This is a genomic window from Mycoplasma putrefaciens KS1 (assembly GCF_000224105.1).
Lineage (GTDB): Bacteria > Bacillota_I > Bacilli_A > Mycoplasmatales > Mycoplasmataceae > Mycoplasma > Mycoplasma putrefaciens.
Genome location: NC_015946.1, coordinates 115,343 through 576,715, shown reverse-complemented (window position 1 = coordinate 576,715; position 461,373 = coordinate 115,343). Strand labels below are relative to the sequence as shown.

401 protein-coding genes, 15 tRNA genes, 6 rRNA genes, 1 other RNA gene, 5 pseudogenes and 2 other annotated features (2 of these 430 only partly in view) are annotated in these 461,373 nt (G+C 27.0%); of the genes and pseudogenes, 160 read left to right on the top strand and 268 right to left on the bottom strand.

Annotated elements, in window-relative coordinates; all coding sequences use genetic code 4:
- Positions 1-312, bottom strand: the 5' portion of a protein-coding gene (locus tag MPUT_RS02560; RefSeq protein ID WP_014035232.1) for a restriction endonuclease subunit S. Its footprint begins 198 nt before the window's first position; only the first 312 of its 510 coding nucleotides appear in the window; the start codon lies at positions 310-312; its stop codon lies beyond the left edge, outside the window.
- Between the two features lie 222 nt (positions 313-534).
- On the opposite strand from MPUT_RS02560, the gene MPUT_RS02555 reads away from it, so the two are divergent.
- Both MPUT_RS02555 and MPUT_RS02550 read left to right on the top strand, forming a co-directional pair.
- Positions 535-1,827 (top strand): ATP-binding protein, encoded by a 1,293-nt coding sequence (locus tag MPUT_RS02555; RefSeq protein ID WP_014035231.1) that lies wholly within the window; start codon positions 535-537, stop codon positions 1,825-1,827.
- Positions 1,828-2,150: 323 nt separating this feature from the next.
- Positions 2,151-3,194: a zinc-dependent alcohol dehydrogenase gene (locus MPUT_RS02550; RefSeq protein ID WP_014035230.1), complete on the top strand. Its 1,044-nt coding sequence runs from the start codon at positions 2,151-2,153 to the stop codon at positions 3,192-3,194.
- 23 nt (positions 3,195-3,217) lie between these two features.
- Here the strand turns inward: MPUT_RS02550 and MPUT_RS03865 are convergent, their stop codons facing one another.
- The 3 genes from MPUT_RS03865 to MPUT_RS02540 all read right to left on the bottom strand — a co-directional run bounded on the left by MPUT_RS03865 (position 3,218) and on the right by MPUT_RS02540 (position 5,713).
- On the bottom strand, positions 3,218-3,820 hold the full coding sequence (locus tag MPUT_RS03865) for a hypothetical protein (RefSeq protein WP_231992252.1): 603 nt from the start codon (positions 3,818-3,820) through the stop codon (positions 3,218-3,220).
- Entirely contained in the window at positions 3,795-4,448 is a 654-nt protein-coding gene (locus MPUT_RS03860; RefSeq protein WP_231992251.1) for a hypothetical protein, read from the bottom strand. Before MPUT_RS03860 ends, MPUT_RS03865 begins: the two co-directional genes overlap by 26 nt.
- Positions 4,449-4,792: 344 nt before the next feature.
- Positions 4,793-5,713 (bottom strand): ParA family protein, encoded by a 921-nt coding sequence (locus MPUT_RS02540; protein WP_014035228.1) that lies wholly within the window; start codon positions 5,711-5,713, stop codon positions 4,793-4,795.
- Between the two features lie 1,574 nt (positions 5,714-7,287).
- Between MPUT_RS02540 and MPUT_RS02535 the strand changes: the two genes are divergently transcribed.
- The 35 genes and pseudogenes from MPUT_RS02535 (at position 7,288) to MPUT_RS02375 (ending at position 34,683) form a co-directional block, all read left to right on the top strand.
- A complete protein-coding gene (locus MPUT_RS02535; RefSeq protein ID WP_014035227.1) occupies positions 7,288-8,502 on the top strand; it encodes an arginine deiminase in 1,215 nt (404 codons plus the stop codon).
- 13 nt (positions 8,503-8,515) lie between these two features.
- Positions 8,516-9,511 carry an ornithine carbamoyltransferase gene (gene argF / locus MPUT_RS02530; RefSeq protein WP_014035226.1) on the top strand — a complete coding sequence of 332 codons (996 nt, stop codon included), beginning with the start codon at positions 8,516-8,518 and terminating at the stop codon, positions 9,509-9,511.
- Between the two features lie 289 nt (positions 9,512-9,800).
- Positions 9,801-10,733 (top strand): carbamate kinase, encoded by a 933-nt coding sequence (gene arcC / locus MPUT_RS02525; protein WP_014035225.1) that lies wholly within the window; start codon positions 9,801-9,803, stop codon positions 10,731-10,733.
- Positions 10,734-11,070: 337 nt separating this feature from the next.
- Positions 11,071-11,301: an ATP-binding protein gene (locus MPUT_RS03745; protein WP_049773894.1), complete on the top strand. Its 231-nt coding sequence runs from the start codon at positions 11,071-11,073 to the stop codon at positions 11,299-11,301.
- A 329-nt stretch (positions 11,302-11,630) separates the two neighbouring features.
- On the top strand, positions 11,631-13,532 hold the full coding sequence (locus MPUT_RS02515) for a YobI family P-loop NTPase (RefSeq protein ID WP_146255266.1): 1,902 nt from the start codon (positions 11,631-11,633) through the stop codon (positions 13,530-13,532).
- A gap of 286 nt (positions 13,533-13,818) precedes the next feature.
- Positions 13,819-15,382 (top strand): annotated as a pseudogene (locus MPUT_RS02510) (PTS transporter subunit EIIC).
- Positions 15,382-16,139, top strand: a pseudogene (srlD, locus tag MPUT_RS03965) (sorbitol-6-phosphate dehydrogenase). Before MPUT_RS02510 ends, srlD begins: the two co-directional pseudogenes overlap by 1 nt.
- Complete coding sequence (locus tag MPUT_RS02500) at positions 16,139-16,411, top strand: PTS sugar transporter subunit IIA (RefSeq protein ID WP_231992248.1); 273 nt, start codon at positions 16,139-16,141, stop codon at positions 16,409-16,411. The pseudogene srlD and the gene MPUT_RS02500 overlap by 1 nt, the downstream one beginning before the upstream one ends.
- A gap of 194 nt (positions 16,412-16,605) precedes the next feature.
- On the top strand, positions 16,606-17,403 hold the full coding sequence (locus MPUT_RS02495; RefSeq protein ID WP_014035223.1) for a MurR/RpiR family transcriptional regulator: 798 nt from the start codon (positions 16,606-16,608) through the stop codon (positions 17,401-17,403).
- On the top strand, positions 17,404-18,390 hold the full coding sequence (locus MPUT_RS02490; RefSeq protein WP_014035222.1) for a mannitol dehydrogenase family protein: 987 nt from the start codon (positions 17,404-17,406) through the stop codon (positions 18,388-18,390). It begins immediately after the preceding gene.
- Positions 18,391-18,695: 305 nt separating this feature from the next.
- Positions 18,696-19,103: a hypothetical protein gene (locus tag MPUT_RS03840; RefSeq protein ID WP_231992247.1), complete on the top strand. Its 408-nt coding sequence runs from the start codon at positions 18,696-18,698 to the stop codon at positions 19,101-19,103.
- Between the two features lie 103 nt (positions 19,104-19,206).
- Positions 19,207-19,698, top strand: coding sequence for a PTS sugar transporter subunit IIBC family protein (locus MPUT_RS03835; RefSeq protein WP_238523144.1), 492 nt, complete (start codon positions 19,207-19,209; stop codon positions 19,696-19,698).
- A gap of 442 nt (positions 19,699-20,140) precedes the next feature.
- A complete protein-coding gene (locus MPUT_RS02480) occupies positions 20,141-20,431 on the top strand; it encodes a PTS sugar transporter subunit IIA (protein ID WP_049773893.1) in 291 nt (96 codons plus the stop codon).
- A 148-nt stretch (positions 20,432-20,579) separates the two neighbouring features.
- Positions 20,580-20,978 (top strand): annotated as a pseudogene (locus MPUT_RS03960) (NAD(P)-binding domain-containing protein); the annotation flags it as partial.
- Positions 20,979-21,203 (top strand): hypothetical protein, encoded by a 225-nt coding sequence (locus MPUT_RS03955; RefSeq protein ID WP_408632072.1) that lies wholly within the window; start codon positions 20,979-20,981, stop codon positions 21,201-21,203.
- A 372-nt stretch (positions 21,204-21,575) separates the two neighbouring features.
- Positions 21,576-22,463: a 16S rRNA (cytidine(1402)-2'-O)-methyltransferase gene (rsmI, locus tag MPUT_RS02470; protein ID WP_014035221.1), complete on the top strand. Its 888-nt coding sequence runs from the start codon at positions 21,576-21,578 to the stop codon at positions 22,461-22,463.
- A 29-nt stretch (positions 22,464-22,492) separates the two neighbouring features.
- Positions 22,493-22,936: a hypothetical protein gene (locus MPUT_RS02465; protein WP_014035220.1), complete on the top strand. Its 444-nt coding sequence runs from the start codon at positions 22,493-22,495 to the stop codon at positions 22,934-22,936.
- Between the two features lie 62 nt (positions 22,937-22,998).
- Positions 22,999-23,074 (top strand) — a sequence feature (ribosomal protein L21 leader region).
- Between the two features lie 6 nt (positions 23,075-23,080).
- Positions 23,081-23,383 (top strand): 50S ribosomal protein L21, encoded by a 303-nt coding sequence (rplU, locus tag MPUT_RS02460; RefSeq protein ID WP_014035219.1) that lies wholly within the window; start codon positions 23,081-23,083, stop codon positions 23,381-23,383.
- Between the two features lie 5 nt (positions 23,384-23,388).
- Positions 23,389-23,703 carry a ribosomal-processing cysteine protease Prp gene (locus tag MPUT_RS02455; protein ID WP_014035218.1) on the top strand — a complete coding sequence of 105 codons (315 nt, stop codon included), beginning with the start codon at positions 23,389-23,391 and terminating at the stop codon, positions 23,701-23,703.
- A 1-nt stretch (position 23,704) separates the two neighbouring features.
- Positions 23,705-23,995: a 50S ribosomal protein L27 gene (gene rpmA, locus MPUT_RS02450; RefSeq protein WP_014035217.1), complete on the top strand. Its 291-nt coding sequence runs from the start codon at positions 23,705-23,707 to the stop codon at positions 23,993-23,995.
- Positions 23,996-24,154: 159 nt separating this feature from the next.
- Positions 24,155-25,177 carry an alpha/beta hydrolase gene (locus MPUT_RS02445; RefSeq protein ID WP_014035216.1) on the top strand — a complete coding sequence of 341 codons (1,023 nt, stop codon included), beginning with the start codon at positions 24,155-24,157 and terminating at the stop codon, positions 25,175-25,177.
- Positions 25,163-25,386: a binding site (T-box leader), on the top strand. It overlaps the preceding gene by 15 nt.
- A 35-nt stretch (positions 25,387-25,421) precedes the next feature.
- Positions 25,422-28,154, top strand: a complete 2,733-nt coding sequence (gene ileS, locus MPUT_RS02440; RefSeq protein WP_014035215.1) for an isoleucine--tRNA ligase — start codon at positions 25,422-25,424, stop codon at positions 28,152-28,154.
- 9 nt (positions 28,155-28,163) lie between these two features.
- Complete coding sequence (locus MPUT_RS02435; RefSeq protein ID WP_014035214.1) at positions 28,164-28,748, top strand: signal peptidase II; 585 nt, start codon at positions 28,164-28,166, stop codon at positions 28,746-28,748.
- The gene (locus tag MPUT_RS02430) at positions 28,748-29,674 is read left to right on the top strand and encodes an RluA family pseudouridine synthase (protein WP_014035213.1); all 927 of its coding nucleotides are present in this window, start codon (positions 28,748-28,750) and stop codon (positions 29,672-29,674) included. Before MPUT_RS02435 ends, MPUT_RS02430 begins: the two co-directional genes overlap by 1 nt.
- Positions 29,667-31,001: a hypothetical protein gene (locus MPUT_RS02425; protein WP_014035212.1), complete on the top strand. Its 1,335-nt coding sequence runs from the start codon at positions 29,667-29,669 to the stop codon at positions 30,999-31,001. Before MPUT_RS02430 ends, MPUT_RS02425 begins: the two co-directional genes overlap by 8 nt.
- Positions 31,002-31,006: 5 nt before the next feature.
- Positions 31,007-31,486: a deoxycytidylate deaminase gene (locus MPUT_RS02420; RefSeq protein ID WP_014035211.1), complete on the top strand. Its 480-nt coding sequence runs from the start codon at positions 31,007-31,009 to the stop codon at positions 31,484-31,486.
- 125 nt (positions 31,487-31,611) lie between these two features.
- Positions 31,612-31,950: a holo-ACP synthase gene (locus tag MPUT_RS02415; RefSeq protein WP_015587380.1), complete on the top strand. Its 339-nt coding sequence runs from the start codon at positions 31,612-31,614 to the stop codon at positions 31,948-31,950.
- On the top strand, positions 31,943-32,431 hold the full coding sequence (locus tag MPUT_RS02410) for a dihydrofolate reductase (RefSeq protein ID WP_014035209.1): 489 nt from the start codon (positions 31,943-31,945) through the stop codon (positions 32,429-32,431). Before MPUT_RS02415 ends, MPUT_RS02410 begins: the two co-directional genes overlap by 8 nt.
- Positions 32,431-33,450 (top strand): lysophospholipid acyltransferase family protein, encoded by a 1,020-nt coding sequence (locus MPUT_RS02405; RefSeq protein ID WP_014035208.1) that lies wholly within the window; start codon positions 32,431-32,433, stop codon positions 33,448-33,450. The genes MPUT_RS02410 and MPUT_RS02405 overlap by 1 nt, the downstream gene beginning before the upstream one ends.
- Positions 33,451-33,538: 88 nt before the next feature.
- Positions 33,539-34,138: a hypothetical protein gene (locus MPUT_RS02400; protein WP_014035207.1), complete on the top strand. Its 600-nt coding sequence runs from the start codon at positions 33,539-33,541 to the stop codon at positions 34,136-34,138.
- Between the two features lie 116 nt (positions 34,139-34,254).
- Positions 34,255-34,330 (top strand) — tRNA-Thr (locus MPUT_RS02395).
- A gap of 7 nt (positions 34,331-34,337) precedes the next feature.
- Positions 34,338-34,421 (top strand) — tRNA-Tyr (locus MPUT_RS02390).
- 5 nt (positions 34,422-34,426) lie between these two features.
- Positions 34,427-34,501, top strand: a tRNA-Gln gene (locus tag MPUT_RS02385).
- A 4-nt stretch (positions 34,502-34,505) separates the two neighbouring features.
- Positions 34,506-34,581 (top strand) — tRNA-Lys (locus MPUT_RS02380).
- A 13-nt stretch (positions 34,582-34,594) separates the two neighbouring features.
- A tRNA-Leu gene (locus MPUT_RS02375) sits at positions 34,595-34,683 on the top strand.
- 84 nt (positions 34,684-34,767) lie between these two features.
- On the opposite strand, the gene MPUT_RS02370 is transcribed toward MPUT_RS02375, so the two are convergent.
- The gene (locus MPUT_RS02370; RefSeq protein WP_014035206.1) at positions 34,768-35,880 is read right to left on the bottom strand and encodes a hypothetical protein; all 1,113 of its coding nucleotides are present in this window, start codon (positions 35,878-35,880) and stop codon (positions 34,768-34,770) included.
- A gap of 416 nt (positions 35,881-36,296) precedes the next feature.
- Here MPUT_RS02370 and rpmG point away from each other — a divergent pair, with 416 nt between their 5' ends.
- The 18 genes from rpmG (at position 36,297) to recD2 (ending at position 55,463) form a co-directional block, all read left to right on the top strand.
- Positions 36,297-36,440 carry a 50S ribosomal protein L33 gene (rpmG, locus tag MPUT_RS02365; protein WP_014035205.1) on the top strand — a complete coding sequence of 48 codons (144 nt, stop codon included), beginning with the start codon at positions 36,297-36,299 and terminating at the stop codon, positions 36,438-36,440.
- A gap of 62 nt (positions 36,441-36,502) precedes the next feature.
- Positions 36,503-37,579: a M24 family metallopeptidase gene (locus MPUT_RS02360; RefSeq protein WP_014035204.1), complete on the top strand. Its 1,077-nt coding sequence runs from the start codon at positions 36,503-36,505 to the stop codon at positions 37,577-37,579.
- A 106-nt stretch (positions 37,580-37,685) separates the two neighbouring features.
- Positions 37,686-38,741 carry a phosphatidate cytidylyltransferase gene (locus MPUT_RS02355; RefSeq protein WP_014035203.1) on the top strand — a complete coding sequence of 352 codons (1,056 nt, stop codon included), beginning with the start codon at positions 37,686-37,688 and terminating at the stop codon, positions 38,739-38,741.
- A gap of 11 nt (positions 38,742-38,752) precedes the next feature.
- Positions 38,753-43,204: a PolC-type DNA polymerase III gene (locus MPUT_RS02350; protein WP_014035202.1), complete on the top strand. Its 4,452-nt coding sequence runs from the start codon at positions 38,753-38,755 to the stop codon at positions 43,202-43,204.
- Between the two features lie 13 nt (positions 43,205-43,217).
- Complete coding sequence (locus tag MPUT_RS02345) at positions 43,218-43,868, top strand: nitroreductase family protein (RefSeq protein WP_014035201.1); 651 nt, start codon at positions 43,218-43,220, stop codon at positions 43,866-43,868.
- Between the two features lie 122 nt (positions 43,869-43,990).
- The gene (gene rimP, locus MPUT_RS02340; protein WP_014035200.1) at positions 43,991-44,485 is read left to right on the top strand and encodes a ribosome maturation factor RimP; all 495 of its coding nucleotides are present in this window, start codon (positions 43,991-43,993) and stop codon (positions 44,483-44,485) included.
- A gap of 8 nt (positions 44,486-44,493) precedes the next feature.
- Complete coding sequence (gene nusA / locus MPUT_RS02335; RefSeq protein WP_014035199.1) at positions 44,494-46,035, top strand: transcription termination factor NusA; 1,542 nt, start codon at positions 44,494-44,496, stop codon at positions 46,033-46,035.
- Positions 46,028-46,294 (top strand): RNase P modulator RnpM, encoded by a 267-nt coding sequence (gene rnpM / locus MPUT_RS02330; RefSeq protein ID WP_014035198.1) that lies wholly within the window; start codon positions 46,028-46,030, stop codon positions 46,292-46,294. The genes nusA and rnpM overlap by 8 nt, the downstream gene beginning before the upstream one ends.
- Positions 46,281-46,580 carry a L7Ae/L30e/S12e/Gadd45 family ribosomal protein gene (locus MPUT_RS02325; protein ID WP_014035197.1) on the top strand — a complete coding sequence of 100 codons (300 nt, stop codon included), beginning with the start codon at positions 46,281-46,283 and terminating at the stop codon, positions 46,578-46,580. Before rnpM ends, MPUT_RS02325 begins: the two co-directional genes overlap by 14 nt.
- A 26-nt stretch (positions 46,581-46,606) precedes the next feature.
- The gene (gene infB, locus MPUT_RS02320; RefSeq protein WP_014035196.1) at positions 46,607-48,472 is read left to right on the top strand and encodes a translation initiation factor IF-2; all 1,866 of its coding nucleotides are present in this window, start codon (positions 46,607-46,609) and stop codon (positions 48,470-48,472) included.
- A gap of 168 nt (positions 48,473-48,640) precedes the next feature.
- Positions 48,641-48,994, top strand: coding sequence for a 30S ribosome-binding factor RbfA (gene rbfA, locus MPUT_RS02315; RefSeq protein WP_014035195.1), 354 nt, complete (start codon positions 48,641-48,643; stop codon positions 48,992-48,994).
- A gap of 47 nt (positions 48,995-49,041) precedes the next feature.
- A complete protein-coding gene (gene truB / locus MPUT_RS02310; RefSeq protein ID WP_014035194.1) occupies positions 49,042-49,914 on the top strand; it encodes a tRNA pseudouridine(55) synthase TruB in 873 nt (290 codons plus the stop codon).
- The gene (locus MPUT_RS02305) at positions 49,914-50,477 is read left to right on the top strand and encodes a nucleotidyl transferase family protein (RefSeq protein ID WP_014035193.1); all 564 of its coding nucleotides are present in this window, start codon (positions 49,914-49,916) and stop codon (positions 50,475-50,477) included. Before truB ends, MPUT_RS02305 begins: the two co-directional genes overlap by 1 nt.
- 117 nt (positions 50,478-50,594) lie before the next feature.
- Positions 50,595-50,861, top strand: coding sequence for a 30S ribosomal protein S15 (gene rpsO / locus MPUT_RS02300; RefSeq protein WP_014035192.1), 267 nt, complete (start codon positions 50,595-50,597; stop codon positions 50,859-50,861).
- A gap of 68 nt (positions 50,862-50,929) precedes the next feature.
- Positions 50,930-51,003, top strand: a tRNA-Gly gene (locus MPUT_RS02295).
- Between the two features lie 335 nt (positions 51,004-51,338).
- Entirely contained in the window at positions 51,339-52,181 is an 843-nt protein-coding gene (locus MPUT_RS02290) for a DUF3800 domain-containing protein (protein ID WP_014035191.1), read from the top strand.
- Between the two features lie 393 nt (positions 52,182-52,574).
- Positions 52,575-53,219, top strand: coding sequence for a DxFTY motif-containing membrane protein (locus tag MPUT_RS02285; protein WP_014035190.1), 645 nt, complete (start codon positions 52,575-52,577; stop codon positions 53,217-53,219).
- Between the two features lie 21 nt (positions 53,220-53,240).
- Positions 53,241-55,463 (top strand): SF1B family DNA helicase RecD2, encoded by a 2,223-nt coding sequence (gene recD2 / locus MPUT_RS02280; protein WP_014035189.1) that lies wholly within the window; start codon positions 53,241-53,243, stop codon positions 55,461-55,463.
- Between the two features lie 44 nt (positions 55,464-55,507).
- Here the strand turns inward: recD2 and MPUT_RS02275 are convergent, their stop codons facing one another.
- Both MPUT_RS02275 and MPUT_RS02270 read right to left on the bottom strand, forming a co-directional pair.
- On the bottom strand, positions 55,508-56,077 hold the full coding sequence (locus tag MPUT_RS02275) for an MFS transporter (RefSeq protein ID WP_014035188.1): 570 nt from the start codon (positions 56,075-56,077) through the stop codon (positions 55,508-55,510).
- A gap of 24 nt (positions 56,078-56,101) precedes the next feature.
- Positions 56,102-57,679, bottom strand: a complete 1,578-nt coding sequence (locus MPUT_RS02270) for a hypothetical protein (protein ID WP_014035187.1) — start codon at positions 57,677-57,679, stop codon at positions 56,102-56,104.
- 142 nt (positions 57,680-57,821) lie between these two features.
- Between MPUT_RS02270 and MPUT_RS02265 the strand changes: the two genes are divergently transcribed.
- From MPUT_RS02265 to ruvB, 4 genes are all read left to right on the top strand, one after another.
- A complete protein-coding gene (locus MPUT_RS02265) occupies positions 57,822-59,447 on the top strand; it encodes a hypothetical protein (protein ID WP_014035186.1) in 1,626 nt (541 codons plus the stop codon).
- 71 nt (positions 59,448-59,518) lie between these two features.
- Entirely contained in the window at positions 59,519-59,683 is a 165-nt protein-coding gene (rpsU, locus tag MPUT_RS02260; RefSeq protein ID WP_004427726.1) for a 30S ribosomal protein S21, read from the top strand.
- A 68-nt stretch (positions 59,684-59,751) separates the two neighbouring features.
- A complete protein-coding gene (gene ruvA / locus MPUT_RS02255) occupies positions 59,752-60,306 on the top strand; it encodes a Holliday junction branch migration protein RuvA (RefSeq protein WP_014035185.1) in 555 nt (184 codons plus the stop codon).
- On the top strand, positions 60,299-61,231 hold the full coding sequence (gene ruvB, locus MPUT_RS02250) for a Holliday junction branch migration DNA helicase RuvB (protein ID WP_014035184.1): 933 nt from the start codon (positions 60,299-60,301) through the stop codon (positions 61,229-61,231). Before ruvA ends, ruvB begins: the two co-directional genes overlap by 8 nt.
- Positions 61,232-61,238: 7 nt before the next feature.
- On the opposite strand, the gene MPUT_RS02245 is transcribed toward ruvB, so the two are convergent.
- Positions 61,239-62,045, bottom strand: a complete 807-nt coding sequence (locus MPUT_RS02245) for a hypothetical protein (protein ID WP_014035183.1) — start codon at positions 62,043-62,045, stop codon at positions 61,239-61,241.
- 92 nt (positions 62,046-62,137) lie between these two features.
- On the opposite strand from MPUT_RS02245, the gene MPUT_RS03740 reads away from it, so the two are divergent.
- From MPUT_RS03740 to MPUT_RS02220, 5 genes are read left to right on the top strand one after another with little or no spacing between them, the layout of a single operon-like run.
- Positions 62,138-63,070: a hypothetical protein gene (locus tag MPUT_RS03740; protein ID WP_014035182.1), complete on the top strand. Its 933-nt coding sequence runs from the start codon at positions 62,138-62,140 to the stop codon at positions 63,068-63,070.
- Positions 63,071-63,100: 30 nt separating this feature from the next.
- Positions 63,101-64,192: a ribosome biogenesis GTPase YqeH gene (gene yqeH / locus MPUT_RS02235; RefSeq protein WP_014035181.1), complete on the top strand. Its 1,092-nt coding sequence runs from the start codon at positions 63,101-63,103 to the stop codon at positions 64,190-64,192.
- Between the two features lie 43 nt (positions 64,193-64,235).
- The gene (locus MPUT_RS02230; protein WP_014035180.1) at positions 64,236-64,493 is read left to right on the top strand and encodes a DUF896 domain-containing protein; all 258 of its coding nucleotides are present in this window, start codon (positions 64,236-64,238) and stop codon (positions 64,491-64,493) included.
- Positions 64,483-66,471 carry a transketolase gene (gene tkt, locus MPUT_RS02225; RefSeq protein WP_014035179.1) on the top strand — a complete coding sequence of 663 codons (1,989 nt, stop codon included), beginning with the start codon at positions 64,483-64,485 and terminating at the stop codon, positions 66,469-66,471. The genes MPUT_RS02230 and tkt overlap by 11 nt, the downstream gene beginning before the upstream one ends.
- A 20-nt stretch (positions 66,472-66,491) precedes the next feature.
- Positions 66,492-66,740, top strand: a complete 249-nt coding sequence (locus tag MPUT_RS02220; RefSeq protein WP_014035178.1) for a YneF family protein — start codon at positions 66,492-66,494, stop codon at positions 66,738-66,740.
- A gap of 91 nt (positions 66,741-66,831) precedes the next feature.
- On the opposite strand, the gene plsY is transcribed toward MPUT_RS02220, so the two are convergent.
- A complete protein-coding gene (plsY, locus tag MPUT_RS02215; RefSeq protein WP_014035177.1) occupies positions 66,832-67,590 on the bottom strand; it encodes a glycerol-3-phosphate 1-O-acyltransferase PlsY in 759 nt (252 codons plus the stop codon).
- 236 nt (positions 67,591-67,826) lie between these two features.
- Here plsY and MPUT_RS02210 point away from each other — a divergent pair, with 236 nt between their 5' ends.
- From MPUT_RS02210 to xseB, 8 genes are all read left to right on the top strand, one after another.
- Positions 67,827-68,129 (top strand): hypothetical protein, encoded by a 303-nt coding sequence (locus MPUT_RS02210; protein ID WP_014035176.1) that lies wholly within the window; start codon positions 67,827-67,829, stop codon positions 68,127-68,129.
- Positions 68,130-68,178: 49 nt separating this feature from the next.
- Positions 68,179-68,254: transfer RNA gene (locus MPUT_RS02205), tRNA-Lys, on the top strand.
- Positions 68,255-68,335: 81 nt separating this feature from the next.
- On the top strand, positions 68,336-69,088 hold the full coding sequence (locus MPUT_RS02200) for a riboflavin kinase (protein WP_014035175.1): 753 nt from the start codon (positions 68,336-68,338) through the stop codon (positions 69,086-69,088).
- On the top strand, positions 69,081-69,950 hold the full coding sequence (locus tag MPUT_RS02195; protein WP_014035174.1) for a deoxyribonuclease IV: 870 nt from the start codon (positions 69,081-69,083) through the stop codon (positions 69,948-69,950). Before MPUT_RS02200 ends, MPUT_RS02195 begins: the two co-directional genes overlap by 8 nt.
- A gap of 47 nt (positions 69,951-69,997) precedes the next feature.
- The gene (locus tag MPUT_RS02190; protein WP_014035173.1) at positions 69,998-71,059 is read left to right on the top strand and encodes a hypothetical protein; all 1,062 of its coding nucleotides are present in this window, start codon (positions 69,998-70,000) and stop codon (positions 71,057-71,059) included.
- A 13-nt stretch (positions 71,060-71,072) separates the two neighbouring features.
- Positions 71,073-71,468, top strand: a complete 396-nt coding sequence (gene nusB, locus MPUT_RS02185; protein WP_014035172.1) for a transcription antitermination factor NusB — start codon at positions 71,073-71,075, stop codon at positions 71,466-71,468.
- 2 nt (positions 71,469-71,470) lie between these two features.
- Positions 71,471-72,880 carry an exodeoxyribonuclease VII large subunit gene (xseA, locus tag MPUT_RS02180; RefSeq protein WP_014035171.1) on the top strand — a complete coding sequence of 470 codons (1,410 nt, stop codon included), beginning with the start codon at positions 71,471-71,473 and terminating at the stop codon, positions 72,878-72,880.
- Positions 72,873-73,088, top strand: a complete 216-nt coding sequence (xseB, locus tag MPUT_RS02175) for an exodeoxyribonuclease VII small subunit (RefSeq protein ID WP_014035170.1) — start codon at positions 72,873-72,875, stop codon at positions 73,086-73,088. Before xseA ends, xseB begins: the two co-directional genes overlap by 8 nt.
- Positions 73,089-73,104: 16 nt before the next feature.
- Here the strand turns inward: xseB and coaE are convergent, their stop codons facing one another.
- From coaE to holA, 5 genes are all read right to left on the bottom strand, one after another.
- On the bottom strand, positions 73,105-73,665 hold the full coding sequence (gene coaE, locus MPUT_RS02170; RefSeq protein WP_014035169.1) for a dephospho-CoA kinase: 561 nt from the start codon (positions 73,663-73,665) through the stop codon (positions 73,105-73,107).
- Entirely contained in the window at positions 73,659-73,943 is a 285-nt protein-coding gene (locus tag MPUT_RS02165) for a hypothetical protein (protein WP_014035168.1), read from the bottom strand. Before MPUT_RS02165 ends, coaE begins: the two co-directional genes overlap by 7 nt.
- Before the next feature lie 46 nt (positions 73,944-73,989).
- Positions 73,990-74,574, bottom strand: a complete 585-nt coding sequence (locus MPUT_RS02160; protein ID WP_014035167.1) for a hypothetical protein — start codon at positions 74,572-74,574, stop codon at positions 73,990-73,992.
- 113 nt (positions 74,575-74,687) lie between these two features.
- Positions 74,688-76,118 carry a hypothetical protein gene (locus MPUT_RS02155; protein WP_014035166.1) on the bottom strand — a complete coding sequence of 477 codons (1,431 nt, stop codon included), beginning with the start codon at positions 76,116-76,118 and terminating at the stop codon, positions 74,688-74,690.
- A 1-nt stretch (position 76,119) separates the two neighbouring features.
- Positions 76,120-77,070 (bottom strand): DNA polymerase III subunit delta, encoded by a 951-nt coding sequence (holA, locus tag MPUT_RS02150; RefSeq protein ID WP_014035165.1) that lies wholly within the window; start codon positions 77,068-77,070, stop codon positions 76,120-76,122.
- A gap of 209 nt (positions 77,071-77,279) precedes the next feature.
- Between holA and rpsT the strand changes: the two genes are divergently transcribed.
- Positions 77,280-77,525 carry a 30S ribosomal protein S20 gene (gene rpsT / locus MPUT_RS02145; protein WP_014035164.1) on the top strand — a complete coding sequence of 82 codons (246 nt, stop codon included), beginning with the start codon at positions 77,280-77,282 and terminating at the stop codon, positions 77,523-77,525.
- A gap of 51 nt (positions 77,526-77,576) precedes the next feature.
- On the opposite strand, the gene MPUT_RS02140 is transcribed toward rpsT, so the two are convergent.
- Positions 77,577-79,640 carry a ComEC/Rec2 family competence protein gene (locus MPUT_RS02140; protein ID WP_014035163.1) on the bottom strand — a complete coding sequence of 688 codons (2,064 nt, stop codon included), beginning with the start codon at positions 79,638-79,640 and terminating at the stop codon, positions 77,577-77,579.
- Positions 79,641-79,756: 116 nt separating this feature from the next.
- Between MPUT_RS02140 and hisS the strand changes: the two genes are divergently transcribed.
- Together hisS and aspS are read left to right on the top strand one after the other, a co-directional pair.
- On the top strand, positions 79,757-81,025 hold the full coding sequence (gene hisS, locus MPUT_RS02135; protein ID WP_014035162.1) for a histidine--tRNA ligase: 1,269 nt from the start codon (positions 79,757-79,759) through the stop codon (positions 81,023-81,025).
- Between the two features lies 1 nt (position 81,026).
- A complete protein-coding gene (aspS, locus tag MPUT_RS02130; protein WP_014035161.1) occupies positions 81,027-82,754 on the top strand; it encodes an aspartate--tRNA ligase in 1,728 nt (575 codons plus the stop codon).
- A gap of 136 nt (positions 82,755-82,890) precedes the next feature.
- On the opposite strand, the gene MPUT_RS02125 is transcribed toward aspS, so the two are convergent.
- Positions 82,891-83,604 carry a phosphotransferase gene (locus MPUT_RS02125; RefSeq protein WP_014035160.1) on the bottom strand — a complete coding sequence of 238 codons (714 nt, stop codon included), beginning with the start codon at positions 83,602-83,604 and terminating at the stop codon, positions 82,891-82,893.
- A 12-nt stretch (positions 83,605-83,616) separates the two neighbouring features.
- Entirely contained in the window at positions 83,617-84,318 is a 702-nt protein-coding gene (locus MPUT_RS02120) for a hypothetical protein (protein ID WP_014035159.1), read from the bottom strand.
- 89 nt (positions 84,319-84,407) lie between these two features.
- Here MPUT_RS02120 and MPUT_RS02115 point away from each other — a divergent pair, with 89 nt between their 5' ends.
- The 8 genes from MPUT_RS02115 (at position 84,408) to parC (ending at position 97,532) form a co-directional block, all read left to right on the top strand.
- The gene (locus MPUT_RS02115) at positions 84,408-85,091 is read left to right on the top strand and encodes a hypothetical protein (protein WP_014035158.1); all 684 of its coding nucleotides are present in this window, start codon (positions 84,408-84,410) and stop codon (positions 85,089-85,091) included.
- A gap of 1 nt (position 85,092) precedes the next feature.
- Positions 85,093-85,728, top strand: coding sequence for a hypothetical protein (locus MPUT_RS02110; RefSeq protein WP_014035157.1), 636 nt, complete (start codon positions 85,093-85,095; stop codon positions 85,726-85,728).
- Complete coding sequence (locus MPUT_RS02105) at positions 85,718-86,302, top strand: hypothetical protein (RefSeq protein WP_014035156.1); 585 nt, start codon at positions 85,718-85,720, stop codon at positions 86,300-86,302. The genes MPUT_RS02110 and MPUT_RS02105 overlap by 11 nt, the downstream gene beginning before the upstream one ends.
- 4 nt (positions 86,303-86,306) lie before the next feature.
- Positions 86,307-86,894 (top strand): ribosome biogenesis GTP-binding protein YihA/YsxC, encoded by a 588-nt coding sequence (gene yihA / locus MPUT_RS02100; RefSeq protein ID WP_014035155.1) that lies wholly within the window; start codon positions 86,307-86,309, stop codon positions 86,892-86,894.
- Between the two features lie 12 nt (positions 86,895-86,906).
- Positions 86,907-89,810, top strand: coding sequence for a cation-translocating P-type ATPase (locus tag MPUT_RS02095; RefSeq protein WP_014035154.1), 2,904 nt, complete (start codon positions 86,907-86,909; stop codon positions 89,808-89,810).
- Between the two features lie 159 nt (positions 89,811-89,969).
- Positions 89,970-92,585 carry a valine--tRNA ligase gene (locus tag MPUT_RS02090; protein WP_014035153.1) on the top strand — a complete coding sequence of 872 codons (2,616 nt, stop codon included), beginning with the start codon at positions 89,970-89,972 and terminating at the stop codon, positions 92,583-92,585.
- Positions 92,586-92,892: 307 nt separating this feature from the next.
- Entirely contained in the window at positions 92,893-94,830 is a 1,938-nt protein-coding gene (gene parE, locus MPUT_RS02085; protein WP_014035152.1) for a DNA topoisomerase IV subunit B, read from the top strand.
- 8 nt (positions 94,831-94,838) lie between these two features.
- Positions 94,839-97,532 carry a DNA topoisomerase IV subunit A gene (gene parC / locus MPUT_RS02080; protein WP_014035151.1) on the top strand — a complete coding sequence of 898 codons (2,694 nt, stop codon included), beginning with the start codon at positions 94,839-94,841 and terminating at the stop codon, positions 97,530-97,532.
- A gap of 1 nt (position 97,533) precedes the next feature.
- On the opposite strand, the gene MPUT_RS02075 is transcribed toward parC, so the two are convergent.
- A complete protein-coding gene (locus tag MPUT_RS02075; RefSeq protein ID WP_014035150.1) occupies positions 97,534-98,757 on the bottom strand; it encodes a Y-family DNA polymerase in 1,224 nt (407 codons plus the stop codon).
- A gap of 187 nt (positions 98,758-98,944) precedes the next feature.
- Between MPUT_RS02075 and rny the strand changes: the two genes are divergently transcribed.
- The 11 genes and pseudogenes from rny (at position 98,945) to MPUT_RS03950 (ending at position 108,855) form a co-directional block, all read left to right on the top strand.
- Positions 98,945-100,471, top strand: coding sequence for a ribonuclease Y (gene rny / locus MPUT_RS02070; protein ID WP_014035149.1), 1,527 nt, complete (start codon positions 98,945-98,947; stop codon positions 100,469-100,471).
- A gap of 70 nt (positions 100,472-100,541) precedes the next feature.
- Positions 100,542-100,973, top strand: coding sequence for a PH domain-containing protein (locus MPUT_RS02065; protein ID WP_014035148.1), 432 nt, complete (start codon positions 100,542-100,544; stop codon positions 100,971-100,973).
- A gap of 74 nt (positions 100,974-101,047) precedes the next feature.
- Positions 101,048-102,391 (top strand): signal recognition particle protein, encoded by a 1,344-nt coding sequence (ffh, locus tag MPUT_RS02060; protein ID WP_014035147.1) that lies wholly within the window; start codon positions 101,048-101,050, stop codon positions 102,389-102,391.
- A 3-nt stretch (positions 102,392-102,394) separates the two neighbouring features.
- The gene (locus MPUT_RS02055) at positions 102,395-102,862 is read left to right on the top strand and encodes a 23S rRNA (pseudouridine(1915)-N(3))-methyltransferase RlmH (RefSeq protein WP_014035146.1); all 468 of its coding nucleotides are present in this window, start codon (positions 102,395-102,397) and stop codon (positions 102,860-102,862) included.
- An 89-nt stretch (positions 102,863-102,951) separates the two neighbouring features.
- Positions 102,952-103,398 carry a 30S ribosomal protein S16 gene (gene rpsP, locus MPUT_RS03970; RefSeq protein ID WP_014035145.1) on the top strand — a complete coding sequence of 149 codons (447 nt, stop codon included), beginning with the start codon at positions 102,952-102,954 and terminating at the stop codon, positions 103,396-103,398.
- Positions 103,399-103,422: 24 nt separating this feature from the next.
- Complete coding sequence (locus tag MPUT_RS02045) at positions 103,423-103,917, top strand: ribosome maturation factor RimM (RefSeq protein WP_014035144.1); 495 nt, start codon at positions 103,423-103,425, stop codon at positions 103,915-103,917.
- Complete coding sequence (gene trmD / locus MPUT_RS02040; protein ID WP_014035143.1) at positions 103,918-104,640, top strand: tRNA (guanosine(37)-N1)-methyltransferase TrmD; 723 nt, start codon at positions 103,918-103,920, stop codon at positions 104,638-104,640. It abuts the gene before it with no gap.
- Between the two features lies 1 nt (position 104,641).
- Positions 104,642-105,025: a 50S ribosomal protein L19 gene (rplS, locus tag MPUT_RS02035; RefSeq protein ID WP_014035142.1), complete on the top strand. Its 384-nt coding sequence runs from the start codon at positions 104,642-104,644 to the stop codon at positions 105,023-105,025.
- Positions 105,026-105,134: 109 nt separating this feature from the next.
- A complete protein-coding gene (gene ylqF, locus MPUT_RS02030; RefSeq protein WP_014035141.1) occupies positions 105,135-106,085 on the top strand; it encodes a ribosome biogenesis GTPase YlqF in 951 nt (316 codons plus the stop codon).
- Positions 106,079-106,708 carry a ribonuclease HII gene (locus MPUT_RS02025; protein WP_014035140.1) on the top strand — a complete coding sequence of 210 codons (630 nt, stop codon included), beginning with the start codon at positions 106,079-106,081 and terminating at the stop codon, positions 106,706-106,708. Before ylqF ends, MPUT_RS02025 begins: the two co-directional genes overlap by 7 nt.
- 60 nt (positions 106,709-106,768) lie before the next feature.
- Positions 106,769-108,855, top strand: a pseudogene (locus MPUT_RS03950) (MAG2960 family serine endopeptidase lipoprotein).
- A gap of 87 nt (positions 108,856-108,942) precedes the next feature.
- On the opposite strand, the gene recA reads toward MPUT_RS03950, so the two are convergent.
- The 4 genes from recA to MPUT_RS02005 all read right to left on the bottom strand — a co-directional run bounded on the left by recA (position 108,943) and on the right by MPUT_RS02005 (position 111,299).
- Positions 108,943-109,950, bottom strand: coding sequence for a recombinase RecA (recA, locus tag MPUT_RS02015; protein WP_014035139.1), 1,008 nt, complete (start codon positions 109,948-109,950; stop codon positions 108,943-108,945).
- Positions 109,951-110,022: 72 nt separating this feature from the next.
- Positions 110,023-110,490, bottom strand: coding sequence for a CinA family protein (locus tag MPUT_RS02010; RefSeq protein WP_014035138.1), 468 nt, complete (start codon positions 110,488-110,490; stop codon positions 110,023-110,025).
- A 39-nt stretch (positions 110,491-110,529) separates the two neighbouring features.
- Positions 110,530-110,868: RNase P RNA component class B (gene rnpB / locus MPUT_RS03655), an RNA gene on the bottom strand.
- A gap of 56 nt (positions 110,869-110,924) precedes the next feature.
- Positions 110,925-111,299 carry a DivIVA domain-containing protein gene (locus MPUT_RS02005; RefSeq protein ID WP_014035137.1) on the bottom strand — a complete coding sequence of 125 codons (375 nt, stop codon included), beginning with the start codon at positions 111,297-111,299 and terminating at the stop codon, positions 110,925-110,927.
- Positions 111,300-111,358: 59 nt separating this feature from the next.
- Here MPUT_RS02005 and MPUT_RS02000 point away from each other — a divergent pair, with 59 nt between their 5' ends.
- Complete coding sequence (locus tag MPUT_RS02000) at positions 111,359-111,868, top strand: Holliday junction resolvase RecU (RefSeq protein ID WP_014035136.1); 510 nt, start codon at positions 111,359-111,361, stop codon at positions 111,866-111,868.
- Here MPUT_RS02000 and MPUT_RS01995 read toward each other — a convergent pair.
- The 10 genes from MPUT_RS01995 to MPUT_RS01950 all read right to left on the bottom strand — a co-directional run bounded on the left by MPUT_RS01995 (position 111,840) and on the right by MPUT_RS01950 (position 121,466).
- Entirely contained in the window at positions 111,840-112,391 is a 552-nt protein-coding gene (locus tag MPUT_RS01995) for a DnaD family protein (RefSeq protein ID WP_014035135.1), read from the bottom strand. The genes MPUT_RS02000 and MPUT_RS01995 overlap by 29 nt on opposite strands.
- Before the next feature lie 74 nt (positions 112,392-112,465).
- A complete protein-coding gene (locus MPUT_RS01990) occupies positions 112,466-112,744 on the bottom strand; it encodes an HU family DNA-binding protein (RefSeq protein ID WP_014035134.1) in 279 nt (92 codons plus the stop codon).
- Between the two features lie 24 nt (positions 112,745-112,768).
- Complete coding sequence (locus MPUT_RS01985; RefSeq protein ID WP_014035133.1) at positions 112,769-113,761, bottom strand: NAD(P)-binding domain-containing protein; 993 nt, start codon at positions 113,759-113,761, stop codon at positions 112,769-112,771.
- A 3-nt stretch (positions 113,762-113,764) separates the two neighbouring features.
- Entirely contained in the window at positions 113,765-115,072 is a 1,308-nt protein-coding gene (der, locus tag MPUT_RS01980) for a ribosome biogenesis GTPase Der (protein WP_014035132.1), read from the bottom strand.
- Positions 115,072-115,740, bottom strand: a complete 669-nt coding sequence (cmk, locus tag MPUT_RS01975) for a (d)CMP kinase (RefSeq protein ID WP_014035131.1) — start codon at positions 115,738-115,740, stop codon at positions 115,072-115,074. Before cmk ends, der begins: the two co-directional genes overlap by 1 nt.
- A gap of 15 nt (positions 115,741-115,755) precedes the next feature.
- Entirely contained in the window at positions 115,756-116,451 is a 696-nt protein-coding gene (locus MPUT_RS01970) for a hypothetical protein (protein ID WP_014035130.1), read from the bottom strand.
- 135 nt (positions 116,452-116,586) lie between these two features.
- The gene (locus MPUT_RS01965) at positions 116,587-118,338 is read right to left on the bottom strand and encodes a PhnE/PtxC family ABC transporter permease (protein ID WP_014035129.1); all 1,752 of its coding nucleotides are present in this window, start codon (positions 118,336-118,338) and stop codon (positions 116,587-116,589) included.
- Entirely contained in the window at positions 118,302-119,060 is a 759-nt protein-coding gene (locus tag MPUT_RS01960; protein ID WP_014035128.1) for an ATP-binding cassette domain-containing protein, read from the bottom strand. Before MPUT_RS01960 ends, MPUT_RS01965 begins: the two co-directional genes overlap by 37 nt.
- Positions 119,044-120,387: an ABC transporter thiamine pyrophosphate-binding lipoprotein p37/Cypl gene (cypl, locus tag MPUT_RS01955; RefSeq protein ID WP_014035127.1), complete on the bottom strand. Its 1,344-nt coding sequence runs from the start codon at positions 120,385-120,387 to the stop codon at positions 119,044-119,046. Before cypl ends, MPUT_RS01960 begins: the two co-directional genes overlap by 17 nt.
- Positions 120,388-120,614: 227 nt before the next feature.
- The gene (locus tag MPUT_RS01950; protein WP_043714027.1) at positions 120,615-121,466 is read right to left on the bottom strand and encodes an ECF transporter S component; all 852 of its coding nucleotides are present in this window, start codon (positions 121,464-121,466) and stop codon (positions 120,615-120,617) included.
- 163 nt (positions 121,467-121,629) lie between these two features.
- On the opposite strand from MPUT_RS01950, the gene MPUT_RS01945 reads away from it, so the two are divergent.
- From MPUT_RS01945 to scpB, 6 genes are all read left to right on the top strand, one after another.
- On the top strand, positions 121,630-122,193 hold the full coding sequence (locus MPUT_RS01945) for an inorganic diphosphatase (RefSeq protein ID WP_014035125.1): 564 nt from the start codon (positions 121,630-121,632) through the stop codon (positions 122,191-122,193).
- A 170-nt stretch (positions 122,194-122,363) separates the two neighbouring features.
- Positions 122,364-123,860: an MFS cation transporter gene (locus MPUT_RS01940; RefSeq protein ID WP_014035124.1), complete on the top strand. Its 1,497-nt coding sequence runs from the start codon at positions 122,364-122,366 to the stop codon at positions 123,858-123,860.
- A 2-nt stretch (positions 123,861-123,862) separates the two neighbouring features.
- Positions 123,863-124,453 carry a hypothetical protein gene (locus MPUT_RS01935; protein WP_014035123.1) on the top strand — a complete coding sequence of 197 codons (591 nt, stop codon included), beginning with the start codon at positions 123,863-123,865 and terminating at the stop codon, positions 124,451-124,453.
- Positions 124,454-124,464: 11 nt separating this feature from the next.
- Entirely contained in the window at positions 124,465-125,304 is an 840-nt protein-coding gene (locus tag MPUT_RS01930) for a hypothetical protein (RefSeq protein ID WP_014035122.1), read from the top strand.
- Between the two features lie 17 nt (positions 125,305-125,321).
- Entirely contained in the window at positions 125,322-126,167 is an 846-nt protein-coding gene (locus MPUT_RS01925; RefSeq protein WP_014035121.1) for a segregation and condensation protein A, read from the top strand.
- Positions 126,154-126,762: an SMC-Scp complex subunit ScpB gene (gene scpB / locus MPUT_RS01920; RefSeq protein WP_014035120.1), complete on the top strand. Its 609-nt coding sequence runs from the start codon at positions 126,154-126,156 to the stop codon at positions 126,760-126,762. Before MPUT_RS01925 ends, scpB begins: the two co-directional genes overlap by 14 nt.
- 282 nt (positions 126,763-127,044) lie before the next feature.
- Here the strand turns inward: scpB and MPUT_RS01915 are convergent, their stop codons facing one another.
- Positions 127,045-128,322, bottom strand: a complete 1,278-nt coding sequence (locus MPUT_RS01915; protein WP_014035119.1) for a BspA family leucine-rich repeat surface protein — start codon at positions 128,320-128,322, stop codon at positions 127,045-127,047.
- A gap of 217 nt (positions 128,323-128,539) precedes the next feature.
- On the opposite strand from MPUT_RS01915, the gene MPUT_RS03735 reads away from it, so the two are divergent.
- The 16 genes from MPUT_RS03735 to MPUT_RS01840 all read left to right on the top strand — a co-directional run bounded on the left by MPUT_RS03735 (position 128,540) and on the right by MPUT_RS01840 (position 144,131).
- The gene (locus tag MPUT_RS03735; RefSeq protein WP_014035118.1) at positions 128,540-129,799 is read left to right on the top strand and encodes a DUF2130 domain-containing protein; all 1,260 of its coding nucleotides are present in this window, start codon (positions 128,540-128,542) and stop codon (positions 129,797-129,799) included.
- Positions 129,800-130,348: 549 nt separating this feature from the next.
- Positions 130,349-130,540 (top strand): hypothetical protein, encoded by a 192-nt coding sequence (locus MPUT_RS03810; protein ID WP_231992241.1) that lies wholly within the window; start codon positions 130,349-130,351, stop codon positions 130,538-130,540.
- Positions 130,541-130,675: 135 nt separating this feature from the next.
- The gene (locus tag MPUT_RS03805) at positions 130,676-130,870 is read left to right on the top strand and encodes an ATP-binding protein (protein WP_231992240.1); all 195 of its coding nucleotides are present in this window, start codon (positions 130,676-130,678) and stop codon (positions 130,868-130,870) included.
- A gap of 5 nt (positions 130,871-130,875) precedes the next feature.
- On the top strand, positions 130,876-131,043 hold the full coding sequence (locus MPUT_RS03800; protein ID WP_238523143.1) for a hypothetical protein: 168 nt from the start codon (positions 130,876-130,878) through the stop codon (positions 131,041-131,043).
- A 970-nt stretch (positions 131,044-132,013) separates the two neighbouring features.
- Positions 132,014-132,457, top strand: coding sequence for a PTS sugar transporter subunit IIA (locus MPUT_RS01895; RefSeq protein ID WP_014035117.1), 444 nt, complete (start codon positions 132,014-132,016; stop codon positions 132,455-132,457).
- 10 nt (positions 132,458-132,467) lie between these two features.
- Positions 132,468-134,294, top strand: coding sequence for a PTS ascorbate-specific subunit IIBC (locus tag MPUT_RS01890; protein ID WP_014035116.1), 1,827 nt, complete (start codon positions 132,468-132,470; stop codon positions 134,292-134,294).
- Positions 134,294-134,950: a ribulose-phosphate 3-epimerase gene (locus MPUT_RS01885; RefSeq protein ID WP_014035115.1), complete on the top strand. Its 657-nt coding sequence runs from the start codon at positions 134,294-134,296 to the stop codon at positions 134,948-134,950. The genes MPUT_RS01890 and MPUT_RS01885 overlap by 1 nt, the downstream gene beginning before the upstream one ends.
- A 335-nt stretch (positions 134,951-135,285) precedes the next feature.
- On the top strand, positions 135,286-136,041 hold the full coding sequence (locus MPUT_RS01880; protein ID WP_014035114.1) for a pseudouridine synthase: 756 nt from the start codon (positions 135,286-135,288) through the stop codon (positions 136,039-136,041).
- A 44-nt stretch (positions 136,042-136,085) separates the two neighbouring features.
- Positions 136,086-136,745 (top strand): deoxynucleoside kinase, encoded by a 660-nt coding sequence (locus tag MPUT_RS01875; protein WP_014035113.1) that lies wholly within the window; start codon positions 136,086-136,088, stop codon positions 136,743-136,745.
- Entirely contained in the window at positions 136,723-137,436 is a 714-nt protein-coding gene (locus MPUT_RS01870) for a YebC/PmpR family DNA-binding transcriptional regulator (protein ID WP_014035112.1), read from the top strand. Before MPUT_RS01875 ends, MPUT_RS01870 begins: the two co-directional genes overlap by 23 nt.
- 118 nt (positions 137,437-137,554) lie before the next feature.
- A complete protein-coding gene (locus tag MPUT_RS01865) occupies positions 137,555-138,382 on the top strand; it encodes a hypothetical protein (protein ID WP_014035111.1) in 828 nt (275 codons plus the stop codon).
- A gap of 138 nt (positions 138,383-138,520) precedes the next feature.
- A complete protein-coding gene (locus MPUT_RS01860) occupies positions 138,521-140,350 on the top strand; it encodes an ABC transporter permease (protein WP_014035110.1) in 1,830 nt (609 codons plus the stop codon).
- A 1-nt stretch (position 140,351) separates the two neighbouring features.
- Entirely contained in the window at positions 140,352-141,056 is a 705-nt protein-coding gene (locus MPUT_RS01855) for an ABC transporter ATP-binding protein (RefSeq protein ID WP_014035109.1), read from the top strand.
- Positions 141,034-142,446, top strand: coding sequence for an aromatic motif membrane protein (locus MPUT_RS01850; protein ID WP_014035108.1), 1,413 nt, complete (start codon positions 141,034-141,036; stop codon positions 142,444-142,446). The genes MPUT_RS01855 and MPUT_RS01850 overlap by 23 nt, the downstream gene beginning before the upstream one ends.
- The gene (locus MPUT_RS01845) at positions 142,439-143,296 is read left to right on the top strand and encodes an aromatic motif membrane protein (RefSeq protein ID WP_014035107.1); all 858 of its coding nucleotides are present in this window, start codon (positions 142,439-142,441) and stop codon (positions 143,294-143,296) included. Before MPUT_RS01850 ends, MPUT_RS01845 begins: the two co-directional genes overlap by 8 nt.
- On the top strand, positions 143,283-144,131 hold the full coding sequence (locus MPUT_RS01840; protein ID WP_014035106.1) for an aromatic motif membrane protein: 849 nt from the start codon (positions 143,283-143,285) through the stop codon (positions 144,129-144,131). The genes MPUT_RS01845 and MPUT_RS01840 overlap by 14 nt, the downstream gene beginning before the upstream one ends.
- Positions 144,132-144,188: 57 nt before the next feature.
- Here the strand turns inward: MPUT_RS01840 and MPUT_RS01835 are convergent, their stop codons facing one another.
- Complete coding sequence (locus MPUT_RS01835; protein WP_014035105.1) at positions 144,189-145,334, bottom strand: alpha/beta hydrolase; 1,146 nt, start codon at positions 145,332-145,334, stop codon at positions 144,189-144,191.
- An 11-nt stretch (positions 145,335-145,345) separates the two neighbouring features.
- Positions 145,346-146,200 carry a hypothetical protein gene (locus tag MPUT_RS01830; protein ID WP_014035104.1) on the bottom strand — a complete coding sequence of 285 codons (855 nt, stop codon included), beginning with the start codon at positions 146,198-146,200 and terminating at the stop codon, positions 145,346-145,348.
- 1,456 nt (positions 146,201-147,656) lie between these two features.
- Here MPUT_RS01830 and MPUT_RS01825 point away from each other — a divergent pair.
- From MPUT_RS01825 to MPUT_RS03580, 3 genes are all read left to right on the top strand, one after another.
- Complete coding sequence (locus MPUT_RS01825; RefSeq protein ID WP_014035103.1) at positions 147,657-149,021, top strand: BspA family leucine-rich repeat surface protein; 1,365 nt, start codon at positions 147,657-147,659, stop codon at positions 149,019-149,021.
- Between the two features lie 131 nt (positions 149,022-149,152).
- Entirely contained in the window at positions 149,153-149,386 is a 234-nt protein-coding gene (locus tag MPUT_RS03585) for a hypothetical protein (protein WP_148235953.1), read from the top strand.
- Positions 149,341-150,225 carry a DNA recombination protein RmuC gene (locus MPUT_RS03580; protein WP_202944345.1) on the top strand — a complete coding sequence of 295 codons (885 nt, stop codon included), beginning with the start codon at positions 149,341-149,343 and terminating at the stop codon, positions 150,223-150,225. Before MPUT_RS03585 ends, MPUT_RS03580 begins: the two co-directional genes overlap by 46 nt.
- A 132-nt stretch (positions 150,226-150,357) precedes the next feature.
- Here MPUT_RS03580 and udk read toward each other — a convergent pair whose 3' ends face one another.
- The 3 genes from udk to MPUT_RS01805 form a co-directional block, all read right to left on the bottom strand.
- Entirely contained in the window at positions 150,358-150,990 is a 633-nt protein-coding gene (udk, locus tag MPUT_RS01815; protein ID WP_014035102.1) for a uridine kinase, read from the bottom strand.
- A 99-nt stretch (positions 150,991-151,089) separates the two neighbouring features.
- Positions 151,090-151,572 (bottom strand): hypothetical protein, encoded by a 483-nt coding sequence (locus MPUT_RS01810; RefSeq protein ID WP_014035101.1) that lies wholly within the window; start codon positions 151,570-151,572, stop codon positions 151,090-151,092.
- 141 nt (positions 151,573-151,713) lie between these two features.
- Positions 151,714-152,613, bottom strand: coding sequence for a J domain-containing protein (locus MPUT_RS01805; RefSeq protein ID WP_014035100.1), 900 nt, complete (start codon positions 152,611-152,613; stop codon positions 151,714-151,716).
- Between the two features lie 169 nt (positions 152,614-152,782).
- On the opposite strand from MPUT_RS01805, the gene MPUT_RS01800 reads away from it, so the two are divergent.
- Both MPUT_RS01800 and MPUT_RS01795 read left to right on the top strand, forming a co-directional pair.
- Positions 152,783-153,625, top strand: a complete 843-nt coding sequence (locus tag MPUT_RS01800; protein WP_014035099.1) for a MurR/RpiR family transcriptional regulator — start codon at positions 152,783-152,785, stop codon at positions 153,623-153,625.
- A 51-nt stretch (positions 153,626-153,676) separates the two neighbouring features.
- Complete coding sequence (locus MPUT_RS01795) at positions 153,677-154,378, top strand: TIGR01906 family membrane protein (RefSeq protein WP_014035098.1); 702 nt, start codon at positions 153,677-153,679, stop codon at positions 154,376-154,378.
- A gap of 32 nt (positions 154,379-154,410) precedes the next feature.
- Here the strand turns inward: MPUT_RS01795 and MPUT_RS01790 are convergent, their stop codons facing one another.
- Positions 154,411-155,055, bottom strand: a complete 645-nt coding sequence (locus MPUT_RS01790; protein WP_014035097.1) for a deoxynucleoside kinase — start codon at positions 155,053-155,055, stop codon at positions 154,411-154,413.
- Positions 155,056-155,228: 173 nt separating this feature from the next.
- On the opposite strand from MPUT_RS01790, the gene MPUT_RS03725 reads away from it, so the two are divergent.
- Entirely contained in the window at positions 155,229-156,509 is a 1,281-nt protein-coding gene (locus MPUT_RS03725; RefSeq protein ID WP_014035096.1) for a BspA family leucine-rich repeat surface protein, read from the top strand.
- 27 nt (positions 156,510-156,536) lie between these two features.
- Here the strand turns inward: MPUT_RS03725 and mtnN are convergent, their stop codons facing one another.
- From mtnN to MPUT_RS01570, 43 genes are all read right to left on the bottom strand, one after another.
- On the bottom strand, positions 156,537-157,211 hold the full coding sequence (mtnN, locus tag MPUT_RS01780) for a 5'-methylthioadenosine/S-adenosylhomocysteine nucleosidase (protein WP_014035095.1): 675 nt from the start codon (positions 157,209-157,211) through the stop codon (positions 156,537-156,539).
- Positions 157,201-158,310: a nicotinate-nucleotide adenylyltransferase gene (locus MPUT_RS01775; RefSeq protein ID WP_014035094.1), complete on the bottom strand. Its 1,110-nt coding sequence runs from the start codon at positions 158,308-158,310 to the stop codon at positions 157,201-157,203. The genes mtnN and MPUT_RS01775 overlap by 11 nt, the downstream gene beginning before the upstream one ends.
- A 23-nt stretch (positions 158,311-158,333) precedes the next feature.
- Positions 158,334-159,239 carry an MSC_0882 family membrane protein gene (locus MPUT_RS01770; protein WP_014035093.1) on the bottom strand — a complete coding sequence of 302 codons (906 nt, stop codon included), beginning with the start codon at positions 159,237-159,239 and terminating at the stop codon, positions 158,334-158,336.
- Position 159,240: 1 nt separating this feature from the next.
- Entirely contained in the window at positions 159,241-159,507 is a 267-nt protein-coding gene (locus tag MPUT_RS01765) for a TIGR04561 family membrane protein (RefSeq protein ID WP_014035092.1), read from the bottom strand.
- A gap of 95 nt (positions 159,508-159,602) precedes the next feature.
- Entirely contained in the window at positions 159,603-160,346 is a 744-nt protein-coding gene (nadE, locus tag MPUT_RS01760; RefSeq protein ID WP_014035091.1) for an NAD(+) synthase, read from the bottom strand.
- Between the two features lies 1 nt (position 160,347).
- Positions 160,348-161,646 (bottom strand): GTPase ObgE, encoded by a 1,299-nt coding sequence (gene obgE, locus MPUT_RS01755; RefSeq protein WP_014035090.1) that lies wholly within the window; start codon positions 161,644-161,646, stop codon positions 160,348-160,350.
- Between the two features lie 50 nt (positions 161,647-161,696).
- A complete protein-coding gene (locus MPUT_RS01750; protein WP_014035089.1) occupies positions 161,697-162,023 on the bottom strand; it encodes a hypothetical protein in 327 nt (108 codons plus the stop codon).
- Complete coding sequence (locus MPUT_RS01745) at positions 162,016-162,768, bottom strand: DUF3196 family protein (protein ID WP_014035088.1); 753 nt, start codon at positions 162,766-162,768, stop codon at positions 162,016-162,018. Before MPUT_RS01745 ends, MPUT_RS01750 begins: the two co-directional genes overlap by 8 nt.
- A gap of 59 nt (positions 162,769-162,827) precedes the next feature.
- Positions 162,828-162,904 (bottom strand) — tRNA-Arg (locus MPUT_RS01740).
- A 58-nt stretch (positions 162,905-162,962) separates the two neighbouring features.
- Positions 162,963-164,579: a hypothetical protein gene (locus MPUT_RS01735; RefSeq protein WP_014035087.1), complete on the bottom strand. Its 1,617-nt coding sequence runs from the start codon at positions 164,577-164,579 to the stop codon at positions 162,963-162,965.
- A gap of 8 nt (positions 164,580-164,587) precedes the next feature.
- Positions 164,588-165,925 carry a methylenetetrahydrofolate--tRNA-(uracil(54)-C(5))-methyltransferase (FADH(2)-oxidizing) TrmFO gene (gene trmFO, locus MPUT_RS01730; protein ID WP_014035086.1) on the bottom strand — a complete coding sequence of 446 codons (1,338 nt, stop codon included), beginning with the start codon at positions 165,923-165,925 and terminating at the stop codon, positions 164,588-164,590.
- Positions 165,925-167,769, bottom strand: a complete 1,845-nt coding sequence (locus MPUT_RS01725; protein ID WP_014035085.1) for an ABC transporter ATP-binding protein — start codon at positions 167,767-167,769, stop codon at positions 165,925-165,927. Before MPUT_RS01725 ends, trmFO (MPUT_RS01730) begins: the two co-directional genes overlap by 1 nt.
- A 15-nt stretch (positions 167,770-167,784) precedes the next feature.
- Entirely contained in the window at positions 167,785-169,659 is a 1,875-nt protein-coding gene (locus tag MPUT_RS01720; protein ID WP_014035084.1) for an ABC transporter ATP-binding protein, read from the bottom strand.
- 143 nt (positions 169,660-169,802) lie between these two features.
- Positions 169,803-170,576, bottom strand: a complete 774-nt coding sequence (locus MPUT_RS01715; protein WP_014035083.1) for a DNA-processing protein DprA — start codon at positions 170,574-170,576, stop codon at positions 169,803-169,805.
- A gap of 3 nt (positions 170,577-170,579) precedes the next feature.
- Positions 170,580-170,885, bottom strand: coding sequence for a single-stranded DNA-binding protein (locus MPUT_RS01710; RefSeq protein ID WP_014035082.1), 306 nt, complete (start codon positions 170,883-170,885; stop codon positions 170,580-170,582).
- Between the two features lie 105 nt (positions 170,886-170,990).
- A complete protein-coding gene (locus tag MPUT_RS01705; RefSeq protein WP_014035081.1) occupies positions 170,991-171,866 on the bottom strand; it encodes a Pr6Pr family membrane protein in 876 nt (291 codons plus the stop codon).
- Positions 171,867-172,055: 189 nt separating this feature from the next.
- A complete protein-coding gene (locus MPUT_RS01700) occupies positions 172,056-174,314 on the bottom strand; it encodes a RelA/SpoT family protein (protein WP_014035080.1) in 2,259 nt (752 codons plus the stop codon).
- Positions 174,315-174,375: 61 nt separating this feature from the next.
- Positions 174,376-174,888, bottom strand: coding sequence for an adenine phosphoribosyltransferase (locus MPUT_RS01695; RefSeq protein ID WP_014035079.1), 513 nt, complete (start codon positions 174,886-174,888; stop codon positions 174,376-174,378).
- Between the two features lie 15 nt (positions 174,889-174,903).
- On the bottom strand, positions 174,904-178,962 hold the full coding sequence (locus MPUT_RS01690; protein WP_014035078.1) for a protein translocase SecDF, variant type: 4,059 nt from the start codon (positions 178,960-178,962) through the stop codon (positions 174,904-174,906).
- 91 nt (positions 178,963-179,053) lie between these two features.
- Positions 179,054-180,586, bottom strand: a complete 1,533-nt coding sequence (locus MPUT_RS01685) for a YitT family ABC transporter (protein ID WP_014035077.1) — start codon at positions 180,584-180,586, stop codon at positions 179,054-179,056.
- Between the two features lie 235 nt (positions 180,587-180,821).
- Positions 180,822-182,201: an MSC_0618 family F1-like ATPase beta subunit gene (locus MPUT_RS01680; RefSeq protein WP_014035076.1), complete on the bottom strand. Its 1,380-nt coding sequence runs from the start codon at positions 182,199-182,201 to the stop codon at positions 180,822-180,824.
- Positions 182,201-183,754 carry an MSC_0619 family F1-like ATPase alpha subunit gene (locus tag MPUT_RS01675; RefSeq protein WP_014035075.1) on the bottom strand — a complete coding sequence of 518 codons (1,554 nt, stop codon included), beginning with the start codon at positions 183,752-183,754 and terminating at the stop codon, positions 182,201-182,203. Before MPUT_RS01675 ends, MPUT_RS01680 begins: the two co-directional genes overlap by 1 nt.
- 4 nt (positions 183,755-183,758) lie before the next feature.
- Positions 183,759-185,963 carry an MSC_0620 family F1-like ATPase-associated subunit gene (locus MPUT_RS01670; RefSeq protein WP_014035074.1) on the bottom strand — a complete coding sequence of 735 codons (2,205 nt, stop codon included), beginning with the start codon at positions 185,961-185,963 and terminating at the stop codon, positions 183,759-183,761.
- Positions 185,950-186,420: an MSC_0621 family F1-like ATPase epsilon subunit gene (locus tag MPUT_RS01665; protein WP_014035073.1), complete on the bottom strand. Its 471-nt coding sequence runs from the start codon at positions 186,418-186,420 to the stop codon at positions 185,950-185,952. Before MPUT_RS01665 ends, MPUT_RS01670 begins: the two co-directional genes overlap by 14 nt.
- A gap of 9 nt (positions 186,421-186,429) precedes the next feature.
- Positions 186,430-187,329: an MSC_0622 family F1-like ATPase gamma subunit gene (locus MPUT_RS01660; RefSeq protein ID WP_014035072.1), complete on the bottom strand. Its 900-nt coding sequence runs from the start codon at positions 187,327-187,329 to the stop codon at positions 186,430-186,432.
- Positions 187,329-187,826 (bottom strand): DUF2714 domain-containing protein, encoded by a 498-nt coding sequence (locus MPUT_RS01655; RefSeq protein WP_014035071.1) that lies wholly within the window; start codon positions 187,824-187,826, stop codon positions 187,329-187,331. Before MPUT_RS01655 ends, MPUT_RS01660 begins: the two co-directional genes overlap by 1 nt.
- A gap of 13 nt (positions 187,827-187,839) precedes the next feature.
- Entirely contained in the window at positions 187,840-189,273 is a 1,434-nt protein-coding gene (locus MPUT_RS01650) for an MSC_0624 family F1-like ATPase-associated membrane protein (protein WP_014035070.1), read from the bottom strand.
- A gap of 54 nt (positions 189,274-189,327) precedes the next feature.
- On the bottom strand, positions 189,328-191,889 hold the full coding sequence (mip, locus tag MPUT_RS01645; protein WP_014035069.1) for an Ig-specific serine endopeptidase MIP: 2,562 nt from the start codon (positions 191,887-191,889) through the stop codon (positions 189,328-189,330).
- Positions 191,890-191,918: 29 nt separating this feature from the next.
- Positions 191,919-194,111, bottom strand: a complete 2,193-nt coding sequence (locus MPUT_RS01640) for a putative immunoglobulin-blocking virulence protein (protein WP_014035068.1) — start codon at positions 194,109-194,111, stop codon at positions 191,919-191,921.
- Positions 194,112-194,510: 399 nt separating this feature from the next.
- Positions 194,511-197,069, bottom strand: a complete 2,559-nt coding sequence (mip, locus tag MPUT_RS01635; protein WP_014035067.1) for an Ig-specific serine endopeptidase MIP — start codon at positions 197,067-197,069, stop codon at positions 194,511-194,513.
- 33 nt (positions 197,070-197,102) lie between these two features.
- Entirely contained in the window at positions 197,103-199,292 is a 2,190-nt protein-coding gene (locus MPUT_RS01630) for a putative immunoglobulin-blocking virulence protein (protein ID WP_014035066.1), read from the bottom strand.
- A 198-nt stretch (positions 199,293-199,490) separates the two neighbouring features.
- A complete protein-coding gene (locus MPUT_RS01625; RefSeq protein WP_014035065.1) occupies positions 199,491-200,861 on the bottom strand; it encodes a DEAD/DEAH box helicase in 1,371 nt (456 codons plus the stop codon).
- 2 nt (positions 200,862-200,863) lie between these two features.
- Positions 200,864-201,655: a Nif3-like dinuclear metal center hexameric protein gene (locus MPUT_RS01620; RefSeq protein WP_014035064.1), complete on the bottom strand. Its 792-nt coding sequence runs from the start codon at positions 201,653-201,655 to the stop codon at positions 200,864-200,866.
- Entirely contained in the window at positions 201,642-202,319 is a 678-nt protein-coding gene (locus tag MPUT_RS01615) for a tRNA (adenine(22)-N(1))-methyltransferase (protein WP_014035063.1), read from the bottom strand. The genes MPUT_RS01620 and MPUT_RS01615 overlap by 14 nt, the downstream gene beginning before the upstream one ends.
- A gap of 1 nt (position 202,320) precedes the next feature.
- Positions 202,321-203,763 carry a sigma-70 family RNA polymerase sigma factor gene (locus MPUT_RS01610; RefSeq protein WP_014035062.1) on the bottom strand — a complete coding sequence of 481 codons (1,443 nt, stop codon included), beginning with the start codon at positions 203,761-203,763 and terminating at the stop codon, positions 202,321-202,323.
- An 11-nt stretch (positions 203,764-203,774) separates the two neighbouring features.
- The gene (gene dnaG / locus MPUT_RS01605) at positions 203,775-205,583 is read right to left on the bottom strand and encodes a DNA primase (protein WP_014035061.1); all 1,809 of its coding nucleotides are present in this window, start codon (positions 205,581-205,583) and stop codon (positions 203,775-203,777) included.
- Positions 205,584-205,592: 9 nt separating this feature from the next.
- Positions 205,593-206,966, bottom strand: a complete 1,374-nt coding sequence (locus tag MPUT_RS01600) for a glycine--tRNA ligase (protein WP_014035060.1) — start codon at positions 206,964-206,966, stop codon at positions 205,593-205,595.
- Between the two features lie 96 nt (positions 206,967-207,062).
- Positions 207,063-207,848: a DNA repair protein RecO gene (gene recO, locus MPUT_RS01595; RefSeq protein ID WP_014035059.1), complete on the bottom strand. Its 786-nt coding sequence runs from the start codon at positions 207,846-207,848 to the stop codon at positions 207,063-207,065.
- A complete protein-coding gene (era, locus tag MPUT_RS01590) occupies positions 207,848-208,756 on the bottom strand; it encodes a GTPase Era (RefSeq protein ID WP_014035058.1) in 909 nt (302 codons plus the stop codon). Before era ends, recO begins: the two co-directional genes overlap by 1 nt.
- Complete coding sequence (gene ybeY, locus MPUT_RS01585; RefSeq protein ID WP_014035057.1) at positions 208,746-209,255, bottom strand: rRNA maturation RNase YbeY; 510 nt, start codon at positions 209,253-209,255, stop codon at positions 208,746-208,748. The genes era and ybeY overlap by 11 nt, the downstream gene beginning before the upstream one ends.
- A 27-nt stretch (positions 209,256-209,282) precedes the next feature.
- Entirely contained in the window at positions 209,283-211,115 is a 1,833-nt protein-coding gene (locus tag MPUT_RS01580) for a cysteine peptidase family C39 domain-containing protein (RefSeq protein WP_014035056.1), read from the bottom strand.
- Between the two features lie 30 nt (positions 211,116-211,145).
- Entirely contained in the window at positions 211,146-211,697 is a 552-nt protein-coding gene (locus MPUT_RS01575; protein WP_014035055.1) for a DJ-1 family glyoxalase III, read from the bottom strand.
- Between the two features lie 68 nt (positions 211,698-211,765).
- On the bottom strand, positions 211,766-217,075 hold the full coding sequence (locus MPUT_RS01570; protein ID WP_014035054.1) for an FtsX-like permease family protein: 5,310 nt from the start codon (positions 217,073-217,075) through the stop codon (positions 211,766-211,768).
- 160 nt (positions 217,076-217,235) lie between these two features.
- On the opposite strand from MPUT_RS01570, the gene MPUT_RS01565 reads away from it, so the two are divergent.
- Complete coding sequence (locus MPUT_RS01565) at positions 217,236-219,725, top strand: MOLPALP family lipoprotein (protein WP_014035053.1); 2,490 nt, start codon at positions 217,236-217,238, stop codon at positions 219,723-219,725.
- 34 nt (positions 219,726-219,759) lie between these two features.
- On the opposite strand, the gene MPUT_RS01560 is transcribed toward MPUT_RS01565, so the two are convergent.
- The 52 genes from MPUT_RS01560 to MPUT_RS01310 form a co-directional block, all read right to left on the bottom strand.
- Complete coding sequence (locus tag MPUT_RS01560) at positions 219,760-221,001, bottom strand: replication-associated recombination protein A (RefSeq protein ID WP_014035052.1); 1,242 nt, start codon at positions 220,999-221,001, stop codon at positions 219,760-219,762.
- 192 nt (positions 221,002-221,193) lie between these two features.
- Positions 221,194-223,539, bottom strand: a complete 2,346-nt coding sequence (lon, locus tag MPUT_RS01555) for an endopeptidase La (protein ID WP_014035051.1) — start codon at positions 223,537-223,539, stop codon at positions 221,194-221,196.
- A 135-nt stretch (positions 223,540-223,674) separates the two neighbouring features.
- Positions 223,675-224,961 carry a trigger factor gene (gene tig / locus MPUT_RS01550; protein WP_014035050.1) on the bottom strand — a complete coding sequence of 429 codons (1,287 nt, stop codon included), beginning with the start codon at positions 224,959-224,961 and terminating at the stop codon, positions 223,675-223,677.
- A gap of 19 nt (positions 224,962-224,980) precedes the next feature.
- On the bottom strand, positions 224,981-225,280 hold the full coding sequence (locus MPUT_RS01545; RefSeq protein ID WP_014035049.1) for an MMB_0454 family protein: 300 nt from the start codon (positions 225,278-225,280) through the stop codon (positions 224,981-224,983).
- A 16-nt stretch (positions 225,281-225,296) separates the two neighbouring features.
- Positions 225,297-225,851, bottom strand: a complete 555-nt coding sequence (gene efp, locus MPUT_RS01540) for an elongation factor P (RefSeq protein ID WP_014035048.1) — start codon at positions 225,849-225,851, stop codon at positions 225,297-225,299.
- Between the two features lie 89 nt (positions 225,852-225,940).
- The gene (fmt, locus tag MPUT_RS01535) at positions 225,941-226,924 is read right to left on the bottom strand and encodes a methionyl-tRNA formyltransferase (RefSeq protein WP_014035047.1); all 984 of its coding nucleotides are present in this window, start codon (positions 226,922-226,924) and stop codon (positions 225,941-225,943) included.
- The gene (locus MPUT_RS01530; protein ID WP_014035046.1) at positions 226,911-229,037 is read right to left on the bottom strand and encodes a DUF2779 domain-containing protein; all 2,127 of its coding nucleotides are present in this window, start codon (positions 229,035-229,037) and stop codon (positions 226,911-226,913) included. The genes fmt and MPUT_RS01530 overlap by 14 nt, the downstream gene beginning before the upstream one ends.
- Positions 229,038-229,135: 98 nt before the next feature.
- Complete coding sequence (locus tag MPUT_RS01525) at positions 229,136-229,750, bottom strand: hypothetical protein (protein WP_014035045.1); 615 nt, start codon at positions 229,748-229,750, stop codon at positions 229,136-229,138.
- Positions 229,751-229,800: 50 nt separating this feature from the next.
- A complete protein-coding gene (mnmA, locus tag MPUT_RS01520) occupies positions 229,801-230,922 on the bottom strand; it encodes a tRNA 2-thiouridine(34) synthase MnmA (RefSeq protein ID WP_014035044.1) in 1,122 nt (373 codons plus the stop codon).
- Positions 230,923-231,270: 348 nt separating this feature from the next.
- Positions 231,271-232,740, bottom strand: a complete 1,470-nt coding sequence (locus MPUT_RS01515) for an MFS transporter (protein WP_014035043.1) — start codon at positions 232,738-232,740, stop codon at positions 231,271-231,273.
- Entirely contained in the window at positions 232,733-233,698 is a 966-nt protein-coding gene (locus MPUT_RS01510; RefSeq protein WP_014035042.1) for a DHH family phosphoesterase, read from the bottom strand. Before MPUT_RS01510 ends, MPUT_RS01515 begins: the two co-directional genes overlap by 8 nt.
- Before the next feature lie 117 nt (positions 233,699-233,815).
- Entirely contained in the window at positions 233,816-234,928 is a 1,113-nt protein-coding gene (gene dnaJ / locus MPUT_RS01505) for a molecular chaperone DnaJ (RefSeq protein WP_014035041.1), read from the bottom strand.
- Positions 234,929-234,986: 58 nt separating this feature from the next.
- On the bottom strand, positions 234,987-236,768 hold the full coding sequence (gene dnaK, locus MPUT_RS01500; RefSeq protein WP_014035040.1) for a molecular chaperone DnaK: 1,782 nt from the start codon (positions 236,766-236,768) through the stop codon (positions 234,987-234,989).
- A gap of 44 nt (positions 236,769-236,812) precedes the next feature.
- Positions 236,813-237,376 (bottom strand): nucleotide exchange factor GrpE, encoded by a 564-nt coding sequence (locus tag MPUT_RS01495; protein ID WP_231992272.1) that lies wholly within the window; start codon positions 237,374-237,376, stop codon positions 236,813-236,815.
- Entirely contained in the window at positions 237,369-238,400 is a 1,032-nt protein-coding gene (hrcA, locus tag MPUT_RS01490) for a heat-inducible transcriptional repressor HrcA (protein WP_014035038.1), read from the bottom strand. The genes MPUT_RS01495 and hrcA overlap by 8 nt, the downstream gene beginning before the upstream one ends.
- 8 nt (positions 238,401-238,408) lie before the next feature.
- Positions 238,409-240,550: an ATP-dependent Clp protease ATP-binding subunit gene (locus MPUT_RS01485; protein WP_014035037.1), complete on the bottom strand. Its 2,142-nt coding sequence runs from the start codon at positions 240,548-240,550 to the stop codon at positions 238,409-238,411.
- 149 nt (positions 240,551-240,699) lie between these two features.
- Entirely contained in the window at positions 240,700-241,884 is a 1,185-nt protein-coding gene (gene megL, locus MPUT_RS01480; RefSeq protein WP_014035036.1) for a methionine gamma-lyase, read from the bottom strand.
- A gap of 126 nt (positions 241,885-242,010) precedes the next feature.
- Entirely contained in the window at positions 242,011-242,679 is a 669-nt protein-coding gene (locus MPUT_RS01475) for a LemA family protein (RefSeq protein ID WP_014035035.1), read from the bottom strand.
- Between the two features lie 49 nt (positions 242,680-242,728).
- Positions 242,729-244,462, bottom strand: coding sequence for an MAG1210 family protein (locus tag MPUT_RS01470; RefSeq protein WP_014035034.1), 1,734 nt, complete (start codon positions 244,460-244,462; stop codon positions 242,729-242,731).
- Between the two features lie 11 nt (positions 244,463-244,473).
- Positions 244,474-245,328, bottom strand: coding sequence for a Cof-type HAD-IIB family hydrolase (locus tag MPUT_RS01465; RefSeq protein WP_014035033.1), 855 nt, complete (start codon positions 245,326-245,328; stop codon positions 244,474-244,476).
- Positions 245,328-245,876: a tRNA (cytidine(34)-2'-O)-methyltransferase gene (locus MPUT_RS01460; protein ID WP_014035032.1), complete on the bottom strand. Its 549-nt coding sequence runs from the start codon at positions 245,874-245,876 to the stop codon at positions 245,328-245,330. The genes MPUT_RS01465 and MPUT_RS01460 overlap by 1 nt, the downstream gene beginning before the upstream one ends.
- A gap of 9 nt (positions 245,877-245,885) precedes the next feature.
- Positions 245,886-246,485, bottom strand: coding sequence for an RdgB/HAM1 family non-canonical purine NTP pyrophosphatase (gene rdgB, locus MPUT_RS01455; RefSeq protein ID WP_014035031.1), 600 nt, complete (start codon positions 246,483-246,485; stop codon positions 245,886-245,888).
- 104 nt (positions 246,486-246,589) lie between these two features.
- A complete protein-coding gene (gene argS, locus MPUT_RS01450) occupies positions 246,590-248,251 on the bottom strand; it encodes an arginine--tRNA ligase (protein ID WP_014035030.1) in 1,662 nt (553 codons plus the stop codon).
- 13 nt (positions 248,252-248,264) lie between these two features.
- The gene (frr, locus tag MPUT_RS01445; RefSeq protein WP_014035029.1) at positions 248,265-248,813 is read right to left on the bottom strand and encodes a ribosome recycling factor; all 549 of its coding nucleotides are present in this window, start codon (positions 248,811-248,813) and stop codon (positions 248,265-248,267) included.
- Positions 248,814-248,823: 10 nt separating this feature from the next.
- A complete protein-coding gene (pyrH, locus tag MPUT_RS01440) occupies positions 248,824-249,537 on the bottom strand; it encodes a UMP kinase (protein WP_014035028.1) in 714 nt (237 codons plus the stop codon).
- A 202-nt stretch (positions 249,538-249,739) separates the two neighbouring features.
- Positions 249,740-250,330: a hypothetical protein gene (locus MPUT_RS01435; protein WP_014035027.1), complete on the bottom strand. Its 591-nt coding sequence runs from the start codon at positions 250,328-250,330 to the stop codon at positions 249,740-249,742.
- Positions 250,331-250,335: 5 nt separating this feature from the next.
- On the bottom strand, positions 250,336-251,226 hold the full coding sequence (tsf, locus tag MPUT_RS01430; RefSeq protein ID WP_014035026.1) for a translation elongation factor Ts: 891 nt from the start codon (positions 251,224-251,226) through the stop codon (positions 250,336-250,338).
- A 30-nt stretch (positions 251,227-251,256) separates the two neighbouring features.
- A complete protein-coding gene (gene rpsB / locus MPUT_RS01425; protein ID WP_014035025.1) occupies positions 251,257-252,162 on the bottom strand; it encodes a 30S ribosomal protein S2 in 906 nt (301 codons plus the stop codon).
- Between the two features lie 295 nt (positions 252,163-252,457).
- Entirely contained in the window at positions 252,458-253,807 is a 1,350-nt protein-coding gene (locus MPUT_RS01420) for a M20 family metallopeptidase (RefSeq protein WP_014035024.1), read from the bottom strand.
- A 145-nt stretch (positions 253,808-253,952) separates the two neighbouring features.
- Positions 253,953-254,402 carry a cell division protein SepF gene (locus MPUT_RS01415; RefSeq protein WP_014035023.1) on the bottom strand — a complete coding sequence of 150 codons (450 nt, stop codon included), beginning with the start codon at positions 254,400-254,402 and terminating at the stop codon, positions 253,953-253,955.
- 10 nt (positions 254,403-254,412) lie between these two features.
- Positions 254,413-255,537, bottom strand: a complete 1,125-nt coding sequence (ftsZ, locus tag MPUT_RS01410) for a cell division protein FtsZ (protein ID WP_014035022.1) — start codon at positions 255,535-255,537, stop codon at positions 254,413-254,415.
- 78 nt (positions 255,538-255,615) lie between these two features.
- Positions 255,616-256,818, bottom strand: a complete 1,203-nt coding sequence (locus MPUT_RS01405; RefSeq protein WP_014035021.1) for a hypothetical protein — start codon at positions 256,816-256,818, stop codon at positions 255,616-255,618.
- 1 nt (position 256,819) lies between these two features.
- Positions 256,820-257,749 (bottom strand): 16S rRNA (cytosine(1402)-N(4))-methyltransferase RsmH, encoded by a 930-nt coding sequence (gene rsmH, locus MPUT_RS01400; protein WP_014035020.1) that lies wholly within the window; start codon positions 257,747-257,749, stop codon positions 256,820-256,822.
- Positions 257,749-258,180: a division/cell wall cluster transcriptional repressor MraZ gene (gene mraZ, locus MPUT_RS01395; protein WP_014035019.1), complete on the bottom strand. Its 432-nt coding sequence runs from the start codon at positions 258,178-258,180 to the stop codon at positions 257,749-257,751. Before mraZ ends, rsmH begins: the two co-directional genes overlap by 1 nt.
- A gap of 140 nt (positions 258,181-258,320) precedes the next feature.
- Positions 258,321-258,500: a 50S ribosomal protein L32 gene (gene rpmF, locus MPUT_RS01390; protein ID WP_014035018.1), complete on the bottom strand. Its 180-nt coding sequence runs from the start codon at positions 258,498-258,500 to the stop codon at positions 258,321-258,323.
- 18 nt (positions 258,501-258,518) lie between these two features.
- Complete coding sequence (locus tag MPUT_RS01385; protein WP_014035017.1) at positions 258,519-259,040, bottom strand: DUF177 domain-containing protein; 522 nt, start codon at positions 259,038-259,040, stop codon at positions 258,519-258,521.
- Positions 259,040-261,421 carry a phenylalanine--tRNA ligase subunit beta gene (gene pheT / locus MPUT_RS01380; protein ID WP_014035016.1) on the bottom strand — a complete coding sequence of 794 codons (2,382 nt, stop codon included), beginning with the start codon at positions 261,419-261,421 and terminating at the stop codon, positions 259,040-259,042. The genes MPUT_RS01385 and pheT overlap by 1 nt, the downstream gene beginning before the upstream one ends.
- 12 nt (positions 261,422-261,433) lie before the next feature.
- Positions 261,434-262,486 (bottom strand): phenylalanine--tRNA ligase subunit alpha, encoded by a 1,053-nt coding sequence (gene pheS / locus MPUT_RS01375; RefSeq protein ID WP_014035015.1) that lies wholly within the window; start codon positions 262,484-262,486, stop codon positions 261,434-261,436.
- A gap of 57 nt (positions 262,487-262,543) precedes the next feature.
- Positions 262,544-263,161: a hypothetical protein gene (locus MPUT_RS01370; protein WP_014035014.1), complete on the bottom strand. Its 618-nt coding sequence runs from the start codon at positions 263,159-263,161 to the stop codon at positions 262,544-262,546.
- Between the two features lie 82 nt (positions 263,162-263,243).
- A complete protein-coding gene (locus MPUT_RS01365) occupies positions 263,244-267,683 on the bottom strand; it encodes an FtsX-like permease family protein (protein ID WP_014035013.1) in 4,440 nt (1,479 codons plus the stop codon).
- Between the two features lie 121 nt (positions 267,684-267,804).
- Positions 267,805-267,913: ribosomal RNA gene (gene rrf, locus MPUT_RS01360) — 5S ribosomal RNA — on the bottom strand.
- Positions 267,914-267,977: 64 nt separating this feature from the next.
- Positions 267,978-270,883 (bottom strand): 23S ribosomal RNA (locus MPUT_RS01355).
- Positions 270,884-271,105: 222 nt separating this feature from the next.
- A 16S ribosomal RNA gene (locus tag MPUT_RS01350) occupies positions 271,106-272,628 on the bottom strand.
- The 16S, 23S and 5S rRNA genes sit together here, the layout of an rRNA operon.
- Before the next feature lie 322 nt (positions 272,629-272,950).
- Positions 272,951-274,114, bottom strand: coding sequence for an aldehyde dehydrogenase family protein (locus MPUT_RS01345; RefSeq protein WP_231992271.1), 1,164 nt, complete (start codon positions 274,112-274,114; stop codon positions 272,951-272,953).
- Positions 274,115-274,160: 46 nt separating this feature from the next.
- Complete coding sequence (locus MPUT_RS03795; protein ID WP_231992270.1) at positions 274,161-274,367, bottom strand: aldehyde dehydrogenase family protein; 207 nt, start codon at positions 274,365-274,367, stop codon at positions 274,161-274,163.
- 162 nt (positions 274,368-274,529) lie between these two features.
- Positions 274,530-275,297: a TrmH family RNA methyltransferase gene (locus MPUT_RS01340; RefSeq protein WP_014035012.1), complete on the bottom strand. Its 768-nt coding sequence runs from the start codon at positions 275,295-275,297 to the stop codon at positions 274,530-274,532.
- 14 nt (positions 275,298-275,311) lie between these two features.
- Positions 275,312-275,815: a dUTP diphosphatase gene (locus MPUT_RS01335; RefSeq protein ID WP_014035011.1), complete on the bottom strand. Its 504-nt coding sequence runs from the start codon at positions 275,813-275,815 to the stop codon at positions 275,312-275,314.
- On the bottom strand, positions 275,802-276,284 hold the full coding sequence (locus MPUT_RS01330; protein WP_014035010.1) for a hypothetical protein: 483 nt from the start codon (positions 276,282-276,284) through the stop codon (positions 275,802-275,804). The genes MPUT_RS01335 and MPUT_RS01330 overlap by 14 nt, the downstream gene beginning before the upstream one ends.
- An 88-nt stretch (positions 276,285-276,372) precedes the next feature.
- A complete protein-coding gene (locus MPUT_RS01325; RefSeq protein WP_014035009.1) occupies positions 276,373-277,656 on the bottom strand; it encodes a glucose-6-phosphate isomerase in 1,284 nt (427 codons plus the stop codon).
- Between the two features lie 226 nt (positions 277,657-277,882).
- On the bottom strand, positions 277,883-278,449 hold the full coding sequence (locus tag MPUT_RS01320) for a 5-formyltetrahydrofolate cyclo-ligase (protein ID WP_014035008.1): 567 nt from the start codon (positions 278,447-278,449) through the stop codon (positions 277,883-277,885).
- Positions 278,436-278,879, bottom strand: coding sequence for an iron-sulfur cluster assembly scaffold protein (locus tag MPUT_RS01315; RefSeq protein ID WP_014035007.1), 444 nt, complete (start codon positions 278,877-278,879; stop codon positions 278,436-278,438). The genes MPUT_RS01320 and MPUT_RS01315 overlap by 14 nt, the downstream gene beginning before the upstream one ends.
- Before the next feature lie 3 nt (positions 278,880-278,882).
- On the bottom strand, positions 278,883-280,118 hold the full coding sequence (locus tag MPUT_RS01310) for an aminotransferase class V-fold PLP-dependent enzyme (protein ID WP_014035006.1): 1,236 nt from the start codon (positions 280,116-280,118) through the stop codon (positions 278,883-278,885).
- Between the two features lie 177 nt (positions 280,119-280,295).
- On the opposite strand from MPUT_RS01310, the gene MPUT_RS01305 reads away from it, so the two are divergent.
- From MPUT_RS01305 to MPUT_RS01275, 7 genes are all read left to right on the top strand, one after another.
- Positions 280,296-283,085, top strand: a complete 2,790-nt coding sequence (locus MPUT_RS01305; RefSeq protein WP_014035005.1) for a hypothetical protein — start codon at positions 280,296-280,298, stop codon at positions 283,083-283,085.
- 1 nt (position 283,086) lies between these two features.
- Entirely contained in the window at positions 283,087-285,141 is a 2,055-nt protein-coding gene (locus tag MPUT_RS01300) for a lipoprotein (protein ID WP_014035004.1), read from the top strand.
- Positions 285,142-285,590: 449 nt separating this feature from the next.
- Positions 285,591-288,353, top strand: coding sequence for a lipoprotein (locus MPUT_RS01295; protein ID WP_014035003.1), 2,763 nt, complete (start codon positions 285,591-285,593; stop codon positions 288,351-288,353).
- A gap of 1 nt (position 288,354) precedes the next feature.
- A complete protein-coding gene (locus MPUT_RS01290; protein ID WP_014035002.1) occupies positions 288,355-290,403 on the top strand; it encodes a hypothetical protein in 2,049 nt (682 codons plus the stop codon).
- Positions 290,404-291,412: 1,009 nt separating this feature from the next.
- Positions 291,413-294,169, top strand: coding sequence for a hypothetical protein (locus MPUT_RS01285; protein ID WP_014035001.1), 2,757 nt, complete (start codon positions 291,413-291,415; stop codon positions 294,167-294,169).
- Between the two features lie 22 nt (positions 294,170-294,191).
- Entirely contained in the window at positions 294,192-296,264 is a 2,073-nt protein-coding gene (locus MPUT_RS01280; RefSeq protein WP_014035000.1) for a lipoprotein, read from the top strand.
- A gap of 16 nt (positions 296,265-296,280) precedes the next feature.
- Positions 296,281-296,676, top strand: coding sequence for an HIT family protein (locus MPUT_RS01275; RefSeq protein WP_014034999.1), 396 nt, complete (start codon positions 296,281-296,283; stop codon positions 296,674-296,676).
- 53 nt (positions 296,677-296,729) lie between these two features.
- On the opposite strand, the gene MPUT_RS01270 is transcribed toward MPUT_RS01275, so the two are convergent.
- The 21 genes and pseudogenes from MPUT_RS01270 to MPUT_RS01170 all read right to left on the bottom strand — a co-directional run bounded on the left by MPUT_RS01270 (position 296,730) and on the right by MPUT_RS01170 (position 318,840).
- Positions 296,730-297,710: a 3'-5' exoribonuclease YhaM family protein gene (locus MPUT_RS01270; RefSeq protein WP_014034998.1), complete on the bottom strand. Its 981-nt coding sequence runs from the start codon at positions 297,708-297,710 to the stop codon at positions 296,730-296,732.
- A gap of 11 nt (positions 297,711-297,721) precedes the next feature.
- Complete coding sequence (locus tag MPUT_RS01265; RefSeq protein ID WP_014034997.1) at positions 297,722-298,381, bottom strand: uracil-DNA glycosylase; 660 nt, start codon at positions 298,379-298,381, stop codon at positions 297,722-297,724.
- Positions 298,374-299,300, bottom strand: coding sequence for a type I phosphomannose isomerase catalytic subunit (locus MPUT_RS01260; protein WP_014034996.1), 927 nt, complete (start codon positions 299,298-299,300; stop codon positions 298,374-298,376). Before MPUT_RS01260 ends, MPUT_RS01265 begins: the two co-directional genes overlap by 8 nt.
- A 7-nt stretch (positions 299,301-299,307) precedes the next feature.
- On the bottom strand, positions 299,308-300,627 hold the full coding sequence (trmFO, locus tag MPUT_RS01255; protein WP_014034995.1) for a methylenetetrahydrofolate--tRNA-(uracil(54)-C(5))-methyltransferase (FADH(2)-oxidizing) TrmFO: 1,320 nt from the start codon (positions 300,625-300,627) through the stop codon (positions 299,308-299,310).
- Positions 300,620-301,291, bottom strand: a complete 672-nt coding sequence (locus MPUT_RS01250; RefSeq protein ID WP_014034994.1) for a copper homeostasis protein CutC — start codon at positions 301,289-301,291, stop codon at positions 300,620-300,622. Before MPUT_RS01250 ends, trmFO (MPUT_RS01255) begins: the two co-directional genes overlap by 8 nt.
- Positions 301,291-302,433 carry a methionine adenosyltransferase gene (metK, locus tag MPUT_RS01245; protein ID WP_014034993.1) on the bottom strand — a complete coding sequence of 381 codons (1,143 nt, stop codon included), beginning with the start codon at positions 302,431-302,433 and terminating at the stop codon, positions 301,291-301,293. The genes MPUT_RS01250 and metK overlap by 1 nt, the downstream gene beginning before the upstream one ends.
- Positions 302,434-302,672: 239 nt before the next feature.
- Positions 302,673-303,446 carry a TIGR00282 family metallophosphoesterase gene (locus MPUT_RS01240; protein ID WP_014034992.1) on the bottom strand — a complete coding sequence of 258 codons (774 nt, stop codon included), beginning with the start codon at positions 303,444-303,446 and terminating at the stop codon, positions 302,673-302,675.
- The gene (ylxM, locus tag MPUT_RS01235; RefSeq protein ID WP_014034991.1) at positions 303,446-303,766 is read right to left on the bottom strand and encodes a YlxM family DNA-binding protein; all 321 of its coding nucleotides are present in this window, start codon (positions 303,764-303,766) and stop codon (positions 303,446-303,448) included. The genes MPUT_RS01240 and ylxM overlap by 1 nt, the downstream gene beginning before the upstream one ends.
- Positions 303,750-304,820, bottom strand: coding sequence for a signal recognition particle-docking protein FtsY (gene ftsY, locus MPUT_RS01230; RefSeq protein WP_014034990.1), 1,071 nt, complete (start codon positions 304,818-304,820; stop codon positions 303,750-303,752). Before ftsY ends, ylxM begins: the two co-directional genes overlap by 17 nt.
- 74 nt (positions 304,821-304,894) lie before the next feature.
- Positions 304,895-305,557, bottom strand: a complete 663-nt coding sequence (gene phoU / locus MPUT_RS01225; RefSeq protein WP_014034989.1) for a phosphate signaling complex protein PhoU — start codon at positions 305,555-305,557, stop codon at positions 304,895-304,897.
- 9 nt (positions 305,558-305,566) lie between these two features.
- Positions 305,567-306,382 (bottom strand): phosphate ABC transporter ATP-binding protein PstB, encoded by an 816-nt coding sequence (gene pstB, locus MPUT_RS01220; RefSeq protein WP_014034988.1) that lies wholly within the window; start codon positions 306,380-306,382, stop codon positions 305,567-305,569.
- Positions 306,382-308,484, bottom strand: a complete 2,103-nt coding sequence (gene pstA, locus MPUT_RS01215) for a phosphate ABC transporter permease PstA (RefSeq protein ID WP_014034987.1) — start codon at positions 308,482-308,484, stop codon at positions 306,382-306,384. The genes pstB and pstA overlap by 1 nt, the downstream gene beginning before the upstream one ends.
- Before the next feature lie 74 nt (positions 308,485-308,558).
- Entirely contained in the window at positions 308,559-309,761 is a 1,203-nt protein-coding gene (ptsS, locus tag MPUT_RS01210) for a phosphate ABC transporter substrate-binding protein (protein ID WP_014034986.1), read from the bottom strand.
- 172 nt (positions 309,762-309,933) lie between these two features.
- Entirely contained in the window at positions 309,934-310,371 is a 438-nt protein-coding gene (locus tag MPUT_RS01205) for a hypothetical protein (protein ID WP_014034985.1), read from the bottom strand.
- Positions 310,372-310,458: 87 nt separating this feature from the next.
- A tRNA-Leu gene (locus tag MPUT_RS01200) sits at positions 310,459-310,543 on the bottom strand.
- Positions 310,544-310,660: 117 nt separating this feature from the next.
- Positions 310,661-311,491: an aromatic motif membrane protein gene (locus MPUT_RS01195; RefSeq protein WP_014034984.1), complete on the bottom strand. Its 831-nt coding sequence runs from the start codon at positions 311,489-311,491 to the stop codon at positions 310,661-310,663.
- Complete coding sequence (locus MPUT_RS01190; protein ID WP_014034983.1) at positions 311,481-312,308, bottom strand: aromatic motif membrane protein; 828 nt, start codon at positions 312,306-312,308, stop codon at positions 311,481-311,483. Before MPUT_RS01190 ends, MPUT_RS01195 begins: the two co-directional genes overlap by 11 nt.
- Positions 312,299-313,714, bottom strand: coding sequence for an aromatic motif membrane protein (locus tag MPUT_RS01185; RefSeq protein ID WP_014034982.1), 1,416 nt, complete (start codon positions 313,712-313,714; stop codon positions 312,299-312,301). The genes MPUT_RS01190 and MPUT_RS01185 overlap by 10 nt, the downstream gene beginning before the upstream one ends.
- Positions 313,692-314,396 carry an ABC transporter ATP-binding protein gene (locus MPUT_RS01180; protein WP_014034981.1) on the bottom strand — a complete coding sequence of 235 codons (705 nt, stop codon included), beginning with the start codon at positions 314,394-314,396 and terminating at the stop codon, positions 313,692-313,694. The genes MPUT_RS01185 and MPUT_RS01180 overlap by 23 nt, the downstream gene beginning before the upstream one ends.
- 2 nt (positions 314,397-314,398) lie before the next feature.
- Positions 314,399-316,657, bottom strand: a complete 2,259-nt coding sequence (locus MPUT_RS01175; RefSeq protein ID WP_014034980.1) for an ABC transporter permease — start codon at positions 316,655-316,657, stop codon at positions 314,399-314,401.
- A 226-nt stretch (positions 316,658-316,883) separates the two neighbouring features.
- Positions 316,884-318,840, bottom strand: a pseudogene (locus MPUT_RS01170) (S41 family peptidase).
- Between the two features lie 432 nt (positions 318,841-319,272).
- Here MPUT_RS01170 and MPUT_RS01165 point away from each other — a divergent pair.
- Positions 319,273-320,712 (top strand): BspA family leucine-rich repeat surface protein, encoded by a 1,440-nt coding sequence (locus tag MPUT_RS01165; protein ID WP_014034979.1) that lies wholly within the window; start codon positions 319,273-319,275, stop codon positions 320,710-320,712.
- Between the two features lie 1,466 nt (positions 320,713-322,178).
- On the opposite strand, the gene MPUT_RS01160 is transcribed toward MPUT_RS01165, so the two are convergent.
- The 6 genes from MPUT_RS01160 to MPUT_RS03640 all read right to left on the bottom strand — a co-directional run bounded on the left by MPUT_RS01160 (position 322,179) and on the right by MPUT_RS03640 (position 328,652).
- Positions 322,179-323,645, bottom strand: a complete 1,467-nt coding sequence (locus MPUT_RS01160; protein ID WP_014034978.1) for a BspA family leucine-rich repeat surface protein — start codon at positions 323,643-323,645, stop codon at positions 322,179-322,181.
- A gap of 807 nt (positions 323,646-324,452) precedes the next feature.
- Entirely contained in the window at positions 324,453-326,387 is a 1,935-nt protein-coding gene (locus tag MPUT_RS01155; RefSeq protein ID WP_014034977.1) for a BspA family leucine-rich repeat surface protein, read from the bottom strand.
- A gap of 321 nt (positions 326,388-326,708) precedes the next feature.
- Entirely contained in the window at positions 326,709-327,146 is a 438-nt protein-coding gene (locus MPUT_RS01150) for a Fic/DOC family protein (RefSeq protein WP_231992267.1), read from the bottom strand.
- Between the two features lie 495 nt (positions 327,147-327,641).
- The gene (locus MPUT_RS03650; RefSeq protein ID WP_081460784.1) at positions 327,642-328,037 is read right to left on the bottom strand and encodes an HNH endonuclease; all 396 of its coding nucleotides are present in this window, start codon (positions 328,035-328,037) and stop codon (positions 327,642-327,644) included.
- A gap of 96 nt (positions 328,038-328,133) precedes the next feature.
- On the bottom strand, positions 328,134-328,352 hold the full coding sequence (locus MPUT_RS03645) for a hypothetical protein (RefSeq protein ID WP_081460783.1): 219 nt from the start codon (positions 328,350-328,352) through the stop codon (positions 328,134-328,136).
- A gap of 81 nt (positions 328,353-328,433) precedes the next feature.
- The gene (locus tag MPUT_RS03640) at positions 328,434-328,652 is read right to left on the bottom strand and encodes a hypothetical protein (protein WP_081460782.1); all 219 of its coding nucleotides are present in this window, start codon (positions 328,650-328,652) and stop codon (positions 328,434-328,436) included.
- 264 nt (positions 328,653-328,916) lie between these two features.
- Between MPUT_RS03640 and MPUT_RS03785 the strand changes: the two genes are divergently transcribed.
- The 5 genes from MPUT_RS03785 to MPUT_RS03575 all read left to right on the top strand — a co-directional run bounded on the left by MPUT_RS03785 (position 328,917) and on the right by MPUT_RS03575 (position 332,151).
- Positions 328,917-329,102, top strand: a complete 186-nt coding sequence (locus tag MPUT_RS03785; RefSeq protein WP_043645717.1) for a DNA cytosine methyltransferase — start codon at positions 328,917-328,919, stop codon at positions 329,100-329,102.
- 40 nt (positions 329,103-329,142) lie between these two features.
- On the top strand, positions 329,143-330,456 hold the full coding sequence (dcm, locus tag MPUT_RS03635) for a DNA (cytosine-5-)-methyltransferase (protein WP_231992266.1): 1,314 nt from the start codon (positions 329,143-329,145) through the stop codon (positions 330,454-330,456).
- Positions 330,396-330,710: a DNA-methyltransferase gene (locus MPUT_RS03780; RefSeq protein WP_238523150.1), complete on the top strand. Its 315-nt coding sequence runs from the start codon at positions 330,396-330,398 to the stop codon at positions 330,708-330,710. The genes dcm and MPUT_RS03780 overlap by 61 nt, the downstream gene beginning before the upstream one ends.
- Positions 330,711-331,621: 911 nt before the next feature.
- Complete coding sequence (locus MPUT_RS03945) at positions 331,622-331,723, top strand: hypothetical protein (RefSeq protein ID WP_269077117.1); 102 nt, start codon at positions 331,622-331,624, stop codon at positions 331,721-331,723.
- A gap of 134 nt (positions 331,724-331,857) precedes the next feature.
- The gene (locus MPUT_RS03575) at positions 331,858-332,151 is read left to right on the top strand and encodes an Eco47II family restriction endonuclease (protein WP_049773881.1); all 294 of its coding nucleotides are present in this window, start codon (positions 331,858-331,860) and stop codon (positions 332,149-332,151) included.
- 1,315 nt (positions 332,152-333,466) lie between these two features.
- Here the strand turns inward: MPUT_RS03575 and MPUT_RS01120 are convergent.
- From MPUT_RS01120 to rpmB, 4 genes are all read right to left on the bottom strand, one after another.
- Entirely contained in the window at positions 333,467-335,734 is a 2,268-nt protein-coding gene (locus MPUT_RS01120; RefSeq protein WP_014034975.1) for a BspA family leucine-rich repeat surface protein, read from the bottom strand.
- Between the two features lie 1,994 nt (positions 335,735-337,728).
- A complete protein-coding gene (locus MPUT_RS01115) occupies positions 337,729-339,756 on the bottom strand; it encodes a BspA family leucine-rich repeat surface protein (protein WP_014034974.1) in 2,028 nt (675 codons plus the stop codon).
- 289 nt (positions 339,757-340,045) lie between these two features.
- Positions 340,046-342,043 (bottom strand): BspA family leucine-rich repeat surface protein, encoded by a 1,998-nt coding sequence (locus MPUT_RS01110; RefSeq protein WP_014034973.1) that lies wholly within the window; start codon positions 342,041-342,043, stop codon positions 340,046-340,048.
- A 228-nt stretch (positions 342,044-342,271) separates the two neighbouring features.
- Positions 342,272-342,469, bottom strand: a complete 198-nt coding sequence (gene rpmB, locus MPUT_RS01105; protein ID WP_014034972.1) for a 50S ribosomal protein L28 — start codon at positions 342,467-342,469, stop codon at positions 342,272-342,274.
- 186 nt (positions 342,470-342,655) lie between these two features.
- On the opposite strand from rpmB, the gene MPUT_RS01100 reads away from it, so the two are divergent.
- The 5 genes from MPUT_RS01100 to MPUT_RS01080 all read left to right on the top strand — a co-directional run bounded on the left by MPUT_RS01100 (position 342,656) and on the right by MPUT_RS01080 (position 349,467).
- Entirely contained in the window at positions 342,656-342,973 is a 318-nt protein-coding gene (locus tag MPUT_RS01100) for an Asp23/Gls24 family envelope stress response protein (RefSeq protein ID WP_014034971.1), read from the top strand.
- Positions 342,974-342,994: 21 nt separating this feature from the next.
- Positions 342,995-344,644, top strand: coding sequence for a DAK2 domain-containing protein (locus tag MPUT_RS01095; protein WP_014034970.1), 1,650 nt, complete (start codon positions 342,995-342,997; stop codon positions 344,642-344,644).
- A 50-nt stretch (positions 344,645-344,694) separates the two neighbouring features.
- Positions 344,695-345,702: a phosphate acyltransferase PlsX gene (plsX, locus tag MPUT_RS01090; RefSeq protein ID WP_014034969.1), complete on the top strand. Its 1,008-nt coding sequence runs from the start codon at positions 344,695-344,697 to the stop codon at positions 345,700-345,702.
- Complete coding sequence (gene rnc / locus MPUT_RS01085; protein WP_014034968.1) at positions 345,689-346,381, top strand: ribonuclease III; 693 nt, start codon at positions 345,689-345,691, stop codon at positions 346,379-346,381. Before plsX ends, rnc begins: the two co-directional genes overlap by 14 nt.
- Positions 346,382-346,506: 125 nt before the next feature.
- Positions 346,507-349,467 carry a chromosome segregation protein SMC gene (locus MPUT_RS01080; RefSeq protein ID WP_014034967.1) on the top strand — a complete coding sequence of 987 codons (2,961 nt, stop codon included), beginning with the start codon at positions 346,507-346,509 and terminating at the stop codon, positions 349,465-349,467.
- A 23-nt stretch (positions 349,468-349,490) separates the two neighbouring features.
- Here the strand turns inward: MPUT_RS01080 and MPUT_RS01075 are convergent, their stop codons facing one another.
- From MPUT_RS01075 to rsmD, 9 genes are all read right to left on the bottom strand, one after another.
- The gene (locus MPUT_RS01075) at positions 349,491-350,120 is read right to left on the bottom strand and encodes a thiamine diphosphokinase (RefSeq protein ID WP_014034966.1); all 630 of its coding nucleotides are present in this window, start codon (positions 350,118-350,120) and stop codon (positions 349,491-349,493) included.
- Entirely contained in the window at positions 350,110-350,787 is a 678-nt protein-coding gene (gene rpe / locus MPUT_RS01070; protein ID WP_014034965.1) for a ribulose-phosphate 3-epimerase, read from the bottom strand. Before rpe ends, MPUT_RS01075 begins: the two co-directional genes overlap by 11 nt.
- Before the next feature lies 1 nt (position 350,788).
- Positions 350,789-351,697, bottom strand: a complete 909-nt coding sequence (rsgA, locus tag MPUT_RS01065; protein ID WP_014034964.1) for a ribosome small subunit-dependent GTPase A — start codon at positions 351,695-351,697, stop codon at positions 350,789-350,791.
- A 12-nt stretch (positions 351,698-351,709) separates the two neighbouring features.
- Positions 351,710-352,681: a serine/threonine-protein kinase gene (locus MPUT_RS01060; RefSeq protein ID WP_231992273.1), complete on the bottom strand. Its 972-nt coding sequence runs from the start codon at positions 352,679-352,681 to the stop codon at positions 351,710-351,712.
- Between the two features lie 147 nt (positions 352,682-352,828).
- Positions 352,829-353,593, bottom strand: coding sequence for a PP2C family protein-serine/threonine phosphatase (locus tag MPUT_RS01055; protein ID WP_014034963.1), 765 nt, complete (start codon positions 353,591-353,593; stop codon positions 352,829-352,831).
- Positions 353,594-353,642: 49 nt separating this feature from the next.
- On the bottom strand, positions 353,643-355,034 hold the full coding sequence (locus MPUT_RS01050; protein ID WP_014034962.1) for a hypothetical protein: 1,392 nt from the start codon (positions 355,032-355,034) through the stop codon (positions 353,643-353,645).
- Positions 355,035-355,073: 39 nt separating this feature from the next.
- Positions 355,074-356,330, bottom strand: coding sequence for a 16S rRNA (cytosine(967)-C(5))-methyltransferase RsmB (gene rsmB / locus MPUT_RS01045; protein WP_043714046.1), 1,257 nt, complete (start codon positions 356,328-356,330; stop codon positions 355,074-355,076).
- Positions 356,320-357,219, bottom strand: a complete 900-nt coding sequence (gene gmk / locus MPUT_RS01040) for a guanylate kinase (RefSeq protein WP_014034960.1) — start codon at positions 357,217-357,219, stop codon at positions 356,320-356,322. The genes rsmB and gmk overlap by 11 nt, the downstream gene beginning before the upstream one ends.
- Positions 357,209-357,793 carry a 16S rRNA (guanine(966)-N(2))-methyltransferase RsmD gene (rsmD, locus tag MPUT_RS01035; protein ID WP_014034959.1) on the bottom strand — a complete coding sequence of 195 codons (585 nt, stop codon included), beginning with the start codon at positions 357,791-357,793 and terminating at the stop codon, positions 357,209-357,211. The genes gmk and rsmD overlap by 11 nt, the downstream gene beginning before the upstream one ends.
- A 75-nt stretch (positions 357,794-357,868) precedes the next feature.
- Here rsmD and def point away from each other — a divergent pair, with 75 nt between their 5' ends.
- The 4 genes from def (at position 357,869) to MPUT_RS01015 (ending at position 363,168) form a co-directional block, all read left to right on the top strand.
- Entirely contained in the window at positions 357,869-358,471 is a 603-nt protein-coding gene (gene def, locus MPUT_RS01030; protein WP_014034958.1) for a peptide deformylase, read from the top strand.
- A gap of 211 nt (positions 358,472-358,682) precedes the next feature.
- Complete coding sequence (locus MPUT_RS01025) at positions 358,683-360,503, top strand: ribonuclease J (RefSeq protein WP_014034957.1); 1,821 nt, start codon at positions 358,683-358,685, stop codon at positions 360,501-360,503.
- Between the two features lie 75 nt (positions 360,504-360,578).
- Entirely contained in the window at positions 360,579-361,556 is a 978-nt protein-coding gene (locus MPUT_RS01020; protein WP_014034956.1) for a hypothetical protein, read from the top strand.
- Between the two features lie 169 nt (positions 361,557-361,725).
- A complete protein-coding gene (locus MPUT_RS01015; RefSeq protein WP_014034955.1) occupies positions 361,726-363,168 on the top strand; it encodes a hexose phosphate transporter in 1,443 nt (480 codons plus the stop codon).
- Positions 363,169-363,217: 49 nt separating this feature from the next.
- On the opposite strand, the gene MPUT_RS01010 is transcribed toward MPUT_RS01015, so the two are convergent.
- The 10 genes from MPUT_RS01010 to MPUT_RS00965 form a co-directional block, all read right to left on the bottom strand.
- Positions 363,218-363,994, bottom strand: coding sequence for a hypothetical protein (locus MPUT_RS01010; protein ID WP_014034954.1), 777 nt, complete (start codon positions 363,992-363,994; stop codon positions 363,218-363,220).
- An 87-nt stretch (positions 363,995-364,081) separates the two neighbouring features.
- The gene (locus tag MPUT_RS01005) at positions 364,082-365,296 is read right to left on the bottom strand and encodes a phosphoglycerate kinase (protein ID WP_014034953.1); all 1,215 of its coding nucleotides are present in this window, start codon (positions 365,294-365,296) and stop codon (positions 364,082-364,084) included.
- 103 nt (positions 365,297-365,399) lie between these two features.
- Positions 365,400-366,416 carry a type I glyceraldehyde-3-phosphate dehydrogenase gene (gap, locus tag MPUT_RS01000; protein WP_014034952.1) on the bottom strand — a complete coding sequence of 339 codons (1,017 nt, stop codon included), beginning with the start codon at positions 366,414-366,416 and terminating at the stop codon, positions 365,400-365,402.
- 87 nt (positions 366,417-366,503) lie between these two features.
- The gene (locus MPUT_RS00995) at positions 366,504-367,436 is read right to left on the bottom strand and encodes an ATP-binding protein (RefSeq protein ID WP_014034951.1); all 933 of its coding nucleotides are present in this window, start codon (positions 367,434-367,436) and stop codon (positions 366,504-366,506) included.
- Positions 367,437-367,445: 9 nt separating this feature from the next.
- A complete protein-coding gene (locus MPUT_RS00990) occupies positions 367,446-368,672 on the bottom strand; it encodes a DnaD domain protein (protein WP_238523149.1) in 1,227 nt (408 codons plus the stop codon).
- Between the two features lie 157 nt (positions 368,673-368,829).
- Positions 368,830-369,657 carry a DNA-formamidopyrimidine glycosylase gene (mutM, locus tag MPUT_RS00985; protein WP_014034949.1) on the bottom strand — a complete coding sequence of 276 codons (828 nt, stop codon included), beginning with the start codon at positions 369,655-369,657 and terminating at the stop codon, positions 368,830-368,832.
- 9 nt (positions 369,658-369,666) lie between these two features.
- Positions 369,667-372,396 carry a DNA polymerase I gene (gene polA / locus MPUT_RS00980; protein ID WP_014034948.1) on the bottom strand — a complete coding sequence of 910 codons (2,730 nt, stop codon included), beginning with the start codon at positions 372,394-372,396 and terminating at the stop codon, positions 369,667-369,669.
- Positions 372,397-372,406: 10 nt separating this feature from the next.
- Entirely contained in the window at positions 372,407-375,388 is a 2,982-nt protein-coding gene (gene dnaE / locus MPUT_RS00975; protein ID WP_014034947.1) for a DNA polymerase III subunit alpha, read from the bottom strand.
- Positions 375,389-375,407: 19 nt separating this feature from the next.
- Positions 375,408-376,601, bottom strand: coding sequence for a tRNA uracil 4-sulfurtransferase ThiI (gene thiI, locus MPUT_RS00970; protein WP_014034946.1), 1,194 nt, complete (start codon positions 376,599-376,601; stop codon positions 375,408-375,410).
- 1 nt (position 376,602) lies between these two features.
- On the bottom strand, positions 376,603-378,384 hold the full coding sequence (locus MPUT_RS00965) for a hypothetical protein (RefSeq protein ID WP_014034945.1): 1,782 nt from the start codon (positions 378,382-378,384) through the stop codon (positions 376,603-376,605).
- Positions 378,385-378,684: 300 nt separating this feature from the next.
- On the opposite strand from MPUT_RS00965, the gene rpsD reads away from it, so the two are divergent.
- The gene (gene rpsD, locus MPUT_RS00960) at positions 378,685-379,308 is read left to right on the top strand and encodes a 30S ribosomal protein S4 (RefSeq protein ID WP_014034944.1); all 624 of its coding nucleotides are present in this window, start codon (positions 378,685-378,687) and stop codon (positions 379,306-379,308) included.
- A 312-nt stretch (positions 379,309-379,620) separates the two neighbouring features.
- Here rpsD and tyrS read toward each other — a convergent pair whose 3' ends face one another.
- The 3 genes from tyrS to ytpR are packed head-to-tail and all read right to left on the bottom strand — an operon-like array spanning position 379,621 to position 382,527.
- Entirely contained in the window at positions 379,621-380,868 is a 1,248-nt protein-coding gene (tyrS, locus tag MPUT_RS00955) for a tyrosine--tRNA ligase (RefSeq protein ID WP_014034943.1), read from the bottom strand.
- A gap of 8 nt (positions 380,869-380,876) precedes the next feature.
- Positions 380,877-381,941, bottom strand: coding sequence for a nicotinate phosphoribosyltransferase (locus MPUT_RS00950; protein WP_014034942.1), 1,065 nt, complete (start codon positions 381,939-381,941; stop codon positions 380,877-380,879).
- Complete coding sequence (ytpR, locus tag MPUT_RS00945) at positions 381,919-382,527, bottom strand: YtpR family tRNA-binding protein (protein ID WP_014034941.1); 609 nt, start codon at positions 382,525-382,527, stop codon at positions 381,919-381,921. Before ytpR ends, MPUT_RS00950 begins: the two co-directional genes overlap by 23 nt.
- A 69-nt stretch (positions 382,528-382,596) precedes the next feature.
- Here ytpR and MPUT_RS00940 point away from each other — a divergent pair, with 69 nt between their 5' ends.
- Positions 382,597-383,451 (top strand): DegV family protein, encoded by an 855-nt coding sequence (locus tag MPUT_RS00940; protein WP_014034940.1) that lies wholly within the window; start codon positions 382,597-382,599, stop codon positions 383,449-383,451.
- 13 nt (positions 383,452-383,464) lie between these two features.
- Positions 383,465-384,316, top strand: coding sequence for a DegV family protein (locus MPUT_RS00935; protein ID WP_014034939.1), 852 nt, complete (start codon positions 383,465-383,467; stop codon positions 384,314-384,316).
- 41 nt (positions 384,317-384,357) lie between these two features.
- Here the strand turns inward: MPUT_RS00935 and MPUT_RS00930 are convergent.
- The 7 genes from MPUT_RS00930 to MPUT_RS00900 form a co-directional block, all read right to left on the bottom strand.
- A tRNA-Trp gene (locus tag MPUT_RS00930) sits at positions 384,358-384,432 on the bottom strand.
- Positions 384,433-384,470: 38 nt separating this feature from the next.
- Positions 384,471-384,546 (bottom strand) — tRNA-Trp (locus MPUT_RS00925).
- Between the two features lie 82 nt (positions 384,547-384,628).
- Positions 384,629-385,084, bottom strand: a complete 456-nt coding sequence (locus MPUT_RS00920) for a Fur family transcriptional regulator (protein WP_014034938.1) — start codon at positions 385,082-385,084, stop codon at positions 384,629-384,631.
- Positions 385,084-385,308 carry an acyl carrier protein gene (locus tag MPUT_RS00915; RefSeq protein ID WP_014034937.1) on the bottom strand — a complete coding sequence of 75 codons (225 nt, stop codon included), beginning with the start codon at positions 385,306-385,308 and terminating at the stop codon, positions 385,084-385,086. Before MPUT_RS00915 ends, MPUT_RS00920 begins: the two co-directional genes overlap by 1 nt.
- 30 nt (positions 385,309-385,338) lie before the next feature.
- A complete protein-coding gene (locus tag MPUT_RS00910; protein WP_014034936.1) occupies positions 385,339-385,701 on the bottom strand; it encodes a hypothetical protein in 363 nt (120 codons plus the stop codon).
- The gene (locus MPUT_RS00905; protein WP_014034935.1) at positions 385,688-386,767 is read right to left on the bottom strand and encodes a hypothetical protein; all 1,080 of its coding nucleotides are present in this window, start codon (positions 386,765-386,767) and stop codon (positions 385,688-385,690) included. The genes MPUT_RS00910 and MPUT_RS00905 overlap by 14 nt, the downstream gene beginning before the upstream one ends.
- Before the next feature lie 73 nt (positions 386,768-386,840).
- A tRNA-His gene (locus tag MPUT_RS00900) sits at positions 386,841-386,916 on the bottom strand.
- Between the two features lie 131 nt (positions 386,917-387,047).
- On the opposite strand from MPUT_RS00900, the gene MPUT_RS00895 reads away from it, so the two are divergent.
- The 4 genes from MPUT_RS00895 to MPUT_RS03885 all read left to right on the top strand — a co-directional run bounded on the left by MPUT_RS00895 (position 387,048) and on the right by MPUT_RS03885 (position 390,126).
- Entirely contained in the window at positions 387,048-387,950 is a 903-nt protein-coding gene (locus MPUT_RS00895) for an ABC transporter ATP-binding protein (RefSeq protein WP_014034934.1), read from the top strand.
- A 214-nt stretch (positions 387,951-388,164) separates the two neighbouring features.
- Positions 388,165-388,692 carry a hypothetical protein gene (locus tag MPUT_RS00890; protein WP_231992263.1) on the top strand — a complete coding sequence of 176 codons (528 nt, stop codon included), beginning with the start codon at positions 388,165-388,167 and terminating at the stop codon, positions 388,690-388,692.
- Positions 388,693-388,925: 233 nt separating this feature from the next.
- Complete coding sequence (locus tag MPUT_RS03890) at positions 388,926-389,387, top strand: AAA family ATPase (RefSeq protein WP_269460835.1); 462 nt, start codon at positions 388,926-388,928, stop codon at positions 389,385-389,387.
- A 61-nt stretch (positions 389,388-389,448) separates the two neighbouring features.
- The gene (locus tag MPUT_RS03885) at positions 389,449-390,126 is read left to right on the top strand and encodes a DUF4143 domain-containing protein (RefSeq protein ID WP_269460834.1); all 678 of its coding nucleotides are present in this window, start codon (positions 389,449-389,451) and stop codon (positions 390,124-390,126) included.
- A gap of 2,155 nt (positions 390,127-392,281) precedes the next feature.
- On the opposite strand, the gene MPUT_RS00880 is transcribed toward MPUT_RS03885, so the two are convergent.
- The 44 genes from MPUT_RS00880 to MPUT_RS00665 form a co-directional block, all read right to left on the bottom strand.
- Complete coding sequence (locus tag MPUT_RS00880) at positions 392,282-393,595, bottom strand: thymidine phosphorylase (protein ID WP_014034930.1); 1,314 nt, start codon at positions 393,593-393,595, stop codon at positions 392,282-392,284.
- 110 nt (positions 393,596-393,705) lie between these two features.
- Positions 393,706-395,331: a membrane protein gene (locus MPUT_RS00875; protein ID WP_014034929.1), complete on the bottom strand. Its 1,626-nt coding sequence runs from the start codon at positions 395,329-395,331 to the stop codon at positions 393,706-393,708.
- 68 nt (positions 395,332-395,399) lie between these two features.
- Entirely contained in the window at positions 395,400-397,814 is a 2,415-nt protein-coding gene (gene leuS / locus MPUT_RS00870; RefSeq protein ID WP_014034928.1) for a leucine--tRNA ligase, read from the bottom strand.
- A 128-nt stretch (positions 397,815-397,942) separates the two neighbouring features.
- Positions 397,943-398,019 (bottom strand) — tRNA-Ile (locus tag MPUT_RS00865).
- A gap of 145 nt (positions 398,020-398,164) precedes the next feature.
- Entirely contained in the window at positions 398,165-398,563 is a 399-nt protein-coding gene (rpsI, locus tag MPUT_RS00860) for a 30S ribosomal protein S9 (protein WP_014034927.1), read from the bottom strand.
- Positions 398,563-399,018, bottom strand: a complete 456-nt coding sequence (gene rplM, locus MPUT_RS00855) for a 50S ribosomal protein L13 (protein ID WP_014034926.1) — start codon at positions 399,016-399,018, stop codon at positions 398,563-398,565. The genes rpsI and rplM overlap by 1 nt, the downstream gene beginning before the upstream one ends.
- A 376-nt stretch (positions 399,019-399,394) precedes the next feature.
- Positions 399,395-400,144, bottom strand: a complete 750-nt coding sequence (locus MPUT_RS00850; protein ID WP_014034925.1) for a tRNA pseudouridine synthase A — start codon at positions 400,142-400,144, stop codon at positions 399,395-399,397.
- Position 400,145: 1 nt separating this feature from the next.
- Positions 400,146-401,159 carry an energy-coupling factor transporter transmembrane component T family protein gene (locus MPUT_RS00845; protein ID WP_014034924.1) on the bottom strand — a complete coding sequence of 338 codons (1,014 nt, stop codon included), beginning with the start codon at positions 401,157-401,159 and terminating at the stop codon, positions 400,146-400,148.
- Between the two features lie 6 nt (positions 401,160-401,165).
- Positions 401,166-402,089, bottom strand: a complete 924-nt coding sequence (locus MPUT_RS00840; RefSeq protein WP_014034923.1) for an energy-coupling factor transporter ATPase — start codon at positions 402,087-402,089, stop codon at positions 401,166-401,168.
- Positions 402,077-403,294, bottom strand: coding sequence for an energy-coupling factor transporter ATPase (locus MPUT_RS00835; RefSeq protein ID WP_014034922.1), 1,218 nt, complete (start codon positions 403,292-403,294; stop codon positions 402,077-402,079). Before MPUT_RS00835 ends, MPUT_RS00840 begins: the two co-directional genes overlap by 13 nt.
- Positions 403,295-403,430: 136 nt before the next feature.
- Positions 403,431-403,790 carry a 50S ribosomal protein L17 gene (gene rplQ, locus MPUT_RS00830; protein ID WP_014034921.1) on the bottom strand — a complete coding sequence of 120 codons (360 nt, stop codon included), beginning with the start codon at positions 403,788-403,790 and terminating at the stop codon, positions 403,431-403,433.
- Positions 403,791-403,809: 19 nt separating this feature from the next.
- Entirely contained in the window at positions 403,810-404,763 is a 954-nt protein-coding gene (locus tag MPUT_RS00825) for a DNA-directed RNA polymerase subunit alpha (protein ID WP_014034920.1), read from the bottom strand.
- A 4-nt stretch (positions 404,764-404,767) separates the two neighbouring features.
- A complete protein-coding gene (gene rpsK, locus MPUT_RS00820; RefSeq protein ID WP_014034919.1) occupies positions 404,768-405,157 on the bottom strand; it encodes a 30S ribosomal protein S11 in 390 nt (129 codons plus the stop codon).
- A 24-nt stretch (positions 405,158-405,181) separates the two neighbouring features.
- A complete protein-coding gene (gene rpsM / locus MPUT_RS00815; protein ID WP_014034918.1) occupies positions 405,182-405,547 on the bottom strand; it encodes a 30S ribosomal protein S13 in 366 nt (121 codons plus the stop codon).
- Positions 405,548-405,583: 36 nt separating this feature from the next.
- Entirely contained in the window at positions 405,584-405,697 is a 114-nt protein-coding gene (gene rpmJ, locus MPUT_RS00810) for a 50S ribosomal protein L36 (RefSeq protein ID WP_014034917.1), read from the bottom strand.
- An 83-nt stretch (positions 405,698-405,780) separates the two neighbouring features.
- Complete coding sequence (gene infA / locus MPUT_RS00805) at positions 405,781-406,005, bottom strand: translation initiation factor IF-1 (RefSeq protein WP_014034916.1); 225 nt, start codon at positions 406,003-406,005, stop codon at positions 405,781-405,783.
- A 12-nt stretch (positions 406,006-406,017) separates the two neighbouring features.
- Entirely contained in the window at positions 406,018-406,767 is a 750-nt protein-coding gene (gene map / locus MPUT_RS00800; protein ID WP_014034915.1) for a type I methionyl aminopeptidase, read from the bottom strand.
- Position 406,768: 1 nt separating this feature from the next.
- Positions 406,769-407,407 (bottom strand): adenylate kinase, encoded by a 639-nt coding sequence (locus tag MPUT_RS00795; RefSeq protein WP_014034914.1) that lies wholly within the window; start codon positions 407,405-407,407, stop codon positions 406,769-406,771.
- A gap of 111 nt (positions 407,408-407,518) precedes the next feature.
- Positions 407,519-407,929 (bottom strand): cytidine deaminase, encoded by a 411-nt coding sequence (gene cdd, locus MPUT_RS00790; protein ID WP_014034913.1) that lies wholly within the window; start codon positions 407,927-407,929, stop codon positions 407,519-407,521.
- Positions 407,930-407,985: 56 nt separating this feature from the next.
- Positions 407,986-409,440 (bottom strand): preprotein translocase subunit SecY, encoded by a 1,455-nt coding sequence (gene secY, locus MPUT_RS00785; protein WP_014034912.1) that lies wholly within the window; start codon positions 409,438-409,440, stop codon positions 407,986-407,988.
- Between the two features lie 2 nt (positions 409,441-409,442).
- A complete protein-coding gene (gene rplO / locus MPUT_RS00780; protein ID WP_014034911.1) occupies positions 409,443-409,880 on the bottom strand; it encodes a 50S ribosomal protein L15 in 438 nt (145 codons plus the stop codon).
- Between the two features lie 20 nt (positions 409,881-409,900).
- Complete coding sequence (gene rpsE / locus MPUT_RS03940) at positions 409,901-410,665, bottom strand: 30S ribosomal protein S5 (RefSeq protein WP_014034910.1); 765 nt, start codon at positions 410,663-410,665, stop codon at positions 409,901-409,903.
- Between the two features lie 18 nt (positions 410,666-410,683).
- Entirely contained in the window at positions 410,684-411,034 is a 351-nt protein-coding gene (gene rplR / locus MPUT_RS00770) for a 50S ribosomal protein L18 (RefSeq protein ID WP_014034909.1), read from the bottom strand.
- 23 nt (positions 411,035-411,057) lie between these two features.
- The gene (rplF, locus tag MPUT_RS00765) at positions 411,058-411,600 is read right to left on the bottom strand and encodes a 50S ribosomal protein L6 (RefSeq protein ID WP_014034908.1); all 543 of its coding nucleotides are present in this window, start codon (positions 411,598-411,600) and stop codon (positions 411,058-411,060) included.
- Positions 411,601-411,616: 16 nt separating this feature from the next.
- Complete coding sequence (rpsH, locus tag MPUT_RS00760) at positions 411,617-412,006, bottom strand: 30S ribosomal protein S8 (RefSeq protein ID WP_014034907.1); 390 nt, start codon at positions 412,004-412,006, stop codon at positions 411,617-411,619.
- A 24-nt stretch (positions 412,007-412,030) separates the two neighbouring features.
- Entirely contained in the window at positions 412,031-412,216 is a 186-nt protein-coding gene (locus tag MPUT_RS00755; protein WP_014034906.1) for a type Z 30S ribosomal protein S14, read from the bottom strand.
- Positions 412,217-412,237: 21 nt separating this feature from the next.
- Complete coding sequence (rplE, locus tag MPUT_RS00750) at positions 412,238-412,780, bottom strand: 50S ribosomal protein L5 (protein ID WP_014034905.1); 543 nt, start codon at positions 412,778-412,780, stop codon at positions 412,238-412,240.
- A gap of 23 nt (positions 412,781-412,803) precedes the next feature.
- The gene (gene rplX / locus MPUT_RS00745; protein WP_014034904.1) at positions 412,804-413,130 is read right to left on the bottom strand and encodes a 50S ribosomal protein L24; all 327 of its coding nucleotides are present in this window, start codon (positions 413,128-413,130) and stop codon (positions 412,804-412,806) included.
- A 13-nt stretch (positions 413,131-413,143) separates the two neighbouring features.
- Positions 413,144-413,512: a 50S ribosomal protein L14 gene (gene rplN, locus MPUT_RS00740; RefSeq protein ID WP_014034903.1), complete on the bottom strand. Its 369-nt coding sequence runs from the start codon at positions 413,510-413,512 to the stop codon at positions 413,144-413,146.
- A gap of 17 nt (positions 413,513-413,529) precedes the next feature.
- The gene (gene rpsQ, locus MPUT_RS00735) at positions 413,530-413,787 is read right to left on the bottom strand and encodes a 30S ribosomal protein S17 (RefSeq protein ID WP_014034902.1); all 258 of its coding nucleotides are present in this window, start codon (positions 413,785-413,787) and stop codon (positions 413,530-413,532) included.
- On the bottom strand, positions 413,774-414,208 hold the full coding sequence (gene rpmC, locus MPUT_RS00730; RefSeq protein ID WP_014034901.1) for a 50S ribosomal protein L29: 435 nt from the start codon (positions 414,206-414,208) through the stop codon (positions 413,774-413,776). The genes rpsQ and rpmC overlap by 14 nt, the downstream gene beginning before the upstream one ends.
- Positions 414,208-414,621, bottom strand: a complete 414-nt coding sequence (rplP, locus tag MPUT_RS00725) for a 50S ribosomal protein L16 (RefSeq protein WP_014034900.1) — start codon at positions 414,619-414,621, stop codon at positions 414,208-414,210. Before rplP ends, rpmC begins: the two co-directional genes overlap by 1 nt.
- 2 nt (positions 414,622-414,623) lie before the next feature.
- Entirely contained in the window at positions 414,624-415,331 is a 708-nt protein-coding gene (rpsC, locus tag MPUT_RS00720) for a 30S ribosomal protein S3 (protein WP_014034899.1), read from the bottom strand.
- Positions 415,332-415,347: 16 nt separating this feature from the next.
- Complete coding sequence (gene rplV, locus MPUT_RS00715) at positions 415,348-415,683, bottom strand: 50S ribosomal protein L22 (protein ID WP_014034898.1); 336 nt, start codon at positions 415,681-415,683, stop codon at positions 415,348-415,350.
- Positions 415,684-415,702: 19 nt separating this feature from the next.
- Complete coding sequence (gene rpsS / locus MPUT_RS00710) at positions 415,703-415,978, bottom strand: 30S ribosomal protein S19 (RefSeq protein ID WP_014034897.1); 276 nt, start codon at positions 415,976-415,978, stop codon at positions 415,703-415,705.
- Between the two features lie 18 nt (positions 415,979-415,996).
- Positions 415,997-416,839: a 50S ribosomal protein L2 gene (rplB, locus tag MPUT_RS00705; RefSeq protein WP_014034896.1), complete on the bottom strand. Its 843-nt coding sequence runs from the start codon at positions 416,837-416,839 to the stop codon at positions 415,997-415,999.
- 65 nt (positions 416,840-416,904) lie between these two features.
- On the bottom strand, positions 416,905-417,195 hold the full coding sequence (gene rplW / locus MPUT_RS00700; protein ID WP_014034895.1) for a 50S ribosomal protein L23: 291 nt from the start codon (positions 417,193-417,195) through the stop codon (positions 416,905-416,907).
- Positions 417,195-417,821 carry a 50S ribosomal protein L4 gene (gene rplD, locus MPUT_RS00695; RefSeq protein WP_014034894.1) on the bottom strand — a complete coding sequence of 209 codons (627 nt, stop codon included), beginning with the start codon at positions 417,819-417,821 and terminating at the stop codon, positions 417,195-417,197. Before rplD ends, rplW begins: the two co-directional genes overlap by 1 nt.
- A gap of 16 nt (positions 417,822-417,837) precedes the next feature.
- Positions 417,838-418,521 (bottom strand): 50S ribosomal protein L3, encoded by a 684-nt coding sequence (gene rplC, locus MPUT_RS00690; protein ID WP_014034893.1) that lies wholly within the window; start codon positions 418,519-418,521, stop codon positions 417,838-417,840.
- Between the two features lie 80 nt (positions 418,522-418,601).
- On the bottom strand, positions 418,602-418,910 hold the full coding sequence (rpsJ, locus tag MPUT_RS00685) for a 30S ribosomal protein S10 (protein ID WP_014034892.1): 309 nt from the start codon (positions 418,908-418,910) through the stop codon (positions 418,602-418,604).
- 190 nt (positions 418,911-419,100) lie between these two features.
- On the bottom strand, positions 419,101-422,160 hold the full coding sequence (gene potCD, locus MPUT_RS00680; RefSeq protein ID WP_014034891.1) for a spermidine/putrescine ABC transporter permease/substrate-binding protein: 3,060 nt from the start codon (positions 422,158-422,160) through the stop codon (positions 419,101-419,103).
- Complete coding sequence (gene potB / locus MPUT_RS00675) at positions 422,145-423,128, bottom strand: spermidine/putrescine ABC transporter permease (protein ID WP_187287317.1); 984 nt, start codon at positions 423,126-423,128, stop codon at positions 422,145-422,147. Before potB ends, potCD begins: the two co-directional genes overlap by 16 nt.
- Positions 423,129-424,076, bottom strand: a complete 948-nt coding sequence (locus MPUT_RS00670) for an ABC transporter ATP-binding protein (RefSeq protein ID WP_238523148.1) — start codon at positions 424,074-424,076, stop codon at positions 423,129-423,131.
- Between the two features lie 425 nt (positions 424,077-424,501).
- The gene (locus MPUT_RS00665; protein ID WP_014034889.1) at positions 424,502-425,368 is read right to left on the bottom strand and encodes a Cof-type HAD-IIB family hydrolase; all 867 of its coding nucleotides are present in this window, start codon (positions 425,366-425,368) and stop codon (positions 424,502-424,504) included.
- 209 nt (positions 425,369-425,577) lie between these two features.
- Between MPUT_RS00665 and MPUT_RS00660 the strand changes: the two genes are divergently transcribed.
- The 4 genes from MPUT_RS00660 to MPUT_RS00650 all read left to right on the top strand — a co-directional run bounded on the left by MPUT_RS00660 (position 425,578) and on the right by MPUT_RS00650 (position 427,579).
- On the top strand, positions 425,578-426,504 hold the full coding sequence (locus MPUT_RS00660) for an aminotransferase class I/II-fold pyridoxal phosphate-dependent enzyme (protein ID WP_231992262.1): 927 nt from the start codon (positions 425,578-425,580) through the stop codon (positions 426,502-426,504).
- Between the two features lie 84 nt (positions 426,505-426,588).
- Positions 426,589-426,798, top strand: coding sequence for a hypothetical protein (locus MPUT_RS03770; protein WP_231992261.1), 210 nt, complete (start codon positions 426,589-426,591; stop codon positions 426,796-426,798).
- 11 nt (positions 426,799-426,809) lie between these two features.
- A complete protein-coding gene (locus MPUT_RS00655; protein ID WP_014034888.1) occupies positions 426,810-427,208 on the top strand; it encodes a RidA family protein in 399 nt (132 codons plus the stop codon).
- Between the two features lie 167 nt (positions 427,209-427,375).
- Positions 427,376-427,579 (top strand): cold-shock protein, encoded by a 204-nt coding sequence (locus MPUT_RS00650; protein ID WP_014034887.1) that lies wholly within the window; start codon positions 427,376-427,378, stop codon positions 427,577-427,579.
- A gap of 43 nt (positions 427,580-427,622) precedes the next feature.
- Here the strand turns inward: MPUT_RS00650 and trxA are convergent, their stop codons facing one another.
- The 10 genes from trxA to MPUT_RS00600 form a co-directional block, all read right to left on the bottom strand.
- A complete protein-coding gene (gene trxA, locus MPUT_RS00645) occupies positions 427,623-427,931 on the bottom strand; it encodes a thioredoxin (RefSeq protein ID WP_014034886.1) in 309 nt (102 codons plus the stop codon).
- 15 nt (positions 427,932-427,946) lie between these two features.
- Entirely contained in the window at positions 427,947-428,786 is an 840-nt protein-coding gene (locus MPUT_RS00640; RefSeq protein ID WP_014034885.1) for an HAD family hydrolase, read from the bottom strand.
- Positions 428,787-428,909: 123 nt separating this feature from the next.
- Positions 428,910-429,018 (bottom strand): 5S ribosomal RNA (gene rrf / locus MPUT_RS00635).
- Positions 429,019-429,082: 64 nt separating this feature from the next.
- Positions 429,083-431,988, bottom strand: a 23S ribosomal RNA gene (locus MPUT_RS00630).
- A 222-nt stretch (positions 431,989-432,210) separates the two neighbouring features.
- Positions 432,211-433,733, bottom strand: a 16S ribosomal RNA gene (locus MPUT_RS00625).
- A 319-nt stretch (positions 433,734-434,052) separates the two neighbouring features.
- Positions 434,053-434,136 (bottom strand) — tRNA-Leu (locus MPUT_RS00620).
- 6 nt (positions 434,137-434,142) lie between these two features.
- A tRNA-Lys gene (locus tag MPUT_RS00615) sits at positions 434,143-434,218 on the bottom strand.
- 204 nt (positions 434,219-434,422) lie between these two features.
- A complete protein-coding gene (locus MPUT_RS00610) occupies positions 434,423-435,022 on the bottom strand; it encodes a lipoprotein (protein WP_014034884.1) in 600 nt (199 codons plus the stop codon).
- 206 nt (positions 435,023-435,228) lie between these two features.
- Positions 435,229-435,897 (bottom strand): deoxyribose-phosphate aldolase, encoded by a 669-nt coding sequence (gene deoC, locus MPUT_RS00605; protein WP_014034883.1) that lies wholly within the window; start codon positions 435,895-435,897, stop codon positions 435,229-435,231.
- A gap of 9 nt (positions 435,898-435,906) precedes the next feature.
- Complete coding sequence (locus MPUT_RS00600) at positions 435,907-437,589, bottom strand: phospho-sugar mutase (RefSeq protein ID WP_014034882.1); 1,683 nt, start codon at positions 437,587-437,589, stop codon at positions 435,907-435,909.
- Between the two features lie 209 nt (positions 437,590-437,798).
- Between MPUT_RS00600 and MPUT_RS00595 the strand changes: the two genes are divergently transcribed.
- Positions 437,799-439,112, top strand: a complete 1,314-nt coding sequence (locus tag MPUT_RS00595; protein WP_014034881.1) for a thymidine phosphorylase — start codon at positions 437,799-437,801, stop codon at positions 439,110-439,112.
- 36 nt (positions 439,113-439,148) lie between these two features.
- Here MPUT_RS00595 and MPUT_RS00590 read toward each other — a convergent pair whose 3' ends face one another.
- From MPUT_RS00590 to MPUT_RS00570, 5 genes are all read right to left on the bottom strand, one after another.
- A complete protein-coding gene (locus MPUT_RS00590) occupies positions 439,149-439,799 on the bottom strand; it encodes a phosphorylase family protein (RefSeq protein WP_014034880.1) in 651 nt (216 codons plus the stop codon).
- Between the two features lie 54 nt (positions 439,800-439,853).
- Positions 439,854-440,858 carry a hypothetical protein gene (locus MPUT_RS00585; protein WP_014034879.1) on the bottom strand — a complete coding sequence of 335 codons (1,005 nt, stop codon included), beginning with the start codon at positions 440,856-440,858 and terminating at the stop codon, positions 439,854-439,856.
- Between the two features lie 47 nt (positions 440,859-440,905).
- A complete protein-coding gene (locus tag MPUT_RS00580) occupies positions 440,906-442,030 on the bottom strand; it encodes a serine hydrolase domain-containing protein (RefSeq protein ID WP_014034878.1) in 1,125 nt (374 codons plus the stop codon).
- 106 nt (positions 442,031-442,136) lie between these two features.
- A complete protein-coding gene (locus tag MPUT_RS00575; protein ID WP_014034877.1) occupies positions 442,137-444,134 on the bottom strand; it encodes a PTS transporter subunit EIIC in 1,998 nt (665 codons plus the stop codon).
- A gap of 197 nt (positions 444,135-444,331) precedes the next feature.
- Positions 444,332-444,598 carry a hypothetical protein gene (locus MPUT_RS00570; protein ID WP_014034876.1) on the bottom strand — a complete coding sequence of 89 codons (267 nt, stop codon included), beginning with the start codon at positions 444,596-444,598 and terminating at the stop codon, positions 444,332-444,334.
- A gap of 860 nt (positions 444,599-445,458) precedes the next feature.
- Here MPUT_RS00570 and MPUT_RS00565 point away from each other — a divergent pair.
- The gene (locus MPUT_RS00565; RefSeq protein WP_014034874.1) at positions 445,459-446,256 is read left to right on the top strand and encodes an alpha/beta hydrolase; all 798 of its coding nucleotides are present in this window, start codon (positions 445,459-445,461) and stop codon (positions 446,254-446,256) included.
- Between the two features lie 31 nt (positions 446,257-446,287).
- Here MPUT_RS00565 and MPUT_RS00560 read toward each other — a convergent pair whose 3' ends face one another.
- The 15 genes from MPUT_RS00560 to MPUT_RS00490 all read right to left on the bottom strand — a co-directional run bounded on the left by MPUT_RS00560 (position 446,288) and on the right by MPUT_RS00490 (position 461,007).
- Positions 446,288-447,466, bottom strand: a complete 1,179-nt coding sequence (locus tag MPUT_RS00560) for an NADH-dependent flavin oxidoreductase (protein ID WP_014034873.1) — start codon at positions 447,464-447,466, stop codon at positions 446,288-446,290.
- A gap of 2 nt (positions 447,467-447,468) precedes the next feature.
- A complete protein-coding gene (locus MPUT_RS00555; RefSeq protein ID WP_014034872.1) occupies positions 447,469-448,503 on the bottom strand; it encodes a lipoate--protein ligase in 1,035 nt (344 codons plus the stop codon).
- Entirely contained in the window at positions 448,481-449,350 is an 870-nt protein-coding gene (locus MPUT_RS00550) for an SIR2 family NAD-dependent protein deacylase (RefSeq protein WP_014034871.1), read from the bottom strand. Before MPUT_RS00550 ends, MPUT_RS00555 begins: the two co-directional genes overlap by 23 nt.
- A gap of 1 nt (position 449,351) precedes the next feature.
- On the bottom strand, positions 449,352-449,696 hold the full coding sequence (locus tag MPUT_RS00545; protein WP_014034870.1) for a glycine cleavage system H family protein: 345 nt from the start codon (positions 449,694-449,696) through the stop codon (positions 449,352-449,354).
- Complete coding sequence (locus tag MPUT_RS00540) at positions 449,680-450,684, bottom strand: MsnO8 family LLM class oxidoreductase (protein ID WP_014034869.1); 1,005 nt, start codon at positions 450,682-450,684, stop codon at positions 449,680-449,682. The genes MPUT_RS00545 and MPUT_RS00540 overlap by 17 nt, the downstream gene beginning before the upstream one ends.
- Positions 450,685-450,780: 96 nt before the next feature.
- The gene (locus MPUT_RS00535) at positions 450,781-451,311 is read right to left on the bottom strand and encodes a hypothetical protein (protein ID WP_014034868.1); all 531 of its coding nucleotides are present in this window, start codon (positions 451,309-451,311) and stop codon (positions 450,781-450,783) included.
- Complete coding sequence (gene smpB / locus MPUT_RS00530) at positions 451,311-451,757, bottom strand: SsrA-binding protein SmpB (protein ID WP_014034867.1); 447 nt, start codon at positions 451,755-451,757, stop codon at positions 451,311-451,313. The genes MPUT_RS00535 and smpB overlap by 1 nt, the downstream gene beginning before the upstream one ends.
- 19 nt (positions 451,758-451,776) lie before the next feature.
- Positions 451,777-453,891, bottom strand: coding sequence for a ribonuclease R (gene rnr, locus MPUT_RS00525; protein WP_014034866.1), 2,115 nt, complete (start codon positions 453,889-453,891; stop codon positions 451,777-451,779).
- A gap of 43 nt (positions 453,892-453,934) precedes the next feature.
- Positions 453,935-454,228, bottom strand: a complete 294-nt coding sequence (secG, locus tag MPUT_RS00520) for a preprotein translocase subunit SecG (protein WP_014034865.1) — start codon at positions 454,226-454,228, stop codon at positions 453,935-453,937.
- 193 nt (positions 454,229-454,421) lie between these two features.
- Positions 454,422-455,354: a DNA-binding protein WhiA gene (gene whiA, locus MPUT_RS00515; RefSeq protein WP_014034864.1), complete on the bottom strand. Its 933-nt coding sequence runs from the start codon at positions 455,352-455,354 to the stop codon at positions 454,422-454,424.
- Between the two features lie 11 nt (positions 455,355-455,365).
- Positions 455,366-456,781: a prolipoprotein diacylglyceryl transferase gene (locus MPUT_RS00510; RefSeq protein WP_014034863.1), complete on the bottom strand. Its 1,416-nt coding sequence runs from the start codon at positions 456,779-456,781 to the stop codon at positions 455,366-455,368.
- A gap of 9 nt (positions 456,782-456,790) precedes the next feature.
- Positions 456,791-457,720 carry a thioredoxin-disulfide reductase gene (gene trxB / locus MPUT_RS00505; RefSeq protein WP_014034862.1) on the bottom strand — a complete coding sequence of 310 codons (930 nt, stop codon included), beginning with the start codon at positions 457,718-457,720 and terminating at the stop codon, positions 456,791-456,793.
- Entirely contained in the window at positions 457,704-459,290 is a 1,587-nt protein-coding gene (locus tag MPUT_RS00500) for a prolipoprotein diacylglyceryl transferase (RefSeq protein WP_014034861.1), read from the bottom strand. Before MPUT_RS00500 ends, trxB begins: the two co-directional genes overlap by 17 nt.
- 20 nt (positions 459,291-459,310) lie before the next feature.
- On the bottom strand, positions 459,311-460,243 hold the full coding sequence (gene hprK, locus MPUT_RS00495) for an HPr(Ser) kinase/phosphatase (RefSeq protein ID WP_014034860.1): 933 nt from the start codon (positions 460,241-460,243) through the stop codon (positions 459,311-459,313).
- A 194-nt stretch (positions 460,244-460,437) separates the two neighbouring features.
- Positions 460,438-461,007, bottom strand: coding sequence for a hypothetical protein (locus MPUT_RS00490; protein ID WP_014034859.1), 570 nt, complete (start codon positions 461,005-461,007; stop codon positions 460,438-460,440).
- Between the two features lie 245 nt (positions 461,008-461,252).
- On the opposite strand from MPUT_RS00490, the gene MPUT_RS00485 reads away from it, so the two are divergent.
- On the top strand, positions 461,253-461,373 hold the 5' end (the start) of the coding sequence (locus tag MPUT_RS00485) for a hypothetical protein (RefSeq protein WP_014034858.1). It continues 323 nt past the right edge of the window; only the first 121 of its 444 coding nucleotides appear in the window; the start codon lies at positions 461,253-461,255; its stop codon lies beyond the right edge, outside the window.

Here is a 461,373-nt window from a genome sequence, read left to right as displayed (position 1 = left end):
AACTTTAGTTACATGTTTATAAGCAACTTTAGAAAGAGATAATGACAAATAAAGGTTAGGTGTAAAATGTTTTCTAGATAGTATTCCACATACATTTGTTGCATAAAATCTACCTTCTCTGTAATATACAGTACCAGCATTAGCTCCATCGGTAGTTCATGTTATAGAGTTAGAATTTAGAAAATTATTGTAGTAACCTAGTAATCCGTTATTTGTTGTTTGAGAAGAATATATAGGATATATGTATTCACCAAATTTACTGTTATAAATATGTTTCTTTGGAACGACATAACCCCTACCAACCTCAAACATATCCCCTACTTTTCACTGTTCTCAAGTGTTAGTAAATTCCTTAAATCTTATAGTTAAAAATCAAAATCTTTAATTAGAAAAACAGTCAAATCTGAGCTGACTTTAATTAAAGAGTTTAGAAAAAATACTCGGAATTCCGACTTAATCTTCTGTACATTAGCTTTTTTGTTATACTTATAATAAATACTCGGAATTCCGACTTAATCTTCTATGGGGTATGTTATGAACTTTAAAAGAGACTTTTACTTAAATCAACTAATAGATAAAAAAGACAACAAGAAAGTGAAAATAATAACTGGGATAAGACGATGTGGTAAATCTTATTTGCTTTTTAATTTATTTTATGAATATTTATTATCAAATCAAGTCACAAAAGATCAAATCATAACCTTATCTCTAGAAAATATCGATTTTTTAGAGCATCGTAACCCTTTAAAATTAAGTGAATATATCAAATCTTTAATTGTTGATAAAAATAAAAAATATTATGTAATGATAGATGAAATTCAGTATTGTGAAGCAATAAAAAATCCTTATCATGAAAACAGCACTTATCAAGTAACTTTTATTGACGTATTATTAAGTCTAGTCAAAAGAGAAAATCTTGATGTTTATGTCACTGGAAGCAATTCAAAAATGTTATCATCTGATATTCTTACTCAGTTTAGAGGAAGAGGAGATGAAATTCGTTTAAATCCTTTATCTTTTAGTGAAGTTTGTCAACTATATACTGATAGACAACAAGCGTTTAAACAATATTGTTATTTTGGTGGAATGCCTGAGGTTTATAGTTTAAAAACTGAACAAGATAAGAAAAAATATCTAACTAATCTTTTTAATGAAATTTATATAAAGGATATAGCTGAAAGAAATAATATTTCAAACCAGACTGAGGTTCTTAATATATTGTTAGATTTTATTTCTTCATCAATTGGATCTTTAACTAATCCTTCAAAACTTATGAAAAGATTTGCTTCAGAAAATAAGATTAATATTTCTGCTAATACTATTAAAAACTATTTAGATTATTTTGAAGATGCTTTTATAATTGATAGTTCAAAAAGATATGATGTTAAGGGTGGTAGATATTTTTCAACTCCACTAAAATATTATTTTACTGATCTTGGTTTAAGAAATGCAAGAATTAACTTTAGACAAGATGAGCAAAATCATATCCAAGAAAATATCATATACAATGAGTTAAAAAGACGCGGTTATCTAGTTGATGTTGGAGTTGTTATTTATGATAATAAGAGTTCAGATCCAAGAAAAGAAGTGCGTTTAGAAGTTGATTTTGTAGTTAACAAAGCAGATAAAAGATATTATATTCAATCAGCGTTAAATATAGATTCTTTTGAAAAAAAAGAACAAGAAATAGCATCATTAAAAAAAATTAATGATTCATTTAAAAAAATAGTAATCTTAGGAAATGATACTTTTGCAAAATATGATGATAATGGTATTTTGTATATCTCAGTAAAAGAATTTTTATTAAATGAAAACAGTATAAGTTAAATAAAACATTTTAACAAATACTTTTGAAAACTATTTTAAGTATTAGCACAAAAAGATACTTATGAGTTTTTGTTGTAAAAGTTGTTTATACTTTATTTAATTCACATAGTTCAAAGTAAGGTGAACCTTTTTTATTTTGTAATTAAAAGCCTTTATCTTAATAAATTTTTATTCTTAATAATGTGGTTCTAATTTATAGTCTAGCAGGATATATCTGTAGATCTTTTCTTTTAAGTGTTTTAGTTAAAAGTTATAATTTAGTTGTAAATATATTAAAAAATAAATATTTATTATGTATTTTCACTACGAGGTATTTTATTTTTATGGCAAAGATGAAAGCTTTTGTGGTTCGTGAATCACGTAAATGAAGTGTAGAATTAGTAGATATTCCTGAACCAAAGGAAAAAGAAGTTTTAATTAAAATGGAAACTAGCGGAATTTGTCATACAGATTTACATGCAGCAAATTATGACTGATTAGTAGAACCGAAATATCCTTTGATTCCTGGTCATGAAGGTATTGGTATTGTTGCAAAACTAGGACCAGGATGTACACATCTAAAAGTTGGTGATCGAGTTTGTTTAGCCTGATTACATGACACATGCGGACATTGTGAATATTGTTTAACTGGTAGAGAAACATTATGTCCTGATCAAAATATGTCAGCTTATACAAAAGATGGGTCATTTGCTGAATATGCAATTGGACATGAGGATTTTGTTGGTTTAGTTCCAAAGCAATTAGATGTCATAACTGGTGCTCCGGTTGTTTGTGCTGGTGTAACTACTTATAAAGCTGTCAAACAAGCTAAATTAAAACCTGGAAATTTCATAGTTGTTATTGGAGTTGGTGGATTGGGTCAAATGGCTATTCAATATGCAAAAGCTATGGGTTATAGAGTTATTGGTATTGATATAGCAGATGAAAAAGTTGATTTAGCTTTAAAATCAGGAGCAGAGTTTGCTTTTAATAGTAAAAAAGTTAATGCTATTGAAAAAGTTATTGAAGTTACAAATGGTGGAGCTCATGGTGTAATTAACACATCAGTTGCATCATCAGTAACTAGTCAAGGTATGGAAATGCTTAGACGTGGTGGACGTCAAGTATTAGTAGGTTTACCTGCTAAAGATAAATTAGGAAAAGATGAGTTTGCTGTTTCTATATTTTGAACTGTACTATTAGAGCGTGAATTAGCCGGATCAATTGTAGGTACTCGCAAAGATTTACAAGAAGCACTAGATTATGCTACTAGAGGTTTAGTTAAATCTGAAGTAACTAAAATAGTTAAATTAGATCAAGTTGCCGAAATATTTGAAAAGCTTGAAAAAGGTGATTTTATAGGTAGAGCAGTTATTGATTTTAGATAAAAACAGCATCATCCCTAAAAAAACTATAAAAAAACAGTTGCCTGATTTTTCAATAAATTCTTGAATGTTACCAACGTTTTTATGTTGTCAAAAGCATATAAAGACTGTTGTTTCACTATGTGTTTTTTAAAGGAATTAAAGACAAAATGTTCTGTAAAACTACTTAGATTTTGTTTGTTCTCAAACAATCATTTGCTATTATTTACTATCATTTTGTAAAAGTTTCTAGCATTTATGATTATTGATTTTGATGCATTTTCACGCTTTGCTTGTGTTAAAAAATCTAAATAGTTTTCTTTGAAAAAGTCTAAGTCTTCACTAAAAATTGCATACTCAAAGACATCTTTTCAAGATGAATTGAACCTTTTACTATAGTATTTATTAAAAAACTTTTTATTAGCTTTACTTGCAAATTTGTTTGTTCCAAAAGTTAAATTTAGTCCTCTTTTAATATGAAAAAGATCTAGTGAAAAGTTTACATTTAGCTGCTTAGCAAGAGTTTGGATCCATCGTGATACATCTCCATTAATAACTATTTCTGAATCGTTTTTAATAGGTTTTATAAATTCCTTGAGATTTGAAAAGACGTAGTTCAAATTGTTATATTCATTGTCTTTCTCGTCCATTTTTAGTAAAAAACAAGTTAATAACACTATCTAGTTTTGTCTTATTTACTTTATGAAAGATTGCTTCTCTAACTCTCATTTTCTTATTGTTCTTTTGTTGATGATTAATATAAAAATCATCCATTTCAATATAAATTTGTTCATTTGATTTTTCTAATTCGTGATAATTTTTCTTAAGGATTTCTCGGTTTTTCTCATCTATTATTTGATGGATATTTGTCGATTTTAAATAATGATTAAACAATTGCTTACTAGGTAATAATTCTCTTAAAAATAATGGAATCTTAGATTCCATTAAATAAAATCAAATAGTAAGTTTTAGAATATCTATATCATATTTTGAATGTCGCAATTCTTTTAGTTTTTGATGATGATAATACACAAAGCGTTTAGGCTTATTGGTTAGTTTATCAATAACTTCATACATAGTTAAGTTCAACTCAAACTCACCACCAAATGTAATTCATTTTCGCTTATAACGTCTAAAAACACGTCAATCTGGATGAAGTGTTTTTCTTTTTATTTCTCTAAATTCTCTTTCTAGTCTGTTAATTTCATTAGCTTTTTGCTCAAACATTTCATTTAAAAATGAAAATCCTTTTGCAAAAAGATCAAAATTTAATTTCATATTAACCTCCTATAAAAAACAAGCACTCATTCAAGGTGCTTGCTTAAGACTTATTAAGATTTGTTTTTTTGATAGTAATACCAAAACGATAATCAAATGAATAAAAAGACGATCGCTATTGTTCCATTTTTCAAGTCTGTAATTAAAAGATAAATAGTATAGCCTATAAGTACAAGTGTAATGATGATATAAACTACTTTAATTATTCACCCCAAAGTACTTATCAGATAATAGATAATCCTATTAATTCAATATCAAATTGAAAGTATAATTTCTCATAACTTTACAAAAAATCGTTTAATTCATATGAAAAAAGATTTCATACAATGTTTCCTTTTTTGAATTTATTTAATTATTTGTTTGTCCTTTAGTTCTAAAACTAAATTAGCTATTGGATTTCCGTTGTTAATTAGCTTATTTAGATTTTCATTTTCCTTAATTCATTTAGGCTTTTGTCAATTATTTAACTTTTTATTATTAATTGCAAAATCCAATTTAATCTTATCTTGCTTTGTGTTTTGTTGGAATATGGATTTTTTGATGGCAGCATTTTCAATAATGATAGTTCTTAAAACCAAGTCTTTAAACACAAAATCGTCACTATTTAGTGTTTTAATTATATTTTTTAATAAATTGTTTGATTTGACTTTATTCACTAAAATACCTTTCAAAGCATTAGGTACTTTAGAAAATCTATCATTCATATACTTTTTCTCTCATATTTTTAAGTTCTTAATAGCTCCAGTTAAAGAAAAAGGATCATCATTTACAACTTGAATAACTCCGTCTCTAAATGCACAAGCTATATAAACATTTTCAGTAATGGGATCAAATGCAGGATTTGTATCAATAATAATATGATCGTAATTAGTCAGAAGATTTTGCTCTTCTCCAATTTTAATGATATTAGAAATTAATCTTTTTTCTCTGCTTGGCTTTGAAACTAACTCTCTATTTTGCTTTTCTAAAACTGAAGTTGAAGCTACAAAATCAATATTTTCAATAAAACTAGGAAAAATAGTTTCTCTCAGTTCATCGTAGCTAACTTCATTAGAAAGTCATTGTTCTGAACCTTTAACACTTTGAACTTGTTCGACTGATTGTCTTAGAGTTTGAGTAATGCTAGCTTGTGGATTAAAATCAATGACAAGAATTTTCTTACCCTGATTAGCTAAAGCTCCAGCAATATTCAAATTAAGAGTTGTCTTCCCAACTCCACCCTTTAACCTACCAAAACTAATTATATTAACTACTTTATTATTCATATGTACTCCCTATATGTTTTTATATTATAATGTATGCTAATGTTTTTAAAAGTGAATAAATTAAACTATATTTTTAGAATTTATTTTATAGTTTTGTATACTAAATTATTTCGTTCATTTTTTAAGAATTGATTTTAATCGAAACTGTAAAGCGTAGTTGTGTAAAAGACTCGTCTGATTAAACAGACGAGTTCTGAATTTATAAGCTTAAAAACAAAAAACAAGGCTAACTATTGATAACCTTGTTTTTTTATAGTTTTTGTTGTGTTTTTATAGGTGTACATCAATATACTATCATTATTTTTATCAGTTGTATAAAAATTTTCAAAAAATAAAAAAATATTAAAGATTTATAAAAATTATTAAGGTACATAAAAATAAACCGTAGTTCAAAGAACGAATCTTACCTTAATAATTTTTATAAAACTAAATGATGTGGAGTAAACCGATAAAGCAGTTTCTATATTATTAGTAAAAACTGTTTTTTTGAAATATTAAAAATATAGCTACTTGAGTAATTCTTTTTTTTATAAAAAGTAACAAAAAATGTAATTACTAAAATCATCTACTCATAAAATAAAAATTATATTTAAGCTAGGTTTTGCGATAAAATGTGATCAATTTAATGTAAATTTAACCAATAGTTGAAGATTAATAAAATCAATTTAATGATTTAAAAACAATGTAGTATCTAGTTAATTTTGTATAGTTTATTTTCAAAAAGAACCGAAAAGTCAAACATGTTATGCATTTAAAACAAGGTATAAATTTAGAAAATAAATAATAATTATGATAAATACTGGTTATTTGGACTATAAAATAATTAGTATTTTATAAATAGTTAATCAATTAAGTTGTTTATTATTTTATTTGATTCAAGATGTGACAAGTTTGAAATTCTTCCTGTCATAGAATAAATTTTTAGAGTGTTATTTTAGTTAATTTTCCCGATAAAATGAGAAAAAATAGTATAAATTTAGTCAATATTATAAAAAATAAATAAAACATATTCAGAATTTACAATTCTATTATTGTGCTAATCAAGCTTTAGTGAATTGATCTTTTATTCATAAGAACTAATTAAAGAACCTATTTTATATAAATTCAAAAAAAGTATCTTTATTTTTTATTCAAGATAGTCTGTCTCATGAGATTTAGTAGATTTCTAAATTAAAAGTAAAATTTTATTAATTAATCTTAATCTCTTTTAAATTACTAATAATTTATACAGCTTAATATTTAAGTCACATAAATAACTCTTAACCTTATTATTCAAATGGTGGCAACAACTTTTTAACTCATATTAAAATAAAAATGATGGCAATCAAATTTAAATAACTGAAAAGTAACAAATATATCACTACAAACAAATTTGAAAAGTAAATATTCTTTTAATTTTTAATACCAATTAGTAATACAAAATTGAATGAACCTTTTAGTAAAATTTTAAAATTTTTAAGTAGTTTAAAGTAGATGAGATTTCAAGTTTTTTTGCTATCTTGTTTATATCTTTTGCTTTTGTAATAATAAAATTGTGATCGTTTTAGATCATTGTTGGGAGGTATATATTGAATATGGAGAAAAAGTTAAATGTTTTTTCTGAAATAGGAACATTAAAAACTGTTCTTGTTCATAGGCCAGGTGAAGAAGTTGAAAATTTAACTCCTGAACTTTTAGAAAAATTGCTATTTGATGATGTTCCGTTTAAAGATGTAGCTATCCAAGAACATGATGCTTTTACTAAAATTATGCGTGATAATGGAGTAGAAGTGTTATACATTGAAAAATTAGCATCAGAAACTTTAGATCAACACCCAGAATTAAGAGAGAAATTCATTGATCAATTTATTTTTGAAGCTAATATTGAAGCTAAATATCAAGATAAATACCGTGATTTTATTAGTAGCCTAGATAATTATAGAATGATTAAAAAAATGATCGCTGGAACTAAAAAACTTGAATTAGGTATTGATGAGGGAAATAAAGCATATCCATTTGTAGCAGACCCACTACCAAACGTTTTATTTCAAAGAGACCCATTTGCAACTGTTGGTCATGGAATAACAATGAACAGAATGTGATCAGAAACAAGAAACAGAGAAACCATTTTTCCTGATTTAGTATTTAAACATCACAATAGATTTGCAAATCAAGTACCTTACTACTATCAAAGAGATTGAAAAGATCAAACCATTGAAGGGGGAGATATTTTAGTTTTAAATAAAGAGACTTTAATAATTGGAGTTACTCAAAGAACAACGCTAAAAGCAGTTGAAAAATTTAGCAAAGAATTATTTGCTGATCCAGAATCAAGTTATGCTAAAGTTATTGTTTTAGATCTTCCAAAATCTCGTGCATTTATGCATTTAGACACAGTATTTACAAACATTGATTATGATAAATTTATCGCTCATCCATTAATTTTTGATCATCTTGATGAATTTAAAATTTATGAAATTACAAAAAAAGAAACTAAAGAAATTAAAAAAACACTAATTGAATTATTAACTGATGCAGTAGGAAGAGAAGTTCAGATTATTAGGTGTGGTGGTGATGATGCTGTTGCAGCTGGTAGAGAACAATGAAGTGATGGAACTAATGTTATAACATTAAGACCAGGTAAAGTTATTGCTTATGACCGCAATTGAGTAACAATTGACTTATTAAGAAAAGCTGGTGTTGAAGTATTAACTATTGCTTCATCAGAATTATCGCGCGGTAGAGGTGGACCAAGATGTATGACTATGCCGCTATGAAGAGAAGATTTACAAGAAATTAAAAGATACTAGGTAGGATAAAGATATGGCTTTAAATTTAAAAGGTAGAAGTTTATTAACATTATTAGACTTTACCCCAAGAGAAATAAGATATTTATTAGATTTATCTAAGGACTTAAAAAAAGCTAAATACACAGGAAATGAAATTAAAACAATGCAAGGAAAAAATGTTGTTTTACTATTTCAAAAAGATTCAACAAGAACTAGATGTGCATTTGAAGTTGCTGCTTTAGATCAAGGCGCTCATGTTACATATCTAGGACCTTCTGGATCACAATTTAACAAAAAAGAATCAGTAGCAGATAGTGCCAGAGTTTTAGGAAGAATGTATGACGCGATTCAGTTTAGAGGATTTGATCAAAAAATTGTTGAAAAATTAGCGCGACACTCAGGTGTTCCTGTTTATAATGGATTAACAGATCAGTTTCATCCGACTCAAGTTCTTGCTGACTTTTTAACAATAGAAGAATACAAAGACAATCTAAAAGGACTAAAGTTTGTTTTTGCAGGAGATGCCAGAAATAATGTAAGCAATTCATTAATGATTGGATGTGCTAAAATGGGTATGCATTTTGTTGCAGCAGCACCAAAAGAATTATGACCAACTCAAGAACTTGTAGATCAATGTAAAGAGATTGCAAAAGAAACTGGTGCTACTATTAATCTAGTTGATGATATGAAAGTTGCATGTAAAGATGCTGATGTAATTTATACTGATGTTTGGGTTTCAATGGGTGAATCAGAAGAAGTTTGAGAGTCAAGAATTAAATTATTAAAACCATACCAAGTAAATATCGATGCAATTAAAGTAGCTAAACCAGATGTTATTTTTATGCATTGTTTACCAGCATTTCACGATTTAAATACAGAAGTTTCTCAAGAAATCTATAAAAAATTTGGCCTAAGAGAAATGGAAGTAACAGATGAAGTATTTGAATCAAAACATTCTGTTGTATTTGAAGAAGCAGAAAACAGATTACATACAATTAAAGCAATTATGGTTGCTACAATTGGTAAATAATTAAAATAGTGTAAATGTTTGAAATTTTACAAAATCATTAAAATCAATTATCTTTGACTTTACAAGCAGATAAAGTTTTATCTAACACAAGAATTACAAGTATAGCTAGATAAATAAGTGATGATTTATTTTTTATAGCATCTGAACAAGGTTTGATAACAACACAATCTATTAAGCAAAAATAATTAAAAATCATACTATACTACTAATAGTGATACTGACAAATATATGCATACAAATAGACAAAAAACAAAACAATTGACAAGATATTTCAAAAGAGGAGTTTTAAATGTCAAAAATAGTTATTGCAGTAGGTGGAAATGCTCTAGGAAATTCGCCTATAGAACAAAAAGAAATCGTTAAAAAAACTGCTAAAGCGTTAGCTGATTTTATTGAACAAGGTAATGACATTGTTATTGTACATGGAAACGGACCTCAAGTTGGTATGATCAATAATGCCTTTGATATAGCAAACAAAAATCAACAAAAATCACCTGTGTTAGACTTTCCTGAGTGTGGTGCTATGAGTCAGGGTTATATAGGTTATCACTTACAACAAGCAATTAATAATGAATTAAGATTAAGAAAATTAAATAAACACATTGCAACAATAGTTACCCAAACTTTAGTTGACAAAAATGACCCATCATTTTTAAAACCATCAAAACCAATAGGTTCATTTATGAGTGAACAAGAAGCTAAAATGCTAGCTAAAAAAAACTTATGAACAGTTGCTGAAGACGCAGGAAGAGGATGAAGAAGAGTTATAGCTTCACCAAAACCAATTGATATTGTTGAAAAAGAAATCTTATTACAATTAGTTAATAATTCATTTATCACAATTGCTGGTGGAGGTGGAGGAATACCTGTTTATTTAGAAAATGATAAATTAGTAGGTATCGCAGCAGTGATTGATAAAGATTTTGCCGCTGCTAAAATTGCTGAAATAATTGATGCAGAAAGTTTAATTATCTTAACTGCTATTGATAAAGTGATGATTAATTATAAAAGACCAAATGAACAAGCACTTGATTCATTAACAATATCAGAAGCAGAAAATTATATTTCTGAAGGTCATTTTGCAGTAGGATCAATGCTTCCTAAAATTAAAGCTGCTATGTCATTTGTTAGACAAACTAATGGTAAACCTGTTTATATAGGTTCACTAGAGCAAGCCGACAAAGTTCTACAAGGATTAAGTGGAACAAAGTTTACTAAATAGCTAGAAGTTTTTAAAAGTTATTTTTTATTAAAAGATATTGAGCAAAAAATGTATTTTGATTTAGCTTGATTATTTGTTTTAGTTAAAGATAATACAACTTAAAAAGCAAAATTAAATATAATTTATATTAGTTATTCAAGCACACCTAATGTGCTTGAATTTTATTATCTAAATTTTCAAAATTTAGTAATGAAGAAAAACAATAAAATTCTATATAAATTTTTGTGTAACTAATAATTATTTTAAATATTCCTATTTAAAACAACTTACACTCACGATATTTTAAAAAGATATAAAGAAACATTACTAAACTTTATTTCATATAATATAGGAGATTTTGCTTGAAACTAAAGTCAAGATTATTTCAAATACAGTTTTTAAAAATATTAGTTATTTTCAAGGCTCATTTATTATTTCTAAAGCAAAGCGTTATGATATTAAAGGTGCTAAATATTTTTCAACACCTTTAAAGTATTATTTTGCTGACCTTTGTCTAAGAAACGCATGACTAAATTTTTCTAATCTAGATTTTAGTCATATAGTAAAAATATTGTTTTTAATGAATTAAAATCTAAAGGTTTTAATGTTGATATTGGTCATATTTTATATAATGACAAAAGTGAAAAACTTCGTAATGTATATAATTTAGAAATTGATTTTATTGCAAATTTAATTGACACAAAATATTATATTTAAGTTGCGCTTAACACTGATGATTTAGAAAAAAAGATAAAGAAATTAAACTGCTATTAAAAGTAAAAAATAACTACAAAAAAATTATCATTGTTATGATGATATTTTAGAACATCGTGATAAAAATGGGATTTTATACATAGGGCTAAAAATTTTTTATTAGATCCTAAGGCAATTGAAATGTAAAATTTTTTATTAGAAATTATGGAGGTTATATTCTTGAAAATTCCGTGAATAAGAAAAAAAGAACCAAAAATTGAAGATTCAAACATAGCTGATTTTAATGCTTTAACACCCAATGTTATGAAAGAAAAAGATATAGAAGAGTCTTATAAAGACTCTTTGTATTTTGCTACAACAAATGAAAATATATTTAACATAGCAATAACTGGAGCTTATGGTTCTGGAAAAAGTACGATTTGAAGAACTTATGAAAAAAATTATCTAAGAAAAAATAACAAATTTTCTCAGACTTTAACTATAACCTTTGGTAAATATAACCAAAATAATGAATTAGATAAAAATGATAAGTCAAAAAAACATGACACACTTTTTTACAATAGAATAGAAAGACAAATAATTAATGATTTGGTTGTACAGATAGATTCTCAAGTAATACCACTGTATAAGAATAAGGTACAACAAAATTTTACCGGTTCAAAAGTGTTTAATTTTTTCTTTTTCTTTGTTTATTTCTTAACTGTCATTTTCGTTACTGTTATGCTTTTTATATTATTAGTTTATTTACCAAATACTGCAAGAACTCTTGGTATTAAAATTTTAATATCTCTCTTGCTTATTTTTGTTTTAGGAATAATTTTATATGTTCTTGCCTATTTTTTTTGAAGCAAACTACGACTAAGAATACACAAAATAAATATTAAAGGTATAAATATTGAGACATCAACTAAATCTCTTAGTGAAGAAACTATTTTGGAAAAAGAAATAAAAGAAATAATCTATTTGATACATAGTTCAAAAAGAAAATTTATAGTTTTTGAAGATTTGGATCGATTTAATGATATTAAAATATTTGAAAGACTAAAACAAATTAATAATCTTGTAAACAAGCATTGTAAAATAATGAGCTCAAAATGAAGAGTTAAATTTATTTACATGATATCTGATGCAATTTTTGATGCAGAAAGCAGAACTAAATTTTTTGATTTTATAATACCTGTAGCTTCTGTCAAAAATTCAACTAAAGTTGTTGAAGAAGTTTTAGCTAAAGCGAATAAAAAGGAAATTTCTTATAAAAAAATTCAAAGTATTTTAAATGTCATACCTAATATAAGACTCTTACAAAACATAGTAAATGAGTTTAAAATTTTAGAACCCATTATTAATAAAAATAATAAAAATGAGATTACAGAGGTTTTATTCAGTGCCTTAATCATTAAAAATTTACTACCAGAAGAATTTGCTGAATTGCAAAAGCAAAATGGTGTTATTAACAAGATATTTACAAACTACAACAACTTTTTAAATTGGACTAACACAGAATTAAATAACAAATTAGATCAAAATTATTTTGCATTAAAAAATCTATTAAATCTCAATTACTTAATTGTATCAAAGATATTAGAATTAAGAACAGAAATAATCAAAATTTCTTATGAAAATACCGCTTGTATTAAAGATAATTATCTTAATAATTATAAAAATACTTCTTTGAAAGAAAATAGTGATCCTTTAGCAAATCTATTAGAAGGTAAAATAGATAAGATATCTGTGGTGTACAAAAAAGAAAACCAACTATTATCTGCGATCTACACTTTAGACGAGTTTAACCAAGAATTTATTAAAACAAATCAATCACTAAAAACTTGAATTGATAATATTAAAAAAGAATCAATTGAACTACAAACAAGTTTAAAAAAAGAAAACAACATCATTTTAAATAAGTTAACAAGACTTAAAAAGTATAGTCTTAATGAGTTATTAAATATATTAGATTGGGAAAAAAGTAAAAACAGTAATTGTGAGAAATGATTTTCTGACCTTAATATAAATTCAGAAAAACTATATATAATTAAAGAACTAATGAATAATAATTTTATCGATGAAAAAGTTCATGAGTTTTTAATAAAAAACCAAGTCTTTTAATGTACTAAAAATTATTAATAAATGATTTATAACTTAACAAAATTTACTTTAAATTTAGTCCAAACACCATTAACTGTGTTTGGATTTTTGTTAGATCACTATAATAATAAATTCTTAAAGTCTTATTTTTTTATATTAATAACAATAAAAGTTATAGTCAAGTAAAAAAAAGTATACTTATAATTTTTTAAAAAATGTTCATTAAAACTTTTTCATAAAATATTTACCTATTATTGTAAATATTTACATCTTAAGTTAATATATTTACAAGGAGGATAATGAATTGATGAATTCAAACATTCAAATAACTAAAAAAGAATGAGCAAACAAATTTAAAGTCAAAACTCAAAAAACTGGTTCTTTCATGGCTGGAATGATTATGCCATCAATTGGAATATTATTAGCCTGAGGACTCTGAACAGCTATGTTTTTATATGATTTTGATAATAATAAAAAATTAGGGTGATTTAACGCACCTATGTTAGGTAGGTTAGTTGATCCTGGAATTAAATGACTTTTACCAATTCTAATCGCTTTTAATGGTGGGAGATTAGTTTATGGGTTAAGAGGTGGGATGATAGCTACATTTGTTATTGTTGCTGCAATAACAGGAACTGATTATTATTTATGGTAATTACATTTTTCAGCAAGTAGGAAACCAAAAAGTTCATCCCGCTTCACCTAATCAATTTATAGGAGCAATGATTATTGGTCCTTTATCTGCATTAGTTCTAAAAAGACTTGAAAAATTATATCTACATAAAATTAATCCAGGTTTAGAAATGTTAGTTAAAAACTTTGGTATAGCAACATATGCAATAATTTTAGGACTAATTTTCTTTTGAAGCTGAGGTTGAGTAATGTGAGGGATTACCTTTACAATGATTTCAATCATTAAATTATTTGGAGACAATAAATGAGTTGCACCAATACTAGGATTTTTCACCGAACCAATTAAAGTTTCATTTTTAAACAACGCTTTAAATCACGGAGTTTTAGGACCTATTGGTTATAATGAAATTGAAATTCAAAAGGCTGCTGGAGTTGCAAACCCTAGATCAATATTCTTTTTATATGATCCCAATCCAGGGCCTGGTTTAGGCTTATTATTAGCATATATCATCTTTTCTAAAAAAGAAGATCGATACAACGCAGCAGCTAGTTCATTAATTCATACAATTGGTGGAATTCATGAAGTATATTTTGTTTTTATAATTAAAAAACCAAAAATGTTATTAGCAACAATGCTTGGAGTTGTTAGTGCACAGTTTATTACTTCTTATCTAGGTGGTGGAACAATTGGCACACCAAGTCCAGGAAGTTTAATATCTCTAATTGCTTTATCAAATGGAACTCAAGCAATATTAATTAACTTATTGTCATTTGTTGTATCAACACTGATTGCTTTTGGTATTAGTGTCTTACTATTATTAAGAGATAAAAAACACTTACAACTAGACGCTAATCAAGGATTTAAGATTACTGATGAAGGAATTGAATTTTCAGATCAAAAAACTGTCGTTAAAAAAGATTTAGACAAAACTAATATTAAAAAAATTGTTGTGGCTTGTAAAGCAGGAGTGGGATCATCAGCTATGGCAGCTGGTTTAATTAAAAAATGAGTTAAAAATCATAACTATCAGATCAACGTGTCAAACATAGCTGTTAAAGATTTACAAGATGAGTATGATATTGTTGTGACAATGAAAAACTTTAAAGATTTTGCTCAGCAAAAAGTACCTCACGCTTATATTTATTCTGTAGAACAATTCATAGGAAAAAACACTTATGATGAGTTATATCAAATCATAAAAAATAATAATCAAGACAAGTTAAAGGATACAAAATAATGAAAAAATTAGCAGTTGTTGCAGGAGAAGCAAAAAACTTAGGTAAGTTTTTAGCACAAGGTCTTTATCAAAATAATTATCAAGTTGTGGTGTTAGACATTGATAGCAAAAAACTAGAACAATTAAACAAGCAAAATCCTGAAATAGATACTTTTGTTTGTGATTTGACTAATGAAGTAGATGTCATTAATGCTTTTCAACAAATTGGTAAAAAGTACAAAACAATTGATACATTGGTTTATAATGCAGGTTGAGCAAAATCATCAAAAATAACTTCGTTTGAATACAAGGACTTTGTTACAAGTTTAAAAATTAATTTAGATGGTTATTTTTAGCTGCTAAACAAACATCAAGAATAATGATTCAAAACAATACCAAAGGAAATATAATCCAAATAAATTCAAAGTCAGGAAAAGTTGGTTCTAAATATAATTCGGGATACTCAGCAGCTAAATTTGCAGGAGTGGGTCTAACTCAAAGTCTTGCTTTAGATTTAGCTGAACACAATATTAGAGTTAATTCACTAATGTTGGGTAATCTTTTGGACTCAGAAATGTTTGAAAGTTTAATTCCACAATATGCAAAAAAATTAAATATCAAAGAATCTGAAGTTAAAAAGTATTATATAGATAAAGTACCATTAAAAAGATGGTGTACTTTTGAAGATGTATTAAACGTTTTATTATTTTATATTTCAGAAAAAGCCAGTTATTGTACAGGACAATCAATCAACATTACTGGTGGGCAGGTGATGTAATGTTAGATACTAAAAATATATATTTAAATCAAGAATTCAAATCAAAAACACAATGTTTAGATCATCTAAAAAAACTTTTTTCTCGAGCAGATATTCCAACTGAATATATTGATTCTATTGATCAAAGACAAAAATTAGCCTCATTTAATATCGGTTCTAAAATTGCAATTCCACATGGAACTTATGAAGCTATGCAATATTTAAAAAAATCTTTAATAATTGTTATCCATCTAAAAAATCCAGTCATTTGAGATGATTCTGAAGTACAATAATAATAGGTTTAGCATTAACTCAAAAAGATCAATTAGATGTTTTGCAAAAAATTGCAATTAATGCTATGAATGACGATTTATTTGATGATTTATTAAAAAATCCTACAATAGAAAAAATTATAGATTTTAGTACGAAAGAATAATTTTAAAGTTAAGCATCATTCTAATAGTTATATGACAATGCAGGTGATTAAATGTCAATAGATTTATTAACAAAAATTAAAGATCTTATTCAAACAGACTGCAGTCAAGATTATAAAAATATTGGTGCTTTTTTACTAAAAAATTATCAAAATATTAGAAGTTTAACAATAACAGAAATTTCAAAACAGTGTAATACCAATCCAACTCAAATTACTAGATTTGCAGAAAAGTTGAATTTAAAAGGTTTTAGTGAACTAAAGTACAGATTAGATGATATTTCAAATGCAATTATCATTGATAATCAATTCATTCCAATTAGCTCAAGAATTGATGATAAAACTAAGTTTTATAGTGATTATTTTGAGATATTAACCCAATCAATAAAACAACAAGAAAGCAATTTAAAAAATCAACCTATTAGTGATGTTGCTAATCTAATCAACAAAGCTAATAAAGTATATTTATTTGCCTTTAATCTTTCTTATAATGTTTCGAAAAACTTTATTCAACGTTTGCGTTGATATAAAAAAGATGCGATTAGTGAATCTGATTATATTTCAATAAAAACTTATCTTAATACTATTAAGCCTGATGACTTAGTGATTTTAATTACAATTTCAGGAGAAAACGAGTATATTAAAAAAATAGCTGAATCTTTAAATGCAAAAGTAAAAATTGTTGGAATTGGTCCAAAACAAAGTTCTATGATTAACTTATTTGATAAGTATTTATACTTTCAAACAAATGAATCAGAACTATGAAGCATTAACTCAATTAAAGCTCAGCTTACAATTCAACTGCTAGATTTTGTTTATGTTAACTGACTAAAAAGTACTAAAAATAGCTAAATGAATGTAATACATTTTGGAGCTGGAAACATTGGGCGTGGTTTTATTGCTCCAATTTTAAAAGATGTCGTTAACCATATTTATTTTGTTGATAATAGTAAAAAGCTTGTAGATAAAATAAATAACCAAAAAATTATTGAAATCTGAACTTCTGAAAATAAAAAGTTTGAAATTAGAAATATTAGTGCTTGACAGTTAACTGATTTTTTAAATTATCAAGATAGTTGAGATGATGTCGGTCTTGTTACTATTTCAATTGGTGTTAAAAACTTGAGTAATATTATTTGTTATATTCAACAAATTATTAATTATAAAACTTTTAAAAACCAACCATTAGTGATTATGTGTTGTGAAAATGGTATTCGAGTCTCAAGTTGATTTAAAACAAATTTTTATAATTTAAAAGCTAACATTTATTTTGTTGATGTTTTGGTAGACAGAATTGTAAGCAATAATGATCTTTTTAGTGATTATTTAAAGTGTGAAGATTATTATTTATGAGTTGTTGATCAAACTCAGTGACCAAGTAAAATACCACAGATTAATCATTTAACTTATACTAATAACTTTGATTTACAAATAGCAAAAAAACTCTATATGTTAAATGCTATTCACTGCTGTCTTGGATGATTTGTTTATAAGAATTTTGGATTTGATAAACTTTCAACTGTTTATGATGCTTTAAAAAATCACTCAGTATTAGGGTTTGTTAATAATTATTTAGATGAAGTTATATTAGTTTTAAATCACAAATATCAACTTAGCTTCAAAGAATTAAATAAATATAAAAAACAAATAATTGAAAGACTAAATAACAATTTTATAACTGATGAACTTGTAAGATTAGTAAGAAATTCCGAATTAAAACTAAGTAAAAATGAAAGAATTTTAACTATTTTAGATTATGCAAGATTACACGATTTAAAACACCAAACTATACTGCTAAGTTATCAAAATGGTTTAAATTATTTAAAAGATCATAAATAAAGAACTGGTTACTAATCAGTTTTTTTATTGCTAATTATAAGTTCACAAACAAGATATGATTTTAAAAGTTAAAGTTTTTTAAAATACAACTAAGTATTAATAGATTTTCACTATATTACTAAACATCTTCAATATTTATTTAAATTAAACCAATCAGAATCAAAAATCCCATTTGACAAAATAAATTTTGAATAGAAAAAAACTATGAGTAAAACCAAGGAGTTTAAAATAAAATCAGATATAGATAAATCACTTATTGATCAAGCTAAAAACTCAAAAAACATATTTAAAATGCTGGTAGTTTTATGGCCGAAATGGCTATGACTGCTGTAAGTATTTTGATTGCATGAGGACTAATTACTACTATGTTTTTAGGAAAATATAATGATAAAAATGAATTAGTTGCAACAGGATGATTCAACAGTGAAGCATTTTCTCAAATTGTTGCTTCTACTATGAAATATTTAATTCCTGTGTTGGTTGCTTATACTGTAGGAAATATGGTTTATAAAACTAGCGGTAGGATGTTAGCATCATTTCTAGTTATTTGTGCAATTATAGGAAATAATTATTTATATAAAACATTGATGGTTGACTGAAAGTTTGTAAATAGAACTGTTAAACAAGTAGGAGCTCCTAACCAAATAGTTGTAGCTATGATCATTTTTCCGTTGTTTGTTTATTTAACTAAAAAACAGAACTATTATACATAAATGTTAATTAGAAACTTTTCACTTGTAGGGTTTGCAATTATATTTGATTTGTCATTTTTTTGAATTTGATCATTTGTTATGTATACAATCAGTTGAGCAATGATTGAAATCATTAATCTATTTACAAAATTACCATGATTATTTCCTTTTTATGTTAATATTTACTGAACCTTTAAGATCAGTGTTTTTAAATAATGCTTTAAATTGAGGTGTGATTATACCTTTAGGTTTACAAGAAATACAAAAAGTAAGCTTTAGTGGATTTTTCATGGTTGGTATAAATCCTCGCCATGGTTTTGGGTTGTTAATTGCTTATGTTGTTTGAATAAAACAACAAAGAGATGCTGCATCAGAAGCAAGCCTTATTCAATTAATTGATGGAATTCACGAAGTTTATTATGTTTACATTTTAAGTGAACTAGTGATGATTTTATCAACAATCGCAGGAGCATTTACTAGCTTATCAATTGTTAAACTACTAAGTAGTGAAGTAGCGACTGCTATTTCTCCAGGTAGTTTAATATCAGTTATTTTAGTAGCTAGTTCTGAATATCAAGTTGCAACTAATGTTTTAGCTTTTTTAGTGGTGCGATAGTTTCATTATAATAGCTTCAATAATTATGAAATTTAAGAAAAAGCATCATAATCTCTCAGTATTACAAGTTTAAGTAAACGATCAAGGAATTAGTTTAAAAACAAATAATGAACAACAAAACTACAACTAATTAAATAATTTTTATTAAACTAAGGCAAAAAAATGTGATTGCGTGTGATGCTGGTATAGGAAGTAGTGCAATGGCTGCAGGTATTTTAAAAAATGAGCAAGACAACATAATATTGATATAGAAGTTTTAAACTGAGCAGTTAAAGAATTAGACAAATTAGCTGATATTGTAGTTACTATGTATAATTTTGCCGAAATTGCTAAAGAAAAATCTGAACATGCTTATATTTATAGGGTTGATAAATTTTTAGGTGATAAAGTTTTTGATGGTCTAAAAATCAATTGTTAGTACATAAAAAGAAAGAAAGGATACATGATTAAAGATAATAAAAATATATTTTTAGTTTATCAATTTCATAGCAAAGCTCAAGCAATAGAATTTGTTGCTAGTAAGATGATTGAGCTAGGTTATGTTAAGAAAAATTACGTTAAATCTATGATCAAAAGAGATAAAATATCTAGTATTGCGATTGGTAATTATCTAGCAATTTCACATGCAGATGTCAATGGTTTTAATGAAATTAAAAACTTTGGGATTATAGTTGTTAAATTAAAAAATAATTTATTTGAGATGATAAACCAGTGACTTGAATCGTTGGTTTAGCTCTAACTAGTGATAGTCAACTTAATGAACTGTAAAACCTAGCTATTACTTTTAGCCAAAAAAGTGAAGTTGAAAAATTAAGTCAAAATTTAAATATAGTTGAGCAAATTTTTGAATTTTTCACTAGCTTAGAAAGTGAGAAAAACTAATGAGTATATGATTAATAGGTTTTGGTAGAATGAGTTCTAATTTAATAAGAATCATTAAATCAAAAGGTTATGATGTTATTGGTTATGGTCAAAATCAGACAATTTATCAAAAATTAAATAATAAAAATATTAAAATAACAACAACTATTTTGCAATTAATTAATAATTTAGAAAAATCAAGAACAATTATTTTATTAGTTCCTAGTGGCTAAGCCACTCAAAGATGTTTTGATCAAGTTTTTAAAATATTTAGATTAAAATGACACAATCATTGATTTTGGAAATTCTTTTTATCAAGATTTGATAAACAGATATCAAATTGCCAAGCAAAAAATATTAATTTTATTGACTGTGGAATTAGTGGCAGAGTTAGCGGAGCAAGAAATGGTGTTTTTTTAATGGTTTGTGGAGAAAAACATGTTTTAAAACCACTAGAAAAATTTTTAAAATCACTAGCAGTTGAAAATGATTATTTACACACAGAAAAAACAGGAAGTGGACATTTTTGTAAAATGATTCATAACGAAATTGAGTATGGTATGATGCAAGCTATTGCTGAAGGTTATGAATTATTAGAACATTCTGAGTTTAATTATGATCTAGAAAAAGTTAGTTTAATGTAAAACAATGGAAGTGTTGTTCGTTCATGGTTAATAGAGTTAATGATTGATGTGTTTAAAAATGATTTCAAGCTTGATTTATTAACTAGAAAAATGGATATGAATAGTGAAGGATTGTGAACTATTCAAGAAGCTTTAAAAACAAGGGATTTTAGCTTCAAGTATCGGTTTAGCAGTAATGATACGACAAAAAAGCAAGTTTTCTGATACTTTTTGAGGTAAAGTAGTTTCATCACTAAGAAATAGCTTTGGTGGTCATGCTGTTGTTAAACAAAAAAGTAATAATTAATTTTAATTAGAAGTGTTATTTAAATAGCACTTTTTATTTTTAGATAATAGCAAGTTAAAATTAGATCAAGCATTTAAGGAGAAATCATGATTATTCAAAAGACATTTAAAAATCATAAGCCGACAATTTATTTAATAACTACTCCCATTGGTAATTTAGACGATATTAATAAAAGAAGTTTAGAAACACTACAAACTGTCGATCTGATATTTTGTGAAGACACTAGAATTAGCAAAATTTTACTAGACAAATATAAGATTTCAAACACTTTAATATCACTTCATATGCACAATGAACAACAAAGAATCACTCAAATTATTAACTTAGTTAATCAAAATAAAAACATAGCTATTATCAGTGATGCTGGAGTTCCAATTATAAGTGATCCAGCAGGATACTTAATTAACCAGTTAAGAGAGTTAGAAATTGAATGTAACATCACAGCAATTGGAGCAGGTTCAGCTTATATTCATGCTTTAATTTGTAGTGGATTTAATAGTAAGACTAATTATTTTTATGGTTTTATTGAAAACAAAAACCAGCTAACAAAAACAAAAGAATTGACTAACTTAATTAATAAATATTCAAGCGATACAGTTATTAGTTTTTATGAATCAGTGCACAGAATTAAACAAACTATCTTCTCTCTAAATGAAATTTTACCAATCAATCACAAAATCGTTTTAGCAAGAGAACTTACCAAAATTAATGAAGAGATAATTTATGGAACTATTAGTGAAATTAACCAGTACCTTGATTCTGAACAATTTATTAATAAAGGCGAGTTTGTAATTGTAATTGATAAGTTAAATCAACAAAAATATCCAGATCTAAGTGATGATCAAATTATTGAAATGATTGATCAAGAAGTTAATCTAAACCATCTGAAATTAAAAAAAGCTTGTGAAACTATTAGTTTAAAAACTAATAAATCAAAAAATCACCTATATCATTTGTACATTTCTAAAAAATAATCCTAATACATTATTAGGAGGATAAAAATATGAAAGAAATTCAAATCAATCAAACAAAAGAGATTGTTGGAGGAACTGTTTCAGCTTTACCAAGTGGAGCATCTTTAAATGGTATTTCAAGTATTATTGGTAGTTATTTTAGCGGAGTGACTGGTTTGTTTGGATCAATTATTGGTTCTGGACTAGCTCTAGTTCAAATGGCTAGCAATCCAGTTAAAGCAGAATATAAAATCGGCAATGTTTCAATTAAAACTGATAATACCAAAAAATATGACCATCAAATAAATATGCAGAAACTAGAAGTTGAACAACAAAGACTAATTGCTAAAGAAAGTGAAGTCAAAATTCCTATTTTAGAACTTGGTTCTTCAAAAAATCTACAAAAATTTCAAACAGATGATATTAGTGTTTTAGATAATTTTGAAATCGATGCTATTTCAGATGTTTTGTTTGATGATCAAGGTATTTTTTAATCTTTTTTAGCTGTGTATTAATATTGAATTTGAAAAAATATGTAGTATTATTTAAATGTTGAAAAAAGTTTCAACCGCTCTTTTGTATGTTCTAAAGAAGTTTTAAACTCACATACACAGGCGAGTCTAGACTGGAGGAAAAAAATGTTTGCAATCATTAAAACTGGTGGAAAACAAATTAAAGTTGAACCAGGACAAGAAATCTTTGTTGAAAAAATCAAAGGTGACGTGGATGCAAAAGTGGTATTTGATCAAGTACTAATGATCGATGGAAAAGTTGGTAATCCATTAATTAGTGGGGCTAAAGTTTTAGCGACTATCATAAAACAAGGAAAAGCCAAAAAGATTCGTGTTGTTAGATATCATCCAAAGAAAAATGTTAATAAAATTTATGGTCACAGACAACCTTTTACAAAAGTAAAAATTGATGAAATTACCACTAAATAATTAATATGGTAAAAATAATAATCAAATATAAAGGTGATAAAATTGAACAATTTGATGTAAGTGGACATGCTAATGCTGGAAGTTATGGACATGATTTAGTATGTGCTGCAATTAGTGGAATTGTTAGTGGTGCATTGAATGCGCTTGACATTAATTATCACAAAAAGGTGAGCTTAAAAGTTTTAGATAATCAAATTCTTATCATAGCTAAGGATTTGAATGATAGTTATCTACAAACTATGTTAAATATGTTAAAAATACAACTACATACAATAACAATGCAATATCCTAAAAATACACAGTTTAAGGAGATAAATTAATATGCGTTTCTTATTAGGTTTACAGTTCTTTGCTTCTAAAAAAGGAGTAGGTTCAACTAAAAATGGACGTGACTCAGAATCAAAACGTTTGGGTGCTAAAAAATCTGATGGGCAGTTTACTAATGCGGGGTCAATCATTTTTAGACAAAGAGGAACAAAAATCCACCCAGGAATTAATGTAGGACGTGGTGGAGATGATACTTTATTTGCTTTAGCAGCAGGAATTGTTAAATACGAAAGATTTGGAAAAAACCGTACTAAGGTAAGTGTTATTGCTAAAGAAACTAACTAATTTTAATAGACAAAGTTCTCTTAATTGAGAGCTTTTTATTTTTAAAGACCTCTATTAATTTAAGATATTTTTTTAATTTTAAAAACTATTTATAATTAGAATTAGAATAAATCAATACATCTTATAAGAGTCTTAAGATAATTTAAATGGAGTGAAATTATGGCTGGTCAATACTCAAACATTGCTAGAGCAATGATTGTAATGTGAAATTCTAAGTTTTCAAAAATAATTTATAAACGACAAGATGGATTTTCAATTAATCTCAACCCAATCAAACTATTTTCATGACTTAACCCAATTAACAGAAACTCAAATAAAAGACTAAGAATTAATGAGTACAAAACTCCAGATATCAGCTTTTTTACTTCGTCTTGTAATGGTTTAAAAATTGCTGGTAGTATTTGACTAAATCATAACAAAACAGATAAATGAATTATTGGTGCTCATGGATATAATTCAAATAGGATTGAAGTTTTATACTTATTGTGACATTATCGTCAACTTGGTTATAACATTATAACTTTTGATTTTAGAAATCATGGTGCAAGTGATGGTGAGCTAACAACTTGAGGTTATCAAGAAAAACAGGACTTAAAAGCTATTATTAATTGGTTGATTGAAAAATATAAAGTTGCAACATTAGGTTTAGTTGGAGCAAGCATGGGTGCTTTTACAATTAATTATTTTTTACTTACTGAACTAGAGTTAATTAAAAAAGCGAATATTAAATGAGCTGTATCTGATTCAAGCTATATGTCAGCAAAACATTTACTTAGAAAAATGGTAAATGACAATAGCCCAAAATTTTTACATGGAATTGGAAATGAGGTTTTAAATGATATTTTAATGATTTATAAAGATGAATATAAAGTTGATTTATCAGAATTAAATTTCACGACTTTAATAGAACCATCAAAACAATACATTCCTGTTTTATACTTCCACAATAGATATGACAAAGTTACTAATTATTTAGATAGTTTTAAAATGTGTCGAATTAAAAATAGTGTTGAGAATTCTGATAAAAATCAAGTTAAAATTTATGATGATGGTATTCATCATACCAAGTCGATTATCGAGTATGAAGATGACTATATTTCAAGAAGTTTAAATTTTGTTCGAAGAAATGAAAATGCTAGTAAAAATAACCAAAATGGTATAAAATCAATAAAAATAGATTAAAAGACAAGTTTTATGAAATCACTTTTTTCAGAGAGCTAATAGTTGGTGTGAATTAGCAAAAGCTTTTATAAAATATCACTTTTTCTTATCGAAAAAGAAAAGCCTTGGCTTAGTAGAATTTCGCGGTGGAACCGTTACAACCAACAAAGATGGATTGTAGATATTTATAATCTAAACTAGGATGGTACCGCGGTAAAATCGCTCCTTAAAAGAGCGATTTTTATTTTATGAAAGGAGTTAAATTATGACAAATAAATATAAAGATACATTATTAATTGGTCAAACTTCATTTGATATGAGAGCAGGTTTAAAGGATAAAGAACCAATTTTTGAACAATTTTGACAAGCAAATAAAATTTATGACCAAAAAATGAAATTAAATCAGCATAAGCCAAAATTTGTATTACATGACGGTCCGCCTTATGCTAATGGCGATTTACATATTGGTCATGCTTTAAATAAAACTTTAAAAGATATCATTATTAGATTTAAAAATTCTGCGGGATATTATGCTCCATTTATTATGGGATGAGATACTCATGGACTACCTATTGAAACGGCAGTTACCAAAACTGGTGTTGATCGTAAAGCTATTGATGCTGTAACATTTAGAAAGTTATGCGAAAAATATGCTTTAAATCAAGTTGAAAACCAAGCCAATCAATTTCAACGTCTAGGAATGTTTACTGATTATGATGTTAAATATGTGACATTAACACATGATTATGAAATGAGTGAGTTAAGACTATTTGAAAAAATGTATCAAAAGGGCTTAATTTATAAAGCTCTAAAACCAATTTACTGATCGCCATCAAGCGAATCTGCATTGGCTGATTCTGAAATTGAATATAAAGATGTGAAGTCTCCGTCAGTTTATGTGTCTTGTGATATTGTTAATTCAACTAAATTCGATAATAATACAAAGTTAGTTATTTGAACCACAACACCTTGAACTTTACCATCAAACCAATTAATAGCAGTGGGAGCTGAAATTAAATATAGTCTTGTTAAACCAAAAAATACTCAACAAAAATTTATCATCGCAAGTGATTTAATAGCTAGTGTTAGTCAAGAAATTGGATGAGAAGAGCTTGAAATTTTCTCACAATTGAGTGCAAGTGATTTGATTGGTACTGAATATGTTCATCCATTATATGACAAAGTCATTAACAAAGTTGTTCTAGGTCATCACATAACAAGTGAATCAGGAACTGGTATGGTTCATATTGCTGGTGGATTTGGTGAAGATGATTATTTAATTGTTAAACAACATAAATTAGAGCCATTTGCCCCAATTGATAATCAAGGTAAATTTTCAAATGAAATTAGTAATTTAGATCCTGAACTTGTTGGAGTTTTTTATGACGATGCTAATAAGATTATTACAACTAGACTTGCAAATAAAAATAATTTATTAAAATTAAAGTTTCTAACGCACTCATATCCTCATGACTGAAGAACTAAAAAACCAGTTATTTATCGCTGTACATTACAATGATTTGTTAACCTAGAACCGGTCAAAGATGAAATTTTAAAAAATGTTAATAAAATTGAAACTCATCCTAAATGAGCCAAAAAACGTTTATATCAAGTTTTAGAAGAAAGAACTGATTGAACTATTTCAAGACAAAGATTATGAGGAGTGCCAATTATTGGGTTTTATGATCAAGCTAATAACTTAGTTTTAAATAATAAAATTTTAGCTTATGCTCTTGAGCAAATAGATAAATTAGGAACTAATGCATGGTTTAAAGAACCGGCTGATCTTTTCTTACCTGAAGAATATCAAAATAAGAATCTGAAAAAAGAACAAGATATTTTAGATGTTTGGTTTGACTCTGGATCAAGTGCTATTGCTTTGATTGAACGTTTTAAAGATCTAGATCTACCTTTTGATGTTTATTTAGAAGGAAATGATCAATATCGTGGATGATTCAATGCTTCAATGATTAACTCAACAATTTATACGTCAAAATCTCCGTATCAAAAACTAATTTCACATGGTATGACAACTGATGAAAAAGGAAATAAAATGTCTAAATCATTAGGAAATGGAGTTGATCCAATTCAATTTTCAAATGAATTAGGAGCTGATATTTTAAGATTATGAGTTTGTTCAACAGATTTTACTGATGATCAAAAAATTGGACCTGAAATTATTAAACAAATTAGTGAATCATATCGAAAAATTAGAAATACGATTAGATTTATTTTAGCTAATTTATCAGATTTTGATCCAAACAAAGACTATCAAGAAAATCTAAGCCAAGTTGATCAGTACAGTCTAGCAAATTTAACACAATTTAAAGACAAAGTTTTAAATTATTATGAGAACTTACAATTCAATCAAATCTATAATTTAACAATGAATTATGTTACTAAAAACTTATCATCATTTTATCTAGATTTTATTAAAGATATTTTATACATTCATAAATTTGATTCAACTAGAAGAAGACAAGTTCAAACAGTTTTATATGAGCAATTATGAGCTCTAATTGATGTCTTAAGACCAATTTTAGTTCATACTATAGAAGAAGTTTATAGTTGTTTAAATATTTCAAATAAAGCACAATCAGTTCACTTATTAGATCTTAGAACACAAAAATTTGATCAGGATTCTGAATTTAATTTAAGATGAGAAAAGATTATGAACTTAAGAGATGATGTTAATAAGGCTTTAGAAATTGCAAGAGAAGCTAAGATTATCAACAAGGGATTTGAAGCAGTTGTCACTATTAAATTAAATGACCAATTTAAAGAATTGAGTCAATACAAAGAGTTAGCTCAAATTTTTATTGTAAATTCTATTATTTTTGTTGAACAAAGCAACCAGGACTTTATTAAATGTAATTTAGCTGACATTAAAGTTGAACAAAAGCAAGGTATTAAATGCCAAAGATGTTGACAAATATTTGATGAGTTATTCAATGATGAGATTTGTTGAGAGTGTAACAAAGTTGTTGAGAGTTTATAGGTGATTAGTATGTGATTAAAAGAAAAATGATTAGATTTAAAAGTTAAGATTAAAAATCACAACTTTCAATGAAAGTTTAAATTAATTGTTTGCCTGCCAATTTTGGTTTTTTTAGTTGCATCAGATTGAATAACTAAAGCAATTGTTGTTAATAATTTTAATTTAGGTGATCATAAAGTCTTAATAAATAATTTTTTACACTTAAGATACACAATCAATTTAGGAATGGCTTATGGTGGATTACAAAACAGTAAAACATTAGTAATTGTTTTAGCAAGTATTGTCACTTTATTTATGATCATCTTATTTATCTTTTTAAATGCTAAGAGATGACTTATTCCATTAACATTTATCCTATCAGGAAGTATTGCTAATTTACTAGCAAGATCCTGAGCACCAGTTAATCAAGATGGCATTGGTGGTGGAGTTGTTGATTTTCTTGTTTGAGGATTTACTCTTTTTAGATCTGATCAGTACATTTTTAATCTAGCAGATCTATGAGTTAATTGTGGAATTGCAATTGGAATAGTAGTAGTGATAATTGAGTTAATTATCTTTTTAAGAACTAAATTTAAAAGGAAAGAAGCTAATTAATGAAACAAATAGTTTTAACTTCAGACAAACCAAACTCTAGATTAGATAAATTATTAGTTGAACTTTTAAAAGATCAGAACTTGTCAAGATCTTATATTCAAAAATTAATCAAAGAAAAAAATGTTATAGTTGATGATCAAATAGTTGATGCAAACAATTTTATAGTTAAAACAAATTCTAAAATTATTATTAATATTGCTGATGCTCAAGTAACTGATATTATTGCTCAAAAAATTGATCTAGATATTGTTTATCAAGATGATGATCTTTTAGTAATTAATAAACAAAACAATATTGTTGTTCACCCTGGTGCTGGTAATTTTGATAAAACAATTGTTAATGCTTTATTAGGAAATAACATTAAACTTTCTTCAATTAATGGGACATTAAGACCAGGAATTGTACATCGAATTGATAAACAAACCACTGGCTTACTAATTGTTGCTAAAACTGATCTAGCTCATAAAAGACTAACTGAAATGTTAGCAAATCACCAAATTTATAAAGAGTATTATGCTTTAGTATGAGGAGTGATTGCTGAAAATAAAGCAGTTATTAATGCTCCTATTGGTCGAGATCAGTACGATCGCAAAAAAATGGCAGTAACTAGTAAAAATTCTAAGATTGCAAAAACTAATTTTGAAGTTATTGAACGTTTTAAAAATGCTACATTAGTTAAGTGTGATATCGAAACTGGAAGAACACATCAAATCAGAGTACATTTTAATTTTATTAAACATCCAATTTTAAATGATCCTGTTTATGGTCGTTTAAGTGAAAGTCAAACTGCATTTGGTCAGTATCTTCATGCATCTAAGTTAAAGTTTCAACACCCTATCACAAACCAAACAATTGAATTAATTGCCGATTTACCAAAAGAATTTAATGATAAAATTAAAGAATTAAGAGGTGATATGAGTGAGTAAAGACTTTTTAAAAGATAAAAAGCTATTAGAAGATTTTTTTATAAGTAACTATAATACTAAATTATTAAAATCAAAAGTAAATTCTAGTGTTTCTTATCTGTATAGTTCAGCAAATCAATATCAAGTAATTGTAATTAATTTTGATCAAACAATTTCAATGGATAAAGAACTAGAATATGTTGTTAAAAAGATGCAAAAATCACTTGATAAACCTGTTCAAGTTTTTATGATCATTATTGATAAAGACGGCAATAATGATCTTATTGAAAAACCAAATACTAAAATTTTATATTCAACAATTCAAAACTTAAAAGATAACTTAGAACCATTTTTTGACAAAACCAACTTATTAAATTTTGATGTTGAAAATGATACTGTCCAACAAAAAGATCAGTCAAAAACTCAAGAAGCTAGTCTTGAAGAAAATCTAAAAACTCTTAATAAATTTCTTGATAGTTTTAAAAATAATAAAATCACCTTTTCATGAATTATTTTAATTCTGCTTATTATAATTCCAATCGTATTACAAATAGCAAGTTATTTTATTTTTAAAGAAGAATTTAGAACTAGAGAAATTGATACAAAAGCAGTTCCATTAATTTTTGGAGCAACTAATTGAGAACTAACAATTTTAGGTGGACAATGATGAAGAATTTTTAGCTATGGTCTTGCTCCAATGCAACCATCAAATTCATTATTTTTTGACATATTAACAACTCTGATAGTTGGAACAATCTTTTTTAACATCACTAAAATGGCTGAAATTGGTTTTGCAAATCTTTTAAAACTTAGTTTTACTTCAATTATTAGTTATTTAATTTTAGGACTTTTTGCAAGCTCAGTTTTACCTACAACTTATACAGGTGGAATGTTAAGCACAGTTGGAATTTTTTTAGGGATGTTATTAATGGATGCATCAGGTCAACAAACTCCAGTTGCTAAATTTAGTCAAGCTAAAGCTTGAACTTATATAATTATGATTATTGCTTTAAGCTTCTTTTTAGGACTTGGATTTAATGGTTTATTAATTACTGGAATTGGAATGGTATTATCAAGTGCAATCATTGGACTATTAAAAACACCTGTCAAAAAATGATCATGAATGGAAATAATTTTAGTTTTACTAATCATTGCAATTGTAGTTACTAGTTTAGTATTCTTATTTCTACCTATTTTAATACCAGCTGTTGATACCAACATTTTAGCAACTCTATCTTTATACTTTAAAAAGAAAGTATTTAGTTTAGAAAAAATTAATCAAATTACCAGACAAATTGGGTGACAAGGAAGTTTTAATGGTGCTGGTAATTGAATAAATGCATTTTAAATATTATGGAAAAACGTCAAAACTATTTAACATGAAAACAATATTTTATGTTAATTGCTAAAGCTAGTGCTATGAGAAGTAAAGATCCATCAACTCAAGTAGGAGCAATTGTAGTTAATAAGTTAAATCAAATTATGTCTACTGGTTATAATGGCTTTCCAAGAGGGGTTAGTGATGATCAGTTTCCTTGAGACAGACAAGGAAAGGATTGAATTGATTTGAAATATGCTTATGTTGCTCATGCAGAAGTTAATGCGATTGTTAGCGCTAGAACTAATCTAACTGATTGTGATCTTTATGTCAGTTTATTTCCGTGTAATGAATGTACTAAAATCATTATTCAATCTGGGATTAAAAAAGTTTATTATGCTCAAGACAAATATCACAACAGCAAAGAATATGTTGCTGCAAGAAGAATGCTTGATGCAGCAAAAATCGAATATGAGCAATTAGCAGATGTTGATCTAAAAGTTAAAATCAGATAAAAATCAGAGTTTTTATGCTCTGATTTTAATTTTTTAAGATAATTAAATAGAAGTAAAATATTAACTTTTAACAGATAATAAAATTTTAAAAGCAATTAGTAATTGTTTTATTTTACATTGTCTGTATGAAACGTGGTGAAATAATGAAAGTTGGAATTGATATTGTCGAAAATAAACGAATTAAACTTAAAGAAAGCCTTATTTTTAAAATATTATCTGAAAGTGAGTTAGCAATTTTTAATTCTAAAAATAGACAAGAAAAAAGAGAATTTTTATCAGGTCGATGAGCTGTTAAAGAAGCAATTATTAAAACTTTAGATACTCCAGTAAGTATGTCAAAAATTGAAATTAGTTATATTGATTCTAAACCAATTATTTTAAATGCCGAACTGCAAAATATTGCTATTTCAATCTCTCATGAAAAAAAATTCTCAGTAGGATTAGCAATTAGAACTAATGATTAAATTAATTTGAGCTCAAACTAAAACTGGAGTTATTGGTAAAAATAATCAATTAGCCTGATCAATAGATCAAGAGCTTCAACACTTTAGAAAAGCAACTTGAAATAAAGATATCATTATGGGTAGAAAAAGGTTTGCATCATTAAATTTTCAGCCCTTAAAGAATCGTTTTAATTACATATTAACATCAGATCCAGAAAAATATCAGGTATATCAAAATAGATATGACAATTTAATTTTTATTAATGATGTGAAACCGATAATAGCTAAATACGCAAATAACCCCGACAATGAATTGTTTGTAATTGGTGGTAAAATTATTTATGAAATATTTTTAGATTCAGCAGATCAAATCATTAGATCAATCATTAAAAAAGACTATCAAGGCGATATTTATATCTCTGAACTTGATTTAAATAAATTTCAAAAGATCTCAGAAGAGGATTTTGATGAATTTTACATAGAAAGATGAGTTAGAAAATAATGCAAAAAAATAAACCAACTAATAAACAACTAAAAACAACAACAGTTAATGACAATACTGAAACAGTAGCTTTAAATCGATCAGAAAAATTGACTGATCAGCAGCTAAACCAATCACTAGAAACTACAGTTTCAAAGCCTAAAGATTATTTACACTTAAATAAGTTAAAGATGCTTTACATGTGATTGCCTTTATTAAATATTAAGTTAAAAGCAGCTAGAATTGTTAGAAAAAATAGAAAATATCCTGATACTTATTCTGAAGAGTATCGTTATAATTGAGTTAAAAAAGCAGTTAATAAACTGTTATACGTTTTAGATGTTGATATTAAAGTGGAAGGTATTGAAAATTGACTTGATAAAGGTGTGGTTTTAGCAGCTAATCATCAATCAAATCTTGATCCAGTTGTTTTACTTGCTATTAATGATTTTTCTAAACAACAGCCTGTAGCATTTATTGCAAAACAAGAACTATGAACCGATAAAGTGTTTAAGAATTTTGTAAGATTAATTGATTGCATTCCGTTAGATAGAAAAAGTCCAAGAAGTGCTCATGAAGCATTCAAAGAGGCAAGAGAACTAATTGTTGATTATAAAAGATCTTTAGTGATTTTTCCAGAAGGAACAAGAAGTAAGTCTCAACAAATGAATCAATTTCATGCAGCTTCATTAAAAGTAGCTCAAATGTCACATTCTCCAATTATTCCTGTTTCAATTATTAACTCATATCAAGTTTTTGCTCCAACTAGATCAAAGAGAGTTGAAGTTAAAGTTGTTTTTGGTAAACCTATTTTACCTTCAAAACATATCTCTCAAAAAACAGAAGATCTAACAAAATTTGTTCAAAAGATTGTTCAAGCTAATATTGATAAATGAGAACATCAAGAAATGAAATACGAGTTAAAAAAATTAACCAAAAAAGATATCAAACAACTAAAAGAAGAAGAATTAGCAAAACAAAGAAAAACAAAAAATAATAAAAAGAAAACAATTAAAGACCTTTTTAAAATAATTGATTAATTATTGTAATTAATTATTTAAGTTTTGTTTTACAGTTTTTGTTTTATATTAAGATTATTTATAAAATTTAGGATTTTTAAGGAGAGTTATGAAAATTTGCAAATCACTTAAACAAATGTTTATGAAATTATTTTCTAGACAACCAAAACAAATAGCATTCAAAAATAAAAAAAAGACAAAAAAGCAGACTAATAAATCTTTAAATGATAATTCAAATAATTTTGATATTTTAAATTTATCTGAATATATAAATAAAAGAGCTGAATTAGATTCAGAAAAAGAATTTAAATTAAAAGTGATTGATCAAAAACAAGAAGTTCTTTCGAGACTAATTGATATCAATAACACTTATAAACAATGTGATGCTTGTAAAGCAATTTATCAAAAAAATCTTGACTCTATGAAAACAAAATTAAGTAAACTAAATAAATATGTTGACGATAACTTTGGATTTTTAAATGATCCTAAGGAATATAAACAATATGTTTTTGCTGATAATAATAAGGTTTATTCTTCTATTGATGATCAAGCTGCTTATGATTTAATTAAATTTTTAGAGCAACATTTAAAGTCTTATACTGAGTATAAAGTTGGATATTTTAATGGATGCAAAAACCATACTAATCTTGCAAAAGAATGTGAAATTTTAACAAAAAAAGTTAAAGATTTAGATAAGTTAATTGATTAAAATTATCTAGATTTTATGGGCTAAAATTTTGCTTTTTTTTAATAAAAAAGTATTGAAATAATATCGAAAAAAGATACAATATATATTGTCCTTGTGTTAGACAAAGTATGATTTATGCTGACTTAGCTCAGCTGGTAGAGCAATTGACTAGTAATCAATAGGTCGAAGGTTCAAGTCCTTTAGTCAGCACCAGTATAACGGAGGGGTAGCGAAGCGGCCAAACGCGGGTGGCTGTAACCCACTTCCTTTCGGTTCGGGGGTTCGAATCCCTCCCCCTCCACCATTAATTGGGCTATAGCCAAGCGGTAAGGCAAGGGACTTTGACTCCCTCATGCGCCGGTTCGAATCCTGCTAGCCCAACCATTTCGACTCGTTAGCTCAGCAGGTAGAGCAACTGGCTTTTAACCAGTGGGTCCGGAGTTCGAATCTCCGACGAGTCACCACTTATTTGTATATCCCCAGGTGGCGGAATAGGTAGACGCATTGGACTTAAAATCCAACGGGCTTTATCTCCCGTGCCGGTTCAAGTCCGGCTCTGGGGACCATCTAGAAACTTAAGCATGCAAAATTATTGCATGTTTTTTATTTTCTAAAATTTAAGTATAAAAAAATGAATCGAAAGCGATTCATTATTTTTTTTCTTCTTTTTTATTTTCTTCAGTTTTGCCATTATTATTTTCAGAACCGCTATTTGTATTAGTATTGTTATTAGTTCCATTATTATTATTATTATTATTAGCACCACTATTAGTATTATTATTAGCGCTATTATTATTCTTAGAATCATTTTGTCCATTTTCACTATGATGTCAATTAGGAGAAAATACAGCTAAATCAGTTTCTGATCTATTGTATAGTTCGGTAGAGTTGTATTGAGTGATTGTTTTTACCAAATGGTTAATTAAATCTGCAGCAAAAACCTTATCTCTTATTTGTTTAGATAGTTTTTTATCAGTATTACTATCTATAGTTTTTTCAGATTCTTTTTTGCTGTAGTTTGCAAATGTTTCAAAACCATTCATAGCTCCATAAAACATTCCATCTCTTAAAACCATAAATATTGGACCCTTAAGTTCTTTAACTTTATTAGCAATATTATTAACTTTTTCAGTAACTGTAGTTATTCTTTCAAGTGTTATTTTTTGATCATTACCATATCCATAAAACTGTTTAGCTAGGTTAGGCATTAATCAATCATCAATTATTTTTTTAGTAATTCCACTTTCTCATTGGTCTTGAATTCTATTATAGCTAATACCTTTTAATAGAACTTCGTTTTGCATGTTTTGATATAGCACTCTTTTATTATCATTTCGTTGCCCTTTTTTATCAGTTCTGATTCAATATTCATTGTATTTGCTTTCTTGTTTACTATAAAGTTTTTCTTTTTTAACATTAACTTCAATTAAATTATTAGTTGGATTTGTAGTTACGTTTCAGCTTAATCTACTTTTAAATTGTGATATGAATGAATTTGAGTCACTTGTTTGAGTAGTATTAACTTTATTTATTGCTTCAGAAAAATTTTGTGCACCTGTTATTTCTTTTAATCCTTCTTCAAACGAAATTGAAGAGTTATTATTTTTAGCACCTAAATAAAGTATTAATGTTTTATTTTTTGATTCGTTTAGGTATTGTTCAAACATTTTGTATTCTTGTTTTGAACTTTGACAGCTTAAAACAAAACTTGATGTTGCTCCAATAACAGTAATAGTAGTTAGTAACGAAAGCATTTTTTTCATTCATATCACTCTTTTCACATCATATTAATTCTACTATATATTATGATAAAATAATAAAATTTTATTCAACCACTAACATGTGACTAAGTTTGCAATTTACTATTAAAACTCAAGATATAAGCAAGTTAGTAGTTAAGTTTTTATTAAATTTATTGATCAAATTTAATTAATCTTTCTACATCATTACTTAAGCTTTTCTGATTAATCTTAAATAGTCAAGTTTTTATTAATTAAGGGTTTTAGTTTGAAAGTGATTTTATCTATTTTATGTGATTAAGTTAGTTGATAGTGATAATAAAATGAGAATTTTAAGCTACTATATAAAATAATTGAAAGTTATATATAAAATTGTTATTATATTAAATGTACTTAAAATTAAGCTTGATATTTTTTATTTATGAAAGGTGGATGTAGAGATGCGCGAAAAATATATTTTACGCTGTACAGTTTGCAAAAATGAAAACTACATTGGTAAAAATGATAAGAAAAAGCCAAAAATCGAAGTAGCTAAATATTGTGCACATTGTAATAAACACGAACTTCATAAACAAAAAAAATAGTCCTTGGTGACTATTTTTAGTTTATAAATTTATAATTATTGTTAAACGAAAGGATACTTGTTATGAACAAACATAAAATTATTATTGAATTATTAGAACAAAACAATGCTGATGCAATTATTTTATATTCGCCAGAAAACAGATATTGATTTTCTAGATTTAAGTCTTCTTTGGGCTATTTAATAGTTACTAAGAAATCAACTCACTTATTTTTAGATGGAAGATATATTACTGCTGCTAAAACAAGTTCTAAAATTAATAAAGACATTCAGTTACACCATTTTTCAAAGAATTTAAAAGATGAAATGAACAAAGTTTTAAAAGACAATAATGTTAGAAAATTAGCGTTTGAATCAGATTGAACTTATTATAAGCACTACCAATTATTTAAAGATAATTTATTTTCTGATTTTGATTTAGTTGCTGTTGATTGTTCAAAAATTAGAATCATTAAAGATCAATGAGAAATTGAAAACATTAAAAAAGCTTGCGAGATTACAAACCAAGTTTTTGAAGCAATTTTAGATTACATTAAACCAGGCATTACTGAAAAACAACTTCAAAGATTTGCTGATGATAAATTCTTAGAATTTGGAGCAGAAAAGATAAGTTTCGACACAATTATTGCAAGTGGAGTTAATGGTAGTATGCCTCACGCTATTCCAAGTGAAAAAGTGATTGAAAACAATGAGTTAATCACAATTGATATGGGTTGTTATTATAATGGGTATTGTTCTGATCAAACAAGAACAATAGCTTTGGGAAATCCAGATCCAAAATTACTTGAAATTTATGAAATTGTTTATCAAGCTCAAACACTAGGAATTGACTTAGTTAAAGCAGGTCAAAACGCCGGTGAGATCCACAGACAAGTTGCAAGTTTTATTGCATCTAAAGGATATGGTCAATACTTTGATCATGGTTTAGGTCATGGAATTGGAGTTGAAGTTCACGAAGAACCATATGAAAGTTCACAAAGTCAAACAATTTTACAAGAAAATATGACAATCACTGTTGAGCCTGGTATTTACATTCCGGGTTTAGGTGGGGTGAGAATTGAAGATGATGTACTGGTAACAAAAAATGGTTGTGAAATGCTAACATCATCAGTAAGAACCTTAATAAAATTAGAAAAATAAGCTAAATTGGTCGTAAGACCTTTTTATTTACTCAAATTTTATAAGACACTAAAAAACACTAAAAAATGTTAAAATTAAACTTAAGTTAGAGAAAAGAGATCATGATATGAATAGAACAATCAATCAAGAGCAAATAAAAGCTAAAAAGCCAAAATCTAACTTGCAGTTAAGAGTAATATCTTCTGTTTTTTTAGTTGGATTTTTAGCAGTTTATCTTACTTTTCCAATAATTTATAACGTTGGTGTTAATCATAGATGAAACTCAAATAGTTTATTAACACTTAACATAATTTCATTATTGCTTAGCAGTTTGATTTTGTTTTTATCAGTTAGAGAATTATTAGTCGCTTTTAAAATTAATTTTAAAAAAGAAAGGTTATTAATTGAAACATTTACAGTTTTATTATTGTGAATTCCTTTTATTGACAAAGATAAAAACACCTTAGTGTTTAGTTTGATTCAAAATGTTAAGTATTGAAATCTTTTTGTAGTTTTAATATTAGTAGTTTATATTTGCATAGTTTGTTTAATTCTTATCAAGTATTTTAGTAAACAAAAATCAGAAATAGCCAAGATTTTACTAATAACTTTTATAATGGTTCTAGCGTTAAAAAGTTTTAATATATTAGGTTTTTATCTATGAAAACCACAAGATGATAAACAAGTATTTTTATTTTTTGGATTTACAAGTATTATTTGAATTTGACTAACGATCATTTTAACTGATACTTTTGCTTATCTTTTTGGATCTAGATTTGGAAAACATAAACTAGCACCAAATATCAGTCCTAAAAAAAGTTGAGAGGGTGCGATTGCTGGTTTTGTTTGTTCAGTAGTATTTAACTTAACTTGAGTTTTACTTTTATACTTTAATCAAAAAACTAGAATTTATGCTCCTTTTGCTGGATTTTTTAAATTAGTGTTTAACGACAGAATTGCTCCAGTTGTACTATTTTATGTTTTTTTTACCATTTTAGTTTCAATATTATCGCAATTAGGAGATCTGTTATTTAGTTGAATTAAAAGAAGTATTCAAATTAAAGATTTTTCAAATTTAATACCAGGACATGGCGGAATTTTAGATAGATTAGATTCATTTTATTTTGTAATGAGTTTGAGTTTTATTATTTTAATTATTAGTCTAATTGCTAGTGGTATTTAGAAAGGATTTTTATGGATAAAAAGATTCAACAAGTTTTTGAAATTCTAGATATTGCTTTAACTGATTCAGATCTTTTATATCTTAATGATGCTAAATTAGCAGAACCTGTGAGATTATCTAAAGTTAAAACTAAAGCTTATTTTCACATTCAAATTCCTGATTTTTTACCAATTGATCTTTTAAAAAAAATTGATCTAAAATTTAAAAATAACGATCTTTTTAAACTTAAATTAGTTGTTGATGTTACCAAGCAAAAGATTGATAAAGAGTTATTAATTCGTTATCTAAATTTTATTAAATTTTATAAGGCTGAGTCTGGTTCGACTGGCTTATGATCGCTTTTAGATATTGATAATTTAAGTTATGATCAGAAAAATAATTTAATAATTTTTCGTACTAAATTACAAAATGATGACATTAACAAAGAAATCAAGTATTGTATTGCTAAATTACAGCAATTTGGTTTTAAAGATATTGACTTTGAAATAGTTGTTGACAAAACAGCGATTAGTATTTTAGAAGATAAGGAAAAACAAGATTATCAAGAATTTAAAGAAAAAAAATCACAACAACTAACTAAAAAAGCAACTTCAATAAGCACTAAAGACAAAACTAGTTCTAAACAATTAAGAGTAACACTAGAAAAACCAAGCTATCAGTCTTTAGCTGATGTTGAGCCAAACGCACAAAACATTGTAATTAATGGAATGGTAATCAACAAAGAAGTTAGAGTTTCAAAAACGGGAAGAAAAATTTTTTATCTTGATTTGACAGATAATAAATCATCAATTAGATGCGTTTATTTTTCAAAAAGTGACAAGTTAAGTGAATTTGATGAGCTAACTGAAGAAGAGTTAAATTCAGATCATGTTGATGAGCTTAAACAAAATAAAATTGATATTGGTGATTGAGTTAGTTTTAAAGGAAAAACTAGTTTTTCAGAATATGATCAAGAACAAGTTTTTTATATAGATTCATACACAAAAATTAAAAAGGAATTTAGCTTCAGATCTGATGAAGAAAAAATTAAACGCGTCGAGCTACATACTCACACTAAAATGAGTGTTATGGATGCAGTAAGTGAGCCTAAAGACTATCTGAAGTTAATTGAAAGTTGAAATTGAAAGGCAATTGCTTTTACAGATCATACAAACGTGCAAGCATTTCCTGAAATTTATAAAGCATTAAAAGCAATTAATAAAAATAAAACTACTGATAATAAAATTAAAGCTATTTATGGTTTAGAAGCAAATGTTTTAAATAGAGACCTTTGATATGTTAAAAATCCACAAAATCATAACTTAAGAAATTGTAAAATGGTCTTTTTTGACTTAGAAACAACTGGTCTTAGTCCTGAGCTTGACGAAATTATTGAGTTTGGTGCAATTATTTTTGACACAAAAACAGGTGAAAGAAAAGAAATTGATATTTTAATTAAACCTAAAAAACCATTAAAACAATTTACCAAAGAACTTACAAATATTACTGATCAAATGTTAGAAAACAAACCAAGTATTGAACAAGCTTTTGCTGAAATTTATGATGTCATTAAAGATGGAGTTTTACTTGCTCACAATGCTAATTTCGATTTTAACTTTTTATCTAGTTGAGCTAAAAAACTTGGTTATCCACCTTTAACAAATACAATAATTGATACTTTATCAGTTGCTAGAGTTATCTTTCCTGAACTAAAAAACCACCGTTTAGAAACACTGGCTAAAAAAACTGGAGTTTATTATGATGCTAGAGTTGCTCACCGTGGTAATTATGATGCAGATATTTTAGCTGAAGTATATGAAAGAATGATTTCTCATGTCAGAAAAAGCATTAATATAGATCTTGATAGAGACTGAAACAAGATTAACCCATTATCTGATTTGCAAAACATCAACTATCATAAAAATAAGGGATATCATGTTAACATCTTAGTTAAAAATCAAAAAGGTTTAAAAGAGCTTTATAAACTAGTTTCAAAATCACATACTCAAAGTTTCTTATCAGCTCCTAAACTTTTTAAAGATGAACTTATGCAAATCAAAAAGAATAATAACTTATTGTTTTCAAGTAGTTGTGTTAATGGTGAAATTTTTGAACTAGCTAGAACTGGTACATTTGATAGTTTAGCTCAAGCAATACAATTTTATGATTATATTGAAATTCAACCTATTAGTGTTTATAAGCATTTATTGCAAAATGATTCATTAGATCTAGAACAATTAAAAACTATTTTAAAATTAATTATCTCAATAGCAAAACAACAAAACAAATTAGTAGTAGCTACAAGTGATGCACACTATACAGAGCCAGAACTTAAACAAATTAGAGAAGTTTATATTAATTCCAAAGGTCTTGGTGGAGCTCCACACCCTTTATATGATAGAAAAAGAAAAATTAAAGATTTTCCTGACCAACATTTAAGAACTACTAAAGAAATGTTAGATGAATTTGCTTGGTTAGAAGACAAAGAGTTAATTTATCAAATCGTTGTTTTAAACACTAACAAAATTGCAGAGATGATAGATGATGATATAACTCCTATTAAAGATGGTTTATTTACTCCTAAAATCGATAATGTTGATGAAAAATTAAAACAAAAATGTTATCAAACAGCTAGAGAAATGTATGGTGAAGCACTACCAGAAATCGTTCAAAATAGGTTAGAAAAAGAACTAAATTCTATTATTAAACACGGTTTTGCCATTGTTTATTGAATTTCACATTTATTAGTTAAAAAATCACTTGAAGATGGTTATTTAGTAGGATCTCGTGGTTCAGTTGGTTCTTCTTTTGTAGCAACAACTTCAAAAATCACCGAAGTTAATCCACTAAAAGCACATTATAGATGTACTAATTGTAAGTATTCAGATTTTGATACAGATCCAATATATAAGTGCGGTTATGATCTTCCAGAAAAAAAATGTCCAAAATGTCACAACAAATTAATAGGTGATGGTCACGATATCCCATTTGAAACTTTTTTAGGTTTTGATGGAGATAAAGTTCCTGATATTGATTTAAATTTTTCAGGTGAATATCAACCAATTGCACACAACTTTACTAAAAAAATGTTTGGAAATGATAATGTTTTTAGAGCCGGAACGATTTCTACAGTTGCAGAAAAAACCGCTTTTGGTTATGTTAAAACTTTTTTTGAAGAAAATAAATCACATGAAGAAATGCCAAGAAAAGTTGAAATCAATCGACTTGCCAAATTAGCTGAAGGAGTTAAAAGAACAACAGGTCAACACCCAGGTGGAATTATTATTCTTCCTAAAGAATTTGAAATTGAAGATTTTACTCCGGTAAATTATCCAGCTGATGATACTACTTCAAGTTGAAAAACTACTCACTTTGATTTTCATTCAATTCACGACAATTTGTTAAAAATGGATATTTTAGGTCACGTTGACCCAACTGCTTTAAGAATGTTAAGAGATATTACATCAGTTGATCCACTTACAATTCCAATTAATGATCAAAAAGTTTATTCACTATTTTGTGGTTTAGATGAATTAAAAATTACTTCAGAACAAATTAATGGAGAAATTACTGGAGCTATTGGTATACCAGAATTTGGAACTGGTTTTGTTCGGGCAATGTTAAGAGAAACAAAACCAAAAACCTTTGCAGATTTAGTGCAAATTTCAGGACTAAGTCACGGAACTGATGTTTGATTAGGAAATGCAAGAGAGCTAATTAAAGAAAATAAGGCAAATATTTCTACTGTTATTGGATGTAGAGATGATATTATGGTTTATTTACTAAGTATGGGATTAGATAACTCGTTATCATTTACTATTATGGAATCAGTAAGAAAAGGCAAAGGTCTTAAAAAAGAATGAATTGAAATTATGAAACAACACAATGTTCCTGATTGATATATTGATTCTTGTTTAAAAATTAAGTACATGTTTCCTAAAGCACACGCAACAGCTTATGTTTTAATGGCTTATAGAATAGCTTGATATAAGATTTACTATCCAGCTGAATATTATGCAACCTTTTTATCAACTCGTGCAGATGCTTTTGATTTAGAAACTGCATTGGGTGGTTATTCGGCTGTTTTAACAAAAATCAGACAGCAAGAACAAAGAGTCAGAAATGGTGAAAAACTTTCTAAAAAAGATGAAGATCTAGCAATAGTTTATGAAGTTTTACTAGAAATGTTTGCTAGAGGGATTAAATTTAGCAATATTAATTTTGAAAAATCACAAGCAACAAGATTTGTAGTAGATAATTTAGATGATGGTACTAAAACTTTAATACCACCATTCAACGTGATTGACTCACTAGGTGAAACTGTGGCTATTTCTATAATTAATGCTAGAAAAGAAAAAAGAATTTCAAGTGTTAAAGATCTAAAAAATAGAACTCAAATTACTCAAACACAATTTAAAAAATTTGATGAACTTGGTATCTTAGATTCACTAGCAGTTGACGAACAATTAGCGTTTGACTTTTAAAGAGGTGTTTATTATGAGTAATACATATATCAAAGATTTAATGACTAATAGAAAAAGCGCAAGAGATTTTGACAATACTCAAAAAATTTCTGATCAAGATCTTAATGAAATTCTACAAGCAACTAGAATGACACCCAGTGCTTTTAATTTAATGAATTTAAGACTTTTAATAATTGATGCTAACTCAAGCTTAAAACCTAGTTTAGTTAGCTTATTTTACAATCAAAAAAATTTTATTAACGCAGATAAGTGTCTGTTATTTGTTTCAGATAAAGCTAATAAAATTTTAAATCACACCATAGCTAAATCTGTTGATGCAATTTTTAAACCAGAACAATCTCAAATTGCTGATAAGTTTAAACATAACATCATTAGTGCAACTGCAATCTTAGCTAATGCTAATGAATTAGATCACTGAAGTAAAACCACAGCTCATATTGCAAGTGGGGTTGCAACTGTTGCTGCTGCTAGTTTAGATATTGACTCATGTATTATTGGTGGGTTTAATGCTAAACAATTAAACGAATTATTAATTGAAAATAATTATCTTACAAATGATGAACAAGTAGTTTTAGCAATGAGTCTAGGTTATGTTAATAAAAATATTCAACCAAAACCAAAAATTCGAATGTCTCAACACGAATTTGCTACTTTTGCTAAGTAACTAAAGCTATTGAAAATATCTAATAAAAAATATACAATAGTTATGTATTAGAATATAATATGTAGCTACAAGCAAGGTATCTAATACCTTGCTTTGTTAATTTATTTGACCAAAGGAGCAGAATGAAAAATTTTAATATTTTAAGGCAAAAGCTTTATGATTTAATCAATCAGAAACTAGAATCATTAAACCTAGAAATCTATCAAATTAATAACCATCAAGAATTTGCTGGTGATGTTTTACAAATTCTAGTACAAGATAAACTTAAAAATAATAAGAGATTAGATTTTGATATTTTAGTTAAAGCAAATGAAATAGTTTCACGTGCTTTAGATGATGTTAAAGAAATTATTGATCCTTATTTATTAGAAGTGGCTAGTGCTGGAATTGAAAAAGAAATTAGAACTTATCAAGAACTACAAAAAGCTCTTGATGAATATCTTTATATTCAGCTTAACCAACAAGTGAAAAATATAAGTGAGTTTATGGGATATTTAGTTAATTATGATGATCAATCTAAAATATTTAAATTTGAATTTTTTGTTAAAGGTCAACCAAAAAAGATTGAGTTAAGTTGAGCAGATATTAAATTTGCAAGATACGCAGTTAAGTTTTAGGAGAAGTTATGTTAAAAGGAAGCGAATTGTTAAAAGCAATTAAGTTAATTGAAGATGAAAAGAAAATAGATAGAGAAATTATTATTTCTGGTATTAAAGAAGGTTTACAAAAAGCTTATGAAAAGTTTTTTGATACTGATGCAGTTGTGCAAGTTGAAATTGATCAACAAACAGGTCAAATCACTATGAACCAACAGTTAAAAGTCGTTGAAGAAGTTGAAGATGACTGATTAGAAATTTCTTTAGCCGATGCTAAAATTAAAAATCCAGACATTAAAATTGGTGATGTTATCTTTAAACCTATTGAATTTAGTGAAGAATTTTCAAGAATGGTAGTTAACCAAGTTCGTCAAATTTTCCAACAAAAAATTCGTGGAGCTGAAAGAGAAAAAATTTATGAAAAGTTCATCAGTTTAGAAGGTGAAATTGTTCAAGCCAAAGTTACAGGTATGAACAAAGAAGGTAATTATGTTTTAGATATTGACTCAACTACAGCATATTTATGAAAATCTAAAGCTATTAACAATGAAACTTTTGAAATTAATCAAATTATTGATGTTTATATTGAATCTGTTGCCAAAGAAAGTCGTTATTCACAACTATCTATTTCAAGAACATCTCCTGATTTTTTAGCTAAGTTGATTGAAAGAGAAGTTCCTGAAGTTAGAATGGGACTAATTGAAATTAAAGCAGTTAGTCGTGAACCTGGTAAGCGAGCTAAAGTAGCTGTAGTTTCTAAAGATGAAAATATTGAACCAATAGGTTCAATTGTTGGAGTTGCAGGGTCAAGAATTAATAAAATTAGTCAACAATTAAAGGGAGAAAAAATTGATATTGTTAAATGAGAACCAGATCAACAAACATTTATTATTAATGCTATGTCTCCAGTAAAAGTGATCTCAATTAATAGTATTGATGAAGAATATGATATTGTTGTTCCTGATCGCCAGCTTTCTCTAGCAATTGGAAAAGAAGGGATTGCTGCTAAACTAGTTGCTAATTTAATTAAATCTAAAATTAATATTTACTCACTGTCAAATGCTTTAAATGAAAATATTGATGTTCTATGAAACGGAAATATTACTCAATTTGAAGTTGAAAATGATAATTTTGAATTTGTTTCAAAAACTCAACCTAACAAAATTCAATCAAACAAAGTATTTAATATAAAACCAACAAATATCATTAAACATCAAAAAAATAAAAAACCAAACACTGAAATAGACACTGAAGCTTTGGCTGCTTTTCAAGCTGAAGTTGCGCAACAAGAATTCGAAAAGCAAGTTTCAGTTCAACAAGTTAGTTCAGAGCAAGCTGAACAATTAGTAAAACCAGTTGAAGTTGAAACTAAAAGCTTAGAAATTACTGAATCAAAACCACACAAAGCCAACAAAAAAGCTAAAGAAGTTGAAATCTTAGAACAAGAACCTAACATCGATGAAATCAATGCAAATTTAGAAGCATTTAATCAAGCATTGAATCAATTTGAAGATCAAGAAGTTGAAGATGAAGATGAAACAATAGAAGATTATGATAAATACTATGAATAATCATCAAAGTTTAAGAAAAGAAATTGTTTCTTGTGAAATGTTACCTAAAAATCAACTAATTAGAATTGTTAAAAATAAACAAAATGAAGTTTTTATCGACCCTAGTCAAAAAGCTAATGGCCGTGGAGTTTATATCAAAGCCGATTTAAATCATCTTGAAATTGCAAAAAATAAAAACTTAATTGCTAAAAGTTTAAAAACAAAAATAGATCCTTTAATCTATCTTGAACTAGAAAATTATATTAATGAAAATCGATAAATTATTAAGTGCAATTGGAATGGCTTATGCTTCAAATAATGTTGTTAGTGGCAATAAACTATTAGAACAAATCAAAGAAAATAAAGTTAGCTTTGTGGTAATTTCATCAAATATGGGTGCAAGTCAAAAGAAAAAAATTATTGATAAGTGTAATTCTAAAAAGGTTGAATATATTTCTGATGTAATAACTAAAGAACAATTAGCTAAAGCTTGTGGTAAACCAGTTTTAGTTGCAATTGGGTTAAAGAATTACCATTTTATTAGATTAATTAAATCTACATTATAAAATCCATGTAGAAGGGGAGTGTTGATATGACAAAAAAACAATCAAAAAGTATTAAAAAACAAGCAGCACAAAAACACACAAAAAATATTAAAAAACAATTAAAAGAAGAAGTTGCTACTGGATTAATCGATGGAGTATTTATCTACACTGAACCTTTAACTGTAGCTGAATATGCATCTAAAATTAATAGATCAGTTGCAGAAATATTAAAATATTTTTTCAATCAAGGTATTTTGTTAAATCAGAATGCTATTTTAACTGAAGAGCAAATGGGAGAATTAAGTTTAGAATTTGGTTTTGACTTTAAAAAAGAAGCTTCACTTACTAAAGAAAATATTTTAGAAAGTTTATTAGAAGTACCAGATAATCCTGAAGATTTAAAAGAAAGAGCCCCAATTGTAACTATTATGGGACATGTTGATCATGGAAAGACTACTTTATTAGATTCAATTAAAAACTCTAATGTTGTTGATACTGAAGCCGGGGGAATTACTCAAGCTATAGGTGCTTATCAAATCACTACTAAATCAGGTAAAAAAATTTCTTTTATCGACACTCCTGGTCACGAAGCGTTTACTGAAATGAGAAGTAGAGGAGCTAATATCACCGACATTGTTGTTTTACTTGTTGCTGCTGATGACGGGGTGATGCCACAAACTGAAGAAGCAATTGATCATGCTAAATTAGCTGGTGTTCCAATTATTGTTTTTGTTAACAAAATTGACAAACCTGGAGCAGATGCTAATAGAGTAAAAATTGAGTTAATGAACTATGGTTTAGTAGCTGAAGAATTTGGTGGAGAAATACCATTTATTGAAGGATCAGCAAAGCAAAAGATAAATATCGATAAATTAGAAGAAGCAATTATTCTAATTGCTGAACTACAAAATTTAACAGCAAATCCCAATAAGTTTGCATCAGGAGTAGTTTTAGAAGCACATTTAGATAAAGCTAAAGGACCAGTTGCTTCAGTGATTATTCAACAAGGAACACTAGAAATAAGAGATATGGTTGTTGCTGGAAGTACTTATGGATCTATTAAGCATATTGAAGATGAACATAAACATAAAGTTTTAAAAGCTGAACCATCAAAACCTGTTGTTATTTATGGATTAAACCAAGTGCCTAGAGCAGGTGATAAGTTTGTTGTAATTAATGATGAAAAAATGGCACGTGAGATTGCTGAAGCGCAACTTAAAAAACAACAATTTGCAGAAAGACAAGCTAAACAAACATTTGGATTAGAAGCTATCAAACAACATATTGATGAAGGAGAATTAAAATCAATTAACTTAATTATCAAAACTGATACTCAAGGTAGTGCTGAAGCATTGAAAGGATCGTTAGCTAAAATTAATATTGTAGGAGTAAAGTTAAATATCGTTCGTGCTTCAGTTGGTGCTATTTCATTGTCAGACATTTCTCTAGCAACAACTATTAAAGATGGTTTAACAATTGTTTATGGGTTTAATGTAAGACCAGATGCAATAGTAAGAAAAAAAGCTGAAGAAGATGGAATTGAAATCAGACTACATAATATCATTTACAAGTTAATTGAAGAACTAGAATCTGCTGCTAAAGGTATTTTAGATCCTGAATTTAAAGAAGTTGTTTTAGGTCAAGCTGAAGTTAGAGCATTATTTAGACACTCAGCAATTGGTACAATCGCTGGATTTTATGTTACTGAAGGAGTAATTCCAAGAAACGCCAAAATTCGTGTTTTAAGAAATGGTGTGGTTGTTTATGATGGTGAAATTAACTCATTAAAACAAGCAAAAGAAGACACAAGAGAAATTAGACAAGGATTTGAAGGTGGCTTAACTATCAAGAACTTTAATGATATTAAAGAAGCAGATATACTTGAAACCTATAAAATGGAATTAGTTAAATAATTTAATCTTTTAAATCTAATAAAGTTCTAATTATTATAAAAACGTTAAATATGATCTTTGATCATCAACAATATTAAAAATAGTTTTTCTACAACTTGCATATTTTTGTATAAAAATCAAAAAAAGTTATGATGATATAATTATTTTATAAATCTAGGAGGCGCGATTATGTCAAGTTTAAAATTTCAAAAAAGAAAAGAATCTTTGATGATGCGAGAGCTGAACTTAATTTTACAAAAAGAACTACAAAACTTAGTTTTAAAAACAGTTTCAGTAGTAGAAGTTAGACTATCAGCTGATGCCACTCACGCTAAAATCTTTTACACATTCTTACCAGTTAATCAAGATATTACTAGAGAAAAAGTTAGTCAAGAACTAGAAAATGAATCAAAAAAAATTAGAATGATTTTAGCTTCAAAACTAGATTGACGAAATGTTCCTACACTATTTTTTGAATATGACAAAAGTTTAGAGCATGCTAATCGTATTAACGAAATTTTAGCTGAAGAAAATTCAAAATAATTATTAAAAAATCCAAGTTTATGCTTGGGTTTTTGAATTAGTAAATCATGAAGCAAAATTCAGGAATTTTTATCGTTGATAAACCTAAAAACATAAGTACAAATAAACTTATTCAAAAGATCAAACAGAAATTAAATATCAAAAAAATTGGTCATTGTGGAACTTTAGACCCCTTAGCAACTGGAGTTGTGATTTGTCTAGTTAATAGTGCAACTAAAATTAGTGATTATTTATTAAATGATGCTAAAAAATACCTTGTGACTTTGAAACTATTTGCTCAAACCGATACTTTTGATGCTGAAGGAGAAGTTATTCAAACTAGTCAAGTTTTTCTAATAAGTTTAGAAAAACTAAACTTAGTTATAAATAAATATAATAATTACACTTACAAACAAACTCCACCAATCTATTCAGCTATTAAAGTTAATGGCAAGAAGTTATATCAGTATGCTTTAGCAGATCAAAAAGTTGACTTACAACCAAGAACAGTTACTATTTATAGTACAAAATTACTAAACTATGATCAGCAAAACCATGAACTAACTTTAGATGTTTATTGTTCTAAAGGAACCTATATTAGAAGTTTAGCTGTTGACATTGCCAGAGATTTAAACACAATAAGTTATGTTAAAAATCTAAGAAGAACCCAGTCAGGAAAATTTGTTATAAGTAATGCCAAACTAGTTAACGAACTTAGCTGAGACGATTTAATCTCAATAGCTGACACGATCAAAACTACTAATTATCCAATTGTTTATTATGATGATTTTTTAAGTGTTAAACAAGGTAAAAAAATTGAATTAAAAAATATTGATTCAGATACTGTTTTTATAAGTGATGATCAAAATAACTTAATTGCTTGTTATCAAAGATTTGAAGGTGACATTTTTAAATCTAAACGAGGAGGATTGGATATTTAATGCAATATTTTGAAACAGCATTTAGTGAAATTACTCCTATTAGTAATGATAAAAAATCAATTGTTACAATTGGTAATTTTGATGGATTTCATATTTATCATCAAAAAATTATCCGACAAGTTTTAAAAATAGCTCAAGAACAAAATTTAAATAGTATTATTATTAGTTTTGACAAAAAAATTAAAAACTTTGTGCAACACAAATCATATCAACCAATTTCATCTAAATTTCAAAAACTAGATTATATAAATAATAATCTTAAACAATTAGATTATTTTTATAATATCAAAGTAAATCAAGAATTAATTCTAACTACAAAACAAGAGTTTGTCGAAGTTTTAAAAACTAAATTAAATGTGATAAAAATTATTGAAGGTGAAGATTTTAAGTTTGGGTATCATGCTGAAGGTGATATAAATTATTTGATTCAAGAATTTGGTTCAGATAATGTGATTGTCGAAAAAAGAGATAATGATGTTTCATCAACAAACATTAAAAAATTACTAGAAAATAATCAAAATCAGCAAGCTCAAAAATTATTAGGCATTAATTTAAAAAAGTAGTTACTCAACTATTTTTAGTGTTATAATATCTTAGTTGATAGTTTACCAAAGACAATATCTGTCCCAAATATGTCTTTGATAATACAATGATAAATCAAATAAAGGGAGCGATATTTAATGATATCAAAAGAAGAAAAAGCAGCTTTAATTAAAGAATTTGGTGGATCAGAAAAAAACACTGGAGCACCTGAAGTACAAATTGCGATTTTAACTAAAGAAATTTCAAATATGACAGAACACTTAAAAGTTCACAAAAAAGATGTTCCAACAAGAAGAAGTCTATTAAAAAAAGTTGCTCAAAGAAGACACTTTTTAAATTATTTAGTTAGAAAAGATGTTAATAGATACAAAGATGTTATTGAAAAATTAGGAATCAGAAAATAATTTAAAAAAAATTCAAAATTTATTGACACTAATATTTATCTGTAATATTATTATAAAGTGTCATAAATGCAGGTGTAGTTTAATGGTAGAACTTCAGCCTTCCAAGCTGACTGTGAGGGTTCGATTCCCTTCACCTGCTCCAATCGAAAATAACCTTAACACTGTTCTAGCAGTGTTTTTTTATGTTTAAAATAAGCTAAACTTGTTATTAAAATTAACTATAAAAATAAAAGTTGAATTATATTGATACTTTTAGATAGTCAATTAGTTATCTTAACTTTATTAAATAGTTCAATTTTAATGTGCTTTCAAGTAAAACTAAATTATTTATTTTTGATCAGTATGATATTATATATATGTAAGACGCAGAACAACCTCAGCAAGCTTAAACGTATATATTAGTAATAATATGAAGTACGTGGGATCCTGTGCAGGGAGAGGAAATCACCTCTCTTTTTTTACGGAGTTGATTGACTGATGAGACGTTATATTCATTTTTTTATTGATGAAAGCGGAAACGCAAAGTCGGATTTTTTTGTGGTTGGTGGTTTTTATTTACAAAGTGATGATCCTAGTGAAATTGAATCAGCAAAATACAAAATTGCTTCAAATATTACTAAAACAGAAAAATCAATTAAAAAATATCGCTTTTTAAATGAAAAAGATTTGATCAATTACTATAGCAGAAATAACACTTCATCACATAACGACAAAGAAGTTAAATGAAATAATATGTCTTATCAAAACAAAAATTATCTAATTGATAAATTAAAAAATAATCAGCAACATAATTTTGTTATAGCTTCGAATCTTAAAAAGTGACAAGCAGATTTTATTAATATCAATGCCATATATAATATGATGGTATTTTTTTCACTAGAACGAATTTTACAAAATCTTGCAAACAATCATAAACTGCAAGCAAACGATCAGATAACAGTCAAAATCTATATAGATCAAAGAAAAGACATACCTAAAGTTAAAGATAAAAATGCAAAAAATAAAATGTTTAAACTTTATGGTCTTGAAGATTATTTAGATACTTGTTTTTATAATCAAACCAAGTTTAAGAATTTAAACATAACAGTCAATCAACTGAATTCTATATCTAGTCCAGTAATAAGATATTGTGATTATTTCGTAGGTTGTGTGTCATCAACTTTTAGCTTATTTAATGGTTCTAAAAAACAGTGATTTTCTAACTCTGATTATCTATTAGACAAATTTGTTAAAAAAATTGATTCAAGATGTTTTAGTACACTTAAAAAGCAACAAAAAAGCATGAAAAAAGTCTTTGAAATATTTGAAAATTATAGCTAATAATTTATGAACAGTAAAAATAATTGTGTATGAAAATGTTGATTTATTAATTAGTGATTTTATTGGTTAGTCTAAATTTTGAAAGGTGATATTTATTTATAAATCTCACCTTTTTAATATTAATATTTAAGAAATTTTTAGATTTTTTAAATAGTTGAAATTTGATGAGATTTGAAATGTAAAAGTGATGTTTATATGTTTGAAAAAATAAAATGCTTATAATATAATAACCTTGTGTACGATGTGCACGCAAATGTCATTGTTAAATTATATATATTTTGTAAAAAATTATTTTTACGTATAGAGTCATTCTCTGATTAAAACACCCTTGGGTGTTTTTATTTTTATTAAAATTTCTTTTTGATATACTAAAAATAATTAAGGACTAAGCTAATGCAAACAAAAGAAAAACAAAAGTTAATTGAACAAATAAGATTTAATCAGTCAAGAACACCTATTTGAATAAGTATCTTAGTGCAACTAACAACAGTTGTTAGTTTATTTTTAGTTGTGTTATTTTTATTTGGTGGAGATTTTCAACAATATAGCTGAAATTATTATGATAGACTAGGAAAATTAGCTTATTTATATTTAGCTTTAATTTGTATAGCTTATTTAATAATAGTTGTTTTTATCAATTGAATATTAATACTTTTAAAAGTTCAAAAAGCCGATGCTTTTAGTTATTGTTTAGGATTAGCAATGGTTTGTGTTTCAATTATTTATACTGGAGATCTAATGTATCATTGAAAAGTAGCAGTGGCAGTTAAATCGGCAGTTAGATTTTTAATAGCGATAGTTTCTGCTGTTTTTGGAGTTATTATTGGTACATTGTTAAGTTTATTACAAAGAAATAAAGAATATCAAATTCAACAAGAAAATGAAGCAATTTTATTAGCATATCAAAATCATCAAATAGTTCCAAGTAAAAAACAGTTACGAGCTATTAAAAGATTAAAATATCAAAAACAAAAAGAACAAGAGCAATTAGAACTGATCGAATTTAAAAATAAGTTGTATAAAGATGAATTAGACTAGTCATTAGAAGTGAGAGAAATTATGGAAAAAATAATCACAATCAGAGGATATATTATTAAATTTTTATATTTATCTGATAATTGGGCATTAGCTATTTTCGCTAGCGAAGATAATGCTAAAAAAACCATAAAAATTAAAGGTCCAATTAGTTTAATGAAACCAAAAGTTCTATATGAGCTAAACGGATTTGTAATTACTCATCCAAAGTATGGATCTAGTTTTGAAGTTTCTAGTTTTGTATTGGCAAATATTGATACTCAACAACAAATTATTAATTTTTTAAAATCTGATGTTTTTCCTGGGATTGGAAATTTGACTGCTAAAAAGATTGCCGAACATTATTCAAGTGATTTTATAAAAGAAATACTAGAAGATAGAGAAAAATTTTTCTCAATTAAAGGAATTAATAAATTTAAATTAGAACATATTTATCAAATCATTTATGATATTGAACAAAATAATTCTTTGACATCTGAGTTTATTAATCATCAATTAAATTTGAAAATTCTAAAAAAACTACAACAACATATAACTGATCAAAAAAAAATAGTTGATATATTATCTAACAACTTTTTTGATTTTGCTTTTAAATTTAATTTGGGAAAAATTGAAGATATTGATAAAATCTGGTTGCATTTTTCTAAAAAACCAAATGATATAGCAAGAATTGCTTATTGAACTTTACACGCGTGTAATCAAATTTTGTTTTCAACAGGAGATAGTTATACTGATCAAAAAACATTAGTCAAGAGACTTGAAACATTAATCGATTTTGATGTGAGTGAAAATAAAGAAATTTTATTAAATAGTTTGGTGTTTAGCAAAGAACATGAACTATTAATTTTTAAAGATAATAGGGTTTATACAAACACTTCATATTATGATGAACAACATATTAGTGAAATGTTAATGTATCATCAAAAAAATACTTTAAATAATAAAAGTAATCTTTCTGATCAACAATTAGATAAATTCATTCGAGAAATTGAACAAAAAATTAGTGTTACTAGCAATATCAAAGATTTTAAATATGACCGATCTCAAATTGATGCTTTAAAAGCTTTTGCAACTAATAATATTACAATTATTACAGGTGGTCCTGGAACTGGTAAAACAACAATCATTCAAGCAATTGTTAAGTTGTTTCAAAAAATCTTTAAATCATCTAAATTTTCAGTTTCAGCACCAACTGGTCGTGCAGCTGGAAAAATTAGAGAAAGTTTTACTGGTTCAGAAGCTACCACTATTCATAAACTATTACAATATGATGGTGATGAAGATCGATTTTTTATAAATAAAGAAAATCCTTTAAATTTTGATTTATTAATTGTTGATGAATGTTCAATGATTGATAATAGGTTGTTTAGTCAGTTTTTATTATCTAGTATTAATGCTAAAAAAATTGTTTTAGTTGGAGATCCAGATCAATTACCAAGTGTTAGTTATGGAAATGCTTTTGCTGATATTATCAAATCAAATAAAATTAAAGCGATTAATTTAAATCAAATTCATCGCCAAAGCAAAAATAATGGAATTATCCAATTAGCATATATGATTAAAAATGATAATTTTGATCTTAATAAAATTAATGATTTTAATAATGTGGAATTTATTTTTGATCAGAATAAAGACTATTGTCTAGAACAAATTAAAAAATATTATCAAAAAGATCTAAATTTTATCAACCCTTATAGCATTCAAATTATTTGTCCAATGTATGCAGGAACTTTTGGAATTGATAATTTGAATGATTTTATCCAGTCAACATTTAATTTGAATTCATTTAATGAGCAAAAAGTCTATCAAAGATTAAAAACCAAATATGTTGTTAATGACAAAATAATGTATTTAAAAAATGATAGTAAATTAAATATTTCAAATGGAGATGTTGGAATTATAAAAGCAATTAATAAAAAGCAGAATAAATTTCTTAGTGCTATAGTTAATTTTAATAATATCGAACTAGAGTTTACTAACCAAAATTTTGAAGATCTAACATTAAGTTATGCATGTAGTGTTCATAAAACCCAAGGTAGTGAATATGATACAGTTATTTTAGTTTTAGATTCTAACCATTTTAACCAATTTATCGATAAAAAACTGTTATATACAGCAGTTACAAGAGCTAAAAAACATTTAATCATAATCGCAAAACAAGAATTTTTTTTAAGTGGCATTAAAAAACAAGCAAAACCAAGAAATACAACTTTACAAGAAACAATTATTCAAATGTTTGATAACTAAAACATTATTCAAGTTAAAATAAAAAAAACTTACAAATTGTAAGTTTAGTCATTAAAAGGATTGTTGGGATCATCAAGTGAAACTTGAGATTGATCAGAAGCCTTTTTTTTAACAATTTTAGCTTGCTTTTTATTTTCTTGGGCTTGAATTCTTTGATACTCTTTTTTATATAACAATAATTGCTCATTTAATCTAGACAATGTTTCACTAATAGAAGCTATGATTGCAAGAATAACGCTCAAAGGCATAAATACATAAAATAGTATTTTTAAAATGTTCTGATTATTAACTGTTAAGCTAATCAAAAAATAACTAATTACAAGTACGATTACAACTATATATAAAATAAAACTAGTTATTAAATAAATATTATCTTTTTTAGTATTTTGATACTCTGTTTTATTTCTTAGTTTCAATCTAATAATCAGATATGTAATAAAAGATATAATTCCAAGGACTATTAAAATAATTTCTAAAGTTATAAAAGCAGTTAGACTAGTAAATAGTTTATCAGTTCTAGTTTGTTGGATAAAAGCAATTAAAATGGCTATTGAAAAGATAACACTAGAAAGAGTTGCTAGATATTTTAAAAACTTATATGATTTATAGTTCATTTTAACTTCCTAACATTTAATATTTTAGTCTTGACTATTTTGTTTTTTAGATCTTGATTTAAAAATGATAATAGTAAAAATGATTATTATAACTGCTGCAGCAACAATATATAAAATTCTTTTAATTGTATTTTTCCAAACTAAAACTTCGCTACTAGGATGACTTCCTTTATAAAGATCTTTTTGCTGATGACTAGCATAAAAACTTGAATTAAAAGGTTGATCAATAAGTTCTTTGCTTTTAGATAAAAAACCATCAACAACATGACCAAATTCATGGTTAAGAGTTTGAAATTTATTGTTACTTGAAAATCAAGATTTATTGTATTGATCCTGATTTATTTTAGGAATAAAGCTACTAATTCTTATAACAACATAACTAAAAGTGGTTGATCGATTTTTAAGATCAATGGAAGTAAAAGTAACTCCGTTTACCCCTTTACCTAAACTCTTACCATTACCATCTACTATTTCATTATCTGAAGTTAGAATTAGATTAATAAAAATTCTATCTAATCTATTTTGAGTCATAAGTTCTAAGATGTTGAATAATTTAACAGTATTATCATACAAATCTTTTTTAAAGTTAGCGATTCTGTGTTCAAAAAATGAACTCACAAAATCTAGATTTTTCTTTATTTCGATCGCACTAGCTGAACCTAGGTTAAATCTAGATTTTTCTTTTCATACACTGTCTAAGTGATTTATGTCTTTATATAGATTTTGTTTTTCTAGGACGGGTTTTTTAGGTTTATGTCTTGTATAACGCATGTATTGTTGAAATTTTTCTTTCATTTTTGGCTGTCTAGTTACAAAATTTGAGTAATTAAACTTTTTAAATAGATTATTTGTATAAATATTTGAACCTATTGCACTGATAGATTCTTGAGCATATCATGGATTTAAAAAACCATAATTATTTTGAGATGCTGGACTGTATTCAAAATCTAAATCATTTGAAGGTGTCCAGGTAGTTTCTGGTTTTAATTTATATTCAAGATCCTTAATTTTACTAGAATCATTTTCTATAATTTTTTTTACTTCTTGTCATTCATCTTTAGTATCTAATTCAGCATTAATTTTTGGACTATTTTTTAGTTCTACAAATGTTTTAGTAAAAAAGTGGTCTAATAAGTATCAAACAACATTTTTTTGGTTTTCATTAGAACTAATATATTTATTAAAAGATTCAGCGAAAAATTCTTGATCTGAAGTAGAACCATAAGCTGAAGTTACTAAAAAGCTTGAAATAAAATCGTATTTAAATTTTTCTTTAGCAGCTTCTTTTAATCTTTGAATTGTAATATTATCAATTCTGGGATTAAAAACAATACCCTTTACTAAGCTAAATTCAAGAATAGAATCTACAAATTCTTCATATTCAGTTTTATCGGTACTAAAAGCTGTTGAATTACGATATAAAAAATATCTTAAAGCACTTCCACCTCACATCAAACCATCAGAATGAGGCATGTCGCTATGAAAATTGCGAATTAATTTTGAATTTTGATTATCAAAAGTTTGATATCTTGCTGGTTTTATTAAAAAAAGTGAGCTGATAAATAAAATTAAAATCAAAATGTAATTGAAAAACTTTTTCATTATTTTCACCATAACTCTATTTTATTAATTTTTATAACTACTTATAACTTATTTACAACCAAAACTTATTTTTAAACACTAAATGATATTATATGTTACTTTGGTTAAATATAATTATAATGAATAGCTAGGAATGATCAAAATGTTAAAAAAAATTCAAGACTATATGACTACTTCAATTATAAATAAAATCGATGACTATGTCTTTATTAAAAAATTTGATTTAGAAACCACTAAAGAAATGTTAGCAGTTGATCTTATTGATTTTGAACCATATATGATAGATGTTGTCGACAAATACATTAGATACATAATTTGATTAGAAAAAAATGATAAAGATAAAACTAATGCTTTTTCAAAGTTTGTTAATAGATTTGATGATTTATTTGAAGATGAACAATCTACAAAAATAACTAAACAACAAGATAAACTTAAGCTTAAAAAAGAACTTCAAGAACAAAAAATGAGAGATTATCAACAAAGAAAAAAAGATCAAGAAAAAATAGATAATTATCTACAAAAAAAGCTTGAAAAATATCAACAAGAACTTGAAAGAATTAAACCTTTATTTTGAGCAACCCAAAAAAACAATTCAAATTCTGAAAATGATTTTTCTTCATCTGAAACAGATTTAGATTTACAAACTTCAAACGATCAAATCTTTAATAACTCTTTAGAAAAGACTATTGATGATCAAGTCTTTGTTTTTGATAATCAAAATCAATTATTAAGCAATGATGTTGACATTAATATTAGACCTGAAAATTATGATTCTATTTTGTCTAAAGTTGATCAAAATGATCAGTTAATTTCTGAGCTAATCACTGAAAATGACTATCTAACAACCCATCTAAATACCACTTTTAATAACACCGATTCTGAATTAATTAATAAAACTGCATCAAACAATTCTCAGTCAAATCAATTCGAAGAAAATTTTTTTGAATCTGAAAATCAAAAAAGTGATTTCGAGAAACAATTAACTGCAAAATCTGATCAAACTGAAACTAGTTGAGATGAGCAAGAACTTGAACCTGATACTACTAGTATTAATAACTTTTCAAACACTCAACCACTTGAACAAGATTCTGTTAAAACAACACCAGACTATCAAAATAGTGATTTAGTTAATGATGATTCAGAACTAACAGAACAACAAAAAAATGATCTAAATCTTGAACTTGATCAAACTAATAAAATTGCAAATGATAGTTTAGATATCCTATTAGATCAAGATGATAAACACACTTTATTTAAAACCATTGATGATCTTAATGGTGAAATCATTGATTTTGACCCTAGTGATTTTGGTACTCACACTGTAGATTTAGATAGGTATCACAAATATCAAGAAAATCAAATTATTGGCAATACTGAACCACTAGAAGATGAATTAATTGATGAAATTTTTAATACTCAAGACTTATCATATATGAAAGAAAAATTCTTAGATGATTTTGATGATATTGAAGAAGATGATGAAATTTCAGATACTAAATTAGAATCTAAAACTAAAATTGATAATGAGAATCTAAACGTAGTAATTGATGAACTTAGTGCAGATCATTTAACAAATATTAACCATGTTCTACAACTTGCATATCTTCCAAAATTAGATCAACTAATTAGCTGAGAAAATAAAATTTATTCAGTTGTTGGAATGGGTGTAACAACAGATAAAAATCAAAAGCAACAGCAAATTATTAAACTAGAAGATAGTGATGATCCGACTCACATTATTGACGTAGCATTTGTTCATAATTATTAATTTATTAGCTATTTATTTTTACAAAAAATAATATAAAATTATATTTGTATTGAATTGGAGTTGAAAAGTTAATGGCAAGTGTTATTGTACACGATGGAGAAACAATCGAAAAAGCATTAAAACGCTTCCAAAAAGTGGCTTCTTCTAATAAAGCTGAAGCAAGAAAACGTGAATATCACTTAAGTAAAAAAGAAAAAAGAATTTACAAACAAAAACAAAACCGTAAATTCAAATAATAGTAATTGATTGAACCTTTTTAGGTTCATTTTTTTTATTTTTTACTAATACTTTAATAGGTGATAGTATGAAAGAATACATAATAGCTAAACTAGAAAAAATTGATCAGAATTATTTATATTTATTAAAAGATGATGTTTGTTATAAATTTTATTATTCTAAAAATGATGCAAAGCAATTAAAGTTAAACGACCAACTTAAGTTGTATATTTCAACTATCTGAATCGAAAATGAAATTAAGGACTTTGCTTTTGTAAATCAAGATAATCGTGATCTGTTTGAGATTTTGATAAAAATTAATACAATAGGTCAAAAAACAGTTTTAAAGATTTTAGATAATTATAGTTATCAAGAGTTAATTGAAATTTTTAGAATAGGTGATATTGATAAGATTTTAAAAATTAAAGGGATTGGAGCATACACTGCAAAACTAATTATTAATGCAATTCAAAAAGCACTATTTAATAATCAGTTAAGTGAGAAAAAACAAAAAGTCTTAATTAGTTTAGAAAAATTAGGATATAAAACTAAAGATATTTACAAAGTTATTATTAATGCTGATAATAAATTAAACACTGACCAATTAACTAAATATGTTCTTTTAAATATTAACAATGTTTAGACCTGAAACTTGAGATGAATATATTGGTCAAGATCATATTATTAGTAATTTAAAAATATTTTTAGCTTCAGCTAAAAAACAAAACAAAGTTGTCGATCACATCTTTTTATATGGACCTAGTGGTTATGGTAAAACTAGTCTAGCTTTTTTATTATCAAAACAATTAAAAACACAAATTAGAATTTTAAATGGTCCTAGTCTTCAAAAAAGTAGTGACATTATTTCAGTACTAACTAGTATTAAAGAAAAAGATATAATTTTTATTGATGAAATTCATGCAGTAAATAAAGAAATTTTAGAAATCATTTATCCTGCTTTAGAAGAAAATAAATTAAATATTATTATTGGAAAAGATTATAATTCTAAGGTTGTAAATATTGAACTACCTAAATTTACAATGATTGTTGCAACTACTGAAATTAATAAAATACCAAGTCCTTTATTAAATAGGTTTCCAATTAGTTTTACACTTGAAGAATATGATTTAAAAGATATGAGCAAAATTGTTGAACTTTATTGTAAGAAATTGAATTTAAAGTTAGAAGAGTGCTTATATAGTTATATTGCAAATCACTGTAGACAAACTCCAAGAATTGCAATTAACTTAATTAAAAGAATTAATGATCATATTGTTGTTGATAATCCTAAAACAATTGATATTAATTATATAGATAATGTTTTTAATAAATTAGGAATCTTTAAATTAGGTTTAACAGTTACAGAAATTAAATATTTAAAAATCATATCTAAAAATAAAGTAATGGGTCTTGAAAATATTTCTCATCTTTTAAATACAACTCCAATGATAATTTCAAATAATATTGAGCCGTTTTTAATTAGACAAAATTTAATTATCAGAACATTTAAGGGAAGAGAAATTACTTTAAAAGGTTATGAATATATCAAGGATGTAGAATGTTTTTAAGATTCTATTAATGCAATTTTTGGAAATTTTCTAATAACTCAGATATAAATTCAATATAAAATTGCAGATCAGTTAATTTATTTGTTGTTGCAAATTTAGTAATAAACTCATCATCAAAGTTCATATACATTTCTTCTAATTCCTTAGTCATTTTATCTAAGAAACGTTTTGCAAAAGTGTTAGTTACTTTATTGAAAAATTTTTGTTTTTGATTTCAATCATCAATTTTTAGTATCTTGTTGTAATTTTGTTCAATCAATGCTTTAAAAGGAGCTTCAATTTCAACATTTGAAAGAACATTTTCTAATTTTGAATCTAAACTCTTATTAAATAAATAATGTAAGTCAAAATAATCAATGTCTTCAATAGCTTCATCAGCTCCAACTCTTTTTAAAACAATTTCAAGATCATCGATAAAAAAGTTATAAATACTAAAAATTCTTGTTAATTCAATATTTGAAATTAATTCGTTTAATTCATTAGCTAAATTTTCAGTAAATTGAGGAATGTAATTATTTTGTTGAATTGCTTCTGGAACATCTTTAAATTTTAATAAATATTCTTTTAAAACATTGATATCTTTAGATTTATAAATATCATCTATAATTTGATAAGCATTAGCTTGAATTTCGTTTTCACTTGGTAGTGATTTTAGAATTTCTTTAATTTCTTGGTTAGATTTATCAACACTTAAAAAAACCTCTCTAAGTTTTTCGACAAAAGGCAAATCATTTTCTCTATTAAGAATTTTTAGCATACTTGCTTTTAAGGTCGAAAAAATTAAATCATTAAAATTTGTTAAGTTTTTGCTCATTGTAACTCCTTTGTCAATTTTTATTATATTAAATAAATATATTATAAGTAAGTCTCTTTTGATATTATTATTGATGAGAAAAGATGATAAGTATGAAATTTAACATAATAATTTCAAGTGATAAAAAATATTTTTTAAACAATTTCCAATACTTTTATATTGATAAAAAACAAACTTTAGAAGAACTAAAAAAAATAAAGTGGCCAGCTATTATTGTTGATACAGAATTTTTTAACAAATCACATAACTATGATAATCTTGAACCAACTTTATATGACGAAAATCAAAAAGATTTAGTTTATGTTTTACAGTATTCTTTAGCAAAAAATATGAACGAAATTTATTATAGAGTTAATCGAAAGGCAATTAAATCATTAACAATTAAAAGAAATTTCAAAGACTTAAACTACAACTTTTTTAAACAATACAACTCATTAAAAAATAGTTTTTTAAATATGTGTATTAATAAAAAGATAAGAACCATTATTTTTGCAGGTAGTGCAAATGATAAAAAAATTATTGAATTATGAATTAATCAAAACCAAGCCATTCTAAAAAATAAACACTCTGAACTATTTATCTTAGATCCAACAACTAAAACTTACAAAGTAAATTCTTTTGATGTTTACAAGATTTTACATAACTTAAGCTTTTCAAATACTGATCAAAATAACCAACAGTTTTATAATCCCAAAAATTTAAACAAAGGATCAATAGGTGAAAATACTATTCAGCTTCCTAGTTTAAAAAAGTTTTTTGATTATTTCAACCAAGTTTTTACTGATCCCGGATTTGATGAACAAGAAAATATCTATCAATTATGTTCTGTGGCCTTAAAATTTTTTAGTCTAGATAGTTTAGATGAACAACAATTTAAAGAATATAGGCATAAGATAAATCTAGCTAAAAAGCATTGTTTTAATGATGTTTTAAAAATTTTATATTTAATAGATTTTTTATACTCTTTTTCTAAATTTGATGATAGCAAGAACAAATATATTAAAAAAGATAAGTCTATCATTTAAAGCTTTTAGTTAGTAGAAAGGACAATTTGTATGAAATCATGCTTGGGATGTGGAAGCGTTTTACAAAATCAAGACAAGTTACAAGCTGGTTTTGTTGAAAATATAGATCACGCTTATTGTTTAAGATGTTTTAAAATTAAAAATTATAATCAATTAGTTTCTAATGAAATTGCTGTAGGTGAGTTTTTTGATCGAATTCAAAGATTAGTCGATCAAGCTGATGAAGATTTAATTTTTTATTATGTTTTAGATGTTTTTGATATTGAAGGCTCAAGAATTGCTGAAATTGAAAAGGTTATTAAAAAGCACACAGTTAAACTGGTAATCAATAAAATAGATTTATTACCAAAATCAGTTAAACTATCAAAAATTAAAAATTATATTTCTAAATTGTTTGCAAACACCAGTCTAAATAATGCTGATATTTTACTAGTTTCATCAAAAACTTTAAACCTAGCTGAGCCATTATTTAGTGAAATACAAAACAATAATCAGTATCAACAATATTTTATAGGTGCTAGTAATGTTGGAAAATCTAGTTTAATTAATAAAATGCTAGAATTAAGTAATTTATCTCCAAGGATTGTTGTTTCTAACTTTTTGAATACAACTTTAGAATTTATTTGTATTAGATTAGATGCAAATACTGTTATTTATGATAGTGCTGGAATAACTAGATCAAATAGCATTTCAAATTTAATGGATCAAAAATTTTTAAAGTATTGTTATTTTAAACAAGAGTTAAAACAATTTAGCTATAGATTAAGTTCTAATAATAGTATCTTTTTTGCTGGAGTAGCTTGGTTTGACTATCAATCAGAAACTAAAACTGATTTTCACATTTATGTTAATAAAAACATCAATTTACATAGAACTCAAACAAATAATGCAATAGATTATTGAAAAAAGAACCATAAAGTACTAATTCCACATATTTCTAGTCAGAAAATTAATACATATCAATTTAGTTTTACAAAAAATGATCTTAATCAAGAATTTGATATTTCAATTTCAGGACTAGGATGAATTAATTTTGTTGTTAAAGAACCTTTAAATATCAAAATAAAGATTCCCGGTGAGACAAAATCAACTTTAGTCTCTTTAAGAAAACCATTAATTTAAATAAGTTATTGTTATAAAATATATAAAGTAAAAGGGAAAAAATATGTCAGAAAAAATTGAAGAGATGACAATGCAAGAAGTAGTTGTTGAAATTAATAACTTAGCAAAAATTAAAAACACAAGACCACTAATTGACCAAGAATCTAACTATCGAGAATTGCTTAAAAAAAGATATTTAGAATTATTTCAAAGTAGTTTTAAAGAGCAACTATTAAATGTAAAAGTTATTGATGCAAATAACAATGATATAACTCCTATAAAAATCAAACAGTTAAGAAAGGTAAATAACAATGAAAAATAAAGGTAATGATAACTTAAACGCTTTACGTATACTTGGAGTAGAAGCTGTTAATCAAGCAAACTCAGGTCATCCCGGAGTTGTTTTAGGTGCTGCTGGCATTGTTTATGTTCTATTTAACAAAATTATGAACTTTAACCCAAAAAATCCTAAATGATTTAACAGAGACCGCTTTGTTTTATCTGCAGGTCATGGTAGTTCATTATTATATGCAGCTTTGCATTTAGCTGGCTATAATTTGTCAATTGAAGATCTAAAACAATTTAGACAATGAGAAAGTAAAACCCCGGGTCATCCTGAAGCTCTTTTAACTGAAGGAGTTGAAGTAACTACAGGTCCTCTAGGTCAAGGACTAAGTATGGGAGTTGGAATGGCTCTTGCTGAAACTCACTTAGCTGCTGTTTATAATAAACCAGACTATGATTTAATTAATCATTACACTTATATTTTATGTGGAGATGGAGATCTTCAAGAAGGAGTTGCTCAAGAGACAATTTCTTTTGCTGGAAAAAATAAATTAAATAAACTTATTTTAATTCATGATTCAAATGACGTTCAATTAGACTCACTTGTATCTGAAGTAAATACTGAAGACATGCACAAACGTTTTCAATCAGCAGGATGAAATACACTAAAAGTTGAAGACGGAGAAGATTTACAAGCAATTGAAGATGCAATTCATCAAGCTCAAAAATCAGACAAACCAACATACATTGAAGTTAAAACAATTATTGGTATTGGATCAACAAAACAAGGAACACATGCAGTTCACGGTGCACCTTTAGGAAAAGATATGATAAATGTTAAAAATGCCTTTGGATGAAATTATGCTGATTTTGAAATTCCTAGTGCAGTTTATAAACATTGAGAAATTAATGCTAACAAAGGTGCTAAAGCCGAACAAGAATGAAATGAACTATTTGCATCATACAAAAAAACTTATGATCAACAAGCTCAAATTTTAGAAAATGCAATCGCTAAAAAAATCACATTTGATTTTGAAAAACTACTAGCAAACATTCCTAGTTCAGATGAAGCTACTAGAATTAGTTCGGGAAACATCTTTGACCAAATTTCAAAAGAAGAACAAATGTTAATCGGAGGTAGTGCTGATTTATCATCTTCAACAAAAATTAAAGGTGCGGATGGAATTTTTAGCAGTGAAAACAGATCTGGTAGAAACATTATGTATGGTGTCAGAGAATTTGGAATGGGTACAATCAACAATGGTATTGCAGCTCATGGAGGATTACTACCTGTAGCAAGTGGATTTTTCGTATTTTCAGATTATATGAAACCAGCTATGAGACTAGCTTCAATTATGCAGCTTCAACAATTATATATTTTTACACATGATTCAATAGCCGTTGGTGAAGATGGACCAACTCATGAGCCAATTGAGCAATTAGCTATGTTGCGCTCAATTCCAAACCATATTGTCATAAGACCAGCTGATTATGCTGAAACCATAGCAGCTTATAAAATAGGACTAACCCAATCGTTAGAAACCCCCACTTCAATAATTTTAACTAGACAAAATTTAAGACAAGTTTCATATTCTCAAGCAAATGATCAACCAGCTGATATATTTGAAAAAGTAAGTCGTGGTGCATATGTTATCAGTGATGCAACTAATCCCGCAATTACTTTAATTGCTTCAGGAAGTGAAGTAGCTCTAGCACTTGATGTGCAACAAGAATTAGCAAAACATAAGATCATTGCTAAGGTAGTTTCAATGCCATCAACAAATCTATTTGATAAACAATCAAAAGATTATCAAGATGCAATAATAGATAAAAAAACAATAAGAATTGCTATTGAAATGGCAACACCGATGTCTTGATACAAATACATTGGTGATAATGGAATGATATTTGCAATTGAACGTTTTGGTGAATCTGCTCCAGGTAATACAATAATCTCTAAATTTGGATTTACAAAAGAAAATATAACTAATAGAATTATAGAGAATTTAAAATAAACCAATAGAAAGGAAATAATATGTTTTTAGCAGATGTAACATATTCAACAGGTTCATTTGTAGGAATCATTGTTGCAACAGTCTTAATTTGTTTAATAGCAGGATTGATTTTAGGGTTTTTCTTAACAAGAATTATGGTTAAAAAACAACTAAAAAATAATCCTCCAATAACTGAAAAACAAATCAGAGCTATGTATATGAGCATGGGAAGAAAACCATCAGAAGCAGACATTAAAAAAACAATGAATGCAATCAAAAAAAATAAATAGATTAATATTTAAAACACATTAACAATATTCTTAAGTTTTAAGAATAACTGTATGTGTTTTTATTTTTATAAATTAATTGATAATAAAATGGTTATTTATTTTTAACTTTTCTAGGAAATGTGTCTGGTTCTGTTTTATTTCTAAGTCTTTGGATATTTGGAAAATGTCTTCAAGCTAAAATTATCCCAGAAATTAAAATTACAATATTTGCTTCAAGCATTCCGCTTGCTCAAGTGTTGTTTAACCAAAGATGAAATGAATTAAAAAATGAGAATAGTAAATATCTGTTCCACGCTACCTTAAATTGTTCTAGTCCGTTTCATTGTCATATAAAAGTAGTTGTTCCGCTAAACCAGGGCATTCACATAATTAGCAGAATAACTAGAGCTGACATTATTGAAGCTAAACTAACTTTTCTTCAAATACTTGCTGCGATAAATCACACAATCAAAAAGATTATTAAATACAAAATATTAATAACAAGTAATAATCCTAAAAAGCAACTAACTGCTTTGCCACCTTTAAATCGATAATAAATTGGATAGCAATGTCCAATTAAAGCAAAAATACAAGGAATAAAATAACTAGTTTCTTTAAATAAGTGGTGTTTACTAATAGACAGAATTATGGCAATAATTGCTGTTAAGACAACTTTAGATCCATCTAAAAATGTGATTAATAAACCTCATTTTTTACCAAGTATTCTTGTAGCGTTAGTTGCTCCTGGATTTCCAGATCCAACTGTTCTAATATCTATATTTTTTACCTTTTTAACAATGATAGTTGATCAAGAGATACAACCTATAAAATAACCTAGAACACTTGCAATAATTATTCCTAAATAATGCATAGATTTTTCCTTTCATCAAACTTAATAAAATTATAAAATAAAATAAGACCATTAGAAAATACCAAAGATTAAAAATAAAGATAGTTAAGTAATCTAAAATAACATCTTTAGTATTGTAAAATTTTGAAAATGAATCATCAAATTTTACTTATTATTAAATATTATCTGTTCTGGTATTTTAAGATAATTGGCATTTTGTGATTTATCGATTCAAAAAGAAATTAGAGGATGTAGCTATGCAAAACAATTTTAACAATATGACTTTAGAAGAGTTAAATCAACAAATTAGCCAAGCAGAGTCTGAAATTAAAGATTTACAAAAAAAGCTAAAAAAGGTAAATAAAGAAATTATTAAAAAATCATGATTGTGATGGTTTTTTCCTGTAGTTGGGATGTTTATTTATTTTGCTATTTATTATAATAGGATCCATCAACCATACCATGCAGATAAATTAATTGAAGTTAAAGTTGAGATTGCAGAAAAAGAACTAAGAATCATTTATCTAAAAAAGTTGATAGAAAAAAAGATGATGCAATAAAATAAAACTATTTATTTTCTATTTTAAAAGTTGTAAAATTAAGATACGTGTCTGATTAGCGCAATTGGTAGAGCAACTGACTCTTAATCAGTGGGTTGTGGGTTCGATTCCCACATCAGGCACCATATTCTTAGACTACAACAAAGACTAACCATAAGTCTTTTTTATTTTATTTAATTACAAAAAGTCATTTTAAAGGTGAAAGAATGAATAATCAAAAAACAGCCATATTTACTGATTTTAAATATTTAACCAAAAGATTTTTATGTTCTTTTACAAAAGCTAATTTAGTTGTTTTTGGATATTGTTACGCTGATGATGATTTTGATTATCTTTGTTCAAATTATCAAATTAGTGAATTTAAAAAACAAGGTTTTAAGATAATAGAACTTTTAAACGATGACTTTTTAGAATTAATTAATCAATATAATATTAGTAATGTTTATAGTTTAAAAAGTTTCTCACAATTAGATAAATTAGTGAAACTTTGCACCAATACGATTATAAAAGATGATACAGATCTAATAAAACAAGCCAAACAATTACTAGTTGATGCGGATATAAAAGAATTTAAAAAGATCACCGGCTTTAATTACAGTTTTTCTGGAATTGTGACACTTTGTAATCAACTAGGAAGAACCATAAATTTTCCAACAGCAAACATTTTAACTAATTCAACTTTTGTAGTTAAAAATGGTGTTTATTTAGTAAAAGTAGTTATTGATCACCAACAAGTTAGATACGGAATGGGTGATAGTTGAGTTAATAGAAATAATTTAATGGTTTTTGAAGCTAATATTTTTGATTTTAATAAAGATATCTATTCTAAACATATTAGTTTTGAACTATTAGAATATATAAGAGAAAACCAAAAAATTAATAGTTTAGATCAGCTAGTAGAATTAATAGAAAATGACAAAAAAACATGTTTAAACTTATTAAAGGAGAGTTATGAATAAACCACTTTTAGGATGTCATGTTAAGATGACAAAAACAAATCATTATCTAGTAGGAAGTGTTTATGAAGCTATTGGATATAAAGCAAATACTTTTATGATTTTTACAGGTCCACCACAAAATGCTAATAAAGCTGATCTTCAAGCTTTAAATATTAAACAAATGCATGATTTGATCAAACAAAATAATATTAATGCCAAAGATTTAGTTGTTCATGCTGGTTATATTATTAACATTGCTAATAGTGTTGATGCTAAAAAGTGAAACTTTGCAGTAGAAATGTTAAAAAAAGAGATTCAATATTGTGAAGCGATTGGAATTAATCTTTTAGTTTTGCATCCAGGATCATATACAACTGGAGATTATAAAAATTCTTTAGATCAAATCATTAAAGCTTTAGATCTTGTTAGTGAATTTCAAACAAATGTTAAAGTTGTTTTAGAAACAATGTCTGGAAAAGGTGGTGAAGTTTGCTCTAAATTTGAAGATTTTAATTATATTTTTAGTAAGCTTAAACATCCAGAGAAAGTAGGAATTTGTTTAGATACATGTCACATGCATGATGCTGGTTATGATATTAGTAAATGAGAGCAGGTAAAAATTGAACTAAAAAAATATCTTAGTTTAGATAAGGTTTTATGTATTCATTTAAATGATTCAAAAAATGAGTTATCTTCTCATAAAGATCGACACGCAAATATTGGTTATGGATATATTGGATTTGATGCGTTGTGTGAAGTTGTTTGAGACAAAGATTTTGAAAATGTTCCTAAAATATTAGAAACTCCGTACATTGAAGATAATCCACCATATAAAGCCGAGATCGAAAACCTAGTAAATAAAACTTTTTCTGACAACTTATAAAAATACTTATTTAATGAGATAATTTAAAAGGTAAAGGAGCGTTGCTTATGAAAAAAATCTTAGGTATGTTAGCAACACTTGGTTTGATAGCTACTTCTGGAATTGCAACAATAAGTTGTGTTAGAAGAGTAGAAATAAAAAAAGTTTATAATAATTTGTCGTCTATTGAAAATAAAGGCGTTTGGAAAACTAGCCAAGCTTTTGTTAGTCGAGATGAACTAAAAGAAATACTAACAACAAATGGTAATGGAACTAATAATGTTAATAAGCAATATGCTATTAATAGATTAAAAGCTTTAGCAGCAAACGAATTTACTGATAATAAAAATAAGAGCTGAGAAGATTTGCAAAAAGCTGATTTAGTTTTTTATAGAGAAACAGCGGTTAATGTTAATAACCCAAATGGATTGAAAGAATTAAAAAAAGAAGATGACTTTAAGGATTTGGATGATACTAAAGATCAAAAGTTAAAATTTATTTTTAAAACTAATGGTGGTGAACAAAAGACAAGTCAATCTTTAGATGTAATTTTGTTACCTAATTTTTTTAAAATGAAAACAGAAGTTGTGAGCAATTCAACACTAAATATTGATAAGTTTGAAACCCCTATTGTTATAGAATATATAGGTAAAAGCATTGTTGATGTATTTAGAGAACATTTATCGTGATTTGAAGCGTTTTTAACTCAAAATGGTGTTAAAGATGCTAATATTATGAATCCCCAACTTGAGAATGCTATTAAAAATTCATCTAAATTTAATGAATTATTAATCAGTCTTTCATCATATTTAAGTGACGCTGTTAGATTGGCAAATTCAGAATCAGGAAGAATTACTCCATTCGGTAAAAATAAAATCAACTTTAAATATGAAACTAGATCATCAGTTATTTATAATTTTTTAAGACAAAATCCAGAAAACACTTTTAAAGTAGTAAAAGGTACTTTATTTAACCACAATAAATTATTAGAATCTCTAAACAACTTTACATTTGATAAAAACGAGAAAGAATTAAAAATAAATAAAGCTGACATGAATTCGAATTCTACATCATCTCCAACCCAAAAGAATATAATAACTAAAATTAGTATGAGTGCTAAGAAAAAATAAGAGATATAAAAAAATGAAAATTAGTCCGTGAACAAAAAGGAAATTATTGATTCAAGCTTTTTATAAATACCAATTACTAAATGCAAATTTTAATTATATAAAACAAGATGTTTTAGATGATGTACAGCAATTTAAAAATCAAGACGTGATTGATGAAATCGAAACTATTGCCAATCTTAGTGAACAGATTATTCAAACAATTAAACCACTTTTATCATCTAAATGAAGATGAGAAAGAATTCCATCAGTAGTTAGAGCCGTCTTAATTGTTGGAATTTATGAAATAGAATATACCGAAACTCCTAAAGCCGTTGTTATTAATGAAATGGTAGAGTATACAAAAAATTATATTCCAGATTTTGACTTTAAATTTGTTAATGCCATACTAGATAAGGTAGATAAAAAATAGTTATGGAAAAGATTTTAACAGTTCAAGAACTAAACCAAAACATAAAATATTGCTTAGAAAATATAGATTATTTTAAATCAATATATGTAAAAGGTGAATTAAGTAATTTAACTATTAATAAATCATCTGGACATGTATATTTTTCGATTAAAGATGAAAAAGCGTCTGTTGGTTGTATGATTTGAAAAAGTAATGCGCACAAACTTATACAACTAAATCCAAAAGAAGGAATGCAAATAACCTGTGTTGGAAGAATTACATACTATATTGTTGGTGGAAAAATTACTTTTGAAGTAAAAGATGTTAGAATCGAAGGAATTGGTGAACTACAAAAGATCTATGAAGAAAGATTTAAAAAGTTAAAAGAAGCAGGTTGATTTGATCCTAGCATCAAAAAAAGGCTTCCTAATGTTGTTGAAAATGTTGGAATCGTTACTGCTGATACTGGAGCAGCTATTCATGATTTGATTACTACAATTCATAGAAGAATGCCATCAATTAATATATATTTATTTCCATCTCAAGTGCAAGGTGCTCAAGCCCAATTTGACCTTGCTCAAAAAATTAAACAAGCTAATGAATTTGAAGTTAAGCTTGATGTTCTAATTGTTGGTAGGGGTGGAGGAAGTTATGAAGACCTATGAGCGTTTAATGAACTAGAATTGCTTCAATCTATTAAAGATAGTTTTATTCCTATAATAAGTGCTGTAGGTCACGAACCAGACATTACACTAGCAGATTATGTAGCCGATATTAGAGCAGCAACTCCAACTGCTGCAGGAGAATTAGTTAGTAGAGATGTAGTTGAACTTAAAAAACAACTAAGTTATATTTCTGAAAAGTTTCATTTATTATTAAAAAATAAATATAATCAACAATTTGAAATTTTAAAACATGCTAAATTAGAACAAAACAACGCCATTGAAGCACATATTTCTAGAAAAGAAATTCTAATAGAACAAGCACAATTTCATTTACCACAAACAATAAGAACTAAAATTTATAAACTATTTGAAAATTTAAGTTATTTTAGACAGTTTTTATTTCAAAATATTCAAAGAACTCTAAACCATCAAAATATCATCATAATTGATTCTGTCAATACATTAACTCAAAAAACTATTAATAAAATTGAAAAGAACGAAAATGATTTTTTATTTATTAAATCAAATTTTAGATCATTAATGCTTCAAAAAAAATCAATTGAAGAATTGTGATTTGAATCAATCTCAAATAAATTTATTTTATTAAATCCTAAAAAGCCTTTAGAAAATGGTTATAGTATAGTTACAAATCAAAAAGGTCAAAAAATAACATCTTATAAAGATATTAGTATTAATGAAAAACTAAAAATCTTTTTAGCTGATGCTAAATTAACAACAGTTGTTGAAGAGGTGGAAAAAAATGAATAACCAAGAAAAAACTTATGATCAACTAATGCAAGAAATTCAAGATGATTCTAAAAAAATTAGCAGTAGTGAAACATCTTTAGAAGAAGCTATGAAAATTTTTGAAGAAGGTATGAAAAAGATTAAATTAGCTGAAGAAAAGCTAAAAGAATATAAAGGAAGAATCGAAAAAGTTCTAGCTGATGGTAGCTTAGAAAAATTTGAAGATTAATAAATGAAAAACAAACTTATCAATCAATAAGTTTGTTTTTTTGAAGATAAAATTCTAATTCATAAAAGTGTCTAATGCTAATATCATATTTAGTTTTTCTCAGTAACTTTGTTTGCTTTCATCATATTTTAAAAACATTTGATAGACTAGCATTATCTCTTTTTATGACTCTAAAAAGTGTCTTAAAAATGTTTGATTTTACCTTTATTTTAAGATCAACATGTTCTAATTTTAGTTGATCTAATAATGCAACTTCAATTATATAATCAGCCGGTTGATTTGAAATTTGCTGATTAATTTCTTCAGTTATCATTGGTCATAGAAGCATATCTACTTTTTCACCAAGCTCTTTATTTGCGAAAATAATTTTTCTTAAATATTTTCTATCAACTTGATTTTTACTAGTAATAATGGATTTATCTATTTTTTTTAGACTTTCTTTGACATCTTGTCTGTTAAGTAATTCTTTTGCTATAAGATCAGCATTAATGATTTTAAAAGATGGGTGGAATTTAACAAATTTATTACAAACAGTTGTTTTTCCAGATCCTATTTTGCCAAACACAGCAATTATCATGAACTACCTCCAAAGATTTTTAACTGCTTTGCAGGTGATATTTCAGTTACTGTAATAATTAGATTAGCTTTTTTGTCAATCACAAAAAAGATATTGGTATTAGAAGCAGAAATATAAAGAACAGATCCAGATTCAAAACTTTTTGTAGAGCTTTGAATGTGTTTTAAGCATAATTCTTTAACTTCATAATCTTGTTTATCTTGTAATTTCAATCTCTCTTTTGCCCGTTGTAACCCATGGTAGGTAAAAGAGAAATTATGTTTGTAATAATAACTCATAAATCCACCTTTTTTCAAATATTATTATAAATAATAATAAATTGAATTATAGTAATGGTTTAGCTATTTCTTGCAACTCGTTAATTGTTTTTCTCAGTATTCTTGTCATCTTATTTCTTGAGATATCTAACTTATTGCATATCTCATTTTGAGTTTCATCATTAGTATACATACTAAAAATTTCACGGGCTAATGGTTCATCACAATTTTTAAAATACTTTTCAACAACGTCATTTCATCCAGTGTTTATTGGAAAATAATTTGAAGCTATTTTATTAATTTCATCTTCTCTTTTAGTTGGTGAATGATAAACACTTATGTTTAGTACTTTATGTTTGTTGTTGATAAATTTTACACACGCATCTGTGCATTTTCATGTAACTGCATCAATAACTGATGAGATAAATTTCTTTTTAATATTTTTGGTTTGATATTTTTTCAATAAATCATCAAAAGCAAATCAAGCATATGTCATCATATCTTGAAATTCTAATGGAACTTTATAAAATTTTGATAGTGCTTTTTTAATTGCGAATCTAATTGCTGGTTGTAGTATTTCAAACAATTCTAATTTTTCACTTTCAGTCAAATCTTTTAAATCTTTTTTTAAGAATCGTTGAATTTCTTTCATGGCAAATTTTCTCTCTTTCTAACATTTACAAAAACCCTTCTCATTTCAATAAAGTATTAGAAAAAAATATCAAATTGTTGCTCTAATTGAATAAAAAAAACAAAAAGAAGACATTATTTATCTTCTTTTTGATCATTACTTTTATCTTTTTGACTTTTGAATTTCATTAAAAATAGTTTGAACTTGCTAGGTTCTTTGATTTGAACTTCGACATGATCATAAATTGATGGATCCATTTCATATTTTTCACCATTCATAGCAGCCAATACAACTTTTTGATATTCAGTAGTGGCTTTTTGAATTTTTTCTCTATCTAGTTTTGGATTGACAATTAGTAAAATAACCGCAACAATCAATGTCACAATCGTCAAAGACATAGAAGTGATTGAAAGTATAACTGCAATGTTAATTTTTGGTCCATATTTATTAACAACTTGTTGTCAAAAACTATCAAATTGACTTGCAAATTTTTCTTTTTCATCTGTTATAAAACCAAGTAATTCTTTTTTTCATGCATTTGAAATATTTGAGATTGAAGCAAAATTAGATAGTGTTGCTGTAACTGCTCCAAATAACACAAGAAACACAATCACTGGTAATAATGACATTCTGTATTTTTCTCTGGGGTTAGAGTTTGACTTTTTGGTGTATGAACAAATAAACGCGGTTGGTAAAATATAAAACAATGTTGAAATTACACTTGTGAACCCTCTCACACCTAACCCCACCAAAGGAAATCTTTCTAAAAATGTTAATTTATTAGAATCTTTAACATAAGTGTTTCAATCAAAACCATTATCAAAACCGTTTTTAATATCTAATCTTGTAAGTGAAAGATAACTTAATGTAGTAATTAATAAAATAGTTGAAATAGCAGACAATACAGAAAGAATTATTTTAAAAGTTGGCATAAATTTCGGTTTTGTCTTATATGGATAAAACCTTGGATCTTGTGTTGGAATTGGTGGAATATCAGGATTTGAAAGAATGTTTTGATTTAATGAACTAAAGAGATTATTTGCAGCATTGTCTAAATTTTGATTATTTTTAGCTTCTAAATCAGCAGGCTTTGTTACTGATTCAACTGGTTTATCAGCTGTTTGTTCAGTCTTACTTTCTTGAACTTTTTGATCTCACTTTTCAATCATTTTATTAGTAAGTTCAGTTGATTGACTGATCACTTGAACTGTTACTAATTCAGTTTGATCTAATAGTTTGGTTCTAGGAACTTTATATTCTTTAACAATAAATTTCACTAGTTGATCTAAATCATCTGAAATTTGATCTTGAGTTTTGTCATCAAATGTCTCAAATCTTTGTTTTTCAGCTTGTTTTGTGATCAAAATAAAAGCTTTAGCAAATTCTTTGGCATATGTTTGACCTTCAAAACTCATCTCAAAATTAGTTTCTAAAGTTAAAATATTATTTATCAAAACTAAAAACTTATCTCTAAACTCAGCATCTTTATAAATAAAATATCTTAGCTTTTCTGTTTTTATGATGTTTTTAGCTAGATAAATTAGTTTTAAATATAGCTCTTGCATTTTAACCTCTCATATTTTTTATTAGTTCATATTCAACAATGATTTGTTTATCCATTTTAGATGTTACAATTCCTTTAAATATCTTGTATATTAATTTAATTTTATCATTTAGTTTATTAATATCATAATTGCTATTTAAAGCAAGTTGTACTCTATATTGATGTGCTTTTAAGATTGAAGCGATTTGTTGTTGGGTTTTTGAGCTCTGTTTTAATAATAAAACATCTCGATAAAAACTTAAACTTGCATTCAATAAACTTATAAGTCCTATAATATCATCATTTAATAAAAGATAGTCTTTAAGTAATTTAATAAACTTGTCAAGGTTATTATTAACAAAAGCATCAACTAGTCCAAAAATATCTTGTTGGTGATATTTAGCACAAACACTTCAAACTAAATCAATAGTAATTGCTTGTTCTAAACTAGCTAGTTTATTAAGTTCATTGGTAATGATTTGTAGATCATTTGGTAGATATTGATAGATTTGAAAAGCAAGATTACGATCAATCGTTTTATTTTGTTGTTTTAAATAATTAGTAATATATGCAATTATTTTTCGCTGATCAAAAGGTTTAAGATATTCTAAATTACAATGTTGTTCAATAAATTTAGCTATTTTTAATCTTTTAGAAAAGTTATTAGTATTCATTGTAAAGATAATAAGGTTATTTGGATTATATTTTTTTAGCATTTGTTCTAATTTTGTGATTGAAAAATTCTTATTAAAATTAACTTTTGACTCACTAACAAAATATGCATCATTAATAACAATAACATTTTTATCATTAAAAAAACTCAGGTTAGTTACACTTTGATAAATATCATCAAAATCATCTTCAATTAATGAAAAATTTTGCACTTCAACTTGATTGGTTTGTGTTATTTGTTTAATGATTTTATTAATTCTTTCTTTTAATAAAAAGCAGTCTTCTGAATAAATAAAATACATTTCTATCACTCTATTCATTTATATATTTTATAACTTTAAAGGTTTAAAAAGCAAAATAACTACTTTTTAACTCTCTAGTAGTAATTTTATGAAAAACAGTTATTACCAGCTATAATTAAATATTTATCTATTTAACTTTAATTTAAAATTTGTTATACTTACTTATGTATTTTAAAAATTTATAGTTGATAAAGGAGTTGAAAAAAGAAATGGCAAACATTAAATCACAAAAAAAACGTGTTCTAACTAATGAAAAATCAAGATTAGCAAATCGTGCTTTTAAATCAGAAATTAAAACAGCAATTAAAAAAGCTTTAGCTGCTAAAAAAACTCAAGATGCTAGTCAAGAACAATTAGTTAAAGATGCTGTTAGTTTAGTTGATAGAGGTTATAAAAAAGGAATCTTTAAACAAAATAAAGCCGCAAGAGAAAAATCACGCTTAATGAGTGCTTAATTTTTTCAATTCATCTATAAAATAATTTTGATCACCGCTAGTGTGATCTTTTTATTTTCTAAATCAAAACAAATTAGTTTGATAATTAAAAAAGCAATTACCCAGTTCTTGAGTTTTGAAATATGTGATGTTATGTTTAAATAGCATCATTAGTGTTTCAGAACTTGGAAAGTTATAGGTTTTTTGATTTGCTGAAATTAAGCCGTATTTAGGTTTGATCAAACTAATAAACTCATCACTTGAACTAGATTTAGATCCATGATGAGGTACTTGTAAAATATCAATTGGTTTTAAATTAATTACATATTTAAAATAACTATTATTAACTAGTGCAAGTTCAGCTTCTTTTTCAATATCTCCAGTAAATAAAATTCTTGTATTTCGATATTCTAAAATGTGAACTAGTGATTTATTGTTTTCAGATTTTAAGTCATTTCAAAAAAAGTATAAATTAACACCTTTAATACTCTTAATAGGCTCAAAATTATGATAATCAATTACTTGTTTGACATAAAGGTTTTTTTGAATTGTTTCTAAGCCATTAAAATGATCTGTATGATAATGTGAAATCACAACTAAATCAATTTTATTAATTGCATAATATTTTAAAAATTGATAGGGTATTTGATTAGAAAATCCTCGACCAGTTCCACAATCATTAATAATTGTTATATTTTTATATTTATCATGAAAAATAAAAGTATTTCCATTACCAACATTTAACATTGCTAAAAAAACTGCTGGTTTTAATAGTCAGTTAATTAGATAACAAACTAGTAAAGTAAAAAACAAAAGGCTTCAAGTCTTAAAAGATTTGAACTGATACATCATAGCAATTAAAATCACCAGATAAACTAGAATTAAAAAAACTACATTAAACTGACCAGTATTAATATGAAAGTTGATCTTTTTGATTAAGCTTAATAATTTAAATAAACTATCAGTAAGTCAATTACTATTAGTAATTAATCAAAAAGGAATTGTAAAATAAATTACAGCAAATAAAGGTCTTAAAAATATTAAACAAATTTGAATAACAATACTAAAACCATAAAAAGTATAAATTTGTAGCGGAAGAAAATAAAAAGTAAATAAAGTCGATCTTGTTAGATAATTTAAAAATTTATTTTTAAAAATCTGGTCATAAAAAAACAAGAATGCCACAATTACAAACAACGCTGAACTAGAAACTAAAAAACTTGGAGTAATTACAAAACAAATTATTAAACAAACAAATCTCTTAAAAATTAATGGTGTGTTTTTATGTTTGATTTTAAAATATTCACTTACTAAAAAATAAACAATAATTCTAAGACTTGCATAACTGAAATTAGCTAGATATGTGATTAATAAAACTAGTAAATAGAAACCATATTTTAAAATAATTGTTGATTTATATTTGTAATTTATTTTGTATAAAAATTTAGTAAATAAATGAATATTAAAACTACTAATAATAATTAGAAATTCTAAATTTAATTCAGAAATGATTCTTTGAAAATCAGTAGATTTATTATTTTTTTCTAATAAAAATAAACTAATTAGCTTATGAGCATAAATGTGATCTGCTAGTCATTTATTAGATCTTAAACCATTAGTTAAACTAATAATTTGATACTTATCTAATTTGTGATTAACAAATTGCTTTGTTAAGTAATTAAAAAAGTCAAATTGATAATAATTAGTATTTGACTCTAATTTTTCAAAAACTCCTTTAATAATTAATTTTTGATCTAAAAAGAGCTTGTTATCAAAATCAGAAAGATAGAACTTAATGTTTTTATGTTTTAAAATGACATAAGTTTTACTTTTAGCAATCACTTTTGCACTAATTTCTTGATGGTTTAAAAAACTTAAATCACTATGAGAATATCACAGTTTATAACCTATAAAAATTAATCCAACCACAGCAAATATAATTAAAATCAAATAAAAATTTTTGTAGTTCAAACTAATAGTAATTATTAAGAAAAATAGTGATAAAAATAGATATTTAACTTCAAAGTTTAAAATAAAGCTGCAAGCAAAACAAATTGATAGTAATAAAAACATTAAAAAGAAATGCTTATTAACTAAAAAGCTATAAAAGTCACTAGCAAATATTTTAAAACTCATAACATCACCTATTAATGTCTTAGTAAAAAAATAAAAAGATTAACCATTTTAAAATTTAAAGAATGCTAGTTAGTTGTTTGATTTATAATTTAATTATTATTTAAAGGAGATTGTCCATGATACAAAAACCCAGAGGTACTCAAGATATTTATTTAGATCAAGCTAAAAAATGAGTTACTTTAGAAAATAAATTACGTGATATTTTAAATAAATATAATTATTCTGAAATTAGAACTCCGATTTTTGAATTAAAAGAATTATTTGTTCGAAGCGTTGGACAAACTAGTGATATTGTTTCTAAAGAAATGTATCAGTTTACTGATAAAAAACAAAGAGAATTTGTTTTAAAACCTGAAGGTACAGCTCCAACTGTTAGAGCTTTAATTGAAAATAAATTGTATACAGCCGACAACTTACCGTTTAAGACTTATTATTTGTCACCTATGTTTAGATATGAAAGACCTCAAATTGGAAGAAATCGTCAATTTCACCAATTAGGTATTGAAGTTTTTGGAAGTGATGATTTACAACAAGATATTGAAGTTTTAACAATAGCTTATGATATTATTTGTCAGTTAAAACTACAAGATAAAGTTGATGTTGTTGTTAATTATTTACTAACTGGACTTGAAAGACAAAAATATATTCTTGAGCTAAAAAAATATCTTCAACAATTTGATTTATGTGATGATTGTCAAACTAGATTTGAAAAAAATACTTTAAGAATTTTAGATTGTAAAATTGATGCAACTAAATTTGATGATTTGATAAGTATGAGAGACTTTTTAAATTCTGAGCAATTACAACGTTATCAAAAAACTCTAAAAATCTTAAATGATCTAAATATTAAAACAGTTCAAGATGATAAATTGGTTAGAGGGTTAGATTACTATACTGGTTTTGTTTTTGAAATCAAGTACAAAGATAATAGTCTAGGAAGTCAACAGACTTTAATAGCTGGTGGTAGATATAATAATTTAGTTTCTGAAATTGGAAATATTAAGCTTGCTGCTTGTGGGTTTGGAATGGGACTTGAGAGAGTACTACTCATTTTAGACCAAAACAAGATAGCTATTGATAATAAAGATAATAGTTTAGATCTATATACTATTTGTCTATCTGATAATGCAATTTTAATTAACCAACAAATACTAAGTATCTCAAGAGCTTGTAACTGAAAATGTGATACCAATAATATGCACAAATCCTTAAAATCAGCTTTTAAACAAGCTGAAAAATATAACGCAAAAAACATCATTATTTTAGGTGATCAAGAAGCACAAACAAATAATTTTATAATCAAAAATCAACAAACTAAACAACAACAAGAGTGCAATTTAGAAAATTACACTGAAAAAATCAATTTACTATTAAAAGGAGTTTAATATGAAAAGAACGCACACCTGTGGACAATTAAATAGTTCTAATGTAGGTCAAGAAGTTTTATTACAAGGTTGAGTTAGAAAAATTAGAAAATTAGGTGCAATGACTTTTATTGATCTAAGAGATAGATATGGTATTACACAACTAGTTTTTAATGATTCATTTAAACAAATTTTAGCAAATCTTAAAACTGAGTATGTTATTCAAGTTCAAGGAATTGTTGAAAAAAGAAAAGCAATTAACTCAGAATTAAAAACAGGTGAAATTGAAATTAAAGTTAATGATCTTTTTATTATTAATAAATCAGAACTTACACCTTTTATGATTGAAGACAATATTACAAGCACTGAAGATACAAGACTTGCTTATCGTTATTTAGATTTAAGAAGACCTGAAATGCAACAAAATTTAATTCTAAGAGCTAAGTTAAACCGCGTAATTAGAAACTTTTTAGATGAAAATGATTTTTTAGAAATTGAAACTCCTTATTTTGCAAAATCAACTCCAGAAGGAGCTAGAGATTTTTTGGTGCCATCTAGATTAAATAAAAATAAGTTTTATGCTTTGCCTCAATCACCACAATTATTTAAACAACTTTTAATGATTTCTGGTTTTGACAGATATTATCAAATAGTTAGATGTTTTAGAGATGAAGATTTAAGAATAGATCGTCAACCTGAATTCACTCAATTAGATTTAGAAATGAGTTTTGCAACTGGTGAAGATGTTATGCAAGTTGCTGAAGCTCTAATTAAAAAAATTTTATGAGATCTTAAAGGTTATCAAATTAAAGATCAACTACTTAGACTAGCTTATAAAGATGCAATTGATTTATATGGAACTGATAAACCTGATTTAAGATATGATTTAAAAATTCATACTTTAAATGAGATTTTTAAAAACACTCAAGTAAAAATGTTTAATAATCTAGATTCTAATTATATTAGAGCAATAGCTATTGATAAATTATTAACTAAAAAACAACTTGAAGAGTTAACTGAGCAACTAAAACAATTTGGTTTTACTTCTTTAGCATTTGTAAAATTTGAAAACAATCAATGAAGTGGTAGTTTAGCAAGTCAATTATCTGAAACTGAAAAAGCACAATTAATCAAAGAATTTGATATTAAAACAAATTCAACAATTTTAATTAATTGTGGAAAATATGACAAAATTTCTCAAGCAATGGGTGCTGTGAGAGTTTGTTTAGCTAAAATGTTTGATTTGGCTAGAAAAGATCAGTTTAAAGTTTTATGAGTGGTTGATTTTCCTTTATTTGAATATAGTGATCAAGAGCAAAGATATCTTGCTGCACATCATCCATTTACTATGCCAAAACAAGAAAGTTTAGCTGATTTTGATACTAATAAAAAACAAGCTTTAGCTTATGCTTATGATTTAGTAATGAATGGTTTTGAAATTGGTGGAGGAAGTCAGAGAATTACTGATCCTGATATTCAAAAAAGAATGTTTAATGCAATCGAACTATCTTCTGAAGAAATTGAAATTAATTTTGGTTGATTTATTAATGCTTTTAAATACGGTGCACCTTATCATTCTGGGATTGCTTGGGGGTTAGATCGAGTTGCAATGATACTAGCCAATACTAATTCTATTAGAGATGTCATTGCTTTTCCTAAGAACTCGTCTGGAGTTGATGTGATGAATAACGCTCCTGATTATGTAAGTGATAACCAATTAGACGAATTAAATATCAAAATAGTTAAATAATATTCAAACTGCTAAATCAGCAGTTTTTTTATCTTCAAAGATCAAACTTGATTGTAAAACACTGTCTAATAATTTATTTAATATTTTAGTTTGGATTCTAGATAAATTAAGTAAAGTTTTATTTGTATGAAAATTATTAAATTTCTTTTACTAATTGATAAATTCTGTTCTCAAGAGCTTTTGTATCATGTGGGGGTGGTGTTTGAGTACGAATTCACAAAATAACTATATAGTTAACAAAAATTTTAGATAGTAAAAGCTTATCTTTATGATAATCTTGATAAACTTCTAGTAGTTTATTTTCACATTCTTTACTCATTTGTGATGTTTCAATTAGATATGCTAATTCAAAGTGTTTATCACCCATTGTTGCATATTCTCAATCAACAAAATAGATTTTATTATCTTTGGTTTGAATCATATTAAAACTAAATAAGTCATTATGTAAAGGTGTCTCATGATCCATTTGCTTTAAAATTTGGTCAATTAAATGTTCATAATCATCTAACACTTGAGTATTAGTATTTAATTCTTTAATTTTGGTTCGATAATACTCAATTCGTTTTGTTAAATTAAATTCAGGAAATTTTAGATTAGAATTATGAAGTTGTTTTATTTGTTTGGTAATTATTTGGATATTTGTTAAATCGATTATAGGTTCAACTCCATTGATAAATTCTCATTCTATTTCTGTGGCAGTATTTTTTAAAAGTTTAGGTACAAAATCAAAAATTTCTAATAATGAGTAGTCAATTTTATGATTAAAAGAATTATGCCTTTTAATTTGTAAAAATTTGTCATCAACTTTATATGAAATATTAGTGCCACCCTTTGTAATTTTTTGTCTCATAGTTTAACTTCCTTAGTTTAATTTATAAATAAATTCTTGTAATAGTATTGAATAGCTTCTGTTAAATTCATCTTCTAAATAGCAAAAATAAATAATTTTTAAAAACTCAGTTTCTCTAATTTTGTTGTTACTAAATAATGCTTTAGCATATTTTGCTGTTCAACTACTAAATTTACTAGAGTTAAGTAGTTGATTAGCAAAATCTTGTTTTTCATTATAAAGATCTTTTAAATTATTTTTATATTCATTAGGAATAATTTTTAAAACTTCATTTGAAAATCTTTCAAATTTATCATTTAAAATTTGATTTGCTAACTGATAAGCTGTTTGTTGTTTATTTAAAATAATTTCATAATCCATTTTTAGATAAAAATCTATCATTGTGTTAATAGCTTGACACATCGCTAGTAAACTAACATAATTCTTAATTGCTTGGTCAAATTTTTTAAATAATCTTTTATCTGAAATAATTTTTTTAACTCTAGGCTTAAAAAAGTTTAAATAATTATTAATTGCTTTAAAAGCCTTGTCTAGACTAACAAAACTAATATCATCAAAATTAATATAATCATTTGGATTCAAGCCAAAGTTTCTGATTCATTTTTTGTTTTTTATTATTAAAGTATTTAAACGTTTTTCAAATCACGGATTTATATGAGAATATGCTTTTAAATCAGAAGAATTTAACTCTTTTAGTTTGTAAATTTCAACCATAAACATACCCCATTTCAATCTCTATTATATATAAAAATCATTTTTGAGATAAGTTATAATTAAATTAATATCTGATAAAGGAGAACGTTATGTCAAACAATAAATCTGAAGTTGAACTGGATTTTTTTGAACCTAGTCTAGCAATTATCATAACTAATTTAGACTATCTTTTAACTAATTTGAATTTAAATAAACAAGACAAACTTAACCAACAATTAGAAAAAATCCTTGTTGAGTTTGAAGAAATTGCTGATTTAGATTTATGAGACCAACTAGCAAACAAATTAGAAAAACTTGAATCAGAAATTGTAAAAGAACTTTTAAAAATCAAAGATAGTAGTTTATTTAATTTAATTTGTGCATTTCAAATTAGTAAAAGCTTAGCATTACTTTTAAAACAGAATAGCTTTATATTTAAAGGTTTAGATAGTCTAGAACAAACTTTAAAAACAACTAACCAACAAGATTATCTTGATTATTTTAAAAAACTAGTTGTAAGCAAAGTTAACGAAATTTTAAAAGAAAATAAACCAATTTTTAATAACTTAATATCATCAAAAGATGAATTTAAAAAAGTCTATCAAATTTTATGTGATGAGACTAATTTTGATGATTTATTCGAAGGAAACCAGCTTTTAATAGAAATTTTAAGAACTAATCTTGATTTTGCTAACCAAACCGATTTAAGGCAATTAAACACTTTGGTTAAAATCCAAGCTTATCTAGACTTTATAAACTTCTGACAACAAACTATAGGTTTAGAAGAAAACTAGTATGAATAATAAATTGAATGCTTTTATAGTTTTTATAGTAATTTATTTTATTATTTTGTTAATAGTTGGAGTGCTTGCTTATTTGTATCAGATTAAAAGACAAGCTTTTATTGATTACAACAAAAAACATTTTATAAAATGAAACCAGTATAAAAAAGCTCATTTCAATGATCCTTTAAAAGAAATTAGTTTTAAATATCAACTTCCTAGCGATGAAGTTGCCTTATTAGAACAAAATTATCAAATATCAGTTACCACAACTGATCTAGTAAATAAAAAGCCATCGAAAAGACAACTTAAAAAAGAGCTAGTTGATGACTTATTAGTTGATGATTTTATTGTTTTAAAAGAAAATCTAAAATTTAAGACTCGCTTTAATAACTATCAATTTTTTGACTCAACAGTTTATCTGACAAATAAAAAAATCATTTTAGAATTTGAAGATAAATATTTAAAGTTGTTTTTAACTGATATTAGATCAATAACTGTATGTGTTATTAATGATCATAATAATTTTTTAGATGGTTGCTTTTTAAGAGCAAACAATGTAGAAATTACAATTGTAGGTGAGGTTTTTAAATTAGTATTAATTGTTCAAAAATTACTTCAACAGAAAGGAATCTCAAATGTTATTTAATAAAAATAATCAACTTTTTCTTTCTAATATTGTCTTATACGTTCTAATTTCTATTTTATCTCTAGTGGTATTTTTGATAACTGTCAAAGCACTGCTAGTAGTTAAAAAACAACTTTTAATAATTAAAAATCAAGAAGTCTTAAACAGTTTTTTTAATACTAAAAATTACTTAAAAATTATAATTAACTTAATCATAGATAGTTGTTTATTAATATTATTAACTATTATTTTTGTACTAATACTAACTAAGACTTTGTCAAATAGTTTTTTTATTTTTGAAATATCTGCAATTATTAAAATTATGCTAACTATTATCAATTATTTTGTAAATCTTAGACTGATAAGATCATTATTAATCATTCTAACTGATAAGTATTTAATTATTTTTAAAACTGCAATACAATTAAATAAACTCTTTTCTGTTAGATTTGAATTAACAAAAGTATTTAAAAAAGCTGTTATTAATTATTTTGATCAAAATAATAATAAAGAACAATTAAAACTTTATTTAAATCATGATTTAAGACGATGAATAGAAACTAATCTAAATCATTACATTAAAAAAGAGGAGTAAAATAATGATTAAACAAGCAGTTTTTATCAAATCAGCAGCAGATAGAAGTGGATGAATTGATGATGATGTTGCTGAAATATGTTTTGTTGGTAGAAGTAATGTTGGTAAATCTAGTTTTATTAATTCCTTAACAAATAATAATAAGTTAGCTAAAGTAGCTAACACTCCAGGAAAAACTAGATTATTAAACTTTTTTGATATTAATAAAAATCAGTTTAGATTAGTTGATGCTCCTGGGTATGGCTATGCAAAAATTAGTGATAATATGAAAATACAGTTTGCTAAAATGATGCAAGACTATTTTACTAATAGAAAAAACTTAAAAGGTGTGTTTATGTTGGTTGATCTAAGACACTTACCAACTAAAGATGACATTCGAATGTATCAATTTTTAAAATATTACAATATTGCTGTTGTGATTATTGGTACTAAATTAGATAAATTGAAAAAAAACCAGTATCTTAAAAATGAACAACAAATCAAACAAGCCTTAGGTTTTGATCCAAAAGACAGTTTTGTAAAAGTATCTAATTTAGATAAAACTAATATTTCAGAATGCTATGATAAAATAATTAAACTTTTAGAAGGGTAAAGCAATTTAAAAATGAGTGATTATAAAACGCAAACCAAAACTGAGATTGAATCTAGTTTAAATACAAATCTTGCAACTGGATTAACTGAACAAGAAGCTAGTTTGAGATTGACAAAAAATGGTAAAAACCTTTTACCAAATAAAAAACCAACTCCAGCAATTTTAATCTTTTTTAAATCATTTTTTCAACCTATTCAAATCATTTTATTTATTGCTGCAATTATTTCAATTATTGCTCCTTTAATAGCACAAAAAAACTTTTCACTTCATTTTGAAAATTTTATTGATTTTTTAGTAATTATGTTTGTTATTATCTTGGATGCTTTGTTATCAACTGTTCAAGAAGTTAAAGCTAGAAAATCAGTTGATGCTTTAAAATCATTATCAAAACCAACTGCAATTGTGTTAAGAGAATCAGTTACAAAAGAAATTGATGCTAGTAATTTAGTTGTTGGTGATATTGTTTTACTTGAAGCAGGAAAATACGTGCCAGCTGAATTAAGATTGATTGAAGCAAATGATTGTATGATTGATGAATCAATTTTAACTGGTGAATCAATTAGTGTTGAAAAAACTGACCAACCAATAAAACCTACCAAAATATTGTCAAGTATGAAAAACACTGCCTTTATGTCAACTTTTGTGACTTCTGGACGTGCTATTGGAGTTGTAATTGGAACTGGAACTGACACTGAAATTGGAAAAATCTCACAATCAATTTCAGAAAATGAAAATCAAATTACACCTTTAGGTAGAAAAATTAATAAATTTAGTTATTTAATTTCATTTATTGCAGTAGTTGTTAGTGTTTTTGTCTTTTTATTATTTTTATTTACCGGAAATAAAAATAACTGAGCTAATTATCTAATGATTGCTATTACTTTAGCTATTGGAGTTATTCCTGAATCATTATCTGCAATTGTTTCAATTACATTGTCATTTGCAACTAAAAGAATGGTTAAAGAAAATGTCATAGTTAAAAAACTTGAAAGTATTGAAACTTTAGGTTCAGTTAATGTGATTTGTACTGACAAAACTGGTACATTGACACAAAACAGAATGGCTATTCAAAAGTTAATTTGAAACAACCAAATTATTTCATCTCAAGAATTTATTAATTTAAATACAAATGCTTCAAAAGAATTATTTTTAAAAGCACTAGTTCTTCCTAATGATTCAATCACTGAAAATGGTGAAAGAATCGGTGATCCTACAGAATTAGCTTTAGTTGATTTTGCTGAAATGATGAACGTTGATGAACAAGATTTTCGAAAAAAATATCAAAGAATAGATGAAATTGTTTTTGATAGTGAAAGAAAACTAATGACTACAGTAAATCAATTAGATGATCAAAAAGTTGTTTTTACTAAAGGTGCTTTAGATCAATTATTAAAAAAATGTACAAAAATTTATTTAAATAATAAAATTATTAATCTAACCTCAGCTCATAAAAAAGAGATTAAAAAAGCTTCAACTTCGCTTAGCGATGATGCATTAAGGGTTTTGGGTTTTGCTTATAAAATATTAGTTAATGATAATAATAACTATGAATCTGAACTAATTTTTATTGGAGCTACAGCAATGATAGATCCAGTTAGACCTGAAGCAGTTCTAGCAGTTGCTGAAGCAAAAAAAGCTGGAATTAAAGTGATTATGATTACAGGAGATCATGCCACTACAGCCTTAGCTATTGCTAAAGAATTAGATCTAGCATTTACTTCTTATGAAGTGTTAACTTCAGAAAAACTTGAACAATACACTGACAAAGAATTAGAAAGTGCAATTGACAATATTAAAATTTTTGCAAGAGTTAATCCCGAACACAAAGTAAGAATTGTTCAAGCATTGCAAAACAAAGGTTATATTGTCGCTATGACTGGTGATGGGGTTAATGATGCGCCAAGCCTAAGTAAAGCTGATATTGGTGTTGCTATGGGAATTACTGGAACTGATGTTGCTAAACAAGCAGCTGATGCAATTTTAACTGATGATAATTTCAAAACTATCATTAAAGGAGTCATCGAAGGAAGAAATGTCTTTCAAAAAATTCGCCGAGCAATTGTATTATTATTAGGATTTAATTTTGCCAATGTTTTTACTATCATTTTATCTTCTTTAATTTTAAAAGTTTCACCACTTGAAGCTACAAATATTTTGTTTATTAATCTAGTTGTTGATTCTTGTTTAGCTTTTGGAATTGGAATGAGTCCGTTAGATGATTCACTAATGTTATTAAAACCTCAAAAAAAGACTGCTGGTATTTTAAAAGATCTCATATGACCAATCTTTCAAATAGCACTTTCACTATCAGCTGCTCAAATTATAAGTTTTATTATCGCAATGCAAGCAACTGATATGCAGCATTGAAATAGCATACAAGATTATCAATTTAAAACAGATAACTGATTCTTATTTATACAAAATAACAATCTTGAACTATCTAAAAATATATCTAATATTAATAATTTTATTGTTTTTGGTAGAACAGGTATGTTTATCACAAGTATTATCGCACCATGTTTTTTTGCCCATCTAATTAAACTAACTAATTGAAAAGCAACTAAAAAAATCGATCTAACAATTTCTAAGCCTTTAATAATTGGTTCAGTTGTTGTGATTTTAATTTCAATTCTAGCATTTTGTATTCCTGGAGTTAACTCAACTGTTTTTGGTTTGGCTGCAATTAACAAAGAACCACACTTAAGTTGAAATAAAAATAATTTTTGAATTTTATTTACAAGTTTAGCATGTGCTTTAATTCCAACTTTATTTAAATTAATCACTGATACAATCCAATTTTATTCTTATCATCTTAGTTCAAGAGATTGAGAAAACAATCAAAAATTAATTAGCCAGTTAATTGAACAAGATTCTAAATCTCAAGTTTTTAATAAGCAAAAGAAAAATAATCACTAGTTTTTAGATATTAATTTTGTTAGTAAACAATAGCTCAAAGTTTTTGAGCTAACTTATTTATTAAGAAAGATAGATTAAATTTAACAGTCTTTTATATATTTATAAGTATTAATAAAAAATCTTATAATATAAAATAAAATGTTATTGCAAGGAGCAGCTATGAAAAAGCAATTAGAATCTAAATATAACCATCAATTAGTAGAACAAAATAAGTATCAGTTTTGATTAGATCAACAGCTTTTTAAAGCAGATCCTAACTCGAAAAAACCTAAGTTTTCAATTATTTTACCACCTCCTAATGTAACAGGTAAGCTTCATATCGGTCATGCTTGAGATACTAGTTTACAAGATGCAATTATTCGTTTTAAAAAAATCACAGGTTATGATACTTTGTATTTACCCGGTATGGATCACTCTGGTATTAGTACACAAGTTAAAGTAGAAGCCAAACTAAAAGAACAAAACATTGACAAACACAAATTAGGTCGAGAACAATTTTTAAAAGAAGCTTGAAAATGAAAAGAAGAATATGCCTCAGTTATTAGAAGTCAATGAGCTAAGTTAGGGTTGAGTTTAGATTATTCAATTGAAAAATTTACTTTAGATGCTGATGTTAATGATGTTGTTAACGAGATTTTTGTCAAGTTCTATAATGAAAAAATTATTTATAAAGGAAAACAAATAGTTAATTGAGATCCAATTCAACAAACTGCAATTTCAAATATTGAAGTAATTTATCGAGAAACTGAATCAAAAATGTATTATTTTAAATACTTGATAAAAGATTCAGATGATTATTTAATAGTTGCTACTACTCGTCCTGAAACAATGTTTGCTGACCAATGTTTAGTTGTTAACCCTAATGATGATAGGTACAAAAAATATCTTAATAAACAAGTTATTAATCCTGTTAATAATCAAATTATTCCAGTTATTGGTGATGAGTATGTTGATTCTGAATTTGGAACCGGTGTTATGAAATGTACTCCAGCTCATGATGCAAATGATTTTGAATTAGCTGTTAAATATAACTTAGAAATGATAATTTGTTTAAATCCTGATGCAACAGTTAATCATTTGGGTGGTGAATTGTATGCCGGATTAGATCGATTTGTTGCAAGAGAAAAAATCGTTGAAATTGCTAAGCAAAATAACTTACTAGTTAAAGAAGAAAAAATTACTCACCAAGTTGGATATAGTGAAAGATCTAATGCTATTGTTGAACCTTATCTTTCAGACCAATGATTTGTTAAAATGCAAAAATTTAATAAAATGATTTTAGATTTACAAGCTTCAAGTAATAAAATTAATTTTTTTCCAGAACGCTTTAATGATGTGTTAGTTAAATGAATGCAAAATGCCAATGATTGATGTATTAGTCGTCAGTTATGATGAGGTCATCAGATTCCTTGTTGGTATCATAAACAAACCAAACAACTATATGTATCAAAACAACCACCACAAGATATTGAAAATTGAGTACAAGATGCTGATGTCTTAGACACTTGATTTTCATCTGGATTATGAGCATTTTCAACTCTAATGAATGGTCAAGGATTTACGAGTGAATATTTTAAGAATTATTTTCCAAGCAATGTTTTGGTAACTGGTTATGACATTATCTTTTTTTGAGTTGCTCGTATGATTTTTCAAACTTTAGAATATACAAAACAAATCCCTTTTAAAGATGTTTTAATTCATGGATTAGTAAGAGATCAAGAAAACAGAAAAATGTCTAAATCTCTAGGAAATGGAATTGATCCAATGGATATTATTGAGCAAAATGGTGCTGATGCTTTAAGGTTATTTTTACTAACTAACTCAACTCCTGGTCAGGATATAAGATTTTCAAATTCTAAAATTGCAGCTTGTTGAAATTTTATTAATAAATTATGAAATGCAAGTAGGTATGTTTTTATTAATCTAGAAGATGATTTTTTATTTGATCCTGAATTTTATAAAAATGAATTAGATGTAGCTAGTCAATGAATTTTAACTGAGTTATCTGAAGTTCAAAGTTATGTTTATGACAAAATGAATAAGTATGAATTTGGATTAGCAGGAACTAGATTATTTGAATTTGTATGAGACAAATTTTGTTCTTGGTATATTGAATTTGCTAAGATTAATCTAAAAAATCAATTAGCAAACCAAACTAAACAAACTTTATTTTATCTATTAAAAGAAATTTTAATTATGCTTCATTCTTACATTCCATTTGTAACTGAAGAAATTTATCAAACTATGAATTTAAAAGCTTCAATAATGTTAGAACAATGAACTATACTGAATCTGAAATATGAGACTAGTTATATTAGTGATGTTATTAATATGATTACAAGTTTACGTGAATTTAGAAATACAAATAAAATTAAAAATAGTTTAGTTTTAAAAGTTTTGATTAGTAATACAAATCAAAAACACACTGATAGTTTTAAACAACATAAAGATCAAATTGCTAGTTTTTTAAAAAAATTTACTAATACTTTATTAGTTGATGATTTAGATTCAACTAATAAAACTAGCTTATCAATTCAAGAATACTTTTTAGATATTGCAAATGATTCATTTACTGATAAAAAGCAATTAATTAAAGAGTTGGAATTTAAAATCTCAGAATTAGATAAAGAAATTTTAAGAAGCAAAAAAATATTAAATAATTCAGATTTTATTAATAAAGCAAAACCTGAAAAAATTGCTCAAGAAAAAAACAAATATCAATCATATCAAGAACAATTAAAAGCTATTAAAACTAAGCTTGATAGTTTAAAATAAACAAACTTGATTTAAAAATATAAGTCCTATGATGTTGTTAAATATTACAAACTATAGGGCTTTTTCTTTTGAAGCTTTAACTTATTGAATTGATAATAATTTTTATTTTTTAAAAGATAACATTTATTAAATTCCAGAGCTAATTACTTTAAAAATTGAATTTTAAATTTGTTTAATAAACATTTTTTTAAAAACTAAAAGTGATAAATTGTTTATTGTCATTAATAAAATGATTTTAAGAGCTAGAAAGATAAGAACTTTAATATAATAAATATAAAGTAAAGCTGTTATAGATTGGGGTTTTATAATGCCAGAAAATAAGAAATATGATGAGTCAGCTATTCAGGTTTTACAAGGATTAGAAGCTGTTAGAAAACGCCCTGGAATGTATATCGGATCAACTGACAGTCGAGGATTGCATCATCTGGTATGAGAAATTGTTGATAATGCAATTGATGAAGCATTAGCAGGATATTGTGATGAGATTGAAGTAGTACTTGAAAAAGATGGTTCAATTACTGTAAGTGATAATGGTCGAGGTATTCCTACAGGAATGCATAAAATTGGTAAATCAACTCCAGAAGTAATATTTTCAATTTTGCATGCTGGAGGTAAGTTTGACACAACAGCATATAAATCAAGCGGTGGACTTCACGGAGTTGGAGCTAGTGTTACTAATGCGTTATCTAAAAGGTTTAAAGCAACAATTTATCGTGATAAAAAAGTTCATGAGATTGAGTTTATCAATGGTGGAAAGTTATCTAAACCTTTAACTGAAACAGCAACTACTCATAAAACTGGAACAACTATTAACTTTTTACCTGATAATACGATTTTTAATACTGTTAATTTTAGTTTCTCAACTATCAGTCAAAGACTAAAAGAATCAGCACTATTAAATTCAGGTTTACAAATTGTTTTAATAGATAAAATTAAGCAAAGACATGTTGAATACAAGTTTGAAAATGGTTTAGAAGAGTTTGTTAAAGAATTAGCTGAAGATAAAAAAGCAGTTACTGATATTATTAGTATTAATTCTGAGACTAAAAACATAGTAACTGAAATTTGTTTACAATACACAGAAGAAGATAATGAAATCATTTTAGGATTTGCAAATAATGTTAAAACTCCTGACGGAGGAACTCATATTGCAGGTTTTAAATCAGGACTTGTTAGAGCAATTAATGAATATGCAAAAAATCAAAAATTATTAAAAGATAAAATGAGACTAGATCCTAATGATTTAAGAGAAGGATTAATTGCAATTGTTACAGTTAAAGTTCCTGAAAATTTAATTGAATATGAAGGACAAACTAAATCTAAACTAGGAACTCCAGATGCTAAACAAGCTGTTGAAACTGCAACATATGAATTTATGAATTACTGGTTAATCGAAAATAAACTACCAGCTACTAAAATTATTGAAAATGCTTTAATTAATCAAAAAGCAAGAGAAGAAGCAAGAAAAGCTCGTCAAGCAGTCAAAAACGTTAAAGATAAAAAATCTTCGACTAGAATGATGCTTGGAAAATTAACTCCAGCTCAAGGAAGAAAAAAAGAAATTAATGAATTGTACCTTGTTGAAGGAGATTCGGCAGGTGGCAGCGCCAAATCTGGAAGAGATCGTATGTTTCAAGCAATCTTACCTTTAAGAGGTAAAGTTATTAACTCTGAAAAAGCAAAATTAGTAGATTTATTAAAAAATGAAGAAATACAAACTATTATCAACGCAATTGGAGCTGGAGTTGGTAAAGATTTTGATATTAAAGATGCTAATTATGGAAAAATTATTATTATGACTGATGCTGATACCGATGGAGCTCACATCCAAACTTTATTATTGACTTTCTTTTTTAGACATATGAAAGACTTAATTATTAATAAAAAAATCTATATTGCCTTACCGCCTTTATACAAAATTACTTTTACTGATAAAAGTTTCATTTATTTATGAGATGAACAAGAATTAAAAAATTTTAGTAAAAAAACTAATAAAAAATATGAGATCCAACGTTATAAAGGACTTGGTGAAATGAATGCTGATCAGTTGTGAGAAACTACAATGAATCCTGAGAAAAGAAAGATTATTCAAGTAGCTATAGAAGATGGATTGGTAGCTGAAAGAATGTTTAAAACATTAATGGGTGATGATGTTGAAAAACGTAAAGATTGAATTAATGAAAATGTTAAATTTAGTTTAGAAGATGAGCAAATTAAAATCGAAACTGAACAATTAGAAATGTAGGATAAAAGATGAAAGCAATTGACAAAGGAGTTATAGCATATCCACTAGAAGAGCTTTTAGGTGACCGCTTTGGAAGATATGCAAAATATATTATTCAAGAACGTGCTTTGCCTGATTTAAGAGATGGTTTAAAACCTGTTCAGCGTCGTATTTTATTTGCTATGAACGAATTGAATTTAACATTTGATAAATCTTATAAAAAATCAGCTAGAGTTGTTGGAGAAGTAATTGGTAAGTACCACCCCCACGGAGATTCATCTATTTATGATGCTATGGTTAGAATGAGTCAATCTTGAAAATTAAATCATTGCCTAGTTGATATGCAAGGAAATAATGGTTCAATTGATGGTGATAGTGCTGCTGCGATGCGTTATACTGAAGCAAGACTAGCAAAAATTTCTAATTTATTATTAGCTGATTTAGATAAAAAAACTGTTTTAATGGCTCCTAATTTTGATGATAGTGAAGTTGAGCCAACAGTTTTACCTGGTTATTTTCCAAATATTTTAGTCAATGGTTCAACTGGTATTGCTGCAGGTTATGCAACTAATATGCCACCACATAATCTAGGTGAAATTATTGATGCAACTATTAAGATTATTAAAAATGAAAATGCCAAAATTAGTACTATTTTAGAAGTAATTAAAGGTCCGGACTTTCCAACTGGAGGTGTGGTACAAAGTAAAGAAGGTATTTATGAAGCTTTTACAACTGGAAAAGGAAAAGTAATTATCAGTAGCAAATGACACCAAGAAGATAATAATATTGTCATTGATGAAATACCTTATGAAGTAGTCAAACAAGATCTAGTTAGAAAAATCGGAGAAGTTATTGATTCAAATTCTGGGCTAGGTATTAAAGAAATTAGAGATGAAACTGACAGAAAAGGTTTAAGAATAGTGATTCAATTAGATGAAAAAGCTAATCTTGAAACTGTGAGAAAATTTCTGTTTAAAAATACTAGTTTATCAGTAAGTTATAACTATAACAACATCATAATAGTTGATAAGCAACCTAAACAGTTAGGAATTATCGAAATCATCAAAGCTTATATAGCTCATTACAAACAAGTCTTTATAAAAAGAACTGAATTCGATTTAAACAAAGCTAATAATAGATTAGAAATCGTTAATGGTCTTATTAAGGCTTTATCTATTTTAGATCAAATTATTAGTTTAATTAGAAAATCAACAAATAGAATGCAAGCTATTCAAAATTTAGTTGAGCAATTTGACTTTACTACCAACCAAGCTACAGCTATTGTTGATATGAGACTATATCGTTTAACTTCAACTGATGTTGCAAAATTAAAACTAGAAAAAGATGAATTAAATAATACTATCAAACACTTAAAAGACATTTTAAATAGCAGTCAAGTTTTAGATCAAGAAATTATTAATAGATTAAAAGAAGTTAAAAAAGAATTTGCAACCAACAGAAAATCTCAAGTTAGTGAAATTGTTGAAAATTTAGAAGTTAACCAAAAAGAAGTTTTAGTAGAAAAAGAATTTAATTTATGAGTCTCAAAAGATGGATATTTAAAAGCTGTTGATAATTACGCTCTAGCTAAAAATGAGCTTTCAACTTTTGGTAAAAAACCAAATGATATGTGAATTAGTTCTGGAGTTGTTTCAAATTTAGAACATTTAATTCTAGTTTCAAATAAGGCAAATTACTATTCAATTCCCTTATATAAAGTAACTATGAGTAAATGAAAAGATATGGGAGTTCACATTAATACTGTTGCTACAATGGATAGTAACGAAACTATTATTAATGTTTTTGTAGTTAAAGATTTTGATAGTGCTACTCAGCATGTTATGCTAGCTTCTAGAAATGGTTTTATTAAAAGAACACCAATTGTTGATTTAAAGACTAAAATTTTTAATAGGTCATTTAAAATTATGAAACTAAGTGGTGATGATGAATTAGTAAGTGCAAGTTTAGTAGCTTCAAAGACAAGATATTGCGCGATAGTGACTAAAAAAGGTTTTGGGGTAAGATACAACATTGAAGATGTGCCAATCCAAATGACTAATTCAAAAGGAGTTAAAGCGGCCAACTTAAAAGATGACCAGATAGTTTCAGCAATTAGTTTAGAACAGGATAAAGAGATTATTTGTTTTACAGATAAAAATCATCTGAAAAAAATTGCTCAAACCCAACTTCCGATTTATATTAGACCTAAGCGTGGTACTAGAATAATATTAGAAAAAAAACGTGCTAAAGAAAATATCATTTTTAGTCACGCTATAGCAAATGATTCAATTATTGAAATTTTAGATAGTTCTGATCAGATAATTGAACTTCAAGCAAGTACAATTAAAACCACACAGCTTGAAACACCAACAACTCCAATAAACATTAAAGATATTGAATATGTTGCAATTAAACAATTAAATAGAACGATTGCATTTGATAATCCAGCAGAAGCAAATTCTGACAAATCTTATACTTATGTTTCAAAATCGGAATTAGAAAAAGAAAGACAAATTAATCATAACAAAGTAAGTTCGAAAGTTGTTGTTACTAAAGATGCTAAACAAAAAGCAATCCAAAGAACTAATTCGTTAAAAGGCACCGATTTAAGTTCTTATTTAGATGACATTAGTTCAGTTTTAAAAAAAATTAATTCTGTTGATGAAAAAAAGAAAAATTCTAAACAATTAAATTTTGATGATCTTTTTGATGAGAAAGACTAGCTTATCTGCTAGTTTTTTTTAGATCCTTAGCTTTTTTGATAATGCTTTTACTAAACTTTTTATTAATATCAAAAATTAAATCTTCAATAACTAGTGATTGTTCAACTTGTTGATTATCAATAATTTGATCTTTATCTGTTGAGAGTTGAATTCAGTTTTGTTTATTATTAATTAGTTTACTAACTCCAATTCCAACTAATGTTACTGGTTTAGTTTCGTCATATATTTCATAAAAACAAGTCAGTGCACTACTAAAAATCACATTTTGATCATTAACATAATTATTTAAAGTGATCTGTTTATGTTTTGTTTGCTGATTTTTGTTTTGATAATCATAATAATTTGGAGATTTATATCTTAGTTTAATTTCGATTGTTTTTGCAGATAAATTATTATTAATTAATTTATTTGAAACTTGTTTTGATAAAACTAGAATCAATTCTTCAATTTCATCATATGAATAACTAGGATTTAATAAGGTAATTTCTTTAGAAATACTTTTATACTGATCAGTTAGATAATCAACATAATCACTAGATAAACCTTTAGCAGCGTTTTTTAAAGTTAAACCTTTTTTATTTAATAAGTAATAAATATCTTCATCACTAGTATTTGCTAGATCTTTAATCGTTTTAATATTTGTTTTTTCTAATAATTTTACAGTTGATGAACCGATACCATACATTTTTTTAATGTCTAAATTTTGAATAATTTCAAAGTTATTCTTAGTAATTAAACTAACTCCAAAAGGTTTATTCAATCCTGTTGACATTTTGGCTACAAACTTATTAAAACTAATTCCAATTGAACAAGTCAAATTAAATTTTTGCAAAATTTCAGTTTGAATTTTTCTAGCTAATTTCACTGCATCAATTTTTAGGACTAAGTCAGTGACGTCTAAATATGCTTCATCAATTGAAGCAATTTCAATTTTATCAGTTATGTTAGTTTTAAGATAATCTCAAATCTGATTTGAAAGATAACTAATATAGTTCATATTAGGTTTAATACTAATAATTTTTGGACAAAGTTTTTTTGCTTCAAAGATCGCCATTCCAGCTTTGATATGATATTTTCTTGCCTGATAACTAGCAGCAGTAATAATTGATTTATCTAAACCATTAGAAATAACAATTGGCTTGTTTTTTAATTCTGGTCGTAAAACTTGCATACAACTTGCAAAAAAAGCGTCCATGTCAATATGAAAAATTGTTTTTTGGCTCATCTAACCCACCTTTTTTGTCTTTTTAATATTATTTTATTTAATTTATTTGCTATTAAAATTAGAAAATAATATTTTAATTTATTGACATTTCTTGCGAGATAACTTATAACTTATTATCAAAACCTAAGTGATATAATAAAAAAAGAATTAAAATGCTATTTGCTTGAGTGAAAGGAAAAGAAATAATATGGATAAATGAGAATTGTATCTAATTATTTTTGCATGTTCGATGATTGTTGCTCAACTAGCTCAATGAGGCATTATTTGATATTTAATAAAATCAAAAAGCCGAAAACAACTTGTTGAAAATCGTAAAAAAGAAGCTAAATTAGAAAGAAAAAAAATTGTTGCAGATGGTTATAAAGAAATTAATGATGCAAGAAATCTTTTTAATAAAGAAGTTGAAATTGAAAAAAAAGAATTAGAAAAAATTCGTGATAAATTAGAACTACAAGCTTTAGATGTTGAACAAGCTAAAAAAACTAACCAAGCAAAAGCTCAAAGAATTGAAGCAAGATTATTAGATTTAGATAAAAGAAGAGTACAACTTGATGCTAAAGAAGATGAAATTATCACTGGTTTAGAGAATATTTCAAAAATCAGTCAAGATCAAGCTAAAGAAATTTTGATTAAAAAAATGCAAGATAGATGTCAAGTTGAATTGGGAACCATTTTAAAAAATGCTGAAATTGAAGCACATGCTAAATCTAAAGCAATTGCTACTCAAATTATGATTACAGCTATGGAAAGACTTAAAGTTGATGTTGTTAATCAAAGAACTTCAAATATAGTTAAACTTCCTAATGATGATATGAAAGGTCGTATTATCGGAAAAGATGGTCGTAATATGAAAACATTTGAACAAGTTGGAGGAGTTGATATTGTGATTGATGAAACTCCTAATGTTATTACTGTTTCAAGTTTTAATCCTATTAGAAGAGAAATTGCTACAAGAGCTTTAGAAAATTTAATTAGTGATGGTAGAATTCAGCCAGTAAAAATTGAACAAGAACTTAAAAAGCAAGAAGCTGAAGTTGATGAAATTATTAATGAATCAGGAATCAAAACCATTGAAGAATTAAAAATTAATGATTTAGATTTTGAATTAGTTAAGTTAATCGGAAAACTAAGATTTAGAACAAGTTATGGTCAAAATGTTTTAGCTCATTCAATTGAAGTTGCTAAAATCTCTGGAATGATTGCTTCTGAGTTAGGATTAGATGCTAACAAAGCTATTAGAGCAGGATTATTACATGATATTGGAAAAGCACTTGATTTTGAAAACCAGGGAAGTCACGTTAATTTAGGTGCAGAAATAGCAAAAAAATATGGTGAAGATGAAATTATCATAAATGCAATTGAATCTCATCATGAAGATGTTGAAAAAACCAATGAAATTTCAGCAATCGTCGCAATTGCTGATACTATATCAGCATCACGACCCGGAGCTAGAAATAATGCTATTGGTGAATTTGTTTTAAGAATGCATGAAATTGAAAAAATTGGCAATCAAATACCGGGTGTTGCTAAAACATATGCTTTACAATCAGGACGACAAATTAGACTAATTGTTGATCCAGTTGCTGTGTCAGATTTAGAATTGAGCCTAGTGCTACAACAAATGACTGACGCAATTAAAAAACAAGTGGTTGTACCAGGTGAAATAACAATCACAGTAATTAGAGAAAAAAAAGAAATTCAAGTCTTAAAATAATAATTAAGATCCAAGCACTTGCTTGGATTTTTATTAGAGTTATATAATCAAAATATCTTAAGAGGTAGAGATGAAAACAAAACAGCAAATAATAAATGATCTAAAGACTAATTTATCTGATCATATAGATTTAATAGATAAAAAAGAGTTTGAAAGTTTAGTGAAATTCTTTTTTGACAATGAAGAAATTGTTGAACTATTAGTTGTAGGAATTGAAAACCAAGCTTGATTAATAACTCTAACTAATCAAAGAATTTTTTTTGTAAAAAAACACAATTTATATAACAATATAATTCAACAATACGGACTAGAACAACTAAAAGATCTTAGATTATCTAGTTTAGCTGATCAAGCTAATTTAACTTTTATTTTAAATAATGATCAAACTATTAGAGCTGAAGAGATCAGTTTAAATCAAGCACAATCTTTAGCAAAAAAAATAGCTAGAGCTCACATTAGTTGAATGTCTGAAATTAATAACAAGGTTATAAAACCTAAGTAATAGCAAAAAATAACTGACTATATCAATTTGCAAGTTTTGATATAATTAAACAAGACACAAAAGGAGAAAAAAACATGGGATTTGGTGATTTTTTATCAAAAAGAATGCAAAAAAGCATTGAAAAGAATATGAAAAAATCAACACTAAACGAAGAAAATATTAAAGATACCTTAAAAGAAATAAGACTAGCTTTATTAGAAGCAGATGTTAATGTTGAAGCAGTAAAACAAATAGTTAATAAAATCAAAGATAAAGCAGCTGGTGGATATATTCAAGATGGAGTTAATGCTCATCAACAAATGGTTAAGATTGTTCATGAAGAATTAACTGAAATTCTAGGAAAAATTAACATTCCCTTGGATGTTTCAAAAAAACCTACTGTTATTATGATGGTTGGATTGCAAGGAAGTGGAAAAACTACTTCTGCGGCTAAATTAGCTTATCATCTAACTAAAAAAGAAAAGAAAAAGGTTTTGATGGTTGGGCTAGATATTTACAGACCAGGAGCAATTGAACAACTAGTTCAGTTAGGACAAAAAATAAATGTTGAAGTATTTGAAAAGCAAAAACAAAATCCGTTAATCACTGCAAAACAAGCCTTAGAGTACGCTCGAGATAATAACTTTGATGTGATTATTTTAGATACTGCTGGACGTTTACAAATTGATCCAGTTTTAATGGATGAATTAAATAATTTACGTAAACTAACTTCTCCTAGTGAAACATTATTAGTAGTTGATGCAATGATTGGTCAAGAGATCATTAATGTTACTAACGAATTTAATAACAAGTTAAAGTTAAATGGAGTTATTGTGACTAAGTTAGACGGAGACGCAAGAGGTGGAGCAACTTTATCTATTAGTTATATGACAAAACTTCCTATTAAATTCATTGGTGAAGGTGAAAGTATTAATGCTTTAAGTGCTTTTCATCCAAAAAGAATTGCTGATCGTTTAATGGGGATGGGAGATATCGAAACACTTTTTGAAAGAGCAGTTGAAAATATAGATGAACGTTCAATCAAAAAAACTATGACACGTATGTTTATGGGTCAGTTTGATTTAGAAGATTTAAAAAATCAATTAGCTCAAGTAGCAAAAGTGGGAAGCTTGTCTAAAATTATGAAGATGTTACCAGCAAATAAAATAAGTGAATCTCAAATTGAAGATGCACAAAGAAAATTAGCTATTTTTTCTATTTTAATGGATTCAATGACTTTAAAAGAGAGACGTGATCCAAGAGTTTTAAAAGCTTTAAGCCGTAAAAATAGAATTATTAAAGGTTCAGGTAGAACCGAAAAAGAATTTAATGAATTAATCAATTCATTTGAAAAGGGTAAAAAACAAGTTTTAGAAATGACTAAAATGTTAAAAAGTGGAAGAATGCCAAATTTTAGTAAAAACGGATTAAAATTCTAAGTTATGAAAATCAAAATCATTTGTTTTGGAAAACTAGATAGAATTTTTTTTACTCAAACTTTAGATTATTATCTATTGAAACTTAAAAAGTTTACAGATCTAGAAATTATTGAATTAAAAGAAGAATTTAATGGTGAATTAGACAAAAGAAAAACAATTAATTCTCAGATGTTGTTAGAAAGAATAAGTAATTACAAAGACTATGAAAAAATAGTTTTAGATGTTGATTCTAAATTAATTTCTTCAAAACAGTTGGCTGATCTTATTTCAGATAATAAAAATTATAAATCAGCTAGATTACTTTTTATAATTGGTCCTAGTGATGGGTTTAGTCAAGAATTTAAAGCAAGCTTTAACAATAAAATATCACTTGCAAAAATCACATTTCCTCATCAATTATTTAGAATAGTATTAGTCGAACAAATTTATAGATCTTTTAAAATTATTAATAATGAAAGGTATCACAAATAATTTTTTAGGTGTTAAGTAAAAATACTTGACACCTTTTATTTATATGTTATGATATTTAAGGTTTTAAAAATGTTAATAGGAGGAAACAAATGGTTAAATTAAGACTTAAAAGAATTGGTAAAAAACAAGCCCCATTCTATAGAATTGTTGCAGCAGATTCAAGAGTTAATCGTAATGGTAAGTATATTGAATTAGTTGGTACATTTAATCCATTAAACAATGAAGTTAAAATTGATAAAGACTTAACTTTAAAATGATTACAAAATGGAGCTCAACCAACTGATACAGTTAGAACATTGCTATCTCAACAAGGAATTTTAAAAGCTTTACATGAGTCAAAACAGGCAAACTCAAAACCTAAAGCTCAAAAACCTGTAAAAGAAGCTAAACCAACAGCTAAAAAACCAACTACTAAATCAACAGCAGCTAAAAAACCAACTACTAAATCAACAACTACTAAATCAACAACAGCTAAAAAACCAATCACTAAAAAGGCTACTACAACCACTAAAAAAGCAGTTAAAGAAGATAAATAATCTAACACTTTTAAGGAGTAACTTGTGAATCACAAATTAATTGAGTTTGGTACTATAAGTAATACTTTTGGTATTAAAGGATTAGTAAAAATTGTTATAGATTCAGATGTTATTATTGATGATCTTAAAAAGATTGATGTGATGTTTACAAAACAGCAAAACACTTTTCAAGTGCTTAGAGTAGAAAATATCAACTTAGTTCAAAATAAAAATTATATACTTTGTAAATTTTTTAATATAGATAATATTAACCAGGCTTTAAAGCTCAAAAATGCTAGGGTATATAGCTCTAATAGAAAAAATAATATTTCAAAAATTAAAAGTTTGATTGGGTTTAAATTCGAAAGTGATAAAACAATAGGAACTGTAGTAGACTACATGAATAATAAATCTCAAGAACTTGTTAAAATAAAAGCAGAAGATAAACTTTTTTGAGTACCAATTGTTGATCTTTATATTTTGCTAATTGATTGAGAAAATGAGATTATTAAAGCTAGAAATATTGAAGGATTAAAATAAATGAAATTTACAATCATTACTTTATTTCCCCAAATGATTGAAACTTATATTTCTGAATCAATTCTCAAAAAAGCAATTAAAAAACAAGCAATAGAAATTGAAATTCTTGATATTAGAAATTTTACAGACCTTAATCATAACCAAGTTGATGATTATCAGTATGGTGGAGGCAAAGGAATGGTTTTAATGCCTGATCCAATTGTTAAAGCAATTGAAAGTTGTAGAACTGATCAATCAGTTGTTTTACTGACTTCACCTCAAGGAAAAACTTGAAATCAAAACACTACAAAACACTACGCAAACAGCTATCAGCACATTGTTATTGTTTGTGGTCATTATGAAGGTTTTGATGAAAGAATTTTAGACTATATTGATTCTGAAATTTCAATTGGTGACTATGTTTTAACAGGTGGAGAATTAGCTGCATTAATTTTAATAGATTCAATTTCTAGAATATTGCCTGATGTAATTGCAAGTCAATCACATCAAATTGAAAGTTTTGAAAATAATTTGTTAGATTATCCAGTTTATACAAAACCTTATAATTTTAGAGGAAAAACCGTTCCAGACATTTTATTAAGTGGTCATCATGCTAATATTCAAAAATGAAGAGATGAACAACAACTAATAAATACTTTTAAAAAACGACCAGATCTAATTGATGAAACCAAATTAAATAAAGTTCAAATAGAAATGTATAAAAAAATGAAAGGAGAGCAATAATATGAGTTCAAAAGCTACAAAAACTATGAAATCAAAATATGATATTGTTAACAATCAATTGCGTAATGACTTACCAGATTTTACATCAGGAGACACTATCAGAGTTGATGTGAAAATTAAAGAAGGAGACAAATTCCGTATCCAATCATTTGAAGGATTAGTAATTAAAACACAAGGATCAGGAATCACTTATTCAGTTGTTGTTAGAAAAATGTCAAATGGTGTATTTGTTGAAAGAACTTTTCCACTACACTCACCAATTATTGATTCAGTAACTTTAGTTAAACGTGGTAGAGTTAGAAGAGCTAGAATTTACTATATTAGAAATCTTTCAGGTAAAGCTGCAAGAATTAAAGAAATTATGCCTACTAAAACTAAAAAATAAAGAATTAATCTGATCACAATTAGTTAGACTGATTGTGATTTTTTATATCTATACTATCATTATTAAAATCAAATATAATTTATATTAGAGATTAGAAAGATGTGAGATTATGAGTGCTGAGTTCAATTGATTTCCTGGTCATATGAATAAAACATTAAAAGAAATTGAAAATAAAATTGAAGTAGTTGATGTGATTGTTGAAGTGATTGATGCTAGAGCACCGTACTCATCACAAAATATCACCTTTAAAAAACTTTCAAAAAATAAACCAATAATTTATGTCTTTTCTAAAGCAGACCTTGCTGATCCAAAAATTACTGATGAATGAGTTAAATATTATTCAAATAAAGATAAGGTTAAAGTGATAGTTCTAAATAGCAAAAAACATGATGTTGTTAATGAGTTGATAAACGCAATTAATCAAGCTACAATTGCAAAAAGGCAAAGAGATCTTAAAAATGGTTTAAAAAACTCTTTAATTAATGCTTTAGTTATTGGTATTCCTAATGTTGGTAAATCTACTTTTATTAATAGAGTTATTAAAGGAAAGAATGTTAAAGTTGGTAATAAACCAGGAATAACTAGAGGAATTCAAGTCATTCATTTAAACCAATTTATCAATCTTTTAGATACTCCTGGTGTTTTGCCTTCTAAATTAGAATCAGAAACTACTGCTACAAACATATGTGCAATTAATTCTATTAAAGATACTGTTTTTCCAAAAGAACGAGTGGCTGCGAGATTAATGAGATATGTATTTAATCATTATGAAGGTTATGTTGAAAAATATTATAAAATATCTACTAACTTACAACGTCCAATTGAAACAATTTATACATATAAAATCTTTGAAAAAATTGCCCGTGAAAAACGCTGGTATATAACTCAAGAGATATTAGACATGCAACGTGCATTTTCATTATTTTTAAATGATCTAGCTTTGGGAAAAATTGGTAAAATTTCTTTTGAAAGAGTCTTAGAAGTAGTTCCTGAAGAAATTAATAAAGCAATTAAAGAGAAAAAAGAAGAAGATGTAGAAGACATTAGTGCCTTATGATAAGTAGAAAAGAATTTGATAATACTATTAAACAAAAATATAATGTTAAGTTAATTTCTGGTAGTGACGAATCTGGAAGAGGATGCATAGCCGGACCTTTGGTTGCTGCTAGTGTCATTTTAAAAGATGATTATTTTAATAGTAAAATTAAAGATTCAAAATTATTGTCTAGCAAATTAAGAGAACAACTATTTGATGAAATTATTAATAATTGTTTAGCTTATCAGATCAGAATAGTTTCAGCAAAACAAGTTGATCAACTCAATCCTTTACAAGCAAGTTTACAAGCAATCAAACAAACTATTCAAAAAATAAAAATCAAACCTGAATTAGCTTTAATTGATGGTAATAAAAACATTGATTTGAAAGATTACAAGTCAATTTGTATTATCAAAGGTGATGATAAAAGTTTTAGTATTAGTTGTGCTAGTATCTTAGCTAAAGTTACTAGAGATAAAATTTTAAATGAATTATCTTTAAAATATCCAATGTATGGATTTGATAAACATAAAGGATATTGTACGCAGTCTCATCTTCAAGCTGTCAAAAAATATGGTGTTATTGAAAATGTTCATAGAAAAAGTTATAAACCAATTTTACAAATTTTAAATAACTCAAAAAATTAAATGACAGTTTTTTATAAAGTTTTTATTAGTAAATTAAAAAAACTAGTTGTTGTGATTATTATGAAAATTAAACAAATTTATTTAGTATTAAGTTCAGCATTATTAGCATCCACTTGGTTATCTACTTTGTCTTGTCAGGCTAGAAAAATTAATAAAGATAATAACACCAATAGCAATAAAGCTCTTCAAGATCCAGAAAATAAAAATCCTAATAACAGTCAAATGATTGTATTACCCAACAAAGTCTTAAAATGAGAAAAAGGAAAAACTTATAATAAGCAACAAAATCCTGAATACTTTGTTGAAAAACATTTATTTGACCTAAATCAAATAAAATTTCTTTCTCCAAGAGAAATTATTTTTAAAACACCTAAATTCAAAACTGTTGAGCACAATCTTGGTGAATGATTTAAAAAAAGGAAATCATGGACATCAAGTTGATTTTTCTTTTAGTTCTTCAGATGATACTGTTAATATGCAATTTTTTGAATTTATAAAAGAGCTAGGTGAATATGGTAATTTTGGAGAAAATCCAAAACAAAAAGCAGAATTTTATTATCCTAACGTTGCAATAGAAGCGATGATGGATCAAAAATATTTAGACACTTTCAAACAAGAAGAAGTGACTAGTGCTATTGAATTAGTAGTTAATAATTTAGATGAAATTATTTTAAATAATCCCTTTGGTTTTTTACCATCAAATTTAAGTCAATTATTTTATTACACAAACTTTGAGTCACTTGCAAAAGAATTTAATATTGCATCTGAAAAAATAACTAAAATAAAGTCAAATTTTAATGATCAAAATGGAACGTTTGAAATGTTAATTCAAACTGATAAAAGAAATTATTTTTTAAAAACTGATTATCTTAAACAAAAAAAGTTTAAAACGCGATCTTGATTATTTTCAATATATTTATGATAGAAGTTTTAGTTTAACAATTAGAACAAAAAGATGAGAAGCTGACAAAGACAATTTTAATAGAATAATAGATTATAGATTAAAAGGACTTGAAGAAGTTGGTACTTTTTGAGTCCTAGATCGTGTAATTAATCAATATAAAGATAATTGAGAGCTATTATTAGCAACTAATCTCCATGTGTTTGACTTAACTAAAACATTTGATAAAACTAGATTCGAGAGTAATAAAGACGCTAAAAAAATTTTAGATACTTGAAATAAACAAAAAGAACTTCCTGGATTTTGAAACATTAATAGTCAAGAAGATACTTTTATCAGAAAAAATGTTTTTATAAAAGGAACTCGTGGCATAGAAAAAGATTTAAAATCTGATTTTGAATTTGTAAGTACAAAATCTAAGTTAGACGCTATTTTTAGTATTTATGATCAATATCTAGATGCTAGTTATTTTTATTATAGACATAACGCTTCAGACATTAGTGCTAAAAGAAATGATGATCCAAAACTATTTTTTGATTCAAAAAATGAAAATAATTTACATTCAACAACAAATGCTAGAGCAGACTTTTTAGTTTTAAAAGTTAAAATACCAAAAAATAATTTAAAACATATCCTTCCAAAGCTCGATCAAATAATAGGCTTAGAAAAAGAAAAAGATTTTTATATTAACTATAAAACAAACAAATTTCACCCTATACAAACATCGTTTTATGCTGGTTATCCATTAGAAAAACGAACTATAGATAACAAAGAAATTGAAGATACTAACTTTAGAGCAATAAAATCTCAAGGCGGAATAATTGATGTACAAAAAAGAGCCTTTAACAAAAATGATCTTAGATCATTATGAGTTAGGTATAATAAAAATTTAAATGAACATGCTAATTTTTTAAATGATAATTACAAAAAATATCAAATACCATTTATTAAAGATGAACACGGTATGAAACTAAGTATTTGAAATCAACATTCTACTTTGTATTCAAAAATTAAAAAAGATCAGCAAGCATTAGGACAAGGTTCGTCTGGATCGATGGTAATTGATTCTTCATTTAACTTAATAGGAATTAATTATTCACTTTCTAAGAATTTTTTAACCAATCAAACTACAAATGGAATCAACTTAATGCAAAGCTCTAGTGATAATAGAAATCTAATCAGTGAGTTAATAAACCAGTTACAAAAAGATAAAATTCAGACAGTTAAGCTAAATCGAAAACAATAAAAAGAACTTCTTTGGGAGTTCTTTTAATTTTTATTTTTCACAAATTTTAAATTTTTAAATAGAGCAATTAAGATAATACGTAATAATTTAATTGCCTTTCATTTTTTCTTGAACCTGTTTGATAAAGCCTTCTTTTCTTTGCTGATCTTGTTCTAATCACTGAATAACAGCTTGCTTACCTTGTCCAATTTTTTGATTTTCATATGAATATCAAACACCTGATTTTGTGATAATTTCATAAGTAACTAGTAAATCTACTAACTCAGTTAACTTATCAATTCCCTTATTATAAACTAGTGTTAAAACCACACTTTTAAAAGGGATAGCTGTTTTATTTTTAACAACTTTAGCTTTAATTTTATTACCCGTAATTTCTGAATTACTTAAAATTGTTTCACCTTTTCTAACTTCAATTCTTATTGATGAAAAAAACTTTAAAGCTTTACCTCCTGTTGTAGTCTCAGGATTTCCAAAAATAATTCCAATCTTTTCTCTTAATTGATTAGTAAAAATCACTGTGGTATTAGTTTTAGAAATTAAACCATTTAATTTTCTTAAAGCTTTAGACATCATTCTTGCTTGAATACCAATAGCTTGATCTGACATTTCTGCTTCTAGTTCGCTTTTTGGAACCAGGGCAGCTACTGAATCAACAACAATAAGATCAACACTATTTGATTTAACTAGCATTTCTAAAATATCTAATGCTTGTTCACCACTATCTGGTTGACTTACTAATAACTTATTAATATCAATTCCTAAATTTTTACAATACTTAGGATCTAGTGAATGCTCAGCATCAATAAAAGCAGCAATACCATTTTGCTTTTGAATTTCATGAATTGCGTGTAATGCTAAAGTGGTTTTTCCAGAAGATTCAGGACCATAGATTTCAATAATTCTTCCTTTTGGATAACCCCCAATTCCCAAGGCACTATCTAATAAATAAGATCCAGATGAAAAAGTCTCAATTTTTAGAGCATTATTTTCACCCAAAACCATAATAGAGCCTTTTCCAAAAATCTTTTCAATTTCTTTAACTGTTTCTTTTAGTTCTTTTGAATCTCAAACTGGAGCATTGGTGCTTTTTTTCATATCTGGCTCCTTATTTTTAGTAATTTCTTGCATATTTTCCTCCATTCAATTAAGTATTAGAGAAAAACAAAATTATTTAACTAGTCTAATTATTTTTTTAATTGCAAAATTAACAGCATAGTTCTTAAAGCAATTTCTAGAGATTGGTATTTTAGATTTGATATTATATGTTATCAATTTATCTTTGTAACAAATACTGATATAAGCAAATCTAATTGGTTTATTTTCACTAGCATTAGGTCCGGCATTACCTGTAAAACTAACAGTTAGATCAGCATTTGTTAGCTGTTGAGTATTTTTTGTCATTTGTTCAGCAGTTTGTTTTGATATGACACCATATTTTTTAATAATTTGTTGATCAATTTTAATAATGTTATTTTTAAAATCGTTTGAATAACTAACAAATGACCCAATAAATACTTGTGAAGCATTTGCTGTGTTTGTGATTATATGTGCAAAAAACCCACCAGTAAAAGACTCACAAGCAGCTATCTTTAACTGTTTTTGTTTTAAAACTTTTAAAAGTTTTTTTGCCTTCATATAATCACCACAAATTAATAAAAAATAAGGTGAGATTTTATCTATAACCCACGTTTTGTACTATTACTAGCGTCAATCATCTATCTAGCTGTTAAGCTTCTAGTTTTGATTCTAATTTTCTTAACTAGACTCCTCTACCAAAATTTGAGTTTCTTGCTTATGGGGTTTACCGCGTTCCATTTCAAGGTTTCCCTATACTCGTCTCTGTGGCACTTTATAACTGCTGCTTAGCTATTGCCTTAGCTTAGTTATGCCGTCAGTAAAAACTACTGCCTAGACTTATTTATTCATCTAGCATAAACACTACAATCATCACAGATTGTGCAAGCGTGGAGTTTCCTCTATATCATTTTTCAAATATAGCGATTGACCGATAAAATCTCTTAGTAATTTTACATTATTAATTTTTTATTTAAAATAATTTAAAAACTCAATTACTTTTTAATAAATAAATTATAGATCTCATCAAGTTTTTTAAGTCTTTGGTCATTTTCAACCAAGTTATTTTCAATTCTTGAAATTCTTTTAATAATATCAGCATCTCCAAAAGAACTTTTTACTAAGTTTCAGTTTTGTTTACGATATTCTTCGATCTCACCAACAAGAGTATTATTTTCTTGAGTTAATCGTTCTAATTTAGAAGTTAGTATTTCTAATTCAGCTTTTAGACTATAAGTTAGTTGTTCAAAATAAATATAATCAGTAATGATTTCATCTAAAAAATCATTAACTTCTTCAGCTTTATAACCTTTATAAACGATATTAAACTTCTTATTTTGTATTTGAATAATACTAAATTTTTTCGGCATGCTATTCTCCCTGATAAAGTTATTTTATCATTTTCTAATACTATATTAGGGGTGTATTTATGTATCCATTAAAAAACAAAGGTCAATATTTAGAAACCATTTTAAACATTACAAATCAAAAATATATTAATGAGCAAATTTGTGTTGTTGCTAAAATTCCAACTAACATTAATTTGATTAATATTTCAAATAAAACTATTACTAATGCTACTTTTAAAGATAACTTTAATTGCGATTATATTGGTGTTTATAAGTCAATTTATTTTGAATTTGATGCTAAAGAAACATCAAAAGATAACTTTAATTTTAATGCTATTAGAAAAAATCAACAATTAAAATTAGATTTAGTAGAAAACCAAAAAGGTTTAGCTTTTATTATTTTGTATTTTTCAAGTTATGATGATTTTTACTTATTAACTTACAAACAAATCAAAGATTATATTCAAAATTATAAAAAAACAATTCCTAGAGATTGAATTTTAAAAAATGGTATCGAATTATTTTTAACTAGTTCTTTAAAATTAGATTATGTTAAACATTTTAATCATCTAATCAGTCAAATTGACTAAGATGATTTATAGTTTGGTTATTTAGATTTAGTTCTTGATAAAGAGTTTGAATTAAGTTATCAAAATTTGCTGGTTTTAGTTCATCAGCAAGTTCAAGCACTTGATTTTTAATTACTGCTTGGTTAATTAGTTTTGAAAGTTCTAATTTTTGGTTATCATTTAATTTTGATGATAACTTATTTTCTAATTGATCAAAAAAGTCTTTATTAGTTTGAATATTGTGAAATTCTCAGCTAATAAGAGCAATTTTTTTAAAAAGCTTAGCAAAATCAATATATCTTGGTTTAATTTCAATTAGATCTTTTTCAACTAATATTTGTAGCTCATTTTCAATTTCATCAGCACTAAGATTCATATATCTAGCTAAAAGACTTGGAGTAGTCATTTTTTTAGTCTGGTCATTAATGTGCATAATAATTAAAATAATCAAGACTTGACTATCTGTTAGTTCAATTTTTTTGTAGTGTTCTAATAAAAGTTTCTTTTTTGATAAAAGACCATTTTCTAACAGTTTTTCAATCACAACAACACTTCCTTATCTTTTTAAAAGTTAATAAATAAAACGGTTAGTATTCCAACCGTTTTTAATGATTTTAATTAGTTATCATTTAATGCTTCTTTTAATTGTTTTGCTGGTTTAAATTTAATTGATTTTGATGGAGCAATTTTAATTTTTTCACCTGTTGAAGGGTTAACTCCTTCACGTTCTCCTCTTTCTGAAATTCCGAATTTACCAAACCCAGCAACTACAACTTCTTTACCATCAGCTAAGTTACTTACAATAATTTCAAATAATTTGTTGACAACATTCTCAGCATCAGCTTTTGAAATGTTTTCATTAATAATGATCTCTTGAATCAATTCTCTTTTTGTCATTTTTAAACATTCTCTTTCTATTAGCTATGAGCCAAAGGCTACAAAAACTTTAGTTAAAAGTGTTATCGGCCTATAGTTATTATATAAAATTTTAGATAGTGTGTTTAGAAAAAGATTTTTTGTTTCTAGCATTTGCGAGACTTTATCAATACTTTTCAAGATTTCTAATTTATCTAAATCATAGCTTAGTTGATCTAAAGCAGTCGATGCTTTATTGTAATTTACGATTGCTTGACCTAGTTTGTATTCTAAACAATTAACATCAAAAGCTTTATTAATAAAACTAGAAAGAATTACAAAATTTAAAGTTTTTTCTAGTTCTACACCATTTATTTTATTAATTAATTGATAAATTTCATTAATTAAAATGACTATCAAATTTGAAGTTGCATTTAACCCAAGTTTTAACTCTGAATAAATTCCAGCACTTAATGAGACTATTTTATCAAAACTGTGTGCTACTTCACAACTTAAAATATCAGTTGAAACAAGACATTTAAAATATTCATTTTCAAATAATTGTTTTACTATCTTAGCATCATCTAAACTAGTTGCACTAACCATAAAAGATACTGGTTTTCTATTAATTATTTCACTAGCAGTGTTAGGTGCATAAATTACAGCATATTTATTTAAAAGCTTTTGATCATTAAGTTTATTAATAATTTTATTTGATAAGGATTTTAAATTTTGATCTAAACTAGGACGAGCATTAACAACAATCATCTCTCTCTTTGAATAATTTATAATCTTTTCTAGTGTTGCGTTTAAATCGTCACTTAAAAAGCATAGTATTAAAATTTCGGTGTTTTCTAAACTAGCTAATAAAGAGCTTGTAGCTTTAATTTTATTGTTAATTTTTAAATTATCTAAGTAATAAGAATTTTTATGATTTAAGTTAATTTCATCTGCTTGTTGTTCATCAGCAGTATAAATTATTACATTGTGATGATTATCAGCTAAGACATTTGCTAGACTTGTTGCATAAGCATCCGATCCAATTATAGTGATTTTCATATACTATTTTCTTTCTCTAAAAATAAGATTAATTGGCACACCTTCAAATTCAAATTGTAATCTAATTTGGTTTTCTAAAAATCTTTTGTATGAAAAATGTAGATAATTTGGATTATTAACAAATAATACAAAAGTAGGTAGATAAGCATCAACTTGATTAGCATAATAAATCTTTAACCTGCCACCATTATGTTCAGGAGCAGGGTTTATTAATTGAGCCCTATTTAAAATTTCATTAAAAACATGAGTTTTTATTTTGGTTGTTAAACTTTGTTTAATTTCTTCAACAGCATCCATAATTTTATGAATTCTGGTTTTATCTAAAGCAGAAATAAAAATGATTTTAGCATATTGTAAATATTTAAAATAAGATCTTATTTCTTCTTCTTTTTTTACTATTTCTTCTTGTTTATTTTTAACTAAATCTCACTTATTAGCAACAATTATAATTGGTTTTTTTTCTTCAAAAGCTAGTCCACCAATGTTTGTGTCTTGATCAGTGATTGGTGATGAAGCATCAATCATTAACAAAACAATATCACTATTATTAATAGTAGTAAGTGATCTTAAATAACTATATTTTTCGATTCCTTGGTAGACTTTAGCTTTTTTTCTAATCCCTGCAGTATCTATTAAGAGATAGTCTTTTTGATGATATTTAAATTTAGTGTCGACTGCATCCAAAGTTGTGCCTGCAAGATCACTTACAATCATTCTTTCTTGACCAACTAAAGAATTAATTAAACTAGATTTTCCAACATTTGGCTTTCCAATAATAGCTATTTTAGTAATTTGATCTTGATTAGTTATTTGATTTTTGGGCATTAAATTAACTACTTTATCTAGTAAGTCTCCAATTCCAATTCCGTGAGTTGAAGAAATCATAATTGCTTGACCAAACCCAAGACTTAAATATTCATAGCTTTCAATTCCGGTTTGCTTTTTGTCATATTTATTAGCAACAACAATTACTGGTTTTTTAGTTTTGTATAACATTTTAGCAACAATCTTATCTTCATTAGTAACACCTTGTTGAGAATCTAAAACAAAAATAATTACATCAGCTTCTTGTAGTGCAATTTCAGCTTGAATTTTAATTTCTTTAGCAAATTCAGTTTCTTTTAAAGTAATACCACCTGTATCAATGACAATAAATTCTCTAGTTAATCACTCAGCATTAGCATAAATTCTATCTCTAGTCACACCTGGTTTGTCTTCAACAATTGATTTTTTTTCTTTAATAATTCTGTTAAATAAACTGGATTTTCCAACATTTGGTCTACCAACAATTGCAACTATTCCCTTTGTCATTATAATTTTCTTTCTAATTTTTTAATTTTATCAACAACTAACTTAACAACTTGATCAATAGTTAAGTCTGAATTGTCAATATATCAAGCGTCACGAACTAATGTTAATGGTCCAGTTGTTCTTGTTTTGTCAATATGATCTCGGTTTTCTAGATCCAGTTTAATTTCTTGATAAGACTTACCAGTGATATTATTTTTTTTATTTTGATTAAACCTTCTTTGAGCTCTAGTCTCAATTGAAGAATCTAAATATATTTTCAGATCAGCATTAGGTAAAACAACACTTGTAATATCTCTACCTATTTCAATATAACCTCCAGTTTTTACCATATCACGTTGCTTTTGCACCATAAATTCTCTGACTTCTTTGATTGGAGTTATGTAGTTAATAGCATTGATGATTTCATTAGATTGAAGTTTAGATGTGATGTTGATTTGATTGACAAAAATATCATCACCAATAACTTGATAATCAAATTTATCTAATAAATTAATCACATTAGCCGGATTTTTATAATCGATTTTGTGATCTAAACAAAACCAAGTTAATGCTCGATACATCAAACCTGTATCAATGAATTGATAACCAACAAGATCAGCTATTTTTTTAAATGTAATTGATTTACCAGATCCACTAGTTCCATCAACAGCAACAATTAGCTTTTTCACTAATCTAGCTCCTTTCTAGTAAAAAACAGGTATAATAATCGAAACAATCATAACTAAAATGCAAATTGGAAATAAAATAGAAAATCACTTAGTATTAATTTGATACATTTGTCTTTTGCGATCTAGTTCATTTAATTTTTCTAAGTTTAAAGTTTTACACTCTTTAACTAGTTCGCTAGTTTTAGTATTTGAAACTTTATCAAGAATTAACTTACTATCTTTATCTAATTTACTGTTTTTAGAGTTTGAGATGCTATCAAAGTTAGTCTTTATTATTTCACTATTATTATATTTTTTAGTTGATGCTTCTAGTTGTGAATAAATATTTAGTGATAGCTGTTTTAAATTAGCTGAATAGTATTTTTCATCATCTAAAAAATTAGTTTGAAGTTTTGAGTTATTATTAGTAGTTTGGTTTAAATTAATATCTTTTAAAAAACTTAACTGAGCTTGAATGTTTTCAATAATTTCAAAGTTAATATTTTGTTCTAGTTTACTTTTACCTAAATAAAATCTACTATCTTCAAACTCTTTATTAGTTGTTGAAATTGCAGTTGAAAAATATTGTGGATCGATTACTTTTAACTGATTAAGAGTTCTTTGAATATAATCAGTATATTTTCCATCATGTCCAGCTTGTTTAGTTTCTTTGTTTATTAAAGCGATTTCATCAGCAAATATTTCATTTCTTGAAATAAATTTTTTATTCATAAAACCTTCTTACCAATCTTTTTATATTTTATCTCAAATATATTTTAAATATAATGCTTGTTAGTAAAAACTAAAAGCAATCTTTCATTAAAAAACCTCTTAAAAATTAAGATTTTAAGAGATGATAATTGTTAATTATTTTTTAATTTTATTAACAATTAATTTACCAACTAAGTTAACTATTAAAATCGAAACAGTTCCTATTCAAACATAAGCTAAAGCAATTTGTGGATGAAAATTTCTTGGGTCTAAATGATTAGTGATTTGTGTTCCAATTAATAAATCTTGACTAGCTAAAATTGAATAAGTTATTGAACTTCTAAAGATTAATTCAAAATAAAAGACTGTTAGAGAAATAAACTCTATTTTGATTGAGGGCAAAACATATTTTAGAAATATTTGATTATTACTATACCCTTGTAGTTTTAAATTATTGATTACTTGTTGATCTAAATTATCAACTAGTTCAACAAGTTGTTTTGTTTGACTACTCATTTGATGTAAAGCAATACAAATGATCAGTAAAGTTACTGTATTATCAAAAATGGCTTTGAAGATATAAAAAATTACAATCACTGGAATAAGACGAATAAAAACATTTATACTTCTAAAAATAACCACTTGGTAAGTTTTGTTTAAACTTAATGATTGTAATCTAATTGATATTAAAGTTAAGATAACACATAAAACAATACCAGTTATAGCAAATGAGAATGAATTTCAAAATAATAAAATAGGATTTTGACTTATCTGATTTGTTGTGAAACTAAACTTTGAAAAGTCTGGATTGAAAAAATTTTTTAAAAATTCTTTAACTGATGTAAGATTAAACAATCATAATGGAGTGGTAGTAAGTGTTACAATTGAAACAATGGTTACAAAAGCAAAAATAGCTATAGTTATTCATTTATTGAAATTAATATTTTTTGTTAGTCTATTGTAGTATTGAGCTTTAGTTTCATTTTTTTGTTTAAAAACAAGCTTAGTTTTTGCTTCTAATAAGTGTTTTTTAAATAAATAATTAACTAGTTCTAAAAAGAGAATAAAAACCATTAACACAGTTAAAGGTATTGCTAGTTGGTTAAATAAATGAGTTGATTTAGAAGCATAATTAATTAATAATCCAATTCCAGGAAGTGATAAAGCTCCAAGTATTGAAGATCATCTTATATTAGATTCAAATGAAAAGATAAATAAGGCAACTACACGGTTTTTAATTCTTGGAAAAATTTCTTTTATAAACGCTTTAAATTTTGAATTTCCTTGATTGATAGAGTTGTAATATCATTCTAAATCAAATGAGTTTAACATTTCTAAATAGTATTTGTGCAATCATAATCATGTAAATCATAAATAAACTAATAATAGTGATAATTCATTTCTAAATGTTCCGGTAATTAATGTTATAAATACAAGTTCAGGTATAGCACGTAAAAATAAAATAAAAACACTTATGATAAATGCTAAATACTTATTTGTTGTTTTATCAAACGATAAATAAGCAGTTATTAAAGCTAAAATAAAACCAAAAAATGTTCCAGTTAAAGCAAATTTTATTGTTAATCATAATAGTTTTAATGAGTCTAAAAACAAATTAGTGTAATTAGTACTAAACTCACCAGTTGTTAGATTGCTTTTATTATCAAATCTAAATAGTAGTTTTAATTTTTCAATAACATTTTCAAAATTTTCAAATTTGATGCTACTTGAATTTAAATATAAAATTCACACTATTAAACAAATAGCAACTAAGATTAAAAGATGATAATAAATAGCGTTAACTCTTCAACTAGTTTTAGTGTTAGTTTTAAGATTTACATACCTGTATTTAAAAAAATTGGCTTCTTTAACTAGTTTTTGGTTTGGATTATTTTTTCTAATTCTCATTGTTTGATATCACTTGTTTTCTTATTAAAAGCAATTGTTTTATTATTAATCGCTATAACTCTGTCAAAATATTTTTTTGCTAAATCCAAATCATGAATATTTACGATAACGGTTTTTTGTTTTGAGATTTCTTTTAAAATTTCAATTACTTCAAGACTAGTTTGATGATCTAGACTAGCAGTCGGTTCATCAGCTAGAATTAATTCAACATCTTTTATTAATAGCTTAGCTATTTCTACTCGTTGTTGTTGACCACCACTAAGTTCACTAACTTTATAAAAAGCTTTGTCTAAGATTTTCAGATCATCTAACTTTTCAAAAATATTTAGTTTTTGTTGTTTTGTAAGAATTCCAAAAAATTTATAAAAAACGTTTTTATAGTTAGTTATAGATCTAACAATATTGTTATAAACATTATCAGTATTAATTAAATTAGTTTTTTGGGTGAGAAAACCAATTTTAGAAAGCATTTTTATTTTTTGTTTTGTTGATAAATTATTAAAATCGTTGTTTAAAACTTCAACTTGTCCTGTAATTGGGTTGATGGCATTTACAAAAACTTTGAATAGTGTACTTTTTCCAACACCACTTGGTCCAATAATTGCAACAAACTCATTTTTAGCTACTTCTAAATTTATATTTTTTAAAATGATTTCACTCTTTTTGCCATAAGCAATAGCAACATTGCGTAAAATAATTACTTTATTATTTTTTGTTTGCATCAGGTATATCTGTTGCTAAATCTTGAGTTGTTTCTGCTTGCACTTGTAATTTCACCATTTTTTCTAATAGTGTTTTATCTAAAGTATTGAACTTGTTATATCCTGTATAAATACCATATGTGTTTTGTTCAACAGAAAGAGAAGTTAAAGTTTCTGTAAGAAGTTTTACTTGTTCATCTAACATTCCTTTTCTAGCTAAAACTAGATCGTAAGGAGCAGGATTTGTTAGAATTAGTGTTCTTATAACAACATTATTATCATCTTTTATACCCTTTTCTGATTTGAATTCTGTTGGTTTAAATAAAGTGCTTTTTTCTGTAGAATGGGTTCAGTTATAAACTCCATCATCAACAAAACCAATTGAAGGATAGAAGTCTTGACTATCTAATTTAGCTTTTTTACCTAGCTGAGCATCAGGACCATTACCTTTGCCTTTAAAAATGTATTTTTTATAGCTTTCGTTTACTTCTAAATCATGTTTAACTGTTTCAACAGACTTTCCAAAATGGCGAGCCATTAAAGCGACTTGATATGAATATTGACCTGCACTTGTTGATTTTTCGTAAACAATACCATTTTTTATAAAATTTTCGTATTCTTTCTTTTCTCATTGACTTTTGATTTTTTCACGATTTGTCTTATTACCAGAAATTAAAATTGCCCCACGATAAACATAAGTTAATTTGTTATTCTGGTCATAGAAATTTGTATATTTTGAGCCATCAAAATTCAATTTTTGCTCTTTTTCTTGTTTATATCAATCTGGGTATTCTGCTCCAACATCATCAACTCATATTTTATTATTAGCTTCTGCTTGCTGCATTAGAGTTTGACCGTTATCTTTTTTATAAAAGTCATTATCGTTAAAATTAGACTGTCACTTAAATTTTAAAGTACTTGTTTGAGCAACCAGTTTAACTTGATCAACTTCTCTATGATTTATTTTTTGATTAGCACTATCTCAAAAATTTTTATAGTACGTATAATTTGCGATATAAACATTATTTTTTTTGTCATTAGCTTTTAAATTTTCTAAAAAAGCTTTTTTATCTCCATCACCTTTAATTTGAAATTTTACATCCTTATATTTTCTGGTAGCTTTGTTCTGATTTTTTAGGCCATTAAATTTATTTTCTAATAACTTAATAAAATCTTCTTCTTTTTCTGTACCTGAAAATCCAGGATTAATTCAACCGTTTGTAATTGTAATAGTATCATCTCAACTAGGAGCAAATCTTGTATTACATGCACTAACTAAAGTCAAAGTTGATCCAACACCAACTGCTACTGACATAGTTATCATAATTTTTAAATTATTCTTATTCATTTGTTTCTCCTCGAATAAGGGCAAATAAAAAGGGTGTTTCTAAGTGCATACGCAAAAAGAGACAACCATTTTGATATTCTAGCCACGCATGAATTACCATGATCTGCTAATAGGTATAATCTCAGCTTTTTACAGCACCCTTATATAATGATAATTATACACATTAGTTGTAAATTATCTAATCTTTTATAAATTGAATCATAACAAAATAAAAATTCCTAAGCATTTTAACGATATCTGTGGTTAATAGGTCTCATTTTTCACTCAATAACAGTAAATAATGATAGTGCTATAAAAAATCTTAAACAGTTTCAACCAAAAACAGCCAGCATAATAAAGATGTTGACATTATTTCACTCTAACTGTTCTCCAGTTCCATGATTATGATCATGATTATGTGAATGCGAACCATGTGGTAGTAAGGATTGAATGTATAAAGCAAGAGCTAAACCAAGTGTGGCAATTAAAGCGCTTAAAACTACCATAATTGGTAAAGGTGCTCATCTTTTAAAGTTTGCAACTTTTGGATCCTGATCTTTATGAATTGGAGAATTTTTAAATAACACATTAAAAATTAAAAATACTAATCAAACTATAATGACATATTCAACTGCTTGAATTGGTGGTTGAATTCAACCATGCTCCATACCATGAATTAAATTGTGAATAATCGGACTTAAAAAACCAACTAAACTAGCAAATATCGGACCTAGTGTAGCAATCGAAATACATACAACAGTAATATCTAAAAATCTAGTTTCAATTCACACTTGATCTCCACCAACCGGAATATGAATAGATTCTAATAAAATATCTAATGCACCCACCGCACTAGTTAATGCAAGAAATATTCCAGTTAGCACGATTTTAAAAATTAACTTTCTCTTTGAAAATTGAAAGACGGATCTTAGCTCAAAATCTGCTGTTTCAACATCATCATGATTTCCATATTTATCGATATGATGAACACCGTGGTAATGATCTGCACTTAAGTGGTTGTGATCTTTTTGTTCTGTTGAGTCAACTATTAAACAATCATTTTCAGATACTAGATCTTTTGGTGTGTTTATCTTTTGCATACTCAGATTCTTTCTATTTATAAAAATTATAAATTCATTATACATTAAAATGTAGCTATTTATAAAAATTATAAATAAAACTTAACTTGCTAAAAATTGAAATGATATAAAATTAAAATATTGATATAGAATTATAAATAAGAATAGAAGCGGGAGAAAAAATATGTCAAAAAATAACGTAATTGATATGATAGTTGAAATTCCTAAAGGTTCATCAAATAAGTATGAAGTTGATGAAAAAACCAAAAGAATTAAATTAGATCGTGTTTTGTATGGGGCAAATTTCTATCCAGGTGAATATGGAATGATTGAAAATACTTTAGACTGAGATGGAGATCCATTAGATGTTATTTCATTGTGTACTTATCCAACTTTACCAGGTGTTGAAGTTAGTGTTAGAATTTTAGGTTCAATTAAAATGATTGATGCTGGAGAAATTGATACTAAATTATTTGGTGTATTTAATGATGATCCAAGATTTAAAGACTATCAAACTTTAAATGATGTTCCTAAACATTACCGTGATGAAATTGAAAACTTCTTTTTACAATATAAAGCACTACAAAATAAAGTTGTCAAAATTAATGGATGAGGTAGTTTAGAAGAAGCTTTAGAAGAAGTTAAAGAATGTCAACAAAGATATCAAGAATATAAAGATCGTTTAGCTAAAGGAGAAAAAGACCAAATTTTAGCTGAATGAAAAGCACAAGGTCTAGGTCAAGCTTAATAAAAATAATAAGTAATGTGAGTAATAATTTGTATTACTCATTTTTTGAATGCTATTAAAATTTTAGGTAATTTATATTTTTTAATAGTGTTAATATAATAAATAAAACCATTAAATAAATTCTTTTATTTATTTATAATTTATATATAGTAGTAGAAGATGGTGATTTGATGTCGAGTTTAAGATGAGACTTGTATATAGTCAATCCTATAATTATTATTTTAGGATTAGCCTTGACACATTTTTTATTTTATAAAAATAAAACATCATCAAAAAAGAAACTATTTTTTCTAGAACTGGCTTTATTTTGAATTGCATCGATTTTTTTAATCAAAATCAATAATGATGCTTTAGTTAGTTTAGATGATAAAAATCTTTCACTACCAGTGATGATATTACTTTCACTTATAGGTAGTTATGTAATTTTTTTAGCAGCTTTAAGCCCACTTTCAGTTAAATTAACATTTTTTTTACATAGAAGAAGATTGTGAATTTGAATTGCTAATGGTTCTGCTATTTTAGCGACCATTTTAGGTTTTGTGATTCATCCTAGCGCAGTTAGTGTTATTTTTATGTCTATTTTAATAGGAATAGCTATTTCTGCAAAAACTATTTATTTTCTATTTTATAATGAACAGTTTCATGAAAGATTATTTCCTATTTTAACTTCTATGAAATGTGGAGTTTGAATCGTTTTTTCTACTTTTATTGCAGTTGAAATTTATTCACTAACATTGGTTAATAATCATCATTTCCAGAGCTTTGGTGATGCAAAAATCATCCTTATTATCGCCTTACTAGCTTTATTAACTTCACTATCAATCTCTATTTTATTAAAAGAAAATAAACAAAAAATTAGACGTTATGATGATATTTTATTAGACTCACTACAAAAACCTGACAAAAAAACTCTTATTTGATTGATGCTAATTGGATTTTTAATTGGTCTGATTAATGCTTTAATTAGATCGCCTATCTTTGAAATGTATATTGCAGCGATGATTAAATCACAAGATAATATTAATCAAAATGTGCTATTAGTTTTAAGAAACCATAATTTATTATTCATAGGTGGGCAAATGATTTTTGGATATCTATTTTATAGATTTGTTTTAGATTCAATAGGAGTTGTTAAAGCAATTTCATTACTAACAGCAATTGCTATGGCAGGATTAATAGTTATGACATTTGTTCATAATGTTTATTTAATTTTAGTAGTATCATTTATTTTTGGATTGTTATTGTTTGTAACTTTTTATACTTGATTTGGAATCGCTTTAATGTGAAACTATCGTGTTAAAAAAACACCAATTATTGGAATTTATATAAGCTTTGCTTGTCTAGGGTTTTTACTTCCTAATACAGTTACTAATATTTTAAAAAGTAAAAGTGTTGCTTTATTTGCAATATTTAAAAATACTGATGCCATAATTAGTGCAACTGACGCTCAACAAATTAAAGACTTTGTCGTTTTAAACAGTAATGCATATTATGTAGTTTGCTCGACTCTATTTGTTGTTATTGCAAGCTATTTAGTAGCAGTTGTTTGATTAGCGCCTAGAATCATTGCTGAATATCATGATCTAACGACTTTTAAAATTAAAATAGCGACCATTTTAAGAAAGAATCTTGAAGATAAAATTAACACTAGATTGGTAATAGAATAATTATGAAACTACTAAAGTGTCAGCAATTATTAAATTCTAATAAAACTAATACTAAAGATATTGATATTAAAGTAGCTAAAGATTTTTTGAACTATTGAATTAATCAATATCAGTTAGATTTTGATGACAAAATCAAACAATTTTTAATAGATATTATCCAAAATACAGCACTTTTAAACAGCAGAACTGTTGTGCTTCAATCTGATTTATTTAGTCTGTTATATGTTGATGAAATTTGTAATTCAAATTTAAAAGATAGTTTTTATGATGCGTTAGATTTTACAATGTTTAGAGAATTAAATGATTTTCTTAATCAAACATATCATTTTAAAGAACTTCTTTTCGAATTATTTGAAAAGAAGCAAATCACCGATTTACAAATCAAAGATTCTAAGATATTGATTGATGAAATTCAACAAAAAGTTTTAGAACTTAAAAATTCAACTGATGTGATTTTAAATAATTTAGATTTTCAAAATCAATTAAACAAAGAGTTAGTTGATCAATTTTATAATCATCAACTAGATCTTAAAATTAAAAAATTATTATGATATGCAAATGTTTTAAAAGTTGTAGTTGCTTTTAAAAAATAATGGTGAATAATATGACAGTCAAAGATTTAAATTTAATTAATTTAAAATTAAAGCAATTAATTCAAGCAAGTAAACAAAAAGACATTAGTAATCAACAACTAGTTGACATTGCTAATTATGCAACAAATGTTGTTGATAATTTTTTAATTCAGAATCAAGAAATTGCTTATTATTTAAATAATGAATTACAACTTCAAAAAAATAAATTAGATTTAGAAATTAATCAACAAATTCAACTATTAGAAAAAAAACTTGTTGATCAATTTTTACATTTATTAAAAACTTTGATTGCAATTTTACTAGCAAGAAAAACTTTTTGTAATTTAGAAATCTTTGAAATTATTAAAGCAAATTTAATCTTTTATGTTCGTCAGAGTTTAGAAGATAGTTTGTATGATTCAACTGAAACTTTTTTTAATATTTGAGATCAAGAATTTCACCTTCAACAAGCAATCTTTAATTATTTATATGACAACTTCAATAAAATGACCTATCACATGTTAAATTTAGATTTAAAATACAATCTAAAACCATTAACTAAATTTGAAAATAACTATGTTTTTAAAAAAGACTTTGTAAACTTAGCTTTTGTTTTTTATAAGACAAGAGGAACTATGAATCGTAGTGATGAGTTTTTTAAACAGTTAAATAAAAGCTTAATTTTTAATTTAATTGAAAAACTTAAATATTATCTAGATCATTTCTATTTAAATAAAGAGAATAATTTGAATATTAGCAATACGACAAAATCTTTATTTATAATAATTTGTAGAATTATACTTCAAATTGAATTTGATTTTAAATCTAATCAAGAAATTACAAAATTAATTGATTTAAACTCAAATAACTAAGAAAGCATGGTTATTGTATGAAGCATTGAACTGAAGTTACTATCGATCAATTTTCAGGTCCTATTGAATTGTTATGAACAATGATCAAAGAAAAAAAGATCAGTATTGTTAAATTAAGTTTAATAGAAATATTAGATCAATATTTAGAATATATTAGACAAAATCAGGAATTAGATATTGAAATAGCTAGTGAATATTTGACAATTGCAGCACAACTGATTGAGTTAAAATCACGTTATTTATTACCAGTTGTTGAAGTTGAATCAGCAACTGATGAACTTGAATTCGATGAATTGGTTAATCGTATTGAACAATATGATCAAATTAAAAACATGGCCAACTTTTTTGTTGAAAGTCAAAATTTATATTTTACTACCTTATCTAAAAAAAAATCTAAACAAAACTTTAGTAAGGAATTAGCCTTTAATAGTGAAGAAGTTTTATTAGATCCTTTAGATATTGATTTAGATAAATTTACTGAAATTTTTAGATCAGTTATTAGTAAGTCAAAGATCAATGATTATTATGATGATTTTGACTTTGAAAATGAAATTTATCAGACACTAACTACTCAAGCGATCTCACCTCAACAAATAGCAAATGAAATTATCGCCAAAATGAAAACTAGTAGAGTTAAAGTTTGAACACTTTATGAGTTATTAGAAGGTATGAATTTAAATAATAAGAATTTAATTAGTTGTTTTTTAGCTGTGTTAGATCTTGTTAGATATCAAATCATGACTATTAGTGAACATGAAAATGATATTTTAATAGGTTTTAGAAAAGAAGTTGTTCAAGATGAAAGTATCATTATTAAACAACTCCAAGCATGAGAAAGCGAGGTACAGTATGAACAACATTAAAGCTATTATCGAAGGATTATTATTTATTTATGGTGATGAAGGTATTTCATTAGTTGAAATTCAAAATGTCTTAGAATCAATTAAACCAAATGAAATTAAACAAGCAATTATTGATTTGAATAAAAAATATCTAGCTGATGAAGATAGTGCTTTATCCATTCAAGTTTTTGCTAAAAATAAATACCGCATGCAGACAAAACCAGAATTACATTCTTATTTTGCTAAATTAGAAAAATTTCAAGAAAATAGAAAATTGTCTAGATCAACTATTGAAGTTCTATCTATTGTTGCATATAAAGGACCAATTTCTAAATCTGAAATTGACAATTTAAGAAATAGCGACTCAGCTTATCAAATGTACAAATTAAGAGAAAAAAAATTAATTAAAGCAATTAAAAAAGACCCAGTTACAAGAGCAAACTTATATACTATCACTGATAATTTTTTTAAAATTTTTAACTTAGAAAAGGGTCTTGAAGAATTACCATCAATTTCAGATCAAGAAATTCAAGAAATTATTGATCAGCAAACAAAACAAGACAATGAAAACCAAGACTTATTTGGTCAAGTTGAAGATTTTGATTTAGATCATTAGCATTCCAAAAAAAACTATAAAAGTCAAGAACTAACCATCGGATAATTTCTTAACTTTTTCTGATAAAAATGATAATAATAGTAATTAAATTTTTAAAATAGGTTTTATTATAATTAGTTAAAAACTGTACTTTTGAAATATAAAACTCTAATTCAAGTACTATCTGATTTGAACTTTTTATTATTTTAAACTAATTGAGACTCACTTTTAGTTGATTTTCAATTAGTTTTTTAGTTAGCAATTAAGAGAGTTTTTTATTATCAATTTTTGAATTTATAACTGTTATCTAGAAATGGTAGTAAATTTTTCTGGAATTTTTTTATCTTTAAATTGATAGTGTGCATTTTTATTAAAGTCTTTTCAGTAAATAACTTTGTTGACATCTCATTCTGAAAGGTTTTGATTAAAAGCACTAGCTCCGTTAAACATACTATTCATATCAGTTACTCTTGAAGTATCTCAAGCAGAAATATCTTGATTAAAGGCACTGGCATTTTTAAATAATTCACCCATATTTTGTACTCTTGAAGTGTTTCAGCTTGAAATATCTTGATTAAAAGCACTAGCTCCAGAAAACATTCTACCCATATCAACTAGGTTTGAAGTTTTAAAATTATCTAAAGGTTGGTTAAAGTTTTTAGCATCTTTAAACATATCAATCATATTTGTTACATTAGAAGTATCTCAGTTTTCTAGTCCAGATATGTTTTGATTTACATTTCCTTCAAAAGCACCTTTTAAATTTGTTATAAAGTCTGGTAATTTATCAGGAACCTTTTTAACAGTTATTGGTATTGGTTTAATTTGGTATTGACCAGCACTATTTTTAAAATAACCAATTTCTTTAAGTTCTGTTTGAGTAATATCAGTATAAATTGGAGTTTCATCACTTTCTGGTTTTGAAATTTCAGATCTGTCTTTAAGATCAAGTTTAATTTCAATTTTATCTTGATAGTTATCTGAAATTGGAGTAATAATAATTTTATCGTCTGTTATTTCGATCATTAAATTATTTTCAAAGTCAAAATCTTGTAATTCTGGATTTTGTTCTTTAATTACTTTAATAACTGTTTCTTTATCTGGTTTTGTTTCAAACTTATCAGCTATATTGATGTTAGCAATTAAATCAGAAATTCTAATTTTAGATCTAAATTCTAATTCTACTTGACCTTTATATTTTTTATGATTTGGTTTTGCCACAATTTTGACACTATTAGTTTCTTTTGAAAAAATCAGTTCAAGATCATTAATCTTAATATTTACAGGTTTTTTATAATTATTTAATTTATTGATTATCTTGTTAATGTGATCTATAACAACTTTTTGATTTTCAGTATAAGTAGTTGGAATATAACGAAATTGTTGGTTAATTGCTTGATCAAGATCAATAGTAGTTTTTTTATTTCTTCTAGTAGCTCTTTTCTTACTTTTGATTCCCCCTATAGTGCCACCTGTGATTATTCCGGCTCCAAGTAATAACCCTGCTAGTCCAGCTAGATATTTCTTTTTAGTCTTCTTTTTTTGTTGGTTATCTTTAATATCTTTCTTAGCCATCTTCATCTACTCCTTTTAATTTTATTTTACAAAAACTTTAACAAAAATATGACAATCAGCTAACTACAAAATCTTAAAGTTTGTGATTATTGGTCTTTTGGTCTCTGTTAAGTAAACTAATTTAGTAAAAACATTAAAACATTAAAGCTAGCTAAATAAGTTTAACTAAGAGTTTTATTAAGATAAGTTAGAATATATATTGAAAGCTTTAACTGGAGGTTTTATGTCAGATATTAAATTTAAGATCCTAAACAAACATTCTATTGAATTACTTGAAGATGCTAAAAAGTCAAGTGTGATAGATTTATCAAAAGCTCAAGAAATTGACTTAAGTGTCGTTTTAGAACAAATTAATTTAAAAAAAGACCAAGTTTATTTAAATAAATTAGAAGAAGCCAAAAAGAAGTGAAATTTAACTGCTGAACTTGAAAAAACAAAATATCAACAACAATTAGCTGAACAATATCAAAAAGAGACTGAGCAAAAAATTCAACAAATCTCAGAATTGCAAGCAGCTAATCAAACACTGGTTAACCAAATAGAACAAAACAAACAACAATTAAGCGAAAAACTAGCTAATCAAATAAAAATTATTAAACTTGAGCAACAAGCTAGAATAGTTGAACTAGAAAACAAACTAGCTAACTTAGAATTGATTCAAGAAAACCAAATTTTACAATTAACTAGTAAAAAAGATGAACAAATTAATAATTTGAAAAAAGATCTAGAACTTATAACAAGAGAAAAATTAACTAAAAATATTAAACTAATTGGTGAAGAATTAGAAAATTATTGTCTAAATGAATTCAACAAAATTTCAACTTTTGCTTTTCAAACTTCAGATTTATCAAAAGATAATCAAGCAATTAAAATTGATGGCGAATCTAAAGCAACTAAAGGTGATTTTATTTTTAAAGTTTATGCTGAACCTGAAAAACAAAATTTATTATTAAGTGTCATGTGTGAAATGAAATCAGAACAACTAAATTCACAAAATAAAAAGAAAAATAGTGATCATTACAAAAAACTAGATGATGATCGAAACAAAAAGAATCTAGATTATGCTTTATTAGTAAGTGAATTAGAATATGAAACTAGTGATAGTTTAATTTATCGAGTTAGTGATTATAAAAATATGTTTGTTGTTAGACCGATGTATTTTATTACTATGTTAGGTGTTTTAGAAACTATTGCACTAAAATACAAAGATCTTAAATTAAATAGACTACAACAAGAATTATCATTTAAAGAAAAACAAGATATTTTAAATGAGTTTGAAGAGTTTAAAAATAATTTATTAGATAATGCTTTAAAAAATATTACTAATAAAGTTAATGAAATCAGTAAGTCCGCTGAAAATATAAAAAAAGAAGCAACTAAAATTTTAGAAGCTACTGAATTAGTAATTAATAAGCATTTAAATACTGTTAAAAATAAAATTATAGGATTTAAAATTGAAAAGAAGATTGTAGATAAAATTTAACAATTTATTTTATCCTAATCAGAATTATTTTATAAAACTTTTAAAAATATCAGTACATTAATGGATAAAAGAAACAAACCAAAGATCATTATGATATAGATGCCAATAAGACTCTTATTTTAAAAGTGCATATGAAAATTATATTAATTCAATTTCAAATGATTTTTTTTAAATAATAAGAATATCACCCTATTAATAATAAAAATGAAAATTAATATAGATATAAATAGATTACCTGATTTTGAGTGAACAGGTTTTACTACAATACAATTAGTGAAGTTATCAAAACTAAAATAGATCTAAATCCTGAATTTTCTGCGAAATAGAACAATACAATGATTTGAAATTCATTACTGTTAATGCTTTAAAAGGTAAACAAACACCATACCGATATATAACTAAAAAGGTGATGCAGCTTATATTAGATCTAGTAATCAAAGTATAAAGGCTAATACAACTCAGTTAAGAAATTTGATGTTTCAAGTTTCTAAGCAATCTTTTGACAGCTTTAAAACTAAAATTAATTGAAAATAAGCAGATTTCACTAGCTTGAGTTCAAAACTAAGCACAATAGGACAACAAGCAAAAACTCTTAGTCAACTAACCTCTCTTGATTTAGTAAGAGATATTTTTTTAACACATGCCGGTGCTTTAATAGCGGATAATAATTTTATAAGTTATTCTAAGGTTCATGCTACAAGATGAAATGATAATGATAAAACCAGTTTAAACATTCTATAACTAGATACAAAAAAATTTAATGGAAGTTTAATAGATATTTTTATAAAAACAGAAGAGTTTATTAACAAATATAATCCTATTATATGAAATAAAGAAGACTCAAAAAGAATAGATTATCCTAATTATCCTTTCTTAGTGGTTAGAGAAACTTTAGTAAACGCATTAACTCACCGTGACTATTCTATTACTGGTTTACAAATTGATGTAGATATTTATGATGATAGAATTGAAATTACGTCACCGGGAGGCATGTTTGATGAGACAAATATCCAAGAAGTTCCAACGTGAGCTGTTGTTTCATGAAGAAGAAATGAAATTTTTGAAGAATAAATTATATGGAAAAACAAGGAAGTGGTTTGACAAAAATTATAGATTTATATGCTAGTCATCCTAACTATTTAAATGATTTAAAACCTGTATTTATGTCTAATGAACATTTATTTAAAGTAATTCTATGAAATTTAAACTATAAAAAGATGATCTTTTTAAAAGTAATAAATTAAATATTATTGAAAGCATTATCGGTATAAAGACAGTTGATTTAGAAAATAAAAGTACTAATTCACAAGACGAAATTGTTTGAAATTACATTCAAAAAACTCTCCTTTTTACAAGACAAGATATAGAACAAGTTGCTAGTGTAAAAAGAACTAGAGCAAATGAAATAATAAATAAATTATTAGAAGATAATAAAATTATTAAAGAAAATGGTGGTAGATCTACTAAATATAAAGCAAATAAACAAAAAATAGGCTAGTAAAAAAGTTTTATAATGAATACAAAAAAGATTACAATAGATAAAGTTAGTAATTTAATTTTACATAATTAATTTAATTAAAATCAAAAACTATTAGCAATATTAATTCTTAACATTGTAAATAATCTATTATATTTACTTACTATATCGGCAGTGTGGTTCTTGCTAGCTATTCCTACGAATTTATGATCTGGATAAATCAAAAGAAAGAACCCTGAACAACTTTTAGAAGTTGTTTTTTTATTTAATTTAGCTACAGAAAAGATTAAACTCATAAAAATAGTACAGCATCTTAATAAAATTCCCTACTTTTGCACCAACCAAAGACGAATAATACATTACAATCAGTTACGTTACATTGTTTTAGTAATGAAAAAAGATATTCTTAATGAACATATTTTTACTAAAGAAATTATATAGATCAAATGATTTGTTATTCTTAGATGTTTTCTAAAATTTATTTACTTTTTTAACTTTTTAATAGATTTATATTTGACGTTTTTGTATAGTTTTTTAACTTGTATCTGGCTTTAGTATATTGTTTATAAAGCTATTAAGTTTTTTTAAACCATTTTTTAATAGAGTTTTAAAACCATTCAACAAATTTTAGTCTTTAAGATTATTTTAACTAGCTTAGATATTAAACTGCATGATTGAAAATTACGTTTGTTTCAAATGATAAAATCAAAGTGTGTTAATTGATGTAGAAGGAGAATATGTTATTTAAAAAAGAACTTATTGATTATATAGACAAAAAAGTTGATTCTTGAGAACAAGGAGTCGAAATAGCTAGTCAACTATTAATACAAAATGGGTATGTTGATAACTCATATCCAAAAGAAATAATAAAAATTACTAAGCAAAATGGTCCTTATTATATTGTTGCACCAAAAATTGCTTTACTTCATTTAACACCCAAACCAGAGTGAAAAGAAAATGTTATTAGTTTAACTGTCTTTAAAGAACCTATTATTTTTAAAAATGAGAGTCGTTATCATGTTAATTTTTGTTTAGCATTACTTGCAAAAGATAATTCAAGTCATATTGATATTTTGCAAAAATTTGCACTATTATTTAATAATCAAGAATTTATTGAGCAACTAGAAAAAATAAAAAATAAAAAGGACTTAGAGTTAGTTTTAGAAAAATACGATAAATAAAGAGGTAAATATGAATTTTGGAAATTACGTTGTTAATTTTTTCACACAATTCATTAGTACACCAGCCATATTAATTGCATTATTTGCATTTGTTGGTTGTTTGTTACAAAGAAAAAAGTTTTCTGAAACCATTGTTTCAACAATTAAAACAGCTGTAGGATTTCTAATTATTGGTGGAGGAGCTGGAGTAATTGCTGGAGCTATTGATAAATTAGGAAGAGCATTCACATTATTATTTAGTAGAACTGGGGCAATAGCTTATAATGATGTAATTCCGGGTTTATTACTTAATACATCAAATGTTTTTCTAACAGGATCATTAATTATGATTACTGCAATGGTTTTAAATATAGTTTTAGCAAGAATCACTAAGTTTAAATATATTTATTTAACCGGACACGTGTTATTTTACTTTTCAGTGATGTTTGCAGCTACTATGCATATTGCGGGTTTAAATTTATCAAACACAGCAAACATAGTTTCAGTTGTTATTTCAGGTGGATTAGTAGTTTCAATTTATATGGTACTAAGTCCGGTTTTACTAAATAAACACGTTATTAGAATTACAAATAATGAAAAAATCGCTTTAGGTCATACTGGAGCTTTAGGATATTGACTATCTGGAGCAATCGGTTCAGGATTAGCAAAAATTAGTAAAAAACCATACCGTTCAACTGAAGAAATTAATTTCCCTAAAGGATTAAATTTTTTAAGAAATACTAATGTTGCTATTGGTATTACAATGTTAGTAATTTATTTGATCATCTATTTTACAACTCTTGGAGTTAAAGGTTATCAAGCAATGATCACTGCGGGAGTAATTAAAAAAGATGATGATGTCTTTGTTCAAGGATTATTACAAGCATTTACATTCGCTGCAGGTGTAGAAATTATTTTAATTGGAGTGAGAATGTTTATTGCTGAAATTATTCCATCATTTCAAGGAATTTCTAAAAAATTAGTCCCTGATGCTAAACCTGCTTTAGATTGTCCAACTGTCTATCCATACGCACCAAACGCAGTAATAATTGGATTTATTTCTTCATTTGTTGCAGGAATCATTGTGATGGGAATTACTATTTTAATTACAAGTATAAATGGTGTTGACTCAAAAAGATGAGTGATTATTCTTCCAAGTATCGTACCGCACTTTTTTGTAGGAGCAACTTGTGGAGTGTTTGGAAATTCTAAAGGTGGAATTAAAGGAGCTGTAATTGGTTCATTTATTAACGGATTAATCATTTCATTTGTACCATTCCTATTTTTAGGTTTACAAATGATTCCAACTATTTCTGAAAATGGTCAACAAGTAGCTTGAGGTGATGGTGACTTTTTATTAGGTTTACCATTTGGAATTATCACAAAACTATCAGGAGCTAAAATCGCTGTTTGATTGATTCCAGTGATAAGTGTTGTTTTATGAGCTTTACTACCAGTATTAAGTTTGTTTAAGAAAAAACAAAAAGCAAATGACAGCCAAAAATCTGATCTTGTACAAAAAGAACAATCAGAAGTAACTTTAGATTCTCATAATCAAGTATTAACTACAAAATATGATCTTAAAAAACAAAATAAACTTGTAGCTGTTTGTGGTCAAGGTTTAGGTTCATCATTACTAATTGAAATGAATTTAAAAAATGTTGTTAAACAATTAGGATTAGATATTCAAGTGACACATACAAATTTAAACTCATTTGATGCTACAGATGACTCAATTCTAGCGGTTGTTTGTGGTTCAGACTTAGAAAATAGTATTGATTTTGACAGAAAGATTGTTTTAGAAAACTTATTAGATCAAAAACAAGCAGAAGAAAAAATTAGAGAGTTTTTAAGATAGTGAAACTAACACCTTCAATTTATTGTGCTGATTTAGTTAATTTAAAAGAAGAAATTAATCATCTAATCAAAGCTGGAATTGATCAAATTCATTTTGATGTCATGGATGGGGTATTTGTCAAAAACTATGGTTTAAGCGCTAAACTATTACAAGATATTAAAAAAACTTTTGTTAATTTGAAAATTGAAGTGCACATAATGGCAATTGATTTATTAGATAAAATTAAGTTATTTAAAGATGCTGATTATTTTACATTTCATTTTAATACCATAAAAGATATCAACCAAGCAAAACAATGAATTAAAGAAATCAAAAATCTTGGTTTAAAACCAGGAATTGCTCTTGATTTAAACAATGATTTTTCAGAAATAATACCACTATTAAATGATCTAAATCAAGTTACTTTCATGTCAATAAAACCAGGATTTACTGGTCAAAAATTTGAAGATCAAACTTGAAATAAATTAGCTAAAATTAAAGAATTAAAAGCGCAATTCAGTCATTTAAAATTTCAAATAGATGGTGGAGTTAGATGAGAAAATATTAAACAACTAATTGACTATGGTTTTGATTGAATCGTAGTTGGTTCAATGTTGTTTTCATCTGAAGACTATCAAAAAACAGTTCAAGAAATTAAAAAATTAGAGCTTAATTAGTGTTAATTATTATTTAGAATTACACTTGTTATTGTTTATAGTTATAAAAGAACCTTAAAAAATCTAAAAATTAGAAAAGGGTTCTTTTATATTGCTTTTTAATAAAAAATCTAGTTAAAAGCATTCAAAACTTATTAAGTCTACTATTTATTTTTTCATCTATTAATTCTAATTAGTTTTATTATAATTAGGTTAGCTGACTAAACCACAAACTATAGTTAAACTGAAAAAAATAGTTTGTACTATTTAAATACTAAGATTAGAGCTCAAATCAATTAATTATCCATCTAAATCAAAATCTATTAATTAAATTAGTGCTTCTAAAAGGAGAAAATATGACTAAAGAAAGACTACAAAAAGTAATTGCTAACAGAGGCTATGCTTCGAGAAGAGCTGCCGAAAAATTAATCACTAGTGGTAGAGTTAAAGTTGATGGAATCATTATTACTGAATTAGGAACCAAAGTTGATCGTAATGCAAAAATTGAAATTAATAACCAAGAAGTAATTTCAGATTCGGCTAATCAAAAATATTATTATTTGTTTTATAAGCCAAGACTAGTTTTAACTACAATGTATGATCCTAAAAAAAGAAAAACCGTTGCTGATTATTTTCAAGACTTGCCACATCGAGTTTATCCAATAGGTAGATTAGATTATGATGTTAGTGGCTTGTTAATTATGACAAATGATGGAGAAATGTCACATTTTATTATGCATCCTAGATATGAATTTTTTAAAACTTATCAGGCAATGTGTGCTGGAATAGTTTCAAAAAAGCAAATAGCTGAGTTAGTCAATGGAGTTATTATCGATGATAATTATTTAACTAAAGCAATTGATGCTAAATTATTAAAATATGACCAAGAAAAGAACTTTTCAATCATTGAATTAACAATTACTGAAGGAAGAAAACATCACGTTAAAAAGATGCTACAAGCAGCTAATTTAAATTTAATTAAGTTAAAAAGAACTAGAATAGAATTTCTCGAAATTGGTGATTTAAAACCAGGTCAATATCGAGAATTAAAACCCAATGAAGTGAAAAAGCTTTATGGAATTTATAAGTCTATAAGACAAAAAGATAGTTAAATTGTGTATTAAAATATAATTAGCAAGAAAATTGGAGCGATAAGATGAGAATAGCTATTTTTGGTACTGTTGGAGCAGGAAAATCGACTGTTTCAAAAGAAATCAGCAAACGTTTAGGATATGAAATTTTTCCTGAACCAATTGAAGAAAACCCATATTTTGATGATTATTATAAAGATTTAAAAGCAACTGTTTTTAAGATGCAAATCTATATGTTAACAGCTAGATCTAAACAATTAAAACAAGCTCAGCAGTTAAAAGATATCATTTTTGATAGAACTATTTTAGAAGATCCGATCTTTATGAAAGTTAATTATGATCTAGGGAATGTTAATCCAACAGATTATAAAACTTATATTGATTTTTATGATAATGTGGTTTTAGAAAATCTAAAGCTACCAGATGAAAGAGTTAAATTTGATATTGTTATTTATTTAAAAGTTTCTACCAAAACATCAATAAAAAGAATAGCTCAAAGAGGAAGGCCGCAAGAACTATTAATTGATAATTCATATTGAGAAATTCTAAATAAAAATTATGATGAATTTTATGAAAAAAATATTTATGATTTTCCGTTTTTTGTAGTCAATGCAGATGAAGAAAATATTGATAAAATTATGAATGTCATCATGCCTAAACTAGAGCAATTAGAAAAAGAGCTTAAAAATAAGGAGCAAAATAATGGGAAGAGCACACGAAGTTAGAGCTGCTTCAATGGCTAAAACTGCAGCTAAAAAGTCTGCAGCAAACGGTCGAGCAGCAAAAGAAATTTATATGGCCGCTAAGCAAGGTGGCATAGATCCAAATTCAAATTTAGCACTACGTTCAGTAATTGACAAAGCTAAAGCTAACCAAATACCAAGAGATGTCATTGAAAGAGCGATTAAAAGAGCAGCTGGTGGTGATTCTGAAAGTTATACAGCTAATAGATATGAAGGAATTGGACCTGGTAATACAGCCATTATTGTTGATGTTTTAACAAGCAATGTCAACCGAGCAGCAGCCTTAATCAGAGAAGTGTTTAATAAAAATAACGGAAATCCTGATGGAAAAGTAAGCTTTTTATTTGATGATGTTTCAATCTTTGCTTTTAAAGCTAAAACAGTTGAAGAAGTTTTAGAAGCTTTAATGCTAGCAGATCTTGAAGTTAATGATGTTGTTGAACAAGACGATCATATTATTGTTTATGCTCCATTTAAATCATTTGCAAGCGTTAAAAAGGCTTTAGATGATTTAAAAATAGACCAATATAGTATTTCTGAAACAACTATGATTCCCATTGATCAAAAAATAGTTATTAAAGATCAAGACACTAAAAAACAGCTTCAAATATTGTTAGACAAATTAGATGATTTAGAAGATGTACAAAATGTTTATCATAACGCAGAATTATAATTTTAAAGAACTAGATTCAAATCTTTTGACTAGTTCTTTTTAACTTCAAAACTTTTAAACAACAGTTTAATAAGATAAAATTATTACATATAAAAATCAAAAAATTTACAGGAATGATATGACACATAATTGATTAAATTTATTATTGTTAGTAATTAATGTTTTTTTATTAGGTTCAATTCTAATCTTGTATTTATTTTGTACAAAATCTTATTTAAACCATACAGTACCTTATATAAATAGTTCAAATAATAATATTACTTCAACTGAGATTAACAATCTTATCAAAAATTTTCAAATTATGTTTAATTTAAAAGAGTATCAAGTTATTTATACTGATACTGAAAAGATGATTAAAATCTTTAAAAATGTACATAAAAATAAAAAACAAATCTTTATTAGTAAACGTATTTTTGAATCAACTGGTTATGAGTTAGACTATTTAATTTCAAGATTATGAATTTCAGCTAAACAAATTCAAAAAGATAACAAACTAACTACTTATAAAACTTTAATATACACAATTCCTTATACTCTGTTTTTTTTAATTACAGTTAGTTTTATATTTTCAGTGTTTTTATATATTTATCATCGTTCAAATACTAATTTTATGATAGATAACACTAGCAATGATCGTATTAGTCAGTTTGAATTTGTTTTATTGTGACTTTGAATTAATCCAATTAGTAGTTATTTATGTTTTGCATTTTTAATGTGTTTATTTGTCACTTATTATTTATCTATAAGATATAAACAAAAATTAGAAATCTATTACAATGATGAAGTTACTAAACTAGTTAAAACAACAATTAGTGAATATGAGTTTGATTTTAAAGCAGCAAGAACTTATGCGCAATCTATTAAACTTAGTTATATTCCTGTGATGAAAGTTTTTAATTTTTGAACTAATCATTACAAATGAACTGGACCATTTACTATTGTTTAATTTTTTAACATTTTGATAGTTAACTAGAATAAAAAAACCATTTTAATTTTAAAAAATACTAAATTCTTAGTTAAATTTTTTCTTTTTTAATTTTCTTATTTATAATTTTTATAAATAAGAAAGAGAAGTGAATCTACAGTGTTAAAGTCAGCTTTTGACTATGCTTTTTTTGCTTTTAACATTATTTTAAAAAAGAAATCATCATTACTTATTCCTATCACTATTGTAATTAGTTCGTTTATTGTTGGACTTATTTTTAAGTTTATCATTACTGACAAATATCATGATTTAGCAAGTTTTTTATACACTTTTTTAATTATTGTAGTTAGTGTTATTTATGGATCGATTAAAGCATTAAACTTGTTCAAAGATCTACAAGCAGAAGGTCTAGAAATAATTACTCTTTCAAAACCAATTTCAAGAAAATCTTTAATTTTAGGTAAACTAATTTGTTTAGCATTTTTTGGCTTAATATGATCAGCAAGTTTATTGGTTTCAGGTTTTTTGTATTTATATGCAACTAATAATTTTGTTGAGATTTTATTAAAATCATTGTTATTATTTATTGTTAGTTTGATTGTTTATTTTTTAATTAGTTTATTTGTTAGTTTATTAAGTTATAAGCTAAGTCAAAAAATCGCGATTACCATTCCTTTAATAGTCTTTATTCCTTTAAGTTTAACAGGAATGGTCTTAGCAAGTAATGTTAGATCAAATCTTGATCAGGCTAGCTTTTTTATTAATCAAAAATATCAGTATCATCATGCAGGTAATCAACTAAATGCTGAAGCTTATTTTCTTAACAATAATAAAGATGAGCTATTATTAATGCCAAATGGTTTTGAAAACAAAGAGTTTAATGAACAGCAATTAAAATATTTAAATGATTTAGTTAAACACACTAATCAAAATTTAAGTTCGTGACAAGTTTATTCTTGAATTTCTATTCCTTATCAATTAATTAATATTTTTAACTTTAAAAATAAAAACTTATTTAACTCTGTTAATAATCACACTTCCAATTTAAGCAACTATCTTTATTATAAAAACTTAGATGATATTTCTTATAATTACAAATTAATTGATAACTTAAAACAAACTAAATATTTAACTAAAAGTTTTGATGCAAATTTTCAAACTAAAATCTTTGCAAGCTATATTGTTCCAGGATTATTAAAAGCACATTCGATTTTTTCAGATCAAACCCAAATTACTAATTATGATGTGATTTATGCACGAGTTGGTGTTGATAAGGTTGAAAGTGATTTTATTGATGATCAAGCTAATTTTTCAAATAATGATAGTAGTTTTGTTGGAAGAATTAAATGAGATAAAGTCTTTCAAGCTTTACAAGATCAGAAGTTTAATCAAATTGCTAAAAAATTTGTTAACCAATTAACTTACCAATTATCAAATAACAAAAAATCTTTAAAACAATTAAATTCTTGATTACTACAAAAAATCTCAGAATATCTTGCCAATCCAAATAGTGAGATTAACACTTATCAAAATTTTAATTTAGACCTTTTTGATCCAAATTCAATAAAACAAGCTAAACTAGGTTCAATTTATGAGCTAGATATTTACAAAGCTGTTTTATTAATGAATTATATTTATTTTAACAATCAAGATTCTTTAATCTATCAAGCTATGATCAAAAATCCTAATGATGAAAATACCTATGCCAATTATCAAATAAGTTTAAAAATCAAAAATCAAGATTTTTTAATAGGTGGGTTTAAAGCTTTTAATAAAACAGTTTTAGAAAAAGAAAAGAAACCAGTAATAAGATATCACTTAGAAAAAAGTGATGATAATTACTTATTTTCTTCAGCACCTAACTTATATGCAATTACAAGAAATCAACAAATAGTAAACAAATATATTATATTTGCTTTATGAATCATTTTAATTGCAACTGAATTTGTATTAGTTTTTAAACTTTATCAAAAAAAGGAGTATATCTAGAATGCAAAAAGTCTTAGAAATTTATAATCTTAGCAAAATTTTTGATCAGTCAAATAGAGGTGTTAAAAATATTAGTATGGTTGTTAATAAAGGTGATTTTCATGCTTTTATTGGTGAAAACGGTGCTGGAAAAACTACAACTATTAAAACAATTATTGGTGCATCTGTACAATACAAAGGTAAAGTTTTAATCAATCAAATTGATATTAATAATCCACTAGCAAGAACTTATTTGGGTTATGTTCCTGAGAGTGCTTTATTTCCTAGAGAGTTAACAAGTTACCAGTATTTAATCAATCTTGCAAAACTTTCAAAAATTGATTCTGAAACTGCTGATTTGAAAATTAAAGCCTTTTTAAAAATGTTTAATATTGAACAGTTAATTAACGAAAAACCAGCAAATTTTTCATCAGGTCAAAAGAAAAAAATTCTTTTAATCCAAGCATTACTACATGATCCTAAAATACTAATTTTAGATGAGCCAGCTGCAAATTTAGATCCCACTGCAAGACATGAACTATTTACTTTTTTACAAAAGCTAAATCAAGAAAAACAAATTGCCATTTTGATTAGTTCACACATTTTATCTGAAATTGATAAGTATGCTAATTCTGTTACTTTAATCCATAATGGAAGTGTTTTATATACTGGAGCTAAACAAAAAAGTTTAGAGGAATTGTTTTATGAAAAAGTTATTACTAGCTAGTAGTTTAATTATTTTTACTGCAATTGGTATTAGTTCATCAAATACATTTAGAGTAAATAAGTTACAAACTAACACAAACTTTAAACTAGAAGAATTTAAAAATAAATTATCTGAAAATCCACACATTAGAACTATTTTAAATACTGTTTTTAAAAACCAAGAAGCTGAAAAACAAAATTATATTTTGTCTCAGGAAAATCGCTTTGTGAATGCTTTTACTGATTTTAAATATGCTTTAACTTCATATCCTTTATTTATTTCTAATACCATTGATGATGAAGTTAATACCCAGTATAGAGAAGTGATGAAAAAAGCTAAAGAAACTATTAAAAATAATTTACATCTTCACTGGTATTGAATATTAAATAATATTAATAAGTTTGCTTTTACTTTTAATCCTTATGCTGATTTTTATACTTCATCAAGTTATGATAAATACTTATTCGAACAAGTGATCAAAAAATTTAACTCTCCTTTAATCAAAATTAACGATAAACAACCATCAGAACTAATAACTATTAATATTAAAAATCTTGACAAAGTTGATCAATACAAAGAAAAACAAGTTTTTTATTTAATTTATGATCAAAATAAAGCTATTAAACTAGTAAAATATCAAACTAAAAATGATAATAAAATAAACATTGAAATGCATCCAGATCTTTTTATAATTTTAAATCACAAGAACATTCAAAAAGAACTTGAGGATTTGGAAAATAAAATTCATCAATCTAGAGCCAATAATCTTGATAAATTTTTAGAAACTGAAAAAGAAAAATTTGAAAATAGTGAAGTTGATCAAGTTCAAAAAGAATTTATAAATCAAGAATATGAGATATGAAAACCAGTCATTGATAAACTAGATTGGAGAATAAAATCAATTTTTAATGAGTACAATATAGGTTTTAAAAAAATAGTTAATGTACTAACTTCTGATTTAAAAACTAACAATGGGTCTGAATCAAAAATTAGCTCAAGTTGAACAAAGTTTAAAAATAATCTTGATAATTTAAAAAATAAAATGCCAAATCAAGAGAAGATAAAAAGCCAATTTATTGCAATTTTTAAAGAACAAGATAAATCTAATGAAATTCAAACCGTTGTTAAAAATTTAAAAACTTATATTGAAAAAAGAACTAATTTAATATCTAACCTTGAAAATAAGATAAACCAATTAAAAGTTAAACCAAAACCTACTTTTCATGAAAACTTAATATATAAAAAATTTTTAAATAGTGATAACAAATTTTATGAATTTTTAGCTATTAATCAATACACTCAATCATTAATAACTTCACTAAATTCAATAAATCAAATAGATAACAAGAAAGAGAATTCTGAGTCTAAAATAAAAATTTTTAGATTTTCACTAAGAAATGTTTATGAATAATAAAAAAGTTATAAAAATTATTTCTATTTTTTCTGCTTTAATTCCGATTGCTTTGGCTATATTTTTATTAGTAGCATTACAAGTAAAAAATGCCAATAAATTAGAACTTAAAATCCCTAGTGGTTTTGCAGTTTATAAAGATGGAAGAGATTCTAAAAAAATAAAATCAGATGAATTTATTAATAACATTATTGAATTAATTTTTAACAACAATCAGATAGAAAAGACCAAATTTTTAAATTCACAAAATAAAGATAAAGAGCAAGAACTATTCAAACAAGTAAAAGATTTAAGTAATAAATATCTAATTAATCAAAAGGAAGAAAGTGAAAGAGAACTAAAAAATTTTTATTCTAAAAATTGATTATTCGTTTTAAAAAATATTGATAAATTCGCTCTTAAATTTACTAAATATTGATCTTTAGATTCGACAGCAAAAGCAAGTCATTCAGAAGATTTTTTAAAAAAAATTAAAGAAAAAGAAAATCGCTCTGTAATAACAAAGCAATTTAAAGATAACTATATTGATAACTTTGCAATAGGTAGTGAGTCTAAACATTTAAGTAAAAATGTTTTTTATATAAGAAAAAGTAATATGTTAATTAGAATGTTTGCTCCTAAAAATAATGCTTCAGCTAATAGTATTGAAATAGATAAATTCATCTTATTTTCAGAAACCAAAACAAAAACAATAGCACTAAAGACTTTAGCTGATATTTTACATACTTCTATTCATCATAATGATCAAAATGGATATCAAATTTTTGAAACTGAATTAATTCAAAAACATGGTTATCCATCACTTGGGATTTTACTTTCAAAGGAAGTTTTAACTAATGAAAAAAAATAACAAAATAGCTATAGTTTCATTTTTAATATTGACTTTTATTATGATTTTATCAACTTTAACATTTTTAGTTAAATACTCAAATAAAGAAACAATTTCAAATTCTAATATTCAAATTGATAAAAAAAATTTCAGTGATCAAAATCAAGACAGATGAGAAATTTTTTTACAACATGAATACATTAATAGGTTGTTAGACCTATCTTTTAAAGACCAAAATAAAAAAATAAAATATATTTCTGAGCAAAAAGTTTTAGCATTTAATGATCAATATTATAAAAAAGTTAAAGATGAATATTTGAACTATGCTAACACTTTTATAATTGCTTATGGGAATGATAATACATACCCAAAAAAACATTATGATGAAAAAGTTGATGAATTATTTAAGCAGAACTGACTTTCAACATTATTTAACTTAAATAGATTTACATTTTTTGCTTATGATGATGACAATCAATTTGCTAAAATAAATTCTCAAAATAACGCTTTAAAATTTGGGGCATTTAGAAAATTAAAAACTAACGAAATTCTGCAATTTGGTGTCTGAAATAGAAGTAATGACACAGATGAAATGTATTTACTAACTTCAGATTATAGTATTTTAAAAATTACTATAAGACAAAAAAATGATAATATTGAAACCTCAATTTTTAACTATGCATTTTTATATTCTGAACTATCAAAAGACCAATTTAAAGCAGAAAAATTTGATATTTTAAAATATATTAAAGCCGAATTTTTAAAAGTAAAAAATCCCAATTCTATCGAAAAGAGTGAAATGAATGAAAAACTTGGAGGAAACCCACTAAGATTTGTTATTGTTGATATTGACTAAAAAACTTCTAATCAAAAATTTTAGAAGTTTTTATTAGCTAGATATTTGAAAAATTAATTAATCTTTTTTATTTTTTACTGAAAAATGAAAGGTTGGTACTTCTTTTATTTCATTGAAATTATTTTTAATAATTTCATCTGTTATATTCATTTTTTCTAATGCTTTTTTAGTAGTTAGATCTTCTTTGATGATTTTGTTTTCAAACATTAAAATTCTATAAACTGTTTGATAATAATGATTTTTTAATGCGAAACAATGGCTACATGAATTATAAATTAAAATTTCATCATCTTTACAATGATTTATACGGTCAATATATAATCTCAAAGTATCAGTGTGTGGGGTTATACTATCATTAGTTCCATGAATAAAAAGAGTTGGAGCACTAGCTGGAATAATATCATATAGTTCATATTTATTAAATAAGTTTAGCTCTTCTTGATCTTGGTTAGTAGCTGCTTTTTGAGCAGCAATAATTTTATTAATGATTTTTCTTGCTAGTCTTTTATTTAAAAGTGGTCTAAACCTGACTCTTCAAGTCTTATATAATAATGATTCCATAGATCCATAAGTTGAATCACTAATAATAAATTTAACGTTACTACTATCTAGTAACTCTTTTTGAGTTGTTGCTACATAGTTAGTAACATAAGCACCCATACTCATACCGAATAAACCTAAACTTTCAACTTGTTCAGTTTCTTTTAAATACTTAACTGCTGCAATCAGATCTCTACTTTCAAATAAACCCATACTTACCACATCAGTTTGATCAGATTCTCCATGATTTCTAAAATCATAAGCTAAAACATTATAACCAAGCTCGATAAAAGCTTTAACATGTATTAATCCTCAATATTTATGTCCAGCAAATCAATGTGAGGTAATGATCCATTTTTTAGAGTCTGGATTTGTGATATATTTTAATCCAACTATTTTTAGATCATCATCAGTTTTAAAAACCACAGGTCTAATTTTATTATCAGAATTTAAAATGAATTCTTCTCTTTTATAAAAATATTTCATTATTTTATTAATCTTATTTAATTCAGAAATTTCACTAACGTATTTTTGATGTTTATTTCTTTTAAATACGGTTAGCGATTCAGCTAATCAATAAAAAAAACTAAAAGGTTTTTTAATTGATTTAAAAAAATTTCTACCTAGTTTTTTTCCTGGAAATGAGGATTTTTGTTTTTTCATTTTTTCACCCACTAACTTTTATAGTTGTTGTTTTTCTGGTTTAAGTTTTTTTGGTCAGATTTAAGTTGATTAGTTTTAGAACTCTTATTTTGATAATTAAAACATAAATTGTTATATAGCATTATATTAATATGAACCACAAGAGTTACTAAAATAGTAATAATAAATAATAAGACCAAATAAACTATACTTGACGAACCAAACAGTGGTTTTTCAAAGTTTAAAAATCCATAAACAAAACGATAATCTTGAATGACAGCCTTTTTATAAATAATGGATCTAACAATTACAAACCCTAGATAAAATAAGGGATAAATATTAACTAGTACTAATTCATTTCAATATTTTGTAAGTTTTTTAAACTGATAATAGCAGGAATTTTGTTCAAAAAAATAAATAATAACTAAAGCCAAAGGAACTACAAAATGTACAACAACAGTAACTATAGTTTGATATCTAGTTCATCTTTCGATTAAAACCAGTTGGTTAGCTAATCTTGTTGTGGTAAATATTAATCCGACTAAAAATCCTAAAAACATAAGAATATTTCAGTTTAAAATTAAGTTTCTTGCAGTTCAAGCTCAATTTGAGTTAGTTCTAATTTTGTCATATCCTAGAATGATAATAGTTAGTCAAATAAAAGTTAATAAGTTAACATGAGTTGTAAAAAATGAGTTCATTGCATCATAACTTAAAATGAAATTATATTTATTATTATCAGTTAAATTTTTGTATCACCCTTCTTTAATAACACCATACTTAATCGCCACAACAAACATATAAACAAGAATGAATAATAAGACTAAATGATAATATCATCTTCAATTTAAATAAAACCTCTTATTAGTGTTTTTATCTATTTTCATGATTTTGATCCCGACTCAAACTTTCTTATCTAAGATTATTTTATAAACAAACTAAGTTTTGTTAAATGCATTAAACCACATTTTGATTTAATTTTTCAGTTATCCCATAGATAATTTTAAAATTTTTTAAAAGTGTAAATTTCGTATTTTTAATTTTAAATACAAATTTATGAATTAGAGTAAAAGCTTAAATACTGTTTATTATGAAATAGAAGACTATTCAAAATCAGTTAATTTAGATCATAATAATTTATTTATTTTTAAAATATTGGCTAAAATTATGCTAAATTTCTCTCATTTTATCGAAAAACTTAATTAAAATAGTAATTTTAGTCTTTAGTATACAGTGGTAGAAATCATAAAGTTACTACATTTTAATTAAAAGAATAACGAGTAACAACAAGTATTTTTATTTAATAACTGTTTATGAAATATTTGATATTTTACAGTTAAAATAAGCCGTTTTTATAGTAAATAGTATATATTTTTAGCATTATGACAGTTTGTTTTGACCCACTATAATTAATCGATTTTTCCTTTCGATTAGGCATTAAATTTTAATTTTAAAACATTATAAAGTCTCATTTTATTTAACATAGGTGAGAAGCAAGGTTTTTACAACTTGATAACAAAAGAATAAATAATAATTAGTTATTGTTTTTATCTTAATTAAATTTGAATCATTCTGATAGTCATTTAATATAGGTTCTTAATAAAATTTTTGCTGCGTATATTTTAAAAGCAACTATAAAATTAATTAAAATTGAATTGTCTCTAAGTCATTAAGTTGAGTTATAAATTTTTATAATATTGACTAAATTTATATTAAATTTCTCTCATTTTATCGTAAAACTTAGATTAAATGATATTTTTTATTTTTAGATAGTTTTTTAAAGCTGTAAGATGTCTATTAACTAAATTGACCATACTTTTTTGTTTTGTTTATATAGTTTTAAAACCAAAAGATACTTTTAAACTTGATAAATTTTTTAAAAAAATTTAGGACATTTATACAATTAGAAAAAATAATGATAGTATATAGATGTACACCTATAAAAACACAAAAACCATAAAAAACAAAAAATAAGGCTAGCTAAGACTAACCTTATTTTTTATGTTCTTGATCTTAGAAATTAAAAATATAGTCTGACAAGCAAACCTTATTTTTTTTACACACCTATTTTTACAGTTCTAAATTTTAATAGATAAATTAATCTATTAGAGTAATAGCTACAAAAAGTAAAATAAGCAACTTAAAAAAGCTTAAAGTGACATAAAGTTAGACTTTTATAAAAAAGATAGATAATATATAATAATTTTATATAAATACTAGTAATTTAAATGCAAAAACTATAAGTAAAAAGTTATTTAACACTTTATTATTGAAAGATAACTTATTTTTAATATATTCATATTTTAAGACTAAAACTAATTTTAAGAAAGAATAGTAATAAATATGGCTAAAAAAATGGGATTATTTTATTTATCAGTAGGGGTGCTAACAGCAGCCGCAGTTTGAGGAGTTAGTTATCCTGCAGTTCGAAACAGACAATTTATTGATCAACAAGAAATTGAACAAAACAAAGACCAAGAAATTGTTTATTTAAAAAGTATCTGAAATGATCACTTTAAAAATAAATCAAGCTCTTTAGACACTAAACAAGATGTTTTAAATAATCTTAAATATGTTTTATCTGAAACTAGAAAGAATTTTCCGATTGAGAAAATAGAATTTAATCAAATTTCTGATGCTAATAAAAATGTGTTGTTTAGTAAAAATTCTGAATATCTAACAGTAAAGTTTAAAAATCATGTTATTAGACTACCATTTGGACTAGTTAACGATTCAAATAGGGCTTTAATTTTTAAAGTTACTGATCAAAATCCAAGAGCTAAAATTAACGAAATCTTTTCTACTTTGGATGCTAATTTTTTAAATAGTGATTGAGAATCATTAAAATATGAAGTTTTACAAGTTGGTTACTTTAAAAATGAAAATAAGTTGATACAAATCATAAAAATGCCATATGAAGTTAAAAAAATTACCAAAAACTTTTCTAAAGCAATTACTAGTTTGCATTCTGCATTTTCTAATTCAACAGCAAATGAAGGATTGAAAAATATTACTGAATGAGATACTTCTAATGTAATTGATATGAGTAGTATGTTTCGTATAGCTAAATCTTTTAATCAAGATATTAGTAGATGAAACACTTTAAGAGTAACTAAGATGCAAAATATGTTTGATTCTGCAGAAGCATTTAATCAAAATATTAATTCAAAACGTGTAACAATAAATAATAAAACTTATATAGCTTGAAGTACTGCAAGAGTTACTGATATGAATAGTATGTTTTTTAAAGCCACTAAGTTTAATCAATCAATTGCTAATTGAAATACTTTTAATGTAACAAACATGAATAACATGTTTAAATTTGCAAAATTATTTAATCAAGACATTAGTAGATGAAACACTTCAAATGTTACTAGCATGCGAGAAATGTTTTACTCTGCAGAAGCATTTAATCAAAATATTAGTACCAAACCTATAATAGCAAATAATATAAATTATACAGCTTGAAGTACTGCAAGAGTTACTGATATGAATAGTATGTTTTTTAGTGCTATTAACTTTAACCAACCAATCACTAACTGAAACACTGCAAAAGTAGCAAATATGACAAAAATGTTTTCAGAAGCTAAAAATTTTAAGCAAGATATTTCAAGTTGAAATGTTTCTAGTACGATTTTGCATACAGATTTTGATAAAGACGCATCACCTGATTGAAAACAAGAGCATAAACCAAATTTTACTAAATAAACTAAAGTCTAGACACGATAATAATGTCTAGATTTTTTTAATATCTAACTTTAATTAAAGAACTTATAAAGTCTATATAGATCTATACAATTAAAAGAACACAGTTTAAAATATTTATAAAAATAGTAGAAATGAGGACTTGCATAAATTTAACTAACGTTTTGTCAATTTGTTTACTTATAGTTGTGATAATTTTAATAGGATTGATTATTTTTCTAGTTAAAAGTAAAAATCATTCTTCACAATTACCAACAAATAATTTTAGTTATGAATTAATTGAAAAAGATTTTAAAAATACCAATAAAAAGATTGAAGACGAATTTTCAAACAAGATGCTGTATGAATCGAAAGAAAAAAAGCGTTAAGTGATTCGCTAAATGAATTAACAAAGACTATCGATAGTATAAAAACAGTATCTATTGAACAAAAAACCAATCTAAATAAAGTAGAAGAAAAAATTGAAACCACTTCAAAAAATTTATCAGATTTATCTCAAATTTTTAAAAATAGTAAGAGTAGAGGTAATCTTGGTGAAATTACATTGGCATGAATTATGAGAAACATCTTAGGTGAAGAAAAAATAAATGGAATTTGACAAACTCAGTATACATATAAAACAGGTGTAACAGTTGAAACAATTATTAAAACTGGAATTGATGATAAAAAAATAGCTATTGACTCAAAATTTCTACTTCAAAATACTGAAATATTATTATCAGAAAATGAAACTTCACTAGAGTATAGAGAAGCGTACAAAAGTTTTAAAAAATCAATAAATAAAATGATAGAGGATTTAAAAGTTAAATATATTTCTCATGAAGAAAAGATTGAAAGTGTAGTTATGTACATACCAAGTCAAGTCATATTTGATTTAATTTTAATTAAATTTAATGATCTTTTTCAAAAAGCCTTGGATTCAAGAGTTTGACTAGCATCACCTACTACACTTCCTGCCATTTTATACTCTCAACAACTAGCAATTAGAGACTATAATATTTCTAAGAATTTGGACCAGATCAGAAAAACAATCATAATTATTGCAAAAAAACTTGAAGAATGAGAAGCATTAAATTCTGAACAGCAAAAACACTTTAATACATATGTAGATAAAACTGAAGAATCATATAAAAACATAAACAAAATAGTTACAGAAATTAACTCTAATGCTAAAAAAATAAATGATGCTAATAACCAATCAAACTAAAATTAACAAGACTAATTTGTATATTTAATTTTACTTGTTAAAGTATAAAAAGATTGTAAATATTTTAGTAGATCCAACTAGTTGGTTTTTTTAATTTAGCGATTTATTCAAATAAAGTGTTTTTTTAAGTTTTTATTCGTTTAATAAATCTTTTATTTTGGTTGCAACAATATCAATAGCAACTTCATTTCCTTCTTTGTAAGGAATAATTAAATCGGCATAACTAATTGATGGTTCGATAAAAATGTCATGCATCGGTTTTACTTCTGTTAGATATTGATCAACAACACTTTCAATAGTTCTTCCGCGTTCATTAATATCTCGTGTTAATCTTCTAATAAATCTTAGATCATCAGCTGTTTTAATAAATAATTTAATATCACCTAAATCACGTAGGTTTTCAAAGTGTAAGGAAAAAATTCCATCTAAAATAACAACATCGCTTGCTTTAACAAATTTAGTTTGATCGGTTCTGATTGACTCGATAAAATCATAAACTGGAATAGTTATATCTTGTCTTTGTTTTAGTTTATTTAAATCCTGAATCAGTAAATCTATATCAATAGAATTTGGATGATCAAAATTTATTTGCTTTCTTTTATCAATAGAAAGATCCTTAAAATCTTTATAATAGTTATCCATTGATAAATGTGAAACAGATTTATCTTTTAAAATTTTATTAGCAATTCTATCTGCAACAGTGGACTTACTACTAGCACTACCACCAGCAATTAAAATAATGCTTACATTCTTATTTTTTCGCATAAAAACTCCTGTATTAATTCTAAACATATAGTAATTTTAACACTAGATATAATTTTACATCCTAGCAGATAATTTTGAATTAAAAAATAGAGCATTGCTCTATTTAGTTTCTATTTTTTCTTCTTTAATTTTGTCTTGTTTGTCATTTGTTTTTTGTCTTTTTTGGTCTTTATTTTGTTCATCAACAATTATTGACATATGAGTTTTAGATGAGTATGTAATTCCTACAAGATATAAAACAACAATTCCAATACCTGGACCAACTTTTCCTGCATTCTCTGCAGCAATAAATAATGGTACAGCAATGATTAATAATAAAACAGCAAAAATTGTGATTATCAAGTTAATTATTGTTAGTGTTTTTTCATATTTTCTAGCTTTTTTAGAAAATGTTAGAACTGTTGGAATTATTAAACTAATTCCTGTCAAAATAAACCCAACAACAGCTAACGCATAAGGAGTTGTGTGTTGTCCTAAAACGTGTAAAGGCTTATCTCCTGCATATCCAAATGATTCATTAGCTATTATAACAAGAATGAACAGAAAAAGTGACGACAATAAATTAATAAAGTGTTTTTTCATTTTTTTGTCCTCCAATGCTTAGATTTTACCTTAATAAGATTACTTTTTCAAACTTTATAACTTTAGAAATTCGCTTTTTAAGTTGATAATATTTAAGCTAGTAATTGTGCTATAGTTTTGAATAAATTTAAGTTTTTTCTTTTAAATATTATTATTTTTTTTAGATTTTAACAAGTTATAAGCATTGTTTAATTTCTGCATCATTTCTTCGGCAACAGGCTCATTTTTATTATTATCAGGATGATATCTTACAGCTAATAGTTTGTATCTTTTTTTGATCTCATTTCAACTAGTATTGTTAGTTAAACCTAAAAATTCCAAGGCTTCTAACTCGTTTTTGAAATTTGATCGAAAAATAAGATCATTATTTAAAAAATCATAAAAATTATTTTTAGTTTGTTTTAATTGTTGATCTTTAAAAACCAATAATTCAAAAGTTTGATAAATTTCTTCTAGTAACTTTTTAGTTGAATCTAAAAAACTTTGTTCAATTAAATTTAAGATATTTGTCAAATTATTAGTTAATTTATCTAGTTTTGTTTGATTATTTTTTGATGAATCTAATAATAAATAAACATTAACTATATTCGAAATAATATTTAGTAATTGCTTATTAGTTATTTTTTTAAATAAGCTATATAAATAAAACAAGTAATCTCTAATTTTTATTTGATAAGCTCGTTTGTTAACTAGGTTGTTTTTTGCATCAAATAGTTTATCAATATTAGTTCAGAATAATTTGTTAATGGTATTAGAAATAAAAGTTGTAGTTAATTTTAATTCTTCTAGTAACTGATCATCTAATTTCAAATTGTTAAGTTTTATAAAATCAATGGTGTTAAAAAAACTTAATCTAAAGAGATCAGTTAAATATTCACAATAATTATATGAATCTAAGTTAATCATTAAACTATTATCATTAAGATCTGAAACTATTTTGCTTAATTCTTGTTGATCTTTAAATTTAATTAAGTTTATAAAAAGAGTTTTTTGATATTTATTAAAATTTTTAGTCTTTAAAATTACATCAAGTTTGTTCATAAAAATACCTTTGAAATTTATTTTATTATAGATATCTTAAAATAGTGAAATTATTAAAAAATCATACTTAATTAGGACTAGTTTTGAACTAGTAAGTACTTTGTCAGCTTAGTAAGTACTTTAACAATCAAGTATAATATAATTAAACATCTAAGAAAGTGAGCTTATTATGACTTCATTAATTAAGAGTTTAAAAAAATACGCAGATTTAAAAAATGATTCAGGAATTTGTTTATTTTCTAACTTTTTATTAGTTCAAGCTATTGAAAATCAGAGATTTCCATCAATGAAAGAAACTAGTGATCAATGCCATGTTAGTGAGTCATCAGTAACCTTATTTTCTAAAAAACTTGGATTTAGTGGTTATCGAGAATTGATTTCAAAATTAAAATTTGAACTAGCTTATTTATCTGTTAATGAGATTGATAATGAAATTAATCAAGCACCAGAAAATAAACTTGAAGAAACAGTTTTTTCAAGTTATATTAACAAGCTTCAAGAACATATTCTAAGTTTAAAACCACAACTAAATAAGATCTCAAAATTAGTTGATAAATTTTATGATGCTGAAAAAGTCCATTTATTTTCAGGTTATGTTTTACAAAAAGAACTAAATTGGTTAAATGATTTTTTTGTTTTAAATGGTGTGAGAGTAATTGAACAATTTAACATTTTTTCAGATTCATTCAAATTACATGAATTAAAAGCTAATGATTTAATTGTTATGTTAATGGGCGATGATAAAGAAATTCCTTTTTTTGAAACAATTTGAGGCAGTATTCCCGATGAATTTAAATCTAATTTATTTATTTTCTCAATGTCAGAAATACTAAGCGTTAATTTAGCTAAAGCTCATAATCTAAGTTTAAGTTCTTTTATTAATTATGGTTGAAAGTATTATCAATTATTTGAACATAGTGAATCTATTTTCTTAAAATATTTATTAGACCAACTAGCTTATTTAATTAAGTGAAAAAATAAGCAGTGTAAAACTCAAAACTTTAAAAATTAACAAATAAATTAGTATTCTAATATTAAATAAACCAATTTCTTAAGGATCAGCATGAAAATTAATAATACCTCAAAAAAGAGCACAAAAATCATTAAAATATTAAACTCAATTTTTTATTTCTTTTTAATTATTACTTTTTCAATTAATTTTGTAATTTATTTTCGACCTTTTTATTATTGACAAATTAAGAGTTTAAATATCCAACAAACTTCAGGTTATGATTATCAAACGATTAAAACAGCATATGATTCAATAATGAATTATCTGACATTATTTGCTGATTATAGTGTGGGATCATTAAAAAGTTCAGCTGAAGGTCAAGCTCACTTTAATGATGTCAAAATATTATTTATCATCTGCTTAACTGTCTTTTTAATCTCATTAATAGCTGTTATAAGTATTAGTTTTTATAAACTTAAACATAAAGCTGAATTTCAAAATACAAAATTTACACAAAGTTTTTATGCTTCAATTAGTATCATTATCTTTTTTGCTGTTATAACAATTTTGTCAGCAATTGATTTTAATAAAGCATTTGTAATATTTCATAAAATATTTTTTATAGGTAAAGATAATTGGCTTTTTGACCCAAACCAGGATGAAATAATCAAAATACTGCCTGGTGAATTTTTTAGAAATTGTGCAATATTTGTCTTTGTTATTATGTTTAGTATTAGTTTTTCAACCATTATTTACAATATAATTAGATTTATAAAATTAAAAGCTAAAGCTAAAAAGACTGCTATTGTATAACTCTAGCAGTCTTTACTTTTTTAAAATATAACTTAATTAGATTTTTGCTTATCAATTTTTATGATTCTATCAGCAATTTTTTTAGCATAACTCATTGAATCATCACTATTAGCATCAACAACTCAAAAAGGTAGAATTGATTGATATTTTTCATACCAAATTTGATAATTTTTTCATAGATCGTATCAAAATTTCTTTTCAGTATCTAATTCTTCTTTTCTATTGCGTTTTTTGATGCGTTCAAATGATTTTTGATAATCCACTTTTAAATAAATGACTGCATCAAATTTAAAAAGATCTTGAGTTTGATCAGTTAAATTAGCGATCACACAACTTGTAAAATAATCTTTAAATACTTGATAATCAACTTGATTTAAGCGTTTGTAATCATAATCAGTTTCTACAAAAACCATCGAATCTAAAAATGTTCGATCAAAAATAACGTCTTTGTTTTTAGCGTACTTTTTAATTGTTTTGAATCTATCAGTTAACATTCATAGATCTAGTTTATAATTTAAAGATTCTAAATCTGGGTTAAGATCATTATACGCTTGGTCAAAATAGGGAGAATTTAAATTTTCATCAACAAAAAAATAGTCTTCAGGTAATAATTTTTTTAAATTAGAAATCAAAGTAGTTTTACCAGCTCCTGTAGTTCCAAAAATCGCTATTTTCATAAAACCCCCATATTAATAAATATTTTAACAAACTATAACTTTATTTGACTAGCTAAGATTAAGTTTTCAAGTTCTAAAATGTTATTTATTTAAGTTAGTTATTTTCAAATTAACTATTTAATAAGCTAGAATTCATTTTTTTTACTAATACTTCAATTGAAGGAGTGAAAAAAGTGAAGCGAATTATAAAAGAAATAGTTTTTCTTATTTTAACTATATCAAGCCTAACGGTTATCTTTTTAGTTACTTACAATCAAAATAAACAGTTTAAAATAACTGAAAATGTTAATAAAGTTTTAGATGACCAGCCACAAAAAGATACTAATAAAAATAAAAATTATTTAACTGATCAACAGAATAATCAAGATGCCAAACCACAAACTAGAAATGAGCAAGACAATCAGCAAAGTCAAGACGAAGGTCAAAATATCTATGAAATGACAGAACATGAAAAACAAGAGATTAAAAATGAGTTAGAAATTGATCAGAATTTTGAAAAAATTGCTCAACAATTAGAAAAATATCAAACCCAAGCTACTTTAGATCTAATTAATGAACTAAGAAGTGATTTAAGTGATCAACAACATAATAAAAAAGCTGTTTATAGTAGTGATATGACTGAATGTCTAGAAATAGGATATCATTGAAATCCACAGACTCAAGACATTCAAATAGATAAAATGCCAATAACTATTAAAAAAGTTCCAGATTATTTGCCTTGACAAATTTCTTCACTGTTTGAAGCATTTGAAGGAAATGTTAATGAAAAAATCTCAGGACTAGAAAAATGAAATACTTATTATATTACAGATATGCAAAGCACATTTAAAAACACCTTAAAGTTTAATGGTGATATCAGACATTGAAATACTAGCAATGTTAGAAATATGAAAGGTACTTTTTCGTTTGCTTATAAATTTAACCAACCAATTGGAAATTGAGATGTTGCAAACGTCATTACTATGAGTGAAATGTTTTATCGAGCTAAGTCATTTAATCAGGATCTAAGCAGATGAAATGTTAAAAAAGTTAACTCATTATCTCAAACATTTGCATTTGCATTTTCTTTTAATAAACCATTAAATTGAAAAGATAAAGTATCAAATGTTTTATATATGGATAATTTGTTTTATAATGCTTGAGTGTTTAATCAAGACTTATCAGAATGAGACACTTCTAATGTAATTGATATGAGTGGTATGTTTAATAATGCTTTGGCTTTTAATAATGCTGGTAAACCTTTAATAACAAAACCTGTTTATAAACAAGATGGTGCTTCATATCGTAGTTGAGTTATTACAAAAGTCAAAAAAATAAATGGTATGTTTATTGATACAAAAAGTTTCACACAAGACTTGGGCAAGTGAACATTTAATCTTAAAAAACCCACAAATATTAATTTTTTTACAAATCTTGATCAAATTAAAAAAAGACCACCTAAATGAATTGATTAGATTTTATAAAACTATTAAATAAAGTTTTTAATTAAATAACTTTAAAATAATTTGAGAAATAATTTTTGAAGCGTGATTAATAAATTCGTTAAATTGTAATGAATTTTTTTCTTCTGAAAATAACACATCACTAATTACTTTGATAGAAGTAATTTTTTTATTAAATAAATAAGCTGTTTGTAAAAAGCTTGTACATTCCATATCTACAACATCAATTGTTTGTTCAAGTTTATTGATAAATAAATCAATCTGTTGTTGATTATTAATAAAAATATCAGCTGATGCTATATTTACATACTTAAAATTTTTAAGTTTGTTTTCTATTGATTTATTTAAATCTTTGTCTGTTTGATAAAAATTAGTCATTTTAGGAATTTGACCATAACTGTAATTAAAAGCAGTAGCATCAGCAGCTGAATATCAAGCATTTTTAACAATAACTATATCTTGTTGTTTTAGATTTTGATTTAAAGACCCACATGTTCCAATATTTAAAATAGTATCAATATGATATTTTGATAAAAGATAACTTAACGCAATACTAGCATTAACAAGTCCAATACCAGTTATAGCAAATAAAATATTTTTTGCTTGATAAACTTTTACAATTGAGTTATCTTCGATTAATTCTGCTGATCAAGTAACAATAGCTTGCTCTAATTCTTGATACATTGCGCTAATTATTAGTTTTTTATTTTGCATAATTTTTACCTAAAAAATGATTAACAGTTTTAATTAAATTTGATCCTATATTATTTCTTCCGTGTTTACTTACAGCAAGTTGATATTGGTTTTTTAATAAAAGTTTAAATCCTTTCATCAAGTCTGTAAAACAAAGTTCTCTGAATTGTTCTACATTATCATAAGTTCTTTCTGAACTAATTTTATCTGCACAAAAAACAACAATGTCTAACATTGTCATATTTTCACTACCCACAGTGTGATTAAAAACCGCATTTAAGATCTCTTGATCATTAATAAGTCAATCATATTTTAAATGTAAATAACCTGTATAAGAATGTCAAACTGGTTCGGGCTCATTTAAAAGTTCTGGTAAGTATTTTTGAAGATAATTTTGTGTTTTTTTTTGATCTCATCTTTTGGTAATGTCATGCAATGTTCCAGCAACTAGTGCTTTTTTAGAATCAAGTCCTCATTTTTTAGCTAACTTGCTAGCCATTTGTCCAACATTTATACAATGGATGTAACGTTTGTGATCCATTTGAGATTCTAATCTTTCATATAAATACAACAGATTGTTGTTGACATAATCATTAATCTCAGGAATTTGCTTATCAAGATTTTTTAAATTTCTAATATCTGTGGAACGTAAATGATTATTATCAAATTCAAATAACTCAAGATTGTATTTTTGAAGTATTTTTTTATTATAATTTTGATCACGTTTAAATATTTTAAATTCAATAACTTTAATTAGTTGCTCGAAATTATTTCATTCTTCAAATTTATCTAGCTGATCAGAACCCATAATAAAACAAAACTGATAATCTGAAAAATTATTAATAAAATGTAAAACAGTTTCATAAGTGGGAACTGATCTGTTTTGTTTAATTTCAAACTCACTAACTTTTATAAAATGATATTTATTTTTAATAATTTCTAACATTTGTAGTCTATCATGAATTGTGCTATTTTGCTTGATTTTAAAAGGATTTAAAAATGTTGGTATTAGTCAAACTTCATCAAATCCTAAGTTTTGATAACAAGATTTAGCAATATTTAAATGATCTGTATGAAAAGGATCAAAGCTACCTCCAAATAAAGCTATCTTTTTTTTCATTGTATTATCACCTTAATTTTTGATTATAAAAAACTTCAAAGTGGCTTATCAGTTCGTCTTTTTCTAATTATTAAATATGGGATTATAACTGCAAATAACACAATAGCTAATATGATAAAAAAAATAATCATAGATAGTCTTTTTGCTTCTTGTTTAAGTTGTTTGATTTCTTCAGCATCAATTATTTCATAACCATAATATGAAATAATATTTCCTTTTCTTCATTTAATTGAAATTAACGAAACAATATGAAATAGTAACACAATAGCTAATATAACACCTAAAACAATAATTTCAGTAATGATTTGTTCTTTATTTTTTAATTTAAGAATTTCATTGACTCCAAACATAATTCCTATGGCAATTGAACCATACAAATAAACAGTTCCACAAAACCAGTTGATATAAATAGGACGTTTTATTAACAAACGAAACTGTTTAATTAAAAAGAATGGTATTGTATCTTTTCCTAATAATAAGTTTATCTTATAAGTTCTGACACCTATTATTAACTGTTTATATTCAATTAATTGAATGATACAAATAATCAAACCAATTGCTGCAACAAATCCCATTACAATTGGATTAGGAATGTATTTTTTAGGAATTTTAAAAAGGTTAGTTTTTTCAAAATCAACAAAATGGAGAACTAAAAAAAATGTACCTGCCACAATTAAAAAGACACCTATCAATTGAATTGCTAGAATCTTATATTTTTCCATTCTAATTTCTTTGGCAATCTGACTAGGCATTTCAACTTCATCTAATGCTTTTTTTGAAAAATTAGACATTGAACGTCTCTTTTTATAACGTTCAGATCTTGGAGTTTTATCATTTTTTTTAAGCTGTGTTTGTTGAACTTCTGAGTTATTAGCATCATTATAATCCAAAAGATTGTTTGAACTAAAGATCGCTTGATTCTGATTCATGCTAGTCACCTTCTTTTTGCAGATCTATTTTTTCGTGTTTTAAATCATTGATTATTGAGATGATCTCATCATCAATAAGATTTAGTTGTTTTTGTAATTCGGTTTTGATAACTTTTTGGTTATTTTTTTTTCTTCTGATCAAGACCAATAAAATCCCTATATAAATAAGCATTGCAAGAGATCCTAAAATCCCAAATATTAGCAAAATAGTTGAAAAAGGTATTGTAATATCAAAAATTTCAATCACAAAAATACTTAAAATTTTCATCTTTTTCACCTATCTTTATTTACTAATATTTTAACACTCTAAAAAAACGTAACTAAAATTTTGCTTTTTATCAAATAATAAAAAACTAGTATCAACTAGTTTGATCTGTGATATGGTTTTGGAGCTTTAGCAAGCATTCTTTTATGTTGACTAGTTTTATGTAAATAATCAATTCTTTTTTTAATTTTGGCATTTGAAATATTTCCTAATAGATATTGATCTATTTGATCATAACTAAAACCAATTTCAGCTTCATCAGTTTGGTTTTCTCATAACCCTGCAGTTGGTGCACGGCTAATAATAGTATCTGGAACATTTAGTATTTTGGCTGCTTGTTTTACTTCTGATTTTAATAAATTAATGATTGGAACAAGATCAACTCCACCATCACCATATTTAGTAAAATAACCAATATGTCATTCATCTAAATTATCTGTTCCTAAAACTAAGTATTTTTTAGTTTGAGCTATAGTATATAAAGTTGTCATTCTTAATCTTGCTTTAGCATTTGAAAAAGCTAACAAGCTAGGTTCTTGATCAAAATTTTTAAAGCTTTGTTTAAAAATATCAAAAGTTGGTTCTAAATTAACTTCAATATTTTTTAATTGAGATTGTTCAATTAATTGTTTGACACAATCATAATCTTGTTGGCTTGATTGAATTGGCATTCAAACAGTCAGATAGTTATCAGGAAAGGCTTTTTTTGCTAAATTAGCTACAACAGCAGAGTCAACTCCTCCACTAATACCAACAATAACTCCATTTGCTTTAGCTTGTTTAACTGTTTGTTTGATAAATTTTATTAAATAATCTAAATATTTTTCTAAATTACTTTTCATATTAGTCTACTCACTCCAATTCATAATCAAAAATTTTAACAAGATCATTTTTTTTAATTCCGCGCTCTTCAAGCATTTTATAAAGACCAGTTTTTTTTAATCTTTCATTAAACATTAATAAATTATCATCAGTTCAAATAGGAAACTTTTGATAGATTTTTAAAATAGTCTCACCCGATACTTCTCATCGACCATTTCCCTTGTTAAAAATTTGAATGTCTGGTTTATCTTCTTCAAAAGTATAAACAACAATTTCATCAGTATCTTGCTCGTCTAATTCTCACAACGGAGCATCTTTAGCTGTTTTTAAAACCTTGCTAATTTCAAGTAGTAATTGATCAATATTTTTTTTCTTTAATCCTGAAATTTGCACAGTATTTTTATCTTTAAAATAATCTAAAATTTTCTGATCCATAAGATTTAGTTGTGCTTCATCTAAATCCATTTTATTAAAAACAATAATCTCTGGACGTTTTTCCAAATTTAGATTATAAGCAGTTAGTTCATCTCTAACTAGTTGATAGTTTTCAATCACATCTTCTGATCCATAATTTCCTGACATATCTAAAACATGACAAATTACTCGACATCTTTCAATATGTTTTAAAAATTGATGTCCAAGACCTTTTCCTAGACTTGCTCCTTTAATCAATCCTGGTAAATCAGCTACAATAAAAGTATCACCGTTTTTTGCTTTGGCAACTCCTAGTTGTGGGTTTAAAGTAGTGAATGGATAATCAGCAACCTCGGGTTTAGAGTTTGAAACAGCTCTTAATAAGGTTGATTTACCGGCGTTTGGCTTACCAATAAATCCTACATCAGCTAAAACTTTTAATTCGGCTTTTATTTGTCATTCTTGGCCTGGTTCACCAGCTTCAAAAATAGTTGGAGCTTTGTTTCGTGAATTTGCAAATCTAGCATTTCCTCTTCCCCCTTTTCCACCTTTAGCTATTAAAACTGTTTTTTTCTCATGATTAATATCAGCTAAAATTTGACCAGTATTTTTATTAAATAACACAGTACCAACAGGGACTCTAATAATTTTATCTTCACCTTTAGCACCATGCATATTTTTAATATCTCCTTTTTTTCCATCTTCAGCTTGATATTTTTTTTGTAGTTTTAAATCTAATAATGAGTGCTTACCAGTATCACCTTGAATATAAACTGAACCACCATCGCCACCATCGCCACCATTCGGACCACCGTTTGGAACAAATAATGCATGATGAAAACTAACAGCACCATCGCCACCCTTTCCAGCTTTAATAACAAACTCTGCACTATCTACGAACTTCATATCAACACCTCACTTATATTATTAGTAATTTTATAATAATTAGCTAATTATTAACCGTCTTGTTTAGTTGAGTTTTCAAGTAAACTATTTCAACAAACTGCACATAAAAAAGTTGGGATTTTTTGTTTAAAATTACTTGCTTCTAATTGATCTCATTTGATAAGTTCTTGTTTAACTATTTGTTCAACTTCTATGTCTGATAATTTAAGATTTTGTTGTTTTAATAATCTACCAATTGGAATGGGACTATCTTTAAAAAGAAATTCAATTTCTTGACTATCACATAATGAGCAAGTAATTTTAAATGCTCTAATCATTAAATCATTATAGTCGTTAAAACTTTGATAGTTTTTAGTGTCAAAATTAATGTTATTCATTTTTCAGAGCACCACTTTTTTTAATAGTATTAACTAATTGTTCAACTTTTTTATGATCAAATTTATAGTGATTAATAAGTGTCGTTAAATCACTTTTAATGCCAATAATTTGATAAACAACATCAACTACTGCTATAGCAATTTCAACAACATCTTCTAGTTTGACATCAGGAAAGTTATCAAAATAAAAATAATATAAAACTTGTTTTGCCATAACAATAAAACTTGGATTTTTATCAGTAATTATCTTTGAAATTAACTCTTCAATTTCTAGTAGTTTTTGATCAATATAATTAAAATCAATCTTAACTGGATTAATTAAGTATTGTTTATTTTTAATAACTTTAAAATCAAAGTCAAATTCTAATTCAGCTAAAGTCATTAATAATAAGGTTTTGTTTTCATTTTTATTTTTTTTATCGATTAAAAATTGTTTGATATCATCTAATAACAATTTGATATTTATAGTTTTTAAATGTTTAAAAGCCAATAGTTGTTGAAGATAATCATCGGAATTTAGCAATGATTTGATTTTGTAAAAATCATAACTTTCAGTTTTTAGATTTAGTTGTTCTTTTTGTTTATTTCTAATAACTTTTAATAACTTTAAAAGTTTTTTTTCTACATCAGTTGGAATATAAGGCATAGAAAGTTCGTTGTTAATTAGTTTTAAAGCGTTTTCATAGTTTTTTTGATCTATCGCATCATTAATATTTTCTAATAGTTCATCATAAAAATTTTTCATAATGTTTGCTTTCTATAATAAAAAATTCATGCCTAAGCATGAACAAATTGTTTTCGAAGTGGTGCCCACGAGAAGGCTCGAACTTCCGACCTCACGCTTAGAAGGCGCGTGCTCTATCCAACTGAGCTACATGGGCATAGCAATTACATATATGAATATATCATAATCATATATGTAATTAAATGAGTTTTTAGCTAATTTTTAAAATTTTCTAGCTTGTTAATAATAAACAAAGTATCGATAAAATCGTCTTTATTTTTACTTCTTTTATAACTAGATAACAGCTTATTAATCTGAATGATTACAGCATCAATTTCTTTTTTATTATAAAGAGCTACTTTCTTTTTATAAGGACCAAAAGTAATAATGTAGTATTTCACTAACAATTCTCAAGAATAATTAAATCTCTTAGCAGTCACTGGTGCAACAGCTAACATTAGTGAAATAATTCTTAACATAATAGTTAGTTGAGATTTTTTGTTATTTAAATCTTCAAGCAAATATTCTCTGTTAAATAGTTCTTTACTAGTTTTAGCATTTAGATCAATTTCATCAATATCATTAGTATCATATTGTTTTTGATAGCGATTTTGCTGATCAAGTTGATAAATTTGTAGCGAAGAAACAATTGATAATTTTTTTTGACTAATTAAGAAATCTCCGATTAAATGGTGATCTTTTCTAAGCATTTCAATTACTTTTAAATAACTTGTTGTAAATAAAGCATAAGTTAAAAAATCTTGAATTCTATCTGAATCACAAACAAATCTAGCATAATCTTTGATTTTAGCAATATGCTCACCAATTTTAAAATGATCAAAATCTTTAATAATGATTGGAGATAAAATTCGGTTTGTAGTTTCTTTTTCTGATTTTGAAGTAAAGATTTGATAAGTAGCTGATTCATCAAATCTCTCATCAAGATGATTGTCATTTAAAAATAGTTGAATGTAATTAAATAATGAATAAAATAAGTCTTTACCATCTTTTAAACTAGCAATATTTTTAATCTTTTCTTTTAAAAATAAAGCTGTAAGTTTTGATAATTGAAATAACAATTTATATTTTTTATCTAATGAAAATGATGATCAGTTTTCATATTTAAAATTAATTATAAAAGTATTGAATTCTTCTTCATATTTTAAATTTTCAAGATCTGATTTATAGTAATTAGCTTCTTCTGGGGTCAGCGGCCTTCCCACATTAAAAGTTGAAAGAATCTTTTCTTTTGTATAAAAATTCTTAATATTATTAAACATTTCTTTATGATTAGTAATATTTACAATGATCATTGTAACCAATAAAGGATAAGCAGATCCAAAATAAATAATTTTGTCATCATTATTTTCAGTTAAATTATAGACGTATTTATATTTTCTAGCTAATTCAAACAAAATCAAAGATAATGCGTGATGATTATTTATTAAATTTTGATAATCAATAAATAGTTTGTCTTTAATGTAAGGTAATACTATATTAGCAAGAATAAATGAAATTTCAGATTTATCATAGTTTGTTAATTGTTCACCATATAATGATTTTTTCTTAGTTTCATGATTTAGGTGCTTAAAAAATAGTTGATAATTTTTAACAATATATTCAGCAATCTCATTAATTTCAGATAGATCAATATAGCTAAGTGATTCAGATTTTACGTTTTGTAGGTTTAATACACCAAAATGTGCAATATCAAAAACTTCATCTATTTTTTCTTTTAATGAAACTGTTAAATTTTTAAAGTTACTATTAGAAAGAAGTTTATTTTCTTCATTAAAATAAGTTCAATAGATTGAGTCATTTTTAACAGACATAACAACACCTACTTTGTAATTTGCTTAATATAATTTTGCATACTTTCAAGTGCTCTTTTTGAATAAAGTTGTTTTTTGTTTTCTTTTAAGGCTTTTTTAGTGATATTAGTAACTTCTAAGTCTTTAACAATTCCTCAATTAGCTTTCATTGGTTGAAAGTTAATTGGTGAAGTATTATGAATATAGTGTAATAATGCTCCTGTGACTGTTGATGTATCTGGAATTACTAGTTCTTTATTTTCTAAAAATCTTGAGATATTAATAGCTGCTATTAAACCACTAGCACTTGATTCAACATAACCTTCAACGCCAGTAATTTGTCCGGCAAAAAAGATTTTTGAATTGTGTTTTAATTGTAAGAATTGGTTTAATACTTTAGGAGAATTAATAAAGTTGTTTTTATGCATAACTCCATATCTGATAAATTCAGCATTTTCTAGTCCTGGAATCATTGAAAAAACTCTTTTTTGTTCTGGTCATTTCAAATTGGTTTGAAAACCAACTAAATTGTATAAACTATCTTTAGCATCATCTTGACGAAGTTGCACAACTGCATATGCTTTAGTGCCATCAGGCTTAGTTAGTCCTTGCGGTTTCAATGGACCAAATAATAAGGTTTGCTCTCCTCTTTTAGCAAGTGCTTCAACAGGCATGCATCCTTCAAAATATTTTAATTGATTATCATCTTTTAGATGACTGATTGCAATTTCGGCATTAATTAGTTGTTGATAAAAAACTTGATACTCTTGTTGTGTCATTGGACAATTAATATAATCTTGAGTTTCACCCTTATCATAGCGATTTTGTCTAAAAGCAATCTTCATATTAATCGAATCTTTAGTTACAATTGGAGCTACTGCATCAAAAAAGTAAAAATCATCTTTTCCAACTAGTTGGTTTATTTGATTTTGTAATAATTCAGTTGTTAGTGGCCCTGAACAAATTAAAATCATCTGATCTTTAAATTGTTCTAGATCAGTGATTTCTTGATCAAAGATGCTAATATTTTTATTTTCTATTAATGTATTAGTAATAAATTGCGAAAATTTATCACGATCAACAGCTAAACTACCACCCGCAGGAACTTGACTTAGCTCAGCAGCTTTGATAATTAACGAATCTAACATGCGCATTTCTTGTTTTAAAGTTCCAACAGCATTATTTAAATCATTGCTTCTTAGTGAATTAGAACAAACTAATTCAGCAAAATAATTAGAAACTTGTACGGGGTTTTTCTTAATTTTTTTACATTCATAAAGATTAACTTTATAACCTTTTTTTGATAGTTGATAAGCAGCTTCGCAACCAGCTAGTCCTGCTCCAATAATATTTATTGTTTTATTCATTATTCCATCAATCCTGCTTCATATAAATTTCTAAAATGTCCAGGTTGTTTTTTTAATTCATTAAAAGTTCCTTGTTGCACAATTCCAGCTCCGTTAGGTCCTAAAACATAAATCTGATCAACGTTTTTAATTGTTGTAAGTCTATGTGCTATAGTAATACACATTCTACCTTTAATTAATTCATCTAATTTTTTTTGAATTTCTTTTTCAACTACATTATCTAAAGCACTAGTTGCTTCATCCAAAATGATCAGATCAGGATTTTTTAAAAACACTCTAGCAATCACTAGTCTTTGTTTTTGTCCACCACTTAGAATAAATCCTCTTTGACCTAAAACAGTATTATACTGATCAGGTAGTGACATAATAAAATCATGTAGCTCAGCTTTTTTACAGGCTTGAATAATTTCTTGATCTGTTGCATCAAATTTAGAATATCTAATATTTTCAAAAAATGTTCCAAATAAAATTTGTGGATCTTGTTCAACATAACCAACTTTATCTAAATAAGCAGGTAAATTAATTTTGTTTAAATCGTGTTTATTGTTAATTAGAATTTTTCCTGAAGTTGGCATATAAAATCTTAAAAGTAATTTAGCAATTGTTGACTTGCCAGCTCCAGTTTGACCAACAAAGGCATAACTTTTTCCTTTTTCAAAAGTTAAAGACATTTCTGGTAGTACAATTCTATCTGGTTTTTTAGGATAAGCAAAACTCACTTTGTCAAAAGTAATTTTATCAATTTTAGAGATTTTATAACCATCTTTATTCGGATGAATACTAGGTACTGGTTCAGTTAACTCACTAATTCTATCTGCAGCATTAGAAGCAGCTGTAGCTGTTCTTAAACTTGGAAGTAAAATTGAAATTGCACCTATTAAAGTTGACAATAGAGGAAAGACTAAAGCAGTATTAGTTCCTAAACTTTGAGCTGTAATTGTTCCATTTAAAAATTGGAAAGTAAAAATTATAAAAATAATTGGCATTAGTAATCTAATACTAAAAATCAATCAAGTATTTAAAACTGCACTAGAATAGTTTACTTTTGTTAAGCTTTCTTCATAATATTTATCTTTTTGTTCTAATCTTTTAATTTCATATTCTTCAGTACCACTAGCTTTAATTAGCGAAATGTTGTTGATTCTATCAGTCATATCAGCATCAATTTCTCTTTTTCTGTCAAATGAAATAATCATTTTTCTTCTCATATCAACAAAAAGTACTACACCTAAGATGTTTACAATTAATAGATAAGCTAAAGCTACTGTTGCAACTAGTTCTTGATGTTGAGTAAACATAATTACAATAGCAGTAATTGATGCAGTAATTGAATAAATAAAGTTTGTGATAAATTGTTGTACACCAAAAGAAATATTTTGAGTATCAGCAACAAGTCTAGTTAAAATATTTCCTGAAACATGATCAAAGTAAAAATCAACATCTTGATCTGCTAAAGCATTTAAAATTTTAACACGCTGCATCACTTCAATTTGTGCTGAATATAAAGTAATTGTAAAGTTAGTTAAATATTCTAAAACAATAATGATTAATAAGTTAACTCCAACTACAGCTAATCAACCATACTGATCTAAAAATATTGAGTTAAATAGACTTGTTTTTTGACCTGTTAATAAGGCATCAAGCATCTTTGCTGAAAACAAAGGAAGAATTGTTGAAAAGAAAGCATCAAAAGAAGTCGCTAAAACACAACTTCAAAATAATAACGGACTTTTTTTAGCTAGTTCAACATTCATTTTAAAAAACATTCCAAGTTTTTTAATTGTGAACTTCCTTTCATTATCAAATGCTAGCTTGTTTTTGACTGATTTAAAAATTTTTTTCATTTTAATTCTTTCTTTCTAGACATCGTATTTAGCAAATCCGGCATCATATAGTTTTTTAAATTGACCCGGAGTATTTACAAGTTCATTGAATTTACCTTTTTGAACAATTCCTTTTTTAGGTTCTAAAACAATTATTTGATCAACGTTTTTAATTGTAGAAAGTCTATGAGCAATTGTAATACTAGTTCTATTTTTCATTAATTCTTCTAATTTTTTTTGGATCTCTTTTTCAACTACATTATCTAAAGCACTAGTTGCTTCATCTAAAATTAAAATCTTAGGATCTTTTAAAAACATTCTAGCAATCACTAGTCTTTGTTTTTGTCCACCACTTAAAATAAAACCTCTTTCACCAATTACTGTTTGATACTGATCTGGTCACGACATCACTAAATCATGTAGTTCAGCTTTTTTACAAGCTTGAATAATTTCTTGATCTGTTGCTGATGGTTTAGCATATTTAATATTATCTAAAATAGTTCCTAATAATAGTGATGGTTCTTGTTCAACATAACCAACTTGAGCTAAATAACTAGGAATGTATAAATCTTTAATATTAATCTTATCGTTAATTAAAATTTCACCTGAACTAACATCATAAAATCTTAATAATAATTTAGAGATAGTTGATTTTCCAACCCCAGTTTGACCAACAAAGGCATAACTTTTTCCTTGTTCTAAAGTTAAATTAAAGTTAGGTAAAACGATATTATCTGGTTTTGATGGATAAGCAAAATTGACATCTTTAAAAATAATATTTCCCTTAATATCATCTATCCAAACACCCTGTTTGTCTAGTGAGTGATTATTAATAGTTGGTTGGATGCTAGTAATAGCATCAATTCTTTTTGCTGATGAACTTGCTTGTAACAATCCAGCAATCACTCTTAAAAATTGCATTATTGGACCTATCATCATTCCAGCACACATAATCATAGGACCAATGATTAAACGAAGTTGGTTTAAATCATTTTTATAGATTGCTGAAGCAATAATGATCATGACTACTTGAACAGTATTAATACCCAAAAATAAAATCGACATCATCAAAGATTGATAATAGCTTATTTGTTTATATTTTTCATAGTATTTTTTATGCACATCAACAAATCTTTGTTTTTCATATTCTTCAGTACCACTTGCTTTGATTAGTTTAATAGTATTGATTCTATCTGTCACATCACCATTAATCTCAGTGATGATTTTTCTTAAATTAAAAATTAACTTTCTCATTGGTAGAAAAGAAATTACAAATAAAATTCCTAATCCAACATAAAAACCAATCAATGCCAATCCAATATATAAACTAGTTGTTGAAAATAACGCAATAATCGTAAAAATCAAAGAAAAAAAAGCAACCAAAATAATATTTGGAATAATTGCTGCTTGCATACCAATGATTTGTGTATCTGAGACAACTTTAGTTAAAATGTCTCCTGTTTTTTTGTCATAATAATAACTCATATCAGCTGAAATTAGTTTTTCTGAAACTTCATTTCTTAAGCTAATTTCAATTTTTTTACCTAATTCAGCTCCAAAAAAATTAGAAAGATAAGTAAAAACCGCTGTTAGAACTAAAACAGCAATTCAAATTCCAAGTATCACTTGTCAACTCAACCCTCACCAATCAGTTGAATTATCTAACTGGCTTTTTTCATGTAAGATAGCATACTGTAATTGTTGTAATAAAAATGGGTTAAAAGAAGCAAAAGCAGCAGACAAAATTGAAGTAATGATTAAAATAATAGTTCACTTCTTATGAATTTTCATATATTTTAAAATAATACCCAAAAAGCTTTTACTTTCTTTTAATGAGATTTTTTTCTTGTCGTAAGTTTGTTTGTCAGACAATTCCAGTGCATCATTATTCTTTTGGTTTTGATAACTCATAAAGTACCTCTTTGCAATTTAAGATAATTTTAACATTTAAAGCCTAAAATTTAAGACAAAAAATCTCCTTTATCATTGTTGTAAATAAAAAGAGATTTTTTTAAAAATAACATATCTTTTAATAGTAAAATTCTAAAAATAACTTAAGTGTGATCTAAGATAAATTCTAAACTTTCAGCTAGCATAGCACCGTTTTGAATTGCAAAATTATTGGCTTTAAACTTGGAATTGATTCTTTCTGGAATTGCAAAAAGTTTTAGATCGTTAGTTTTTGATATTTCAAGGATTTGTTGAGTTTGTTGTAAATTATTAGATTGACATAAAATAGTTGCTCTGCTAATTGTTAATAAAATTTTTAAACTATTATCAAATAGCTTAGTTAGACAGCTATCAGTTTGTTTAATTTGATTGTCGCTGATAAGTATCACATTACTATAAGTTTCAGTTAATTGATAAATTTTTAAATGATTTTGACTAAGATTTATTAAACCATAACTAGACAGTAAAATTAACTTTCCTTTCTTACTTACAATATAATTTATTAATTCTAGTGTAAATCCATGCTCAAATTTTAAAGCGATAATTTTTTGTTGTTTAATTAGTTTGTTAACTATTTTGAAAATACTTTTCTTAGCATAACTATCAATTTCAGGATCAACGATAATTGCAAAGATGTTGCTTTTTAGTTTTAATAACTCTAACTGACCCTTATAAAACAAAACTAGTGGCGGTTTTGCTACTTCTTTTAAAAACTCTGGATAGTTTGGATCTAAAATAGTTATAAAATTAGATTCAACTAATTTTTTAGCTTCATCTAATTCTTGATCATTAATTGGTTCTTGATTTTTTAGCGCTAGTAAGATTTTATTTCAATTATATTGGTATTTAAAAATAAAATACAATAACACTTGTTGCATAAACTAATTTAAATATAAAATTCGATTGGCAAAAATTTCATTTCTGATATTTGTTAAATCGTTATTTGAAGTAAAAGATTGAATTCTTCCTTCGATTCCGATTACCGCTTGATCATGTAATAAAAACTCGTCATCAACTGCACTAGATCATGCTTTAACATTAATATAATCAATACCATCACCATCTTTTACCTTATAAGGTTTAGGAACTTTTACAATAAACTTATAAAGTTTTTTATCTCCATCTTTTGAAGTGTAAGCAATAACTGCATCACCTTCTAATTGACCTATAATATTTACTAAATTCATATTTATTTTCCTTTCTATAGGTTGTTCAATCTAGTATTAGGAAAAAATTTTAAATTATTACTAAATAAAAAATCTTTTATCATTTGATAAAAGACATTTAATATTTTAATTATTTGATTTATTAGCTAATTTGGCTTTTAAGTTTGAAACTAATAATGCTTGTTTACTTTCTAATCTTTTAGTAATTATTTTTCAATAAATCAGAGAACTAAAAAAGACAATCGATAAAATAATTAACATTGAAATTAAAAATAACACAATTCCAGGTATACCAAAAACATTAGGATTAAACACTTGGACAAAAAAGTAAGGAAATGAATGTTTATCATCAACAGTAGCACCACCCAAAATTGATACCATTCCTCTTAAAATTGCATAGATAGTATAACCTATTAAGAATAACACTGAAAACAATCAAACTTTATTTAAATTCTTTTTATTAGCATAATAATTTGAATCATGATCTACTAAAAATAAATAACAAAGCACCATTACTACTGGACTAATAATATGTACCATAGCATTTTGAAACAATTCTCAATGTGTTAGTTTGAAATTATTTGTAATAATACTTGCTGGAAACAACACAAAATTATAAATAACTCCTGTTACTGTGATTAATAAACTAATAATTAGTGTTGCTTCAGATGATAAAATGAATTTTTTAAACCTATTTTCATCTTTTGCTCCGTGTACTAAGAATCACATAGCAACCATTAAATTAGTAATAGTTGTAAAAAATGAAAAGAAATAAATACTAAACTCAGAGAAATTAAAAACTACTCTAGTAATTTTTGCTGATTGATCTAAAATAACTGAATCTCAAGTTAAAAGGTTTTTAGCATATGTCAGTTGTTGAATCAAGTCTTTTAGTTGTTGTGATGAAATTGCTCCGTTTTTTAAAATAAAATCATTAATTTCTTTATTAGCTAAACAATAATTATAAACAGCGTATAAAAATCCAGAAAAAATCGTGATCAATAAAAATAGGCCAAAACCAATAAAAAATCAGTTTTTTAATTAAGTTTTTTTTAATTTTAAAGATTTTAAAACTTTTTTTAGTAATCCTATTTTTCACAACAACCCCCTAAAATCAATTTAATATTTTATTTAATTACAAATATCTTAACTTAAATCTTAAATTTTTAGTTTGATATCTAAAAATAAGTCCTATTTTTGAATTTTTTTACTAGAAATTGCTCTTTCTACTTCTCTAATTCCAGGAATTGATTTTAAAGCAGATATTACTTGTACAAGATGCTGATCATCTTTAACTTTAACTTGGATTTCGCCTTGAGCAGATAAAGTTTTTTCATCAGTAATGATATTAGCATTTAAAATTGATGTTTTTAATCCTGATAGTACACGGCTTATATCATAAATTAGTCCAGTTCTGTCGACAGCAAAATATCTAATTTTAGTTGTATAAGTGTTTTTTTGAGCAACTGCTTCATTTCATTGAACTGAGACTAATCTAGGCTTAATCGTTGATCAATCCAAACTATAACATTGTTTTAAATGAACTTTGATCCCACTAGTTTTTGTGACAAAGCCAACGACTGGTTCATAAGGAATTGGCATACAGCAACTAGCAAGTGATGCTCTAATATTTTTAATCCCATCAACTAAAATATCATTTTTAACACTGCTATCATAAACAACTTTTGATTTAATGTTGTCAAATACTTCGTCATCTTTTGAATAATCTTGTTTTAAAAAGACTTTTTCGGCAGCTTGAATAATACTATATTCACCTTTAACAACATCTAATAAAAAATCATTTAAATTAGCATAACCCATCTCTTTGACAATTTGTTGAGATTCTTCTGAACTATTCTTTTTTCATCTTCAATCTTTTTGATTAATATAAGCATTAATATTCATTTCTGCTTTTTTAATTAACTGCTGTTGTTGTTCTTTTTTATCTTTACTTTCATCAGTTAATTTTTTATTTAAATATTTTTTAATTCTATTTTTAGCGTTAGGTGAAACAACAATTTTTAATCATTCATAAGTTGGTTCTTGCTTTGGTGAGGTTTTAATTTCAACAACTTGGCCAGATTTTAAAATGGTGTTGATGGGATGAAAAACCCCATTAATTTTAGCTCCAATAGTTTTTTCTCCAATTTCAGTATGAATGCGATAAGCGAAATCTAAAACAGTTGAACCAAACGGTAAAGTGATTACCGCTCCATTTGGAGTTAGAACATAAATTGAAGTGGTAAACAACTCTTCTTTGACTTGTTGTTCAATTCCATCATCATCAAAATCTAAAATACGGTTAAAAATATCTAGTTTTTGATCAATGTCTTTTTGACGTTTAACAATATCAACAATTTCACCTTCTTTATATCTTCAATGAGCAGCTGCTCCAGTTTCAGCAATCTCATCCATTTCTGACGTTCTGATTTGTACTTCAAAAATGTTTCCTTTTGAATCTGATAAAGTAGTGTGTAATGATTGATAAACATTATTTTTGGGTGTTGCAATATAATCTTTAAACTTACCAGCTAGTGGAATATATTTTTGGTGAATAAATCCTAAAATCTTATAACAATCATCAACTGATTTAGCAATAATTCTAATAGCTAAAAGGTCAGTAATTTCTTCAAACGGTCTTGCAAATAAAGTCATCTTTCGATAAATTGAATAAAAAGTCTTAGGTCTTCCAAAAATATTAATAATCTTAATATTTTTTTCTTTTCTTAAATATTCTTCTAAATCAACAATAATTTTATTAATAGTTTCTTCTCTTTGTAAAATGTCGTTATTAAATAGGTTTCTGATTTTTTCAAATTCATTTGGATTTAAAATTTCAAATGAACGATCTTCAAGAAGTGATTTGGCATTTTTCATCCCAATTCTATGAGCAATCGCTGAATAAATTTCTAAAGTTTCTTTAGCAATAATTTTTTGTTTTTCTAAATCTAGATTTGAAATAGTTAAAATGTTATGTAACCTATCAGCAATTTTAATAATGATCACTCTAATATCTTTAGCCATTGATAAATAGAGTTTTCTAAGATATTCAGATTTTAGTTGTTGACGTTGTTCTTTTGCAAAAAAACTTACCTTAGTAACTGATTCAACTAAATCAGCAACTTGTTGGCCAAAATTATCAATAATTTCTTGTTTTTCAACTGGAGTATCTTCTAAAACATCGTGTAATAACCCAGCAATAATTGTTGTTGGTCCCATATGTCATTGTGCAAGATAATAAGCAGTAGAAAGAGGGTGATAAATATAAGGATCACCGTTTTTTCTAGTTTGAGTTTTATGACATTGAGCGCTAAAATCATAAGCTTTTTTAATTAGCTCAAGCTCTTTTTTATCTTTAATGTATTTTTTTAGCTTAGCTAGTAATTCTTCAAACTTAGTAATTTCTTTATAATCAAGAGACATATTATTTTGCTTAGTTATTTGGCTCATATCTTTATACTCCTATACTATTGATTATAAAAAATAAAGGCTAGAAAAGCCCTTATTATTTTTAGTATTTTATGATCTTTTGCAGTTTATATTGACTAAATAAGTCATCATCATGTAAGAATTCTAAATCAAGTAAAAATGAAATTCCTGCAACTTTAGCTTGGTGTTTTTCTACTAGTTCAATAATAGCATGCATTGTGCCACCAGTTGCTAAGACATCATCAATAATCACTACTTGATCATCAGGTTGTAAATCATTTTTATGCATTTGTAAGTGATCAGAACCATATTCTAAATCATATTTGACATCATAAACTTCTCTTGGTAGTTTATTTGGTTTTCTTACTAAAACAAATCTTACTTGAGCTGCATAAGCAACAGCTGATGCTAATAAAAATCCTCTTGCTTCTGGAGCAACCACCACATTAGCATTACATTCTTTAACAAACTTTGCCATTTGATCAACTGCATATTGAAATGCTTTAACATCATTTAACAATGGTGTGATATCTTTAAAGACAATTCCTGGTTTAGGAAAATCTTTAACATCTAGAATGTATTTTTTTAAATCCATAACATCTTCTCATTTCTAATCATTAATTCCAACAATGATTTGTTCTTCTTGACTAACTTTGTAGTTTTGAACAAATCGTTTGTATCCTAAAATGTAAATTATACGTTTTCTTTCTAACAATATTCAAATTGGTAGTGCAATTAATAAAGAAACTAGAGTTGAAATTAAAATTCCAATAATAATTGTAATTCCCATTCCAATAATTGGAGGCATTAATAAAGAAATAATTAAAGCAAAAATAATATAAATTGAAGTTACTAATAAAGTTCGGTTAATTCCAAACTTAAAGATATTAATAAAAATTTCTTTTAAAAAGACATTGCTACTTACAAAAGTATCTAGTTTATGTTTGACTGTAGCTCTTTGGTTTTTAATAGCTGATTTAAGTTCTTTTCTCTTTAGTTTATATTCTTTATATGCTTGATTTTGTTTTTTATTAAAAATTAAGTTAAATTTTTGAGTTTGTTTAAATCACCATAAATGCTTTTGAACATTTTTTTGTTCGGCTCTTTGGGCAGTTTCAACAGCTAAACTAGCTTTAAACTCTTTTTTAAGATTAGAAAGTTCTTGTTTAGTTTGGCGTTTAATAGTTTTAAGTTCTAATGAACTATCAACTTCTTTTTCAAAAATGACGCTAAATGCTTCAAGACTTTTAGACTTCATAATTGATTTACCTTTTCCTAAAATTAGAATTGAAGTAATAATAGTAAATGATAACACTGCGATAATCGCACTAAGAATTTCAATTCCAACAGGAACTCTTAACACAACTACTAATGAAGTTGTTAATAACATAGTTACAATCACTGATAATGCTAGAGCAACAAAATAAGTTCATTTAAATCTAATTATCATATAAACTGCTAAAGCAATTAAAGTGATTCCAAAGACAATACCCATTTCTTTGATTTGACCAAATGACGTATAAGGAGTATTGATTAAGTTAATGATTCCTTGATCTGAAGTGTTGTTGCTATGATTATATTTTGAAGCGGCTACATCAGGATCGGCGTTACCTTTTCAAAAACTGTAAAATAACTTTTCAAAAACATTAATAATTGCTTGGTCTTTAGAATTAGTAATTCTAAATGAGATTCAAGCTAGATCAGTTGCTGATTCAGCACTTGTCTTAACATCTTTGAAGTTTGAACCATGCTCAACTTGAACATTTGCTCCTAGCACTCCACCAACTCTTACATTACTATTTCATAATTTAAGATATTTATTATCAACAATTGATTTAAAGATTTCTGAAACAACAAATGCTGCTCATTGATTTTGATCTTGAACTGATAATGCTGAGTACTCTTTATTAAATTCATTCTTTTTAAAAGCATCAAGACTAGCTTTTCGAGTTTTTAAAAAAGTGCCCATTGCTTTAATCTCATTAACTCTGTTTGGATCATTTGGATCAGTTTTTGATAAATAAGCATTAAAGTTAGCGTCTAAATTTGAATAGATGTCTCTTATTTGGTTTCCATACATAGTTATTGAATAACTATTTCCAAAACTTGCATCATAATTAGGACCAATACTAAATCCTAAACCGATTCCAAGAATTACAAAGATGACAAAAAAGATTGCAAAGATTTTATTAATGTTAAAGATTTTTCTTTGGTTAGTTTTATTTTTTAGGTTATCTAATTCTTCTTTTGAAGTTTGAGTATTTAACTTAGCTAGTATAAAGTCACGATTAGTATTTAGATCTTTAATTCTTGATTTTTTATAAGCACTAAAACTTGAACGTGTGTCTAAACTCTTATTTAGTTTTTCAATTTTAGTATTTAATTTAATAATCTTTTGACTGTCTTTAGCTAATTGTTTAGCCTTTTTAGCTTGGATAATTTCAGCTTCGCGTTGTTTGTAAAAATCATATTTATCTTTAGCTTGTTTTAACTTAGCTAAATCTTTTGATGTTAATTTCGTTTTAGCATTTATATTTTCAATTTTAAAAGCATAATAACTTAACTTAAAGTCATTAATAATATTTGATTCACTATTAGTTTGTGTATTTAATGGTAATAATCAAGGATGCTTAATAAAGGTTTTATCTTTAATTGTTAATCAAGTTAATAAGCGTAAACCCAAAATTCCAAAAACAATTACAAATAAAGTACTAATAACTCCAATAGTAGCTAATCCTTTTAATGAACCAGTTCCAAAGATAAACAATAAAATAGTAGGTATTAAAATGATAAATGATGCATCTAATAAAATTGTTAAGGTATCTTTATTACTAATTTTAAATGATGCTTCAGGAGATCTTTTTTCAAGATAAATATTTTTTTTGAATGCTTCAAAATAAATAATTGAAGTATCTAAAACTAATCCCACGCATATAAAGATCACCGCAAAAATACCAGGTCCAACTGAAATTGAAAAGATAATTGGTAATAACAAGGTCAAGGATGCTGAAATTGCTGCAAGTATAATTGCAAATAACCCTAACAAACGGTAAGAAAATAGCATAAATATCATTATTAATACGCAAAGAATTAATAATACTACTAATGTTGAATATAACATTATGCTATTGATTTCTTGATGATATTCTTCAACAGATAATACTTTAAAAGTAAATCCTAGAGCTGTTTGAGAAATATCAGATTCAATTTCTTTAGCCATTGTATAGTTATGTACAGGAATATATAACTTTTTATTATTTTTATCTTTAACGTTAGTAACTATTGATGGTCTGTTTGAAAGAATTCTTGTATCTTGTGAATTAATTTGAGTTTGTTTTAATAGAATTTCATTTCTAAAAACTTCTTGTTTTAAGTTTCTATTTACAATATGATCTTTATCAATTGTTGAATCTTTAAACAAAATTTCTTTCATCATTACTGAAATGATGTTATTTGTTATTTCATAATACGAACCTAAATTAGTTTGTGCTTGTAGTGATGGAATTCCTTCTGTTGCTCTTATACCACTAAAATAACGACCTTCTCCATCTTTTTCATCTTTATTAAAGTCTTTAGCTTCTGAGTTTGAATCATATAAATATTTATTTGCTGAATTTATGAAATTGAATTTGTAATTTTCAAAAGGTTTAGTAGTTTTGCCACCAAGACCAAAAATCACATGCTTTAAGTCATCTACATTCTCAATTTTACCTGTTGATCCAGATTGTCATCATTTGTTGATATCACTTCCAACTAAGCTTGCTTTTGTTGTAACTCAATCTTTTGTATTATTTCTAGTTTGATATTGAATTGCAAAAAAATCTATTAAAGCATTATTAGTTTTTTGCTCATTTTGATGTGAACTAATCCAAGTTTGAACTGGTTGTAAAATATTTTTTAAATATGATTCTAAAAAGTCATTAATTTCATTTTCAGAGTTAGGATTGGCAAATTGAAAATAGTTTCTTAGTGATGTTAAAACGCTTCCCATTGAAGTGATCATTGTCATTGTTGAATCAGTACTAGCAGAGTTTTTATCACTAGGTTTGATTAAAGTTTCTAAATAATTCCCGCTTAATTGAAATGTCACAAACGGAGCGTTTTTTGTTGCGACATCAGCAGCTTGCACTGCTTCAGCTTCAACTTTACCTAAAAACTTATCAACTGTTAGCTTATCTTTAATTGGTTTTTGACTATCATTACTATTAAAAACTTCACCAGCACCAGCTTTTGACATAATATCTTTATCAAAAAAGATGTCTTTGAAATCTTTATTTAAAATAAATAATCCCCCAAGACGTTCAATGGCATTTTTAAAGATTTCTTGTGAGTTATTATATTTGTTTGCTGGTGCTTTAACTAAAACACGTGAGCTTCCAGCTTGTTCAATTTCAATAGTATTATCTCCAAAAGGAGATAGCTTTCTTTTTAAAGTTTCAGCAGCTTTAACTGAATCTCCAGTTGGTAGATCGTTTTGCTGATCAGCATTTTTGGTTTTGTCAAAAACTCCAACCAAAGCTTGATAACCACCAGTAAATTTAGAACCTAAAGAAGTGTCTTTTGAAACCTTATAACTTGAAACAATAATTCCAGATATTAAAGCTAATATTATTAAAACAATAGAAAAAAGACGTGCACTTTTTTTGAAACTAGCTAGTTTTACTTTCACGTCTTTCACTCCTTTTAAATATTATTATAAGTTAATGATTAACAGTAAAATAAGAAAATTACATTCTAATTATAGCATTTAAACCAACTAATTATGGATTATTTTTTTGGTAGCTGTTTTTTGATTTTTTTAAGTCTCGATCAATCTTTTGTTTGGCAATGATAATAGAATCTTGTTCAATTTTATGCATTAATCTTTTATCTTGAACAACTTTTTGATATAAAACCATTTCTTGCTTTTCATTATCTAATGCATAGTTAAAATGACCTTTAACTTTCATATTTTTAATAAACGCAATATTCATATTGGGATCTAGTTTTAAGACTTTATCTTCTAAATTCTTTCAATCTACTAAACTAATTGAGATCATTACCACACTTTGTTTAATCAAAGCTAAATCTTTTCTGACAATATGATTTTCAATAAAGTTAATATTGTTTTTATATCCTAGTTCAAATAAGAAATTTTTTAATTCTTCTGGTTTAGCAGTATTAATTAAAATGGTAATAATGCGGTTTTTTGGATAAATTCGGTCAATAACAATCCCTTGAATAATCATTAGAATAAATGAAGCAAATAAACATGGACCAAAAATAAACTTAATTTTAATCGCAGTTGTTAAATTGTTGTAGTTTTCGAACTTATAATTTGATGAAATCACTCTAGCAATATCATCTTTTGTAAAATTTTGACTTGATGTTGTTCAATTTGTTGGTAAATAAAGACTGTTTCCTGGATCAGTACTAAATGTCTTACTATTTAAAGCAGCCTGATAAATTTGGTTGAACTTTTCTTGATCTAAAGCGTGTAATGCTGAATATTTCATATTGGCATCAATCTTATGCATTGGCAAGGTAATAGTATTTAGTACAACTGCTAAAGCTAGAATCGCTAGATTGATTTTCATATTAATTGATCCGATTTGTTTATTATATTTTTTAGCAACATAATAACTAATAAAATCAGTTCCAGCAGTTGATGATCCAATTTTGTAAGTTAGTGAATAACTAGCTCCTAAAAACACCCCACCAAAAATCGAAAAAATAAATAATCATACAGCACCAGTTCATTCACTAGGAATAGTTGATATTAACTTATAATCAACAATTAATGCAAATTCTTTGGGATTAATATAAGGAATTCTTGTAATAATTTGATCTCATAAAATTGATACAACAATATATAGCATTGACATTAATGTAAATTTAATTCCGACTTTAAAAAATCCAAAGACAAAAAACGGAAGATTAATTAAAAATAAGAAAATAAAAAAGAGATTTGCCGAATTAATCCCACTTGTAGTTGTTGAGTTTTTGTTTCCAGCAGTTACAATTCCAGCAAACCTTGCAAAAGTTGCTAAACCACCTGGAAATAACCCGGCATCTCCAGTTGATAAAACAAAATAATTCATACCCAAAGTGGTTAGAAATGATGAAATAAAAACAACTAAAAGATCTTTTAAAAATCTTTCTTTAAAATAGTTTTTTTCTTTGATTCTTCTTTTAGCTTTTTCAAAGTTCTTTTTATAAACTTTTTCATATCTATGATTTTGCTTGATCTCAGCGATTTGATGAGCTGATAGTTTGATACTTTTATTAGTTTTTGAGTTGATAATTATACGCATTGTTCTTTTTTCCTTGTAACTCAAATAGTTTTTTTAACTTTAGATTTATCTAGTATATTATAAATAAAAATTACTAAATATTGTCTTTCAAAAATAAATCTTAATTTAAATTTAGTGACTTGTAAAGTTGCTGTTAATTATTAAAGTTTTTAAAGTTATTAATTAACTAAAAATATTTAAAAACAGAACATTAAAAAATTCAATGTTCTGTTTTTAAATAGTTATTAAATGATAATTATAACCCTAGTTCTTCATCAGTTTTTAAATCTAAAGCTGAACCGATATAAGCAAAAATTTCAGGACTTTGTTTGATATATTTACCTTCTAAAATTCTAAGTACACTTTCAATAGTATCTTTTAAAGGAACGTATTGACCGGGACTTTTGGTAAAGTGTTCAGTCATAAAGAAGTTTTGAGTGAAGAAGTTTTCTAGTTGTAAGGCTTTTTTAACAATAATTTTATTTTCAGCATCTAGTTCATCAAATCCTAAAATTAGAATTACATCTTCTAGATCTTTGTATGCTTTTAAGACTTTTTTAACTTCTAAAATCGCATCAAAGTGTTTTTTACCAATCAAAGTTTCATCTAGTGAAGTTGATGAACTTGCTAGTGGATCAAAGGCAGGTAGAATATTTTTAGCTGCTTGATCTCTTGAAAGAACTAAATTTGAATCTAAGTGATTAAAAACTGCAACAGCTGAAGGATCACTTAAATCATCCATTGGTAAAAAAACTGTTTGAAATGAAGTGATTGCTGCATTGTCATTTTTAAATAAACGATCTTGAATATTTGCCACATCACTTTCTAAGGTAGACTGATACCCACCAATTGAAGGTTTTTTACCAAGTGTGGCACTTACTTCGTTTTCTGCTTGAATAAAACGATAAATATTATCAATAAATAATAAGACATCTTCTTTTTGATAATCTCTTAAATACTCAGCAGCAGTCACTCCAATTGGCACAATTGACATTCTTGCTCCAGGTGATTCATTCATTTTAGAAATGTACATAGTTGAGTTTTTCATTAGATTTGATTGTATTAGTTCATCATAAAGTTCAATTCCTTCTCGAGAACGTTCTCCTGATCCAATGAAAATATTTGAAGTCTTTTTATACTTATTATTAACATTAAAAATGATTTCTTTCATTAGAACTGTTTTACCAACTCCAGCTCCACCAAAAATCCCTAGTTTAAAGCCTTTAAAAATAGGAATGAAAAAATCAATTGCTTTAATTCCAGTTTCAATTAGTTCATTTTGTAAACTAATTTGTCTTTTGTTATTAATAATAGAATTCATTTCAATTAAATCAACGTCTTGGTTATTATTGTTGTTTAACGAAATACCAGTAAAACTATAAATATTATTTTTAGCTTTATTTCCAACAGGTACCATAAAACTTTTTTTAGTATTTTTAACAACATCACTTAAAGCAATCGTTTTAGCTGCATAAATAATAATTGCTCTAATATGAGTATTGCTAATAATACTTTTAACTAGTAAATATGTTGAGTTATTATGAGTTGTTAATAATTGATTAACTAATGGTAATTGGTCTTTATCAAACTCAATATCAATAACATCTCCTGAAATACTAATAATTTTTCCATTCATTAATTATCACCTAATTTCTCAGCTGCTTTATGTAAAAATGCTTTATCGATTTCTAAAAAATCATATTCATTGTCAATTTCTCAGTTTAAGTTAAAATAATCTGAGTATTGTTTCAAAGCAAATGCAAAATAATTTTTAGTCATTTCTTCATTATAAGCTTGACCTGAAGCGATAAGTTCAAATTGTCTTTTACCTTCATGATGATGATTAATAAAATAATCTAAAAATAATAAAGCTTTTTGTTCATCTTTAATAGTCTTGATCAATGATCATTGAATGATCTTACTCATTATTAAAATAAAATTATAAGTATAAAGTAAATATCCTTTTTGTAAAAATAATTTATCAATCATTTTACCTTTATACATTAAATCAGCTACTTGATCATTTAACTTGTAATCTAATGAAGCAAGTTTTAATTGTCTTTTATATTTTCGATAAGTTTTACCAATATCAGCAGCAATTTTAGTCATTGATTTATTTTGTACACTGCTTCCAGTTCTTGAAACTGAAAAGTCAATATCAATTGCTGGTAGTACTCCTTGAGAAAATAACTTACTACTTGTAACAATTTGACCATCAGTAATTGAAATGACATTTGATGAAACCAAACTAGTTAGATCATTATCAGTAGTTTGAATAATCGGTAGTGCTGTAATGGTTTTAGTATTTTTAAATGATCCAGCACGTTCTAATAGTTGAGAATGAGCAAAAAACATATCTCCAGGCATTGCTTCTTTTCCCACTGGTCGATTACTCAATAGTGCTATTTCTCTAAAAATATTGGCATGTTTTGTTAGATCATCAAAAATAATTAACACATCATCATTAAGTGAGATGTTTTCAGCATGAGCCATGCCAACATAAGGAGCTAGGTATTGTTCATAAGCACTAGTTGCTGGTGCATCAATAATAATAGTATTTTTTAAAGCATCATGTTTTTCTAAAGTATTATAAATTCTTGAAATAGTTTCTCTTTTTTGACCAATCGCAACATAAACACATTTTAGTCCTTTTTTAGCTTGATTAATCACTGTATTTAGTGCGATGTGAGTTTTTCCTGTTTGACGATCTCCAATAATTAACTCACGCTGACCTTTTCCGATTGGAATTAATAAATCAATAACAGTTAAACCAGTATAAAGCTGTTCATTTAATCTTTGAACTCTCATTAGCTCGTGACTTAACTTAAAGATTTCACTTGAAGGATCACTAGCTTTTTTATTAATAGTTTTATTAACTGGTAAAATAGCATTTCCATAAATATCAATTACTTTATTAAAGTGTTCTTTACTAGTAAAAACTTCATTTGATTGATCTGATAATTCTATTTCATCACCAATTCCTAATTTTAATCCTTCTAAATTACATAATAGGTATGCTGAGTTTTGTGTAGCACTAATTAAAAATAATCTAGCTTTATGATTATTTGGTGAAATAAAAACTTGCTGTTGATGATAATCAAATTCTCCTTCAACTTGAATAATATAATCATAAATTGCTGCAATTTTTGGATTTATAGTTATTGCTTCTTGATTAAGTTTTTGCTTCATTTTTTTATCCTCTCAATCCTATGATGATTAGTATAATTGATATTAAAGTAATGCTTGATGCAAAGATAGTTAAGACAATAAATGTTGATTTTAATTTTTGTCTATTTTGATTTTTATAAATGTAAATAAAACTATTAGCTATGATAAATAAGATACTTAAAGTTAATAAAATAATTCCAATTGTAAGTGATGAGTTATTAGCCATTTTTTGTTCATCGTGATTTTTTTGAATTGCTAATTGATAATATTTATCTAATTCTTGATATTCTTTTGAGTCTTTGTCAAATTCAGCTGTTGATAATAAAACTTTAATGATTTCGACATATTCTCTAGCATCTTTAACATTTTCAATATAACTTTCAAATCATTTTAATGGGTTAAAGTTTTTGAACTTATCATTTGCTGAAGATGTTAATCTAGTATTTGCCTTATCTAAATTTATAAATGTTTTATCCATATACTTTAAGTCTAAATTATGTTTTTCAGCTTTTTTGATAAATGCCTGTCTAGACGCTTCGTGTACTGTGAATCCGTCTAAATCAGATTTTAAAACTACAAACGCATTAGCTAGTACATTAAAAGCAGGTTGGTTATTTATATTTGATGCTATTAAAGAACTTAAAATTTTATTAATTAGTGATTTTGATGTTCTAGTAACTACGCTTGGAAGATACTCATCATCATTTATTTGATTATCATCAACTGAAGAATAATTACTTCTTAATAAGTTTGATCAATATTCTTGGAAATTTATATCATTAACTATTTTATTAGCACTTTCAACCACTCCTAAGGTTGCGGATTGTAAATCTCCGTGTCCTATAGTTTTATAGTCTAGTTTTTCATCTAACATTAGAGATTTATATAAACCTAAAAATGATTTTTGAATTTCTTCGTTTTGTTTTTGCAGTAAATAACTATATTTAACATTTTTGTTTGGGTTAATAATTTGAGTTTGATAAGTTCTAGATTTACTTTCATTTACTAAATCTTTTATTTTAACTGTTACGTATTGTTCACCTGAAGTTGAATTAGCTTTTTCTTCGACTGTATATTCAAATCTCGTGTTAATGGGGTTTTTAAAGAAGAAAAACTTCTTTTTTCTGTCTTGATCAGTTTCTGAATCAAACTTACTTATAATCTCATCAATAGTATCAGCATCAGCATGTTCATAACTTACATATGGACTTAGTTGAGGAAGAGCTTGGATTATCTGACTAACATTAACAGAATCTGGTTTCTTATCAGGAATAACTGGTTTTAACGGATCTGGAATAGTTGGAGTTGGTGGAGGGGTTGGTTGTGATTCGCTTTCATCTTTATATTCTTGATTTCTAGTTAAATCAAAGTCAATAAATTTAGGTTTTATTTTATTGATAATATACTGTTCCCAGTCTTTATGTTTACTTAAAATTTTTGCTGAATAGTTATCTACATTAACGTCACTATTAGAATTATTGTTAGATTCAAGAATAAAATCTTCACCTATTTTTGGAATATCATTTTCGTTATAAAACATTTCCAATACTTGTTCTTTTCATTTGTCTAAATAACCTTTTAGCTCAATATTAAAATTATGTACTTTTATAGTGTTAATAATTTTTTCGTTACCTTTAATAACCTCTCCCTTTTCCTTTTGATCAACAAGTTTTGAATAATCAAATTCTTTATCAGGACTTAGTCTGATATTTTCATATTTCTTACCATTAAAAATTACAGTTCCAGTATTATGTTCTTTGTAATTGGCTAAAATATAAGGAAAAGTTATATCAAATCCGAACTTTGAAGGAGATTTTGTAAATTCTTCTTTTTTAGATTTATTATATAAATTATTTAATGCTGTTAAATATACTTTTTTCTGAAGATTTGAAACATAATCATTACTTTTATCTTCTTTATTTAAATTGATTTCTTTTAACTTTTCATCTATAAATTTTGTGATTTTGTCAAATACTTCACCAGCTGTTTCTTTTATCTTTTTTTCAGCTTCTGACTTAAAAGTTGGAAATGATGGATCACTTGTTGGTTGATCACTAACACTTTCGTTTGAAGATATAGATGATCCATTAGTTCTCTCTTCTTGATATAAAGCTATATTCTTAGTTGCTGTTGTTGTGGTTTGATTAATTAAAGAAAAACTAACAGGAGTTAAGACTGAAAATACAGAAAGATTAGTTAATAAAACTAACTTTGATTTAAATTTCTTCATAATTCTCCCTTCTTAGACTTAATTCTTTAATCATTTTTAGCTGGTATTGTTGTTCTTGTAATTGTTTAAGTTCAATTAGCTTTTCAAGATCTAGGCCAATTTTTTGCATTGCTAGTAGTGAATTTATTTTTTTATTAACTTTTTTTAATAATTGATCATTTTGATTTTTTACAAAGTTTTGAGTATAAAATTCTGATGAAGAAAAGGTATTAACAGTAATAGTGTTTTTTGAAACTAAAATGTGAGTGTTTTTACAAAATAAGTATTTATATTGTCTTGTTTTATAATGATAAATTTTTAATAATAGCATTTGATAACCTACTAAAAAATCATTTGCTAATTCCATTCAATCTTCTTGCTCATCAATATTAAAAGCCACTGCCACACGATCAAAATTTAGAGTCTTTTTAGATTCAATAAAATTAATTGTTAAATTAAAACTACTATTTAAGTTCATATAACTCCTTTATAGTACAAAACGTTTATTTGCACTAACTAATAAAACGATCTCTTCAATTTCTTTTTCGCGTTTAATTCTGATGATCTTTTTATTTAGTTTTTGAATTTCTTCATCAACTTCATTAATAATCTTATTAATTCTAATTAGTTCATTTTTTGCTTTATAAAATGATGATTCTACTAGTAAAGATTCAATTGAATTTTTAATAAAACTATCTACTTGAATATTTAGATATTGATCAATATTTGGATAAATTTTAAATTTCGAAATATTAATTGATTGGTGTTTAAGCTCTTTTTCACTTAGTGAAACTATGTCAAATTCAGATAATGGCAGAATAGTAAAGTGTTTATTTTTGTTTTTATTAGAATTAATTACAAAACACAGTGACTGATAGTTTTGTTGACTAAATAATAATTTAATTATTTCAGTTAATTTCCACGATAGATCTAAATTTGTTTGCTTTAAATCTAAACTATAAACAACATTTAAATTATTGTTTAAACAAAATTGTTCTGCTCTTGATCCAATGGTTATAAAATCAATATTTTTGTGTTTCAGAGTTTGTAAAATATGTGTTTCATATCTTGAATAAGAATCAGTTTGATATTTTTGTTCTTCAGTTAAATAGATCCATAGTTGTTTAGGTTTTAAAAAAACTTTAGACAACTTAGTTAACCAGTTATTATTAGTTTTTGGGTTGTGACTTATTAAAGTGTTTTTAATTTGATATTGTTGTTTGATTGCTAAAATTAAGTATTGGTTTAATAAACTATTAGATAGATAATGAGTTAATAAACTGTTTTGCTTAATAATATCAATTTGAATAATGTTTTTATCATTAATAACTTTTGAGTGAATTTTTTTGAAATTATTTAACTTATTTTCAACTTTTTTTAAATCCATTAACTACCTCTGACAGCTAAGTATTTGTCATCAAAAGCAATTTTTAATGACTGAGTGTTTTTTGATCGATAAATAAGAATGCTTGGAAAAATTTCAACAATTTTATTTTGATCAACTAGTTTAGTGATAAATAAGTTAAATATCTTTAAAAAGTTGTTTAGTTTTAAATCAGTGTGACTAACAAAACTGATTGCTTCGTTATTTGTTGATTCTTGACTAATTAACACTGGTACTAAAATGTTAAAGCCATATTTAAGATCAACATTAAATGAAATTACAAAATCATTTAATAATAAATCATATTTATTTTTTAGTGCTTGTTCAGTCATTTTTTCAAATTGATGATATTGCTCAGAACTAAAACCTAAATTAGCTTTTAACAAAACACTTGCGATTAACTTTTTATAACTTATATAGTCTTGAGAGTTTGTTAACTGGTTAAATAAACTAAAAAGATCAAAGCTAATCAGATTTTGATTTTGATGATTTTTTTTCATATGTTCTCCTTGACTATATATCGATTTTTTTAATTTGGTTAATTGAAATCACTGAATTAATTAAATAGTAAAGATAATAACTAGTTTGAACTAAAACAATTACGATTGAAATAATTTGATTAATAGTTAGTCTAGTATCAAGTATGTATAACGACTTATTATGATTTGATAATAAAATATGATTTAATCCATAAATTAATCCAACAATAAATAGAATTTGAAGATTAATCACTATTAATAAAGCATTAGAATAACTACTAAACTTATTTTTATGATAATGTAGTGCAAAACTAATAATTGTTAAAACAATATTAATAATTAAGTTAATTAATGAAACTTGCACTTGATCTGTTAAAAAGTTTGAAATCATAAAAACTACTCAAATAATTCATAAATAACTAATTAAGTAATTATTAACAACTAATTTATTAGTAATTAATTTATGTTTTTTAAAGTATTGCAAATAAACAAATGCTATTAAAATTACAACGTTAAATAAACTAAATAATAAGTTTAAATAATCAAATTTATCATCTGTAGTGAAGCGTGTATGAGTTGGTTCTATTTTTATAGGTACTAAACTTATTAGTCATAAGATAATAACAGCTAAACCTGTCAGATAATAATCAAACTTATTTTTTAAATTAGTTGTATCAATTTGTTTATAAATTATTGCAAAAATTGTATAAATTTTTAAACCAATTAATAATAACCCTAAAACTAAAAAACTAGCTATGATAATTAAAAAGTTTAAAAAACCTTTAAATTTAAATATTTTATAAATTGAGTCATAAAATGAGTTATTAATAATCATTGAACTAGTTTCAATGCTTGCACTGATTCATAAACCAAAGAAAAGAAAAGTAATTGCAACTAGACTAACTCTTGAAAGTAAATCTATAATTAATAATTTTTTATTTGCATAAATCAATGGATTAGTTTTTCTTTTTGTATAAAAACTAAAAATCACATATGATATGTCTATTAATAATAGCGGTATTAAACTATATAAAAGATAAAACACTTGATTGACATTAGTATGCTTATAAGTAAAAAATAAGATAAAACCAGATAACGAAGTTAGTAAATATAAGCTAAATCAAATTGAATATAACTTTATATGAGTTTTATTTTGATAGATATTTAGATAAGCATTTTTAAAACCATATAAATATAAAAATCCTAAAATGGCTAATCTAAAGATAAAACCTCAGTTAGCTTCTTGAAAAGCATCGGTTGAGAAGTTAAAAGCTATTAGTAACAAAGTTTGTTCATAAAACAATGCATAGTTAATTAAAAATAAGAATAAACCAAGTGTAATAAAAAAAAGTAATAATGATACTAATTTATAGATCGTTATAATTTTATTTTTTTGTTTTTCTAAAACTAAACTAGTTATCTGATTATAACTTTTCTTATCAGTTAGTTTAATAGAACTATTTATCATTTCTACTCCTTATAAAAAAAGACAATAAATCAAGACTTTATCGTCTTTAATATTTTATTTTGATTTTTCGGGGAATTTAAATTCTTTCGGAATATCTTTTTCATTAAAACCATCTTTAAATAATTTTGTTTTTAATTTACCGTTATATTTTTTTAGCATTTCATGTCTATACGAGTTTTTTTGATTTTTTCCATTTCCGTAGATTAAATCATATTGAGGCAAATTATAACTTCCAAACAAATCATTATAATTATATCCAGGAGATCTAAACATGGTTGCTAACCCTGTTTTTGCCGAATTATTAGAAGCATGATAAACAGCAATTAATTCATTATTTTTATTTCTAACACTTGATCCAGATGCCCCACCAGCAGGTGCATAAAACCTTGGCATTAATTCTAATCCAAAGTTGAAATATTGCTTTGTTTGTCCATTTTGAGTAAGTGTATACAAGTCATTACCTACTCTGTGAGCTGCTAGAAATGCATCTGTTAATCCTGGTTTATCTATAAATGAGCGATATCCAATTTGATATGATAAGAAGTTTCCTCTTAATAGGTCATTTTGTTTATAACTACCAGAAGATCCTTCTTGTTTTATAATTGCTCCATAATACTTACTATCAGCATTTATTCAAAGTGAAAAGTCAGTCTTTTTATCTCTTATTTGATTTGCATCTTCATGCTGATCTAAATAATAGTCGTTTTCTGAAGTTGGGTAACCTAAAACATAGATATTTTCTAGATTGTCTAGTTGGTCGCTATTTTCGATTATAATTGGTCTATCAATTTTTGCATAATTTGTTAAGTATGAATCAGATTTAAATTTAATTTGCTTCCCTTCTTTTTTGGAATAGTCATTTGTTAATATTTTTGCTAATTTCTTAGCTTCGTAATTCTTATAGTCATCTTTCGGCTTTTTAGCACTCATCACATGAAAATTCTTGTTAGATAATAATTTCTCAAAATCAAACTCAATTACTGCAAAGTCTGCATAAAATCCTGCATCTTTGTATTTGTCTGCTTGCTCTTTTACTAGATAATCAGAAGGTTTGCTATTAACAAAGTCAGTTGCATGAAAAATTGCTGATATTGAGTCCTTATTTTTTTCATTTATCTCAAATGTAAATGTTTCAAAATTTGGATCAAATGAATTTAGCATTAATTTTTGTCCAACTTCTACCGAATCTTTAATTCTAGTAATTGAAATTGCTGTTAATTTACTTGTTAGTGCTTTAGCAACATGAGAGTTAGTTCCAAAGTAAAACTTTACTGGGTCACTACTATCTAATTGATAATCCATTATTCACATTGTTCCAGATTCTGAACCTAGCTCTTTGCCTTCATTTCTTCTTTTTTGTAATTCTTGTATTTCTTTTTCTTGAAGCTTAATTAAACTTTCTCTGTTATGCTTTTCTATTTCCTTACGTTTTTTGTCTAGCTCTAATCTTTTTTCTTCTATTTCCTTTTGTCTAGTTGACTTTATACCTTCATCGTTTTCAAATAAAGATTTAATTTGTCTTTCAATTTGTTCAATCTCAATTTTATATTGATATTCCAATTTGCCTATTTGATCATTTTTAAAATCTTCAACTTTAGATTCATCTCAAGAACTAATTAAAGCTTTGTGCTTTTCTAAAAGTCCTATTTCATTAGCAAAGTCTTTTACATATGTGAATTTTACTTGAAAGGTTTGTTCAGCTATTGTTTTATATGTTTCATTGATTAAAGTTCTGGCAAGTCCATTTGATTTTGAATGATCAGTACCCAAAGAATCTGTAAATGAAGGACCTTTATTTACTTCTGGGTTATCATTTATTCTTAGTTTTTTAACCATTTTACTATTATCATTTTCATAAACTGGGAGAGTAAAACCTTTTAAAGCAGCATTATAGTAACTATCAAAATTAACTTCTTCAGCTAATTTATCAAATTTTGCTTGATCATCTTGTGAAATATCTAATCCAAACCTTTGTTTGATATCGACTGCTTTATCAGCACCATCGGGATTATACATAGATTCAAGTCTTTTGATATATGTGTCATTGTCAGATTTAAATCGTTGTTTTTGGTTATTTTCACTATATTTTTTAACACCTTCAGGGCCACCAAATGCAGCCAAAGGATCTACTTCTTGTCTTGAATTATGATCAAAACCAGCATTTCTTGAAAGACCTGAAAGAACCAATTGTCTAGCTTGTGATTTATTATTTTTTCTATTTAAAATGCTAATAAATAAAGTTACTTTGCCTTCAATATTTGATGTGTTAGCTGTTGCTGTTCTATTAGTTCTTGCACTTTCTACAGAAATAGTTACATTATCTTTATATTTTTTTTCTCTTAATTTAATTTTCAAACTTGATGCTGATGCTTCAATTTCTGTTGGTAAGGTTTCAGATAAACTTTTCTTTCTTCCAAATACTACTTCGAACTCAAATTCAGCGACCTTTTTTAAATCATCTTCTGATTTTATAGAATTAATAAAATCATCAACTTGTTCTATTGACAGATTAGAGATCGAATTTTCTGTAACTCTGTTACATGCAACAACTAATAAACTAGGAAGAACAATAGTAGATGTACTACTAATCAATAGCAATTTATTTAATAATTTCACTACAAAGTCTCTCCTTCTATTTTTGATCATTAGCTAAATTTGTAACTGTTATTTTGGACTTTATAACCCATTTGTTCTAATTGAGTTTTCAATTGAGTGGCTCCGATTGGAACTTCAATTGTTTGTGTGGATTTTAGCATTTCATTAAATTTAAAGTATCTTCTTAAATTTGTTTTTGCTGGTTCACTTAATAAATTACTATCAGTTATTTTGATAACTCTCGTATTATTACCGTTACTAAAGTATATTTTTGGCGGATCAAATTGATTATTTTCATCTAAATTTTGCAAGTTAGCTTGACTTAATTCACTTGTTGAAATTTCAAATTCTTGTTGATTATTAAATAGTGTTAATCTTTTTATTAATCTAGGTTTATTTGATGGTTTTTGCGAATCATTAAATTGTAAACCTCTTAGAGATTTTACACTTTTAACTCTTGAAAAATCTAATCCTGTTGGATAGCTATTATCACCTTGTTGTTGGTCTGGTTCTAGCCCACCACCGTATCTTCCTTGAAAGAATGGTTCATTATTTCTGGCATAATATACCATTCTTAGACCAAGATTAATTCTTTCGAATTCATTTCCATTATGTTTGTAATCTTGTTCATCAAATGCAATAGTATCAAATGTGATTCTTGAAGCTATATTTAAGTCTCTAGCATATTCTCTACTTACGTTGTAATCTAAAGTATTAATAAATGATGTGTTTTTTAAAGCTCAAGGGTTAAATGATCAAGATTCTCTTAATGAGTTTCCTGTCGTATAAAGTGATAATTCTTTGATTTCTTTGTCTTCTAAAGCTATTAAACTAGAAGTATTAGTTTGTCTATCTGAAAAAAACAATTCAAGTTGAGGTAACTTTTTGGGAAGTTCAGACAAAATTGATTTAAATTCCTGACTTCCGTTAGAAGCACCCATATTAAAAATTCTGTATGATGTAATATTAATATTTTTATTATCTTTAAATTTTTTGATTAATTCTTTCATTCTAGCATAAGCCTTAGGATTTGCAGCATCAATTTCAACAACAGTACCTTCATTTAATAAATTAGAATCATTAACTTTATCTATTCTTTCTAACTTAAAAATGTTTATTCCAGAATCTGATTTAATTTTGTACTCTTTAAATACATTGTCATCAGTTAAATTAATTTTTTCTTTTTTTCAACCTGGATAAACACCATTTCTGACATCATCTGATGATCTTGTGTATGGTGAATTATATCCAAAGACTCTTCTAGTTAGATTATCTGTAGTTATTCGGCTTGTTACTGTATTATACTTATCAGGAATGTTATACCCATAAGAATCAATTACACCATCTTCATTGATAAAGGCATTTCTAGGATCTAGTGCATATCCTTCTTTTAGATAAGCTTCAGCTCTATCTCCAATTCTTGTAAATTTAGTTTTGTCTAGATTCACTAGTAATCAAGCATATTTTTCTTCTTTTGATTTAAATTCTTTGATTTTCTGATCGTATTGATTTTGTGCTTCAACTTTTAAAAATTTTTTTACATTATTTGAGTCAAATAGTTTACCAAACCTTTGAACTATATTTTCTCAAGTGGATTTATTATTTTTTAAAATTCCACCAACAGTTTCTGGAGTATCATTACGACCAAAAGCTTCAGTAATTACTTTAAAAGCACTATCATTAAGCAAACCAGCTTCCCCACTAATTGCATTTTCTCTAACAGCATTTCTTAATTCTTCAGTTACAGTAACACTGACAATTTTTCCAACTGTAATATTTGTATAACCACTAGGATTTGCAATTCCTTTATCTTTATCAAATTGAGTTGGAATAAAAGTTGGTCTCCCAATAACAACAGCTTTTACTGATTTTCCAGCAATCTCAATAGTTGTTTCAATTTCACCTGGTTCAATTTCTGGTTTAGGAGTAGTTTGGTTATCAATTGCTCGTGGGATTTCAGGAGCGGGAATAGCATCAATTTCTTGTTTTCTTAATGGTTCAAGTTTTTCTAGTTCTTCTTTAGGGATTTTATCAATATTATTATCTCTAGCAGCTATGTGAACATTAACATTACCATTAACTGGTTGTAGTTCAGCATCAGTTTCTCCAATTGTAGAAGTAATTTTTGCAAGTGAACCATCAGCAGTTGCACTATAAACAACTGAAGTTAAAAGAACTGAAGAACCAATAGCTGTTGTTAATAAAAATAACAATGCTCTATTTTTCTTCTTTTTGATAAGCACAATCTCTCCCCTTTATAAATTGATAATCAAACATTTATACTCACTAAAATATTTAAAAATTAAGATATATTTTTTATGAATCTGATGCGATTAATATATATCTATCATATTTTATTTTTTTTTTTTTTTTTGAAAAGCTCTAAAAAAATTTATCTATTGTCAATCATTAAAAAATTAATAATAAACTTTTTAAATGTAACACCAAGCAAATAAAAAGATTAATGCTTCAAGTTAACAAGAATGAAACTTGATTGTTAAATGGTGCTGACGAAATTGATAACCAAGAAAATATTTTAACATCTCTATTATTAATAAACTTTTTTTAATTTACAAAAAACTCAAGCATTTTTTGCTTGAATTTTAAAAAAATTTAAAGTTTGTTTCTAACATCTTGTTGGTTTATTTGTTGCTGATAAATTTAAAATTTTCTGGTATATTTTGTTTATCAAATCCATCTTTAAATAATCTTGTTTTAATACCACTACTCTTATATTTGTTTTCTAGTGCATGTCTGTATGAATTTATTTGCTCTTTTCCACTTCCATATATTAGGTCATATTGAGGTAAATTGTATTCTCCAAATAAACCATTATATTTGTAACCAGGAGATCTCAACATAGTAGCTAATCCAGTTTTTGCTGAATTATTTGAAGCATGATAAACAGCAATTAGTTCGTTATTTTTGTTTCTAACACTTGATCCAGAAGCCCCACCAGCAGGTGCATAAAATCTTGGCATTAATTCTAGTCCAAAATTAAAGTATTGTTTAAGCTTTCCATCTTGATCGGCAAGTGTGTAAAGATCGCTTCCAACTCTATGAGCTGCTAAAAATGCATCTGTTAAACCAGGTTTATCTATAAATGAACGATATCCTATTTGATATGATAAGAAATTTCCTCTTGATAGTTCGCTTTCGGAATAATTTCCGCTGAAACCTTCTTGCTTTGAAACGGTTTCAAAATATTTACTATCAGCATTTATTCAAAGAGAAAAATCATGTTTCTTTTCAATTATTTGAGTGTCGTCTTCATATTTTTTTAGATAATAATCACCTTCTGATGTAGGATATCCTAAGATGTATAGATTTTCTAGTTTATTGAATTCTTCTTCGTTTTCAATTAAAATTGGTCTATCAATTTTTTTATACTCTGTTAAATATGAATCAGATTTAAATTTAACTTGCTTGTTTTCTTTATTTGCATAGTTATTTGTTATTATCTTAGCTAACTCTTGGACACTTTGATTTTTGTAATTGTTTAAAGGTTCTCTACCGCTCATTACAGATAAATTGTCATTAGATAGCAATTTCTTAAAGTCAAATTCAATAACAGCAAAATCGGCAAAAAATCCAGCATCTTTATATTTCTTTGCTTGTTCTTTTACTAAGTAATCTGAAGGTTTTTTACTAATAAAATCAGTTGCATGGAAAATTGCAGAAACTGATCCTCTATTTTTATCATCTATATTAAATGTGAATGTTTCAAAATTTTTATCAAATGAATTTAACATTAGTTTTTGACCAACTTTTACTGATTCTTTGATTCTAGTAATTGAAACAGCTGTTAATTTATTTGTTAATGCTTTAGCAACGTGTGAATTTGTTCCAAAGTAAAATGTGGTTGGGTTATTTTCAAGCTGATAATCCATAATTCACATAGTTCCAGATTCTACGCTACGTTCTTCACCCTTGCTTTTTCTTTCTTCAAATTTACTTATTTCATCTTCTTGAAGCTTAATTAAACTTTCTCTTGTATGCGATTTTATTTCATTACGTTTATGTTCTAACTCAGTTAGCTTTTCTTTAATTAGATTTTGCTTATTAGTCTTTATCCCATTATCATTTGTTGCTAAAAAAGCAATCTCTCTTTGAATTTGTTCAATTACTAATTGATATTGATATTCTAATTTCTTTATTTGATCGTTTTTAAAATCTTTTAATTGATTTTCATCTCAGGATTTAATTAATTCAATATTTTTCTTTGAAAGCGCAATCTCTTCAGCAAAATCTTTTAAATATGTGAATCTTACTTGAAAAGTTTGTTCAGCAACTGTTTTGTAGGTTTCATTAATTAAAGTTCTAGCTAAACCATTTGATTTAAAATGATCAGTACCTAAAGAATCTGTAAATGAAGGACCTTTATTAACTTCTGGGCCATCATTTATCTTTAGCTTCTTTTCTTTTTTGCCATTACTTTCTTCATAAACTGGAAGTGTAAATCCTTTTAAAGCAGCGTTATAATAACTATCAAATTTGACGTCTTTAGCTAAATTATCAAATTCTTGCTTTTCTACTTCAGAAAAATTTAGACCGAATTTTTCTTTAATATCAATATTTTTATTTAAACCATGTTGATTATACATAGACTCAAGAACTTTAACATACTTATCATTATCATACTTAAAACGCTCTTCTTGAGACATAGCATTATAACTGATAATACCATTTTCACCACCAAATGCAGCTGTTGGATCAACTTCTTGACTTCCATGATGGTTAAATCCATTATTTCTAGAAAGACCGGTTAAAATAATTTTTTTAGTTTTTGTTTTGGCTTCTTTTCTATTTAAAAATTTAATAAATACAGTAACTGTTCCAGTTGCATTTGATATGTTTGAAGTTGCACCTCTATCAGTGGTTGCACTTTCTATAGAAAGTAAAATATTTTCATTATATCTCTTATCTTTTAAAGTAATTTTTAAACTTGAAGGATTAGCCTGGATTTCAGTTGGTAGTGTCTCAGATAGCTTCTTTGATTGACCAAATTGGTTTATAAAATGAAAGTCTGCAACTTGTTTTAATTTTTCTTCTGAATCTATAAAATTAATAAAATTTTTTACATCTTCTTTTGATAACGGCTTATTATCTTCAATTACATTACTACATGCAACTACTAACAAACTTGGAATAGTTACTGATGCTATACTAGTTACTGCTAACAATTTATTTAATAGTTTCATAAACCTTTCCTTTCTAGTTATCTATTTAACGAATTAACTAAATCTGTAACTATTATTTTGAACTTTATAACCTAAAGATTCTAACTGATTTTTTAACTCTGTTGCACCAGTTGGAATTTCTATTGACTGTGTAGATTTTAGCATTTCATTAAAATCAAAATACTTTCTTAAATTTTCTTTTCCTTGTTCATTTAATAGATTACTATCTGTTATCTTAATTCTTTTTGTAACATTACCATTACTAAATAATATCTTTGGTCTTTCCATTGGATTAGTTGTGTCTAGATGTTGTAGATTTGCGTTATTTAACTCATTTGATGAAATTGCAAATGCTTCATCGTTATTAAATAAAGTTAATCTTTTTATTAGTCTAGATTTATTTGTATGATTTTGTGAATCGCTAAATTGTAAACCTCTTAAAGATTTTATTTTTGTAACTCTTGAAAAATCTAGTCCAGTTGGATAACTATTATCACCTTGTTTCTGATCAGGATCTAAACCTGGACCATGTCTTCCTTGAAAGATTGGTTCATTATTTCTTGCATAGTAAACCATTCTTAGACCCAAATTAATTCTTTCAAAACCTTTATTTGCATAATCATAGTCTTCTTCATCAAAAGCAATAGTGTCAAATGTGATTCTTGTAGCTATTTTTAAATTACTTGCATAGTCTCTGCTTACGTTGTAATCTAAAGTATTAATAAATGAAGTATTTTTCAAAGCTCAAGGGTTGATTGATCAAGATTCTCTTAAAGAGTTTCCTGTTGTGTATAATGATAATTCTTTGATCTTTTTATTTTCTAAAGCTATTAAACTTGAAGTGTTAGTTTGTCTATCAGAGAAAAATAACTCTAATTGTGGTAGTTCATCAGGAAGTTCTTTTAAAATATCTTTAAATTTTTGTCCCCCATCAGATTCACCCATATTAAAAATTCTATAAGATGTGATTGTAACTTTATCTTGTTTAAATTTTTCAATTAATTCTTTAGTTCTTGCATAACCTTTAGAATTTGCAGCATCAATTTCAACAACAATTCCTTCTTTTAATAAATTAGGATCATTAATCTCATCTTCTCTTTTTAATCTAAAAACATTTATTCCAGAATCTTGCTCAATGTCATATTTTTTGAATGTTGGATCACTATTTAGATCAACTTTTTCTTTTTTTCATCCTGGATAAGTACCATTTCTAATATCATCAGAAGATCTTGTATATTGTGAGTTATATCCAAAGACTCTTTTTTCAAGGTTATCTCTAGTTATTCTGCTTGTTACTGTATTGTATTTATCAGGAATATTGTATCCATAAGAATCAATTACCCCGTTTTCATTAATAAAGGCATTTCTAGGATCAAGAGCATATCCTTCTTTTAAAAAGGCTTCAGCTCTTGGACCAATTGTTGTAAATTTAGTCTTATCTAAGTTTTTTAATAATCAGGCGTATTTTTCTTCTTTTGTTTTAAATTCTCTGATTTTTTGAGGATACTCAGCTTGTGCTTGCTGGTTTAAAAAGTTTTTTACGTTATCTGAATCAAATAATTTACCAAATCTTTGCACGATATTTTCTCAAGTTGCTTTATTATTTCTTAAGATTCCACCAACAGTTTCAGCACTATCACCACGATTAAAACTATCAGTAATTACTTTAAAAGCACTGTCATTAAGCAATCCGGCTTCTCCACTAATCGCATTATTTCTAACAGCTTCTCTTAATTCATCAGTAACAGTAACACTAACTATTCTTTCTACTGTGATATTTTGATATCCGCTAGGATTTGATATGTGATTATCTTTGTCAAATTGAGTTGGTACAAAAGCCGGTCTTCCTCTAACAACAGCTCTAACTCTTCTTCCAGCAATTTCAACAGTTGTTTCATATTCGCCTGGTTCAATTTCTGGTTTTGGTGTAGTTTCGTTTTCAATTACTCGTGGAATTTCTGGAGCAGGAATTACATCCGCTTCTTGTTTTCTAATTGGTTCGGGTTTTTCTAGTTCTTCTTTAGGAATTTTATCAAGGTTATTATCTCTGGCTGCAACATGAACATTCACATTACCATTAACTGGTTGCAGTTCAGCATCAGTTGCTCCGATTGTAGAAGTAATTTTTGCCAATGAACCATCAGTAGTTGCACTATAAACAACTGAAGTTAAAATAACTGATGAACCAATAGCTGAGCTTAATAAAAGTAGCAAGGTTTTATTTTTCTTCTTTTTAATAAGCACAATCTCTCTCCTTTACAAGACAATTTTTATTAAAACCAATTATACTAACTAAAGTTTTAGCTATCATATAACTAATAAATTCATTCAATATAATTTTATATTTTTTTCAAAAGTAACGCAATTTTAACAATCTTAAGTTAATCTGCTAAGAATCTTTTAATTTATTAACTCAAGTTAGACTAACTTAATTAAACTTTTTTAATCAAACAATTCTTGTCTTCTTTTTTTGTATTTTTGTTTTTTAATCTTTTCGATATTTTCTTTAATATGTTGACGTCTAATCTTTTGTTTAATCTTTTCAAGTTCTTGTTTACGCTTTTTACGATAATTTGGTTTAACTTTTTGATTTTGATATTTATTAATTACTTGTTTTGATTCTAGATCTAGATTCTGATAAGTTATTTTTTTAGTAGGTTTTGAACTAGTAATATCAACTAGTTGATCATCAACTAGTTTTTGAACTTCAAAGTTAATCCCTTTTTTAATTAATTGTTTGATTTGTTCTTGATTTTTTAAATTATAGATTACATAACTGATTCCAGTTAGTTTGTTTCTTCCAGTGCGACCTGAACGATGAATATAATAATTTAAATCTTTAGGAAGATCAATTGAGATCACGTGACTAACTCCAGTAATATCAACTCCACGACTAGCAACATCAGTGGCAACTACATATTTATATTCATGGTTTTTAATTTTTTTAAGCATTGTCATTCTGGTTCTTGGTTGTAAATCACCATGAAGCTCACCAACTCTTAAAATCTTATTAGTATGTAATATTTTAACAATATTAGCTATTTGATCTTTTTGATTAACAAAGATCAGACATAAAAATGGGTTAATAGAATTAATGATTTTAATTAGACTTTCTTCAATTTCACGATTTTTAGTATCAATTAGAATGTGTCTAACGTTTTTGGTTGCTAATTGTTTTTTGCTATCATCAATTAAAATGACATTTTTTAAGTATTTACTAGCGAAGTTTTTTAGTTGTTTATTGATTGTGGCACTAAAAATTCCAATCGTTGGGTTGTTGTTCATTTTTGAAATTAAATAATCAACATCTTCAATAAATCCCAAATCAAAAATCATATCACACTCATCAATTACCAAATAACTTGCTGTAGTTAGTCTTAGTTGGTTTTGATCATATAATTCTTTTAACCTACCAGGAGTTCCAATTACAATTGCTGGTTGAGCTTTTTTTAGTTGTTCAAGGTTTTTATTAATATCTTCTCCACCAATAAACATCGCATAAGTAATTTTCGGATTAAGTTTAGCAAACTGTTGAATGTTCAAATAGATTTGTTTTGCAAGTTCTCTAGTAGGAGTAATAATTACAGCTTGAACGTGTTGTTTTGTTTTTAAAAGATCTAGATCTAAGTTATTTAGAATTGGAAGTAAAAAACTGTGAGTTTTACCAGTTCCTGTATGAGCTAAAGCAATGATGTTTTGACGTTTTTTAAATAAGGGAATCACTTTTTGCTGAATTGAAGTAGGATAAATAAATTCTATTTCTTGTAAAGTATCATTAATATATTTTTTAAATCCAAAATCAGTAAATTTCATTGCTAGACCTTCTTTCAAGTAACAAACTGGTTTTTAACATCATAAGTCAATACTTCAAGTTGGTTAAACTTATTATCTAACTTATTTTTAAGATCATCAACAAAATAATTTTCCATGTAATGACCAATTTCAATTAAACTAACATGATTATCATTAGCATAAATTCATTCATTTCACTTAACTTCACCAGTAATAAAAACACAATCTTTTAATGACTGATCAATCATTGTTGAAGCTCCTGATCCTGTTGTTAGATAAACACGTTTAGTTTTTTGATCTAAATCAAGTTTGCAATTAAACCTAATTAAATCGCAATTAAAGATCTCTGCTAGTTTATTGATTAGATCAACTATTTTTAGTTCATTTTTAAAAAGAAAGCTATTTGATTCATGATCATTACCAAACTTTTTAAACTTTTTAACTTCTTGGATTTGATTAATTAAATCAGTTAAGCTTTGATAAATGCTTGCATCATAATTTGAGTGAATTGCAAAAACTACAATTTGATGTTTAACAAGTTTTTTAATCATTTCTTTTTTAATGGGATTAGTTTTTTCTTTTGCTAGTTCATTAAAAATAAAAGGATGTCTAGAAATAATTAAATTAACTTTGTGCTGAATAGCATAATCTAAACAAGAGTTAGTCAAATCTAAACAAACTAAGATTTTATTAACTTCAAAATCAGGTTGAAAAGTTTTTTTACTAAAAACTTGTAAACCTGAGTTATCCCAACTACCAGCTTTTTTAGGGCTAAACTTTTTATCTAAATAACTAATAATATTAACTAATTGCATTGAGATACTCCTTTATTTGTTTAATTTCAGTTGCGATTTGTTGGTATCTGAAATGAGTTGGTTTGATCTGAGTTAAGATTTGTTTTAAATGAGCAAGTTTAAGATTTAAATAACTAAAATATAACTGGTTGTTTTGAAAAAACTTGAGATTACCAAATTCAATAAACTGTTGGTTAGTTAAATCACTTGCTTGAGACTTATCAATTACTGCAATTCAATAGAAATGATCATCTTCATTAATTAATAATTCATTAGTAATTCTAAAATTATTTTTAACAGTTCATTTTCTAATTAAAGAAATTTCAGTATTACAACAAATGATATATTTTGCAATCTTTTGATGGTCATTTAATAAAATTTCTAAAATCGTTTGTGCTCCTAATCCACAAATTGTCACATAATCAATATTTGTAATTTCAGGATTATTAACAAATGCTAAACCATTACTTAAAACGGGAAAAATTTGGTTGTTTAGACCAAATTTTGAGATATTTGCTTTGGCTATTTTTAATGGGTTAGGGTTTAAATCACAAGCATAAACTATTTTAGCTTGATGATGTTTTATCAAATAAATTGGTAAATAGGCATGATCAGTACCAATATCAGCCACCACATTAGCATCTTTAATCAGTGAACTAACGATTTTTAAGCGATTTTTAAGCATCTTAACCTTTGTAAAATTCTCTTAAAGTTTTTCCTGATTTATTACTTGGAGAAGGTTGTTTGAATTTTCTAATTGTTTTAGCTTCAATTTGTCTAATTCGTTCTCTAGTAACATTTAATTCTTTTCCAACTTCTTCTAAAGTTTTTGGTGAATCATATTTACTTAAAGCATTATTAATTACAGGATCATTAAATGATCTAATTTTTTGAGTTGAACTATCAAGATGAATGTTTAAATTTTGAATAGTTTCTTGTAAAGCTTCAAAATCAGGATCATTACAATCTTTTGCTAGTCTTAATAAAGTTCTTAGCTTGGTTGGGGCTAGTCCATAACGCATTCTAATGACTTTTTCTTCTCTTGGTAGCATGTCTTCAAAGACTTTTTCTAACACTTCTTTTAAAACTTCTTTTTCAGTATACTCATTTGGCGATACCATGTCTTTGTCTTCGACAAAATCTCCAAAATGAGTGTCATCTTCATCACCAAAAGGTTTTTCTAAACTAACTGGTTCAACAGAAATCTTTTTAATTTCAATCACTTTTTCAGCAGTCATACCTTCACCAATTTTTCTAGCAATCTCTTCAGAATTAGGTTCACGACCTAGTTCTTGAGTTAGTTGACGTTCTACTCTTGCTAGTTTGTTGATAGTTTCAACCATATGAACTGGAATACGAATAGTTCTTGCTTGATCAGCAATTGCTCTAGTGATAGCTTGACGAATTCATCAAGTAGCATAAGTTGAAAATTTAAAACCTTTTTCATATTCAAACTTATCAACTGCTTTCATCAAACCAATGTTTCCTTCTTCAATTAGATCAGCAAAATCAAGACCACGATTTAAATGTTTTCTTGCTACTGAAATTACTAATTTTAAGTTAGATTCAATTAGTTTATCTCTTCCTTCTTTAACTTCTTCAGGATCTGATGAATTAGCCATTTTAGCATACATGATTTCTTGATCTTTAGTTAGAATTGGAGCTTGACCAATTTTGTAAAAATAAGTTTTAATAATATCTTGAATCTTAGTTTCATTACTAATTCCACCAACTCGATATTTCATATGAGTTGAAGTTCTAGCTGACTTTTTATTTTTCATAGCAGCTGATTTAGCTGTTTTAAATTGATTAATTAAATCATCATCATGTTCATCAGTTTCACTAACATCTAAATCAACATCATCAATTTCAATGTGAAGGTTTTCTTCATCAATTAAATTTTCTTCATCAATTAAATCGTTAAAAACAATTCCTTTGCTTTGGAATAACTCTAAAAGTTTTTCAGATTCATTATCACTTGCGTTAGGAAAAATATTTGCAAAGATTTGTTGCACTTCTTCAGATGAAATTGTGTGGTTGTTATTTTTTGCAAAGTCTAAAGTATAGTTAATAAAGTCTTGAATTGAAGTAATTTTTTTTAATTCAGACTTGTTGTTGAATTTTAGCATTTTAACTCCTTTTATTTATTATTTGAAAGTTTGACAATAGCTTTATAAATTTTGTCTTTTTCTTGAGTTGTTTTTGCTTTATTAAGTTCTTGTCTTAATTCTTTAATTTGCATTAAAAGATGAAAATTATCCAATTTAACAAAAATATCATCTAGCTCTTGAGCTGTTACTAGTTGCATTTGAATCGGATCATTAATAATTTCTTCTTGTTTTTCATTAAAATTTAAAATATTGTACTCTTTAAGCAATTCGATAGCTTGTCTAGCATCATGTCCCTTGTACATGTTGGAATTATAAAGTTTGATTAAACTAATTGTTGCATACTTAATATCAGAGTGAATCATTTTATCGACTTTAAAATTAATTTTGTCAAGATATTGATCACTCTGTAATAAAGAAACAAAAATTCTCTGTTCAGCTTTTAAAAACTCTTTATACTGATCAGTTTGATCATAATGTTGTTTTTGTTTCTTATCAATTATAATATCTTTTTTAAATTTTTGTTGATTTTGCTTGGTGTTTTCTAAAAAAGTTCTTGGTCAAAGTTTATTGATAGTTTGCGTTGATAGCTTAGTTTTTAAAGCTAGTTTATTAATAGTCATTTCTTTTAAAACAACACTGTCAGTAGCAAGTGAAAATCAACAAATCTTTTTAATAAATTCTTCGACTTTGACAGGATCGTTTTGATTAGTAGTTTGTCATAATTTGTCAATTGCATAATCAATTGGATGTATGGGATTAACAATAATTGTTTTAAGATAATCGACTTGGTTTTGATTAATTAATTCATCAGGATCTTTAATTGTTTGATTATTAACAATATAAGTAGTGATTTTTGCTTTTAATAACTCTTGACTTGCTTTTAAACTAGCATTAACTCCAGCTTGATCACCATCTAAAAATAATAAAACATCTAGTTTATGTTTTTTAAACAGATCAATATGATACTGACTTAAACTAGTTCCCATAATGGCAATTGCATTATTAATATTGATTTTTGAAAGACTTATCACATCCATAAATCCTTCTAAAACAATGATTTGCCTACTAGCTCTGCTAGCTTTTAAAGCCTGGTTGATATTATAAGCTAATTGTGCTTTTTTAAAAAGCTTATTTTCTCTACTATTTAGATATTTGGGTTCTTGAGCTTGTTGATAACTTCTAGCACTAAATCCAATAATTTGATTATTTTCATCTTTGATTGGGAAAATAATACGATCAGAAAAATAATCTTTAGTGTAATCTTTTTCAATAACTCCTAGCCCTGCTTTTTCAATTGCCAAAGCTGAATAGTTTTGAGCTAATAACTTCTCAACTAGATTCGTTTTTTTACTAGCAAAACCAATTTCAAACTTTTTAATTTCTTCAACTGAGATCTTTCTTTGATTTAAATAGTTTAATGCTTGTTTGCCTAAACTTGAAAAAAGTGTCACTTTAAAGATTTCATTTGCTTTGTTATTTAATTCTAAAATGCTTTCTATTTCTGGGTCTTTTTTATTTTTTGAATAGTCTTTGAGTTCATCAAGTTCAATATTAGCTAATTGACAAACTTTTTTAACTGCGCTTAGAAAATCAATTTGTTCAAATTCTTTGACAAAATTAATAACATTACCTGAAACTCCACAACTAAAACACTTGTATCTTTTCTTTTCTGGTGAAATAGTAAATGAGGGGTTGGAATCATTATGAAAGGGACAAACTGCAAGATAGTTTCGTCCTTTTTTAGTTAAGTTAAGATAAGCAGAAGTAATAGAAACAATATCAGCTTTTGATAAAATATCATCGATTTTTTGACTTGACAACAACTTGATCAGCTCCATTCTTACTAACTAGTTGTTAAACTGGGCTTTTAAAAATTGTTTTAAATCTTTAATAGCGATTCTTGATTGTTGCATTGTGTCTCTGTTTCTAACTGTGACTTGTTGATCTTCAAGACTTTCAAAATCAAAAGTGACAACAAAAGGTGTGCCAATTGCATCTTGACGGCGATAACGTTTTCCAATATTTCCAGTATCATCATAAGTTGTGTCAAAATCTTGTAATAAATCATAAAATAATTCTTCAGCATTTTTATTTAACTGTTTTGATAACGGAATCACTGCTACTTGATATGGAACTAGTGCATAAGGAAGTTTCATCACAATTCTAAAATTATCTTGATCAATTTGTTCTTGAGTAAATGCTTGTCAAAAAATTGCTAGCATTAATCTTTCTACTCCAACACTTGGTTCAATCACATGCGCTAAAATTTTATTATTTGTATTGGCATCTAAAACTGTTAAGTCTTGATCAGTTGCAACTTGATGAGCATTTAAGTCAAAATCACTACGGTGAGCAAGACCTCATAACTCAGCTCATCCAAACGGGAAGTTGAACTCAAGATCACTTGTTTGTTTAGCATAATGAGCCAGTTCATCTTTTTGATGATTTCTAATACGATAGTTTTGTTTTTCTAAACCAATTTTAGTAGTTAAAAATAATTCAATTTTTTCTAATCAAAATAAAAACCAGTCAACATTATCTGCTGGATCAAAGAAAAATTCTAATTCCATTTGTTCAAATTCTCTAGTTCTAAAAATAAAGTTTCCAGGAGTAATTTCATTTCTAAATGATTTTCCAATTTGACCAATCCCAAATGGTAGTTTTTTTCTCAAACTTCTTTGTACATTTTTAAAGTTAATAAAAATTCCTTGTGCGGTTTCTGGCCTTAGATAAACTATTGAAGATTCATCTTCAAGCACACCTTGATTAGTTTTAAACATCAACCTAAATTGTCTGATTGATGTAAAACTTAATGCTTGACACTTTGGACAAACAATTTTATGTTCATTAATAAAAATTTCTAACTGTGCATTATTCATCGCTGCAGCATTAACTGTTGGATCAAATTCCTCAATTAGTTTATCTGCTCTTCAACGACTGCGACAAGTACGACAATCAATTAACGGATCATTAAACCCGTCAATATGACCTGAAGTTTGTCAGACTTTGGGATTTAAAATAATTGAACTATCTAAACCAACATTTAAAGGATTTTTCTTTACAAAAAAATCTCATCATAATTGTTTTAACTTGTTTTTAACTTCCACACCTAAAGGACCATAGTCTCAACTATTTGCAAGTCCACCATAAATTTCAGAACCTTGAAATACAAATCCTTGAGACTTTAAATGACTAATCATTTCTTCAATTGTCTTACTCATAAATATTTCTCCTTAGTGTTTTTAGTAGTTATTGTTATGAAAAATAATCTTTTATAATTATAACATTTTCTTATTTATTCTTAGGTTGAGAGAATATTAGCTAGCTGACAAAAACTGACTGTGAAAAACAATTTCATCAAATTCTTTATACTTAGTTAACTGATACATACTGTTAGTAAAAATTCCTACTTGATCTTGATAAAAATCTAATAAAAACCTAGCAAGGATCATCAAATTATGATTACTAATTTGTTTTCTAACAGCTTGATAAAAAGTGCTATTAGCAATAAATTTAAAAAAACTAATTAAATCTTTGTTAATTAAAATTGAATCATTAAAATAACAAAATTTGCACACACTACAATAATAATTAAAATTAATCGCAATAATCTCACTTTTTAAATTACAAAACCCACATTTTGATAAGTTTAAATTAAACCCAAGAAATTTTAAAAAATAAAACATAAATAAGACGCAAACTTTAAATGCTTTATCAAAGTTAGTTTCAAGATAGTCAATTGCAAATTTTAAAAGTTGAAATAGCTTAAAGTTTTTAGTATTAGATTCTAAACTATTAACTAGTGAAGTAATAATATTAGCACACAAATACAAGTTCAGATCATCAGCAATTTTAAGATGAGAATTAATCAAAACAGCTTTTTTTAATTTAGATAATCTAAAGTTATTTTTTGCTTTAAAAATCTCAAATTCAGAAAGTGATAAATAATTAATTGCATACTTATTTTTACTTGTTGGTTTATTAACTCCTAAACTAATAAAACTAATTTTGCCATACAAATCAGAATAAACAGTGATGATTTTATCAAACTCTTGATAATCAAAACTATCAATTACAATCGCCTGAAGATGTTTTTCACTCATTAGTACTTATCCTTGTCATAGCCCATTTTTTTAATTAAACTAGCTGAGTTAGTTCAATTTGGTTGAACTTTAACAAATAGTTCTAAATTAACTTTTTGGTGATACATTTGTTGAATTTGTTTTTTTGATTTATATCTAATATCAGCAATTTTAGAACCTTGTTTACCAATCATAATTGCTTTTTGAGATGCTCTTTCAACTACAATACTTGCGATAATATTAATTTTGGTTTGATATTTTTCTAATTGATCAATTAAAATAGCAACACTGTGTGGTACTTCTTGACCGGTTTTTAATAAAACATTTTCTCTAATAATTTCTCTAATCATAAAACGTTCTGGTTGATCTGTTATTGTTTCTTGATCATAAAATTGATAATTAGTTTGTGGTAGATATTTAACAATTAATTCTAATAGTTTATCTAGATTAAGATCCTGGCTACTGCTAGTAATAACAATTTCGTCAAAAAATTCTTGATAGGCATTTCACTCTGTTGCTTTAACAATTAATTGTTCCTTATTAACTAAATCAGCTTTAGTAATTACTAAAATCTTAGGAATTTCTAGATTTTGGATTTGTTTTAATAAGAAAAGATCATTTTTTCCAATAGTTTCATTACTAGGAGCTAAAAACAACAACAGATCAACATCTTTAGTGGTTTTTAAAGCACTAGAGTTTAAAAATCGATCTAGTTGTTTTTTAGTAGTATGTACTCCTGGAGTATCAACAAAAACAATTTGATAAGCTCCTGGTTTAGTATAAACACCTCTAATATTATTTCTTGTAGTTTGTGCTTTATTTGTAACAATTGAAATCTTATGCCCCATAATTTGGTTTAATAACGTTGATTTTCCAACATTAGGACGACCTAAAATTGCGACAAATCCTGATTTAAAATTAGTGTTCATCTTCATTCTCCACTTCTAGATAATCATCTAATGTAAATTTAATTTGATATTTAATATTTGCAAGTTGTAAAATTTGCTCTTGTAAGCTAAACATCTCAGTTTCTTGCTCAACAAGTTCGTGATCATAACCTAGTAAATGCAAAAAACCATGCACAAATAAAAAACCCATTTCCTGATCAAGACTATGATCATATTTAAGAGACTTTCTTTTTGCTTCGCTTAAGTTAATAAACAAATCTCCAAGTTCTCTAAAGCCTAAAGCCTTGATTTCTTGATCTGTCATATCAGTTGAAAAACTAATTACATCAGCAATATAAGTTTGATTACGATACTCTTTATTAAGTTCTTGAGCTTGTAAATCATCAACAAAGATAACTGCTAAACTAAGATCATAATTAAAATTAAAAAAAGCAGCTGCTTTATTAAGTAAGTTAGTTCCAAATTCTTGTCATTTTGTCATATCAATTTCAGTATTATTAAAATAATTGATTTCTAGCATTAAGTTACATCCTATCATTTGATTTAATTATACTTTAGTATAGTTAAAAGTTGTAATCAACAATGAGTTACTATTATAATCGTTAAATAACTGTAAAACTTTTAAAACATCACTTTTACTAATAATTTCAAAATCATCTTTTAATAAAATATATTTACTATTTAAATAAAAAATTCTTAATAATTTAATAATTTCTTGAACTTTTTTACTAACTAGATTTTGACTAACTATCATTGTTAAATCAATTTGATATTTGTTAAGCAAGTTTGCGATTACTTGGTTAGTAAAAATATTTGTTTTATTAGTTTCAAGTACAATGTTTTGAAAAATTGTGGCATAACTTATAGTTAAGTGATCTAAATTTGTAATATGTTGTTTAATCATTAATTTAGAAATATTTTTAATATTAATCTCATTTATATAAATTAAAATATGATCAAGTTGCTTAGTTTGTTTAGTTAATAAATTTAGATCATAATCTTTACTAATAAAATTAATTTTTTGATCAAAAGTTAGTTGTTGATTATTTAAAAGATCTTTTAAACTAAAACTATCAATAGTTTCAAATTGGTAGTATTTAATTTCTTGATGATAATTTTGAAATTTTACTACTAATTGTTGGTACTTGGCATAATTTTGCATAAAAGAAACAATCTTTTTCAGATCACCAGTATGAAGTGATTTAAATAAATAACTAGTAATTGATAAACTAAACTCAAGATAGTTAAACTTTAGTAATTTTCAACTAACAAAATAAACTACTAATAAACTTAGTTTTTCAATTAGTAAAAAACAAAGATTTAATAAATCAGTTTTATTGTCATCTAACTGATTTATTAATTGATCAATCATAGCTTTTTGATATAGCAATTCTTTGTTAAATAAACTAGAAACTAGTTTTGCTTCCTGATTCTGATCTAGAGACCTTTTATTACTAATTGACTTAAAAATAAAACTAATAGCTAATCAGATAACATCAAAAATTAACATTACAAAAAAGATCAGTTTATTGATATAAAAAATAACTGCTAAAATGACAGTCGAACTAATTAAACTAGCTAAAAAATTTAAAAAGTAAATCGTTTGATAACTTGCTAAAAATTTAATTTCTGAATAACAATTAACTAGATCTAAAACGGTGTTATTTTCAACTAGATAACTATAAAAAATTTGGGTTTTTTTCTGTTTATTAGTTTTATATAAATGATTTAAAATAACTTTTAAAACTTCATTTAAAAAGATATTAATTAAAAAGATAAACAAAAAATAAAAATAAAGATAGACTGAATTAGTTGGATTTGCAATTGATAACGAATAAAGATATAAAAATCTCATTTCTAAAACCACTAATAATACAGAAAATAAGCTAATTAAAATATAAAGCAAATAGTATCAATTAAAGTTAGTAAAAATTGATTTTATATGATTAAAGTTAGCTTGAAACTGCTTTTTATTAGCTTGAAAAGTTAACACATAACCAGTAAAGTTTTTGTAAAATTGCTGATAAGTTAGTTTTTGTTTTTTAGTTTTACTAGGATCATAAACAATTAACAGATCTTTAGCTTTTTGTACCACAACAAAGTGTAATAAACCTTGCTCATTGACAATTTGAGCTAAATAAATCTTTTGATTAATTTGCTCTAGATCTTGTTCTACTTGAAAAGCTGATGATTTTAAAAAGTACCGACTACTTAGATTACTAATATCAAAAAAACTCAACATTTCATCGTCATAATTATTTTCTAGTTTCATGCGATCAACATCATAGTTTTGATCATAATAATAATTAATAATCATACTTAAACACGCAAGTGAACAGTCATTGTATTGTGTTTGTTTGACAAGTTTAATAAAAATCACCCCTAATATAGCATTAGCGGTGATTTTAAATTATCTACCTAAAATAACTAAACTTTTTTCAATTTCAGCACTAATTTTTGATCCTAATAAGTAAGAAACTATTTCCAAAGCAAATAAAATTGCCGATCCTATACTTGCTCCTGTAATAAAATTGTTATCTGTAACAAATGCTTTTTTAACATAATTAGCATTTTTTAAGAATTGATCACATCCTGGAAAATAAGTAACATTCTTGTCATCTAATAACTTAGTTTGACCAATAATTTGTGGAGCAGCACAAATTGCAGCAATTAGTTTATTTTGTTTATTAAATTCTAAAATATCATTAATCATTTGCTGATTACCAATCAAACTAACAACTCCAGATCCACCTGGTAAAAACATCCCATCATAGTCATTTAAATTAATGTCTTGTCATAATTTATTAGCTTTAAGAGTTATTTTGTGAGCTCCAACAACTTCAAGTTGATCGGTTGTTGAAACAATTTCAACTAAAATATTAGCGCGTCTTAAAACATCACAAACACTAACTGCTTCTGTTTCTTCAAAACCCGGATTTAAATACATAAGAATTTTTTTCATAACAACACTCTTTTCTATTTAATCTAATTATAAATAAAAAGTTAAGTTGAAAACTTAACTTTAAATTATTAACTACTATTAGCATCTGTTAGTAATGATGCTGGATTTGCTGTTCTAATTTTGTTGGTTGAAACTAGTAATGAACCAAAATATGACACAGCAATAATTGCTAGACTAGTAAATAGTGTTCAGCTTGCAAATCCATATGGAATTGCAAATCCCATCCGACCAATAATATTAATAATAATTACAATTAACGATCAGCTAAAGACGGTTGCTGCTGCTCATATGATAGCACTAAAGACAGTGACAGTTCCAAATGCATAAATATTGATTTTATAGTTTTCATAACCTAATGCTTTCATTAACACCATAAACTGTTGATATTGTGAAACATAAATATCTCCGATCAACATAATTAGTAATGCTGAAGTGACAATCACAGTAATAATAATTAACATTCCTATAGAAATTGCTATAAATGTGATTTGATCAATTAACTCTTTTGAAGTTGAAAGTAATGTTTGGGTTTGTACCATTGAATTAACCGTATCATTTCACTGAGTAGTTGATGATCCAGGTCCAATTAAATAAAATCCGTTGTATGAGTTCATTGGTACAAAACTAATTCCACTAGTTAGTTCTAAAGGTTCAACCACATTTGAAAACTTAGAGTTATGTCACATCATTTGTGACTGTTTAAACATTTTATTAGTATCTAGATAAGAAACATCTTTAAAATAATCTGAATCAAAAGTTGAATATTTAGAAATAGCTGAAAACTTGTATCTATCAAATTGAGATTTAATATTATTTTGATCGCTAACTCCAGCTAAGATACGTTGTTTTCTGTTAAAAATATTATCTTTAACTGCAATTTTTTTACCAAGTGAATAATTCATTACTAGATTTGCTAATCCTTGATCGGCTAAAACTAACTTACCATTATATGAATCTAGAACTGATACTGCAACAGCATTAATTTTTAAATCTTGGTTTTGATAAGTAACTTTAGCTGGTTTTTGTATAACTGGAATTTGTGCTCCAGCTTGGTTAACAGTTTTAGTTGATTGGAACATTCAATAAACAGGTTTTGTACTATAACTAACTACTCCAGGATTCTTAATTTTATCAAAATCTGCAGTATATCTTAGATCGTATGGTCTAATCATTAGATATTTATCATTTTCAAGTTTTCAAGCCTTTTTAACACTATCAGGAACTTTGCTTGGATCAATATCTTTTTTGTATCACAAGTTTTTAGCTTCACTTGATTTATTTGTTGAATTATTAGCATTAATAGTATTATCAAGATCAATTAGTGATTGAGGTAAATAAAGTTGGATGTTTTTATACTCATAATAAGGTCTAATATAAGTAGATTTAAGATTATCAAACTGATCGTTATAAACAAAATCATCAAACATATATGCTCTTGGTTCTAAAACTTGTTCTTTTGATTCGAAATTGTCATTATTATCATCACTAGCGTTACTATATTGAGACTTAAAAGTAAACTTATTATTATCTAAATCATAAGGATCTAGTCATCTTGATGCTTGTTTTGTTCAAACATTTTTTCCGGTTCTGTGACTAGCAATAGTGGTGTTTGTAAATGTTTTATAATAATCTGAATTAATAAACTCAGCATCATCATAAATTCAAGCATACTTAGGAATCTTTAAATAACCATCATTTTTAGAATGAATAAAGAACTGGCTATTTGCTGTTGAGATATTTGTGATTTTAGTTTTATTAGTTTTTAATTTGTAAAATGCTTCAGCTTGTCGGTTGGCAATTACTGGAATATTAATAGTATTTGTGTTTTTATCATAATATTTAAAGTCAAAATTAGCTTGCTTATTTGACACAACCACATCTTTGTCTTGCACTCCTAAAAAGGCTTTTTGAATTTCATAAAGTGTTTGACGATCAATAAATAGTTTATCTTTGTCGTTTTTATTTTTAAATTCAAATGCTGACTGACTATCTGCTAATCCTGTTAAGTTTAAATCAAACACTTGATTGTTAATAGTTGATTTTAAGTTAGCTACTGTAGTGATTGTTTCTTGATTTGGAATATATTTTTCAATGTTATATCCAATTGCAAATTGTTCTTTTCTTGAAGCATTTTTTTGAATGTAGTTATTAACATATGGTGGCAGACCTAATTTAATAGCATCTAAAATCTCATCTCGTCAATCTCCAGTAGATGGACCAGTGTTTTTTCCAATTAAGCTAGAAATTACTTGAGGAGCTGTTTTAGTAATACTTGAAGTAACGTTTTTAAAAGCAATTTGTTTCGCTTGATCAGTTCAACCAACTGAACTAGGTTGGTTAGTGTTATTAGTAACTAAATTATATTCTGAGTTAAGAATTAATCCTAATAACTGATCAACAGTCCCAATTGAAAATTGTCCACCAACTACATTGTATAAATTGTTTCCAAAAAACTCGGTAAATAATAAGTCTAGACTATTAACTACTTGATTATTATCAACAGGTTTAAAATTGTTGTCAGTAAAACGATTAATATCATTTCTAAAAAGTTCAAGTTGTGTTCAGTTAATAGTTTTATTATTAGTATAAACATATTTTGAAAACGGAGTAACATCATATGAACTAGCTGCATAATATGCCGGATCTGAATAATATGAAATTTCTTCGTTATTAATTTTGGTTGATCTAATATCTTTATCTAAAATATCTTGACCTTTTCAATAAGCAATCGTTGTTTTAGTTAGTGGTGAATTAGACACTCCATCAATATAGTTATATTCATTAGCATATTTAATACTACTATAATAGGCATTTTTAGCAGTAAAAGCAATAGAAGGTAGTGCTAAACCTGACGAAATGATTAGTGTGGCTGCTCCAACTACTGTTGTTAATAAAATAATGTTTTTCTTTCCTGATGAAGATAAAGTTAAACTAAACTTAGTTGAAAACTTAGCATTTTTAAAAACAGTATTTTTAAGATGATTAATAAATTTAGAATGTGACCAATTTTGAGTTACTTTTAAAATATCAAGCACACTTTGCCTAGTAATTAAATAAGCAGTTAGAATCGAAACTAGTGCTCCAATTAAACCAAAAATAGTTAATGAAACAACTAATGAAATTGGTTCGATAGTAAAACGATATAACGGAAGACTAAAATAGTTAATAAACAGATGAATAAATCCAGATTGAGTTGCTAATCCTAGCATTCAACCTAAAGGCACAACCGTAGTAATAATAATTAGTGTGTAAGCCAAATAAGTAACTGAAATTGTTAATGGTTCAGCTCCTAGTGCTTTTAAAATTCCAATTTGTTTGGCGTTGAAATTAATAGTTTTTTTAATACAAATTACTAGTGCAACAATTGCAATCAAAGCAACTAATGCAGCTGAAAGTAACGTAATTGTTTGATAAATTCGAATTGCTCGAGGTTCAATTGTTCAATTAAATCTTAGAATTGACTTATTAAAATCTGTTAATTTAACTCAAGTTGAAAGATCAGTTGAAAAATTATTTTTTTGAATTGAAACTGATTGATAAATCTTAGATAGATCATTCATTTGATAAGCGTTAAACATTTTAATTGATTTGTTCTTATCGTAATTAGCGTTTTTTCTTAAAAAAAACATTGTATAACCTTTAGAACTATCATTAGATTTGGTTTGTGAAGTTCCACTTAAAATATTAAAAATTGTTTGACCTGAAGCATAGATGATTGCACCAAGATTAGCTTGCGGAATAGGAAAGTCAGGATCTGTTGTTGGGAAAAATGAATAAGTATCAGTTGCATAACCTGTAACAATTACAAAAGTTGAATCGATTTTTATCTGATCACCAATATTAATATTGTTAGCTAAGGCATATTGTTCTGAAATTAGAATTTCACCAAATCCCGGCATTCTACCACCAGCATTAGCATTTAAAATTGTTAGATTAGTAGTGTTATTATCTTCTAAAAATATCATTCTAAATCGAGTTTGAGTAATATAATCATAGTTAAAAACTTCTCTTCTAAAAGAAATATCATACCCACTAGCTAGAGCTATATACTTTAAGTGTGCTAGTCAAGAATCATAGATAAAATTAGCATCATTTTCGGTTAGAAGCACTTTTGGTTTAGTTAGTAATAATGGTTCGAAAATAGGAGTTGATTTATGTAATAACGAAATTAAGTTAGTAAGTGAATAAGTTGATCCATCACTAGCAACTAGTTTAAATAATGAATAATCATTAATTAGCATTTTGACTTCACTAACTTTATTATTTTTATCTAAACTAACTATAGGTAAATCAATCATACCTTTCATACCATTAGCTTTAATTTGCTCGTTAATTTTTTCAGCGCTGTTTTCTTGACTAGGATCTAATTTAATAATTCTAGATTGATCTTTAATTTCAGTTTTATTAATCTCAAAATTATTTAAATAAGAGTTATTTTGAGCTTTTAGCTCTCATTTTTCAGCAATTTTATCAATATTAAAATTACTTGTAGGTTTAATACCAGTTAAAAAGACATAAAAATCATTGCCCTGATGTTTAAGATCTTTTTCTTTTGTAATAATTGGTAGATAAAGTTCTTTATAGATTTTATTAATAATATATTCAATTAAAGAATATCCAGAAACAAAAACATATGAAAATAATTCTTTATTTGCACGATTCAAAGATTTAAAAATTTCAATTGAACTATGATCTTTTTGATAAACATAATTATTGATTTGGTTGATCTTTACGACATCAGATTTAAAATTATCTTTAAATTGCTGATCTTTTACTTGATTGACAAGATATTTTCCAATCACTGCATCATTTAAAAAAACAGTTTCTTTTGCATCAGTTATTAAGTTATTTAATTTATTAAAAGTAAATTTTGTAAAATATAAAGCCACTTTTCAATTAAAGAGTTGCTGCTGATTAACATCCTGATTATTAGAATTTAACTCACTAAAAAAACTAATAAAAGTCTGATCATTAGCAAATTCAGTTAATAAAGTTTTATTATTTTGAGAATCTTGTAGTGCTTTTTGATTTAAAACAAAATTTAGTCATGAGCTATCAGTATCATTAGCTTTTTTATTGTAATAAGAATTATCAGAGACTAAATCAAGTAAGGGAAAAACAGATCTATCAGTTTCAGAAGCAGCATTTGATACACCTAGATTAATTTGTGTTGAGTTAGTATAGTCAAATTTTTTAATATTATTAACTACTTGATTAAAAGTCTGATTAATACGAGTGCTTAAAGTAAGCGAAGTTGACAATATAAATGACGCTAAAAAAGACAATAGCAAAATAATTGTAAACTGGATTCTAAACTTAAAGACCCCTTTTACTCCTTGTTTTAAAAGTAATAAGAAAGTAGATGTTTTTTTCTTCATCTTTTATCATTCCTTTTACTTAACTAAAGTACTGTTCTTTACTATCATAACACTTAAACCAGTAAAAAAGACACTAATATTTGAATTGTTATGCTCTCTTGCTAAGTGATATAATAAATAAGAAATTTATAAAACTTACCAATTAAGGAGAGTAGTACAAATGAAAAAAATGCTATCTGTACTAGCTGCAGCTAGTCTTGTTTCAAGTTCATTAGGTACTATTTCTTGTACATACACTAAAAAAATTACTCATGATGTACTCGATCAAATTAAGATCTATATGAACGTATCTTCGATTGCGGCACAGTCAATTCTTTTAAGTGATCAAGAAAATGGAAGTATTAGTACTGATTATTCTTTACAAACTTTTGCTCAAACAAAATTAAAAGATCTATATCAAAAAGATGCTTTACAATTAATGAAAAAATATGTTAAAAGTAAAGATGAACAAGAAAAAGACCCTTTAGATTTAACTTATGAACTGCAGTTTAAAAGTATGTTTGGAGATTTATCATTTAAAAATTGAACTAGTGTTTTAAGAAACACACTCCATCCTGAAAGAAATCCCGTTAAAGATTTAAATGTCAATTGAAATGAGCAAACTAGAACTACTTCAAATAGTTTAATATCTATACTATCTATTGTTTCAGGTGTAGTTAGTTTATTATTAGGTGATGATTTTAATAGTCAACAACAAGGTAGATTAATTAGTGATTTTATTAGCAAACCTGGTCAGTTAGCGGCAACTGTTTTTAATAATGATTTAGACTTTTCTGATTTAATAAAAACACTAAATGCTTTTACAGATAAAAATAATGATAATAAAAAATATAGTAAAATTTTGAGTTTATTAGATAAAATAACCTCAGAACCTGAGTGGTTTAAAGATATTAAACTTGAGTCAAAGGTTTCAGAAATTTTAGAAAAAGCTTCAAAAAAATTCTGAGAAAGTGTCAAAACTTATTTAGATAAAAGTAAAGATAAAGACTGAGAAATAATTGCTCAAGCTGGAGCTGATTTACTAAAAGCAATTGCTGTTTATCAAAAAGCAATTGAAGTTAATGAAGATAGTGAAAAAGATTTTCCTTTAAAACAAAAATCAGCTAGACGTATTTTTAAAAAAGATAAAGATAATAGTGAATTTTTAAAATTAGTATTAGATCAAAAATTATCAAATGTATATAAGCAAAAAGATCTTAATACCTTAAAACAAACTATTAATTCATTAAATATAAAATCATTTTTAAAGTTTTTAATAGATAGACTAAACTCAAAAAATGATGAACATGGATATAATTTCCAAAAAGTTGTTCTTTTAATTTTTGGTTCTCCAGAAGCAAATGATATTAAAAAATCACCTGTGATGAAAGAATTTTATCAAGGATTAGAAACTGGAGATTTAGTTGGTAAAATCTTAAAACAGTTCATACCAAATCTTCCTTCAGGGTTTGATGATTTTTTAAAAGTGTTCTTTAAAAATACTTTAACTGATCTAGTTTCTGCTTTGCAAGAAGATTTAACAGACCAAGCTACTGGTAAAAAATTTAGTAAAAAATTAAATGAAAGTAAACTTACAGACTTTATTAGACATATTTCAACTTTTTTTGGTTCTGTTGGACGTAGTATAGCAGTTTTTTTAACTAGCAAGGGTTGGAACGAATTTGAACAAAACCCTTACAAGGCAATATATAATGGTGAGGATTTTTTCCCAGCTATATATCAATTAGTAAATGATACTAGTCAAAGTTCTGAAGATATCATTCCAGTTAACATACATTCAAATATTAAAAATCTAAGAAGTTTTTTAAACCAACCATTAGATAAGTTGCTTACTTTTATTGCTAATAAAATCAGTAATAATAAAGGTTTTGACACATTACAATTTCTTTATGGATTAAGATCAAAATCAATATATGAAATTATTGTTGATCTAGGTAAGGAATTTCAAGTAGATAAACAAGATGATTTATATATTATTAATCTATTAAACATTAATGCACTAATTAATAGGATATTTGACGATAAGATATCTTTAAAATTTAAAACTACTAAAACAGCAGATAGTAAAGAAAAAGAATTAGAAACAAAAAATAATCTTGCAACCATTTTAACTCTATTAAGTTTAACTGAAGCAAATTCAAAAGAAATTAAATTAGAAATTAAAGATAATTCCAATTATAAAAGTGCTAAGAACAGCATAGAAGCTGCTATAAAAAATAAACAATATACAGTAGCTGCTTCAATTTTATTAGGATTTGATCCAAATTCTGATGGATCTAAATTTGTTGAAGGTTCAATTTTAGAAGCGTTTTCTTGATTATTTGGTCAAAATACTAAAGATATAAATCCAATAGCATCAAAAAACGCCACAAAAGCACTAGTTCAAGCTTATATAAACTTAGTAAATTGATTTCAAAGTGTTTCAATTGCTGAGTATGCTAAAGATTTTTTAGATGATTATTTAGATCAAAAAAACTGAAAAGTTGAGTTTGATAGATATATCGGACAATTATCAGAAATTAATAAAGATTTTGAAATCATTTATAACTTATCTAGAAAACAAAACAAATATCAAGTTACAATATCAAGAAGTAAAAATATTAATGGAACTTGACGATTTAAAGAAATTAAAAAGATTAGTGATAAATAATTATAAGCTATTAACAAAATACCTCTTAAAAAATTTAAGAGGTTTTTCTATTTTTCATCTTATTATAAAGCTCAAAAACTTTTGCTTCATAAACTGAGTGTTTTGGGCTGTAAAACTCAACATCTTTAATTTTATCTGGTAGATATTGTTGATCAACTCAACTATTTTTATAATCATGAGGATATTTATAACCAACACCATTACCTAATTTAACAGCTGATTTATAATGATTATCTTTTAAATGTTTAGGTATTTGATATATATTAGCATCAAGTACGAATTGATGAGCTTTTTTTGTAGCTAGATACGCTGAATTAGATTTTTGACTCAGTACCATTTCAACAATAGCTAAACCTAAAACAATGATGCCTTCAGGCATGCCAATTTGACGAAAAGCATTAGTTGCTTGAAAAACTCGACTAGCAATGCTAGGATTAGCCATACCAATATCTTCATAAGCAATCACAACCATTCTTCTCATTAATGCTTCATGGTCACCTAATTCAATTAGTCTAGCAAAATAATATAAAGCAGCATCAACATCACTTCCTCTAATAGATTTTTGTAGTGCTGATTTTAAATCATGAAAATCATCTCCATATGATGAATCAGAATTTTTTGAAATTGTTAGGATCATTTTAATTTGTTTTAAATCAATAAATTCATCGCGATAAAGCTTTTCAATTAATTCGATTGAATTTAAAAAGCTTCTGACATCGCCATTACAAATTTCACTTAGATATGCTAGTGCTTGATCAGAAAGATTAATTTTGATCTGATTCTGATTAATTAATTTTTTAGCATAATCAAACAATTCTTGTTTAGAAACAGCTTTTAATTCAATTAATAAACTTCGGCTTCTTAAAGCTGGATTTATTACAAAAAATGGGTTTTCAGTAGTAGTTGCAAAAACAAAGATGTTACCTTTTTCCATATTTTCTAATAAGATATCTTGTTTATCTTTATTTAAACGATGAATCTCATCAATGATCAAAATGAATCTGTTTTTATCTAAAGCTTTATTAATGATTGAAACTAGTTTTTCTTTTTTATCATAACTAGCGTTAAACATATCATATTCAATCTTTAAGTCATTAGCTAAACTAATTGCAAAAGTTGTTTTGCCTGTTCCAGTTGGACCAAAAAAAATTAAAGAAGTACAATAATTATTACTAATCATTCTGTTAATTAAGCCTTTTTCTTTTAATAAATGATCTTGACCTATAATTTGCTTAACACTTGTTGGTCTTAATAATAAAGAAAGTGGTTGATTCATAAAACACTCCTAATAATTGCTATTTTAATTCTATTATAATCCTGATAATACTTTCAAACTTAGCTTAGACTTAGCTCTCAAAAAATCTCAAGTAAAAATTGAAACTTAACTTTTTAACAAAAATCTTTATTGATAAAATCAAATTTATAGCCTTAAATAAAATAAAAAAAGTCAGCTAAACTGACTTGATAATTATTTTTCAAAAATAACTTTATAAACATCTTCATACTTAGATGCAGCAGTTATTTTTAATACATCTTTAACTTCTTTTGGAACATCATCAAGATCTCTTAGGTTTTTTTCAGGAATAATAATGTGTTTCAACCCACTTCTTGCTGCTGAAATCGATTTTTCTCTCAACCCGCCAATTGGTAATACATTACCTCTTAAAGTAATTTCACCAGTCATACCAATTTCTTTTGAAACCGGTTGTTTAGAAAATGCTGAAATTAAAGCGGTGGTTAAAGTGATTCCAGCACTTGGTCCATCTTTAGGAACAGCTCCTTCAGGTACGTGAATATGCACATCAATATCTTTAAAAGCATCTTTATCAACACCGAATTTTTGATAATTTGACTTAACATAAGTCAAGGCAATTACTGCTGATTCTTTCATCACATCACCAAGTTTACCAGTTAAAGTTAAATTAGATTTTCCTGGATAAATACTTACTTCGATTGGTAGAATATCTCCACCAAATTGTGTGTAAGCTAGTCCTGTAACTACTCCAACTTGTGAATCATCTTGTTTTGAAGTGTGTTCAAAAATGTGTTTTCCTAGATATTCATTGACAATTTTTCGATCAACAACTAGATTTTTGACTTCTTTATTTAATAATTTAACAATAAATTTTCTAGCAATAGTTGCAAGTGATCTTTCTAATTGTCTAACACCAGCTTCTCTTGTGTAGTATTTGATTATTTCATCATATGCTTCATCAGTGAATTTTAGTTCTTTTTCAGTTAGTTGATCTTCATCTAAAATTTTTTTAGTTAGATAGTCTTTGGCAATATGCATTTTTTCTAATTCAGTATAACTTGATAGATTAATAATTTCCATTCTATCGTATAAAGCTTCGGGAATGTTTTCCGGATAATTAGCAGTCGCAATAAACATCACACTACTTAAATCATATGGTTCTTCAATGTAGTGATCTGAAAATTCTTTGTTTTGCTCTGGGTCTAAAACTTCAAGCATTGCTGAAGCAGGATCTCCGCGGTGATCATTTGACATTTTATCAATTTCATCTAATAAAAACAGTGGATTTTTGACTTTAGCACGCTTAATAGTTTGAATAATACGTCCAGGCATTGAACCTACATAAGTTTTTCTATGACCACGGATTTCTGATTCGTCTTTAACTCCACCTAGTGAAACTTTAACAAATTTTTTACCTAGAGCTTCAGCAATTGATCTAGCTAGACTAGTTTTTCCAACTCCTGGAGGGCCTACCAAAGTAATAATCGGACCTTTTAGTGATTTTGTTTTCTGTTTAACAGCTAAATATTCAATAATTCTTTCTTTAACTTTTTTAAGTCCAAAATGGTGTTTGTCTAAAATTTCTTGAGCATATTTTAAATCAGCAATGTCTTCAGATTGTTCTCATCAAGGAATTGACATCATTCAATCAATATAATTACGTTCTACATTTGCTTCAGAACTTCCTGGTTGCATTGCTTCAACTCTTCTAATAGATGAAAGAATTTTTTCTTTAACATTTTCTGGGAATGGTTCTTTTTCTAAACGTTTTTTATATTTTTCTAATTGATTTTTTTCTGAGTCTTCATCATCTAGTTCTTCTTTGATGATTCTCATTTTTTCTCTTAAATAATATTCTTTTTGCTGCTTGTCCATCTTATCTTTTAGTTTTTTATTAATTTCAGATTCAACACTCAAAGCTTCACTATTAGCAGTATTAGGTTTAGTTGGTTGAACTGGTGAAGTTCTTTGTTTTAAGATGTTTTCTAATACATCAAGTTTTTCTTCTAAAGATGTTGCTGACAACATTTTAATTTTGTCAACTAATGGAATATAAATTGCTTTATCAACTAGTTGATAAATTAGTTCATTCATTTTCTCAAAATCATTGTTTTCAAAAGCTTGTTTTAAATCTCTACTATCTAAAATTTTATTTTTATAAATTTTTAAAACTTTTTCTTTAAGAGCTTGGTTTTGATCTGAAGTTGGAAGTGTATCTTCTAAAACTGTAGCTTCAGCATATAAAATGCCATCTTCATCAAAAAATTTAGTAATTTTAACCTTAGAAATAAACTCTAATTCAGTTGATAAAGTTCCGTCTTTTCAAGCTTTTTTAATAGTTGCTTTAGCAAGTGAACCTATTTTGTATAAAGCATCGTTAGCTGGATTTTCATCAAGTGGCACTTTTTGAGAAACAACAATAATTTGGTTTTCAAAATCTGATTCTGATTTTTGAATACTTAATTTGCTTTTTTCTCTTCCAAATTCTACTACTTTAAGATGTATTGGAAATAAAATTATTCCTCTAGTTACAGCAACAGGCAGTTTTTTGATTTTCATAATCTCACTCCTTTAATCCTTTAATTATTCAAGATTTATTTTATCATAATTCTAGCACTTTAAAAGTACAAGTGCTAATTTAAGAAAAAACACCCTTTAAGGATGTCTCAATCTAGTATTAGCAGTTAATTTTAATTATTTACCGTTTTTATCGTATAAAAAGTCGTAAATTAATTCATCTTCAACTTGTAGTTTTAAAGCTTCAGTTGAAATTGAAGTTTTAATTTGTTCAGCATCAAGATTATATTGTTTAGCAATTTCTTCAAGCTTAGTTTTAATTTTTTCTTCAGTTGCTTGTAAGCTTTCTTTTAACTTAATTTCTGAAGTGATCAAATAAGCTTGTAAACGACGTTTAGCATCACGGTGTAATTCATCTTCAATATCTTGATCTGATAATTTAGTAAACTCTTTGTATTGTTTTAAATCAACACCTTGTCTTGCAATTTCATCTTGAAAATCTTTTTTCAGTTGTTTTGCCTGTTTTTCAATTGCTGATTTTGGTAATTCAATTTCAGAATTTTTAATAATTTCATCAATAATTTTATCGACAAATTCAGTTTTAGCGGCGATTGTTTTAGATTTTAACAAATCTTGTCTAACTTTTTGTTTTAGTTGTTCAAAAGTTTGAATTTCAGGAATGTTTAAATCTTTAGCTAGTTCATCATCTTTAGCTGGTAAAATTCTTTGACTAATTGATTTAATGTTTAAAACAAATTTTGCAGCTTTTCCTGATAGTGATTCAACATATTGTTCTGGGAATTTAACATTAATTTCTTGATTTTCACCAACTGATAATCCAATCATAGCATCTTCAAATCCAGGAATAAATTGGTTTGAACCAATTTCAAGTCTAAAGTCCTTAGCTTCTCCACCATCAAAAGGTTTATCATCAACATAACCTTTAAAATCAAATATTACTAAATCACCTTTAGCTATCTTAGCATCTTCAGGTTTTAGTTTTTCCATTGCAAATTGTTGGCAATAGCTATCAATTACTTGATCAACTTCTTGATCAGTAATTTTAATTTCAGGTTTTTCAACTGAGCTAATTCCAGTATAACTTCCCAGTTTAATATCTGGACGTAGATCAAATACAAAATTAATTACTAATTCTTGTTCGTTAACTTTTGCAGGAACTGGACTTGGAGCATTTAAAGGACTAATTTTTGCTTCTTGGCTTCTAGCAAATTCAAATGCTGGTTGTAAAGCAAGTTTAAAAGCTTCGTTATAAACTTTAGTAGGTGTTAAAAAACTAGCTAGTTTTGCTTCTGGAGCTTTACCTTTTCTAAATCCTGGGATTTCTAAGTTATTTTTAATTTTATTGCGAGCTTTTTTTAATAGATCTTGTCATTCTTGACCATCAATCGTAATGATCCATTTTGCTTGACCTTGATCAATTAATTTTTCTTCAGTAAATTTCATTATGGTTTTTTCCCTTCTGTTATTTTATGTATGAAATATTAATATTTTTTGGTTTTATTGAAATAGTTTGAGAAAGGTTTTTATCAATAGATTTAAGTAGCTTATCTTTATTGATTTTTAAATCTTCAATTTTATTTCTCACTTTAACAGTTATTAGAATGTATAATTGATCTTCTTGAAATACACTAGTTGAAACATTAATATCAGATAAATTGTCAATTGCAGAGTTTAAAAGCACTGTATTTTTAACTATTTTATTGATAACTCTTTGTTCAATTTCTAGATTTCCTCTTCTGTTTTTATCAATAGAAATATACATTTAATTCACCTCTTTATTAAGCTCGTCCAACATATTTACCATCACTAGTTGAAACTATTACTTTAGTTTGTTGGTTGACAAATAAAGGGACCATAATTTCTAATCCTGTTTCTAAGACTGCTTTTTTTTGAGCACCACTTGTAGTGTCGCCTTTAACTGCAGCTTCAGCTTCAATTACAGTCAATTCAACTTTATCAGGTAAAGCAATTCCTAGAACTTCTTGTTCAAATTCAGTCATTTTGATCATCAAACCATCTACTAAAAAGTTTTTTTCTCACTCTAATCTTGACATCGGAATTTGAACTTGATCATAACTATCAACATCCATTAAATATGCATCTACTCCATCATTATATAAATATTGCATATCTTTTCTTTCGATCATAGCTTTGTCAACTTTTTCTCCACCTGTAAAAGTTAGGTCAACTCTTGCTCCAGTTCTTAAGTTTTTAGCTTTTACTGAAACTTTGCCTTGTTGACGACCAGTCTTAGAAAAAGATTGTTCTAAAACTAAATAGATATTTTGATCATATAAAAAAGTTGTTCCTGGACGCAAATCATTAACTGACATTTTTCGTCTCCTTTTTAAAAATTATTTTGATTGCTAAGAAGCAAAATTCTATAATATTATATCATCTTATAGACTTTTAAAATATCTAATTATTTAATGGATCTTTGATGATTTTTATCGAAAATATCATTAATTTTTAAATCTGTTAAATTATTTAGAAAGTACAAATTAGCAGGCTGTAGTTTTTTACCTTGTCTTTGAATTTCTAAAATAGTGATTGCTTGATCTTTAGTTTTAACAACAATTCCTTGCTTGTTAATATCAATAATAGTTCCAGGTTCAACATCGTTGTATTTGTCAGCAATTTCAGTGATCATTGAGCTTTTAATCTTATATCTTTGTTGGTTGATTGTTGTATAACTAATTGGACTTGGTGAAAGTGATCTAATTAAATTAAAAATGTTAAATGCAGTATCATTTCAGTTAATTTGTTCTTCTTCTGATGAAATATTTTTACAAAAACTAACTTTTTCTGGATCTTGTTTGATAGCACAGTACTTATTATTGTAAATATCAACTAAATATTTTTTGGCCATACTAGCTGCTAAATCTGCCATTTTTTTAAATAAACTACCGGCATCATCAGTTGGTAAAATCTCAAGTTCTTCTTGAACATAATAATCACCAGCATCCATTTCTTTAATCATTTTCATAATAGTAATTCCAGTTTTAGTTTCACCATTTCTAATTGCATACTGAATTGGAGCTCCACCTCTTAATTTTGGTAATAAACTTCCGTGAAAATTAATTGCATCAAACTTAGCAAGTTTTAAAATTTTAGTAGAAATAAACTGTCCATAAGCACAAGTAATTAGTAAATCAAAGTCTAAACTAGCTAAATAATCATAAGCTTCAACAATTTTGACTGGTTGAATAACTTTAATATCCTTAGCTAGTGCAGTTTGTTTAACTGCAGTGGGTATTAGTTGTTTTTTTCGTCCTTGTGGTTTGTCTGGTTGACTAATTACTAAAATTACTTCAATTTGTTCAATTTCAGTTAAAGCTTTTAAAACAGTTGCTCCAATTTCAGGTGTTCCACAAAAAACAGCTTTAATTTTATTATTCTTGGTCATGTTTTAATTCTCACTTTCTAGCTACTTCTGAGACTCTTTTTAAAATTACTACCATAGCTAAAGTATCACGATTACAGTAGTTAATCATATCTGGTTTAATAAAATTTTCTCAACTTTGTTGATCAATTCTTGCTTCTAAAAACCTTCTAAATACTTCGCTTGCTTTACTTCCATTATTAATAGTCAAATCTTTATAACTAAAGTTAGGATCTAAAGCTGGTTGAGTTTTTTTGATTGAATATAAACCATGAAAATTCCTATTACCAATTAAAAAACTTGGCCTAAGATCTTTTTTACCTTTAAAAAAATCCATTAAATCAATGGTGTTGTTAACTATATACATTAAAGCTTGTTCTAATTTTGGAAATAAACATGCTAGAGATTTTAAAACTCTTTGTTCAAATGATTTGTTATAAGCTACATAAACTCCTGGATGATTATTAAAAATATCTTTTAAAAAGTTAATAACAAATGCTTTTCTTGGATCTTGAACTGAATTAGACAAAAATTGATAATGTTTCATAGTTTGAGGCTGATTGTAATCATAATTATCATCATAAATCACATCGATTGAATATTGAAACGGTGTTTGATAATAAGGATTGGTTTTATAAAATCTTGGAACAGCAAATTTAACAGTTTCAAAATCATACATAAAAACAGGTCTTTTACTATATTTAGATAGTTCTTGTTTTAAGTATCAAAAGTTTTTATCTTCAATCATTAAAGTCTCATCGCTTTGAATTTCTTGATCTAATTTTGCAAGTTCAAAAATTCTATTTTGAGTTTCGTTAAAAAAATCACTTGAGCCAACAAGATTAATAATTTCAGGATCATTTAAAGTTTGATAGTCTTTAAAATATGGTGATGATAAATGCTTAATTAAATAAGCTCTAACATCTTTATTTTTACCTGTTAGTTGTCATCACCCTTCAATGTTTTGATCAAAATATTTCAAGATGTGTTTACAAGCTATTTTTTCTGTTTCATCTAACTGTCAACTAATTCAGTTTTTAGCTTTTTTATCAACTTGTAAAAAACAAGAATCACTATTAAAAACTGATGTAATTTGATGATCTTCTAAACTTAAAAAATCAGCAATTTTGATAAATAAATCATCTAGGTTAAGAAATTTTTTTAAATTTTTATAATCTTCAAACAAACTTGCTCTTTGTCTTGCTGATCCATAAGTCTCTTGATCAATGACAACCAATCTTTCTAAATCGTGATCTTCAAGCTGATCTAGATCTTTAAAACCAAGATCTAACTCATCAAGTTGATCAACAACTTTTTTAATTTGATAAAAATCAAGGTCAAGGTCAAAATATTTTCGATCTAGTTTTTCAATTTCTTCTGAAAAATCAAAATAATAGTGATAGTCTTGAGCATATAAATAATCTTTATTAAGTCTACAAATAGAAATATTATCAACAATATAACCGTTTTTTTCTAAAACATAAGCTTGATAAACTAAATCTCAAAAATGTTCTTTTTTAACAGAAGTTGTGGCTTTAGCTTCAATAATTTCAACATGATTATTACCTTTAAGCTTTAAAACATCGCATCTTACTTTTAAATTAAAATTATCAAATTCAAATGCCGGTTCGTATAAATAAATATATTTGTTCTGCTCATTTTCTAATAATAATTTGGTTTGTTCAACTGCTTGAGTGATATTTGCAAATTGGTTGAAATCTTTGGTTAGTTTATTTGGATGATTTTTTTGTCGATCTATTTCAAAATATGCAATCACTTTAGCTCCAAATTCTCGACCATCTTCAATTGCATCACCTTGAAATTCACTAATAGTAAAACCATCATCATTATTAAAAGCTTGTTTTCATTTTGCTTCAAATTCAGTTTGTTCAGCTAAGGTTTTTAGCTTTGAATTTGTGTATTCTTCAAATAAATCAATACTACTAGCATTACTAGTAAAATCATCTTCACCAGCTAAATCATTATCTAAATTGAAAAAAAATTTTTGTTGTTGATGAAGTGTAATCGTTTTTTTAAAATGATCTAAACTATGAAAAACTCATGCTTTTTTAAGACACTCAGTATTAGCAATTTTAAAAGTTTCTTTACTGATATTTGTTTTGAAAAACTGGGTCATATTAATACCTATTTTCTAGTTTTTGTACTTTAAAATTATACTTTAGAATACAATTAATTAGTTAGAATAAAAATTACAATCCCAAAAGATTGTAATAATTAGTTTTCTTTGGTTCTTGTTGGAACAAATTTTTGTTTAGATGCATAAATTTTACGTTCTTCAGATAAATCAAGAGCTTTTTTATGATTTTTAGAAGATTGTTTTGCTTTTTTTAATTGTTCTTTTTCTTGTTGTTGTAGTTGTTTTGCTGAAGCTTTTTCAGCTAAACGTAATTGTTTTTTTTCGGCTTTAGTTAACTTAATTTCTTTTTCTGCAATTGCAATTCTTCTTTTAGTTTCTTCTAGATCTAGTTGAGTGTTAACAACTCATTCTGTTTTATACTGGTTTTTTGCTATTTTGGTTGTTAAACCTTCAACTTCATAAGCTCTAGTTTCTAATACTTCTTGAGTTTTTGGTGATACTAATTGCACAATAACATCAAAAACATCTCGATATTTGTATTCTGCACCTTTTCTGGCATAAACTTTTTCAAATTCAATTCTTAAGTTTTTTCTTGATTCAACTTTAGCAATATAAGTTTTAATTTGATCTCTTACTTGTTGGTAACGTTCTTCTTTTTCTTTTTTATTAGCTTTTCTTCCTGTGATTGTGCTTCAAACTACAAATCCTATAATAAAAACAAGCAGCGCAATCATCATTATAGTAGACGTCATAAAATCATTTTCCTTTTCAGTTAATATATATTATAAAGCATTTTTTATTATTAATTAACCTGATCAATAACTGCTCCACCTAAACAAATTTCATCTAAATAAAAGACTGCTTGTTGACCAGGAGTAATGGCTTTTAATGGTTGATCAAAAATCACTTGATAACTATCATTATTAAGATATTGTAATGCTACTTGACTGTCTGATTGACGGTATCGAAACTTAGCTGTACATTTAAAATGCTTAACATCACTTACATATCTGCTAAGATCTAAAGTTCAGTTAACTTCTGTAACAGTACATTGATTTGATAATAAATAACTTTGATCACTTAAAGCTGAAACATAAAGAATTTTTTGTTGTAGATCTTTTTTTGCAACATAATAAGGTTCATTCATCCCACCTAAGTTCAAGCCTTTTCTTTGACCAATAGTATAATACATAACACCGATGTGTCTTCCAAGTACTTTATTAGTTTTTATATCAACAATATCACCAGGTTGGTTTGCAATATAGTTTTGTAAAAATTCAGTGAAATGTCTTTCACCAATAAAACAAATTCCTGTTGAGTCTTTTTTGTCAGCTGTGATTAAATCTTGTTCTCTTGCAATTTGACGTATTTGAATTTTTGTCAATCCTTGTAAAGGAAATAATGTTTTAGCTAGTTGGTTTTGAGTTAGTTGAGATAAAAAATAGGTTTGGTCTTTATTTTGATCAACTGCTCTGATTAATTCATACTGATTAGTATTTTGATTAAACCTAATTCCAGCATAGTGTCCCATTGCGATGTAATCTGCTTTTAAGTTATTAACTGCATAGTTTAAAAATTTATCAAATTTAATATATTTATTACATAAAATATCTGGATTTGGAGTGCGTCCTTTTTGATATTCATCAATAAAATATTGAAAGACATATTCTCAATATTCTTCAACAAAATCAACTCGATGTAATTTAATATTTAGTTTTTCAGCTACTTTTAAAGCATCATTATAATCTTGTTCTTGAGGACAAATACTATCATTAATATTTCAATTTCCTAAGACATCATTATTAACAGCAGAATCTCAGTTTCTCATAAATAGCCCTTCAACTTGATAACCTTGTTGAATTAATAAATAAGCAGCAACTGATGAATCGACTCCACCACTCAAACCAACTATAACTTTTTTCATAGCTTTCCTTTCACATTCTAAATATTATTTTAACTACTAAAAATAAAAAATAAAATATTATCTCTAAGTAGAAACATAAGTCAATAAATAAGATTTAATCTTAAATAGTTAATAAAAATCATACTTTATATTTGAAAGTTTATTTTGTAAATAGATCTGCACTATTTTAATTTTTTTTAAATTTAAAATAAATACCAGATTAATCTTAATATTGATTTTTAAACAAAAAACACACAATCGTGTGTCGTTTTTGTCTTTTTAAAACAGCAAGCTTATCCTGCTTTGTTAAGTAAAATTTTATTTATAAATCTTGTTAATAGTCTTACTAACTTAAACTAATAAATAATGTTATTTTCCTGAAACTTTTTTATTTCACATTGGAAGTAAACTTAAACAAGCAACCACTCCTAAAACAATCATTAATATAAACATGTTTTGATATTGTTCTGGAGTTGGAGTTGTGTTATTAGCTTTAGTTCCTAAAATTCCGATTCCGATTCCAACTTTAGAAATGATTCCATCAGCAAAGACATAACTTGTGATTCCTAATATTCCTCCAGCTGTTGAAACTACTCGGTGATGAGAAAATTCTCCAGATAACATGGCAAAAAATGATTGTGGAATAAAGATAAATCCACCTAAAAACATCGAAATTATTAATAAGGTTTTATTATCTTTTGATTGTCAAATTCCTACAGTTGCTAGAGTTGTAATTAACACAGTTAAAATTAGAATTGGTACAAATCTTTTAAATCACTTATTAATTGATAAACCAACAATAAGTGTTAAAACTACTGCTCCTCAATCTAGTAGTGAATAAACAACTCCACCTTCTTTTTCAATGTCAAAGTGTTGAACATCTCTAAGATATCTTAGTGCAAAATCACTTAATCCAGCACGTATAGTATAAGTACAAATATTTGCAATAACTAATAATCAAATTCACTTATTTTTTAAGATGTATTTTACAAAAAAGTAACTATATGGTTTGTTGTCTTCATCAGTTTGTTGATGTTGAGTTTTTCCGATTAGTTGTAAGTTATAGTATTTTTCAAGCGCAGGTAGTCCAACTTGTTCTGGTCTATCTTTTGCAAAAATTACCACTAAAATACCTGTTATAACACTAGCTAAGCTTGGAATTACAAAATAACCAATAAGTCCTAGACTAGGTCCAAAAACTGTATATGATAAAGGAATGATTGAAACAGCTAAAGCTCCACCAATATTATGAGAAATATTTCAAACAATCATTCTATTTCTTCTGCTATTGTGGTTAAATCATTTATAAATTAAACGCACAGAAGGTGTAGCTCCAAGGCTGTGAAGATAACCTGCTAATACCATTAAAATGCATGTTCCAACAACTGAAGCAGTTATGTTAGTTTTTGAACTAAAACTAACTCCTACTAAAAAGTTAATAATTCCGGCTCCAATCAGTCCTATACCTAATAACCAGCGATTTGATTTAGTATCTGAAAGTGGAGAAGTTAAAAATTTAGATAACCCATAAGCAATTGAAAAGACCAATCCTACTAGTGCAAATTGCTCACCAGTAATAATTCCTTCGGCATTAGTACTACCAATTGTAATAATACTTCCAAAAATAGTTCATTGTTTTCTTGTAAAGTAATAAACTAAATAACCTAAAAAAGCCATTACAAATGTTAAATTTTGGTTATGTTTAAATTCTTTTTTAACAACAAAATCATAAAGATTATCTTGAGTTAAAGGTTCAGCTTGTTTTTCATTTAACCAATTAAAGACATTTTTAATTTTTCTAGGGCTTTTAACCTTGTTAGGATTTTTAAGTTTATTCATTATCTGCCCTTCTTTCTAAAATAGCATCTAAATCATTAACGACTTGATCTGCAATATCAAAACTATCAATTTTAATTCCAGCAGCAGTTTTGTGTCCACCACCACCATATTTTTCAGCAATTTGATTAATTTGAATGTTTTGTGAACGAAGTTCAACTCTTATAGTACCGTTTTGATATTCACAAAAAAATGCTCAAATCGGTCTATTTTTAATATTGCTTAGTAAGTTAACATATTCATAAGCAACATAATCTGTATCTAAACCAAGTTCTTTTAATTCTGAGTATCTTAAATACAGATAACTAACTCCGTGTTTAGTTGTTTTATAGTTCGAATAAACATGACTAGTTAGTTTCAGATCAGTTTCAGTTTTTTGATACATTGTTTGATATAACTCACTTAAATCAAAGCCCTGTTCTAATAAAAAGGCCGCTAGTCTAAATGTTCTTGGTTTTGGATAACGCAACATAAATCGATTAGAATCAGTTACAATTCCATGATAAATAATTCTTGCGGTTTCAGCATCAATTTTTAAGTCTGGGTTTTGATAAATAAGATCAGCTAACATTTCTGAAGTTGCACAATAATCAGGATCAACTCACATCACATCACCATAAACATCTCTGTTTGGATGATGATCAATTTTAACAATTATTTTTGCTAAATTTCAACGTGATTCATCAATTCTCGGTCTGTTTGCTGTATCACCAACTATAACTAAACTATTTTTAAATTCTTGGTCACTTACCGAATCAAAATCAGTACCAATATAATCTAAATATTTAGTAGGTTGTCCAGTAATTTTAACTGTTTTTTCTGGTCAATTTAACTTAATTAGATTTCTTAGTCCAAACTGAAATCCATAAGCATCACCATCAGCAGTAACATGTCTTAAAATGATAATTGAATCGTTTTTTTTAATTAGATCCAATATCTTATCAACAGCTGTTTTATCCATAAAATAACCTTTCTTATGTATATGACACCACATCTTAATCATAACACCCGAGTTTTAGTGTTGTAAGTTAAGCAAAACAAAATGTGTAAAACTACACGAGTTCTACACATCTAAAAATTATTCAACTAAATTAGTTGGTTTAAAAGCAGTTGTTTTTGATAGTGATTCAATTAATTCCTTTTCAACTTTTGACAGAGTTCTTGGTACTGCAATATTAATTTCGATAAATAGATCTCCTCTTTTATCTTTATTAATTTGTTTAAATAATCCCTTGTTTGAAATTCTGATAGTTTCTTTAGAATTAATACCTTTTGGTAATTTAACTTTAACATCACCATCTAAAGTTTTAATACTAATTTCATTTCCTAAAATTGCATCAATATAAGAAACGTTTCAAATCATTTTTAAATCAACATTGTTAATGATTTCAAAGACTTTTGACTCTTTTAATAAAATGTCAATATATAAATCACCATTAGCTCCACCATTTAATGAAGCATGTGCTTTATTTGCTAGTTTAATTTGTTGACCAGGTCTAATTCCTTTAGGAATATTAACTTCAATTTTTTGTTTGGCATAATAATGACCTTTTCCGTTACATTCCTTACACTTATTTTTAATAATTTTTCCTTCACCATGACAATCAGGACAAGTTGCTGATTGTTGGAATTGTAAAATCCCCATATTTCTCTGAATGTTAATTTGACCCGATCCATAACAGCGTTGACATTGAACAATATCATTTAATGTCATTGCTCCAGATCCATGACATGCCAAACAATTAGATAACAACCTTAATTCTAGAATTTTATCAACACCAAATAAGAATTCTTTAAAAGATAAATACATTTCAACTTTTACACTTTCACCTTTAACAGCTCGCTGATAAGTTGAACGTTGTGATCCAAAAAAGTCATTAAAGATGTCTCCAAAAAATGAACCTGCTCCAGAATTCATTTGACTAAAAATATCTTCAAATCCACTAAAACCATTAAATCCTGCTGAGCCATTAACTCCAGCATGACCAAACTGATCATATCTAGCTTTTTTGTCTTTATCTAATAATACTTCAGCAGCTTCATTAATTTCTTTAAATTTTTCTTCAGCATCTGGTGATTTATTTAGATCGGGATGATATTGCTTAGCAAGTTTACGATAAGCTTTTTTAATTTCTTGTTCACTTGCTTGTTTTGAAACTCCCAAGACTTCATAATAATCTCTTTTTGCCATCTTTTTGCTCTTTTCTTAACTAGTAAAACAAACTAATAATTATTAGTTTGTATTGCTTTTATTGTTGTTGGTTTGGATCTTGGTTTGGATCTTGGTTTGGGTCAAAGCCTTGTTGTTTTGCAAATTCAGCAGCTGCAGCCATTGCTTGTTCTAGTTCACTCATTTTTTGTTCTAAACCAGCATAATCTTCATTTTTAATTAATTCTTTAATTTCAGAAAGCATTTTTTCTGATTGTTCTTTTTGTTCAGGAGTAACTTTATCACCTGCTTCTTTAATTGAAGTTTCAATGACATTAACATAGCTTTCAGCTTTATTTTTTAGTTCAACATTTTTCTTTTTAATTTCATCACTAGCAGCATTTTCTTCAGCTTCTTTAACCATTCTATTAATTTCATCATCACTTAAGTTTCCTGAGTTTGAAATGGTAATAGATTTTTCTTCGTTTGTTTGCTTATCTTTAGCTGAAACACTTACAATTCCATTAGCATCAATTTTAAAAGTAACTTCGATTTGAGGTACACCTTTAGGAGCCGGTTGAATTCCTGTTAGTTGGAATTGTCCTAGTGATTTGTTATCAGCAGCCATTGGTCTTTCACCTTGTAAAATGTTGATGTCAACAGCTGGTTGGTTATCTGCTGCAGTTGAAAAGATTTGTGATTTTTCAGTTGGAATAGTGGTATTTCTTTCAATCAATTTAGTCATAATCCCACCCATAGTTTCAATTCCTAATGATAGTGGAGTGACATCTAATAATAAAACATCTTTAACATCTCCAGCTAGCACTGCTCCTTGTATTGCAGCACCCATAGCTACAACTTCATCAGGATTGATTGAACGGTTAGGTTCTTTTTTTAATAAACTTTTTACTAAATCTTGAACGGCCGGAATTCTTGTTGATCCACCTACTAGTAAAACTTCATCAATATCTTTTGATGTTAATTTTGCTTCACGTAGTGCATCTTGAACTGGTTGAGAAGTTAGATCAACTAAGTGTTTAGTGATTTTATTAAATTCACTTCTTGATAAAGTAGTTGCAAATGAAATTGGACCATTATCATTCATTGCAATAAATGGTAAGTTAATTTCAACTTCTAACTGGCTTGATAAATTAATTTTTGCTTTTTCAGCTTCATCTTTTAATCTTTGACGAGCCATTTTATCTTGTGATAAATCAATTGCAAATTCAGCTTTAATTTTTTCTAATAATCAATTAATTACTGCTTCGTCAAAATTATCTCCACCTAGCTTGTTATTTCCACTAGTTGATAATACTTCAAATGTTCCATCTGCAATTTCTAAAATCGAAACGTCAAATGTTCCACCACCTAAATCATAAACTAAAACTTTTTCTTCTTTATTAGCTTTGTCTAATCCATAAGCTAAAGCGGCAGCAGTTGGTTCATTAATAATTCTTTCTACTTCTAGTCCCGCAATTTTTCCTGCGTCTTTGGTTGCTTTACGTTGTGCATCATTAAAATAAGCTGGCACAGTAATTACTGCTTTAGAAATTTTTTGACCTAGTTTAGATTCAGCATAATTTTTCATATATCTTAAAATTTCAGCTGAAATTTGTTCTGGGGTGTAATCTTTATTTTCTAAAGTAACTTTTTGCGTTGTTCCCATTTTTGATTTAATTGATTGTACAACATTTGGATTAGTAACAGCTTGACGTTTAGCGGCTCCACCAACAATAATATCTGAGTTTTTAAAAGCCACAACACTTGGAGTGGTTCTTTGTCCTTCTGGGTTTTCTAAAATTACAGGTTGCCCACCTTCAATTACTGAAACAACAGAATTAGTTGTTCCTAAATCGATTCCGATAATTTTTTCTTTTGACATAATAGCTTTCTCCTTTTTATAGTTTTATTAGTTTTTTGATTGATCTATTTAGCAACTTTAACAAGTGCATAAATTAAAACTTTGTCATGTAACATATATCCATCACTAATTACACTAACAATTCTGTTTGATTCAAATTCTGAATTTTCTACTAATTCAGCTGCTTCTTGTTTATTTGAATCAAAGATCTCACCTACTTTAACATTCATAGGTTTAATATGATTATTTTCTAAAGTTTGTAGCAATTGGTTAGAAATCATTTCAAAACCCATAACATAGGCTTTTAAAGCATCGTTATTAACTGGTGTGTTGACAACTTTTTTTAACAATTCAATTGGTTGAATGATTTCTTTTGCTAAACTTTGAGAACCGTATTTTCTAATTTCGGCTTCTTTTTGATTATATTTTTTTGTCAGATTAGCAATATCAGCTAGATGTAATTGTTTTTGATATTCTAGTTGTTCTTTTAGCTGCTGATTTTCTTGAGCAGTTTGTCTTTTTCTATCTTTAATTTCATCAACATATTTTAAAATTAGTTTTTTAGTTTCTTCATCTAGCTTGTCAACTCATTCTAAAATACGATCTTTTTTGGATTTATTTTTAGCCATGATCTGCATCCTTTCCATTAATAATTTCAATAATTAGATTCATTAGATAATTGACTTGTGAATAATCAATTCTTTTAGGGCCAATCAATGTTAGTACTGTTGAGTTATCACCAACATTTAACTGTGTTCCTACCATAGCAATATCATCAATATCTTTAGCAATTTCATTACCTATTTTTGTTGAAACTTTATTGAGATTTTTATTAGATTCATATGCTATGTCAAATCATTGAAACGGAGTTAATTCTTCCATTAATTTCACGGCATTTTTTAGTTTTTGAGTATCATTAAATTCTGGGTTTTCTAACATAAAACGCATTCCATGAATTTCTTTTTGATCAGTTTTAGAATCTAAAATTGTGTTAATAAAAGTATTTAAAACATAATCATATTGTTTAATGTTTAATGCTAGTTGTTGTTTTAAACTTGAAATGTGATGATCAATTTCATCCAAACTAACATCTAATAAAAAATCAGAAAATAATTTAATTGCAACTTGCAAATCTTCTAAACTAACATCTTTTAAATTAAAACTTTTATTTTGAATCGAACCATCTGAAAAGACAAAAATCACATTTGCAATTTGATCAGATAAAATGATTAAGTCGATTTTTTTTAATTTAAGATCTTTAAAGTTAGTTTTTTTAACAACAACTGCGGTCATTTTAGTTATTTCACTAATAATTTCACTCGCATAATTAATAGTTTTATCAACATCATAATTTCTCAGCTCAATTAGCTGTTTCAAATAAGTTTTTAATTGTTGATTATTTTCAATGTTAAACTGCATAATGTGATCAACATAAAAACGATAACCTTTAGTTGATGGAGTTCTTCCACTTGAAGTGTGCTGTTTTTCTAAATATCCTAGATCTTCTAATAATGCCGATTCGCTTCTAATGGTTGCTGATGATACTTTAATATCTAATAATTCTAAAATTCTTTTAGAACCAACTGGTTGATTTGTTTTGATAAATTCTTTGACAATAGCTTCTAAAATTTTGATTTGTCGTTCTTTTAGCATGCTAAATTCTAATTTAGATTTGTTAGCTTGTCTAATACAAATTTATCATCTTTAACATCAACGATATATCTTTGATTTTCAGTTATCAACCCACTGATAATGGCATGAGCTAGTAAAGTTTCAATATTTTTTTCAATATATCTTTTAATTGGTCTTGCACCAAATTGTCGATCATAACCTTCTTTAATAATCTTGTCTTTAGCTAAATCAGAAATAGTGACATAATAGTTTTGTTCTTTGATTAATCTGTTAGTTAATTCATCTAAGACTTTATCAACAATTTCACCGATAGTATGTTCTGATAAAGCATTAAAAAAGATAATATTATCAATTCTGTTTAAAAATTCTGGTTTAAATTGTTTTGGTAGTTCTTGATCGATGATTTTTTGACTAGCTGATTCTAAATCTGTGCTAGCTAGGATATGTTCACTTCCGATATTTGAAGTCATAACAATAATCGTATTTTTAAAATCAATGGTTTTTCCTAGCGAATCAGTTAAACGTCCTTCATCTAAAATTTGTAATAAGATGTTAAACACATCATTATGAGCTTTTTCAATTTCATCAAACAAAATAATTGAATAAGGATTACGTCTGACAGCTTCAGTTAAACGTCCACCTTCTTGATAACCAATATAACCTGGCGGAGCACCAATCAGTTTAGCAACTGAGTGTTTTTCCATATATTCACTCATATCAATTCTGATCATTTTTTTAGGTGAATTAAATAAGATATCAGCTAGACTTCTAGCAACTTCAGTTTTACCAACTCCAGTTGGTCCTAAAAATAGAAAACTTCCAATTGGTTTGTCTGGATCTTTAATACCACTACGACTTCTCATGATTGCATCACTAACTGCTTTAACAGCTTCGTCTTGACCTTTTATATGAGTTTTTAAAAGCTGTTCTAAATTTAATAACTTTTCTTTTTCAGAAGATATTAATTTATCAACTGGAATATGAGTTGCTTTAGCAACTACTTTAGCAATATCTGTTTCAGTTACTTCTTCAGAAATCATACGTTCTTGAGTTTGACTTTCATAACTTGCAAGTTGTTTTTCAAGTGATGGAAGCAATGAATAATGAATTTCACCAGCTCTTTTATAGTTTCCATCATTTTGAGTAATTTCTAGTTCTTGTTTTAAGCTTTCAATTGTTGCTTTTAATGAAGTTAATTTATTTAGAAATTCTTTTTCTTTTAATCATTGATCATTTAATTTAGTTTGATGAACTTTTAAACTTTCAAGTTCTTTAATAGCTTCTTGTAGTCTTTCTTTTGATTTGTCATCTTTTTCTTTTTCTAGTGCTAATTTTTCAATTTCTAATTGCATAACTTTTCTATTAACTTGATCTAGTTCAGCAGGAACGCTTGCTAAAGCAGTTTTAATTGATGCAGAAGCTTCATCAACTAAATCAATTGCTTTATCTGGTAAGAAACGGTCAGTAATATATCTGCTTGATAATTTTGCAGCAGCTACTAAAGCGTTATCATGAATTCTTACTCCATGATAAGTTTCAAAACGCTCTTTTAATCCACGCAAAATTGAAATTGTTTGATCAATAGTTGGTTCAGAAACTAAAACTTTTTGAAACCTTCTTTCTAAAGCAGCATCTTTTTCAATATATTCACGATATTCATTTAAAGTTGTTGCTCCAATTGCTCTTAGTTCACCCCTAGCAAGTGCTGGTTTTAACAAATTTGAAACATCCATTCCGCTTCCAGCTCCAGTTTTGCCAGCTCCAATAATTAAGTGTAATTCATCAATAAATAAAATAATTTCTCCATTAGATTTTTGAATTTCATTAACGATTGCTTTAACACGTGATTCATAATCACCCATATACATTGCTCCAGCCATTAAACTACCCATATCTAATTCTAAAATACGTTTATTTTTTAATAATGCCGGAACATCTTGTTTAACAATACGTTGAGCTAAGCCTTCAACCACTGCTGTTTTACCAACTCCAGGTTCACCAATTAAAACTGGATTATTTTTGGTTTTACGTGACAATATTTGAATAAGTCTTGATATTTCTTCTTCTCGTCCAATAACTGGATCAAGTTTTCCGTCTTTAGCATTTTTAGTTAAATCTCTTGTGTATTTTTGTAATGCATCAGTAACAGTACCTTTTTGTTGAAACTCCATCTTATTGGCCTCCTTTATCAAAAAAACATTTTTGACTATCTTTATTGTATCATTATTTCTAGCAATTCAATAGTGAGAGTGCTAATTTTAAAAAATTTCTTAAAATTAAAAAGTTGAACCTTTTGATTCAACTTCAATACTTATTAATATTAGATTAATTTATCTAAAGCTTGCTTTAAATCATCAATAATGTCTTGATAATTTTCAAGACCAACTGAAAGTCTTACTAAACCTTCAGCAATATCAGAAGCTTGTCTTTGTTCGGCAGTGTATGTTGAGTGCGTCATCGATGCTGGATGTTGAATCAGTGTTTCACAATCTCCTAGACTAACTGCTAAAGTACATAATTTCACACTATTCATCAATTTGATTCCAGCTTCGCGACCATTTTTTAATTCAAATGAGATCATTGCTCCAGGTAAATCCATTTGTTGTTGAGCTAGTTGGTACTGTGGAAATGATTTTAAACCAGGATATAAAACATTTGAAACTGCTGGGTGACTTTCTAAAAATTCCGCAACTTTTAAAGCATTCTCACAGTGCGCTTTCATTCTAATTTCTAAAGTCTTCATTCCTCTTTCTAGTAAAAAAGCTTCAAATGCTCCTAGCACTGAACCTGTCATATCTTTAATACCAACCATTCTTACTTGATCAATAATTTCTTGATTTGCTACTACAAATCCTGCAATAACATCACCATGACCATTTAAATATTTAGTCGCTGAATGAACCACGACATCAGCACCCAGTTCAATTGGACGTTGGATATAAGGAGTACAATAAGTACTATCAACAACTAATAAACAGTCTTTAATTGTATGAGCAACTTTGGCAGCAGCTTTAATATCAGTTAAATACATATTGGGATTTGCTGGTGATTCAAGATAAACCATTTTAGTATTTGGTTTAAGTGCTTTTTGAATGTTTTGAACATCTCTTGAGTCAACAAAATCAACTGTCACACCATATTTTGTAATTCCATGTTTTAATAAAGCAAATGTACAACCATATAATGTTTTAGCAGCAACTATGTGATCTCCAGCTTTTAGTTGTGATCAGATCAATGATGTGATTGCTCCCATTCCAGAAGAAGTAGCTACAGCAGCTTGTGCACCTTCTAATAAAGCAATTTTCTTTTCAATTACTGAAACGCTAGGATTTGCTAGTCTTGAATAAATATATCCCTCTTCTATTCCAGCAAATCTATTACCACCTTGTTCTGCTGAATCAAAAATAAAAGTTGAAGTTTGATAAATTGGAGTGGCTAATGCACGATACTTATTTTCAATTTTTCCTTGATGAATTGCTCTAGTTGAAAAACCTTTTTTATTCATAATATAACGCCTTTTTGTAAGAGCTAACTTACAAATTAATTATATTTCTAATTACAGAATCAGACAATCTTTTAATAACGATTTGACAATAATAAAAAGCACTTAAATAAATGCCAATAATTAGATTTAAGCAAAAAAATCTTGTCTTGCTTGTTGTTTAGTTTCTGCTGAAACAGAAAACGGAATTTTAGTAGTATAACCCAATTTAGCAGCAACAATTTGTTTAGCTGGCCATTCGAAAATAGCACGATTTCATTGATAAACTGCATCATTATATAAATCACGAGTTGCTGTGATTTCTTTTTGAAGATAAAGGTTTTGTTGCATAGCTTGTTTGATTGATTTATGAGCTTGAAGTTCAGGATAATTTTCCACTTGCAATTGTAAACTTCTAGTTACTAAATCAAGATCTCTAGAAATTTCTGATCCTGATTCTTCGTTTAAATTCACTCCTGATCGATAAGCAGCAACAGTTTTAATAACATCTTTATCTAGTTCAATTGATTTTGAAAGTAAACTCGCTAGGTTTTTCATTACTTCAACTCTCTGTTCTAAATAGTTATCAACTTGAGCAGCATGATGTTGAATTTTTTGTTCTAATTGAGCTAAGTAATTTTTGGCTTTAACTTTTTGGTATTGAAAAATTAATCCAGGAATAATAAATAACACAAATAAAGACGCTTCAAAGATTTGTGAACCCGCTCCTACTTCAACAGGGATTTGTTTATTAATAACATTAATTTCTCGCCCGTTTTCTAAAACCGGACCATTTAATTCATCGATTTGGTTTGGCATGATAAACTCCATTCTATTATTAAATATACTAATTATATAACTTTATCTTTTAATCTAAGAATTCAATAATTGCTAAATCTGTTATGTATTGTTTATCAGTTAGTTTTGAACCAAATTTTTGTTTTCACTGATCATCAATCACAAATTCTTTAAATGGTGTTAGTTTAATTTTAGTTATTTTTTGATATTCAACATAATCATCTCAAATCACAGGTACGTCATGTCATCAACCATCATCACCTAAAACCGGAATAAAATCAGTTCTTTTAACAATGTCGTATCCTTTAGAATGAATTTCATAAAGATGGTTTTTTTGATCAACAACAACTGCTTTTAATAGTGAATCAGTTTTAACTAGTTCGTGATCAAATAGAGTTTTAGAAAGTGATCAAACTTGTGATTCGACTTCACTAACAGTTAAATCAAAAGTTTGATTATTATTAAAAATTATTGTTTCAGATGATGAATTGCTTAAAGTTGGGATTGCAAAAAATGGTGCAAATAATCAGTAAATTTGATCAAAATAGTTAGCGTTATCTTTGATAAAAGTATTTTTAATCTCATTATAATCATAAGTATAGTATTTCAAAAGATTGTCATTAATTTCAAAATGATCGAGATTAGACGAAGAGATAAATAGTGCTTTACTAATTTTGAACATAATAAAATTATCGCCAAAACCATAAGTGTTATCTTCAATTAGTTGCATTAAATTATTTTGAGCAAGTGGGGTAAACATTAAACGAAACTCTTTGTCATTTTTTCTATTAAAAGCAGCAAAAGCAGTTTCAAATTTAGTATTAGCTAAAGGTGAAAAATCAAGATTTCTTTCAGCATATTTATATAGTTGTTTTTCAGTTTTTTGATATTTTTTAGTTTTTTCTTTCTCACTTAAATTATGAAAATTACTACTTGATCTAGAAAATTCTAAATTTGGTGCAATCTCAATTCCTAATGCTAAACTTGACTGATAATAATTGACTGGAAGCGGTTTAACCACACTTGCTGTTAGAATCTCTGTCATAGTAATTGTTTGATCTCCATCTTGTTCTTCTCATGAAATAGTCAGAGTTCCAGTATAAGTTTTTGATTCAATTTGTTCATAAATACTTCTGTTAATTAAAAAAGGTGTATGATAAACTAGACCTGATTTAATGTTTAAACAACTAAAATCATCATTATAGATTTGTTGACTATCAAGATAAGTTTCTTGGAAGCGGTTTAGATTTTTAACACCTAAAAATCGGTTAAACTTAATTAATGAAAAACTTTGCGAAAATAATTTTTCTTTAGTACCATAACCAATTAAATCAATAAGATCTTTAACTTGATTAACTCCGATTTCGACTTGTTGATCATATTTTATTTGATCGTTTAAAATTATAGTTTGAACTTGTTTTATTTTTGGCCTAATCTCTAATAAATACACTAATAACAATCCAGCAAATAATATTGCACTAATAGTTAAAAAAATAATTGTTCAAGTAGCAATAGTTTGAGCAGAGCTAGAAAACTTAACAGTAAAATAAATTACAACAACTAAAAATAAAAACGCAATAATTAGAGTTATCTTTGCTAAAATTTTAAACTTTCTTAAACTTTTTTTATGTGTAATTACTCTATTGTTAGTTTGATTAATTTTAGCGACTTGTTGTTTATTTTGATTTAAATCAATTTGAGATTTTTTAGTTAGTTCTTCAAAATAATCGTTAACAATTTGTAGATGTTTGTCTTTATAATTTTGATATTCTTTTACTGGATTAAATATTATGTTATCAGCCATAATTCTATCCTTTAATTACTTTGTCTTAAAATCTCTTCAAGCTCAATTCCAACACCATTTTCTTCTACTGAACCACAAACTCGATAGGCCACTCTTTTTAGTTGCTCAACAGCATTACCAACAGCATAACCCTTTTCGACAGCTTGAACAATCTCAAGATCATTATGATTATCTCCAAAAACAATTACTTTTTGATAGTCAATTTGACAAAGCTCGACTCACTTTTTTAGCCCTGTTAGTTTATTGACGTTTTTTTTCATTATGTTAAATAAAAATGGCAATGATTGTACTAGATCAATTTTGTCTAGATAATTATCAAATAGTTTTAGTTTTTGTTGAATTTCAGTTTGGTTTAAATTTGCGAAGTTAACTATTAATTCCACAACTTGAAGTTCTTTAGTTCTAATTTTTTCAGCAACTTCTAATAATGAATCAAATCTTAAAATCTTTCAATGATATTTCTTTTTAAGCTTATTTAAATAATTTTGTCACTTTTCTAATCTTTTTGAATTAGCTGTGCCGATCATCATATTAGGTGCATAACAAACAATATCAATTTGATGTTGATAACACATTTTAACAAGATCAGCTGTTGATTGACTCTCTAAATATTCAGCATGTAGAACTTGATTAGTTTTTAAATCAGTAATTAACGCACCATTACAAGCGATGATTGGTAGTTTAACTTTTAGTTGCTTAGCAAGTTTTTTATTACATGTATCAACTCGTCCAGTACAAAAACTAAATTTATAATTAGAAGCTTTTTGATATTTTCTAATTGATTTAATAGTTTGATAACTAATAGTTAAATCATCTCTAGCAATGGTATTATCTAGATCACTTAAAACATAAAAATAATTAGTCATTAGTCTTCAACTCCTTTTCATGCATCAGACATAATATAATCTTTTCCCTTTTGTACTTCATGTTTAGCTAAGTCTAAATAATCTCATTGTCTTAGTACTTCATAACTTGCAATTGCCATAGCATTTGCAATGTTAATGCTTCTTGCTTGAGCGGTCATTGGTATACGAAAAGTTGTCTGAAAATTATCTTTAATAATTTGTTTGGCAATTCCAGTTGATTCACGACCAAAAACTAAAAAGACATCATCATTAACGCTAGTAAAATCAAAATCTGAAAGTGGTTTTTGACCATATCTTGATAGACAATATAATTTAGTGTTTGGATGTCTTGAGATAAAATCACTTCAATCATCATATCTAGTACAATCAACAAATTTAAACTCATTGGCACTAGGACGAGATAGATGTCTTTCATCAAAAATAAATCCTAAAGGTTCGATAATGTGTAGTTTTGCATCAATAGCAACACAAGTTCTCATGATTGCTCCAACATTTTGCGCGATTTCTGGTTGGTATAAAACTATGTGTAATTTCTTTTTACTAATCATAAATACTCCTTAATAATTACTTATAAATTCACAAAATTGATCAATTGCTTGTCTTCTTGCAGAGTTATTATTTTTTTGTTCAGAAGTCATTTCTGAATAAGTCTTATTACTATTTTTAGGAATAAAAATATAATCATAACCAAAGCCAGAACTAGTTAATCTAAGTTCGTTGGCAATATAACCTTCAACTGTTGCAGAAAAAACCAATTCTTTGTCATTAACAGCATCATAAAAAGCAATTGCAGTCACCATTTTTGCCTTTCGTTGTTTTTGGTGTTGATAGGGTTTTAACTTTTCTAAAAGTTTTTGACAAATCTCAACATGATCAGTAATTGGATAAGCTCATCTTTTAGAATAAATGCCCGGAAAATCATCTAAAACTTTAACACAAATTCCAGTATCATCTCCAATTGCAATACCATTAATTTGTTTTGCTAAAGCTTTTGCTTTAATCATTGCGTTTTGTTCAAAACTTGAGCCATTTTCAGCAATTTCTTGATAATTTTTTAAATCTAATAAAGTTTTAACTGTTCAGTCTTTTAAAATTTCTTGATATTCTTGTGCTTTATTTTTGCTATTAGTAGCTATTCAAATAATTTTTTTAGTCATTTTTATGTACCTAGATATTGGTTCTACTTTTATTTTAAATAATTTTTTTTAATAAAAAACTCTAGATTCTAATGAATATAGAGTTTAAATCTTTTTAAAAGTTGTTACATTTCTTTTGTGGCTTCAATTCCAATTAAATCAAAACTATTTTCTAATACTTGTAAAACAGCTTTAACTAACCCTAGTCTTGCTGTTGTTAGTACGATATTAGCCTGATCGATAATTTTAATATCTGCATAATATGAATGAAATTGTTTGGCAATTATTTGAATGTAATCACAAATTTGATGAGGTGCGTAGTTTTTTGCAGCTGATTTAATCACTTCTGTGAAATTATCTAAAGTAACTAATAATTCAATTTCTTTTTCATGAGTTAATAAGTTGGTTGGTTTAAAATTAAAATCAAGATTTTTTTCTTTTGCTTGTTTTAAAATCGAATTACATCTAGCTGTTGCATATTTAGCATAATAAACTGGGTTTGAGGCATTTTTTTGAGATACCAAGTCTAAGTCTAAATCCATATGTGAACTTGATGATTTAGAAGCTAACATATATCTCAAAGCGTCTTTTCCAACCATTTCTTGAATATCAGTTAGTCAAACAGCAGTTCCTTTTCTTTTACTCATTTTAAATTCTTGACCATTTTTAATTAAACGAACCATTTGCACCATTTCAATGTCTAAAATGTTAGGATCATAACCCAATAGTGCTAATCCAGCACGCATTCTTGGAATATATCCATGATGATCTCCACCTCAAACATTGACTAGTTTATCAGCATTTGTTCTTTGAATTCTTAAATTATGAGTTGCTAAATCTGGAGTGATATAAGTATAAGTCCCATCTGATTTGACTAATGGACGATCTTTATCATCGCCAAATAAAGTTGTTTTTAACCAAATTGCTTGATCTTTTTGATAAAGCGCGTCTTTTTGTTGGTATAACTCTAAAACTTTAGCAATTTGGTTAATATCATAAACTTCTTGTTCACTTGATCAGTGCTCAATTTCAACACCAAAATTTTTTAATTGTTGTTTGATTGCTTTTAAAAAATACTTCACAGCTTGCTGTTTAAAAATATCATGAACCAAAGGATCAGCAATTTGATTTTCAGTATAACTAAGATCTTTAAATTTGTCTTGATATTGCTCAACTAGCATTTTTGCTAGATCATCATACATCTCACCACTATAACTATTTTCTGGTTTTTGTGCTTTAACTCCCAATGCTCATAGATAATGAACAAAAACTGTGACAGCTAAAATGTTAATTTGATTTCCTGCATCATTAATATAATATTCAGTTTGAACTTTATTACCTGCTTTTTTTCAAAGATTGACTAAAACTGATCCAATTGTTGCGTTTCTTGCGTGTCCAACATGTAAAAACCCGGTTGGATTGGCTGAAACATACTCAATATTAATTGTGTAGTTTTGATCAGGTAATTGCCCATAGTCTTTTTTAGCAGTTAAAATATTATTAATAACTGTTGATAATAATTCTGGTTTTATTAAAACGTTAATAAACCCAGACCCAGCAATCTCAACACTTTGATATCTGTTAGTTTTTAGTAATTCTTGTTTAAAGATTTCAGCTAGTTCGATTGGTTTTTTAGCTACTAGTTTTGAACTTATCAGTGCAATGGTTGTTGCTAAAACTCCAGCTGTATTATTTTTATTAATTTCAACAATTGGTTCTTTATTAATGTTTAATTGATTACAAATATTTTTTAAATCTTGTTTAAACATTTCAATAATTGTTGTCATATTGTTTTTCCTTTTATAAAGTCATTAATTCTTTTTCTTTTACTTTTGTTTGTTCATCTAATTGTTTGATTGCTTTATCAGTTAAGTTTTGGATTTGCTTTTCTAGATCAGCTATTAAATCTTTTGACAAACCATCAGTCTTATTAGCTTGATTAATTGCATCTCTTCTAAGATTACGAATTCTTATTTTATATTGCTCTAATTCTTTTTGCACTTTCTTAACCAAATCTTTACGAAGATCTTCAGTTAAGGGTACAATCGGAATTCTAATTAGTTCAGCATCACTCATAGGATTTAATCCTAAATCTGCTTTATGAATTGCTCCAACTGCTTCGGTGATAATATTTCGATCATAAGGTTTGACTACTATTAGGTGAGGTTCAGGAGTAGTAATTTGTGAAATTTGGTTTAAAGGCATTAATGATCCATAATAATTGATCATCACTTTATCTAAAACTGATCCATTGGCTTTACCTGTTCTTATTTGTTTTAAGTGTTGTTTGTATGCTTCAATAGTTTGATTCATTTCTAGTTCAGCATTTTCTAAAATTAGTTCTGTCATTTTTTTATTCCTATTCTATAATAGTTGATTCTAATTGATTTTGTAATACTTTAATAATGTTGTTCTGTCCTGACATATCAAAAACTTCAATTTTTAAATTAGCATCTTTTGCCAAAGCTGCAGCTGTTAAATCCATCACACCTAGTTGTTTAACAACAACATCTTGATGAGAAATTTTTTTAATAAATTTAGCATCTTTATGTGTTCTAGGATCTTTATCATAAACTCCTTTGACACCATTTTTAGCCATTAAAATTGCTTCTGCTTGAATTTCATAAGCTCTAATCACTGCATTAGTATCAGTTGTAAAATAAGCATAACCTGTACCACCAACAAAAATAGCGATATAACCTTCACTCATTTTAATTCTTGCTTTTTTAAAATTATAATCATTAGTTACTGTTTGAATTGGTAGAGATGAGTAAATATTAACTTTATCATATCCCATAGATCTAATAGTACTTTCTAAAGCAAGCCCATTCATCACCGTTGCTAGCATACCCATATAATCAGCATTAATTTGTGGCATTGCAAGCTCTTGACCAAGTTTACCTCTTCAAATATTTCCCCCACCAACAACGATTGCTAACCTCAAACCATTTCTTGCTAATTCAATAATTTGTCTAGAGATGTTTTCTAAACATTTTTTATCATAAACTTCACTATCTCCTTTTAAAGCTTCACCACTTAATTTTAAGAGAATAGTTTGATATTTATATTTCATTTTTCACCTCAAATGTAATTAAAAATATTCTTAATTAATTATATAAAAAATACTATCTTTAATTCTATATAAAAAAAGCATCTTTTGAAAATCAAATAACTAATAATACTATTTTAAAACTAGTGCTTAATTGCAGTTTTAGAAAATAAAAACTCACAATTAAATGTGAGTTTATCTAGTTATTTGTAGTTTGTTTTAATGATTAATTTTTCTTTGTTAATTCTTTAAAGTATTGATCAGCATCAGCTGGTTGTACAGTTAAATTTAGTTTATCAGCATTATCTAAAATAGCTTTTTTAAAGTTACATTTAGCTGTATATTTAATTCTTTTAAAAGATCTTGCGGTTTTAAAATTGATGTATAAATTATTAGTTTTTGGATCAAGAATGATGCTAGTTACGTCTTTATAATCAATTTTTTCACCCAAAAATAAGAATGCATTTTCAGTTAGCTTAATTGCAAAATGATGAACAAAAAAGATTAAAAATACAATTCCGATTAGTAAAAGAATAATTGAACTAATATTAACCCCTAATAAATGTCCTTGATAACTTTCTGTTGAATTACTATTTTTGTTCGCACTTTCAAATAAAGCTATTCCTGTAATTGAAAGTACAAATGAAATAAAACAAATTACAGAAAATGTGATAAAAAAGATTTTATTAACTGCTTTTGCAATAAATTTTTCTTTGCTAAATTTGTATAAATAATATGAAAAAATTCCAACTATTGTTAATGTAAAACACATCATTAAAATAGAAATTACTAAAGATGTTTTATTTTCAAATTGCATGATTTTTATCTCCCTAATTGTGCGGCTACTTCATCAGCAAAGTTAGTAGTAACCTTTTCAATTCCTTCTCCAACTTCATATCTTATCATTTCAACTATATTTGTCTTTTTGTCTGACAAAAATTGTCCCACTTTAAAACTTTCATCAACAACAAATGCTTGATCTAATAAACTAATTTCAGCTAAGCGTTTTGCTAATTTTCCGTTTAAGATATTTTCTAAAACATTAGCTGGCTTTCCTGCTAGCTTAGGATCATCTTTTGATTGTTCTTTGATAATGTGAAATTCAGCTTGTTTAAAATCAGTTGGGATTTGTTGCATACTAATATATTTTGGTGCCATTGCCGCAACGTGCATTGCAACATTATAAGCATCACTTGACTCAATATTAGTATCAAATGTTAATAGTACTGAAACACGCTTATTTGCGTGGTTATAAATACTTGTTTTTTTAGATTCTTTATTGACTAGTACAAATCTTCTTAAAACAATTTTTTCACCGATTGTTGCAGTTGCTGAAACTAAACTTTGTTCAATTGTTTGTCCATCTTTCATAACTACAGCTAATCCTTGTTCTAAAGTCGCTGCATCTGAATTTAATAAACTATCAGCAATATCATTTACTAATGTAGTAAATTTTTCGTTTTTTGCAACAAAATCAGTTTCAGAATTAATTTCTAAAATAACTGCTTTTTTGTCATTTTCTTTTGCAAAAACTACTCCTTCAGCAGCAATACGATCAGTTTTTTTAGCAGCTTTAGCTAAACCATTTTCTCTTAGTCAAACTATCGCATCATCAATTACACCATTTGCTGCTTCTAAAGCTTTTTTACAATCCATCATCCCTGCTTGAGTGATTTCGCGTAATTCTTTAATTAATTTTGCATCGATTGGCATACTTAAATCCTTTCTATATATCTAGTTTAATTATTTTGCAACTTCTTGGGTTGGTTTTGAATCAGATTTTGCTTTAGTTTTAGCTTCAGACTTTAATTCTTTTTTAACTTCTGTTTTTACTTGCTGGTTTTTAGCTTCAACTTCAACTTTGTTAGCTTCTGATTTAGCTTCAGGTCTAGCTTCAGGTCTGATTCTTTCAGGTCTTGGTTCTCTTTTTGGAGCAACTGTTTTTAACACAGATGGAGTCATTCTAATTTGTGCGCCTTCTGCATAAGCTTCAACTAGTGAATTAATGATAATGTTTACTGCTTCTTGTAAATCATCATTACCTGGAATTGGCACTGTCACCATATCTGGATCTGCGTTTGTATCACAAATTGCAATTACTGGAATTTTTAGTTTAATTGCTTCACGAACTGCAATTTCATCACCTTTAGGATCAACTACAACTAAAGCAGCTGGTAGTTTATGCATCTGTTTAATTCCACCTAGTGATTTTTCTAATTTAGCTTTTTCTTTTAAAATTTTAATTTGTTCTTTTTTAGGTCTTAAAGCTAAACGTCCTTTTTTTTCTTCTTCTTCAATTTCTCACAAAGCTTTAATTCTAATTAAAATAGTTTTTAAGTTAGTTAAAGTTCCACCTAATCATCTATTGTTAATATAGAAATTTCCACTTCTTAATGCAGCTTCTTTAACAGCATTTTTACCAGTACGTTTAGTTCCTACAAATAAAATCTTTTGTTGTTTTGTACCTAAATTTTCTAGTAATTTTTGACCAGCATTTAATTGCACAATGGTTTTTTCTAAATCAATAATGTGATTTTTATTTTTGACTCCGTAAATATATGGAGCCATTTTAGGATTTCATCTTTTAGTTTGATGACCATACTGAACACCAGCAGCAGATAGTTCATCTCTTGTAATTTCTTTTGCCATTTATAAATAACCTTTCTGTTTATTTAATTTGTTAAGACTTCAAAATAATTCCAACACACACCACTCGTTTTATTAAATTTGAGCACTAGGAATGTGAATCCTTATTTCTGTATTGATTTAATTTTTATTTATAATCAACATACTAATTCTATCATCATTTTGAAAATAATCTAAACAAGCATTTATAAAATTTACTATCAAAAGCTAGTAAAAATTGATTTTTAGTTTTAGCTTTAATTTAATAAATAACATAGATGTTGCTAGTTATTAAAAAACCTAGCAAAGCTAGGTAGTATTATTCAGTTAACAGTACAATTGCTTTAGCATAAATTTCTAACATCTTTTTTAAATCATCAATTCTAACATATTCATTATATGCGTGCATTGTTGATTCTTCAATATCAAACTCAGCTCCAAAAGCAACTATATTTGGCATTGCTTTAGCATAAGTTCCACCACCAATAGCTAAAGGTTTGGCTTCAAGATCACCAGTCACTTCTTGATAAACTTTCATGATCTTTTTAATTAACTCTGAATCTTTAGGAACATAGACACTATCTTCAATTGAAACAACTTCAGTTGTTAAATTTAGTTTTTCTAAATAATCATTTAACGTTGGAATAAAAATTTGTTTAGGCTCGGTAAATACTGGAACTCGGTAATTAACTCCAAGAGTTGCTTTTTGGTCTTTAATTTCAATCTTTCCTATGTTTTGGGTTAATTCTCCTGTTTCGTCACTAATATCACCAAAAACGTTGCTAAGCGCAAAATCTAAATGCATATCTTTAGCAATAAAATCAGTGATCGGATGATGAACTTGGTTTTCATACATTGCTTTTGCTAAAAAAGTTGCTGCATTAATTCCTAGTCAAGGCAAACTTGCATGACCAGCTTTTCCATAAACGATTAGTTTATTTTTAACTAATGAGTTATTAATCTCATGCTCAGTTAAGTATTTTTGAATTTCTTTGATTTTTGGACCTTTATAAACTACTGTGTCACAAATCACATTATAAGCAACTCCACCTGTAATTTCAATTTCAGTTTTGGCTGTTGATTTAATATCTAAATTGACAATTCATTTTTCAGCATAAACTACTGGAAATTCACCGTCTGGAACATACCCAGCATCAGCATTTCCGTGATCTGCAATATAGGCTTTAATTGATTGTCAAGTAGTTTCTTCAGTTAGTCCAAAAATCATTCTAATCTTGTATTTTTCTGATTTAAAACCTTTATCTTTTAAATATTTTAAAGCATATAAGTTCATCATAGTTGGTCCTTTATCATCAAAAGCACCACGTCCAATTAATTTATTATCTTGTTCAATAGCTTCAAAAGGATCTGTTATTCACTTGTCAAGATTTCCTGGTGGAACAACATCTAAATGACATAGAATTGCAAAAGTTTTTTCTCCAGTTCCATAATCTAAATATCCATAACGGTTTTGGGGATCTTGATAGGTGTCAAAACCTAATCTTTTAGCAAGATCAATCACATAATCTAAAGCTTTTTTAGTAGCTTGGCCATATGGAGCATCTGAAGTTGCTTTGGTTAGAAAAGAAGGAATGGTAATTAACTTTTTAGTTTCTTGTAGTGCTTGAGCAAAATAATTAGATATTAATTCTTTTTCATCAATTTTCATAACTTTCTCCTTTTATTAAACTTCTTTTTATTATTTTATAATACTTTAAAGATTAGCTTACTAAACAATAAGACAAATCAAAACTAGTATCATTCATTAGTTGAAATTTAAAAGCTTAAATTAATAAAAAAGCATCTTTAAGATGCTAATTTCTAATTATAAATTTATAAATCATTTCATGTAATTTAATATATTCACCATTTTTAACGTATAACACACCAGCAATAAAATTTTTAAAACGTTTTTTAGTATCTGTATCAAGATTTTTTAAATCTACTAAAACAACTTTATTTTCTAATAATGTGTCAGTTATTAACTGCACTTCAGAAAATTTAGTTGGTGTAAAGATATTAGCGTTTGATGAAATATCGTGATTAATAGTTGAGCTTTGTTCAAAGTAATGATCAGTAGTTTGATATTTAGTTTGATCATCAAATTCTGAGTGATTATTTTGAGTGTAAAGTTCATTATTAATTGAAGTTGGGTTTTGATAATCTTGATTAGTAGCTTCTAAAAATTCTTGATCAATTGAACTGTTAGCATATTGCATATCAGTAATTTCAAGAGCTTGCCTTTTTTTCTTTTTAAACCACATAGTATTTCTCCTATTTTAAAAATGTTGGAAAGTCTTCATCATCGTCGTCATCAACTGTAAATGAAATGGTTTGCTCATCAAATTCATCATCATCAAGTTGTTGATCTTTGTTTTTAATAATTGCTTCTAAATTTGTTGATCGATAATTTGAAGTTGGGTTTTGTTCTTTATTTTGTTGTTGTTGATCAACACTAAATCCAGTAGCAATAACAGTAACAATGATTTCGTCATCTGAAGTTAACTCATCATTTACAGCCATACCGAAAATAATGTTTAGATCCTTATTATTAGCTTCTTGGTTAATGACATCAACTGCATCATAAGCATCATCTAAACTAACATTAGCCCCACCAGTAATATTAACAATAACATCTTTAGCACCAGCAATAGATGCATCTAATAATGAAGAAGACATTGCTTTTTTGGCTGCTTGAGTTGCTTTATCTTTTCCTGAAGCGATTCCGATTCCAAATAAAGCATCACCTTTTTTAGACATCACATTTTTAATATCAGCAAAATCTAAGTTGATCATTGCAGGTACTGCAATTAGATCAGTAATAGTTTGAACTCCTTGTTTTAAAATTGCATCAGTTTGTCTAAATGAGTCAGCAATAGGAATTGAACCGATATTTTCAAGTAATTTATTATTTGAAATCACAATGATTGAATCGATGTGTTTTTTAATTTCTTCTAAGCCAAGTTTTGCATTATTGATACGATTTTTTCCTTCAAATTGAAATGGTTTTGTAACAACTGCAACAACCAAAGCTCCTAATTCTTGTGCAATTCTAGCAACAATTGGAGCAGCACCAGTTCCAGTTCCACCACCCATACCAGCAGCAATAAAGACCAAATCAGCATCCTGTAGTGCTTCTTTAATTAGTGATTCACTTTCAAGTGCAGCTTGTTTTCCGATTTCAGGATTTCCTCCAGCTCCTAGTCCTTTGGTAGTTTGTTCACCTAAAAGAATTTTATTTGGAATTGGTGATGATTGTAGAACTTGAGCATCAGTATTGGCAACATAAAATTCAACACCTTGAACCTTTTCAACAAACATTCTATTAACAGCATTATTACCACCACCACCAACACCAATAACTTTGATTTTTGCTACTTGATTAACTATGTTTTGCATTTTTAGGCCTCTTTTCTTAATATACTAACTGCTTTATTGCTAAGATTGTCTATTTAAATTATAACTATTAAGTAAATACTATGAAGTTTGATATTCTTCATTTTTTAATAAATCATCAGAATTATGAATAGGATTTTTGCTTACAAATCTAGCAAGACCTACCAATGAACAAGAATCACCACCAACAATAAAATCACCTATTCAAGATTTAGAACGAACATCATCACATTCTGTTGTACAAATCACAGTTTTAATTCCGGGTATTTTACAAATAATTCCAAAATTATAAATATGATAATTTTGTTGTTTTGTTTCAAGTAATGTGTTTTTAATTTGTTGATAGATTTTTTGAATTTCTTGTTCAATTTTTGTTTTTAGTTTATCAGCTGTAATTACATCTAAAGTATTTGTTTTTTTATTTCATTTGCTAAAAACTTTAATATTTGTAAGATTTTCAGAACTAAAATCAATGTTATTAAAAATGTATTTAGAAGCAAGATTTAAATCAGTATCCATAAACTGACTAATTTCATAAACAATTTGCTCAACACCAAATGGTAATTTGACAACTTTACTTAAAATTGCATTCTGAAAAACACCTATTTCAATTTCACTATATCTTCAATCGATAATGATTTTATGGTTTTTTGATTCATCAGTAATCATTTCGTGCAAAGTAAAGATTTTGGGTTTTGATCACATAATTTTTTTATTAATTTTACTAATAGTTTTTTCGTGTGATTCATAAACTTGTTTATTAATTGCTATCATTGATAAAACAATAGCAAGCTTTTGATTATTAAATTTTAGATTAGCTAAGTTATTTAGATCAATTTGTTGGTTATCAACTATTAATTCTGAAATTTTGTTATCTAAGATTTTGAAATTTTGAGTAATTTTATTATTATCGTAAAGTTTTTCAGATTTTTTTAAAATTAACTTTAGATTAGCTAAGTTTTTTAGCTTACCAGCTTCTTGTTGGCCTAGATCATAATCAATTGTTTTTTTAATAATTGAAATGTTATTAGGAAGAATTAAACCAACATCTTTTAATTTAAGATTTTTAAAGGTTTGATCAAAATTATTAAAACTTTGTTCTAAAAATTTACTTACAAGACTCGGATCTTTAACAGCTCCTTGGCTAGTTAGTAAATCAGAGCCATCACCATAATAAGTTTTTTCAAAAATAATAATAACTTGATCTTTATAAAACTTAATAACTTCAAATTTAATTGAATGTTTTCTAATTTCAACAATTGGGTATAAATTTTGTGTGTTCATATTATTTTCTCTCAATTACTCATAGTTTAGCACTGTGGCTTCTTTTATTATTACTTATTTCTTGAATAGTTGGTGTAATTGGTTTTTTTATTACTAATCTAAATTTTGCATTAGATTCAACTTTAATAGGTAATCTTTCTAGTAATTGATCTTGATGATAATCAGTTGCTTTATTAAAAAGATTTTTAACAATTTTTTCTTCTAATGAATGAAAGGTAATCACACATAATCTTGCATTTGAATTTAATAATTCTAGAGCTTGAGCAAGTGATTCTTGTAAGACAATAAGTTCATTATTAACACAAATTCTCAGTGCTTGAAAAGTTTTTTTTGCAGGATGTTTTTGTTGTTTTAAAACTTTTTGAGGTAATGCTTTTTTAATCACTTCAACTAGTTGTAGCGTTGAAGTGATTGGACGTGACAAAATAATTTGCTTTGCAATTTGTTTTGCAAATTTTTCATCACCATATTTATAAATAATGTTTGCTAGTTCTGCTTCAGAATAACTATTAATAACTAACTCTGCTGTTAGTGGGTTATTATTTTGATCCATTCTCATATCTAATGGTCCATCAAATCGATAGCTAAAACCGCGCTCAGCTGTATCAAATTGAGCAGATGAAACACCAAGATCATATAAAATACCATCGACTTTAAAAACATCATTTAACGCTAGAGCTACTGAAATATTATTAAAATTTGCTTCAATAATTTGAAAATTGTTTGCAATTTGTTCAAGTTTTTCTTTACTTTTAATAATTGCTTGTTGGTCTTGATCAAAACAAAATAACTTGCCCTTATTTGAGAGTCTTTTTAAAATTTCGCTTGCATGACCAGCACGACCTAACGTACAATCAACATAAATTTTATCTGGATGAATCTGTAAATAATCGATACTTTCTGTTAGTAAAACTGGAGTGTGTTCATGCATTATAAATCACCTCTTGTAAGTTTATAATTAATTTTTTTAACTAAACTTAGTGCTTGTTTTTTATGTTGATCATATTTTGATTGACTTCAGACTTCTAAATGATCACCAAGCCCAAAGATAAAAACATTTTTTTCTAGATTTGAATCTTGAATAAAAGTCTTGGGAATTTTAATTCTTCCAGCATTATCAATATAAATTTCAAGTGTATTTGCTAGGATTAATCTTTGGAAATCTTTCAATTCTTTATCATTTAAATGTGAATCAAGTACAGTTGCTTGTCAATTTAAAAATTCTTGTTTTGACCTTATTTCAAGATCTGCTTGTAAACCTTTAGTGATATAAACCGGGTTAGCTAATTTAATTCTTAGTTTAGCAGGTAGTGTCAGACGTTGTTTTGTATCTAAACAATGTTTATAAGTACCAAAAAGCATCAATTGTCACCCACTTTGATACACTTTATATATTTAATATAACACTATAAGTATAAAAAAGTTAAAAGATCATTGGATATTATTAGTCTTGCAATAAAAAAGCAACCCTTACCTTAGGTTGCGCATTTAAAATTACATAATTAAGCTTCAACAACTTTAACTTCTTTTTGTTTATAAAATCCGCATTCTCTACATACACGGTGAGGTTTTATCATAGCCCCACAATTAGTGCATGAAACAATCGCAGAAGTAGTTAAAGCTAAATGACTTCTTCTTTTGTTTTTTGCTGCTTTACTAGTTTTTCTAAATGGTACTGCCATGTTAATTACACCTCCTTATTAATGCTTTTTATTTTTAGTCAGTATAAATTCATCAAGTTTTTCTCATCTTGGATCAACTTTATTTTGTTTTTCAGTTTCGAAAGCTTCTTCACTTAATAAAGTCCATCCAAAACCGTACTTATTAAGTATATCATTATTTACAGATAAGTTTAAAGGTAAATTTATATTTATTTGTTCAATAATATATTCAAATAAGTCAAACTCGTTTTTTAAAATAATGTTGTAAGTTGAGTCAAGTTTTTTATTAAAACTATATTCATCATCTCAGTCAAGATGATTACTATATTTAATTAATTCTCCGGTTCTGGCGTCAGTTGCTGAAACAGTAAAATTAATCACACCAACGACTTTAACTGAATCAATCGCATCTAAATAATCTAGATCAAGATCAAAATTAACATAATCAATTGATTTAACTAAAGTGTTAGTACAAACCACTTGATCTAGATTGTCTAAATCACCTGTTAGTTGGTAATGTTTATTTTTTAATAGTTCTTCTTTTGTAAATACTAGTTTCATTATCTTATTGTAATTTCTAAATCTAAAATATTTTTTTGTAAAATTTTTTGTTGATCATTAATTTCTTGTTCGGTTAATTGGTGATCAAAACTATTAAAAGTAAATTGAATAGTCAATGATTTTTTATTTTCACTTGCTAATTTTTGATCAACATACTGATCAATTACTTGCACATTAGTTAGGTACTTAACATTTTTAATTATCTTTTTAATAAAATCACTGTATTTGATATCATTTACAAGCTCAATAGAAACATCACGTTTTGAACTTTGATATTTAGATAAAGTTGCTATTTGAATTGTTTTGTTAGCAAATTTATTTAAATTATCTAAATTAATTTCAACAACAATTGTTTGTTCGAGTTTATGTTGAGCTTCAAAATCAGGATTTAAACGATAAATAAATCCTAATAGGTGTTGATCATATTTAATAGTAGCATTGACAAAAGCATGAATTTGATCAATTTGTTGTTGGTTGATCTGATATTCTAATTTATTTAAATCTAAATTATATAATCTAAAAATTGCTTCTAAAATTGCTTTGTTATAGTAAAAATTAGCACTAATTTTATTATCTGATAATTTATCTTGAAAAATATCTGAAGTAGTTAGAAACGCTAAATGTCTTTGCTTAAGTTCTTTAAAACCATAAATATCAGCAATTTCAAAGAGTTTTAATTGCTTGTTGTTATTAGCTGCGTTATAAATTGCTGTGTCAATTAGAGATTTACTTAAATTAGTTCTATAAGTAGTTCTTAATTTAGATAGTGGTTTTTCTAAAGTAATTAAATTTTGAATTTTAAATAAGTTTCAATTAACAGCTGATTGGTGATCAGTTAATGAATAAGTTTTTGTGTTATTAAACCCTAGTCCTATTAAATAGTTAGTTAATTTATCTTCTAATTTTAGATCAAATTTGTTATCAACTCTGTTTGTTTTAAAATCTATAGGTTGTTCTTTAATCTGATCATAACCATACAACCTAGCAATTTCTTCACAAATATCATTAACTCCATACAAATCAATTCGGTTTTCATCCACTTCAAATGTTAGTTGTTGATCATTAGCTGTAATTTTAAAATCTAAAGTTTTAAATAATGCTTGAATTTCACTAACACTAAACTCAGTTCCTAATAAAGTATTAATTCTATCTAAGTCAACAACAAATTTGTTATTCTGTTCAAATGTCTTTTTAAGAATTTTTACTTGACTAGCTTTATTAACTAAATTATAGTAGTCTAGTTCATTTGCAAAGGTTTTGTTAGCTAATTCAAATAAGTTTGGGTTGATTGGCTTAGTATATCTTTGCAACATAATTGTTGAAGTGTTTAACAATTTTTGTTGTTTTCTCATAATTGTTGGATCAAGATTTAACATTAAAACAACAATATTTTGAGAGTTATTATCAGCTCTAAAATGCTCTTCAACTTCTAAACCAATCACATTTATAATTTGATCATTTGAAACCACGGCTAACACTTCAAGATCATTTCATCTCACTTGTTTAATTTCTAAGTTAAAATCTTTTAGTTTGTTCTGATCAATAACTATTAAATTTTGACCAGTTTGAATTGCTGTTTTTAAAGCTAAGTCATTAATAATATCACCAGTTGTTTTAGTGTGATTTAACTTTAATCAAAGATCATCTTTTGAATTTAATTTGACAGACTTTTTTAACTGGTATTCTGAATAAGAAACAGTTCTAATAAACTGTTCAAGTTTTGGATCTATTTCAATTGTTAGTTTTAAATCGTTATTAGTAAAGTGATTAAATTCTGAATTTAGATTAGTGATTGATAAATTAAAATAGTTTGCTAATTCTTTTAATAATTGAAAACTAGCTAAACAATCACTACGATTTAAAGTTAGATCTACTTCTCATATAAAATCATCTAAATTAATCATTGGTTTGACTGATTGACCAGTTAGCGTATTTAAATTTAAATGATTGTCAGAAACTTGGTAGATATTTTTTAGTTCAGATTCAGTTAATGAACTTGAAAAGATTCCTATTTCATTTAAAGCACAAACCATTCCTTGTGATTGATAACCACGAATTGTTTTTGAAGTTAGTGTTAAGCCATTACTGATAGTTGAATTAATTGGAGCAACAATTACAAATTGATCAACACCAATGTTTTCAGCTCCACAAACAATTTCTAAAATTTGATCAGCAAGTTTAACTTTATTAATTTTTAAATGTGTATTAGCAATTGGTTTTGATTCAACTACCAATCCTAGTAATAATTCAGAATTTAAAGCGTCTAAATCATAAGTTTGTTCAACTTCAAAACCAAGAGAATTCAATGCCAAACTAATCTGATCATTTGAAATATTTTCAAGATCTAAAAATTGTGCTAGTCATTTTCTAGTAATAATCATTTTATAATTCTCCTATTCTGGATAAAATAAGAACTGATCTAAAAATTTAACGTTATTTTCATAAAAATCACGAATATTAGTAATTCCAAATTTTAGCATACAAATTCTTTCAATTCCAATTCCAAAAGCTAGTCCTGTAGTTGTTAAGGGGTCAAGTCCATTTAGCTGCATCACTTGCTGATTAATCATTCCAGCACCTAAAATTTCGATTCAACCTGAATACTTACAAATCGCACAACCCTGAGATTGACATTTAAAACAACTAACATCTACTTCAACACTTGGTTCAGTAAAGGGAAAATAACTTGGGCGCATTCTAATTAAAACCGATTTTCCAAATAGTCTTTGACACATGTATTTTAAAATTCATTTTAAATTAGCAAAACTAATTTTATTTCCAATCATAAAACCATCAATTTGCATAAACTGATGCGAATGAGTTGCATCATCATCATCACGTCGATAAACATTACCATAACTAATCACAGCTAGTTGCTGATCATCAATTTTTAAACTAGCTAATTTTGATAACATTCTTGAAGTGATATTTGTACAATGAGTTCTTAAAACAGTACTTGAATTTAAATAAAAAGTGTCTTGCATATCTCTTGCTGGATGATTTAAAGGTAAGTTTAGTAACTGAAAATTATAAAGATCTTGCTCAACTTCAGTTCCACTAACCATTTGAAAGCCAATTTCAGTAAAAATATCACTAATTTCTTCAATTACAAGATTTAGTGGATGTTTAGTTCCAAACTTAAAATTATTTGAAATTAAACTAACATCAAGTTTTTCTTTTTCTAATTGACTTAATAAAATTATTCTTTTTAATTGTTTGGTTTTTGAATCAAGTTTACTTATAATTTCATTTCTAATTTCATTTGCTAATTTACCAATTTGTTGTTTTTCTTGCTGGTTGATATTTTTAATTGATTTTAAAATTAAATTTAGTTCAGATTCTTTACCTAAGAATTCTTTTTTAAGTTCTTCAAGATCATTTAAAAAATGTACTAAATCAAGTTTTAAATTAAAACTATCTAATATTTTTTTGATTTTTTCTAACACAGAATCTCACGCTTTCTATCAAAGCAATTGTAAATATTTTACTACTTTTGCTATTACTTATAACCTTTTAAGTTGGTTTTTCATTTCAACTAATATTTTGTGTTTTTGCTCTAAATCTAAAGTATAAGCATTAATCAAAATTTTAAAAGTATCATCGTTTGCAAGTTTCTTACTAATAGCTTTTAAAATATTATATAAGTTTTTTTGAAATAGTCATTCTAGTTTTTCAAACTGGTATTGGTACATAAAATCAGGGTCATATGCTTTATTAAACTCAATTCAAGCTTGTTTTAAAGCATCGCAAAATATTCAAGTAATTAAATTGTTATTAATAAATTGTTTTAAAGTTGTATAACAATTTAATAAAAATTTTTGATATTGCAAATTACAAAACTCAGAATCTTGAGTTTCAGTTAAATAGGTTTGACAAGCTTTGTTAGTTTTAGCAAACAAAATTCTTAACTGATCAATTTTATTTTCAATACTTTCAATCATCAAATAAGAAAACTTTAATTTTGAACTATTTTGTAAATAAGTTATAAAGTTAGGTTTTGAAATAATTAGTTCAAATGAATCAAATGCTCAATTAATTCTAATATCTTGGTATTTAGTTTTAATATCTTTACTTGCAAATTTCAAACAAAAGTCATCTGAAGTCTTTTTAAAATCAATCATATAACTCCTTATCCTAATAATTAGATTCTAAATTAATATTTTAAAATCTAAAAAGTATGCTTGGTTTTAAAGCATACTTTTTTTATTCTGCTTGAGTAGCTTGTGTAAGTGGAGTTTGTTTAACTTGTTTATTTGAAAAGAATCAACCAATAAATAGTACTAGTGAAATAATTGAAAATGTAATAATTAGATTCTTAATATCAAATGGTAAGAAAATATAAATTTGTCACTTATTACTTACATAGTATAAAAACGATAATCAAATAACATTAGATAATGAATAAGCAAAGATAAAACAAATAAATGCTCCAATCACATAACTTCCCATGACAATTCAGTTAACTTCAATATCTTTATATCCGATTGCTCTTAAAACTAAAATGGTTTTTTTAGATTCGCCAACAACAATATTCATTACCACAACTAAAATAATAGTTAATAAGAAAGTAATTAATAAAATAAAGATAATCATAATCTGATTTGTGACTTTTAAAACTCGTTTAATTCCCTGTTTTCCTAGGTTAAATGGGATTACTTCTGAGCCTAGTCTTGAGTTTTTATCAGAAGTTGGATTTGCAGTATTATAAATATCAATTTGTGAATCAACTGGCTTATAAACTCCAATAAGATCATTAAACTCATCAAAGACATTGCTAAATAATGATAAAAATACTGGACTGGATGGTTGTACATCTAAAGCGATGTTTTGACCATAATATTTAATATATTTAAATGGGTTATCTTGATCTTTAAAATCAAACTCACCTTCAATTAATTTGTGTTTTGATCATAAAGTATTAAAGTATTTTGGTTGGTTATCATACAGATCTTTGTTAAACATTACATCTGCAAAAGTTTTATAATCTAAAACAAATTCAGGAGTTCTTACTAGTGAGAGTGTGATTGATTTATTAATTCCAATCACATTTAAATAAAATTTTCTTGCAACTGAAGTTTTAGTTTGTAGTGCTATTTTACTTGATAAACCTATATTGTTAGCTTTAGCATAATAGTAAGGAACAATCACATTAAACATTGGACTGTTATTAAATTGTAGTTTATCTTTTAAACTGCTAAATTGCTGTTCAGTGATATCTTCAAAGTTTAAAAAGTCACTTACATTTGCAGAATTTGGACTATTAAAATCATATAAATTTAATCTTAATAATCCTGAATCTTTAACAAAGTTTGCTAAAACTGATGAAGATAATAAATCAGTTTTTTTATCATATAACATTTGATTAAAAGTTATCACTGGATCATTTACATAATTGCTTTGCATTTCTTGCAAAATTAAAGATAACATCAAAACATTTTGATTAGCATTTGATAAATTACTAGCTCCAATCAATGAATTAATTGAAGTTGGAGTAACTGAAGTTGAAGACTGATCACTAGATGACGATGACAAAACAATTTTTTTTGTAATTTCTTCAATTAAAGGATTATCAGTTATTGATCAGTATTTTTGATTGGTTGGGTCAAATTCTTTTAATGCTTCATCACTTAATAATTTTTCTCAACTTTTTTCAATACTAAAATTATTCTGATCACTACTATTTTTATAATCTAAATAAATTTGATATAAACTATAAGCTTGTGCTAGTTTGTATGAAAAGGTTTTTGCAATTGAAGATAAAAAGATACTACTATTAGGATTTTTTGAATCACTAGTTTTAGCTTGTAGTCCTGCAACAGTTTTTGACATCTCATCTTGACGATTTGCATTTGCAGAAATATCGAATAACTCAGTACTGATTTTCGAATTATCAATATCAACTTTTCGATTTGCTTTAATTTGATCTAGAGCTGTTTTTCATCATTCAGAGTCATTTAATAAATTAAACCTTGCAATTAAAGTTAAAAAGTAATTTTTTTCATCTTTTAACACTGAATACTCTTCAGGTTTATTTAGCTGTTTATTTTGACCAATAAGTGGAGATAAACGTTTCACAGCATATTTTTGTGGAACAAACATTGAAAGTTTATCTCTCATATTACTTGTCTTATGATAACTATTGCTAATAAGTTTTAATAATAATTCTACACGATAACGCATATCATTTTGACCATCAGTTTGATTTAACCATTCATTTGGGTTTTTATTACTTAAATCATGATAAGTTAACTCAGTTCTATCATCGGTGTTATTTTTGATAAAACTATATTTACCATTAAGTGTGCTAATATCAATGCTTTTATTGTTTTTCCAAACTGTTCGATGATCAACATCAGCTTTTATTTCAGCAAGACTCTGATTAATTGATTGGTTTAAAATCGTTTGTGCACCAAACAATAATGCATATGCTAGTGAACTAAATACAAAAATGATCTGAATGATTGCAAACTTACCTTTTGAAGTCTTAATAAATGATAATCTCATTCGATAACCAAATCCAATATTACGTTTTGAAAGTAAATCAGTGAATCATCCACTTTTAACTTTTCTTTTGGCTTTTTTAGCATTATTCATTAAAGATAGCACAGGTTCTCTTATATATAAAATAGTTAGTGCATAAGATAATAATAAAAATACTGCTGGTATCAAAATAAATAAGTTAATAAATAAAAGTGGTGAAACATAAACACTTTTAAAAGTAAATGTCACAGCGTTAGTAAAGTTTGAAGCTGCATAAATTTGAATAGGAGTTGAAAGTAAATATCCGATAACGATTCCTAAAGTGATCGTGATTCAAGTTTTTAAAGCAAAGATCCACGATAATTCAGCAACCTTATATCCAAATGATTTAAAGATTCCCAATTGTCGTCTTGTTTCATTCATTTCTTTTCTTAAAGCAAAGTTAATAAAGATAAATGCCAACACAAGCACAACAAATCCTAAAATCATATAAATAATTACTTGGATTCTAATATTGTTAATTCCTTTAGCAACTCTTGAAAAAGTTCATTCAATAAATGGTGAAAAGGATCTATCAAAAAATGAAACAGTTGTTGGTTGGCCAACTGTAGCATTTTTTAATTTTACATTAGAAAAAACCTTACTTAAATTTGAAATATCATAATCGTTTTGATCTTTAATTCTAATTTCAACTCCATATCCCGAATCTTTTTGACTTGCAAAACTTCAGCGAGATTCTCTTAATTGATTAATAAACTCTTGATTAGCATATCCGTATAAAAAACTTGACTTAGACTGAAAAAAATCATTTAATGAAATCTTAGAAGCAATATCATCAAATGTTGATCCAATCCCTACAATTTTTGCTTGTATTGGTCCCAGATAGAAAGCATCTTTTTTGTCGATAGTTTGTAAGAAAATATCACCAATATTAGAATTAGGAATTAAAAAAGTATCATTAATCTCTAAATTATTGTCTCTTGCAAATGAAGAGGTAATAATTATTTCAGGTTTTGGTTTTGTTGAATCATAATCAAAATTACTTATTCAAGTATTTGTAAAGTGAGAGTCTTCATAATTTTTGTCAAACTGAACTTGGTTGAATTGTTGGTTTAAATGATGATTATCAGAAGTTAGTTGCAAGATTTTTTTAGGTAAAATTTGTCCTGCTTCTTGTTCTTTTAAAACAAAGGTTTTGTTAATTTGCACAGCATAGTTTGGTTGATTTTCTAAAATTTTATTTATCAGATAAATTCGATCATCGTGATGATTTTTACTTAGAATATGATTTTCAAATTCAACACTAAACATATCAAAAGTTGGCAGATAGATTTCTGATCGTTCTTCTCTAATTTGTTCTAAAACAGTTTTGGTCTTTTCAAAGATAAATTTAACTAGACCATTGTAGTCATTTTGTTTATAAATTTCAACAGCTTGTTGAGCTATTGATCTAATCTGGTTTTTATCAATTGATTTAACACCATTAGTAATTAAAAAATTGTCAACTTTTGCATAAGCTTTATAAATTTCTGAGATAAAAGAAGTAAATTTTAAATCTTTAAATTTTTTAGCATCTGTTGCTATTTTTTGTTCGATTTCTGTTTTTGTTCGATCAATTATTTTATTTGTTGTATTTTTAAGAATATCTTTTTTTTCTTGTTCTGAAGCTATAATAGAAGCTGAACTTTTAATTAAAGCTCCGGTTCGATATTTGATTAAATCATCTCTAATTAAACTGCTAATAAAATTAATTATTGGTATGTCTTGTGCTTTATTAAAATCTAAAAGATATCTATCATGTTCTTTTTTAGCACTTATCTCTTTAAAATTTTTAGCAACTTGACTATTAACTGCTTTGATATAATGCTCTGAAAGCACGCTTTTAATCTTGGTATTTTTAGTTTCATGATCAAGATCTTTATTTAAATAAAAATATTGATAGTTAAATTCAGGACTATAAGTCATATTTTGACTTCTGATTAAAAAATTATACTTAAGATTAGTTTTTGATTGTTGATTAATTTTTGTATTTAATTGCAATGGTGTTGATAACATTCCAATAATTACAGTTGAAAGTAAAATTATAAAAAATAAGATTCCAAAGGTAGTAACAAAGTTTTTTTGAAAGAAGGTTTTTAAATAACTTTTGATTATATTCTTCATATAATTTAATTCCTTGCATCATGCTAATAATAATTATAAATTATCACCGTTTTATTTGCTAACCACTTTTAAAGTTTTTAGTTTACTCAAATTAAAAAAAGAACCCGAAGGTTCTTAATTAAACTGGCAGCTTGCTATCTTCTCACAAATGCAATATTTTCACCGTAATAGAGCTTAACTTCTGTGTTCGGCATGGAAACAGGTGTGACCTCTACACTATAACCACCAGATCAGGTGTTTGATTGTTCTTTGAAAACTAAATATTAGTTAAAAATGCTAGTTAAAATTGCTTTTTCTAAAAAGTCACTCGATCTATTAGTAATGGTTAGCTTAATGCCTCGCAGCACTTACACATCCATCCTATCAACCATGTGGTCTACATGGGATCTTACATCTTATGAATGGGAAAATTCATCTTAAAGGAGGCTTCTCGCTTAGATGCCTTCAGCGATTATCCTGTCCGCACATAGCTACCCTGCTGTGCCACTGGCGTGACAACAGGAGCACCAGAGGTGCGTCCATTCCGGTCCTCTCGTACTAGGAACAGCTCTTTGCAATTTTCCAACGCCCACAACAGATAGGGACCAAACTGTCTCACGACGTTCTGAACCCAGCTCGCGTACCGCTTTAATGGGCGAACAGCCCAACCCTTGGAACCGACTACAGCTCCAGGATGCGATGAGCCGACATCGAGGTGCCAAACCTCCCCGTCGATGTGAACTCTTGGGGGAGATAAGCCTGTTATCCCCGGGGTAACTTTTATCCGTTGAGCGACGGCCCTTCCACACGGGACCGCCGGATCACTAAGTCCTACTTTCGTATCTGTTCGACTTGTAAGTCTCGCAGTTAAGCATCCTTCTACCTTTGCGCTCTACATATGATTTCCAACCATACTGAGGATACCTTTGAGCGCCTCCGTTACTCTTTGGGAGGCGACCGCCCCAGTCAAACTACCCACCAGACACTGTCCTTAACCCGGATCACGGGTCGAAGTTAGAAATCCAATGTAACGAGGGTGGTATTCCAAGGTTGACTCTCCTAGCACTGGCGTGCTAGTCTCACAGTCTCCCACCTATCCTCTACACGTTACACCAAATTTCAATATCAAGTTATAGTAAAGCTCCACGGGGTCTTTCCGTCTAGTTGCGGGTAACCGGCATCTTCACCGGTACTAAAATTTCACCGAGTCTGCAGCCGAGACAGCGAAGGGATCATTACACCTTTCGTGCGGGTCAGAATTTACCTGACAAGGAATTTCGCTACCTTAGGACCGTTATAGTTACGGCCGCCGTTCACCGGGGCTTCAATTCAAAGCTTCGCTTGCGCTGACTTCTCCTTTTAACCTTCCGGCACTGGGCAGGTGTCACCCCCTATACATCGTCTTGCGACTTAGCAGAGAGCTGTGTTTTTGTTAAACAGTTGCCCCTCCCTCTTCACTGCGGCTCATCAAAGATGAGCACTCCTTCTTCCGAAGTTACGGAGTTATTTTGCAGAGTTCCTTAGCTACAGTTATCTCGCTTGCCTTAGGATTTTCTCCTTGACCACGTGTGTTCGTTCTAGGTACAGGCAATTAGTTATTAAATTAGAAGCTTTTCTTGGAAGCGTGGAGTCATATACTTCGTTACTAGGCGAACCGTTCACTCCCCATCACACTTCAACGTTAAATAACACGGATTTGCCAATGTTACCGTCTTTGTGCTTAGCCCGAGACAACCAATCCTCGGGATACACTATCCTTCTTCGTCACTCCATCACTAACTAACTGGTACAGGAATATCAACCTGTTGTCCATCGACTACGCCTATCGGCCTCGCCTTAGGTCCTGACTAACCCTGGGTGGACGAACCTTGCCCAGGAAACCTTGGTCAAACGGCATGGAAGATTCTCACTTCCAAACGTTACTCATGCCGGCATAATCACTTCTAAACGCTCCACCAGTCCTCACGGTCTGACTTCACTGCATTTAGAACGCTCCCCTACCACTGTATTTGCATACAATCCGTAGTTTCGGTAATAAACTTAAGCCCCGGTACATTTTCGGCGCAGAATCACTCGACTAGTGAGCTGTTACGCACTCTTTAAATGGTGGCTGCTTCTAAGCCAACATCCTAGCTGTCTGTGCAATTCCACATCCTTACACACTTAGTTTATATTTAGGGACCTTAACTGACGATCTGGGCTGTTTCCCTCACGAGCATGGACCTTATCACCCATGTTCTGACTGCTATGTACAAGTTATGGCATTCGGAGTTTAATTCTAATCAGTACCGCTAGGTGCAGCCATCATAGATTCAGTGCTCTACCTCCACAACAATTCACATAACGCTATCCTTAAAGATATATCGGGGAGAACTAGCTATCTCCGGGTTCGATTGGAATTTCACCGCTAGCCACAAGTCATCCAAAGTCTTTTCAACGAATACTGGTTCGGTCCTTCATTAGGTTTTACCCTAACTTCAACCTGCTCATGGCTAGATCACCCGGTTTCGTGTCTACTACTGCATACTAAACGCCCTATTAAGGCTCGCTTTCACTACGGCTCCATCTATATCGACTTAACCTTGCATGCAATAGTAACTCGCCGGCTCTTTCTACAAAAAGCACGGTATTACCCATTAACGGGCTCTACCTTCTTGTAAGCATATGGTTTCAGGATCTTTTTCACTCCCCTCTCGGGGTGCTTTTCACCTTTCCCTCACGGTACTGGTTCACTATCGGTAAAATGGTAGTATTTAGGCTTACCAAGTGGTCTTGGCAGATTCCGACAAAATTTCACGTGTTTCGCCGTACTCAGGATACTTTTTCGAGGTGATTATATTTCATATACGGGGGTATCACCCTCTATGCCGCTATTTCCCAATAGCTTCTATTATACAATCACTTTGTAACTCTAACAAAAGTCCTACAACCCCACCCCGTAGAGTGGTTTGGCCTGTTCTGTGTTCGCTCGCCACTACTAACAGAATCATTATTATTTTCTTTTCCTCTAGGTACTAAGATGTTTCAGTTCCCTAGGTTCCCATCATACAAGCTATGTATTGACTTGCTGACAACATGAGATAAATCATGTTAGGTTTCCCCATTCGGACATTCCGGGATCGCAGCTCACTTCCAGCTCCCCCAGACTTTTCGCAGGTAGTCACGTCCTTCTTCGGCTCCATTTTCCAAGGCATTCACCATATGCTCTTACTATTTTTTTAGAAAATCTTTCTAGCAATTTGTAACTCAATTAATTTTAGTTAATTGTTTGATGTCATTACGAAATAATTTCGTAATAAATTATCTAATTATATATTGTTATAATTAGAAAATTGCATTTCATCTAATATTCAGTTTTCAAAGAACAATCGTTTGTCAGAGACTATACAATCTCTGAAAACTAAATAGAACCAAAATAGTCTTTAATAAATTTAACTCCATAGAAAGGAGGTGATCCATCCGCACGTTCCCGTACGGATACCTTGTTACGACTTCACCCCAATCGCTAGTCCTACCTTGGGAGGCGCTCTCCTTGCGGTTAAGCTACCCACTTCTGGTATTACCAACTCTCGTGGTGTGACGGGCGGTGTGTACAAGACCCGAGAACGTATTCACCGCGACATAGCTGATTCGCGATTACTAGTGATTCCGGCTTCATGAAGTCGAGTTGCAGACTTCAATCCGAACTGAGACTGGTTTTTTGAGATTAGCTCCCCCTCGCGAGATTGCGACTCTTTGTACCAGCCATTGTAGCACGTGTGTAGCCCAGGACATAAGGGGCATGATGATTTGACGTCATCCCCACCTTCCTCTAGCTTACACTAGCAGTCTCGTTAGAGTCCTCAACTTAATGTTAGTAACTAACGACAAGGGTTGCGTTCGTTGCGGGACTTAACCCAACACCTCACGGCACGAACTGACGACAACCATGCACCACCTGTCTCAATGTTAACCTCTACTATATCTCTATAGCTTTGCACTGGATGTCAAGCCCTGGTAAGGTTCTTCGTGTTGCTTCGAATTAAACCACATGCTCCACCACTTGTGCGGGTCCCCGTCAATTCCTTTGAGTTTCACTCTTGCGAGCATACTACTCAGGCGGAGTACTTAATGCGTTAGCTGCGGCGCTGAGTTCACCCAACACCTAGTACTCATCGTTTACGGCGTGGACTACTAGGGTATCTAATCCTATTTGCTCCCCACGCTTTCGTGCCTCAGCGTCAATAACAAACCAGTAAGCCGCTTTCGCCACAGGTGTTCTTCCATATATCTACGCATTTCACCGCTACACATGGAATTCCGCTTACCTCTCTTGTATTCTAGTAATGCAGTTTTCAAGGCGAACCGGAGTTGAGCTCCGGACTTTAACCTCAAACTTGCACAACCGCCTACGCACCCTATACGCCCAATAAATCCGGATAACGCTTGCCACCTATGTATTACCGCGGCTGCTGGCACATAGTTAGCCGTGGCTTTCTGGTAAGGTACCGTCAATATAAAGGCATTTCCTACTTTATTTTTTCTTCCCTTACAACAGAGCTTTACAACCCGAAGGCCGTCATCACTCACGCGGCATTGCTTCATCAGACTTTCGTCCATTGTGAAAAATTCCCTACTGCTGCCTCCCGTAGGAGTCTGGGCCGTATCTCAGTCCCAATGTGGCCGATCAACCTCTCAGTTCGGCTACGTATCATCGCCTAGGTGAGCCATTACCTCACCTACTAGCTAATACGCCGCATCCCCATCTCATAGTGAACCAAACGGTTCTTTCAATCTTTTCTCATGCGATAATAAGATTCACATGCGGTATTATCTTTCGTTTCCAAAAGTTATCCCCCGCTATAAGGTAGGTTAGATACGTGTTACTCACCCGTTCGCCACTGGGGTGCAAGCACCCCCGTTCGACTTGCATGTATTAGGCATGCCGCCAGCGTTTATCCTGAGCCAGGATCAAACTCTCATTTTAAAAATTGTGTTTATAAAAATTTAAGTAGATTCTGACTATTTTGTTATTGTTTAATATAAGTATTTTTATTACTCAAATTCATCTTTTTGACAAGATTTGTACAATAATTTGTTCTATTTAGTTTTCAAAGATCGTATTGATTTTCAAGAAAGAAATTTTCTTGTTTTCTCAGTGACAAAGATAAGTATATATTTATTAATTATTTAAAACAATAGTTTTTTTATTTTTTTTAATTTTTTTTAATTTGACAAAAATTTAACCTTCTGAATCAGTCTACAGAAGGTCTAAATTGAAGTATTTTAAAACTAAATCTTTTAAAAGTCTAATTATTGATTACAATTCCTTTATATCTTGTTGAAAATAATAACGTATCAATAATTCCTTGAACACCAAATCCTGAATTTTTAACTCCTAAGAAAGGAAAAACATCTGGACCACGTTGTGATTTACCATTAATATTAACTGTTCCTACTTCAAGTTGTTTGGCAATTGCTAAAGCTTTTTCTAAGTTTGAAGAATAAATACTTGCTTGTAAACCAAATTTAGACTGGTTAGCAATCTCAATCATTTGTTCAACTGAATCAACTCTAATAATTGGTAAAACTGGACCAAATGGTTCTTCTCAAGCTAGTTTCATATCAGTTGTAACATAATCAACCAAAGTTGGATAAATTAAATTATTGTCTCTGTGATCACCAGTAACAATTTTAGCACCCTTAGTTTTAGCATCATTAATTAATTGTCAAACAAAATCAGCAGATTTATTGTCAATTAAACAAGTAATATCAGCATTATTTTGTGGTAAACCAACAGTTAGTTTATCGATTTTTTGCTTTAAAAGCTCAACTAGTTGATCGGCAATCTGATTTGTTGTTAGTACTCTTTTAATTGCTGTACATCTTTGACCTGAATAACTAAAAGCTCCTGAAACGATTTCACTAGCATATTTTTCTAAATTATCAGTATCTAAAACAAGTGCCGGATCTTTACCACCCAATTCTAAAACTACATCTTTTGTTGAACTAATCTCAAGCAGTCTTTTACCAACTTCAACACTACCTGTAAAAGAGATAAAATCAATCAGTGGGTTAGTAATTAAAAGATCTCCAATTTCACGGCCGCGTCCAGTAACAACATTTAAAACTCCTTTAGGCAATCCAGCTTGATAAGCAAGTTCACCTAGTCTAGCTCCAATTAAACTTCCTTGAGTTGCTGGTTTAAAAACAATACTATTTCCAGTGACCAAAGCTGGTATGATTTTTGCTAAAGATAAATTGATTGGATAGTTAAATGGACTAATGGCAACTCCAACTCCTTTAGCAACTCTAATAAAAGTTCCAATCTTATTTTTAGCTCCATACTTACTTGCATCAATAATTAGTGTTTTTAAGTTTCTGGCTTCAATAAAAGTTTGATCAATATATTCAATGCTTCTAATAACTTCAGTTAAACAATCTTTATAAGATTTAGCAATTTCACTCATCATAATATTTGCTAGTTGTTCTTTATTTTGATCAATTAGTTCTTTTCATTTATTTTATAATTGCAATGCGAGCTTCTAAATCAGTGTTTTCTCAGTTTTTTTGAGCTTGTTTAGCGCTTAAAAAAGCTTGATCAATTTCTTGTTTTGTCAAACTTGGAACAACTCCTGCAACTGAATTATCAACTGGATTGGTGATTTGTAAATCTTTATTATTGTCATATAATTTACCATTAATAAGAGCTTTGAACTTGTACATAACAACTTTCTCCTTTTAATATCTATATAAAATTATATATAAAAAGTATTTAAGAGTATTTATGTCTTAAAAAATCACAAGTAATTTTAACTTTGCTAAAAAGTCTTTAATTAAATAGCAATTGTCATAAAAAAACTCACTGTTTAGTGAGTTAGTTAATAGTTATTTAGCATTATTGATTTGATACATAATAATCGATCCGGCAACAGCAGCATTTAAACTATCGACATTTTCGATCATTTCAATTTTGATATTAACATCAATTAGATCTAATAATTCTGGAGAAATCCCTTTAGCTTCATTTCCGATGATTAAAGCATACTTATCATCTGAATCAAATTTAATTTTTTGTAATGGTTTAGCACTATCATCAAGTCAAGTTCCAATAATAATGTAATTATTATCGTGCAGTTGATTAATCACTTTAATTAAATATTCATTACTCAAATTAACTTTAAATAAATTACCTTGAGTTGCTCTTAAAACTTTTTGGTTGTGAAAATGAGCACTATTTGGTGAAGCAATCACAGTTTTAAAGTTAAAACTTGCTGCACTTCTAATTAAAGTTCCTAAATTACCTGGATCTTGGATCTGATCTAGTAATAAGATGTTATGATCTAGATCAATCTGATTTTTTTCAGGCATACTACATACAGCAAAAATTTCTTGACTTGTAATTGTCTCACTAAGTTTTTTGCAAACATTGTCTGAAATTTCAATCACTTGATCAATATTTGGAATTTCATCTTTTAAAACTTTTAAACTCTTTTCAGTACCTAGTAGCGTTTTAACCATGTTGTGATTATAAGCTTCTAAAACCATATGAAAACCTTCGACTAAAAATAAGTTTTTAGCATTACGGTGCTTAGATTCTTTTAGTTTTAAAATTTCTTTAATTTTAGGATTTGCTGTTGAGGTGATCTTTTCCATAAAATCTCTTACCTTTAATAATTATTATCTTGTCTTTTAAAATTAACTTCATTTTTAATTTTATATGCATTAACAATCATTTCTTGAGTATAATTTTTAACTTCAGAAATATTTAAAAATGAATTTAATAATTGATAATAATTGTCATTTGTTTGATTATTAATAAAATCAGCTAATTTGTTTACAATTCTAAAATAAGCATCAAGATTGTTGTTAAAGTTTAAACTTTGATAGTTAAAGTGATCAAAATCATAATTAATCTGATTTCCAATGCTGATTAAAAAATGAAGACAATCTATATATTCATCAAGTTGAATAGCTAATTCTGCTTGACTTTTATTAGATCAGTATTTAAAACTTCTTTCTTCGTTAGCATATTCGCCTAATTCAACTAAAAAAGCAACAATCTTTTTATTTAAAATTTCTTGATCAACTAGAAAGCCTTTTTTACTAGCAATATAACAATCTAGTTGAATTTGTTTTTCACTTAATCACTTTAAGATATTATTGTGATTCATTAGCCTCTCCAACTGTTTTATTAGTTTGACTATTAGTATCAGCAATTAGAATTAAAATTCCTCCAATAATTCCTAATAATCCACTGGTTATAATTAAAAGAACAGCTATTAAAACTTTGTATTTGTAAGTTTGTTTTTTCAAAGTAATAACCATTAAAATTATTAGTACTACTTGAACAAGAATTCTAATGAAAATAAAAATATAGATAATAGTTTTATAAGTTTGAAGAATTGATCAAAGTGAACCAAATTCATTCATTTTATCATCAATTATGTTCATACTTTGTTTTAAAATAATGCTAAAAGAAACAAGAAACATAAAAGATGAAAAGATTGACATTCCACTTGAAGCCAAACCAAAAATAATTCCATGTCTAAATTTAGTGGTTAGTTTTTGATTTGAAGTTGAAGAATTGTTATTTTGTAAGTTACTTGAATTATCACTTGTTAACTCTTTGATTTCGTTCATAAAATTTCCTTTCTTGATGATTAATCATAAATAATTCTATTTTACTTCAAAAAGTTAATTTTAAAATACTAGCTTAAAGAGAGTGCAATTATTTAGCCCCTGGCTTATTTAATAGTTTAAACATATTATATTTATAAACTTCAACACCTGGTTGATCAAATGGATTTACATCTAATAAATAACCACTAGCAGCAACTGCTAATTCAAAAAAGTATACTAGATATCCAAATTGCTGATCGTTCATTTTGTCAAACTCTAAAATGATGTTTGGCATTTTACCAGTAACAGCATGAGCTTGCACCACACCTTGAAGTGCTGTTTGATTAATTTCATGTAAGCTTTTTTTGGTTAAATAGTTTAGCCCATCATAATTATCATCATCAGATTTGATTGTTAAATCACTAGTTGGAGTATTAATTTTAATAATTGTTTCAAACATTAAGTTTCTAGGTCCTTGTTGAACTCATTGTCCTAACGAATGTAGATCAGTCGAAAAGATCATTGAACTTGGATATAGTCCTTGATTATCTTTTCCTTCTGATTCGCCAAATAATTGTTTTCATCATTCAGTTAACATTTGTAATTGTGATTCATAACTAACTAATGCTTCGATTCGATAACCTTGGTTATATAAATAATTTCTAATAAAAGCATATTTATAAGCAGCATTTGATGAATCACCACTAGTTAGTTCTTGTTTAGCTTTTCTAGCTCCTTGAAAAATATTATCAGTGTTAATTCCAGCTACAAGTAATCCAAAAATTCCCACAGGAGTTAAAACTGAAAATCTTCCCCCAATATCATCTGGAATAACAAAAGTTTGATAACCTTTTTGATTAGCTAACTGTTTTAAAGCACCCTTATTTTTATCAGTAATAGCAACAATTAGTTCTTTTGCTTTGTCGAATCCAAGTTTATCGATTAGTTGTTGTTCAAAAATTCTAAAAGCAATTGCTGGTTCGGTAGTTGTACCTGATTTAGAAATGACACAAATACCAAACTTTTTATTCTTTAAATAGTCAACTAGCTGAGCTGTGTATGTTGAACTCATAGTATGACCTGCATAAACAATTTCAACTTTATCTTGGTGTTTTAAACCACGAATCATCTCATCAGCAGCACGCATTCCTAGATAAGATCCACCAATTCCAATTACTAGTAAAACATCAATTTGCTCACGTAATTTTTTAGCAGTTTGTTTCATTTGCTGATATTCAGCTTGATCATAATTTTCAGGCCAATCTAATCAACCCAAAAAATCACTACCTTTTCCTTGTTTGTTAACAATTAGTTCATGAACTTTTTTGATTTTTGCTTCATCAACAATTTTGTCAAAATCCACACCGATATTTTCTAAATTTATTTTAATCATAACTACCTCTTTTAAACAGAACAACTAGAAGTATTTTAAAAGATCATAAACCATTATTAAAACTAGTCTGATCATTTTACTAGCTAGTTCTCTTTTTAATTTTACAGTTAGATTATCTTTTAAAAAATAATATTTCTTATTTGCTATATGTAATACATGTGATAAGATGGTTCATTTTTTTAAAATAACACTATATTAATAATATTGACCTAGCTTATTAGATCAATTAACTATAAATTTTGGTTTCAGTTATGATCAAATCTAGTTTAACATCATAACTATCTGTAGTAATTTGATGATCAACAAATTGTTGATTAAAAGCTAAACCAACTTTTAAATAATTAAAGTTATTTAAATTATTTAAACTAAAAAACCTGTCATAAAACCCTTTACCCATGCCAATTCGATTTAAACTAGTATCAAATCCTACCAATGGAGTAAAAACACAATCAATAGTAGTTAAATCAGCTAGTTGTTGATTAATCGGTTCATAAATTTTAAACCTATTTAAACTAGTGTGGTTAGTAGCTAAATATCTGATCATCACCATCTCATGATCATTTAAAACTTTAGGTACATAAACTTTAATATTATTTTGTCAACACCAATCAATAATTAGTTTGGTTTGCACTTCATATTTAGTAGATAAAAAAAGACAGATTTCTTGAAATTGAGACTTACTAACAAATTCAATCACTTTATTTGTAATCATTAAACTACTAGTCTCTATATAAGTATTAGAAAAATTTTGTCTTTTTAATAACAAAAGTTTTCTTAAATTAGTTTTGTTCATATTCAAAAAATAGTTCTAGTAATGGTTCAATCATCAAACTTGCACAACCAATACGGTTTTTTTGTTTATAAAGATTTTTAAAAACAACTAATTGATCTAGATCAAAATCAGCAGGTAACTTTCCAGAATTAAGAAACTCTTGGTATTTAAAAAGTAGTTCTTTAGCTTGTTTAATAGTTTTATTGATTAGTTGATCAATTAGTATATCAGTTGAACTAGTCGCAACAACACAAGCACTACCATCAAATTTAATTAATTTAATTATCTTATTAACTATTTCAACTTGAATTGTTAACTGATCAGCACAAGTATTAGATTTTAAGTGTTTAATAGCTAGATTAGTATCAAAGTTTGCAGTTTTATGATCTGGAGTTAAAAAGTGTTTCATTAAAATTTTTCTTAATAAAAGATCATTGTTTATATCTATCATAAATTAAAATAAAGCATCTAAGAACTTATCAGCATTTTTTAATGCACTGATTAATTGATCAATTTCAGTAGTAGTGTTATAAACTGCAAAAGTCACTCTAACTGTTAGTTTAGTATCAATCACATCAACTAGTCTTCTAGCACAATGTGCTCCAGCGCGAGTAGCGATATTATATTTTGAATCTAAAAAATGTGCAATATCTTGTGGATTAATGTTTTTCACATTAAAAATTAATAATGGTGATTGGTTATTAATATTATAAAAAGTAACATACTTTTCTAAATCATTTGACTTAATTTGTTTGATTAAATAACTTTTTAAATAATGTTCATAACTAGCGATATTTTCAATACCTAAATCATTTAAAAACTCAAGAGTTTTTTTAAAAGCAGCAATTGCAGAAATGTTTGGTGTTCCTGCTTCTAAACGTCTAGGTAGTTCAGCTAACTGATAATTAATAAGATCATGTTCAATTTCTAAACTCATCCCTCCACCAGATAAAAGTGGTTCAAGCTGATCTAGTAAATGGTATTTACCATATAAAACTCCAATTCCAAAAGGCCCATACATTTTATGAGCAGCAATTGCAATAAAATCAACATCTCAGTCTTGCACATCAATTTTAGCGTGCGCAGCTGATTGAGCAGCGTCAACTACAATAATAGTATTTGAATTTAAGCTTCTAATTTTTTGAACAATCTTTTTAACATCATTAACATAACCTGTGGTATTAGAAATATGAGCAAAACTAACAACTCTAGTTTTTGAATTAATTAATAACTCTAACTTATCTAGATCAATACTAAAGTGATCAGTTAAAAATAACGGTTTAACAACTGCTTTAGTTTTATTTGCAACTTCAATTCAAGGCAATAAGTTTGCTGAATGTTCTAAACTAGTGATTAAAATTTCATCATCTGGTTGAATTAAATGAGCTAGACCTTTAGCAATTTGGTTTAATGCATGAGTAGCTCCACTTGTAAAAATAATTTCTTGATCTTTTTTAGCATTAATAAATTCTCTAGTCAAACTTCTAGTTTGGTTTAAAATCTCAACTGCTTGAAATCCGGTTTGATAATCACTAGAATGTGGATTAGCACTAATATAATTTAAAAAATCTAATTCAGCTTGAATCACACTTTGATGTTTTAATGTTGTTGCTCCATTATCAAAATAAATCATTTTAGGGTTGTTTTTTAAAACTGGAAATTGCTCTCTGATGTTTATAAACTTATCCATTCTATCGACCTCTTTAATATTATATTTAAGCTTATTATCTTATATATTTTATTGTAATATCAACTAGTTTTAGGAAAAGAGAAAAAATTTTAGTAGTTGACAAAATGATTACTAAGATATAATTAAAAATGGTATATTATAATATTTTTTTTGTACTGTTTAGAAAGGTATGGTTAAATGAAAAAGCTTTTAGCATTGTTATCAGCAACTGTTTTTACAGCTTCAAGCGCAATAACTGCTGCTGCTTGTAGTTCAGAAGAAAAACGTACTGATTCTATTTTTATTGCTGGTAATGGTGATTTTAAAATCACTAGTGCAAGTTTGTTAGACTGATACAAATCTTGGAATGGCTTTTCTAGTGATAATGTTAAATTTATTAATAAACTTTATAATTTAATAGCTGTTGGAATTTTAGATGGTGTTGCTAAAGGAACGTTACAATTACCTAAAAATAGTGAAGCACAAAAGCGTGGATGAGATGATAGCTTAAATGATCAAATTAAAAATCTTTTAGGAACTAAAGATAATGATAATACTTCTACTTTATATGGTCTAGCAAACAGAGCTTTAAAAGATTTAAAAGAAAATACTCATAAAAATAAGTTTAATGATTACAAAAAGGATTTAGAAAAAAGATTTCCTGGAGTTAGAAACAACATTAAGGACTTAGAAAACGCTTTTAAATCTGATTATATTTTAAACGACTCAACAAATAGTGCCTTTGTTAGATTAAAAAATCTATTAATGTTTAACTCAACAGTGTCAAATTCTTTATGAAGAAAAGGAATTCAAACGGTTAAGTTAGAAATGAAAACTATTACCTCTGAATTTGCTAGTGCATATAATAATATAAATTCCTTAGAAAACTTAGCTAAAAAAGTTGAAGAAAACTTTAAAAAAGCTGGTGAAAAAAGTGGATTATCTTGATCAGATAAATCAATTACTTCATTTACAAATCTGGTTAACTCTCTTGGTGGAGTAGGATTTGGTGATAAAAAGAATAGTAATGAAAATATTTCAATATCTTATAGCTCATCAAAAGATGTACAGACCAGAATTAAAGAAACACATAGCAGCAATGGCGATGGTGTTAAAAATGGTCAAGATTGGATAAAAGAAATTTTACAAAAAATTACACCTGATGCAAAAAGTGGTTCAGTTGCTTTTGCAAACTGAACTAAAACAAATAACTATGTTAATGATTCTATAAAAGGACCTCAAAAATTTATAAATTATAACAATAATACTCCAAGATCATGATCTGAAATAGTGGATCAAATTCCTTCTTTAGACGGTCAAGGTAATCTTGCAAAAGATCTTGTTTCAGGATCATTTGGATCAATAACTGATTCGCAAAAATATTCTCTTGATAGATACTTTACTTCAGAAAAACCAGTGATGGTTTCTGATTTGGTGTTTACTTTTGCAAATTCGAAGAACAAAGATAGCATACAAAAAGAATTATCATTAAAATCTTTAATTCCTGTGTCAAATTCAGGAAGCGATTTAACAAAAGAACTAATTGAAAGATTTCAAGGAATTGGGGCTGTTTTAAGTGAATATGTTAAAAATGATAAAAAAACTAAACTTGCTGGATTAACAAGATTTGACACAATTTTTAGAGGAGATACCAAGCATCTAAAGGCTAACTTAACCAATGAAAAAGAAACTGATTTTTCAAAATGGACTCAATGAGATTCATCTAACACCTACCACAAAGTTAATAAAACCGGATCTTTATTGACTGTTAGTGAGTCATCATTTTCAGATGTAGCAAAATATTCAATCTATGACTTTATGACTAATACTAATAATAATAATAATAATAATTGGAGTTGAAACAAAGAAGAAAAGTTAGAGCAAAATATGTTAGAAAAGGGTGGCTTGACTACCACAGAAGCAAAAAATGTTTTAGAATCGCTATCGGGTAATGGTGGATCAAAAGAATTTACAAAAAGTGCTATAGCAAATTTGATTAAGCTATTTGATAAGATAAATCAAAGAAATATGCCTGAAAAAGATGAAAACAAAATGTTTACTACACTAAACAAAGATGAAGGGATAATTGCCTATATTGATGGTGATGGTCTTCATATTACAAAAATTGATGGGTATGCTTTGACAAATAATAATAGTGATAGTAGTAATACTAATGAAGAAATTAATACTATCGAACAAACCAAAATTATTAAAACAATAGAATCACTATATAGTTCATCAGAAGGTAAGGAATTAGTTCCCTATTTAGTAAACTCAATGATAAATACTTCAAATAATAATGATACAACTGATACAAGCGGATGAACTTGAGCTGAAAGTGATAAGCAAAGAGCAAATGCGGTAGCTAATCTAGGAATCGATATTGGCAAGTTAAACAATAACATAAGAAATAATTATGAGAGATTTTTAGTAAACACCTCCTTGGTCGACAGTACAAGAACTACAGCATTCTATAATACTAATATTCTAAATGAAGCTGCTAAAGCAACTGAGACAAAATCAGACTCACTAGCAACTCAAGCAAACTGGATTTTTAATTTTTTCACTAAAGTATTTAATAAAGCAAATACGAACGAATTCTTTCTATCTATAGTTTCTAATCAAAATGATAGTAACGGTCAAAATATAGATTTAATAACAAAAATGCTAACAGAGCAATCTAGACAAGAAAGATTTTCAGGTGTTACTACAATGTTTGCAAAAAATCAGGAATGAATTCAAAACATTAAAGAAAATTTTAATAATCAATCTAAAGATGTAACAATTGATAAAAACTTTATCCCTAATTATGGAATAAACCTGAGTTCTAAAATTAACCAAAAAACAAGATTTGAAATGTTACTTGACTCAAAACTATTTGATCCAATTAGTAATCTTAAAAATCAAAATAAAACAGATATGCCATCAACTCCTAGAGGAGATATGCCAAGTGCATTAAGACTAGCAAGAATAGGTGAAGATAAATAATATGAAAAAATTATTAACATTTTTAGGAACCCTATCTCTATCTGCTGGAGGTATGCTAACAGTTATTTCATGTAGTTCAGTACAAAGATTTTCTGATCCATCAATCACAGATAAACTTGCAGAAAAAGTTATTCTAGATTTAAAGCAAAATGCTGATTTTAACTTTAACAATGGTGATATATTTTATAAACTAAATTTTAAGGAATTAATAACAAACAAATTAAATCAATTGATTTCAGAAAAAAAATATGAAGAAATATCAAAGGATTTAAGCACTACTTTGAATATTAGTGAAGATAAAGAAAGAAATAAATCTGAACAAGTTTTATCTAATTTAGCTACCTTAAAATTATTTAATGAATATACAGCAAAAAGATCTGATAAAGGAAATACTGATCAAGTTGACTTGACTTACACAAAAAATTTTGGATTAAATCCTTATGAGTTACAAAAAGATAAAAATGGAAAAGATAAAAATGTTTATGCCATTTATTATAAAGTTAAGGAAAAAGAAAAAGAAAAATGGCTAAGATGACAAACAACTGGTGAATTTACTCCTGAAAATACTGAAAGTTCAAAAGTTGATCCGTTTCAAATTCCTGATCTTTCGTTACTAACTGATTCTGAAGATAATTTTAAAATTGGGATCTTACAAAAACCAAACGATCCAAATTACATATCAAATACAAATAGTGTTATGGAAAATGGCATGAGTGAAAATAATAATGCAGTTGTTGACTGATATAAAGTTAATAGAGTTCCTTTCAAGACAAATGGTGAAAATATTGTTAAATATCGATTTGCCTACTATTTTAAAACAGAAATTCAATTTAAACTATTTTCTAATTTACTAGGAAGCTCATATCTTGACTCAAATCTATATTTTTCGAGAATTGATAATTCTAGCGCTTCAGATAAAAAAATTATTTTAAATGCAACAAATAGGTTAATTAGCAACGTTCAAACAAATTTTACACAACAAAATTCTTCAATTTCTAATATTAAAATGGTTTGGGCATTTTCTAGTTCAGAACCAAATGAAATTTTTAAAGATATTCAAAAATTTATAAATTCCAGCGGTTCAATAAATAAACAAAAGACTCTTAAGGAAATTTACAAAGAAATTAAAAAACCAAACGATAGTAAACAAGGTAATGATCCATTCTTATCAATGGGTGGTTTTAATGGTTTTGTTCAAAATGATAAAGATTCTATAAAAAGTCTAAGTGGTGATCTAAAAATCAATGACTCAGCCAAAAAAGAGATCGCAAAAGTTACAGAGCCTTCAATATTGACTAATAGCGGTTCTGGTTATGAATCAACAATAAAAGGTAACAAAGATTTTATCTTTGTTTTACCCATTTATTTAAACGATATATTTTCAACAAAAAACATTCAACTTTCTAAGATGGATGGAATGAAACAAAAGTATAAGTTAAATGTGCTAGAAAATACTTGAACAGATATGAGTCAAAAATATAGATTTGATGATAAATATTTTGATGATGATATTTCAGTGACAAAAATAGAAGATTCTACTTCTTCTGTAGATATTATGCACAAGAACAATAAATCATATATTAAATTAAAGTCTGGCAAGAAAGATGCAGATATTCGAGTTACTTATAACAATAAAACAATCATATCTGTCAAACTTAACAAAATTGAACAAAAAGATTACAAAACATTGGACATAACTCAAAAATTAGCAAATAACCAAAAAAATAAAGAGTTTATAGAAAAAAATCATAAAGATTCATCTATTAGTTATGACTATAATTTAAAAGATTATAAAAGTCTAAAAGAAAAACAAAATGATGCTTACGATTGGAATCAATCGTTTAAATCATCAGCTGATATTCTAGATCTGTCAACTGAAAGTAAACAAGCACTATTAGACCAACTAAAATCACTTACTTCAAGTATTGAAGATGTTCAAAATGCAGCTAAAACAGAATTATATAGTCAATACTTAAATGCAGATGAAATTAAGTATAAAGAACTATTTGATGAAATATCTAAATTTGTACGTGATGACATACCATCACTAGATTAGATAAACTTTATTTTATTACTAGGTTGCAAATTTGATGATGTAATTGATAAAAGCATTATATTTCACTCTAAAAATTTTCTAATAAAATAAATGAAATTCTTCTATGCTCAGACTACCTATGTCATTAAAATAGATAATTAAAATTTTAAATAAAAGTGCATAATAAACTTTAAGATAAGGTTAATGATTATTGACCTTATTTTTAATATCTTTTAAAAATTAAATGTGGCTGTATTATGTTCAGTCGCTCTTATTTTTTTCAAGTTGTATCACATATCTTTTATATGTAATTTTTACCGCAATTTATACTGTAAATCTCTAATAACTTTCTACAAACCAAACACTTAGGAGAGCGAAATTATAACTGGTAAAATCATTGTTATTATATAATTAAGTTTGATATGTAATGAAATTTCTTCCTATTTAGCATTTTTAAGGAGGTATAGTTAATGAAAAAACTTTTAGCACTATTATCAGCAACTATTTTTACAGCTTCAAGTGCAATAACTGCTGTTGCTTGTAGTTCAGAAGAAAAACGTACTGATTCTGTTATTATTGCTGGTAATGGTGATTTTAAGATCACTAGTTCTAGTTTATTAGACTGATACAAATCTTGGAACGGTTTTTCAAGCGATAATGTTAAATTTATTAATAAACTTTACAATCTAATAGCTGTTGGAATTTTAGATAGTGTCGCTAAAGAAACATTAAAACTACCAGTCAGTACTGAGGCTCAAAACCGTGGATGAGATGATAGCTTAAACGACCAGATTAAGAACCTCTTAGGAACTAAAGAAAGTAATGATACTTCTACTTTATATGGTCTAGCAAACAGAGCTTTAAAAGATTTAAAAGAAAATACTCATAAAAATAAGTTCAATGATTATAAAAAAGATTTAGAAAAAAGATTTCCTGGAGTTAGAAACAACATCAAGGATTTAGAAAATGCTTTTAAATCTGATTATATTTTAAACGACTCATCAAATAGTGCGTTTGTTAGATTAAAAAACTTGTTAATGTTTAACTCAACAGTGTCAAATTCTTTATGAAGAAAAGGAATCCAAACTGTTAAGTTAGAAATGAAAACCATTACTTCTGAATTTGCTAATGCATATAATAATATAAATTCCTTAGATAAGCTATCTAGTAAAATAAAAGATAACTTTGAAAAAGTCGGATCAAAAGAAGGGTTATCTTGATCAGACAAATCTATCACCTCATTTACAAACCTAGTCAACTCTGTTGGGGGAGTTGGGTTTGGAGATAAAAAAAATGGTGAAGGTAATGAAAATATTTCAATAAATTATAGTTCACCAAAGGAAGTGCAAAAAAGAATTAAAGAAATATCTAGTGGCAACGGTAGTGGTGTTAAAAATGGCCAAGAATGGATTAAAGAAATATTAGAAAAAATTACTCCAGATGCAAAAATTGGTTCGATTGCTTTTATGAATTGAACTAAAACAAATAATTATAATAATGCTCAATTAAAAGGTCCTGCAAATTTTATAAATTATAATAACAATACCCCCAATTCCTGATCTGAAATAGTAGATCAAATTCCTTCTTTAGACAATAAGGGAGAGCTCGCAAAAGATCTTGTTTCAGGATCATTCGGATCAATAACCGATTCACAAAAACACTCTCTTGATAAGTATTTTGCATCAGAAAAACCAGTGATGGTTTCTGATCTAATTTTTACATTTGCAAATTCGAAGAACAAAGATAGCATACAAAAAGAATTATCATTAAAATCTTTAATTCCTGTGTCAAATTCAGGAAGCGATTTAACAAAAGAACTAATTGAAAGATTCCAAGGAATTGGAGCTGTTTTAAGTGAGTATGTTAAAAATGATGAAAAAACTAAGCTTGCTGGATTAACAAAATTTGATACGATTTTTAGGGGAGATGTCAAGCACATAAAAGCCAACTTAACAAGCGAAAAAAAAGTTGAGTTTTCAAAATGGACTCAATGAGATTCATCTAACACCTACCATAAAGTTAACAAAACTGGTGCGTTATTAACTCTTAACGAATCATCATTTTCAGATGTAGCTAAATATTCAGTTTATGATTTTTTAACAAATAACAATGATAGTAATTGAAATTGAAACGAAAATGAAAAACTAGACGAAAAAATGCTAGGGCAAGGTGGTTTAACCACAACGGAAGCAAAAGCTATTTTAGAAGCTCTGCCAGAAAAGGGTGGATCAAAGGAATTTATAAGGGGTGTTATAGCAAACTTAGTTAAACTATTTGATAAAATAAATCAGCAAAAAAATGAAGAAAAAAATGAAGAAAATAAAATGTTCACTGTGCTGAATAAAGATGAAGGAATAATTTCATACATAGATGGTGATGGTCTTCATATTACAAAAATTGATGGTTATGCTTTGATAAAAGGTAATACTACTATTGGTAGTGAAAAAATTGATAATATTGAACAATCCAAAATTCTTAAGATAATAGAATCACTATATAATTCATCAGAAGGTAAAATATTAGTTCCCTATTTAATAAATTCAATGATGAGTACTTCCAGTGATAATGGTGAAAACGAATTAGATTGAACAGAAAATGAAAAACAAAGAGCAAAAGCAGTAACTAATTTAGGGATTAACATTAATAAACTGAATTCTAATATAAAAAATAATTATGAAAGATTTTTAACAAACTCTTCTCTGGTTGATAACACAAGAACTGCAGCATTCTATAACACCAATATTATAAATGAGGCTGCTAAAGCAACTGAAACAAGGTCGGATTCACTAGCTTCTCAAGCAAATTGAATTCTTAACTTTTTTTCTAAAGTTTTTGGGAAAAGGGATACAAATGATTTACTTTTATCCATTATGTCGAATAAAAAAAATAGTAGTGGTGAAAATTTGGATTTGATAACAAAAATATTATCACACCAATCTAAGCGAGAGAAAGTTTATGGTATTACTACAATGCTTGCAAAGAACCAGGAATGAATCCAAAGCATTAAAGATAACTATAATAACCAATCTAAAGATGTGACAATTGATAAAAAATTTATTCCTAATTATGGAATAGATTTAAATTCTAAAACTAATGAAAAAACAAAATTTGAGATGTTGCTTGATTCAGAAATATTTAATCCAAATAATAATACTAAAATTCAAGATAGCTCAGAAATGTCAATTTCAAGAGGAGACACATTCAGATCTACAAGAGAAGAAAGGGAGGAATAATGTGAAGAAATTATTAACACTCATATGAACTTTTTCTCTATCTGCTGGAGGTATGCTAACAGTTATTTCATGTAGTTCAGTACAAAGATTTTCTGATCCATCAATCACAGATAAACTTGCAGAAAAAGTTATTCTAGATTTAAAGCAAAATGCTGATTTTAACTTTAACAATGGTGATATATTTTATAAACTAAATTTTAAGGAATTAATAACAAACAAATTAAATCAATTGATTTCAGAAAAAAAATATGAAGAAATATCAAAGGATTTAAGCACTACTTTGAATATTAGTGAAGATAAAGAAAGAAAGAAATCTGAACAAGTTTTATCTAATTTAGCTACCTTAAAATTATTTAATGAATATACAGCAAAAAGATCTGATAAAGGAAATACTGATCAAGTTGACTTGACTTACACAAAAAATTTTGGATTAAATCCTTATGAGTTACAAAAAGATAAAAATGGAAAAGATAAAAATGTTTATGCCATTTATTATAAAGTTAAGGCAGATAATGGTGAAAAATGATTAAGATGACAGACAACTGGTGAATTTACTCCTGAAAATACTGAAAGTTCAAAAGTTGATCCGTTTCAAATTCCTGATCTTTCGTTACTAACTGATTCTGAAGATAATTTTAAAATTGGAATCTTAGAAAAACCAAATGAAGTAAACTATATATCAAACACAAATAGCGTTAAAGAAGATGGTAAGAGTGATAAAGGTGATAAAGTTGAATGATATAAAGTTGATGGTTCTACTTTTAAAGTAAACGGTGAAAATATTGTCAAATATAGATTTGCCTACTACTTCAAAACAGAGATTCAATTTAAATTATTTTCTAATTTATTAGGAAGTTCATATCTTGATTCAAATCTGTACTTTTCAAGAGTAGATAATTCTAGCGCCTCAGGTAAAAAAATTATTTTAAATGCAACAAATAGGTTAATTAGCAACGTTCAAACAAATTTTACACAACAAAATTCTTCAATTTCTAATATTAAAATGGTTTGAGCATTTTCTAATCCTGAACCAGATGAGATTTTAAAAAAAATTAGAAAATTCATAAATTCCAATGGTTCGCTAAACAAACAAAAGACTCTTAAAGAAATTTATAAAGAGATTAGCAAACCAAATGAAAGTAAACAAGGTAATGATCCCTTTTTATCACTAGCTGGTTTTAATGGTTTTGTTCAAAATGATAAAGATTCTATAAAAAGTCTAAGTGGTGATCTAAAAATCAATGACTCAGCCAAAAAAGACATTGCAAAAATTATAGAACCTTCCATATTAACTAATAGCGGTTCTGGTTATGAATCAACAATAAAAGGTAATAAAGATTTTATCTTTGTTTTACCCATTTATCTAAATGATATATTCTCAACAAAAAATGTACAACTTGTTAAAATGAAAGAAAATGAACAAAAGTATAACTTAAATGTACTAGAAAATACTTGAATAGATATGAGTCAGAAATATTGATTTGACAGAAAATATTTTGATGATGATTTTTCAATAACACAAATAAGTAATTCTTCTTCTGTTGATGTTGTTCATAAAAATAATAAGTGATATATTAAATTAAATTCAGGTAGTCAAAATGGAGATGTCCAAGTTACTTATAGCAATAAATTGCAGATATCTGTCAAACTTAATAAGATTGAAAAAAAGAACTACAAAACATTGGATATAACTCAAAAATTAATAAATAATCAAAAAAATAACGAGTTTATAACAAAAAATCATGAAAACTCATCTATTAGTTATGACTATAATTTAAAAGATTATAAAAGTCTAAAAGAAAAACAAAATGATGCTTACGATTGGAATCAATCGTTTAAATCATCAGCTGATATTCTAGATCTGTCAACTGAAAGTAAACAAGCACTATTAGACCAACTAAAATCACTTACTTCAAGTATTGAAGATGTTCAAAATGCAGCTAAAACAGAATTATATAGTCAATACTTAAACGCAGATCAAATCAAGTACCAAGAACTATTTGATGAAATATCTAAGTTTGTAAGAGATGATGTTCCGTCGTTAGACTAATGAAAATGATCCGCTACATTATATTCATATAAGACTTGCAAAACAATGAAAGAAATGAGAAGTTTAACCATATCAAAATTCTAGTATTATAAATAAGATGTTACTTTAGAAAAATTAGTAGTAAATGTAATCAAATCAACATACAGTTGACTAATATTGGGTACATTACTAATGAAATTATATTTTCATAAAAAAAAATAAATCGTTAGATCACATTATTCTTAAGCGAATAAAAAAGTCTAATAGAGTTTGTCAAAAATAAAACAATAAAACTGTCCTAAATTTTAGTCTAAAATAGCTTTGCTTTGTAGTTATGTGTTTAGACTAATTTAATTCAAATTTATGTTTATTAGCTAGGAATTTTGAATAATTTATTGTACTAGATAAAGAAAAATCTTTTGATAATTTACAATATTTTTAGATAATTGATTGATTACCCCGGTAATTTTGTTAAAAATTCTTAATAATTAATGATCTTCTTAGTCATTGGAGATCCTTTTTTATTTGCTAAATAAAACATAAATTTATATATTTCTAAATAAAAATCTAACTTTATAACCTTTATAAAAAATGATTTAACAAGGTTTTGTAACTAAAGAGAAAAAACAAAATACTAAATTATTATTTGCTAATTACTATATTTTGTGACCCTTTTTATAAAATGAATGTAACATTACATTACCATTTAATATTAATATCAACTTTTTTCTTATCTAAGTCCATTATTACTAGTATAAAAGGATCTATAGTACAATAAATAAAGTTTTTACTGCTTGTTTTTTGATTTATATGGAGTGAAAATCTTTTATAGTTTAAAAGTTATGTGTATGAATTTCACCGTTGTCATTAAACAGTTTTTCTAATTTCTAAATAATCTAGACTAAATGATAATTCAAATAAAATTGTGGTTAACAAAATTGGCATTAAGATATAATTAAAAATAAGTATGCAAGTATGCAGTATTCTTTTTTTAATTATTTATTAATACTTTCTAGGGGGAACAACTAAAATGAGAAAGCTTTTGGCTTTATTATCAGCTTGTGTTTTTACAACTTCAGGCGTGATAACTGTTGTTGCGTGTGGTTCAGAAGAAAAACGCACTGATTCTATTTTTATTGCTGGTAATGGTGATTTTAAGATTACCAGTGCTAGTTTGTTGGATTGACATAAGTCATGGCACGGATTTTCAAATGATAGTGTAAAATTTATTAATAAAATTTATAATTTAATAGCTGTTGGAATTTTAGATAGTGTTGCTAATAACAAATTGCAATTACCAACAAGCACTATCGCTCAAGAACGTGGATGGGATGAAAGTTTAAATAATCAAATTAAAAATCTTTTAGGTAATAAAAACAGCAATAACACTTCCACTTTGTATGGTTTGGCAAATGATGCATTAAAAGATCTAAAAGAAAACACTCACAAAAATAATTTTAATGATTATAAAAAAGATTTAGAAAAAAGATTTCCTGGGGTTAGAAATAACATTAAGGACTTAGAAAATGCTTTTAAATCTGATTACATTTTAAATGACTCATCAAACAGCGCTTTTGTTAGATTAAAAAATTTATTAATGTTTAACTCAACAGTGTCAAATTCTTTATGAAGAAAAGGAATTCAAACTGTTAAATTAGAAATGAAAACTATTACCTCTGAATTTGCTAGTGCGTATAATAATATGAAAACTTTAGATGAACTGGCTAAAAAGATTGAAGATAACTTTAAAAAAGTTGGTGACAAAAATGGTTTATCTTGATCAGATAAATCCATTATCTCATTTACTAATCTAGTTAACTCTGTTGGTGGAGTTGGCTTTGGTGATAGAGCAGAAGAAAATAATAATGATAGTGAAAAAATTTCAATAAACTATAGTTCTTCAAAAGATGTCAAAAATAGAGTAAAAATGAGTAGCTCTCATATGAATAATAAAACCGGCACAGAATGAATTAAGGAAATATTAAAAAGGATCACTCCGAGTGCTATTAATGGATCAAGCGCTTTTCTAAATTGAAGTCCTACAAGAGAATATGATGGACCAAAAAAATTTACAAATTACAATAATAATGTTCCTAATTCGTGATCTGAAATTGTGGATTATATACCTTCTTTAGATAGTGATGGTAATCTCGCAAAAGATCTTATTTCAGGTGAGTTTGGTTCAATAACTGATTCACAGAAGTACTCTCTTGATAGATATTTTAATTCAGAAAAACCGGTAATGGTTTCTGATCTAATTTTTACATTTGCTAACTCAAAAACAAAAGAAAGTATTCAGAAAGAACTGTCATTAAAATCTCTAATCCCATTGTCTAGCTCTGACAGCGATTTAACAACAGAGTTAATTCAAAGATTTCAGGGAATTGGATCTGTTTTAAAAGAATATGTCAAAAGTGAGCCTAACAAAGATCATCAAATTCAAACTGCTGGTTTAACAAGATTTGACACAATCTTTAGAGGAGATATTAAACATATAAAAGCTAATTTAACTAATAAAAAAGAAGAAGATTTCTCCAAATGAACTCAGTGAGATTCATCTAATACCTATCATAAAGTTAATAAAACAGGTTCTTTATTAACGATTAGTGATACGTCGTTTTCAGATGCTGCCAAATATTCAATTTATGATTTTTTAACAAATAGTGAAAATAATAGTTGGGTTTGAAGTGATGGTAAAAAGTTGGAAGAGAGCAGTTTAACAGAGTATGGACTATCATCTTCAGAAGCAAAAGCTATTTTAGATGCTTTACCTGATGATACTGGTAGTAGAAATAATGAATTAAATAAGTTTATTAAAGAAGTGATTGCTAATTTAATTGAATTATTTAAAAATATAAATCAGAGAAATGATGGTAGTGATGCTGGACAGAAGAAAAACAAATTATTTACCATACTAAACAAAGATGAAGGTATAATCGCCTATATTGATGGCGATGGTCTTCATATTACAAAAATTGATGGTTACAAGTTAATAAATTCAGAAATTAAAAAAGTGAATAATGAAAATAACATTAAAGAACAAACTACAATTCTAAAAACAATAGAATCTTTATATAGTTCGCCACAAGGTAAAGTGTTGGTTCCTTATTTAATTAACTCTATGATAAGCAGTACAAATAGCACTAATGGCCAAGGCCAAGATAATAAAAAATGAAATTGATCAGAAAACGATAAACAACGAGCAAGTTCAGTAATGAATTTAGGAATCGATATCAACAAACTAAACAATAACATAAAAAATGAATATGAAAGATTCTTAGTAAATACATCTTTAATTGATAGTACAAGAACCACAATATTCTATAATACCAACATTTTAAATGAAGTTGCTAAAGCAACCGAGACAAAATCAGATTCATTAGCTGCTCAAGCAAATTGAATTCTTAACTTTTTTACTAAGGTGTTTAATAAAAAAAATACAAAAGATTTATTTCTTTCTATAGTATCTGATGAAAGCGATAATCTAGATTTAATAGCAGGAATGTTATCACAACAGTCTAGAAGAGAAAAAGTTTCAGGAATAACTTCATTATTTGCAAAGAATCAGGAATGAATACAATCCATCAAAGAAAATCACAAGAATCAAATTAAAGATCCATCAATTAATCATAACTTTGTGCCCAATTATGGAATAGATTTAAGTACAGTTAGTAATGGTGGTAAAAGTAAATTTGAGATGTTACTAACTTCAGCGGTATTTAATCCAAATAAAACTAGTGATCAAATCAATAGAGAAATGTCAGAGTCCAGAGGAGATAGTATCTAAATAGGAGCAAGAAGTAAATGGTATGAAAAAATTATTAACATTTTTAGGAAGCTTCTCTCTGTCTGCGGGAGGTGTTCTAACAGTTGTTTCATGTAGCTCAGCAAAAATTTTTTTTAATCCAACAATCACTGATGAATTAGCTAATAAAATTATTGCTGGTTTAAAACAAAATAATAACTTTAATTTCAATAATGGTGATATATTTTATAAATTAAATTTTAAAGAAATAATAATTGAAAAATTAAACCAATTGATTTCAGAAAGAAAATATGAAGAGATTCAAAAAGACTTAAGTATTGCCTTAAATACTATTGGGTTTAAAAGTAAAATAAAATCAGATCAAGTTTTATCAAACTTAGCAACCTTAAAATTATTTAATGAGTATACAGCAAAAAGATCTGATAAAGGAAATACTGATCAAGTTGACTTAACTTATAGTAAAAACTTTGGATTAAATCCTTATGAACTACAAAAAGATAGTAAAAATAGAGATAGTAATGTCTATGCCATCTACTATAAACAAAATAGTGGTCATGATTGATTAAGATGACAAACAACGGGTGAATTCACTCCTGAAAATGCTGATGATTCAAAGATTGACCAATTTCAAATTCCTGAACTTTCAATTTTAACTGATACAAAAAATAATTATTTTAGAATTGGGATCCTAGAAAGTCCAGATGATGCGGAATATATATCAAGTACACGTAAAGTCAACAATAATGGTATGGACACAAGTTCTGGTAAGAAAATTAAGTGGTATGCGACTAATGGAGAAACTCACTACGAAACAAATGGACAAAATATCATTAGATATAGATTCGCACATTACTTTAAAAAAGAAATTCAATCAAAATTATTTTCTAACTTACTAGGAAACTCGTATTTAGATTCCAACTTATATTTTTTAAGAAGCGATAACTCTAGTGCTAAAGCTAAAAAAGTTATTTTAAATGGAACAAATAGATTAATTAGTAATACTCAAACAGATTTCACCCAACAAAATTCTACAACTTCTAATATTAAAATGGTTTGATCTTTTTCTAGTTCAGAACCAGATAAAGTTTATAAGAAGATTAACGAATATGTGAATCCTAATGGTTCTTTAAAAAGTAAGAAAACCCTAAAAGAAATATATAATCAGTTATTTAAAAATGGTGGGAAAGATCACTTAATAAACGAAAGTAAACAGGGTAACGATTCATTCTTATCAATAAGCGGGTTTAATGGATTTGTTCAAAATGATAAAGATTCAATAAAAAGTTTAAGTGGTGACTTGAAAATTAATGATTCTGCTAAAAAAGACGTCTCGAAAGTTAGCATACCTTCTATATTGGTTAATGGTGGTTCTGGGTATGAATCAACAATACAGGGTAATAGAGATTTCTTATTTGTTTTACCCATATATTTAAATGATATTTTTTCGACAAAAAATGTTCAAATGAGCAAAAGTGCTAATGGATCAGAATATATCTTAAATGTACTAGAAAACACTTGGACAGATATAAGTCAAAAATATAAAATAGATAATAAATATCTTAATGAATTTACTTCAATATCAAAAATAGAAAAAAATGGTAGCGACAATATTGATATTTCTAAGAGAAATAAATGATATGTTAAACTCAAAGATGGAATGAAAGATGGAAAAATCAATATAATATATAGTAATGGACAAAAAGAAACCGTACAACTTAAAAAAGTTGATCAAAAAAATTACAAAACTCTAGATATAACCCAAAAGTTAGCTGACAATCAAAAAAATAGAGAAATTTTTGGAAGTGATCTTAAAGATTCATTTATTAGTTATGATTACAATCTAAAAGATTATCAAAACTTAAAAGAAAAACAAAATGATGCTTATGAATGAAACCAATCACCTAAATCATCAGCTGATATAATTGATTTATCAACTGAAAGTAAACAAGCATTATTAGATCAACTAAAATCACTTACTTCAAGTATTGAAGATGTTCAAAATGCAGCTAAAACAGAATTATACAGTCAATACTTAAACGCAGATCAAATCAAGTACCAAGAACTATTTGATGAAATATCTAAATTTGTGCGTGATGACATACCGTCACTAGATTAATTGGAGCTAAAATTTTATGAATTGTATATTTTGTAAAATCATCAATAAAGAAATCCCTTCATATAAAGTTTATGAAGATGATTATGTTTTTGCCTTTTTAGATGTTTTGCCTGCAAGCAAAGGTCACACTTTGATTGTTCCTAAAAAACATTTTGATAACTTTTCGAGTTGTGATCAAGATTATCTTAAACATGTAGCAATTGCTAAAAATAAAATCGCCAAGTTAATTAAAGAAAAACTAGAACCACAAGGGTTAAATTACCTATCTAATGAAAATGTGATTGCAGGTCAATCAGTTTTTCATTATCATGAGCACATTATTCCTAAATATCAAAAAGATGACGGACTAATACTAAACCCACCTAAAACTAATCAGTTTGACCTTGAAGAAATTTTTAACAAACTAAAATAATCTTAGATTTTAATAAAAAATAGAAGCACTTAGAACATTACTTTCTAGTGCTTCTATTTTTGATGTCGATAAAACATCTTATTATCAATTACTGCAATTTTAGGTGTTCAGTTTTCTTGTTCAACTCGGTTTAGTTCATCATTGATTTTAAAGACTTTAGCATCTAAATCATCAAGCATTGACAAAATTACAGCTTCTATTAAGACAGGTTCAACAGGTGAACCAAACTCTTTTTTACCATGACTTGCTAGAATCATATGCTGAAGTAGTGTCACTTCTTGATTAATATTATCCTGACCATCTTTATAAAGATTTAGCTCTTCAGCAATCTTATTAACTTCGACATTTCCAATTGAAATATGACCTAAGATCTTACCTTCTAAACTATAATCACTACCAGTACTATCAAGAATTTCGATCACTTTACCAATATCATGCAAAATTGCTCCACAAATTAATAAGTCTCAATCTATAGTTGCGTACTTATAATTGGGTTTAATTGCTAGAGCGTTTAAAACAAGTGTATAGCTGTGCCAAAATAAACCACCACTTACATTGTGATGAACACTCATCGCTGCTGGAAACGTTAAAAATTGGTCTTTATATTTTTCTAATAACTTAATAGTAATTTGTTGATAGGTTTTATTTTCAATTGCTGATAGTATTTTTAATAATTTATCATAAGCATTATCAACATCTATTGGAGCTGATATGAATAAATCATTTTTGCTAAGATTATAATAACTTAAATCCTTGTCATCAATAACATAATAGTTATCTACTTTAAGTTGTAAAACATTACGATATTCTGATACTTGTGTATCTTTTAATAAAATGATTGTGTTGGGTTTTAAAAGATTTTTATCTTCTTCGGTGACAATCCATTTTCTTGCTTCAATTCTACCTGTAGAATCAGCAAGATGCAGTATTAAGTAATTTGACCCATTGCTACCTGTTGAAATAATCACTTTTTCAATTCTCACAATCGCATCAATCGTATTTGTTTGTAATGTAATATCTTTTATTTTTTTCATATAGCTCCTTATTATTTGCTTCAATCAATGATCTCTAAGTTTAGTTCTGTTAACTTATTATTAATTTTACTAAATGGTTTAGTGTTTTGAAAACCTTTGTGATAGCTAAAAGGAGAAGGGTGTGCTGAACTAATAACATAATCAGGTTTATGATCAAGTGAGTGATAGACTTGTTTAGCATAATTTCCTCAAAGACAAAAAATCACTTTTTTATTATTTAAAACAACGTTTTCTAAAATGATTTTAGTGATCTTTTGTCAACCTAAATTATTATGTGATCCTGGTTGATGAGCAGCTACAGTTCAACAAGTATTAATTAACAACACTCCTTGTTTAACTCAATTTTCAAGTGAGTGATTATTAAAATGATCAATTTGTAGATCAGCTTTTAATTCTTTAAAAATATTTTTTAAGCTTGGTGGAGCTGAAACAGTTTGATTAACACTAAAAGCTATACCATTAGCTTGATTAAAATCATGATAAGGATCTTGACCAATAATCACAACTTTAATCTTATTAAAATCACTTAACTCAAACAGTTTTAAAACATCTTTTCTACTAGGAAAAACTACTTGATTAGAATTATAAACCTGATCTAATAAGTTATTAATTTGATCTTTAATTGCTAGTCTTTCAAATAAAGTAAGTCAACTTTGATTAATTTTATTCATCATTTTTAATTCAACAAATCACAATTGTGATTTTTCCTTTAACTTTTAAAGGCTCAACACCTTTGATTGTAATTGCTGATTGACCTTGTTTAAAATCAATCCCATTAATAGTTCCTTGACCTTTAATAACTGTTAGTTGTAACCAATCACATTTTTCAGTTGGTTGAAAAACACTTGTACTTGAGCAATCTAAAAGATAAATAGAAAATCATTTACAGCTAAAAAGTTCTTGGTTAACTTGATTAATGATTGAAATTTGAGAATCTGGAACAGTAATACAATTAATTGCATCATCTAGATCTAATCTTCTAGTTTGGCTAGTTTTAGGATCAATGCGATTGTAATCATACAACCTATAAGTTAGATCACTTGAACGTTGTAGTTCATAAACAACTACATTAGCACTAATAGCATGTACTTTACCAGGAGGAACATAGACAAAATCACCTTTTTTAATCTTTACTTTTTTAAGTAACTGATCTCAATTTTGATCGTTAATCATTTCAACTAACTGCTGAGCTGATCTAGCATGATGTCCATAGATAATTTCAGCATCTTTATCACAATCTAAAACATATCAACACTCAGGTTTTCCTAGTTGTTGATGATTTTTTAAAGCATATTCATCATCAGGATGAACTTGTACTGATAAGTTTTGTTTAGCTGTAATAATTTTTGCTAGTAATGGATACTGACCTTGATAATTGTTAAATAGGTGTTTGTGGTTTTCAAACAGTTCTTTTAAACTAAGGTTTTTATATTCTCCTTCACTGACATAACTCATACCATTTTTATGAGCTGAAACTACTCAAGCTTCACCTATTTTTTGAGCTTGACCTAGATCAAAGCCAAACTCTTTTAATTTCTCTCCGCCTCAAAGCTTTTCTGAAAAATAAGGTTTTAATTTTAAAATTTGCATAATCAATCTAATCTGAAAAGTTAATTTTAATGATCTGATCTAGTTCAGCTAAATACTGATTTAAAGCTTGAGTGGAGTTATTAAATGAATAAAATTGTTCTTGAGAGTTTTTATTAACTTGTTCTAAAATACCTAAATTACACTTCATTGGTTTTAAACTTGATATTTTAGGATTAGTAATATAGTTTGTCAGTGCTCCTAATACCGTTTTATTTGATAATGGTTGAAGTTTTTTATGATTTAAAAAACATAAAATGTTAATTGCTGCTCAAATTCCAGAACTAGCAGATTCAATATAACCTTCAACTCCAGTAATTTGTCCGGCAAAAAAAACATTTTTCTTTCTTTTAGTTTGTAGTTTAAAATTTAAAATTTTAGGAGAATTAATATAATAATTTTTATGCATTACTCCATATCTAACAATTTTTAAGTTCTCGAGTCCAGGAATTAAACTAAAAACTCTTTTTTGTTCAGGTCATTTTAAATTAGTTTGAAAACCAACTAGATTATATAAACTATCTTTAGCATCATCTTGACGAAGTTGAACAACAGCATAAGGTTGATGGTTGTTAGCATCTAATAACTTATTAGCTGACATTGGACCTTTTAATAGAAGTTTTTTACTAGTTTTAGCTAGTTGTTCGATTGGTTGACATCCTTTAAAAAAGATTGCTTTTTCAAAATCTTTTAACTGCACTTGCTCAGCACTTACTAACTGATCAACAAAATCATTAAACTCTTGTTCATTAAATGGACAGCAAATGTATTTACCTTGATTATGTCTTGCTGCATAATAAACTTTATTAAAATTAATTGAATCTTTTCTAACAATTGGAGCTGAAGCATCCATAAAAAAGAGTTTTTGTTTACCAATTAATCTTTGAATTTCTTGTTGTAATTCAACTGTTGTTAAAGGTCCTGTTGCTATGAGAGTAACATCATTTTCATCATCAATCGAACTAACATTTTCTGAAATCAAAGTAATATTAGGATGATTGGTAATCAATTCTGTAACTTTTTTTGAAAAACTAGTACGATCAACAGCTAGTGCATCATCACTTGCAATACTAGTCTGATCAGCAACTTTTAAAATTAATGATCCTAACTTTCGCATTTCACTTTTTAAAATTCCAGCAGCATTTAACAATGACTGACTTCTGAAAGTATTAGAACAAACTAACTCACATAAATCATCAGATTTTTGAACTTCATTACGTTTAAGAGTTTTTGCTTCATATAATTCTACTTTAACATTGTTATTTGCTGATAATCAAGCAGCTTCGCAACCAGCTAATCCTGCACCAATAATTTTGACTTTTTTATTCATCTTTTCAACTCTTAAAATCATTAATATTATCAATTGAAATTTTAGCGTTTCAATTAGGCTCAACTCTTGCTATTAGATCAATCTGAAAATCTTTGCTAACTGTTAGAGCTTGTTTTAAATGATCTTTAACAGTTAATCCAGTGATTAAAATCTCAACACTAGTTTTAAGATTTTTTAACTCTTTAAGTACTTCTAAATCTTGTTCTGGATTAATACCAATACTAGTTAGAACTAAATCAACTTTGTATTTTTCTAAAATTTTTAAAGCTTTTTTAAAATCTTTAGCTTGGTCAAATGCTTGATGAAAAGTTACTTTTAAATGCTTTTTAACTTTATTAACTTCTTCTAAAAATTTTTCATTAATCGAAAAATCATCATTTAAAACACCAACCACAATTCCTGAAATATTAGCAAGTTCAGAAATCATTTCAATTGTTCTAATTTGTTTTTTTAATTCATATTCAGTAAAAACAAAACCGTGTTCAGAAGTTCTGATCATAATATTGATTGGTTTTTGCACTACTTGATTTGCAAGTAAAATATCATCTAAGCTTGGAGTTAAACCACCAACTTCAGGATTTTTACAAAAAGCAATACTATCAGCATTTGACTGATTGATTTGTTTAATATCATCAATACTTGCGCCAACAACTTGTAAATACATTAGTTTAAATACTCCCTTAACAGATCAATTTTATCTGTTTTTTCTCAAGCAAATTCTTTTTTACCAAAATGTCCATATTTTGAAGTTTTAAAAAAAACTGGTTGACGTAAATCTAATTTTTTAATCATACCTGAAACTGAAAAATCAAAGTTATCAATAACTGCTTGATAAATTTTTTCTAAAGCAATTTTTTCAGTTCCAAAAGTTTCAATTCAAATTGAAATTGGTCGTGGCAATCCGATGGCATAACTGACTTGAATTTCAAGTCTATCAGCAAGACCAGCAGCCACTAGGTTTTTAGCAACATATCGACACATATAAGCAGCTGATCTATCTACTTTAGTAGAATCTTTTCCACTAAAAGCACCACCACCATGTCTTGCATAACCTCCATAAGTATCAACAATGATTTTTCTACCTGTTAATCCAGTATCACCTTGAGGTCCACCAATCACAAACCTACCTGTTGGATTAATTAGTACTTGAAAGTCTTTATTTAAATGAAATTGTTCAGCTACTAAATCCATAATTTCTTCTTTAATATATTTTTTAAATGCTTGTTCGTTGTAATCAGGATCGTGTTGAATTGACATTAAAATGGTATCTATTTTAGGATTTTTAATATCAGTATAATCAATTGTTACTTGAGATTTCATATCAGGTCTTGCTCATTTAAATAAACCTTGTTTTCTTTGTCTAGTGGCATGATAAACAAGTTCATGAGCCATACTAATTGCTAATGGTAAATAAGTTTGAGACTCATTAGTAGCATAACCAAACATAATTCCTTGATCTCCACCACCAATTTCATGATTTTCTAGTTCAATTCCCATGGCAATATCAGCCGATTGAGCTTCAATTTTAACATCAATTTTACAAGTATCAGCATTAATACCATAATCATCGTTATTATAACCAATCTTTTTTAAAACATCTCTAGCCACTTGTTCATAATCAACAACAGCAGTAGTTGATATTTGACCTGCAATCAGTAAATAATTAGTGGTTGCAAAAGTTTCGCAAGCAACTTTAGCGTTTTTATCTTGTTTTAAAACTTCATCTAAAATGGCATCAGATATTTGATCACAAATCTTATCTGGATGTCCTTCACTAACACTTTCACTAGTAAATAATCTTTTCATTTATATCCTTTCTGTTAATCGTTTAATTCTTATCATTTTGAAAAAAACACGACATAAAATTGTCGTGTTTTAAGACAATCTTATTGTTAGCTTACGCCCTTTATTTAAGCACCTAACTAAATAGGTTGCTATCACCTCATCAAGTTTTATCTTTCAGTGATTCTTAATAAGAATTTAATATTAATTTGTTCTTTATTTATTCTATCATATGAGAATTAATTTATTTGGCTCAACAAGTTTTAATTAACCAAACTTAAACGGTCAATGCTAACTGCTTTATTAGTTTGATCATCAATTTCAATAATCACTGCGTTGAGCATTGCTTGACCTGTAGCTGGGTGAAATGAACTTGGCAAATTAGTTTTTTGTTTAAAAATCACATCACTTGGTTCAACTCCAATAATTGAGTTAATCACTCCAGTCATACCAACATCAGTAATATAAGCTGAACCTTTAGGTAAAATTTTTTGATCTGCAGTTTGCACGTGAGTGTGAGTTCCAACAAAAGCAGTGATAATTCCATCATAATTTCAGGCAAAAGCCATTTTTTCAGCTGTAGCTTCAGCGTGAAAATCAACTAATAAAATGTCATAATCATCATTGCTTGCTAAAAACTGATCCATAGCCTGATAAGGATTATTACACTGATCCATAAAGCTTTGACCCATTAAATTAACAACTGCAATTTTTTTATCATTTTTTTCAACAATTGTATAACCTTTTCCTGGAGTATAACTACTCATATTAAGTGGTTTTAATAAATCTGAAGTTGAGTCAATATATTCTAAAACTTCTTTATTTTTAAAAATATGGTTTCCACTAGTAATTACATCAACACCTAAATCTTTATAAAACTGGTAATGTTTTTTAATTAATGATTTTCCATGAGTTGTGTTTTCACCATTTACTACAATAAAATCAATATCATATTCTTTTTTAATTTGTTCTAGATATTGTTCAACAACTGCTCTTCCCGGACTTGCATAAACATCACCAATCATTAAAACTTTCATTAACTCACCTCTTTTAACATTGCAATTAGTTCTTGGTTATTTAAACAATTAGTTTCTAGTTTAGCAATAATTAAATTTAACTTATCTTGTTTTTGTTTTAATTGTAGTTTTGCTTCTCAATCTTCTAATAACTTAGTGGTTTTAGTAATTGAATCATAAACTGCTGCTTTAGAAATTGCAAACTCTTCAGCAATCTCATTTAACGATCAATTCTCATCAATATATAACTCAAAATACTGTTTTTGTTTGCTAGTTAAAAGATCTTGATAAATTCTAAATAAACTAGAAAGATTAACTGTTTTATTAATCAGATGATTCATTTTCTTCTCCTTGCATAAACCCACTAGCTAAACTGACAATGTATTGTTCGATATCAAATAAACTCAGATCGTCAACTTGTTCACCAATTCCGATCATTTTAATTGGAATATTTAACTGATCTTTAATAGCTAAACCAATTCCACCCTTGCTTGAACCATCCATTTTAGTTAAAATAATTCCACTAATTTTAGCGACTTTACTAAATTCTTGCGCTTGAATCACACCATTTTGACCAGTTGTAGCATCAATTACTAGCAAAGTTTCGTGTGGTGCATCACTTTGAGCTGTTTGGATAATCTTTTTAATTTTTTCTAATTCTGCCATTAAATTAACTTTATTTTGCAGACGTCCGGCAGTATCAATTAATAACAAATCATAATTTTCTTGTTTAGCTTTCTTAACAGCATCAAAAACCACACTGGCAGGATCAGCATTAGCTTTTGATGCTTGAACTAGATCAACTTTACTAGTTAAACGATTTTGAATTCATTCTTCTAATTGTTTTGCAGCTCCAGCTCGAAAAGTGTCAGCTGCAGCAATTAAAACTTTATAATTTTGTTCAGCATAATAATTTGCTAATTTAGCAAGTGAAGTAGTTTTTCCAGTGCCATTAACTCCAACCATCATAAAAATATTTAATCGCTTATCATTAAAATTAATTTTATATTTAGTCTTAGTTCAGTCATTATCAGTATAAGCATCATATAAAGCTTTGACCAAAGCATCTTTTAAATCATCAAAACTTGCATTTTTTTTCAAAGATTTTTGAACTAGATTTGAAACTTTTAAAACCATTTTCATACCCATATCAGTTTTAATTAACACTTCTTCTAGTTCTTCAAAAAATTGATCATCGGCTTGTTTATATTTTTTAGATAACTTTTTAATGTCACGCGAAAAATCTAAAGCAGAATCTAGCATTGCTTTTTGAGCTTTTTTTTCTTTTTCTTGTTGTTTTTGTTTTTTTCTTAACTGCTTTTGACTTTGTTTTTCATTGCTAGTTTCACTGTTAGATGAGCTAATTTTTGCTTTTAATTTAGATCAAAATCCCATAAAATTCTCCTTTTAATCTATAACAATTTTAACAAATAACAAGTATTAAAAAACAAGCTGTTTTGCTTGTTAGGTTAATTGTATTCTTTTAGTTCAATAAACTTACCAGTTTTAATAAAAGTAACAATTTCTTGAACATTAATTAAATGATCACCAGCGCGCTCTAAATTAATGATTTGTTTCATAACTGCAATGATCTTTTCAACTTCTTTAGTAGTTTTGGCTTGCTTTAAATATTCAATTAAAATGGCATAAAATTCTTTAAACTTATTACTAATTTTTACTTCTAAATCAGTAATCTTGTTAGTGTTAATTTCTGGGTTAGAAAATAAGTGAGAAAAGGCATCTAACATTTCAACTACTAATTCAAATAACTCGACAATCATATCAACTTGTTGTTGGTTTGGATGATAAGAACTAAAAAATCTTGAAATTGATTTTGAATAATCTGCAACTCTTTCAATTTCACGACTAATTAAAATACCACCAATTGCTAGTCGCAAATCCTTTGCAATTAATTTTTGTTTAGAAATTTTTCAAAGCGCTGCTGATGTAAACTGATTTTGCATAGCGTTAATGATTTTATCGTGTTCAATAATCAGTTCAGCAAGTTCAGGATTTTGATCTCTGATAATTGAAAAACTCTTAGCATACTGGATTTTAGTAGTTTCAATCATTTCTTCAATCATATTTTGTAATTGCTCTAAATCGTTGTCTAGAATTTTATTAATTGCCATAATCTACCTCTACTCATATCTTCCTGAAATATAATCTTCTGTTCTTTGATCTCTAGGATTTGTGAAAAGTTTTTTAGTCTTATTATATTCTACTAATTCACCTTTAAAAAAGAAACCTGTATAATCACTAATTCTTGTTGCTTGTTGCATTGAATGAGTCACCATAACAATCGTATATTCTTTTTTTAGCTCTAAAACTAACTCTTCAACTTTTAAAGTTGCAATTGGATCTAGTGCACTTGTTGGTTCATCCATTAATAAAATATTTGGTTTCATAGCAATTGCTCTAGCAATACATAATCTTTGCTGTTGACCACCACTTAATCCTAAAGCGGGAGTGTGTAAAATATCTTTAACTTCATCTCATAAAGCAGCTTTTTGAAGTGATTCTTGACAAATTTGTTGCAAAATAGCTTTATCTTTAATTCCTTGTGATTTAGGACCATAAATGACATTTTCATAAATTGAAATTGGAAAAGGATTGGGTTTTTGAAAGACCATACCAACTTGAGTTCTTAGTTTAGTAATATCAGTATTTAGATCATAAATATCTTGACCAAAAATACTAATTAGACCAGTTATTTTAGTACCATCAATTAAATCATTCATTCGGTTTAGTGATTTTAATAAAGTTGTTTTACCACATCCACTAGGACCAATAAAAGTAGTAATTGTACGTTCTTTAATATCCATATTAATATCAAACAACGATTGTTTTTTACCTCTATTGTAGTAAAAATTAAAATTTTTAATTTTAATTACAGTTTGTTTTTCTTTTTTATTTGACTTACTATAAATTTTAGTTTCATCAATTGTAGAGTTCATTATTTTTTACCTCTTTTTTTGACTAGTTGATATGCTTTTTTATTTTTAATAGTTAGATTAATACGATTAATCAGTGCTTTAAGATTAAAAGTTTTTAAAATCACATGATATACTTTTTGAATGATTAAAGTAAAGTTTTTACTAATATTTATAATTCAGTTTTTATAAGTTTCAGCTTTAAATAAATTACTAAACACTTCTTTTAGTTTGTGATTTGTAGTTTGATTGGCTCTAACTAGTAAACCCGAAATTCTACCACTAGTAAAGTTTAATGTTAAAACAAAAACAATAGTTACAAATGACATTAATCAGGCAATCGCTTGACCTACACCCGGTCCTGCTTCACTTGCTAGAATATAAATTCCAGTAGTTAGAGTAGCTCCTGATGACATAAACCCTTCTAAAGGCATTCTAATAGCAGTTCCAAGTGTTAAATAGATTGGTGCTGATTCACCTATAATTCTAGCCATTGCTAAAATAATTCCTGTAATAATTGCTTGCATCGCGTTTGGTAAAACGATTTTAAATAATCTTTTAGTTCTACTTAACCCAAGTGCTGCTGCTGCTTCACGATAAGTCTTAGGAACTCCAGTGATCGCATCTTCGAAGTTTTTAATTAACATTGGTAAAATCACAATCGTCATAGTTAGAGCCGCAGCTATTACACTAAACGGAATTTTTAAATAATTAATAAACACTGATAAACCAAAAATCCCAAAAATAATTGATGGGGTTGAAGCAGTGATATTTAATAAAAATCTAAACACTTTAGCAAATAAAGATTTAGGTTTTGCAAATTCGGCTAGATAAATCGCTGTTGCAAGCGCAAAAGGAATGGCAATACCTAAAGTACATAAAATTAATAATAAAGTAGTTAGCATTGCTGCAAAAATTCCTGCTTGTCCTTCAATTGATAAAAAAGCATGGCTATATTGAGTTGCTATTAGACCGTGAGTTGTTGTTGTAATAATAATTCAAAAAGTAAATCCAATCACAAAACTAGTTGATAGCCACATTAAAACAAGCATAGTTTTTGAGTAAAGGTTTTTAAACAATTGGTTTTGTGCTCGGTTTTTAATCATAAAGTCTAAATCATTTGCATCATATAGTTTTAAATATTGTGCTTTTGAAGACTTCGAAGATTTAGAATGAATTAGTATTCTAATTTTTGATGAAATTTTTTCTTTATTTGAAACTAGTAAAATTGCAAGATTAATCACAAACACTAATAAGAATAAAAATAATCCAATCGCATATAAAGCTGATTCGTGAGCTGCTCCACTATTTTCTAAAATTTCTAATCCAATAGTTGATGACAAAGTTCTTAGTGATGAAAATAAAAACCCAGCCGCACCATTATTAGTGTTGAATCATGCTGTAGCGTTACCAGCAACCATCATAATCGCCATGGTTTCACCAATAACTCTAGCCATACCTAAAATAACTGCTGAAATGATTTTAGGAGTAGCTGATTTTCTGACAATTGAAAAAGTAGTCTTTTCTTTAGAAATACCTAAAGCTAGTGATGAGTCTCGATAGCCAATAGGTACTTGTTGAATTGCATCATAACTTAAACTTACCATAATTGGAATTGCCATAAAAGCCATAGTAATTGCTGCAACCATCAAATTATCGTTTGTATAGGCACCCATTAATCTAAATAAATTACCAATTTGTTCTCTTGCAAATAACCCAAACACAACTGAAGGAATCCCGGCTAATAATTTAATAATTGTCATAGTTCTTCTTTGTGCTTTTTTTGATAAATACTCAGAAATAAATAGTGTGGTAAATAATGTTAAAGGTACAGCAAATAACATTGAAAATAACATTAAGACTAATGTCATTAAAATAATAATCCCAATTCCAAACTGGTTTGCTTCTGGGTTTCAAGTTTTTCCAAAAATAAAACTTCAAAAAGATTGTTTATTAAAAATTGTACTAGTCTTAATCCCAACAAAAACAATTAATAAAATTAGTATCGCTATTGATGATAAACTAAAAAATCAAATTAATGATCTTAATAAATTAAAAACAAAGCCACTACGCTGTTTTGGAGACTTGAAATTAGTATTATTTTTAACTTTTTGATTTAATAACATAGCATCTCCTTGTTATTTAATTAAATATCAGTTTGTTTTATAGTTAATACTTAAACTACTAGTTAAATTTAAAGTTAGTACTTATTAAAAGATAATTTGTTATTAATATAATTTTGTGATTGTCAGTTTTGTACTAAACCTAATTTTTCATACAAACTCTTAACTTCTGGTTCATTTGATGATGAAACTCAGTAAATAAATTCTAAAATTTCAAGATCAAGAGCTTTTTTACCAGTCATTTTATATAAAGCCACAAATGGTCGGTTTAATGGATAATCTTGATAGTCAATAGTTTTGTTAATATCTCATTTTTTATCATCTTTTTTAATAATCACTGCTTTTAGGTTTGGAAATTTTTTAATTTCTCTGGCATATTGCATTGAAACAAAACCAAAAGCACCCTTCGAACGACTAATTTGTTCAAAGATTGCACCATTTGAATTATATTGATTAACTGCTTGACCAACTTTGTAATTTTTGGCTTTAAATCCAGAAATAATTTCAAATGAACTTTTTGTTCCTGATCCAGAGTTTGTTGAATAGGCAGTTACTTTAGTTTTATTATTTATATTAGCTTCGTCTTTTCCGGTTAATTTTTTATAAAACTCTCTTCAACTAATTAATTTTGATTGATCATTAACTGCATAAATTGCCTGTAAAGCTTGGGTTGCTTGCTCATTAATTTTATTATCTGCAACCATAAACTCAATGTTTTGAATTTGGTCATTAGTTAAACCAGTTCCGTCTATGTTGTAAATAAAAACAATTGAATCTTTTGCAAAATCAACAAAATGATAACTAGTTTGATCTTGAGTTTGTCTTTCATTTAAAAGTTGATTAAAAGTTTGATCTTTATTTTCACTAGTGATATTTTTAAAAAGTTCCCCATCACCTTTTTGATCTTTTCTAATCAAATGATCAGCTATTTGTTTCGGGATTGATTGATCGGTTTCAGATTTAGAAATAAACCCAATGTTATAAGTGTTATTTACAACATTGCTAGCTCCTGCTCCAGAACCTGTTGAAGAATAAACAAAAGCTTTTTTAGTCTTTTTTTGATAAATATTAGTAAGTCTTTGCATAATTGGATCAGCACTAGCACTTCCTCCAATACTAATAGTGTTATTACTTGTTAAAAATGTTCAAGTTCATAGTCCTAAAATACTTGCAATTATGATAATAAAAACTAATATTAGTCTTTTGTTTTTAGCTATATCTATAAAATTAGAAAATCACTGACTTGTTTTTTGATTAACAACAGTTTGATCCTTTTTCATTTTGCTTAGCTATTCTCCCTTTAAAACTAATTTCTATACTTTTAATAACATTATAACAAATAGACTAAATTATTAGCATAAATATTTTTTGATCTAATTTAGTTTTGGTGATGATTAAAAATCACACTAACGACTAGATTTTTAATATATTTAGTCAATATTTTAATGATATTTACAGACTCTTTTTAAAGGTTTTTTTAGCTATTTTATATCTAAATTTAGCATACTTAATAGCTTTAATTTTGTGTTGATATTGTCTTTTAGCTTTGATATATAATTGCTTTAGTCATTCTGCTTGATTAAAGTCTTTGTTAGTTTTATAGTCTTGTTTTCTTTGATCAAGTTCAATTTTTGAAACAGTTTTTTCAGCACGAGCCAGTTTTAGATCACTAATAGATTTCTGATAAACTTCTTGAACTGATAAAGTTTTTGTATAGTTCAAACTATCAAGTAGTTGATTTTGATCTGAATAAATATCTAAATATAGTTTTTCAGTTTTAGCCATTTTAACAGCTGTATCAACTGCTTGAGCAAAGGTTTTAAAAGTACCCATTTGCTGATAAACTACAGCGATTTTAGTCTGATCAACTTTTGAGATATTTCAACTCACAATATCAGTTCCTTATCATTTAATAATTTTATTTTAAACTATTAGAAAATAAAAAAACTTAGAATGAACTAAGTTTAATTTTCAAACTGGTGCCCTTTATCGGGGTCGAACCGATACGAGTTTCCTCGTCAGATTTTGAATCTGATGTGTCTGCCAATTCCACCAAAAGGGCTTAAGTAAGACAATATTTATTATATTACAAAATTTAAAAACTAGCTAAAATAAATAATTGTCTAGTGAAATGAAAATAACTAATAAATTGATTGTCATTTGATTAAATTTAATCTAGCTATTTTTTAATAATATCAACAACAGTTAATCTTAAAGGCAATCCTCCGTATTGAGCATCAAAAAGATTTTTTTGTGTAGCATTACTTGAGTTATGTAGTGAAGTAACGTGTGCATACTTTTTAAAATCAAAGTTTTTGATTTGCTCAGGTTTAGCTAAAAAAGTTTCATAAGCATAAGTGTATTGATCTAATTCTACTTTGGTTTTTGAATTAGTTTTATCAATAGTGATTTTAAAAATATTATTACTTGAAGTTAGTAAATATAAATAAGTTTCATTTTTACTTGTTTGATAGATTACGTACTGATTTATTAGATTAGTTTTTAGTTTAATAAATGATCCAACTAAAACACTACTTTTTTGAGAATCACGATTAGCTTCTTCAACTTGTTTAATAAATTGTTCTGATTCACCATACAAAACAAATTTAAATTTATCAATGTTAAATAAAGCTCATAATCAATTTTCTTGAAATAATTGATCAAGTTTTTTCGAAAATTCTTGATAACCAAATGGTTGCTTACTATCATATGAATAACTTCTAACAACATTATTTGCATAAGTAAAATACTCTCTTAATTGGTCAAAATAATCTTTATCAAGCTTTTTTTGTGATGCGATATATTTAGTTTTTTGTTCTTGATTTTGAAATACCAAATCTAATAACTCTACTACATAAGACTGACTTAAAAAGACATCTCATTTGTGTTGATGTTGATCTTTAATTTTATTAATTACAATTTGATTTGAACTAGTTTTACAGCTAACAACACTACTAGTAACAAAGACTAGCATTAAAGATGATAATAAATATTTAATTTTATTTTTCATCACTATCATCCTTTCTTAGCACTAAATCATTAACTGTAGCAATTCCATAATTTGAGACTATTTCATCTTCAAAAGTTTGGATTGCTCTACTATCTTGATGAATAATTTGATGAATTACTTGAGCTATTAAGATAGTGAAATTATTGTTTTGTGCTTGGTTAAAATAAATAAATTTATCAAATTTAAAATCAGTTTTGTTTTTATCTCTACTAATTAAAATTCTGATTGCTAATTTATCTAGTCGTAGATAAAATAAATAGTTTGGTCCGTGGTTATGTTGAGATTCTTCACCTAAATGCATAAAATCAAAGTGATTTTGCTTTAGATTAATATTGTGATGATCAGTATTTTTCAATTGATTTATTTTGTCTATAAAACTTGAACTATGAGCTTGATTAATATTTGTAACATATTCATTTAAAGTTCAATAGTCTTTGAATTTTAATTGAAATTTATCAATGTGTTTTAAGACAAATAATCAGTTTTTATTTATAAACTCATTGACTTTATTTTGATCAGTAATTTGTTTTAATTGCTCAAATAAACTTGAAGTTTGATCTTGAGATTTTAAAAACTGATCTTTAGCTAGTTGATTAGTTTTAAAAGTAGTTTCTACTAATTGGTTTAAATACTTATTTGAAACTTGCTGTTGATCAGAAAGTTTATCAATCTTTACTTTATGATTTGTTGGAATTTCTAAATCTAATGTTTCAGTTTTAAACTTAAATTGACCAAGAATTGCAGCTACTGGAACAATCAAAAGAATTACAATAAAAGTTAAAGAGATTTTTTTAACTGTCTTTTTATCTAATTTCATTTGATTGACCTCCAGCTATATCTAAGGATTTTATAGTTTTTAAGTATTTTGATAATTCCTGCTTGATCACTTTTGATATTTTTTAAACTGTCAACTTTATTTATTTGGTCAAGTGTTCTTGCTAAAAAGTCATTGTATTGGTTAGCTTCTAAAAAGCTATAACATTTTTCATCACTAAATTTTTGAGATAGTTTTAATTTTTTATTTAAATCTATTTCAGGTAATTTTTCTTCTAACTTATTTCAAAGTTCATCAGCTTTTTTTGATCATTTTTCAACAAAACTATCATAGTTGTCATCAAGTTCTTCTTTTAATGAATTAAAATACTTTTGATATTGATTTTGTAATAATTTATTTACAAATGTTTTTTCTTTTCAGTTATTAAAATCTTGTTTATTTATACCATCCTTATCTTGAACTAATTTATCTAATTTTTCAAATGTCTGATTAATTGCATTGTTTAACTCTTCTAAATCTTTTTTGACTTTATCTGAGTTAGGTTTTCTAATTTTGCTTCTAAGATGATTATTAATTTGACTAACAGAATCATCACCTAAAAATTCGTCTTTAAATTCTTCAACAATCTTTTGATAAGAAGGCTCAATTTCTGCAAATTCTTCACTGATCTCTTTAGCTCTATTTTGATAAATTTTATTTTCTAATTCAGTTATTTGTTCTTTTAAATTATTTGTATTTTTAAAAACAAATAGATCAGTAAACACTTGATATTTGACAATTCCAGCTGATTTATATTTTAATAATTTAATTGCTTTATTTTGATCATAAATTAGATATAAAGCTTTTTTATATTGATACTGATCTTGAGCTAATAGCTTATTGTGACTTTTAATATCAACTTCGATTATTTGACTAAAAATTTGAGATTTAAGACTAATTAGTAAAGAATCAACTTGAAATTGTTGTTTAAGTTGTTTTGAAAGATTTTGGTTAGTAAATAATTCAAATAAAGTCTTTTCTAATTCAGATCCAATATATCGATCATGATAAGGATTAAAGTTAAATTCAAACTGGTTAAGATTTTTTAAAAATCAATACCAATCATGATTTAATAACTGAGTTAAAACTTCTTTTGCTTTTTGATTGATAATATAAAAATTACTTACATTATTTCTGATGTCTCTAGGATTAAAGATTGGTAATAATGTTAAAAGATATTCAAGATTAGCAATTTTGTGATCTGAATAATTTTCTTGTTGGTTTAGATACTGATTTTTTAAAACTTGATTATTATTAAAAAGCTCAGTTAGTAATTTTTGAATAGCAGGATATTGATAAAAGTTTTTGTTAATAACAGGTTGATTTTGTTGATGATTATTATTTAGCTGACAACTAACACTAGATAATGGAATAAGTAATAATAAACTACTTAGCAATCACTTTTTCATAAAATAACTCTTCTAAATGTTTGATTTTTTTACCTGAATAAACTACCTTTCCATGATCTAGTAAAGTAGTTGAATTAACATATTTATCAATTTCAGAAAGAATATGAGAGCAAATTAAGATGGTAATTTTTTGTTCTTGATTAATCTTTTGTAAAAAGTTAAATAACTCATATCTTGCAGTAGGATCTAAATTAGAAGCTGGTTCATCTAAAATAATTAGTTTAGGATCATTTAAAAGTGCTTGAATTAATAAAATCTTTTTCTTTTGACCTGATGAAAAGTTAGCCGGTTTTTCATCAATTAAATCTAAAATATTAAACATTTTTAAAAAGCTTTTAATTTTTAAATCAGCTTGTTTTAAATCAAGATTTCATAACCTAGCAAAGTTAATTAAATATTGATAAGAAGTTAATTCTTTGGGAAAGACTGCACTTTCAGGCACATAACCAAGAATTGCTCTAGCTGATGGTTTTTTAATATCAATATTATTAATTAATACTTGACCCTGATAATCTCAAAAAGCTCCAATAATCGTTTTAATTGTCGTAGTTTTACCTGAACCATTCTCACCAATAAAAGCATGAAAATCACCATCATAAATAGTCATGTTAATGTTTTTAATACCTCTACTTGATTGTTCAAAGATTTTAGTTAAATTAATTACTTCTAAAATTTTATTCATAACTATTGGTAATCCTTTCTTTGATAAAGTTTAAATACTACTACAAATTCGATAGTTATTATCAATAATCAAATTACAAATAATAAGTAATTATTGACAACTTTTTTATCTCTAGTTATTGAATATAAATCATCTGATGATTGGAATAAGAAATTAGTTTTACTTGGTCTTGTTTGATATCTAGTTGCAAATTTAGATTTATCTGATTGTCTTTTTTCTAATTCGTTTCAGTTTTTTTGAATATTTATTAATTTATCTTTGTTAGACTGATTTTCTTGTTTAATTAATTCTTCTAATTTTTGAGTAAACATTCTTTTAGATTCGGTTGCTTTATTTATCTCGGCTTCAACTTTACTAATTTCACTTTTAATAAATTCAACAACTTTTTTTCTTAATTCACCATCTATGTCTGAAATATAGCTTGCAGCTTGCTTATCACTACCTTCAAAAGTATTTAAAAGGTTTTTTAGTTTTGTTAGATCTAATAATAAAGTACCAATTTTATTTTGTTGTCTACTGCTATTAGCTTTTTGATATTCTTCTCACAATTCAGACAGTTGACTATTATTAAGAGTTTTTAAATCCTTTTGAATTTGAGCTTTTAACTGCTCTTGATTTTGACTAGCATTATTATCTAATTTTTCATGTACTACAGCTGAATAACCACTATAGCCACCTAATTTATACTCTTTATTGTTAATCATTAACTTATATTGATAATTACCATATACTTGTTTATTAGGATGTTTAATCATTGCCTGATAAATTACATTATTCTGATAATTAAAATAAATATAATTCATTAAACTAACTGCATAATAAATTAGTTTTTCTTCAAATGATTTAATTAAGCCATCTTTTAAAGATACCCTACTAAATAACACCAAATTATCATTAACATACTGATTAATTTGACTTTGGTTATTATTTAACTCAGCTTCAAGTGCTTTAATTAACTTTTGATGAATTTCATCTAAGTTTTTTTGTTGAATAACTTGTTGATGATTAGTAATAAACTTCTTAACAAATTGTTGAGCTATATCATTAAACTTCTGATCTTTTAACACTTGTTTAACATAATCTCATTTTACTTTTCCAATTAAGTTATTAATCTTTGCAAAGTCTTGCCGATCAGTTTCAAAATCTTTAGTTGGGTCATCAACTCCATTAATGGCATACACTAAATCATAATTTTCTAATTCAGCTAGTAAATCTTGACTAGCAACTGAAAAAATTGAATGTGATTTTAATAATCCTGGAACAATATAACTATGTTTATTTGATTCAGTTAAATATTTAGTTTGTTTGGTGTTTTGTTCTAATTTATACTGATAAGCAAAATTATCTAAATCATTATAATAAACAAAGTTATTTAAATGATTTTCTGAATTAGAATCTAAAGAACTAAAAATATTTTTATTATTAAAATTAAAAACATTAATCAATTGATAAGGAATAGCAATCCAACTATATAATTGTCAGTTAAATGCTGCAGTACTAGTATGTTTGATTACTTGTTGCAAATAGTTAGTTTGTTGTTCATCAAAACTATGATTATCACTACCATTAGGAATTAAAAATAACTGATCTTGGTTATTTAAAAAGTAGGCTTCAGCATTTAGTTCATTACCAGCATGATGATCTTGATAAACTCGATTTAGATATAAAGCTGACTGATTAAGAGTTGTTTTAACATTAGTTGAAATTACTAAACCAGTTAAACTTAAAGGAATAAAAATGATTAAAGGAATCATGATAGTAATTTTTTGAGCTAATTTAAAGCTTAAAATACTTGTTAATAATCCAAAGATAAAAAAACTACAAAAACTAACAAATGCTAATAACAAACTTTTTAAAAGTGTTTGACCAAAACCATTGTTAGCATAAAAAAATAACAAACCACAAACAAATAACACACCACTTCAAATTAAGTTTAAAAAACTAAATGAAATTAGCTTTCCCATCACTAAAGAGTTTCTTGAGATTGGTTTAGATAAACTTAATATTTCAATACCTTCAACTTCCAGATCTTTAAAAAGATTTAAGGCTTTAATTGAACTAAAAATTATTGTGATAATAATTAGTAAAATAGTGTATAAAAAAGAAATTAACTCAAGATACTTATTAGGAATTGCACTAACTAAAATAATTCCTATGATTAGTGAAGTAACTAAAACAATCACTGGAAAGAAAATTGAACTTTTCTTTTTAATAACGTTTTTAAAAGTAAATTTGACATAACTAAATAGTGAAATTGTCATAAAAACCCTTCTTTATCTATTTTTTCTTACTCTTAATTAAATTATAAAAATTATAAATAAGATAGTCAAAGAGCTTTTAAACTTTTTTATAAAAATTATAAATAAGCTTGATAAACTAACTAGTTTAACTAACTAATTAAAAACAAAAAAACATCAACCTGAGTTGATGCTTTGATAATTTTTAAGTTAAATATCTAACTAGTAATAAAGTTTTATTTCAGAGCTATTAAAGTTTAAGTTTATTTTTATTAAAAAACACTATCACACTTACTAGTAGAATAACAATTATTGGTGCTAAGATAGCTAAAATAATTGTTGATGATTGATTGAAGTGATTTGATCCAACAACTTGAAATGTCACAGTAATTTTATTATCTGGATCATCAGCTAAGTAGATTTCAGCTCGATTAGCAGCTTTTAAAATAACAATTAATTCTTTATTAGCAAGATCAACTTCAGCATTAGATTGAATTAATGCTTGAACTAAAGTTTTAGGATCATTTTTTGCTACTTTTAAGTTAGTATTTTTAATTAAAGCTAACAAACTAGTTTTATTTGCCAAATCAGTTGAAGGATTATCTTTGTTAATTAAATCTTGAAGTAAATAGTAGTTATATAAGTTCTTAAAATCATTAATATCATTACCAGGTAATTTGAGATCTGGACTAACACCAAATTCTAAAGACTTAAAGTGCTTATCAGTAAAAACATCATTACTACTTAACTGAATGATATCACCTGTTGGTAAAACAGCATAACTAATTGCACTAGCGCCACCAAAACTTTGATAACCAATCACTTTAGCTAGGTTATTATCTTTTGTGATCTGAGCAAAAATATTTGCTGCTGAAAACGAATAAGGTGAAATTAGAACATAATAATTAAAATCATATTTTTGATATTTAGATTTAATAGTTTCAATCTTTTGATCTTTTGAAAGCGGATTATAAGAATAAATCTTAAACGCTTGATCAGTTAAAAAACCTAAAATCTCATAAGCACTACCAATAAACCCACCACCATTTCTTGAAAGATCTAAAACAATGTTTTTTAGATTTAGTTGTTTTGCTTGTTTTAAACTATTTTCAAGATGTTTTGCTGTTGAGTGATCAAATCCTTGAAAACCAATAATTCCAGTTTGTTGATCAGCAGTTGTTAAAAGTTGATATTCAAATTTAGGTTTATCATAACTTGCTAGTAGGTTAAATAACTGGTTTTTAAACTCAGTTCTAGGATTAGAATTATTAGTTAAAGTGAGTTTATTAAAGTCTTTAGCTTTATCATAATATCCATCTAAAATATAAGCTGAATGTGGATCATCTAACTCTTTGATAAGCTTTCTAGTTGCTAAATAATGATCAGTACTATTAGTTGCTAAAATCTGATCATGATACTTTTTAAGCAAATCTTTATATGAAGTAGTATTTTTGGGCTTAATAGCATAGTAATGATCTAATAAGAATGCTAAATAACGATATTGAAATTGTTTTAAACCATTAGGAATTTTGTTTTGTTGGTTAACTGGTGATCTTTTTAAATGAACAGTTGCTATTAAATCACTTAATGATTCAGCAAATCTAAAAAAGTTAACTTCACTGTCATTAAAATACAATTGAATATTAGACTGATTTAAAAACAGTTGGTTTAATAATACAAATGGTAGATAAATATCAGTTTGATCTTTTAACATTCTAATTTGATAGTTTTGTAATTGTAATTCAAACTGTTTATTAATATTAAGATTTTCAAGTTTTAAAAACTCTAAGTTTAAAGCTAACTCACCACGCTCTTTATTTTTTAAGATTTCAGTAAAAAATCTGTTATCTGAGACAATAATTGTTTGTCGGTGGTAGTCAAATTCTACTTTTAAAATCTTAGTTGGTGTTTTTAAACTAACAGTTACTTTATCATCTTTAAAATCATGAGTAACATCATTGTTTTTAATCAGTGGTTTAATAGTTCTTAAAAACTCACTAATTGAAAGATAAGCTACATCATCATAAAAACTTAAACTAATCTTTTGTTTAGCTAACTTTATTAAGATATTTAGTTAAAGATTTTAAAGGATAATCTTTTAACTTAAGATTCAAACTTTGAATAGTTGACAAGTTATTAGGATTAGAATTCAAATTAAAACTAAAAAAGTTTGATAGAATAAACAAAGCTTTTAAAAATAGTTGCATATAACTCCTTTCTATCTAAATTTATTTATTTTTATAATAGTTATTATTAATATATTTATATTAGTATCATTATTAATATTTTTTAATATATTCTAAATTAAAAAGTTTAATTAGTTTTTAATAAATTTTATTTTACTTATTAAAGTTTAAAAATTTTAACAATTATTAAACAATTATTTTTAATGATTTTGATATACTTTTTATTATATTAATCAAATAGTTAAAAACTAAAAGTTTAATATATGTTAATTTTTTAAAAAAATTATAAATATTTTATATATACTTAAAATTGCGTTTATAACTTATATTATTAACTGATTTAATAAATATAAGTTCTATAAATAAATATAAATAATAACTATAAAGTATAAATAAAATAAATAGTATATCTTAAATGAACATAAAAATATAACAATAGAAAGTAGAGAAGTTGTGAAAAAATTATTATCAATTTTAGGAGTGACTGGTGTAGTTGTTGGAACTGGTTCTTTTGCTATTGCTTATAGTATTAATAAATCAAGTAGTGTAAAAGAACAAGTTAAACCTGAAGGATTGACTTACAAAACTAGCCCACAAGAATTAGATCTTAATAAAGATTTTAATTTAGATCTTTACATTAAAGAAAAAAGTGAACATAATCCTGAGCGTATTTTGAAGTATTTCCTAAATGATAAATTTAATGAAAAGGTATTGAAAAAATTTTCATTAGTTGAAAGTGACTTTCAAGTGATTAATCATCAAAGTGATAGCTCTCAATGAAGTATACAACTAAAAAGCAAAAAATATAACGGAAACTCAATATTGAAAATTGTGGATGACTCAAAATTTGAGGAATATAAGAAAAAACTTAATACTATCTTTCAATTTCAAAGAAATGCTTTTGGTACATTTCACACTCAACAAGATGTTTTAGATCAGATATCTGTTTATGCGAAAGATGATAATATTTTAGGGCTAAAAACACTAAAAGTATTTGATGAAAGTAGTGCAAATAAGAGATTGGTTAAAAGTAATTCCCCAGGAATTAATACATTAGTTCTAAAATATTTTGATCAAGAAATTAAATTCGGTTTAAACAAGGTTTTAGAAAATGCAGTTGAAACACAGTACTTTGGTACTAAAATAAGTCAAATTGGATATAAACTTAGTGGTAATTCTATTGTTTTAGACATAGCTAAATATAAAAATATAACTGAAGTTCCTAAACATTTACCACTAAAAGTTAACTCACTTGAAAAGGCCTTTCATAAGGTAGAATCACGTTATATTACTAATTTAGATAAATGAAACACTTCAAATATTACAAGTCTTCTATCAGCTTTTGATGGAGCTAAAAAATTTAATCAAGATATTTCTGACTGAGATACATCAAACGTAACTAATATGAGAAGTACATTTAATGATGCTGAATCATTTGATAGTCCATTAGACAAGTGAAAAGTTCATAATGTTAAGCAAATGGACGGTATGTTTTCTGGTGCTAAAAAGTTTAATAAGGACTTAAACTCTTGAATTACATCAAACGTTAATGACATGGAAACTATGTTTTGAGGGGCCGAAAAGTTTGATGGTGATATTTCAAAATGAGATGTTAGAAACGTTAAATCTATGAGTAGAATGTTTGCTGGCGCAGGAAGCTTTAATAAAAATATTTCTAGATGAAACACAGGTAACGTTTTGAACATGTACGGTATGTTTGGTGGTGCTAAGAAATTCAGATATAGTTTATCTGAATGAAGAGTTGAAAAAGTAACAGATGTTCAAGATTTTAGAGGGCGAAGAGAAAGCGGTACTATTGTTGAATTCTTTACAGAAGAGACTCTACCTAAATTCAGTGAAGAAACAAAAGGAAAAAGTGAATTATATAAATAAGACTACCCAATTTTTGAAAGTAATATTTCACGAAGAAACAATTATTTAAGATTTACGGTAAATGTACATTTCTAAAAAATTGAATATAAAAATTTGTCATATAACAATATAAATGATTAAGTTGTTAATCTAATGTTTAAAAGCCGATAAAATTAAAGTTTTCTTATTTAAAATTTAATAAAAAACATAGAAATAAATTTAAAAAGTAAAGATAGACAAAAATTATTAGACCCCCTAAGGAAAAATCCCTAGAGGGTCTTTTTTTGAAAGAGGGGTAATTATAAAAAAAAGAAAGTCAACTCAGTATTAATGGATTAGAAAAAGTATTTATAATAACAGTATTTTATTAAATTGCAATATGAGTAAGACTAAAAACTCAAAAAACCTTACTTTTGCTAGTAAAGGAGTGCAAAACTTGCATAAAAAAATATAAGTATTATAACTTAGGTACAGAATTAAAATAATTACAAACTTGTAAAGCACGTAAAAAATTTGGAAAGATGAGAAAGAGCGCAATAAAAAAAAGAAATAAAGTGCTAACTGAAACAAAATAGTTTATAATAGATGTCTTTAAAGATGGCATTTAGAGAAAAATAAATTTAACAATTTAAATGAGTTTACAAACGGATTAAAAATAAATTCTAAAAAATGTACCAATAAGATAAATATAGACATTCCTGAAATTTCTAAACTAATTCCCCCCTTTGTTATAGACTAAAAAAGAACAATAAATTTATAAAATCTATTAAGTATCATAAAATAATCAAATACTAATTCGAAGATAGGGTGTTAGTTGTTAAGAGAAGGATTATTTTTTACATTTTTCAAGTAACATATCAAGTAACACAATATGAATATAACTATAAAATTTTAGGAATAATCAATAAATTCAGGATTATTTTCTTTGCCGAAATTTGATGTAATAAGAAACTTAAGATTAAAGGAATATTTTATCTCATCAAAACATTATTCAAAAATGATAGTCCAAAATGGTATTTTTATAGGAATTTTGTCTACATTCTAATAAGAAAAATTATTAATGACAGCTATGTGTTTTTATTAGCAAATACTTAGAAAAAGATCAAAAAAGTTAATTATAGTTTTTCTAAATATGCCGATACTAACTAGTTTACTTCTATCCTAAAGAAATAAATTTATAGAATTTTATTCTTAGTGATCCTGCAAAATTTTACTCATCAAAAGCGAAATAACACCATTCTTCTAGTAAAAATGTAAACAATCTCTATGTCAAGGATTTAAGATTCTCTCGATGATAGAGAAGTTTAATATTTTTTAAATATTAAAAAATACTTAAAAATTTTAGATAAGAATAAAAGAAGTTATCTAAAAAACTTGCGGGTAATTTCAATGATCAATAAAGTAACAAATGTTAGGTAAATTTAAATAAAAAATGTCTCAAAAATGCGAGACATTTAAAAAATGTTGAACAAATATATTTTAATTAACTATTTAAATGTTTTTAAAATTTCTTGATTAAATGTGGGTATATTGTCTTCTCTGAATCAATCAACATAATTACCACTTTCTCTTCGCCCTCTAAAATCTTGAATATTTGTAACACTTTTAGCATTTCATTTTTTTAAATTATGTTTAAATTTTTTGGCACCTGAAAACATACCATACATAGTTTCTACATTTTCAACATTTCACAGTGAAATGTTTTTATTAAATGATTCTGCTTCAGCAAACATAAAACTCATAGTTTTAACTTTTTTGACATCTCATTTTGTGATATCTCCATCAAATTTTTTGGCAGACCAAAACATTTTATTCATATCTTGGACATTTGAAGTTTTCCAAGAGTTTAAGCTTTGATTAAAAGATTCAGCACCCGAAAACATGTTGTCCATACTAGTAACATTATGAACTTTTCATCTATCTAAAGGTTTATTAAAATTCTTAGCCTCAAAAAAAGTGCTTTGCATATTAGTTACATTTGATGTATCTCAAGTTGAAATATCTTGATTAAAATCTTTTGCTGAATCAAAAGCTGATAGAAGACTTGTAATATTTGAAGTGTTTCATTTATCTAAATTAGTAATATAACGTGATTCTACCTTATGAAAGGCCTTTTCAAGTGAGTTAACTTTTAGTGGTAAATGTTTAGGAACTTCAGTTATATTTTTATATTTAGCTATGTCTAAAACAATAGAATTACCACTAAGTTTATATCCAATTTGTGTTATTTTTCAACCTTGATCATTATGAAGATATTTTGTTTCAACTTTATCTTTCATTACTTTATGTAACTTCAATTCAATATCTTTGTTAAAAAACCTAAATTTTAATAAATTTGATACTTGACCATTAGAACTGTCCTTAAGAGTTTCTTCCTCTTTTTCTCCATTGGCCAATACAAATGTCTTTAAACCTAGTAAGTCTTTATCTTTTGCATAAACTAGTAATTGTTTTAATACATCGTGTTTACTATGAAATGTTCCAAATGCATCTCTTTGTAATTTAAATATCAGGTCAAGTTCTGATTTATACTTATTATATTCTTCAGTATTTATAACGTTTAATTTGGCTTTATTGTTTTTAACATTTTTCCTGCCTTTAAGTTCAATAGTCCAAACATCTTTTGATGGATTTTCCTTCTTAGAGTTTTGATTATTTACTATAAAATCTTTTTCACTCAATTTTAATTTATCAAGTTTTTTCTTATTAAAATCATCATTTAAAAATAACTTTAAAATACGTTCAGATTCAAAACTATCTTCAGTTTCTGCGTAAAGATCTAAATTAAAATCTTTATTAAGATCTAATTCTTGTGGGCTAGTTTTGTAAGTCAATCCTTCAGGTTTAACTTGTTCTTTTACACTACTTGATTTATTAATACTATAAGCAATAGCAAAAGAACCAGTTCCAACAACTACACCAGTCACTCCTAAAATTGATAATAATTTTTTCACAACTTCTCTACTTTCTATTGTTATATTTTTATGTTCATTTAAGATATACTATTTATTTTATTTATACTTTATAGTTATTATTTATATTTATTTATAGAACTTATATTTATTAAATCAGTTAATAATATAAGTTATAAACGCAATTTTAAGTATATATAAAATATTTAATAGCATAGGTTTAAATTATTAATACTTATTAGTGAACCTTTATTTTGTATTATAACTTCTACAAAATAAAGGTTCATATCAACAATACATAAGAATGTTTTTTATGTTTGTAATAATCATTTTCTAAAAAAATAATTATTTTTGGTTCAATAAGGTGTAATCACATTTCTTTCGGTGTTTTTATTTTTCTTGTCTACTAGCAGAAGTTTTGCTTTCATTTTATTAGTTCTAATAGTTTGTAATTTTAAGTCTTATTTTGTTAATTTTGCTCGAAAATATTTAGCATTAACTGGATTAACAACATCCTATAGGTTTATTTTTTATCTGGTTCAAGTTCAATACCATCTTTAACTCTAACTAGTTTAGTTAAATTAATTTTAGCCGGTGCCAATTATTTAGTTTTAAATATAGCTACAACTGTACCACTTGAAGCTATCATTTTAATAAAACCTAGAATTGATGATTTTTTATAGACATAAATATCTTTCATTTTCAATAAAATATAGCTCTATTAAATGTAGAACTATTTAGCTTATAAAGTCTGAGATTTATTAGAATACTAATTTTTTAAAATAAAAAATCGCTATTATAAGCGATTCTAATAAGATAATTTAACTCAATAATTTAAGTGCATACACTCTATTTTTTAATTTTTGGTTTATGCCATGAATTTCACTTTGTGGCACCTGTATCTCAATTATCTTTTCCTTTATCTGATTTATTTAGTTTGTCAACATTTCAATTGGATAGATTTTGATTAAATGACTTTGCATTATAAAATCCATAATTTATACTTTTTACGTTTTTAACATCTCAAGCAAGATAATGTTTTATTTCGCTTTTAACTAAAACATCTCTTTTAAAATCAATGTTTCTATTAAACTTTTCGGCATCTCTAAATATATTATCTAGATTCTCTACTTTTGAAGTATTTCATATAGAAATATCTCCATTAAATGCTTTAGCACCTCAAAAGACACCTTCAAGAGATGTAACTTTTGAAGTGTCTCAAGCAAGATACCTTTCTTTACTTACCAACTTTACATGTTTAGTGTTAATGTTTTGGCTAAACATTTTTGCATTTTTAAATAACTGATAAATATCTTCAACTTTAGAAGTATTTCAAGAATCAATATTTTGGTTGAATGCTTCGGCATTTTTAAACATACCATTAAGTTTTTTAACATTTAATATATCTCAAGCAAGATGTGGTTTTGTTCCAACAGTTACTCATTTAGTGTTAATTTCTTGATTAAATAACTTAGCTCCATCAAACATTTCATCTAATCTTGTTACTTGAGAGGTGTCTCAGTTTGAAATTTTTTTATTAAAAGTTTCTGCACCTTGAAACATACTACTCATAGATTTAACTTTTGAGGTGTTTCAAGCCACATAACTTTTGTCTTTATTGTTTACTTTTTTAGTTGATATATCCTGATCAAATGTTTTATTAAAAGCAAACATACTACTCATATCAACTACATTAGAAGTATCTCAATTAGCTATTGACGAATTATTAAAAGGTGAATTTGCAAACATACTACTCATATCAACTACATTAGAAGTGTTTCAGTTTGATAAATTATCATTAAAAATAGAATTATCAAACGCACGACTCATATTCTTAATATTTGAAGTATCTCATTTATCAATACCAGATATTTTTTTATCAAATTTACTATCAGCAAATACTGCTTTTAATGAAGTTATTTCTCTTGCAAGTTTTTCAGGAACTTGTTTTACTTTTCCAGGCATAGCAATAACTTGAACATATGATTCTAAATTTACCAATTCTTGATTAGTAGGTTTAACTTTATGATAACCAAGTTGTAATACTTGATAATCTGTTTTTTGAAAATCTATTTTCTTATGATTAGTAGTGTCTTTTGATAGTATAACTGAAAATAATTTATTATTATCTGAAGAATTTTCAAATGAATTTAAAATTTTTATAATACTAGGTCTTTGTGAATCATTGATTTTACCAAATTCTAAATCAAAGGTTTGATTTTCATAAGTAACTTCAAATTTATAATCATTTCTATCCAAACCAAGTTGATTATTCATACTTGGCATATTAATAGCTTTCATCTCAAGATCTTTTATCTTTGGTCTAGCTTCTTTTAAGACATATTTAAAACTATCTTCAACATCTTGAAAAGTTTCTAGTGAACTACGTTTATCTTTAAAATGTTGGTCTCAAACACGTTTAATATAATTAAGATCTGATAGACTTAATTCATCATCAACAGAGATTGGGTTAATAACAATTAACTCTTCTGGACTTGGAACTGGAGTTGGACTTTTATCAGAATTATCTGGATTTGGTGCTGGAGCTGGATCAGGTTTAGTATCTGGTTGGTTTGATCTAACTTGACAGAATTTAACAACTGAGACAGTCGTTGCGGCTGCGACTAAAACTACAATCAAACCAGTAAATGCAAGAATTTTTAATAAGCGTTTTTTGTTATTTTCTGATGAATTATCTTGATTAGTTAATTGCTGGTTATCAGTAGGATTTTTGATCTGATCAACTTGATTTTGAGTCTGATTTTGACTATTATTTTTATCCATAATTTAATATGTCCTCCAATTTCATTTTAGTTCTTTTCTGCTTTTAAAGCAAATTTTAGAAATTTTTAACACTTGAAAAACAATAAAAAAACAAGGATTTTTCCTTGTTCAAAAACTAAAATTATTATTTAAAAATAGTTTAAAAAATTAATTTAATTTATTAATAATTAATAAACTAGTAAGTATAAATTTTAAAGACTTATTAGTTAAATTTTTATCTGATAACCTTCATATTGATAAGATTTAACAATTGCATTAATATAAATTTTGATCAGTTATTTGATTTGTTAAGTGTTTTTTAATTAATTCTTTTAATGGGTTTTAATTAATACTTGATTGATAAATTGCAGATAAGTAACTTTTTTTAGTAATAAATTGTCAGTTAACTACTAAGTTTAAATGCTTTTTTAAGATTAAATCTAATCAAATTCTTGTTGCTCGGCCATTACCTTCTCTAAAAGGATGACAAAGATTCATTTCAACATATTTATCAATAATTTCATCAAAAGTATTTTCTGACATACTATCAACTTGTTTTAAATTTTGTTCTAAAAAAATTAGCTGAGCAAACATAAAGCCGTCTTTTAAGATATTAACCTTTCTAATTTGACCTGAAAATTCAAACACATCTTGAAAGATATAAGTATGAATTTGTGATAAGCCTTTGAAAGTTCCGATTTCAAAAGTATCTAAAAGCTTAAAATCTCACAACTCTAAACAACCTTTAATACTTAGTGCTATTTCCGTGCTCTTCTTCAATAAAACCTAATTTCATTGATACTTATCTTTCTACTATTATTTAAAATATTTATAATTAAAACATTTTAAATTATTTGTAATTAATCATATTTTAGCATTGAAGTTTATAGTTAATTATTCTAGTAAACAACAGTTGGTTATTAGCATCAAAACTTTTTTATAATAACCTATTTATTCTAAGTAACTATAAAATAATAATTGATAAGAATTAATTAGTTTTTTATTTTAGTTGATCAAAGTAAAAAAACACTTAATAGTATTTAAATTCTCTAATGATTTTTGAACTACTGTATCAAAAAAACTTAAAGCTTACTATTTTGTCAATAATAGTAAGCTTTACAAAATTAGCTGATATATGATTTTAATAGGATAATTACTTGTTTTATAACTATCTTGTTAAGCAAAATCTTATCTAAACTTTCTATAAAAATAAATACTCTTTGACATCGTTTAGATAGTGTTATTTAATAAAACTTTTATAACTCAAACATTCTTTTACATCAATCTATTATAGACAAAATCCACTTTATCTTCATTTCCAACAATTATGTCATTTAAATACTTATCTATAGCAGTGCTATTAGAAATTATATTTTTAATAAGTGTTTTTTGATAACACTCAAGTGCTCTATTTTTAGAAAGTGCTTTGTGACAAGCGGGACAAAGTTTGACTAAATTTTCTAAAACATCACTACTCTGATCATAAGCAAAAGATAGAACATGATGAATTTCTAAATAAGGTTTCATTGTTTGTCTATGAATAAATGTTCGATCTTCAATTTTATAAAGATCATTGCATGCAAAGCAAAAATCAGGAAGTGAGATTCTAGCAAATGCAACAACTTGAGCATCTCTTTTTATAGAAGAGTTTTCTTTTACAATAAAATTCAATTCTTGTCTTAATTTGTTAACTTCACTTTTTGTAAGCTCTGAATAATTCTAATCATTGCTTCTATTCAATATTTTATATTTATAATAATTAAGTCTTTAAATAAATGAATTATTAAAATTAGTCGCTATTTTTAATTTATCAATAAGCTCTTTTTGACTAGTTATGATTGAAGCTTTATAAATATTTATCTTTTTTAAATCTTCAAAATAATTATTAACAAATCACTTCAAGTTAATTCTTATTTGAGTATTTCTTTTTCTTATATTATCAATATATTCTGGCTGTAGTTCTCTAAAATTTAAGTTTAATTGCATTATTGCTGATGAAGAAATAAGTAAACTAGTTATATCATCTCAATGTGAAACAAAGTTATTACACCCAAGAAGATCAACTGATTAAAAATTTCTTGAAAGATCTGGACTACCTCTAAAAGCAAATAATCCTATGTACAACGCTCTTTCAAATGTTTTACGATCTATTTCAAGTTTTAACTGTTGGATCTTTTTATAAATATCGTGTAAAAAACTTTCTCTATTTGTATTAGTATTATTTTTTATTACTTGATAATGAATATATTCTTTAAAATTTAAGTTCATTTCTGTGTATTTTGACATTAAAGTGTTATTTAATTCAAAAACTTCATAATCTAGTTTCTCATCAGTTAATACTGATGATCTATAAGAAGACTTGACTAAAAAATCATTGGTATTTCTTGAACTAGTTAAGTTAAAAAAATAAAAAATAATTGATTTATATTTTTAGATTCTAACACTGATGAAACATTCATATTGTTCTTTTTTTTTAAAATAAAAGCGGCTCTCTAAAGCAATTATAATTGATATATAATTAAAATACTATTAATAAGCTTTGGAGGAAAAATGATTAAATTTAGAATTTTAGACTTGTTTAGCGGAGCTGGTGGTTTTTCTTATGGTTTAGATAGTTTAAAAGAGTTTAAGACAGTTTTGGCTGTTGATTTTAATCAACATGCCCTTAAAACCTTTAAGTTTAATATGACCGATTCTGAAATCATTTTTGGAGATTTAACTGAATTTAAAAGTTAAAGATAAAGTTATAAATAAAGCTAAACAATTAAAAGTAAATATGATTATTGATGGTCTACCTTGTCAAGGCTTTTCTAACAAAGGTAAAAAATTAGGTTTAGCTGATAAAAAGAACTTTTTGTTTTTAGAATATCTAGAAATAGTAAATAAACTAAAATCTGAACTATTTATTATTGAAAATGTTAAAAAAATGTTAACTTCTTGTAATGGATACTTTTTAAATGAAATTAAAAATAAAATTCTTGATATGGGTTATTTAATTAGTTATGGAATATTAAACGCTAATGATTTCGGTATTCCTCAAACTAGATCAAGAGCAATTATTATTGCACATAAAAATAAAATTCTAGAACTACCAAAACCAAAAAAGATGAAAGTCAGCATAAAAGATGTTATTAGTGATTTATCATATTTAAATTCATCTGAAGGGTTATTTGAAAGTAATTACATCAATCAAGCTCAAAGTAATTATCAAAAACTAATGAGATCAGGATCAGAAAAGTTATTTAATCACATTGCAACTAATCACAGTGAACTAGCGATTAAAAAGCTGCAATTAATACCTCCAGAATCAGGTAAAGAACATCTTTATAAAGAACTACTTGGAAAACAAAAATTTAAAACAACTTGGGGAAGACTTAAATGAGATGGTTTTAGCCCAACAATTAATACAAGATTTGATACTCCTTCAAATGGAACAAATTCACATCCTGAGCTAAATAGAACAATAACTCCTAGAGAAGCAGCTAGAATTCAAAGCTTTCCAGATAGATTTTGTTTTTTAGGAACAAAAACCGAAATTTGTAAACAAATTGGAAATGCTGTACCACCTTTACTAGCAAGAGAAATCGGATTATCAATTATTGGACAATTAGACTATCTAACACACGAAACTATTTCTGATGATCTTGAAATTTACAACTATAACGCATATGAAATTATTGATAAACTAATTAAAAAGCAAGTTAGAGTTAATCACATAATCACTGATCCTCCATATAACATTTCTCAAAAAAATAATTTTAAAACTCTAAGAAGTGCTAATCGTCAAGGACTAGATTTTGGAGATTGAGACAATAATTTTAATTTGGTTTCTTGGATAAAACCATTTACAAAAATTTTAGATAAAAATGGAAGCATGATTATTTTTTGCTCATACAAATACATTAGTTTTATAGTTGATGAATTAGAAAATAGTAATATGGTTGTAAAAGATGTCATAAAATGAATTAAAAAAAATCCAATGCCTAGAAATGTTAATCGAAGATATGTTCAAGATACTGAATTTGCTATTTGAGCAGTGAAAAAAACTCAAAGTGAGTATTTAATAAACCAGATAATCTTTCATATGTAAGAGCTAGTTTTGAAACACCAGTTGTTAGTGGAAGAGAGAGAACAGATCATCCAACACAAAAATCTTTAAAATTAATGGAAGATCTTATAAAGATCCATACAAATGAGCGTGAAATAATCTTAGATCCTTTTATGGGTAGTGGAACAACTGGAGTAGCTTGTATCAAAACAAACAGAAAATTTATAGGAATAGAAATAGACAAAAGATATTTTGAACTATCTAAAAAAAGATTAGAAAAACATTTAGTGAACTAAAAAGCAAAAATTAAACAGATACAATCTTTGTTATCAAAGTTAAGCAGAATTAGAAAAAATGCTTTTTGTAATACTTAAATATAATACAACAAGATATTTAAGTTACATTTTTATAGCATAATATAACTTAAAGTAAAAAATATTTAAATAGAAAGTCTATTTTCTCTAATTTATAGTTGAAAATAGATAAAAAATTCAAGTACATTAAATTGCACTTGAATTTTTTTATAAATAAAACTATCTTATTATCTTTAAAAAGTTGTAAATGAAATTTCAATTGAACCTGTGTAGATGCTTAGTTCATTTTCTGGATTAATTCTAATTTTTCTAGGTCCTGAACCGTTACTAATTTTTAAATGGTCAGCATCAAGATTTAAGTTAGTATCAGAGTTGGCTATGTTAATTGCATTAATAACTTTGATTTTATTGTTTTTGTCTTTTATAACAAAGAGCTAATTTTTAAAAAATGCCTATTTTAGTGTAGTCAGAATTTTAAGTTATATTTGAATTTATTTAAGTTTGACTAAAAAATATTAAGCTGCAAGACCAAGTTCTAAAAATGCTAATAAAAATTTAAAAATTAATAATAAAATTATTTATTCTACTTGTACAATTAATAAAAAGAAGTTAAGCTAACCAATTTTCAGTTTTAAATCAAACACTGATGAATTCTGCATTCATAAAAAGGGAAAAGACAATGAAAAAAACTTATAAAAGCATTGAACTTTTTGCTGGTGCTGGCGGTCTAGCTTTAGGATTAGAACAACTGTTTTTGAACATATTGGATTAGTAGAATTTAACAAGCATGCTATTCAATAAACAAATTGAAACGTAATCTTTGAAGATATAGAAAAAGTATCTAAGAGCGATTTAGAAAAAGAATTTAACATTAAAAAGAAAAATTAGATTTATTGTCTGGTGGTGCTTCATGTCAAAGTTTTAGTTACACTGAAAAACGACTAGGATTAGAAGATGTAAGAGGGGCAACGTTTTATCATTACGCAGCATTTTAAAATACATTAAAAACTGTGAAGTCCCTATTCAAGGATGAGGTGTAATTTTCAAAGACAAAATCATACTTATTATGTTGAATTCAAAAATAAACATAACACATTAAATAAACAGAATTTCAACTACAAGAACTTATATGAGAATGAAAAATTATTTATTAAATCATCAAAAAGATGATAAAGCTGTTTGAGCTTTGGTTGAGGTTGTCGTTACTAAGAAATTGCAAAATATATCATGAGTCATGAAAATTGATAATCAACAAGCGGTTGCAAATAAATGATTAGGAAGAATATTTATAGATAAATTTTATGAAATTGTTACAGGTGATAAAAACTCTTTTAAAAACTTATACTTACAACTTTCAAAAACATTAGAGGCACTCGTTAGACAAAATGATGGTGTAAAAGCTGAAAAAGATAGTGTATTTTAAAAGTTAAAAGAAATTGATGAAGAATATAGTAATTTCATTATATAAACTTGCTTTTTTTATTTTAGTAGAAGATTAAAATTAAAAAATTTTAACAATAAGAGAAAACTAGTTGCTAGTTTTGGATATGTTAAATTTTAATTATGCACCATTGTAGGTAATAAAAGATTATTACTGATTTTGCTTTGATATGTAGTTTAAACCCAAACAGCAAATTAAGTAAAATTTATTTATTTTTTTCAATCTTAATCACTGTTTTTTTAAGAGATTACTTACATTTCAATTAAACTATTAATTTTTTTTATACTATTAAAATATTGTCAGTTTTGAAATAAATGAATGAATTTATATCAAATCTCTCTCTTTTTATGCAAAAACTTAGATAAAATAGCAATTTTAGTCTTCAATATATAACAATAAAACCATAATTCTAATTGTGAGAATAATGACTAATAATAAAAGTTTTGATTATGTAACCGTTAATAAAATACTAGGTATTTTGCAATTAAAATAAGCAGTATTTATAGTAATTACTATATATTTTCTACAATTATACTTTACTTCATACTATTATGATCAATTGTAGCTTCAGCTTTAATTTGGCATTAACTTTTAATTTTAGAAACTAAATAAAAGTTTATCTTAATCAAAATTTATGCGATCTTGATCTAATATCAATTCTCGAAGATACGTACAGTATATATGGGAAAGTATGCTATGTTTTGGATCTTGAATTTGAAGATGGGTTTATACCAGAATTATTTAAATTTGATTTTCTAATATTATAAAATTTAATAAATACTATAATACTGCAGGTATTACTTAACTGATAATAGTTTAGTAATATCAAATATTTTTAGCAGTTTGTCTTTATTGAAATATGATACTTTTTCTAGTCATTGACCATCACTGCTTTTTTGTTTATCGACTTTGTTAGTCTGATTGTGAATTTCACTTTGATGATATTTTCATAATAGTTAATCTCAAACTTTATTTTAGTTTTTTGATTTTTGTTGATTAGAAGGGTAAAAATTAGTGAGAACATCATTTTTTAATAGTTTGGAAAGATACAAGGGATTTTTTATATGATAAATTAGTAGATACTAAAAAATAGAATCATATTTTACTTATAATTTAAAATTAAAATCACAAAAATGATATTACTAATACTTTTAGCTACTTTTTAAAATAAAAAAATCGCTAATAAAAGCGATTATACTTAACATATTATCTATTTATAAGTTTATTAGAATAAATTTCTATAAATCAGATAAATAACAAAATATTTAAAGTATCAAACCTAAAAAGACATATTTCTCTATCTTTGAATCTTGGGCTTGTTGAGTGGCGCTCAACTTGATGCACCTTGATCTCATAACACTCTTCTTCCTGTGCGTCGTTGATTTATCTTAGTAACATTTCAGTTAGTTAAATTTTTATTAAATGACTTTGCATTGAAAAATCCATGATTAATATTATTTACATTTTTAGTATCTCAAGCCATGTATGGAGCTTTTCCTGTAATACCGCTAACTAGTTTTGTAGCTATATTTCTATCAAATGATTCAGCTTCTCTAAATATATTTTCCAAACTTTCTACTTTTGAAATATTTCAATTTTCAATGTTACCATTAAATGCTTTAGCACCAAAAAACATACTTGCAAGAGATGTAATATTTGATGTATCTCAAGCAATATATTTTTTCTTTCCAACAATTGCTTGCTTAGTATTAATATTTTGGTTAAATGCTTTGGCGTTTTTAAATAATTCAAAAATATCTGCAACGCTTGAAATATTTCAATTACCAATATTTTGGTTAAATGATTCAGCTTCTTCAAACATACCTTTAATGCTTTTAACTTTTGCGATATCTCAAGCAAGATAAGTTTTATCTCCGACAATTACTTGTTTAGTATTAATATCTTGGTTAAATGCTTTAGCACTATAAAACATTCTTTCCATTCTAATTACATTAGAAACATCTCAGTTTGTAATATTTTGGTTAAAGGTAGTAGCATCTTGGAACATCTTACTCATAACCTCTACTTTTGAAGTGTCTCAAGCATTGTATGATTTTTTATCTTCGGCAGTTACCTTTTTAGTTGATATATCTTGGTTAAATGCTTTATTAGAAGCAAACATAGTACTCATATCAATTACGTTAGAAGTATTTCAATTAACAATTGATTTGTTATTAAATGATGAATTAGCAAACATACCACCCATATCAATTACATTAGAAGTGTCTCAGTTTGATAAATCTCCATCAAATGAAGAGTGACTAAACGCAGAACGCATACTTTTAATATTTGATGTGTCTCAATTTTTAATACCATCTATATCTTTATCAACTTGACTGTTAGCAAATGCTCATTTTAGTGAGTCAATTTCTCTAGGAAGAATAGAAGGAACTTTTTTAACTTCTTTAGACATAGTCATGATTTGAATATCTGTTCTTAATGATCTATTTTCAAGAGAAACATTAACTTTTGAATAACCTATTTGAAGCACTTCGTATCTTATTGTTCTATAATTACTGATATTTTCTGATGGTAAAAGTGATAGTATTTTTTCATTGATTTCTGGGTTTGAAAATGACTTCATAACCTTTAATATAGTCGGTCTCATTGAATCATTAATGCTACTTACTTGTAAATCAAATGTTTGATTTTGGTATGTAACTATTAACTTATAGTTTTTATCAAGACCTAGTTTCATATTTTTATCAGCTATACCTTCAAATTTGATTGTAAACTCTTTTATTTCTGGTCTAGTTCGTTGTATAACATATCTAAAATTATCTTCAACATCTTGAAGTCTTTCTATTGAACTGCGCTTATCTTTAAAGTGGTCATTTCAAATAGATTTCATGTACTCTATGTCTGCTTTTATTCTAAGTTCATTATTGTCTGGTGTTGGTTGAGGTTCAGGAATAGGTGGCTTTGGATCTGGTTCAGGACGTGGTTGAGGGGTTGGTTGTGGCGGAGTTGGAGTTGGTGGAACTGGTGGTTGCGGATTTGGACTTGGTGGAGTAGGTTCTGGTCTTGGATCTGGACTAGGAGTTGGATCAGGAGCAGGTGCTGGCTCTGGATCTGGTTCTGGTTGTGGTGCTGGACCAGGTTCTGGTTGAGGTCTTGGTGGAGTAGGTTCTGGTTCAGGATGTGGTTGAGGTTCAGGTCTTGGTGGAGTAGGTTCTGGTTCAGGATGTGGTTGAGGTTCAGGTCTTGGTTCTGGACTAGGGTTTGGAGTTGGAGAATCACCATCAGGATTAGGTTTAACGTTTGAATCTGGATTTGGAGATGGAGATGGTGTTATATCAGAATTATCTGGATTTGGAGATGGATCAGGTTTAGTATCTGGTTTGCTTGGCTTAGGTTGGCAGAATTTAACAACTGATGTCACAGTTGCTGCTGCTACCAAAGCTGCTATCAATCCAGTAATACCAAATATTTTTAAAAATTTATTTTTGTTATGATTTGATAGTTTATTTTCTTCATCTAACTGTTGATTATCACTATCATTTTCTTGTTGATCAACTTTGTCAGTCTGATTTTGACTTTCATTTTTGTTGATATTTTTATCCATAATTTAAATTAACCTCCAATTTCATTATATTTTTTCCTAACTCTTATTCAAGAGATAAAAATTAACAAGAATATAAATATTTAAAAATTTAAAAAAAATTAACAAAATGAAGATTTTTTTATTTAAGACTTTTATTTTATTGATAATCTATATAACTCAAAGCAATCTTTAAATTTAAGTGTTTTTTTAATATCGTTTAAAATGCTAATATTTAGATTTTTGAAAAGTAATAAAAAAACGCTAATAAAAGGGATTTTTTCTGGATTACAAATTCAAGTGCAACACAAGTAAATAAAGTAAAAATTTATTTTGTGCGAGCACTTGTTTTTCTTTTGTAGAAAATAAAAAAAGAGTTCTCACAAATGCAGACGGAGAACTCATATGAATTATATAAAAATACAATCATTTGAAAGAACAAGAATGTCTTATTATAGAAAAATGCATCCTGATGGTTGTTCTGTATCCCATATTTATCATTTTTTAAACAAAAAAATCTACTATTAGTCGTGGACTTAAAAGAAATTTAAATTTTAACCTTTAATACACCCAATCTTGTGTAAGTTATAAATATAAATTCAGAAGAAATCACAAACACCTTTTTAAATTTACAACAAGCAATCAATTTCAAAAAATTATAGACATTTTCTTTAAAGCCTACAACAAGAGATTTTTTGGTGTCAAAGCCACATACAATTTTATTAAGATTAATTATGATGTAAAAATACCATCACTTATAACTGTGTTTAATTGAACAAAAACTAATAAGTAATCTGTTATAAACAAAAAGATAGACTAAGACAATACTATAAAAAAGGCGGTAAAAGAAAAGTAACTGTTATAGATAGATTGATCAATTCAGAATATGTTTTTTTCATATAAACAAGAGATAAATCTATTGATCTTAGAAAAGAAATTGATCATTGAAAAACTGATTTGACAATAGGTAAAAAGCTAAAAACTCTGATAATATATTAGATCTAACAGAAAAAAAGTAGAATAAGATTTGTTGTGAGAGCTAGAAATAAAAATCCCATGATAATAAATTCTTGTCTTAAAAACCTTATTAAAAATAGCCTATATCTAAAAACTATAACTATTGATAATGGTATTAAATTTGAAAAAAGAGCTTTTAACAGAATGATTATATATTAAGATTTATAGAGCCCAAGCTTATGCATCTTTTAAAAGATGTTCAAACGAAAACTGAAATGGTATGGTGCGAAGGGTATTTAAAAAGGTTTTGATTTCAATACAATCACAGATGATGAATTAAATAAAGTCATTGAACAAATAAATAAAATGTCTCGTGAAATGTTTAATTGAAGATCTTATTAAGAAGTTTTTGAAACATTATCAAATTCATTATAAAAAATGTTTTTAATAAGCTCTATTCACGTCTTTTAATATAAAAGAACTTTTTGTTATGTTCAAAATTCAAAAAAATAATTTTTAATGTTTTTATGGAATGAAAAGCACAATAAAAAATCAAGCACATCAGTGTTGCACTTGATCTTTCACTCTAGGTAATAATTTAGATTTTAATCAAATTATTAATCTTTTTTTATACTTTAATATTAATTTATCTAGAATATTATTGATTTTAAAATATTGACTGAATTTATATTAAATTTATCTCATTTTATCCAAGAATTTAGAAATTCAGAGGGTAATTTTATTTAAGGATTTACGTTCTAGTTTTTTAATTTTTCTTAATTAATCAGATAAAAATTAACAAGAATATTTTTTAAAAAGTAACAAAAATGCAAGAAATTTTTGCAAGATAAACTAGTAAATACTAAGAAATGACAGCATATTTTTAACAACTTAAATTTACAAAAATAGTATTTCAGCATGATTGTGAAGGTCACTAGCAACTGCTTTTTTAAAATAAAAAATCGCTTTTAATAGCGATTATCTTTAACATATTATTTATAACATTATTATGATAAGAATATCTAGGTCTAATAAATGATAGAAGTTTTAATGTGCCAAATCTAGAAACCTTTAATTCTTTCTCTTAAAATGCACGGTTTATTCTCTTTTGCTCAACTTGAAGCGCCTTCATCTCATATTACTCTTCTGCCACGTCCTCTATTTACGTTTAAAGTGTTTCAGCCACTTAAATTTTGATTAAATCTCTTCGCATGATAAAAGCCATAATTTATAGTTTCTAAATTTTCAACATTTCAAGCTATGTATGGACTTTTTTCTGAAATATTACTAATTGACTTTGTAGATATATCTCTATTAAACGACTCAGCATCTCTAAAGACATTATTTAAGTTTTTTACATTTAAAGTATCTCAGTTTTCAATATTACCATTAAATGATTTAGCACCAAAAAACATACTCGCAAGAGATGTAATATTTGATATATCTCAAGCAATATATTTTTTCTTTCCAACAATTGCTTGCTTAGTATTAATGTCTTGATTAAACATTTTAGCATTTTTAAATAATCCAAAAATATTTACAACACTTGAAATATTTCAATTACCAATATCTTTATTAAATGATTCAGCTTCTTCAAACATACCTTTAATGCTTCTAACTTTTGCGATATCTCAAGCAAGATAAGTTTTATCACCAACAGTTACTTGCTTAGTATTGATATCTTGGTTAAATGCTTTAGCACTATAAAACATTCTTTGCATTCTAATTACATTAGAAACATCTCAGTTTGTGATGTTTTGATTAAAAGCAGTAGCATCTTGAAACATCTTATCCATAACTTTTACTTTTGAAGTGTCTCAAGCGTTGTATATTTTATTTCCAATAATTGCTTTTTTAGTTGATATGTCTTGATTAAATGCTTTATTAAAAGCAAACATAGTACTCATATCCCTAACTTTTGAAGTATCTCAATTAACAATTGATTTGTTGTTAAATGTTGATCTAGTAAACATACCCCTCATATCAATTACATTAGAAGTATCTCAATTTGATAAATCTCCATCAAATGAAGAACGATTAAATGCATAACGCATACTTTTAATCATTGTTGTGTCTCAATTTTTAATACCATCTATTTCTTTATCTACTTGACTGTTTGAAAATACTTTTCTTAATGAGTCAATTTCTCTAGGAAGAATAGAAGGAACCTTTTTAACTTCTCTAGGCATATTCATGATTTGAATGTCTGTTCTTGATAATCTATTCTTAAAAGAAATGTTAACTTTTGAATAACCTATTTGAAGTACTTCATATCTTATTGTTATATAATTACCAATATTTTCTGATGGTAGAAATGATAGTATTTTTCCATTGACTTCTGGATTTGAAAATGATTTTATAACTTTTAATATAGTCGGTTTCATTGAATACATAGCGTTACTTGTATGTAATTCAAATGTTTGATTTTGGTATGTAATTATTAATTTATAATTTTTACCAAGACCTAGTTTTTGATTTTTATCAGTTATGCCTTCAAATCGAATTGTAAAATTTTTTATTTCTGGTCTAGTTCGTTCTATAACATATTTAAAATCGTCTTCAACACTTTGAAGTGTTTCTATTGAACTACGTTTATTTTTAAAATGATCATTTCAAATAGATTTCATGTATTCTATATCTGCTTTTATTTGAACTTCATTATTGTCTGGTGATGGTGCTGGTTGGGGTTGAAAATCTGGAGTTGGTGGAACTGGTTCGGGATGTGGCTGGGGCTGAGGTGCTGGTTGGGGTTGTGGAGTTGGAGAATCACCATCATCATCTGGTGATGGATTTGGTTCTGGATTTGGAGATGGAGTTATATCAGAATTATCTGGATTTGGAGATGGATCGGGTTTGGTATCTGGCTTGTTTGGCTTAGGTTGGCAGAATTTAGCAACTGATGTAATAGTTGTTGTTGCTATTAAAGCTGCTATCAATCCAGTAATACCAAATATTTTTAAAAATTTGGTTTTGTTGTGATTTGATAGTTTATTTTCTTCATCTAATTGTTGATTATCACTATCATTTTTTGGTTGATCAACTTTGTCAGTCTGATTTTGAATTTCATTTTTGTTAACATTTTTATCCATAATTTAAATCGACCTCCAACTTCATTCTAGTTTTTTTCTAACTCTTATTCAAGAGATAAAAATTAACAAAAATATATCTTAAAAAAATCAACAAAATGAAGAATTTTTTTATTTAAGACCTCTATTTTATTAATAAATTTACACAACTTGAAATGATGTTAAATTTAAGTACTTTTTTAATGCAGATTGTGAGGTGTTAATATTTAGATTTTTGGAAAGTAATAAAAAAATCGCTAATAAAAGCGATCTTTTCAATTAAGTTATTAACAATATATAAATCTAAAAAATTTTACTTTTTAACAGTAATTCATGGTTTTTTATTTGGTTTTCAACTTGTAGTACCTTCATCTCATGATTTAGTTCTTTCATGTTTGTTTATCTCTCTAACATCTCAAGTAAAAAGATCTTGATCAAATGATTTGGCATTATAAAATCCATGATTAATATTATTTACCTTTTTAACATCTCAAGCTGTATAATTAGATTTTTGTGCAATATCACTAACTTCTTTTGTAGAGATATTTTGATTAAATGCTTCAGCATCTCTAAAGACATTTTCAAGACTTTCTATTTTTGAAGTGTTTCATTTTGAAATATCACCATTAAATGCTTTAGCACCTCAAAACATACCCTCAACAGTTTTAAGATTAATAGTATCTCAAGCTACGTAATTTGTATTACCAAGAATTACAAATTTAGTATTAATGCTTTGATTAAAGATTTTTGCATTTCTAAATAATTCAAAAGCATTTTCAAGCTTTGAAACATTTCAATTATCAATATTGCTATTAAATGCTATGGCATTTTCAAACATACCTTTAATGTTTTTAACATTTAAAGTGTTTCAAGCAAGATAGGTTTTATTTCCAACAGTTACTTGTTTGGTATTAATGTTTTGGTTGAATAGTTTATCATTATGAAACATTCTTTCCATTCCAAATACTTTTGAAGTATCTCAATTTGAAATATCTTGATTAAAATTGGTTTCTTGAAACATTCTGCTCATAATTTCTACACTTGATGTATCTCAAGCAAGATAGGTTTTATTTCCAACAGTTACTTGTTTGGTATTAATATCATGATCAAATGCTTTTAAAAAAGCAAACATAGCATTCATATCAACTACTTTTGAAGTGTTTCATTTAGTAATTGAGTTATTGTTAAATGCTGAATTTTGAAACATACCACCCATATCAATGACATTAGAAGTGTCTCAGTTTGATAAATCACCATTAAAAGAAGAATCTCTAAATGCATAACGCATACTTTTAATATTTGATGTGTCTCAATTCTTGATACCATCTATTTCTTCAAAAATTTTAGTTTTAGAAAAGACTCTTCTTAATGATTCGACTTCTCTAGGAAGATTCGGATTAACCTTTTGAACTTTTCCTGGCATAGTTATGATTTCAACTAAAGTTTTTAAGTTCGGTCTTTTTTCAGTAGTGTTAGTAACTTTTAAATAACCTAATTGAACTACTTCATAAGTTGTTGTTTGATCATCTTTAAATTCATTTGTAATATCTTGAGATGATGAAAATGACATTAATTTTTGATTATTTTGTAATTTTTTAGGTCAATCTACAATCTTAACAATCATCGGTCTTGATGAATCATTAACTTTACCAATTTCTAAATCAAATTGCTCATTTTCATAGCTTGCTTTTAACTTATAGTCATCTCTTTTTAAATCAAGTTTGATGTCTCTATTTGAAATATTATTAAATTCTATTTTAAATTCTTTTATCTGAGGTCTAGCTTGTTTTAAGACATATTTAAAATTGTCTTCAACATCTTTAAAAGTTTCTAGTGAACTACGTTTATTTTTAAAATGTTTATTTCAAATAAAATCGATATATTTTCGATCTGATAATTTTAACTCATTAATATTGTCTGGTACTACTGGTGTGACTGGATCAACATTAGGATTAGGAGTTGGGTTAGGTTTATCTGGTTCTGGAGTTGGTTGAGGGGTTGGAGTTTTATCAGGAGTTAAATGATTATCTGGATTATTATTTTCATCCGGAATTAAAGTCTCATCTGGAATTATGTCTGCATCAGAATCTGGACTTTTAGGTTGATAAAATTTCACAACTACTGTAATAGCTGCAGCTATTGCTAAACATGATACTAACCCGGTAATCCCAAGTACTTTTAAAAACTTATTTTTATTATGCCTTGATATCTTATTTTCTTGATCTTGTTGTTGATCTTCAACATCATTTTTTAGATCTTCAACTTGATCGGTTGAGTTTTGTATAATATCTTTATCAAGGTTTTTATCCATAAACTTAATCTAACCTCCAATTTCATTCTATTTTTTTTCTGGCTCTTATTCAAGAAGCAGAAAACATGAAATTATTCAAGGTGTTTTGATTAAAATACTAAAATTAAAATTTTAACTAACTTAAAATCTCAAATAATTAAAAGATTTAAAAAAACCCCAATTTCTATTAATTAATTAGAAATTAGGGTTCGATTAAGAAGTTTGATTTATTGTTATTGGAATTATTAATTAAACTAATTTTTCTTGTTTTTTAAGTGTTCTTAAAGTTCTAGCTGAAACTTTGATGTTGAAAACATTGCCACGTTCATCCATCACTCTAACTTTTTGTAAATTTAAATTTCATTTTCTTTTTGTTGCATTTAATGCATGAGATCTAGAGTGTCCTGATAATGCTGCTTTACCTGTTAGTGCATCTTTTCTTGCCATAAATTTCACCTCTTAATTCTTTAAGTCATACTTAAAAATGATACTATAAAAAAATTAAAATTCAAGTATTATTAAATTTAAGTTTGGTTTTTTTATATCATAAGAATGTAAGCTGATTAGCAAAAAACAGCCAAATTAGTATCTTAATTTTATGTTAAAATTTATTAATGAAAGCTAGGTGAGATTGTGAACAATATAGATCCTTTTATTATTAGTATCATCTACGAATCAGTGATCACAATTCCAGGAGTAGTTGCTTTGTCAAACTATCATTCTAATAATCCTGAAAATTTGAAAACTAAAGAGATTTCTAAAGCTATAGAGTTCACAATAAATCATGACAAAATACCTCATTTTAGATTACACGTGATTCTTTTAAATGGCGTTAATATTTTAGATGTCATGAGAGAAATTCAAATTAGAGTTAAATATGAATTAGAAAAAAATCTTAAAGAATCAAATAATCATATAGTTACAGTAGCTGTTGATGACTTAATGTTATAGTATGTAAGGTGAATTAAAAAAATGGAACAAATCAAAATCTTAAATAATATGATTCTTAGTGGCGTTAATAATTTATACAATCACTATCCCTATATTGATAAATTAAATGTTTTTCCAGTTCCAGATGGTGATACTGGAACTAATATGAACTTAACAATCTCAAATGGTTATGCTGAAATTGAAAATAATCAAACAGATTATACAAGTATTGGTAAATTTTTATCTGATTTTGCCAGAGGACTTATCATGGGAGCTAGAGGAAACTCTGGTGTGATTTTTAGTCAAATAATTAAAGGCTTTTCACTAGGTATGAATAATTCAGAAGAACTTTCAGTTGAGCAATGAAAGCAAGGATTTAATAAAGCTTGTGAAGTTGCTTATAAAGCTGTTATGAAACCTGTGGAAGGAACTATTTTAACTGTCATTAGAGAAACTAGTGAAAAATTAAACGAGCTTGACAATACTACTGATATTAATCAATTTTGAAAAATAGCTATTGAGCAAGCTAACTCTAGTTTAGAAAATACTCCTAACTTATTACCCGTTTTAAAAGAAGTTGGAGTAGTTGATTCTGGTGGTTATGGTTTAGTTAAGTTTTTAGAAGGAATGCAAAGTTATCTTGAAAATGGCAAAGTAGTTCCAAAACTAGCTAAACTAGAAATTAATGAAGGTCAAAATATTGAACTAGAAACTGATGAAGAGTTTGGATATTGTACTGAAGCTGTGGTTATTTTGAATAAAGAATGGATCAGTAAATTACAAGTCGCAACTATTAGAGATCAACTACAAATTTATGGAAATAGTTCAATAGTTGTAGTAGTTGATGAAGATATCTTAAAAGTCCACACACACGCTCTAACTCCAGGTCAAGTATTATTATTCTTACAACAATATGGTGATTTTTTAACTTTAAAAATTGAAAATATGTCAATTCAAGCAGACAAACAAGTTAAAGGAAGAAAATCTAAATGAAAAGAGACTAGTGAAATTAAAACCGTTAGAAATCTTGTTAATGATACTGCAATCATTTCAGTTGTTCCAAGCAAGCAACTAAAATCATATTTTGAAAAAGATTTAGGTATTGACTTAGCTATTAATGCTGGTTCAAAAATGAATCCTTCGACAGAAGATTTCTTGCAAGCAATTCAAGAAGTTGATGCAAAAAATGTTTTTATTTTCCCAAATAACAATAACGTTTATCTAACAGCTAAACAAGCTGAAAAACTAGAAAAAAAATCTAAAGTTTATGTACTACAAACAAAAACAATTCAACAAGGAATGGTTTGTGCATTAAGTTATGATCCATCAGTTGTACCTTCAAAAAATAGTTCACAACTATTAAAAGCAATTAAAAACGTAATTTCATTTAGTGTTTCAAAAGCTATTAAAGATTCAACTATTGATGGAGTTAGTGTTAAAAAAAACAATTTTATTGCTGTAGTTGATGGAAAAATTGTTGGAAGTGAAAAAACAATGAAAGCAATTTATGAAAAACAGCTGTCAAAATATATTAAAAATAAAACTGAAATTATTACGATTTTTACTGGTGAAGAAACAGATGAAAAAGATATCACTCAACTAAGAAAATTTTTAGATGAAAAATATAATGTTGAATATGAAATTATAGAGGGTGGACAAAAAGTTTATAGTTTATTGCTTGCATTAGAATAATAGTCTAACCCCTTAATCAAGGGGTTTTATAGTTTAAAGGAGATTAAAATATGTTTAAAATCGCATTTGATGTAATGGGATCAGATCTAGGGTGTCAAACTGCAATTCAAGCAGCAAGTGAATTTATTAAAGATCACAATGACTTATTCTTATTTTTAGTTGGAGATCAGGTTCAAATCAAAGATGCTTTAAAAACTTTTGATATAACTGAAAATAAATATCAAATCATTCATACAACTCAAGTAATTGATATGAATGGTTCAATTTTAGACATTAGAAGAAAAAAAGATGCTTCTATTATTAAGACTTTAGAACTAGTTAGAGATCAACAAGTTGATGGAATGCTAACTGGTGGAAACTCAGCAGTTTTTATAGCAGCTAGTCACTTTATTTTAGGTGAACTAGAAAATATTAAACGTCCAGCTTTTATGCCAACTATGCCTAACATAAAAGATAAATTAACTTTATTATTAGATGTTGGAGCTAACAGTGAAAATGATGTTGATGATTTAGTTGGTTATGCTGTTATGGCTAATGTCTATGCTCAACAAATTCTAAAAATTAAAAAACCAACAATCGGGTTATTAAATATTGGAACTGAAAAAAGTAAAGGTAATGAATTACAAAGACAAACTTTTAATCTTTTAACTCAGAAAAAAGAACTTAACTTTGTTGGTAATGTTGAGGCAAGAGATATTTTAACTGGTCAAGTGGATGTAATCATAACAGATGGATATAGTGGAAATATTGCCTTAAAAGCTTGTGAAGGTACTGCCAAAGTGCTGTTAACTGAAATTAAAAAACAAATTACAAGTTCATTATTTAAAAAAATTTGTGCATTGATGTTAAAACCTGCATTTAAAAAAGTTGCTCTAAAATTTGATTATAAAAATCACGCTGGAGCAATTGTGCTAGGATCTAATGGAATTTGTTTTAAGTCTCACGGATCAAGTGATGTACAATCATTTAAAGCAACTCTAAGAATGACACTACAAGCTGTTAGAAACGATGTGTTAAATAAAATAAAAAAAGGATTGAAAGACGATGCCAACCATTAAAAATTTTTTAAAGAAATACCAAATTGAAATTAAAAATTCAGCATTGTTTGATGAAGCACTTACTCACAATTCTTATTCTAATGAACATCGTTTGAGATACACATACCAGCGTATGGAATTTTTAGGTGATGCCTTATTACAAATGTATGTTTCAAGATTCTTATTTTTTAATTATCCGAAACTAAGTGAAGGTGAACTAACTAAACTAAGAGCTAATTCAGTCAGAGAAGAATCACTATCTCAAGTTGCTAAAGAGATTAATTTAGGTCAGTTAGTTAGACTTGGTCAAGGAGAATTAAAAACTAAGGGTTTTGAAAAACCATCTATTCTTGCAGATGTTTTTGAAGCACTTACTGCTGCAATTTATTTAGATCAAGGCGAAGAAATCTTAACTTCTTGACTTGAACAAACCTTATTTATTTATATTCAAAAACCAGAATTTCTTAATAAAATCAAAGATTTTAAATCTGAACTACAGCAACTATTGCAATCAGAAAAAAGAAGTGATTTAAAATATCTAGTTGAAGCTGAAGAATTTATTCAAACAGAAAATAAGATTTTATATACAGTTAGTGTTAATTTAGACGGTCAAAAGTTTGGAATAGGACAAGGTTTTTCAAAGCAAGAAGCAGAGCAAAAAGCGGCTCAAAATTGTCTTTCAAAGATGAAAATTAAATAAAAAATAACAAATTTTTTACTTTAAAATTTTACTAAATCTGGCTTTTATTTATTTTATTAGTAATTGCTAAATCTCAATTATTTTAATAATATAATTTAAATATCAGTACAAAGAGAGGTTTTTGTATGCTGTTTTTAAAACAAATTAGAGCAAGTGGTTTTAAGTCTTTTGCCGAATTAACTGTTATGGATTTTAACTATGAGATGATCGGAGTTGTTGGTCCTAATGGTAGTGGAAAATCTAACATTACTGATGCAATTAGATGAGCGTTAGGAGAACAATCAACAAAATCACTACGTGGTTCTAAAATGGATGACATTGTTTTTAGTGGGAGTGCTGATAAGCCTGCTGCTAAAATTGCTGAAGTTACTCTAGTTTTTGATAATTCACAAAAAAGTTTTTCATCAGTCGAAAGTGATCTTGTTGAAATTACTCGTAAATTTGACAAAAGTACTAGAGAAAGTGAATTTTTTATCAATGGTCAGAAGTCGAAACTAAGAGATATTCAAGACATAGCATTAGAAACCGGATTAACTAGATCAAGTATTGCAATTATTTCTCAAGGAACAATTGCTAATTTTGCAGAAGCAAAACCTGAATATAAAAGAGATGTTTTTGATGATGCTGCTGGAATCGCTAAGTACAAAAAAAGAAAACGTGAAACTTTATTAAAACTAGAAAAAGCTGCTGAAAACTTAAATCGTTTAGAAGATTTAGCAAACGAAATTGCAAGAAGACTTCCAAACTTAGAGCGTCAAGCTAATAAGGCAAAAAAATATAAAGACAAAATTGCTCAGCTACAAGACATTGAGTTATACATTTTAACAAAAGATCTAAGAGTTTATATTAATAGAATTGAAGAATTACGTGAACAAAAACTTGACTTAGATGTACAAATCAAAAGATTAACAAATGAAATCAATATGAGTCAAGAAGAGATCAATTTAATCTTTGAAGAAAATTCTTCAGCTGATAGGGATCTAGAACAGTTAAATAATCAGTTTAATCAAATCGTTCAAAAAATCTCTAACCTAAAAGTTAGAAAAAAAGATGCTGAATTAAAAGAAGAACAAAATGCTAGTAACTACGATCAAGATCAATACAAAGCAAAAATCATTAAAAAAGAATTTGATCAAAGTTATCTGTTACTTGAAAGTGAAAAACAAAAAGTTAATGAAGCTGAAGATTTAATAAACGAATTAAAAGAAAAATATGACTGATACACTCAAAAATACAACGAAATCTACAAAGAAATTGAAACTATTAGAACTAATCTAAGTAAGTTAAATATTCAAATTGAAACACTTGAATATAATAAACGTAACGCTTTTTCTAGTTTTAATGATGGAGTTAGTGCAATTATTAATAACGCAAAACAAATTGGTGGAGTTGTTGGTGTTTTAAAATCACTAATAACAGTTGACCCAGAATATCAGATTGCAATTTCTGTGACATCAGCTGGACATATGAATTCAATTGTTTTTAAAACTGATCAAGATGTTAAAAGAGCAATTGATTTTTTAAAGAAAAACAATTTAAACCGAGTGACTTTCTTACCTTTAAATACTTTAAGTGCTAATGTGATTTCTTATGCTCAAAAACAAATCATTGAACAATCAGTGGGATTTGTTGGTTTTGCCAATGAGCTAGTAAATAATCCTGGTGAAATTCAAATTGCAGTTGATTATGCACTTAGCACTATAGTTGTAGTTGATACTTATGAAAATGCTGTTAGTTTAGCAAAAAGCATAGGATTTAGATACAATATTGTTTCACTTGATGGACAAAGAATTTTACCACACGGAGCAATTATCGGTGGTTCAACTAAAGGTGCAAATATTTTTGAAAAACAAGATGATAGGTCTGCTAATTCTCTTGAAGAGTTAAAAGCAAGACTTCAAGCACTAGAAGATAAAGAAACTGAAAAAACTAAACAACTAACTGAATATAAAAATAATAATGATACCTTACGTGAACAAATCACTGATGTCAATGCAAATATTAGAAATACAAAAACAAATATTCAGAACCTAAACAATAAACTAAAAGATCTATCTGAAGAACACAGAACACTTGTTGGAATTGATCTATTAACAGGAAGTGCTAAAAACTCTAGTGAACTAGAATCGATAAGATTAGCAAAAGAAATTATTGAACTGGAAAAAGAACGCGATCAAATCCAACTAAAAATCAACACTATTTCATCAAACAAAACTAAAACAAGCCAAAAACAAAAAGAAATCAACAAAGAAAATAATAAAAAACGTCAAGAACTAGACAGTTTAAAACAAGCAGCTGCTGATGCTAAAACGGAATATAGTCTTTTATTAGAAAAAAGAACTAAAATCGGTGAACGTTTGATGAATGGATATAAGATTTCAGTTGAAACCGCTTTAGAAATGCAACTACCTGAAATTGATGATGAACAAGCAGCTCGTTTAAAAATTGAAGAATTAATTTCAGAGATTAGTGAAATTGGAAATGTTAATTTAGATTCAATTGAAGAATATGAACAAGAAAAATCTAGATTTGATTATTATGATGCTCAAATCAATGATGTTAGAAATGCTAAACAAACTCTAGAAAACATTATTTTAGATATTGATATTGCAATGGAAACACAGTTCAGACAAGTAATTAATGATGTTAACCAAGCATTACCGGAAGTGTTTGCTAGATTATTTGGAGGAGGAACTGCTGAATTAATCTTTACTGATCCTGACAATATTTTAGAAACTGGAGTAGATATTAAAGTCTATCCGCCAGGTAAGAAAATTACCAATCTAAATCTGTTATCTGGAGGAGAAAAATCACTTGTTGCATTATCAGTATTGTTCTCAATTTTAAAAGCAAGACCTTTACCACTAGTTATTTTAGATGAAGCTGAAGCACCTTTAGATCCAGCGAACGTAGAAAGATTTGCTAGATATGTAAAACGCTTTTCAAATAAAACACAATTTATTGTGGTTACCCACCGTGATGGTACAATGGAAAATTGTGAAGCCTTATTTGGAGTGACAATGCAGACAAAAGGAATTACAAAAATTGTTAAGATCAAACTAATTGAAGCAAAAAAACTAATTTAAAAGCAGAATCTCACTTCTGCTTTTTATTTACTCATTATACAAATAATAGCATTGTCTGCTGTGATTGTGGCATTTTGATAAGCAACAAAGGCATTCGAAACACAAGCTGTACTTAAAGGTTCTAGTAATAAATCATTAGCTTCATATTTTAAACCTTTAATAGTAATCTTAGTATTAGTTTTTGAAATAAAACTTACATAAGTGATATCTTGATATTTGTCAAAATCTAAGATATTTGTTCCCTTTTCTAATAAAAAGATAATTGAGTCTTGATTTATAAATTTGATCTTGTGTTTAAAAATTAAATTAAAAATTGAAAAATTCTTGTCATATCTTTTTGTAGCATTTGCAATAAAAATAATTTGACTATTTTTATCACAAACTTCTTTAGCTTTAAAAATTGCTAATTCACCATCTAAATAGTCTTTTTCAGAACTTCAAATTTCATATTTTTTTGCAGTTTGCTTAATTAATTCAAGTTCAGAAAGATCTACTTTATCAAAATCACCAATCGCTAGATCAATTTTAATCTTTTTTTTAATTAAATCTAAACAACCTCTTTCAACTCCAATAATAAAGTTGTCGTTGTCATTAAATATTTCTAAGTTAATATTTGTCTCAGCAGTAACAATTAAAGCCTTTTTATACTTCATCAAATAATCCTTGCACTCTAGATTCAAAATCGTCTGATCCAAATAAATAACTTCCAGCAACAATCATATCAACACCAGCTTTTTTGACTAACTCTGAAGTTTGTTTATTAATTCCTCCATCAACTTCGATGCTATATTTATAATTATTTTCTTGTCTTCACTTAAAAAGAGTTTTAATTTTATCTAAACTAGAATCGATAAATTCCTGACCACCAAATCCTGGTTCAACACTCATAACTAAAACATTATCTAGTTGATATAAATATTCTTTAATAGTTTCTAAGCTGGTTTTAGGACGAACTGCAAGAGAAGCTAAAATGTTATGCTTTTTACACATTTCAATAAACTGGTTAATGGTTGTTTTATTTTCTAATGATTCAACGTGCATAGTCATCATTTCAGGTTTTGCTGCAATATAATCTTTAAAAAAATCTTCAAATCTCTTAGTTTTAACTTTTATCATAAAATGAACATCAACTTTGATATCAATATTTTTTTTAATGTCATGTAAAATTTTTGATCCAAATGTTAGATTGGGCACAAAGTCAAAATCCATCACATCATAATGAATTCACTCTATATTATTTTTCTTACATAGTTCAAGTTCTTGTTGTAATTTCATAAAGTTAGCTGATAAAACAGATGGTGCAATAAGATATTTTTTCATATTAATATTTGTTCTCTTTTCTTTGTTTCATTTCAATAAACACTTTTACATAATCATTATATATAAAACTAGGAACTAAATGATTTTCAACTGCTTGTTTAACTGCACAATTTAGTTCATGAGTATGACTACAGTCAATAAACTTACACTTATTCAGATAAGGTCTAAAAACTTCTCAAGAATATAAGATATGTTCAATATCAATGTTGTTTAAATCAAATGCTGAAAATCCTGGGGTATCAGCTATAAAAATATCATCATCTAAATAATAAAGCTGAATACTGGTTGTAGTGTGTCGACCACGATTTAAGTTTTTTGAAATTTCGTTTGTTTTAATTTGATCTTTAATTGGTAGAAAATTGTTTAAAGTGGTTGACTTGCCAGCTCCAGTTTGTCCGGTAAAAACACTAATTTTATTTTCTAAACTTTGTTTTAACTTACCTAAAACTTCTTGCTTATTTTCTTTACTATCTTTGTTATTAATGATTAAAACATCATAGTTCATCTTTTGATATCAATTAATCTTGTGCATCACTTGATCAAAATAACTAGTTTTTTTTAGTAAATCTATTTTTGTAAATATTAATATTGGTTTAATTTTTTCAGTTTCTAACATCATTATGTACTTATTTAATAAAAAAGAAGCAAACAATGGTTCATATAATGCAGTTACAACCAAAACCTGATCAACATTAGCTATTTTAGGCCTATCAAGTTGGTTTTTTCTTTGATTAATTTTAACTATATAACCATAACCATCATCTAAAAGTTCAAACTCTACATTATCTCCAACTTTTGGTTTTAGATCTTTTTTAATATTTCCCTTAGCATGCACTTTATAAGTTTGTTTGTCTTGTATACAAAATACATAACTTTCAACACTATCTTTTTTAATAATAATTCCTTGCAAAACTCTCACCTCTTATCTAAATATAAGCATCATTACAAATAATATTAACAACGCTATTAAGATAACAAAAGCAGGAATTAAGTATTTGGAAATAAAATCATTAACAAAACTTTCATACTTAATATTGTAATTGTTTTTAATTCCTGCGATTTTGTCATGTTCTCAGTCCATGAAAGGAAAGTCTTCTTTGACTGATAATTCTTGTTTAGCTTTTTGTAAATCTATTAATAGTTCATCAAAATTTTTGTAACGGTTCTTTCACTCTTTGGCAAGACAATGCATAATAATATTTTCAATTGCCTGTGGAATGTTGGGATTAATTACTCTTGGTCTTGTAACTTTTTTAACTACGTGTCTTTTAAAGTTTTGTTTTTCTCTTTCTTTAACATCCTGTTGATTGCTACTAGTATTTAAAAACAAAGTAGTTCCTGTAATAAATTCAAACATCATTACTCCGACTGAGTAAATATCTGATTCAAATCTAAAATCAGCTTTTTTTGCTTCAAAACTCATAAATTGCTCTGGAGCTGTATATCTAGGAGTTCCTGGTGAAAAGATATTTTCATTAGTTTCACTAATAATACTTTTAATTTTAGAAATTCCAAAATCTGAAATCTTAACTTTTTGATCATCAGTAATTAAAATGTTAGCTGGTTTAACATCTCGGTGAATAATATTACTGTCATGGATTTCTTTTAAACCCTTAGCAATTTGTTCAAAATAATAAATGAATTCTTTGGTTGATAAAATATTACTATAAGCTGAAAACTTTTTTGAAAAATCAGTTCCTTGAGTTAATTGCATAACTATCACATAATAATTTTCTCAATCAAAAACATCTTTCATATTAACCACACTTTTACTAAATGATAGTTTAGCAAAAGTATTAGCTTCATAATTTAATCTATCTATAATTAATTTAGCGTTCTTACTTTTGGTTTTTAGCATTATTTTAACAGCAACAAAAACATCTTTTTTACTTAAAAAAGATGCATCTAAATCAATTGCTTTAAAAACAGAAGCAAATGCCCCGCATTAATAAATTCTAAAATTTTGTATCTTTTATTAATTATCTTATTAATTAGTTGATCATTTATTATTCCGTTATTATTTTTATTACTATTATTCATTCTATTTAACCTCAACTAATATAATAGAAAGATTGTCTGTTGATAAATTTGCCATAGCAAACTTAGTGATATTTTTGATCTTAGCTTTTAAAGATGATTTTGTTTCTAAAAATTCTTTTAAAGTTTGATCATCGATATAATCGTAAACACCATCTGAAGTTAAACAAAATAAACCTTTGTTATTTTCAACAATGTAATTATCAACTTTTAGTTTTTTATTTGGTCCTAAAGCACTTGTTAATATTTTTCAATAAGTAATTTCATTAAATCTTGAACCGTAAAATTGTTGTGCTTGTTGTTTTAGTTGCTCTAAATCATAAGTTGAATTCATTAAGTTTTGATCAACTGTAATTTGCTTTAAAAGATTGTTTGTTTGATCAAGTTTATAAATTCTTGAATCACCAACATTAACCACATAAGCTTTATGATTAGTAAAAATTATTGCTGAAAGTGTAGTTCCCATATCCAGAGCTTGAGAATCTTGTTTGACATATTCGTTCATAGTATTTAGTGTGTAATTAATAGCTGATTTAAATCATTCGAGAATTTGCTTATCAGTTTTATCATTAAAAGTTTGTTCTTTAAAAGAGTTAATAAAACAATCAACAGTGATTTTTGAAGCAACTTCACCTTTAGCATGACCGCCCATACCATCACAAATAATCGCTAGAAAAGATCCATCACTATTTTTAATGTGATCTAAATAATCTTGATTATTTTTTCGATAATTACCTTTATGAGTTAAATCTGCAACTTTTATTTTCATGTTAATCCTTACAGTATTATTTTATCATTATGTCAAACAAGCCATCATGTTATCTTTTCTTTGGTCTGCTAAAGCTATATAGACAGGATATTAAGATTATTAAAAAGATAGAAATTGACATATATAAATATGGGTTTGTGGTAACTTTTTGCTCTTGTTTTTTAATTTTATTATCAGTTCTTGGTTTTTTATATGGATTTGGCTCTAGTGAAGAATGATTATTAATAGTATTATTTGCTTGGTTATTTTGATTATTATCAATTATCTCTAATTTGATTTTTTTAACTCCATAAAATTTTTTTGAAAAATTCTTTTTAACAGTGATAATTAGTTGGTTATCTTTAATTTGATAATTTAAAGCAGTGTTTAATCACAAAGCTAATTTAGGTATTGAGTCTTTAACATTATCAAGTTCATCTTTGGTAATTGTTAAAAAGTTAGGTTCAATCAAATGTTCAATATTAATTTTTTGAGTAATCGGAATTGTAAAAAAAACACTTTTAAGTTGTGCTTGATATTTTTCTTTAATTGGTATTTCAATAGTAATTTCAGTTTCATCGTTTCACTTAAATTTTGAAAATTCTAATCTAGAAAAATCATTAATTTTTCACTTGTCAAAAAGATTTTGAAACTGATTTGAATTATGAGATCTTGTTATTTTTGATTTGACTGTTTTTTCATATTCAACAACCATTTTTTCAAGTTGATAAAGATTTTCAAAATTGTTGTTTGCTAGCTTATGTTTTTTAATTTGATCAGTTAGTCTTTTTGGAATCTGAAATTTATACTCAACTTGATTAATTTTGTAAACTGCTTGTCTAATATGTGGACCTGCTAAATGAGTATGTTCTCAACTTGTTGCTGGTATTTTTTCAAAGATTGAATCTTCAAAAATATTTAATAATTGATTAGTTTTATCATAAGCACAATTTCACTTAGTATAAAAATCATGGAAGGCTTTAAAATTACCCCTACCAATAGCAAGTGGATCTAAAGTACATACTACTCCTAGATATTCTTTTTGATTTCCACAATTAAAAATTTCTTGGCTTTCAAAATTACAAATTACTTTTTTAAACTCTTTTTTAGCTATTTGATCTGTTTGATATTGTCTTTGAATTTCAATATCAAATGAAATTTTCATATCTAAACCATCATTTAAATAATTTAAAAACTTATCTGATATTTTAAAAATAAAATGTTTTTGAAAAAAATTTCTTAATAGTTTAGGATTATGTGTTCAGCCTATTGGTGCCAAATCAATATTTGCATCAGGTTTTAAATCATTTAAAAAAGTAATTGTCTTTTGATAATTAGGCTTTTCAGTAAATGAAAAACTATTATTAGGATTTTTAATAGTCACTTGAGTTTGTTTATCAAAACTACTAGTATTAGTAAGTAACTGAGCTGAACTAAAAAACAATGGTAGTAATAGTTTCATATCTGCACCTCAATAAGGTATTAAAAAAATAACATGAAACTAGATCTTTTTTAGCTTACAAATATAAAATCCATCAGTATTTTCTTCAAATCCAAAGATTTGTTTTTCATAAATTTTAACCATATCTTGATGTTTGTTTAAAAACCTTATGATTTGGTTTTGATTTTCATTTTTATTAATTGTGCAAGTCGAATAAACTAGCTCACCATTACTTTTTAAGTTATGATAAGCACTTTCTAATAATTCAGCTTGTAATTTAACAGTTTGTTTAATTTGTTTAAAATCAAAATTAAGTTTGATTTCTGGCTTTCTTTTCAAAACACCAAACCCTGAACAAGGGGCATCTAATAAAATAAAATCAAAATAATTAGTTCGATCGATTTGTCTAGCATCTAAATTAGCTAACTTAATGTTTTGACAACCAAGTCTAGAGATATTTTCTGCTATTAAACCTAACTTATTTTTACTAATCTCATTTGCTAAAATCATTCCTGTGTTATTCATAATTGCGCTTAAATGAGTTGTTTTAGAACCTGGAGCAGCACACATATCTAAGACATTAGCATTCAAGCTAGGATTTAGAACTTGACTAACTAAAATTGAAGCTTTATCTTGAATTGTAATTAAACCGTTTTGATATAAACTAGAATTAACAATTGCTTTGTTAGCAATAAAACAATCTTTAAGATTAGTTTTTTCTAATAAAAACTCATCTTTATATTTTGCAAAAAACTGATTAGCTGAAATCTTTAAACTATTAACTCTAAAATAAATTAGTGGAATTTGATGATTATCAATAACTATTTTTTCTAAGATCTTTTTGTCGTATTGTTGTTTTAACATTAAATATAAACTATAAGAAAAAGAGTGTTTGATACACAACTCTAGTTCTTGATTTGCTAGTTTGATCTTAGTATAACTTTTTAGATTATTAATAAATTTTTTTAAAATGGCATTTACAAAACCACTTGCTTTAAGACTAATTGTTTTAGCTAGCTCAACTGATTGACTAACAACTGCATAATCTGGAATAGCATCTAAAAAGATTAATTGATAAATAGCAAGTCATAAAAGAATTTGTAGTTCTTTTTGTGTTTTTTTATAATTAATTAATTGATTAATAAGATATTCTAAATAAATTTTGTTGGCAATTGTTCCGTGAACAAGATTAAAAATTAAATCCTTATCTTGATTTGATAGTTTTTGTTGATTTAAAGAGTTTAGTAAAATATTAGAATAAGATTTATTAATAAAAACTTTTTTTAAAATCTTAAAAGCAGTTTGTCTAGCGTTCATCATCAAGATGTTTTTTTTGTTCAATACTAAAGAAATTAATTTTAAACATTAGTTTTTGAATTTTAAAATAAACAAAATCTTTATCTAATAATTGTAAAAAATCTCCATGACCTAAAACCTTATGATAAACCTTTTTAGTTAAAAGATTAATTAAATGTTTTTCAGCATCAAAGTTTTTGGCTTGAGTTTTTTCTGTTTCATTTCTTGCTAGTAACTTAACATTTGTTTCTCAATTATTAACAAAATACATATAATGTTCTTTAATAATTTCTTCAACAATTTTTTCAAGTCTTTCATAAACTGTTGGACCATTAAGATCAGTTAGTCCTTCTAAGTGTAAAACATCAGTAATTTTAGCAACTGCATTAGCAACATTGTCATTTTCAATCACATAATCATAATTATGTTTTAATGGTACTTCAATCAAAGCTTTATCAAGCCTTGCTTTAATTTTTTCTTCACTTTCAGTTTGGCGACCTCTAATTCTGTTAGCTAGTTCATTTAAAGTTGGAGGCATTAAAAAAAATGATAGTGTGTTTGGTTCTTTATTTAAAACTTGCGTTGCACCATCAACTTCAATTTCTAAAATTACGTTGTAACCTTTTTCTAGTTCTTGTTCGACATATCTTCTAGGAGTTCCATAAGAATTACCAACAAAATGAGCATATTCAATTAATTCATCATTAACAATAGCTTTGGCAAATTGATCATTTGAAACAAAATGATAATTAACTCCATCAACTTCATTTGGTCTTGGAGCTCGGGTTGTCATTGAAACTGAGTATTTCAATTTTAAGTACTTATTTTTTAATAATTCTGAATTAACTGATCCTTTGCCAACACCACTTGGTCCTGAAATAATAATTATTTTTCCTTTTTTATGACTCATTGTTGTCTACTCCTTGTCATCTTAAAAAATATAAAAATTTATTTTTACAATCTTTAAATCTTAATAACTCTAATTGGTTTAATTTATCTAAATCTAGTTGTTGACCTGTTTCACAAACAATCACTGCTCAAGGGTTTAAAATATGATTTTCTAATAAATAATTAATAATCTCATAATAATAACTAACATAGTTATCAACAGCAAATGGTGGATCTAAAAATACTAGATCAACTTTTTGGTTTGTTATTTTTAATAATGTTAATAATTCTTTAAAATCTTTTTGATATAAAACATAATCTGTCTTATTAATTTTAGCTAAATTCTCAGCAATGATCTTAACAGCTTGTTTATTAAAATCATTGATGATTGCATAACTAACTCCTCAACTTAATGCTTCAATTGAAAGTGAACCACTACCTGCAAATAAATCTAAACTAGTCTTATTTTCAAAAATAAAATAATTATTTAAAATATTAAAGATATCTTCTTTTATTCTAGTTAAAGTTGGTCTTGTTTGTTTGGAATCTAAAGTCTTTAATTTCATTTTTTTATACTTACCTGAAATAATATGCATAGATCCTCCATTAATAATTATTATAACATTATAACAAATCTTGCTTTGCTATAATATCATTAAATGAGGTGTAAAATGAATATCAAAGATTATTTATTACAAGATCAAAAACCATCAAATTCGTGACTTTTTAAAGATACTAATCAAAAAGTAATTAGAGCAACTTGCCAGGCAGTTAACAATCCAGAACAACTAACTTCTGATGAAGAACTAGTTGTTAAAAAATTAATCGATTTTGTTGTTTTAAGTCAAGATCAAATAAATAATCATCCAGATTCAAGTGATTATTTAAGACCCGCAGTTGGACTAGCTGCTCCACAAATTGGAGTTAATAAAGATATCTTTTATGTCAGATTTAACACTAATGATGAGCAAATTAAACATTTTGCAATGATCAACACTAAACTAATTTCTAAATCAAGTCAGATTGTAGCTTTAAGTGATGGAGAGGGTTGTTTGAGTGTTGATACTGATCATGATGGTATTGTTCCTAGAGCTTATAAAATTGTTGTAGAAGGTTATGACTGAATAACTAAACAATATCTAACTTTAACTTTAAGAGGTTATCAAGCAATTGTTTTTCAACATGAAATGGAACACAATCTCGGAAAATTATATTATGATCATATTAATAAAAAAGATCCAATGTTTATTCAAAAAGACTGAATTTTAATATAGTTTGTAACCTACCTTGTATTTGATAATAATACAAGGTTTTTAAATTCTAAATTTCTTAATTAGCTATCAAATTTATAAAAATGCTTATGTATTTGTTTTTTACTTTTATATGGTATAAATTATATTAAGAACACATCTAATTTGCATTTAAAACAGAGTAAAAAATAATAATATCTTACTAAAATTTTATTCTAAAAATAAGGGGGAAAACATGTTAAAACAAAACAAGCCATCTACTGATGGACAGTTAAACCAATTAGATAAAGACTATGATGATGAAGGTGATCAAATTAATATCAGTATTGATGAAGAGAATTTCAAACCATATGTTTTTAAACAAAAACAAGTAAAAAGAAAATACAAACAAACTGATATTGCAACAAAAGTCTTTGCACTAGGTGGACTAGAAGAAGTTGGAAAAAATACTTATTGTATTGAATATGATGATGAATTAATTATTATTGATGCTGGAGTTAAATTTCCTGATGCTTACATGTTAGGAGTTAATGCTGTAATTCCTGATTATTCATACCTAGTTGAAAATCAACATAAAATTAAAGCATTATTTGTTACTCACGGTCATGAAGATCACATCGGAGGAATTCATTATCTAGTTCAACAAGTCAAAATTCCAGTGATTTATGCTCCTAAACTTGCTGCAATGTTAATCAGAGATCGACTAAAAGAATACAAAATTCAAGACAAAACAGTTGTTAAAGAATATGATGCCGATGACACGTGAGCAACTAAAAACTTAAAAGTAAGTTATGCTGCATTAAACCATTCCATTCCTGATGCATTTGGTATTTTAGTTGAAACTCCAAATGGAAATATTTTTTCAACTGGAGATTATAAATTTGACTGATCACCACTAGGTCATTTTGCTGAGTTAACAAAACTAGCTGAAATGGGAGAAAAAGGAATTGAGTTATTAATGGCTGATTCAACTAATGCTGAAGTTGAAGGTTATACTCAAGGTGAAAAAAGCATTATTTCAAATATTGACAAGTTATTTTTACAAGCTAAAGGACGAATTTTTTTAACAACTTTTGCTTCAAATGTTCACAGAATTCAATATATTGTTGAGACTGCTCATAAATACGGAAGAAAAATTGTTATTTTAGGTCGCTCATTTGAAAGAATCATTAAAATGATCAGACAACTTGGTCATTTAAAAATCAGTGAAAAAGAATTTATTAAATCAACTGATATTGATAAATATAAACCAAATCAAATTATGATTTTAACAACTGGAAGCCAAGGTGAACCAATGGCTGCTCTGTCACGTATTGCTAATGGAAAACACTTAGCAATTAATATCATTCCAGGAGATACTGTGATCTTTTCATCTTCTCCAATTCCAGGAAACAGAGCAGATGTTGAAAAATTAGTTAATAAACTAACTAGAATTGGAGCTAAAGTGATTGAAAATAGTTCTGATAATAAAATTCATACCTCAGGTCATGCAAGTCAAGAAGAACAAAAACTATTATTTAGTTTAATAAGACCTCGTTATTTTATGCCTATGCATGGTGAATTTAGAATGTTAAAAAAACACGTCGAAACAGCAGAAAGTGTCAACCTTGAAAAAGGTAACGGCTTTGTAATGGCTAATGGTGATGTTTTAGAGTTATTACAAGGAAAAGCAAAAATTGGTCGACGTGTTGAAGCTGATGCGGTTTATGTTGATGGTAAGGATATGACAGGCCAAGCAAGCAACGTTATCAGAGAACGTGAGATTCTTTCAAAAGATGGTTTAATTGCTGTTGTTGTTTCAATTGATTCACAAACTAACACTTTGATTGCCCAGCCAAGAATTATTTCTAGAGGTAGTTTTTATGTCAAAGATTCAGGAGCAATTATTGGAGAATCAATTTCAATCATAACAAGCGCTATTAATGAAGTTTTATCAAATCAAAAACCAACATTTGCAGCGATTAAAAAAGCAATTAAAGCTTCTTTAAGTCCATATATTTTTAAAGAAAAAAGAAGAAATCCATTGATTATTCCAGTCATTTTAAACAAAAAGTAAGACTTTAATCTTTATTTTATTAAATTTAGTTTTGTAATATAATAACTTTGGTATCTAAAAGAAAGGGAGTTAATTATGACTAACAATAAGAGTTATAATTCCACAACAAATACTAGTGATTACAGAGATCATAGACAATGAGTGGTAATCGCTCAAATTTTTGGAACTTTTTTTGGAGTTCTAGGTCTAATTATTGGTATATACTATTTAGAACAAATAGACTACAACCGACTACAATTAGAACAAAAAACCTGATTGGCAATTGGATATGCTGCAATTGCTCACTCATTATGAAGAGCAATCGCTACAGCGTATATAATAATTAGATTTGCAAGAACATCAACAGATGATGAACTTGTTGCAAATCGTTATGTTCTTTCGGCTTTAAGTTTAAATATCGGTGGTTTTTTAACACCATGATTACTAACTAGTCTTCCAAACAGAAGCACACAATCAACAATTAATTCAAAATGGTTTTTAGCTAGAGTTTTTTCAGTTTTAACTACTGTTGGATTTGCAATATTTCTAGGTGTGCTTGTATGACAATTAAATAGAGCAACTGGCGGAACAATTGCAAATGCATTTAACCAATCAAACGCTGCAAAAGATTCATTATTAGGATTTGTGATTGTTGCTGGAGTTTTTGTAGTTATTGGATTATTAACTATTATCTTATACTTTAACAAAAACTCAAAAGAACGTTTTGAAGGTGATACATTCACAGCATCAATAATGAAATTCTTTGCATACTTTTACATCATAATAACAACTATTGAACTAATTATTTTAATGATTGTTTCAATCATAAGAATGCTAGGTAATATTGCCCGAACACTTTCAAGAATGTTTAATTCACAAGGTATTCAAGCATTCCTTATATTTATCTTTGGAATGCTAAATATTTTCCTTCAAGTTTGATATGTAATCTATCTACAAATAATGATTTCAAGCACAATTCGCGGTATTTGAAGACGTGACGGAATTGTTTCAATTAAATACTATGATAAGCTTCAAGAAAAAGAAGACCAAATGGCAGCAAGAGTCGCAAGATAGTAAATAAAACCTTATATTTTCGTAAGGTTTTTATTTCTTATAAAAGATATTTTTATCGATATTTTCTAAGATTTACCTATGCTAAAACAAAGAATAAATCAATTATTTTAAAAAATGATTGTGCATAATATTATTAAATCCGCTTTAAAAATCGGAAGAAAGGATGAAAATGAAAATCATAAAAAATTGAGCAGATAAAAATAAAATGCTCTATGGAACATTATTGTGATCGTTCATCGGATTTGGTTATCTACTTTTCATAGCTAACTGAACATTTGCAATAGGTTTAGCTGGACAAGGTATTGTTAATGGAAAAGCAACACCTGGATTCTTATCTTATTTTCAAGTTCATAACTCAGCTAGCTTTGAATTAATAGATAAAGCAGCAAACTGAGCAATTACCTTTGGGCGTGGGATTGGATCAGTTGTTGTAGCATTCTTATTAGTGCGCTTTGCACATAAAAGAGCGACTCTAATTGCTTGTACAATGACTTTATTTGGAATTCCGGCTCTTTACATGCCTGGAACAAATTCAGGATATATATTATTCTTAATTTTTAGAACAATTATGGCAATTGGTGGAACTATGTTAACTATTTTGTTCCAACCAGTTGCAGCAAATTTCTTTTCAAAAAAAAGTAAATCTATTTACTCACAAATATCAATTGCATTCTTTCCTTTAGGTTCAATCATTTCAATTATTCCTTTTGTCTTTGTTTCAGATGGTGGTGGAATTGAAGCGCTAAGAAACAGTTGAAGAACAGTTTTTTTAGTAATTTCATTACTATATTTAATACCTTTACTAGCAGTTCTAGTTTTAGGAACTGATTTTGATGTTAAAAAAGACGAAGAAAAAGTTAACGGATTTAAAATTCTTAAAGGTTATTTAAAGAAAAAAGCTACTTATGCTTGATTATTATTATTTGGTGGATGACTAGCAATTGGGGTCTTTCCAACTTCATTAAGTGTTGTTTTATTTCCATGAATTTCAGGGCTTGACAAAGAAACTTTAGGTAAACAAATCAGAATTTGACAAGTTCTGTTCTTATGTGGAGGAATTATTGGTCCACCAATTGTTGGATTATGGTCAAGATATAACTTAAAAAGAAGATGGTTCATTGGAGCAGTTATAAGTTTAGCAATTATTTTCTTTGTATTATCAATCATAACTTATAAATACGGATTGGCTCCTTTATATAACAAAGGCTCAAAATCATTAAATAATGGTTACAAACCAATCTTAGGTTTATTTTACTTGCTTGGGATTTTAACAGGATTCTGTACTTGAGGAATTCAATCAGTTATTTTGTATTTACCTCATGAATACAAAGAAGCAGATCCAAAAACTATTGGATGAATGTTTAGTTTAATTTGAGGATTTGGATACATGTTCTTTACTCTATCACTAATCATCATCACTGCCGTACCTTTAATCAAAGGTTTAAATAACACTCAAATAGCAACTATTCAGTTATCAGCAGTTGTCTTCTTTACGTTACTTTCACTAATTGGGTTATTGATGTTAAAAGAGCCAAGAGATGATGCAAAAACATTTCCTTTTGCTAAAACCAAACCAGAAGATCAAGTTGCAAAAAGAAAAGTTAACTTATAATTAACTTAAAAAATATGATGATCTCTTAAAATAAGAGATTTTTTTATCTTTAAGTGTAAATAAATTCTAATGGTAAGTAATAGTTATAATGTTTTTGATAGTCAAATAAAGGTTTACCAACAATGAATTTTTGATTTCAAGAATCTAACCGATAATAAAACTTATTACAAATATCATTAACATTTTTGTTTAAAACAAAATTAAAACAAAAAGTTTTGTTTAATTGCATATCAGAAATAATAACTGAAGTTAGATCAAACTTACAAACTTGAATTCTTGAAGTTGATGAATAGATTTTTTTAAGTTGCAAATCTTTGAACAGATAAAGTTCATTATCAGTAACAATAAAAAGATTATCACCAGAATAAAAGATTTTTTTAATAGTTAATTTATCCAACAAAGCTTTTTTAGAACCTAAATATTTGTCTTTATCAAAAATGCTTCAATGATCAGAATTTGAAATTACTTCTAACTTATTTTTAATATATTTATAATTTTTGTTAGTTTTGGTTTTTAATGTTGTTATTAATAATTCATTATTAGTTAAACTAATATCTATAATAGTTTCATCAAGTTTAAATCTATATTCTAATTCGCTTTTTATTCGATTAATCACGTTATCAGAAAATGGATCTGCTAAAAAAGCATTTGTGTGTAAGTTTGTTTTTAAATTTTCTAAAACTATTTTCGCATCAATTGCATAAACTGTCGATTGTTTGTCTAATTTAACAAGAAACATTGTATTATCTATAATTCAAAAATTAGAAACTCAATATGAATCTAAAAAAGAAATTGTTTTAAACTTAACCTTCTTTTTTTTAAACATTAGTTACACCTTTTAACTGCATATATTAATGATTATCTCAAAATCTCTTTCTAAACAAAATAAAAACGCTCTAACAGCGCTTAATAATTATTTGTTTTGAATTGCAACAATTCCTGGTAAATCATTACCTTCCATATATGTTAAACAAGCTCCGCCACCTGTTGAAATTCATGTAAAGCTTTCTTTAAAACCTAACCTAATTGCTGCAGCTGCGCTATCTCCTCCACCAATTAAAGTAAAAGCACCATTTTTTGTTTGACTAGCAACAGCTTTACAAATCTCGTTTGTTCCTTTTTCAAAATTTTGAAATTCAAAGACACCAACTGGACCATTTCAAATAATTGTCTTAGCTTGTGATATAACTTGTTTGTAGGCTTGAATTGTTTTTGGACCAATATCTAATCCAGATCAACCATCAGCTATATTTGTTTCAAAATAAGTTGGCTCAACATCTGCAAACTCTTTAGCACAAGCAATATCAAGTGGTAATTGGATTTTGTCTTCTGCTTGACTTAAGTATTGTTTTGCTAGTTCAATTTTATCTTCTTCAACAAGTGAAGTTCCAATAGTTCTTTGCATTGCTTTAAAAAATGTATAACTCATTCCCCCACCGATTAAAAGTTTGTCTACTTTTGGTAGTAAGTTTTCAATAACTCCAATTTTATCAGAAACTTTTGAACCACCTAAAATGGCTATAAATGGTCTTTTAGGATTATCAATTGCTTGTGATAGCATTTCTAATTCTTTTTGAATTAAAAATCCAATAGCTGAAACAGAAACATTTGAAGCAATACCAACATTTGAAGCATGTGCACGATGCGCTGTTCCAAATGCATCGTTTATGAAAATGTCACCTAAACTTGCTCAGTATTTACCTAGTTCAGAATTATTTTTTGACTCAAATTTAACTAATTGGTTATTTACAACATCTTCAAAACGTGTATTTTCTACTAGTACAATTTGTTTTGCTTTTAAGTTTTTAATAGCAGTTTCTAATTCAATTCCTCTAGTAAATGGTATGAAAATTACTTCTTGATTTAACACTTCAGATAATCTCTTTGCAACTGGAGCTAATGATTTTTTCTTTTTATCTTCTTCAGTTTTGATTCTTGATAAATGTGAAAATAAAACTATCTTGGCATTATTATCTAATAAGTGTTTGATAGTTGGTAATGCAGCTTGGATACGATTGTCATCTGTAATCACACCATTTTCAAGTGGAACATTAAAATCAACACGAACTAAGACCGTTTTATTATCCACATTAAGATCACTTAAAGTCTTTTTATTACTATAATTCATAAAACTTTCTCCTTTTCAACTGATTTAATTTTTCTAATCATAAATTATTAATAACTAAAAAGAACTTACATAAAATTTATGCAAGCTCTTAACTGTTAACTTATTATAATTGCATAAAATGATTTATAGTTCTTACTAATTGTGAAACATATGAACTCTCATTATCATATCATGAACAAACTTTAACCATTTGTTTGTTATCAACATCCATAATTTTTGTTAATGTTGCATCAAAAATTGAACCATAATTTGAACCAATAACATCAGATGAAACAATTGGTTGAGTTTCGTATTTCATAGCTTTAGCTAATTCAGCATCTTTATCTAATGCTGATTTAACAGCGTTATTAATTTGTTCAACTGTTAAACCTTGAGAATTAAATTCTACAGTTAAATCAGTGATTGACCCTGTAATTGTTGGCACACGTAAAGCATATCCATCTAATTTTCCTTTTAAATTAGGTAAAACTAATGAAACTGCTCTAGCTGCACCAGTTGTTGAAGGAACAATGTTTCATCCTGCGGCACGTCCACGACGCAAATCTCTGTGGGGTAGATCTAATAGTTTTTGATCATTTGTTACAGCGTGCACTGTAGTCATAAATCCTTTTTCAATACCAAAAGCATCATCTAATACTTTAGCTAGTGGTGTTAGACAGTTAGTTGTACATGAAGCAGCAGAAATAATTAGATCATCTTTTGTTAAATCTTTGTGATTTACTCCATAAACAATAGTTTTTAAATCTCCTGAAGCAGGTGCTGAAATAACCACTTTTTTAGCTCCGGCTTTAATATGTGCATCAGCTTTTTCTTTATCAGTGTAAAATCCTGTTGATTCAATAACTAGATCAATTCCTAGCTCTTTTCATGGTAAGTTGATAGCATCTTTTTCAGAAAAAACTTTGATTTCTTTTCCTTTAACAACAATAGCATCATTAGTGTATGAAATTTCACCTTCACAGAATAATCCGTGAGCTGTATCAAATTCTAATAGGTATGCCAATGTTTTAGTATCTGTTAAATCATTAATTGCGATGATGTCAATACCTTCTTCAAATAGTCTTCTAAAGGTTAAACGACCGATTCTTCCGAATCCATTAATTGCAACTTTTTTTGACATATCTTTTTTCTCCTATCAATATATCACAATAATTATATTCTTTTTTTATGATTTTAAAAGAGTTAAACTCTTTAACAAATAAAGAAACTAACAAGCATTTCTTTTAATGTCTCAATCAACTTTTTTCTCATCGGCTAAAGCTTGTATTCTCGAAATAATACGATTAATCTTAATTTGTTCAATTGCATGATCTTCTTGGTTATGTGCATTATTTTTCTTAGTGATTTTAAAATTTTCTTCTAATTGGTCGATTGAAAAATTAGAAGTAAAAAATGTCACTTTTTTATTTTCCATGCGATAATTTAAAATTTCAAATAAAAAATCATCTCTTGATCAAGGAGATAAAGTTTCTCCGCCGATATCGTCTAAAAATAGCACATCAACTTGTTTTAAGTTATTAGTGATTTCTGCTGCTTTAACTCCTGATGATTTGAATGAACGTCTAACTTTATCAATAACTGATCTTAAGGTACAAAAAGCAACTTTTTTTCCTTTAGCTGAAAAAGTGTTTGCAAGAACTTTAAAAACATAGGTTTTACCAATACCTGGTGAACCATATAAATAAACGCCCTTAGTTTTATTCTTTTTTACATTTTCTAAAGCATCTTTAAGTAAATTAGATCTTTCGTGTTTTTCACTATCAGTTAATAATTTAAAACTAGTATTTGCTAATTCATTAAAATAATAATCTTTAGCAATTAATAAAAAATCTTTTACATCAAAATCAGCATATAAATAATTATTAATGATTTTATTTACTTTATCTTGTTGTTGTTGATGAACACAAAAACTATTTTGAAGATAGAACTGATTGTTTTGAAAAGTAATATCAATCTGATGACCTTTGGTGACTTGTTGGCATTCACTACTAAGATCACACTTTTTATAAGATAATAAAAAATCATCTAAAATATCTTGATTTTTTAAAAGTATTTCATTAGTAATAGGATGTACAGAACTTAACGATTCTTTGATTAATTGCTTAATTCTGGGATTTTGTTTATATTTTACAAGTTGCATTTAATTCTCCTATAAAAGTGCTTCAAGTTCTTCGAAAATAGTACTACTTGATTCAATCACTTGGTTTTGATCTAATGGATTTAACATAGCAGTTGATAAAATTGTGCTATTGTTATAAGCATTTTTGATTTTTTTTAAATATAACATGGTTTTTTGTGTTGTATTAATGTTTCTTTCATACATTGTTTTAGCAATTTTTTGAATATATTTAACAACAATATGACCATTGTTTTTCTTGTAACTAAAATCAATTAAACAATTAATAATACCATCATTAAACCTGTAGATAGTTTTGATTTGTTCTATTGCATTAGTTCAATCTTTTAAATCTAATTGATACTTTATTTTACAATAATCGTTTCAATGCATACTTTCAATAAATTTTAAAATTTCTAGATCTTTTTTAGTTAGAGATTTTGAGTTTTTGGCAGTTTTGTTAGTTTTTTTAGTAATCAATTTGGTTAAATTTTTTTCTAAAAGATTTAGATTAACAGCTTGTTTTTTAAGATCATAAGAAGTTTGAATTAAATTAATCATTTCTTGTTCATTTAGTTTTTTAATAATTAAAATGTCAGCAAAGATTTTTGCAAATTCTTCAGAACAAAAATTAACTAAAATCTCATCTTTTAACAATTCTTTTTCAATGTAATTTAAATCTAAAACTTGTTTTAATTTGTCACAATAAGATGAAACGTTTTTAAAATTGGGTTTTTGCTTAGAAAGATCGCTAATTAATGTGTGATCAACTAAATCAGTAATATCAACATTTATTTCTTCAAATTCTTCTTTATTAATATTATCTGTGTCTTTTAGCATAAACTTAGTGATTTCGTAGTTTTGTTCGCCTAAAGTTTTTTCTAATAAGTTATTTAGATAATCATTATTAAAAAAGTCTTTTTTCTTTAAAGGAGCAAGAACTTGAAACTTAACTAGTTGTGAACCATCTTTTTTAAGATAAACTTTGATAAGATTAAAAGCATTTAAAATATCTAATGAGCTTAGAATTTCTTTATGGTTCATCTGAGTTAAATTAAATAATCTCTCTTCATCTAAGCCTTCATCTTTTAATTTTGATGTGATAGTTTGTTCTTGGATTAAGGTTAAAAATAAGCTCATAGCTTTTGAGCCAATTAGTGGTTGATACAAGCAAGTTAAAGATTTGTATTCTTCAGCATCAATAACTGAAATTAGATCAACTGAGTACTGAAAACCTTTTTTTAACACTTCCATAATCATCCCTCTAATATATTTCTTTATATTAATATTAATACCTTTTAAAGCTAAAATTTTAAGAAAAAAATATTTATTTTTGATTGTTATTTTCTAGATATTTAGCAAGAAAAATAAACTAGATATCTGACTAGTTTATTATAGGTTTTGCACTTTTCAACATTTAGCTTTGACAAACACTGCAATAATAAGTACCTCTATTATTTACCTGTGTTTTTAAAATTTTTGAACCACAATGTTTACATTTTTTGTTATTACGTAAATGAACCAGCAATTCATTTTGATACTCTCCTTTAACTCCTGGAAGTGATTCAAAATCACTAATAGTTGTTCCATTCATTGCAATTGCTTTTTGTAAAACTTGCTCAGAATTATTAATAATATCTTCAACTTGTGATCTAGATAATAGTTTAGCTGGTTTATCAGGCAGAACTTTAGATAAGAATAATACCTCATTGACATAAATATTACCCAGTCCTGCAATGATATGCTGATCCAATAATAAGGTCTTAATAGCCCTATTAGTTTTTTGGGTTTTTGAGTAAAGATAATCAACACTTACTTGGTTATTTAAGGGAATTGGGCCTAGTTGATCTAATCCTGAAACTATCTGATAATCTTTTTTATCATAAATATCTAATGTTCCAAATCCTCTGGCATCATAAAATCTAAAAAACTTTTGATCATCTAAACTAATTTCGGCTCTTAGTCATGATCGATCATAACTATAAGTTTCAGCTTGCTCAACTACTCATTTTCCAGTCATTCTTAAATGAGAGATAATTACATGTTCATTAAGTTCAAGTACAATATATTTTGCTTTATTAAAAACTTTATTAATTTTTTGATTTTTAACCTTTTTTTGAAAATTATCAACCGAATCTGATTTAACAATCTTAGGTGTAAAAATATTAATTCCAAGTATTGTTTTATTAAGTATTTTTGGTTTAATCACTTTAACAACTGTTGTGACTTCTGGTAATTCTGGCATAAAACTCCTTTATTTTAATTGGTATCAAGTTTTTGCTTGAGATTGAGATACTTGTAAGCTAATAACTGCTTGATCATCTATATTTAGTCAAGCTATCATATCTTTTAAAGCTGAATTCATATTTCTAACAACAATTTCTTTAACTTCTGGTACTTGGTTTAAATCGACTTCTAAAATAATTTCATCGTGAATTTGAGCAATCATTACAGCATCTAAATTTTTAGCTTTTAATTCTTTAAAAATTGAAATCATAGCAACTTTTAAAATATCTGAAGCAGTTCCTTGAATTGGCATGTTAACTGCTATTCTTTCACCAAATTTTCTTACTAGATATTGTTTAGAATCAAGTTCTAAAATGTTTCTTTTTCTGTTTGTTAATGTTAAGGCATACTTATTTTGTTTTGCTTTATCAATTTGAGATTGCTTGAATGCTAACAAACCTGGAAATGATCGATAATAATCTTCAATCATTCGTTTTGCAGAATTAATGTCAACATTTAAATCATTTGCTAAACCATAATCAGTTAGTCCATATAAAATACCAAAGTTAAAAACTTTTGCCATTCTTCTTTGCTCTGGTAAAACACTTTGTGATTCTGAAATATTAAAGATTAATCTTGCTGCTTGATCATGAATATCTTTTTGTTGATTAAATGTCTTAATTAGCACCGGTTCTTTTGACATTTGAGCTAGAACTCTTAATTCAATTTGCGAATAATCAAAACTTAAAAAAGTTTTATCTTTTGATGCAACAAAGATTTTTCTAACTTGTTTTTGATCTTCATCTTGAATAGAAATATTTTGAATATTCGGATCAGTCGAACTTAATCTTCCGGTATTTGTTAAAGTATGATTAAAAATTGTATGAATTTTATTATCATCATAAATAAACTTTTCAAAGCCTTTTAAATATGTTGAATACAATTTGCTAAACTTTCGATGTTCTAACAACATACTTACAATTGGATGAAAGGGTAATAGTTTTTCTAAAACTTCTTTTGAAGTTGTGTTTTTATCTAAATTTGGTAGTTCTAGTTTTTCAAACAATAACTCTTGAATTTGTTTTGGTGAAGCAAAGTTAAAATCTTTGTCAATTAAACCTTTTAAAAGATCTCGCATATCTATTTCTAGTCTTTGAAGTTTTTCTAAAATCTGATTAGTTTGAAGTTTCAATTCTTGTCTATCAATAGAAATTCCTTGACGTTCTGCAAGATATAAAACTTCAATTAGTAAATGATCAATTTTATAATATAGCTTTAATGTGTTAGTTTCTTTTAGCTTTTCAATTAACTTATTAAAGTTTTCTTTTAAAATATTGCTTTTTTTACTAATATAACTAGCTTTTAAATTTAGATCAATATTTGGATTTTTCTTAACACCTTTACCAAAAATTTCAATATTGCTTTCAAGATAAATATCCGGATTAATAAGTTTAATTTGATGTTCTAATTCTGATTGAACAAACGCATTTAAAGAGTAACAAGCCACCATGAAATCAAAATTAAAGTTAGTAACATAAATATCATAGCCGGCATTTTTTAATAAATAAGTTGTTCTTTTAATATCATAAGTAATTTTTTCTAATTGATCATTTTTAAAAAAGTTTTCTAGACTTTGATCAATACCATTATTAATTTGATCATCAAAAATACTTAACTGTTGGGCTTGTTTTTTAAAATCTAAATAAAAGTTTCCCTTAGTGTTTGAAATTGCAATTCCAATAATTTCACCTTGATGATAATTTTCTTCTAATGTTTCAACATACACAAAATTTTGTTTATCTTCATACTCTTTAGATCAGTTTTTAATAATTTGAAGATTGTACTGTTCTTGAACTGGTTCTTTATCTAAATCATTATCTGAAATAAAGTTAAATTTATTATGCAGTGAACGCATTTCATAATGATTTAAAAATTTTTTGATATTCGCTAAATTAAGTTCAATTTTTTTAAATTCAAAATCTCTGATTTCAACATCAGTTTTGATAGTTGCTAGTTGTTTACATAAAAACGCAATTTGTTGATCATTTTCCAGTTTTTTTCTGATTGCTGGAGATATTAAAGCTAAATTATGATAAATATTTTCTAATGACTCAAAATCTAATAATAATTTACAAGCACCTTTAGGACCAATCCCACTAACACCTTTTAGATTATCTGAACTATCACCAACAATTGCCTTAAAATCTACTACTTGATGTGGTTTAATGTTTCATAAGTCAAACAACTGATTTTTATCAATTTCATCTAAAATACTAACTCCTTGTTTTGGGACAATACAAATAGTTTTATCTGAAATTAACTGATACATATCCTTATCACTTGATAAAATTTCAATCTTAACATCGTCAAATTGCTTTTCTGCTAGCTTTACAATAGTTCCAACAAGATCATCAGCTTCTACACCTTCTTGTTCAAATCATTGAATATTTGCACTTGTTAAAAATTCTCTAACAATTGGTAATTGCTTAATTAAATCATCAGGAGTTTGTTGTCTTCCAGCTTTATATTCTTGTAGCATTTCGTGACGAAATGTTTTTTTACCCTTATCAAAAGCAACGAAAAGATGATCATAACTTCCACGTGAGCTTAAAACAGAAATCAACATGTTTATAAAAGAAAAAACAGCATTAGTTGGTATTCCTGTTGTGGTTTGTAAGTTTTGATTTGTTGAATATGCAGTTGCATAATAAGCTCTAAAGATCAAAGAGTTACCATCAATAATTAAAATTTTTTTCATTTCTTGCTCCTTATAATGACTTAATTAACTTAATAAATTTTGCTGATTTTTTGTTTTGTCTTAAATTAGGCTGAACTTTAAAAATATAAGCTTTGTTTAACTCAAGACTTTGTTTAAAATTTTGATAATCATTTGCAAAGATAGTCATTTCAATTTCACCTGTACTGTCAAATAATGAAATAAAAGCCATTTTATTATTATTCTTGTCATTAATTTCTTTAATATTTGAAATAAAAGCAAGAATAATTTGATCACTATTTAACTTAAGTTTTGAAATATCAACAAGATTGTAGTTTAAATTTAAATTCTTAAATTTTAAGATTGGATTAGCTTCAATAAAAAAACCATATAACTCTTTTTCAAATCTTGCTAGAGTTTCATCATCAAACTCATCATAATTAATTAAGATTACTTTTTCTTCTTCAGAAATGGTATTTAAATTTTTAAAAGCATTAGCTTGATTGTAAATCATTTCTAGGTTACTAAGCATTGTTTGTTTATTTAAATTTCAAAGATTATCTAATGCTCCGGCTTTAATCAGAATTTGAATAATATTAATTGAGATTTTTTGCTTTGTCATTGCTAAAACAAAACTATTAAAATCTTTAAAAAGTTGGTTGTTTTCTTTTTTAGCATTTGCAAGTTTTTTAACAACTTCATTTCCAATACCTTTGATAGTTGAAAGTGGCATAAAGATTTGTTTTTTTCTAATTTGATAATTAAAAAAGGTATTTAAAACAGTTGGTTTATTTATTTTAATTTGATACTCGCTTAATTCTTTGATGTATTGTTGAGTTTTAACTTCAGATCCGATAACTCCAGATAATAAACAAGCATAAAATTCACAAGTATAATTTGCCTTAAAAAAAGCTAGTCAATAGCTTACATAAGAATAAGCAATTGAATGAGATTTATTAAATCCATAGTTAGAAAATTTTTCAATTCAGTTTCAGATTAAATTAGCCTTGTTTTGTGAAAAATGATTTTGATTAATAGCATTACTAATAAATTCTTGTTTTGACTGGTGCATATATCCAGCATTTTTCTTGCTCATTGCTCTTCTTACGATATCAGCTTTTGCATACGAAAAATTAGCAACTTTTTTAAGCATTTGCATTACTTGCTCTTGATAAACAATAATTCCAAAAGTTGGTTTTAAAATTTCATAAACACTATCGTCAATAACTTTAAAATTATTATTTTTTTTGTTAGCTAAATATTGTGGAATCATTTCTTGAGGTCCAGGTCGATATAATGCTGAAGCATCTGAAATTCTCTGAATTGAATCAACTTGCATTTTAATAATTAAGTCAGTCATTCCTTTGGATTCAAGCTGAAAAATACCAGAAGTATCACCTTTTTGTAAAAATCTAAAAGTTTTTTTATCATTTAAAGGAATCTGATTTAACTTAAGATTTAAATTATAATTTTGGTTAACTAACTGAATAATATCTTGAAGTGTGCTTAAGTTTTTTAAACCTAAAATATCCATTTTAATTAATCCTAATTCTTCAAGATAACTCATATCATATTGTATTTGAAAAATCCCGTTATATCCTATTTTAATCGGAACAACATTTCTTAAATCTATATCAGATAAAATAACTCCTGCAGCGTGTGTTCCAGATTGTCTAGGTAAACCTACAATAACATTCATTGCGTCAAAAATTGTTTTGAATTGTTGATCTTTATAATAATCACTTAATATTTGGTTTTGTTTTACAAAATCAATAAAATTACTTTCTTTTTCTTGGTCTAATAATTTTGAGATTTTATTAACAATATTAAGTTCAATTTTAAAAACTCGACAAACATCTCTTCAGGCCATCTTATAACCAATTGTTTGATAAGTTGTGATTGTTGCAACATTGTATTTACCATACTTTTCAAATAGATATTCTAGAATTTCTTCACGCCTATTATCTTGAAAATCAACATCAATATCTGGTAGTGTTGCTCTTTGTGGGTTTAAAAATCTTTCAAATAATAAATCGTATTCTAAAGGGTCAATGTCAGTTATTCTTAATAAAAAACTAACCAAACTACCAGCAGCACTACCGCGTCCTGGACCAACCATTATTTTTTGTTTTTTTGCAAAATTAACATAATCAGCAACGACTAAAAAATAGTCACTAAAACCCATGGTTTTAATAACATTTAACTCATAATCTAATCTAGTTAAATACTGAGCAACTATAATTGGTTTTTGAGTTTTTCGTTTATATTGAGTGTATTTTTTTAATGAAATAAGACACTTTTGTCTTAAAAATTGATTAGTTGAAAGATTATTTGGAGCTTGATACTTAATTAAATATTTTGATTTACTATCAAAAAGATCAAAAGAAACTTTTGCTGCAATTTCTGAAGTTATTTTGTCAATGTTTGTAATAGAAAAACTATTTTTTTCTAAAAAATCATTATCAGGATAAAAATTTAAATTCTTTGATTGAACTTGATCAATGGTTTTTGACTCTCTAATAGCTTGTAAAATACTATAAAGATAACCTTGTTTTGAATCTAAATAATTAATAGTTTGTAAATATAAAGCTAATTGCTCAGCATCATATAAATCAGTAGTTAGAATATCTGTTAGTTTTGTTTTAAAATCAGTGTCGAAAAATTTTGCAACAATTACAACATTATTGTTTAATAAATCACAAAGATATTGTTTAATCTCTTGATCTGAATGATCAAACCCATCATATAAATAACTAGATAAATTACAAATAAGTTGATAACCTAATCTATTTTTTGCATAAATACATATTTTGGTTTGATCAGCAAATTCTAAACTAACTCCAATAATTGGTTTAATGTTTTTCATCTTTGCTTTTTTAACAAACTCAGCAACTCCATACATTGAATTTTTTTCACAATAAAAAGCATATTTGAAGTTATGCTTTTTTGCAAAGAAAATATAATCATCAATTTTAATTAATGAATCTAAAAAATTATATTCACTTTTAACTGTAAACATTGGTAAAAAATTCATGATAGATCTCCATTAGTTGTTAATTATTTTTATTTTCTATAAAATTTCCATCTTTAAAAATAAATTCACTTATATGATTATTAATAATTTCTTCTAATAGCTCAGTTCATAAAATGGTATCTTCTTGTTGTTTGGCAATCTCTAGTTTTGGTCTAGTGACTGGCTGGTTTGGAACAAACATACTACATACATCATCAAAAGGTAAAATTGAAGTTTTATAAGTATCAATAAATTTAGAAATTTTAATAATTTCTTCTTTATCATATGTTATTAGCGGTCTTAAAATAGTTTGCTTACTTATTGAATTGATAACATTAATACTATCAATAGTTTGAGAAGCAACTTGCCCTAGACTTTCACCTGTAATTAAAGCTTTATAGTTATACTTATCTGCAAGTGCATTTGCAATTCTAATAAACATTCTTCTCATGATTGTAATTTTGTAATTTTGATTAGGTATGTGCTGAAGTTCTTGTAACATTAAAGCAAAATCGCAAACATAAACTCTAAAAGTTAAGGAATTATATTTTGATAGCTCTTTAGCTAAATCAAAGACTTTTTTCAGTGCTTCAGCTGAAGTATGAGGAGGAGTCATAAAGTGGATAAAATCAACACGCATTCCTCTTTTTAAAGTTAAAAAGCTCGCAACCGGAGAATCTATTCCACCACTTAACAGGCTTAAACCTTTTCCACTTATTCCAACAGGTAAGCCTTTTAAACCATCGATTCTATGATCAAAAACATCAACATGATCTTTTTTAATAACTACTTCAATTTTTAAATTGGGATTATGAAGATCAACAACAAGATCATCACAAGCTTTTAAAACTTCAGGTGCAAGTTGTTTCTTAAGTTCTACACTATCAATTGGAAAACTTTTATCTTTTCTTGATACTTCTAATTTAAATCTTTTGTTATTTGATTTCGCGGCAATACCAATGATTGCTTGTTTAATACTTTCTAAATCTTTTTTAGTATGTTCAACAACAGATAAAGAATAAATTCCAAAAACTGTTTTTAATTGGTTCAAAACATCATTTAATATTTGATCATTAACTTTTAACATTAAAGAATTGTGATCTTTAAGATATTCAATATCTTGCTGAAAAGCTTTTAATTTCAATTTAATGTTTGAAATTAATTTATCAATAAATCTAAACCTATTATTCTTTTTGAGTGTTAACTCTCCATATCTTATTAAAATATATTTCATTCTATTCTCCTAAATTTTTTAAATTTTTAATTTCTCTAATTAAACTAATTCCTAAATCAATAGCTTTTTGATATTGCTTGTCTTGATAAGCATCCATAATTTTGTTTATCTTTTTAACCGAATCATTTTTATAACCTAAAAAACGACTAGTATAAGTAACTAGATATTGAGCAATTTTATCTAACATAACTTCATCAATCACGTTATGTTTTATATAAATTGTTTCTTTTAGTTGATGGTCTAAATCTTTAATAATTTTGTCAAAATTTTTTAATGACAATAACACTGAATTACTATTTTTTTCAACATAACTTAGTTGAGTAAATCTAGTATTAATTCATTCTTTATACTGTTTTAATGATTCTATATCGCTGTTTCGGTAAATAATTGATTCGGTAAATAATAAAGTAGTTCTGATATTATCGATCTTTGATTCAATTTCTTCTAAAAATGAGTCTCTAGTTCTTAAAAGAGCATAAATTTCAATAAAATCATTATAGTATTTTTCTAATCTTAATAAAATGTTTTTTGTTTGTGACACACATTTATATAAAACAGCTTCGCCTGCTGCTGAATATTTAAATTTAATAAATCTAGAACAAATCATTTGAAATTCATTATTCACCGCGTCAATAAAAGGCTTAATATTATAAAATCTGTTTTTTGCTTCATTAATATTATTTTTAAATGAAAGATTTAAAATAATTAGTTCTTCAATCTTTTTAGTTTCTAGTTCAAATTCACTAATAATGTTTTGAATGTTTTCGATATTATTTTCAAAAAATGAAAAAATTCTAACTTCAAACTTTAAATTAGAGTGAATTGTTGCAATTTTATTTATTAGTTGATCATAAATTGCAGCTGCTGAATTAATTTTTCCTGCATATAAAAGTTCAAGAATTTTTTCTTTATCTATTTGAAAAGCTTTATTAATGTTTTCTCTTTCTAGAATTTGATCAGATTGGTTTGTATTGTCAGATTTTAATAATAATTGGCTATTAACTTCTTGAAGTTTTGCATATAAAACTCCATTTTGTTCTAATGATAAAACCATTTTATAGGTATTATCAATAAATCTAATGAATTTAACTACACTTTCAGCTAAATTAATAAGCTTTTTAAAAGCTTCTTCGAACTTACCTATTTTAATATAATAATCACAAACAGTGATTTTTTTATTAATTGCCTGTTTATATTCTTTGATCACTAAATGATTAATTTTTAAATCATCATTTTCTTTTTTGCTATTAATAAATTTAAATAATTGATCAATATTTTCTTGAATGACAATTTTTAAATCTCTTAATAAAAATTCAAGTTCAGTAATTTTTTGAGTTTGATCATAGATTTCGACAACTTTAGATTCTAAAGTTTGAGAAGTTTCAAAAACCTGATTAGCTTTTTTAAAATTGAAAATACTTGGAAATGATTGTGATTTTTTAAATTTATTTGTTAAAAAAAACTTATTTACATTAGTGATTAACTCGGGTAACTCAACTTTATATATTTGGTAGTATTTAACTTTTCATAATTCTACATCTTGTTTTAGATGTTTGTTATTAGAAGCTTCAGCTATAAAACTCATTCTATTTAAACGACTTGATAGTGGATGTTTTAATATTGATTCAATTGTTAAGCTAGTTTGATTAGCTTTATTAATAATATTTTTATAAATAATTAGTAAGACCAAAAGAGTTAATGCCAAAATAAAACTTAATCCAAAAACTATGTAAACAATAATATCTATTGTAGTTGTAATCTTTGCAATCATTAAATTATACATAACAAACTGCATTATATTAATCCACACTCTCTAAACTAAATTATATCAAAAGACAATTAATCATTAAGTTAGTTAATTTATAAGATCATAAGACAAAAACATTAAGAAATTTTAATTGATTAGTCTTTAAATTAAGTTTATAATATTAAGGTTATTTAACTATATTCTGCATTCAGTTATAAGTTAAATGCTGTCTATTTTTAAAAAAAGTAACTTTAGCAGTAAAGGTGAATTAATAGACTGGTTAACTTAGGAACTGTTCATAATATTTTTAATAACCATAAATAAGGGAGTGAACGTATGTCAAGATTTACAGGTTCAACATTTAAAAAGGCACGTAGATTTGGATTTTCGATTCTTGAAACTGGTAAAGAGTTTAGCAAGGGTAAAAAAAGAGTAACTACTCCAGGTCATCATGGTAAAGATAGATCTAAGATAAAATTATCTGACTATGGACAACAATTACAAGAAAAACAAAAAGTTAAATATATGTATGGTTTGAGTGAAAGACAATTTAGAAACACTTTTGCAAGAGCTAAAAAGTTACAAGGAATTTTAGGAACAAACTTTTTAGTTTTACTAGAATCAAGATTAGACAATATCGTTTACAGATTAGGATTTGCAATGACAAGACAAGGTGCAAGACAACTAGTTAGTCATGGTCACATTTTAGTAAATGATAAAAAAATCGATATTCCTTCATACCAATTAAAAGTTGGAGATGTAATTGAAGTTAAACAAGCAACTAAGAAAAATGAAAAAGTTCTTGAAGCATTACAAAACAATCAGACAACTGTTGATTTTGTTAAAGTTGACAAAGACAAAGTTAAAGGTGAATTTGTAAGATTACCAGAAAGAAAAGAATTAAATCCAGAAATCAATGAAGCCTTAATTGTTGAATGATACAACCGTTTAATTAAATAGTTAATATTTTAAAAGATCTCTTTACGGGTCTTTTTTAAAATAAAACCAGACTCTTGTTGCCTGATAAGAGTCTGGTTTTAATATTATGTTAAGTTTAAGAACTATGACAAACTTAAGAAATATTATTGAAATTTTTATTATTAAAATTGAGTGAGAGAAAATTATTTTAATAATATTAGATATACTTTGTTTTTTGAAAATATAGATTTCTACATTTTCTAACTTTATTATATTTTCTTTTCAAAACGATATTTGGTTGTTAACACAAAAATCTTTATTTTTAAGAAATTAATTTTAATTAAAATTTTGTTTTTATTTTAAAGTTATTAAAAAGTACTTTCTTTTACCTTTTTTTATTAAAAGATATTTTTGTTCTAATAGATCAAAACTTTCTAATAACTGATTTTCATCAGTTATTAACTGATCATTTACATAAATTGCTTTAGCATTAATAAACTCTCTTGCCTCACGTTTAGAAGTAGCAGCCGAAACTCTTATTAAAGCATCAATAATTTTGACATCTTTTTCTAATTCAATGCTTTTAAGAGAGCTAAGTGCTGTTTTTAACAAATCGCTTGTAAGTGATGATAATTTACCTGTAAAAAACGCTTCAGTTAATCTTTGAGCTTTTTGCAGACCCGTTTGTTTATGAACAAACTTTGTAATTTCTTCAGCTAAAGCTTTTTGCATAATATGTTTTTGTGGCGCTAATTTATGTTGTTCAACTAAGTTATTAATCTCACTTTCACTTAAAAATGTTAGTAATTTTAACATCTTTTCACAGTCATCATCTGCTTGATTAAATCAAAATTGGTAAAATTCATATTCACTAGTTTTGCTTGCATCTAATCAAATTGCACCTGATTCAGTTTTACCAAATTTTTGACCATCAGATTTCACAAGTAATGGAATAGTAAATCCAGCGGCTTTAGAATTTTCTTTTCCTAATTTATCAGTAATAAAATCAATCCCACTTGTGATATTTCCTCACTGATCAGATCCACCTATTTGAACAGTACAATTATGTTTTGTATATAAATGATAAAAATCATAAGCTTGTAACATAGTATATGAAAATTCAGTAATTGATAACCCAGTTTGAATTCTACTAGCAATTGATTCTTTTGCTAATAAATAACTTAAATTAAAATGTTTTGCAACTTCTCTTAAAAATTCAATTAAACTAATTGGTTTTAATCAATCTGCATTATTAACAAACTTAACATCAGAAATAATTCCAGTTAGTTGTTTACTAATAGCTTTAATGTTTTTAAGAACTTGTTCATCAGTTTGCAAAACTCGCTCAGTTGATTTAAAAGAAGGATCACCAATCATTCCAGTTGCTCCACCAATCAAAGCTATAGGTTTAAAACCTAATAGACCAAATCTTTTTAAAGTAACAATCATCATTAAATGACCAACATGCAAAGAATCAGCAGTTGGATCAAACCCGCAATATACTGATTGATGGTTATTTTGAGCTAATATTATTTTTTCTTGATTTGTGATTTGTTTTACTAAACCTCTTCAAGTCAATTCATCGATAATATTATGTTTCATCGCTTCTCCTATTTAACTCGTTTTAGCCTTGGATTTAAAATGTCTTTTCTTCCAAATTTAGCTTGTTGCTTTCCGTCTAATAAAACTGCATCTCCAGTAAAACCGATATTAATACTTGCTAAAGCACTACCAACACCATAAATATCTACTGGCGCATTGGCATCTTCAAATTCTTTAATTTTTTCTGCGTCAAACCCTGACGAAACAATAATTTTAGTTTTTTGACATCCAAAATCATCTAATGCTTTTCTAACAGCTTTTACAAGCTCTATACTAACTCCGTTTAGCTTAGTACTACTAGGATATTGTTTTTGGTTTTGTTCTAAATACTTATCAGTTAAAGATGCTGAAGTATCAATTCTAACAGCATATAATTTATCTTTAAAATGTTTTGCAACTTCAATAGCTGTATTAACACAATCATTATCATAATCAATTAAAACAATTAAATTATTATTTGGAAATACTTTATAAAAAGCTTTAGCTGCTTTTAAAGTATCTCCTTCAAATGCCTGAATTAAAGCGTGTGGCATTGTTCCTGATGGTTGCATAACACGATGATCATTTATATATTGTAATGCTGCTTGAGAAACAAAATTTCTAAATCCACCAATATATGAAGCATAACCATCGCTTGCTAAAGTTCGAAAACTATCTGCGCGATCAAACATATTTAAAACCGGCTTATCTTTAGCTGCTTGAATAATTTTTTTAGCATTTGTAGCAATTGAACTATTTCTTGCTAAAATACCATCAATCATACCTTCTAATCATCCAAAATCTTGATATCTGCCTGTAATTTTTAGTACTGGTTCTTTTGAATTGATTATCTGTCCATCATCTAATGATCAAATTTCTAAATCTTTGTAGTTAGGTGAAGCAAATTCTAATAATGATAGAACTTCATTAATACCACATAAAACAACATTATCATTTCTTTGGAAAAACTGCATTGTAACTTTTTGATTTAAATTTAGTTGATCCATAATTTGCACTGTTTTTTTAAAATAATCAGCTATATAATAACCATCTTTAACTTTAGAATCGAAACTAAATTTTATTCTGTTTTTCATAATACGCTCTCCAAAAACTCTGACCAACTTTATTTGAATACTCACTACCAAGTTCAATAATACCTAAATTATCACTTTCGATTTTTAATTCTTTAGCACTACATAACATACCAAAAGAATCTATTCCCTTAACTTTATTTTCAGTTATAAGAGCACCATTTGGCATTCAACTACCAGAAGTTGCCACAACTACTAATAATCCTTTTCTAGCATTAGAAGCACCACAAATTACTTGAATAACTTCGTGTTTTAAATCAACATCACAAACATGAAGATGAGTTCCTTCAATAGCTTCACATCTTATTATTTTTCCTATTAAAAATTGTTCTGTTTGTTTAACGGGGTAGATATCTTTTAAGACATTTTCAACATAATTAACTACATCTGGTTTTTCAGAACAAAAAGCTTGATCAATTTTAATATTTTCTGAGACATTAAAAATGTTAGCACCAATAACATCTTTGTCATTTTTTAAAATAACAACATTATTATAAGTTGATGTTTGCATAACTGGTTCATTTAAAAAACTTACTAATAATGAGTCGAATTGTTCATTATAAAAAACACCAAATTTTAAATTATTCATGTCTAATAATTCCCCTATCTAATTGATTTTAATTATACCAATTATATAATCTAAATAAATATATCAAAAATGGATATAGAAAGGTGATGTAAGATTAAAGTAGCAATTCTTACAGATTCTTCTTTTGATGGAAGAGTTTCAAACTATAAAGATTTATATGTCATACCGTTATTGATCACAACTACAGATGGTCAAACTTTTTATGATAATCAAGATTTAACTAAAGAACAATTTTATCGATTATTAGAAAAAGAGCCACTTAAAACAAGTCAAACCACACCTGGTGATATGTTCAAATTATGAGATGCTTTGTTAGAAAGTTATGATCAAATTATTTTCCTTCCAATTTCTAGTGAATTAAGCGGACAATACAATACATTTAAAATTCTAAGTGAAAGTGAAAGCAAGTATAAAAATAAAGTTTTTGTATGCAATTCAAAAGCAGTTAGCGTTATTCAACAAGAAATGATTAACAAAGTTGTTTTGTGAATAAAACAAGAAAAAACTTGTAGCGAAATTGTTAAATTAGTTGAAAAAGCTTCAAAAGATTTTGTTGCTTTTATTATTCCAAAAAATTTAGAAACCTTAAAAAATGGTGGAAGAATTAAGCCAGCAGCAGCAGCGATTGCTAAGATGTTAAAAATCATTCCTATTTTAAGATATGATGGTAGCATCGATAAACAAACTACATCAAGAACTTTTAAAAAAGCTGTTAAAGATGCCTTAAACCTTATTATTAATGAAATTGAAAATGTTAAACAGATTGATATTTCATATTCAAAAATAGATCAACAGTATCTAGACATTATTGATGAAAGCGCAAAGGATGCTGGACTAAGCATTAGGATTAAATCAGAATTAACTAATGTAATTGCAGCTCATACAGGAGTAGAAACAGTTGCGCTAGTTGCGTGAAAAAAGTAAAGGAGAAATGACTGTGAAGATAGGATTACTAGTTGATAGCGCATCAACTTATGACGCTTCAATATTTAAAGAAACAAATATAGAATTGATACCATTGCATATAGTTATGCCAGATAACACTGAATTTTTAGATACAAATTCTAATGTGGTTGATAACAAAATTCTTGAAAGAGTTGCCAATGGAGAAAATGTAAAAACAAGTCAAGCAAGTATTGGTGAATTAGAACAAAAATATCAAGAATTACTAAAAAAATATGATCATGTTGTTCATATTCCAATAACTAAAAACTTATCATCAATGCTTCAAACTGCATCACTAGTTAGTCAAGACGAAAAATTTATTGATAAAGTTACAGTTTATCAAAATACTGATCTAGCCGCTCAAGCAATTAGTGAAATAGCTCTAAGATTGGATCAAGCTCTTAAAGATGGTAGTGTTTCAACTGTACAACAAGCTATTGAATTTATTGATCAAAATAAAGAAAAAGTTTATGTTTCTATTATTCCTGGAGATTTAAAAAAATTATCAAGTGGTGGACGTGCAACAGGAATTATAACTACTGTATTAAACATCTTTAAGACTAAATTACTAATAGTTTGAGCCAAAGATCCTATTAAAGAAGCGTTTGGAAGAACTTATTCAGCACTAACAGAAAAAGTTATTAAAAATTTAAAAGATAAGTACAAAGATAAAAAATTTAAATTATTTGTTTTAAGAACTCCATTAACAAGTGATAAAACATTTGACAATGTTATTGATGTACTAAAAGAAGAAAAAATTAACTTTATTAGAGAAATGGTTCCAAATATTTATACAGTTCACGCCGGAATTGAAACAATTGGTTTTGTTGCTATTGAAGAATAAAAAAAGCTGGATTAATTTCCAGCTTTTGTTTTTCTAAGTTTTGGCGGGAGAGAAAGGATTCGAACCCTCAACACTCGGTTTTGGAGACCGATGTTCTACCATTGAACTACTCTCCCAATAAAAATCACACTCTAGTGTGACTGATTTTCTATATTGGCAGGGGCAACAAGACTCGAACTCGTGACACTCGGTTTTGAAGACCGATGTTCTACCAACTGAACTATGCCCCTGTAAGACTACCTTTATTAATTATAAAGATTGTTTATAACTTTTCAATATTAATAGCAGATAATTTAGTAACACAGTTAGTAGTTATTTTAATAAGCAAACAGTACAATATCCATGTCCTTCAATCTTAAAGTGATCTAATCTAAGACCATATTTTTCGGATAAATCTAGCAACTCTAAAAAATTGTAATCCTTGCTGTCACTGTCATTTAAATGAATAACTTTATTACAATTATCGCATTTTAAGTGAATTGATTTATCTGTTGCTATTTCGTATAAAATAGTTTTACCATTAAAAGTGTTTGCAAAAATAATGTGTTCATTTAAAAGAAGATCCATTGTATTATACACGCTCATTACATTTATGTTAGTAACTTCATTTTGTAATTTAGATATAATGTCTTGGATTGTTAAATGATCAGAAGATATTAAAAGTTTAATAATTGCTGTTCTTACATCTGTTAATCTAATCTTTTTATCTTTTAATTTGATTAAGATTTTGTCATATTTATCTTGTTGTCTTTTTGATAATATAATCATTATTTTTTCAACTCTTGAATCACTTGTAATAAATCAGAAATAGTTTTTAAAGAAAGTAATTGCTCATCATCGATTCTAATATCTAAGGTATCTTCTAGTTCAACAATTAAATCCATTAAATCCAAAGAATCTAAACCCATTTTTTTAAATTCTGAGTTTTGAGTAATTGCTCCTTTAGCTCCTCGAGATTTAAGTTTTCTAACAATTTCTTCATAAATATTCATGCAGATATTCACCAAAAGTATTCTTTCTACTTAATTATTATTATATACAATTTTATAAAACCATTTATAATTTTTATAAATTACACCCACTTCGGTCTTGTTGAATTGAAAGCTTATAACATCATCTAAAAACTTAAGATCTTTATTTTGTTTTTTAAGCTCAGTTAGAAAAACGGCCTTAAATTTATTTTCATCTAAAGTGTTTTGGCTTGTCAAAATTTTGCTAATATAATTCTTACCAATGATTGGTTTAGAAAGTGTTTTTTGACTCTCAATTAAGCTACTATTTACTGTAAAGATTTTGGAAAAATAAATTGAAGCAGCCGTTGAACTAATACAAGAACAAATCAGTATGATCAGTATTGTTAGTCTAGTTTTTCTATTCAACTTCATACTTATTAATCTCTTTTTCTAACTTACTTAGTTGCATTAATTCAATAGTAGAAAAAAACTCTTTACTAAACTGATAATTTTTAATAACTGATTCTTTAATTTCTAGATTATCTAAACTGATAATCTCTAAATCTTGAACTTTTCAGTTAAATCCAATATGATCATTAAACACTTTAAAATCTAAATATAAATTATTTTCTAGTAAAGAATTAAAAATAAACCCTTTTGTTTCCGATTCTTTTTCAACAACACTATCATCAACAATTACAGCTTTATTATCAAAATATAAACCATTTTTTTGAACTAGTATTTTAGGAAGAGTTTTATAAAATTTGTTAGCTTTTTGATGATCATTTAGCTGTAAGCTTTCCGCTGCAAAATAGTTATTAAGATCTGAAGTTAATAGATCATTAATTAGCTTATTGATTTCAGAATTATTATTAAAATCTCTATCTAAATTCACTTTGAAATGATGTTTAAAATCTACTAGTTTTTGATACTTTTTATTAACAACAAATTGCTCTTGTTGATAATTTAATTGATAAGTTAAAAGACTAACTACAACATCATTTTTTAAAGAATTATGATCATAGTTTTTATAATAATTAATTAGATTATTTTTATAGAGATTTTGTTTAGAAGATCCTGAAATATTTAACTTAATATCACTGGTAAAATTTTGAATCTTATGATCTGCTTGAAATTGACAACTAAAAACTAAATCAAGCTTATTATTTTCAAATAATTTGACAGGTAGTTCAAAATCAATAAATTGTTTTTGATCATTACTAATTTTATATATCAAAGGTTCTTTAAAGTTAGTCTCTAATTCAGTATCACTTGTTGCAGTTTTATAACTCAGTTTATATTTGAAATCTGTTAAAAGACTAGCAGTATGATCATATTGGTTAGAGCGTTTATTTTTAGAAATAAGTAGTTTTAATCTATAAACTTCTTGTTTTTTTGAATAATATTTTTGCTTTGAAAAAATCACATCACAACAATAATTTGGTTTAACTATGATACTTCGATTTGAAACTTCAATTTCTTTATGAACAATATTCATAAACTCACCTCTATTGAAGTATTAGTTAAAAATTAAAAAACAACACCTTAGGTGTTGCTGTTTTTTTCTAAAATGGGGCGTCGAACGGGAATCGAACCCGCGAATGTCAGAGCCACAACCTGATGTGTTAACCACTTCACCACCGACGCCGTGACTTATTTATTATCTAAAAAAGCCAGAATAAAGTCAATATAAACCCTTTAATTATTTAAAATATTAGCAATAGTAAATCAAATAAAATCTAATCTATTTACTATTAATAGAACATGGAGAGATTTATATGAAACAACAAGAAAATGAAATCATCTCAATAACTAATTTAACTAAAAAATACAAATCAGGTTATGGAATTTTTGATATTAATTTAAAAGTTAAAAAAGGTGAAATTTATGGTTATCTTGGTCCTAATGGTGCTGGTAAATCAACAACTATTAGACATATGATGGGATATATTAAACCCGAAAAAGGAACTATTAAAATTTTACAAAAAGACGCTTGAAAAGAATCTCATTTTATTCAACCACGCATTGGATATGTTCCTGGAGAAATTAACCTACCTGAATATATGAATGGTTTAGATTTTATTAAACAAATTTTTAGTTTAAGAAAACAAACTAACTGAGATTATGTTGAAAAATTGATCAAGTATTTTGAATTTGATCCAAATATTAAAATCAAAAAAATGAGTAAAGGAATGAAGCAAAAAGTTGCCTTAGTAATTGCTTTTATGCACAAACCTGAACTACTAATTTTAGATGAACCCACATCAGGATTAGATCCTTTAATGCAAAATAAATTCATTAATTTAGTTTTAGAACACAAAAAACTCAACACAACTATTATTATGAGTTCTCACATTTTTGATGAAATCGAAAAAACTTGTAATAAAGTAGCAATTATCAGGTCAGGCAGAATTATTGCTGATATAGATTTAGAAAATCTAAGACAAATAAGTGACAGAAACTATCAGATAACTTTTAGTGATAATAAAATTCTAAAATCTAAGTTTTTAAAAAGTTTTAATAACAACCAAGCATTATATGTAGTTAGTGCTGACAAGGTTGCTAATTTTTTTGAATCACTAAAAAAATACGACATTAAAATGTTAAAAGAAATACCATTTTCTTTAGAAAAATACTTTTTAAACTTTTACAATCAGAAAGGAGAAAATAAAAATGTTTAACTACCAACTATGAAAAGATTCATTTAAATCCACATGATCTTTTTGATTGATTATTCTTCCTTTTGTGACTTTAATAAATCTTTTAATACTACTGTTAATTAAAGTAGAAGATCAAAAAAATTTACTATCAGTCAACATTATAAAAAACCTATTTTTTACCAGTTTTGGAATCATCATTATTTGTATATTTTTTATTATTGGGCCTAATGCATTAATGACCAAACCAATTGATCTAGGTTATTTGTCTTACACTTTATCAACAAGATTATCAAGACTACAAATCTTTGTTAATAAAATGATATATTTTATTTTCACAATCACTAGTTATGTTTTAGTTAATTTTCTTTTAGTTGGTTTATTTATGATTATTAAAAATCAACCTAGTTTAAAAGATTGAGCATTACAGTGTCTAGGATATTGATTGTTATTAATGGCTGTGGGAGCAATTTGTTTTATGTTTAGTTCAATTTTTAATCGCTCAACATACACTATCTTTTTTAGTGCATTAATAATTGTTTTGTTTTACACAGCAAATGTCACTGTCGGGTTAGCTGAATTAACCGAAACCAAAGAATTAGCATTTTTAAAATATCTTACTTTGTTTACATTGTTTAACCATAATAAAATTGAAACCGATAATGTTATGAAATTTATTTATCAATTTATAACATTAGGAATTATTAGTGTTATTTGCTATTTCATATCAGCAGTTAAATTTATTCATAAAGACTTACCTTTATAAAATATTTTTTGTACTTTTTAGTTTGTTAAAACATTTTATAAATGGTAAATTTTTATGTTTACTAACTATTGTAAAGTTTTTTTATTAAATATTGTAAAATTTAGTAAACTAATAAACATATTTTATTAATAAAAAGAGGTTACTTTTAGTGAATGATCAAATAATTAAAAACTACAAACCACGAATTATCGAGCAGATAGTCAAGACATATTTAAATGTATTAGGAACAGTTTGTGTTGAAGGACCTAAATGATGTGGTAAGACTTGAACATCTTTTAAGTTGTCAAATAGTGCTTTTTTTTGTCAGTGAACCAGATAATAATTTTGCTAACAAAGAATTAGCTAGAATTAACCCTAAACTTATTTTGGATGGCAAATATCCAAGACTTATTAATGAATGACAAGAAGAACCAGCAATTTGAGATGCAGTTAGATGAGAAGTTGACTGAAAAAATCAAAATGGATTATTTATTTTAACTGGATCATCAACTCCTAAATACAAAGGAGTTTTACATAGTGAAGCTGGAAGAATTGTAAAAGTTAGAATGGAAACTATGTCTTTGTATGAATCAAAAGAATCATCTGGCATAATTTTACTAAAAGATTTGTGTAACCAAAAAAATACAAGAACAATTAGTAGAACCTTTAACCTTTGAACAATTAGCATATTTAATTGTAAGAGGTGGATGACATAAAAATATCCAAACTTCAACTGAACAGTGTCATTTATTACCAAATTCTTATATAGAAACTATTTTGAATGAATCAATAAAAGAAATAGACAATTTCAAATATAGTCCATTAAAAGTAAAGTTAATATTAAAATCTCTAAAAAGAAATGAAGCTACTTTAGTTTCAGAAGCAACGATCATAAAAGATATTTCAACTAATGATAATCAAAAAATTTCTCGTCCAACAGTTAACAAATATATCAATGTATTAAACAGGATGTTTATTTTTAATAATCAAGAGCCATTTTCATTAGATGTTCGATCATCTTCAAGAATAAGAATTGAAGAAAAGAAACGTTTTTGTGATCCAAGTTTAGTTTGTGCATTACTAAACATTACAACAGATAAGTTAATTAGTGATGTCAAACTATATGGAATTTTATTTGAATCATTAGTAATAAGAGATTTAAGAGTCTATGCTCAAGCAATTCAAGAAAAGCTATTTCATTATAGAGATTATGATAATAACGAACTTAATGCTGTGCTTGAATTAAATAATGGTGATTGATGTGCAATCGAAATTAAACTTTCATCAACTCAAGTTGATAATGCGGTTAAAAACCTTAATAAAGCTGTTGACAAAGTCATCCAAAACAACAAAAAACCTCCAATATTAAAATGTGTAATAGTGGGACTGGGAAATGCTATTTATAAAAGAAAAGAGGGTATTGTTGTTGTACCGATTAATAGGCTAAAAGACTAGCTTAATTGGAATCATAAAATAGGTATGTAAATAAAACCGTCTGATTAATCAGACGGTTTTTTAGTTTCTAAAATTAAGGACATAAAAATAAGGTTAGCTGCAAGCTAGCCTTATTCTTGTTTTTTATGGTTTTTGTGTTTTTATAGGTGTACATATATATACTATCATTATTTTTTATAATTGTATGAATGTCCTATTTTTTAAAAAAAGAAGAAGAAATTTATCAGGGGATAATAATTTAAAAATGTTATTTAAGCAACAAAAAGAATATAAAATAAGTGAGTTTAATTTGAAAAGTAGTTTTATTTTATAAAAACTTAGAACTAAAGATATGATCATTTAGATAATAAAAATTCTTACAGTCTTAAAAAAATAAATACTAAATTGACCATGCAAAAAGTTAATTAATAACTTTTTAATTATTAATATTCTTACAGATTTAAATACTAAACATAAAAAAACTATCTAAAAGTAAAAAGTCTTATTTAAAGCAATTTTTTCGATAAAATGAGAGAAATTTAGTATGGTTTTAGGCAATATTTAATAATTAGTAAGTCATTTAATACATTTAATATCTTGAAAAGATAACAATTTATACTTAATTGACTTCATAACTTTTTTAATTAAGAGTTACACACATTCACAATAGATATCATCAATAACAATTTCTTTTTCTCTTTTAATTTAACTCAATAACATTAATAACAAACAAAAATGATACTTTAATTAACTCATAATTAATATTGAGAACAACCAATTTTTTGGCTTTATTTTCAAATTATTGTTTACTTGTCAAGATTTCTCCAAAATAAATAATAGAAAAAATGTCTTATTGTACTTTGCAAATTTACTTAACCGAACTATTTAAAAAATTTAATTATTATATGCAAGCAAAGATAAACTTTTTAATATATATTTTAGAGTTAAAAACTGATATCAAAATCCAAAGTAAAAATAATTAACTACAATAGTGTAAAGCAAACCACAGTCATAAAAATAGAGAATAATTTCGATGAATTCTGATGTTTTAATTGTAAAATACACAAACTCTTATAAATATCTATTCAATTAAGGCATGTATTATTATCGTTTTTTTAAGATAAATATAACAACTTTACGTTTTTTGCCACTTTATATTAAAAGTAAAAAATAATATTTAAACCAACTTCTTTATTATAATGAGAGAAATTTAACATAAATTTAGTCAATATTATAAAAATAAACTAAATAAAATCATCTACATAAGCTAATCTTTATTAGGCATTTTTGTTTAATTGATTTTAAATGATTCATTTTATTAATTTATCTTTAAAATTCACTCTACTCTATAAATAAACTTTTTATTGAGTTTTTAAAGTAAATCCCCCAACTAAAGGTTAAATCTAATTGACAAACGATCTGAGTCTGAGAGAAATTATAATCTTAAAAATAAATAATAATTCTGATAAATGCCGTATTTTAATCATAAAATACTTAATCTTTTATAAATAGGTGTTTATTTATTAGTATATCTCTTTTTAATTGCAAATGAACGATATTATGATTTTACTATTGTATTTTAAAGATTAAGATTACTATTTTAGCTAAATTTTGCTATAAAATGAGAGAAATTTAATATAAATTTAGTCAATATTATAAAAATAAACTAAATAAAATTAAACATAACTTATAGAATACATAAACCTTAAAAAATTACAATGAAGTAAATAGACTATTTAGATAATAAAAAGTTAGTTAATCTAATTAAAATATAAATTTGAATATTAAAAAAACAGTAAGTAATTATTTGAGAATAAAACAAGAGAAATTTAAATAGTTTAACGACACAAAATATTTTATGTCTAATTACTTCAAACAAAATAATTTATAATTTATTTTGATAATTGAAGAATACCTGAGAAATAATACTTTAACCATCTGAGCATTCTATATAGTAGATAGTATTCTTTAAATTTTTAAAATGATGTCAGAAAATTAAGATTGATAACAAATGATAATCTTCTATTCTAGTAATTAAAACAAAATAAATTATTAGAAATTTATCTTTTTTTGAATTTATAAAGTTAAAGCGTTGAAATAATAAAACCCTCTGATCTGGGTTTTAATTAACTCAAATAATCAGAGGGTTATGGTTATAATTTAATTATTTATATTATTATTTAATGTCATCAGAAATAATTTTGTAAATTACTTCTTTTTGAGGTTGCATATCAACAATTTCAAAACATTTTAAAACTTCTGTTTCTCAACTTGATTCAACTGACTTATTTGTATATAAGGTTATAATGACTTCATCTTCTCGAACTTGTTCACCATATTCCTTATTTAAATAAATTCCTGCAGCATGATCTATTTGATCAGTTTTTTTAGATCTTCCTGCACCTAATTGCACAGAAAGTAAGCCTAATTCTTCAGCTCTTGTATATTTTATAAATCCTGATTTTTTAGCTTTAATTTCAACCTTATTTTTACATTTAAATACTTGATCATAATTTTCTAATACAGATCAATCACCATTTTGAGCTATCACAAAATCTTTTAAATAATGTGCGGCTTCACCTGATTGTAATTTTTTATAAACATCGGCTTTGGCTTGGTCTAAATTATCAAACATTTTAGCTTGTAATAATGTAACACCTACAAGAGTGGTTACTAGTTCAACAAAATCTTTTGGTCCTTTTCCGTGAAGTGTTTCTCATGCTTCTCTAACTTCAAGAGCATTACCGATTGCTTTTCCTAATGGACAATTCATATTTGAAAGAACTACTCCAATTTTTCGATTATGATTTTTAGCAACATCTATCATTCTGTTTGATAAATCAAGTGCATCTTCTAAATTAGTCATAAATGCACCATTACCAACTTTGACATCTAAAACTAAACCATCGCTTTCAACAACAAGCTTTTTACTCATAATTGAAGCAGTAATTAATGGCATTGAATCAATTGTTCCACTAACATCACGTAGAGCATAAATTTTTTTATCAGCAGGAACAACATCATCAGATTGACAAATAATACTTAAGCCTGACTGATTAATAACTGAAGCAAATTCATCGTTTGCTAATTCTGATTTTCAACCAGGAAATGATTCTAGTTTATCTGCAGTCCCTCCGGTTTTACCTAAACCTCTTCCGGTTAATTTACATACTTTAATTCCATAACTTGCAACTAGTGGAGCATAAACTAAACTAGTTTTATCTCCAACTCCACCTGTTGAGTGTTTATCTGCTTTAAAGCCTTTTATTGAGCTTAAATCATAACTTGAACCCGAATCAACATAAGATTTAGTTAGATAGGCTGTTTCAGCATCATCCATATCTGTAAAATAAGTAGCCATACAAAAGCTAGCCATTTGATAATCAGTAATTGTTTCTTTGACATAGCTATCAATTAATCAATTAATCTCATCTTTAGTTAGTTGGGTATTATGCTTTTTCTTTTCGATAATTCTTGTAAATGTAAACATTATATCACCTGTGCTTTCTTTAGAAATTATAAGACGATTAATTGTCTGATTTTAGAAATGTTAAAAAAAATTATAAATTGTAACTTCATAAAAAAATTGACCTAAGTCAATTAATTAGTTTGTTGTTTTTGTTTTTTTCGTGCTTTAGGTTTTACAGATTCGATAATTTTTGTCTTGCTTAATAGCTCTGCTGTTTTATTTGTAATTAGATTATTGGCTAAAAATTGAACTGTAAATAGATAAATTCAAAAGACTACCATAATTGCAATATTAACTATAGAAATTCAATTAGCTGTTGACTCATTAATAATTCTTGATCCAAAAATTGCTAAAAAGTTAGCACCTGTTGTAACCACTCAAATAATTGCAGGAAGAACAATATTATTAATAATGACATTTAATTTTAAAGATCTTCCTTTTCTATAGTTGTCAACCAAAGTTGCTAATATATACATTACTAAACAAGTAGTTAATACTAAATAAGCAAGTGCTCCAAATCATTTAGTCATTAAAACAGCTGTAAATGGCTCAGCAATATTTCCCACTTCTGCAATACCAACAAATCCTGCAGTAGCTGTGATAAAAGCTAAGAATAATAATGAATAATAAGTAATAGCTGGTTTGATTAAAATACGTTTGCTATTTTTATAATCTGTTTTTACAAATATATAAATAGCATGAGATACAATTCCAAAAATTGCTCACGGAATAATAAATGATCCCACAGTAATTAATGTAGAAATGCTACTACTAATGTCAGTTGGTAAAGATCTTAGTAACACAGTGCTAATAACTCCACAAATAATTGCTGCAGGTAAAGCACTAATTAACAAGAATAGTGGAAATCTTGAAATTTCAATACTAAAAATTCTTCATCCTAAATCTTGAGTATTTTTAGCTATTGATTCATAGTATTTTACAAAGTATTTTGAACTATATGAAGAATACTCAAATCCACGTTTTATGTCATAAAACATTTCATCTCCACGACCATTATTCATAGCTCGTCGTTTTTCTTTTGTATACATTTCTTCAATTGATTCTAGAACAGTTTGACACCCACTAGCAAAAACTGAGATATCACCAAATTTAATTAATCTTTTATAAATATCATTCATTAGATTAGTTAAAAATATTGGTTTAAATGCTAAACTAGCATAGCTTGAATAACATGCTTTAACTCCTTCAAAATCATTTTCTTCTAACTTAGTTTTTAAATCTTCAACATAAGCGATAGTTTTTTTGTAATTAAATAAAACGTTCATATCTCTGTTTTTGATATATGATCTTATTCCAAGAGCGGTGTTAAATAATAGTTGTTTTATTAAAGGGATAAACATTGCAAATACCCCCCCAACTAAAATAAATTTAAAAGGACTTAACAATGTATATAACAATGAATCAGGAGCCATAAATCCTGTTAATCTATATCCACTTGCTTTAATCGCCATGGTTCAATCAGCTCAAGAAGTAGAAGCATTAAAGTTATTGACTTTTTTAATTAATTCTTCATTTTTTGGCATAACAATTTCTAATTTTTCAACTAGAATTTTTATTCAATTATTAATTCAAGCTGGTGAAGAAGTCATTGATGATCAAAAAGTTCCTCCACCAATTTCAGAAGGTTTTTCTCCTCTGATTGCATAAATTGCAACACTATCAATTCATGCAGAATAACCAAAATAAATTACCGATACAGCTAATAACAAAATTGTTAATTTAACGGTTTTTCTCATCGAAATTTTTCCCTTCCCAATTAAATTATATAATTCACAAAATAAAAAAAGGTTTTTAATTTAACCTTTTACTTAACAACAATATTTACAATCTTGTCTACTATAGCTATTTCTTTTATAATTTGACAACCTTTGATAAATCTTAAAACATGCTCATCGTTTTTTGCAAGTTTGATTAATGTTTCTTTATTTGTTCCTTTTTCAACTTCAATAGTTGATCTTAATTTTCCATTAACTTGAAAAGCAACTACAACAGTATTTCTAACTAGTTTAGACTTATCATAACTTGGTCATGATTGTTTTGTAACACTTGAATTGTATCCTAGTTTTTCTCATAATTCTTCAGCTAAGTGTGGAGCAAATAAACTTAACATCTTTACAAATCCTTCAACATAAGCTTTGTAAACTGTACCTTCTTTTTCTTTGTAAATAGCATTTACTAAAACCATTAATTGACTAATTGCAGTATTAAATTTTAGATCCGAAACCATTTCAGTTACTTTTTTCACAACATCATTATAGACAAAATCTAAATTAGCATTATTTTGATTAGAAAAACTTATTTTATTGATCATTCTATAACAACGATTTAATCATTTTAAACTTGCATCTAATCCATCAAAACTTCAAGGAAGTGAAGCATCTAAAGGACCCATAAACATTTCATACAATCTTAATGCATCAGCACCATGTGAGTCAATAACATCATCTGGATTGATGACGTTTCCTCAAGATTTTGACATCTTTCGTCCATCTGGGCCTAAAATCATTCCTTGGTTAAATAAATTTTTAAATGGTTCTTTGACAGGACAAATTCCTAGGTCATATAAAAAGTGGGTTCAAAATCTGGCATATAGCAAATGCCCTACAGCATGTTCTTGGCCACCAATATATAAATCAACAGGAAGTCATTTTTGCATTCTTTGTTTTGCTTGTTCTGAGTCTAAATCTATTAATTTATTTGGAGCATCAGTTAATAAATAAGCAATAAAATATCAACTTGATCCTGCTGATTGAGGCATTGTATTAGTTTCTCTTTTATACTTAACTCCAGCAATTTCAAAATTTACCCAATCAGTTAAATTAGCCAGCGGACTTTCTCCTGTTTTAGTTGGTTTGATATATTCAGTTTCAGGTAATGTCACTGGTAGATATTTATCATCAACTAAAATAATTTTTTGATCTTTTGTGTATAAAACTGGAAAGGGTTCTCCATAAAAACGTTGTCTTGAAAATAATCAATCTCTTAATTTATAGTTAATTTTTCTAATTCCTAAATGATTATCTTCTAAATATTTATAAATAACTTCTAGTGCTTGAACTCTGTCTAATCCATCTAAAATATCAGAATTAATATGAATATCTTCACCTACAAAAGCTTTAGATTGGTCTTTAGTTTTAATCACAAACTTAATAGGCAAATTAAATTTAGTTGCAAATTCTCAGTCTCTTTTATCATGAGCAGGAACAGCCATCACAGCACCAGTTCCATAATCACTTAATACATAATCACTAATTCAGATTTCAACAGCTTGTTTAGTAACAGGATTTGTTGCATAACTTCCAATAAACACACCAGTTTTTGGGCGCGATTCATCTTTACGATCAATTTCAGATTTTGATGATGTTTGTTGAATATAATTTTTAACTTCAGCTAGTTTATCAGCAGTAGTTAGTTTTAAAACTAACTCATTTTCAGGAGCCAGAACAATATAACTAACCCCATAAATAGTGTCAGCACGAGTTGTAAAAACAGGAATTTCGATGTCATTTGATTTAAAAATAATTTCTGCACCAACTGATTTACCTATTCAGTTTTTTTGTAAATCTTTGATAGACTGTGGTCAGTCTAGTTCATCTAAACCTTGTAATAATTTTTCAGCATAATCAGTAATTTTCAAAACTCATTGACGCATTTTTTTCTTAGTAACAGGGTGTTCTCCTCTTTCACTTAGCATCATTCCATTTTTTTCAATTATTTCATCGTTGGCTAAAACCGTTCCTAGTTCTTGGCATCAGTTAACTTCAACATCTCTTTTTTCAGCTAAATTATGTTGATATAATTTTTTAAAAATTTGTTGAGTAATTTTATAGTAGTTAGCATCAGCAGTGTTAACTTCTTTATCAAAGTCATAACTAAATCCCATTTTTTGAAGTTGAACTCGAAAATTATCAATATTTTTTAATGTAAATTCTCTTGGGTCATTACCAGTTTTTAAAGCATATTGCTCAGCAGGTAAACCAAAAGCATCTCATCCAATGGGGTGCAAAACATCATAACCTTGCATTCTTTTAAACCTAGCAAATACATCAGTTGCAGTATAACCCTTAATATGACCAACATGCAAACCAGCACCACTTGGATATGGAAACATGTCTAAAACATAAGATTTTTTATCACTAGTATCAGTTGTTTTGTAAAGATCATTTTCTTTTCAAAATTTCTGTCATTTTTTTTCGATTGCCTTATGCGAAAAATCCATACTTTCTCTCCTTTAACATTAATTATAATTTTATAGTTTATAGCTATTAAATACATTCTAAAAATATGTTAAATTTTATCACTAACACAATAAAAAAACACCTTAACGGTGTTTGCTAAATTTCCAAATGGTCGGAATAATTGGACTTGAACCAACGACCTCTCCGTTATCAGCGGAGTGCTCTAACCAGCTGAGCTATATTCCGAAGTTACAAGAATAATAATATATCTTTTTATCATTAAAATCAACATAAAAATAGCTAAATTATCAAATTTATCAGCTTTTTAATTTGCTCTTAACTTAGGTAATTTTTTGAATAAAAAACAACACATAAAGTGTTGTAAAAAGTATTAACGTTTTGAGAATTGGGGTGCTCGACGTGCTCCACGTAATCCGTATTTTTTACGTTCTTTAATACGCGCATCACGAGTTAATAAACCTTCATTTCTTAAAGCTTTTCTGTAGTCTTCACTTGCTTGTAATAAAGCTCTAGCAATCCCTAATCTAGTTGCTCCAGCTTGTCCAGTGAAACCTCCACCATTAACTTTAACTGTGATGTCAAAATCTTTTAATGTTCCAGTAGCAAGTAGTGGTTGTTCTAAATCTTGAACTAATGTTGCATATGGAAAAAAATCTAAAGCTGCTTTTCCATTAACGATTACCTTACCTGATCCAGGAGTTAAAATAACTTGAGCAATTGAAGTTTTTCTTCTTCCAGTTCCTCTATAAATAACTTTGTTGTTTGTCATTATTTTTTATCTCCTTTTTTAGTTTGAATTTGTAAAACTTCAGGCTTTTGAGCAGCATATGGATGTTCAGGACCTTTAAAAACATGTAATGCTCTAAATTGGTTTGCTCCTTGAACATTCTTAGGTAACATTAATCTAATAGATCTCTCTAAAATTTTAGTTGGATCTAATTGTCTTTGAACTGCAACTGTTCTTCTTTTTAGCCCACCTGGATACATTGAGTGGCGGTAATAAACTTTATTAGCTTCTTTTTTTCCAGAAAAAATTGCTTTTTCTGCATTAATAACAATAACGTGATCTCCATTATTAATGTGAGGTGTAAAATCAACTTTATGTTTTCCTCTTAACACAAGAGCAACTTGAGTTGCTAATCTACCCACAGTTTGTCCTTCTGCATCAACAACATATCATTTTTTATTAATATCTTTGGCAGAAATTAATGTAGTTTGTTTCATCTTTGCTAATTCCTTTACACGACTTGTCCGGGGTCTTATAAAGTGTAGTAAGCACTATAATATTATAAAGAAACTTTTTTATTTTATCAATTATAAAACTCTATCTTTTAGCGCTATTTAATTATCAATTTTAATAATAAAATCTTTGATGTAATTTAAACTTTTAGCTGCTAATCACTAGTATATTAATACTTTAAAATAATAAAAACACATCTGCTAGATGTGTTAGAGTAGTGATCTATGATTAATTAAATATAAAGTATCCAACTTCCTTCTTTGTATATGCAAAAGTTGACTAATTTATAAGTATATTAATACTAAAATGACATTGTTTTGAATTAAATTTTATCACTACATTAATATATTATTCTATTTGTTAATTAAATTCTATTTTTTGTAAAACTAAACCTTTAGCTTTAGCAATCAAAGCGGTTTTATTTCCTTTTCCTTGCAACATTGATTTTAAAGTTTCTGGTGTTATTTTTTTATTTAAATAACAAGCTAGACAATTGCCAACAATCATTCTAATTTGATATCTAATAAATCCAGCGGCTTTAAATTCGATTTGAACACGGTTATTTTTGTTTCTAAAAACTCTGATTGAATCAATTTTTCTGAAGCTATTAATATTTTTAAGTTCTTCTTGTTTCAATCCTGAAAATAACTTAAACTCATGTGTTCCGACAAATAAATCAAATATTTGTTGTAATTTATTAACATCAATTGGTTGATGTTTTCAAAAATATTCAAAGCGCTGAGTAAAAATATCAAACTGCTGATCATTAATAAAATAGCTATAAGTTTTTTGTTTTACTTCTCTGAGATTAAAACTAGTATCAACAAATTTAGCGTTAAGTATTTGAATATCAGATGGTAATGCTTTATTTAAAGCCTTAATAAATTTATCTAAAATTGGTTTAAAACTAATAACTAGTAAAACTTTTTGATCCACAGCATGTACTCCAGCATCTGTTTTACTTGCTGCAATTGTTTTAAAATCATTATTTTTAATAACTCTTTTTACAGCTTGATTTAAAACATCTTGAATTGCTATTGCATTAGTTTGATGAATTCAGCCATGATAATTAGACCCATCATACAACAAAGTTAATAAAATCGCGTTCATATTAATATGTTATTAATGAATCAATGTGTTGAATATGAAAATTATCAAATATTTGCCCTGGATTAATTCCATATAAAATCATAAATGATGCTAATAAAATACCTGTTGAAAAGATCACAAAATCAGTTCAACTAAAACTAAATTGCACAAATCTGGTTCTTCTGGCATTAGGATCATATCCTCTAGCATCCATTGCATAAGCTAAATCTTCGGCTTTTTGAAATGATGAAACTAATAAAGGAATAATTAAAGAAGTTAAGCTTTTTACTTTGTCTTTAAATTTTCCGTTTTTGATATCAATTCCACGACTAGCTTGAGCTTTCATAATTCTTCCAGCTTCATCAATTAAAGTAGGAATCATACGCAAAGCAATCGAAATAATCATCGATAAAATATGAACAGGAACTTTAATGATTTTTAATGGTGATAATAGATCTTCAATTGCTAAAGTTAATTCTAATGAAGGTGTGGTACCTGTTAAAATACAAGTTAGTGTAATCATTAAATAAATTCTAAATGACATAACAATAGCACTATATAGAGCTTTTTCACTAAATCAAAAAACTCTTCAATTAAAAAAATACCCAAGTGGTTCAATACCTTTTAATTCTGAATTTTTAGCAATAGCTTCAGTTATTCCTTGTTTGTTAATAACTCCACTAATGGCATCTCCGAGATGTATTCATTTAAATCCATTTAAGTCCATATTAGTTTTTACAAATTCATTGATTTTTTCAATTTCTTTTGCTGATGGATGAATAAAAAAGAAGTTTACAAATAAGATGATGATAAAAATAAATGATACAGGAACTAATAATCTTAAAAGTAAGCTAAAGTTTAATTTTGATAGAGCAAATAACAAAAAAATTACTGAACCAATCATTAAATAACCAGTAAATCCAATAGGAAAAAAAACAGACACAATTAATGAAATAATCATAAACATTTTAAGTCTTGGATCCATTTTATGAATTAAAGAATCTTTAGGAATGTATCTACCAAATGATATTCTCATATTTTTCTATTTTCCTTCTACTTTTTTGATTTTTGCTAGTGCAATTGCAAAATCTTCAATGGTTCTAATTTGTTTATTTAATAAGTTAATTTTTTTGTCTTTTAATTTATACATTAATTGATAAAGCTTTGGAGGATCAATTTCAATCTTTTTTAATAATTCAATGTTTGAAAAAATTTCAAATGGTGAACCAACTTCAATCACTTTTCCATTATGCATCACAATTACTTCATCAGCGATTCTTAAAACTTGATCCATATTGTGTGTAACCATGATAATACGTTTTTTAAACTCTTTATTTAACTTCTCAAACAAGTTCATAAAATCATCTTCACCTTTAGGATCTAGTCCACCAGTTGGTTCGTCAAGTACAAGTGTGTTGCCTTGCATTGCAATTATTCCAGCTACTGCAACACGACGCTTTTGACCTCCAGACAATTCAAAAGGAGAACGTTCTGCACATTCAATAGGTAGTTGTACTAATTCTAATAGTTCAGGAATTTTTTTATAAACTTCTTCTTTGTTTTCTCCTAAATGAACTGGTCCAAAAGCAATATCTTTTTTAACTGTTTCTTGAAATAGCTGGTATTCAGGAAATTGAAAAACTAAACCAATTTCTTTTCTTAATTGTTTTACTAAATGAATTTTTTTAATTTTGGCAGGAATTGGATAATCCCCAACCAAAGTTTGGCCAGTTTCAGTAACAATTAAACCATTAGTTAATTGGATCATAGTTGACTTTCCGCTACCTGTGGTTCCGATCACACACGTGATTTTATTTTTTTTAAAGGTTAAGTTTGTGTTTTCTAATGCTTTATGCTCAAATGGGCTTCCCTTTGAATAAGTATAAGAAACATCTTGTAAAACTATATCTTTACTAAAATCAAATTGTTGATTTTGTGCTGATTTTTTCTTATTTAAACTTCACATATCTTATCTACCAACTCATCAATGTTTTGAATATTTGGAACGTTTATTCCTTGTTTTTCTAGTTCTTCTTTTACTAGTGATACAAACGGAACATCTAATTGGATTTTTCTTAGAAATTCTTTGTCACCAACTATTTCTAAAGGTTTGCCAACTTTTACTAATTTAGCATGATCTAAAACAATTACTTTGTCGGCATTTAAAATTTCGTCCATATCATGAGTAATTGAAATAATGGTTTTAACTCCCCTTAGTTGCACCATAATTTCTTTAATTTCACGTTTACCTTTAGGATCTAACATACTTGTTGCTTCATCAAAAATCATAATATCAGGATCTAAAGCTAAAGTTGAAGCAATTGCTACACGTTGTTTTTGTCCACCACTCAAGTTTAAAGGTTCTTTTTTTAAAGCTGATTGCATACCAACCTTTTGAGCTGCTTGTAGTATAATTTCAGGCATTTTAGCTGGATCAACTCTTTTATTTTCTAATCCAAAAGCAATGTCTGCTTCAACTGTTGATCCAATAAATTGGTTATCAGGATTTTGAAAAACAATTCCTAGAAATTTTCTAATTTGTTCAATATTTGTATCAGTAACTTTGTTACCAAAAATACTAATTTCTCCTTCTTGAGCAGTTAAAACACCTATTAGAATTTTTGATAAAGTAGATTTTCCACTACCATTATGACCAATAATAGTTACATATTCACCCTTATTAATTGAAAAACTAACATTATCAATAGCTTTAGCAAAATTTAAACCATATCTAAATGACAGGTTTTTAATTTCTACAGCAATATCATTTTCTTTTTTTAATTTAGCTCCGCGTCCTTGTTCATTAACTGCATCTTTATACTCATTAAAAAGATATTTTGCATGGCTATATTCTTCTTCTGCTTTTTTAATATCTGCTTGGTTTTTTGATTTTTTAACTTGTTTTAATAACTTTTCAGCATTTTTTAAATTATCTTTAAAGATTTTTGTTGAGGCTAATTCATGGATTTTCGCTTTTAAATTTTTAATCTCTAATTTTAAGTCATCTTTTTGTTGTTTATCAAAATTATCTTGTCTTATTAAATTAATATATTTTTGGTTTAACTCAGATAGTTCTACATATAATTTATTTAAAGATAACTTAAAAATATTTAAATCTTCATCACTTATTTTATTGGAATTAAAATCATCAAATAACTTTTTATTCTCCATTTAAAAATCCTCATTTCTATTTAGCATAGTTATAATAATTATAAATTAAAGCTATATAAAATTGAACATTATCATCCAACTAATAACAAGCTGTTTGATTATAAAAAATAAGGCTTAAAAGCCTTATAAATTGAGACTAGACTAATTCAATGATAACCATAGGTGCATTATCACCTTTACGATTATCCAATTTAAGAATTCTAGTATATCCACCGTTTCTGTCTTGATATTTTTTAGATAAATCATTAAATAGTTTTTGCAGAGCTGTTTGTTTTTTGTCTGCTTGAATATCTCTTAGTCAACTTGCCGCTTGACGTCTTGCATGTAGGTCACCACGTTTGGCTAAAGTGATCATTTTGTCAAAATGTTTTCTTAATTCTTTTGCTCTAGTTTCAGTAATTTCTAAACGTTCAGTAATAATTAATTCAGTAGTTAAATTACGCATTAAACTAGTTCGTCAAGCTGTGTTTTGACCACGTTTTTGAATGTATGACATTTTTTCCTCCTATTTGTTATTATGATTGTCTGAATGTTAATCTTAATTGAGCAACTTTTTCTTTAATTTCTTTTAATGATTTACGTCCTAGATTTCTGATTGAAGCAATTTCTTCTTCATTTTTAGAAATTAATTCTCTTAAAGTATCAATTCCTGCGCGCTTTAAACAATTTAAACTTCTTTGAGTTAAGTCCAACTCTTCAACTGTTTTATCTAATTCTTTTTCTTCTTCATTTTCTAAACCAATAATTTCAACATCATTTATTTCTTGACTTAGATTAATAAAGAATTCTAAGTGAGCAACTAAAATTTTAGAAGCGATACTTACTGCTTCAACAGCTGAAATTGAGCCATCTGTTTCAACTTCTAATTCTAATTTTTCTAAATCAATTGATTTACCAATTTTAGCTGTATCAACTGCATAAGCTACTCTAATAACTGGTGAGTAGTTTGAATCAATTGTGATCATTCCTGGCTCAATACTTTTTTCATTTTTATTATCTTTAAATGTTTTATACCCACGTGAGTTTTTAGCATATAAAACTAAATCTAAAACTCCGCCTTCAGCAACAGTTGCAATTAATAAATCCTTATTTAAAATTTCTACTCCAGCTGGTAGTTCTAAATCAGAAGCATAAACTGCGCCTTCAGAAGTAGTTTTAATTTTAAGTTCTGCAACTTCATCATCACGATAAATTTTAGAATCAATTTTTAAAATTAGTTGCTTAATATTTAAAATAATTCTTGTAACATTTTCAATGATTCCTGAAATTGAAGTAAATTCATGAGCAGCACCAGCAATTCTGATTGCAAAAACACTTGCACCAGGAGTTGCTGCTAATAGAGTTCTTCTGATAGCATTACCTAAAGTAGTACCAAATCCTCTTTCTAGAGGTGATACACTAAATTTTGCATAATTTTTATCTTGATCTTCTTTTAAAAGGGTGAATTCTGGTCTCATAAATTGTTTCATATTACTAACCTCTTGGGCGTTTTCTTGGACGCACTCCGTTATGTGGTATTGGTGTTGTATCTTTAATTGAATTAATATCTAATCCTGCCATTTGTAATGCTCTAACAGCTGCATCACGTCCTGGACCTGGGCCTTTAACTTCTACTGCAACAGACTTAACTCCATTATCCATAGCACCTTTAGCTGCTGCTTCAGAAATTAATTGTGCTGCATAAGGTGTAGATTTTTTTGAACCTTTAAAACCTAATGCTCCAGCACTTGATCAAGAAAGAACATTTCCTTTTTCATCACTAATAGTAACAATAGTATTGTTAAAAGTAGAATGAATGTGAGCAATACCTTTAGGAATATTTTTCTTAATTTTCTTTTTACCTTGTGGTTTTGGATTTGCCATTTTAATTTTCCTTCTTTCTACCTGTTATTTTTTCTTATTAGCTACAGTTTTTCTTGGACCTTTTACTGTTCTTGCGTTAGTTTTTGATGATTGTCCTCTAGCAGGTAAACCTTTACGGTGTCTTAATCCTCTGTAACTTCCAATTTCCATTAAACGTTTGATATTTAATGATACTTCTCTACGTAATTCTCCTTCGGTTTTGTATTTTGAGATTTCTGCAGAAATGTTTTTGATTTGTTCTTCAGTTAAGTCTTTAACACGAATATCTTCAGAAATATTTAATGTCTTTAAAACATTTTGAGCTGTTGATAATCCAATTCCATAAATATATGTTAATGAAATAACTACTCTCTTATCGTTTGGAATTTCAACTCCACTAATACGAGCCATATTAACGTATCCTTTCTAAAAAAAATAATTAAACTACTAACCTTGTCTTTGTTTGTGTTTTGGAGTTCCACAAATAATCATTACGCGGCCTTTACGTCTAATTACACGACATTTGTCGCAAATTTGTTTGACTGATGATCTAACTTTCATCTTTAAAACCTCCGTATTTTATATCTTAAAAAAGACAACAAATCAGCTTTCACTGATTTTGAACGTACTGTATTGTCCTATAATTACTTAGAAATTTTTCGATAAGTAATTCTTCCACGTGTCATATCATATGGCGAAATTACAATAGTTACTTTATCTCCAGGTAAAATGCGGATGTAGTGCATGCGGATTTTACCTGACACGTGGGCATTAATAACTATTCCATTTTCTAATTGCACTTTAAATTGAGCATTAGGCAGTACTTCAACAACAGTACCTTCAAATTCCATTTCAGTTTCTTTAGCCATTGATAAGTCCTCCTATAATTTTGTTAATACTTCACAACCAGTCTCAGTAACTAGTATTGTGTGCTCAAAGTGTGCGGCCATACTATGATCAGCTGAATAAACTGTTCATTTATCATCCAAAACTTTAGTTTTATCTGTTCCCATTTGAACCATTGGTTCAATACAAATAACCATTCCAGCTTGCAATCTAATACCAGTGTTTTCTACACCATAATTAGGAATAAATGGATCTTCATGTAAAGCTCGACCAATTCCATGTCCTGTATAATCTCTTGGAATAAAAAAACCAAAAGATTCAACAAATCTTTGGATTGTAAATCCTATTGTTCCAAGTCTTGTTCCAGGTTTAACTTGCTCAATGGCAAGTTCTAATGCTTTTTCAGTGACCGATATAAGTATATCATTTTTCGGGTTTTTTGCAATACCACATACCACAGTAAATGCACTATCTGCATGTCATCCTTGATAAGTACATCCTGCATCAATACTTACAATATCACCATTCTGTAAAACTCGGTTTTGAGGAATTCCGTGAACTAGTTGTTCATTAATTGAAATACAAATAGTTTTAGGAAAACCATGATAACCTTTAAAGTTAGATTGACAATTTTTTGAAGTTATAAAATCTTGAAAAACCTGATCTAATTCCAAGCAATTAACACCCGGTTTAATCATTTGTTTTAAGATCTCTAATCCTTGAGCTAAAACTTTACTTGCTGTTCTGATTTTTTCAATTTGTTCACTAGTTTTAATTGAGATCATACTAGCTAATTGCTCCTTTAATTACATCAAAAACTTGATCAGCTGTTAAATCAGTTGCCTTGATAGTTATGAATTTAGTTGAATTTTTATAATAATTAATTAATGGTAGGGTTTGATTATTATAAGTTTCTAGTCGTACTTTAACTTTTTCTAAATCGTCATCTGCTCTTTTAACTAATACCGAATGATCAAAATCACATAAACCTTCAACTTTAGGTTTTCTAAAAATAGTATTAAAACTTGCTTTACATACCTGACAAACTAATCTATTGCTTATTCTTTTAATTAATAGTTCAGTATCAACATCAATATAAAAGACAAAATCAATTTTTTTGTTAATCTTTGTTAGCATTTCATCTAAGGCCTTGGCTTGATCTAAAGTTCTTGGATATCCATCAAAAATTAATTTATCATTTGTTTGTTTTAAAAACTCTTCAACAATTGCATTCACTATATTATCTGGAACGTATTTTCCTTGATTCATATATTTCGAACACTCAATTCCAAGTTTAGAGTTTTGATCAATTTCTTTTCTCATCAAATCTCCAGTTGAAACTTGAATAAACTTATTTTGATTAACCAACTTTTCAGCTTGAGTACCTTTTCCAGAACCAGGTGCTCCTAATAACATGATATTCATTACAATTTTTCTCCTTGTTTGATGTTTAAATTAATTTTATATGTTTAGAAATTAAAAGATTGTTGTTCTATTAATAGTCAAATAAATAATTAAAAGACATCGTAATTAGTATTATCTTTTGAGATTTTTGTCAGAAAATGCATATGGTAATAGATCTTTGACACTAAACTGATCAAAAAATCCTTGTTGGTTAAAAATATAAATCTTTTGATCATTTTTTAATAACTCACTCATTGTTTGACGACATGTTCCACAAGGTGATCCAAAAGTTTTACTATCAGTGTATAAAGCAACTAAATCAACATCAGTTTTATCATAACCTTGTGCATATAGTTGTGATAACGCGCATCTTTCAGCACAAATGCAAGGATTATAAGCTGCGTTTTCAACATTGACTCCAATAATCTGTTGATTATTTTTTAAATAAATAATACAAGATACTCTAAAGTTAGAATAAGGTGCATAAGATCTTTTTGCCAATTGAGTTAGTTGCTCAAAAATTGTGTTCTTATCTAATGACATAATCTTCTCCTAAATAATCAAACTATTTAATAAGCAATAAAAAGGCCTGATGCCTTTTATCAAATATGTGATGTTTGAGTATTTTTTGACTCTTCAGTAAATTTTTCTTTTTTCTTTTCAATAAAGCTTTGTTGAATCAGTCTTCCTTTTAATTGTTGGGTTGTTTGAATTGAAACTGAAATACAAATAATTAAACCAGTTCCACCAATAGCTAAATTAGAAGGTAGACTTGTTAATTTAGAAATAATGTAAGGTAAAACCGAAATAGCAGCCAAGAAAAATGAACCAACAAATGACAGTCTATTAATTGTCGATGCTAAATATTTTGATGTATCTTGTCCAGGTTTAATTCCAGGAATAAAGGTTCCAGATTTTTGGAAGTTTTCAGCAATTTTTTCAGGATTAATTTGCACTTGAGAGTATAAAAAGGTAAACAAAATAATTAAAATTCCAAAAATCGTAATTCCATATCAACTATCAAATGAAAGATAATCATTTGTAAATATCACAAATCCGTTGGCTGGATCAAATGAACCAATAATTTGTGAAATAGTTACTGGTGTTGAAATAATTGCTGAAGCAAAAATTACTGGAATAACTCCGGCATTATTTAATTTTAAAGGTAAATAAGGAGTGTGTTCTTGTGAATCAGTTAATCCTGAACCAGTTTGCTGAATTGGGATTTTTCTTTCTGCTTCATTCATTAAAACAACAGCAAAAATAACTAAGAAAAAAACTCCAATATAAATCATAAAGTTTAATAATCCTGAAAAGAAAATGTTTGCTTCTTCACCAGAATTAGATATTCAGAAATTATAAGTTGCAATTAAATTAGATGGCATTGAAACAATAATACCTAAAAAAATCACTATTGAAATTCCGTTTCCAATTCCTTTAATTGTGATTTGATCAGCAATTCATAACATTAGATATGAACCCGCTAACATAATTAAAGGAACCAAAATGTAGTAAAAGGCAGGGCCTGCCAAAGAATTCGCATCATCTCAACCCGGTGTGATTAACCCTTGACTTGATAGGGTAAAAATTGTTGCTTCTGCTTGCATAATTGCAAAAGGAATCATAATAATTTTTGTTAATCGATCAAGTTTTTTTCTTCCTCTTTCTCCTGATTTATTTCATCTAGTTAAAACTGGAATAACATCAGTTGAAAGCAATTGCACAATAATTGATGCAGTAATATAAGGTGAAACTCCCAGAGCAAGAATAGAAAATCTTCCAACACTTCCCCCACCTAGAGTAGAAAGCAATTGAAAAAATTGAATTCTTGAAGTTTCAGCAGCAAATTTAGGATCTAATCTAACTCCAGGAACTGTAATATAAACACCAATTCTAATAATAACAAGTGCTAATAAAGTAAAAGCGATTCTATAAACCAAATCCTTATTTTTAATAAAGAAATTTGTCTTTACAAAATCGTTTTTTTTATTAAGTGATTTTAAAGCAAATTTTCTGTTTTGATTTTTTTTATCTTCAACAGTTGATTTTGCCATTATTAGATCACCTCTACTTTTCCTCCAAGTTTTTCAATTTCAGTTTGTGCTGATTTTGAAATCTTGTTGACTTTAACATCAATTTTTTTTGTTAATGTACCATTTGCTAGAATTTTTATTAAAATTTTGTCATTCTTAATTATTTTAGCATTAATTAAAGTCTCATGATTAATTGAATTTAGATTTAACTTTTCTAAATCGCTTAAATTTAAAATAAAATATTTTTTTTGATTTAAAGAAGTAAATCCAATTTTAGGTAGTCTTCTAAATAAAGGAGTTTGTCCTCCTTCAAACCCAGGACGTACTCCACCACCTGAACGTGAATTTTGTCCTTTGTGACCTCTAGTTGCAGTTTTTCCTTTTCCAGAAGCCATTCCTCTACCAACTCTAGTAGCTTTTTTCTTGCTGCCTGGAGTGTATTTTAATTCATTTAGTTTCATTTTTTATGGCTCTCTTTCTATTATTCTGCAACAGGTTCAATTTTTTTAGTAGTAGTTTTTTTAGCTGGCTTTTCAGGTTGTTTTTCAGCTAACTTTTCAACTGGTTTTTCAGGTTGTTTTGACTGTATTTCCACAGTTTTTTCAGCTAGCTTTTCAGGTTGTTTTGCAACAACTTTAACTTCTTTAGCAATTGTTTTTAGATATCTTAGTTCATTAACTCTTTTTAAGGTTTGCATTGATTGTAAACCTTTCATAGTTGCTCTAATCATGTTAATTGGATTATTACTTCCTAAAGATTTAGCATAAACATCTGAAATACCTGCTAGTTCAATCACAGCACGAGCTGGTCCACCAGCAATTACTCCAGTACCAGCTTTAGCTGGTTTAATTAAAATCTTACCAGCTCCAAAAGTTCCGATAATCTCATGTGGAACTGTTGCGTCTCGCAATGGAACAACAACTAAGTTTTTCTTAGCTTCTTTAATAGCTTTTTTAATAGCTTCAGGAACTTCGTTAGCTTTTCCAGTTCCCATACCAACTAGACCTTTTTTATTACCTACCACAACAACTGCTGCAAATCTAAAGTGACGTCCACCCTTAGTAACTTTAGTAACACGTCTAATTGCTACAACTTTTTCTTCAAAATCATCTTTTTGAATTTTTGCTGATCTTGTATTTGATTTACTTTTTCTATCAAATTTTTTATTTTCTGGTTTTTGAGTAGAAGTTTTTTCAACATTAACATTAGTTTGTTTTGTTTCTACTGAGTTTAATTCTGCTGTCATTTTTTCTTCCACCCTTTCTTAAAAGTTTAATCCTGCTTGTCTTGCTGCTTCAGCAAAAGCTTTTACTTTACCATGATATAAATATCCAGAACGATCAAATACTACAGTATTAATGTTTGCAGCTAAAGCTTTTTTAGCAATTTCTTCACCAACTTTAGCAGCTGCGTCTTTATTAGATTTGTTTTTTAAATCCATTTTTAAAGTTGAAGCTGACACTAAAGTAACTCCTTTAGTATCATCAATAATTTGAGCATAGAAATTTGTGTTTGACTTAAATACATTTAATCTTGGTTTTGCAGCTGTTCCGCTAACTTTTTGTCTTACTCTAAAATGTCTGCGTTTTCTTGCTTGTGCTTTAGTAACTTTCATTTTTTATAACCTTAGCTCTGGTTTTACTTACCAGCTGCTTTCCCTTCTTTTCTAATAATAATTTCATCTTTGTATTTAATTCCTTTAGCCTTATATGGCTCAGGTTTTCTATATGCTCTAATGTTTGCTGCAACTTCTCCAACAAGTTGTTTATCAATTCCAGTAATAATTAATTCAGTTACTTTTGGTGCTTGAATGTTAACTCCATCTGGAATGATATATTCAATTGGGTGTGAATAACCTAAGTTTAAGTTAAGTTTTTGACCATTAACTGCTGCTTTATATCCAACCCCAGTAATTGTTAATTCCTTTTTAAATCCTTCACTTACTCCAATAATCATCGCTTGAAGTAATGAGTTTGTAGTTCCATGTAATTGTTTTGTATGTTTTTGTTCATTTACTCTTTTTGTTAATACTGTATTATCAGCAACCTGAATTTTGATTAGTGGTGAAAATTGTTTTGATAATGTTCCTTCTGTTCCTTTGACTGTAACTGTATTATCTGCTGTGATCATAACTTCAACACCATTAGGGATATTTAATATTCTGTTTCCTATACGTGACATATCATCTATCTCCTTATTATCAAATGAATGCTAATACTTCTCCACCAGCATTTGCTAGTCGAGCTTTTTTACCAGTCATAATTCCTTGTGATGTTGAAACAATTGAGATACCTAGTCCATTTAATACTTGTGGGATTTCGCTTGCTTGTGCATAAACTCTTAAACCTGGTTTTGAAATTTTCTTTAGCCCTTGAATTACTCTAGTTTTTCCTTGGTATTTTAGCTCGATAGTAATGGTTTTTTTAACTTCACCTTCAACAGTAAAGTTTGAAATGAATCCTTCTTCTTTTAAAATTTTTGCTATTTCTAGTTTTACTTTGCTTGATGGAACACTTACAGTTTTTAAGTATCTTTGATTAGCATTTCTAATTCTAGTTAGCATATCTGCAATAACATCAGTTGTCATATTGTGTGATTCCTTTCTTAGTTTCTATCATGAAGCTTTTTTGATACCAGGAATTTGTCCTTCGTAAGCAAATTTTCTAAAACAAATACGGCAAATTCCAAATTTTCTTAGCACAGCGTGTGGTCTTCCACAATTATTACAGCGTGTGTAATTTCTAACACCAAATTTTTGGTGCTTTTGTTGTTTTACTTTTAATGATTTTTTAGCCATTTTACACTATCTCCCTTTGTATTATTTTTCAAATGGCATTCCCATTTTTTGTAATAATGCCAATGCTTCTTTGTTAGTTTTAGCAGAAGTTACAATTGTAATATCCATACCACGTAATCTTTGAACTTTATCATAATCAATTTCTGGGAAAATGATTTGTTCTTTTATACCTGTTGTATAATTTCCAAATCCATCAAATGAGTTTTTTGAAACACCTCTAAAGTCACGAACACGTGGTAAAGCAACATTGATTAATTTATCTAAAAAATCATACATTTTTTTACCTCTTAAAGTAACTTTAGTCCCAATTGGCATTCCTTCTCTTAATTTAAATACTGCTAAAGATTTTTTAGCCTTGGTAACTTGTGGTTTTTGACCACTTAATTTTTCTAATTCAGATACAGCTGCATCTAATTTTTTAGGATCAGTTGTAGCGTCTCCAACACCCATGTTTATCACGATTTTTTCAATTTTTGGTACTTGCATTACTGATTTATAATTTAATTCTTTAAATAATTCAGGAACAATTTGTTCTTTGTATTTAATTTCTAATCTTGATTTCATAATACTTAACAATTTCCTTTCAATTATCTAGCACTTTTAATTTGTGATTTTGATTTTTTAGCAATACGAATTTTTTTACCATCAGTAATTTCAAAACCAACTCTTGTAGTAGCATTTTTGTTTTTTGGATCTTGTAATGCTACGTTTGAAACATGGATTTTAGCTGGAACTTCTTTAATTCCGCCTTCAGTATCTTGATTTGAAGGTTTAACGTGTTTTTTAACGTTAACTCCTTGAACTGATACTCATTGTTTGTCTTTTGATAAGGCAATAATTGGTCCTAATTCACCTTTGTGTGAACCAGCAATAATTTTAACCACATCACCTTTTAAGATTTTTGATTTAGCCATGGCTGGTTCCTTTCTATAATACTTCTGGAGCTAGAGATGCGATTTTCGCAAATCCAGCTTCTTTAATTTCACGTGCGATCGGACCAAAAATACGAGTTCCACGTGGTGATTTATCATCTTTTACTAATACTGCTGCGTTTTCAGAAAATTTGATGTAAGTTCCATCACTTCTTCTTAACTCGCGAGTAGTTCTAACAATTACAGCTTTAACAACTTGACCTTTTTTAATAACTGCACCTGGAGTTGCAGAAATTACTGAACAAACAATAATATCTCCAATACCTGAAAATTTTCTCACTGAACCACCTAAATTACGAATTACACGAACTTCTTTAGCACCTGAGTTATCTGCTACTTTTAATTTAGATAATGTTTGAATCATTTGAAATTATCTCCTTATTATAAAGTTGCTTTTTCAATAACTTTAACTAGTCTAAAGTTTTTTGTTCTAGATAAAGGACGTGTTTCTATGATTTCAACTTTATCACCGATTTTGGCAATTTGTTGTTCATCATGTGCTTTATATTTTTTAGAATATTTAACACGCTTTTTGTAAATTGGGTGGTTTTTATAAGTTTCAACTAATACAGTAATAGTTTTGTCCATTTTATCAGAAACAACTTTACCGATTAATGATCTTCTACTATTTCTTTGCATCATTTTCAGTCTCCTTTGATACTTGTTCAGGTTGAGATTCTTGACTTGTAGTCATTGCTTGTTCTATAGCCGAGATTTCTTGATCAGCTTCTAAGCCAAATTGTTGTTGGTATTGTTCTTCAATCATTTTTCTTTGTTTTGCTCTAACTGCTTTTCCAGCTTTTTCAGCTTCAGCTACTGCAGCATTGTAATCAGCTTTAATAACTTTGTTAGTGTTTTCTCCACTTAAACGTCTTTCAGTTAAAGTTAATTCAATTCTTGCAATTTCTCTTTTAATTTCTTTAATTCGATGAGTTTGTTCTAAGCTTCCAACTGCTGCTTGAAACTTTAAGGCAAATAATTCAGCTCTTTTAGATTCACCAGTTTTAATTAATTCATCAACTGATAAGTTTCTAATATCTTTAATTTTTGATTTAGCCATTAATTGTCACCTCTTTTAACAAATTTGCAACGAATTGGAAGTTTGTGAGCTGCTAATCTTAAGGCTTCTCTTGCAACTTCTTCATTTACTTGAGCAATTTCGAACATAATTGTTCCTTTTTTAACAACAGCTACTCATTTTTCAGGATTTCCTTTTCCTGATCCCATACGTACTTCAGCTGGTTTTTTAGACATTGACATGTGTGGATATATTCTCATTCAAATTTTTCCATCACGTCTCATATAACGAGTCATCGCGATACGCGCAGCTTCAATTTGGTGATTATCAATTCAAGCACCATCTAAAGCCATTAAGCCAAATTCACCAAAATTAATTTCTTTAGCTCCTTTAGCTTTTCCTTGATAACTAACTCTGTGAGGTTTTCGATACTTAGTTCTTTTAGGCATTAACATAATTATCTTTTGCCTCCTTTATTAGTTTTAGAGTTTTGCATAACTGCTGATGAATCTCTATAAGTTTTTTTAGCATCTAAAACTTCACCGTGGTTGATTCATACTTTTACTCCAATTTGACCATATGTTGTTGGAGCTTCATACAAAGCATAATCAATATTAGCTCTTAGAGTTGATAAAGGAACTGAACCTTCTAAATAACCTTCAGTACGAGCCATTTCAACTCCACCTAAACGTCCACTTACAGCAGTTTTAATTCCCTTAACTCCTGATTTTAATGCTTTTCTAATAGCTAGTTTTTGCACTGTTCTAAATGAAGCACGGTTTGAAATTTGTTCTCCAATTCATCTTGCAACTAGAGTTGCATCAGCATCTGGGTTTGAAATTTCAACAACTTTAACATTAACTTTTAGATTTTTATTTTTAGCTGTTTTTTTGACAACTAAAACAATGTTTTGGATGTTTTTACCTTCTTGACCTAAAACGATAGCTGGACGAGCAGTTTTGATAATTAATGTTAAATCTTTAGTTGTTCTTTCGATATCAATTTTAGATACAGCAGCATCTTTTAATAATGCAAACACAGCTTTACGAATTTTAATATCTTGATCTAATCATTTAACATATTGAGCTTTTTCAGCATATCATCTGCTTTCTCAATCTCTTACAATTCCTAAACGTAACACGTTTGGTGATACTTTTTGTCCCATTTTCTACTGCTCCTTTCTATCTTTCGTCACTAACTACAATCACAATGTGACTAGTTCTTTTAAAAATTTCATATGCTCTTCCGTGAGCTCTTGGTCTAAAACGTTTCAATGTTGGTCCTTCATTGACAAAAATTGTTTTAACAAATAACTTATCAGCATCCATACCATTATTATTAACAGCATTAGCAACTGCTGAGTTTAGTAATTTTAATACAGGCTCAACTGCATCTTTATTAGTATTTTGCAAAATTGCAATTGCATTTGCTACAGATTTGTTTCTGATTGTATCTGCTACTAATCTAACTTTTCTAGGTGAGATACGAATCATAGATAATTTTGCTTTTGCTTCCATTGTTAATTCCTATCTCTTCCTATTTTTTCTTTTTATTATTTTTCTTATCATCACCATGTCCACCAAATTTACGAGTTGGAGCAAATTCACCTAACTTATTTCCAACCATATCTTCAGTAATATAAACTGGGATAAATTCTTTTCCATTGTAAACACCGAATGTTTTACCGATGAATTCAGGGAAAATAGTTGATCTACGTGATCAAGTTTTAATTACTTCTCCATCTTTAGCTGATTGAACTTTTTTAAATAAACTTTCATCAACAAATGGTCCTTTTTTTAATGATCTTGTCATAATAGTTATTTTCCCTTTCTATTTTTTATTACGCTTTCTTACAATTAGTTTTTCTGAAGCTTTTTTAGTATTTCTTGTTTTAACACCTAAAGCTGGTTTACCTCATGGAGTAACTGGAGATTTACGACCAATTGGAGTACGTCCTTCTCCTCCTCCATGTGGGTGATCGTTAGGGTTCATTACTGAACCTCTAACTGTGGGACGAATTCCTCTTCAACGATTACGTCCCGCTTTTCCTCAGTTAACTAAATTGTATTCTTCGTTTCCTACTTCACCGATAGTAGCATAACATTCAGCTAAAACTTTTCTAACTTCACCTGATGATAAACGTAAAGTTACATATTTTCCATCTTCATCTTTTCCTAGAATTTGAACTGATGAACCAGCACTTCTTGCAATTTGTCCACCTTTTCCAGGTTTTAATTCAACATTATGAACTAAAGTACCTTCAGGAATATTTTTTAGTGGAGCAGCATTTCCAATTTTAATATCAGCAGTTTCTGAAGCAATAATCTTCATTCCTACTTCCATTCCTTTAGCAAATAACACATAACGTTTTTCTCCATCAAGATAATTTACTAAACAAATGAAGGCATTTCTATTTGGATCATATTCAATTGATGCTATTTTTCCAACAACATCTCTTTTATTTCTTTTAAAGTCAATAACACGGTATTTTTGTTTATGTCCTCCACCTTTATGGCGAGTTGTAATTAATCCACGGTTATTTCTTCCGGCTTTAGAATTTTTAGAAACAACTAATGATTTTTCTGGTTCAGTTTTAGTAAGAATTTTTGAATAATCAATAGTAGTCATATTTCTACGACCATTAGTTGTTGGTTTATATTTCTTAATTGCCATGTTTTTCCCTTTCTATTATTACGCGCTTATAATAGTTTATCCGGGTAGATTTATCTATAAGTCGCTTATTGTGCTAAGTCATTTAAGACTTCTAATTTTTCACCAGCTTTTAAAGTGATGATTGCTTTTTTAAATGAATTTGTTTTTCCAACAAATCTTCCTACTCTTTTATCTTTTCCGTCATAGTTCATAGTTCTAACTGATGCTACTTTAACTTCAAAGATTTCTTCAAAAGTTTTTTTGATTTGCACTTTATTAGCTTTTTTATCAACTAAGAAAGTATACACACCATTTTCATGACCTAGAAATGACTTTTCTGTTAGAACAGGTTTTTTAATAACTTCTGTTAAGTGCATTATGCGTATACCTCCTCAACTGCTAGGGCAGCTTCTTCTGTAATTAACAACTTAGTTGCGTTTAATAAGTCATAAACATTTAATTGGTTAGCAGCTAATGTTTTAACTTTACTAATGTTGTTTGCTGATTTAATTACTAATTGTTCTTTGTCTTTAGTAACAATTAATACTTTTTGATCATCAATTTTTAAATCTTTGATTACCATCACCATTTCTTTAGTTGATGGTTTAGAAAATTCAAATTTGTCAACAATTACAAGATTATTTTCTTTAGCTTTTAATGATAGTGCTGATCTAAAAGCTAATGCTCTAACTTTTTTATTAACACTTTTTGTGTAGTTGATATTTGGAGTTGGACCAAACACAACTCCTCCTCCTCTTCATTGTGGAGCTCTGATAGATCCTTGACGAGCACGTCCTGTACCTTTTTGTTTTCAAGGTTTACGTCCTCCACCAGAAACTTCAGCACGAGTTTTAACTTTTTTAGTTCCTTGTCTTAAAGCAGCTTGTTGAGCAACAACAGTATCATAAATAGCTTGTTGGTGAGGTTCGATTCCTCATACATTATCATTTAAAGTAATTTCTTTAACTTGATTACCTTTAATATTTAAAACTTGTATTTTCATCTTTTTCCTCTCTTAACTAAGCTTGTGGTTCTGCTTCAACTTTTTTATTTCTATTTAATAGCTCAACTGCTTTTTTATTTTCTAATCCTTTAATGTTTTGTTTGATTTGTATAAATCCTTTTTTCGGTCCTGGAATTGATCCTTTAATTAACATTAAGTTATTATCTGCATCAATTGCAATAATTTCTAAGTTTTGGATAGTTCTTTTAGCATGCCCCATATGACCTGGCATTTTTTTAGATTTAAAGATGCGGTTAATGATTGCTCCCATTGATCCAATTCCACGGTGATATCCTGAACCATGCGCCATTGGCCCACGTGAGTAATTATGTCTTTTAATTCCTCCAGCAAATCCTTTACCTTTAGTAATTCCTGTAACATCAACGTATTCGCCAGAAACAAATATATCACTAGCAGTAATAACTTGACCTAGTTCATATCCAGTCATGTTTCTGATTTCTTTTACGAAGCGCTTAGGAGCTGAGTTAGATTTTTTAAAGTGACCTAATTCAGGTTTATTTACTAAGTTAACTCTTTTATCAACAATTCCTAATTGAACAGCTGTATATCCATCAGTTTCTTGTGTTTTAACTTGTAAAACTGTATTTGGTAGAACCTCAACTACTGTAACTGGTACTAATTTACCTGATTCAGTAAAAACTTGAGTCATTTCTACTTTACGTCCTAAGATTCCTTTCATTTTTTCCTCCTAAATTGATAACCATGTATATTCTGGCAAGATCTATATTTTGTATTTTCTAATAATTTTTAAGAAGATTATTATAATTTGATTTCGATGTCTACACCACTTGGTAGTTGAACTCTTTTTAAAACATCCATTGTAGCTGGTGTTGGGTTTAAGATTTCTAATAATCTTTTGTGGGTTCTCATTTCAAATTGTTCTCTTGAGTATTTGTAAATGTGAACAGATCTTAAAATAGTAATAATTTGTTTTTCTGTTGGTAATGGAATTGGTCCACGAACTTTAGCACCAGTACCTTCAGCAGCTTGAATTATTTTTGCAATGCTTTGATCAACAATAGCGTGATCATAACCTTTTAATTTAATTCTCATTTTTTGTTCTGCCATGCTAACCTCCTATTTTTCTTATTTTCTTCAACAACACCTACCGGTGTGTTGTACTAGAGCACACAAAATATACATGCAATATTTATTCTACACATTATTTAGAAAAATGCTATAGACAAAATCAAATATTTTTAAGATTAACAATAAAGATAATTGCTAGTAAATTACAAAACAAAAAATAGTCTTGTGACTATCTCTTTCCGGCAACTATTTTTGTGTATAAATTAACTAAATGTTCATCAATTTTACCATTGTAAGTAAACGCTAATCTTTCATTATTATTTGTTTTAAATTCTTTATTTTTACCAGTATCATTTTTTTCTTGAGCTGTTATTGGTAGGTACAGCTTTTTAAAGTCTGCATATTCTCCTTCATCTTTTTTTGTCATTTTTTCATCAGTTTCAACAGAAGGTGAAGCTTGACCAACATAACTAGTAATATCAGCTGAATTTTCATATAAAAAATTAATAAATTCATAAGCTAAATCAAGATTTTTTGCAGTTTTAGAAATCACGATACTATCAGAATAAATATTGGTTGTTTGATATCTTTTTCCATTATTATTAGTATTAACTTCTTTATTAGGTCTTCCAAAAATGAATTTAACTTGCTCATCTTCATGTTCATTATTTCAATCTTTATTAGCAGTTGCTGCGTCACCATTATACATAACAGCAAAATCAAAATGACGGTTAGTTGCTTTACTAATTAAATCATCACCATTTAGTGAAACATTAGAGTTTTGAATCAGACCTCTAATACGATCAGCTACTTTATTTACTTCTCTTTCAGATTCTAAGTTAGGTTTTTGATAAACTATTTGAGCTCCAATTTGAAAGACATTTTTTGGATCATTGTTTAAAACAACTTTTTTATTTGCGTTAGCTGCTGTTTCTAGAATTTCTCATGATAATGTACTATTTTCAATCTCTCCAGTTGAATCATCAAATTTGACATCTTGTTGTTTCAAGAAATTCTTATTTTCTTCTGTTGGATTAACAATAATTGATAGATCTCCTCATAAATAAGGAACAGCAAAATCAACAATAGAATTGGTGTTTAAAATTCCTGAATGATTTTTTGATTGTTCCTCTTCGTTTGGATCTTCAGGAGGTTTAACTTCAGATTTAGCCATAACTGATAATAATGATGAGTGAATTTGTTGTTTACCACTCTTATTATTTTCATTAATTTTTACTTTTGAACCTTTTGCACTATCAAATTCTGCTCATACATTCAATCTAGAATAATCTATTTTTTGAAGTTTACCATCGTTAACTAATCTTTGAATCATATAGTCACTTGGAACCATAAGATCGTATTCAACAGTTTGAATTTTGTTGTATAAATTTTCATTAGAATCATAAGTTTGATAACTGATTCTTTTTTTAGTTTGTTGTTGGAAATTTCGGATAATATCAGTGTCAATATATTCTCCTCAGTTAGCAACAATCAAATCATAAGTATTATTTAAAATATAAGCAGTAGTTAAACCACAAAATGCTCCAATTCCAACAAGTGAAACTAAAAGAGTTTTTCATGACTTAGCTAGAAATGATTTTGAGTGAGTTTTTGCTTCAGCTTGGATAAACAACTTGTTTTTTAATTTCAAAATATGATTATTTATTTTTTCAATTTGTTGTTGTTTTTTATTAATTTTATCTGCATATATCAAATTAAATTTGTTTAATTTTTGGGCTTTTAAATCTTCTAGTTTGATTTTAGTTTCTAAATCACTGGCTTGATCAATTTGAGCATCAAGTTGTTTAGTAATTGAAACTGTAAGATAAATTTCAGATAAAACAGCATTAATTTTGTCATTTAATTCAACAATTTTATTTTTTCTAACATCTTGTAGTTCGTGTAGTTTTTCAACTACTATTCTTAGATTGTAATGATCTTTTCCTTCTTCAAGTTCAATGATTCATTCATTAAAATAATTAATTTTATTTTGATATCATTCTACAAGTTTTTTAGATGGGTCTTTTTCATTTTTTAAATCATTTTTTAAAGCTTTAACTTTTTGTTTAAGTTTTTTAATTTTTAAAGCAGTAGCTTCTTGACGCTCTTCAACAACTTGTACTTGATCTTCTAAAAACTCAATTTTTTCAGTTAGATTTTCAATTTGTAAAGTTAGTTTAGCTGCCTTTTTAATATCAGTAGTTTTTGCTAATTGTTTGTTTAGTTGGGTTAGTTTTTTATTTGCTTTTTTTAGTCTAGTTTGATATCTTTTTTCTTTACCTATTTTAGATTTTAATTTATATTGTTTTCATTGTAATTTAGAAATCTTTTTATCATAATTATTAATTTTAAAAATAAATAATTTAAATTTTAAAACAAAGTATTTTAATCATAAATTAATTTTTAAACGTTTCTTAACAATTGTTTTAGATTGTAAAGTTTTGGTTAAATCTTCTAGTTCTTGATTTAAATTAGTTAATTGTTTTGCTTTGTAAAGATCATTTTGTAATTTTTGGCGGGTTTCAGCTTTATTTTGTTTGTAAATAACAACAGCATTTCAGATAATCACTGAAAAAGCAATCACGCCAACTAAAATAGTTCCAAAAGCAAAGATAAACGGTCTAACTTTTTTAGCTGAATAAATAAAAGTTGAGATATTGGTTTGATCTCCACCTGTAAAATAAGAAATGATAAAATCATCAAAACTCATCGCAAAAGCAATTGCACTAGCAGTAATAATCGCTGGTTTTAAAATTGGAATCATCACTTTAAACATTACTTGACGATTCTTTGCTCCCAAATCATAACTAGCTTCAATTAAACTAGGATCAATTTTTCTTAATCTAGGCATCACTGTCACTAGTACATATGGTACGTTAAATGAAATATGAGCCATAATTAAAGTAATAACTCCAAATTTTAAGCCACTTAATAAAAAGACAATCATTAATGAAACTGCAGTTACTACATCAGCATTAACCAAAGGAATGTTTGCAATTGAGTATCACTTATTTCTGGTAACTTTTTTAGTCTTACTTAACCCAATTGCAGCTAAAGTTCCAATAATAACTGAAACAACTGTGGAAATAATTGCTACAAATAAAGTAGTAATAATCGAATTTAAAAATGGTGAATTTGAAAGCAATAATGTGTAGTTTTTCAATGAAAATTCTGATCAAGAATCAGTAGTTTCTCCGTTATTAAATGAAAAAATAATCATTGTAATGATAGGGGCATAAATAAATAAAATAATGATTGCAAAATAAGTATTTTTTAAGAATTTTTTCACTTCTTTTTACCCTCCTTAGATTCAAATTTATTGCTTAATAATTTCATAACTAACATCACAATAAAGACAATGATTGCTAAAACTACTGAAATTGCTGCACCAAATCCAAAGTCACTTCCTTGAAAGAAATATGATTCAATTGCTGCAGTAATTAAATTAATTTTTCCATCACCCATATAATGAACTACGATCAAACTTGTTGCTGCTTGAACTAACACTAGACTAAAAGCAGTTAAAACTCCAGGCATTGATGAACGCAATGTTACTGTTCAAAAAGTTTTAAAATTTGAACAACCTAAATCTTGAGCTGCTTCTTCTAAATCAATTCTTCGAGATTCTAGTGAATCATAAATTGGAGCGATTGCAAAAGGTATAAACATATAAGTCATACCAATAATCATAGCAATTGGTGTTCCAATAGCCGAACTTGCTAGTAAGTAAAATAAAGATCTAAGTCCTAAGACTTTTAATAACATTGAAATTCACATCGGTAATGTCACAATTACTCACATGTTTCTTGCTAAAATTTTAGATCTCATTTTAGCCATAATTAGTGCAATCGGATAACCTAAAACAACACATAACATTCCAGCAACAATAGCATATCCAATTGAAAGTAACAATGAAATCATCAAATCATTATCAGTAAATAACCTAATAAACTTATTAATTGAGATTTCAAACATTTTAATGCCATCTGAAGGTTGAACAAAAGCATAAACCACAATCAAAATTAAGGGAAGTATTACTAAAAATGACATTACTATAAAAAATGGTAGCAATATCGGTCAAACTGTTGATTTTGTAAAATTAAATACCTTTGTTTTTGCAAAGTAATTATTAACTTCTTTAATTTTTAATCTAAAATTTTCACGTTTAATTTGTACTTTTTGTTCATCGATAGCTTCTGCTAATTCTTCTTGATTAAAACCTTTAGTTTCAAGATCTTTTTTGTTTTTAGTCATCAGCTATTCAACCTCTTTTCACATTACGTGAATGCTTTCATATTTTCATTTAATTGAAACTTCTTGACCAGGATGACATTCATCAATTGTTTGAATAATTCATTCTCTATTTTTATTAGTTTTAACAATAACTTCTCACAACATTCCTTTAAATGTCGTACCAATAACTTTTGCATTAAAAAAACCTTGATCAACCTTATCGATAAAAATATCTTCAGGACGAATCACAATATCAATATTTTGTTCTTTTTCACCAAAGTTAGTATCCATACATTTAAATTCTTTACCATCGAATTTAACAACGTGATCTTTTATAAAAATCCCATCAGAAATGATATTTGAAATACCAATAAAATTAGCTACTCACGCATTTTCTGGTTCATTATAAATTTCTTCTGGTGTTCCAATTTGTTGAATATTTCCATCATTCATCACAACAACACGATCACTCATACTTAGTGCTTCTTCTTGATCGTGACTTACCATAATAAAAGTGATTCCAATTTCTCTTTGTAAGCGCTTTAATTCAGTTTGCATAGTTTTTCTTAATTTAACGTCTAATGCTGCCATTGGTTCATCTAATAAAAGAACTTTAGGTTTCATAACAAGTGCTCTAGCTATTGCTACACGTTGTTTTTGTCCACCACTTAGCTCACTGATCTTTTTTTCTTCATATCCTTCTAAACCAACTTGACGAATTTGTTTGGCAACTTCACGTTCAATCATATCTTGTTTAGTTTTTTTAACTCTTAATCCAAAAGCAATGTTTTCAAAAACATTTAAATGTGGAAAAAGTGCATATGATTGAAAAATAGTATTAAATTGGCGCTTATTAATTGGGATTGGTAACAAATTTTTATCTTCAAATAAAATTTCACCACTATTTGGCTTTTCAAAACCACCAATAATTCTTAAAGTTGTTGTTTTACCACATCCACTAGGTCCTAGCAAGGTGATAAATTCTCCTTATTTAATATTAAAGCTAATTCCTTTCAAAACAACCTTACCATCAAAATCTTTGGTAACGTTTCTTAACTCTAAAATATTATCTTTCATTCTAATCTCCTTATTTTATTGTATTGAGTTAACGATTAAAAAATACAACAAAAGAAGTCTTAAAAAGACTCCTAATTAAGGGAGAGACTTTCATTTTCTAAAACGATTTCTTTAATTTGAGAATGGGCAATAATAACATCTAATCATTCAAAAATAATATAACTAATAGGGTTTAGGTTTATTCTAGACATTAATAATTACCCCCTTTCTTTTTATAAATAATTTACAGATTTAAAATACAATACTTTTTTAATTTTAAAGAGTTTTTTTAAAAAAACAAATAAAAACCATTATTTTAACTTGACAGATAATGGCTAAAATTATTTACACTTATTTTTAAATTGATCAGGAATAGGTTCTTTTAAAACATGCTTATAAAGATAATCTCCTACCCCTCCATCTGTTGCAACTAATTCAGTGATATCATCAGCAGCTTGTCTAACATTTTCTCGGCCATGATTTTTCATAACAACACCTTTTCCAGCAAATTTTAAAGCCTCAATGTCGTTTTCTCCATCGCCAAAAAAAATAATTTCTTGAGGTTTAATTTGTAATTCTTTAGCAACATATTCTAATCCATAACCTTTATTAACTGATTTAGGATTAATTTCAACGTTTTCTTTTGAATTAGTAAAATAACTAAATGAATAAATACTATAACCTCTTTTTTCAATTTCTTGACGTAGTTTTTTCATATCTTTACGATTACCAAAACAAATGTATTTAGCCATAACAACATCAAGTTCTTTTTTTGGATCATAAACTTTAACAACTCTTTTGACGCGTTTTTTCATTCAAAGTGCAAAAAACGAAAACCCTTTACTTTTATAAGCAACATTTTCATCAACACTATAAGCAAAAACTTGTGCTTTATGTTGCATTGCTAAATTAAAAATTTCTTCACTTTCTTTTTTAGTAAAATGTTTGGTATATCTAATATTAACAGTTCCATCATGTTCATAACTAAAAACTTGTCCACCATTTAAGCCCACAAAAGGAATACCTGAATTTAATAAGCCCAATTTTTCAGCAACCGGTTTTGTAGTTTTTGAATTTCTTCCTGTTGCAATTACAATCACCATACCTTTTTCTTGTGCTCTTTTTAGTGCTTGTAAAGTTAAAGGATGAACACCATATCCGTGTGAAAAAACTGTACCATCTAAATCAATTGCAATCATTTTATACATCTCAAATTCTCCTTTTTGAAATTATTATAACAAAGTTAAATACTCTAATAGTTTAGAAAATAACTTGCAAATATTAGTATAAATAAATGATTTTTTAGTTAGCAATTTATCAAATAATTAGTTAAAAATTGCTAGATTTATTTTTAAGACTTTTAATTTTATGAGTTTTTTATAGAACTATAATAAAAGTGTAAACGGGAGTTGTTGATATGAAAAACGATTTAAATTCTAATCCAGATTTTAATAATTTTGATACTCTTAAAATTGATCTTAGAAAACAAACTAAAGAACGTAGATGAGATGATACTTTTTTAAGATCAGCCTATAAATTAGATAATTATCATAAAGTATTAAATTGTTCTATTGCTGATACTGATTTTGCAACACCAACATACATTTCAGATGAAATTATTAAAAGAGCTCAAAAAAATAGTTATAGTTACACATTCACATTTGATGAATCAATTGATGCAATTACTAACTGATATCAAAAACTACATAATATTTCATTACAAGCAGAATGAATTAAACTAGGTTTTGGAACAGTTAATGCTATGCATCAGGCTGTTATTGCTATGACTAAACAAAAAGATGCCATTTTACTTCAATCACCACTATATAAACCACTTGAAAAAAGCATTCTAGCAAACAACAGAAAGCTGATTGAAAACAAATTAATTTTTGACAATAAAACTTTTAAAATTGATTTTGATGATTTTGAAAAGCAAATTAAAACACATAACATCAAAATATTTATGCTTTGTAATCCACACAACCCAGGTGGAGTTCAATGATCAGATCAAGAACTTAAAAAAATGATTAAAATTTGTGAAGACAACAACGTCTTTATCTTTGCTGATGAAGTTCACGGAGATTTATTTTTAAAAAATAAACAACACTTATCCCTACTAAGATTTAAGGTTAAAAATGATTTTTACATGGTTGCTTCTTCACCAAATAAATTGTTTAACTTAGCTGGATTGCAAGGTTCATTTGTTATTACTAAAAATAAGCATGTTTATCAAAAATTAGTTGAAGCTTACACTAAAAGTGGTCTAGGTTTACCAAATGTTTTTTCTCAACAAGCTATGATTACAGCTTATACTAAACCTGAAGTTTTTCAATGAGTGCAATAATTTAAAACTTACATACAAAACAATTATCAGTACCTTAAAGAAACTCCTTTAAAAACTAATAAAGATAAACTAAATTATGTTGAAATGACTTCATCATATCTGGTTTGAATAAAGTTTAATAGTATAACTTTAGATCAATTCAAAATAAATTTAAAAAAGCAAAATCTAATAGTAAGTCTAGCTGAAGAATTTTATAATGCTGATCCTAACTGATTTAGAATCAATATTGCATGTCCTAGAAAAGAACTAATTAGTCTAGTTAGCAGATTAAAGAATGCATTAGAATTAAATTAAGGAGGATTGAAATGAAAATAATTCATACTGATAATGCACCTAAAGCAATAGGACCATACTCTCAAGCAATACAAATTTGTAATGGCACATTATACTTATCAGGTCAACTAGGACTAGATGCACAAACGATGCAATTACCAGCAAGTATTGAACAACAAACAAAAAATGCCTTAAAAAATATTGATGCCATTTTAAATCAAGCAGGTTATAGTAAAAATGATGTTGTTAAAACCTTGGTTTTATTAAAAGATATTAATGATTTTACAAAAGTTAATGAAATTTATGCACGATATTTTCAGGATCATAAACCAGCTAGAAGTACTTTTCAAGTTGCAGGTTTGCCAAAAGATGCTAGTATCGAAATTGAAGTTATCGCTTATAAAAAAGAAAGTAATTGTTTATTAAAATAATATAAATATCTTTAAAGCACTATAATTAGAGCAGTTTTTAATATTTCACTTATTCTAAACAAATAATTAGTATATAATAACCTTGTTATCAAATAAAAGATTTATGTTTAATTTTAATTTACTACAATCTTAATTTAATAAACATTTAAAAGATTGGAGGTAAATAAATGAATACAGGCATTGTTAAATGATTTAGTAAAGAAAAAGGTTTTGGATTTATTATTAGTGATTCAGATAAAAGTAATGTTTTTGTACATTATAAAAATATCAACATTAATGATCTAAATTATTTTGATTCAGGAGAAAAAGTTACTTTTGTATTAGCTGAAAACAAAAAAGGTTTTGAAGCTTTAAATGTTTCTATTAAATAGTTCTATTAAACAGACAAAATACCAGTTTTACAAGCTGGTATTTTTATTTTATTAAGTTTTTCAATTGTTCAGGACTTGCAAATCCAACATGTTTATTAATTAATTTACCATTTTCTAAAATTGCTAACATAGGAATTGACATAACTTGATATTCTCTAGCAATCTCTGGATTAATATCAACATCAACATCTAAAAATTTAACATCATTAGTTTTTGAAGCTAAGTCATGAACTAACGGCATCAACATTCTACATGGACCACATCAAGTAGCGTTAAAATCAATTAATACTTTACCTGATTTGATCTCTTCTCTAAATTGTTCTTCGTTAGTGATTTTAATCATTTCTGACATAACAAAACCTTCTTTCTATTGACCAACAATAATTTTATCATAAATATAATTAGCAACACCATCCTGGTCATTGGCAAATTCGCTAACATCATCGGCAATTTCTTTAAGTTCAAGAATAGCATTTTTCATAGCCACACCAGTATCACAGGCTTTTAGTAATGACACATCATTAGGTCCATCACCAAATCCATAAGAGTGTGTTTTGTCATCTAAATTTAAATAATCTTTAACTTTTTTAACAATTGATCCTTTATCAATACCTTTAACAGATATATCAAAAACTCTATTATTACTATAACTATCTACTTTATAATGTTGAGAATATTTATCGATTAAATATTTATATTCATTAAATTTTTCTTCATCAGTTGCTTTATTATTTGTAACAATATATAAATGAGTAATTGGTTCATCAATTTGATCTGCTGAATCAACAACCACATATCTTAATCCCATAGTTTCTGCTCAAAATTTACTGCTTTTTCCCTCGGCAAAAACATATGAAGAATCTGCTGAATAAAAGTTAAGCTTAGCAAAAAACTTGTTATAGTATCTATCAAAAATTTCTTTAATAATTTCAGTTGGTAGGAATTCATTAACAATAAAAGTATTTGTCTTAAAGTCATATATTTGAGCACCATTACTTGCAGCAATGATTCCACCTTTTTTATCAATTCCCAACATACTTGCTTTTTCTTTTAAATCCTTAAAAGTTCTTGCAGTAGCTAAAACAAAATAAATTCCATTATCATATAGATCATTTACAACCTTAATTGTTTTGTCTGAAAACTTATGATCATCATATAATAGTGTTCCGTCTAGATCAGAAAATACTATAAAATTCTTATTTTTCATTTTGCACCACTTTCTAAATAGTCTTTTTTATTTACTTTATACTATTTTTTAATATTATCAAATATTTTTACAAGTATCTAAATGCTTAAATATACTAAAAAAGAACCCGAAGGTTCTTAATTAAACTGGCAGCTTGCTATCTTCTCACAAATGCAATATTTTCACCGTAATAGAGCTTAACTTCTGTGTTCGGCATGGAAACAGGTGTGACCTCTACACTATAACCACCAGATCAGGTGTTTGATTGTTCTTTGAAAACTAAATATTAGTTAAAAATGCTAGTTAAAATTGCTTTTTCTAAAAAGTCACTCGATCTATTAGTAATGGTTAGCTTAATGCCTCACAGCACTTACACATCCATCCTATCAACCATGTGGTCTACATGGGATCTTACATCTTATGAATGGGAAAATTCATCTTAAAGGGGGCTTCTCGCTTAGATGCCTTCAGCGATTATCCTGTCCGCACATAGCTACCCTGCTGTGCCACTGGCGTGACAACAGGAGCACCAGAGGTGCGTCCATTCCGGTCCTCTCGTACTAGGAACAGCTCTTTGCAATTTTCCAACGCCCACAACAGATAGGGACCAAACTGTCTCACGACGTTCTGAACCCAGCTCGCGTACCGCTTTAATGGGCGAACAGCCCAACCCTTGGAACCGACTACAGCTCCAGGATGCGATGAGCCGACATCGAGGTGCCAAACCTCCCCGTCGATGTGAACTCTTGGGGGAGATAAGCCTGTTATCCCCGGGGTAACTTTTATCCGTTGAGCGACGGCCCTTCCACACGGGACCGCCGGATCACTAAGTCCTACTTTCGTATCTGTTCGACTTGTAAGTCTCGCAGTTAAGCATCCTTCTACCTTTGCGCTCTACATATGATTTCCAACCATACTGAGGATACCTTTGAGCGCCTCCGTTACTCTTTGGGAGGCGACCGCCCCAGTCAAACTACCCACCAGACACTGTCCTTAACCCGGATCACGGGTCGAAGTTAGAAATCCAATGTAACGAGGGTGGTATTCCAAGGTTGACTCTCCTAGCACTGGCGTGCTAGTCTCGCAGTCTCCCACCTATCCTCTACACGTTACACCAAATTTCAATATCAAGTTATAGTAAAGCTCCACGGGGTCTTTCCGTCTAGTTGCGGGTAACCGGCATCTTCACCGGTACTAAAATTTCACCGAGTCTGCAGCCGAGACAGCGAAGGGATCATTACACCTTTCGTGCGGGTCAGAATTTACCTGACAAGGAATTTCGCTACCTTAGGACCGTTATAGTTACGGCCGCCGTTCACCGGGGCTTCAATTCAAAGCTTCGCTTGCGCTGACTTCTCCTTTTAACCTTCCGGCACTGGGCAGGTGTCACCCCCTATACATCGTCTTGCGACTTAGCAGAGAGCTGTGTTTTTGTTAAACAGTTGCCCCTCCCTCTTCACTGCGGCTCATCAAAGATGAGCACTCCTTCTTCCGAAGTTACGGAGTTATTTTGCAGAGTTCCTTAGCTACAGTTATCTCGCTTGCCTTAGGATTTTCTCCTTGACCACGTGTGTTCGTTCTAGGTACAGGCAATTAGTTATTAAGTTAGAAGCTTTTCTTGGAAGCGTGGAGTCATATACTTCGTTACTAGGCGAACCGTTCACTCCCCATCACACTTCAACGTTAAATAACACGGATTTGCCAATGTTACCGTCTTTGTGCTTAGCCCGAGACAACCAATCCTCGGGATACACTATCCTTCTTCGTCACTCCATCACTAACTAACTGGTACAGGAATATCAACCTGTTGTCCATCGACTACGCCTATCGGCCTCGCCTTAGGTCCTGACTAACCCTGGGTGGACGAACCTTGCCCAGGAAACCTTGGTCAAACGGCATGGAAGATTCTCACTTCCAAACGTTACTCATGCCGGCATAATCACTTCTAAACGCTCCACCAGTCCTCACGGTCTGACTTCACTGCATTTAGAACGCTCCCCTACCACTGTATTTGCATACAATCCGTAGTTTCGGTAATAAACTTAAGCCCCGGTACATTTTCGGCGCAGAATCACTCGACTAGTGAGCTGTTACGCACTCTTTAAATGATGGCTGCTTCTAAGCCAACATCCTAGCTGTCTGTGCAATTCCACATCCTTACACACTTAGTTTATATTTAGGGACCTTAACTGACGATCTGGGCTGTTTCCCTCACGAGCATGGACCTTATCACCCATGTTCTGACTGCTATGTACAAGTTATGGCATTCGGAGTTTAATTCTAATCAGTACCGCTAGGTGCAGCCATCATAGATTCAGTGCTCTACCTCCACAACAATTCACATAACGCTATCCTTAAAGATATATCGGGGAGAACTAGCTATCTCCGGGTTCGATTGGAATTTCACCGCTAGCCACAAGTCATCCAAAGTCTTTTCAACGAATACTGGTTCGGTCCTTCATTAGGTTTTACCCTAACTTCAACCTGCTCATGGCTAGATCACCCGGTTTCGTGTCTACTACTGCATACTAAACGCCCTATTAAGGCTCGCTTTCACTACGGCTCCATCTATATCGACTTAACCTTGCATGCAATAGTAACTCGCCGGCTCTTTCTACAAAAAGCACGGTATTACCCATTAACGGGCTCTACCTTCTTGTAAGCATATGGTTTCAGGATCTTTTTCACTCCCCTCTCGGGGTGCTTTTCACCTTTCCCTCACGGTACTGGTTCACTATCGGTAAAATGGTAGTATTTAGGCTTACCAAGTGGTCTTGGCAGATTCCGACAAAATTTCACGTGTTTCGCCGTACTCAGGATACTTTTTCGAGGTGATTATATTTCATATACGGGGGTATCACCCTCTATGCCGCTATTTCCCAATAGCTTCTATTATACAATCACTTTGTAACTCTAACAAAAGTCCTACAACCCCACCCCGTAGAGTGGTTTGGCCTGTTCTGTGTTCGCTCGCCACTACTAACAGAATCATTATTATTTTCTTTTCCTCTAGGTACTAAGATGTTTCAGTTCCCTAGGTTCCCATCATACAAGCTATGTATTGACTTGCTGACAACATGAGATAAATCATGTTAGGTTTCCCCATTCGGACATTCCGGGATCGCAGCTCACTTCCAGCTCCCCCAGACTTTTCGCAGGTAGTCACGTCCTTCTTCGGCTCCATTTTCCAAGGCATTCACCATATGCTCTTACTATTTTTTTAGAAAATCTTTCTAGCAATTTGTAACTCAATTAATTTTAGTTAATTGTTTGATGTCATTACGAAATAATTTCGTAATAAATTATCTAATTATATATTGTTATAATTAGAAAATTGCATTTCATCTAATATTCAGTTTTCAAAGAACAATCGTTTGTCAGAGACTATACAATCTCTGAAAACTAAATAGAACCAAAATAGTCTTTAATAAATTTAACTCCATAGAAAGGAGGTGATCCATCCGCACGTTCCCGTACGGATACCTTGTTACGACTTCACCCCAATCGCTAGTCCTACCTTGGGAGGCGCTCTCCTTGCGGTTAAGCTACCCACTTCTGGTATTACCAACTCTCGTGGTGTGACGGGCGGTGTGTACAAGACCCGAGAACGTATTCACCGCGACATAGCTGATTCGCGATTACTAGTGATTCCGGCTTCATGAAGTCAAGTTGCAGACTTCAATCCGAACTGAGACTGGTTTTTTGAGATTAGCTCCCCCTCGCGAGATTGCGACTCTTTGTACCAGCCATTGTAGCACGTGTGTAGCCCAGGACATAAGGGGCATGATGATTTGACGTCATCCCCACCTTCCTCTAGCTTACACTAGCAGTCTCGTTAGAGTCCTCAACTTAATGTTAGTAACTAACGACAAGGGTTGCGTTCGTTGCGGGACTTAACCCAACACCTCACGGCACGAACTGACGACAACCATGCACCACCTGTCTCAATGTTAACCTCTACTATATCTCTATAGCTTTGCACTGGATGTCAAGCCCTGGTAAGGTTCTTCGTGTTGCTTCGAATTAAACCACATGCTCCACCACTTGTGCGGGTCCCCGTCAATTCCTTTGAGTTTCACTCTTGCGAGCATACTACTCAGGCGGAGTACTTAATGCGTTAGCTGCGGCGCTGAGTTCACCCAACACCTAGTACTCATCGTTTACGGCGTGGACTACTAGGGTATCTAATCCTATTTGCTCCCCACGCTTTCGTGCCTCAGCGTCAATAACAAACCAGTAAGCCGCTTTCGCCACAGGTGTTCTTCCATATATCTACGCATTTCACCGCTACACATGGAATTCCGCTTACCTCTCTTGTATTCTAGTAATGCAGTTTTCAAGGCGAACCGGAGTTGAGCTCCGGACTTTAACCTCAAACTTGCACAACCGCCTACGCACCCTATACGCCCAATAAATCCGGATAACGCTTGCCACCTATGTATTACCGCGGCTGCTGGCACATAGTTAGCCGTGGCTTTCTGGTAAGGTACCGTCAATATAAAGGCATTTCCTACTTTATTTTTTCTTCCCTTACAACAGAGCTTTACAACCCGAAGGCCGTCATCACTCACGCGGCATTGCTTCATCAGACTTTCGTCCATTGTGAAAAATTCCCTACTGCTGCCTCCCGTAGGAGTCTGGGCCGTATCTCAGTCCCAATGTGGCCGATCAACCTCTCAGTTCGGCTACGTATCATCGCCTAGGTGAGCCATTACCTCACCTACTAGCTAATACGCCGCATCCCCATCTCATAGTGAACCAAACGGTTCTTTCAATCTTTTCTCATGCGATAATAAGATTCACATGCGGTATTATCTTTCGTTTCCAAAAGTTATCCCCCGCTATAAGGTAGGTTAGATACGTGTTACTCACCCGTTCGCCACTGGGGTGCAAGCACCCCCGTTCGACTTGCATGTATTAGGCATGCCGCCAGCGTTTATCCTGAGCCAGGATCAAACTCTCATTTTAAAAATTGTGTTTATAAAAATTTAAGTAGATTCTGACTATTTTGTTATTGTTTAATATAAGTATTTTTATTACTCAAATTCATCTTTTTGACAAGATTTGTACAATAATTTGTTCTATTTAGTTTTCAAAGATCGTATTGATTTTCAAGAAAGAAATTTTCTTGTTCTCTTAGTGACAAAATTAAGTTTATAACTTTTAAATATTTAATACAAGTATTTTTTTAAAAAAATTAAATTATTTTTAACTTGTAAATTTTAAATAAACTTAACTCTTTTCAAAATAAAAACCGGCTTTTATCCGGTTAATTTATTGTCTAAGTTGGTGGGGAATAAGGGACTTGAACCCTTACGTCAAAGACGCTAGATCCTAAGTCTAGTGCGTCTGCCAATTCCGCCAATTCCCCAAACAATGGTGACTCGTCGGAGATTCGAACTCCGGACCCACTGGTTAAAAGCCAGTTGCTCTACCTGCTGAGCTAACGAGTCATAAACGACCTTAAAATATTAACACTAATAAATTAAGTTTGCAATTGTAAAACTAAATATTTTTTTGAACTTTTTTAGTATTAAATAGATCAAGATCCTTAAATTGAATTAAATAAGAAAATTATCAATCTTTTGCTATGTTGTATTGATGATCTTTTTATATTAAAAAACGAGTAGTGTTTACTCGTTTCTATTGTTTCTAATTTAAATTATACTCAAAGCTACAAGAGTTAGTTCAACAGAACCTTTGTATTTTGATTTACCTTGTTCTGATGGGAAAGCTTTTGCTTTCATCTTATCTTTATCTACTTCTATTTTTAAGTCATTTTTATCTAATTTAGCAGAGTGATTTAATCTAACAATTCTTTCTAAAATCTTTTCTTCTTTTCATTGAAATTTAGGTAATTCAACTTTTGTTTCTTTAATCACTTCTTTTAGATCTATTAAATTTGCTTCTAGATCAAATAACTTAAACTCAACAGAAACTTCACCTTTGAATTTTGCTTTACCTTCTTCTGAAGGTGAAATTTTAGCAGTAAATTTTTTATCTTGAGATTCTTTAATATCACTAACTTGAAGATCGGCTTCTTGTAGACTTGTGTTAGGATTTTGTTCAATCACTTTTGCAATAATTGTTGAGTCTTGCTTGTCTTTTAAATCTTTACCTAAATCTTTTACTGTTATAATTGAACTTAACTCTTTTTTCTCAATAACAACAGGTTCTGACTTTTGACAGGCAACTGCAAATATTGCAGTTGAAGTGATCATTCCAGTTGCACCTAAAACTGATAATAATTTTTTCATAGTCTTGTAATGCCTTTCATTCTTAAATAAAAATACTTTCTAAACCAATTTATTTTTTCTTACAATAAAAAGCACATTAACTATTTGTTTTTTGTGATTAACTAGTCTTTTTTATTAAGTTTTTAGATAATATGTATACATGATATATTTTATTCCTTTTTAAATATAAAACAAAATCAATAAAATAAGGTTGATAACCTCATTAATTAATAACCTTGATTGTGTTCGTTTCCAAGCATAATTGCAACTCCACCACTAGTTCCTAATCTTGTTGCTCCTGCTTGAATCATTTTAATGGCATCATCATAAGTTCTAACTCCACCAGCAGCTTTAACTTGGGCTTGATTATTAATAGTTTTACTCATTAATTCAACATCTTTAAAAGTTGCTCCTGATTTGTTAAACCCTGTTGAAGTTTTAACAAAATCTAACCCGGCTTCAACAGCTAGTTGACAAGCTTTAACGATTTCATCTTCAGTTAATAAACAATTTTCCATAATACATTTAACAACATGATCTTTTGCAGCTTGTTTAACTTGTTTCATATCTTCTAAAACTAGCTGATAATTTTTATCTTTTAAAGCACCAATGTTTAACACCATATCAATTTCATCAGCACCATTTTTGATTGCTTGTTGAGTTTCAAAAACTTTAACTTCAGTTAAACAAGCACCTAAAGGAAAACCAATTACATTAGTAATACCAACATTTGAGTCTTTTAAAAGTTCTTTACACAAACTAGTCCAACAAGTATTAACACAAACTGTAGCAAAATCATATTGCTTTGCTTCTTGACATAATTTGATAATTTCTTGTTTGGTTGCTTCAGGTTTTAATAGTGTGTGATCAATATATTTATTTAATTTAACTTCCATATTTTCTCCTTAGATCTCTAATAGTTGTTTTAATTCTTGATAAATTGCTGAAACTTTTTGTTTAGCAAGTTTATGTGATTTATCAACACCAATAAAATAAATTTTTAACTTAGGTTCGGTTCCACTTGGTCGAACTGCAAATCAAGATTTATCTTCTAAATAAAATTTTAAAAGATCTTGACCCGGCATGTTATATAACCCATTAATATAATCTTCAGTTTTAATGACTTTTAAATTAGCAATTTCAATCAATCCTTTGGTTCTTAAACTCTGCATTAATGGTTTAATTTTTAAATCTTTTTCTTCTGGTTTAAAGTTTAGATTAATAGTATCAGTGAAATAATAACCATACTTATCATATAAAGAATCTAAATAATCTATTAAAGTCATGTTTTTTTGTTTGTAATACCAACATGCTTCAGCAATCATAATTGATGCTTGAATACCATCTTTATCTCTTGTTGAATCATCTAAAACATAACCAAAGCTTTCTTCATAAGCAAAGACAAAGTTTAAGCCATTATCTTTTTCTTTAGCAATTTCATTACCCATTCATTTAAATCCAGTTAAGGTTTTAACAATAGTTGCACCATAACCTTCACTAGCAATACGATCTCCTAAGTCAGAAGTCACAAAGCTCGAATACAACGCTGGATTTTTAGGTAATTTGTTTAAACGTTTTAAATTATCTAATTTTCAATCAATTAGAACTGGTCCGGTTTCATTACCATTTAGTCTGATAAATTGATTGTTGTGTTTAACTGCCATGCCAAATCGATCGGCATCAGGATCATTCATAATAATTAGATCTGCATCATATTTTTTAGCATATTCTAAAGGAATTTTTCACGCAGGATCAAATTCAGGATTTGGGTTGATAACATTTTTAAATGTTTCGTCTTCAAATGCGTGTTCAGCTACTTGAATCACATCATAACCTGATTGCTCTAACACTATAGGAGTAAATTCAGTTCCAGTTCCATTAACTGCCGAAAAAACAATTTTAATTTGAGATTTTGATTTTTGTTGATTTTTATAAAATTCTAAGTTTTTGATCATTTCAAAATATTTATCAATTACTTTTTGACTAACAGTTTCTAACAACTCTTTTTTAGCAGTAAAAGTTCAGTTTAAAATATCTTGAATTTTATCCATTTCACTTGCAATCACATCAGTATCTTCAGGCATTAATTGACATCCTGCTGGATCATAAATTTTATAACCATTATACTGACTTGGATTGTGTGAAGCAGTGATCACGATTCCACCAATACAATTTAAAGTTTTAGTCGCAAAAGAAACAACTGGAGTTGGTTTCATAGCATTATCTTTAAACAAATAAGCTTTTATTCCAAAACTTGTTAAAATTTCAGCTACTAGTTTAGCAAATTTAGCTGAGTTATGACGATTGTCATGACCAACTACTACACCATCTTGTAATCTATTGTGATATTTTTTAAGTAGTAATTTTGCGTATGCAATAGTAACTTTTTTAATAGTATAGACATTAAAGCGTCCAGGTCCAGCACCTAAAATTCCTCTAATTCCTGCTGTACCAAATTCTAGTTCTAAGTTAAATGCAGCACTTAATTCTTGATCGCTAGCATTTAATAAAAGTTCTTTTAATTCTTGATCTAGATTTGGATTATTAATTCAATCCAAATAAGTTTTATTTGTTTTATCAAAATTCATAAAAACTCCTTGTCAATATTAGTATATCACTAGCATATCTTGATATTAAGCTATTCTAAAAGCAGTGATTTTAGATCATAATCTTAAAAAAATAAAAAATCAAAAAACTAATAAATAATCTCTAGTTGTTCTAGATATAATTAGAATTACAACTAAAATCTCAAGTAGTATAATTAAGTTAATCATTTTTAAAAGGAGCACTTTTTAATATGCTTACATTTGCAAATATTATTGAAAAGAAAAAACACAACGTTGAACTTACAAATCAAGAAGTAAAGTGAATTATTGATAACTATGTCAATTCAAAAATTACTGATTATCAAATGGCTAGTTTTTGTATGGCAACTTATTTTACTGATATGACCGCTAATGAGACAACAGCTCTAGTAAAAAGTTATATTGAATCTGGTGATGTTTATGATGTTAGCCAAGTTAAAGGTTTTAAAGTTGATAAGCACTCAACAGGTGGAGTTGGAGATAAAACTAGTCTAGTGTTCGGACCACTAGTTGCAAGTTATGGAATTAAAGTATGTAAGTTATCTGGAAGAGGGTTAGGAAAAACCGGAGGGACAATTGATAAGTTAGAATCATTTCCAGGATGAAAAAGTGAATTGACAAACCAAGAATTTGTTGATGTTATAAATAACGTAGGAATGAGTATTATTTCTCAGTCTAAAAATGTTGTTCCTGCTGATAAAAAAATTTATGCTCTACGTGATGTTAGTGGAACAATTGATTCAATGCCATTAATTACTGCTTCAATTATGAGTAAAAAACTAATCATTGAAAATAATGGTTTAGTTTTAGATGTTAAAGTTGGTAATGGTGCATTTATGAAAGACGTTCAAAGTGCATTAGATCTAGCTAACAGAATGATTCAAGTAGGAAAACAGTACAACAGAAAAATAGCAGTGATGATCACTGATATGAATAAGCCTTTAGGAAAAGCGATTGGTAATGCTATTGAAGTTAAAGAAGCTTGAGAAACACTTCACGGAAAAGGACCAGAAGATTTTAATGAACTAGTAGTGAATGCAGTTGCAATTAGTTTATTACAAGCTAGAATTTTTATAGATCTAGACCAAGCCAAAGCTGATGTTTATAAAAAATTGCAATCAGGTGAAGCTGCACATTATTTAAAAGATTTTGTGATAGCTCAAAATGGTGATTGATCTGTATTAGAAAATTATGATCAAGTATTTAAATGTTCAAATATCATTCCAATTAAAGCAAAAAAAACAGGTTATGTTAAATATATTAATGCTGAAGATTTAGGATTACTTTCATTGCAATTAGGTGCTGGAAGAGTTACAAAAGAAGAAGTTATTGATCATGCAAGTGGAATTTATCTAGATAAAAGTTATGCTCAAAAAGTTGAAAAAGATCAAGTTGTAATGACTTTGTATACCAATAAACCAACTAACTCTGATTGAATTAAACTTGCTGAGTCTACATTTGAAATAGTTGATCAACAACCAAGTCAAGAAGTAATTAAAAAAATCATTTCTGATGATTTAAAATAGCAAAAAAATCTCGAACAAAAGTTTCGAGATTTTAAATTAGCTAAATAATTTATTTAAGACATTTTTATACATATCTAATGTAGCTTGCTCTCTTTGATCTGCTGTCATATCGTTAGAGTGATCATTTAAATTATCAGTTACTGTTAGAATCGTTGCAGCTTTTCGATTAAAATGATTTGCTAGATAGAATAATGCATAACTTTCCATATCCACAACATCAAGATGATGTGTCTTAATATCTAATGGTGCAATTCTATAAAAAACATCTGAACAGTGAACATTAACTTTAACTCCGGCATCTAAATCTAGAGTTGGTTTTTGTGCTTGTCATCCAGTTTTTGTTGGTTCAAAGATATTTACTTCTGAGAATGCTTGATCTGCTTCAACAACTGTTCCTACTTTAATATCGTTATTATAAGTTCCACAAGTTCCTACTCTAACAATTTTTTGAACATTGTGATCATTAAATAATTCAGTTGCATAAATTGCAATTGATGGTTGACCCATACCTGAAGTTGCAAATGAAACCTTATGATTTTGATAGATTCCAGTATAAACAAAAGCATTTCTTACTTCACTTACTAACTTATAATCTGTTAATAAATTTTCTGCTGCTCATTTAGTTCTTCTTGGATCACCAGCGATTAAGACTGTTTCTGCAATATCGGCTTTTTTATCAATATGCATATTTTTCTCCTATATGATAGTTTGTTATCTATTTGTTATCTATCTTTTATAATTTTATCAAATATTTGCTGAATTATATCTAGTTAATAATCGCTCAAACACTTGCTGTTCACGATCATTTTTAACATACTTTTTAATTAATACTACTAGGTTATGATCTTTAAAAATAGTCACAAAATAGTTTAATCTCAATTCTTTAAAACTATTATCTAAAATTTCGATTGCTTTATTAAAATCATTATTTTCAAAAACTTTTTTGAGTCCATCATATAAGTATTTATGATCAAAACTAAGGTTATATAAATGTCATTCTAAATTAGTTTTAAAATTAGTTTTAAAAATTTCTATTAAGTTATTTTTAGCAATTTCAATATTTTGAAAATCATCATATTTTAATTCTAAAACAATGTTATTTTTTCATCTCAAAACAGTATTTAAATAAACTTGATGATTAACAAGATCTATAAATGTCGCTTTATTAAGTTCATAATAGTTTGATAATTTTTTGTAATCAATAAAATAGATTCTTTGATTTTTATTAGTTATTTTAAAGTCAAACTTATCACTTATAATAAAAAGATCTTTAAATTTATACTTATCTAAGTCAATTGGTTCATTTATTAAAAAGCGATTAATTGATGAAATTCTTAAAACATCTTTATAAATGCTAGGAGTATGTTTATTAATAAATTGATAGTCAATGATTGTATTCAAAGTTGATATTAATCTATGTCTATGTTTATGGTCTAAAACTTTTTGTAAAAACTGTTCTTTAAATCTAGTTTGATTAACAATTTGTTTAAAAAAAATATTTTTAGTTAACACTACTAATTCTTTAGATTCGAAATCTAAATAAAGATCAATTTTTAACATATAATATCCTATTGTTTGACCAAGTTCTTTGCTAAAATATTTCAATGCTCGATTTCAATTAGCTGAAGTATAGATATTGTTTAAAAGATCGCTAGGAATTTGACTAAATTCTTGATCACCAGTAATAAAAGTTTGGTTATTTTTTCTAATTTCAATTAGAACTGAATATTGATCATAATAAAGCATTAACTACTCCTTTAACTAAACAATGACTTTAACATTGATTACAAAATCTAAGTTAAATTATTTTTTCTTAAATCTTGATATAAAGCATCAAAAAATTCACTTTCAACAACTGAATTATGTCCAGGAAATGATGACAACATAATAGTCATTGTAATTCTATTTTTTGGATCTACTAATCCACTAGATCCTAATAATCCATCTCATCCAAATTCGCCAACCTCAGTTAAAGGATATAAGTTATTTTTAGTTCTTACTCTGACTCCAAACCCATAACTATAATCGCTATTTAGATTTCATTTAAAAAATTGTTTTAAATTATGTTTTGAAAGTTGATCTGAACGCATTTGTTCTAATAATTGTGAAGAAATAATTTCAGTTTGTTGATATTTACCATCTAATAAAGCATCTAAAAATTTAATATAATCAGCAGCTGTTGTAAACAACCCAGCTCCACCCATTGGACAATTTGGTAATTTATAGACATCTTGAAGTAAAAAATTAAAATTGGTTAGTTGTTCTAGCTTTGCTTGATCATCAACTAAACTTCACTTAAAAACATTAGCTTGTCTAGCTTGATCAAACAAGTAAAAATCTGAATCAAACATTTCTAACTTATCAAAAATTTCTTCTTTAACAAAATCGCAATATTTTTTATTTGTCACAACTTCAATTATTTGACAAGCAACATCTAAACTCAAGCCATAGTACCAACCTTTTTTAGGTTCAAATAATAGATCTACTTTTGATAATTCATCACAAAATGTTTCAAGATCCATTCTTTCTTTCATTCATCTATCTAGAACCTCTTTAGTTTGAATTTGAGTTTGAGTTTTATTACCACTATAAGTTAACCCACTTGTCATTGTCAATAAATTTCAAACAGTAATATTTTTGTTTTTAAATGACTTAATATATTTGGAGATATCATCATCTAAACTAATTAGTTTTTTATCTACTAACAATAAAACTGCAAAAGCGGTTAGTGGTTTAGTCATTGAATATGCTCTAAAAATTTCATTACCTTTAAGTGGAATTTGATTATTTTGATCATTATAACCAAATGTTTTAGAATAAATTGTTTGTTTATCTTTATTAATTCTTACAACAGCACCTTTAAATAAATTTCTTTGCAAAAATGAATTAATAGTTTCTTCAACTTTATTAAAATCCATACAACTTTCTCCTTGTGTATCATTCTTTAAAATTTTATAACAGTTTAGATTAACTCAAGAAAATAAAAACATCTAATCAAAATTAGTAATTAGATGTTAATTAACATTATTTTTTAGTTGTTGATTTGGTTGAAGATTTAGTTACTGAACTTGGTTTTTTAGTTGTTGAAGTTGCTTTTTTAGCTACTGGTTTTTCAACATTTGGTTGTTTTTGAACTTCAATTTTTACTTCAGATTTTTTACCAGATCTTTGTTGACCTAGAATCTTAATCATTCTTGGTTTAATAGCTTCTTGTTCTCCACCATAAACAATTTGAATATTATTTCCTTTAACTAAAGCTCCTGTAGTTCCACCTAATGATTTAATACCATCAATGTTAGCTTTAGATGAATCAACTACTGTTAAACGCAATCTTGAAGCACATGAATCAACATCAAGAATGTTAGCTTCTCCACCTAGATACTCAATAATAGCAGCAGCTTTAGCCATTCTTGCCGCTTCTTTATCATCTATTGATTTTAATTTTGAACCATCAGTATTCATTTCTTTAGAAGCTTTATAGTCAGCTTTTGTGTATAATTGAACATTATCAGTTTGACCATCACGTCCTGGTGTTTTAACATTGAATTTTTTAATCAAGAAGTAGAATGCAAAGAAGTAAACTGGAGCAAGACCAACAGCAACTGCTAACACACCAAATGCTGATAATGCAGTCATTGCTCTAGATCCAAAGAATGGAATTACAGCAAAGATAATATAATCAATAAATCCTCCTGAAACTGTTTGAATAACATGAGTTTGTAATGCACCTGTAATCCAGAAAGCAATTGATGCTAATGGCATATGAACTCCATAAAATAATCATGGAGCAACAAACAAGAATGTATATTCAATTGGTTCAGTGATTCCAGTTAAAAAGCAAGTAAACGCTGCTGAAAAGTAAATACCAAAGACTTGTTTTCTATTTTGTGTTGGCACAGCTAATCACATAGCCAGAGCTGCGGCAGGTAATCCTAATAACATAAATCCGAATTTACCTGATTGGAATCTACCAACATTTAATCCTAGATTTTGAGCATCAGTAAAGTTAAAGATGTTTGAGTTAGCTAAAATTTGTTGACCCATGAATTGGTCACCAACAGCAGCATATAGATCTTTAGAATTTTTGACTAATGTAATAATAGAATTTAGATCACTAACATTTGATGCTCCATGCATTTGTTTGTATGCTTCGATGAATTTCATTTGAACTTCCATAGGTTGGCTCTGCATTGCTGTTAAAGCTTCCGCAATTGATCCACCCGCTGAAGTTCATCATAAAGGAGCATAAAACACGTGATGTAATCCAAATGGCACTAATGAACGCTCAACAACTTCAAAGATTAGCGAATCTGTTCCATAAGGAAGTTTTCCTGAGTTTTCTCCAACTCAAGCAAATCCAATACCAATAACTGGTCAAGTCATAGCAAATATTAGTGATAAAGGCGCAACAACTGCAAAAGTTACGATAGGAACAAATTTAGTTCCACTAAAAAAACTAATTGCAGATGGTAATTGAATATCATGAAATTTGTTGTAAACTTTTGCTGATATAGCCCCAACAAAAATACCTGCAATAACTCCAGTATTTAGTGATTTAATCCCTAAGTTTTCAGAAATTAATTTTTGTGGAACCCCTCACTTATCACCGTGATATCATAATAAATTATATGTTGCAGTAAGATCATCTGCATTTTTTGGTCCACCTGTTAACAAGGCACTTTGAATTGCATTGAATACTAAAAATCCAACAACAGCAGTTAAAGCAGCAATTCCTGAATCTTTAGTATAAGCAAGAGCAACTGAGATACAGAAAAATACCGGCAGGTTACCAAAACATACCTCTCCCATTGCTTTCATAACATTTCCAACATATCAAATAAATGATGATTCTGCAGTGTTAGTTGTTATTGTTGCACCAACACCTAGAAAAATTCCGGCAATAGGTAGTAATGCAATAGGTAATAAAAATGCTTTGCTTAACTTAGATAAAGTAGGCATAATGTTTGCACCAAAATTTTTCAATCTTGCTGAAAACGCTTTTGGTTGCATTTTTGTTTGCATTTTTCTTTCCCTTTCTATGTTTTTGTAAAACAATTTTTAAATAGTGAAAGTAATTAAAATATAAATAAAATTTGATTAGTATAGCTTCTATCTAAATCATAGATATAATATTTATTCTTTTAAGCTCTCACTAAAATTATAACTAACCGATTTCAGAAATGTAACCTACAAGCCTAAAGTGTAAAGTGGTTTAGCATCTAATTTAGTGTTATTAAAGCTGATATTGATGAAATAATAAGGATCAAACCAATAACAGTAACTAAAATAGGAAAGTTTTTCTTAGTAAATTCTCATACGGTATTTGAAGCTGAATTTTTAGATCTAAAAGAATCTTTTTTACTTCAACTTGAATCACTTCGATATCTAATCCAAAAAAATGCACCAATTAAAAATATTAAAATTCCTACTATTAAAACTAAAGAATAGGTTATTATTTTTGTTTTATCAGCTAATAGTATTAACATATGTACTCTCTTTCTAACTTTTATCTTACATACAATTTTACAAAACAAAAAAGATTATCCAACTTGGCTACATTATAATGCTCTACAACCACTGCATAAATGTTAATAATATTTTTAAAATTAATTATTAATTATTTTATCATTTAAATCAGATTAATTAGATTATTATAATTTATTCAGTTTTTATACTATTGACTAAATTTATGTTATATTTCTCAGATTTTATCGTAAAAATTACTTTAAATGCAATTTTTATTTTATAAGTATTGTAATTCTAATATGTTTAAAACTTTTTGTTGTTTTTAAAAGGGAGAGATGATTTTGATAGATATTTTTAGCTTAGCAAGATAGTTTTTGATAGTTAAACAATCATATTATTTTGCTTTATAAAAAATATTAAAACTAAAATCCTTTTTTAATTGTGGTTTACCTATGCTATATCATTGCTATTGTTACTGTAAATTTCTTCTTTTTAAAAATGTGATACATCTTACAATTAGGAAAAATGATAGTAATACATAGATATATGCCAATAAAAGCAAGAATAAGGCTAGTTACAAGCTCGCCTTGTTTTTTGTTACTGATTTTAGAAATTAAAAAATCCATTATACTAATCAGGCAGTATTTTCACACACACTCATCCTTACGGTTTCAATAAATTTTAAAATTGCTTAACATTTATATCTAAATAATTAATAATCTATAACTAGTTCACTTTTCATAAGCTAATCATTAATTTTGCAAAAGTTTGTGTCATCTTATTAGCTTATAAATGAGCTTTAATTATTTATTTCTAATATGAAATTTATTTTTAGTAGTTAATTTTTGACTTAGAATATAGTTAACTAGGACTAAATACCATGAACAAAATAATTTATAACTATGATTATGTCTACAAAAATAATAATAACAATCAATATAATATAATCTTTTGTCATGGATTTAATTCTTCACCAAGAGTCTTTGATATTTTTAAGAACTACTGAGATAAATCAGATTATTATGCACTACAATTTCCTGGAAATAACAATACAAAACCAATTGGTGATGATCAAGTATCAGTATTTGATTTTGCCAGATTATTAGTTGAATTTATAGAAAATAATAATTTGCAAAATGTCATTTTAATAGGTCATTCAATGGGTGGAGGAATAATTTCACTTGCTTATCAATTAAAACCACAATTATTTAAAAAACTAATTTATATCGCTCCAATGAATAAAGCTTCAGAAGATATTGATAGACAGTTTTTAGTTGATTATTTTCCTAAAACATTTGATGATTTAATTAATAATTTATTAACTTCTTTATATTATGATAGTTCTAAATATACAAATAATCCTAGTTGAATGCGACTAGCAAAAAAGACTTTTTCAGCTAATGATTATAATAATCAAATAATTGTTAAATTAGGAAAAACTTTGGTTTCAAGTCAAGTACATGATAGCATTGATCAAGCGTTAAGTTCAATAAAAGTTCCTTGTCTGTTAATACTTGGTGAAACTGATGGAGTTGTTGATCGAGATAAGTGTTTAGAATATTTTCAGACTAAAGTTGAAAATATCAAAACCTATTATATACCAAAGACAGGACACATGGTTTTTGAAGAAAATTGAGAGCAATTTATTAAAATCGTTGAAGAGTTTATAGATAAATAAAAAGAACTGATTGTTTTTCGGTTCTTTTTAGTTATTTTTTTAAATTATCTTTAAACGTTTTTATTGTTTGATCTGGAATTGTTTGACAATAACTAAACATGTTAACTATATCTTTAAATGAAGATTTTGGAATACATAGATCTGTTAATTGTTCTGATTTTACAGCTAAGTTAATTTCAGCAAGTCTATTGGTTCTGATTTTTTCAACAAACTCTGGATCTGCAACAAAAACCGAACTTAATCCTATTAAATCACAATATTTTAATGCTTCTAAACATTTATCTGGTGAATTAATTCCTCCTGATGAAATAATTGGTAATTTATTTTGATATTTTTGATAAATTACTTTATTAGCTAACTGGTTTTTGAACTGGCAATCACTTCTAATTTTATTTAAATAAATATCATGACCTCAACTAGCAATCGCAAGATAAGAAATATTGGTTCTTTCTATTAATAAATCAACTAATTGGAAAAAATCAATAATACTATATCCTAAAACTGCTCCATAGGTTTCTTCAGGAGTGGCTCTAAAACCTAAAATAAAATTTTTAGGTGCGTATTGATCTATTATCTGTCTAACTTTTGTAAATATTTCAAGACAAAGTCTTGAACGATTTTTAAAATTATCTGATGAATAACGATCAGTTCTTTTATTAACGTGTTGACTAAAAAAAGTTTGAATTAATAATCTTTGTGCCATCGAAATTTCAATTCCATCAAATCCTGCTTTAATAGCTCTTAAACTAGCATCAGCATAACTTTCAATAATTTCTTGAATTTGAGTTTCAGACAATTCAAAAACTTCATGATCAACTGGAAAATGATTTTTTTCATATGATGGTCCGTATAAATAACCATATTTTTTAAGAGAAGCTTTAGAAAATTTACCAGCATGTGCCAGTTGTAAAACAACACAATTTGAATCAGTTTTCATGGCTTGATACAACTGTTTTAAAGAGTCGATATGATCATCAGTTGCTGCACTAATACCATATTCAAAAAGTTGGCCAAATTGATCAAAATAAACTCCGCCTGTAATTTGTAAACTAGCAGAGTTTTTTCTTCTATTTGCATATGCTAGTTCTTGATCAGTTACGTTCCCGTTTTGATCTGCAAAACTTAAAGTCATTGGCGATAAAACAAACCTATTTTTTAAGTTAAAACCATTAAGGTTAAATGATTCAAATAACTTTTTATATTGTTTCACTATTATTGGTCTAAAATGATTTTTGCTATTTCAGTTTCATCTAAATCAACAAAAAAATAATCAGAAAGTTTAACTTCTTTTAATGCTTTTATTAGATCTTCAAAGGTCATTTTAGTTCCTATTAATTGTTCTTCAATTGGCTTTATATCTTTTTTAGTAAAAAAATCACCGCTGATTTTAATTTTAGCAATTCTTTGGTTTTCAACAGCTAATGAAAAGTTAATAGTACCAATTGCTAATCTAGCATCACGATTATACTCATATCTAGGACTTAATCCATAAGTTCATTCTCAGTTTTTATATTTAGAATTTACTAGTTCATCAACTTCTTGCCAGTCTTGTTCAGTTAATTCATAACGATTAATTTGATTTAAATCATCAACATTAAAGATCTTTTTAATCATAATGTCTTTAAATTTAAAGATATCTAAATTTTGATATTGTTTATCAAAATATTTACTTAAAGCTGCTACGCGTTGAGAAACTGACTTAACTCCTTTAGCTTGAATTTTTTTACGGTTAGGATTTAAAACTTGATTCATTGCATCAAAATCAATGTTGTATAGTAATGAATTACCACCATAAATAGTATTATTAATTAACATCATAGCAGCACCACTCACTTTTTTGCCATCAATTGTTAAATCATTTTTGCCTGATTGAACAACATCTTTAGCACCTAACTCTTTTAGTATTTTGATGGTTGATGCATAAAACTTATCATAGTTTCCTAAAATGGCTTGATTTTGATCATAAGGAATTAAATAACAAATATTTAAAGAATTAGAATCTATATAGATTGTTCCTCCACCTGTGTCGCGTCTTACAATTTCAAGATTATGTTCTTTTAAATAATTGAAGTTAACTTCTACTTCTGGGTTTTGAAAATATCCCATTTGGATGTGTGGATCAGCAATACTTGGAAAAACAACAGTATCATCTAATTTTAGTTTATTAAGCGCTCACACTTGAATTGCTAATCAATATGCCCCATCTTTAATATATTTGCCATTTCTAATTGGTTCTATTAGTATCATTTTTTACCTCCAATAATTCGTTAATTGTTTTTTTAATATCTTCAAAACAATTATATGTTCTATTTCTAATTTCTTTTGGAACACGATACAACTTATTATTAAGTGTTAGATAAATTGAATTTTGATAGTTTTTTGTCATCTCTCAAAAAGGTTGTTTGATTAGTGTTGGAGTTGCATAACCAACTCCAATTTCTAAAAATACTAATTTTTTATCTTTATTTTGTTTGATAAATTGCTCATAAGCTTGTTTTTCATCAAAAAATCTTTGATCTTCAACCATTCCTTTATCTTTTAAGCGTTTATTAACTTCTAAAAATTCATTACACTTAACACATCTAGGAATTAAATCTAGATTAACTTTTAAGTTTTTTTGTTTTTCAATCATTTCATGAACCGCTTTATCATTTGAATAAAGAGTGTTGTGACACATTTTAGAACACTGCAATAAATTATATTTGCCTTGAATATAAAAAATTTTGTTTTGATCAAAACCAGATGCTTCTAAACTATTATCAGAATTTGTTGTAATAATAAAATAGTTTTTATCATCTAAATAGCTTTTTAGATTAAGAAAACTTTCAGTTGCTGGCTGATCAAAATAATTTAGTTTCATAAATCTAGAGTGAAATGCTCAATAGTTTTGAATATCTTCAAAATCATAAACACTAGCTTGTAACATGTCTAAAAACATGAATTTATCAATAAAGTCTTTAAAGTTTTCTTGAAACCTATTTCCAGAATAACCTATTTCATCAGCGCTTGTCATTCCTGATCCAATTCCAATAACAATCGCATCAGCATTAACTAAAAAAGCGTTTAGTTGTTCAACATTTTGGATTTGATTCATACTAAAAGTCTTCTAAGCTATCAAAAGTGTTCTTATTAATATTTGTTAAAATCATGATTCAGTTACTATTTTGATCAGCTGAACTAATCAATTCAGGATTTTCAATAACTTGTTGGTTTCATTCGACAACAGTAGCATCTAATGGCATTTTTAATGTCAAAATCGCTTTTGATGCTTCTAAAGCTAAAAACACATCATCTTTTTGAAAGTCTTTTTTATCAGTATTTTTAAATTGCACATAACCCACTGTTCCGATATCATCTTGCATTTCTGCAGTTAATCTTAAATAGTAGTTATTACTATTTTCTTGTTTTTCTAAAACTAAATAATTAATTACTTTTTTCATTTGAAAAACTCCTTTTATTATAAAATTTTGCAATCTTTTTAAGAACTAATTTTCTATCATCTATACTTTTTAAGGTTGGAAGAATCATTAAATGATCAACATTTAATTTTTTACAAAATTGATCGATTTTTAAAACATCATCAGTGCTTTGAACTTTAAAAATACTTTTATAATATCTTTCAAAGTTTTTTTTAGCTTCATCATTAAATTGATGTTGGTCAAAATCATAAATCTCTGGAAATATTTCAAACTGATTAGTATTTTGAAATGTGCGATAAAAAGCTAAAGTTTTTTGGTTTTGCTCACTTGCTTTTAAGGTTTTTGCTGAAACAACATTAATACTTATTGTTATATCACTAGGTTGTTTATTTCATCATTTTTTATAAGTTGAAATATAAGTATTAATAACTTCTTTAGCATAAAGCATTGAAGGGTTTAAAAATCATCCATAATTTATTTTAAAACCGTGTTGTGCAGCAAACTTAGCTGCTTGTTCACTTGTTATTAACATCACAATATCAATAGGTTGTTTAATGTTAGGGACAACTTTTAATTGCACTGAACCATAGTTATTTACAAATTGGTCAACTAATAATAACTTAGCTTTATAATCTAAATCTGGTTGTGTTTCTAGCAATTTTATTAGTTTATGATCAGAAGTGATTGTTGAACCAAAACCATATAAAAATCTATTTTTGTGTAATAAATTTAAGGTATTTATTTGTTCGGAAATTAAATAGGGCTGGTAATTATTTAACATAATTCCGCCAGATCCAAGTTTAATTTTTTTTGTATGAGATGCTAGATAGTTCAATAAAATAAGTGGATTAGAAATCACTAGCGAATTAATGTTGTGCTGTTCACTAACTCAAAACGAAAAATAGTTTAATTTTTCAGCATATTTACATAATTCTAAAACTTCATTATATGCTTTTTTATATTGGTCTTTTTCTGTTAATAAACCATGGTCTAATACACTTAATTTCATATCAAATTTATTATAATACGATAATTATTGATTTGATGCCTTGGTATAGAAATGATAAAGTTTAATAAAAAGATCATAACTTATTAAAGCTATGATCTAATTTAATCCTAAAGTTTCAGCACTAATAATTGATAATCAACTTTTAAATGAATGATCTAATTCTTCGACACTTTCAGAATTTTCAATAATAATAAAAATAATCTCTTCTTTTTTAAATTTCATTTTTTTCATATACTGAACAAATTTTGAATCCTTATTAGTTTTAAAGAGATTTTTTTTAAATTCACTAATTGTTTGAGAAAAATTCATTGATTTTAGCAACAATACCGGAATTGATTCAGAAGTATAAACAGCATTTTTAAATGAAACTCCAACGATTAGTAGATCTGGTTCAACTGCTTCATCAACTTCAGTTCAATTATAAGTTCTTCTAGTGTTAAGAATTTTTTTAACCTTGCTTACTTTTTTATTCTTACCATTTAAAACTTCTCTTCAAGAAAATCCAGATTTTGCTCCTCAAGCAGCAATTCCAACTCCAATAATTCCTAAAATAAAAATTAGTGCAATTATTCATGGTGACATGTTAGTGTTAGTTTGTTGATTAGTTTGTTGTAATAATAAAAACATTATTTAAAACCTCTCAATTCTTTTCTCTCAACATCTCTTTTTTTAATAGCTTGACGTTTATCATACTTTTTCTTTCCTTTTGCTAAAGCTATTTCTAGTTTTATATAATCATTTTTAAAATAAAGTTTAGTAGGAATAATAGTAAGGTTTTCTTGTTTAACACGATTTAAGATTCTTATAATTTCTTTTTTATGTAATAGTAATTTTCTTGTTCTTAATGGGTCTAATCTTTGAATATAATTAGCAAACTGATATTTTTTAACATTCATATTTAAAATGAATGCTTCTTGTTTTCTAATAACAATAAAAGACTCATTAATAGAAACATCTTTATTTCTAATTGATTTAACTTCAGGACCTGTCAGAACCATTCCAGCTTCATAAGTTTGAACTATTTCATAATTAAAATAAGCTTTTTTGTTTTTAGTAATTAAGTGTTGAGTCATTTTGCTCACCTCGTCTAACTTACTTTACTAGAATAAAGTCAATTGCTCTTTTTTTAACATCAGCATTGATTAATTTGACTTTTACTTTTTGTCCCATTCTATAAAAAGTATTATCAGATTTAATTAATATTTTATTTTCATCATCATAAACTAAATCATCGGCTAAGTTTGAAATATGAACTAAGCCTTCAACCATATTATCTAATTGCACAAACATTCCAAATTTTAAAACAGCTGAAATAGTTCCAAGATATTCTGTGTTAATTTTATCACTCATGTATTCAGCCATACATGCTTTTATAACTTCGCGCTCACAATCAACACTAGTTGTTTCAGTATCATTAATAATATTGCATGCTCTTGAGATAAAAGCTTCATTAGATTCTAAAACAAATTCTCTAGTATCTTTTTCAAATAAATATTGTTTTAAATATCTGTGAACCATTAAGTCACTATATCTTCTAATTGGTGAAGTAAAATGAGTGTAACATTGACTAGATAATCCAAAATGACCAATATTTTCTAACCCGTATTTAGCTTTATCCATATATTTTAATAAGGAAATATTTAATAATTCTATTTCAACAGGATCTTTAATTTGTTCTTGAATTTGAGCTAAAGTGTGATTAATACTTTTGGGATCTAAGATTTGACTAGCAGTTAGTTTTGGATTAATTCCAAATGATTTTAAAGACTTGTACCAATTAACTAGTTCATCTTCATTGGGTTTACCATGATTTCGATAGATAAATGGTAGTTTCTTTTCAAAAATAAGTTCAGCAACCGCTTCATTAGCACTAACCATAAATTGTTCAATTAGTTTTTCTGATTCTCCAGTACTTCTTGCAGTAATTTCAACTACCTTAGAATTATTGTCCATAATGATTTTAGGTTCTCTTACATCAAAACAAATGGTTCCTCTATTTAGTTTATGAGCTTCAATTTTTTTATACAATTCATAAGCAATATCAATCATTTCTTGACTTTTTTTATCATGATTTCATGACTTGGTTTCAAAATATTGATTAACTTCTTTATAGTTTAGTCTAAATTTAGAAACGATAATAGTTTCATAAACTTTTTTAGATAGCATAATTCCGTTACCATCAAATTCCATCTCACAAGCCATAGCAAACTTTTTGGTATTTGGATTTAGTGAACACAAATCATTAGACAGAATTTTTGGTAACATCGGAATTACTTTATTAGCTAAATAAGTAGAATTACCTCTAAGTAATGCTTCATTGTCAAGTGCAGTTTTTGGTTTAACATAATAGCTAACATCAGCAATCGCAACATAAAGTTTGTAGTGATTATTATCAAGCTTTTCAACACAAATTGCATCATCTAAATCCTTTGAATCGCTACCATCAATAGTAACAATCATTTTATCAACCAGAGATCTTTTCTGACGTTTTTTTAATTCTTCAACTTGCTTTTCAACAGCAATATTTACTAATTCAGCATCTTTTAAAGTATTGTGATTAAACTCGGTTTTAATTTGAAATTCTTCAGCAATTGCAATAATTCGATCACTTGCTTTTCTAACATCACCAATGATTTTTTGTAATCTAATAAAAATTTTTCGATCTCTAACATTGACAATTTTTGCTTTGATTATTTGATATTCTTGATATCTAAATTCCGCTTTATTTAAAATTACAAATCTAAAATTATCAAATGACTTATCATTAGAAACAAAGTCTAGAAACCTTTTATCATATGATCTAACAATTTCACCAATTAAAAAATTCTTCTCACGTTTAATTAGTTCAATAATTATTGCTTTTATTCTCTGGTCTTGATCAGTTTGAACAATATAAACTACTTGATCAGTTCCAAAACAACCATTTAAATCAATTGGAGCAACAAAAAAATCTTCTTGTTCTAGATCAGAAAAGTTATTAACAAAACCAAACCCCTTAGGATTTAATTTTAAAATACCAGTTTTATAGTAATCACCTAGTAAATAAATATTATTTAATTTTGAGATTACTATTTTGTTTTCTTTTTCTAAGTGATCAAGAATTTCTTTTACTAATGGATGGTCAATTGTTTTAAAACTATTTAATAAACTATCTAAATTAATTTTATCTTTGTGTTTTTTTATTAACTTAACAATTTCAGACTTCATATTTTCTCCCAAATATTTCTATAGTTATTATAAAAAATAAACACTATACTAACATAGTGTTTGTAATAATGCAAATTGTTAATGATAAAACAAAAAATACTATTCCTAGACTTAACATCCAAATAGATAAAGTTTTGTCTAGTCCACGTTCTTTAGAGTTTGAAAATAATTCTTCATTTCCCCCATTTAAAGCACTAAGTCCTGTTTGAGATTGTTTATTTTGAACCAAACCTATAACGATCATCAGTAGAGAAATTATCATTACTAATATTTCAAAAGCTAAAATAAGCTGTCTACCAAGTTCCATAGTTTCACTTGTTGCAAAAAATGATATCATAACTCCACCTCTTATAACATAATATAATGATATATTAAAAAAATCATAAAAACAAAGTAATAATTAGTGCATAAATTATTTTAAGCTTTTGATGTTTTTTTTAGTTTTAGATAATCTTTTTTATCAAAAGACAACAATTTTATTATGAGGCTTATAGCCAAAATATAAATATTATTGAGTTTTATAAATTAAATTATTTTAAATATTTATCCATTGTTCTAAACAAGTTACTAACACCTGATTTTGTAATTTGATATCCTAATTCTTGCATTTCTTCAGCTAATTCTTGATATGAATATTCAGGATTTTCGACTCGTAAATCAGCTAGAACTTGGCACTTTTTACTTAACAAGAAAAATTGGTTAGTTTGTTTTAAATAATTAATAGTTGCAACTTGCTTTTTGCCTGCTTTTAAGATCTTAGTTTGATTTGAAATATCAATATTATTAACTCTATTAATACTGTTATAAACATCTCTTGAAATTCGTTCATTTTCAAAAGCCAAAACTGCATTACTTGCATCAATTAATTTTAAAAAATCAGAAACCATAATTGATTTTTTTAAATAACAGATAAAACGATTAGCATTACGTTCTAGCAATTTAAACTTAAAACCTAAACTTTTAGTTATATTAATAAAGTTAGTTGCATCAATTAGCGTTTTAAATTGTATTTCTAAATGATAGTTGCTTGTTTTAGGAGAATTTACTGATCCAGTTGCTGTAAAAATTCCCGCGATATAAGCTCTTAAAATTGAAGTTTTATTTTTCTGATTTTCAGCAATTTTAAAGTCATAAACTTTTTGATTATTTTGATCATAAATTTTTAAAGTTTGTAAAAAATTATCAATATCTCCTATTAAAGTTAAAACAAAAGTTTTATTCTTTTTTAGTACTTGCGATTGGATAATCGAAACTTCTATTTCACCTTTAAAAAACTCTTTTGAAAAACTTAATAAGGTTCTTGCGATTTTATTACTAATGGTTGAAAAACGAATTTTTTGAGTGTTATTAGAAAAAATAATGTCAGAACTATATCTGATAAATCCAGAAAGATATGCTAGTTTTTGATCTTGATTAAAACTATGTGTAACAATTTCTTCTTTAACATCTAAAGCAAATGACATTTAGTTTCACCTTATTTTACTTTCACTACACTAAAATATTCTATTTCATATAACCAGCCAGGTTTTCTAAATAATCTACAAAATAGGTATTGAGAACAAATTATTCCAATAAATCCAACAACAATTGATAACCCAATAATCGCTAGTGAGAGATCTTTGTTATTTGAAATAAATAAATTATCATTAGAACGAGTTAATTCTAAAACATATCTAACAACATTTCATAACATAAAATAACTAAACATTGCAACTCCTGATCTAGTAAGAACGTAGTTATTTTTATTATTTAATTGTAATAATAATTCATTGGTTTGTCATTTTTTAACAATCGCGTGTTTTGAACTTGCATCAATTTCAGCTTTTTTTATTTGGTATTTTTCGACTGCATTATCTTCAGTATTATTAGCTAAGGATTTTTTTCAAGCGTCTTTATAACTAATTTTTTGATCAGTTGATTTTAATCAAGGAACAAAAAACTGAGCTACACTAAATTTAAAGTCAATTTTAAAAGCTTGGTCTTGATCTAATGGTTTATTAAATAATCTTCCAATATTAGGAATAATAAAGTTAATGACAATTCAACAAACTAATAACAGCACAGATTCATAAAAAAAGATTGGTGATAATAAAACTAAATTATCTTTTTGTAATTCAACACCATTAATTATAGTTGATTCACCATTATAAACTGATAAACAGTTTTTTAAGATGATATCTGGTAATCACAATGGTCTTGAGTGGTTTTGTAAGTATTGTCCAAAAAGTTTATCGATATTTGCATCATTAATTTGATCTATTTTATCGGCAATTTTAACAACAGGAGCACCTAAAACTTCGTGGTTAAAAAAATTACCTCATCTTCCAATTACTTGCCCTAACAAAATATTTGGAATAATAGCATCTCCATAAACTAATAACGAAACTTTAGTTCTACGTCCAATAAAATAAAAAACAATAATTCCTACAAAAGTACCAGCAAAAACTCCTCCATGAATTGCTAATCCACCTTCTCAAAAGGCAAATAATTCTCAAAAACTTCTAACTTGATCATCTTCAAGTTTTCCAAAAAATGAAGCTCCTAGTAATGAAGAAGGAATGATAAAAATTATTGAAATTGCTAAATCATTTGATGATAAGCCTTTTTTATAAAAATTATACAAACTAAACCCAACTGCTGTAATCATTCCTAAAGTCATAGTTAGTGAATAAATTCTAATACTTCCATATTGAGATTTAACATTGTGATAAGTTAATGATGTATTGTTGGGATCACTAGGGTCTTTAAATAAATTATTACCAATTCAATTTATTCTTAATAAGCTAGTTGTTAAAACTAAAAAGATAATTAAAGATAAACCAAGCAAGGATCATAAACCAATAAAAAGCAAGGATCTTTTATCAATCTTTAACTTTAATTTATTTTGCATAAATTCTACCTACTTTACTTCTTGAACATATTCAACAGCCATTTGTCCAGCAATAGCCCCATCACCGCAAGCAATTGCAATTTGACGTAAGGGAACATCTCTAACATCACCTGCTATATATAAACCTTTAATTGTTGATTCCATTTTATCAGTTGCTGGAATATATCCTTTTTGATTTTCTAAATGTAAATCTTTAGCTGGTTCAATCACAGGAGTTGATCCGATGTATGGAAAAATGGCATTAACTTGTAAGGTTTTTTCACCTTCTGGAGTAGTTATTAAAATTGATTCAACTTTATTAGTACCATTAATTTGTTTGACTTGCGATTTTAAAATAAATTCAACATTATTTTGCGCTTTTAGTTTTGCAACTTTATTAGCATCAGCTCTAAAAACATCTCTTCTAACAATTAAGTAAACTTTTTTTACAAGCCTTGAAAGATACATGGCTTCTTGAATAGCTGAATAACCCCCGCCAACAACTGCTACAGGTTGATCTTTATAAAATGCCCCATCACACACTGCACAATAGCTTACACCCTTACCATATAATTCAGTTTCACCTGGAATACCTAATTTATTTTCTTCAGTTCCTGTTGCTAAAATAACTGCATAAGCTTTTTTGATTTCATTATTTGATAAAACAACTTCAAAAATATCTTCAACTTTTTGAATTTTAGTTACTCCATAAAACTGAATTTCAGCACCTAAACTAGTTGCTTGAGAATACATTTTAATAGCTAAATCTGGTCCTGTGATACTATCAAAACCAGGATAATTTTCAATAAGATCTGTTTTAACTAGTTTACCACCTGGTGCTGAATGTTCAAAAACAAGTGTTTTTAACCCAGCTCTTGCAGTATAAATTGCTGAAGTTAAACCAGCAGGGCCTGCGCCAACTACTATCACATCATAAATATCATTAGTAAGATTTTTCATACAACCAACCTATCTTTCTCCACTTATAAGGCGCTATAAACTGCGCTACTATTATTATTGTAATTCCACTAATTAAGATTATAGTTAAAACAATGAAGTTTAACACTCTTGCATTTTGAATAAACAGCTCTGTATCTCTTCTCATTGTCTCTAAAATAATTCTAATAATCAAATAACCAGCAACAAAACACCCAGTAGTAACACCACATCTAATCACAAAATAATTATTTGGATTATGCAATTTTTCTAGCTCGGTTGCATAGGGGTTAACGTTAAATAATTTATTTCAAACTGTATAAGTTGAATAATAATTATTTTGCTTTTGTTTAAATAGTTGTTTTTCTTTTAAAAGTTCTTGTTTTTGTAATTCTAATATTTTTTTATATTGACTGCTGTGTTTATTTAATCTTAATAACTGTGTCTGATAATTTTTTCTAATCTTATCTAAATTATTTTGATGTTGAAGTTTTATTTTTTTAAATTGTTGGTCATTAAGTCTTTTTTCATATTGATATTTAATAATTTTATCTTCAATAATTTTAAGATCATTAATATCTGGTTCGTATCAATAATATGCTTTATTTCAAGCCTGATAAAATGAAAGTTTTAGTTCAACAGTTTTGTTTTGATCAGTTTCAATAATAACTTTTTTATATTTGATAGGCACTATGGTTTTAATCTCTTGAATCTCTTCTTTTTTTAAAGATTTATATTTTTTGTTAAATCAACCTGGAAAAGCTGTTGGCTGTAAATCTCAAGGTTTAGGCTTAGAAAATCATCTTGATAAATTACTAACTATAAAAGTAATCAAAATTCATAATCAAAAGTTAAAAAATGATTCAAATAAAAATAGTGGTTGGTGATATTGAATCGGACTATTTAGAACTTGTTCAAATGTCTGATTATTATATGTTTGGCTTATAAAATCTTTAACAAGATTATATGTTTCACTTCCCACAATTCATCATCCTTGGTGATTAATTAATAAATCACTAGAATTTGATGGATTAAAAAAACTAATAAAATCAGGAAAATAAAATAGATTTGTTTTAATAGAACTGGGAAGGTATCAGAGTGCATCTCAGCTAGTTGCTTGACCTAAAATTTCGTGATTATAAAAATTTCCTCATCTACCAATCATTTGACCTAGTAAAATGTTTGGAATTATACAGTCAGCATAAACTCATAGCGAAATTTGTGTGGTTTTAGATTTTTTTAAAAATCAGCCAATACCTGTTAAACTTCCAAATAATAATGCTCCAAATAATGACATTCCAGGATCTCAAAAGAAAAAGATTTTGTATCATGTATCAGATCTTTGATAAAAAGGTAAAAACATTTTACCTAAAATAGTTGCACCCAAAATACCCATCGGAATAATTAAAAAAATCGAAGTTTGAAAATCTTTTAAAGGAATGCCTCGTAATTTTAAATGGACAACACAGGCAATTATTACTAAAATAATCCCAATAAACATAAACACAGGATAAGCTGGAACCACACCAAAAAGATTTCTTAATTTTGATGGATCACCATTTTCTAATAACCATTGATAGTATGTCTTGTTCATTCTGATTTTCTTTCTATTTATTATTTTGATCCTTTTAAGTATTGATTTGTTCTTTGTTTTAAAACATCAATAATATCTTCAGCTTGTTCAGACTGATTAATTTTAAACTGACTAACGGCTGATTCAATAATGTTGGCCAGACTTCGTCCAGCACTAACTGGAATTTGAATATATTTAACATCAACACCTAAAATATTGATTTTTTTATGTTCAATACCAATTCTTTCTGTTTGATCAACTTTATCTTTTTCAAAATCAACTAGCTCAATAACTAAATCAACAACACTTTCTTGCATGATCACTTGATAACCACTAGCTTTAGCAATATCAAAAATTCCAATACCTCTTACTTCGATTAAGTTTTTAAGTATTGGGTGAGCTTGCCCAAAAATTTTATTAGATTTATTAGTTAAGATAATTCTGTCATCACCAATAAACAAATGATTGTTTTTTACAAGTTCTAAAGATACTTCAGATTTTCCAATTCCAGATCTTCCCTTAATTAAAACTCCTTTTCCAAAGATGTTTAACAAAGTAGCGTGTTCTTCAATTGATGGAGAAAAGTATTTATCAAAGACATCTAATATTTTTCTTATAATTTGAGTTGTAGATTCACCAGTAGTTCTTAATAGTGGAAAATCTAATTTTTTAGCAACTTCAACTAAAACTGGATCGGTAAATTTTTGAGTAATTATTATCACCGGAGTTCCTGAGTTCATTAGGTCAAAGTACTTTTTAGCTTTAAGTTCTTTGTCAAATTGTGTTACATAACTATTTTCTTTTGAAGAAAGTAAAACTACTCTTTTATTTTTCTTATCAGCAGTTTTTACAAAATAACCAGTTAATTCTAATCCTGCTCGATTTAATCCATAACTATTTATTTGAGTATCAAACTTATTTTCACCAGAAATTATTTCAAAATTATAATCACTTACTAAGTCTTTTATATTCATAATTTCTCCTTTTGTTAAAAGGTTCATCTAATATTTATTTTACTATTATTAGAACTAAAGAATGACTAAATATAAAAGTACTTTTATCACAACTTTGTAGTAATAGTAGAAAAAACAAAAACTCACAACCGGATGTTGTGAGTAATTTTAAAACATTTATAAGATAAATATTGTATGACTTCAATTAGGTTTAACTATTTATCTTTTTTTAAAAATTTAACTAACAAAATAATACTGATAACTATTCCAATCAAACTTACTACACTAGCTGCTAGTAAAAAGATGTTTGAATTATTTTTTGGTTGTTTTGGAAAATTCCCTAATCTTGGGTGACTTTGATCTGAATCGTGTTTAGCATCGTTGTTATTATCTTTGTTTGTCGTTTTGTTATCATTATCTTTTCTATTGACACTATCACTTAAATTTTTGATAGTATCTGAATTAACTGACAAATTATCTTTCTTATCATTAAAAAGATATTCATTATTATTAACATTAAAATTTATTAAATAATCTGTGATTTGTTTATTATAACTTTCTGTACCTAAAACTTTGTTTGGATCAATTATGTTATAACTAAATGTAACTTTTTGATTATCTTGTTTAACTTGATTGAAACTATTAGAAATAGTTATTTGCTTATTGACTAAACTAATATTTGTTTGCTTAACATCATTAATATCTAAAGCTTTAAAAATAGAAAAGTTAAGTGTTAAAACAGATACAGAAAACAAGACTATATTCTTGAAAATAACTTTTCTCATAATAACCTACTCTCCTATATATATTTAATAATAAGTAATTCCCAAAATCATAATAATTAAAAATTACATTTTTTAAAATTAATGTCAATTCAACTAAAGTACTTTAGATAAGTCTAAACTTTTTTAGATACTGCTCTTAAAGCAATTCTTGTTTTATATCTGATTCAGACTTTAAAATCATATCTTAAAATTATTACAATTTTAAAGTGCAATATAATTAAATAATAAAGAGGTGCAGCACTGAAATGAAAAAGACTTTAACCTTACTAACTGTATTTTCATCTGTTCTTTGTTCTGGACTTATAGCTGTTAGTTGTACTAACCCATCAAATAACTTAAATAACAAAGATCAACCTAAGAAAGTTA